Source organism: Synechococcus sp. CBW1107, from assembly GCF_015841355.1.
Lineage (GTDB): Bacteria > Cyanobacteriota > Cyanobacteriia > PCC-6307 > Cyanobiaceae > Regnicoccus_A.
In genome coordinates this window covers 2,647,827-3,096,887 of record NZ_CP064908.1, presented here as the reverse complement: position 1 = coordinate 3,096,887, position 449,061 = coordinate 2,647,827, and the positions used below count along the sequence as shown (strand labels likewise).

General features: G+C 65.3%; 441 protein-coding genes, 2 tRNA genes, 11 pseudogenes and 1 riboswitch (2 of these 455 running past the window's edge). Of the genes and pseudogenes, 212 read left to right on the top strand and 242 right to left on the bottom strand.

Translation table 11 applies throughout. The annotated features are described in order from the left end of the window. From I1E95_RS16120 to I1E95_RS16110, 3 genes are all read left to right on the top strand, one after another. Positions 1-175, top strand: the 3' end of a protein-coding gene (locus tag I1E95_RS16120) for a BRO family protein (protein ID WP_197163985.1). The gene continues 572 nt to the left of window position 1, outside the view; 175 of the gene's 747 nt are visible here — the last part of the coding sequence; its start codon lies off the left edge, out of view; the stop codon is at positions 173-175. A gap of 47 nt (positions 176-222) precedes the next feature. Next, positions 223-420 carry a helix-turn-helix domain-containing protein gene (locus I1E95_RS16115; RefSeq protein WP_231594714.1) on the top strand — a complete coding sequence of 66 codons (198 nt, stop codon included), beginning with the start codon at positions 223-225 and terminating at the stop codon, positions 418-420. A 1,050-nt stretch (positions 421-1,470) separates the two neighbouring features. After that, the gene (locus tag I1E95_RS16110; protein WP_197163981.1) at positions 1,471-2,874 is read left to right on the top strand and encodes an MBL fold metallo-hydrolase; all 1,404 of its coding nucleotides are present in this window, start codon (positions 1,471-1,473) and stop codon (positions 2,872-2,874) included. On the opposite strand, the gene I1E95_RS16105 is transcribed toward I1E95_RS16110, so the two are convergent. The 4 genes from I1E95_RS16105 to I1E95_RS16090 all read right to left on the bottom strand — a co-directional run bounded on the left by I1E95_RS16105 (position 2,831) and on the right by I1E95_RS16090 (position 5,485). After that, the gene (locus I1E95_RS16105; RefSeq protein WP_231594712.1) at positions 2,831-3,442 is read right to left on the bottom strand and encodes a GNAT family N-acetyltransferase; all 612 of its coding nucleotides are present in this window, start codon (positions 3,440-3,442) and stop codon (positions 2,831-2,833) included. The genes I1E95_RS16110 and I1E95_RS16105 overlap by 44 nt on opposite strands. A gap of 110 nt (positions 3,443-3,552) precedes the next feature. Next, positions 3,553-3,783 (bottom strand): hypothetical protein, encoded by a 231-nt coding sequence (locus tag I1E95_RS16100; protein ID WP_197163977.1) that lies wholly within the window; start codon positions 3,781-3,783, stop codon positions 3,553-3,555. Beyond that, positions 3,780-4,874, bottom strand: a complete 1,095-nt coding sequence (locus I1E95_RS16095; RefSeq protein ID WP_197163975.1) for a radical SAM/SPASM domain-containing protein — start codon at positions 4,872-4,874, stop codon at positions 3,780-3,782. The genes I1E95_RS16100 and I1E95_RS16095 overlap by 4 nt, the downstream gene beginning before the upstream one ends. Continuing rightward, a complete protein-coding gene (locus I1E95_RS16090; RefSeq protein ID WP_231594711.1) occupies positions 4,874-5,485 on the bottom strand; it encodes a hypothetical protein in 612 nt (203 codons plus the stop codon). Before I1E95_RS16090 ends, I1E95_RS16095 begins: the two co-directional genes overlap by 1 nt. Positions 5,486-5,584: 99 nt before the next feature. Between I1E95_RS16090 and I1E95_RS16085 the strand changes: the two genes are divergently transcribed. Then, on the top strand, positions 5,585-6,172 hold the full coding sequence (locus I1E95_RS16085) for a 2OG-Fe(II) oxygenase (RefSeq protein ID WP_197163972.1): 588 nt from the start codon (positions 5,585-5,587) through the stop codon (positions 6,170-6,172). Positions 6,173-6,998: 826 nt separating this feature from the next. Here the strand turns inward: I1E95_RS16085 and I1E95_RS16080 are convergent. Next, on the bottom strand, positions 6,999-8,198 hold the full coding sequence (locus tag I1E95_RS16080) for a hypothetical protein (RefSeq protein WP_197163970.1): 1,200 nt from the start codon (positions 8,196-8,198) through the stop codon (positions 6,999-7,001). A 498-nt stretch (positions 8,199-8,696) separates the two neighbouring features. Between I1E95_RS16080 and I1E95_RS16075 the strand changes: the two genes are divergently transcribed. Continuing rightward, positions 8,697-9,083 (top strand): hypothetical protein, encoded by a 387-nt coding sequence (locus I1E95_RS16075; protein ID WP_197163968.1) that lies wholly within the window; start codon positions 8,697-8,699, stop codon positions 9,081-9,083. Between the two features lie 52 nt (positions 9,084-9,135). Here I1E95_RS16075 and I1E95_RS16070 read toward each other — a convergent pair whose 3' ends face one another. Then, positions 9,136-9,273, bottom strand: a complete 138-nt coding sequence (locus tag I1E95_RS16070; RefSeq protein ID WP_180667674.1) for a hypothetical protein — start codon at positions 9,271-9,273, stop codon at positions 9,136-9,138. 251 nt (positions 9,274-9,524) lie between these two features. On the opposite strand from I1E95_RS16070, the gene I1E95_RS16065 reads away from it, so the two are divergent. The 3 genes from I1E95_RS16065 to I1E95_RS16055 all read left to right on the top strand — a co-directional run bounded on the left by I1E95_RS16065 (position 9,525) and on the right by I1E95_RS16055 (position 11,813). After that, complete coding sequence (locus tag I1E95_RS16065; protein ID WP_231594710.1) at positions 9,525-10,040, top strand: SLOG family protein; 516 nt, start codon at positions 9,525-9,527, stop codon at positions 10,038-10,040. Between the two features lie 53 nt (positions 10,041-10,093). Then, positions 10,094-10,714: a siphovirus Gp157 family protein gene (locus tag I1E95_RS16060; RefSeq protein ID WP_197163964.1), complete on the top strand. Its 621-nt coding sequence runs from the start codon at positions 10,094-10,096 to the stop codon at positions 10,712-10,714. A 100-nt stretch (positions 10,715-10,814) separates the two neighbouring features. Then, positions 10,815-11,813, top strand: a complete 999-nt coding sequence (locus I1E95_RS16055; RefSeq protein WP_197163962.1) for an RAD52 family DNA repair protein — start codon at positions 10,815-10,817, stop codon at positions 11,811-11,813. A 68-nt stretch (positions 11,814-11,881) separates the two neighbouring features. On the opposite strand, the gene I1E95_RS16050 is transcribed toward I1E95_RS16055, so the two are convergent. Beyond that, entirely contained in the window at positions 11,882-12,361 is a 480-nt protein-coding gene (locus tag I1E95_RS16050) for a hypothetical protein (RefSeq protein ID WP_231594709.1), read from the bottom strand. 77 nt (positions 12,362-12,438) lie between these two features. Between I1E95_RS16050 and I1E95_RS16045 the strand changes: the two genes are divergently transcribed. The 3 genes from I1E95_RS16045 (at position 12,439) to I1E95_RS16035 (ending at position 15,753) form a co-directional block, all read left to right on the top strand. Continuing rightward, positions 12,439-14,772, top strand: a complete 2,334-nt coding sequence (locus I1E95_RS16045) for an ATP-dependent RecD-like DNA helicase (protein ID WP_231594708.1) — start codon at positions 12,439-12,441, stop codon at positions 14,770-14,772. Positions 14,773-14,826: 54 nt separating this feature from the next. Beyond that, positions 14,827-15,195: an AbrB family transcriptional regulator gene (locus tag I1E95_RS16040; protein ID WP_197163960.1), complete on the top strand. Its 369-nt coding sequence runs from the start codon at positions 14,827-14,829 to the stop codon at positions 15,193-15,195. 81 nt (positions 15,196-15,276) lie between these two features. Further along, positions 15,277-15,753 (top strand): GNAT family N-acetyltransferase, encoded by a 477-nt coding sequence (locus I1E95_RS16035; protein ID WP_231594707.1) that lies wholly within the window; start codon positions 15,277-15,279, stop codon positions 15,751-15,753. 73 nt (positions 15,754-15,826) lie between these two features. Here the strand turns inward: I1E95_RS16035 and istB (I1E95_RS16030) are convergent, their stop codons facing one another. Together istB (I1E95_RS16030) and istA (I1E95_RS16025) are read right to left on the bottom strand one after the other, a co-directional pair. Beyond that, positions 15,827-16,690 carry an IS21-like element helper ATPase IstB gene (istB, locus tag I1E95_RS16030; RefSeq protein WP_304623244.1) on the bottom strand — a complete coding sequence of 288 codons (864 nt, stop codon included), beginning with the start codon at positions 16,688-16,690 and terminating at the stop codon, positions 15,827-15,829. Further along, complete coding sequence (gene istA / locus I1E95_RS16025; protein WP_197163956.1) at positions 16,687-18,054, bottom strand: IS21 family transposase; 1,368 nt, start codon at positions 18,052-18,054, stop codon at positions 16,687-16,689. The genes istB (I1E95_RS16030) and istA (I1E95_RS16025) overlap by 4 nt, the downstream gene beginning before the upstream one ends. Before the next feature lie 225 nt (positions 18,055-18,279). On the opposite strand from istA (I1E95_RS16025), the gene I1E95_RS16020 reads away from it, so the two are divergent. Next, positions 18,280-18,684: a PPC domain-containing DNA-binding protein gene (locus tag I1E95_RS16020; protein ID WP_197163954.1), complete on the top strand. Its 405-nt coding sequence runs from the start codon at positions 18,280-18,282 to the stop codon at positions 18,682-18,684. Here I1E95_RS16020 and I1E95_RS16015 read toward each other — a convergent pair. Next, positions 18,662-18,859, bottom strand: a complete 198-nt coding sequence (locus I1E95_RS16015; RefSeq protein WP_197163952.1) for a hypothetical protein — start codon at positions 18,857-18,859, stop codon at positions 18,662-18,664. The genes I1E95_RS16020 and I1E95_RS16015 overlap by 23 nt on opposite strands. A 25-nt stretch (positions 18,860-18,884) precedes the next feature. Further along, complete coding sequence (locus I1E95_RS16010; protein ID WP_231594706.1) at positions 18,885-19,388, bottom strand: hypothetical protein; 504 nt, start codon at positions 19,386-19,388, stop codon at positions 18,885-18,887. Between the two features lie 178 nt (positions 19,389-19,566). Between I1E95_RS16010 and I1E95_RS16005 the strand changes: the two genes are divergently transcribed. Both I1E95_RS16005 and I1E95_RS16000 read left to right on the top strand, forming a co-directional pair. Continuing rightward, complete coding sequence (locus I1E95_RS16005; protein ID WP_197163948.1) at positions 19,567-20,184, top strand: hypothetical protein; 618 nt, start codon at positions 19,567-19,569, stop codon at positions 20,182-20,184. A 252-nt stretch (positions 20,185-20,436) separates the two neighbouring features. After that, positions 20,437-20,637, top strand: a complete 201-nt coding sequence (locus tag I1E95_RS16000; protein ID WP_197163946.1) for a hypothetical protein — start codon at positions 20,437-20,439, stop codon at positions 20,635-20,637. A 214-nt stretch (positions 20,638-20,851) separates the two neighbouring features. On the opposite strand, the gene I1E95_RS15995 is transcribed toward I1E95_RS16000, so the two are convergent. The 3 genes from I1E95_RS15995 to I1E95_RS15985 are packed head-to-tail and all read right to left on the bottom strand — an operon-like array spanning position 20,852 to position 23,783. After that, on the bottom strand, positions 20,852-21,337 hold the full coding sequence (locus I1E95_RS15995; RefSeq protein WP_197163944.1) for a GNAT family N-acetyltransferase: 486 nt from the start codon (positions 21,335-21,337) through the stop codon (positions 20,852-20,854). After that, positions 21,324-21,605, bottom strand: a complete 282-nt coding sequence (locus tag I1E95_RS15990; protein WP_197163942.1) for a DUF1778 domain-containing protein — start codon at positions 21,603-21,605, stop codon at positions 21,324-21,326. Before I1E95_RS15990 ends, I1E95_RS15995 begins: the two co-directional genes overlap by 14 nt. Positions 21,606-21,644: 39 nt before the next feature. Next, on the bottom strand, positions 21,645-23,783 hold the full coding sequence (locus I1E95_RS15985; protein ID WP_197163940.1) for an AAA family ATPase: 2,139 nt from the start codon (positions 23,781-23,783) through the stop codon (positions 21,645-21,647). Between the two features lie 170 nt (positions 23,784-23,953). On the opposite strand from I1E95_RS15985, the gene I1E95_RS15980 reads away from it, so the two are divergent. The 9 genes from I1E95_RS15980 to I1E95_RS15940 all read left to right on the top strand — a co-directional run bounded on the left by I1E95_RS15980 (position 23,954) and on the right by I1E95_RS15940 (position 41,088). Continuing rightward, entirely contained in the window at positions 23,954-24,874 is a 921-nt protein-coding gene (locus I1E95_RS15980; RefSeq protein ID WP_197163938.1) for a hypothetical protein, read from the top strand. Between the two features lie 162 nt (positions 24,875-25,036). Next, on the top strand, positions 25,037-30,586 hold the full coding sequence (locus I1E95_RS15975) for a DEAD/DEAH box helicase (RefSeq protein ID WP_197163936.1): 5,550 nt from the start codon (positions 25,037-25,039) through the stop codon (positions 30,584-30,586). After that, complete coding sequence (locus tag I1E95_RS15970) at positions 30,583-33,582, top strand: helicase-related protein (protein ID WP_197163934.1); 3,000 nt, start codon at positions 30,583-30,585, stop codon at positions 33,580-33,582. Before I1E95_RS15975 ends, I1E95_RS15970 begins: the two co-directional genes overlap by 4 nt. 3 nt (positions 33,583-33,585) lie before the next feature. Further along, complete coding sequence (locus I1E95_RS15965) at positions 33,586-37,044, top strand: N-6 DNA methylase (protein WP_197163932.1); 3,459 nt, start codon at positions 33,586-33,588, stop codon at positions 37,042-37,044. Beyond that, positions 37,041-37,421, top strand: a complete 381-nt coding sequence (locus tag I1E95_RS15960) for a hypothetical protein (RefSeq protein WP_197163924.1) — start codon at positions 37,041-37,043, stop codon at positions 37,419-37,421. The genes I1E95_RS15965 and I1E95_RS15960 overlap by 4 nt, the downstream gene beginning before the upstream one ends. A 77-nt stretch (positions 37,422-37,498) precedes the next feature. Next, a complete protein-coding gene (locus I1E95_RS15955) occupies positions 37,499-38,341 on the top strand; it encodes a hypothetical protein (RefSeq protein ID WP_197163922.1) in 843 nt (280 codons plus the stop codon). Between the two features lie 190 nt (positions 38,342-38,531). Then, positions 38,532-39,836 carry a DUF3696 domain-containing protein gene (locus I1E95_RS15950; protein ID WP_197163920.1) on the top strand — a complete coding sequence of 435 codons (1,305 nt, stop codon included), beginning with the start codon at positions 38,532-38,534 and terminating at the stop codon, positions 39,834-39,836. Then, entirely contained in the window at positions 39,833-40,372 is a 540-nt protein-coding gene (locus I1E95_RS15945) for a hypothetical protein (protein ID WP_197163918.1), read from the top strand. Before I1E95_RS15950 ends, I1E95_RS15945 begins: the two co-directional genes overlap by 4 nt. After that, a complete protein-coding gene (locus tag I1E95_RS15940) occupies positions 40,372-41,088 on the top strand; it encodes an RNA ligase family protein (protein WP_197163916.1) in 717 nt (238 codons plus the stop codon). Before I1E95_RS15945 ends, I1E95_RS15940 begins: the two co-directional genes overlap by 1 nt. Here the strand turns inward: I1E95_RS15940 and I1E95_RS15935 are convergent. Next, positions 41,078-41,299, bottom strand: a complete 222-nt coding sequence (locus tag I1E95_RS15935) for a hypothetical protein (RefSeq protein ID WP_197163914.1) — start codon at positions 41,297-41,299, stop codon at positions 41,078-41,080. The two genes, I1E95_RS15940 and I1E95_RS15935, sit on opposite strands and share 11 nt — an antisense overlap. A 71-nt stretch (positions 41,300-41,370) precedes the next feature. On the opposite strand from I1E95_RS15935, the gene I1E95_RS15930 reads away from it, so the two are divergent. The 3 genes from I1E95_RS15930 (at position 41,371) to I1E95_RS15920 (ending at position 43,341) form a co-directional block, all read left to right on the top strand. Next, positions 41,371-41,952, top strand: coding sequence for a hypothetical protein (locus I1E95_RS15930; protein WP_197163912.1), 582 nt, complete (start codon positions 41,371-41,373; stop codon positions 41,950-41,952). 156 nt (positions 41,953-42,108) lie between these two features. Continuing rightward, the gene (locus I1E95_RS15925) at positions 42,109-42,342 is read left to right on the top strand and encodes a hypothetical protein (protein ID WP_231594705.1); all 234 of its coding nucleotides are present in this window, start codon (positions 42,109-42,111) and stop codon (positions 42,340-42,342) included. A 78-nt stretch (positions 42,343-42,420) separates the two neighbouring features. Further along, positions 42,421-43,341 carry a sigma-70 family RNA polymerase sigma factor gene (locus tag I1E95_RS15920; RefSeq protein ID WP_231594704.1) on the top strand — a complete coding sequence of 307 codons (921 nt, stop codon included), beginning with the start codon at positions 42,421-42,423 and terminating at the stop codon, positions 43,339-43,341. A gap of 11 nt (positions 43,342-43,352) precedes the next feature. Here the strand turns inward: I1E95_RS15920 and I1E95_RS15915 are convergent, their stop codons facing one another. The 7 genes from I1E95_RS15915 to I1E95_RS15885 all read right to left on the bottom strand — a co-directional run bounded on the left by I1E95_RS15915 (position 43,353) and on the right by I1E95_RS15885 (position 47,836). Further along, positions 43,353-43,547 carry a hypothetical protein gene (locus I1E95_RS15915; protein ID WP_197163908.1) on the bottom strand — a complete coding sequence of 65 codons (195 nt, stop codon included), beginning with the start codon at positions 43,545-43,547 and terminating at the stop codon, positions 43,353-43,355. Positions 43,548-43,550: 3 nt separating this feature from the next. Continuing rightward, positions 43,551-44,600, bottom strand: coding sequence for a hypothetical protein (locus I1E95_RS15910; protein WP_197163906.1), 1,050 nt, complete (start codon positions 44,598-44,600; stop codon positions 43,551-43,553). 12 nt (positions 44,601-44,612) lie between these two features. Next, the gene (locus tag I1E95_RS15905) at positions 44,613-45,290 is read right to left on the bottom strand and encodes a hypothetical protein (protein ID WP_197163904.1); all 678 of its coding nucleotides are present in this window, start codon (positions 45,288-45,290) and stop codon (positions 44,613-44,615) included. A gap of 40 nt (positions 45,291-45,330) precedes the next feature. Further along, entirely contained in the window at positions 45,331-45,573 is a 243-nt protein-coding gene (locus tag I1E95_RS15900) for a hypothetical protein (protein WP_197163902.1), read from the bottom strand. A gap of 80 nt (positions 45,574-45,653) precedes the next feature. Next, a complete protein-coding gene (locus tag I1E95_RS15895; protein ID WP_197163901.1) occupies positions 45,654-46,427 on the bottom strand; it encodes a hypothetical protein in 774 nt (257 codons plus the stop codon). A 10-nt stretch (positions 46,428-46,437) separates the two neighbouring features. Then, on the bottom strand, positions 46,438-46,872 hold the full coding sequence (locus I1E95_RS15890) for a hypothetical protein (RefSeq protein ID WP_197163899.1): 435 nt from the start codon (positions 46,870-46,872) through the stop codon (positions 46,438-46,440). Between the two features lie 58 nt (positions 46,873-46,930). Next, positions 46,931-47,836 (bottom strand): major capsid protein, encoded by a 906-nt coding sequence (locus I1E95_RS15885; protein ID WP_370594559.1) that lies wholly within the window; start codon positions 47,834-47,836, stop codon positions 46,931-46,933. Between the two features lie 181 nt (positions 47,837-48,017). Here I1E95_RS15885 and I1E95_RS15880 point away from each other — a divergent pair, with 181 nt between their 5' ends. Continuing rightward, positions 48,018-48,230: a hypothetical protein gene (locus I1E95_RS15880; protein ID WP_197163895.1), complete on the top strand. Its 213-nt coding sequence runs from the start codon at positions 48,018-48,020 to the stop codon at positions 48,228-48,230. Here the strand turns inward: I1E95_RS15880 and I1E95_RS15875 are convergent. Further along, positions 48,204-48,467: a hypothetical protein gene (locus tag I1E95_RS15875; protein ID WP_231594702.1), complete on the bottom strand. Its 264-nt coding sequence runs from the start codon at positions 48,465-48,467 to the stop codon at positions 48,204-48,206. The genes I1E95_RS15880 and I1E95_RS15875 overlap by 27 nt on opposite strands. A gap of 478 nt (positions 48,468-48,945) precedes the next feature. Between I1E95_RS15875 and I1E95_RS15870 the strand changes: the two genes are divergently transcribed. After that, positions 48,946-50,535 carry a hypothetical protein gene (locus I1E95_RS15870; protein ID WP_197163892.1) on the top strand — a complete coding sequence of 530 codons (1,590 nt, stop codon included), beginning with the start codon at positions 48,946-48,948 and terminating at the stop codon, positions 50,533-50,535. A 520-nt stretch (positions 50,536-51,055) separates the two neighbouring features. On the opposite strand, the gene I1E95_RS15865 is transcribed toward I1E95_RS15870, so the two are convergent. Beyond that, positions 51,056-52,114, bottom strand: a complete 1,059-nt coding sequence (locus I1E95_RS15865; protein ID WP_231594669.1) for an IS3 family transposase — start codon at positions 52,112-52,114, stop codon at positions 51,056-51,058. Then, positions 52,111-52,620 carry a transposase gene (locus I1E95_RS17035; protein ID WP_231594670.1) on the bottom strand — a complete coding sequence of 170 codons (510 nt, stop codon included), beginning with the start codon at positions 52,618-52,620 and terminating at the stop codon, positions 52,111-52,113. Before I1E95_RS17035 ends, I1E95_RS15865 begins: the two co-directional genes overlap by 4 nt. 69 nt (positions 52,621-52,689) lie before the next feature. Between I1E95_RS17035 and I1E95_RS15860 the strand changes: the two genes are divergently transcribed. The 5 genes and pseudogenes from I1E95_RS15860 to I1E95_RS15840 all read left to right on the top strand — a co-directional run bounded on the left by I1E95_RS15860 (position 52,690) and on the right by I1E95_RS15840 (position 56,056). Continuing rightward, a complete protein-coding gene (locus I1E95_RS15860; RefSeq protein WP_197163890.1) occupies positions 52,690-52,887 on the top strand; it encodes a hypothetical protein in 198 nt (65 codons plus the stop codon). 40 nt (positions 52,888-52,927) lie between these two features. Then, complete coding sequence (locus tag I1E95_RS15855) at positions 52,928-53,578, top strand: ISAs1 family transposase (protein ID WP_197163523.1); 651 nt, start codon at positions 52,928-52,930, stop codon at positions 53,576-53,578. Positions 53,579-53,652: 74 nt separating this feature from the next. Further along, entirely contained in the window at positions 53,653-53,865 is a 213-nt protein-coding gene (locus tag I1E95_RS15850; protein ID WP_197163889.1) for a hypothetical protein, read from the top strand. 90 nt (positions 53,866-53,955) lie between these two features. Then, positions 53,956-54,648 (top strand): annotated as a pseudogene (locus I1E95_RS15845) (IS256 family transposase); the annotation flags it as partial. A 151-nt stretch (positions 54,649-54,799) separates the two neighbouring features. After that, positions 54,800-56,056, top strand: coding sequence for an IS256 family transposase (locus I1E95_RS15840; protein WP_197161565.1), 1,257 nt, complete (start codon positions 54,800-54,802; stop codon positions 56,054-56,056). Positions 56,057-56,248: 192 nt separating this feature from the next. Here the strand turns inward: I1E95_RS15840 and I1E95_RS15835 are convergent. Then, positions 56,249-56,647: pseudogene (locus I1E95_RS15835) on the bottom strand (transposase); the annotation flags it as partial. Positions 56,648-57,117: 470 nt separating this feature from the next. Next, positions 57,118-57,414: a hypothetical protein gene (locus tag I1E95_RS15830; RefSeq protein ID WP_197163885.1), complete on the bottom strand. Its 297-nt coding sequence runs from the start codon at positions 57,412-57,414 to the stop codon at positions 57,118-57,120. A gap of 300 nt (positions 57,415-57,714) precedes the next feature. On the opposite strand from I1E95_RS15830, the pseudogene I1E95_RS15825 reads away from it, so the two are divergent. Continuing rightward, positions 57,715-58,506, top strand: a pseudogene (locus tag I1E95_RS15825) (IS256 family transposase); the annotation flags it as partial. Positions 58,507-58,695: 189 nt separating this feature from the next. Here I1E95_RS15825 and I1E95_RS15820 read toward each other — a convergent pair. Then, a complete protein-coding gene (locus I1E95_RS15820) occupies positions 58,696-59,952 on the bottom strand; it encodes an IS256 family transposase (protein ID WP_197161565.1) in 1,257 nt (418 codons plus the stop codon). 57 nt (positions 59,953-60,009) lie between these two features. On the opposite strand from I1E95_RS15820, the gene I1E95_RS15815 reads away from it, so the two are divergent. Then, entirely contained in the window at positions 60,010-60,579 is a 570-nt protein-coding gene (locus I1E95_RS15815; RefSeq protein ID WP_197163881.1) for a transposase, read from the top strand. A gap of 766 nt (positions 60,580-61,345) precedes the next feature. Here I1E95_RS15815 and I1E95_RS15810 read toward each other — a convergent pair. From I1E95_RS15810 to istA (I1E95_RS15800), 3 genes are all read right to left on the bottom strand, one after another. Continuing rightward, the gene (locus I1E95_RS15810; RefSeq protein WP_231594701.1) at positions 61,346-62,185 is read right to left on the bottom strand and encodes a DDE-type integrase/transposase/recombinase; all 840 of its coding nucleotides are present in this window, start codon (positions 62,183-62,185) and stop codon (positions 61,346-61,348) included. Positions 62,186-62,536: 351 nt separating this feature from the next. Next, a complete protein-coding gene (istB, locus tag I1E95_RS15805; RefSeq protein ID WP_197163513.1) occupies positions 62,537-63,403 on the bottom strand; it encodes an IS21-like element helper ATPase IstB in 867 nt (288 codons plus the stop codon). Beyond that, the gene (gene istA / locus I1E95_RS15800) at positions 63,400-64,752 is read right to left on the bottom strand and encodes an IS21 family transposase (RefSeq protein WP_197163515.1); all 1,353 of its coding nucleotides are present in this window, start codon (positions 64,750-64,752) and stop codon (positions 63,400-63,402) included. Before istA (I1E95_RS15800) ends, istB (I1E95_RS15805) begins: the two co-directional genes overlap by 4 nt. 75 nt (positions 64,753-64,827) lie before the next feature. Here istA (I1E95_RS15800) and I1E95_RS17030 point away from each other — a divergent pair, with 75 nt between their 5' ends. Both I1E95_RS17030 and I1E95_RS15795 read left to right on the top strand, forming a co-directional pair. Beyond that, positions 64,828-65,124 (top strand): transposase, encoded by a 297-nt coding sequence (locus I1E95_RS17030; RefSeq protein ID WP_231594700.1) that lies wholly within the window; start codon positions 64,828-64,830, stop codon positions 65,122-65,124. Beyond that, on the top strand, positions 65,024-65,998 hold the full coding sequence (locus I1E95_RS15795; RefSeq protein WP_370594598.1) for an IS3 family transposase: 975 nt from the start codon (positions 65,024-65,026) through the stop codon (positions 65,996-65,998). Before I1E95_RS17030 ends, I1E95_RS15795 begins: the two co-directional genes overlap by 101 nt. A 165-nt stretch (positions 65,999-66,163) precedes the next feature. Here the strand turns inward: I1E95_RS15795 and I1E95_RS15790 are convergent, their stop codons facing one another. From I1E95_RS15790 to I1E95_RS15765, 7 genes are all read right to left on the bottom strand, one after another. Beyond that, on the bottom strand, positions 66,164-66,460 hold the full coding sequence (locus I1E95_RS15790; protein WP_197163879.1) for a hypothetical protein: 297 nt from the start codon (positions 66,458-66,460) through the stop codon (positions 66,164-66,166). Positions 66,461-66,682: 222 nt separating this feature from the next. Further along, positions 66,683-67,741: an IS3 family transposase gene (locus I1E95_RS15785; protein ID WP_231594669.1), complete on the bottom strand. Its 1,059-nt coding sequence runs from the start codon at positions 67,739-67,741 to the stop codon at positions 66,683-66,685. Further along, complete coding sequence (locus I1E95_RS17025) at positions 67,738-68,247, bottom strand: transposase (RefSeq protein WP_231594670.1); 510 nt, start codon at positions 68,245-68,247, stop codon at positions 67,738-67,740. The genes I1E95_RS15785 and I1E95_RS17025 overlap by 4 nt, the downstream gene beginning before the upstream one ends. Next, positions 68,231-68,479, bottom strand: coding sequence for a helix-turn-helix domain-containing protein (locus tag I1E95_RS15780; RefSeq protein WP_231594697.1), 249 nt, complete (start codon positions 68,477-68,479; stop codon positions 68,231-68,233). The genes I1E95_RS17025 and I1E95_RS15780 overlap by 17 nt, the downstream gene beginning before the upstream one ends. Positions 68,480-68,969: 490 nt before the next feature. After that, positions 68,970-70,034, bottom strand: a complete 1,065-nt coding sequence (locus tag I1E95_RS15775) for a hypothetical protein (protein WP_231594698.1) — start codon at positions 70,032-70,034, stop codon at positions 68,970-68,972. Between the two features lie 4 nt (positions 70,035-70,038). Beyond that, on the bottom strand, positions 70,039-71,022 hold the full coding sequence (locus tag I1E95_RS15770) for a sulfotransferase (RefSeq protein ID WP_197163863.1): 984 nt from the start codon (positions 71,020-71,022) through the stop codon (positions 70,039-70,041). Continuing rightward, positions 71,015-71,410, bottom strand: a complete 396-nt coding sequence (locus I1E95_RS15765) for a hypothetical protein (RefSeq protein WP_231594699.1) — start codon at positions 71,408-71,410, stop codon at positions 71,015-71,017. Before I1E95_RS15765 ends, I1E95_RS15770 begins: the two co-directional genes overlap by 8 nt. Before the next feature lie 1,937 nt (positions 71,411-73,347). Here I1E95_RS15765 and I1E95_RS15760 point away from each other — a divergent pair. Beyond that, positions 73,348-74,379, top strand: coding sequence for a lipopolysaccharide assembly protein LapB (locus tag I1E95_RS15760; protein ID WP_197163867.1), 1,032 nt, complete (start codon positions 73,348-73,350; stop codon positions 74,377-74,379). Between the two features lie 35 nt (positions 74,380-74,414). After that, entirely contained in the window at positions 74,415-75,809 is a 1,395-nt protein-coding gene (locus I1E95_RS15755; RefSeq protein ID WP_197163877.1) for a hypothetical protein, read from the top strand. A 188-nt stretch (positions 75,810-75,997) separates the two neighbouring features. On the opposite strand, the gene I1E95_RS15750 is transcribed toward I1E95_RS15755, so the two are convergent. From I1E95_RS15750 to I1E95_RS15720, 8 genes and pseudogenes are all read right to left on the bottom strand, one after another. Next, positions 75,998-76,783, bottom strand: a complete 786-nt coding sequence (locus tag I1E95_RS15750; RefSeq protein WP_197163875.1) for an IS256 family transposase — start codon at positions 76,781-76,783, stop codon at positions 75,998-76,000. 151 nt (positions 76,784-76,934) lie between these two features. Continuing rightward, entirely contained in the window at positions 76,935-77,801 is an 867-nt protein-coding gene (gene istB / locus I1E95_RS15745; RefSeq protein ID WP_197163513.1) for an IS21-like element helper ATPase IstB, read from the bottom strand. Further along, entirely contained in the window at positions 77,798-79,150 is a 1,353-nt protein-coding gene (istA, locus tag I1E95_RS15740) for an IS21 family transposase (protein WP_197163515.1), read from the bottom strand. The genes istB (I1E95_RS15745) and istA (I1E95_RS15740) overlap by 4 nt, the downstream gene beginning before the upstream one ends. Before the next feature lie 54 nt (positions 79,151-79,204). Next, positions 79,205-79,618, bottom strand: a pseudogene (locus I1E95_RS17020) (transposase); the annotation flags it as partial. Between the two features lie 396 nt (positions 79,619-80,014). Then, the gene (locus tag I1E95_RS15735; protein ID WP_197163871.1) at positions 80,015-81,085 is read right to left on the bottom strand and encodes a hypothetical protein; all 1,071 of its coding nucleotides are present in this window, start codon (positions 81,083-81,085) and stop codon (positions 80,015-80,017) included. Positions 81,086-81,092: 7 nt separating this feature from the next. Then, positions 81,093-83,687, bottom strand: coding sequence for an HlyD family secretion protein (locus I1E95_RS15730; RefSeq protein ID WP_197163869.1), 2,595 nt, complete (start codon positions 83,685-83,687; stop codon positions 81,093-81,095). A gap of 35 nt (positions 83,688-83,722) precedes the next feature. After that, the gene (locus tag I1E95_RS15725; protein WP_197163867.1) at positions 83,723-84,754 is read right to left on the bottom strand and encodes a lipopolysaccharide assembly protein LapB; all 1,032 of its coding nucleotides are present in this window, start codon (positions 84,752-84,754) and stop codon (positions 83,723-83,725) included. Positions 84,755-86,008: 1,254 nt separating this feature from the next. Continuing rightward, positions 86,009-87,265 carry an IS256 family transposase gene (locus I1E95_RS15720; RefSeq protein WP_197161565.1) on the bottom strand — a complete coding sequence of 419 codons (1,257 nt, stop codon included), beginning with the start codon at positions 87,263-87,265 and terminating at the stop codon, positions 86,009-86,011. A 1,034-nt stretch (positions 87,266-88,299) separates the two neighbouring features. On the opposite strand from I1E95_RS15720, the gene I1E95_RS15715 reads away from it, so the two are divergent. The 6 genes from I1E95_RS15715 (at position 88,300) to I1E95_RS15690 (ending at position 93,413) form a co-directional block, all read left to right on the top strand. Continuing rightward, positions 88,300-88,695 (top strand): hypothetical protein, encoded by a 396-nt coding sequence (locus tag I1E95_RS15715; RefSeq protein ID WP_231594699.1) that lies wholly within the window; start codon positions 88,300-88,302, stop codon positions 88,693-88,695. Beyond that, entirely contained in the window at positions 88,688-89,671 is a 984-nt protein-coding gene (locus tag I1E95_RS15710; RefSeq protein ID WP_197163863.1) for a sulfotransferase, read from the top strand. Before I1E95_RS15715 ends, I1E95_RS15710 begins: the two co-directional genes overlap by 8 nt. A 4-nt stretch (positions 89,672-89,675) precedes the next feature. Further along, positions 89,676-90,740 (top strand): hypothetical protein, encoded by a 1,065-nt coding sequence (locus I1E95_RS15705; protein WP_231594698.1) that lies wholly within the window; start codon positions 89,676-89,678, stop codon positions 90,738-90,740. A gap of 490 nt (positions 90,741-91,230) precedes the next feature. Next, the gene (locus I1E95_RS15700) at positions 91,231-91,479 is read left to right on the top strand and encodes a helix-turn-helix domain-containing protein (RefSeq protein ID WP_231594697.1); all 249 of its coding nucleotides are present in this window, start codon (positions 91,231-91,233) and stop codon (positions 91,477-91,479) included. Further along, on the top strand, positions 91,463-91,738 hold the full coding sequence (locus I1E95_RS15695; protein WP_197163859.1) for a transposase: 276 nt from the start codon (positions 91,463-91,465) through the stop codon (positions 91,736-91,738). The genes I1E95_RS15700 and I1E95_RS15695 overlap by 17 nt, the downstream gene beginning before the upstream one ends. A 418-nt stretch (positions 91,739-92,156) precedes the next feature. Then, positions 92,157-93,413, top strand: coding sequence for an IS256 family transposase (locus I1E95_RS15690; protein WP_197161565.1), 1,257 nt, complete (start codon positions 92,157-92,159; stop codon positions 93,411-93,413). Positions 93,414-93,619: 206 nt separating this feature from the next. On the opposite strand, the pseudogene I1E95_RS15685 reads toward I1E95_RS15690, so the two are convergent. After that, positions 93,620-94,489: pseudogene (locus I1E95_RS15685) on the bottom strand (IS256 family transposase); the annotation flags it as partial. Between the two features lie 247 nt (positions 94,490-94,736). On the opposite strand from I1E95_RS15685, the gene I1E95_RS15680 reads away from it, so the two are divergent. Next, the gene (locus I1E95_RS15680; protein WP_197163848.1) at positions 94,737-96,305 is read left to right on the top strand and encodes a right-handed parallel beta-helix repeat-containing protein; all 1,569 of its coding nucleotides are present in this window, start codon (positions 94,737-94,739) and stop codon (positions 96,303-96,305) included. 447 nt (positions 96,306-96,752) lie between these two features. On the opposite strand, the gene I1E95_RS15675 is transcribed toward I1E95_RS15680, so the two are convergent. Then, positions 96,753-96,953 (bottom strand): hypothetical protein, encoded by a 201-nt coding sequence (locus I1E95_RS15675; RefSeq protein WP_197163846.1) that lies wholly within the window; start codon positions 96,951-96,953, stop codon positions 96,753-96,755. A gap of 239 nt (positions 96,954-97,192) precedes the next feature. On the opposite strand from I1E95_RS15675, the gene I1E95_RS15670 reads away from it, so the two are divergent. Further along, positions 97,193-97,768, top strand: a complete 576-nt coding sequence (locus I1E95_RS15670) for a dienelactone hydrolase family protein (RefSeq protein ID WP_197163844.1) — start codon at positions 97,193-97,195, stop codon at positions 97,766-97,768. Positions 97,769-97,936: 168 nt separating this feature from the next. Here the strand turns inward: I1E95_RS15670 and I1E95_RS15665 are convergent, their stop codons facing one another. Further along, complete coding sequence (locus tag I1E95_RS15665) at positions 97,937-99,193, bottom strand: IS256 family transposase (RefSeq protein ID WP_197161565.1); 1,257 nt, start codon at positions 99,191-99,193, stop codon at positions 97,937-97,939. 186 nt (positions 99,194-99,379) lie between these two features. Here I1E95_RS15665 and I1E95_RS15660 point away from each other — a divergent pair, with 186 nt between their 5' ends. The 4 genes from I1E95_RS15660 (at position 99,380) to I1E95_RS15645 (ending at position 103,319) form a co-directional block, all read left to right on the top strand. After that, positions 99,380-99,661, top strand: coding sequence for a dienelactone hydrolase family protein (locus I1E95_RS15660; protein WP_231594696.1), 282 nt, complete (start codon positions 99,380-99,382; stop codon positions 99,659-99,661). 712 nt (positions 99,662-100,373) lie between these two features. Beyond that, entirely contained in the window at positions 100,374-101,180 is an 807-nt protein-coding gene (locus I1E95_RS15655; protein ID WP_197163840.1) for a hypothetical protein, read from the top strand. Positions 101,181-101,270: 90 nt separating this feature from the next. Continuing rightward, positions 101,271-102,527 carry an IS256 family transposase gene (locus tag I1E95_RS15650; protein WP_197161565.1) on the top strand — a complete coding sequence of 419 codons (1,257 nt, stop codon included), beginning with the start codon at positions 101,271-101,273 and terminating at the stop codon, positions 102,525-102,527. A 237-nt stretch (positions 102,528-102,764) separates the two neighbouring features. Then, positions 102,765-103,319 carry a hypothetical protein gene (locus tag I1E95_RS15645; RefSeq protein WP_197163839.1) on the top strand — a complete coding sequence of 185 codons (555 nt, stop codon included), beginning with the start codon at positions 102,765-102,767 and terminating at the stop codon, positions 103,317-103,319. Positions 103,320-103,705: 386 nt separating this feature from the next. On the opposite strand, the gene I1E95_RS15640 is transcribed toward I1E95_RS15645, so the two are convergent. The 3 genes from I1E95_RS15640 to I1E95_RS15630 all read right to left on the bottom strand — a co-directional run bounded on the left by I1E95_RS15640 (position 103,706) and on the right by I1E95_RS15630 (position 106,225). Then, positions 103,706-104,356 (bottom strand): hypothetical protein, encoded by a 651-nt coding sequence (locus tag I1E95_RS15640; protein ID WP_231594695.1) that lies wholly within the window; start codon positions 104,354-104,356, stop codon positions 103,706-103,708. Positions 104,357-104,995: 639 nt separating this feature from the next. Further along, the gene (locus I1E95_RS15635; RefSeq protein WP_197163837.1) at positions 104,996-105,904 is read right to left on the bottom strand and encodes a mechanosensitive ion channel family protein; all 909 of its coding nucleotides are present in this window, start codon (positions 105,902-105,904) and stop codon (positions 104,996-104,998) included. A 3-nt stretch (positions 105,905-105,907) separates the two neighbouring features. After that, positions 105,908-106,225, bottom strand: coding sequence for a hypothetical protein (locus I1E95_RS15630; RefSeq protein ID WP_197163835.1), 318 nt, complete (start codon positions 106,223-106,225; stop codon positions 105,908-105,910). A gap of 237 nt (positions 106,226-106,462) precedes the next feature. Between I1E95_RS15630 and I1E95_RS15625 the strand changes: the two genes are divergently transcribed. Both I1E95_RS15625 and I1E95_RS15620 read left to right on the top strand, forming a co-directional pair. Further along, positions 106,463-106,621 (top strand): hypothetical protein, encoded by a 159-nt coding sequence (locus I1E95_RS15625; protein WP_197163833.1) that lies wholly within the window; start codon positions 106,463-106,465, stop codon positions 106,619-106,621. A gap of 125 nt (positions 106,622-106,746) precedes the next feature. Then, entirely contained in the window at positions 106,747-107,082 is a 336-nt protein-coding gene (locus I1E95_RS15620) for a transposase (protein WP_197163831.1), read from the top strand. Positions 107,083-107,180: 98 nt separating this feature from the next. Here I1E95_RS15620 and istB (I1E95_RS15615) read toward each other — a convergent pair whose 3' ends face one another. Both istB (I1E95_RS15615) and istA (I1E95_RS15610) read right to left on the bottom strand, forming a co-directional pair. Further along, positions 107,181-108,047: an IS21-like element helper ATPase IstB gene (gene istB / locus I1E95_RS15615; RefSeq protein WP_197163513.1), complete on the bottom strand. Its 867-nt coding sequence runs from the start codon at positions 108,045-108,047 to the stop codon at positions 107,181-107,183. Next, positions 108,044-109,396: an IS21 family transposase gene (istA, locus tag I1E95_RS15610; protein WP_197163515.1), complete on the bottom strand. Its 1,353-nt coding sequence runs from the start codon at positions 109,394-109,396 to the stop codon at positions 108,044-108,046. The genes istB (I1E95_RS15615) and istA (I1E95_RS15610) overlap by 4 nt, the downstream gene beginning before the upstream one ends. 62 nt (positions 109,397-109,458) lie before the next feature. Between istA (I1E95_RS15610) and I1E95_RS15605 the strand changes: the two are divergent. Next, positions 109,459-110,442, top strand: a pseudogene (locus tag I1E95_RS15605) (IS256 family transposase); the annotation flags it as partial. Between the two features lie 151 nt (positions 110,443-110,593). On the opposite strand, the gene I1E95_RS15600 reads toward I1E95_RS15605, so the two are convergent. The 4 genes from I1E95_RS15600 to I1E95_RS15585 form a co-directional block, all read right to left on the bottom strand. Next, positions 110,594-111,085: a hypothetical protein gene (locus I1E95_RS15600; protein ID WP_197163829.1), complete on the bottom strand. Its 492-nt coding sequence runs from the start codon at positions 111,083-111,085 to the stop codon at positions 110,594-110,596. Continuing rightward, on the bottom strand, positions 111,085-112,236 hold the full coding sequence (locus tag I1E95_RS15595; RefSeq protein WP_231594694.1) for a patatin family protein: 1,152 nt from the start codon (positions 112,234-112,236) through the stop codon (positions 111,085-111,087). The genes I1E95_RS15600 and I1E95_RS15595 overlap by 1 nt, the downstream gene beginning before the upstream one ends. An 894-nt stretch (positions 112,237-113,130) precedes the next feature. Then, a complete protein-coding gene (locus I1E95_RS15590) occupies positions 113,131-113,718 on the bottom strand; it encodes a hypothetical protein (protein WP_197163827.1) in 588 nt (195 codons plus the stop codon). A gap of 76 nt (positions 113,719-113,794) precedes the next feature. Further along, positions 113,795-114,034, bottom strand: coding sequence for a DUF3136 domain-containing protein (locus I1E95_RS15585; protein ID WP_197163825.1), 240 nt, complete (start codon positions 114,032-114,034; stop codon positions 113,795-113,797). Positions 114,035-114,396: 362 nt separating this feature from the next. Between I1E95_RS15585 and I1E95_RS15580 the strand changes: the two genes are divergently transcribed. Beyond that, positions 114,397-114,759: a 4a-hydroxytetrahydrobiopterin dehydratase gene (locus I1E95_RS15580; RefSeq protein WP_197163823.1), complete on the top strand. Its 363-nt coding sequence runs from the start codon at positions 114,397-114,399 to the stop codon at positions 114,757-114,759. Here the strand turns inward: I1E95_RS15580 and I1E95_RS15575 are convergent. From I1E95_RS15575 to I1E95_RS15570, 3 genes are all read right to left on the bottom strand, one after another. Further along, positions 114,756-115,637 (bottom strand): transglutaminase family protein, encoded by an 882-nt coding sequence (locus I1E95_RS15575; protein ID WP_197163821.1) that lies wholly within the window; start codon positions 115,635-115,637, stop codon positions 114,756-114,758. The genes I1E95_RS15580 and I1E95_RS15575 overlap by 4 nt on opposite strands. Before the next feature lie 77 nt (positions 115,638-115,714). Next, on the bottom strand, positions 115,715-115,858 hold the full coding sequence (locus tag I1E95_RS17015; RefSeq protein ID WP_231594693.1) for a hypothetical protein: 144 nt from the start codon (positions 115,856-115,858) through the stop codon (positions 115,715-115,717). Between the two features lie 229 nt (positions 115,859-116,087). Then, positions 116,088-117,101, bottom strand: coding sequence for a sensor domain-containing diguanylate cyclase (locus tag I1E95_RS15570; protein ID WP_197163819.1), 1,014 nt, complete (start codon positions 117,099-117,101; stop codon positions 116,088-116,090). Positions 117,102-117,232: 131 nt separating this feature from the next. On the opposite strand from I1E95_RS15570, the gene I1E95_RS15565 reads away from it, so the two are divergent. From I1E95_RS15565 to I1E95_RS15545, 5 genes are read left to right on the top strand one after another with little or no spacing between them, the layout of a single operon-like run. After that, positions 117,233-117,865 carry a succinate dehydrogenase cytochrome b subunit gene (locus I1E95_RS15565; RefSeq protein WP_197163817.1) on the top strand — a complete coding sequence of 211 codons (633 nt, stop codon included), beginning with the start codon at positions 117,233-117,235 and terminating at the stop codon, positions 117,863-117,865. Next, entirely contained in the window at positions 117,865-119,775 is a 1,911-nt protein-coding gene (locus tag I1E95_RS15560) for a fumarate reductase/succinate dehydrogenase flavoprotein subunit (RefSeq protein ID WP_197163815.1), read from the top strand. The genes I1E95_RS15565 and I1E95_RS15560 overlap by 1 nt, the downstream gene beginning before the upstream one ends. Next, positions 119,772-120,518 (top strand): succinate dehydrogenase/fumarate reductase iron-sulfur subunit, encoded by a 747-nt coding sequence (locus I1E95_RS15555; protein WP_197163813.1) that lies wholly within the window; start codon positions 119,772-119,774, stop codon positions 120,516-120,518. Before I1E95_RS15560 ends, I1E95_RS15555 begins: the two co-directional genes overlap by 4 nt. A 49-nt stretch (positions 120,519-120,567) precedes the next feature. Then, the gene (locus I1E95_RS15550; protein WP_197163811.1) at positions 120,568-122,154 is read left to right on the top strand and encodes a bifunctional orotidine-5'-phosphate decarboxylase/orotate phosphoribosyltransferase; all 1,587 of its coding nucleotides are present in this window, start codon (positions 120,568-120,570) and stop codon (positions 122,152-122,154) included. 50 nt (positions 122,155-122,204) lie between these two features. Then, positions 122,205-123,560: a cation:proton antiporter gene (locus I1E95_RS15545; protein WP_231594692.1), complete on the top strand. Its 1,356-nt coding sequence runs from the start codon at positions 122,205-122,207 to the stop codon at positions 123,558-123,560. Here I1E95_RS15545 and pyrC read toward each other — a convergent pair. Together pyrC and I1E95_RS15535 are read right to left on the bottom strand one after the other, a co-directional pair. After that, the gene (pyrC, locus tag I1E95_RS15540; protein WP_197163807.1) at positions 123,557-124,627 is read right to left on the bottom strand and encodes a dihydroorotase; all 1,071 of its coding nucleotides are present in this window, start codon (positions 124,625-124,627) and stop codon (positions 123,557-123,559) included. The genes I1E95_RS15545 and pyrC overlap by 4 nt on opposite strands. A 67-nt stretch (positions 124,628-124,694) precedes the next feature. After that, positions 124,695-126,137: a TrkH family potassium uptake protein gene (locus I1E95_RS15535; protein ID WP_231594691.1), complete on the bottom strand. Its 1,443-nt coding sequence runs from the start codon at positions 126,135-126,137 to the stop codon at positions 124,695-124,697. Positions 126,138-126,231: 94 nt separating this feature from the next. Here I1E95_RS15535 and I1E95_RS15530 point away from each other — a divergent pair, with 94 nt between their 5' ends. From I1E95_RS15530 to I1E95_RS15515, 4 genes are read left to right on the top strand one after another with little or no spacing between them, the layout of a single operon-like run. Continuing rightward, entirely contained in the window at positions 126,232-127,302 is a 1,071-nt protein-coding gene (locus I1E95_RS15530; protein WP_197163805.1) for an amino acid ABC transporter substrate-binding protein, read from the top strand. A 59-nt stretch (positions 127,303-127,361) separates the two neighbouring features. Next, positions 127,362-128,303, top strand: a complete 942-nt coding sequence (locus I1E95_RS15525; RefSeq protein WP_231595007.1) for an ABC transporter permease subunit — start codon at positions 127,362-127,364, stop codon at positions 128,301-128,303. 4 nt (positions 128,304-128,307) lie between these two features. Beyond that, the gene (locus tag I1E95_RS15520) at positions 128,308-129,591 is read left to right on the top strand and encodes an amino acid ABC transporter permease (RefSeq protein WP_197163803.1); all 1,284 of its coding nucleotides are present in this window, start codon (positions 128,308-128,310) and stop codon (positions 129,589-129,591) included. 3 nt (positions 129,592-129,594) lie between these two features. Next, positions 129,595-130,338 carry an amino acid ABC transporter ATP-binding protein gene (locus tag I1E95_RS15515; RefSeq protein ID WP_304623243.1) on the top strand — a complete coding sequence of 248 codons (744 nt, stop codon included), beginning with the start codon at positions 129,595-129,597 and terminating at the stop codon, positions 130,336-130,338. Positions 130,339-130,357: 19 nt separating this feature from the next. Here I1E95_RS15515 and chrA read toward each other — a convergent pair whose 3' ends face one another. After that, on the bottom strand, positions 130,358-131,785 hold the full coding sequence (gene chrA, locus I1E95_RS15510; RefSeq protein ID WP_197163801.1) for a chromate efflux transporter: 1,428 nt from the start codon (positions 131,783-131,785) through the stop codon (positions 130,358-130,360). Between the two features lie 261 nt (positions 131,786-132,046). On the opposite strand from chrA, the gene I1E95_RS15505 reads away from it, so the two are divergent. Continuing rightward, a complete protein-coding gene (locus I1E95_RS15505; RefSeq protein ID WP_197163799.1) occupies positions 132,047-132,385 on the top strand; it encodes a P-II family nitrogen regulator in 339 nt (112 codons plus the stop codon). Positions 132,386-132,448: 63 nt separating this feature from the next. After that, complete coding sequence (locus I1E95_RS15500) at positions 132,449-133,198, top strand: GAP family protein (protein ID WP_231594690.1); 750 nt, start codon at positions 132,449-132,451, stop codon at positions 133,196-133,198. 9 nt (positions 133,199-133,207) lie between these two features. On the opposite strand, the gene I1E95_RS15495 is transcribed toward I1E95_RS15500, so the two are convergent. From I1E95_RS15495 to I1E95_RS15460, 8 genes are all read right to left on the bottom strand, one after another. Further along, positions 133,208-133,609, bottom strand: coding sequence for a fasciclin domain-containing protein (locus tag I1E95_RS15495; RefSeq protein WP_197163795.1), 402 nt, complete (start codon positions 133,607-133,609; stop codon positions 133,208-133,210). A gap of 32 nt (positions 133,610-133,641) precedes the next feature. Next, positions 133,642-134,934 (bottom strand): CO2 hydration protein, encoded by a 1,293-nt coding sequence (locus I1E95_RS15490; RefSeq protein ID WP_197163793.1) that lies wholly within the window; start codon positions 134,932-134,934, stop codon positions 133,642-133,644. Beyond that, entirely contained in the window at positions 134,931-136,412 is a 1,482-nt protein-coding gene (locus tag I1E95_RS15485; protein WP_197163791.1) for an NADH-quinone oxidoreductase subunit M, read from the bottom strand. Before I1E95_RS15485 ends, I1E95_RS15490 begins: the two co-directional genes overlap by 4 nt. Positions 136,413-136,439: 27 nt before the next feature. Continuing rightward, complete coding sequence (locus I1E95_RS15480) at positions 136,440-138,266, bottom strand: NAD(P)H-quinone oxidoreductase subunit F (RefSeq protein ID WP_197163789.1); 1,827 nt, start codon at positions 138,264-138,266, stop codon at positions 136,440-136,442. 143 nt (positions 138,267-138,409) lie between these two features. Beyond that, on the bottom strand, positions 138,410-139,711 hold the full coding sequence (locus tag I1E95_RS15475) for an SLC13 family permease (RefSeq protein ID WP_197163787.1): 1,302 nt from the start codon (positions 139,709-139,711) through the stop codon (positions 138,410-138,412). Then, positions 139,708-142,434, bottom strand: coding sequence for an HAD-IC family P-type ATPase (locus tag I1E95_RS15470; RefSeq protein ID WP_197163785.1), 2,727 nt, complete (start codon positions 142,432-142,434; stop codon positions 139,708-139,710). Before I1E95_RS15470 ends, I1E95_RS15475 begins: the two co-directional genes overlap by 4 nt. Positions 142,435-142,500: 66 nt before the next feature. After that, the gene (ppsA, locus tag I1E95_RS15465; RefSeq protein ID WP_197163783.1) at positions 142,501-144,927 is read right to left on the bottom strand and encodes a phosphoenolpyruvate synthase; all 2,427 of its coding nucleotides are present in this window, start codon (positions 144,925-144,927) and stop codon (positions 142,501-142,503) included. A gap of 27 nt (positions 144,928-144,954) precedes the next feature. Further along, entirely contained in the window at positions 144,955-146,148 is a 1,194-nt protein-coding gene (locus tag I1E95_RS15460; protein ID WP_197163781.1) for a histidine kinase, read from the bottom strand. 73 nt (positions 146,149-146,221) lie between these two features. Between I1E95_RS15460 and I1E95_RS15455 the strand changes: the two genes are divergently transcribed. Continuing rightward, the gene (locus tag I1E95_RS15455) at positions 146,222-147,016 is read left to right on the top strand and encodes a Tic22 family protein (RefSeq protein ID WP_231594689.1); all 795 of its coding nucleotides are present in this window, start codon (positions 146,222-146,224) and stop codon (positions 147,014-147,016) included. A gap of 35 nt (positions 147,017-147,051) precedes the next feature. Here I1E95_RS15455 and I1E95_RS15450 read toward each other — a convergent pair whose 3' ends face one another. From I1E95_RS15450 to hemH, 5 genes are all read right to left on the bottom strand, one after another. Beyond that, positions 147,052-147,270 carry a GIVxVP protein gene (locus tag I1E95_RS15450; RefSeq protein ID WP_197163779.1) on the bottom strand — a complete coding sequence of 73 codons (219 nt, stop codon included), beginning with the start codon at positions 147,268-147,270 and terminating at the stop codon, positions 147,052-147,054. Beyond that, positions 147,267-147,647, bottom strand: a complete 381-nt coding sequence (locus I1E95_RS15445; RefSeq protein WP_231595006.1) for a hypothetical protein — start codon at positions 147,645-147,647, stop codon at positions 147,267-147,269. The genes I1E95_RS15450 and I1E95_RS15445 overlap by 4 nt, the downstream gene beginning before the upstream one ends. Before the next feature lie 29 nt (positions 147,648-147,676). After that, positions 147,677-149,449, bottom strand: a complete 1,773-nt coding sequence (ilvB, locus tag I1E95_RS15440) for a biosynthetic-type acetolactate synthase large subunit (RefSeq protein WP_231594688.1) — start codon at positions 149,447-149,449, stop codon at positions 147,677-147,679. Between the two features lie 196 nt (positions 149,450-149,645). Next, a complete protein-coding gene (locus I1E95_RS15435; protein ID WP_231594687.1) occupies positions 149,646-150,242 on the bottom strand; it encodes a M23 family metallopeptidase in 597 nt (198 codons plus the stop codon). Continuing rightward, positions 150,223-151,398, bottom strand: a complete 1,176-nt coding sequence (gene hemH / locus I1E95_RS15430) for a ferrochelatase (RefSeq protein ID WP_197163777.1) — start codon at positions 151,396-151,398, stop codon at positions 150,223-150,225. Before hemH ends, I1E95_RS15435 begins: the two co-directional genes overlap by 20 nt. 118 nt (positions 151,399-151,516) lie before the next feature. Between hemH and I1E95_RS15425 the strand changes: the two genes are divergently transcribed. From I1E95_RS15425 to I1E95_RS15405, 5 genes are all read left to right on the top strand, one after another. Further along, on the top strand, positions 151,517-152,671 hold the full coding sequence (locus I1E95_RS15425; protein ID WP_370594597.1) for a site-specific integrase: 1,155 nt from the start codon (positions 151,517-151,519) through the stop codon (positions 152,669-152,671). Between the two features lie 47 nt (positions 152,672-152,718). After that, entirely contained in the window at positions 152,719-153,396 is a 678-nt protein-coding gene (gene cobO / locus I1E95_RS15420; protein ID WP_197163776.1) for a cob(I)yrinic acid a,c-diamide adenosyltransferase, read from the top strand. Positions 153,397-153,476: 80 nt separating this feature from the next. Continuing rightward, entirely contained in the window at positions 153,477-154,190 is a 714-nt protein-coding gene (gene pyrH / locus I1E95_RS15415) for a UMP kinase (RefSeq protein WP_197163774.1), read from the top strand. A gap of 25 nt (positions 154,191-154,215) precedes the next feature. Further along, positions 154,216-154,755, top strand: coding sequence for a ribosome recycling factor (frr, locus tag I1E95_RS15410; protein WP_197163772.1), 540 nt, complete (start codon positions 154,216-154,218; stop codon positions 154,753-154,755). A gap of 2 nt (positions 154,756-154,757) precedes the next feature. Continuing rightward, the gene (locus I1E95_RS15405; RefSeq protein ID WP_197163770.1) at positions 154,758-155,918 is read left to right on the top strand and encodes an NAD(P)/FAD-dependent oxidoreductase; all 1,161 of its coding nucleotides are present in this window, start codon (positions 154,758-154,760) and stop codon (positions 155,916-155,918) included. On the opposite strand, the gene I1E95_RS15400 is transcribed toward I1E95_RS15405, so the two are convergent. From I1E95_RS15400 to I1E95_RS15380, 5 genes are all read right to left on the bottom strand, one after another. Next, entirely contained in the window at positions 155,915-156,289 is a 375-nt protein-coding gene (locus tag I1E95_RS15400) for a Crp/Fnr family transcriptional regulator (protein ID WP_197163769.1), read from the bottom strand. The genes I1E95_RS15405 and I1E95_RS15400 overlap by 4 nt on opposite strands. 35 nt (positions 156,290-156,324) lie before the next feature. Further along, positions 156,325-157,503: a transaldolase gene (locus tag I1E95_RS15395; RefSeq protein WP_197163767.1), complete on the bottom strand. Its 1,179-nt coding sequence runs from the start codon at positions 157,501-157,503 to the stop codon at positions 156,325-156,327. A 64-nt stretch (positions 157,504-157,567) separates the two neighbouring features. Further along, positions 157,568-159,424: a peptidoglycan D,D-transpeptidase FtsI family protein gene (locus tag I1E95_RS15390; RefSeq protein WP_370594558.1), complete on the bottom strand. Its 1,857-nt coding sequence runs from the start codon at positions 159,422-159,424 to the stop codon at positions 157,568-157,570. Positions 159,425-159,426: 2 nt separating this feature from the next. Beyond that, positions 159,427-159,933, bottom strand: coding sequence for a hypothetical protein (locus I1E95_RS15385; protein ID WP_197163765.1), 507 nt, complete (start codon positions 159,931-159,933; stop codon positions 159,427-159,429). Between the two features lie 59 nt (positions 159,934-159,992). After that, positions 159,993-161,363: a CPBP family intramembrane glutamic endopeptidase gene (locus tag I1E95_RS15380; protein ID WP_197163763.1), complete on the bottom strand. Its 1,371-nt coding sequence runs from the start codon at positions 161,361-161,363 to the stop codon at positions 159,993-159,995. Positions 161,364-161,499: 136 nt separating this feature from the next. Between I1E95_RS15380 and I1E95_RS15375 the strand changes: the two genes are divergently transcribed. Then, positions 161,500-162,858, top strand: coding sequence for a histidine phosphatase family protein (locus I1E95_RS15375; RefSeq protein ID WP_197163761.1), 1,359 nt, complete (start codon positions 161,500-161,502; stop codon positions 162,856-162,858). Further along, positions 162,858-164,123, top strand: coding sequence for a dihydroorotase (locus tag I1E95_RS15370; protein ID WP_197163759.1), 1,266 nt, complete (start codon positions 162,858-162,860; stop codon positions 164,121-164,123). The genes I1E95_RS15375 and I1E95_RS15370 overlap by 1 nt, the downstream gene beginning before the upstream one ends. Here I1E95_RS15370 and lepB (I1E95_RS15365) read toward each other — a convergent pair. After that, positions 164,065-164,742 (bottom strand): signal peptidase I, encoded by a 678-nt coding sequence (lepB, locus tag I1E95_RS15365; protein WP_197167565.1) that lies wholly within the window; start codon positions 164,740-164,742, stop codon positions 164,065-164,067. The genes I1E95_RS15370 and lepB (I1E95_RS15365) overlap by 59 nt on opposite strands. A 214-nt stretch (positions 164,743-164,956) precedes the next feature. Here lepB (I1E95_RS15365) and I1E95_RS15360 point away from each other — a divergent pair, with 214 nt between their 5' ends. Next, positions 164,957-166,498, top strand: a complete 1,542-nt coding sequence (locus I1E95_RS15360; RefSeq protein ID WP_231594686.1) for a hypothetical protein — start codon at positions 164,957-164,959, stop codon at positions 166,496-166,498. Here the strand turns inward: I1E95_RS15360 and I1E95_RS15355 are convergent. Together I1E95_RS15355 and I1E95_RS15350 are read right to left on the bottom strand one after the other, a co-directional pair. Next, on the bottom strand, positions 166,407-166,835 hold the full coding sequence (locus I1E95_RS15355) for a Spx/MgsR family RNA polymerase-binding regulatory protein (RefSeq protein ID WP_197163757.1): 429 nt from the start codon (positions 166,833-166,835) through the stop codon (positions 166,407-166,409). The genes I1E95_RS15360 and I1E95_RS15355 overlap by 92 nt on opposite strands. After that, positions 166,832-167,194, bottom strand: coding sequence for a 2Fe-2S iron-sulfur cluster-binding protein (locus I1E95_RS15350; protein WP_197163748.1), 363 nt, complete (start codon positions 167,192-167,194; stop codon positions 166,832-166,834). The genes I1E95_RS15355 and I1E95_RS15350 overlap by 4 nt, the downstream gene beginning before the upstream one ends. 128 nt (positions 167,195-167,322) lie before the next feature. Here I1E95_RS15350 and I1E95_RS15345 point away from each other — a divergent pair, with 128 nt between their 5' ends. Continuing rightward, the gene (locus tag I1E95_RS15345; RefSeq protein WP_197163739.1) at positions 167,323-168,006 is read left to right on the top strand and encodes a class I SAM-dependent methyltransferase; all 684 of its coding nucleotides are present in this window, start codon (positions 167,323-167,325) and stop codon (positions 168,004-168,006) included. Here the strand turns inward: I1E95_RS15345 and I1E95_RS15340 are convergent. After that, entirely contained in the window at positions 167,973-168,518 is a 546-nt protein-coding gene (locus I1E95_RS15340; protein ID WP_197163737.1) for an inorganic diphosphatase, read from the bottom strand. The two genes, I1E95_RS15345 and I1E95_RS15340, sit on opposite strands and share 34 nt — an antisense overlap. Here I1E95_RS15340 and I1E95_RS17150 point away from each other — a divergent pair. Next, the gene (locus I1E95_RS17150; protein ID WP_255518509.1) at positions 168,511-168,633 is read left to right on the top strand and encodes a hypothetical protein; all 123 of its coding nucleotides are present in this window, start codon (positions 168,511-168,513) and stop codon (positions 168,631-168,633) included. The two genes, I1E95_RS15340 and I1E95_RS17150, sit on opposite strands and share 8 nt — an antisense overlap. 361 nt (positions 168,634-168,994) lie before the next feature. On the opposite strand, the gene I1E95_RS15335 is transcribed toward I1E95_RS17150, so the two are convergent. Beyond that, the gene (locus I1E95_RS15335) at positions 168,995-169,471 is read right to left on the bottom strand and encodes a hypothetical protein (RefSeq protein WP_197163735.1); all 477 of its coding nucleotides are present in this window, start codon (positions 169,469-169,471) and stop codon (positions 168,995-168,997) included. Between the two features lie 163 nt (positions 169,472-169,634). On the opposite strand from I1E95_RS15335, the gene I1E95_RS15330 reads away from it, so the two are divergent. From I1E95_RS15330 to I1E95_RS15315, 4 genes are all read left to right on the top strand, one after another. Next, entirely contained in the window at positions 169,635-171,467 is a 1,833-nt protein-coding gene (locus I1E95_RS15330; protein ID WP_197163734.1) for a proline--tRNA ligase, read from the top strand. 28 nt (positions 171,468-171,495) lie between these two features. Continuing rightward, on the top strand, positions 171,496-171,990 hold the full coding sequence (gene psb27 / locus I1E95_RS15325) for a photosystem II protein Psb27 (protein ID WP_197163732.1): 495 nt from the start codon (positions 171,496-171,498) through the stop codon (positions 171,988-171,990). Between the two features lie 131 nt (positions 171,991-172,121). Continuing rightward, positions 172,122-173,441 carry an adenylosuccinate synthase gene (locus I1E95_RS15320; RefSeq protein ID WP_197167564.1) on the top strand — a complete coding sequence of 440 codons (1,320 nt, stop codon included), beginning with the start codon at positions 172,122-172,124 and terminating at the stop codon, positions 173,439-173,441. Further along, positions 173,438-174,490, top strand: coding sequence for an adenosine kinase (locus I1E95_RS15315; RefSeq protein WP_197163718.1), 1,053 nt, complete (start codon positions 173,438-173,440; stop codon positions 174,488-174,490). Before I1E95_RS15320 ends, I1E95_RS15315 begins: the two co-directional genes overlap by 4 nt. Here the strand turns inward: I1E95_RS15315 and I1E95_RS15310 are convergent. Beyond that, on the bottom strand, positions 174,378-175,283 hold the full coding sequence (locus I1E95_RS15310; RefSeq protein ID WP_197163716.1) for a precorrin-6A/cobalt-precorrin-6A reductase: 906 nt from the start codon (positions 175,281-175,283) through the stop codon (positions 174,378-174,380). The genes I1E95_RS15315 and I1E95_RS15310 overlap by 113 nt on opposite strands. On the opposite strand from I1E95_RS15310, the gene I1E95_RS15305 reads away from it, so the two are divergent. After that, a complete protein-coding gene (locus I1E95_RS15305; protein ID WP_197163714.1) occupies positions 175,275-175,802 on the top strand; it encodes a single-stranded DNA-binding protein in 528 nt (175 codons plus the stop codon). The genes I1E95_RS15310 and I1E95_RS15305 overlap by 9 nt on opposite strands. Before the next feature lie 8 nt (positions 175,803-175,810). Here the strand turns inward: I1E95_RS15305 and I1E95_RS15300 are convergent, their stop codons facing one another. Beyond that, positions 175,811-176,044, bottom strand: coding sequence for a hypothetical protein (locus I1E95_RS15300; protein WP_231594685.1), 234 nt, complete (start codon positions 176,042-176,044; stop codon positions 175,811-175,813). Positions 176,045-176,105: 61 nt separating this feature from the next. On the opposite strand from I1E95_RS15300, the gene I1E95_RS15295 reads away from it, so the two are divergent. The 3 genes from I1E95_RS15295 to I1E95_RS15285 are packed head-to-tail and all read left to right on the top strand — an operon-like array spanning position 176,106 to position 178,709. Then, on the top strand, positions 176,106-176,687 hold the full coding sequence (locus I1E95_RS15295) for a DUF2854 domain-containing protein (RefSeq protein ID WP_197163712.1): 582 nt from the start codon (positions 176,106-176,108) through the stop codon (positions 176,685-176,687). Further along, complete coding sequence (gene argB / locus I1E95_RS15290) at positions 176,684-177,601, top strand: acetylglutamate kinase (RefSeq protein WP_197163710.1); 918 nt, start codon at positions 176,684-176,686, stop codon at positions 177,599-177,601. Before I1E95_RS15295 ends, argB begins: the two co-directional genes overlap by 4 nt. Then, positions 177,564-178,709, top strand: coding sequence for a DUF3153 domain-containing protein (locus tag I1E95_RS15285; RefSeq protein WP_231594684.1), 1,146 nt, complete (start codon positions 177,564-177,566; stop codon positions 178,707-178,709). Before argB ends, I1E95_RS15285 begins: the two co-directional genes overlap by 38 nt. Before the next feature lie 7 nt (positions 178,710-178,716). On the opposite strand, the gene priA is transcribed toward I1E95_RS15285, so the two are convergent. After that, a complete protein-coding gene (gene priA / locus I1E95_RS15280) occupies positions 178,717-180,978 on the bottom strand; it encodes a primosomal protein N' (protein ID WP_197163706.1) in 2,262 nt (753 codons plus the stop codon). Positions 180,979-181,364: 386 nt separating this feature from the next. Between priA and rpoD the strand changes: the two genes are divergently transcribed. The 6 genes from rpoD (at position 181,365) to I1E95_RS15250 (ending at position 188,861) form a co-directional block, all read left to right on the top strand. Continuing rightward, complete coding sequence (gene rpoD, locus I1E95_RS15275) at positions 181,365-182,771, top strand: RNA polymerase sigma factor RpoD (protein ID WP_197163704.1); 1,407 nt, start codon at positions 181,365-181,367, stop codon at positions 182,769-182,771. A gap of 115 nt (positions 182,772-182,886) precedes the next feature. After that, the gene (locus I1E95_RS15270; RefSeq protein ID WP_197163702.1) at positions 182,887-184,668 is read left to right on the top strand and encodes a glycosyltransferase family 39 protein; all 1,782 of its coding nucleotides are present in this window, start codon (positions 182,887-182,889) and stop codon (positions 184,666-184,668) included. A gap of 37 nt (positions 184,669-184,705) precedes the next feature. Next, positions 184,706-185,392, top strand: coding sequence for a phosphatase PAP2 family protein (locus tag I1E95_RS15265; protein ID WP_197163700.1), 687 nt, complete (start codon positions 184,706-184,708; stop codon positions 185,390-185,392). A 16-nt stretch (positions 185,393-185,408) separates the two neighbouring features. Continuing rightward, a complete protein-coding gene (locus I1E95_RS15260; RefSeq protein ID WP_197163698.1) occupies positions 185,409-185,858 on the top strand; it encodes a DUF1824 family protein in 450 nt (149 codons plus the stop codon). A 95-nt stretch (positions 185,859-185,953) separates the two neighbouring features. Then, entirely contained in the window at positions 185,954-186,907 is a 954-nt protein-coding gene (hemC, locus tag I1E95_RS15255; protein WP_197163690.1) for a hydroxymethylbilane synthase, read from the top strand. Further along, a complete protein-coding gene (locus tag I1E95_RS15250) occupies positions 186,882-188,861 on the top strand; it encodes a chloride channel protein (RefSeq protein WP_197163689.1) in 1,980 nt (659 codons plus the stop codon). The genes hemC and I1E95_RS15250 overlap by 26 nt, the downstream gene beginning before the upstream one ends. Positions 188,862-188,868: 7 nt before the next feature. Here the strand turns inward: I1E95_RS15250 and I1E95_RS17205 are convergent, their stop codons facing one another. The 4 genes from I1E95_RS17205 to I1E95_RS15230 all read right to left on the bottom strand — a co-directional run bounded on the left by I1E95_RS17205 (position 188,869) and on the right by I1E95_RS15230 (position 192,331). Beyond that, entirely contained in the window at positions 188,869-189,579 is a 711-nt protein-coding gene (locus I1E95_RS17205; RefSeq protein ID WP_197163687.1) for a L,D-transpeptidase, read from the bottom strand. Between the two features lie 95 nt (positions 189,580-189,674). Continuing rightward, positions 189,675-190,262, bottom strand: a complete 588-nt coding sequence (locus I1E95_RS15240) for an inorganic diphosphatase (RefSeq protein WP_197163685.1) — start codon at positions 190,260-190,262, stop codon at positions 189,675-189,677. A gap of 68 nt (positions 190,263-190,330) precedes the next feature. After that, complete coding sequence (locus I1E95_RS15235; protein WP_197163683.1) at positions 190,331-191,869, bottom strand: carboxypeptidase M32; 1,539 nt, start codon at positions 191,867-191,869, stop codon at positions 190,331-190,333. A gap of 39 nt (positions 191,870-191,908) precedes the next feature. Next, entirely contained in the window at positions 191,909-192,331 is a 423-nt protein-coding gene (locus tag I1E95_RS15230) for an OsmC family protein (protein WP_197163681.1), read from the bottom strand. A gap of 133 nt (positions 192,332-192,464) precedes the next feature. Here I1E95_RS15230 and I1E95_RS15225 point away from each other — a divergent pair, with 133 nt between their 5' ends. Together I1E95_RS15225 and I1E95_RS15220 are read left to right on the top strand one after the other, a co-directional pair. Beyond that, on the top strand, positions 192,465-192,938 hold the full coding sequence (locus tag I1E95_RS15225; RefSeq protein WP_197163679.1) for a DUF2721 domain-containing protein: 474 nt from the start codon (positions 192,465-192,467) through the stop codon (positions 192,936-192,938). A 13-nt stretch (positions 192,939-192,951) separates the two neighbouring features. Further along, positions 192,952-193,665, top strand: coding sequence for a response regulator transcription factor (locus I1E95_RS15220; protein WP_197163677.1), 714 nt, complete (start codon positions 192,952-192,954; stop codon positions 193,663-193,665). 11 nt (positions 193,666-193,676) lie between these two features. Here the strand turns inward: I1E95_RS15220 and I1E95_RS15215 are convergent, their stop codons facing one another. Further along, complete coding sequence (locus I1E95_RS15215) at positions 193,677-193,949, bottom strand: hypothetical protein (RefSeq protein ID WP_197163675.1); 273 nt, start codon at positions 193,947-193,949, stop codon at positions 193,677-193,679. A 143-nt stretch (positions 193,950-194,092) separates the two neighbouring features. Here I1E95_RS15215 and I1E95_RS15210 point away from each other — a divergent pair, with 143 nt between their 5' ends. Next, positions 194,093-194,545, top strand: coding sequence for a secondary thiamine-phosphate synthase enzyme YjbQ (locus tag I1E95_RS15210; RefSeq protein WP_197163673.1), 453 nt, complete (start codon positions 194,093-194,095; stop codon positions 194,543-194,545). On the opposite strand, the gene I1E95_RS15205 is transcribed toward I1E95_RS15210, so the two are convergent. After that, positions 194,527-196,182: a bifunctional aminoglycoside phosphotransferase/ATP-binding protein gene (locus I1E95_RS15205; protein WP_197163671.1), complete on the bottom strand. Its 1,656-nt coding sequence runs from the start codon at positions 196,180-196,182 to the stop codon at positions 194,527-194,529. The two genes, I1E95_RS15210 and I1E95_RS15205, sit on opposite strands and share 19 nt — an antisense overlap. A 73-nt stretch (positions 196,183-196,255) precedes the next feature. On the opposite strand from I1E95_RS15205, the gene I1E95_RS15200 reads away from it, so the two are divergent. Both I1E95_RS15200 and I1E95_RS15195 read left to right on the top strand, forming a co-directional pair. Further along, positions 196,256-197,335: an extracellular solute-binding protein gene (locus I1E95_RS15200; RefSeq protein ID WP_197163669.1), complete on the top strand. Its 1,080-nt coding sequence runs from the start codon at positions 196,256-196,258 to the stop codon at positions 197,333-197,335. Continuing rightward, the gene (locus I1E95_RS15195; protein ID WP_197163667.1) at positions 197,332-198,876 is read left to right on the top strand and encodes an iron ABC transporter permease; all 1,545 of its coding nucleotides are present in this window, start codon (positions 197,332-197,334) and stop codon (positions 198,874-198,876) included. Before I1E95_RS15200 ends, I1E95_RS15195 begins: the two co-directional genes overlap by 4 nt. On the opposite strand, the gene I1E95_RS15190 is transcribed toward I1E95_RS15195, so the two are convergent. The 7 genes from I1E95_RS15190 to I1E95_RS15160 form a co-directional block, all read right to left on the bottom strand. Next, positions 198,838-199,818, bottom strand: coding sequence for an esterase-like activity of phytase family protein (locus tag I1E95_RS15190; protein WP_197163665.1), 981 nt, complete (start codon positions 199,816-199,818; stop codon positions 198,838-198,840). The genes I1E95_RS15195 and I1E95_RS15190 overlap by 39 nt on opposite strands. Further along, entirely contained in the window at positions 199,815-200,411 is a 597-nt protein-coding gene (locus I1E95_RS15185; RefSeq protein ID WP_197163663.1) for a Crp/Fnr family transcriptional regulator, read from the bottom strand. The genes I1E95_RS15190 and I1E95_RS15185 overlap by 4 nt, the downstream gene beginning before the upstream one ends. Positions 200,412-200,718: 307 nt before the next feature. Beyond that, positions 200,719-201,207, bottom strand: a complete 489-nt coding sequence (locus I1E95_RS15180; RefSeq protein ID WP_197163661.1) for a Fur family transcriptional regulator — start codon at positions 201,205-201,207, stop codon at positions 200,719-200,721. A 41-nt stretch (positions 201,208-201,248) separates the two neighbouring features. Next, a complete protein-coding gene (locus I1E95_RS15175) occupies positions 201,249-202,283 on the bottom strand; it encodes a lysylphosphatidylglycerol synthase domain-containing protein (protein ID WP_197163659.1) in 1,035 nt (344 codons plus the stop codon). Next, a complete protein-coding gene (larC, locus tag I1E95_RS15170) occupies positions 202,283-203,503 on the bottom strand; it encodes a nickel pincer cofactor biosynthesis protein LarC (RefSeq protein WP_197163649.1) in 1,221 nt (406 codons plus the stop codon). The genes I1E95_RS15175 and larC overlap by 1 nt, the downstream gene beginning before the upstream one ends. A 5-nt stretch (positions 203,504-203,508) precedes the next feature. Continuing rightward, positions 203,509-204,174, bottom strand: a complete 666-nt coding sequence (locus tag I1E95_RS15165; RefSeq protein ID WP_197163641.1) for a hypothetical protein — start codon at positions 204,172-204,174, stop codon at positions 203,509-203,511. Between the two features lies 1 nt (position 204,175). Further along, complete coding sequence (locus I1E95_RS15160) at positions 204,176-204,877, bottom strand: hypothetical protein (protein ID WP_197163639.1); 702 nt, start codon at positions 204,875-204,877, stop codon at positions 204,176-204,178. Between the two features lie 83 nt (positions 204,878-204,960). Here I1E95_RS15160 and I1E95_RS15155 point away from each other — a divergent pair, with 83 nt between their 5' ends. Beyond that, complete coding sequence (locus I1E95_RS15155) at positions 204,961-205,839, top strand: lipopolysaccharide assembly protein LapB (RefSeq protein ID WP_197163637.1); 879 nt, start codon at positions 204,961-204,963, stop codon at positions 205,837-205,839. Here the strand turns inward: I1E95_RS15155 and I1E95_RS15150 are convergent. After that, positions 205,769-206,089, bottom strand: coding sequence for a hypothetical protein (locus tag I1E95_RS15150; protein ID WP_197163635.1), 321 nt, complete (start codon positions 206,087-206,089; stop codon positions 205,769-205,771). The genes I1E95_RS15155 and I1E95_RS15150 overlap by 71 nt on opposite strands. Before the next feature lie 70 nt (positions 206,090-206,159). On the opposite strand from I1E95_RS15150, the gene xth reads away from it, so the two are divergent. The 3 genes from xth to I1E95_RS15135 are packed head-to-tail and all read left to right on the top strand — an operon-like array spanning position 206,160 to position 209,068. Beyond that, the gene (xth, locus tag I1E95_RS15145; protein ID WP_197163634.1) at positions 206,160-206,999 is read left to right on the top strand and encodes an exodeoxyribonuclease III; all 840 of its coding nucleotides are present in this window, start codon (positions 206,160-206,162) and stop codon (positions 206,997-206,999) included. A gap of 28 nt (positions 207,000-207,027) precedes the next feature. Beyond that, positions 207,028-208,143, top strand: a complete 1,116-nt coding sequence (locus I1E95_RS15140; protein WP_231594682.1) for a glycosyltransferase family 2 protein — start codon at positions 207,028-207,030, stop codon at positions 208,141-208,143. Between the two features lie 4 nt (positions 208,144-208,147). After that, a complete protein-coding gene (locus tag I1E95_RS15135; RefSeq protein WP_197163632.1) occupies positions 208,148-209,068 on the top strand; it encodes a tetratricopeptide repeat protein in 921 nt (306 codons plus the stop codon). On the opposite strand, the gene I1E95_RS15130 is transcribed toward I1E95_RS15135, so the two are convergent. Further along, a complete protein-coding gene (locus tag I1E95_RS15130; RefSeq protein ID WP_197163630.1) occupies positions 208,980-210,203 on the bottom strand; it encodes a hypothetical protein in 1,224 nt (407 codons plus the stop codon). The genes I1E95_RS15135 and I1E95_RS15130 overlap by 89 nt on opposite strands. Before the next feature lie 68 nt (positions 210,204-210,271). Here I1E95_RS15130 and I1E95_RS15125 point away from each other — a divergent pair, with 68 nt between their 5' ends. Both I1E95_RS15125 and I1E95_RS15120 read left to right on the top strand, forming a co-directional pair. After that, the gene (locus tag I1E95_RS15125) at positions 210,272-210,514 is read left to right on the top strand and encodes a hypothetical protein (RefSeq protein WP_197163628.1); all 243 of its coding nucleotides are present in this window, start codon (positions 210,272-210,274) and stop codon (positions 210,512-210,514) included. Beyond that, positions 210,504-210,737 (top strand): hypothetical protein, encoded by a 234-nt coding sequence (locus I1E95_RS15120; protein WP_197163627.1) that lies wholly within the window; start codon positions 210,504-210,506, stop codon positions 210,735-210,737. The genes I1E95_RS15125 and I1E95_RS15120 overlap by 11 nt, the downstream gene beginning before the upstream one ends. Before the next feature lie 11 nt (positions 210,738-210,748). Here the strand turns inward: I1E95_RS15120 and rfbC (I1E95_RS15115) are convergent, their stop codons facing one another. The 5 genes from rfbC (I1E95_RS15115) to rfbA are packed head-to-tail and all read right to left on the bottom strand — an operon-like array spanning position 210,749 to position 214,594. Further along, a complete protein-coding gene (gene rfbC, locus I1E95_RS15115) occupies positions 210,749-211,312 on the bottom strand; it encodes a dTDP-4-dehydrorhamnose 3,5-epimerase (RefSeq protein ID WP_197163625.1) in 564 nt (187 codons plus the stop codon). Between the two features lies 1 nt (position 211,313). After that, positions 211,314-212,387, bottom strand: coding sequence for a dTDP-glucose 4,6-dehydratase (gene rfbB, locus I1E95_RS15110; RefSeq protein ID WP_197163623.1), 1,074 nt, complete (start codon positions 212,385-212,387; stop codon positions 211,314-211,316). Beyond that, positions 212,384-212,764: a clan AA aspartic protease gene (locus tag I1E95_RS15105; RefSeq protein WP_197163621.1), complete on the bottom strand. Its 381-nt coding sequence runs from the start codon at positions 212,762-212,764 to the stop codon at positions 212,384-212,386. Before I1E95_RS15105 ends, rfbB begins: the two co-directional genes overlap by 4 nt. Continuing rightward, positions 212,755-213,687 carry a dTDP-4-dehydrorhamnose reductase gene (rfbD, locus tag I1E95_RS15100; protein ID WP_197163619.1) on the bottom strand — a complete coding sequence of 311 codons (933 nt, stop codon included), beginning with the start codon at positions 213,685-213,687 and terminating at the stop codon, positions 212,755-212,757. Before rfbD ends, I1E95_RS15105 begins: the two co-directional genes overlap by 10 nt. Positions 213,688-213,691: 4 nt before the next feature. Further along, positions 213,692-214,594, bottom strand: coding sequence for a glucose-1-phosphate thymidylyltransferase RfbA (gene rfbA, locus I1E95_RS15095; protein ID WP_197163617.1), 903 nt, complete (start codon positions 214,592-214,594; stop codon positions 213,692-213,694). A 477-nt stretch (positions 214,595-215,071) separates the two neighbouring features. On the opposite strand from rfbA, the gene I1E95_RS15090 reads away from it, so the two are divergent. Further along, on the top strand, positions 215,072-216,328 hold the full coding sequence (locus I1E95_RS15090; protein WP_197161565.1) for an IS256 family transposase: 1,257 nt from the start codon (positions 215,072-215,074) through the stop codon (positions 216,326-216,328). Between the two features lie 640 nt (positions 216,329-216,968). Here I1E95_RS15090 and I1E95_RS15085 read toward each other — a convergent pair. Beyond that, the gene (locus tag I1E95_RS15085) at positions 216,969-218,894 is read right to left on the bottom strand and encodes a glycosyltransferase (RefSeq protein WP_197163615.1); all 1,926 of its coding nucleotides are present in this window, start codon (positions 218,892-218,894) and stop codon (positions 216,969-216,971) included. 310 nt (positions 218,895-219,204) lie between these two features. Between I1E95_RS15085 and I1E95_RS15080 the strand changes: the two genes are divergently transcribed. Continuing rightward, positions 219,205-219,531: a hypothetical protein gene (locus tag I1E95_RS15080; protein WP_197163613.1), complete on the top strand. Its 327-nt coding sequence runs from the start codon at positions 219,205-219,207 to the stop codon at positions 219,529-219,531. A 12-nt stretch (positions 219,532-219,543) separates the two neighbouring features. Here I1E95_RS15080 and istB (I1E95_RS15075) read toward each other — a convergent pair whose 3' ends face one another. Beyond that, positions 219,544-220,410 carry an IS21-like element helper ATPase IstB gene (gene istB, locus I1E95_RS15075; RefSeq protein WP_197163513.1) on the bottom strand — a complete coding sequence of 289 codons (867 nt, stop codon included), beginning with the start codon at positions 220,408-220,410 and terminating at the stop codon, positions 219,544-219,546. Continuing rightward, on the bottom strand, positions 220,407-221,759 hold the full coding sequence (istA, locus tag I1E95_RS15070) for an IS21 family transposase (protein WP_197163515.1): 1,353 nt from the start codon (positions 221,757-221,759) through the stop codon (positions 220,407-220,409). The genes istB (I1E95_RS15075) and istA (I1E95_RS15070) overlap by 4 nt, the downstream gene beginning before the upstream one ends. A gap of 55 nt (positions 221,760-221,814) precedes the next feature. On the opposite strand from istA (I1E95_RS15070), the pseudogene I1E95_RS15065 reads away from it, so the two are divergent. After that, positions 221,815-222,900, top strand: a pseudogene (locus I1E95_RS15065) (IS256 family transposase); the annotation flags it as partial. Positions 222,901-223,088: 188 nt separating this feature from the next. Here the strand turns inward: I1E95_RS15065 and I1E95_RS15060 are convergent. Both I1E95_RS15060 and I1E95_RS15055 read right to left on the bottom strand, forming a co-directional pair. After that, positions 223,089-223,265, bottom strand: coding sequence for a hypothetical protein (locus tag I1E95_RS15060; RefSeq protein ID WP_197163611.1), 177 nt, complete (start codon positions 223,263-223,265; stop codon positions 223,089-223,091). A gap of 67 nt (positions 223,266-223,332) precedes the next feature. Further along, positions 223,333-225,144 carry an SLC13 family permease gene (locus tag I1E95_RS15055; protein WP_197163609.1) on the bottom strand — a complete coding sequence of 604 codons (1,812 nt, stop codon included), beginning with the start codon at positions 225,142-225,144 and terminating at the stop codon, positions 223,333-223,335. A 325-nt stretch (positions 225,145-225,469) separates the two neighbouring features. Between I1E95_RS15055 and I1E95_RS15050 the strand changes: the two genes are divergently transcribed. From I1E95_RS15050 to I1E95_RS15030, 5 genes are all read left to right on the top strand, one after another. Next, positions 225,470-225,694: an AbrB/MazE/SpoVT family DNA-binding domain-containing protein gene (locus I1E95_RS15050; protein WP_197163608.1), complete on the top strand. Its 225-nt coding sequence runs from the start codon at positions 225,470-225,472 to the stop codon at positions 225,692-225,694. Positions 225,695-225,717: 23 nt separating this feature from the next. Beyond that, positions 225,718-226,035, top strand: a complete 318-nt coding sequence (locus I1E95_RS15045; RefSeq protein ID WP_231594681.1) for a type II toxin-antitoxin system PemK/MazF family toxin — start codon at positions 225,718-225,720, stop codon at positions 226,033-226,035. A 947-nt stretch (positions 226,036-226,982) separates the two neighbouring features. Next, the gene (gene gmd / locus I1E95_RS15040; protein WP_197163599.1) at positions 226,983-228,071 is read left to right on the top strand and encodes a GDP-mannose 4,6-dehydratase; all 1,089 of its coding nucleotides are present in this window, start codon (positions 226,983-226,985) and stop codon (positions 228,069-228,071) included. A 49-nt stretch (positions 228,072-228,120) separates the two neighbouring features. After that, entirely contained in the window at positions 228,121-229,098 is a 978-nt protein-coding gene (locus tag I1E95_RS15035; RefSeq protein ID WP_231595002.1) for a GDP-L-fucose synthase, read from the top strand. Positions 229,099-229,173: 75 nt separating this feature from the next. Further along, positions 229,174-229,644 (top strand): hypothetical protein, encoded by a 471-nt coding sequence (locus I1E95_RS15030; RefSeq protein WP_197163591.1) that lies wholly within the window; start codon positions 229,174-229,176, stop codon positions 229,642-229,644. A gap of 111 nt (positions 229,645-229,755) precedes the next feature. Here I1E95_RS15030 and I1E95_RS15025 read toward each other — a convergent pair whose 3' ends face one another. The 3 genes from I1E95_RS15025 to I1E95_RS15010 all read right to left on the bottom strand — a co-directional run bounded on the left by I1E95_RS15025 (position 229,756) and on the right by I1E95_RS15010 (position 230,868). Next, positions 229,756-229,941 (bottom strand): hypothetical protein, encoded by a 186-nt coding sequence (locus I1E95_RS15025; RefSeq protein ID WP_197167589.1) that lies wholly within the window; start codon positions 229,939-229,941, stop codon positions 229,756-229,758. Between the two features lie 307 nt (positions 229,942-230,248). Further along, the gene (locus tag I1E95_RS15015) at positions 230,249-230,635 is read right to left on the bottom strand and encodes a PIN domain-containing protein (protein WP_197163589.1); all 387 of its coding nucleotides are present in this window, start codon (positions 230,633-230,635) and stop codon (positions 230,249-230,251) included. Next, positions 230,635-230,868 (bottom strand): AbrB/MazE/SpoVT family DNA-binding domain-containing protein, encoded by a 234-nt coding sequence (locus I1E95_RS15010; protein WP_197163581.1) that lies wholly within the window; start codon positions 230,866-230,868, stop codon positions 230,635-230,637. Before I1E95_RS15010 ends, I1E95_RS15015 begins: the two co-directional genes overlap by 1 nt. A 78-nt stretch (positions 230,869-230,946) precedes the next feature. Between I1E95_RS15010 and I1E95_RS15005 the strand changes: the two genes are divergently transcribed. From I1E95_RS15005 to I1E95_RS14990, 4 genes are all read left to right on the top strand, one after another. Continuing rightward, positions 230,947-231,831: an N-acetylmuramoyl-L-alanine amidase gene (locus I1E95_RS15005; RefSeq protein ID WP_197163579.1), complete on the top strand. Its 885-nt coding sequence runs from the start codon at positions 230,947-230,949 to the stop codon at positions 231,829-231,831. 142 nt (positions 231,832-231,973) lie between these two features. Beyond that, positions 231,974-232,234: a type II toxin-antitoxin system Phd/YefM family antitoxin gene (locus I1E95_RS15000; RefSeq protein WP_197163578.1), complete on the top strand. Its 261-nt coding sequence runs from the start codon at positions 231,974-231,976 to the stop codon at positions 232,232-232,234. Continuing rightward, positions 232,225-232,644, top strand: coding sequence for a type II toxin-antitoxin system VapC family toxin (locus I1E95_RS14995; protein WP_197163576.1), 420 nt, complete (start codon positions 232,225-232,227; stop codon positions 232,642-232,644). The genes I1E95_RS15000 and I1E95_RS14995 overlap by 10 nt, the downstream gene beginning before the upstream one ends. An 80-nt stretch (positions 232,645-232,724) precedes the next feature. After that, positions 232,725-232,961, top strand: coding sequence for a hypothetical protein (locus I1E95_RS14990; RefSeq protein ID WP_197163574.1), 237 nt, complete (start codon positions 232,725-232,727; stop codon positions 232,959-232,961). Positions 232,962-233,354: 393 nt separating this feature from the next. Here I1E95_RS14990 and I1E95_RS14980 read toward each other — a convergent pair whose 3' ends face one another. Further along, a complete protein-coding gene (locus I1E95_RS14980) occupies positions 233,355-233,750 on the bottom strand; it encodes a glycosyltransferase (protein ID WP_197163571.1) in 396 nt (131 codons plus the stop codon). On the opposite strand from I1E95_RS14980, the gene I1E95_RS14975 reads away from it, so the two are divergent. After that, a complete protein-coding gene (locus I1E95_RS14975) occupies positions 233,749-234,123 on the top strand; it encodes a hypothetical protein (RefSeq protein ID WP_370594557.1) in 375 nt (124 codons plus the stop codon). The two genes, I1E95_RS14980 and I1E95_RS14975, sit on opposite strands and share 2 nt — an antisense overlap. A gap of 19 nt (positions 234,124-234,142) precedes the next feature. Here I1E95_RS14975 and I1E95_RS14970 read toward each other — a convergent pair whose 3' ends face one another. The 4 genes from I1E95_RS14970 to I1E95_RS14955 all read right to left on the bottom strand — a co-directional run bounded on the left by I1E95_RS14970 (position 234,143) and on the right by I1E95_RS14955 (position 235,654). After that, positions 234,143-234,520 carry a type II toxin-antitoxin system VapC family toxin gene (locus I1E95_RS14970; protein WP_231594680.1) on the bottom strand — a complete coding sequence of 126 codons (378 nt, stop codon included), beginning with the start codon at positions 234,518-234,520 and terminating at the stop codon, positions 234,143-234,145. A 41-nt stretch (positions 234,521-234,561) separates the two neighbouring features. Continuing rightward, complete coding sequence (locus I1E95_RS14965) at positions 234,562-234,816, bottom strand: type II toxin-antitoxin system Phd/YefM family antitoxin (RefSeq protein ID WP_197163567.1); 255 nt, start codon at positions 234,814-234,816, stop codon at positions 234,562-234,564. 248 nt (positions 234,817-235,064) lie between these two features. After that, entirely contained in the window at positions 235,065-235,454 is a 390-nt protein-coding gene (locus tag I1E95_RS14960; RefSeq protein ID WP_197163565.1) for a type II toxin-antitoxin system VapC family toxin, read from the bottom strand. Next, on the bottom strand, positions 235,451-235,654 hold the full coding sequence (locus I1E95_RS14955; RefSeq protein ID WP_197163563.1) for an AbrB/MazE/SpoVT family DNA-binding domain-containing protein: 204 nt from the start codon (positions 235,652-235,654) through the stop codon (positions 235,451-235,453). Before I1E95_RS14955 ends, I1E95_RS14960 begins: the two co-directional genes overlap by 4 nt. A gap of 163 nt (positions 235,655-235,817) precedes the next feature. On the opposite strand from I1E95_RS14955, the gene I1E95_RS14950 reads away from it, so the two are divergent. Further along, positions 235,818-236,198 (top strand): transposase family protein, encoded by a 381-nt coding sequence (locus I1E95_RS14950; RefSeq protein WP_197163561.1) that lies wholly within the window; start codon positions 235,818-235,820, stop codon positions 236,196-236,198. Here I1E95_RS14950 and I1E95_RS14945 read toward each other — a convergent pair. Further along, positions 236,137-236,754: a Uma2 family endonuclease gene (locus I1E95_RS14945; RefSeq protein WP_197163559.1), complete on the bottom strand. Its 618-nt coding sequence runs from the start codon at positions 236,752-236,754 to the stop codon at positions 236,137-236,139. The genes I1E95_RS14950 and I1E95_RS14945 overlap by 62 nt on opposite strands. A gap of 204 nt (positions 236,755-236,958) precedes the next feature. On the opposite strand from I1E95_RS14945, the gene I1E95_RS14940 reads away from it, so the two are divergent. The 3 genes from I1E95_RS14940 to I1E95_RS14930 all read left to right on the top strand — a co-directional run bounded on the left by I1E95_RS14940 (position 236,959) and on the right by I1E95_RS14930 (position 238,089). Further along, positions 236,959-237,138 carry a hypothetical protein gene (locus tag I1E95_RS14940; protein WP_197163557.1) on the top strand — a complete coding sequence of 60 codons (180 nt, stop codon included), beginning with the start codon at positions 236,959-236,961 and terminating at the stop codon, positions 237,136-237,138. 385 nt (positions 237,139-237,523) lie between these two features. After that, positions 237,524-237,748 (top strand): AbrB/MazE/SpoVT family DNA-binding domain-containing protein, encoded by a 225-nt coding sequence (locus tag I1E95_RS14935; RefSeq protein ID WP_197163555.1) that lies wholly within the window; start codon positions 237,524-237,526, stop codon positions 237,746-237,748. Continuing rightward, positions 237,745-238,089, top strand: a complete 345-nt coding sequence (locus I1E95_RS14930) for a type II toxin-antitoxin system PemK/MazF family toxin (RefSeq protein WP_197163553.1) — start codon at positions 237,745-237,747, stop codon at positions 238,087-238,089. The genes I1E95_RS14935 and I1E95_RS14930 overlap by 4 nt, the downstream gene beginning before the upstream one ends. 234 nt (positions 238,090-238,323) lie before the next feature. On the opposite strand, the gene I1E95_RS17005 is transcribed toward I1E95_RS14930, so the two are convergent. Both I1E95_RS17005 and I1E95_RS14920 read right to left on the bottom strand, forming a co-directional pair. Beyond that, complete coding sequence (locus I1E95_RS17005; protein WP_231594679.1) at positions 238,324-238,704, bottom strand: hypothetical protein; 381 nt, start codon at positions 238,702-238,704, stop codon at positions 238,324-238,326. A gap of 472 nt (positions 238,705-239,176) precedes the next feature. Continuing rightward, a complete protein-coding gene (locus I1E95_RS14920) occupies positions 239,177-239,368 on the bottom strand; it encodes a hypothetical protein (protein WP_197163542.1) in 192 nt (63 codons plus the stop codon). 418 nt (positions 239,369-239,786) lie between these two features. Here I1E95_RS14920 and I1E95_RS14915 point away from each other — a divergent pair. Further along, positions 239,787-239,909: pseudogene (locus I1E95_RS14915) on the top strand (glucose-1-phosphate thymidylyltransferase); the annotation flags it as partial. A gap of 18 nt (positions 239,910-239,927) precedes the next feature. Continuing rightward, complete coding sequence (rfbC, locus tag I1E95_RS14910; RefSeq protein ID WP_370594596.1) at positions 239,928-240,410, top strand: dTDP-4-dehydrorhamnose 3,5-epimerase; 483 nt, start codon at positions 239,928-239,930, stop codon at positions 240,408-240,410. Here the strand turns inward: rfbC (I1E95_RS14910) and I1E95_RS14905 are convergent. Continuing rightward, a complete protein-coding gene (locus I1E95_RS14905; RefSeq protein ID WP_197163540.1) occupies positions 240,401-240,613 on the bottom strand; it encodes a type II toxin-antitoxin system HicB family antitoxin in 213 nt (70 codons plus the stop codon). The two genes, rfbC (I1E95_RS14910) and I1E95_RS14905, sit on opposite strands and share 10 nt — an antisense overlap. Beyond that, positions 240,610-240,750: a type II toxin-antitoxin system HicA family toxin gene (locus I1E95_RS14900; protein ID WP_231595001.1), complete on the bottom strand. Its 141-nt coding sequence runs from the start codon at positions 240,748-240,750 to the stop codon at positions 240,610-240,612. The genes I1E95_RS14905 and I1E95_RS14900 overlap by 4 nt, the downstream gene beginning before the upstream one ends. 127 nt (positions 240,751-240,877) lie before the next feature. Here I1E95_RS14900 and I1E95_RS14895 point away from each other — a divergent pair. Further along, positions 240,878-241,822: pseudogene (locus tag I1E95_RS14895) on the top strand (dTDP-glucose 4,6-dehydratase); the annotation flags it as partial. Positions 241,823-241,896: 74 nt separating this feature from the next. Here the strand turns inward: I1E95_RS14895 and I1E95_RS14890 are convergent. Beyond that, the gene (locus tag I1E95_RS14890) at positions 241,897-242,082 is read right to left on the bottom strand and encodes a type II toxin-antitoxin system HicA family toxin (protein ID WP_197163536.1); all 186 of its coding nucleotides are present in this window, start codon (positions 242,080-242,082) and stop codon (positions 241,897-241,899) included. After that, positions 242,079-242,288: a type II toxin-antitoxin system HicB family antitoxin gene (locus tag I1E95_RS14885; RefSeq protein ID WP_197163534.1), complete on the bottom strand. Its 210-nt coding sequence runs from the start codon at positions 242,286-242,288 to the stop codon at positions 242,079-242,081. The genes I1E95_RS14890 and I1E95_RS14885 overlap by 4 nt, the downstream gene beginning before the upstream one ends. Positions 242,289-242,360: 72 nt before the next feature. On the opposite strand from I1E95_RS14885, the pseudogene I1E95_RS14880 reads away from it, so the two are divergent. The 6 genes and pseudogenes from I1E95_RS14880 to I1E95_RS14860 form a co-directional block, all read left to right on the top strand. After that, a pseudogene (locus tag I1E95_RS14880) lies at positions 242,361-242,651 on the top strand (sugar nucleotide-binding protein); the annotation flags it as partial. Between the two features lie 73 nt (positions 242,652-242,724). Continuing rightward, a complete protein-coding gene (locus I1E95_RS14875; protein ID WP_197163532.1) occupies positions 242,725-243,159 on the top strand; it encodes a hypothetical protein in 435 nt (144 codons plus the stop codon). A gap of 38 nt (positions 243,160-243,197) precedes the next feature. Beyond that, entirely contained in the window at positions 243,198-243,329 is a 132-nt protein-coding gene (locus I1E95_RS16995) for an NAD(P)-dependent oxidoreductase (protein ID WP_231594678.1), read from the top strand. Between the two features lie 85 nt (positions 243,330-243,414). Continuing rightward, positions 243,415-243,879: a hypothetical protein gene (locus I1E95_RS14870; protein ID WP_197163531.1), complete on the top strand. Its 465-nt coding sequence runs from the start codon at positions 243,415-243,417 to the stop codon at positions 243,877-243,879. 188 nt (positions 243,880-244,067) lie between these two features. Next, entirely contained in the window at positions 244,068-244,292 is a 225-nt protein-coding gene (locus I1E95_RS14865) for an AbrB/MazE/SpoVT family DNA-binding domain-containing protein (protein ID WP_231594677.1), read from the top strand. Between the two features lie 132 nt (positions 244,293-244,424). Continuing rightward, the gene (locus I1E95_RS14860; protein ID WP_197163530.1) at positions 244,425-244,592 is read left to right on the top strand and encodes a hypothetical protein; all 168 of its coding nucleotides are present in this window, start codon (positions 244,425-244,427) and stop codon (positions 244,590-244,592) included. A gap of 170 nt (positions 244,593-244,762) precedes the next feature. Here the strand turns inward: I1E95_RS14860 and I1E95_RS16990 are convergent. After that, positions 244,763-245,017: pseudogene (locus tag I1E95_RS16990) on the bottom strand (hypothetical protein); the annotation flags it as partial. 18 nt (positions 245,018-245,035) lie between these two features. On the opposite strand from I1E95_RS16990, the gene I1E95_RS14855 reads away from it, so the two are divergent. Further along, positions 245,036-245,242 carry a type II toxin-antitoxin system VapB family antitoxin gene (locus I1E95_RS14855; protein ID WP_231594676.1) on the top strand — a complete coding sequence of 69 codons (207 nt, stop codon included), beginning with the start codon at positions 245,036-245,038 and terminating at the stop codon, positions 245,240-245,242. Between the two features lie 573 nt (positions 245,243-245,815). Here the strand turns inward: I1E95_RS14855 and I1E95_RS14850 are convergent. Both I1E95_RS14850 and I1E95_RS14845 read right to left on the bottom strand, forming a co-directional pair. Beyond that, positions 245,816-246,118: a type II toxin-antitoxin system VapB family antitoxin gene (locus I1E95_RS14850; protein WP_231594675.1), complete on the bottom strand. Its 303-nt coding sequence runs from the start codon at positions 246,116-246,118 to the stop codon at positions 245,816-245,818. Positions 246,119-246,253: 135 nt separating this feature from the next. Further along, positions 246,254-246,493, bottom strand: a complete 240-nt coding sequence (locus tag I1E95_RS14845) for a hypothetical protein (RefSeq protein WP_197163529.1) — start codon at positions 246,491-246,493, stop codon at positions 246,254-246,256. A 670-nt stretch (positions 246,494-247,163) separates the two neighbouring features. On the opposite strand from I1E95_RS14845, the gene I1E95_RS14840 reads away from it, so the two are divergent. The 9 genes from I1E95_RS14840 (at position 247,164) to I1E95_RS14805 (ending at position 251,668) form a co-directional block, all read left to right on the top strand. Next, the gene (locus I1E95_RS14840; protein WP_197163528.1) at positions 247,164-247,370 is read left to right on the top strand and encodes a hypothetical protein; all 207 of its coding nucleotides are present in this window, start codon (positions 247,164-247,166) and stop codon (positions 247,368-247,370) included. Beyond that, a complete protein-coding gene (locus tag I1E95_RS14835) occupies positions 247,367-247,894 on the top strand; it encodes a transposase (RefSeq protein WP_197163527.1) in 528 nt (175 codons plus the stop codon). Before I1E95_RS14840 ends, I1E95_RS14835 begins: the two co-directional genes overlap by 4 nt. 57 nt (positions 247,895-247,951) lie before the next feature. Beyond that, positions 247,952-248,155: a hypothetical protein gene (locus tag I1E95_RS16980; RefSeq protein WP_231594674.1), complete on the top strand. Its 204-nt coding sequence runs from the start codon at positions 247,952-247,954 to the stop codon at positions 248,153-248,155. Then, positions 248,121-248,519, top strand: coding sequence for a type II toxin-antitoxin system VapB family antitoxin (locus I1E95_RS14830; protein ID WP_231594673.1), 399 nt, complete (start codon positions 248,121-248,123; stop codon positions 248,517-248,519). The genes I1E95_RS16980 and I1E95_RS14830 overlap by 35 nt, the downstream gene beginning before the upstream one ends. Before the next feature lie 508 nt (positions 248,520-249,027). Continuing rightward, the gene (locus I1E95_RS14825; RefSeq protein ID WP_197163542.1) at positions 249,028-249,219 is read left to right on the top strand and encodes a hypothetical protein; all 192 of its coding nucleotides are present in this window, start codon (positions 249,028-249,030) and stop codon (positions 249,217-249,219) included. Continuing rightward, complete coding sequence (locus I1E95_RS14820) at positions 249,177-249,434, top strand: hypothetical protein (protein WP_197163525.1); 258 nt, start codon at positions 249,177-249,179, stop codon at positions 249,432-249,434. Before I1E95_RS14825 ends, I1E95_RS14820 begins: the two co-directional genes overlap by 43 nt. A gap of 9 nt (positions 249,435-249,443) precedes the next feature. Continuing rightward, complete coding sequence (locus tag I1E95_RS14815; protein WP_197163523.1) at positions 249,444-250,094, top strand: ISAs1 family transposase; 651 nt, start codon at positions 249,444-249,446, stop codon at positions 250,092-250,094. 187 nt (positions 250,095-250,281) lie between these two features. Continuing rightward, positions 250,282-250,617, top strand: a complete 336-nt coding sequence (locus tag I1E95_RS17275; protein WP_370594556.1) for a hypothetical protein — start codon at positions 250,282-250,284, stop codon at positions 250,615-250,617. Positions 250,618-250,714: 97 nt separating this feature from the next. Further along, positions 250,715-251,668, top strand: coding sequence for a hypothetical protein (locus I1E95_RS14805; RefSeq protein ID WP_231594672.1), 954 nt, complete (start codon positions 250,715-250,717; stop codon positions 251,666-251,668). 223 nt (positions 251,669-251,891) lie between these two features. On the opposite strand, the gene I1E95_RS14800 is transcribed toward I1E95_RS14805, so the two are convergent. After that, positions 251,892-252,449 carry a transposase gene (locus I1E95_RS14800; RefSeq protein ID WP_197163519.1) on the bottom strand — a complete coding sequence of 186 codons (558 nt, stop codon included), beginning with the start codon at positions 252,447-252,449 and terminating at the stop codon, positions 251,892-251,894. 149 nt (positions 252,450-252,598) lie between these two features. Next, positions 252,599-253,096 (bottom strand): transposase, encoded by a 498-nt coding sequence (locus I1E95_RS14795; protein WP_197163517.1) that lies wholly within the window; start codon positions 253,094-253,096, stop codon positions 252,599-252,601. A gap of 137 nt (positions 253,097-253,233) precedes the next feature. Between I1E95_RS14795 and istA (I1E95_RS14790) the strand changes: the two genes are divergently transcribed. Together istA (I1E95_RS14790) and istB (I1E95_RS14785) are read left to right on the top strand one after the other, a co-directional pair. Then, positions 253,234-254,586: an IS21 family transposase gene (gene istA, locus I1E95_RS14790; protein ID WP_197163515.1), complete on the top strand. Its 1,353-nt coding sequence runs from the start codon at positions 253,234-253,236 to the stop codon at positions 254,584-254,586. Beyond that, positions 254,583-255,449, top strand: a complete 867-nt coding sequence (gene istB, locus I1E95_RS14785) for an IS21-like element helper ATPase IstB (RefSeq protein WP_197163513.1) — start codon at positions 254,583-254,585, stop codon at positions 255,447-255,449. Before istA (I1E95_RS14790) ends, istB (I1E95_RS14785) begins: the two co-directional genes overlap by 4 nt. Positions 255,450-255,547: 98 nt before the next feature. Here the strand turns inward: istB (I1E95_RS14785) and I1E95_RS14780 are convergent, their stop codons facing one another. Both I1E95_RS14780 and I1E95_RS14775 read right to left on the bottom strand, forming a co-directional pair. Continuing rightward, positions 255,548-255,826, bottom strand: coding sequence for a hypothetical protein (locus tag I1E95_RS14780; RefSeq protein WP_197163506.1), 279 nt, complete (start codon positions 255,824-255,826; stop codon positions 255,548-255,550). Between the two features lie 292 nt (positions 255,827-256,118). Next, positions 256,119-257,282, bottom strand: coding sequence for a transposase (locus tag I1E95_RS14775; protein WP_231594671.1), 1,164 nt, complete (start codon positions 257,280-257,282; stop codon positions 256,119-256,121). On the opposite strand from I1E95_RS14775, the gene I1E95_RS16965 reads away from it, so the two are divergent. Both I1E95_RS16965 and I1E95_RS14770 read left to right on the top strand, forming a co-directional pair. After that, positions 257,281-257,790, top strand: coding sequence for a transposase (locus tag I1E95_RS16965; protein WP_231594670.1), 510 nt, complete (start codon positions 257,281-257,283; stop codon positions 257,788-257,790). The genes I1E95_RS14775 and I1E95_RS16965 overlap by 2 nt on opposite strands. Then, positions 257,787-258,845, top strand: a complete 1,059-nt coding sequence (locus I1E95_RS14770) for an IS3 family transposase (RefSeq protein WP_231594669.1) — start codon at positions 257,787-257,789, stop codon at positions 258,843-258,845. The genes I1E95_RS16965 and I1E95_RS14770 overlap by 4 nt, the downstream gene beginning before the upstream one ends. Positions 258,846-259,028: 183 nt before the next feature. Here the strand turns inward: I1E95_RS14770 and I1E95_RS14765 are convergent, their stop codons facing one another. After that, positions 259,029-259,622 carry a hypothetical protein gene (locus I1E95_RS14765; protein WP_231594668.1) on the bottom strand — a complete coding sequence of 198 codons (594 nt, stop codon included), beginning with the start codon at positions 259,620-259,622 and terminating at the stop codon, positions 259,029-259,031. A gap of 431 nt (positions 259,623-260,053) precedes the next feature. After that, positions 260,054-261,190 carry an IS5 family transposase gene (locus I1E95_RS14760; RefSeq protein WP_197163502.1) on the bottom strand — a complete coding sequence of 379 codons (1,137 nt, stop codon included), beginning with the start codon at positions 261,188-261,190 and terminating at the stop codon, positions 260,054-260,056. A gap of 94 nt (positions 261,191-261,284) precedes the next feature. Here I1E95_RS14760 and I1E95_RS14755 point away from each other — a divergent pair, with 94 nt between their 5' ends. After that, a complete protein-coding gene (locus tag I1E95_RS14755) occupies positions 261,285-261,881 on the top strand; it encodes an IS5 family transposase (RefSeq protein WP_370594555.1) in 597 nt (198 codons plus the stop codon). A gap of 224 nt (positions 261,882-262,105) precedes the next feature. Here I1E95_RS14755 and I1E95_RS14750 read toward each other — a convergent pair whose 3' ends face one another. Beyond that, entirely contained in the window at positions 262,106-262,588 is a 483-nt protein-coding gene (locus I1E95_RS14750) for a hypothetical protein (RefSeq protein ID WP_231594667.1), read from the bottom strand. Between the two features lie 472 nt (positions 262,589-263,060). Here I1E95_RS14750 and I1E95_RS14745 point away from each other — a divergent pair, with 472 nt between their 5' ends. After that, the gene (locus I1E95_RS14745) at positions 263,061-264,317 is read left to right on the top strand and encodes an IS256 family transposase (protein WP_197161565.1); all 1,257 of its coding nucleotides are present in this window, start codon (positions 263,061-263,063) and stop codon (positions 264,315-264,317) included. Positions 264,318-264,581: 264 nt separating this feature from the next. Next, the gene (locus I1E95_RS14740; RefSeq protein ID WP_197163498.1) at positions 264,582-265,541 is read left to right on the top strand and encodes a glycosyltransferase family 2 protein; all 960 of its coding nucleotides are present in this window, start codon (positions 264,582-264,584) and stop codon (positions 265,539-265,541) included. A gap of 134 nt (positions 265,542-265,675) precedes the next feature. Here I1E95_RS14740 and I1E95_RS14735 read toward each other — a convergent pair whose 3' ends face one another. The 21 genes from I1E95_RS14735 to I1E95_RS14635 form a co-directional block, all read right to left on the bottom strand. Beyond that, on the bottom strand, positions 265,676-266,647 hold the full coding sequence (locus tag I1E95_RS14735; RefSeq protein WP_197163496.1) for a hypothetical protein: 972 nt from the start codon (positions 266,645-266,647) through the stop codon (positions 265,676-265,678). A gap of 80 nt (positions 266,648-266,727) precedes the next feature. Further along, complete coding sequence (locus tag I1E95_RS14730; protein WP_197163494.1) at positions 266,728-267,636, bottom strand: NAD(P)-dependent oxidoreductase; 909 nt, start codon at positions 267,634-267,636, stop codon at positions 266,728-266,730. A gap of 2 nt (positions 267,637-267,638) precedes the next feature. Further along, positions 267,639-268,445 carry an aldolase/citrate lyase family protein gene (locus I1E95_RS14725; RefSeq protein ID WP_197163492.1) on the bottom strand — a complete coding sequence of 269 codons (807 nt, stop codon included), beginning with the start codon at positions 268,443-268,445 and terminating at the stop codon, positions 267,639-267,641. Then, entirely contained in the window at positions 268,442-270,253 is a 1,812-nt protein-coding gene (locus tag I1E95_RS14720) for a thiamine pyrophosphate-binding protein (RefSeq protein ID WP_197163491.1), read from the bottom strand. Before I1E95_RS14720 ends, I1E95_RS14725 begins: the two co-directional genes overlap by 4 nt. Further along, positions 270,253-270,894 carry an HAD family hydrolase gene (locus I1E95_RS14715; protein ID WP_197163489.1) on the bottom strand — a complete coding sequence of 214 codons (642 nt, stop codon included), beginning with the start codon at positions 270,892-270,894 and terminating at the stop codon, positions 270,253-270,255. The genes I1E95_RS14720 and I1E95_RS14715 overlap by 1 nt, the downstream gene beginning before the upstream one ends. Next, positions 270,891-272,378 (bottom strand): lipopolysaccharide biosynthesis protein RfbH, encoded by a 1,488-nt coding sequence (gene rfbH / locus I1E95_RS14710; RefSeq protein ID WP_197163487.1) that lies wholly within the window; start codon positions 272,376-272,378, stop codon positions 270,891-270,893. Before rfbH ends, I1E95_RS14715 begins: the two co-directional genes overlap by 4 nt. Then, positions 272,375-273,481 carry a CDP-glucose 4,6-dehydratase gene (rfbG, locus tag I1E95_RS14705; protein WP_197163485.1) on the bottom strand — a complete coding sequence of 369 codons (1,107 nt, stop codon included), beginning with the start codon at positions 273,479-273,481 and terminating at the stop codon, positions 272,375-272,377. The genes rfbH and rfbG overlap by 4 nt, the downstream gene beginning before the upstream one ends. Positions 273,482-273,485: 4 nt before the next feature. After that, a complete protein-coding gene (gene rfbF / locus I1E95_RS14700; RefSeq protein WP_197163477.1) occupies positions 273,486-274,259 on the bottom strand; it encodes a glucose-1-phosphate cytidylyltransferase in 774 nt (257 codons plus the stop codon). A gap of 181 nt (positions 274,260-274,440) precedes the next feature. After that, on the bottom strand, positions 274,441-275,685 hold the full coding sequence (locus tag I1E95_RS14695; protein WP_197163475.1) for a hypothetical protein: 1,245 nt from the start codon (positions 275,683-275,685) through the stop codon (positions 274,441-274,443). Continuing rightward, positions 275,679-276,815 (bottom strand): hypothetical protein, encoded by a 1,137-nt coding sequence (locus tag I1E95_RS14690; protein ID WP_231594666.1) that lies wholly within the window; start codon positions 276,813-276,815, stop codon positions 275,679-275,681. The genes I1E95_RS14695 and I1E95_RS14690 overlap by 7 nt, the downstream gene beginning before the upstream one ends. Before the next feature lie 143 nt (positions 276,816-276,958). Further along, entirely contained in the window at positions 276,959-278,569 is a 1,611-nt protein-coding gene (locus tag I1E95_RS14685) for a hypothetical protein (protein ID WP_197163471.1), read from the bottom strand. Beyond that, positions 278,566-279,639, bottom strand: coding sequence for a glycosyltransferase family 2 protein (locus tag I1E95_RS14680; RefSeq protein ID WP_197163469.1), 1,074 nt, complete (start codon positions 279,637-279,639; stop codon positions 278,566-278,568). The genes I1E95_RS14685 and I1E95_RS14680 overlap by 4 nt, the downstream gene beginning before the upstream one ends. Further along, positions 279,636-280,397: a glycosyltransferase gene (locus I1E95_RS17145; protein WP_197163467.1), complete on the bottom strand. Its 762-nt coding sequence runs from the start codon at positions 280,395-280,397 to the stop codon at positions 279,636-279,638. Before I1E95_RS17145 ends, I1E95_RS14680 begins: the two co-directional genes overlap by 4 nt. Positions 280,398-280,399: 2 nt before the next feature. Continuing rightward, positions 280,400-281,287, bottom strand: coding sequence for a class I SAM-dependent methyltransferase (locus I1E95_RS14670; protein ID WP_197163466.1), 888 nt, complete (start codon positions 281,285-281,287; stop codon positions 280,400-280,402). Between the two features lie 49 nt (positions 281,288-281,336). After that, positions 281,337-281,519 (bottom strand): hypothetical protein, encoded by a 183-nt coding sequence (locus I1E95_RS14665; RefSeq protein WP_231594665.1) that lies wholly within the window; start codon positions 281,517-281,519, stop codon positions 281,337-281,339. Positions 281,520-281,616: 97 nt separating this feature from the next. Then, complete coding sequence (locus I1E95_RS14660; protein ID WP_197163462.1) at positions 281,617-282,150, bottom strand: hypothetical protein; 534 nt, start codon at positions 282,148-282,150, stop codon at positions 281,617-281,619. Positions 282,151-282,153: 3 nt separating this feature from the next. Further along, positions 282,154-282,819 carry a class I SAM-dependent methyltransferase gene (locus I1E95_RS16960; RefSeq protein ID WP_231594664.1) on the bottom strand — a complete coding sequence of 222 codons (666 nt, stop codon included), beginning with the start codon at positions 282,817-282,819 and terminating at the stop codon, positions 282,154-282,156. Positions 282,820-283,123: 304 nt separating this feature from the next. Next, the gene (locus tag I1E95_RS14650; RefSeq protein WP_197163459.1) at positions 283,124-284,875 is read right to left on the bottom strand and encodes a hypothetical protein; all 1,752 of its coding nucleotides are present in this window, start codon (positions 284,873-284,875) and stop codon (positions 283,124-283,126) included. Further along, complete coding sequence (locus I1E95_RS14645; protein ID WP_197163458.1) at positions 284,872-285,714, bottom strand: hypothetical protein; 843 nt, start codon at positions 285,712-285,714, stop codon at positions 284,872-284,874. Before I1E95_RS14645 ends, I1E95_RS14650 begins: the two co-directional genes overlap by 4 nt. Before the next feature lie 12 nt (positions 285,715-285,726). After that, the gene (locus I1E95_RS14640) at positions 285,727-286,746 is read right to left on the bottom strand and encodes a beta-1,6-N-acetylglucosaminyltransferase (protein WP_197163456.1); all 1,020 of its coding nucleotides are present in this window, start codon (positions 286,744-286,746) and stop codon (positions 285,727-285,729) included. Further along, positions 286,743-288,713, bottom strand: coding sequence for a hypothetical protein (locus I1E95_RS14635; protein WP_197163454.1), 1,971 nt, complete (start codon positions 288,711-288,713; stop codon positions 286,743-286,745). Before I1E95_RS14635 ends, I1E95_RS14640 begins: the two co-directional genes overlap by 4 nt. Before the next feature lie 130 nt (positions 288,714-288,843). Between I1E95_RS14635 and I1E95_RS14630 the strand changes: the two genes are divergently transcribed. The 7 genes from I1E95_RS14630 (at position 288,844) to I1E95_RS14600 (ending at position 299,061) form a co-directional block, all read left to right on the top strand. Then, positions 288,844-289,149 (top strand): hypothetical protein, encoded by a 306-nt coding sequence (locus tag I1E95_RS14630; protein WP_197163452.1) that lies wholly within the window; start codon positions 288,844-288,846, stop codon positions 289,147-289,149. A 61-nt stretch (positions 289,150-289,210) separates the two neighbouring features. Next, positions 289,211-290,437, top strand: coding sequence for an IS256 family transposase (locus tag I1E95_RS14625; RefSeq protein WP_197161492.1), 1,227 nt, complete (start codon positions 289,211-289,213; stop codon positions 290,435-290,437). A 303-nt stretch (positions 290,438-290,740) separates the two neighbouring features. Then, positions 290,741-293,407 (top strand): glycosyltransferase, encoded by a 2,667-nt coding sequence (locus tag I1E95_RS14620; RefSeq protein ID WP_197163450.1) that lies wholly within the window; start codon positions 290,741-290,743, stop codon positions 293,405-293,407. Continuing rightward, positions 293,404-294,204: a peptidylprolyl isomerase gene (locus tag I1E95_RS14615; RefSeq protein ID WP_197163448.1), complete on the top strand. Its 801-nt coding sequence runs from the start codon at positions 293,404-293,406 to the stop codon at positions 294,202-294,204. Before I1E95_RS14620 ends, I1E95_RS14615 begins: the two co-directional genes overlap by 4 nt. Continuing rightward, positions 294,201-297,260: an ABC transporter transmembrane domain-containing protein gene (locus tag I1E95_RS14610; RefSeq protein ID WP_197163446.1), complete on the top strand. Its 3,060-nt coding sequence runs from the start codon at positions 294,201-294,203 to the stop codon at positions 297,258-297,260. The genes I1E95_RS14615 and I1E95_RS14610 overlap by 4 nt, the downstream gene beginning before the upstream one ends. Further along, entirely contained in the window at positions 297,260-298,774 is a 1,515-nt protein-coding gene (locus I1E95_RS14605) for an HlyD family efflux transporter periplasmic adaptor subunit (RefSeq protein WP_197163437.1), read from the top strand. Before I1E95_RS14610 ends, I1E95_RS14605 begins: the two co-directional genes overlap by 1 nt. Then, complete coding sequence (locus I1E95_RS14600) at positions 298,774-299,061, top strand: hypothetical protein (protein ID WP_197163435.1); 288 nt, start codon at positions 298,774-298,776, stop codon at positions 299,059-299,061. The genes I1E95_RS14605 and I1E95_RS14600 overlap by 1 nt, the downstream gene beginning before the upstream one ends. Before the next feature lie 21 nt (positions 299,062-299,082). Here I1E95_RS14600 and I1E95_RS14595 read toward each other — a convergent pair whose 3' ends face one another. Then, a complete protein-coding gene (locus I1E95_RS14595) occupies positions 299,083-300,219 on the bottom strand; it encodes a hypothetical protein (protein ID WP_197163433.1) in 1,137 nt (378 codons plus the stop codon). A gap of 79 nt (positions 300,220-300,298) precedes the next feature. Between I1E95_RS14595 and I1E95_RS14590 the strand changes: the two genes are divergently transcribed. Continuing rightward, positions 300,299-301,528, top strand: coding sequence for a glycosyltransferase (locus I1E95_RS14590; protein ID WP_197163431.1), 1,230 nt, complete (start codon positions 300,299-300,301; stop codon positions 301,526-301,528). Here I1E95_RS14590 and I1E95_RS14585 read toward each other — a convergent pair. After that, positions 301,482-302,792: a glycosyltransferase family 9 protein gene (locus tag I1E95_RS14585; RefSeq protein ID WP_197163429.1), complete on the bottom strand. Its 1,311-nt coding sequence runs from the start codon at positions 302,790-302,792 to the stop codon at positions 301,482-301,484. The genes I1E95_RS14590 and I1E95_RS14585 overlap by 47 nt on opposite strands. Positions 302,793-303,215: 423 nt before the next feature. On the opposite strand from I1E95_RS14585, the gene I1E95_RS14580 reads away from it, so the two are divergent. Further along, complete coding sequence (locus I1E95_RS14580) at positions 303,216-303,686, top strand: hypothetical protein (protein WP_197163427.1); 471 nt, start codon at positions 303,216-303,218, stop codon at positions 303,684-303,686. Positions 303,687-303,844: 158 nt separating this feature from the next. On the opposite strand, the gene clpB is transcribed toward I1E95_RS14580, so the two are convergent. Beyond that, the gene (clpB, locus tag I1E95_RS14575) at positions 303,845-306,481 is read right to left on the bottom strand and encodes an ATP-dependent chaperone ClpB (RefSeq protein ID WP_197163425.1); all 2,637 of its coding nucleotides are present in this window, start codon (positions 306,479-306,481) and stop codon (positions 303,845-303,847) included. A 150-nt stretch (positions 306,482-306,631) separates the two neighbouring features. Between clpB and I1E95_RS14570 the strand changes: the two genes are divergently transcribed. Further along, complete coding sequence (locus tag I1E95_RS14570) at positions 306,632-307,105, top strand: hypothetical protein (RefSeq protein WP_197163423.1); 474 nt, start codon at positions 306,632-306,634, stop codon at positions 307,103-307,105. Between the two features lie 31 nt (positions 307,106-307,136). Here I1E95_RS14570 and I1E95_RS14565 read toward each other — a convergent pair whose 3' ends face one another. Further along, positions 307,137-307,421 carry a hypothetical protein gene (locus tag I1E95_RS14565; protein ID WP_197163421.1) on the bottom strand — a complete coding sequence of 95 codons (285 nt, stop codon included), beginning with the start codon at positions 307,419-307,421 and terminating at the stop codon, positions 307,137-307,139. Positions 307,422-307,523: 102 nt separating this feature from the next. Here I1E95_RS14565 and I1E95_RS14560 point away from each other — a divergent pair, with 102 nt between their 5' ends. Next, on the top strand, positions 307,524-307,730 hold the full coding sequence (locus I1E95_RS14560) for a hypothetical protein (RefSeq protein ID WP_197163419.1): 207 nt from the start codon (positions 307,524-307,526) through the stop codon (positions 307,728-307,730). Here the strand turns inward: I1E95_RS14560 and I1E95_RS14555 are convergent. From I1E95_RS14555 to I1E95_RS14505, 11 genes are all read right to left on the bottom strand, one after another. Next, entirely contained in the window at positions 307,691-307,981 is a 291-nt protein-coding gene (locus tag I1E95_RS14555) for a hypothetical protein (protein WP_197163417.1), read from the bottom strand. The two genes, I1E95_RS14560 and I1E95_RS14555, sit on opposite strands and share 40 nt — an antisense overlap. Positions 307,982-308,171: 190 nt before the next feature. Further along, positions 308,172-308,513 (bottom strand): c-type cytochrome, encoded by a 342-nt coding sequence (locus I1E95_RS14550; protein WP_197163415.1) that lies wholly within the window; start codon positions 308,511-308,513, stop codon positions 308,172-308,174. A 113-nt stretch (positions 308,514-308,626) separates the two neighbouring features. Then, on the bottom strand, positions 308,627-309,004 hold the full coding sequence (petE, locus tag I1E95_RS14545; RefSeq protein WP_197163413.1) for a plastocyanin: 378 nt from the start codon (positions 309,002-309,004) through the stop codon (positions 308,627-308,629). A gap of 52 nt (positions 309,005-309,056) precedes the next feature. Continuing rightward, positions 309,057-310,067: an NAD(P)-dependent oxidoreductase gene (locus I1E95_RS14540; protein WP_197163412.1), complete on the bottom strand. Its 1,011-nt coding sequence runs from the start codon at positions 310,065-310,067 to the stop codon at positions 309,057-309,059. Further along, complete coding sequence (gene hemE, locus I1E95_RS14535; RefSeq protein ID WP_197163410.1) at positions 310,064-311,122, bottom strand: uroporphyrinogen decarboxylase; 1,059 nt, start codon at positions 311,120-311,122, stop codon at positions 310,064-310,066. Before hemE ends, I1E95_RS14540 begins: the two co-directional genes overlap by 4 nt. A gap of 26 nt (positions 311,123-311,148) precedes the next feature. Further along, positions 311,149-313,458, bottom strand: a complete 2,310-nt coding sequence (gene glgB, locus I1E95_RS14530) for a 1,4-alpha-glucan branching protein GlgB (protein WP_197163408.1) — start codon at positions 313,456-313,458, stop codon at positions 311,149-311,151. 56 nt (positions 313,459-313,514) lie between these two features. Beyond that, the gene (locus I1E95_RS14525; protein ID WP_197163406.1) at positions 313,515-314,231 is read right to left on the bottom strand and encodes a DUF3887 domain-containing protein; all 717 of its coding nucleotides are present in this window, start codon (positions 314,229-314,231) and stop codon (positions 313,515-313,517) included. Positions 314,232-314,255: 24 nt separating this feature from the next. After that, complete coding sequence (locus tag I1E95_RS14520) at positions 314,256-315,800, bottom strand: CocE/NonD family hydrolase (protein ID WP_197163404.1); 1,545 nt, start codon at positions 315,798-315,800, stop codon at positions 314,256-314,258. 36 nt (positions 315,801-315,836) lie between these two features. Continuing rightward, complete coding sequence (locus I1E95_RS14515; RefSeq protein WP_322781660.1) at positions 315,837-316,163, bottom strand: hypothetical protein; 327 nt, start codon at positions 316,161-316,163, stop codon at positions 315,837-315,839. 68 nt (positions 316,164-316,231) lie between these two features. Continuing rightward, complete coding sequence (locus tag I1E95_RS14510) at positions 316,232-316,621, bottom strand: DUF4332 domain-containing protein (RefSeq protein WP_197163402.1); 390 nt, start codon at positions 316,619-316,621, stop codon at positions 316,232-316,234. Continuing rightward, on the bottom strand, positions 316,621-317,088 hold the full coding sequence (locus I1E95_RS14505) for a Ycf51 family protein (RefSeq protein ID WP_197163400.1): 468 nt from the start codon (positions 317,086-317,088) through the stop codon (positions 316,621-316,623). Before I1E95_RS14505 ends, I1E95_RS14510 begins: the two co-directional genes overlap by 1 nt. Before the next feature lie 68 nt (positions 317,089-317,156). On the opposite strand from I1E95_RS14505, the gene I1E95_RS14500 reads away from it, so the two are divergent. From I1E95_RS14500 to I1E95_RS14480, 5 genes are read left to right on the top strand one after another with little or no spacing between them, the layout of a single operon-like run. Then, a complete protein-coding gene (locus I1E95_RS14500; RefSeq protein WP_197163398.1) occupies positions 317,157-321,701 on the top strand; it encodes a translocation/assembly module TamB domain-containing protein in 4,545 nt (1,514 codons plus the stop codon). Between the two features lie 16 nt (positions 321,702-321,717). After that, the gene (locus tag I1E95_RS14495) at positions 321,718-322,602 is read left to right on the top strand and encodes an ROK family protein (protein ID WP_197163396.1); all 885 of its coding nucleotides are present in this window, start codon (positions 321,718-321,720) and stop codon (positions 322,600-322,602) included. A gap of 32 nt (positions 322,603-322,634) precedes the next feature. Then, positions 322,635-323,954 (top strand): glutamate-5-semialdehyde dehydrogenase, encoded by a 1,320-nt coding sequence (locus I1E95_RS14490; protein WP_197163394.1) that lies wholly within the window; start codon positions 322,635-322,637, stop codon positions 323,952-323,954. A 7-nt stretch (positions 323,955-323,961) separates the two neighbouring features. Further along, on the top strand, positions 323,962-324,387 hold the full coding sequence (locus I1E95_RS14485; RefSeq protein WP_197163392.1) for a dihydroneopterin aldolase: 426 nt from the start codon (positions 323,962-323,964) through the stop codon (positions 324,385-324,387). Positions 324,388-324,391: 4 nt separating this feature from the next. Next, positions 324,392-324,985, top strand: a complete 594-nt coding sequence (locus I1E95_RS14480; RefSeq protein ID WP_197163390.1) for an alpha/beta fold hydrolase — start codon at positions 324,392-324,394, stop codon at positions 324,983-324,985. Positions 324,986-325,004: 19 nt separating this feature from the next. Here I1E95_RS14480 and I1E95_RS14475 read toward each other — a convergent pair whose 3' ends face one another. The 5 genes from I1E95_RS14475 to thrS form a co-directional block, all read right to left on the bottom strand. Then, entirely contained in the window at positions 325,005-327,140 is a 2,136-nt protein-coding gene (locus I1E95_RS14475) for a M3 family metallopeptidase (RefSeq protein WP_197163388.1), read from the bottom strand. 55 nt (positions 327,141-327,195) lie between these two features. Next, the gene (locus I1E95_RS14470) at positions 327,196-328,770 is read right to left on the bottom strand and encodes an NAD(P)H-quinone oxidoreductase subunit 4 (RefSeq protein WP_197163386.1); all 1,575 of its coding nucleotides are present in this window, start codon (positions 328,768-328,770) and stop codon (positions 327,196-327,198) included. 91 nt (positions 328,771-328,861) lie between these two features. After that, positions 328,862-329,812, bottom strand: a complete 951-nt coding sequence (gene thrB, locus I1E95_RS14465) for a homoserine kinase (protein ID WP_197163384.1) — start codon at positions 329,810-329,812, stop codon at positions 328,862-328,864. Positions 329,813-329,857: 45 nt separating this feature from the next. Beyond that, positions 329,858-330,883 carry a glucokinase gene (locus I1E95_RS14460; RefSeq protein WP_197163382.1) on the bottom strand — a complete coding sequence of 342 codons (1,026 nt, stop codon included), beginning with the start codon at positions 330,881-330,883 and terminating at the stop codon, positions 329,858-329,860. After that, a complete protein-coding gene (thrS, locus tag I1E95_RS14455) occupies positions 330,880-332,664 on the bottom strand; it encodes a threonine--tRNA ligase (RefSeq protein ID WP_197167554.1) in 1,785 nt (594 codons plus the stop codon). The genes I1E95_RS14460 and thrS overlap by 4 nt, the downstream gene beginning before the upstream one ends. Before the next feature lie 163 nt (positions 332,665-332,827). On the opposite strand from thrS, the gene I1E95_RS14450 reads away from it, so the two are divergent. Next, positions 332,828-333,202, top strand: a complete 375-nt coding sequence (locus I1E95_RS14450; protein WP_197163381.1) for a DUF2605 family protein — start codon at positions 332,828-332,830, stop codon at positions 333,200-333,202. Continuing rightward, positions 333,199-333,684, top strand: a complete 486-nt coding sequence (locus tag I1E95_RS14445) for a TM2 domain-containing protein (RefSeq protein ID WP_197163379.1) — start codon at positions 333,199-333,201, stop codon at positions 333,682-333,684. The genes I1E95_RS14450 and I1E95_RS14445 overlap by 4 nt, the downstream gene beginning before the upstream one ends. 2 nt (positions 333,685-333,686) lie before the next feature. On the opposite strand, the gene I1E95_RS14440 is transcribed toward I1E95_RS14445, so the two are convergent. The 4 genes from I1E95_RS14440 to I1E95_RS14425 all read right to left on the bottom strand — a co-directional run bounded on the left by I1E95_RS14440 (position 333,687) and on the right by I1E95_RS14425 (position 336,762). Then, on the bottom strand, positions 333,687-334,343 hold the full coding sequence (locus tag I1E95_RS14440) for a glycoside hydrolase family 104 protein (RefSeq protein WP_370594554.1): 657 nt from the start codon (positions 334,341-334,343) through the stop codon (positions 333,687-333,689). A 276-nt stretch (positions 334,344-334,619) separates the two neighbouring features. Then, positions 334,620-335,636 (bottom strand): tryptophan--tRNA ligase, encoded by a 1,017-nt coding sequence (gene trpS, locus I1E95_RS14435; protein WP_197163375.1) that lies wholly within the window; start codon positions 335,634-335,636, stop codon positions 334,620-334,622. Beyond that, complete coding sequence (locus I1E95_RS14430; protein WP_197163373.1) at positions 335,633-336,220, bottom strand: hypothetical protein; 588 nt, start codon at positions 336,218-336,220, stop codon at positions 335,633-335,635. Before I1E95_RS14430 ends, trpS begins: the two co-directional genes overlap by 4 nt. A 44-nt stretch (positions 336,221-336,264) precedes the next feature. Then, a complete protein-coding gene (locus I1E95_RS14425; RefSeq protein WP_197163372.1) occupies positions 336,265-336,762 on the bottom strand; it encodes a hypothetical protein in 498 nt (165 codons plus the stop codon). 104 nt (positions 336,763-336,866) lie between these two features. Between I1E95_RS14425 and I1E95_RS14420 the strand changes: the two genes are divergently transcribed. The 6 genes from I1E95_RS14420 (at position 336,867) to I1E95_RS14395 (ending at position 343,481) form a co-directional block, all read left to right on the top strand. Further along, positions 336,867-338,294: a YcjF family protein gene (locus I1E95_RS14420; RefSeq protein ID WP_231594663.1), complete on the top strand. Its 1,428-nt coding sequence runs from the start codon at positions 336,867-336,869 to the stop codon at positions 338,292-338,294. 212 nt (positions 338,295-338,506) lie between these two features. Further along, a complete protein-coding gene (psbA, locus tag I1E95_RS14415; protein ID WP_197163370.1) occupies positions 338,507-339,583 on the top strand; it encodes a photosystem II q(b) protein in 1,077 nt (358 codons plus the stop codon). Between the two features lie 176 nt (positions 339,584-339,759). After that, positions 339,760-340,644, top strand: a complete 885-nt coding sequence (locus I1E95_RS14410) for a metal ABC transporter substrate-binding protein (RefSeq protein ID WP_370594595.1) — start codon at positions 339,760-339,762, stop codon at positions 340,642-340,644. A gap of 4 nt (positions 340,645-340,648) precedes the next feature. Next, positions 340,649-341,467 carry a metal ABC transporter ATP-binding protein gene (locus tag I1E95_RS14405; protein ID WP_197163368.1) on the top strand — a complete coding sequence of 273 codons (819 nt, stop codon included), beginning with the start codon at positions 340,649-340,651 and terminating at the stop codon, positions 341,465-341,467. After that, on the top strand, positions 341,467-342,306 hold the full coding sequence (locus I1E95_RS14400; protein ID WP_197163366.1) for a metal ABC transporter permease: 840 nt from the start codon (positions 341,467-341,469) through the stop codon (positions 342,304-342,306). The genes I1E95_RS14405 and I1E95_RS14400 overlap by 1 nt, the downstream gene beginning before the upstream one ends. Beyond that, positions 342,303-343,481 carry a DUF4336 domain-containing protein gene (locus I1E95_RS14395; RefSeq protein WP_197163364.1) on the top strand — a complete coding sequence of 393 codons (1,179 nt, stop codon included), beginning with the start codon at positions 342,303-342,305 and terminating at the stop codon, positions 343,479-343,481. The genes I1E95_RS14400 and I1E95_RS14395 overlap by 4 nt, the downstream gene beginning before the upstream one ends. An 11-nt stretch (positions 343,482-343,492) precedes the next feature. On the opposite strand, the gene I1E95_RS14390 is transcribed toward I1E95_RS14395, so the two are convergent. Both I1E95_RS14390 and lepB (I1E95_RS14385) read right to left on the bottom strand, forming a co-directional pair. Further along, on the bottom strand, positions 343,493-343,840 hold the full coding sequence (locus I1E95_RS14390; protein ID WP_197163362.1) for a DUF760 domain-containing protein: 348 nt from the start codon (positions 343,838-343,840) through the stop codon (positions 343,493-343,495). Between the two features lie 53 nt (positions 343,841-343,893). Beyond that, the gene (lepB, locus tag I1E95_RS14385; RefSeq protein WP_197163361.1) at positions 343,894-344,499 is read right to left on the bottom strand and encodes a signal peptidase I; all 606 of its coding nucleotides are present in this window, start codon (positions 344,497-344,499) and stop codon (positions 343,894-343,896) included. A 113-nt stretch (positions 344,500-344,612) separates the two neighbouring features. Here lepB (I1E95_RS14385) and menD point away from each other — a divergent pair, with 113 nt between their 5' ends. Then, positions 344,613-346,358, top strand: a complete 1,746-nt coding sequence (gene menD, locus I1E95_RS14380) for a 2-succinyl-5-enolpyruvyl-6-hydroxy-3-cyclohexene-1-carboxylic-acid synthase (RefSeq protein ID WP_231594999.1) — start codon at positions 344,613-344,615, stop codon at positions 346,356-346,358. Next, a complete protein-coding gene (gene menB / locus I1E95_RS14375; protein WP_197163359.1) occupies positions 346,355-347,251 on the top strand; it encodes a 1,4-dihydroxy-2-naphthoyl-CoA synthase in 897 nt (298 codons plus the stop codon). The genes menD and menB overlap by 4 nt, the downstream gene beginning before the upstream one ends. A gap of 19 nt (positions 347,252-347,270) precedes the next feature. Here menB and I1E95_RS14370 read toward each other — a convergent pair whose 3' ends face one another. Beyond that, entirely contained in the window at positions 347,271-347,660 is a 390-nt protein-coding gene (locus I1E95_RS14370) for a hypothetical protein (protein WP_197163357.1), read from the bottom strand. Positions 347,661-347,973: 313 nt separating this feature from the next. Here I1E95_RS14370 and I1E95_RS14365 point away from each other — a divergent pair, with 313 nt between their 5' ends. From I1E95_RS14365 to I1E95_RS14345, 5 genes are all read left to right on the top strand, one after another. Continuing rightward, the gene (locus tag I1E95_RS14365; RefSeq protein ID WP_197163355.1) at positions 347,974-350,115 is read left to right on the top strand and encodes a class I SAM-dependent DNA methyltransferase; all 2,142 of its coding nucleotides are present in this window, start codon (positions 347,974-347,976) and stop codon (positions 350,113-350,115) included. Beyond that, the gene (locus tag I1E95_RS14360; protein ID WP_197163354.1) at positions 350,115-350,921 is read left to right on the top strand and encodes a TIGR02391 family protein; all 807 of its coding nucleotides are present in this window, start codon (positions 350,115-350,117) and stop codon (positions 350,919-350,921) included. The genes I1E95_RS14365 and I1E95_RS14360 overlap by 1 nt, the downstream gene beginning before the upstream one ends. Then, entirely contained in the window at positions 350,918-352,324 is a 1,407-nt protein-coding gene (locus I1E95_RS14355; protein WP_197163352.1) for a restriction endonuclease subunit S, read from the top strand. The genes I1E95_RS14360 and I1E95_RS14355 overlap by 4 nt, the downstream gene beginning before the upstream one ends. 41 nt (positions 352,325-352,365) lie before the next feature. Then, positions 352,366-353,817, top strand: coding sequence for an ATP-binding protein (locus I1E95_RS14350; protein WP_231594998.1), 1,452 nt, complete (start codon positions 352,366-352,368; stop codon positions 353,815-353,817). Positions 353,818-353,995: 178 nt separating this feature from the next. After that, positions 353,996-356,938, top strand: coding sequence for a type I restriction endonuclease subunit R (locus I1E95_RS14345; protein WP_231594662.1), 2,943 nt, complete (start codon positions 353,996-353,998; stop codon positions 356,936-356,938). A gap of 102 nt (positions 356,939-357,040) precedes the next feature. On the opposite strand, the gene I1E95_RS14340 is transcribed toward I1E95_RS14345, so the two are convergent. After that, complete coding sequence (locus I1E95_RS14340) at positions 357,041-357,817, bottom strand: GAF domain-containing protein (RefSeq protein WP_197163349.1); 777 nt, start codon at positions 357,815-357,817, stop codon at positions 357,041-357,043. Between the two features lie 127 nt (positions 357,818-357,944). Here I1E95_RS14340 and I1E95_RS14335 point away from each other — a divergent pair, with 127 nt between their 5' ends. From I1E95_RS14335 to murF, 4 genes are read left to right on the top strand one after another with little or no spacing between them, the layout of a single operon-like run. Then, a complete protein-coding gene (locus tag I1E95_RS14335) occupies positions 357,945-358,640 on the top strand; it encodes a L,D-transpeptidase (RefSeq protein WP_231594661.1) in 696 nt (231 codons plus the stop codon). Positions 358,641-358,694: 54 nt separating this feature from the next. After that, a complete protein-coding gene (glgA, locus tag I1E95_RS14330; RefSeq protein ID WP_197163347.1) occupies positions 358,695-360,230 on the top strand; it encodes a glycogen synthase GlgA in 1,536 nt (511 codons plus the stop codon). A gap of 2 nt (positions 360,231-360,232) precedes the next feature. Beyond that, positions 360,233-360,946 (top strand): hypothetical protein, encoded by a 714-nt coding sequence (locus tag I1E95_RS14325; protein WP_197163345.1) that lies wholly within the window; start codon positions 360,233-360,235, stop codon positions 360,944-360,946. 4 nt (positions 360,947-360,950) lie between these two features. After that, positions 360,951-362,402: a UDP-N-acetylmuramoyl-tripeptide--D-alanyl-D-alanine ligase gene (murF, locus tag I1E95_RS14320; protein ID WP_231594660.1), complete on the top strand. Its 1,452-nt coding sequence runs from the start codon at positions 360,951-360,953 to the stop codon at positions 362,400-362,402. Here the strand turns inward: murF and glmU are convergent. Genes glmU through upp form a run of 4 tightly spaced genes read right to left on the bottom strand, consistent with a single transcriptional unit; the run spans position 362,371 to position 366,774 of the window. Continuing rightward, positions 362,371-363,723 carry a bifunctional UDP-N-acetylglucosamine diphosphorylase/glucosamine-1-phosphate N-acetyltransferase GlmU gene (glmU, locus tag I1E95_RS14315; RefSeq protein WP_197163341.1) on the bottom strand — a complete coding sequence of 451 codons (1,353 nt, stop codon included), beginning with the start codon at positions 363,721-363,723 and terminating at the stop codon, positions 362,371-362,373. The genes murF and glmU overlap by 32 nt on opposite strands. A gap of 29 nt (positions 363,724-363,752) precedes the next feature. After that, on the bottom strand, positions 363,753-364,673 hold the full coding sequence (locus I1E95_RS14310) for an MnmC family methyltransferase (RefSeq protein WP_231594659.1): 921 nt from the start codon (positions 364,671-364,673) through the stop codon (positions 363,753-363,755). Between the two features lie 14 nt (positions 364,674-364,687). Continuing rightward, positions 364,688-366,052, bottom strand: coding sequence for a 3-phosphoshikimate 1-carboxyvinyltransferase (aroA, locus tag I1E95_RS14305; protein ID WP_231594658.1), 1,365 nt, complete (start codon positions 366,050-366,052; stop codon positions 364,688-364,690). Positions 366,053-366,090: 38 nt separating this feature from the next. Next, entirely contained in the window at positions 366,091-366,774 is a 684-nt protein-coding gene (gene upp, locus I1E95_RS14300) for a uracil phosphoribosyltransferase (protein ID WP_197163337.1), read from the bottom strand. Positions 366,775-366,904: 130 nt separating this feature from the next. Between upp and I1E95_RS14295 the strand changes: the two genes are divergently transcribed. From I1E95_RS14295 to cobW, 3 genes are all read left to right on the top strand, one after another. Beyond that, positions 366,905-367,366 (top strand): pentapeptide repeat-containing protein, encoded by a 462-nt coding sequence (locus tag I1E95_RS14295; RefSeq protein WP_231594997.1) that lies wholly within the window; start codon positions 366,905-366,907, stop codon positions 367,364-367,366. Continuing rightward, positions 367,360-367,521, top strand: a riboswitch (cobalamin riboswitch). (Overlaps the previous gene by 7 nt.) A gap of 23 nt (positions 367,522-367,544) precedes the next feature. Next, positions 367,545-368,258: a HupE/UreJ family protein gene (locus I1E95_RS14290; RefSeq protein ID WP_231594657.1), complete on the top strand. Its 714-nt coding sequence runs from the start codon at positions 367,545-367,547 to the stop codon at positions 368,256-368,258. Between the two features lie 2 nt (positions 368,259-368,260). Beyond that, positions 368,261-369,364 (top strand): cobalamin biosynthesis protein CobW, encoded by a 1,104-nt coding sequence (cobW, locus tag I1E95_RS14285; RefSeq protein WP_197163335.1) that lies wholly within the window; start codon positions 368,261-368,263, stop codon positions 369,362-369,364. Positions 369,365-369,372: 8 nt separating this feature from the next. Here the strand turns inward: cobW and I1E95_RS14280 are convergent, their stop codons facing one another. Beyond that, entirely contained in the window at positions 369,373-369,714 is a 342-nt protein-coding gene (locus I1E95_RS14280; RefSeq protein ID WP_197163333.1) for a hypothetical protein, read from the bottom strand. Positions 369,715-369,812: 98 nt separating this feature from the next. Here I1E95_RS14280 and purS point away from each other — a divergent pair, with 98 nt between their 5' ends. Both purS and purQ read left to right on the top strand, forming a co-directional pair. Next, on the top strand, positions 369,813-370,094 hold the full coding sequence (purS, locus tag I1E95_RS14275) for a phosphoribosylformylglycinamidine synthase subunit PurS (RefSeq protein ID WP_197163331.1): 282 nt from the start codon (positions 369,813-369,815) through the stop codon (positions 370,092-370,094). Continuing rightward, positions 370,091-370,744, top strand: a complete 654-nt coding sequence (purQ, locus tag I1E95_RS14270; RefSeq protein WP_197163324.1) for a phosphoribosylformylglycinamidine synthase subunit PurQ — start codon at positions 370,091-370,093, stop codon at positions 370,742-370,744. The genes purS and purQ overlap by 4 nt, the downstream gene beginning before the upstream one ends. 81 nt (positions 370,745-370,825) lie before the next feature. Here purQ and I1E95_RS14265 read toward each other — a convergent pair whose 3' ends face one another. Next, entirely contained in the window at positions 370,826-371,416 is a 591-nt protein-coding gene (locus tag I1E95_RS14265) for a peroxiredoxin (protein WP_197163322.1), read from the bottom strand. Positions 371,417-371,592: 176 nt separating this feature from the next. Here I1E95_RS14265 and I1E95_RS14260 point away from each other — a divergent pair, with 176 nt between their 5' ends. Then, positions 371,593-371,901: a hypothetical protein gene (locus tag I1E95_RS14260; RefSeq protein ID WP_197163320.1), complete on the top strand. Its 309-nt coding sequence runs from the start codon at positions 371,593-371,595 to the stop codon at positions 371,899-371,901. Positions 371,902-372,024: 123 nt separating this feature from the next. Here the strand turns inward: I1E95_RS14260 and I1E95_RS14255 are convergent. From I1E95_RS14255 to I1E95_RS14225, 7 genes are all read right to left on the bottom strand, one after another. Further along, positions 372,025-372,098 (bottom strand) — tRNA-Met (locus I1E95_RS14255). Between the two features lie 71 nt (positions 372,099-372,169). Beyond that, positions 372,170-373,222 (bottom strand): peptidoglycan DD-metalloendopeptidase family protein, encoded by a 1,053-nt coding sequence (locus I1E95_RS14250; protein WP_370594553.1) that lies wholly within the window; start codon positions 373,220-373,222, stop codon positions 372,170-372,172. A 183-nt stretch (positions 373,223-373,405) separates the two neighbouring features. Continuing rightward, positions 373,406-373,891 (bottom strand): tRNA (cytidine(34)-2'-O)-methyltransferase, encoded by a 486-nt coding sequence (locus I1E95_RS14245; protein WP_197163317.1) that lies wholly within the window; start codon positions 373,889-373,891, stop codon positions 373,406-373,408. Continuing rightward, a complete protein-coding gene (gene cobU, locus I1E95_RS14240; protein ID WP_197163315.1) occupies positions 373,888-374,454 on the bottom strand; it encodes a bifunctional adenosylcobinamide kinase/adenosylcobinamide-phosphate guanylyltransferase in 567 nt (188 codons plus the stop codon). Before cobU ends, I1E95_RS14245 begins: the two co-directional genes overlap by 4 nt. After that, positions 374,441-375,583, bottom strand: coding sequence for a proton extrusion protein PcxA (gene pxcA, locus I1E95_RS14235; RefSeq protein WP_197163313.1), 1,143 nt, complete (start codon positions 375,581-375,583; stop codon positions 374,441-374,443). The genes cobU and pxcA overlap by 14 nt, the downstream gene beginning before the upstream one ends. A gap of 6 nt (positions 375,584-375,589) precedes the next feature. Further along, entirely contained in the window at positions 375,590-376,264 is a 675-nt protein-coding gene (gene psb32 / locus I1E95_RS14230) for a photosystem II repair protein Psb32 (protein ID WP_231594656.1), read from the bottom strand. 39 nt (positions 376,265-376,303) lie between these two features. Continuing rightward, a complete protein-coding gene (locus I1E95_RS14225) occupies positions 376,304-376,711 on the bottom strand; it encodes a tellurite resistance TerB family protein (protein WP_197167544.1) in 408 nt (135 codons plus the stop codon). A 112-nt stretch (positions 376,712-376,823) separates the two neighbouring features. On the opposite strand from I1E95_RS14225, the gene I1E95_RS14220 reads away from it, so the two are divergent. After that, a complete protein-coding gene (locus tag I1E95_RS14220) occupies positions 376,824-377,507 on the top strand; it encodes a cofactor assembly of complex C subunit B (protein WP_197163311.1) in 684 nt (227 codons plus the stop codon). Here I1E95_RS14220 and lptC read toward each other — a convergent pair. Both lptC and metG read right to left on the bottom strand, forming a co-directional pair. Then, on the bottom strand, positions 377,419-378,555 hold the full coding sequence (gene lptC / locus I1E95_RS14215; RefSeq protein ID WP_197163309.1) for an LPS export ABC transporter periplasmic protein LptC: 1,137 nt from the start codon (positions 378,553-378,555) through the stop codon (positions 377,419-377,421). The two genes, I1E95_RS14220 and lptC, sit on opposite strands and share 89 nt — an antisense overlap. Beyond that, positions 378,552-380,141 (bottom strand): methionine--tRNA ligase, encoded by a 1,590-nt coding sequence (gene metG / locus I1E95_RS14210; RefSeq protein ID WP_197163308.1) that lies wholly within the window; start codon positions 380,139-380,141, stop codon positions 378,552-378,554. The genes lptC and metG overlap by 4 nt, the downstream gene beginning before the upstream one ends. A gap of 143 nt (positions 380,142-380,284) precedes the next feature. Here metG and I1E95_RS14205 point away from each other — a divergent pair, with 143 nt between their 5' ends. Further along, complete coding sequence (locus I1E95_RS14205; RefSeq protein WP_197163306.1) at positions 380,285-382,123, top strand: FAD-dependent oxidoreductase; 1,839 nt, start codon at positions 380,285-380,287, stop codon at positions 382,121-382,123. Here I1E95_RS14205 and I1E95_RS14200 read toward each other — a convergent pair. The 3 genes from I1E95_RS14200 to rpmG form a co-directional block, all read right to left on the bottom strand. Then, entirely contained in the window at positions 382,120-384,144 is a 2,025-nt protein-coding gene (locus tag I1E95_RS14200) for a ribonuclease catalytic domain-containing protein (RefSeq protein WP_197163304.1), read from the bottom strand. The genes I1E95_RS14205 and I1E95_RS14200 overlap by 4 nt on opposite strands. Before the next feature lie 34 nt (positions 384,145-384,178). Next, complete coding sequence (gene rpsR / locus I1E95_RS14195; protein ID WP_006171444.1) at positions 384,179-384,400, bottom strand: 30S ribosomal protein S18; 222 nt, start codon at positions 384,398-384,400, stop codon at positions 384,179-384,181. A 74-nt stretch (positions 384,401-384,474) separates the two neighbouring features. Continuing rightward, positions 384,475-384,669, bottom strand: coding sequence for a 50S ribosomal protein L33 (rpmG, locus tag I1E95_RS14190; RefSeq protein WP_006171446.1), 195 nt, complete (start codon positions 384,667-384,669; stop codon positions 384,475-384,477). Positions 384,670-384,779: 110 nt separating this feature from the next. On the opposite strand from rpmG, the gene pheT reads away from it, so the two are divergent. Beyond that, a complete protein-coding gene (pheT, locus tag I1E95_RS14185) occupies positions 384,780-387,242 on the top strand; it encodes a phenylalanine--tRNA ligase subunit beta (protein WP_197163303.1) in 2,463 nt (820 codons plus the stop codon). Here the strand turns inward: pheT and rlmD are convergent. Beyond that, entirely contained in the window at positions 387,239-388,642 is a 1,404-nt protein-coding gene (gene rlmD, locus I1E95_RS14180; protein WP_197163301.1) for a 23S rRNA (uracil(1939)-C(5))-methyltransferase RlmD, read from the bottom strand. The genes pheT and rlmD overlap by 4 nt on opposite strands. A 122-nt stretch (positions 388,643-388,764) precedes the next feature. On the opposite strand from rlmD, the gene I1E95_RS14175 reads away from it, so the two are divergent. Next, entirely contained in the window at positions 388,765-389,259 is a 495-nt protein-coding gene (locus I1E95_RS14175; RefSeq protein WP_197163299.1) for an allophycocyanin subunit alpha-B, read from the top strand. Between the two features lie 1,063 nt (positions 389,260-390,322). Here the strand turns inward: I1E95_RS14175 and I1E95_RS14170 are convergent. Both I1E95_RS14170 and I1E95_RS14165 read right to left on the bottom strand, forming a co-directional pair. Beyond that, complete coding sequence (locus tag I1E95_RS14170; RefSeq protein WP_197163297.1) at positions 390,323-391,372, bottom strand: J domain-containing protein; 1,050 nt, start codon at positions 391,370-391,372, stop codon at positions 390,323-390,325. 10 nt (positions 391,373-391,382) lie between these two features. Then, a complete protein-coding gene (locus tag I1E95_RS14165) occupies positions 391,383-393,002 on the bottom strand; it encodes a DUF3370 family protein (RefSeq protein ID WP_231594655.1) in 1,620 nt (539 codons plus the stop codon). 287 nt (positions 393,003-393,289) lie between these two features. Between I1E95_RS14165 and I1E95_RS14160 the strand changes: the two genes are divergently transcribed. Beyond that, complete coding sequence (locus I1E95_RS14160) at positions 393,290-393,484, top strand: sigma factor SigF (protein WP_197163295.1); 195 nt, start codon at positions 393,290-393,292, stop codon at positions 393,482-393,484. On the opposite strand, the gene I1E95_RS14155 is transcribed toward I1E95_RS14160, so the two are convergent. The 5 genes from I1E95_RS14155 to I1E95_RS14135 all read right to left on the bottom strand — a co-directional run bounded on the left by I1E95_RS14155 (position 393,432) and on the right by I1E95_RS14135 (position 398,057). Further along, positions 393,432-394,199: a sigma-70 family RNA polymerase sigma factor gene (locus I1E95_RS14155; protein WP_197163294.1), complete on the bottom strand. Its 768-nt coding sequence runs from the start codon at positions 394,197-394,199 to the stop codon at positions 393,432-393,434. The two genes, I1E95_RS14160 and I1E95_RS14155, sit on opposite strands and share 53 nt — an antisense overlap. Before the next feature lie 217 nt (positions 394,200-394,416). Then, complete coding sequence (locus I1E95_RS14150) at positions 394,417-395,247, bottom strand: ATP adenylyltransferase (RefSeq protein WP_197163292.1); 831 nt, start codon at positions 395,245-395,247, stop codon at positions 394,417-394,419. Next, a complete protein-coding gene (locus I1E95_RS14145; protein ID WP_231594654.1) occupies positions 395,234-396,181 on the bottom strand; it encodes a SpoIID/LytB domain-containing protein in 948 nt (315 codons plus the stop codon). Before I1E95_RS14145 ends, I1E95_RS14150 begins: the two co-directional genes overlap by 14 nt. Positions 396,182-396,213: 32 nt before the next feature. Then, positions 396,214-397,143: a PhzF family phenazine biosynthesis protein gene (locus I1E95_RS14140; protein WP_197163290.1), complete on the bottom strand. Its 930-nt coding sequence runs from the start codon at positions 397,141-397,143 to the stop codon at positions 396,214-396,216. Then, positions 397,140-398,057, bottom strand: coding sequence for an NAD(P)H-dependent glycerol-3-phosphate dehydrogenase (locus I1E95_RS14135; protein WP_197163288.1), 918 nt, complete (start codon positions 398,055-398,057; stop codon positions 397,140-397,142). Before I1E95_RS14135 ends, I1E95_RS14140 begins: the two co-directional genes overlap by 4 nt. A gap of 37 nt (positions 398,058-398,094) precedes the next feature. Between I1E95_RS14135 and I1E95_RS14130 the strand changes: the two genes are divergently transcribed. Beyond that, positions 398,095-398,880 carry an SDR family NAD(P)-dependent oxidoreductase gene (locus I1E95_RS14130; RefSeq protein ID WP_197163286.1) on the top strand — a complete coding sequence of 262 codons (786 nt, stop codon included), beginning with the start codon at positions 398,095-398,097 and terminating at the stop codon, positions 398,878-398,880. An 18-nt stretch (positions 398,881-398,898) separates the two neighbouring features. Here the strand turns inward: I1E95_RS14130 and I1E95_RS14125 are convergent, their stop codons facing one another. Next, positions 398,899-399,222 carry a DUF2237 domain-containing protein gene (locus tag I1E95_RS14125; protein ID WP_322782673.1) on the bottom strand — a complete coding sequence of 108 codons (324 nt, stop codon included), beginning with the start codon at positions 399,220-399,222 and terminating at the stop codon, positions 398,899-398,901. Positions 399,223-399,460: 238 nt separating this feature from the next. Between I1E95_RS14125 and I1E95_RS14120 the strand changes: the two genes are divergently transcribed. Continuing rightward, the gene (locus tag I1E95_RS14120; protein ID WP_197167541.1) at positions 399,461-399,682 is read left to right on the top strand and encodes a hypothetical protein; all 222 of its coding nucleotides are present in this window, start codon (positions 399,461-399,463) and stop codon (positions 399,680-399,682) included. Positions 399,683-399,705: 23 nt separating this feature from the next. On the opposite strand, the gene I1E95_RS14115 is transcribed toward I1E95_RS14120, so the two are convergent. The 3 genes from I1E95_RS14115 to I1E95_RS14105 form a co-directional block, all read right to left on the bottom strand. Continuing rightward, positions 399,706-399,978 carry a DUF4090 family protein gene (locus tag I1E95_RS14115; protein ID WP_197163284.1) on the bottom strand — a complete coding sequence of 91 codons (273 nt, stop codon included), beginning with the start codon at positions 399,976-399,978 and terminating at the stop codon, positions 399,706-399,708. 76 nt (positions 399,979-400,054) lie between these two features. Further along, complete coding sequence (gene metH, locus I1E95_RS14110) at positions 400,055-403,720, bottom strand: methionine synthase (protein WP_197163282.1); 3,666 nt, start codon at positions 403,718-403,720, stop codon at positions 400,055-400,057. Positions 403,721-403,751: 31 nt separating this feature from the next. After that, entirely contained in the window at positions 403,752-404,669 is a 918-nt protein-coding gene (locus I1E95_RS14105) for a branched-chain amino acid transaminase (RefSeq protein WP_197163280.1), read from the bottom strand. An 89-nt stretch (positions 404,670-404,758) separates the two neighbouring features. Between I1E95_RS14105 and cobN the strand changes: the two genes are divergently transcribed. Continuing rightward, positions 404,759-408,484, top strand: a complete 3,726-nt coding sequence (cobN, locus tag I1E95_RS14100) for a cobaltochelatase subunit CobN (RefSeq protein WP_197163278.1) — start codon at positions 404,759-404,761, stop codon at positions 408,482-408,484. 46 nt (positions 408,485-408,530) lie between these two features. Here cobN and I1E95_RS14095 read toward each other — a convergent pair whose 3' ends face one another. From I1E95_RS14095 to I1E95_RS14075, 5 genes are all read right to left on the bottom strand, one after another. Beyond that, complete coding sequence (locus I1E95_RS14095) at positions 408,531-409,073, bottom strand: hypothetical protein (protein ID WP_197163277.1); 543 nt, start codon at positions 409,071-409,073, stop codon at positions 408,531-408,533. Positions 409,074-409,102: 29 nt separating this feature from the next. Beyond that, complete coding sequence (locus I1E95_RS14090; RefSeq protein ID WP_197163275.1) at positions 409,103-409,804, bottom strand: PHP domain-containing protein; 702 nt, start codon at positions 409,802-409,804, stop codon at positions 409,103-409,105. Next, positions 409,749-410,339, bottom strand: a complete 591-nt coding sequence (hemJ, locus tag I1E95_RS14085) for a protoporphyrinogen oxidase HemJ (RefSeq protein WP_197163273.1) — start codon at positions 410,337-410,339, stop codon at positions 409,749-409,751. Before hemJ ends, I1E95_RS14090 begins: the two co-directional genes overlap by 56 nt. 100 nt (positions 410,340-410,439) lie before the next feature. Continuing rightward, positions 410,440-412,413 carry an excinuclease ABC subunit UvrC gene (gene uvrC, locus I1E95_RS14080; protein WP_197163271.1) on the bottom strand — a complete coding sequence of 658 codons (1,974 nt, stop codon included), beginning with the start codon at positions 412,411-412,413 and terminating at the stop codon, positions 410,440-410,442. Positions 412,414-412,441: 28 nt separating this feature from the next. Beyond that, positions 412,442-412,957 (bottom strand): flavin reductase family protein, encoded by a 516-nt coding sequence (locus I1E95_RS14075; protein ID WP_197163269.1) that lies wholly within the window; start codon positions 412,955-412,957, stop codon positions 412,442-412,444. Between the two features lie 113 nt (positions 412,958-413,070). Between I1E95_RS14075 and coaD the strand changes: the two genes are divergently transcribed. After that, the gene (gene coaD / locus I1E95_RS14070) at positions 413,071-413,547 is read left to right on the top strand and encodes a pantetheine-phosphate adenylyltransferase (RefSeq protein WP_197163268.1); all 477 of its coding nucleotides are present in this window, start codon (positions 413,071-413,073) and stop codon (positions 413,545-413,547) included. 17 nt (positions 413,548-413,564) lie between these two features. Beyond that, positions 413,565-414,515, top strand: a complete 951-nt coding sequence (locus I1E95_RS14065; protein WP_197163266.1) for a hypothetical protein — start codon at positions 413,565-413,567, stop codon at positions 414,513-414,515. On the opposite strand, the gene dacB is transcribed toward I1E95_RS14065, so the two are convergent. From dacB to dapF, 5 genes are read right to left on the bottom strand one after another with little or no spacing between them, the layout of a single operon-like run. Then, a complete protein-coding gene (gene dacB, locus I1E95_RS14060; RefSeq protein WP_197163264.1) occupies positions 414,490-415,785 on the bottom strand; it encodes a D-alanyl-D-alanine carboxypeptidase/D-alanyl-D-alanine-endopeptidase in 1,296 nt (431 codons plus the stop codon). The two genes, I1E95_RS14065 and dacB, sit on opposite strands and share 26 nt — an antisense overlap. 1 nt (position 415,786) lies before the next feature. Beyond that, positions 415,787-416,326, bottom strand: coding sequence for a DUF4330 domain-containing protein (locus tag I1E95_RS14055; RefSeq protein WP_197163255.1), 540 nt, complete (start codon positions 416,324-416,326; stop codon positions 415,787-415,789). Positions 416,327-416,382: 56 nt separating this feature from the next. Beyond that, complete coding sequence (locus I1E95_RS14050; RefSeq protein WP_197163253.1) at positions 416,383-417,081, bottom strand: DUF1995 family protein; 699 nt, start codon at positions 417,079-417,081, stop codon at positions 416,383-416,385. Between the two features lie 27 nt (positions 417,082-417,108). Then, positions 417,109-418,302, bottom strand: coding sequence for a cysteine desulfurase family protein (locus I1E95_RS14045; protein ID WP_197163251.1), 1,194 nt, complete (start codon positions 418,300-418,302; stop codon positions 417,109-417,111). Continuing rightward, positions 418,299-419,402, bottom strand: a complete 1,104-nt coding sequence (gene dapF / locus I1E95_RS14040; RefSeq protein ID WP_231594652.1) for a diaminopimelate epimerase — start codon at positions 419,400-419,402, stop codon at positions 418,299-418,301. The genes I1E95_RS14045 and dapF overlap by 4 nt, the downstream gene beginning before the upstream one ends. Before the next feature lie 33 nt (positions 419,403-419,435). Here dapF and I1E95_RS14035 point away from each other — a divergent pair, with 33 nt between their 5' ends. Both I1E95_RS14035 and leuS read left to right on the top strand, forming a co-directional pair. Continuing rightward, positions 419,436-419,657: a hypothetical protein gene (locus tag I1E95_RS14035; RefSeq protein WP_197163247.1), complete on the top strand. Its 222-nt coding sequence runs from the start codon at positions 419,436-419,438 to the stop codon at positions 419,655-419,657. Between the two features lie 83 nt (positions 419,658-419,740). Continuing rightward, positions 419,741-422,395: a leucine--tRNA ligase gene (leuS, locus tag I1E95_RS14030; protein WP_197163245.1), complete on the top strand. Its 2,655-nt coding sequence runs from the start codon at positions 419,741-419,743 to the stop codon at positions 422,393-422,395. Here the strand turns inward: leuS and fghA are convergent. The 3 genes from fghA to I1E95_RS14015 are packed head-to-tail and all read right to left on the bottom strand — an operon-like array spanning position 422,392 to position 426,023. Next, positions 422,392-423,240 carry an S-formylglutathione hydrolase gene (gene fghA, locus I1E95_RS14025; protein ID WP_197163237.1) on the bottom strand — a complete coding sequence of 283 codons (849 nt, stop codon included), beginning with the start codon at positions 423,238-423,240 and terminating at the stop codon, positions 422,392-422,394. The two genes, leuS and fghA, sit on opposite strands and share 4 nt — an antisense overlap. Before the next feature lie 11 nt (positions 423,241-423,251). Then, positions 423,252-424,370 (bottom strand): S-(hydroxymethyl)glutathione dehydrogenase/class III alcohol dehydrogenase, encoded by a 1,119-nt coding sequence (locus I1E95_RS14020; RefSeq protein WP_370594552.1) that lies wholly within the window; start codon positions 424,368-424,370, stop codon positions 423,252-423,254. A gap of 51 nt (positions 424,371-424,421) precedes the next feature. Continuing rightward, complete coding sequence (locus tag I1E95_RS14015; protein ID WP_197163235.1) at positions 424,422-426,023, bottom strand: glucose-6-phosphate isomerase; 1,602 nt, start codon at positions 426,021-426,023, stop codon at positions 424,422-424,424. A 218-nt stretch (positions 426,024-426,241) separates the two neighbouring features. Here I1E95_RS14015 and I1E95_RS14010 point away from each other — a divergent pair, with 218 nt between their 5' ends. Next, positions 426,242-427,084 carry a helicase DnaB gene (locus I1E95_RS14010; protein WP_370594551.1) on the top strand — a complete coding sequence of 281 codons (843 nt, stop codon included), beginning with the start codon at positions 426,242-426,244 and terminating at the stop codon, positions 427,082-427,084. A 16-nt stretch (positions 427,085-427,100) separates the two neighbouring features. Here the strand turns inward: I1E95_RS14010 and I1E95_RS14005 are convergent, their stop codons facing one another. Genes I1E95_RS14005 through I1E95_RS13995 form a run of 3 tightly spaced genes read right to left on the bottom strand, consistent with a single transcriptional unit; the run spans position 427,101 to position 430,088 of the window. Then, on the bottom strand, positions 427,101-427,994 hold the full coding sequence (locus I1E95_RS14005) for a peptidoglycan recognition family protein (RefSeq protein ID WP_197163233.1): 894 nt from the start codon (positions 427,992-427,994) through the stop codon (positions 427,101-427,103). Beyond that, entirely contained in the window at positions 427,988-429,736 is a 1,749-nt protein-coding gene (locus I1E95_RS14000; protein WP_197163231.1) for a M61 family metallopeptidase, read from the bottom strand. The genes I1E95_RS14005 and I1E95_RS14000 overlap by 7 nt, the downstream gene beginning before the upstream one ends. Positions 429,737-429,743: 7 nt before the next feature. Beyond that, positions 429,744-430,088 carry a DUF1257 domain-containing protein gene (locus I1E95_RS13995; protein WP_231594651.1) on the bottom strand — a complete coding sequence of 115 codons (345 nt, stop codon included), beginning with the start codon at positions 430,086-430,088 and terminating at the stop codon, positions 429,744-429,746. A gap of 7 nt (positions 430,089-430,095) precedes the next feature. Between I1E95_RS13995 and purN the strand changes: the two genes are divergently transcribed. Then, positions 430,096-430,803 carry a phosphoribosylglycinamide formyltransferase gene (gene purN, locus I1E95_RS13990; RefSeq protein ID WP_197163229.1) on the top strand — a complete coding sequence of 236 codons (708 nt, stop codon included), beginning with the start codon at positions 430,096-430,098 and terminating at the stop codon, positions 430,801-430,803. Here the strand turns inward: purN and argC are convergent. Continuing rightward, entirely contained in the window at positions 430,742-431,818 is a 1,077-nt protein-coding gene (gene argC / locus I1E95_RS13985) for an N-acetyl-gamma-glutamyl-phosphate reductase (protein ID WP_197163227.1), read from the bottom strand. The two genes, purN and argC, sit on opposite strands and share 62 nt — an antisense overlap. Before the next feature lie 223 nt (positions 431,819-432,041). Between argC and ribBA the strand changes: the two genes are divergently transcribed. Beyond that, a complete protein-coding gene (gene ribBA / locus I1E95_RS13980) occupies positions 432,042-433,634 on the top strand; it encodes a bifunctional 3,4-dihydroxy-2-butanone-4-phosphate synthase/GTP cyclohydrolase II (protein ID WP_231594995.1) in 1,593 nt (530 codons plus the stop codon). A gap of 40 nt (positions 433,635-433,674) precedes the next feature. On the opposite strand, the gene I1E95_RS13975 is transcribed toward ribBA, so the two are convergent. Further along, complete coding sequence (locus I1E95_RS13975) at positions 433,675-434,115, bottom strand: peptidylprolyl isomerase (RefSeq protein WP_197163225.1); 441 nt, start codon at positions 434,113-434,115, stop codon at positions 433,675-433,677. 89 nt (positions 434,116-434,204) lie between these two features. On the opposite strand from I1E95_RS13975, the gene mtnP reads away from it, so the two are divergent. Continuing rightward, on the top strand, positions 434,205-435,152 hold the full coding sequence (mtnP, locus tag I1E95_RS13970) for an S-methyl-5'-thioadenosine phosphorylase (RefSeq protein WP_197163223.1): 948 nt from the start codon (positions 434,205-434,207) through the stop codon (positions 435,150-435,152). Here mtnP and murQ read toward each other — a convergent pair. From murQ to dnaK, 4 genes are read right to left on the bottom strand one after another with little or no spacing between them, the layout of a single operon-like run. Beyond that, complete coding sequence (gene murQ / locus I1E95_RS13965) at positions 435,140-436,096, bottom strand: N-acetylmuramic acid 6-phosphate etherase (RefSeq protein ID WP_197163216.1); 957 nt, start codon at positions 436,094-436,096, stop codon at positions 435,140-435,142. The two genes, mtnP and murQ, sit on opposite strands and share 13 nt — an antisense overlap. Next, the gene (locus I1E95_RS13960; protein WP_197163214.1) at positions 436,093-436,509 is read right to left on the bottom strand and encodes a DUF3110 domain-containing protein; all 417 of its coding nucleotides are present in this window, start codon (positions 436,507-436,509) and stop codon (positions 436,093-436,095) included. The genes murQ and I1E95_RS13960 overlap by 4 nt, the downstream gene beginning before the upstream one ends. A gap of 60 nt (positions 436,510-436,569) precedes the next feature. After that, positions 436,570-437,511, bottom strand: coding sequence for a DnaJ domain-containing protein (locus tag I1E95_RS13955; protein ID WP_197163212.1), 942 nt, complete (start codon positions 437,509-437,511; stop codon positions 436,570-436,572). Positions 437,512-437,516: 5 nt separating this feature from the next. Then, entirely contained in the window at positions 437,517-439,730 is a 2,214-nt protein-coding gene (dnaK, locus tag I1E95_RS13950; protein ID WP_197163202.1) for a molecular chaperone DnaK, read from the bottom strand. A gap of 185 nt (positions 439,731-439,915) precedes the next feature. Between dnaK and pstC the strand changes: the two genes are divergently transcribed. Genes pstC through pstB form a run of 3 tightly spaced genes read left to right on the top strand, consistent with a single transcriptional unit; the run spans position 439,916 to position 442,644 of the window. Then, on the top strand, positions 439,916-440,878 hold the full coding sequence (gene pstC / locus I1E95_RS13945; RefSeq protein WP_197163193.1) for a phosphate ABC transporter permease subunit PstC: 963 nt from the start codon (positions 439,916-439,918) through the stop codon (positions 440,876-440,878). A gap of 10 nt (positions 440,879-440,888) precedes the next feature. After that, positions 440,889-441,782, top strand: a complete 894-nt coding sequence (gene pstA, locus I1E95_RS13940) for a phosphate ABC transporter permease PstA (protein ID WP_197163191.1) — start codon at positions 440,889-440,891, stop codon at positions 441,780-441,782. Positions 441,783-441,825: 43 nt separating this feature from the next. Beyond that, positions 441,826-442,644 (top strand): phosphate ABC transporter ATP-binding protein PstB, encoded by an 819-nt coding sequence (gene pstB / locus I1E95_RS13935; RefSeq protein ID WP_197163189.1) that lies wholly within the window; start codon positions 441,826-441,828, stop codon positions 442,642-442,644. 215 nt (positions 442,645-442,859) lie between these two features. Here the strand turns inward: pstB and I1E95_RS13930 are convergent. Continuing rightward, positions 442,860-442,946, bottom strand: a tRNA-Ser gene (locus tag I1E95_RS13930). Between the two features lie 61 nt (positions 442,947-443,007). Between I1E95_RS13930 and I1E95_RS13925 the strand changes: the two genes are divergently transcribed. The 7 genes from I1E95_RS13925 to rpmB form a co-directional block, all read left to right on the top strand. Continuing rightward, positions 443,008-443,376 carry a 2Fe-2S iron-sulfur cluster-binding protein gene (locus I1E95_RS13925; protein ID WP_197163187.1) on the top strand — a complete coding sequence of 123 codons (369 nt, stop codon included), beginning with the start codon at positions 443,008-443,010 and terminating at the stop codon, positions 443,374-443,376. Next, entirely contained in the window at positions 443,376-444,260 is an 885-nt protein-coding gene (locus tag I1E95_RS13920) for an inositol monophosphatase family protein (RefSeq protein WP_197163185.1), read from the top strand. The genes I1E95_RS13925 and I1E95_RS13920 overlap by 1 nt, the downstream gene beginning before the upstream one ends. A 54-nt stretch (positions 444,261-444,314) precedes the next feature. Next, positions 444,315-445,490 carry an ATP phosphoribosyltransferase regulatory subunit gene (locus tag I1E95_RS13915; RefSeq protein ID WP_197163183.1) on the top strand — a complete coding sequence of 392 codons (1,176 nt, stop codon included), beginning with the start codon at positions 444,315-444,317 and terminating at the stop codon, positions 445,488-445,490. A gap of 83 nt (positions 445,491-445,573) precedes the next feature. After that, positions 445,574-445,798, top strand: a complete 225-nt coding sequence (locus tag I1E95_RS13910) for a ferredoxin family protein (RefSeq protein WP_197163181.1) — start codon at positions 445,574-445,576, stop codon at positions 445,796-445,798. A gap of 133 nt (positions 445,799-445,931) precedes the next feature. Continuing rightward, a complete protein-coding gene (gene htpG, locus I1E95_RS13905; RefSeq protein WP_197163179.1) occupies positions 445,932-447,827 on the top strand; it encodes a molecular chaperone HtpG in 1,896 nt (631 codons plus the stop codon). Positions 447,828-447,941: 114 nt separating this feature from the next. Then, complete coding sequence (locus tag I1E95_RS13900; protein WP_197163177.1) at positions 447,942-448,847, top strand: metallophosphoesterase; 906 nt, start codon at positions 447,942-447,944, stop codon at positions 448,845-448,847. 118 nt (positions 448,848-448,965) lie between these two features. Then, positions 448,966-449,061, top strand: partial view of a 50S ribosomal protein L28 gene (gene rpmB, locus I1E95_RS13895; RefSeq protein ID WP_006171515.1) — the 5' end (the start) only. The gene runs 141 nt beyond the window's last position; 96 of the gene's 237 nt are visible here — the first part of the coding sequence; its start codon is at positions 448,966-448,968; its stop codon lies beyond the right edge, outside the window.

Here is a 449,061-nt window from a genome sequence, read left to right as displayed (position 1 = left end):
GAACCAGCATCTGGCGGCATGCGGTTTGCAGAGCCGTAATGCCCGTGACGAGTGGGAGCTGACGCAACGGGGGCAGGAATGGGCCGAAGCCATGCCCTACTGCCGGCATGGCCACAGCGGGTACCAGATCCTCTGGAATCCCGCCGTGGTCAGCGTGCTCCGGGAGCTGGCCTGATGGACAACCCGACGACGCCACCCCCATCTGGGCGGCACCGGGTCTGGGTGACGACAGCAGAAGCCTGCACAGCGCTGGGCATGAGCCGCGAGACCCTCCGCCAGCTGCGGCTGCGGGGGGTGCTCACCCCGGGCAAGCACTACCGCCGCTGGGGCTGCACCCAGGGCCGGGGGCCGCTCCAGTGGCACTTAGAGAACGCGGAGGCTACCATCACCGGCTGGAGCAGGAGACATCTGCAGAGGTGATTGCTTCAAGTCGGATGGAGGCAGAGTTGTGTATAAAATTTTCGTGTAAGGTCCAGGTTGGTTCCTGACACGGTCCAAACCCTAGAAACGTTCCAGAATGCAGGCAGGCACTTCCAGTAGGCACTTCGCCGTTGGGGCAACACCCTGGCAGTGCTGGTTACGGCCTATTGCTTTCGTCCCGCCGGCCTGCGAGAAGTTACTCCGTTGGAAGCATCGTGTAGGTAGCGTTACAGTTGCTGATTAAGGTGTGTAAATGGACAACGAGCGGCACAGGAAGGTGCAGTGCAGATTCCAAGGAGCGGACCAGCGGTCGGCGGTGCACTCCATCGTGATCCAGAGAAGTGTTCTGAAGGTGGAGATCGTTCAGCAGGGCCCCACCACCTTTCTCCTTAGCTGTAGCGATCTTGAGCCGCCCATGAAGCTGTTGTGCCACATAGACGAAGCCGGGGACCGCCTTTTCATTCGCGCACCTTGCGGGGATGTGTTGGGGGTGACTTGGTTCAGTGTGTGGGAGCGGCTCACGCCGGAGAACCAACTGGCCCACGTGGTCAGCTGTGTGGCGATGCCCTGTCTGTAGGGCGATGGCGCATGTCGGCAGCGACAACGGTGCGCCGTCCGCTGTACGTCTGCAGAGGAATTCCGTCATGGACAAGGTTGTGATCGAACAGGACCATCAGACCTGGTTCGGCAAGAATGCGGACGGGCTCTGGAGCCAAAAAGCCGAAGGATCCCTCACCTCCCACCGGCGCGTCGGGGCCCGATACCACGAACACGGCTGAGCAAGCGCACAAATGTTGGTGCCACATAGGCGATGTCGGCGAGCGTGGGTCTGCTGTCATGCTGGTGACCGCCCACATCCGGAATACTTCGCAAGGTATGCCCCTTGCTCGGGTGGCAAAGTCCTCGAACTCTCGCTTGAGCCACTGGAGTGATGCCTCATTCTCGAGGTGCAACCCCTGGTGCGTCATTCGTTCGCCAGCTGGGGGCTCGATGGCTGCTATAAAAGATTGTAGACTTGCCAGAACCTTTTCGTCTACCGTTGGCCGCTGAATGTATAAAGAGAGTGGAGGCGGAAGCATTAAAATCACCATGGTGGGGCACGCGACCGTTGTCGTGGAGTCTTGTGGTAAGCGGATCTTGATGGATCCAGTCTTGTTCGATCCGCATCAAGAGGGCTTGTTCGCGATTTGCCCTTCTAGAGAGGTGGATACCTCTGCGTTGCCCGCTCTTGACGCCATCGTTATCTCGCACCGACACCTAGACCACTTCGATGTGCACTCGTTGGCTGTGCTGCCAAGAGATCTTCTTGTAATATGCCCAGAAGACCCTCTTATTATATCCGCGCTGGAGCAGCTGGGCTTCGAGGATCTTGAACCGGTGCACGATTGGAGCACGGTCCCCATCGGTCCTCTGACGCTATTGATGACCCCGTCCAAGTGTCCTGTCCCGGAGTTCGGGATCCTTGTTGCCGGGCCCGAGGGGACGTTGTGGAACCAAGTGGACACCATCGTCAGCATGGAGACAGTCAAACAGGCTCGGGCCTGGGCTGGTGGCGTCGACCTGTTGATGTGCGGCTGGCAGCCGATGCTGGAGTCGGCGTACCTCTGGAACCGGTCCATCTCTTTTCCTGCGGAGGAGTACGCGCGGCTGCTCTCTGTGGCACGAAAGGTCGATCCCTCCGCAATTGTGCCCGCAAGCTGTGGGTTTAGATACCTGGCACCTGCCGAGCACTTGAACCGGGTGGTTTTCCCCGTGACCCACGAGCGCTTTGTGGCGGATGTGTCGACGCTCATGCCCCACCTTGCTGGCAAGGTCCACCCGTTGTTTCCGGGAGATTCCATAACCATGGGCGCGAACGGCACCCATGTTGTGGAGCGTCAGGAGGCCAACTGGGTTCGGATGAAGGTGGACGATCGGAGTCGTTTGGACTTCATGCCCAACCAGGTCGATCGCATCTTGAGAGCAGGGGATCCTCCAGATGATGAATCCGACGAGTCTTGGATCCGTGAACTGTTGCAAGGGCCCTTCCAGGAGTTCCTGCAACATCGCGCCGCCTCTACCCTGCTGCCAATGCTCGAGTGGGGGGTTGTCTACCAGCTCCGCATCCACCTGCAGGGCGGCACAATGTTCTTTCACGCCGATTTTGGAAGTTCCAAGATAACGGTGGAACGCGGCCGCGAACCACGCGCGACCTACACGACGGATATCGAGGCCGGCGCGCTGAAGCGGCTGGTGGATGGCCAGACTACGTGGGGCGCGGTCATTCTCGGCGGCGAGTACCGAGTGCTCCAGACCGTCATGTCGTTCGAGGAGGGCCAAGCTGCCCTGCCGAATCCCGAGGTGCTAGGGGATCCGCTGTGGCACTTCTTCCCGCATGAGCCGCTGCTCCAAAGACATGTCGATCGCGAGGTCAAACGCTGGGGGTCCACAAGCGCCGACGCTCCATCAGCGTGAACCCGGCGCGTCGCGCGACCGCGGCTGAGGCCTTGTTCTGTGCCTCCACGAGGTAGGTAGAGACTCGACCTTGCCGGGCCATGTGGTCGGCCACAGCCCGGACCAACATGACAGCGAGCCCCTTACCTCGAGCGAACTCCGTGACGAACAGCTGCTGAAGGGCGCAAACATCGGGGAGCTGCACTATGGCGTCGACTACTCCGAGGAGCTCCCCGTTGCGAACCAGCCCGAAGAGGCGTGGGGGGAGCTCGGACGCTGGACCAATGGTCACAGCGACGTCTTCCGGCACCTCAAGCTGGGCTATGCGGGTTATGTCGAGAGGCTCCACCTCTCTGTTGATGGTCCCGCGATCACCAGCGCGTGACAGGTGGAGGTCCCAAGACCAGCCTCCTCCGTCGCTTCTGGAGTGCTCAAAGGACTCAGGAAACGAAGTGGGCTCGCCCAAGCCGAAGGCGTGGAGGTCTCTCATGGCAGCTTGGTCGGTGCCGACGATCCAGCAGTCCGGTACGAACTCCACTCTCAGTTCCCGAGGAGACAGCCTGACTGCGATGGCCTTGTCGCCCTGCATTACGACGTCCACCAAACCCGTCGGTTGTTGTTCTAGCAGGTATCTTGGGAACACTTCTGCCGGAGTGCGGCCAATTAGTGAGGATACCTCAGTGATAGTGCAGCGGCTAATCACATCTTCAGTCCGAGTGCCCGTAGCCGTTCCTGAGCGTACGGCCAGTAGATGACTTCTGAGGATGGATCCTGCTCAGCCTCAATCTTGGAGGCGAGTGCGAGCAAAAGCCGGCCATCGGCGATCACTGCAGTGCCATTCAGCCCCCGGTAGGCCAGGTAGCGATTAGGTCCTTCGGGTCGCAGATACAAGGTTTCTTTGCCCAAACGCAGCTTGATGAATCGGCTCATCGGTGAAGGTGGCAGTTGGTGTCGGATCCGCGTATGGATCGTGTTCGATTTGCTGCTGATGCGCGGCAGCCACCACCGCATACGGTGATGGGACAGCTGCTGCAGCTGCCTTCGAGATCGACCTTTCGGAGACCTCTTAGCTCTTGAAAGACCTGACTGCTCTCCCATATCTCGGCAAGGCTGGACTGGCGAACGCTTCCCGCACGCAGGAGCGCAAAATCTCGCATCAGCTCGCAACCAAAGACGTCGCCGTTCTCGAACACGGTCATCTGGGTGCGGCCGGCCGCGCAGCCGAGATCTCCATCGCCTTGCAGAGCCTGGGGTGGGATACCCCAGACGGAATGGAGCGCATCCAGTCGGCCGGCGGCAGTGAGGGGGGCGACCATCTCGTAGGGAGCGGGGTCTTCGTGAGGCGGCAGTACCGATACCTTCAGCCCGATCTTGCCCGCTTCGATGTAAGAGGTGAGCTCGAGAAATGCGTGTTCCCATGCTTCCCAGCTTGGGAATTCGCCACCTTCCCGGGCACGTCCTGAGAAGTTGAGGAGGATGAGGTTCACGCTGTTGAACCCCAGCGTGTCCAGGATCCGGACTGTCTCCACCACATGGGGGCACGTGGTTGCCGTCACCGTCAACATGGCGGTGTAGGGAAGACCCGCGGCGCGCAGCCCTTCGAGGTTGGTCATCAACTTGGCCCATGAACCAGGCACCCCCCGACTCTTGTCGTGTATGTCGGCATTAGGGCCGTCGACGCTGATAGCGACGGAGTTCACCCCGCTTGCCTTGATCTCGTGGGATAAGTGGGGTGTAAGGAGCACCCCATTTGTGAGAATGATCGACTCAAAGTCGTGTAGTGAGACCATATGCAGAATCTGACGGAAATCGGGACGGGCGAGCGGCTCACCACCAGCTAGACGTACCAAGAACACACCCATCTCGTCGATCTGGTCGAAGAGTTGAGAGAGCTCATCGAGAGTGAGTTCGCTAGTCTGCTTGGAGTGACTGAAGGGCGTTGCTGAACAAAAGGAGCATTTGAGATTGCAGATATTTGTCAGGTTTATATCGATGGATATCGGAGCGGTGAGCGAGAGCATCAGGTCTCTCCTTCGTCTGAAGAAGCGAGATCTTGCCTGCCCCAGTTTTTCATAACAACGGTCATATCAGAGGGCTCTCCATCGTCATCGGCGAGATGCTGGCGCCCCCAGTTCTTCATGACCACCACAGACGACGAGCCAGGCTCGGCCAGGTCTTGCCTGCCCCAGTTCTTCATCACCACCTGGGTGTCGATGTCCGCCAGGTCCTCGTCGGGTCCCACGGGCAGCTGGCGCCCCCAGTTCTTCATCACGACGGCCACGTCAGGCTCCTTGTCGGGTCCCGCGGGCAGCTGGCGCCCCCAGTTCTTCATCACGACGGCCGCGTCAGGGTCCTTGTCGGGTCCCGCGGGCAGCTGGCGCCCCCAGTTCTTCATCACGACGGCCACGCCAGGGTCCTCCTCGGCCTCCGCCAGGTGCTGGCGCCCCCAGTTCTTCAAGATGACAGCGATGTTGCCGCCTAGTCTGTCCCCATCGGAGGACCCGGCTGCCAACGAGCGGAAGACCATCCAGCGAAGCCGATCTGCTTCGGACATGGTGCATATGAGCTCGTCGATTCTGGCGACATCGGCGAGTGAATCGAGGGCATTCTGATCGAGCTCTCCTTGGGCCAAGCTCATTGCCAGGCGGTTTAACAGGTTGGCAACTTCATCAGGCTTCATAAAAGCTTCCAGCGTTGTCCGGACACAGGCATTATATTACAGTTTCCGCCCATGAAGCTCAAACGCCTCCCGGGTAGCATTGCCATCGTCGACGAGGCTCTGCCACAGGAGCTGTGTCGGCGCCTCATTGCTTTATTTCTGGTTTCTGGCGAGGGTATTTCTGGGAGGACTGAGTTTGGGGTCCACCCGATAAAGCGCTCAATTGACTGGGACATCGAGGCCTCCAAGAATGCCTCGGTCATGGGACCGGTGCAGTCGCTTGAGTCGTGCCTAGAGCGCGCATATGAGATCGCCTTGGACGATCGACACTTCCCCCTAAATTTGCTCACATCGCACTACTTGCTCAAGCGCACGGCGTTCGTCCTGCAGTGCTACACGGACGCCTCGCACGGCTTTGATTGGCATGTCGACAGCACACCGCCGGACAATCGGGTGCTGGCTGGCATTGCCTATCTGAACTCGGTGGAGGTGGGGGGCGAGACCCAGTTCAGGGGAGCTGACGCCGTTGCTGCTGTCGAAGGTCGCGTCCTGCTATTCCCGCCGTTCTGGACTCATGTGCACCGAGGGTGCCCTCCAATCTCGGGCCCGAAGTATGTGATCACATGGTTCGTTGAAGCCTATCCAGATGCTGCTCTTTGAGTTGCACGAGCAGGCTGGCCATGATGCTGGGTTTGAACGTTCTCTCGGTTGTTCCGTCGTTAGGAACACACTACGCCGAGGCATGGATGGCCATCCCAGACTCCATTCTGTTGGAAAGCACCGACAAAAATGTGTGGCGTGAAGGAGCCACCTCGCATGCCTGGTCCTCTCAAAGGCCTCGCCCGCGGCGGTGAACTGCATCCTGTGAGACTGCACTTTGACCGGTGCAACACCATCTATCTGAACTGCAGCCAACTTGCCAGCTGCGATGGGCGGATGATGCAAGCTGCGGCTGCCTTCTGGATGAGGTCAGCACTGGGAGAGACCAACAATCCGATGCAGGCATGGCCATGATTTGACCCTCATAATAGAATCTATGCGATCAGCTTTCACTACTCCCTCCAGGGTCTGCAAAGGGAAGCCGAACACAGAGGGCTAAAATGTTGACCCGCAGCAGCTCCTGCCCATCCGCAAGCCGGGAATCGGCGACGCGGCCCAACTCCAGGTCTTCCATGAGATTCATCAGCGCCTCCTAGTCGCCTGACGGTACGTAGTTGAGGGCCATTTCGTTACGGTTGCGAACTGAGACCGCCATCCCTTCACCGGCATCACGGTGGCCGTGGGTTTCTTCTTGTGTTCAGGAATGCCCACGTCGGTCTCGGTCAGTAAACGGTGCGCCAACAGCGGGTCAGACCAAAATGAGACCTAAAACCGTCTAATAACATCTCGCGGAACAGTTCGGTCCCATCCATTTCTTCCATAACGGATCAGGACGGCCAAGGCTGCCGCCGATGGGTAGGAGACAGGTCGGACCCTGGGGTGGAGATTAGGCCACCTTCACGGCTGACGCAGTCTCCAGCCTGCGCGCTGCCTTGGCGAACGCGTCATCCACCACTTCGTCCCCACACCAGCGGCTGTAGGCCGCTAAGTGGGTCTCGACGGAATGACCCATGGCAGCAGCTACCACCTTGGGCGGCAATTCACAGATGATGTGAGCGCGGTGGGCATAGCCGTGCCTACAGGAATAGAGCACGAGTTTCTCGCCTTGCTCCTCATACTCCCGCCGGAGCTGTTGCCAGAGAATCCGGCGACGCATGTAGGTGCCAAGGTCTTCAGCTCCATGGCCCGGCCGCATCGGTGGCATGAGCTCGGGTCGAAATGCTTTCTCGAGCTGCCAGGCCTGCGCCCAGTCGTCGCAGGGCAACAGTCGCAGCATCCTGGATCGGGTTCGGCCCCGACTGGAAACCTTCTGGTAGGTCGTCCAGAGCTGCCCCTTCCGACTCTCCAAGTGCTGCAGTTCCTCTGGCCGGAGGCCGTAGGCAGCAATCAGCTGAAACGCCAATCGCCAACGCGGATCAGGAATGGCCTCCACCAAACCGAGCACATGGCTAACATCAATGGGTGTTGTAATCCCTCGTTCATCACGCTTGCGGCCAACATAAACAGAGAGATCAAGAGGCGGTGCCCAGGATGTCGGCAGACGTTCCGAATCGACGCACCAGCGCAAAAGAGCAGCTGTGAATTGAACCTGTAGCTGACGACCACGCGATCCAGACCTGTCCTTCCAAGAGTCAATCACGCTCTCCAGCAGTTGCTTTGATGAGATGGGTCGTCGCTTGCCTCCAACCGCATCCAGAATCACGACCATACGCCGCCAGTAGATTTCATCCCAAGTGCTCTGCTTGATCGCTCCACTACTGAGCTTGTGCTCCTTGAATGCTTGTATCAGCTGCGGCCAATTAATAGCCTCGCTGACCGTAGTCCCCACGAGACTTGTCTCCTCTGAAGGGATTCGCGCGTGCGTTTCAATGGCTAAATCAAGGGGCACGCCATCGCTGAAATCGGCATGGATGGCAAGAACTGCTGCATGGATGGTCTGCCGCTCCGAAGCAGCCCAGGCCAATGGCAAAACCCGCTGCTGGCGAGCACCACCGGCGGCAGACGCGGAAACGTTCAGCAAAACCCGCCCACGCATCTCCGAAACCGTCCAGCCACTGCGAGGCCCCAGATCTGACGTGAGCGACAAGCGCAGGGCTGCGACCCAGCCACGGTCCTTGGCTTGTCGGGCTGGTCGAGGGGCGGTGGTGGGCTTCGGCACGGCTCCAGGAAATCAGGCACGCACGACACCCCTTGCAAGAGAATGTGCAAGAGAATCGCCTTCCAAGCTTGGCACGCGCCGCCATAGCCCGCCATCGACTGGCAGGACAAAAGCCAGTAACAGCAATGGTTTTGAGCATCAAACCCAGTCATTGCAGCCGGTCTGAGGGACCCGATTTCAAGGGCTTTGGGAGCACTAGGTCGCAGGTTCGAATCCTGTCGCCCCGACTGACTTTTTAAGGATCGAGCAAGGGGGATGGGAGAGATTTGGGGAGAGATTCCCTCTCTCGTCCGCTCCGCATGGCCTTCCCTGTCCGAGGTGGGAGAGGCTCTCTCCCATTCGCCATCAGACTGAAAGCTCAGCTGCAGCCCCATCGACTCACGGCCTTCAGGATTGAAGTGCCGATCCTCCAAGGGCTCTGAGGTCGTGTCCAGCCGACTGATCATTTCCGACAACCGCGAGGACCCGGGCAACCCGCTGGTGCTCGATGGTGAGGCCATTGACGCAGCGGCACAGGACCCACCGGCGATCGGGAAGCTGATGGTTGATCAGGTCTGGGCAGAGGGCGCGGATCCCACCGGCGGGGGCCTGTGCTACGAACGCAACACCAATCAGCATCGGCGGCTGCAGGCTTTCGAGACAGGCAGCGAGAACTTCATGACCGGCGGCTGGGTTCGGGTGCTGGCCACCGCCGAGCAGGTGCGCAAGGAGCGTCCTGGCATGGAGCGTGCTGCCAAGGCGGGCCTGGTGAGGATCCATGGCACCCACCGGGGCGTGCTGCTGGTGGAGTTCCTGGACGTTCCCTGGGGCTGAGCAACCGCCGCAGGGCGCCGGTCGGCAGCGGCCGTCCTTCAGCGTGCCACGGCTACGCCGTGGCGTGCATCGGCCAGCCGCCGCCGCCCTCCGCTCCGGGGCCGGTGTGGGGGTGGCGGGCATGGCTGTCCTCCCGCGGCTGCGGTAGCGGAGCCGCTTCCAGCCGGTAGGGGTTGGGGCGAGGCCCCAAGTTTCCTCGCGCGGCTGCGCGGCCGGTTGGGCATCCAGGTCTGAATCTGGCGGGTCTGCTTATCAGCTTTCCGATCCATCAGCGCATGGCTTTGCTTTGCGTAGATCCATTGCCCCGCAGCCGCTCTGCCCGCTGCTCAGTGCGTTTGTACTGGTAGAATAAGAGCTGCGCCAAAGGCCACGAGCCCATCGCCTGCGGCAACAAAATCCTCGGACAACTTGCCCCGTTCGTTTGCTCTGTAGCTCATGAGCTTGTCCTCTGCTGCAGTGGCCCAGGCCGCTGCATTGCCTCTCCCTGATCTCCTGCCGCCGCCGGTGCTGGCGCATCGCTCGGTCGTCATCGTCGCCGCTGGTGGCCGTGATCTCGTCTGGCCCCAGGAGCGCATCGCCTCCGCCCTGCTCCAGCGCAGCGGTGGCCGGCCTGTCCATCTGCTGCTGCATGGCGGGGCCCGTGGCGCAGATCGCTCCATCGGCCGTGCCGCCCAGCAGCTCGGCTGGCGGGTCCAAGCCCTCGCCGCTGATTGGCGCCGTCATGGCCGTGCTGCCGGGCCGATCCGCAATCGCCTCCTGCTGGAGCAGGCCCTGGTGGAGGCCCAGGCCCACACCTGCCCGGCGTTCAGCGCCTCGGTGCTGGTGATCGCCTTTCCCGGTGGGGCAGGCACGGCCTCGCTGGTGCAGCAGGCCCGCCGCTGCTCCTCCCGTTCGCCGGTGCCGGTGGTGGTGATGGAAGTGCCGCCGCCCTTCTCGCCGGAGCCCCTCGGCGCCTGAGGCGCACCGCTGCCCCGTTCTTCTCGTCCTCCTCCTTCTCGCACGTTCAAGCCATGTCCGTTCTCACCACCCCCATCGCGCCTCTCACCCCGGCTATCCCTCAGGCCGCCGGGCCTTCCTGCTCCCTGCAGCGTTCCGGCTCGCTCTGGCAGCTGGGCATCGAGGCCCAGGAGCTCACCACCGCCATCGGCCAGCTCGCCGAGCAGCTGGAAACCGATGACGACGACAGTCGCGCCCAGGCCCTCGGCGAGCTCGAGGCTGCCCTGCTTGCAGAAGAGGGCAACAAGGCCGCCCTTGCGGCCAAGGCCGATGCCACCTGCTGGGTGATCGAGCACCTGCGCGGCCAGGCCGCCTACCGCCAGCAGCAGGCCAAGCGGCTCACCGAGCTGGCCCGCTCCGACGCCGGCCGGGCCGATGCCCTGGAGGACTCCCTGGTCCTGGTCCTCACGCGGCTGCAGCCCACGGCCACCCGCTTCTCGTTCCCCAACCACGAGCTCAGCAGCCGCAAGTCGCAGGCGGTCGAGATCGAAAGCGAGGCCCTGCTCGATCCCGAGTGGCTCTGCGTCAAAACCACCTTCTCGGCCGACAAGACCGCCATCAAGGCGGCTCTCAAGGCAGGCCAGCAGATCACCGGCGCCCAGCTGATCTCCCGCCGCTCCTGGCGCATCCACTGACGGCCATAGGCCGTAGGGGCCATAGGCCCCCGGCATGTGGGGTTCCGGTGGTGCAGCCGGGCCCCTTCTCCTTCCTCCTCACACCATTGCGTCCACCGTCATGACCGTCGCCGCTCCTTCCACCAACGGGGCCAGCACCACCAGCCGGCCCGCTGCTCCTCGTCCTGTCCAGAGGCCTCCCTCAGCCCTGGAGCTGATCCGCTCCGTCGATCGCGCCGTGGAGACTCCAGCGCCAGAGCCTGCAACAGCCTCGGCACCGGAAGCCCCCCAGGCTCCGCCTGCCGGCTTCTCCCCCGAACAGCTCGCCGCTCTTTCCGCCCCCCTCGATCGGGCCAACGTCCGCCAGCGGGAGCAGGGCCGATCGAAGGTCCACTACCTCGAAGGCTGGCAGGTGATCGCGGAAGCGAACCGCATCTTTGGTTTCGATGGCTGGCAGCGCCAGACCATCGCCGTCCGCTGCGTCGCCCAGGCCGAACGCTTGATCGGTGCCAGAGGCACGAGCCGAGATCAGAAGTCGGGCTGGGGCGTCACCTACACCGCCCGTGTGCGCGTCACCGTCACCGCTGGAGGCCTGGCACCCCTGGTTCGGGAGGGCAGCGGCGCCGGCCACGGCATCGACGTTGACCTGGGCCAGGCCCATGAATCCGCCCTCAAGGAAGCCGAGACCGATGCCATGAAGCGGGCATTGATGACCTTCGGGAACCCGTTTGGACTGGCGCTCTACGACAAGCGCCAGCGGGAGGTGACCAGCTCAGCGGCACCAGAACGCCCAATGGCTCACCCGCGGCAGGGCCAGCCAGCTCCCCAGCACCAGGCAAGGGCATCGACACCGGCAGAGCCCCCGGCTCAGGCTGCTGTCCCTGCAGCCCAGCAGGATCCGGGGCTGCTCCCCCTCGATGCGGCCACGATCCGCACGCTGCACGGCGCCATCCGCCAGCTCCCTCGCCCCCTGCTGGAGGCCCTCACCCAGGGCTTCCGCAAGCGCTTCTCCATCCCTGAGGAGGCCACGACGATCGCTGATCGGATCCTGCAGAAGCGACACCACGACTGGATCGAGGCGTTTTTAGTGCAGCACCAGGCTGGTCATCAGCCCGGTTGAGGTCGTCGGTCGCAACCAGCCCGCAGCTGCATCACGACATCGTCTGTGGCTGCGGGACGCATTCCATTTCAGATCGGCCAGCCATCCTCAAGGAGGTCAACATCCGGGTCGTTGTATCTCTCGACGGCGCCAAGCCAGTCCGGCAGCTCGTCCTTGATCTGCTGTTTCAGCGTGGCAAGCTCCTCAGGCTTGACCAACCCTCGTTCAGCCATGAAGGCATAGAACTTCTTGAGGCTGGCGGCATTGGCCTTGACGGTTGTCTTGTTGGACCACATCGCCTTGTGGATAAACCAGTCGCCAAGAAACTCTCCGACGTAGCAAATCCCATCAGCAGCCGTCAGCGTATCTGCGTAGAGAAGGAAGTGATTCAGGTAAAAGTCGAGGTTGCTGAAATGGCTTCTGATTGTTGTCTCGCCAAGGCCAGCCTTTTTGAGCCAACGCCTGAAGTCACCGAGCAGAGCAGCATTCTCCTGGCGGAGCTGTTGACACCGGCTGTCGTAATCCGATTCATCGTCGAGCATGAGAGGTCGCTCACCGGTGCTGGCCATGCCGATGCCGGTCGCATCGGCCCTGGTGTTCCACTCATGCTGCCTGCAACCATGGCCCGGTGGCACCGCGGGGAGGCATGAACAAGCCGATCGCTGGCCAGTCCTCCGGAATGCCGGATAACGCCGCCCAACCCACCGAGGTGCTGGCCGGCTCGATCGAGCGGGTCACCTTCCACAACGCCGAGAACGGCTTCTGCGTCCTGCGCATCAAGGCGCGTGGCCACCGCGACCTGGTGACGGTGGTGGGCCACGCCGCTGAGATCAGCGCCGGCGAGTGGGTCACCGTCAGTGGTACCTGGGTGAACAGCAGGGAGCACGGCCAGCAGTTCAGGGCGGCCTTCCTGCGCTCCTCACCCCCTACCACCGCCGAGGGGATCGAGAAGTACCTGGGCTCTGGAATGATCCGCGGCATCGGGCCGATCTACGCCAGCAAGCTGGTGGCCGCCTTTGGGGCGGAGGTGTTCGAGGTGATCGAGCAGGCCCCCGAACGCCTGCGGGAGGTGCCGGGCATCGGCCAGGTGCGGGCCAGCCGCATCGCTCAGGCCTGGGCTGATCAGAAGGTGGTGCGCGAAATCATGGTGTTCCTGCACAGCCATGGCGTTGGCACCGCCCGAGCGGTGCGGATCTTCAAGACGTATGGCAATGACGCCGTGCAGGTGATGGCGGAGAACCCCTACCGCCTGGCGCGCGACATCCGCGGCATCGGCTTCCGCACCGCCGATGCCATCGCCGCCCGGCTGGGCATCGAGCCCACCGCCACGATCCGTCTGCGGGCGGGCATCAACTACGCACTGCTGGAGGCCAGCGGCGAGGGGCACTGCGGCCTGCCAACGGCGGAGCTGCTCAAGCTGGCGGGCGAGCTGCTGGCGGTGGAGCGACCAGGGGCGGATCCAACCGATACCTCCGCCGCCAGCCGCCGCGAACCCCTCGAACCCGCCCTGATCCAAACCGCCCTCGACCTGGAACTCAGCGAGGGCTCGGTGGTGGCCGACACCCTGGCGGGCGAGCCCGCCATCTTCCTGGCCCACCTGCACCGCGACGAACGCCGCATCGCTGAATCCCTGCAGGAGCTGGCGTTGGGAACACCGCCCTGGGGCGCCATCGATGCGGCCAAGGCGATCGGCTGGGTGGAGCAGCGCCTGGGCCTGCAGCTCGCCGCCAGCCAGAAGCAGGCGGTGGAGCTGGCCCTGGCCTGCAAGCTGCTGGTGATCACCGGCGGGCCGGGGGTGGGCAAGACCACCCTGATCAACGCCATCCTGCAGATCCTGGCGGCCAAGAAGCTGCGCATCCAGCTCTGCGCCCCCACCGGCCGGGCCGCCAAGCGCATGAGCGAAGCCACCGGCCTGGAGGCCAAAACCATCCACCGGCTGCTGGAGTTCGACCCGGCCAGCTATGGCTTCCGGCGCAATGCCGAACTGCCGCTGGAGTGCGACCTGCTGGTGGTCGACGAAACCTCGATGGTGGATGTGCCGCTGATGGCCGCGCTGCTGGCGGCGGTTCCGCCAGAGGCGGCACTGTTGCTGGTGGGCGATGTCGACCAGCTGCCCTCGGTGGGGCCCGGCCAGGTGCTGGCTGATGCAATCGCCAGCGGCGCCCTGGCGGTGGCGCGCCTGACGGAGGTGTTCCGCCAGGCGGCCAGCAGCCGGATCATCACCACCGCCCATGCCATCAACGCCGGCACGATCCCCGACCTGCGCTCCCCACCCGAGGGCACGAGCAGCGACTTCTACTTCCTGCCGGCCGAAACACCTGAGCAGGCGGTGAGCCTGATCCTCAAGGTAGTGGGCGAGCGCATCCCCGCCCGCTTTGGCTTTGATCCGGTGGGCGAGGTGCAGGTGCTCTGCCCGATGGCCCGCGGCGGCTGCGGCTCCCGCTCGCTGAACATCGAGCTGCAGCAGCTGCTCAACCCCGATCCCACCGAGCAGGTGGAGCGTTTCGGGTGGCGGTTTGCGCCCGGCGACAAGGTGATGCAGATCGCCAACGACTACGAGAAGGAGGTGTTCAACGGCGATGTCGGCACCATCGACGCCATCGACTCCGACAACAGTGAGCTGAGCGTGCTCTTTCCCACCAGCGAGGCGGGTACTGCGGGCAGCCGTGCAGTGGTCTACGGCTGGGGAGAGCTCGATCACCTGGTGCCCGCCTATGCCTGCACCATCCACAAGAGCCAAGGCAGCGAATACCCCGCCGTGGTGATCCCGCTGCTCACCCAGCACTACGCGATGCTGCAGCGCAATCTTGTGTACACGGGCCTCACCCGCGGCAAGCAGCTGGTGGTGCTGGTGGGCCAGAAGAAGGCCCTGGCCATGGCCGTGAAGAACCACCTGGGCCGCAGGCGTTACACCAAGCTGGCGGAGTGGTTGGCACCGGGACAGCGTTCAACGGACATGGATCGCAACCACGGCAGTTGACAAGGCCGGCAGGTCTGGCAATAAGAAGCTGTCGATCCAGCCAACTCCCTCATCATGCTGACCGGTGCTGATCTGCTCGCCAAAGTCAAGGAGCTGGGCGATGCCTCCAAGTCCGACCTGGTGCGCGGCTGTGGCTACGTCTCCACCAAGAAGGACGGCACGGAGCGCCTGAATTTCACTGCCTTCTATGAGGCCCTGCTGGAGGGAAAGGGCATGAACCTTGGTGCCGGCGGTGGCCGTGGCGGCAGGGGCCGACCGGGCCGGCAGCTCAGCTACGTCACCAAGGTGCAGTTCAACGGCAATCTGCTGGTCGGCAAGGCCTATACCGCCCAGCTGGGCCTGGAGCCCGGCGATGAGTTCGAGATCAAGCTGGGCCGCAAGCAGATCAAGCTCATCCCTCTTGGCGCTGCAGAAGAGGAGTGAACGACAGCTTGCTGCGCAGGGCGCCTGCGGTGCATGGCCCCCTCCGGGCAGCTGAACGAGACAATCAACTCCTCTCGCTGCTTGTCCCTGGCCGCGCCCACTACGCCCCTGCAGATCCGGCCCTACGAGGCAGGCGACTGGCCGGCGGTGTGGGCACTGCTGGAACCGGTGTTCCGAGCTGGTGAAACCTTCCCCCACGACCCGGCCATAAGCGAGGCCGAGGCCCAGCTGGCCTGGGTGGAGCAGAGCCAGGCGGTGATGGTGGCCGTGGATCCCGCCGGTGCTGTGGTGGGCACCTACTACCTGAGGCCCAACTCCCTCGCCCTCGGCGCCCATGTGGCCAATGCCGGCTACGTGGTGGCCGAGAACTGCCGGCGCCAGGGAATCGGCAGCCGGTTGTGCCAGCACTCGCTGCAGGCGGCGCGGCGGCTGGGGTTCCGGGCGATGCAGTTCAACCTGGTGGTGAGCACCAACACCGTGTCAAGCGACATCCGGAATTGGTCCTCCGGCGACACGAAATCTGGCCCACTCTGTGAGGCTGTAGCACCGGCTTGTTGACGCCGTGGCCGGCGTCGGTTGGTCTTGCTCATCAGTCGTTGGGAATGGGGGTGGAGGGGGAGGGGCGGGATGCTCATGGGCTCCCTTCCTCCCCGGTGGCGGGGATGGTCCTCACCGCACTGCTGCTCTTGATCAGACCGGAGCGGCGTTTCTCACGCAGGCGGTAGCTGTCGCCCCGCACGGTCAGCACATGGCTGTGGTGCAGCAGCCGATCGAGGATCGCGGTGGCGACGACCTGATCACCGAACACCTCGCCCCACTCCATGACGGGGCGGTTGGAGGTGATCAGCACGCTGCCGCGCTCGTAGCGACGGGAGATCAGCTGGAAGAACAGGTGGGCCGCATCGGGCTCCAGCGGCAGGTAGCCCAGCTCGTCAATGATCAGCAGCTTGCTCTTGCCGTACTGGCTCAGCCGGCTCTTCAGCGCCGTCTGGTTGTGGGCCCGGGCCAGGGTGGAGATCAGCTCCATCGCCGAGACGTACTGCACGGTGTAGCCCTTGCTCACCGCCTCACGCCCCAGGGCGACGGCCAGGTGGGTCTTGCCCACCCCCGGCGGACCCAGCAGCAGCAGGGTGTCGCCGTTGGCGACCCAGCGGCAGGTGGCGAGTTCCCGGATCTGGCCTGGATCGAGCGAGGGCTGGGCCTCGTACTCAAACCCCTCCAGCGTCCGCACGAACGGGAATTTGGCAATGCTCATCGCCATCGCGATTCGCCGCTGGTCCTTGCGGGCGATCTCCGCCGCGCACAGCCAGGCCAACGCCTCGCGCAGGTTCAGCTCCTTGCGGGCCGCCTCCTCGAGCAGGTTGTCGAGCTGGTCCCGGATCGCGGTCAATCGCAGGCGGGTGAGCATGTCATCGAGCTCCAGGGCGGAGACCGGCGGTGTCGTGACCATCAGCTCCTGACGACGATCTGGTTGACCGGTTTTGGCGGGACTCATGCCGCCACCTCCTCGCCCACCTCGGCGGCATAGACCGCCAGGGAGCGGGCCAGTTCTGAGCTGCGCACCACCGGTGCCCGCCGCCGCGTTCCGCCCCCACAGGGCGGGGACGTGGTGGAGGCGGGCCCAACGCAGAGCGCGCCATCGGCTGACGGCAGTGACCGTTCGGCCAAGTCCTGCTGCGGCGCTGGAACCAGCCCGTCCCAATGCCCCCGCAGCACGGAGCGATGACGACGATTGGCCGCCACGCGCCCATGCCGGGCAACAACCCGGCCGCCATGGCGGATCTGCACCTGCTGATCCCCCACCAGCACGCTCACCCGCTGCTTGAGCAGCGCCCAGGGCACGCTGTACCAGTTGCCCTCCACCTCGACGCAGGCGTCGTTGTGGACCACCCGCACCAGCTCCCGTTCCGCCAGGAACGACGGCTTATGGGGTAACGGCTGCAGGGCAGCGGCCTCCTCCCGCTGGAATCGCAGGAGCGGTTGTTCGCCGGTCGTTCCGTGGATGCGAACATCGGCCACCTCCCGGCTCCAGCGCTCCAGGTGCGCTTCCAGCGCCTCCCAGCTGGCGAACTCACGGCCGGCCACCGCATTGGTCTTGACGTAACCGACGCCGCGCTCGTCCTTTCCCTTGGTCCTGGCCCGGTAGGGCCGGCAGGCTTTGGGGAGGAACCCCCAGTAGCGGGCAAAGGCATCGAGCCGTTCGTTGAACACCAGCACCTGGCGAGCCGGATCGTGCTCCTTGACCAGGGCACGGGCGTTATCGAACAGCACCTCGGCCGGCACCCCCCGCCAGTGGCGGAAGGCCTCCTCCATCGCCAACAGCCAGTTGACCTGGCGCTCGTGCCGGTAGGCCCGCACCACCAGCCGCCGCGAGTACCCCAGGGTCAGCACGCACAGGTGCACCTTGGCCCTCTCGCCGGCGATGCGGGCGTAGGTCTCACCGAAATCGGCCTGCAGTTGCTTGCCCGGCGGCGTCTCAAACCGCACCGTTGCCAGGGCAGCGGCCCGCAGCTCCTGCCGCCAGGGCTCCACCGCCCGCTCCACGGTGCGCAGTGACACGGCGATGCCTTTCTCGCTGGCCAGCTCCTGGCGCACCACATCGGCATTGCCGTTGTGGGCCAGGAACCGCTCCTTGAGCCAGTCGTACTGACCATCGAGAACGCCGATCCGTCGGGGTTTGCCGTAGGCCTCCCAGCCGCCCTGCCGCCGGTACTTGCGGACGGTCTCAGGCGAGCAGCCCAGTTCCCTGGCGATCCGCCGCCGGCCCCAGCCAGCTGCGGTGAGGCCAAGGATCGCCTGGACATCCTCTGGGGTTTCCAACGCCGCATCCCGGGAGCTCTGCTCCAGAGGTGACAGCACCGCAGGCTGCGCACTGGCCCTGATCAGTGGCTCGCGGAGGGGGGCCAGATTTCGTGTCGCATCTGGGCCAGTTTTCGCTGTCGCCTGACACACCGCCGGCATCCGCTGCTGGCAGCGCAATGGCTTTCAGGTGGTGGGCACCCTGCCTGGGGCTTTTCGCCACCGGCAGCTGGGTTACGTGGACGCCCTGGTGATGTTCCAGGGACTGGTGGAGGGCCCAACCCCATGAAGGTGCTGCCACTGCGGCTGACACCGGGCGACGATCTGCGCCAGGCGCTGGAGACCTGGATGGGCGAACAACAGGAGCAGGCCGGCTGTCTGATCAGCGCCGTGGGGAGCCTGTCGGTGGCCCAGCTGCGCCTGGCGGGAGCAGCCGAGGCCACGGTGATCAACGGCGAGCTGGAGATCCTCAGCCTCTCCGGCACCCTCTCGCCCGATGGTGCCCACCTGCACATCGCCGTGGCCGACCGCAGGGGCACAGTGATCGGCGGCCACCTCTGCGCCGGCTCGCTGGTGCGCACCACCGCCGAGCTGGTGATTGGCCTGCTGCCGGACTGGCAGTTCAGCCGCGAACTGGATCCAGCCACCGGCTACCCCGAGCTGCGGATCACTCCTCAGGCTCGGAGCTGAGGGGCGGCAGCCGCCGTTCCACCTGCAGAAACACCAGCCAGGCCACTCCGGCGCTGATGCCGCCGGTCCAGTCGTTGCGCAGCAGCTCCACGATCGACACCGTGCTGGCGCCGATGCGCAGGCCGCGCAGCAGAAAGCGCCCCAGCTTCTCCAGCGACTCCCGGTTCACCGTCATCAGCTGGGACCAGCGCAGAGGAGTTTCAGGTTGGCGAAGCAGCCGGCGGCAGCAACCGCTCGATCGCTTCCGGGGCCACGCCCACCTGCTGAGCAATCAGCAGCACCAGTTGCTCCAAACGAACGAGGCGTTGCTCCAGGGCCTGGAGCTCAGCAGTGCCGGCCTTGCTGCTCGTGCCACCCGTGCCCTTCCCACCTGAGTGAGGTTTGGGCTTGGGAGGGGGCAGCAGGGACTGGGGTGGCGGGCCGTTGGGATCGGCCAGCAGCAGGCCCACCATCACGTCCTTATTGGCGCGCTTGGCCACCTTGATGCCCCTCTGCGCGCAGAGCTCCTGCAGGGTGTCGTTTTTCAAGGCCCGCAGCTCCGCTTCCGTGGCGGGCGCGCCGCCCTCGGGCTGGATCAGGGCGCGGGGTTCCTCGACCGCGGTGGCGCCATCGCCCAGCTCCTCCGCCAGACCGCGATAGAGCCGGGCATCGGCCTGGGCCAGCTCACGCAGGGCGGAGCGCATGGTGTCGGCGATCTCACCCATGGTCATCGGCTCCTTTGGCTTGATCCTGGGGCTGCGGCTGGGGCTGCGACTGGTTGGGTGGCTGCAGCTGGGGGGTTGTGGGCTCAGCCGGCTTTGGGGGCTGGCTCCCGTTCAGGCTGACGTCGATGGGCCCAGGCACACCGTCGCCAGGGGGTGGGGTTGTCGCAACTGCGGATCCGTGGCCGTTGCCACCTGGTGGGGGTGGCGGCGGCGTCAGCAGATCCTGGGACTTATTGATCAGCTCCTGCTGCTTCTGCTTGAGATCGCCGAGGCGGTCCTTGGTGCGGCCCCAGCGATTGATGAAATGAATCACGGCCCGCATCAGATCACCGAGATAGCCGCCGCCTTGAAAGGTATGGCGGCCTTTCTTGTACCTGCTGAAGCCATTCACCAGATCATCGCCGGCATCTTCAATGTCTCCCGCGATGGCCGTCACGATCTCCAGGAGCTCATAGAGTTCCTTGCGTTGGGGCAGGTCACGGCTGGCCAGGGCCGTGATCCGTTCCTTGAGGAGAGCGGTTTCATCCTTGGCCTTGTTGGCCAGGCGCCGGTGCTGGGCGCGGCTGCGCATCAAGCTGGAGTAGCAATTTCTCAGCTCCAGATAGGTGCTATTGAGCACCTCGCGTTCAAGCGGTTCCGGATCTGGTGGGAAATCAGAGGTTGGGGGCAGGAAGACCATGCCAGGCAGCACATCGGCGTCCATCTTCCGAATGCAGCTGCAAGGTGCGGCGATTCACAGGAGGCTGGATCTATGCGTGGGGTGAATAGTTCTGGCATCACCCCGCGTGACGACTGAGGCAAGAGGAGTGCGGAAGGAGCTGCAGATGCGCAGCAATCTTCACAATGTCGCTGGAATCGTCCGAGCAAAGCGGAATCAGTCCGCACAAGACCGCAGGCTCGCTCGCTGCCACGCTCTCCCCTGTTTCAGCTCAGCCGGGGTCTGCACCGTCAGCCAAGCCTGCTTCTGCTGGTCATTCGCAGGAGAAATGGTCCCAAACCGGGAGAGTGGGCTGAGGCTGTGCTCACTGACGCCTGCTCCACTCTCGCCATGCCCCAGATCGACCTGCTCCTTGCTGCTGAGCTTTTGGTGGTGCTGCTGCTCGTCGCCACCATGGATGCAAACTCCCCGCGGGCGGGGGTAGCGGAGCCAGAGCCGCCCGTGCAGTGGGCTGCCGAGACCGACCTGCATGCCCAACGCATCCTGCGGCTGGAGAGCCGCCGGACCACAGGCCTGGCTCCTCTGCGCTGAGGGCAGCAGCGATAGCGCTTCTCAGGAACTCGATGAACGAATGCGCTGCTGAGACACCTGCTGCCGCAGCAACGCCACGAAGCTCTCCCCCTCGCGCCGCATCAGCATCACCGGACAGGCCGACACGCCCCACCGTGATGTCGCCGCCTTCTTCCAGGATCGCTTCGATGTTGGGGTAAGCCATGGGATGGGTGGCGAGGTGATCTTGGGGCTGTCAGTCGGCTGGTTCTGAGAGCTGCAGCATCAACGTCGAGGCACTGAGCGGCGAGGGGCGAAATCCAAGCGAGCGGTAGAAGGCAGCCGCCTGCTCGTCGATCGCGTGCACCAGCAGGGCTCTGGCGCCGATCAGACGCCTGGCGGCAAGGCTGCGCCGCAGCGCATCGGCCACCAGGGCGCGGCCCAGGCCCTGGCCCTGATGGCGACGATCCACCGCCAGCCGGCCCAACACCACAACGGGAAGGGGGTCGGGCATGTTGCGTCGCAAGGCACCGGGCACCTCCGCCAGCACGATCGCCCCAGCCGACAGGCAGGCATAGGCGATCACGGCGTTGCCCTCATCTGGGCAGAGCACCACGGTGCGCGACACCCCTTGGCGCTCATTGGCCAGGGCCCGCTGCTGCAGCCAGCGGTTCAAGGCGGCGTTACCGCAGTCGAAGCCTTCCAGCTGATGCTGCGGGCCAAGGGGCTCAGGCGGGCGCATGCCAGGGCAGCGGCAGCTCGAGCAGACGGTCGATGCTGGCCTGATCCTGGGCGGCAGCGCCGGAATCCTCCAGATCCACCAGCAGGGCCGTGGTCTGCTCCGGCGTCAGAGAAAACAGCGTGCGATCGAGCAGCACATCCCGTGCTCGCTCCTGGCAGCTGCGCAGGATGAATTCGGTGCGGCTGATCCCTTCTGCCGCTGCGGCCTGATCAATCAGCTGGCGCTGCTCAGCCGAGGCCCGCAGCTGCAGCACCTGATCGCGCGCCATCACCCCACTCTCGTTGTCATGACATTGTAGTGCGCTCTTTTAGACCGGTTGGTACACCGCCAGGGCGGCCTGCAGCCGCTCCTGATGCTCCTGGCGCAGCTCCGGCGGGGCTTCAATGCGGATGCCGGCGCCGAAGGCAAACAGCCAGGTGCGCAGGTCGATGTCGGCCATAACGGTCCAGCTGGGTAGATCCAGCTCCACCGGATAGGGATGGCTGTCGGCTGGCGAACCAGGCTCCAGCACGTGCGGCGCCTTGGGGTGAAACCACCACGTATCGCCCGGCAGGGGCCGCGACAGGCGAGTGTGCTCGATCGGGTACCGCTGCAGCCCCTCGCGGATGAAGGCGAAGCACCAGCCCTGGCTGCAGAAGCGCAAGGTGCGCAGTTCCCGCTCGCGGCTGCGGCCGCGGGGGTGGCAGAGGCGTAGCTGGGCCGCCAGATCCTCACCGAAATAGATGCCGCCGCTGTGGTGCAGCAGGGTCTGCAGGCGAGCGAGGGCCTGCTGGTGGCTGTCATCGCTGCGGCGGGTGCCCCGTTCGCTGCGGCGAAGGGCGAGGCGATCCAGCCGCTCGCAGCGGATCAACCCCTCCTCCTGGCCGGGGCTGTCCTCCTCAAACACCAGATACCAGCCGATGGTGTGGAAGAGCAGCTGCAGCGGCCACACCCGAAACGTGCCGAGAGGACTGCCGGGAAAAGAGCCCACCGAGACATAGCGCTCCAGCTCGATGCGGCGCCGCTCCACGATCGCCGTCTCCAGCGCCTCGGCCTGCCGCTCGGCGGCCAGGGAATCGGGCCGCACCAGGGCGGTGCTCACAATCGAGCGGTTGGCGAAGGCCCGCACCGGGGTGGCGCCGTCCACGGCGATGCCTCCCCAGGCGAGGCGCTGCTCCAGCTCCCGCAGCAGATCCTGGGCGGTGGGATCGGCCAGCCGGCCGGCGGCCTGGCTCACCACCCCATGGATCTCCCGCAACCGGTGGGCCGAGAGCAGGGCGGTGCCGATGGCATAGCCGTGGCGCACATTGTCGTTGCGGTGGCGGAAGCCATAGGGGGTGAGCAGCTTTTCCAGGTCTTTGCGCAGGGTGGCGGCCTCGGAAGGCAGGTAGGCGCCGGGGATGGCCTCAGTGCGCTCGATCAGGTGCTCGGGCAGGGGCACGCCGCCTGCCTGATCAAAGGGTTGCTGCAACAGGTGGCGCAGCAGGGTGAACACCCGCAGGAACACCGGCCCATCGCCCATGGGCGGGAAGCCACCGTTAACCCCACCAGGCCAGGGTCCTGTGGCGGGTAGCTCAGGCTGGGGCGGCGCCAGCTGGATCGGCGCCAGGGCGGGCTCGGCGCTGCAGAAGCCATTGGCCTCCAACCAGGCCAGATCCCCCCGGATCGCGGTGGCATCGCCGTAGCAATCGCCGTGTAGCCGCCGCAGGTAGGCCGCCGCCTGATCCGCCAGGTCGCCCTCGGGCAGGGGCGACACGATCGCCTCCAGCTCCGCGCGGGTGGCGGGGTCGGCGGCGGAGAGCTCGGGGAAGGTGGTGAGCAGCCGCAGCAGATGGAGCAGCCGCTCCAGATCCAGCAGCCGCGAGTACCCGTGCAGCTGGAAGCGCTTCTCGCGGTTGCGGGCCGAGCGGATGCGGTGATCCATGCGGGCCAGCTCATCGCGCAGCAGGGCCTCCAGCTCGCGGCCGTGGGTGGGCACCACCGCCACCACCGCCGCAAAGCCCTCGGCGCGAGATGGCCCGAACGCCGGATCAGCCAGGGCGGCGGCCATCTCGCGGATCACCGGCTCGGGCACCAGGCGCTTGCGGGTCTGGTTCCAATGCAGGCAGGTGGCGAGCGGGGTGTAGAGCCACCAGCCGATCCACTCCACCGGCACCGGCAGGCTCAGGGCCTGGGTGATCGCCAGGCGCCAGGGCCGGCGGGCATGGGTGGCATCGAGGATCACCGGCGTACCGGCGGCCACGGCCTCGCGGAGGCGCTGGTGCAGCAGGGCTTCGATGTCGCGCCAGGGGCCCTGCACGGCCGCATCGCCGAACAGCTCGCCGCGCACCACGTCGGTGGAGAGCACCACGGCACCGGTGAGCTGGGCCAGCACGCCAGCCAGGGTGGTCTTGCCGCTGGCGGGCGGGCCAATCAGCAGGTGGCAGCGCAGGGGCGCAGGCGTGGGCGCAACTGGTGGGCTGGTCATGGCCACAGCGTGGCCGCTGGGGCGTGCCACCGCAAGGCCCTACAAGCGAAAGAGCAGATTTAGGACCAAGCCACGACTGGGTTCTGTCGAGCGGCTTTGCTATTTCGCAGGGAGAACTGCAGGAAAACCGCCCGCGCTGCTGAGGCTGCTCCCAGCGCCTCATCCATCCCATGGCTTCCCCGCGCCCCCCGTCGCTGGCCCAGGCCCATCACTACCGCCTGCCGGAGCTGCTGCACGACATCCGCCTGCTCGATCTGCTGGAGCTCTGCGGCACCACGGTGCAGACCAGCCGTCACCTGCAGCTGAGCCAGCCCACCATCAGCCGCCGCTACCGGATCCTCTCGGAGGATTTCGGGTTGGTGCGCGATCGCCGCCAGCTCTGGGGCTGCGGCTACGGCACCTCCGCCGCGATGCGCCTGCTGCGCCTGGGTTGCCGCGCCCATCGCCTGGCCTCTGGGGTGGCCCGGATCGGCAGCGACCTTCTCCATCACCCCCTGCTGGCGGGCTGCCCCTGGCTGCTGCCCACCCCCCAGCGGTTCCGGGCGGCGGCCAACTGGCTGGAGCTGGTACGCCAGGGCGTACTCGATGGCGCCCTGATCTCAGGCCTGGAGCTGGAGGAAGCAGAAGGACTGAACCACCAGGAGCTGGAGCTACTGCCGCTGGGGGAGCTGCCCCTGGCCCTGGCGTTCTGCCCCGAGGCGCCGGTGCTGGTGGGCGCTCCCCCCGGCAGGCCTGCCCCCGGCGGGCGTGTGGCGGAGGTGCTGGTGCCCGATCGCGGTGTGGCGCCCGGCCTGCGGCGGCTCCTGCGGGAGCTGGGGCTGCCCCTACGCAGCGGGGGCAACAGCCTGCAGACCCCAGACGACTGGATCGGCCGGATCCAGGGCAGCGCCCTGGCTCTGGTGGTGGCCGATCGGGAGGCCGACACCTGGGCCTGCCTGCAGCGCTGGCCCCTGGGCCAGGGGCCACGGGCTTCCCGCCCGCACTGTCCGGTTTGGCTGGCGTTGCCGGCCGACTGGCAGGAGCACCCGGTGTTGCGGCACACCGCCCAGGAACTGGGCCGGATCGGCGCCGCGCAACAGCTGGAGGGCTGAAATTATGCGCTCCGTGCATAGATCCAAGACTCGCGGCTCCAAGTGCTTCTGTTGTGCTGCCGCATCGCTTCCGCTAGGTGCAGACTGGCCGCAGCGTCCCCTCACCCCCATGACAGTCCCGCCGCTCCAGGCGGACCACCACCTTCTTGAGGCTGCCCGCTGATGGACGTTTTCTCCTTCCGCGACCGGGTCGTTTCGGACTACGGCCAGTTCAGCCGCAGCTTCACGCAGATCAAGGCGCCTGATCTGCGGGACTTTGTGGATGGCCGCTATGGGGCGGGTGAGTACTGGCCCTCACCCCTGATCCAGCTCAACCCCAGCTTCGTGGGGGGAGGCAGCATCGGGTCACTGGTGGAGGAAGGCCTGCTGCACCAGGAATGCAGCCGCATCTTCCGCTGGGGCAAGGACAGGGGCGACGGGGTGGAGTTGCTGCTGCACCGCCACCAACGGGAAGCGATCGTGATCGCGCGCGCCGGCGGCAGCCTGGTGGTGATCTCGGGAACGGGTTCGGGAAAGTCGCTTGGTTACATGATCCCGATCATCAATCGGGTGCTGGAAGAACGCGAGCGGGGAGATCAGAGCAAGCGGATCCGGGCGATTGTCATCTACCCGATGAATGCCCTCTGCAACAGCCAGGTCGAGGAACTCCAGAAATATCTGGGCTGGGGTTATCCCGATGGCCCCCGGGTCACCTTTGCGCGTTACACAGGCCAGGAGAGTGAGGAGGAGAGGGAGAAGATCAAGAACGATCCTCCCGACATCCTGCTCACGAACTATGTGATGCTGGAGTACATTCTCACCCGGCAGGATCCGCTCGATCAGAAGGTGATCAGCGATGCCCAGGGTCTGGAGTTCCTGGTGCTGGATGAACTGCACACCTACCGGGGGCGCCAGGGCGCTGATGTGGCCTTGTTGGTGCGCCGGGTGCGGCAGCGGCTGAATGCCGATCTGATCTGCATTGGGACGTCAGCCACGATGGCCTCGGAGGGCACGGCGGCTGAGCGCAACGGCACGGTGGCGCAGGTGGCGAGCAAGTTGTTCGGCACCAGTATCCCGGTGGAGAACATCGTCACCGAGACGCTTGAACGCCTCACGGTGGGTGATCTCCCCTCGGCAGCGGAACTCAGCGCAGCCCTGGATGGCGACTACTCGCCCGATGCCACCGCCTCCTGGACGTCAGACGATCTCCGGCAGCACCCCCTGGCCCGCTGGGTGGAGCTGCGGCTCGGCTTGGAGCGGGAGGATGGCCGCGCCGACGGCAAGTGGGTGCGCTGCCGGCCCCGCACGCTGCAGAAAGCGGCCCTGGAGCTCGCGGTCACCAGTGGGCGCCTGAATAAGGGTGCCGACCCTGCTTCCGAGGCAGCCCGGCAGGCCAGGGATGCGGTGCTGCCCAGCTTGCGGCAGTTCCTGCTGGCGGCCTACCGGGTCGAGGTGGGTCCGAACCGGCGCTTCTTCGCCTTCCGACTGCACCAGTTCGTCTCTGCCGGTGGCGATGTGCACGCCAGCCTGGAAGCGCCGGGGCGCCGCTACCTGACGCTGAAGGGCCAGAAATATCAGCCCAACGCCGGCCGCCAAGCCTTGCTGTACCCGGTGGTGTTCTGCCGCAGCTGCGGCCAGGACTTCCACCCGATCTGGGCCCATCTGCACAACCGCCGGCCGGAGCGTTTCGAGCCGCGTGAGTTTTCGGATGAATCCAGCCTGCGGGAGCGGGATGTGGTCAACGGCTACCTGATGCCGGATGCCGACGGTGCCTATGAGGTGGAGGATCCTGAGCAGGCCCGCTTCCCGGACGGCTGGCTGGAGACGAATCGCGACGGCGAGCTGGTGCTCAAGCGCACCTACCGCGAGTTCGCCCCAGTGCCCTGCCGCGTCCGCTCCGATGGCACAGCAGACCACGACGGCACTCCGGGCTGGTTCCTCAAGGGCTCATTCCGCTTCTGCCCCAGCTGCGGGGTGGAGCACAACGTGCGCGGCAGTGAGTTCCGCAAGCTCTGCGGCCTCAACTCAGAAGGCCGCAGCTCCGCCACCACCACCTTGAGCCTGGCTGTGCTGCGCCAGCTGCTCAGCTTCCCGGAGGACGAGATCCCAGATAACGCCCGCAAACTGCTGGCCTTCAGCGACAACCGCCAGGACGCCTCCCTGCAGGCGGGTCACTTCAACGATTTCGTGCGGGTGCTGCAGTTACGGGCGGGCCTGGTGGCGGCCCTGCGGGCCCGGCCGGATCAGGAGCTGAGCCTGGAGATCCTGGCGCTCGACACCGAGAAGGCGCTGCGCCTGAGAGCTGACGACTTCATCGCCACCAAAGGCGTCAAACCCAACGTGGAGCAGGAGCGCCGCCGCGCCCTGCGCGGGGTATTGGAGTACCGGCTGCTGGTGGATCTGCGCAAGGGGTGGCGGCTCACCAACCCCAACCTGGAGCAGCTGCGGTTGCTGGAGATCGACTACGCCGAGCTGGTCAACTGCGCTGAGGATCAGACCGACTGGCAACAGCGCCATCCCCTGCTGGCCCAAGCCAGCAGTGAGGAACGGTTCCTGATCCTGCATCGATTGCTGGAGGAGCTGCGCGAGCGGCTCGCCATCGACTGCGATGCCTTGGGGCTGGAGGAGTTCGAGCGCCGCCGCAAGGCCTGCTTCGACCTGGAGGAGGTGTGGGGCATCCGGGCAGAAGAACAGCCCGAGCTGGCCCGCACCGTGCTGATGAGCCCAGTCACGGCCGAGCAGCGCCTGCAACGGCTGGAGGGTCTATCGCTGCGGGGAGCGTTTGGACGCTGGCTCAAGGCCCGCGAGCGCTGGCTGTCGGTGGAGGAGCTGCACCGCGGTCTGAAGTGGAAGGACGACCTGTATCAGGAGATCACCGGCCACCTGCTGGCGATGCTCACGGCCTGGGGCCTGGTCAAGCCCAAGGAGGTGAAGGTCGGCAAGCGCAAGAGCGAGGTGCTCCAGGGCTGGCGGTTGAACAGCTCAGCCCTGCGCTGGACGCTGGTGGATCCTGATGCTCCTGCGCAGGACGGCTATGCCGAGCGGCTGCGCCAGCAACTGGAATCCAGTGGCCGGCGCGGGCCTGTGAATGCCTACTTCCGCAACCTCTACGAAGACCTTGCTGCGCTGATTGCCGACCCGGGCCAGGCCGAGGGCAGGCCCTTTGTGCAGACCCTGGAAGCGCGGGAGCACACCGCCCAGGTGGATGCCGGCGTGCGCGAGCAACGCGAGAAGCAGTTCCGCGATGCCCGGCTGCGGCTCCTGTACTGCTCGCCAACAATGGAGCTGGGCGTGGACATCTCCGCGCTGAACACCGTCTACATGCGCAATGTGCCGCCGACGCCGGCGAACTACGCCCAGCGCAGCGGCCGGGCGGGGCGCAGCGGTCAACCGGCGCTGGTGCTCAGTTACTGCGGCGCCACCTCACCGCACGACCAGTACTTCTTCTCCGATCCCACCCGCATGGTGGCCGGTGCGGTGATCGCACCGACGCTGGAGCTGGCCAACGAGGAACTGCTCAAGGCCCACTTCCGGGCGCTGTGGCTGGCCGCCACCCGCCAGCGACTTCCGGGCAAGGTGAAGGAACTGGTGGATCTCGCCGCAGAAAACCGGCCCCTGCTGGCGGAGCTGCACGAGGCCCTGGCCAGCCATGACGCCTGCGTCAGCGCCCAGGCTGATGGCCAGGCGATCGTCGACGACCTGCTCGAGAACCACTGGCTGGGCAGCACGCCGCCGCCCTGGCTCACCGGCAGCTGGTTGGACGCCCTGATCCGAGGGGCAGCCATCGATTTCGACGCGGCCCTGCGGCGCTGGCGTGAGCTGCTGGAGGCGGTCGACAGCCAGTTCGCCCAGGCCCAGAAGGATCTGGCCAACCACGCCCTCTCAGAGCGGGAACGGCAGGCGGCCGATCAACGCCAGCGGGCGGCCCGATTGCAGCAGCAGCTGCTGTTGGCTGACAAGCCGGGGAGCAGCAACAACAACGACTTCAGCACCTATCGCTACTTGGCCAGCCAGGGCTTCATGCCGGGCTACAACTTCCCCCGCCTGCCGCTGATGGCCTACATCCCCGGCACGCGCGAGCAGGTGGGCGGCGGCACCTTCATCACCCGGCCCCGCTTCGTGGGCATCAGCGAGTTCGGGCCCCATTCACTGATCTATCACGAGGGCAACACCTACAAGGTGCGGGGCGCGATCCTGGGCCTGCAGGACAACGCCGTAGCCACCGGCACCGCCACCCTGGCTACCCAGGACGCCCTGCTCTGCGGCAGCTGCGGCCACGCCCATGTGGGCCCATCCACGGAACTGGAGCTCTGCCGCCATTGCGGCGTGCCGCTCAAGGAGGAACCGGTTGGCAAGGCAGTCCGCGTAAAGCAGCTCTATCAGATCGAGCAGGTGAACACCCAGCGGGCTCAGCGCATCACCTCCGACGACGAGGAACGCCAGCGGCTGGGATACGAGCTGCTCACCACCTACGAGTTCCCGCAGGAGAACGGCGTGGTGAAGGTGTCGCGGGCGCGGGTGAGCAGGGGCGGCCAACCGCTGCTCGAGCTCAGCTATGCGCCGGCCACCACCATCAGCCGCATCAACCTCGGCTGGCGGCGGCGGGAGAACCGCAGCGACATGGGCTTCCCGATCCACCCGATCAGTGGCCGCTGGGGCGGCGAGAAACAGCTCGCGGCCGGCGATGGCGCCAAGGGCGCTGGTGAGGACGACAGCGCTGAAGTGGGCTACATGAAGATCACGCCCTTCGTGCAGGACCGCAAGAACGCCTTGCTGCTCCAATTCGCCAACAACTGGGAGCCCCTGCACCTGCTCAGTCTCAAGAACGCACTCAAGCGCGGCATTGAGGTGGCCTTCCAGCTGGATGGCAGCGAGATCGCCGCCGAATTGATGCCGAACGAGGAAGAGGCCAGCGCCCTGTTGCTCTACGAGAGCGCTGAGGGTGGGGCTGGGGTGCTGAGCCGATTGGTGGAAAGCCCCTCCGCGCTGCGGCAGCTGGGGCGCACCGCCCTGGAGGTGTGCCACTGGAACCTGAGCGATCCACTTCCATCCACAGAGGCTGCCCTGAAGGATGCCGATCCGGAATGCGAGGCCGGTTGCTACCGCTGCCTGCTCGGTTATCACAACCAGCGCGAACACGACCGGATCGATCGCCGCATCCCGGCGCTCAAGCAGTTCCTGCTGGATCTGGCCAGCGCTGAGCTGGAGGGTCAGGGCGGCAGCGACAGCCGCAGCGAACGGCTGGAGCGCCTTCACGGCTTCTGCCAGAGCGGTCTGGAGCGCCTCTGGCTCGAAACCGCCTTCCGCCTCGGCCATCACCTGCCAGATGACGCTCAGAAGGAGGTGAACGGCCATTTTGTCACCCCCGATTTCACCTACCGGGAGGCGGCGGCGCTGGTGTTCATCGATGGTCCGCACCACAACAAGCCTCTGCAACAGCGGCTGGATCAGCAGAAGCGCCAGGCCCTCAAGGATGCCGGCATCCGCGTGGTGGTGTTCGACCAACACAGCGAAGAATGGCCAGCGGTGTTCCGGGAGCACGCCTGGTTGTTTGGAGAAGGGAAGGGAGCTAGTAGCAACGGCTCTGCCGGCAGCAGCCCGCCTGCATCGGCGCCACAACGATCAGGAGAACCCGCCCCTGATCCGAAAGCCTCGGGAACGGATCTGGGGGAGGCCCTTGATGCCGTCTTTGCCCAACACCAGCAGCTGTTCGGTAAGGAGGCACAACCATGACCTCCACAACACCCCCGACGGCCCCCCAGGCCACAGAGCTGCCTGACATCCCCAGCCCCGGCTCGATCGTGAAGGTGCGGGGACGGGAGTGGGTGACGTTGCCCCAGAGCCGCATGGAAAAGCAGGACCAGGTGCTGCGGCTGCGGCCCCTGGGCGGCGGTGATCAGACGATCGCCACCCTGTTCTGGCCGCTGGAGGGCGAGCAGGTGAAGCCGGCCAGCTTTGCCCTGCCGGATCCGGCCTTGAGCGGCTCCCAGAGCTCGGCGCTGCTGCTGCGCGATGCCCTGCTGCTCAAGCTCCGCGCCGGTGCGGGGCCATTCCGCTGCCTCGGCAACGTGGCCCTGGAGCCCAGGCCGTACCAGCTGGTGCCGCTGTTGATGGCGCTCAAGCAGGAGGTGAGCCGGGTGCTGATCGCCGACGAGGTGGGCCTCGGCAAGACGGTGGAGGCGCTGCTGATCGCCCGGGAACTGCTCGATCGCGGCGAGATTCGCAAGGTCACCGTGATCTGCCCGCCGCATCTCTGCGAGAAGTGGAAGAGCGACATGATCCGCCAGTTCAACCTCGCTGCCGAGGTGGTGCGACCCGGTACGGCTCAGAAGCTGGAGCGGGGACTGCCGGCCGGGAAGTCGATCTTTGACGTGGTTCCGTTCACGGTGGTGAGCCTCGACTGGATCAAGAGCGACCGCAACCGCGAGGGCTTCCTGCGCAGCTGCGGCGAGTTCGTGATCGTCGATGAGGCCCACACCTGCGCGGCCCGCAAGGGTGGAGGGCGCCAGCAGCGCTATGAGCTGCTGCGGGGTCTGGCGGCCGATCCGCAACGCCACCTGGTGCTGCTCACCGCCACACCACACAGCGGAGACCAGGAGGCATTCGACAACCTGCTCGGCCTGCTCGACCCGAAGTTTGAAGGTCTCAGCGAGATGCCCGAAGGGCAGCGCCGCAAGGATCTGCGCGATGAGCTGGGCAACTATTTCGTGCAGCGCCGCCGCCTTGATCTCAAGGAGGAGTGGGGCACCGAGGGCGCCGATTTCCCCGATCGTGAAACCCGTGAAGCCACGTACACCCTCAGCGGCGATTGGGGAAAGCTGTTCGATGACGTGCTGGCCTATGCCCGTGAACTCGTGGAGCGGAGCGTTGGCGAAAGCAAGTTGCGCCAGCGCATGAGCTGGTGGGCGGCCCTGGCGTTGCTGCGCTGCGTGAGCAGCAGCCCCGCCGCAGCCTCCGCATCCCTGCGCACCAAGCTGTTCAATCTCCAGAACGGCGCTGATCCAGCATCAGCCCCCAGCGAAGACGAGCTGGCCGATGACCTGGAAGCGATGGCCACGCTCGCCGTTCTCGATGGCGCCGAAGAGGAGTTCAGCGCAGAAGAAGCCGCCCCAGGGGCCGATCTTGCTGACGTAGTAGATGCCGAGCTGCTGAGGGACCTGATCGAGCGCTCGGATCGCCTACGCGGCAAGGCCCACGATCCCAAGCTCAAGCAGCTGCTGAAAGAGCTCAAGGCGCTGCTGGCGGAAGGCTTCCGGCCGGTGATCTTCTGCCGTTTCCGGCCCACCGCCCACTACCTGGCAGAGCAGCTGGAGCAGGAATTGCCCAAGCGCGCTCACGTGGTGATGGCGGTCACCGGGGATCTGCCGCCGGAGGAGCGGGTGGAGCGCATCCGCGAGCTGCAGAACGAACTCGCCAACGGCAAGGTGCCGGTGCTGGTGGCCACCGACTGCCTCTCAGAAGGCATCGACCTGCAGCACATCTTCGATGCGGTGATCCACTACGACCTTTGCTGGAACCCCACCCGCCATGAACAGCGGGAGGGGCGGGTGGATCGCTTCGGTCAGGCCCGCAGCGCGGTGCGGGCATTGATGCTGCACGGCGGCGACTCCAACCCGGTGGATGAACGGGTGCGGACGGTGATCCTCGAGAAGGAAAAGACGATCCGCAAGGAGCTGGGGGTGAGCGTGCCGATCCCAGGTAATGCCAACACGATCACTCAGGCGGTTCTCGGCGGGATTTTTAGCAAGGCCGCCAAGGCAATTCAGGGGTTCCTCAACCTCGGCTTGCCTGGCTTCAGCGGTTCCGGTTCAAACCTGGATGCCGTGCTTGACGCCGAATGGCAAAGCGCCAAGGAGAACGCAAAAGCCACCCGCACGATCTTTGCCCAGCGCAGCCTCAAGCCAGAAGAAGCGCTGCGGGAATGGGACCGCACCCGCGAATCCCTCGGCAGCGCCGATGCGGTCGAACGCCTGGTGCTCAACGCCTGCAGTCGCCTCAAACTCCCCATCGGGCCGCTGGGGGGCGCCAGCGGCAGCTGGGAGCTCGATCTCACCCGCCTGGAGGACAACCGCCAGGCCCTGAACGAGCGCCTCCGCAGCCACGACCTCGGCGGCAAGCTGCGGCTGAGTTTCCGCCCACCGGCCCGTGACGGCAGCCAGCAGCAGGGCTGCCAGCTGCTCAGCCGCTCCCATCCCCTGGTGGTGGAGCTGGCGGATTTCGTGGCCGAGCGGGCCCTCAGCGGCCTGGAGCCTGAGCTGGCGGCTCGCGCCTCCGTGATCCGCACCAAGGCCGTGACCAAGCGCACCCAGGTGCTGGTCCTGCGGCTGCGGCACCAGCTTCACCAGTCGCGCTGGACGGGCAATCAGTACGAGGCCCTGCCCGATCTGCTGGTGGAGGAATGCCTCACCGTCAGGGTGAGCGCTGATGGCCTGGAACCCCTGGATGGGGCCGCAGCGCTGGACCTGCTGGAGGCGCCTGCCAGCGGCAACGTGGATCCGGGACAGCGCCAGCAGTGGCTCCAGGAGGCGATCTCCGAACTGGATGGGCAGCAGCCCGCGCTGGCAGCCTTGGCCGAGCGGCGTGCCGATCTGGCGGAGGAAGACCACCGGCGGGTGCGGGAGGCCTCGCTGCGCTCGGGTGAGTCGCTGCGGATGCGCTTCCGCTGTGAGCCGAGCCTGCCGGTAGACGTGATCGGCCTGATTGTTCTCCTCCCTGCCCCCACCCTTTGAGCCATGGCCCGCACCACCGCCACCGTCAGCTTCCAGGCGATCGAGCTCAAGGGCAGCCTGCTGCCGGGGTCGCTGCTGGAGCAGGTGGCCCGCCTGCAGGCCACCCTGCAGAAGGAGGCCGACTACGGACTGGCCAAAGGCGAGCGGCTGCGGGAACGGATCGACACGGCCTGGGTGCGGCTCAAGGAAATCTGGGAGGAATACCGAGATCTGCGGGAGCGGGCGGCACAAGGCGCTAGCGGCCTGCATACCTCCGTGCGCATCCTGCGCGAGGTGCTGGGCTGGCCGGACCTGCAGCCCTGCATTGGCTGGCAACACGGCGACGCCCACTTCCCGATCACCCAACGGGCGTTTGAGGGCGCCGTGCCCCTGATCGTGCGGGGCATCGCGGCCGATCAGCTCGACAAGGGCAGCAGCCAGTTCGGTCAGGAAGGGCGCCGGCGCTCCCCCCACAGCTGCCTGCAGGAATGCCTCAATGCCGACGACAACGCCAACTGGGGGCTTCTGCTCACAGGCGATCGGCTGCGGCTGCTGCACGACAACCCCTCGCTGGTGAAGCCGGCCTACCTGGCGGTGGATCTGGAGCTGCTGGTGGAAGGCGAGCTGTTTGATGAATTCGCGGTGCTCTGGCTGCTGCTGCACGCCAGCCGCTTTCGCCATCCGCAGACGGGCAGCTGCGTGCTCGATGCCTGGAAGGAGCAGGCGCAGGAGGCGGGTGAGCGGGTGCTGGGGCAGCTGCGCAACGGCGTGCAGCAGGCCCTCGAAGCCCTGGGCAATGGCCTGCTGCAGCATCCCGAGAACGAGGCCCTGCGCTCCCAGCTGGCCAGTGGCGCCCTCAGTGGCCAGGAGCTGCACCGCCAGCTGCTGCGGTTGGTGTATCGCTTCCTGTTTCTGTTCACCGCGGAAGACCGCGATCTGCTGTTCCCCCGAACCCTGGGCCAGGAGGATCCGCGCCGCCGCATCTACCGCGAGGGCTACAGCGTGGGGCGGCTGCGGGAGCTGGCGATCCGCCGCAGCGCCTCGGAGGGGCCTTACGGCGATCTGTGGCAGACACAGAAGCTGGTGTTCCTCCAGCTGCGCCAGAGCAGCTCACCGCTGGGCCTGCCCGGCCTAGGGGGCCTGTTCGCCGAGCCGCAATGCCAGGCACTGGAGCCGTGCGAACTGGCCAACCGCTTCCTGCTGCGGGCGATCCGAGCGATCGGCTGGTTCCAGGCTGGCGACACGCTCACCCGCGTCAACTACCGCGACCTCAACACCGAGGAGCTGGGCAGTGTGTATGAGGGGCTGCTGGAGCTCCATCCCCAGCTGGAGCGCGCTGGCGGCAGCTGGCAGCTGAGCTACGGCGGCGGCGCCGGCAGCGACCGCAAGACCACCGGCAGCTACTACACGCCGGATCAGCTGGTGCAGCTGTTGATCGTGTCGGCCTTGCTGCCTGTGATTGCCGATCGGCTCAGCAAGGCCACCACGGAGCAGGAGAAAGAGGCAGCGCTGCTGGAGATTCGGGTGCTCGATCCGGCCTGCGGCAGCGGCCACTTCCTGCTGGCGGCGGCCCGGCGCCTGGCCCTGGAGCTGGCCCGCATCCGCGCCGGTGATGAGGAACCCAGCGAGGAGCTGCGCCAGGAATGCCTGCGCGAGGTGGTGGCCCACTGCATCTACGGGGTCGACAAGAACCCGATGGCGGTGGAACTGTGCAAGGTGGCCCTCTGGATCGAAGCGGTGGATCCCGGCAAGCCGCTCAGCTTCCTCGATGCCCACATTCAGTGCGGTGATTCGCTGGTGGGGGTGTTCGACCCGAAGGTGCTGGAGCAGGGGATCCCCGATGAGGCCTACAAACCGCTCACCGGCGACGACAAGCCCACCTGCACCAGCCTGAAGAGGGAGAACGCCAGCTTCCGCAAGGCAGGCCAGAAGGGCACCCTGCAGGGCACACTCAATCTCCAGAGCAGCCCAACGATCAGCCGCAGCCAGCAACGGCTCAAGGAGATCGAGGCGATGCCCGAAACAACCCTCGCGGAAGGATCAGCCAAACAGGCGGCCTATGAAGCCTGGGAGCAGGAGAGATCCAGCGATCCCCAGGCCCTCGCCGCCGATCTCTACACCGCGGCCTTCTTCCTGCCCAAGACCAAAGACAGCCGAGCCAAGGTGCCCACCACTCAGCATCTGCTGCTGCTACAGAGCGGCCAGGAGATCCAGGGTGATTTGGAGCTGGCGGTGGAACAGGCCACCAGAGACTTCCGCTTCTTCCATTGGCACCTGCGCTTTGGCGAGGTGATGGAGAGAGGGGGCTTTGATTGTGTGCTGGGAAATCCACCGTGGGGATCAGAACTTGATTTCAGAACAAAAAACTATCTGAAATCGCTTCAGTCATTTGTAGACTCCTCGACCCCAAATGCATTTGCATACTTCTGTGGCCTGACCCTGGGCCTTCAAAAGATTAGCGGCCGATGCGGAATGGTGGTGCCGGACAGCATTTTATTCAAGGACTACTCGCAACTCAGAAGTGGTCTTTCTACGCTAGTTTCTCGCATTCTTTGGTTTCAGAACTCGGGAGCCCCAAGCAAGCTCAGGCTGTTTCCTGAAGTCGACCACGATTTTTGCATTCTCGCATGGTCAGGGAGTCCAAGTCTTTCTGCCGATGTCAATGTTTCACAGATAGGCCCCGATGGCAGCTTTGTCGTGACCGAGAGGCAGCTTCAAAAAAGCTTCTTTATCAAGAAGGAATTTGATTTTATCTATAACATATCGATGACTGATAGTGCTCAGCAAATCGCGATTCACGTATCGTCTCTTTCAACGCTATCGGACCGCTTTAGTTGCAACGAAGGGATCCATACCGGTAACTGCAGAGATCTCCTTTTCCATGAAGCATGCGTGAATGATCACTGCAAGCCTCTATTCTATGGAGCCGGTGGCGGTGACAAGATCAACAACTACTGCTCACAAAGGGCTGGGTGGTGGGTTGATTATCGAAAAGAGATTATTGATAAATCAGAAGGACTGTACGCTTCATTAAGGGATGAAGCCATTTTTGCCGGGGCAAAGATCTACGTCACTCGCACGGGTAATCCGTTTAAAGCTTTCTATGATAACTGTTCTTACGCGTCCAATAACTTCTTTTCGATTAAGCTAATCAGATCAGGCTCGGTCGGCGAAGACACTCTGCTCCTCGGAACGCTCCCATTTATTATCTCACCATTCGCCCAGTACTTTATTCGGCGAATTGCCGCACCTCGGATAGGGCAGGCATTCATTGAAACCAAGATTACGCACCTTATGAAGCTTCCTATCCCGCAGCTAAGCAGCCAGCAAGTTGAAACATTGGCTGAGCTGGTCAGACAGGTAATAGATGCCAAATCAAAAGGCATGGAAGAATCGGCAAATGAACTAGAAATGGAAATACAAGCCAAGGCACTTGCCGCTTATCAATTCAACGACGCAATGCTTGCCGAGATCCTTCAATGAACATACCAGCATTCTCGCCCCAACCATTTGTTGATAAGCAAATCGCTTATTGGACTATTCAGCCTTACGTTATTCAATTCACTGCCCACGGCCTGAATCCCTGGGCCGAAGACCTCGGCTACGACGGCCCACTCTTCATCTTCGATCCCGAACGCCGATCCCTGCTGCGGGCTGAACTCGATGCCTTCTACGCCCACCTCTACGGCCTCAGTCGTGATGAGCTGCGCTATATCCTCGATCCATCCGATGTGATGGGCCCCGATTACCCCAGCGAAACCTTCCGCGTGCTCAAGACCAACGATCTCCGCCAGTTCGGCGAGTACCGCACCCAGCGGCTGGTGCTGGAGGCGTGGGATCGGTTGTTTGGGGCCCCATGAGCATCCGATACGGGCGCCCACTGCCCAAGGGGCCAAGACCAAAACCCCCTCAGCCGAAGCTGGGAGAAGTTGGGCCATTGCGAGATCTCATCCGCAGCCAACGCAAACGGAAAAAGACAAAGCAAACCCCCACGGCTCAATCTTCAACCAGCAAAGCCAGCCAGCTCACAAACATAGATGCTCAGAAGCAGACAGCAACGAAAAAGAAGAAAAAGAAGGCCAAGCCTGAACGATCAAGGCAAAATACCCCCGTCAGAGTGGAGGTCGGAAGAGCTCCCCGGCCATCTTTACCTGGTGGCCTTGATGGCTCTGCTAGGTCTTCCCGGGTTGTTGTTGAGTGGAGAAAAGATGCCCGTCGTTACCTTGCCTGGGGGAGAATAGGAGCGAAGAAGGTCGATGGATGGCGAGAATGTTCGGCTGAAACCGCCTATCAGCAGTTGCTAAAAAAGCTTAGCCCAATTGGGACCAAGCTGAACATCACTGATTCGCAAATTCCTGTTGCTGAGATCCTCGATCTCATCATCGCGACAGGAAAAGTGCTTAAGCCAAGACAAGGAACCACTGTGCCCCCTTCTCGACCCAAACCGCTTTTATCTCAGCAGATGCAAAGCCGTTCTCGCCGGAGTTCGCATCCCAATCAGGACACAGGGCAGCCCCGCTCAGCTGCCGCAGAGGCTGCTCGTCACGAAGTTTTGGTGATCAGACCAAGCGACGGCCAACCTTCAACAACAGCATGGCGACGCCAATCGTCCAGGCAACCGGCCAATGATGCAAAGAAACGCAAGCAGATGCTTACGCGTCAGCGCAGGGAACTCCGGCGCCTGAGCTGGCTTCGACGGCATGGCTATGAAGCGCGTCAAGCTCCCAGGGACATGATGGATGTGGCGCTTCAGGGTGGATCGCCTGGTTTGAAGCGCTGATCGTCATGCCCCTCGTCTCCCTTCCTGCTTACACCGGAAACGCTCGAGTAATTGGAATCTTCCCAATCGGCAGCTTGCGCCTGCGCCGGATAACCGAATTCCGCCAGTTCGGTGACTACCGCACCCTGCGGCTTGAGGCCTGGGATCGGTTGTTTGGGTGTTGTGGCCTGACGCGGATTAAAATCAGACCATGCTGACCTCACTCCACCTCAAACAGTTCAAGGCATGGGCTGATACGGGGTCGATCGCCCTCAAGCCCATCACATTGCTGTTGGGGACTAACTCGTCTGGGAAGTCGTCCCTGATTCAGAGCTTGCTGCTGCTGAAGCAGACCGTGGAGTCGCCCGACCGCACCATTCATCTCAATCTGGGTGGCGATGATCGCAATGATGTTTTCAATTTTGGTGATTTTTCCAGCATCCTGACCCAAGGATCCACAGATCGCCAGTTCGAGATCCATTTCACATTTTCACGCAGCAGCACTGATGAGAGGATTACCGCCGGAGCATTCGATGCCGTTTATGGGCAAACGGCTAATGGGGCCGTTGTTAATCAACTGCTGCGGCTCAGCGAAAAATCAGATGGTCGAGTCTTCCGCGTGCAGCGCCGTGACAAGGGGGCTTTTGCTATCTACGTGGACTCGGAGGCAACAACACGTGGCAAGAGCCGCGACTACGCCCCTGAACGATCGATTGCCTTTGCCAGTAAGGCCGTCACGTTGTTGGGTGAGGATGGCTCAGTAGTCCAAGACATCAGCCTGGCGATCCGTCGCGAACTGGAAGGATTGGTTTATTTGGGCCCCCTGCGCAAGAAGCCTCAGCGTGATTATCCCTGGAACAAGGGCCAGCCAGGCATCATCGAGCCTGATGGCAAGCAAGCGATCGATGTCTTACTCGCCAGTGCCCTTCTGCAGGGGCCCGATCGGAATCGAATCATCGAAAAGGTTTCGCATTGGCTCAAGCGCATGGATCTGGCCGATCAACTTCAGGTTCGTCAGGTGGGCCGTTCAACCCGCTACGAAGTTGTCATTGACTCCCAGTCCGTTGCGGCAAACCTTCGTGATGTGGGGATCGGTATTTCCCAAGTACTGCCAGTTCTCACCGTGGCCTTTTTCGCGCCACCTGGATCCACTGTGATTCTCGAAGAGCCTGAGATTCATCTCCATCCTTTGGCTCAGTCAGTGCTCGCAGAGTTTTTTGCTGAGGTAAGCCGTGAGCGTCAGATTCAGTTCGTGATCGAAACACACTCAGAGCATCTCTTCCGCCGGATGCAGACTTTAGTGGCCAGAGAGGAGCTCAGTACGGAGGACTGTGAACTCTATTTTGTTGAGAAAGAACAGGGGCAAGCCCAGTTGCGACGACTCGAGCTGGATGCCTACGGCCGTGTTACCAACTGGCCAGAGCGCTTCTTTGGTGATGCACTTGCTGAGACACGCGAGCAAACCCGTCTCACGATCCATCGATTGAAAGGGCAAAGAGCAAAGAGCCAATCATGAACCTTTTTCTTGTTGATACCAATGTGATGATCGCTGCTAGCGCAGTGAACGAGCTGTCAAGGAGGTTTCCAGATGCGATGCCTGAGGAGATTGAGCTCAGAGAGCTTGTCTATGAGTGGCTGGCTTCGTTTGACCAGTCAGACAATTGGATTGCCCTTGATGAAGAGGGGCTGATTTATGACGAGTACGACCGCAACCTTCCCTTTAATGCGCACGGGCAGGAATATGGCATGCAGGTTCTACAATACAAGCTTGATCGCAATCAGGTGATCCATCTGCCAATCAAATCTCTTGACGCGAACGGCGAGCACATAGCAGTTCTCGAACCTGAGCATGAAGGGCTTGTCAAAGACAGGGCAGATCGCAAATGGGTTGCAAGTGCGCTCTCCGCTAGGAAACATTGCGATGTCGTACCGCCAATCGTTTACGGCGCCGAAACGGATTGGTATGTAGCCGAGGAGGAATTAATTGCCATAGGGCTCTGTTTTCTGCGTCTCCTGCCCGAGGAGTGGTATAAGTCGCGGACTGATACTTGATGGTTGCCTCCTTCTACCGCTTCCCACACACCCCACACCTCGCCTGGCTGGGTAGCGGCCCCGTTCGCGATGACAAGATCTTCACCACCCATGAAGCCAAAGCTTTCCTCGCTCAACCCGTAGTGATCGAAGAAAAGATTGATGGCGCCAACATCGGCTTCTCACTCAGCGCAGAAGGCAATCTGCGCATCCAGCAGCGCGGCGACTATCTTCAGGCCCCTTACAACGGTCAGTTCTCAGGTCTGAAGACCTGGCTCGCCCTGCATGGACCCGATCTTGAAGCGTTCCTTCGAGAAACTGAGCACCGCGACCTGATCCTTTTCGGCGAGTGGTGTGCCGCCCGCCATTCGGTGGCTTACACCCACTTGCCTGATCCTTTCTTGCTGTTCGATGTTGCCGATTCAGCGCGACAATGCTTCTGGAGCCGCCAGAGGCGAGATGTCGCTGCAAAGAAGCTGGGTTTGGTCACCGTTCCCCTCCTCCAGGACAACAGTCGCCACACCGTCAACGGACTGCGCAGCGAGATTAATCATTTTCACAGCCGCTTTCACCCAGGCCCCCCGGAGGGAGTGATCCTCCGCCAGGACAATCTGCAATGGTGCAAGGGTCGGGCCAAGCTCGTCCGGCCTGATTTCAACCAGGCCATCGAAAAACATTGGAGATCTCGGCCGATCGAATGGAACGGAATCGATTACAGCCTGGCTCTCAACCATTGACTTCATCAATAATCGTTTCGCTGTCCCAGGCTTTGCCGATCGAGCGATCCAGCCGTCTCAGTAGCGCCACGAAGCTCTCGCCTTCTCGCCGCACCAGCATCACCGGACAGTCGTAGCTGGTGCTGGCGGCTGCCACACACTCGCCAGCTACCCGGCCCACCGTGATGTCTCCGCCGTCATCAAGGATGGCTTCAATGTTGGGGTAGGCCATGGCTCTCCAGCTCAGCGCCCCTGCAAGGCTGGCATGGTCTGCACAAAACTTCGGCGTGCGCATCACCTGCCATGGCCACGATTGACGTTTCGGCAACCGACGGTGCTCGCCGCATCGCCCTGCAGATGCTCGAGGAGCGCGGCCGAGGCGCGGTGCTGGTGGGCGTGGCCCGGGTCGATGCCGCCCTTGAGCACCTGCTACAGGCGGTGATGGCCCCGGCACCCAACCGCGGTGATGGCCTCTTCCTGCCGGATCGGCCTTTGGGCTCCCTCGGTGCCAAGGTCGCTCTCGCTCGCCGTCTGGGCCTGATCGACGCCCCGGTGGAGCGGGCTTTCTCTGCTCTGCGCAAGCTGCGCAACGCCTTCGCGCATTCCACTGAATCGGCATCGCTGGCTGATCCTGCCCACAGCGCCCGTCTGGCCGAGATCTATGCAGAGGCCCGCACCAACCCCCTCTGGGCTCCTCTGGAAACGGTGCTGGCCGCCCAGCCACCCTCGGCCCACGGCCCCCTGGAGCCCGCCCTGCGGGACTACATCCTGCTGATCACGATCTTGGTGGCCTTCCTGGAGGCCACGGCCCAGCAGCTCAGGCCCTATCAGCCGCCAGTGGTGATGGGATTCTCTGGGGTTATCCGCAAGGAACCGGCTGGTTGATGCCAGTCCCGGAAAGGGCTTAGCGGAACTGATCGACGCCCCTGGGGTCTGGCGATCACGCCACCCGGCCTGCCCCGGCTTGCGCACCGCGCAAGGGCTGACGCGAGTCGCTCCGCGACCCTTGCGCGGCGCTGGCGGCGCCGGGGCTCAACGGCGGTGTCGTTCGCCAGCCCAGCCATGGCCGCCACTCCCCTCAGCCGCTCCTGCCCGATCCGCATCATCTCGGTGCATATCCTTGATGCCGCCGGCCAGCTGCTGCGTGTGCTCTTCCTCGATCGCGAGGGGCACATCAGCGCCCAGCCGCATTACGTGCCCCGCGAGCAGGCCCTGATCCTGGCTGCCAATCAGCAGCGGGTGCTCGGTCCCCAGGCCGAGGTGCGGGTGCTCTGAGCTCTCGGGGCCGGAGGCCCTCCGCCTCCGGCTTTCGGGTGTTGCCACACCGCCCGTGGGCTTGGGCTTCCTGGATCCATGGATGCCTCCCTCACGAGCGAGCGGGTGACGCCGCAGGTTCATCAGCGACGCGGATCACCGCAACGGCTTGACGGTTCCGGGGCGGTCCCTGGGCTGGGCACCCTGCAGCACCGGCAGTGGGGGAGGGGTTGGCCACTGGGCCGGCGCACACCCACCGCATCCCTCGGCCAGTCCTCACGCCGCATCAAGGATCGGGCCAGGCGCCCCTGGAGGCTCTGCCTCGGGGCGTCCTTGCCATGGCGCTCCGGCCGGCCGGTGGGGGTGGGGTTCTCCGCCGTCCCTCAGGTGGCTTCCCCCGCTTCCTCCTCCCGCCGCCAGAAGCCGGCAGGCCAAGCCCTCAGCCGTTCTGCCCTCAAGGCCCGCGATGCCCTGGTGCTGGAGCACCTGCCGGTGGCTGATGCCATTGCCTCAGCCACCGCCCGGCGCCTGTTCCCGCTGGTGGAGCGGGAGGATCTGATCCAGGTGGCCCGTGAGGCCCTGGTTCGCTCCGCCCCCCGCTGCAGAGCAGGGGAGCCGCCAGCTCCCTATCTGCGCCGCTGCATCACCGGGGCCCTGCAGCACCACCTGCGCGATCGGGTGCGGCTGGTGCGCATCTCCCGCCGCGAGCACGAGAAGGGCACCTGCCCGCTCGGCCACATCAGCCTCGATGCCAGCGCTGATGGCGAGCCGTGCCTGCTCGATCAGCTGGCAGCACCAGAAGTTGAGCCAGCCATCAGCGAGGCCATGAATGGCCTGGCGCTGGAGCAGCTGGTGGAGCAGCTGCCGGCAGCCCAGGCCACGGCCCTGCGGCTCACGATCCTGGAGGGCCTGTCGCTCCGCGCTGCAGCCGAGCGGCTCCAGATCAGCGCCATGTCAGTGCAGCGGGCTCAGAAAAAGGCCCTCGCTGCCCTGCGCCAGCAGCTGGTGGGAGAGGGCTGAGGCCCCTCAGCTCAGGCCTGCTCGACAACCAGCGTGGAGAGCGGCCACCAGCCGCTGCCGCCCTCGTCGTAGGCCAGCTCCATCATCGGATCGTCCTCGGGAGTCCCAGCCGCAAGGCTGAGCACCGTGGCCCCGGTCTCCGAGCTGATCAGGTCGCGCCAGCAACGCGAGCCAATCGCTGGCAGGGGTGTCGTGGTGTCAGGCATGGGTCACGGGCTCACCATCACCCGGTTGCCAGCGCCGCTGTTACTCACAGCCGCGAACTGACGCCGCTGGGGCGACCAGCACAGCGAGCGCCAGCCCAGATCAGCCGGGGAGCTGCGCACCGTCCAGTTGAGGCCATAGGCGCTGGTCATGATCCGGCTGCCGGTGCCGCTGCTGGCCACGGCCACCAGTAGCTCCCGCTCCGGCGCCCAGCAGAGGGAGGTCCAGGCGTTGTCGGCTGCCGAACTGCGGCTGGTCCAGCTGATTCCATTCGGGGAGGTCAGCACCCGATTGCCCCGGCCGCTGCTGCTCACCGCCACCAGCAGGCCCAGCTCAGCCGCCCAGCAGAGCGCCGTCCAGCTGTTGGCTGCGGCGGCCGTCCGCAGCGTCCAGCTGCGGCCATCGCTGGAGGTCATCACCCGCTGGCTCCCGCCCGTGCTGCTCACCGCCACCAGCTGCCCCAGTTGAGGCGCCCAGCAGATGGAGCGCCACTCCTGATCCGCGACAGCCGGGCCGGCTGTCCAGGTGATGCCATCGCGGCTGGTCATCACGCGGTTGCCGGTGCCGCTGCTGGCCACGGCCACCAACAAGCCCAGCGCAGGTGCCCAGCAGATCGAGGTCCAGCTGTTGTCGGCAGGCGTCTGGCGCAGGGTCCAGCTGCGGCCATTCGGTGAGGTCATCACCCGATTCCCAATACCGCTGTCGCTGACGGCGACAAACAGCCCCAGCTCGGCGGCCCAGCAGAGCGCCACCCAGTTGTGCTCCGCCGCTGATGGTTGGGGGCTCCAGCGGATGCCATCGCTTGAGGTCATCACCCGGTTACCGCTGCCGCTACCCGCTACGCAGGCGTAGAGCTGCAGCTCCGGTGACCAGCAGATCGCCTGCCAGCTGTTGTCTGCCGCCGAGCGCACGGTTGACCAAACCACACCGCTGATTCCCAGCACTGGCGGCGGGTTCAGTAGCTCCGCCAATGCCGCTGCCGGCAGTTGGTAGGTGCCGACCTGGGGCCCAGCAGGGCGGGTGATCGCCAGCAGGTCGCCTGGTTGGAGGGTCATCAGCTGCGGTGGTCAGGGCAGGGCCGGCAGGGTGCTCAGGTCCAGCGGCATGTAGTCGCCGGCCGGCTGGGCGGTGGCCAGCGCCGCCTGCAGCTGGGCCGCATCCACCACCCGCCCGGGGGTGCCGTCCCCCAGCGCCAACGGGTCGGCCAGCTGCACCACTCCGGCAGCGGCGGTGGTTGCGGGTTCAACGCTCAGCAGCGGCTGGGCGGGATCGCTCTCATCGACGGCCAGCGGTGCGGCCACCTGGATGCGGATCACGCCGGCGCCATCGGGGCCCAGGGCGGCGTTGGCACTCCAGTTGCTGCCGTCAAACAGCAGGAGATCCCCTTGGGCGATCTCCGCTCCGGCGATGCCGCTCCAGCTCGCCAGGGCAGGACCGCCGGCACTGGCCAAATACACGTCTCCAACAGCGGCATCGGCCGGGGCCTCCGCGGTGGTGGGGTCGATTGCACCCCGGTAGTGCAGTGCGCCGGGAATGGCGGCATGGAGCATGCCATCGGCATCGACCGAGAGGTTGGTGCCGGGCTTGATAGCCCCGATCGCCGCCGCCGTGGCCGGCGTGAGCATGAACGCCTTGACCTCCTCGGCAGTGGCCCGGTAGGGCGTGCTGCCGCGCTGCACCAGCAGCAGGTCGGTGGGCTGGGGCAGGGAACGGCCGGAGGTGCGGCTCTCGGTGGTGGTGGCCATGGCGATCAGTGCAGAAGGGGAGAGAGGTGGAGGGGAGAAATCAGTGCGGCAAGGGGCTGAGCAGGCGCAGGTCCAGCGCAAGCACCACCACCCCGTCGATTGAGGCAACACTCACCAGCGGCGCCAGAGCTTGCACCGAACTGACGCCCCCGGACGGGGGTGGTTCAGGGGTGCCGCCGTCCTGCAGCTGGGCCTGGCCCAGGAAGATCACCCCCTGCGGCCGGCTGCTGCTGCGGCACTGGGCCGTCAGCTCGGCCAGCACAGCCGGATCGGGAGTGGCCATTGGCGCCAGGGCAGTGCTGCTGAGCTGTTGCCAGCCCCCAGCCAGGAATGCGCTGGCCGGGGCAGCGCTGGCTGCTGGGATCAGAGCAGGGCATCCCCCAGCTCCAGGGCCGCCAGATCGGCAGGATCGCTGCTGGCGACACCCGTGCCGTCGCTGGTGGCCGTGCTGCTGCCGCTGGCCTGGGCCTCCAGTGCCGTGGCCTGCTCCACCAGTTCGGCCTTGGTCTGGCTGCCATCGAGCTCCACGCCGTAAACGGTGGAGCAGAACTCGACGATCTGGGCCTTGGTCATCGACTGGAAATCGGTGGCCTCAGTGGCCAGCAGGGCTTCTCCGTCGCTGGTGGTGGTTGCCGCTGACTCCAGCGGCTCACCGGTGGGGGCGGGCTCACCTGCTGCCGGGGCGGGTTCCGTCGCTTCCGGTTGCTCGGGCTCGAGGCCCAGCGCATCCACCAGCTCTGGCTCCGTCACCGGCGCCTCCTGCTCAGGCGGCGCCTGGCCGGGGTCCACCACAGGCTCCGGCGCGTTGTCCTCGGCATCCACCGGTGCCGGGTCATCGCCGCCGCTGGCGGGGCTGAGCAGCTGCCAGCCCAGGGCCTGCCAGCCGGCCAGGTGCACTGGCCAGATCGAGCGGGTCGCACCGTCCTTGCCGATCAGCAGCTGGCTGGGCGGCAGCCCGGAACTGTCGCCGTCTCCGCCCATCACACCGGGATCGGGGGTGACCAGTGGCCGCTGCTCCGGGCCCGATAGGCAAACAGGCGTGGATGCGGGGTTGCTGCTGTCGAGAGGCTGCAGCAGCTCCAGCGGCAGGGCCTCAGCTCCGGCCGCCACGTTGAGGGTGTCGAGTGGGTTGCCCATGGCGCTCACCTCACAGCCCTTGGTTGGCGGTGAGCGCCACGGTCATCCCCATCGGAGTGCCAGGGCTCACCGTCGCCCGCGCCAGTCGCAGGCAGGGCGGCGTGATCAGCTCGCTGTCGGCCGGGTTGATCAGCAGGGCAGCGCCGCTGATGATCGCCTCCACCTTGCCGCCAGCAGCGGGGATGGCGACGGCAGCAGCCGTGATCCAGTTGCCGGTGGTGCCATCGGCCAGCAGTGGAGCGAGCTCCAGCGTCACGGTCACCGCCTCGCTGTGGCCGGGGTGGGATGCCACCAGCACAAAGGAGCTGGTGGCATCGAGATCGGTGCCGAGGTTCACCACATCACCGCTGCTGCGGCTGTGCTCGTAGCAGTCGGTGGCGGAGTGGTTGATCCAGCCGACGAGCACCGTCTGGGCGTCGAGCAGCCGGGTGGCTTGAGAGGTCATCAGGGTTCTCCTGGATGGGGGGTGTTGGGATGAATCGTTCGTGGGTTCAGGCGCTGTCTCAGACCACCAGCGGCATGGGGGCGACGTTGAACAGGCGGGCTGCTGCCTTGCGGTTGCACACCGCAAAGCCCACGTACCAATCCACCCGCGTGCGAAATACCGGCGCGTCGTGCACTTCCCCGAAGTCCCGCACCGAGATGCCGTAGCGGCCCTCGAACGGACCCTGCAGGCCGCAGACCGCCGCATCGCCGAGCACGCAGCAGTAGATGGAGGTGGTGTCGCCCGGTTCGTCGTAACCGAGCACCGCGTTGCCCTCGGCGTCCTCCTCCACCAGCAGGATCTCGACGCCCTCGAAATAGTGCCGGCCGTCGATCACCTCGTAGAGGTCGCCGCCGGCCTGACGGGAGGCGGTGCTGATCTGGCGGCGGGCGGCCTTGCTGGCGATCAGCACCTTGTCGCCGCCGTAGCCGATCACGCTGTCGGTCAGCGCCTCCAGCGCCAGCAGGTTGAGCGTGCTGCCGCCGTTGTCGATCGTCTGGTCGTCGCCAGGCACCAGGCGCTTGCTCAGCCCGTTGAAGGCCCGCGGATCAAAGGTGTCATCGCCATTGATGATCGCGGCTTCCAGGGTGAGGCGCATCGAGCGCACCTTCATCTCGGTCTGGGCAGCGCGGGCCTCGGGGCCCTGCAGGTCCACGATCGAGCGGTCCACATCCAGGTCGCCGCCGAACAGGTGCACGAACTCCGAATCGGAGTTGATCACCCCGTAGCTCTGGCGGTAGCCCTCGTTCACTGCCCGGAAACCGACGCGCGGCAGCTTGGTTTCAGCAGGGAAGCTCAGCGAGCCGCCCACGAGGTTGCGGAAGGGCAGGCGGCGCAACAGTTCACCCTCCGCAAAGGTCTTGAGCACCGCCAGCTGTTCAGCGCGGCGGGCGTATTTCTGCGCCTCGATCAAGGTCAGGCCCAAGGGCACGCTCCCGGGGCCTGGCCCCAGTGACAACAGGATCTGTTGCCATGTCGCGCAAAGACCGGCGGCTGGTGGTCAGTTCAGGGCATGGCGTGTCGGCTGGCGGCGAGGGCAGCAGGCGCTCCGCAGGATGCCCCGTCATGGCGGGGCGCGGTGGTCGCGTCCTCTCTGCATCACCGCCATGGCCACCACACCCGTTGCCCCGGCCTGCCCGATCCGCCTGGTCTCCTTCCGTCTGTCTGCCAAGGGCAGCACGGAGGCGCGGCGCCTGTTCCTCGATGGCGAGGGGCACATCTGCGCAGATCCCCACTGGCTGCCGCGGGAGCAGGCCCTGCTGCTGGCGCACAATCAGCAGCTGATCTGGGGATCAGCTGCCCGGGTGCTCGTGCTCTAAGCCCCCCAGGGTCAGCGGGTTCGGGATCGCTGGCCCTCCCTCCCTGGCCATGGACTCCTCCAGGGCGTCCATCCAATCCGACAGGAGCCGGTGCTTGTTCTTGCCTTCCAGCGAGGCCGCCGGCACCGCCCGGGCGACGGCACCAGGCTGGAGGGCCTGAACGATGTCCACCGCATATGCCTCGTCGAGGGACTGGACCATCTCGATGCCAAAGCCCTCGTCAGTGCAGAAAAACACCGCGTAGTGGATGGGGCCTCCGGCTCAGCACAACTCCTTGGTAGCCATGCGGGTCCCCGGATGCCAGCACCTGGCGGCGTGATCAGCTCAGTGGCCACTGCGCTGGGGGTGACCGAAAGCGGTGAGATACGCCAAGAGGGGCGTGCTCAGGCTTGGCCAAGAGCAACGACCGCAGCTGCTGTGGGTGCAGAGTCTGTTGATAGCTGGAAGCAATGGCGTTGACTACTCCAACTCTCGCCTTGTGTATCGGGCTGGACAGGTGGCTTGCAGACTCATGAACCACAGCTAGCCTTGGCTCACAGCGACTCAAAAGTCAGGTGAGAGCTGGAGTTGGTTAGATAAAGGAAGCGGAGCCTACCTTGGTTAACGGAAAGAGGCACGACGATCCACCTGGTTCTCGGGACCATCCAATAAAGAGTTGGGCGTATCGCGGGACATCCTCGGCCTCTCCCTATAGTGACTGAACAAGCTGAACCCCATGACTGGACAATCCCTTTTAGAAGACCCTCTAATCAAACAGGCCATATCCAAGATATCCGAGCGATCCGAGAAGCAGACAGAAGTTGAAAAGATTCAAGCAAGCTTTGTCGACACTGGAATTATTGGACAGCTTGATAATAGAAATAGTCAAATCTTGTTTGGGCGCAGGGGCACGGGGAAGACACATGCGCTAAAGTTTCTTGAAGAGTTGCTTCGGAAGAAATCTAAATCATGCATAGTCTATATTGACTGCCGAACTCTTGGCAGTACAGCTCAGTTCTCTGATGAAAGCATAGCTCTACCAAGAAGATGCTTGATGCTCTTTAAAGACATGCTAGACCCTATTCTTAGCGAGCTTTACACCTGGATAATCTCAACTTTTACAGAAGAGGAAGGTGCATACCAATATCTTGAATATATAAGTCAACTTGAGCAGGTCGCGGTTGCACTCTCAACTTCACAGAGGAGGGATTCGATTGAAATAACAAATCAGAATGAATCGAAGAATGAGGCTGGAGCAAGTCTGAGTATTTCGGGCTCGCCAAACATAGGTCTCAAAGGCTCTCAAGTATCAAGTGGAATCACTTCCACAAAAGAGACCTATCAAGTTACTCACCAAGAAAAGATTCACTTTCCAGACCTGCATGTGCAACTCTCCAGCCTTCTAGATGAAACCAAGTCCGAGCTAGTCGTTTTAATTGATGAATGGGCCTCCATTCCTATTGACTTACAACCCTTCTTGGCAGAATTTCTAAGGAGAGGGCTGCTTCCTGTCACAAGATGTACTCTAAAGATAGCGTCACTAGAACATAGATCCTCGTTTCGCACTCGCCTAAACGACAATGATATCGGACTTGAAGTCGGCGCGGACATTTCTGCGGGACTGGACCTTGATGATTACTATGTCCTCGATAGAAATCAGAACCAAGTCCTGTCCTTCTACGCTAGCATATTGTTTAGACATTTACAGATTTATTTACCGGGCGATTACTTGAGTGATCAATACTCCATTAACACCTCTACTGATTTCATCGCGGCATGCTTTTCAAGTGAAGAATCTTTTAAGGAAATCGCGAGAGCTGCCGAGGGAGTAGTTCGTGACTTGATTAATATCTTCAGACTTGCTTTCTTTAATTCTGCAAAACGCGGTAGGCCAAAGATAGATAAGTCTGCAATCAGGAACGAAGCTCGTGAATGGTATGAAAAAGATAAGTCAGCCTATCTTGACGATAAAATGGAGGAAGTGCTGACTCGCATTATCCATGATGTGATTGGTACGCGGCAAGCAAGAGCATTTCTGGCATCGCGAACAGTTCAAAAACATCCATTGTTGCAGCGATTATTTGACGCGCGCGTTTTACACCTTGTGCAACGTGGATATGCCGACAAGGACAACCCAGGGGTAAGATACAATATATACTGTATTGACTATGGGGCTTATGTCGATCTTATAGGAACAAAAAGCCAGCCACAGCTTGATCTTGTTTTGGAGGAAGATGCTGAAACGTCTGCAGACGGCCCAATAGTTCCACTGGACGACAAGCGAAGCATTAGGCGTATTATTCTTCCAGAAGAAATTTTAGATTAGCCATCCAATTATACGCGGCTTTGACCCCCAACAACAAGATGCATCGGGCGGCAAGCGAGGGTAATTGCTATATTTCGAAGATGCGTACCGCCGCTGATCTTGAGCGTTGTAACCACATCTGAGGGCGGGTCCCGCGCAGTAGAGATCGTGGAACAGGTGATCAGCGCCGGTCAGCCGGTGCTGTAACGAGGCTGGCAAGGGCAGTGGTCAGCACCACGACCGATGACCACCACGATGAGCGCCGAGCGGTTTGCCGATCGCTTCCGCTTCTACCGCGACCAGCCGCAGCAACAACGCGGCGGGACCTATCAGGGAAGTTGTCCGCTCGGGGTGCTGAGCTGAGCACCGAGATGGACTGTACTGCGAGTTGAGGTTCAGGGGCCGCACGGCCGGGGTGTTGTTGTCATCGATGGCTGTCTTCGGTCGGGGTTGGGGCGTCCGGCCCCTGATCGCGGCTGTTGCCGATCGCGCCCTTGGAGGGGCGCCATCGGACAGCCACGGGGGCCTGGATTGTTGAGGGTCAAGCAGCCACAGGTTTCTGCGGTCGGGGATGGTTGATGCTCACAACCTGTGGCTGTAACCAGTTGCGGGGTGGCCGGCTCCAGCGCTGAGGATGCCTCTGCCGAGCTTCCTCATAGGTCTGTTGGCGGATGGCGCAGATCGCGTCAGCCTGGCCGTAATGGCGCTGATTGGGCGTCACGTACTTGATGCCGCTGTGCCGGTGCTCAGCGTTGTACCACTCGACAAAGCCATCCACCCAGGCTTTCACCGAAAGCAGATCCCGGAATCGCCTGAGCGGATAACTCTGGTGGTATTTCATCGTGCGGAACCACGACTCGGCATAGGCGTTGTCATTGCTGACGCGTGGCCTCGAGAACGAAAGCGACACCCCCAGCTCCGCCATCTTGGCCGCCAGAGTGAATGAGCGCATGGGGGCGCCATTGTCCGAGTGCAGGACCGCAGCAGTCTCCTTGCTGATCCCTTCATCGCGGCAGACACGATCAAAGAATGCGCTGGCCAACTCGCTACATTCATGCTCATGCACCTCTGCGCCGAGGATGCGCCGGCTCCATACATCCATCACCATGTAGAGGTAATAGAACTGCCCCTTCACGGGGCCGGGGAGGAGGGTGATATCCCAGGCCAGTACTTGATGGATGCCCGTTGCTTCCAACACCGGAACCTCCCTGGGCTCACGCGGCAGGCGGGTTCTGCCACGGTGGTTCAGCAGACCCTCTTGCCGCATGATGCGGTAAATCGTGGACTCTGAACCCACATAGATTCGCTCCTCGGCAAGGATGGCCACGATCTGGGCGGGAGTGAGGTCCGCGAATCGCGGATCATTGACGATGTGAATTAAGCGCTGCCGCTCTTCTGGTGTGAATCGGTGCGCCACATTCCGTGGAGATCCTTTGCGGCGATCCTGGCTGAATCCATGTGTCTGGAACGCAATGCCCCAGCGCCGTAGCGTGCGTGAGCAGATACCGATCAGATCTGCAATCGCCGTGGCAGAAGCCCCTTCTTTGAGACCTTCTCGGAACAATTCCATCAGCTGGCTTCTATCCTCTGGCGGGATCATTGTTCCTCGTCCCGTGGCCACAGCTGATCGAGCTTTTTTGAGAGCATCAGCAGTGTTGCCGCCTCCGAGAGAGCCTTCTCCTTCTTCTCCAATTCGCGTTGTAAGCGGCGATTCTGGCGAATCAGCTCCTGATTCTTACGCTGAAGTTCTCGCTGATCAGCCATGCTCGGAGCGCTGGGGCCATTGGCATCCTCGGCGGCCTGCCGCCAGCGGGCAAGCTGTTTGGGGTAGAGGCCCCGCTCACGGCAGAAGGCCCCGAGATCAGGGCCACTCAGGCCGGCCGCCTGGATCACAGCGGCCAGCTTGTCGAGAGCGCTCCACTGCTCCGGCGGCTTGGTGGTGGCTGGCACGAGCTGACCCTGCTTCTGCCACTGGCTGCGCCAGTTGTAGAGGGTCTGGGTCGTGATCCCGGTGGAGCGGGCGATCTCGGCCACGCTCTCCCGGTTTGGCGGGCTCATGCGCTGGCGGACTTGGTCCCGCACAGCGGTGTCATAGGTCGGTTTCATGGTCGTCGGTTTGGCCCCCTGGTGGATGGGTCAGACCGAGCGGACAACTTTCCTGACGCAGGGGGCGGCGTGCAGCAGCTGTATGCCGCCATCAGCAGCAGCGACCAGGGCAGCGCGATCCTCGATGAGCAGGCGCCCTGGGCAGTCACCTTCAGTGAGCAGCCACCCCAGCCGCCAGCTCCAGCCGGTGGCCTCGATCCCCGCGGCTCAGAGGAGGTCGGCATGGTCGGCCCACAGAAGCCGGCACCGGTCAGGCCCCAGGGCTGATTCAAAGTGTGTCACAGGTGCTCTGGCCTGAGCCGCCGGCATGGGGTTTGTTGGGTGGTATCGCCCCTTCCTTGTGCCCGAAACCGCCTCTGCCGCAACTGATCTTGATCTGATCAGCTTCCTCAAGGCGATACCGGATGCGCGCATGCGGCGTGGGGTGCGCATTCCGGCCTGGTACCTGCTGCTGGTGGCGGTGCTGGGCATCCTGAGCGGCTGCGAAAGCCTGCGGGATCTGGAACGCTTTGCCCGTCGGCACCACGGCGTACTCACCGAGGCGCTGGGCCTGGAGCTGCGGCGGCCCCCATCGGATTCAGCGTTCCGCTACTTCTTCCTGCAGGTGGATGTGGCGGCCCTGTGCGCGGCCATCCGTGATTGGACGATCGCCCAGATCCCAGGTGGTGCAGCGGATCTCGATCAGCTGGTGTGTGACGGCAAGACCCTGAGGGGCTCGATCGAGACCACACCCGCCGGTGGTTCGGCGTTCATTGCCCAGGTGACGCTGTACTCAGCTGCCTTGGGTGTGGCGATCTCTCAGGCCTGCTACGCCACTGGCGCGAACCACGAGCGGGCAGTGCTGAAACAGCTGCTGGGCGAGCTCGACCTGGAGGGGGTACTGATCCAGGCGGATGCGCTCCACACCCAGAAACCTTTTTTCAACAGCTCACCGAGCAGGGGGCCGACTTCCTCCTGACGGTGAAAGCCAACCAGAAGACACTGCATCGCCAGATCCGATGCCAGTTTCAGGGGAAACGCCACATCCCTTTGGTGGCAACGGATCATGAGATCAGCCACGGCCGCGACATCACCTGGACGCTCCGCGCCAAAGCGGCACCGGAGCACATCCGTGAGGCCTGGAGCGGCACCAGTTGGATTGTGGAGATGGCCGCCGTCGGGACCCGCGACGGCAAGACCTTCCGGAGCGGCGTCCCAGCAAGTGGTGTAACTCAGGAGGATCAGCCCCGGCGTAGCCGGGGCTGACGGCTCACCTCCCTCAGATTTCAGCTGTGGCAATGGGTGGGCCGGTCTGTGACCCTGTTCGGAGAACTACCACCAAACCGAACACAGACCATGACCCTCACCCATAGTGGCGCCTCCGAGCTGAGCCAGCTCATGGAGGGCACCACCGCTGGCGCCCTGATCCCAGAGATCGTGCGCCGGGGTTTCCAGGACCTGCTGGAAGCCGAGGTTTCTGCCCTCACGGGCGCTCAACTCCATGAGCGCTGCCCCGATCAGCGCTCCACCCATCGCAACGGCTACCGGGAGCGGCTGCTCACCACCCAGGTGGGCGACCTCAGCCTGGCCATTCCCAGGTTGCGGCAGGGCAGCTTCTTTCCCAGCTGGCTGGAGCCACGCCGCCGGGTGGACAAGGCGCTCTACGCCGTGGTGATGGAGGCCTACACCGGCGGGATCTCCACCCGCAAGGTCGACGCCCTGGTGGAGGCGCTGGGCGGGGCCAGCGGCATCTCCAAATCGGAGGTGAGCCGCATCTGCCAGGGGCTCGATGAGCAGGTGAAAGCCTTTCTGGGCCGGCCGCTTGACCATGCCCGCTTTCCCTACGTCTACCTCGACGCCACCTACCTCCACGGCCGCCTGGGCCGAAATATGCAGGTGGTGTCGCGGGCGGTGGTGGTGGCGATCGGCATCAATGCCCTCGGCTACCGCGAAGTTCTCGGCATTGCCGTGGGCGACAGCGAGGCGGAGGGCTTCTGGCGTCAGTTCCTGGGCTCACTCAAGGAGCGTGGCCTCGACGGCACCCGCCTGGAGCGGCGTCCCAGCAAGTGGTGTAACTCAGGAGGATCAGCCCCGGCGTAGCCGGGGCTGACGGCTCACCTCCCTCAGATTTCAGCTGTGGCAATGGGTGGGCCGGTCTGTGACCCTGTTCGGAGAACTACCACCAAACCGAACACAGACCATGACCCTCACCCATAGTGGCGCCTCCGAGCTGAGCCAGCTCATGGAGGGCACCACCGCTGGCGCCCTGATCCCAGAGATCGTGCGCCGGGGTTTCCAGGACCTGCTGGAAGCCGAGGTTTCTGCCCTCACGGGCGCTCAACTCCATGAGCGCTGCCCCGATCAGCGCTCCACCCATCGCAACGGCTACCGGGAGCGGCTGCTCACCACCCAGGTGGGCGACCTCAGCCTGGCCATTCCCAGGTTGCGGCAGGGCAGCTTCTTTCCCAGCTGGCTGGAGCCACGCCGCCGGGTGGACAAGGCGCTCTACGCCGTGGTGATGGAGGCCTACACCGGCGGGATCTCCACCCGCAAGGTCGACGCCCTGGTGGAGGCGCTGGGCGGGGCCAGCGGCATCTCCAAATCGGAGGTGAGCCGCATCTGCCAGGGGCTCGATGAGCAGGTGAAAGCCTTTCTGGGCCGGCCGCTTGACCATGCCCGCTTTCCCTACGTCTACCTCGACGCCACCTACCTCCACGGCCGCCTGGGCCGAAATATGCAGGTGGTGTCGCGGGCGGTGGTGGTGGCGATCGGCATCAATGCCCTCGGCTACCGCGAAGTTCTCGGCATTGCCGTGGGCGACAGCGAGGCGGAGGGCTTCTGGCGTCAGTTCCTGGGCTCACTCAAGGAGCGTGGCCTCGACGGCACCCGCCTGGTGATCTCGGATGCCCACCTGGGCCTGACGGCAGCGATCAAGCGGATGTTCCAGGGCAGTAGCTGGCAGAGGTGCCGGGTGCACTTCCTGCGCAACCTGCTGAGCCATGTGCCCAAGGCCGGCCAGGACATGGTGGCCGCTGCCATGAAAGCGGTGTTCGTGATCCAGGCTCCAGATCAGGTGCGCGCCCACTGGCAGCGGGTCACCGAGATGCTGCGCAAGCAGTTCCCCGGCGCCGTGCCCGTGATGGAAGCCGCCCGGGACGACGTGCTGGCCTTCCTGCACTTCCCCCAGGAGCACTGGCGCAAGGTCTGGAGCACCAACCCGCTCGAGCGCCTCAACAAGGAGATCAAACGCCGCACCAACGTGGTCGGCATCTTCCCCAATGATCCAGCGATCGTGCGCCTGGTGGGCAGCCAGCTGCTGGAGCAGCAGGAGGAATGGCAGCTGGAGCGTCGCCGCTTCTTCTCTGAGGCCACCATGGCCAAGATCCCAGAGCCAGAAGAGCCCTTGGAGCTCACCGATGCAGATCCGAACGCCCAGCCGGCTGCAACCATCAGCTGAAGCGCACCAGCTTCTACCTCGATCTACACAGAACACATCGATCGCTGAGTTGCCAATTCAGCGATCAGGGTTCATAATGGATCAATGGAGCTGCGCAATCAGCTTCCAAGCAGTCATCCCCTGACTGCTCCTGTTCACCCTCCGGAGAGGGTCACAGGACCTCCTGAGTTACACCACTCGGAGGGGCGCTACCCCATGGCGAACGATCCGTTCGTTGCAGTCGTTGATCACTGACTCTGGCAGGCGCTTCCGGAAATAGACCATCATCGATGGATCGAACGGTGCGCAGAACTGGAATGCTTCCAATCCAATGAAGAATTGAAGGTACGGATTCTCCTTGATCTGCTCGACCAGCTCTTCGTCTGTGATCACCAGGCGAGCCTTGATGATCAGTGCACCCAGTGCCATTCGAAATGGCTTGGCAGGCGCCCCAAAGCCTTTGCAGAACTGCGACGCGTAGTCGTCCTCCAACTCATTCCAGGGAATGAGCTCCGCGAGCTTGATCCAGCGATTTTCCCCAGAGAGCTGGCCACCGAACGGCAAGAAGAAATCCTCAAACGAGAGCTGATGACGATGCTCGCGTCGATACATGTGGAAAACTCTGGGCTGCTTTTCGGCGATATCGAGCCGAATTGCGTACATTCTACAGTCGAAGACTGTTCAGATCCATTGCAGTGCAGCTGCTCTGCCCTTTCTCAGGAGGCCCTAAGTCAATCCATGCCAACATCAGATAGGACAGGAATTTTCAATACGCTTGGCTCAGCTCAAAATGACTGAATTAGGCGATTAGGAATCCCAGAAAGAGTCTGAGAGCCAGGTGACTTAACAACCAAAGATGATTATGAAAGACAGCAGAGACTGCCTTATTTCTCAGTAGCCAATAAATTATAATATTTTATTATCATGAAGTTAGAATAAAGTATAAGATTATATACATAGAATCGGGCCCTTCAAGGGAGACTCGTCAGCGTCAATAGGTCGTATAACCTTGGCTTACGACTTCAATACGCATTCAGGAATGGGGTCAAGCAAAAGAGCAGATAATACAAATCAAATGAAGTTCAATCGTGCAACAAGCCAAGCTCGAAAGCCCTGCCAAGGTTTTTAATAGTCGGTGAAAGTTTTTGAAACTCTTTAGAGAGCTCACTGGGAACGCTCAATACCTCTTCTTGAGAGGCGCCAATTTCCTTGTTGTGTTGGTAAACCAGCTGACAGTTGGCAAAATAGCCGTCCACAAGAGAGAGGCAAGCTGGAAACTTAACAGGTTCAGTAGCAGATTGAAAAGTGTGCTGATCTGAGGACATGGATAATAAGTCAATTAACATAAGGCCTTGGCCTGTCGTCATCTTAAAGGTCAAGTCATCAGATGGACAGGTTGATACACCTCTTCACATATGTAGTAAATATTACATAAATTATTCAAGCCATGATCGCTTGCATAGTGTTTCAGGAATCGAACAGGGTGGCCGGCTGAATGGACCTGTGAGCAGCAGCATCTTCAAATCGACAGCGGCGTCCCAGCAAGTGGTGTAACTCAGGAGGATCAGCCCCGGCGTAGCCGGGGCTGACGGCTCACCTCCCTCAGATTTCAGCTGTGGCAATGGGTGGGCCGGTCTGTGACCCTGTTCGGAGAACTACCACCAAACCGAACACAGACCATGACCCTCACCCATAGTGGCGCCTCCGAGCTGAGCCAGCTCATGGAGGGCACCACCGCTGGCGCCCTGATCCCAGAGATCGTGCGCCGGGGTTTCCAGGACCTGCTGGAAGCCGAGGTTTCTGCCCTCACGGGCGCTCAACTCCATGAGCGCTGCCCCGATCAGCGCTCCACCCATCGCAACGGCTACCGGGAGCGGCTGCTCACCACCCAGGTGGGCGACCTCAGCCTGGCCATTCCCAGGTTGCGGCAGGGCAGCTTCTTTCCCAGCTGGCTGGAGCCACGCCGCCGGGTGGACAAGGCGCTCTACGCCGTGGTGATGGAGGCCTACACCGGCGGGATCTCCACCCGCAAGGTCGACGCCCTGGTGGAGGCGCTGGGCGGGGCCAGCGGCATCTCCAAATCGGAGGTGAGCCGCATCTGCCAGGGGCTCGATGAGCAGGTGAAAGCCTTTCTGGGCCGGCCGCTTGACCATGCCCGCTTTCCCTACGTCTACCTCGACGCCACCTACCTCCACGGCCGCCTGGGCCGAAATATGCAGGTGGTGTCGCGGGCGGTGGTGGTGGCGATCGGCATCAATGCCCTCGGCTACCGCGAAGTTCTCGGCATTGCCGTGGGCGACAGCGAGGCGGAGGGCTTCTGGCGTCAGTTCCTGGGCTCACTCAAGGAGCGTGGCCTCGACGGCACCCGCCTGGTGATCTCGGATGCCCACCTGGGCCTGACGGCAGCGATCAAGCGGATGTTCCAGGGCAGTAGCTGGCAGAGGTGCCGGGTGCACTTCCTGCGCAAGGTAGCGCCCCTCCGAGTGGTGTAACTCAGGAGGTCCTGTGACCCTCTCCGGAGGGTGAACAGGAGCAGTCAGGGGATGACTGCTTGGAAGCTGATTGCGCAGCTCCATTGATCCATTATGAACCCTGATCGCTGAATTGGCAACTCAGCGATCGATGTGTTCTGTGTAGATCGAGGTAGAAGCTGGTGCGCTTCAGCTGATGGTTGCAGCCGGCTGGGCGTTCGGATCTGCATCGGTGAGCTCCAAGGGCTCTTCTGGCTCTGGGATCTTGGCCATGGTGGCCTCAGAGAAGAAGCGGCGACGCTCCAGCTGCCATTCCTCCTGCTGCTCCAGCAGCTGGCTGCCCACCAGGCGCACGATCGCTGGATCATTGGGGAAGATGCCGACCACGTTGGTGCGGCGTTTGATCTCCTTGTTGAGGCGCTCGAGCGGGTTGGTGCTCCAGACCTTGCGCCAGTGCTCCTGGGGGAAGTGCAGGAAGGCCAGCACGTCGTCCCGGGCGGCTTCCATCACGGGCACGGCGCCGGGGAACTGCTTGCGCAGCATCTCGGTGACCCGCTGCCAGTGGGCGCGCACCTGATCTGGAGCCTGGATCACGAACACCGCTTTCATGGCAGCGGCCACCATGTCCTGGCCGGCCTTGGGCACATGGCTCAGCAGGTTGCGCAGGAAGTGCACCCGGCACCTCTGCCAGCTACTGCCCTGGAACATCCGCTTGATCGCTGCCGTCAGGCCCAGGTGGGCATCCGAGATCACCAGGCGGGTGCCGTCGAGGCCACGCTCCTTGAGTGAGCCCAGGAACTGACGCCAGAAGCCCTCCGCCTCGCTGTCGCCCACGGCAATGCCGAGAACTTCGCGGTAGCCGAGGGCATTGATGCCGATCGCCACCACCACCGCCCGCGACACCACCTGCATATTTCGGCCCAGGCGGCCGTGGAGGTAGGTGGCGTCGAGGTAGACGTAGGGAAAGCGGGCATGGTCAAGCGGCCGGCCCAGAAAGGCTTTCACCTGCTCATCGAGCCCCTGGCAGATGCGGCTCACCTCCGATTTGGAGATGCCGCTGGCCCCGCCCAGCGCCTCCACCAGGGCGTCGACCTTGCGGGTGGAGATCCCGCCGGTGTAGGCCTCCATCACCACGGCGTAGAGCGCCTTGTCCACCCGGCGGCGTGGCTCCAGCCAGCTGGGAAAGAAGCTGCCCTGCCGCAACCTGGGAATGGCCAGGCTGAGGTCGCCCACCTGGGTGGTGAGCAGCCGCTCCCGGTAGCCGTTGCGATGGGTGGAGCGCTGATCGGGGCAGCGCTCATGGAGTTGAGCGCCCGTGAGGGCAGAAACCTCGGCTTCCAGCAGGTCCTGGAAACCCCGGCGCACGATCTCTGGGATCAGGGCGCCAGCGGTGGTGCCCTCCATGAGCTGGCTCAGCTCGGAGGCGCCACTATGGGTGAGGGTCATGGTCTGTGTTCGGTTTGGTGGTAGTTCTCCGAACAGGGTCACAGACCGGCCCACCCATTGCCACAGCTGAAATCTGAGGGAGGTGAGCCGTCAGCCCCGGCTACGCCGGGGCTGATCCTCCTGAGTTACACCACTTGCTGGGACGCCGCTCTGCGCAACCTGCTGAGCCATGTGCCCAAGGCCGGCCAGGACATGGTGGCCGCTGCCATGAAAGCGGTGTTCGTGATCCAGGCTCCAGATCAGGTGCGCGCCCACTGGCAGCGGGTCACCGAGATGCTGCGCAAGCAGTTCCCCGGCGCCGTGCCCGTGATGGAAGCCGCCCGGGACGACGTGCTGGCCTTCCTGCACTTCCCCCAGGAGCACTGGCGCAAGGTCTGGAGCACCAACCCGCTCGAGCGCCTCAACAAGGAGATCAAACGCCGCACCAACGTGGTCGGCATCTTCCCCAATGATCCAGCGATCGTGCGCCTGGTGGGCAGCCAGCTGCTGGAGCAGCAGGAGGAATGGCAGCTGGAGCGTCGCCGCTTCTTCTCTGAGGCCACCATGGCCAAGATCCCAGAGCCAGAAGAGCCCTTGGAGCTCACCGATGCAGATCCGAACGCCCAGCCGGCTGCAACCATCAGCTGAAGCGCACCAGCTTCTACCTCGATCTACACAGAACACATCGATCGCTGAGTTGCCAATTCAGCGATCAGGGTTCATAATGGATCAATGGAGCTGCGCAATCAGCTTCCAAGCAGTCATCCCCTGACTGCTCCTGTTCACCCTCCGGAGAGGGTCACAGGACCTCCTGAGTTACACCACTCGGAGGGGCGCTACCAAATCGACGCGCATGCTGCTGGAAATGACCCAGCACGCTGTACTTGGCACCATCCGGGGACCTGCATGACAACGATAAGGTCAGCATTCCAACACATAAAGCTGCACGATATGTTTGAGGTGTGCTAGTGATAGTTTAGGACTCATATCTTAACAAGCACTAGGCGTGCGAGTCCAGGCAAAAAAGAGCACTGGATTGCAACATTAAAGCTAGTATTAATTAAGAATAATAAAGACCACTTTTCAGGAAACAGCATTTAACGGCCGAAAGGCATAAGCAAGTCTGATCACAGAAAAGCTAACGACAGACCAAAGAGTTCTAAGAATAAAACTTATGGTGAGGACCATGAAACTTCTTCAAAGTCGGCACTTTCCCCCCTCTATCAAAAAGAGGACAACCCGAATTCCCGAACCTTGTAACTACACGGGTGTCAGATGGGATCGATTGATGCGACCTGTGTACAAGGACTTCAAGGCTGATGTCCACCAGCGGAAGGGTCTTCGCACAATCAGAGTCTGCGGAGTTGCCCTGGAGCGGTGACTTTCAGGGAAGGTGTCACTCCTTCGCTGCCACTCAGGCGGCCTGGATTAAGAGTAGCGCCAGGATCGGTATTGGGTCTTCTTCTGGTGGCTTGTTGATCCACACTTCTTCGGATTGACGCCAGCAGCGGGTGCTTCGGCTCCAGCGTCTTGGATGGGAGTGACGGGCCTTCTCGTAGACCTCGGCTCGCTGTTGGCAAATTGCCTTCGCGGCTCCACTGTGGCGCTGGTGGGGCGTCACGAAATTGATGCCACTGCGGTGGTGCCGGTGGTTGTACCAATCCACAAAGGCCGCCACCCACTCGCACGCCTCGTCTTTGCCGGCAAAGGGCCGGCTCGGGTAGTCGGGCCGGTACTTGACCGTTCGGAACAAGGATTCCGAGTAGGGGTTGTCATTGGAGACTCTCGGCCTGGAGAAGGATCTGAGCACTCCCATTTCCTCCAGGCGTGATTCCAGCGTGGCTCCGCGCATGGCGTTGCCGTTGTCGGCGTGGAGGACCAGGGGCTGGTGGCCCTGACGGCGGCCAAAGCCGCTGGGCCCCCGGTAGCGCTCCTTGAGACAGGCCCGCTGCACCAGATCCGCCGCGATCTCAGCCGACTCCACCTCGGCCACATCCCAGGCCACCACCTTGCGACTCCAGACGTCGACCACCAGATAGAGATACAGCCACACACCCCGCACCGTGGTCGGCAAAAAGCTGATATCCCAGCTCCAAACCCGGTTTGGGCCATCCGCCCTGAGGCGCGGCACGGAGCGCGGTTCCTGCGGCAGCCGGGCCCGCCCACGTCGGTGGCACTGCCCTGCCTGGTGCAAGACCCGATAGAAGCTGCTCTCGGAGCCGATGTAGAGGCCCTGATCCGCCAGCGCCGGCACGATCTGACCCGGCGGCAGCGAGGTGTACTCCGGCTGGTTGCACGTCAGCAGGATCCGCTGGCGCTCCTCCTCACTCAGACGGTGAACGACCAGGCGAGGACTGCCTTTACGGCGGTCCTCACTGAGGGGGTCGGGGTTTTCTGGACCAGGGCCATCGTTAACCTCTGAGGCGGGGCACCGCCCCGACTGTCAAGCGACATCCGCTTTTGGTCCTCCGGCGACACGAAAACTGGTCCACCTGATGGCTTGCTGATGGGGGCCTTACGGCTGCCCTTGGATCGGTGTTTCATCGGTGGGTGTCGTGTCGTTGTTGTTGGCTGCGGCATCTGTGCCGCTTGATCCGGGTTCCCCTTAGGCCTTCTCACCGGGCGGTGGTGGCCGTAGGCCAGCGCTGTCCGGTGAGGAGGAACCGCCCGCCTGCGGGCGGATCAGGCCGCTGCGCCGCTTCTCCCTGAGCCGGTAGCTGTCGCCCCGGATCGTCAGCACGTGGCTGTGGTGCAGCAGCCGGTCGAGGATCGCTGTGGCGACCACCTGATCGCCAAACACCTCGCCCCATTCCATGACGGGGCGGTTGGAGGTGATCAGCACGCTGCCGCGCTGGTAGCAGCGGGAGATCAGCTGGAAGAACAGGTACGCAGCGTTCGGCTCCAGCGGCAGGTAGCCCAGCTCATCGATGATCAGCAGCCGGGTTTTGGCGTACTGCGTCAGCCGGCCCTCCAGGGCGTGCTGCGCCTGGGCCTTGGCCAGGGCGCTGATCAGCTCCATGGCACCGACGTACTGGACGCTGTGACCGAGACGCACCGCCTCCCGGCCCAGCGCCACCGCCAGGTGGGTCTTGCCCACACCCGGCGGCCCGAGCAGCAGCAGGGTGTCGCCGTTGGCCACCCAGCGGCAGGTGGCCAACTCACGGATCTGGGCCGGGTCGATCGACGGCTGGGCCTCGAAATCGAACGCTTCCAGCGTGCGCACATAGGGGAAGCGCGCCAGCCGCAGCGCCATCTCCATCCGCAGCTGGTCTTTGCGTGCCACCTCGGCCGCGCACAGCCAGGCCAGGGCCTCGCGCAGGTTCATCTCCCGCCTTGCCGCTTCCTCCAGCAGCGCATCGAGGCGGTCGCGGATTGCTGGGAGCCGTAGGCGGGTGAGCATTGCCTCCAGCTCCTCGGTCGGTACCGGTGGTATCGCCGCTGTGGATCGGTTGCGTGGGTTGGTGGGACTCATGCCGCCACCTCCCCGATCAGCTCGGCATAAACCGCCAGAGGCCGGGCCAGTTCAGAGCTGCGGACCGGGCGCTGCTCCTGATCACGTCTTGCGTTGCCATCCCGCAGCGATCGCTCCGCCTCGCGCTGCTGCCGTTGCGGCAGCAGGCCCTCCCAATGGCCGTCGATCACCTGGCGGCTGCGGCTACCGGGCCGCTGGCGCCTGTGCTCAGCGACGATCCGGCCGCCGTGGCGGATCAGTACCTGTTGATCGCGCACCAGCACGCTCACCCGCTGACGGATCAGCGCCTGCGGCGCCGAGTACCAGTTCGCCTCCACCTCCACGCAGCAGTCGCTGTGCACGATCCGCACCAGCTCCCGCTCCGCCAGGAACGACGGCTTGGCCTCCAGCGGCTGCAACGCCTGGGCTTCTGCCCGCACAAACCGGTCCAGCGGCGCCTCGCCGGTGGTGCCGTGCACCCGCAGGTCGGCCACCTCGCGGGTCCAGCGCACCAGATGGGCCTCAAACTCCGCCCAGCTGCTGAACTCCCGCCCAGCGATGGCGTTCCTCTTGACGTACGCCACCCCACGCTCGTCCTTGCCTTTGGTTCTGGCCCGGTACGGCCGACAGGCACGGGGCTTGAACCCCCAGTAACGGGCGAACTCCTCCAGCCGCTCGGCAAAAACCAGGATGTTGCGCTCGGGATCGTGCTGGCTCACCAGCGCACGGGCGTTATCCACCAGCACCTCCTGCGGTACCCCGCCCCAGTGGCGGAAACCCTCCTCCAGGGCCTGGAGCCAGTGGTCCTGCTTCTCGCTGCGGAATGCCCGCACCAGCAGCCGGCGCGAGTACCCCAGGGTGAGCACCGCCAGGTGCACCCGCACCCGCTCGCCGCCAATGCTCACCAGGCACTGGCCAAAGTCTGCCTGCAGTTGCCGGCCCGGCGGGGTCTCAAACCGCACCGTCGCCAGGGCCGCGTTGCGCAGCTCCCGCCGCCACGGCTCCACGGCACGCTCCACTGTCCGCAGGCTCACCTCGATTCCCTTCTCACTGGCCAGCTCCTGCCGCACCACATCGGCATTGCCGCGGTGGGCCATAAACCGCTGCCGCAGCCACTCCCGTTGGCCATCGAGAACCGTGTTGCGGCAGGGCTTCCCGTAGGGCTGCCAGCCACCCTGCCGCAGGTACTTGCGCACCGTCTCCGGTGAACAGCCCAGTTCTTTAGCAATCCGCCTCCGGCCCCAACCTGCTGCCGATAGCCGTCGCATCGCCTCCACGTCCTGAGGGGTCTGCACAGCTGTCTCCAGAACCATCGGCTCCAGAGATGGCGCCCCTGCGCTGCCCTTGTCGTCCTGCCTGGCTCGCTCCACGGGGTGGACCAGTTTTCGTGTCGCCTCCGGACCAGTTTTCGCTGTCGCCTGACACCGACCCGGGGTTCCCCACCGATGAGCAAGCGCAGAACCCACAGTCCCGAGTTCAAGGCCCGTGTGGCCATGGAGGCCATCTCCGGCCGTAAGACCCTTCAAGAGATCGCTGCTGACCACGCCATCCACCCAATCCAGGTGAGTCAGTGGAAAAAGCAACTTCTGGAGGGCGCTGCCGATCTGTTCAGCAGAGGCAGAAAGGACAAAGAGAAAGGAGATCAACAAGCCAGAGAGGCTGAACTCTTTCAGGAAATCGGCAAGCTCAAGATGGAGTTGGAGTGGCTTAAAAAAAAGTCTCAGCTGCTCGACCGTCCATGAATTACGCAGACTGGTTGATCAGCACCATCCACAGCTCTCGGTTCGGCGACAGTGTGAGCTGCTTGGACTCCCGAAATCCACCCTCTACTACAGGCCGGCGCCGGTCAGAGCCGACACTCTCAGAATCATGGCCAGGATTGATGCCTGGTATCTGGAAGATCCTGCTTCCGGCAGCCGCCGCATGGTCGACTACCTGGCCGCCGACGGGATCAAGGTGGGGCGTGACCGGGTACGACTCCTCATGCGGCGCATGGGGTTACGGGCTGTCTACCCAAAATCCAGGACGACCATTCCCGTCGATCCAGCGGAACGATTTCCGTGCCTTGTGGACCTGGAGGAGATCAAGGCACCGGATGAGATCTGGGCAACCGATATCACCTACATCCCTCTGCGGAAGGGCTTCCTCTACCTGGTGGCCATCATCGATCTTTACTCACGTCATGTGCTCAGCTGGAGGCTGTCCAACAGCCTTGACACGGAGTTCTGCCTGGAAGCCCTGGAGATGGCCCTGGGGAGTGGCCGCAAGCCCAGTGTCTTCCACTCCGACCAAGGCTGTCAGTTCACCTCGTCAGACTTCGTGGAGCGGCTTCGAAAGGAAAAGATCAAGATCAGCTGGTCAGGTCGGAAGCGCTGTTTTGACAACATCCTGGTGGAACGCCTGTGGCGAACAGTCAAGTACGAGGAGGTGTATATCAGGGCCTATGAGGATGGCTGGGATGCGGAGATCAGCCTCGCTCGCTTTCTCTGGAGGTACTGCCATGTAAGACCTCACCGATCACTGGGAGGCAGAACTCCCTATGTGGTCTATACTGAGACAACAACTGACCCATCCCGCTCAGAGTTAACGATCACTGAGCCCGTATTGGTCCAGTAAAAGCCAACCACCTCACACCGTCCCCATCACCCAGAAAGGCCTTCCGCCAGCGTTTGAGGGTACGCAGGCAGATGCCGATCTCACCGCAGACACTCACCAGGCCGGCACCAGCGGCATTCGCCTCGCCGATCAGCTCGATCACCTTCCGCCGGTGCGCGGCGCACGTCAGCCTTCCGCGTCCTCCGAGCAGAAGGCCTCCCACTTTTTTCGCAGCACCAGCAATGCCGCCGCCTCCGCCAGGGCCTTCTCCTTGCGCTGCAGCTCCTTCTTGAGGGCCTTGATCTCGCGCTGGTCCTGGGCTCGGAGCCTTTCGAGCTCCTTCTGCTCGGCCATCGTCAGCAGCGGCTTGGCGTTGGCATCCTGGGCTGCCTGCCGCCAACGGCTCACCTGCTCAGGAAACAGCCCCCGCTCACGGCAGTAGGCACTGAGCTCGGTGGCGTTGAGGCCAGCGGTCTCGAGCACCCGGGACCTATCAGGGAAGTTGTCCGCTCGGGGTGCTGAGCTGAGCACCGAGATGGACTGTACTGCGAGTTGAGGTTCAGGGGCCGCACGGCCGGGGTGTTGTTGTCATCGATGGCTGTCTTCGGTCGGGGTTGGGGCGTCCGGCCCCTGATCGCGGCTGTTGCCGATCGCGCCCTTGGAGGGGCGCCATCGGACAGCCACGGGGGCCTAGATTGTTGAGGGTCAAGCAGCCACAGGTTTCTGCGGTCGCGGATGGTTGATGCTCACAACCTGTGGCTGTAACCAGTTGCGGGGTGGCCGGCTCCAGCGCTGAGGATGCCTCTGCCGAGCTTCCTCATAGGTCTGTTGGCGGATGGCGCAGATCGCGTCAGCCTGGCCGTAATGGCGCTGATTGGGCGTCACGTACTTGATGCCGCTGTGCCGGTGCTCAGCGTTGTACCACTCGACAAAGCCATCCACCCAGGCTTTCACCGAAAGCAGATCCCGGAATCGCCTGAGCGGATAACTCTGGTGGTATTTCATCGTGCGGAACCACGACTCGGCATAGGCGTTGTCATTGCTGACGCGTGGCCTCGAGAACGAAAGCGACACCCCCAGCTCCGCCATCTTGGCCGCCAGAGTGAATGAGCGCATGGGGGCGCCATTGTCCGAGTGCAGGACCGCAGCAGTCTCCTTGCTGATCCCTTCATCGCGGCAGACACGATCAAAGAATGCGCTGGCCAACTCGCTACATTCATGCTCATGCACCTCTGCGCCGAGGATGCGCCGGCTCCATACATCCATCACCATGTAGAGGTAATAGAACTGCCCCTTCACGGGGCCGGGGAGGAGGGTGATATCCCAGGCCAGTACTTGATGGATGCCCGTTGCTTCCAACACCGGAACCTCCCTGGGCTCACGCGGCAGGCGGGTTCTGCCACGGTGGTTCAGCAGACCCTCTTGCCGCATGATGCGGTAAATCGTGGACTCTGAACCCACATAGATTCGCTCCTCGGCAAGGATGGCCACGATCTGGGCGGGAGTGAGGTCCGCGAATCGCGGATCGTTGACGATGTGAATTAAGCGCTGCCGCTCTTCTGGTGTGAATCGGTGCGCCACATTCCGTGGAGAGCCTTTGCGGCGATCCTGGCTGAATCCATGTGTCTGGAACGCAATGCCCCAGCGCCGTAACGTGCGTGAGCAGATACCGATCAGATCTGCAATCGCCGTGGCAGAAGCCCCTTCTTTGAGACCTTCTCGGAACAATTCCATCAGCTGACTTCTATCCTCTGGCGGGATCATTGTTCCTCGTCCCGTGGCCACAGCTGATCGAGCTTTTTTGAGAGCATCAGCAGTGTTGCCGCCTCCGAGAGAGCCTTCTCCTTCTTCTCCAATTCGCGTTGTAAGCGGCGATTCTGGCGAATCAGCTCCTGATTCTTACGCTGAAGTTCTCGCTGATCAGCCATGCTCGGAGCGCTGGGGCCATTGGCATCCTCGGCGGCCTGCCGCCAGCGGGCAAGCTGTTTGGGGTAGAGGCCCCGCTCACGGCAGAAGGCCCCGAGATCAGGGCCACTCAGGCCGGCCGCCTGGATCACAGCGGCCAGCTTGTCGAGAGCGCTCCACTGCTCTGGCGGCTTGGTGGTGGCTGGCACGAGCTGACCCTGCTTCTGCCACTGGCTGCGCCAGTTGTAGAGGGTCTGGGTCGTGATCCCGGTAGAGCGGGCGATCTCGGCCACGCTCTCCCGGTTTGGCGGGCTCATGCGCTGGCGGACTTGGTCCCGCACAGCGGTGTCATAGGTCGGTTTCATGGTCGTCGGTTTGGCCCCCTGGTGGATGGGTCAGACCGAGCGGACAACTTTCCTGACGCAGGGGGACCACGGTGAACTTGTCGGCAGCGCTCCAGCCTTCTGGTTCCCTCTCGGATGCCGGCACCACTTCCCCCTGCAACCGCCAGGCCTTCCTCCATTTGTAGAGAGTGATCACGTGGATGCCCATCTCTTCTGAAATCCGGGCCACGCTCTGCCTCTGGGGCGGGCTCATCCGCCTTCTCACATCAGCCTTGACGGCCTCGCTGTAACGACGCATTGGTCATGTCCTCAAGCCCCCGGATGTACGAATGAAAGGGGGGACATCTTTCCTGAACCCGGGGGTGCCGGCGCAACAAATTAGAATTCAACAAGATGCACGAGACGAAGTAAAGTATTAAACTGAATGTTAAAGACTTAACGTCGATAGTACTTACAAGCATCTAGCCTCATGTAATGCACTAGGCAAAAAGAATGGACCGCGTATATCACTCGACATCCCAAAATAGCCTGCATTTTTTACCGGCAAGGCTTGGAATTCAGAGGCTGTCCGCTTAGCAAAGAATCGCTTAGCATCACAAAACTTTAAATTAGACACACATCAACACATAACAGGGGGCATAGCTATAGATGTAACGCAATCTACACGTAGCGGCATGCAGGTCTAAGCATAATTTACAGTATGAACGATTCGTAAATAAAAATGGAATTTGCTTGTGAAACAATTATGAAATTTGAACGTCATCTAAGAAATAAATAACTGAACGATCAACCCGAGACGAATAAAAAAGCGTTTGGGAATAATCTAGATGATGCACAAGCATCGGCACAAGATCATGGTCACGATGCACGACTTTGTCAACTAATACAAATGTAGAGCCAAATTCAGATGAACAATACATAGAAGTTGTTGTATAATCTAGGCTGAATACACAAAGCCTGTTAGACTGAGAAAATTTGGAAGACAAGTCACAATGCTGTGAAGAAGCTAAGACCAAGCCTAATGATGGGTGAACTATGACTGATGCAGAAGGTGCAAATGACAATGAATTATCAATGGAGAAGAGAGAACGTCCAAGAACAAGAGTAGGCTTAGCCGAGCCCTTACAGGCAAATAGTCTAGATTCAACCCCACAACTCAAAGTTCTGATAGAAGAATCATTGGCAACAAGTGCAACCGTATGATCACTGAACTCAATAGCATCAACAGGTGACAGGTACGGATAGTGAGATTGAAAAACAGAGATAGCATTGACTATTGCCGAACTGCAATTATAACAGGATGATAATGGCGATGCAAGATTCCTTATAGATAGTACATCACGATAACTATGAAACGGAACACAAACTGAGGACAAGAAAGACTCGTTGAAGGCATTATCATTAAGCAAAGGAGAACTATTCAAAGTAGACGCACCTAGCAAGTTAGCACGAGGTTTACAGAGTTTAAGTAATTGATTCCAATGACTAGAATTGCAATTAATCTTAGCGCTAGTCACTTTGATACCCACAGAAGGGTCAAAATGTAAAACATACAAGAAAGGTTGAGTACTTTCAGGCTCGTCAGTTATAAAGAATAGCTCACCATTGAGCGATGAACCAAGATAAACAAAGTAGTACGGAAGCACAAAGCGTGCATCAGAAAAAGATGATGTACAATAGACAAGAGTGCGAGAAGAAGTCGTAGTAAGAAGAACCCACAGTCCGGCAGAATTGATTGACTGATGGACAGCCAATATTTGCTGAGTCTCGCTGGCCCCTCCAGGGAGGGGAATAGAAAGCAAATTCATTCGTTCAAGCGTAGCCAAGTTGTGCTTCGATATCTAAGACTAGTTCAAGTATTGACTGATTCCAATCTTGTAAACGCGAAATAGCTTCCTCGCTACTAGACCTCTCCACGTAGTAGCGAGTAAAGTTTGAGCGATCATTTGAATTTAGGTAAGTCCTGACTTGTTCGAATGAATATTCCTTCCTGCGCATCGGTCTAAATTCAGGATTAGTAATAAACTTTGGATCATTACCACATGGAGCCATACGGGGTCCAAAGAAGGCATACGGAGAATTCTCTGGATGGAGCATTTCATCGATGCTTCGCTTGTCAGTCGACACTCCTAACCACTCGCAGATTTGAGGAAGTACTGAATGTGGCTCAGTTAGGATAGACTCACCCTTGACTGTAAGAAAATTGGACGGAGGTATAATCGAACGAAACTTCAATATGCTCTTATGAGTAGCATACCACATTAAAGCATAGTTATCTTTAACAAGTGGATGTCGGAGACTCTTACGCTCACCTTGATTTGAATCACGATGTTCAAAAAACTCCTTAAGTGACTTAGAAGAGCCTACGACACTCCGAGTAAGATGGATGAATTTGGCTTTGGGATAAAATTTGAAAAGTCTTATCATTCGATCAATTGATCGAGTATTTCCAGGCGATTTCTCAATACATAGCTTGGGTTCATGAGCCGCACACAAATAATCAAACAATTCCTTAGTAGATAGAGATCTATGATTGGCAAGCCACATCCATGCACGACTGCAGGAAGCACTATTCTGAACCTGTTCATGAATCTGTGCAATTGCTCGTAGCAGTCCACTAGGAGCAAAACGAGATTGAGTAATATTAGATTTACTTGAAAGAACATGCTCTATATCATCGCGCCATAACAGATGCAACTCCGGAAAGCAATAAAGCTGGGGATGCTGTCCAATTATAGACGAAACAACTGAAGAAAAGGAACGAGGGGGACTCAATAAGAAGATAGGCTCACTCATGAGATTGAATATTAAAAAGGTTTCTCTTAAGAACGTTGTAACGATGCTGCATTCGGTCCTTCAGATTCTGAAGATCATTAATGAGTTCAGTAGAAAGAATCAAATCAGATGACTCATCATTATGAAAAGAAGGATCAATTGGGTCAAATAAGAATTTAAATAACGCTACATGAGCATTTTCAGACTCCATCTCACTGAAGGGCTCCGCTACAAGCTCAGAACTTGATGGCTGAGGATCAAGCTGATGTTCAGCATCTTCGTCATCCGAAACATCAACGTAAGATTGATCGGCATCTTTTCGGGAAACTGAAACAATCTGAGTCAGTGTATTGTATTCTATACTGTTTTCTCGACCAGCAACAGTGCTGTCAAGATTAGCTCGCTCCATCAATACCTCAAGACAAGAGTCGAAGGAATTAGCGGTCTGGTACTGCGTAGTTTCACTTTTATGAGCTTCATGAGATGAGTCGTCAACTGTTTTAGTTGTTAGAAAATTAAAAAGCGAGGAATTCTTCATTGTTAAGTCGGATTAATTTAACGAACTTAAGAGGGTGCTTGTTAGGGACTCGCTAGATAGCGACTTGTGCTTGGTGATAACGTTAGATAAATATAACTTGTTGAAGTCATCAAGCTTTTCTGAATCGAACGTCAAGCAATCATGTGACTTTAAGGGAGGCAAGGGCCTTGTGTCAATGACAACTTGACTGGATATGACATCTTCTAACTTAGATGACTCCGTGAGCACACTAATATTGCTTAATCCAAGGAGGGTTGAATGGTATAGACACATTCTCGAATGTCGATCTTCAGCATGGATAAACATCTTAACATGACTTCTGGAAGTTCTTGCCCTGATCCCAGTCCAGGAAGAAGGAACATGCTGGTATGAATCAGCTGGTCCTGAAATGAGCAGCACGCCGTTGAGACTGTGATCTATAGCCATAACTGCGGCGTGCCCTGCTCCTTGACTATGACCAACAACTAGTGTGTGAGAAAGGATCTCATGATCAGAAATTGAATTACCATGACGTTTCCTAACTTGTTCTAGAAAAGATCCCATGACTGAGTCCTCATAGGCAATCGAAAGTCTCGAATCCGATATTGATTGGCTACCATAAATTAACTCTCGACGGACCTGGAGCATACAATCTGAACTATAAAACTCAGAATTTAGTTTGGCGACAGTAGTAGAGACCGGATAATCAACAGTGTAAAAGTCACTATTATGTGCCAAACATTGACTCAACCAGACATAATCGGAACTTCGGCGAAAACTGCCGGGCAGAAAAAGAGTAAACATAGAAACTGTTGATCAAAGATTAAGAATAAACCAGGATTGGTGGGGGCTCACCATTCGTGCTGACAATCAAACAAGTGGAACGGCGAGCTTCGCACAGACTTTTGGGAATGGAAATCGAGCAGTGGAAACGCCGAGGTGATGACTGGTGCTCAGAGAGCATGGCATGGCTGTGTGTGCCATAGTGCTGCATCAATCGACTTCGGAGATGTACCGGGATGAGCACGCTAGGATCATCCAGTGATCAAGGCAGAGTCCAGCCACATTGATCATCCTGAATGACGCTTCTCTTAGGAATGTTGAAAATTGTTCAGATGAGGTTTCACTTATCAATTTATTGCGTCTGCTATTTGAAGTAATGCTGCACCCAAATTCGACAAGATAGGCCCAGACAATAATTGTTGCATCCATATAGTTAGAGACAAATCACAATAGCGTTTAGCTAGGCTGACTTGAGTGGCTTTAAGTCATGCAGTTCAGCCGCCTTGACATACTATTCATTATAGTCAAGTAATCTATTCATGATCGACTTGACGTATTTATACTTATGCAGCTAGGATAACCTCCATTCGCAATGACTAGCGCTCAAAGTAATGATCACAGCAACCTAGTAATATACTGGGTAAGCGAGAGAGCTAAGGATTTGCTCCAGCCGAACAAGCGAGAAATACCAAAGTCAATCAATGGTGATTTTCAAACGGAAGTTTTAGTCTTTATTCTCTAAAGTAGAACCACCCCTTCATTCAGGGAGACAAGCATCGTCAAAGATTGATAATATAATGTAGCAATAAAAGGATGATGAGACAGTCACGTTAATTTAGCTAGGAACGAACTGCTGGAAAGCAGTTTTCTCAGATTTTACTGGAAAAGTAATCCATGCAAATGAGAACCAATGAAAATTTCCTAATGATAACGCAAAAAGCTCAGATTCTCAGGCGCTATTTATGTCACCAATCCTCGACAAACATCTAGAGTTGACTACCACTGGTTGACGGTGCTAGGATTTTTTGGCTTAGAGATGCTCGACAATGGCTGTGGTGCTTCCAGGTCACTTGAAATCAACCTTCAAGCAGGTGCGGTCCCTGATCGTTAAAGAGAAAAATTTTCCTGAGGCAAGAAGGATCTTGGCTGGAGTTCCTGATGGGGAACTCTATGCTCCATATCACGTAGCCATGGCTGCAATTGCTCGATCAGAAAGTGATGCTGCAGTTGCAATGGCTCACCTTGAAAAAGCACTTTCATTAACACCTGAAGACATTAGGTTGCTTTCTCGTATTGGTAAGCTGAGGCTTCAAGAAGGTAATAAACTTTTAGCACAAGAGTACGCAAACAGGGCTCTTCTACAGAAGCCGACCAAGAAGTCGGATGTAACTGCACTAGCATCATTCTTGCAACAGCTCGGAGATGCTGATAACGCAGCTAAAATTCTACGTGAAGCAGTTCTTCAAAATCCTAACGACACAAAGCTACGCAGGATGCTTGCTATTGCTCAACTTCAGCTAGGACAGCTGGATGAATGCGAACGCAATCTTAATAACTGCTTGAGACTTGATCCGAAAAATCATTATTCACAAATTCTCCTTGGTGAAATTCTAATCGCACAGGGTAATAAAGTGCGTGGTTTGGCAGTTCTTCGTTCAGCAGACAATGATGAATGTCCTTCAAAACTCAAAGAGCGCCTATCGATTGATGCGGCTGAATGCTATATAGATCTTGGTGAATACAGTGCTGCCAAGGATGAACTTACCCGAGTGCAAAGCAGCAACAGTCCTCGCTTTAACTATTGCTGGGGTAAGATTCAATATCAAGATAAAGATTATGAATTTGCATTGTCCAGCTTGATGGCTGCATCAAAGTCCATTGGACCGGATGGAGACTCGACCAATGCTCCAATTGTAGATCCTTCAAGCCTTACTAAAGAGGATCAGCAGAGTCGCTGTGAGCAGCTGATTCACGATTTGGCAGGAAAACTGGAAAAGTTGAAAACTACTGGATATGGATCATCTCAAAGCGGAGTGAATCAAAGTACTATGTTTGATGATAATGATGATGAATTCTAAAGTATTTTGTACTCCCTAACCTTTCGTTTATTCCCATGATAGTTGGTGATAGTTGTTATTACTCTATAAATCCATCAGTACGAACTTCTCCCCTAGTAGAAGGGCAATATCGTTTATATTTTGGTGACCGAACCACTTCGTTTAAGTTGTCCGCATCTGAATGGGATGCCATTCTTAATGCTGATTCAAGTGGTGGTTCGGTCGACTTTCTTTTTTCTAATTGCAAGAACTTTTTTGATACATCTCGCGCAGATATTAAGCGAGATGAATATATTTCTTGGTTATGTGAAAAGGGAATATTGCTTCCAGTTGATCCTCATCATTTTGCGATAAACTCAAATCCAGACTCATTGTCTTCGAATGGATCTACAAGTTCCTTATATCCACCGAATGGATCAAGAACAGAACGCAATAAGGTAACAACATCAAAGGAAGATCGTAAAATTTTACTTTTAAGTTTTAATTGGATTACCTCCCGTGGACTTTTAAGACCTCCGAGAGCCTTAATCAGCCTGCAAGCCTGGCTTTTCCCTTTGACAGTAATACTGTTTATAGGTACTATATACAGTTTTTACTTTGGGGTAAAGCCACTAGCAGTCTTATTGTCACAAAGGTCTGATCCTCTGACAGGTTTGTCGCGCCTCTTGATCATGTTAATTGTGATTAACCTGATCAGTGTCATGATATCTATTCTTCTGTCATATTCTCTAAATATAGATGATCAAAAGTTATATCTTAGACTAAAATGGGGCTTTTTGCCTAGGTTAGCCAAAGAACAAAATAGCAAGGAAATCAAGCAACGAGCAACAAAGCTTGAAGAATTGATATTAGTTGCCCAACCACTGCTAGTACGTCTATATCTTGTTGTCTTTTCAATCCTGTATTTATATATTTATACCCCAATACCTGACAGCTCACCTTATTCTCGCCTCAATATTCTAGTTGCAATCATACAAGGCGCATTAGCTAGTATGATTATTTTGCTGATTCCAGTACGGAATACTCCAGGCAGAAGATTGCTTGAGTTCTTTGGGGTCATGCCTAAGAACTATCTCAAAATTTCAGTAAAGCGTACTTTTACAACATTATCTCATCTTTTTAAGGGAAAATTTAGTCAAATAACCTTGTCAAAGTCTGATATCAATAGCTTGCTTTTCCTAATTGCTTTATTAATAGCATTTACCATCAAAATGCTTATACTTTACAATATTCTTATACCAAACATATCCGCCGAGGTTCCTCAGTTTGCCGGTCATTGGACTGCATTAATAGTCCGGATTGCACTAACTGTTTTACTTATCCGCTTTTTATACCTAACTTTTTTTACCAAACTTATAGCAAGCCGTTCTTCACATAAAACTGACGAGTTGTCTATACTTGCCAAACCAAAATCCTACACTTTGGGTACACCTGATCAATCATTGCGGTAGCGCCCCTCCGAGTGGTGTAACTCAGGAGGTCCTGTGACCCTCTCCGGAGGGTGAACAGGAGCAGTCAGGGGATGACTGCTTGGAAGCTGATTGCGCAGCTCCATTGATCCATTATGAACCCTGATCGCTGAATTGGCAACTCAGCGATCGATGTGTTCTGTGTAGATCGAGGTAGAAGCTGGTGCGCTTCAGCTGATGGTTGCAGCCGGCTGGGCGTTCGGATCTGCATCGGTGAGCTCCAAGGGCTCTTCTGGCTCTGGGATCTTGGCCATGGTGGCCTCAGAGAAGAAGCGGCGACGCTCCAGCTGCCATTCCTCCTGCTGCTCCAGCAGCTGGCTGCCCACCAGGCGCACGATCGCTGGATCATTGGGGAAGATGCCGACCACGTTGGTGCGGCGTTTGATCTCCTTGTTGAGGCGCTCGAGCGGGTTGGTGCTCCAGACCTTGCGCCAGTGCTCCTGGGGGAAGTGCAGGAAGGCCAGCACGTCGTCCCGGGCGGCTTCCATCACGGGCACGGCGCCGGGGAACTGCTTGCGCAGCATCTCGGTGACCCGCTGCCAGTGGGCGCGCACCTGATCTGGAGCCTGGATCACGAACACCGCTTTCATGGCAGCGGCCACCATGTCCTGGCCGGCCTTGGGCACATGGCTCAGCAGGTTGCGCAGGAAGTGCACCCGGCACCTCTGCCAGCTACTGCCCTGGAACATCCGCTTGATCGCTGCCGTCAGGCCCAGGTGGGCATCCGAGATCACCAGGCGGGTGCCGTCGAGGCCACGCTCCTTGAGTGAGCCCAGGAACTGACGCCAGAAGCCCTCCGCCTCGCTGTCGCCCACGGCAATGCCGAGAACTTCGCGGTAGCCGAGGGCATTGATGCCGATCGCCACCACCACCGCCCGCGACACCACCTGCATATTTCGGCCCAGGCGGCCGTGGAGGTAGGTGGCGTCGAGGTAGACGTAGGTGTCAAGCGACATCCGCTTTTGGTCCTCCGGCGACACGAAAACTGGTCCACCTGATGGCTTGCTGATGGGGGCCTTACGGCTGCCCTTGGATCGGTGTTTCATCGGTGGGTGTCGTGTCGTTGTTGTTGGCTGCGGCATCTGTGCCGCTTGATCCGGGTTCCCCTTAGGCCTTCTCACCGGGCGGTGGTGGCCGTAGGCCAGCGCTGTCCGGTGAGGAGGAACCGCCCGCCTGCGGGCGGATCAGGCCGCTGCGCCGCTTCTCCCTGAGCCGGTAGCTGTCGCCCCGGATCGTCAGCACGTGGCTGTGGTGCAGCAGCCGGTCGAGGATCGCTGTGGCGACCACCTGATCGCCAAACACCTCGCCCCATTCCATGACGGGGCGGTTGGAGGTGATCAGCACGCTGCCGCGCTGGTAGCAGCGGGAGATCAGCTGGAAGAACAGGTACGCAGCGTTCGGCTCCAGCGGCAGGTAGCCCAGCTCATCGATGATCAGCAGCCGGGTTTTGGCGTACTGCGTCAGCCGGCCCTCCAGGGCGTGCTGCGCCTGGGCCTTGGCCAGGGCGCTGATCAGCTCCATGGCACCGACGTACTGGACGCTGTGACCGAGACGCACCGCCTCCCGGCCCAGCGCCACCGCCAGGTGGGTCTTGCCCACACCCGGCGGCCCGAGCAGCAGCAGGGTGTCGCCGTTGGCCACCCAGCGGCAGGTGGCCAACTCACGGATCTGGGCCGGGTCGATCGACGGCTGGGCCTCGAAATCGAACGCTTCCAGCGTGCGCACATAGGGGAAGCGCGCCAGCCGCAGCGCCATCTCCATCCGCAGCTGGTCTTTGCGTGCCACCTCGGCCGCGCACAGCCAGGCCAGGGCCTCGCGCAGGTTCATCTCCCGCCTTGCCGCTTCCTCCAGCAGCGCATCGAGGCGGTCGCGGATTGCTGGGAGCCGTAGGCGGGTGAGCATTGCCTCCAGCTCCTCGGTCGGTACCGGTGGTATCGCCGCTGTGGATCGGTTGCGTGGGTTGGTGGGACTCATGCCGCCACCTCCCCGATCAGCTCGGCATAAACCGCCAGAGGCCGGGCCAGTTCAGAGCTGCGGACCGGGCGCTGCTCCTGATCACGTCTTGCGTTGCCATCCCGCAGCGATCGCTCCGCCTCGCGCTGCTGCCGTTGCGGCAGCAGGCCCTCCCAATGGCCGTCGATCACCTGGCGGCTGCGGCTACCGGGCCGCTGGCGCCTGTGCTCAGCGACGATCCGGCCGCCGTGGCGGATCAGTACCTGTTGATCGCGCACCAGCACGCTCACCCGCTGACGGATCAGCGCCTGCGGCGCCGAGTACCAGTTCGCCTCCACCTCCACGCAGCAGTCGCTGTGCACGATCCGCACCAGCTCCCGCTCCGCCAGGAACGACGGCTTGGCCTCCAGCGGCTGCAACGCCTGGGCTTCTGCCCGCACAAACCGGTCCAGCGGCGCCTCGCCGGTGGTGCCGTGCACCCGCAGGTCGGCCACCTCGCGGGTCCAGCGCACCAGATGGGCCTCAAACTCCGCCCAGCTGCTGAACTCCCGCCCAGCGATGGCGTTCCTCTTGACGTACGCCACCCCACGCTCGTCCTTGCCTTTGGTTCTGGCCCGGTACGGCCGACAGGCACGGGGCTTGAACCCCCAGTAACGGGCGAACTCCTCCAGCCGCTCGGCAAAAACCAGGATGTTGCGCTCGGGATCGTGCTGGCTCACCAGCGCACGGGCGTTATCCACCAGCACCTCCTGCGGTACCCCGCCCCAGTGGCGGAAACCCTCCTCCAGGGCCTGGAGCCAGTGGTCCTGCTTCTCGCTGCGGAATGCCCGCACCAGCAGCCGGCGCGAGTACCCCAGGGTGAGCACCGCCAGGTGCACCCGCACCCGCTCGCCGCCAATGCTCACCAGGCACTGGCCAAAGTCTGCCTGCAGTTGCCGGCCCGGCGGGGTCTCAAACCGCACCGTCGCCAGGGCCGCGTTGCGCAGCTCCCGCCGCCACGGCTCCACGGCACGCTCCACTGTCCGCAGGCTCACCTCGATTCCCTTCTCACTGGCCAGCTCCTGCCGCACCACATCGGCATTGCCGCGGTGGGCCATAAACCGCTGCCGCAGCCACTCCCGTTGGCCATCGAGAACCGTGTTGCGGCAGGGCTTCCCGTAGGGCTGCCAGCCACCCTGCCGCAGGTACTTGCGCACCGTCTCCGGTGAACAGCCCAGTTCTTTAGCAATCCGCCTCCGGCCCCAACCTGCTGCCGATAGCCGTCGCATCGCCTCCACGTCCTGAGGGGTCTGCACAGCTGTCTCCAGAACCATCGGCTCCAGAGATGGCGCCCCTGCGCTGCCCTTGTCGTCCTGCCTGGCTCGCTCCACGGGGTGGACCAGTTTTCGTGTCGCCTCCGGACCAGTTTTCGCTGTCGCCTGACAGTAGGGAAAGCGGGCATGGTCAAGCGGCCGGCCCAGAAAGGCTTTCACCTGCTCATCGAGCCCCTGGCAGATGCGGCTCACCTCCGATTTGGAGATGCCGCTGGCCCCGCCCAGCGCCTCCACCAGGGCGTCGACCTTGCGGGTGGAGATCCCGCCGGTGTAGGCCTCCATCACCACGGCGTAGAGCGCCTTGTCCACCCGGCGGCGTGGCTCCAGCCAGCTGGGAAAGAAGCTGCCCTGCCGCAACCTGGGAATGGCCAGGCTGAGGTCGCCCACCTGGGTGGTGAGCAGCCGCTCCCGGTAGCCGTTGCGATGGGTGGAGCGCTGATCGGGGCAGCGCTCATGGAGTTGAGCGCCCGTGAGGGCAGAAACCTCGGCTTCCAGCAGGTCCTGGAAACCCCGGCGCACGATCTCTGGGATCAGGGCGCCAGCGGTGGTGCCCTCCATGAGCTGGCTCAGCTCGGAGGCGCCACTATGGGTGAGGGTCATGGTCTGTGTTCGGTTTGGTGGTAGTTCTCCGAACAGGGTCACAGACCGGCCCACCCATTGCCACAGCTGAAATCTGAGGGAGGTGAGCCGTCAGCCCCGGCTACGCCGGGGCTGATCCTCCTGAGTTACACCACTTGCTGGGACGCCGCTTGCACCACTGCCTCGGGCGGACATTAACTTACCCATGCATGGGGCGTTAGGTCGAAGTAGGTGGGTTGCACCACAACCCTTAGCGACCTCATTTCGATTGGCGACTGATCAACCTCCTGAGACAGAAACCCTAGTCCGTTGTGGAGTGATGTCCCTAGACCCCTGAAATACCTATTGATTGGTAGACAGCCTTGTGGAAAGGGGCGTAAACCCTAGAGCCCTACATAGTTTATCACAGCGGTCAATCAACTCAGAATTGTGCATTATCTGTTTCCAGTAATCAGGTACTATTTCGCCTGGATTTGAATGATAAGATAAGTTTGCCGATGGATCACCACCTAAGGTGATATCAAGCCACCAAGAAGTCTTATCTTGTATCGGTGAAATGGTAGTCTCTGATATTATAGAAGTCATTTTACTTAGTCGTGTGCTCATGGACATCCTTCGCATGAAAGGCAAGGTTACAAAATTGCTAGGGATAGAGCGAGAAAGTGGTGGCTGGTAGCTTGCATATTCTGATCCGATGAACTGATTAAAACGTTCAAGTGAATAACGACCAATTGCTTCAGGGTGGCGGATTACGTGCACAGAGCTAGCCGTACGATGTTTTTCCTTTGATACAAGAAGTGATTCATTGATCGAGCACCACATTATGAGTGGATCCAGTGCTATGTTGGAATTAAACTCCTTAGCAATTGACCACCAAATCAGAAGTGAGTCTAAGCCGTGAATCGTGGTCAGTATTGAAGAAGCATAAAAATAAGGATCTCTAAAAAGATATATATAGCGTGCACCTGGGAAATTAGATTCTAACCGGGGAATCTCATCAGGAAATAATGCTAAGCTGAACGAAGGATCATACAGATTGCAGCTGCTATTGGCCAAAAGCCTTTGATAAACCTGTCCAAAAGTATCTCTTGAATACATCATGCTGAGATCATGATGCGCCGCTTCAAGTTGATAGGTTTCAAAGCCACCATAGATAATTCCAGACAACGCACGAATTAAGCCATCGTCAATGCTGTAAAGATCGAGAGTAGAATTAACTTGTTTAAGGTGGTTAGAATCGCTTCTTACAGGAAGGTGAGTATGTGGAAGGCCAATCTGCCCCAACTGATTCATTCTGTTGCTGAATGATATTGCGCCACCTCTAGGAGCACTGATGACAAAGTTTAATCGATAAAATTCGATGGGGTTTGGCAACGTACTTGCATGCGGTAATGCAGGATAGATGGTAATCATTACTTGGCTAGGGAAGGAGAGACCAAAGATCCACGTTGATAAACCTAGTAATAGGAGATATGAGATTTAAAAGGATACAGGTATAGCCAACATCAATTTTAGCATAACCTTTTGATCCGATAAAATTTGTAGGCAGACTGTCATCTAATTGAATCTGCAGTTCAACGTATTGTAGGCCATCAAGCTCAACTGTTGATGGACTAATAGATGAAACTGTACCCTTAAATTCCTGATCTGAAACAGAATATAGTCTCAGCACACAAGGTAAGTTAATACGAACTCGTGCTCGATCATATTCAGGAATCAAGGCGCTTGTCTGAGTAAGCGGCTGAGCTTTCACGGTTAATATTGTCTCTCCTGGTGTGACAGTTCTGTTCAACAATGCTCTAGTATTTGAACTGATGACTCCATCAAAAGGCATTACAAGCGTGAGCTTACTGATACGAGCCTCTATAGCTTCCAATGCAATTTTGCCAACTTTCAAGCTACTTTCGGCTGAACTTAATTCGTCTAGAGCTTTGGATAGTTGCTCTCCTGAATTTACATCTTGATCAATTTTCTGTTTTCTCTGGGCGATTGTTACATCTGCCAAAGCAGATGTTAACTCACTTTTGGCACCCTCTAATTCGCCTGTAAGAGCTTCTTGAGAAGATAATAGGTTTTGAAGTTGAAATTCGCTGATTGCTCCAGACTTTGTTAAACCTCTCAGCTTTACTATTTGACCATTCTGAATCTTAATCTGATTTTGTAGGGATGTAATCTTTGACTTTACTTTTTGAACCATTGCATATGCGCTTTGGAGTTCCTCGTCACGATTCTCTCCTTCAAGTTTAATGCTTCCCGTGCGAATAGATTGAATAAGTGTCCTTTGAGTTCGAATATCTGAATCCAATTTTGAAATGAGTTGCATCTGCTGACTACGCTGAGAACTTAATGTTGGTGAGTACATTTGAAGTATCTTTGTTCCATTTTTTAAGATAATCGACGATGGTCCAGCTTGAAAGATTTGTTTAACAACTGCCGTTTCCGTAGAACGTATGTCAAGAGATTCACCTTCTGTTACATTTGCAGAACCTGTTACAGATGCCCTGAATGGAAACAAGAATATGATAATTAGGATAAAAGCTAGGAAAAATTTGCTGCTAAAAAAGCTTGTAATACCGAAGTGCAAAGAATGAAGAAATGAATTTGCCGCACCAAGAGATTGATTTGGCAATGATTGATCAGGTGTACCCAAAGTGTAGGATTTTGGTTTGGCAAGTATAGACAACTCGTCAGTTTTATGTGAAGAACGGCTTGCTATAAGTTTGGTAAAAAAAGTTAGGTATAAAAAGCGGATAAGTAAAACAGTTAGTGCAATCCGGACTATTAATGCAGTCCAATGACCGGCAAACTGAGGAACCTCGGCGGATATGTTTGGTATAAGAATATTGTAAAGTATAAGCATTTTGATGGTAAATGCTATTAATAAAGCAATTAGGAAAAGCAAGCTATTGATATCAGACTTTGACAAGGTTATTTGACTAAATTTTCCCTTAAAAAGATGAGATAATGTTGTAAAAGTACGCTTTACTGAAATTTTGAGATAGTTCTTAGGCATGACCCCAAAGAACTCAAGCAATCTTCTGCCTGGAGTATTCCGTACTGGAATCAGCAAAATAATCATACTAGCTAATGCGCCTTGTATGATTGCAACTAGAATATTGAGGCGAGAATAAGGTGAGCTGTCAGGTATTGGGGTATAAATATATAAATACAGGATTGAAAAGACAACAAGATATAGACGTACTAGCAGTGGTTGGGCAACTAATATCAATTCTTCAAGCTTTGTTGCTCGTTGCTTGATTTCCTTGCTATTTTGTTCTTTGGCTAACCTAGGCAAAAAGCCCCATTTTAGTCTAAGATATAACTTTTGATCATCTATATTTAGAGAATATGACAGAAGAATAGATATCATGACACTGATCAGGTTAATCACAATTAACATGATCAAGAGGCGCGACAAACCTGTCAGAGGATCAGACCTTTGTGACAATAAGACTGCTAGTGGCTTTACCCCAAAGTAAAAACTGTATATAGTACCTATAAACAGTATTACTGTCAAAGGGAAAAGCCAGGCTTGCAGGCTGATTAAGGCTCTCGGAGGTCTTAAAAGTCCACGGGAGGTAATCCAATTAAAACTTAAAAGTAAAATTTTACGATCTTCCTTTGATGTTGTTACCTTATTGCGTTCTGTTCTTGATCCATTCGGTGGATATAAGGAACTTGTAGATCCATTCGAAGACAATGAGTCTGGATTTGAGTTTATCGCAAAATGATGAGGATCAACTGGAAGCAATATTCCCTTTTCACATAACCAAGAAATATATTCATCTCGCTTAATATCTGCGCGAGATGTATCAAAAAAGTTCTTGCAATTAGAAAAAAGAAAGTCGACCGAACCACCACTTGAATCAGCATTAAGAATGGCATCCCATTCAGATGCGGACAACTTAAACGAAGTGGTTCGGTCACCAAAATATAAACGATATTGCCCTTCTACTAGGGGAGAAGTTCGTACTGATGGATTTATAGAGTAATAACAACTATCACCAACTATCATGGGAATAAACGAAAGGTTAGGGCGTACAAAATACTTTAGAATTCATCATCATTATCATCAAACATAGTACTTTGATTCACTCCGCTTTGAGATGATCCATATCCAGTAGTTTTCAACTTTTCCAGTTTTCCTGCCAAATCGTGAATCAGCTGCTCACAGCGACTCTGCTGATCCTCTTTAGTAAGGCTTGAAGGATCTACAATTGGAGCATTGGTCGAGTCTCCATCCGGTCCAATGGACTTTGATGCAGCCATCAAGCTGGACAATGCAAATTCATAATCTTTATCTTGATATTGAATCTTACCCCAGCAATAGTTAAAGCGAGGACTGTTGCTGCTTTGCACTCGGGTAAGTTCATCCTTGGCAGCACTGTATTCACCAAGATCTATATAGCATTCAGCCGCATCAATCGATAGGCGCTCTTTGAGTTTTGAAGGACATTCATCATTGTCTGCTGAACGAAGAACTGCCAAACCACGCACTTTATTACCCTGTGCGATTAGAATTTCACCAAGGAGAATTTGTGAATAATGATTTTTCGGATCAAGTCTCAAGCAGTTATTAAGATTGCGTTCGCATTCATCCAGCTGTCCTAGCTGAAGTTGAGCAATAGCAAGCATCCTGCGTAGCTTTGTGTCGTTAGGATTTTGAAGAACTGCTTCACGTAGAATTTTAGCTGCGTTATCAGCATCTCCGAGCTGTTGCAAGAATGATGCTAGTGCAGTTACATCCGACTTCTTGGTCGGCTTCTGTAGAAGAGCCCTGTTTGCGTACTCTTGTGCTAAAAGTTTATTACCTTCTTGAAGCCTCAGCTTACCAATACGAGAAAGCAACCTAATGTCTTCAGGTGTTAATGAAAGTGCTTTTTCAAGGTGAGCCATTGCAACTGCAGCATCACTTTCTGATCGAGCAATTGCAGCCATGGCTACGTGATATGGAGCATAGAGTTCCCCATCAGGAACTCCAGCCAAGATCCTTCTTGCCTCAGGAAAATTTTTCTCTTTAACGATCAGGGACCGCACCTGCTTGAAGGTTGATTTCAAGTGACCTGGAAGCACCACAGCCATTGTCGAGCATCTCTAAGCCAAAAAATCCTAGCACCGTCAACCAGTGGTAGTCAACTCTAGATGTTTGTCGAGGATTGGTGACATAAATAGCGCCTGAGAATCTGAGCTTTTTGCGTTATCATTAGGAAATTTTCATTGGTTCTCATTTGCATGGATTACTTTTCCAGTAAAATCTGAGAAAACTGCTTTCCAGCAGTTCGTTCCTAGCTAAATTAACGTGACTGTCTCATCATCCTTTTATTGCTACATTATATTATCAATCTTTGACGATGCTTGTCTCCCTGAATGAAGGGGTGGTTCTACTTTAGAGAATAAAGACTAAAACTTCCGTTTGAAAATCACCATTGATTGACTTTGGTATTTCTCGCTTGTTCGGCTGGAGCAAATCCTTAGCTCTCTCGCTTACCCAGTATATTACTAGGTTGCTGTGATCATTACTTTGAGCGCTAGTCATTGCGAATGGAGGTTATCCTAGCTGCATAAGTATAAATACGTCAAGTCGATCATGAATAGATTACTTGACTATAATGAATAGTATGTCAAGGCGGCTGAACTGCATGACTTAAAGCCACTCAAGTCAGCCTAGCTAAACGCTATTGTGATTTGTCTCTAACTATATGGATGCAACAATTATTGTCTGGGCCTATCTTGTCGAATTTGGGTGCAGCATTACTTCAAATAGCAGACGCAATAAATTGATAAGTGAAACCTCATCTGAACAATTTTCAACATTCCTAAGAGAAGCGTCATTCAGGATGATCAATGTGGCTGGACTCTGCCTTGATCACTGGATGATCCTAGCGTGCTCATCCCGGTACATCTCCGAAGTCGATTGATGCAGCACTATGGCACACACAGCCATGCCATGCTCTCTGAGCACCAGTCATCACCTCGGCGTTTCCACTGCTCGATTTCCATTCCCAAAAGTCTGTGCGAAGCTCGCCGTTCCACTTGTTTGATTGTCAGCACGAATGGTGAGCCCCCACCAATCCTGGTTTATTCTTAATCTTTGATCAACAGTTTCTATGTTTACTCTTTTTCTGCCCGGCAGTTTTCGCCGAGGTAGCGCCCCTCCGAGTGGTGTAACTCAGGAGGTCCTGTGACCCTCTCCGGAGGGTGAACAGGAGCAGTCAGGGGATGACTGCTTGGAAGCTGATTGCGCAGCTCCATTGATCCATTATGAACCCTGATCGCTGAATTGGCAACTCAGCGATCGATGTGTTCTGTGTAGATCGAGGTAGAAGCTGGTGCGCTTCAGCTGATGGTTGCAGCCGGCTGGGCGTTCGGATCTGCATCGGTGAGCTCCAAGGGCTCTTCTGGCTCTGGGATCTTGGCCATGGTGGCCTCAGAGAAGAAGCGGCGACGCTCCAGCTGCCATTCCTCCTGCTGCTCCAGCAGCTGGCTGCCCACCAGGCGCACGATCGCTGGATCATTGGGGAAGATGCCGACCACGTTGGTGCGGCGTTTGATCTCCTTGTTGAGGCGCTCGAGCGGGTTGGTGCTCCAGACCTTGCGCCAGTGCTCCTGGGGGAAGTGCAGGAAGGCCAGCACGTCGTCCCGGGCGGCTTCCATCACGGGCACGGCGCCGGGGAACTGCTTGCGCAGCATCTCGGTGACCCGCTGCCAGTGGGCGCGCACCTGATCTGGAGCCTGGATCACGAACACCGCTTTCATGGCAGCGGCCACCATGTCCTGGCCGGCCTTGGGCACATGGCTCAGCAGGTTGCGCAGGAAGTGCACCCGGCACCTCTGCCAGCTACTGCCCTGGAACATCCGCTTGATCGCTGCCGTCAGGCCCAGGTGGGCATCCGAGATCACCAGGCGGGTGCCGTCGAGGCCACGCTCCTTGAGTGAGCCCAGGAACTGACGCCAGAAGCCCTCCGCCTCGCTGTCGCCCACGGCAATGCCGAGAACTTCGCGGTAGCCGAGGGCATTGATGCCGATCGCCACCACCACCGCCCGCGACACCACCTGCATATTTCGGCCCAGGCGGCCGTGGAGGTAGGTGGCGTCGAGGTAGACGTAGGGAAAGCGGGCATGGTCAAGCGGCCGGCCCAGAAAGGCTTTCACCTGCTCATCGAGCCCCTGGCAGATGCGGCTCACCTCCGATTTGGAGATGCCGCTGGCCCCGCCCAGCGCCTCCACCAGGGCGTCGACCTTGCGGGTGGAGATCCCGCCGGTGTAGGCCTCCATCACCACGGCGTAGAGCGCCTTGTCCACCCGGCGGCGTGGCTCCAGCCAGCTGGGAAAGAAGCTGCCCTGCCGCAACCTGGGAATGGCCAGGCTGAGGTCGCCCACCTGGGTGGTGAGCAGCCGCTCCCGGTAGCCGTTGCGATGGGTGGAGCGCTGATCGGGGCAGCGCTCATGGAGTTGAGCGCCCGTGAGGGCAGAAACCTCGGCTTCCAGCAGGTCCTGGAAACCCCGGCGCACGATCTCTGGGATCAGGGCGCCAGCGGTGGTGCCCTCCATGAGCTGGCTCAGCTCGGAGGCGCCACTATGGGTGAGGGTCATGGTCTGTGTTCGGTTTGGTGGTAGTTCTCCGAACAGGGTCACAGACCGGCCCACCCATTGCCACAGCTGAAATCTGAGGGAGGTGAGCCGTCAGCCCCGGCTACGCCGGGGCTGATCCTCCTGAGTTACACCACTTGCTGGGACGCCGCTTTCGCCGAAGTTCCGATTATGTCTGGTTGAGTCAATGTTTGGCACATAATAGTGACTTTTACACTGTTGATTATCCGGTCTCTACTACTGTCGCCAAACTAAATTCTGAGTTTTATAGTTCAGATTGTATGCTCCAGGTCCGTCGAGAGTTAATTTATGGTAGCCAATCAATATCGGATTCGAGACTTTCGATTGCCTATGAGGACTCAGTCATGGGATCTTTTCTAGAACAAGTTAGGAAACGTCATGGTAATTCAATTTCTGATCATGAGATCCTTTCTCACACACTAGTTGTTGGTCATAGTCAAGGAGCAGGGCACGCCGCAGTTATGGCTATAGATCACAGTCTCAACGGCGTGCTGCTCATTTCAGGACCAGCTGATTCATACCAGCATGTTCCTTCTTCCTGGACTGGGATCAGGGCAAGAACTTCCAGAAGTCATGTTAAGATGTTTATCCATGCTGAAGATCGACATTCGAGAATGTGTCTATACCATTCAACCCTCCTTGGATTAAGCAATATTAGTGTGCTCACGGAGTCATCTAAGTTAGAAGATGTCATATCCAGTCAAGTTGTCATTGACACAAGGCCCTTGCCTCCCTTAAAGTCACATGATTGCTTGACGTTCGATTCAGAAAAGCTTGATGACTTCAACAAGTTATATTTATCTAACGTTATCACCAAGCACAAGTCGCTATCTAGCGAGTCCCTAACAAGCACCCTCTTAAGTTCGTTAAATTAATCCGACTTAACAATGAAGAATTCCTCGCTTTTTAATTTTCTAACAACTAAAACAGTTGACGACTCATCTCATGAAGCTCATAAAAGTGAAACTACGCAGTACCAGACCGCTAATTCCTTCGACTCTTGTCTTGAGGTATTGATGGAGCGAGCTAATCTTGACAGCACTGTTGCTGGTCGAGAAAACAGTATAGAATACAATACACTGACTCAGATTGTTTCAGTTTCCCGAAAAGATGCCGATCAATCTTACGTTGATGTTTCGGATGACGAAGATGCTGAACATCAGCTTGATCCTCAGCCATCAAGTTCTGAGCTTGTAGCGGAGCCCTTCAGTGAGATGGAGTCTGAAAATGCTCATGTAGCGTTATTTAAATTCTTATTTGACCCAATTGATCCTTCTTTTCATAATGATGAGTCATCTGATTTGATTCTTTCTACTGAACTCATTAATGATCTTCAGAATCTGAAGGACCGAATGCAGCATCGTTACAACGTTCTTAAGAGAAACCTTTTTAATATTCAATCTCATGAGTGAGCCTATCTTCTTATTGAGTCCCCCTCGTTCCTTTTCTTCAGTTGTTTCGTCTATAATTGGACAGCATCCCCAGCTTTATTGCTTTCCGGAGTTGCATCTGTTATGGCGCGATGATATAGAGCATGTTCTTTCAAGTAAATCTAATATTACTCAATCTCGTTTTGCTCCTAGTGGACTGCTACGAGCAATTGCACAGATTCATGAACAGGTTCAGAATAGTGCTTCCTGCAGTCGTGCATGGATGTGGCTTGCCAATCATAGATCTCTATCTACTAAGGAATTGTTTGATTATTTGTGTGCGGCTCATGAACCCAAGCTATGTATTGAGAAATCGCCTGGAAATACTCGATCAATTGATCGAATGATAAGACTTTTCAAATTTTATCCCAAAGCCAAATTCATCCATCTTACTCGGAGTGTCGTAGGCTCTTCTAAGTCACTTAAGGAGTTTTTTGAACATCGTGATTCAAATCAAGGTGAGCGTAAGAGTCTCCGACATCCACTTGTTAAAGATAACTATGCTTTAATGTGGTATGCTACTCATAAGAGCATATTGAAGTTTCGTTCGATTATACCTCCGTCCAATTTTCTTACAGTCAAGGGTGAGTCTATCCTAACTGAGCCACATTCAGTACTTCCTCAAATCTGCGAGTGGTTAGGAGTGTCGACTGACAAGCGAAGCATCGATGAAATGCTCCATCCAGAGAATTCTCCGTATGCCTTCTTTGGACCCCGTATGGCTCCATGTGGTAATGATCCAAAGTTTATTACTAATCCTGAATTTAGACCGATGCGCAGGAAGGAATATTCATTCGAACAAGTCAGGACTTACCTAAATTCAAATGATCGCTCAAACTTTACTCGCTACTACGTGGAGAGGTCTAGTAGCGAGGAAGCTATTTCGCGTTTACAAGATTGGAATCAGTCAATACTTGAACTAGTCTTAGATATCGAAGCACAACTTGGCTACGCTTGAACGAATGAATTTGCTTTCTATTCCCCTCCCTGGAGGGGCCAGCGAGACTCAGCAAATATTGGCTGTCCATCAGTCAATCAATTCTGCCGGACTGTGGGTTCTTCTTACTACGACTTCTTCTCGCACTCTTGTCTATTGTACATCATCTTTTTCTGATGCACGCTTTGTGCTTCCGTACTACTTTGTTTATCTTGGTTCATCGCTCAATGGTGAGCTATTCTTTATAACTGACGAGCCTGAAAGTACTCAACCTTTCTTGTATGTTTTACATTTTGACCCTTCTGTGGGTATCAAAGTGACTAGCGCTAAGATTAATTGCAATTCTAGTCATTGGAATCAATTACTTAAACTCTGTAAACCTCGTGCTAACTTGCTAGGTGCGTCTACTTTGAATAGTTCTCCTTTGCTTAATGATAATGCCTTCAACGAGTCTTTCTTGTCCTCAGTTTGTGTTCCGTTTCATAGTTATCGTGATGTACTATCTATAAGGAATCTTGCATCGCCATTATCATCCTGTTATAATTGCAGTTCGGCAATAGTCAATGCTATCTCTGTTTTTCAATCTCACTATCCGTACCTGTCACCTGTTGATGCTATTGAGTTCAGTGATCATACGGTTGCACTTGTTGCCAATGATTCTTCTATCAGAACTTTGAGTTGTGGGGTTGAATCTAGACTATTTGCCTGTAAGGGCTCGGCTAAGCCTACTCTTGTTCTTGGACGTTCTCTCTTCTCCATTGATAATTCATTGTCATTTGCACCTTCTGCATCAGTCATAGTTCACCCATCATTAGGCTTGGTCTTAGCTTCTTCACAGCATTGTGACTTGTCTTCCAAATTTTCTCAGTCTAACAGGCTTTGTGTATTCAGCCTAGATTATACAACAACTTCTATGTATTGTTCATCTGAATTTGGCTCTACATTTGTATTAGTTGACAAAGTCGTGCATCGTGACCATGATCTTGTGCCGATGCTTGTGCATCATCTAGATTATTCCCAAACGCTTTTTTATTCGTCTCGGGTTGATCGTTCAGTTATTTATTTCTTAGATGACGTTCAAATTTCATAATTGTTTCACAAGCAAATTCCATTTTTATTTACGAATCGTTCATACTGTAAATTATGCTTAGACCTGCATGCCGCTACGTGTAGATTGCGTTACATCTATAGCTATGCCCCCTGTTATGTGTTGATGTGTGTCTAATTTAAAGTTTTGTGATGCTAAGCGATTCTTTGCTAAGCGGACAGCCTCTGAATTCCAAGCCTTGCCGGTAAAAAATGCAGGCTATTTTGGGATGTCGAGTGATATACGCGGTCCATTCTTTTTGCCTAGTGCATTACATGAGGCTAGATGCTTGTAAGTACTATCGACGTTAAGTCTTTAACATTCAGTTTAATACTTTACTTCGTCTCGTGCATCTTGTTGAATTCTAATTTGTTGCGCCGGCACCCCCGGGTTCAGGAAAGATGTCCCCCCTTTCATTCGTACATCCGGGGGCTTGAGGACATGACCAATGCGTCGTTACAGCGAGGCCGTCAAGGCTGATGTGAGAAGGCGGATGAGCCCGCCCCAGAGGCAGAGCGTGGCCCGGATTTCAGAAGAGATGGGCATCCACGTGATCACTCTCTACAAATGGAGGAAGGCCTGGCGGTTGCAGGGGGAAGTGGTGCCGGCATCCGAGAGGGAACCAGAAGGCTGGAGCGCTGCCGACAAGTTCACCGTGGTCCCCCTGCGTCAGGAAAGTTGTCCGCTCGGTCTGACCCATCCACCAGGGGGCCAAACCGACGACCATGAAACCGACCTATGACACCGCTGTGCGGGACCAAGTCCGCCAGCGCATGAGCCCGCCAAACCGGGAGAGCGTGGCCGAGATCGCCCGCTCTACCGGGATCACGACCCAGACCCTCTACAACTGGCGCAGCCAGTGGCAGAAGCAGGGTCAGCTCGTGCCAGCCACCACCAAGCCGCCAGAGCAGTGGAGCGCTCTCGACAAGCTGGCCGCTGTGATCCAGGCGGCCGGCCTGAGTGGCCCTGATCTCGGGGTAGCGCCCCTCCGAGTGGTGTAACTCAGGAGGTCCTGTGACCCTCTCCGGAGGGTGAACAGGAGCAGTCAGGGGATGACTGCTTGGAAGCTGATTGCGCAGCTCCATTGATCCATTATGAACCCTGATCGCTGAATTGGCAACTCAGCGATCGATGTGTTCTGTGTAGATCGAGGTAGAAGCTGGTGCGCTTCAGCTGATGGTTGCAGCCGGCTGGGCGTTCGGATCTGCATCGGTGAGCTCCAAGGGCTCTTCTGGCTCTGGGATCTTGGCCATGGTGGCCTCAGAGAAGAGCGGCGTCCCAGCAAGTGGTGTAACTCAGGAGGATCAGCCCCGGCGTAGCCGGGGCTGACGGCTCACCTCCCTCAGATTTCAGCTGTGGCAATGGGTGGGCCGGTCTGTGACCCTGTTCGGAGAACTACCACCAAACCGAACACAGACCATGACCCTCACCCATAGTGGCGCCTCCGAGCTGAGCCAGCTCATGGAGGGCACCACCGCTGGCGCCCTGATCCCAGAGATCGTGCGCCGGGGTTTCCAGGACCTGCTGGAAGCCGAGGTTTCTGCCCTCACGGGCGCTCAACTCCATGAGCGCTGCCCCGATCAGCGCTCCACCCATCGCAACGGCTACCGGGAGCGGCTGCTCACCACCCAGGTGGGCGACCTCAGCCTGGCCATTCCCAGGTTGCGGCAGGGCAGCTTCTTTCCCAGCTGGCTGGAGCCACGCCGCCGGGTGGACAAGGCGCTCTACGCCGTGGTGATGGAGGCCTACACCGGCGGGATCTCCACCCGCAAGGTCGACGCCCTGGTGGAGGCGCTGGGCGGGGCCAGCGGCATCTCCAAATCGGAGGTGAGCCGCATCTGCCAGGGGCTCGATGAGCAGGTGAAAGCCTTTCTGGGCCGGCCGCTTGACCATGCCCGCTTTCCCTACGTCTACCTCGACGCCACCTACCTCCACGGCCGCCTGGGCCGAAATATGCAGGTGGTGTCGCGGGCGGTGGTGGTGGCGATCGGCATCAATGCCCTCGGCTACCGCGAAGTTCTCGGCATTGCCGTGGGCGACAGCGAGGCGGAGGGCTTCTGGCGTCAGTTCCTGGGCTCACTCAAGGAGCGTGGCCTCGACGGCACCCGCCTGGTGATCTCGGATGCCCACCTGGGCCTGACGGCAGCGATCAAGCGGATGTTCCAGGGCAGTAGCTGGCAGAGGTGCCGGGTGCACTTCCTGCGCAACCTGCTGAGCCATGTGCCCAAGGCCGGCCAGGACATGGTGGCCGCTGCCATGAAAGCGGTGTTCGTGATCCAGGCTCCAGATCAGGTGCGCGCCCACTGGCAGCGGGTCACCGAGATGCTGCGCAAGCAGTTCCCCGGCGCCGTGCCCGTGATGGAAGCCGCCCGGGACGACGTGCTGGCCTTCCTGCACTTCCCCCAGGAGCACTGGCGCAAGGTCTGGAGCACCAACCCGCTCGAGCGCCTCAACAAGGAGATCAAACGCCGCACCAACGTGGTCGGCATCTTCCCCAATGATCCAGCGATCGTGCGCCTGGTGGGCAGCCAGCTGCTGGAGCAGCAGGAGGAATGGCAGCTGGAGCGTCGCCGCTTCTTCTCTGAGGCCACCATGGCCAAGATCCCAGAGCCAGAAGAGCCCTTGGAGCTCACCGATGCAGATCCGAACGCCCAGCCGGCTGCAACCATCAGCTGAAGCGCACCAGCTTCTACCTCGATCTACACAGAACACATCGATCGCTGAGTTGCCAATTCAGCGATCAGGGTTCATAATGGATCAATGGAGCTGCGCAATCAGCTTCCAAGCAGTCATCCCCTGACTGCTCCTGTTCACCCTCCGGAGAGGGTCACAGGACCTCCTGAGTTACACCACTCGGAGGGGCGCTACCGGGCGCGCACCTGATCTGGAGCCTGGATCACGAACACCGCTTTCATGGCAGCGGCCACCATGTCCTGGCCGGCCTTGGGCACATGGCTCAGCAGGTTGCGCAGGAAGTGCACCCGGCACCTCTGCCAGCTACTGCCCTGGAACATCCGCTTGATCGCTGCCGTCAGGCCCAGGTGGGCATCCGAGATCACCAGGCGGGTGCCGTCGAGGCCACGCTCCTTGAGTGAGCCCAGGAACTGACGCCAGAAGCCCTCCGCCTCGCTGTCGCCCACGGCAATGCCGAGAACTTCGCGGTAGCCGAGGGCATTGATGCCGATCGCCACCACCACCGCCCGCGACACCACCTGCATATTTCGGCCCAGGCGGCCGTGGAGGTAGGTGGCGTCGAGGTAGACGTAGGGAAAGCGGGCATGGTCAAGCGGCCGGCCCAGAAAGGCTTTCACCTGCTCATCGAGCCCCTGGCAGATGCGGCTCACCTCCGATTTGGAGATGCCGCTGGCCCCGCCCAGCGCCTCCACCAGGGCGTCGACCTTGCGGGTGGAGATCCCGCCGGTGTAGGCCTCCATCACCACGGCGTAGAGCGCCTTGTCCACCCGGCGGCGTGGCTCCAGCCAGCTGGGAAAGAAGCTGCCCTGCCGCAACCTGGGAATGGCCAGGCTGAGGTCGCCCACCTGGGTGGTGAGCAGCCGCTCCCGGTAGCCGTTGCGATGGGTGGAGCGCTGATCGGGGCAGCGCTCATGGAGTTGAGCGCCCGTGAGGGCAGAAACCTCGGCTTCCAGCAGGTCCTGGAAACCCCGGCGCACGATCTCTGGGATCAGGGCGCCAGCGGTGGTGCCCTCCATGAGCTGGCTCAGCTCGGAGGCGCCACTATGGGTGAGGGTCATGGTCTGTGTTCGGTTTGGTGGTAGTTCTCCGAACAGGGTCACAGACCGGCCCACCCATTGCCACAGCTGAAATCTGAGGGAGGTGAGCCGTCAGCCCCGGCTACGCCGGGGCTGATCCTCCTGAGTTACACCACTTGCTGGGACGCCGCTTTCTGCAACTAATGAAGAACATTGACAACTTCCCCCAGGCTTGCGTCACTTGTCATCAACGTGTAATTATGAATAGAGGGAGTGCAAGCACCGTAAAATGGAGTTCTTTGTTACCAATCTGGATGATTCAGGAGTCGGCAGTCTCAGGTGGGCAATTAGTAATGCTAATAGTACGGCTGGATTTGACTCAATCCGATTCGACTCCGCCTTGGCTGGAGGAACAATCAGTCTTTTAGATAGTCTCCCTGTGATTACTGATCGGGTATCGATCAGTGGATTGATTCAAGACACGAGCGAGCCCAGCATTGGCATTGATTTCAATGGGGAAAGTGGACTAACTTTCCGTGGCGGGAATGCTGCAGGGTCAAGTATTAGTGGATTTGCCATTATGGATGCTGGTGGCAACGGCCTTACACTTGATGCAAATAATATAACGATTCAGAGCAACTATATTGGTCTGATGCTGGATGGTGTCACCGACAGTGGCAATTCAGGTAATGGGATACTAATTACGGCCAACTCACAAGACAATATGATTGGTGCTTTCATGGATCCCATTACAGGGCTAAGTTATGATAGTTCTTTTTCTAATGTCATCAGTGGCAATGGTGGTTCTGGTATTTTTTTAGAAGGTGCTAGTACCAATACTATCTCAGGTAACAACATTTCTGTGACTGGAGATAGCAACCGCGGAATTCTTGTGACAGAGAGCCGAGCCAATACCTCCTCGATCAGCGATCTCAAGATAATCGATAATATGATTGAAGTCAACGGTGCGCAAACAGCTGGTGTTGAAGTGGTCGTTTCCAATGGTTATCTCGCCAAACTCGACATATCTGGGAATAAGGTCAGTACTGATGGAGCTTTCTTGTCACATGGGATTCGCATTTTGGCCTCGAAGACGGGTTCAATTGGTGCCACAATCATTAATGACAATGACATTATTACATCGGGTCCTCTCTCCGAAGGGATTTATCTAAGCAGCCTTGATGGAGCATCTATTGGCCAAGCAACCGTCAATAACAACATCGTCTTGACGACTGGTGACGTAGGCAGTGACTCTCGCAACCAATACAACTTGGAGTCAGATGGGATTTATGTTAACGCTCTCAGGAATGGTAGTTTTGGTAAACTCGAAATAAGCGGCAATGAGGTGACTACGTATGGCAATGATGCAGATGGAATTTACTTAATAGCTGGTGTTGATGCAGTGGTGAGCCAAGCGCTGGTATCGAATAATACGGTTTCAACACTTGCGAGTAATCCAGTTCAAAGCAATCAGGCTGCCGAAGGCATCAAAATTCTGTCTTACGCAGACTCTCTCATTAGGGTTGCACTCTATGATAATCTTATTCTTCAATCGGAAGGTACTGGTATTCAATTAAAAACTCAAAGCGGCATTCGACCCAACGATGGTGGCTCAATCTTCGCCGATGTACAGGGCAATACAGTAATAAATGCAAATTCATCTGGCCAGATTGACGCTTCACCCTATGGTGCTTCTAACCCAAATAATGTAGGCACAATCACGCTTGTGGGTGAACGCCCAAAAGATGTACTCTCGAGCAATAACCCTGCCGATCAAGCGGCTTACTCTGTAACTGGCGACATACTCTTCGCGCCGACTGCCAATGCCAGGACTGTAAAAGAAAAATCTATTAGCTAGGAAAAAAAATTATTTAGGTTCCTAATGAGGAAATCAGTATCTTCTTTACCTATTCTTGAGGCCTGAAAAAGCGTGGATATATTTTATGGTAATGTGTAAGTTAAAACTACGCTTGAATCAGAAGAAGTAGACCCAGCGTGGTGCTGATGGCGCAGGTTGCGACTCCTCGCCTTCGCTGGGTCTATCCCTTCCATCCACCCGGCAAGCCCTGTGGCTGCGTGCCCAGGACCTGCTTTTGATCCACAGACTCCAACACTGATCCTGCAGGTGGAGCGCTACAACTTCAGGCGCCATGGGGACATGGAGACCTCCACCCTCTCTCCTCAGGTGCAGGTACGCAGAATTTCCAGCGATGGCCTTGAGCCATCAGGTCCTGCGGTAGCTGCTCGGCTGCTGAGACCCGGTCTTCGAGGAAGGAAATCCATCAGTCGGAGGGACATCCTGAGTTCAGTCCAAGAACGGATCCAATGACTCCAGCAGCAGGACCAGAAGATCCTCCAAGCACAGGATGGTGGATGGGCGGATCCATCCGATCGTCGTGTGGGACTCGAAGAGTTCTGGATCACCCTGAGCCAGAAGCAGCCGCTTCTGCTGGTTACCACGAGAGCTTATGGAATCCATTTCCGGAATCAAGTCGACCATCGCCACCTATGCGGCCAGGAGCGTGGAGCGGCGCCATCCTTGGTACTTGCCGTCCGCGGTTTGTGCCGCCACCCGGCCCAGCTCTACGCAGCAAGTGGTGGAGGCAGCTTTGGCTCGATCGGGAATGACGGTGCCTGCCTTCAGAAGAGCACTGGCTGGCGAGGGGGAGAGTAGGGCCGTGCTGGCGAAACCCATTCGACAAAGGCAACAGAATGGCGGCCTGAGTGACATGGCATCCCCTCCACATGGCTTCGACCCCATCCGATTCAGCAGCCCCGCAGGGCATCCGCCGCCGGGAGCTGCTGCTGGGCACCCTCGCCGCTTGTTTTGCTGTGGCTGCCCGTCCGATCTCAGCGGCCACGATCACCACAGATTCAGGTGGACTGACCGCAGGCTTCGTAAGCATTCCAGTGGACGGAGGCACGATCCCTGCCTACCGCGCCAGACCTGCCACGGGCACGAACCTGGCCGTGGTGCTGGTGGTGCAGGAGATCTTCGGGGTGCATGCCTACATCCAGGATGTGTGCCGGCGATTGGCGCGCCTCGGCTATCTGGCCATCGCCCCGAGCCTGTTCGAGCGGCAGGGCGATGTCACCAAGCTGCCTGATATCGCTTCGATCCGGCCTGTGGTGGCCAAGGTGCCCGATGCCCAGGTGATGAACGATCTCGATGCCACCGTTGCCTGGGCTGGGCGAGAGGGGGGAGGAGACAGCAGGAGACTTGGGATCACCGGGTTCTGCTGGGGTGGACGGATCACCTGGCTCTATGCCGCCCACAACCCGAACCTGAAAGCCGGGGTAGCGCCCCTCCGAGTGGTGTAACTCAGGAGGTCCTGTGACCCTCTCCGGAGGGTGAACAGGAGCAGTCAGGGGATGACTGCTTGGAAGCTGATTGCGCAGCTCCATTGATCCATTATGAACCCTGATCGCTGAATTGGCAACTCAGCGATCGATGTGTTCTGTGTAGATCGAGGTAGAAGCTGGTGCGCTTCAGCTGATGGTTGCAGCCGGCTGGGCGTTCGGATCTGCATCGGTGAGCTCCAAGGGCTCTTCTGGCTCTGGGATCTTGGCCATGGTGGCCTCAGAGAAGAAGCGGCGACGCTCCAGCTGCCATTCCTCCTGCTGCTCCAGCAGCTGGCTGCCCACCAGGCGCACGATCGCTGGATCATTGGGGAAGATGCCGACCACGTTGGTGCGGCGTTTGATCTCCTTGTTGAGGCGCTCGAGCGGGTTGGTGCTCCAGACCTTGCGCCAGTGCTCCTGGGGGAAGTGCAGGAAGGCCAGCACGTCGTCCCGGGCGGCTTCCATCACGGGCACGGCGCCGGGGAACTGCTTGCGCAGCATCTCGGTGACCCGCTGCCAGTGGGCGCGCACCTGATCTGGAGCCTGGATCACGAACACCGCTTTCATGGCAGCGGCCACCATGTCCTGGCCGGCCTTGGGCACATGGCTCAGCAGGTTGCGCAGGAAGTGCACCCGGCACCTCTGCCAGCTACTGCCCTGGAACATCCGCTTGATCGCTGCCGTCAGGCCCAGGTGGGCATCCGAGATCACCAGGCGGGTGCCGTCGAGGCCACGCTCCTTGAGTGAGCCCAGGAACTGACGCCAGAAGCCCTCCGCCTCGCTGTCGCCCACGGCAATGCCGAGAACTTCGCGGTAGCCGAGGGCATTGATGCCGATCGCCACCACCACCGCCCGCGACACCACCTGCATATTTCGGCCCAGGCGGCCGTGGAGGTAGGTGGCGTCGAGGTAGACGTAGGGAAAGCGGGCATGGTCAAGCGGCCGGCCCAGAAAGGCTTTCACCTGCTCATCGAGCCCCTGGCAGATGCGGCTCACCTCCGATTTGGAGATGCCGCTGGCCCCGCCCAGCGCCTCCACCAGGGCGTCGACCTTGCGGGTGGAGATCCCGCCGGTGTAGGCCTCCATCACCACGGCGTAGAGCGCCTTGTCCACCCGGCGGCGTGGCTCCAGCCAGCTGGGAAAGAAGCTGCCCTGCCGCAACCTGGGAATGGCCAGGCTGAGGTCGCCCACCTGGGTGGTGAGCAGCCGCTCCCGGTAGCCGTTGCGATGGGTGGAGCGCTGATCGGGGCAGCGCTCATGGAGTTGAGCGCCCGTGAGGGCAGAAACCTCGGCTTCCAGCAGGTCCTGGAAACCCCGGCGCACGATCTCTGGGATCAGGGCGCCAGCGGTGGTGCCCTCCATGAGCTGGCTCAGCTCGGAGGCGCCACTATGGGTGAGGGTCATGGTCTGTGTTCGGTTTGGTGGTAGTTCTCCGAACAGGGTCACAGACCGGCCCACCCATTGCCACAGCTGAAATCTGAGGGAGGTGAGCCGTCAGCCCCGGCTACGCCGGGGCTGATCCTCCTGAGTTACACCACTTGCTGGGACGCCGCTAAAGCCGGAGTGGCCTGGTATGGGCGGTTAGCTGGAGTGAGCACCCCCCAGCAGCCCTCCTATCCCCTGGACCTGGTGGCGAGGATCAAGGCCCCTGTGCTGGGGTTGTACGGCGGCAAGGATGACAGCATCCCGCTGGAGACGGCGGAGCGGATGCAGGCAGCCCTCAAGGCGGCAGGAGGTCGCAGTGAGATCGTCATCTATCCGGAGGCTCCCCATGGTTTCCATGCCGACTACCGCCCCAGTTACCGGCCGGAAACTGCTGCGGACGGCTGGAGTCGACTTCAGGGCTGGTTCAAAGCCAACGGCGTGTCCTGAACACCACTGGTTTGTGGAGTCACCAGGTGGTCAGCAGAGGCACTCCGCAGAGGGGGTGGTGGTGGAGTCCATCAGGGTCGAGGTGGAGATCCCGACAGTCGTCAGGGCCATCGATCTGGCGTGAGGACGGCAGGGCCCTCCAGCGAGATGGTCTGGTGCCTCACCAATGAGTAAACTGGACAGGGGTTCTTGGTGGTGACAGCACAAGTGCTTCCCTTCTGCCCGGGATGGTGAGGACAGGCCGTCAACCATCCGATTGATGGTTGAGACTTCAGTCGGGGGGTTGATCGGTAGCAGCAGAGCCCCCTGGTGGCCCCTTGGTGGGCCATCCTCTCCTGGGTCTCAACCTTAAGGAGACTGTAGGCCAAGCTCCACCACGCACGACGTCTGGCTGGTCATCAGTGACAGCGAACGTGCACCCGGGGGCGTTTCCGACGCATGCTCCCATGCAGGCCAAGACGTCGTGTGCCAGGTCATCGGTCAGCTGTGGGGCTGATACGCGGGCCCCGATGCAGTCTCCAGATCGGGCACTGGTTTTGCCCCTCTGCCGGAGTGTCGCCTAGGGGACCGGCCATGGATCAAATGGCTGGCTGATCTCACCCTTGAGTTCTACGGCCACATAACATCCATGATTTCGCAATGTTGCATACGAAGCTGGATGTGGAATCGCACTTGACCCTCTAACATGATGGAAGACAGAGGTTTTCCAGACATGACTCTTTCGCCGACAGTGAAGCCGACGCCGAATCCTTATATCGTACTTGATCGAAAGCTTGCCTCTGTCCAGAATCGACTCTTTCAGGCTGCTCATTCTCAACCGCTGGAACTGAAGCATCTTGGTATCGCTTTGAACCATCAGGGGATCAAGGGAGACAGGCTCTATGCCCACCCCGACATGATGCCGCTGCCCCTGCGCCGCTGCAGCTATCTTCAATCGTTGAGCAGGCGACAATTGGCGATACTTTCAGCTTGCCTCTTCGCCAACTTTTACAAACTGGTCGCCAACAGCGAATGTCAGACACTCATTTCCAACATGACGGCGGCGCAGAAGTATTTCCTGCCCTTCTCCGATGACTACATGATTCTCCACCAGGAGACAAGTGAGGAGATGGATCATATCTGGACGTTCAGAACGATTCACAGCATGATCTGCCGTGAAACTGGAGCGAAGGACACTTTCGAGTGCCCGGGCTTCTTCAGGGGGGAAGCTGCCTTCTTTGATCTTGACGATTGGGAGGCAATCAATGACAGCGCTCGCCTTCCTGGCGACTATCAGCATGTGCTCTCACTTCTCCGGGAAAAAGATGGGCTGACACGGCTTCTGGCGGAGATGAAGGCCAAAGGACGCGCCTGGCGCTTTCGGGTGCTGAATTTTCTGATCGGAGAAGCATCCAGCTTCCTGTCAGCGCAGCAGGTTCAGGACCTTGGCCTTGGAGGGCTGTGGTTGTTGGTTCGATACAGCGGCGTCCCAGCAAGTGGTGTAACTCAGGAGGATCAGCCCCGGCGTAGCCGGGGCTGACGGCTCACCTCCCTCAGATTTCAGCTGTGGCAATGGGTGGGCCGGTCTGTGACCCTGTTCGGAGAACTACCACCAAACCGAACACAGACCATGACCCTCACCCATAGTGGCGCCTCCGAGCTGAGCCAGCTCATGGAGGGCACCACCGCTGGCGCCCTGATCCCAGAGATCGTGCGCCGGGGTTTCCAGGACCTGCTGGAAGCCGAGGTTTCTGCCCTCACGGGCGCTCAACTCCATGAGCGCTGCCCCGATCAGCGCTCCACCCATCGCAACGGCTACCGGGAGCGGCTGCTCACCACCCAGGTGGGCGACCTCAGCCTGGCCATTCCCAGGTTGCGGCAGGGCAGCTTCTTTCCCAGCTGGCTGGAGCCACGCCGCCGGGTGGACAAGGCGCTCTACGCCGTGGTGATGGAGGCCTACACCGGCGGGATCTCCACCCGCAAGGTCGACGCCCTGGTGGAGGCGCTGGGCGGGGCCAGCGGCATCTCCAAATCGGAGGTGAGCCGCATCTGCCAGGGGCTCGATGAGCAGGTGAAAGCCTTTCTGGGCCGGCCGCTTGACCATGCCCGCTTTCCCTACGTCTACCTCGACGCCACCTACCTCCACGGCCGCCTGGGCCGAAATATGCAGGTGGTGTCGCGGGCGGTGGTGGTGGCGATCGGCATCAATGCCCTCGGCTACCGCGAAGTTCTCGGCATTGCCGTGGGCGACAGCGAGGCGGAGGGCTTCTGGCGTCAGTTCCTGGGCTCACTCAAGGAGCGTGGCCTCGACGGCACCCGCCTGGTGATCTCGGATGCCCACCTGGGCCTGACGGCAGCGATCAAGCGGATGTTCCAGGGCAGTAGCTGGCAGAGGTGCCGGGTGCACTTCCTGCGCAACCTGCTGAGCCATGTGCCCAAGGCCGGCCAGGACATGGTGGCCGCTGCCATGAAAGCGGTGTTCGTGATCCAGGCTCCAGATCAGGTGCGCGCCCACTGGCAGCGGGTCACCGAGATGCTGCGCAAGCAGTTCCCCGGCGCCGTGCCCGTGATGGAAGCCGCCCGGGACGACGTGCTGGCCTTCCTGCACTTCCCCCAGGAGCACTGGCGCAAGGTCTGGAGCACCAACCCGCTCGAGCGCCTCAACAAGGAGATCAAACGCCGCACCAACGTGGTCGGCATCTTCCCCAATGATCCAGCGATCGTGCGCCTGGTGGGCAGCCAGCTGCTGGAGCAGCAGGAGGAATGGCAGCTGGAGCGTCGCCGCTTCTTCTCTGAGGCCACCATGGCCAAGATCCCAGAGCCAGAAGAGCCCTTGGAGCTCACCGATGCAGATCCGAACGCCCAGCCGGCTGCAACCATCAGCTGAAGCGCACCAGCTTCTACCTCGATCTACACAGAACACATCGATCGCTGAGTTGCCAATTCAGCGATCAGGGTTCATAATGGATCAATGGAGCTGCGCAATCAGCTTCCAAGCAGTCATCCCCTGACTGCTCCTGTTCACCCTCCGGAGAGGGTCACAGGACCTCCTGAGTTACACCACTCGGAGGGGCGCTACCTTCGATACATTTCCAATGTTGATCTGAAGCAGGTCGAGTCCTACTTGCTGGAATCACCCGAGGACGTTGATTATGAACCTCTGGCCTATCAGATCAATCAGGGGCACCTGCATGATGAAGCCAGGCACTACACCACCTCATTCGATATCGGCCTGGCGATGTATCGAAGCGCTGAGCCTTCCGCACAGGCATTCATCCGGGAGCTGATCAGGCTCACCATGGAGGACTACATCGCAGGTACGTTTCTGCATTTTCCTGAGATGCTGGAGCTGTCCAACCGCGGCAGGGTGTGTCTGACCATCAGCCTTGGACAGAATTCCCTGGCGATGGCTCTGAATCATCCTGAGTTCTCAGACCGACAGGTGGACATCGACCAGCTCTACCGCGAGTGGGCTGCCATGGAATGGGGGAAGGTTCTGCCGCCTGTGGGCCCTGGTCTTCTGGCACAGAAGCGTTGGCGCTACATTGCTCTGCAGTTTGAACGCTTACGTTCAGAAATGCAGTTCGAGTTTGACAGTGAGCATCTCGGCAACCTGCTCCAGCGCTACGAAGGCATCCTTGCACTTGAGAGCCTGAACGAACCCTTTGTGCTTTCATGATCGTCATCTTGAATTGGATGGCCTTACTCGACTTGAGTTCAGTCCTCAACGATTTGATGAGTTGTGGTCAGGTAACGGGCTAGGACAGCATCCATTCGGCCAGGGTCATCTTGTGAGTAATCCATTCTGCAGTCGCATGAGCTCAGCTTGACGTCGTGCAGGTCAGCCTGTTCAGGAATGAATTCGTGACGAATGAGTCCATTGTCTTTGTGCTCAGATTATCGTATTGGCAGAAGAGAAATGAATCATGATGATCCATTCACGCCGACTGCATTCGGCACGACCAAGAAATTGTTTTCCTGAAGTCCGCCAGTCATGAAGAGCGATAGAGCAACGTCGGCTCCCATGGAGGCTGGGGCACTGATCTGATGGGTGTCAGGTCAACATCACTCGCCATGCCAGAGAAAAGTATTAAAGCGTCGTCCTCCCAGAGACTTCTGAAAACCCAGTGTATTGATTGTTGAAAGACTGACAACGGCTCCCAGCTGATCTGCCAGCTTGAGGCACCTTTGGAACGTTTGTGGTGTATAACATTGAACATCAAGCTGATTACAGCCATTCGCGGGAACACGGCCGACCTGAAATGGTTGAATGCTGCAGAATATAGGCTTATTGTACAGTCGTCTTAACATGTAAAAGTCAGTCAAGCTGTAATTTGCAAAGAAATGATCATCCACCTGGATGCCATCTCCGTGACGGGCTGCATGAACCAGATCCCGTATGCTCATTGAGCGATACTGTGGAGACTGCACCCAGACCACTGGGAACAGCCCTTGCCTGCGCGCTTCATAGGCAACCTCCTGTTGCATTTCATCAGACACCTTTCTATAATCTAAGAATACAATCTTGTAGTTCTCATAACGGATCTGAGCCATGAGGTCTGTCAGCGCCTGAGTAGAGCTGTAGTACCAGATCTGCGGCTGTGACAGCCAGGTGCCATTCGGGGCCGCATCAGCAACGCCTGCTGCCAGAGGCAGCACTGCTGTCAGGAGAAGACTTCCTATGCGCATCAGCTTTAAGGGAATCGTCAAGGCCATGATATTTAAAGTAACAAGTCGTATGAATTGTCGAGGCTTGGCGAAGCCACTGGATCCTTATGATAAAACTCAGCGCGTCTCCACCTGTACAGCTGCATGCGCCCATCGTGGTGCGGGTGTCAGCCAATGGCTGATTTCAGCTTCAAGTGAAGTCTGGTCGATGGGTGCACACTTCAACATGCCTCAACCAGCGAGGATGCCAGCTGATCGCGTCTAATGATTGACTGACGCAACGCTATAGACAGCACACAGCTGGCTGACCCACGATAAATACTGCTGACGTCCTGATCCGCATCCACAGGAGGATGATGGATCGGTCGTGAATCTGCAGCATTCCTGAGACGATTGAGCCTGAGGCAGGGACTCCACTGAACTCCAGTTCCCTCGGGGGATGGCAACGACATGTCTGGAGAGACGGTCAGCGATGGGCTGATCGTGCAGTCAGTGAAGGGTATTCAGGACATCCTGCCGCCTCGATCTTCTCTGGACTTACGACATGAACTCAGAACTGGCTGCTACAGATTGAATGGAAGCCTTCCAAGGAGCAGACTGGTCCGTCCAGACATCAAGCGCACCCGAAGCCGCGTTGCAAGACGTGCCTGTTCAATCGTCAGACAACCTCAGGCTGAGCCACGGCCATCATGTCAGCCTCTCCAACGGTTCTGAAGCCCGAAGCAGGACTTGCTGGGGATTTGGATAGGCAAGGTCGTGATGGGCGAAAGCGCGTTTTGCACGCCTCAACAGATCGGTCCGGTAGATGAACTCATCACGAGCATCAATGGGATACGACCTCAACTTGAACTGTGTACCCCAGGGGTGTTCTGTAATCACTACAACAACAGGAGAACGTAACTGGGTGTACTGACTGCTGTAGGCCGCCTGATAGAGAATGTCGACAACCAGGTCCATATCAACCGAGTGGTCGAAATAGACATCGGTGGATACCTGCGCTTCAAGATGTCCACTGTTGGCATTGGAGATTGGATCAGTCCAAAGAAGGTTGTGCGGAATCGTGATCGTATTATCATCAGGAGTCAGAAGCTGAAGGCTCCGCAATCCGTAACCAACAACTTCGCCATAGTGCTCGCCAATCCTGACTCGGTCGCCGACTCGGTAGGACGCTTCGAAAAGGGAAACAACTCCAGCTATCACCGAACTCACGTAATCCTTGAAGGCGAAGCCCAGTGCCACAGCCAGAGTCCCTGTCAGGGCAAGAAGATTGTTCTGGTTGAGATTCAGAAATTGATCGAGAAGGTGGGACACCGTCACGATCAGGATCAGCCCCTTCAGGAACGGCAAAGATTGCTTGATCAGGAGCCGATAGCGGCGTGCCACCTTTTCGGACAACCAACCGGTCAGTTTCTCAATCAGGACAATCCCGCCGTACGCCAGCAGGACTGTGGCGATGGCACCAACGGTCTTGTTCAGCGTGACATCAGCAAGAATCCTCTGCGCGCTGGATTCACTCCGACTCCGGGCTGGCAGAAGTGCTTCGCTCACCAGCAGCAACGGATGGCAGTGGATGAGGAAATGTTGGATCGGAGTCATCACTCAGAGCTCTCCTGTGAAGAGATTGCTGTTGGCCATCTCCTTCACGAGACTGGGGTAATGCCAAGGTCTCACCGACAGTTCTTCAGCTGATTCACGGATCAGTTCCTCCCCGAGGAGCCATTGGATGCGGGGCTGAAGCCGGTGGCAGGGCAAACTCAATCCGAAGGCCAGATGCTCCCTCCTGATCCTTCCGTGAATCAAGAGACTGTGCAGGATGTAGCGGTCCTCATCCATCAGGCTGGGGAAATCGGGTAAGGCATACCTGGTCGGATGCAGCTGCTTGCCTTCGCCATCAGGGTGCACCCGCAGACTTTCCACCCAGATCTCGGAGGCGATCCGATGACTGCCGGACGAGAGCTCCGCCAGCTGGCTCCAAAGGTCCACCTCATCGCCTTCCGCCTCGGAGGCCCAGGTTGCTGCAGGGACTGGAGCGGACTCATTGGGCTTGATGATCTCCAAAGTCGTGGCCACAGGAGCAAGCCAGTCCCTGAGCTCGGCCCCACTGAGGGGTGGCAAGGTTCTGACGGTCGGGACATAGGAGCTGATCTGGCTGACATGGTCAAGGAATTGCCAGGCCCAGCTGTTGCAACCCATCAGCCAGAAGCAGTCCCGACGTTCCAGGATCAGTTGACGCAGGAGGGTGAAACCGCTCCAGCCATCGATGCAACGCAGAAAACACTGATCGAGATAGCGGCGTCCCAGCAAGTGGTGTAACTCAGGAGGATCAGCCCCGGCGTAGCCGGGGCTGACGGCTCACCTCCCTCAGATTTCAGCTGTGGCAATGGGTGGGCCGGTCTGTGACCCTGTTCGGAGAACTACCACCAAACCGAACACAGACCATGACCCTCACCCATAGTGGCGCCTCCGAGCTGAGCCAGCTCATGGAGGGCACCACCGCTGGCGCCCTGATCCCAGAGATCGTGCGCCGGGGTTTCCAGGACCTGCTGGAAGCCGAGGTTTCTGCCCTCACGGGCGCTCAACTCCATGAGCGCTGCCCCGATCAGCGCTCCACCCATCGCAACGGCTACCGGGAGCGGCTGCTCACCACCCAGGTGGGCGACCTCAGCCTGGCCATTCCCAGGTTGCGGCAGGGCAGCTTCTTTCCCAGCTGTCAAGCGACATCCGCTTTTGGTCCTCCGGCGACACGAAAACTGGTCCACCTGATGGCTTGCTGATGGGGGCCTTACGGCTGCCCTTGGATCGGTGTTTCATCGGTGGGTGTCGTGTCGTTGTTGTTGGCTGCGGCATCTGTGCCGCTTGATCCGGGTTCCCCTTAGGCCTTCTCACCGGGCGGTGGTGGCCGTAGGCCAGCGCTGTCCGGTGAGGAGGAACCGCCCGCCTGCGGGCGGATCAGGCCGCTGCGCCGCTTCTCCCTGAGCCGGTAGCTGTCGCCCCGGATCGTCAGCACGTGGCTGTGGTGCAGCAGCCGGTCGAGGATCGCTGTGGCGACCACCTGATCGCCAAACACCTCGCCCCATTCCATGACGGGGCGGTTGGAGGTGATCAGCACGCTGCCGCGCTGGTAGCAGCGGGAGATCAGCTGGAAGAACAGGTACGCAGCGTTCGGCTCCAGCGGCAGGTAGCCCAGCTCATCGATGATCAGCAGCCGGGTTTTGGCGTACTGCGTCAGCCGGCCCTCCAGGGCGTGCTGCGCCTGGGCCTTGGCCAGGGCGCTGATCAGCTCCATGGCACCGACGTACTGGACGCTGTGACCGAGACGCACCGCCTCCCGGCCCAGCGCCACCGCCAGGTGGGTCTTGCCCACACCCGGCGGCCCGAGCAGCAGCAGGGTGTCGCCGTTGGCCACCCAGCGGCAGGTGGCCAACTCACGGATCTGGGCCGGGTCGATCGACGGCTGGGCCTCGAAATCGAACGCTTCCAGCGTGCGCACATAGGGGAAGCGCGCCAGCCGCAGCGCCATCTCCATCCGCAGCTGGTCTTTGCGTGCCACCTCGGCCGCGCACAGCCAGGCCAGGGCCTCGCGCAGGTTCATCTCCCGCCTTGCCGCTTCCTCCAGCAGCGCATCGAGGCGGTCGCGGATTGCTGGGAGCCGTAGGCGGGTGAGCATTGCCTCCAGCTCCTCGGTCGGTACCGGTGGTATCGCCGCTGTGGATCGGTTGCGTGGGTTGGTGGGACTCATGCCGCCACCTCCCCGATCAGCTCGGCATAAACCGCCAGAGGCCGGGCCAGTTCAGAGCTGCGGACCGGGCGCTGCTCCTGATCACGTCTTGCGTTGCCATCCCGCAGCGATCGCTCCGCCTCGCGCTGCTGCCGTTGCGGCAGCAGGCCCTCCCAATGGCCGTCGATCACCTGGCGGCTGCGGCTACCGGGCCGCTGGCGCCTGTGCTCAGCGACGATCCGGCCGCCGTGGCGGATCAGTACCTGTTGATCGCGCACCAGCACGCTCACCCGCTGACGGATCAGCGCCTGCGGCGCCGAGTACCAGTTCGCCTCCACCTCCACGCAGCAGTCGCTGTGCACGATCCGCACCAGCTCCCGCTCCGCCAGGAACGACGGCTTGGCCTCCAGCGGCTGCAACGCCTGGGCTTCTGCCCGCACAAACCGGTCCAGCGGCGCCTCGCCGGTGGTGCCGTGCACCCGCAGGTCGGCCACCTCGCGGGTCCAGCGCACCAGATGGGCCTCAAACTCCGCCCAGCTGCTGAACTCCCGCCCAGCGATGGCGTTCCTCTTGACGTACGCCACCCCACGCTCGTCCTTGCCTTTGGTTCTGGCCCGGTACGGCCGACAGGCACGGGGCTTGAACCCCCAGTAACGGGCGAACTCCTCCAGCCGCTCGGCAAAAACCAGGATGTTGCGCTCGGGATCGTGCTGGCTCACCAGCGCACGGGCGTTATCCACCAGCACCTCCTGCGGTACCCCGCCCCAGTGGCGGAAACCCTCCTCCAGGGCCTGGAGCCAGTGGTCCTGCTTCTCGCTGCGGAATGCCCGCACCAGCAGCCGGCGCGAGTACCCCAGGGTGAGCACCGCCAGGTGCACCCGCACCCGCTCGCCGCCAATGCTCACCAGGCACTGGCCAAAGTCTGCCTGCAGTTGCCGGCCCGGCGGGGTCTCAAACCGCACCGTCGCCAGGGCCGCGTTGCGCAGCTCCCGCCGCCACGGCTCCACGGCACGCTCCACTGTCCGCAGGCTCACCTCGATTCCCTTCTCACTGGCCAGCTCCTGCCGCACCACATCGGCATTGCCGCGGTGGGCCATAAACCGCTGCCGCAGCCACTCCCGTTGGCCATCGAGAACCGTGTTGCGGCAGGGCTTCCCGTAGGGCTGCCAGCCACCCTGCCGCAGGTACTTGCGCACCGTCTCCGGTGAACAGCCCAGTTCTTTAGCAATCCGCCTCCGGCCCCAACCTGCTGCCGATAGCCGTCGCATCGCCTCCACGTCCTGAGGGGTCTGCACAGCTGTCTCCAGAACCATCGGCTCCAGAGATGGCGCCCCTGCGCTGCCCTTGTCGTCCTGCCTGGCTCGCTCCACGGGGTGGACCAGTTTTCGTGTCGCCTCCGGACCAGTTTTCGCTGTCGCCTGACACCAGCTGGCTGGAGCCACGCCGCCGGGTGGACAAGGCGCTCTACGCCGTGGTGATGGAGGCCTACACCGGCGGGATCTCCACCCGCAAGGTCGACGCCCTGGTGGAGGCGCTGGGCGGGGCCAGCGGCATCTCCAAATCGGAGGTGAGCCGCATCTGCCAGGGGCTCGATGAGCAGGTGAAAGCCTTTCTGGGCCGGCCGCTTGACCATGCCCGCTTTCCCTACGTCTACCTCGACGCCACCTACCTCCACGGCCGCCTGGGCCGAAATATGCAGGTGGTGTCGCGGGCGGTGGTGGTGGCGATCGGCATCAATGCCCTCGGCTACCGCGAAGTTCTCGGCATTGCCGTGGGCGACAGCGAGGCGGAGGGCTTCTGGCGTCAGTTCCTGGGCTCACTCAAGGAGCGTGGCCTCGACGGCACCCGCCTGGTGATCTCGGATGCCCACCTGGGCCTGACGGCAGCGATCAAGCGGATGTTCCAGGGCAGTAGCTGGCAGAGGTGCCGGGTGCACTTCCTGCGCAACCTGCTGAGCCATGTGCCCAAGGCCGGCCAGGACATGGTGGCCGCTGCCATGAAAGCGGTGTTCGTGATCCAGGCTCCAGATCAGGTGCGCGCCCACTGGCAGCGGGTCACCGAGATGCTGCGCAAGCAGTTCCCCGGCGCCGTGCCCGTGATGGAAGCCGCCCGGGACGACGTGCTGGCCTTCCTGCACTTCCCCCAGGAGCACTGGCGCAAGGTCTGGAGCACCAACCCGCTCGAGCGCCTCAACAAGGAGATCAAACGCCGCACCAACGTGGTCGGCATCTTCCCCAATGATCCAGCGATCGTGCGCCTGGTGGGCAGCCAGCTGCTGGAGCAGCAGGAGGAATGGCAGCTGGAGCGTCGCCGCTTCTTCTCTGAGGCCACCATGGCCAAGATCCCAGAGCCAGAAGAGCCCTTGGAGCTCACCGATGCAGATCCGAACGCCCAGCCGGCTGCAACCATCAGCTGAAGCGCACCAGCTTCTACCTCGATCTACACAGAACACATCGATCGCTGAGTTGCCAATTCAGCGATCAGGGTTCATAATGGATCAATGGAGCTGCGCAATCAGCTTCCAAGCAGTCATCCCCTGACTGCTCCTGTTCACCCTCCGGAGAGGGTCACAGGACCTCCTGAGTTACACCACTCGGAGGGGCGCTACCATCGAGATTTGGCAGGCTCACCAGGATTGTCCCGGAATCGGACGCTGGCAAGGAGTTCTCCAGTGCGTCGGTGAGCCTCAGGGAGACGGCCGCAGGATCCACAGGTCGATGGTGGCAGGGCAGCAAGGCATGCCAGGGAATGGAAGGCTCGATCCATGCGGCCGTCACAGCTTCGAGCACGGGTGCCACCGACTCCACCGGTCGACCGAGCACGACCATCACATTGGCCGCCTCAGGATTGTTGCGCCAGCCGGTGATGGCTTCCGTCAGCTCCTTGTGCACGTAGCTCTGCACGGATGGTGGGGCATCCAGCGCAGCGATCCGCTGCAGCAGCGAGAAGCGTTGAGTCCTTGGCAGGGGCTGGAGCGGCTCTTCGACCAGCTGTGACGTCTTGCGCTGGAACCAGGAATCCAGGTCGGAACGCAGTGCGCTGAGCCATGGCCGAGCCATCAGAGCAGCTCCTTCAGGGATGGCATCTGCTGCTTCATCGTGGTGTAGCCCGCGTGAATGATTCTGTCGGCCTTATGAAAGTCAAAAATGGCGAACTCAGCCAGCTGGGGCTCGATCAGCAGATCAGGAGCATGGGTTTGCAGGCGGCTGCGCGTGACCTGCTGTTCCATGACATTCAGCGAGGTACCAATCACTTCAAAGATGTTTGGACAAGCATCATCGCTGGAGAGCCACAGGTCCACTTTGTCGTGCATGCTATCCCGAAAGCTCTCATACCGATCATTGAGACTCTTTAAAAATGTCTCTTTGCGGCGCTTCGAAACTTCACCGGGAGTTCTTCTCGGCTGGTTGTTCTCGCCCTGACCGTGATCATCCGATCTTCCTGCGTCTTTGATGAGCTCATCACCGGACAAGTGTTCGAGCCCATCAGTGATATCGTTGCGATTGAGATTCACCGCGATCACGAGTTCAGCACCCATTGCCCTGGCCACGTTGACCGGAACCGGATTGACGATACCGCCGTCGCCGAGATACAGGTCACCATGACAGAAGGGCGTGAAGATTCCCGGCACCGAGATGCTGGCTCGCACCGCGTCCACCATGGAACCTGACTTCAGAAGAACTTCCTTTCCTCTGATGAGATCGGTCGCCACACAGCAGAACGGAATCTCGGATTCCTCGATCAACAGTCCTTGCATGTGATCCGACAACAGGTCGTAGACCTTGTTGCCATCAAGAAGGCCACTGCTGGGGAAGACCATGTCAAAGTAGGTCAGCATGTCCTTCCAGCTCAGGTCTCTGACGAAGTCTTCCAGATCATCAAGTTCCCCGGCGCAGAAGATGGCTCCCACCAAAGCTCCGATGCTCGCTCCCGAAATGTAGTCGATTTTGATCTTCTCTTCCTGCAGAGCACGCAGAATGCCGATATGGGCCCAACCCCTGGCTCCGCCGCTTCCCATGGCCAGTCCCAGGCTCTTCAAGCTGACATCACGTTCATGGGGGAGCAGAAGTCTCGATTGGATACGAGGTAATCGTCTCAACGATACCGGAATTCCTGGACGACGTTGGTGCAGATGCTCACCCAGCCGAGATCGCGTCCAGTATCGGGGGCCTGTTGGATCTTCAGCTTTTGAATCAACGATCAACGCCATGTGTTTCCCCTCTCAGGATTGGCATGTCGAGCCTGAGAGGGGAAGGAAGCCTCGACGACCTGGGACCAGTGAAGAAGCAGCACCGCAGGGTGTGATTGATCGCCGATGCCATTGTCGTGACTCTGCAGTCAAACGACTCTCTCTACAAGGACAGTCACCCAGAGCATGATCTGAATCAGCTGTCCTGGTTCAAGGAGAAAGCGCAGAATGGAACACTGTTCTGTTGCAGGCCGTTCGATCCTCATGGCGCTCCTGGGCTATGGATCATTCAGGCAGACAATCATGAAACTGCCAGGTTGATGGTTACCGGCAGCCCCAGGGCCAGAGATGGAAGGCTGTCTGACAATCCCCTGATCGTTGCGTAGGAGTTTCGTCGTAGTCCCAGTCGTCTTCAGTGATGCGTAGCGTTCAGCGATCTTTACCGAACAGCCTCTTCCATGCCGTGGCTGCTGCCGTCATCATTCCAGACCTCGTCCTGGCAGCACTCTTTCTTGTCGTCGGTGAGGTTGCACGAGCTGAGGACCTACCTCGACCTGTTCGCTCTTCTGGAGGTCTCCGGCTGATTCTCGACAGGTTTGTCGGTCGTGATCTCCATGCGGTACCAGCTCTTTGGATGTGCCTGGTTGCCACTGGTTGTGTTCCGAGCCTGCAACGAGTTGGATCTCTTGGCCGAAGCCTTCTCTCTGTACTGCTGTTGCACGATCGGTGCTTGGTCATGTGTTCGCATTGGCGAGACTGACCAGCCGACATGGAGTGGTTTCGTTCGTCTGGCCTGTGCTTGGCGTGTTCGTTCGTTTCAGCAGGTTGTCCAGCCAGTGATTGCATGGGCCGCTGGGCTGACTGAAACCGGCCGCCCAGAGGCCTGGACAGGCTGCTCTGAGCCCTCGAGAGGGCTCATGGTGCAGGCTTGCCAGCAGGCTTGGCTGTGGTGGGGCTGGCTTTCGGTTTTCTGGTGGCCCCAGGCTGGGCCGGGGCTTCCGTGGTGGTGTTCGGAACAGGCCGGGCATTGGCGCAGAGATTGGCCACCATCTGGTCTTCGCCGCCTGTGGTTGCCGATTCCTCCACGCTCAGCGGCAGCCGCCATGACTCCCACTCGGCATCGGCAACCTGGCGGCTGATGCGCAGGCTCGGGCAGAAGACCGCCACGTTGCCTGTGACCGGCGGGTCACCGCAGCGGTAGGAGGTGGTGCGTACCCCCTTCCCACTCAGGCGCCAGGAGGTCCAGTCGTACTGGCAGGAGCCGAAGCTGCGCCAGCGGGGGGCCTTCAGCTTGCGGATCTTCTCCAGCAACTCCTTCTCCTTGGCTGTCGGAGCATCAGAGGCTTCAGGAACGACGGTTTTGGCCGGCGTTTCCGGAGTTGCGGTATCCGCAGCATCGCCCTGTCGGGGCGCCGCCTCCTGGGCCTGGGCACGGCCCAGGTCCGCGAACGGCAGCAGCGCCACCAGCACGGCACTGATCAGGCAGGGAGCTCCCATGGTCATGCGTTCAGGCCTGAGGTTCATGCTCATCAGCCTCCAACAGCCTGGTCAGGCTGACAAGCCTGGCGATGAGAGCAGTCTATTTCGCCTCCTTCTTCTGCAGATGCTCACGTCGCAGCAGAGTGAAGAGATAATCAGGTGCCTTGTACATGCTCGGCAGGCAATTGTGCAGTGTCTCCAGTCGACTCCAGCACACGGTTCGTTGAATTTCCTGCGAGGTTCTCTCCTCCATGATCAACATTTTCATGGCTTTGCAATAGAGGTGATAGTTCGCCTCAAGCTCGCCGACCGTCAGGGAGGCTGCTTCAGTCATGGCCATTCAGAACCGGTTGTTTCAGTGGAATTGGATCGTTCGGATCCTGGTCTGGACGCTGGGTTGATCAGAACATCCGTGACACGAGACCGATTCGGCATTCAGCGGCTCACGGATACAGACCACCCTAAGCCTCCGTTGGGGGCTGTGTGATCGCTGCCCTCGACCCATCCAGCCGCTGGAGTCAAGAAGGAGCTTCTCACCAGTCTCTGGTAGGACTGTCACAACCATTGGATGTTCAAGTTGCCGATAGTTGAAAGATATCGTCACCAGTGTTAGCCGAAATCAGCTCGATTGCTGAGGGGAAATACCTAGTTCGGCGCGTTTCCGCCTTCTTCGCCAGACTTGGAGCTCTGATCCGCACTGCCATGGAACTGAGCGACGAGCGCTGCGTGCCCTGCCGCGATGGGGCCCCCACCCTCACAACCAGGGAGCTGGAGGAGCTTCTGCCCAGCCTGGACGGCTGGCAGGTGGTCGACCACCACCATCTCCACAAAGGCTGGTCGTTTGCCGATTTCCAATCGGCGCTCGACTGGATCAACCGGGCCGGAGCGGTCTGCGAGGCGGCCGGTCACCATGCCGATTTCTCCCTGGGCTGGGGCCGTGCCGAGGCTGACATCTACACCCACAAGGTGAATGGCCTGACCCGGGCGGATGTGGTGCTGGCCGCCAAGCTCGATGCCATCGACACCACGCCGGCCTCCACCGCTGGGGACCATGCCGCTGGCTAGCCGCGTCCTTCTTCCGGGTCCGAGACCTTGAGGACGATGGTGTAGCTCAGCTCGGAGCCCACGTCGGTGCCCCGGTACGTGCCCGTGGTGGGTGCTGCCATCAGGTGGTCGGGCGATGCCGCCAGGGCGACATGGCCGTCGGCCACCGCCAGCCCCAGGCTTGGGTCGTAGCCACGCCAGCCACCGCCCGGGAGATAAACCTCGGCCCAGGCATGCAGTTCGTGCTCGCTCACCTCAGGCGGGTGATGCATGGAGTAGCCACTCACAAACCGTGCTGCCAGCCCCTGGCTGCGGCAGGCCGTCACGTAGAGCATCGCCGTGTCACGGCAGGCGCCGCAGCGGCTGGAGAGGGTGTCCTCCGGGCTGAGTGGCTCGCCGTCCAGCCGGCCGATGTGGTGGAAGCCATGATGAATGTCATCGGCCAGTCGCGTCAGAAAGTCAGGGGTGGAATGCTGCACCTGGGCGGCTATCGCCGCCGCCCAGGTGCCCACGGGGCTGGAACCGGGATCGCCGCTTGCCGGCTCGGAGCGGCTGGGAGCCAGGGAGACCGCTTCGGCGGCGGGGTAAGCCGCCGGCAGCCGCTGCGCCTGGGGGTGGGTGAGGATCCAGTCGAAGGGATTGCAGCGCAGGGTCTCCACCACGGAGTGCACCTGAAGGTGCAGGTGCTCACGCTTGTCGCTGAACCAGAGCACTCTGGCGTCGGTGCCATCGGGTTCGATGATCAGGCTGTGACCCGCCGGAGCCTCCGACACGGTCAGGTCATGGGAGATCAGCCGCTGGGTCACATCCTGGCGGGGACTGAGCCGCACGGTCATCGGCTCGAGGAACACCGGCCGCTCATAGCGGAACCGGATGGAGTGGTGGATCTCAAACAGCATGCCTGTGGTTGCGCGGGCTTAGGTTTCCGCGCTTCCAGGGATGATGCCAGCCCTGGGCCGGATCCTGCCGTGTGGGATCAGCGGCGGCCGAGCAGGTCCTCCCAGCTCGGGGGGGCCTGGTGCTGGGAGCCTGGGGTCTTGTGGCCGCCTCGCTGGCCTGCGGCACTCCTGGTGGGCCGGTCAGTGGACGGGAGACCCGCCGGGGAAAAGGTGATGGTCATGGGAAAACAGGTGTGATCTGGATATGGTTTCTGCACCGGGCTGCACCCGCAGATCCTGGGGGACCGTTGTGGCGGATGGCGCTGGGAACCTGATGGCCGCCCCGGGAAGCGAAGGGGCTGACACGGTGCTGGATCAGGCTCTGTGCGAGCTGCGCGGCCCGCCGGCTTCAGCCTGACCCAATCAATCTAGCTCCACAAGGCGGTCAGTCGCTGGCGCCGTCGCATGCCGTCATGGTCTGAGCATGGAGGCAACCTGGTTGCGGCCATTGGTCTTGGCCAGCTCCAGGGCCCTTTCAGCCCGTTGCATCAGGTCGCCGAAGCAGGTGTCGTCGTGGGAGAGCGCCGACACTCCGCCGCTGATGCTCAGGTGATAGCCGGAGTCGGAGAACACGCCAGTCATGCGGCTGGTGGCGTTGCGGATCTGCTCGGCCATCTGCAGGGCCTCCTCGCCTCCCTGGCCGATCAGCAGGATCACGAACTCCTCATCACCGAGGCGGGCGATGAAATCCTGTTCACGCAGAAACCCCTTGCAGAGACGACTGAAATCGAGCAGCACCTGGTCGCCGGCGGGATGTCCCCAGCGGTTGTTGATCTGACGGAAGTTATCGATGTCGAGACAGATCAGGGCCATGGGTTCATCGGCCTTGCGGGCCTGATCCATCTCCCGTTGCCCAACACTGAACAGTGCGCCGCGGTTGGAGAGCCCCGTCACGGGACAGAGGCTCGAGTCGTGGCGCCATTCGATTTCGCGCATCACCAGGTCGGCCAGCATGCGCAACTGCTGCTTCTGCTCCGGGCTGAACTCCCTGGGTTTCTGATCGATCACGCACAGCGTGCCCAGGTTGTGACCGTCCTTGGTGCGCAGGGGAGCCCCGGCGTAAAAGCGGATTCCTGGTGGGGAGAGCACAAGGGGGTTGCTGCTGAAGCGTCCGTCCTGCAAGGCATCGGGCACCACCATCACCTCGTCACTGGCGATGGTGTGGGCGCAGAAGGCCACCTCCCGCGGGGTCTCGGTCACCTCCAGACCCTTCCTCGAGAGGAACCACTGCCGGTCGTGATCCACCAGGGAGATCAGGGCGATGGGCATGTCGAAGATGGCGCTCGCCAGTTTGGCGATCCGATCGAAATGGTGATCACCGGCATGATCGAGCAGTTGATGACGTTGCAGTTCCCTCAGGCGCAGGGCCTCATCGGCGGGGACCGGGTAGGAGCGGGCCGACGGATCGCCTGAGGTCTCGTTCATGTCGTCCGTGTCAGCCCGCAACCCTGATGGCAATGTAGGCAGAACCGATTCACCGGGTCCTTGCGGGCCCCCCGGGCTGCATCCCTAGGATCCGGTCCTGACATGGTGCGGGCTGGAGCTCAGGCACGGGCATGGCCCAGGCAATCCCGATCTCGGCAGCAGGTCTGATGCTGTTCGTTCTGGCCCATGGACTGGGAGCCAGCCTGGCGCTGGTCGATCCGGCCGCCTTCGAGCGCTACGCCACGGCCCTGCATCACGCTTGGTGGTTGCCGCCCCTGGAGCTCAGCCTGGCGCTGGTCGCCCTCATCCACCTGAGCCTCACGCTCCAGCGCGTGATCATCAACCGGCGGGCCCGGGGTGCGGTTCCCTATGACCAGTGGCGCAGCCGGCGTTCTCAGCCCCTGGCAGCTCTGGCTGGCCGCTGGTCCCCATTCAGCGGAGCCGTGCTGTTGCTGTTCCTGGCTGTCCATCTTGCCCAGCTGCGCTGGCCAAGGCCTGGGGATGGGCTCGAGCGGCAGGCCCTGACTCTGGCGCTCGCCTCCCCCTGGGCCCTGGTGCTCTACGTCCTGGCGGGGGTGGCCCTGGGTCTGCATCTGCTCCATGGTGCCGAGAGCCTGGCCCGCAGTCTCGGCTGGCTGGATGAGAGCAACGCCATGGGGCTGCGCCTGGCCGGCCGTGCCTTGGCTGCCGTGATCGGCGGAGGCTTTGCCCTGCTGCCGCTGGCGCTGCGGGCCACAGGACCCCTGGCCGGGGCTGGGTTCTGATGCGGCTTGAACCCCGGCTGCCGACGGGCCCGGTGGCTGACGCCTGGGGCCGGCGCCGTCAGGAGTTGGCCCAGATCGCGCCCGCCAACCGCCGCCGGTACCGGGTGCTGGTGGTGGGCAGTGGCCTGGCGGGCGCGGCCGCCGCCGCCAGCCTTGCCGAGCAGGGCTATCGGGTGAGGGTGCTCACCTACCACGACAGTCCCAGACGGGCTCATTCCGTGGCCGCCCAGGGGGGTATCAATGCTGCCCGGAACTATCAGAACGACGGCGACAGTGTCGATCGATTGTTCCGGGATACGGTGCGCGGCGGTGATTTCCGCGCCCGTGAGCTGGGCTGCCACCGGCTGGCGGAGATCAGCGGCTCGATCATCGATCAGTGCGTGGCCCTGGGGGTCCCCTTCGCCCGTGAGTATGGCGGCACCCTCTCCAACCGCAGCTTCGGCGGCTCCCAGGTGAGCCGCACCTTCTACGCCCGTGGTCAGACGGGCCAGCAGCTCCTCTACGGCGTGGTCCAGGCCCTGTTGCGGCAGGTGGAGGCCGGGCGGGTGGAGCTCTGCCCCCAGCGGGATGTGCTCGATCTGATCAGCCTCGATGGTGTGGCCCGTGGAGCCATCTGCCGCCACCGGCTCAGCGGCGCCCTCGAGACCCACACGGCCGATGCCGTGCTGCTGGCCAGCGGTGGGTACAGCAACGTGTTCCACCGCTCCACCAACGCGGTGCGCTCCAACGCCAGTGCCCTCTGGCGCTGCCACCGCCGCGGTGCCCTGATGGCGAACCCCTGCTTCACCCAGATTCACCCCACCTGCATCCCCAGCGGCGATCCCGACCAGAGCAAGCTCACCTTGATGAGCGAGAGCCTGCGCAACGACGGGCGGGTCTGGCTGCCGCGGCGGGCCGGGGACCACCGCACCCCCGATCAGGTGCCGGAGGTGGAGCGGGATTATTTCCTCGAGCGGCTCTATCCCAGCTACGGCAACCTGGTGCCCCGCGATGTGGCCTCCAGACGCGCCCGTGAGCTCTGTGGGGCCGGCCATGGGGTCGGGCCTGCCGGCCGCTCGATCTATCTGGATTTCGAGGAGGCGATCGAACGGGAGGGCCGCGGGGTGATCCAAGCCCGCTACGGCAACCTCTTCTCGATGTACGAGCGCATCACCGGAGTCGACCCCTACCGGGAACCGATGCGCATCTACCCCGCTCCCCACTACACGATGGGTGGGCTTTGGGTCGACTACCACCTGATGAGCACGATCCCGGGGCTGTTCGTGCTCGGCGAGGCGAACTTCTCCGAGCACGGTGCCAACCGGCTCGGGGCCAGTGCCCTGATGCAGGGCCTGGCCGATGGGCTGTTCATCGCCCCGGCCACCGTGCCGGCCTGGCTGGCTGAGCATCCACACCCCGCGCTGCCCCACCATCACCCCGCCTGCCGCGACGCCGTGGAGGGCGTGCGCCAGCGCATCGCCGGCCTGCGGGCCATCGGAGGTAGCAGGCTGGCGGTGGACCTGCGGCGCCTGCTGGGGGGCCTGCTGATCGAGAGCTGCGGTATCAGCCGCTCGGCGGCTGGCCTGCGATCTGGCCTGGAGGGAGTGGCGGCCCTGCGCGCAAGCTTCGATCAGGACCTGCGGCTCCCCGATCCCGAAACACCACTGGATCCCGAGCTGGAAAGGGCCCTCCAGCTGGAGGATTACCTCGAGCTGGCCGAGCTGATGCTGCGCGATGCCCTGGCGCGGGAGGAGTCGTGTGGCGCCCATTTCCGCGAGGAGCACCAGAGCGAGAGCGGCGAAGCCCTGCGCCGTGACGCCGGGTTCAGCCACATCGCCGCCTGGGAATGGCGGTCTGATGGCGCACCCATCCGCCACCAGGAACCCCTTCACTTCCGTGCGATCAGCCCCACGGCCAGGAGTTACCGATGAGCAGCTCCTCAAGCCTCAGCCTCACCCTGCGGATCTGGCGTCAGCGCCAGGATGAGCCCAGGGGTCGCTTTCTCGACCACCACCTCACAGGCCTGAGTCCCGATCTTTCCCTGCTGGAGGCCCTTGATCGGCTCAACCAGCAGCTGCTGCTGGAGGGTGAGCGGCCGGTGAGCTTCGATCACGACTGCCGAGAGGGCATCTGCGGCTCCTGTGGATTTCTGATCAACGGGCAGGCCCATGGCCTCCGCAGTGGCACCACCGTCTGCCAGCTCTACCTGCGCGAGTTCAGCGATGGCCAGACCCTCACCCTCGAGCCCTGGCGGGCCCGTGCCTTCCCCCCGATCCAGGATCTGGTCGTGGACCGTTCCGCCCTCGATCGGCTGCTGATGGCCGGAGGCTATGTGTCGGTGAACATCGGCAGCGCCCCGGAGGCCAATGTCCTGCCGGTGGGGCGGGACCTGGCGGAACAGGCGTTCGAGGCCGCCAGCTGCATCGGTTGCGGAGCCTGCGTGGCGGCCTGCCCGAATGCCTCCGCCAGCCTGTTCGTGGCGGCCAAGCTCGCCCACCTCGAGCTTCTGCCCCAGGGCCAGCCGGAAGCCTCCCGGCGCTCCAGGCGGATGCGCGAGCAGATGGATGCGGAAGGCTTCGGAGTCTGCGGCAACCAGCTGGAGTGCTCGGCGGTCTGCCCGAAGGAGATTCCCTCCAGACTGATCAGCCGCATGAACCATCAGGCCATGGCTTGAGAGACCAGGGGGTGGCCTGCACTGCCATGCTGGCCCAGGGGCAGGCGCCATGAGCTTTTTCGTCAAACTCACCGAAGCGATGGCGAGCCGCCAGTCGCTGCTGATCACCGGCTTGGATCCCAATCCGGAGATGCTGCAGACCTGGACGCGCCACAACGCCGGCAGCGGGTCCTTCCTGGCCCAGGCCCGCCGCTGGATCAAGGCGGTGATCGAGGCCACCTCCGACAGCGTCTGCGCCTACAAGCCGAGCCTGGGCTTCTACCAGGCCCTCGGGCCGATCGGCCTCGAGTTGCTGCGCGAAGTGCGCGAACTGGTGCCGCTGGAGCTGCCGCTGATTCTCGATGCCAAGCACGGTGATCTGAACAGCTCCTCGGCCCTGGCTCACTACCTCTTCCGTGACCTCGGCGTGGACGCGGTCACCCTCTCGCCCCTCGCGGGCCAGGACATCGCCGCCCCATTTCTGCTGTATCCCGACCGGGCGGTGGTGCTCACCTGCCACAGCTCCAATCCCGGTGCCCGGGTGGTTCAGCACCATCCCAATGAGGACGATCCGCTTTACATCACGATCGTGCGGGAGACCCAGCTCTGGGGGACTCCGGAGCACCTGTTGCTGGAGGTGGGAACCAGCGATCCGGCCGTGCTGGCGAGGGTGCGGCGCGAAGCCCCGGAGCGTTTCCTGATCCTGCGCAGCCTCTGGGGCGAGGAAGAGCGGCTGGAGGCCTTGCTTCAGGCGGGTCTCAACGCTTCAGCTGACGGGCTGCTGCTGCCCCTGCCCCAGCATCTGCTGGTGGAGGAGGGCATGGCGGCCGGAACCCGGGCGCTCCGCCAGCAGATCGAAACCATGCGGGCCAACTGGGATGGGGGAACGGCCGACCGATGCGATCTCTGGCTGCCGGCACCCCGTACTGGATCAGCGGCGGCGGCACAGGCAGCATCGTCCGATGGTCTGCTCGATGCCGAGAGCCTCGAGCAGGGGCGGCTCGAGGATCAGCGTCAGGAGGGCCTGCGGCTCGATGAGCTGCTGGTGGACCTGTTCGATATCGGTTGCCTGCTCTTCGGGGAGTACGTGCAGGCCTCCGGAGCTGTCTTCAATTACTACATCGACCTGCGCCGGATCATCTCCGATCCGAACCTGTTCCACCGGGTGCTGCACGCTTATGCGCAGCCGCTGGCCCAGCTGCGGTTCGATCGGATCGCCGGAATTCCCTATGGATCCCTCCCCACCGCCACGGGGCTGTCGCTGCAGCTTCATGTGCCGCTGATCTATCCACGTAAAGAGGTCAAGGCCCATGGAGCCCGCCGCCTGATCGAGGGAGATTTCGAGGAGGGCGAGACCGTTGTCGTCGTCGACGACATCCTGATCACGGGCGGAAGCGTGCTGGAGGGCATCGGCAAGCTGGAGTCATCGGGCCTGAAGGTGCGCGATGTGGTGGTGTTCATCGACCACGGCGGCAACGCATCCAGCCGGCTGGCCTCGGCAGGGTATGCCTGCCACGCGGTGGTGGGTATCCAGCGGATCACCACCGTTCTGCGTGCTGCCGGTCGTCTGAGCCAGGAGCAGGCGGACCTTCTGGCGGCTCACACCTCCGGGCAAGCCCGATCGGATCGTGCGCCAGCACCACGGTCCACCGCCTGAATCCATGGTCCCCGTGTTCAATCACGTCTAATCGGATGCTCATCAACCCCATGGTGGTTCTGGCTCAGGCCGCCACAGCCAATGATCAGGCGACTGTGCTGGACTTCCCACTCCAGGCCCATCTGTTGTTCATCGGCATTCTCTTTCTCGGAACTCTGGCCATCAGCAGGTTCTCCCCGAAGATCGGCATCCCCGCCATCCTCGGGGTCCTGCTGCTGGGCCTGTCGATCAACGTCAACATCCTGGAGATCACCCACGAGCAGGCTTCGACGTTTCAACTGCTCGGTCTGGCGCTGTTGCTGTTCTACGCCGGCCTCAAGACCGACCTGGCCGCGATACGGGGATTTCTCGAGTATGGCGTGGTGCTCGCTGTCGGCGGTGTGGTGGTCTCCTCGTTGATTCTGGGTGGATTGATCTGGCTCCTGGGCTCCCCCTGGGTCGAGTCGCTGTCCTCGGGGATCGAAGTCATTCCGCTTGGGGCCGCCATGCTGATCGCCGCCTGCCTCGGCTCCACCGATGCGGGAGCCACCCTGAGTGTGCTGCGCTCGGTACGTGACAAGGTTCCGCTGAGATTGCAGCACCTGCTGGAGTTCGAATCCTCAGTGAATGACCCGTCAGCCCTGCTGTTCTATGGACTGGTGGTGGGCATCTTCGTGGCCTCGAGCGCCGCTGGAGTCGGCCCCAGCCTGGAGAGCACCGTGCTCACACAGATCAAGATCTTTCTTCAGCAGATCGGCGCAGGCTTGGTGGTGGGCTTTGTGTTCGGCTATCTGGCCCGCTTCGTGATCAATGACCTGGTGGAGGAGCGCTCCCAGTTGCTGGTGGTGGCGATGTCGGTGGCCTTTGTGGTCTACGGTGCGGCAACCCTGCTGGGTGGCTCTGGCTTCATCGCCATCTACGTCACTGGACTGTTTCTCACCAACACAAGATATCGATCTCCCGAGATCAACCACGTCACGATTCAGGAGGTGCTGCTTCCCTTCAACACCATGACGGAGATCACGATATTTCTGGTCTTCGGTCTGCTTGTGTATCCTCCGGATCTGGTCGAGGCGCTGCCGGTTGGGATCCTCTCTGCTCTTGGACTGATGGTCGTGGCGCGTCCGATCAGCGTCTTGATGCTTCAGCCGCTTTCACCCTTCAGTTTCAAGGAGTCGTTGCTGGTCTCCTGGTGCGGGTTGCGGGGAGCCGTGCCACTGGCGCTCTCCTACGACCTCATCGTCGCGATTCCCAGGATCCGAGGCATCGATCCCTTGATTGTCGGGGAGCTCAGCAAGAACGCCGAAAGCATCATCTTCATCGTGGTGGTGGTCAACCTCTTCGTGCAGGGCATCAGCCTGCCGTTCCTGGCCCGCACGCTTGGGCTGAATTCAGCACCTGAGGTGAAATCAGGTCAGCCCACCTAATCAGGGGCGGCCACGATCCTCCAGGGAAGGGTGTCTCCAGCCTGGAAGGGAACCAGCCGCAGGGGAGCGTCGCCCTGCCCCCCCAGCTCGAGATGAGCAGGAACCTCCAGGGGTCGGCGCACCAGCTCGATCGTGGTCTCGTTCAGGGGCAGACCGTAGAAGCGGGCCCCGAAGACCGAGGCGAAGTCTTCCAGACGCTCCAGAGCCCGCTCCTGCTCGAACACCTGGGCGTAGCTCTCGAGTGCATGGGGAGCATTGAAGATGCCGGCGCAGCCACAGGCCGATTCCTTCGCTTCGCGCGAATGGGGGGCGGAATCGGTGCCCAGGAAGAATCTGGGATGTCCTGAGGTGGCGGCCCCACGCAGGGCGATCCGGTGCAGTTCCCGCTTGGCGACTGGCAGGCAGTAGGCATCGGGGCGGAAGCCGCCCTGGAACATGGCGTTGCGGTTGATCTGCAGGTGATGGGGAGTGATCGTGGCTGCCAGCGTCGGAGGCCCCCCCTCAACGAAGGCCACGGCCTCGGCGGTGGTGATGTGCTCGAACACCACCTTCAGCCCCGGATGACGCTTCAGCAGTGGCCGAAGGTGCCGCTCGATGAAGACGGCTTCGCGATCGAACACATCCACGTCGGAGTCGGTCACCTCCCCATGGATCAGCAGCGGCATGCCGATCCGCTCCATCGTCTCCAGCACCGGCGCGATGCGGGCCGGATCGCTCACGCCGGCCTCGGCGTTGGTGGTGGCCCGGGCGGGATAGAGCTTGGCGGCGGTGAAGGATCCCACGCTGAAGCCCCGCTCCAGCTCACCAGGATCCGTCGTGTCGGTCAGGTAGGCCGTCATCAGCGGCTCGAATCCGGCACTCCCCGCCACCGCCGCGAGGATGCGCTCGCGATAGGTCTCTGCCGCCGCCGCCGTGGTGATCGGCGGCAGCAGATTGGGCATCACGATCGCTCGCCGGAAGACCCGGGCCGTGCTGGGGGCCACGGCCCGCAGCATCGCCCCGTCGCGAAGGTGCACATGCCAGTCGTCGGGACGGCGGATGACCAGCCGGTCGGGGAGAGCCGCCATGGAACCGGTGTCGCGCGCAGGCTCCCCATTCTCCGACCCGGCAGGGAGATCCACACCAGCATCAGCCTCAGAGGTACAGCTCCTCGTGCTGGTAGGCGATGCGCGACGGGCTGTGGCTGCCGAAGATCGCCGAGAGCAGCAGCAGGATGCCGATCCGGCCCACGAACATCCCCACCATCAGCACCAGCTGACCCCAGCGGTTCAGCTCGGCTGTGACCCCCACATCCAGCCCCACAGTGGCGAAGGCGGAGATGCAGGTGAACAGCTTCTCGAGAAAGGAGAACGCCTGCCCGTTCGTGCCCACCCCGCGGTCGAGCCCCAGAACCAGAGCCATCAGGAGCACGAAGAGCAATGAGGCGAGGGTGACGCCAACCGCCCTCAGCACCACCTTGTCGGAAATGGCCCGCCGCCGGATCACCACGGTGTCCTCGCCCCTGAGGGTGGAGCGGGTGGCCGCCACCAGGCTGGCGAAGGTGGTGGTCTTGATGCCGCCGCCGGTTCCCCCGGGACTGGCGCCGATGAACATCAGCGTCATCATCAGCAGCAGACCCGCTTCGGAGATGGCCTCCGCCGAGAGGGGCACGGTGTTGAAGCCCGCTGTGCGGGTGCTCACCGACTGGAAGAACACCACCTGCAGTTCCTGCCACCAGGGCAAGGGAGTGAGTCCGCTGGAGCGGGTGAAATGCTCGGTGAACAGCAGACCCGCCGCGCCGATCAGGATCAGGCCGATCGTGCAGCGCAGCACCAGGCGGGTGTGCAGGCTGAAACTGCGGATCAGCCGCACCTTGAACCGGTTCTGCCAGAGGTCGTTGGTGACGCGATAGCCGATCCCTCCAGAGACGATCATCACCATGATCACCAGGTTCACGACCGGATTGGCCCGGTAGCCCATCAGGCTGTCGCTCCAGAGACCGAAGCCGGCGTTGTTGTAGGCGCTGATGCAGTGAAACAGGGAGGCCCACAGCCGCTCGCGCGCCACGGGGATGTCACGGAAACCGACGGTATAGAGCACCAGCGTCCCGATGCCGATCACCCAGCCGGCGGTGATCAGGATCGAATGAAAGGTGTCGCCGATGCCGCCCACCCCGAATTCGTCCATGGCCCGTCCACGATCCAGGCGGCGCCGCAGCCTCGAGCCCCGCTGCACGAAGCCCTGCAGGAAGGTGGTGATGGCCATCAGCCCCAGGCCGCCGGTGAGGATCAGCAGGGCGAGCAGCACCTGCCCGGCAAAGGTGAGTTCCTGACCCACATCCACCACGGAGAGCCCGGTCACCGTGATGGCGGAGATCACCGTGAACAGAGCCTCCCAGAGGCCGACCCGCTCCGAGGAGAACACGGGCAGGGCCATCAGCAGGGTGCCCACGGCGATCACCAGCAGCCCGGTGATCACCGTGAACTGGGGGACGGTCAGCCGTGAGCGTCGTTGCTGGAAGCGCTCCAGCAGCACACGGAGTGGATTCTGGGTCGTGCTGGTGGATGGCCTGGAGGAGGAACTGGCGCTGCCTGGCACCCATCGTTTCCGGAGTGAGACCATTATCAGCCCGGGTTAGCGGCATCTCCGTGGCAGAGCTGGCAAACTGCGCCCACTGCTTCGCTCCTGGTTGATGCAACCCTCGCCCCGCTGGCTCCTCGCTCTGCCCCTGCTGCTGGCCTTCGCCCTCGGGGGGTGCGCCGACGACAGCGGCAGCGGCGGTGGTGTTCAGAGCGTGAAGCTCTCCACCATCCGCGGACGCGACAAGCTGGTCTGCGGGGTGGACGGCAAGCTGCCGGGCTTCAGCTTCCTCGGTCCTGACGGCACGTACAGCGGTCTCGATGCCGACACCTGCCGGGCCGTGGCAGCGGCGGTGCTCGGTGACCCCTCCAAGGTGGAATACCGCGACCTCAACTCCAGCGAGCGCTTCGCGGCCCTGGCCAGCGGCGAGGTGGACATGCTGGCTCGCAACACCACCATGACCCTGAGCCGCGATTCCGCCGGCGGAAACGGCATCTCCTTCGGCCCCACCACCTTCTACGACGGCCAGGGAGTGATGGTGCCCGTGGCCAGCGGGGCCAGAACGCTCAAGGATCTCGACGGCAAGCCGATCTGCGTGGAGAGCGGCACCACCACCGAGCTCAACCTGGCCGATCGCATGCGCGAGCAGGGCATCACCTACACCCCGCTCAAATTCCAGACCGGTGATCAGACCTATGCGGCCTACCTGGGCGGCCGCTGTGTCGCCGTCACCAGCGACCGCTCCCAGCTGGCGGCCAAGCGCAGCAGTTTCCCCAAACCCGATGAGCACATCCTCCTGCCGGAGGTGATGAGCAAGGAGCCGCTCACGCCCGCCAGCGTCAATGGCGACCCCGCCTGGGCCGATGCCCTGCGCTGGACGGTGTTCGCCCTCTTCCAGGCCGAGGAACTGGGCATCACCAAGGCCAATGTGGCCGCCAAGGTGGCGGAGGCCAAGGCCAACACCAACCTGGCTGACCTGCGCCGCTTCCTGGGGGTCGAGGGAGATTTCGGCAAGCAGCTGGGTCTGCCCGCCGACTTCGTTCCCAAGACGATCGCGGCCGTCGGCAACTACGGCGAAATCTTCGAGCGCAATGTGGGCGCCGGCTCGCCCCTCAAGCTCGAGCGGGCCGAGAACCGCCTCTGGACGCAGGGTGGACTGATCTATTCTCCGCCCTTCCGTTGAGCGCCACGCCCGTGAGCGCCACCCCCGAACGAATCCCCTGGTGGCGCGACCGCCGGGTCATGCCCTGGATCCTCCAGGCCGTGGTGGGCCTCGCCCTGCTCCTGGTGATCGCTCTTCTGGTGGGCAACCTGGTGCGCAACCTCACCGCCGCCGGGCTGTTGCTGAGCTGGCGCTGGCTGGGCCAGCCGGCCAGCTTCGATGTGGCCGAAAGCCTGATCCCCTTCGACGCCTCGATGCCCTACTGGCGTGCCCTGCTGGTGGGTCTGGTGAACAGCCTGCGGGTGATTCTCGTGGGCCTCGTGGGAGCCACGCTGCTGGGCACGGCCATGGGCATGGCCTCCTTCAGCAGCAATGGGTTGCTCCGGCGACTGGCCCGGGTGTACGTGGAAGTGATCCGCAACATCCCCCTGCTGCTGCAGCTCCTGTTCTGGTATTTCGTGGTGTTTCTGGCCCTGCCCAACGGCACAGCCGCATTTCAGCTGCCTGGGATCGTGCTCTCCAAGTCGGGGCTGTATCTGGCCTGGTTCGCCCAGGGCTTCAGCTGGCAGGGACCGGAGCTGGTGAATGGAGTCTGGCGCGCGCCACTGCGGCTGTCGGTGGAGTTCACGGCTCTGCTCACCGGACTGATCACCTACACCGGCGCCTTCGTGGCCGAGGTGGTGCGGGGCGGCATCGCCTCGGTGCCGAAGGGTCAGTGGGAAGCGGCCACCTCCCTGGGCCTGCACTGGAGCGCCAGCATGCGCTCGGTGGTGCTCCCCCAGGCCCTGAGGGTGATCGTGCCGGGCCTGAACAGCCAGTACATCTCCCTGGCCAAGAACTCCTCACTGGCGGTGGCCGTGGGCTATGTGGACCTGTATTCCGTTTCGGAAACCACCCTCAACCAGACCGGCCGGGCTCTGGAGGTGTTTCTGCTGCTGCTGGGCTCCTACCTGATCATCGATCTGCTGATCTCCGCCGTGATGAATGGTGTGAACCAGCTCGTGCAGATCCGGGAGCGCTGAACCGATGACCTCGAAACAGAACACTCCCGAGCGCGGTACCAACCCGCCCCTGAGGCCCGCCAGACCGGCGCCGGAGTCCGTTCAGCGCAGCTGGGCCGGTGCCCTGCGTCAGGAACTGTTCGCCAGTCCGACCGATGGGGTGGTCTCCCTGCTCCTGATCGCGGTGATCCTGTCGGCGGCGGTGGGTCTGTGGCGCTGGGCCTTCGGCCAGGCCAGCTGGGCCGTGATCCAGGTCAACACCACCCTCTTCACCGTCGGGCGTTATCCCATCCCGCAGCAGTGGCGCCTGTGGCTGCTGGTGGTGCTGGTCGCAGCCCTCTGCGGCCTCAGCTGGGGGCTGTTGCGGGCCTTTCCCCGAGCGGATCGAGGCGGCGAACTCTGGCCCTTCAACGATCGACTGACGGTGGCCCTGCTCGGTTTTCTCACGGCCTGGCTGCCGGCAGCCCTGGCTCTTGCCTTTCCGCTGCAGCTGCGCTGGTGGGCGATCACCGCTCTGCTGCTGGTCGTGCGCTGGCTCGCGGGCCGCTGGGGACGGGCCTGGCCGCCGCGGCTGGTGAAGCTGGTGCCCCTGGCCTGGCCGCTGCTCTACCTCTCCGGCATGGTGCTGATCGCCGGTGGCCTGGGCCTTCCCCGGGTGCCACCGTCGGAATGGGGCGGTCTGCTGCTCACTCTGCTGATGGCCAGCTTCGCGATCCTGCTCAGCTTTCCGATCGGGGTGGTGGTGGCGCTGGGGCGTCGCAGCACCCTGCCGTTGCTGCGCTGGAGCTCGGTGCTGTACATCGAGTTCATCCGCGGCGCCCCGCTGATCACCCTCCTGTTCCTGGGCCAGAACATCCTGGGGTACATGCTCCCCGGCGGCTGGGCTCCGGATCGTGTCTGGCGGGCGGCCTGGGTGCTCACCTTCTTCTGTGGCGCCTACCTGGCCGAGGCCGTTCGCGCCGGCCTGTCCGCCGTTCCCGCCGGTCAGCTCGAGGCCGCCCGTTCCCTTGGGCTCTCGATGCCCATGGCCCTCCAGAGGGTGGTGCTGCCCCAGGCCCTGCGCATCGCTCTGCCGGCCGCGGTGGGGCAGTTCATCTCCCTGCTGCAGGACACCACGCTGCTGTCCCTGATCGGCCTGCTGGATCTGCTCGGCACTGCCCGTACCGTGATGGCCAATCCCGAGTTCCTGGGCAAGAACGCCGAGGTTTACCTCACTCTGGCCGTGCTGTTCTGGTGTTGCTGCGCCGCCCTCGGGCTGGGCAGCCGGGCCCTGGAACGCCGCCTCGATCCCACCCATTCCCCCGCCTGAGCCATGCCGACCACCCAGCCGATGATCGAGGCCCGTGGGGTGCAGAAGTGGTATCCCAATGGCTTTCATGCCCTTCGAGGCGTCGATCTGAGCGTGTCGAAGGGGGAGGTGGTGGTGATCATGGGCCCCTCGGGGTCCGGCAAGAGCACCTTCATCCGCACTTTCAACGCTCTCGAGGAGTTTCAGGAGGGCTCGATCAGCGTCGATGGGATCGTTCTCTCCAACGACCTGCGCAACATCGATGCGATCCGCTGCGACACGGGGATGGTGTTTCAGCAGTTCAATCTCTTCCCCCACCTCACGGTGCTGGAGAACCTCACCCTGGCACCGGTGGTGGTGCGCAAGCGCCGTCGCAGTGAGGTGGAGGCCCAGGCCATGGCCCTGCTGGAGCGGGTCGGCATCGCCGAGCAGGCCCGCAAGTATCCCGGCCAGCTCTCGGGCGGCCAGCAGCAGCGGGTGGCGATCGCCCGATCGCTCTGCATGGAACCGCGCATCCTGCTCTTCGACGAACCCACCAGCGCCCTGGATCCGGAGATGGTGGGTGAAGTGCTGGAGGTGATGCGCGATCTGGCCGCCGATGGGATGACCATGGTGGTGGTGACGCACGAGATGGGCTTTGCCCGCGAGGTGGCCCACCGGGTGGTGCTGATGTCGGAGGGGCAGATCGTGGAGGAGGCTCCTCCTGAAACCTTTTTCACCAATCCGCAGCACGAGCGCAGCCGTCAGTTTCTGGCCCAGATTCTCTGAGGGCTCGGCGGGCGCCGTTTCAGCCTCCCAGGGGTGTGGTCAGAGCTCCCACAGCAGCCGCAGCCGCGATCAGCCTGAGCACGGGCCAGCGGCGGGCGATCAGCAGCCAGGCCCCCAGCAGCATCAACGCGAGGGCCCAGGCCTTGAAGGGTCCACCGGCCCCCTGCGGCCAGAGCACATGGCCCGCGAAGAACACCGCCAGGTTGGCGATCACCCCCACCACCGCTGCGGTGATCGCCGTGAGTGGCCCCTGCAGGCGATGGTCAGCACGACTGGCCTCCACGAACGGGCCGCCCACCAGGATGAACAGGAAGGAGGGCAGAAAGGTGAACCAGGTGACTGTGAGGGCTGCTGCGGTGGCCAGCGACAGAGCGGCCACCTCCGGTTGCGCAGCGTTCACGGCGCTGGTCCAGCCAGCCATGAAGCCCACAAAGGTGACCACCATGATCAGGGGCCCGGGCGTGGATTCCCCCAGGGCCAGACCGTCGATCATCTGATCGGCTCCCAGCCAGCCGTGCTGCTCCACCGCTCCCTGAGCGACGTATGGGAGCACGGCATAGGCGCCGCCGAAACTGAGCACCGCCACCCGACTGAAGAAGCGGGCCATGGTGGCAAGCAGCCCGTCCCAGCCACCGATCGCACTGAGCAGGGCGAGAGGAACCACCACGGCCATCAGTCCTGCCAGGAGCACGCGCAGGGCCCGGCGGCGATCCAGGCGAGCGTGGGCCGGTGCCAGGGTGTCATCCCCATGCAGGAAGGCCTGTGCGGTGCCGATGTTGTTGCTGGCCTGGGCCCCGGGGACGTCTGTGGAGTCGCTTTCTGGCGAACCATGGCGCCTGTGCCCGCCATCAGCGACAAAGGCCCTGGGCCAGAAGCGGCAGCCAAGGCCACCGGTCAGGGCTGCCAGAGCCAGCAGCAGTGGAAAAGGCAGCTTCAGCACAGCCAGCCCCAGAAAGGCCAGCAGCGCGATGGCCAGAAGGGCTGGGGTGTGCAGGGTGCGGCGGCCGATTCGCCACGCCGCCTGGGCCACGATCGCCGTCACCGCCGGTTTCAGGACCATGAACACGGACGACAGCAACGGCAGGCTGCCCCAGACGGCATAGATGGCCGAGAGCAGGATCAGCAGCAGCAGGGAGGGAAGGATGAACAGTCCGCCGGCCACCAGACCCCCGGGGATGCCATGCATCAGCCAGCCGATGTACGTCGCCAGCTGCTGGGCTTCCGGGCCGGGCAGCACCATGGCGTAGTTGAGAGCGTGCAGGAAGCGCCTCTCCGAGAGCCAGCGGCGGCGCTCCACCAGCTCCGCGTGCATCAGCGCCACCTGGCCGGCCGGTCCACCGAAGCTGATCAGCCCCAGCCTCAGCCAGTAGCGGGCCGTTGCCCCCAGCGACAACGGTGGCGCTGCCTGGCTGGCGAGATCAGTCCTGGCTGGCAAAGCGGCTGGCATCGCGCCGAGCGGGCCCGGGACAAGATCGAGACATCATCGGCGGCGGTACCCACAGCTGGGGTGGATGAGGCAGTGATCCGGACCTCAGTCGAGCCAGCGATCGGCCTCCGTTTCGTTTCAAACAGGCCTGTGCGAGTCATTCTGTCTCGACAGCTACAGAGAAGAGCCGCCCTGACCCGCATTGTTCGCTTGATGCCTACGCGGCTGGGTAACCCCGCCCGTGCTTCCATATCGTTCAGGTTTGTCCCACTGTCATTCATCATGAAAAAGGTTGAAGCCATCATTCGCCCAATCAAGCTTGACGATGTCAAAACAGCTCTCGTCGATGCGGGCATCATTGGCATGACGATCACGGATTGCCGGGGCTTCGGTCGCCAGAAGGGTCAGGTGGAGACGTATCGCGGCGCCGAATTCACCGTCGAGTTCATCAACAAGGTGAAGGTGGAGGTCGTGGTCGACGACGACAAGGTGGATGCCGCCATCGATGCGATTGCCGGTCCCTCGCGCACCGGTGAAATCGGAGACGGCAAGATCTTCGTGACGGCCGTCGAGAAGGCCGTGCGCATCCGCACCTCGGAAACGGGCGCCATCGCCCTCTGAGCGGCCGACTCCTGCTCAGCTGGGGGGTGCCGGACCAGTACGGTCTCAGACGTCACTTCGGCGTTGGCGCCCCTCGTGCCCAGCCTTGATCTGCTCGGCCCCGCTCCGCACCTGAGCTCCGCAGCACTCTTCGGTCAGTCCTCACTCTTCGGTTTCGGCATCGCCTTCAGTCCACTTCACATTGCCGTGGTGGTTCTTCTCCTCCTGGGGACATTCCCCCTGAGGCGTGCCCTGGCCTTCGTCAGCGGTTGGGCCAGTGCCAATGGCCTGGCGGTCGTGGTCCTGATGGTGGTGGGCGACAACCTGTCCCTGGCCGTCAACCACGGAGAACGCGGGCAGGTGATGATCGACCTTGCCGGCGCTGCCGTGTTGATGGCTCTAGGCGTCTATCAACTCACCCCGGCCGCCGCCATCGGCGAGCAGGGCATGGCGATGCGTCTGATGCGTCAACTGCCCGACTTCAGCACACCGATGCTTGTGCTGATCGGGGCGGCCAGTGCCTTGGTCACGCCGGAGAATCTGGTCTTCTATCTCAAGGAAGCCGGCTTGCTGTTGATCAACCAGCCAGGAACGAGTACGGATCTCGAGCTCACCGGTGTGTTCGTGGCGGTGGCCAGCTCCCTGTTGCTCCTGCCTCCCCTGGCCTGGATCGCCACAGGCGGCCGAATCAGAGACCCCCTCAGCCGGCTGGAGGACTGGATGGAGCACCACGGTGAGTGGCTGGTCGGGGTGCTGGCCCTGCTGATCAGTGCCTATCTGATCTGGGAAGGGCTCCATGGACTCTGGCTGCTGCAGGGAGCAGCTCCGCTCTGAGCGGGAGAGTCAGCCTGGCAGCATCACCCGGTTGATCACATGCACGATGCCGTTGTCGCAGACCACATCGGCCGCATGGACGCTGGCATTTTTGACTTCGAATGGATCGGCGCGGCGGATCGGCAGGGTTGCCCCCTCCAGGGTGGTCCACTCCGGCTGACTGATCAGCTGCTCGCGGGTGTACTGGCCCGAGAGCACGTGATATTTGAGGATCCGCGCCAGTTGCGGGGGATTCTGGACCAGGGTCTGAACGGTACCGGCCGGCAGGGCGGCGAAGGCGTCGTCGACGGGGGCGAACACGGTGAAGGGCCCCGGGCTGGAGAGAGCCTCCAGCAACCCTCCGGCCTCAACGGCCGCCAGCAAGGTCTGGAAACAGCCGGCCGCGCGGGCGGTGTCGAGAATGTCTGGCACGGGGATGGTGGGCAGAAGAACGGTGGAACAGCTCAGCGGTAATCCTGTCCCTGCACGTCGCGGAGGCGTGCTTCGGGCTTGAGGAAGCGATCCATCTGGCTTTCAAAGAAGCGGCGGTTGGCCATGAGATGTTCCGGATCGGGATCATCCAGGGGATAGAACAGGGCGGCCCTGAGGGCCTGGATCACCGCCGAGGTCACGTTGTACATCGAGCGCTGGAAGGTGATGCCCAGCTGAATCAGCTGATCCTCTTCGCCGCGGCGGTGCTTGAGGTAGATCTCCTTGAGGTAGGGGGGCAGGAAATGCACCATGTCCTGCATCAGCAAAGTGGGTGGAATTCCGGCTGAACCCACAGGAAACACATCGGCATAGAGAATGCCATAGTGGAAATCCGCCTGATCGGCGGGCACCTGGCCCGCTTGAGCATTATAAGATTTGGTGCCTCGAAATGGCGCCGTACGATAAAAGACTGCCTCCACATAGGGCAGGGCTGCTTCGTAGAGCCAGGTGAAGCCTTCTGATTTTGGAATGATCTCGAGACACTCGCCGTTGATATAAACGTGGTGATAGATGGGGCGGCCAGCGACAGCGAAGATGCCGTTCACCAGGAAGTTCATGGCATCGGGAACTCCAGCGAAGCCCCCTTCGTCATAGATGTCACTCATCTCGAAGAAGACCGGGGCCATCACCTCCCAGAACAGGCCGAGGTTGGCGTAGTAACTGAGCTTGCGCACCTGCTCCAGGAACATCTCGGGAAACAGCTTGTGCAGACCCAGCATCAGTGGATTGCCCTTGAAATAGGCCTTGATCGCCCGATCAGCATTGGCTTTGTAGGTGTCGCTCTCCAGGTAGTCGTAGAAGCGACCGCCCATGCCCTGGTGCCAGAACATGGCATCCATGCAGGCCTCCGCAAACTCCATGTTGATGCGGTCGTGCCAGAGGTGGTGGAGCAGCTTGGGCATCCGCCGTGTCTCGCCCTTCTCCATGAAGGCCAGCAGCTCGGGGTGGGCTCCGGCCTCGCCACGCCAGATGCGCAGATCGGCACTCTCTCCGGCATAGGAATTGGGAAGATCGAGATACTCCTGACTGGGGAAATACTTGAACGCCGGCAGGGGGTTCAGGAACACCCGCTCGGCGATGTACAGCAGATCTCGCCAGTAGAAATCCATCGGCACGGCATAGGCCTTGTAGATGCCGATGATCTGAGTGAGGTTCTCAGGAGTGTCCGGCAGCATCGAGCCGCCCGCTTCCAGCCTCTGCACCACTTCGGCAAAAGGGTGGGTGGAAGGGGGAAGGACTGTGGGCCTGGGGGTCAGCACCGTCATGAGGGGAGCTCCTGCAGGGTTGAAGGGGCGGGGAGAGAAGCAATCAGGGGTCGGTGCTGAGCCAGGGGCGTGGTGACGGATTCACTCCAGCCCAGGGTGAGCGGCGGCCAGAGGCCACCCACCAGCACGAGAAGCGAGAGGGCCAGGGCCGGCAGGCGCTCGGGCCAGGTGGTGGCGGGATAGAAAGCCTTGGCGTTGTCCAGCTTGCCGAAGCCCACCCGGTTGAACAAGCGGACGGCGTAGACCGCCGTGAGCCCCGAGGCGAACAGGCACCCGAGGGTGGGCAGCGGGAAGACGCTCCAGCTGCCCTGGAAGACCACCAGTTCCGCCACGAAGCCGACCATGCCGGGCAGACCGGCGGCGGCCATCAGGGCCAGAAGGAACATCCCCAGGGTGAAGGGCAGACCACGCAGCGGATTGAGCAGGCCTGAAAGTTCGGGGATCTCGGTGGTGCCTGTCTTGGCTTCGATCAGTCCGACCAGACAGAACAGGAGTGCGGAGATCAGTCCGTGGGCCAGCACCTGGGCAACGGCCCCCTGAAGGCTCAGGGGGGTGGCCGCAGCCATGGCCAGCAGCAGCAGCCCCATGTGTCCGAGGGAGCTGTAGGCCACCAGCCGGCGCATGTCGGTCTGGGCGATGGCGTTCAGGGCTCCATAGACCGCACTCGCTGTACCGGCAACGGCGATGAGAGGCGCCCAGGCTTCCCAGGTGTCACCCATGAAGCCGACACCGAAGCGCAGCAGGCCGTAGGCGCCGAGCTTGGAGACGGCACCGGCGAGCAGCATCGCCACAGGGGATGAGGATTCGCTGTAGGCCAGTGGCTGCCAGCCATGCAGGGGGACCACCGGCAACTTGAGGCCAAAGGCCAGGATCAGCAGAGCGAGAATCCAGCCCCTGGAGCCCTGGGGCAGCAGCGCTGTCCCCATGTCGTCGTAGGCGAGGCTGAACCCGTTGGCATTGAGCAGGCCGAGGGCGAGCACCCCGGCCAGCAGGGATACACCGGAGACACCCCCGTACAGCAGGTAGCGAATGGCGGCCTCACGGCTGCGCTCGTGGCCCCAGATGGCGATCAGAAGCGTGGTGGGAATCAGGATCAGCTCGAAGGCGATCACGAACAGCAGACCGTTACGGGCCAGCAGGGCCCCCTGAAGCCCCAGGTTGGTGGCCAGCACAAGGCCGAAGAACAGCCGTTGACGCGGGACCTCCGGGCTGGTGGCGGCAACGGCCATCAGAGTGAGGAGGGCGGTGAGGCCGATCAGGGGGAGGGAGAGACCATCCTGGCCGAGATGAAAGTCGAGTCCGATCTGCGGCAGCCACGCCAGCCTCAGGTCACTGGCGGGCTGCAGCACCATGCGGACGGCCAGCAGCAGCTGCAGCCCAGGGGTCACCAGAGCCAGGCGACGGGGCCAGGGCCCAGATGGAACCACGATCATCACCAGCGCGGCCGCCAGCGGAAGCAACAGAAGCAGAAGCAGCATCGGAGTCGGCAGCTGGGAAAACGGTCGTCAGAAACGAAGCAGGCTCGGCGTCAGGGCCGGCTGGCGCACCAGGATCCAGGCCCCCATCAGCAGCACGCCGATGAGCACGGTGAGGGCGTAGCCCTGAACCCGGCCTGACGTGCTCAGGCTGAGGCGTCGGGCACCCTCCATGGTCAGACCGCCGCTGCGGTCGCTGAAGCCATCCACCAGGCGGCGATCCATCCAGCTGCTGGCGGCGGCCAGCACCACCACCAGGCCCACAACGGTGCGCCGGTAGAAGGTTTCGGTGTGCAGATCGGCCGCCAGCCAGTGCTGCAGTCCGTCCAGGGGGTGAGGAAGCTGCTGCCAGGTGAGCGCTCCGCCCAGCAGGGTGGAGACCAGCAGAGGCAGCGCCAGAGGACTCCAGTGGAAGCCCCCGAACGGAGTGGGGGCCAGAAGGATCGGCAGATGGAGCACAAGCCCCGCCCCCACCATGGTGGGAAGCACCATCAGCCAGAGCACCTCCGCCGAACGGGCCGTGAACACCGAGGGGATTCCGCCCCAGATCCTCCTGAAGATGCGCACCAGGCCGGCGCTGATCAGGGTATTGGTCAGCAGCAGCACGGCCAGCAGGGCTGCCGGGGCGGGGCTCTCGAGGAGGGAAGCGGCCAGGTCGTTCAAGGCTCCGAAACCGGCGAGCGGAGGCAGAGCCACGAGGCCGGCCGCACCGACGAGAAAAGCCAGACCGGTGAGCGGACGTCTCGACCAGAGCCCCCCCAGCTGGGTGAGGTCCTGGGTGACGTTGCTGCTGATCACCGTGCCCACGGCCATGAGCATCAGAGCCATCGGCAGGGGATAGATCAGAAGCATGTGCCAGGCGGCGTCCACGGAACCGCAACCAACGGCCATGAACAGAAGGCCGAACCAGCTGCTCACCAGAAACGACAGGGCCCGTTTGATGTCGATCTGGGCCAGGGCGATCAGGGCTCCCACCAGGGCCGTGGTGCCGCCGACCACCACCAGAAAGGCCTGGGCCGTGGGGCTGATGGCCAGCAGGGGGTGCAGTCGCAGCAGCACCCAGGCGCCTCCGGCCACCACCACCGAGCTGCGCAGGATCGTTGAAGGGAGAGGGCCCTCCATGGCTTCATCCAGCCAGAGGTGAAGGGGAATCTGGGCGCATTTGCCCATCGGCCCGGCCACCAGGGCCAGCAGGATCAGGGTCAGGGCCGGAGACGGTTCGGCCTGGGCGGCCCAGAGAGCCAGGTCGTTGAAGTTCCAGCTGCCGGCCATCGGCAGCAGGGCGATCACGCCCGCGAGCAGGACCAGGTCACCAACCCGTTTGGTCAGGAAGGCATCGCGCGCGCCCTTGACCACCAACGACTGGTTGTACCAGGTGCCAACGATCAGATAGGTGCCCAGGGTGAGCAGCTCCAGGACCACATAGGAAAAAAACAGCGAATCAGTGAGCACCAGGGCGCAGAGTCCAGCTTCGAAGAGATTCAGTGATCCGAAGAAACGTGGCCAGCCCCAATCCATCTCCAGGTAGCCGATCGCATAGACCTGAGCAAGGAGATGAACACCGCAGATCATCGTCATCGCAATCAACACGCTGCGATCGATCGTGGCGTCGAAATTGATGGTCAACCCCGCAGTGGACAGCCAGGTCCAGGAGAAGCTGAGGGAGCGGCCGGAACAGCCGATCCAGGCCAGCAGGCCATGGCCGAAGGCCAGGAGATTCATGACCAGATTGAGATACCCGGCCGGCCTCGGACCACTCTGGCTGATCAGACCAGGGGACCAGAGGAAGGAGAACAAACCGCCCAGCAACGGGTAGAGAGGGATCAGCCAGGCCGTCTCGAAGAAGGGGACGGTCATCGCGTTGTGCGGGAGATTCGCAGAACCTTAGGGGCTTCCCGTCCGCTGCGGGGCGCCAATGAAGTTGCGTTGCCTATGACTCCGTTAAGCGTGGTTGATCGGCTCCAGCCCCCGTCCTGGCGCGCAAGTCAGCCTGCCGACGGTTACCAGTGGTTCAGCCACAGGGCCGAGGCCGCCAGCTGCAGCAGCACCGTGGGAACACCGAAGTTCAGCCACTGGCGGAAGGAGATCGGGCAACCCTCCTGGCTGGCGATGCCGGCGGCCACGAGATTGGCCGAAGCGCCGATCAAGGTGGCATTGCCTCCCAGTGTCCCACCCAGCATCAGGGCAAAGAAGCTGGGGAGCAGGGTCTCAGGAACCGTCCCCCCGGCTCTGAGCAGTCCCGCCTGGCTGCTGCTCTCCAGCAGCACGGGTGTGAGCGTGGCCACCAGCGGAATGTTCGGCACCACGGCGGAAGCCGATGCGGTGCCGAGCAACAGCAGCTGGGCGCCGGCACCGCTGCCGCTCCTGATCAGTCCGCCGAGCATGGAGGCTGCGGACGCCAGCACTCCCTGCCGCTCGAGGGCACCGATCAGCACGAACAGGCCGATGAAATAGAGCAGCGTCGACCAGTCGAGCCGGGAGAGCAGGCGCTCGACACTGATCAGTCGGCAGCGCTGCACCACCAGCAGGCTCACCGCCGCCCCCGCCAGCGCCGTGCCCTCGGGCCTGAGCGGAATCGGAAGGCTCTCACCCCAGAGGAACAGCGGCAGCATCACCAGCACAACCAGCAGCAGCAGGGCGCAGGCACCGGGACGGCGCAGCCGTGGCGCTTCCAGCTGCGGAGGAGGCAGACGCAGTGTCCAGATGCTGCGGTACAGCCAGGGCAGGGTGAGGAGCACCATGACCAGGCTGAGGGCGCCGGCGCTCGCCACCTGCCGCCAGTAGGCGAGGAAGCCCAGGCCGATCTGGCTGGCCACCAGGTAGGTGGCGGGATCGCCGATCACGGTCAGCAGGCCGGCGCTGTTGGCCGTGAGCACCAGCAGAATCAGCAGCGGGCGCGGATCCAGGTCCAATTCCCTGGCCAGCGGTGGCAGCAGGGGGCCGATCAGCAGCACCGTGGCGGCATTCGGCAACCAGGCACAGATGGCGCTGGTGAGCAGTACCAGGCCGAGCAGAAGCCTGCGCCCTTCCCCCCGGGACGCCTCCATCAGGCGATGGGCCAGAACCGGAAAGGCGCCGGTGGTCTCCAGGGCCTGGACCACCACCATCATTCCGAACAGCAGCGTGAGCGTGCCCTGGGCCTGGGCCACGCTGCTGGCCGCTTCGGGCAGGCTGATCGCCCCGCAGAAGATCACCAGGGTCGCCCCCAGCAGGGCCGCTGCCGTGAACTGGGTCAGACCGATGGCGGTGGCTGTGAACACGGCCACCGCCGTGGCCAGGGTGATCCAGGCCTGGTGGCTCAAGATCCGAGCTCCACGGGTCCCAGCTCACGTCCAGCGGGGTCTGTGGTGGGATCCAGCCGTTGTCCCGCCAGGGCCACGGGCAGCATCGGCAGCATCGGCAGAGCACAGATCAGCCACTGGTTCAGGCTCAGGGCCTCGGTTCCGAACAGCTGGTTCATCCACCCCAGCTGGCTGAAGGTCACCTGCAGGATCAGGGCCAGAGCCAGACCCAGGAGCAGCACCGGCGCCTGAGTCAGCTGGCCCCATCCCCGTTCGCCGAGGCGGTGGAGCCCCTTGCTGACCTGGCTGATGCTGAGCAGGTAGACCATCTGGGCCAGCACCAGCCCCTGCACCGCCATGGTGCGGGCGCCGGCCAGATCCAGACCGTTCCGGCGCCCCCAGGCGAAGAGACTGAAGATCAGGGCCCAGTTGAACAGCGACACCAGCAGGATCCGCCTGATCAGACCGCCAGTCAGCAGGGGCTGGCGGGGAGGTCTCGGCGGCTGGAGCATCAACCCTTCGCACCTGGGCTCAAAGGCCAGCGGCACCGACATGGTCAGCGAGCTCACCATGTTCAGCCAGAGCACCTGCAGGGCCGTGACGGGCAACTCCAGGCCCAGAAGCGCAGCCAGCAGGATGGTCATCGAGGCGGCGCCGTTCACGGGCAGCACGAAGGCCAGCGATTTGCGCAGGTTCAGGTAGACGGCACGTCCCTCCTCCACGGCGGCCTCGATGGTGGCGAAGTTGTCATCGGTGAGCAGCATGTCGGCGGCCTCCCGGGCCACCTCGGTCCCGCCTCTGCCCATGGCGATGCCGATGTCGGCCTGCTTCAGGGCCGGGGCGTCGTTGACCCCGTCACCAGTCATGGCGACGATTTCGCCATTGGCCTGGAGCGCCCGCACCAGCTCGAGTTTCTGGGCCGGGGCCACCCGGGCGAAGACATCCAGCCGTTCCACGCTGCTGGCCAGGGCATCGGGCGCAAGACGGGCGATGGCCGGACCATCGAGGCCCTCCAGGGGACCTTTGCCGCTGCCCAGGCCGATCTGGGTTGCGATCGCCAGGGCTGTGTCGAGATGATCGCCGGTGATCATCTTCACCCGGATGCCCGCGGCGCGGCAGGCTGCCACGGCGGCGATGGCCTCGGGCCGGGGCGGATCGAGCATCCCCTGCAGACCCACGAACTGCAGGCCCCGGGCCACGTGATGTTCCTCCAGGCTGGGTTGCTGGGGCTGGGCCCGGCCCACCGCGAAGGCCAGCACCCGCTGGCCACGAGCGGCCATCACGGCCACTGCCTCGTGGATGGCGGTGGCATCCAGGGGCTCATCGCTGCCAGCGGCACTCAGCTGACTCGGGCAGCGGGGCAGTACGGCCTCCACCGAGCCCTTCACCAGAATGCGCGCACTGCCGTGAAGAGTGGCCATGTACTGCCGCTCGGATTCAAACGGAATCGCATCCCTTCGCGGGTGCTCGATCAGGCTGCGCTCGTGATCCAGGCCGGCGGAGCGGGCCGCCACCAGCAGCGCCGTTTCCGTGGGGTCCCCCACGAGCCCGTCCTCTTCGCTGTGGCGGGCGTCATTGCAGAGCAGCCCCGCCAGCAGGGTTTCGCCGATGGCCCGGTTGGCCGCCAGGGAATCCCTGTCCCAGAGACTCTCGAGTGTGCACAGCTCGCCACCGGCGTAGATCTCCTGCACCAGCATCCTGTTCTGGGTGAGGGTGCCGGTCTTGTCGGAGCAGATCACCGTGGTGCTGCCGAGGGCCTCCACGGCCGGCAGCTTGCGGATGATCGCGTTGCGCCGGGCCATGCGGTTGACGCCGATCGCCAGGGTGATGGTCACGATCGCCGGCAGCTCCTCGGGGATCGCCCCCACAGCCAGGGCCACGGCTCCGTCGAACATCTCGGCGGAACCCCGTTGCCGGATCAGACCGACGGCAAAGGTCAGGGCGGCCAGCACCAGGATGATCTTCAGCAGGGTCTGGCTGAACCGCTGAAATTTGCGCGTGAGCGGGGTGCTCAGGCTCTGGCGCTGGCGCAGCACGGTGGAGATCTGTCCCACTTCGGTGGCCCCGGCGCAGGCCACCACCAGTCCTGTGGCCTGGCCAGCGGTGACGAAGCTGCCGGCATGGGCCATGCCACGACGATCCCCCAGAGCGGCATCCACCGGGGCCGCCTGGCACGATTTCGTCACCGGCAGGGATTCGCCCGTGAGCGCCGATTCGTCGAGCCTCAGCTCGCGCACCTGCAGCAGGCGCAGGTCGGCGGGCACCCTGGCGCCAGCGCTCAGCCGCACCAGATCACCGACCACCAGCTGCTCGGAGGGCAGGCGCAGCTCCCGTCCGTCACGCACCACATCCACCTGCGTGCGCACTGAGCGGGCCAGCGCCGCGATCGAGGACTCGGCCCGATCCTCCTGCACGAAGCCGATCACCGCATTGATCAGCGTCACGCTCCAGATCACCAGGGCCTCGCCGAGCGAGTCGATCCAGAGCTTGATCAGGCCGGTGACCAGAAGGGTGTAGAGCAGCGGATTGTGGAACTGATCGAGAAAGCGCAGCCACCCCGGGCGCCCCGGCAGCGCCGTGAGCTCATTGGCACCGAGGCGGGAGAGGCGCCGGTTCGCTTCCTCGTCGCTCAGGCCACGCTCGGGGTCGCTGCCCAGCTGGGTCACCAGCGCGGCGCCTTCGAGGGCGTGAAACGGGGGATTCCGGGAGTTCTCGTCCCCCGGGCGGGTGGTCGGGCCTGACATGGAACAGCGCGACGGGAGGTGACGCTATCGGCCCCGCCTCCAGGCCGACTCGACTCGGCGGCGCGTTCAGCCTGCTGTCGGCAGTTCAGCCTCGATCGCCGCGATCGCCAGGCGGGTGCTGATCACCGCATCGGGATTGAGGCTGATCGAATCGATGCCTTCCTTCACCAGAAAGCGGGCGAATTCCGGGTAGTCGCTGGGAGCCTGGCCGCAGAGCCCGATCGGACGGCCGCAGCGGTGGGCGGTGTGGATGGCGAGGCGGATCATCTCCTGAACGATCGGATGACGTTCATCGAACAGGTCGGCGACAAGGGAGGAATCACGGTCGATGCCGAGAGTGAGCTGGGTGAGATCGTTGGTGCCGATCGAAAACCCGTCGAAATGCCGCGAGAAGGCCTCGGCGCCGATCACGTTGCTGGGCAGCTCGCACATCACGTACACCTTGAGATCGTCCTCCCCACGCACCAGTCCGTGGCGGGCCATCTCCTCGAGCACCCGCTCCCCCTCCTCCGGGGTGCGGCAGAAGGGCACCATCGGGATGGTGTTGCGCAGGCCCATCTGGCGGCGAACCCTCAGCAGGGCCTGGCATTCCAGACCGAAGGCCGGCCGGAATTCCGCTGAGGTGTAGCGGGCCGCTCCCCTCCAGCCGATCATGGGATTGGCTTCGATGGGCTCGAAGGCCCGTCCACCGAGCAGCCGGGCGTACTCATTGCTCTTGAAGTCGGAGAAGCGCAGCACCACCGGCCTGGGATGGAAGGCCGCCGCGATCCGAGCCATCCCCTGGGCGAGCCGGTCCACGTAGTACTCGGTGGGGTCGTCGTAGCCGGCGGTGAGGCTGGCGATGGCCTCGCGCTCGGCCGGATCGCTCACACGCCCGGGTTGGAGCAGGGCCATCGGGTGCACCCGGATGTGGTTGGCGATGATGAACTCCAACCGGGCCAGACCGACGCCATCACAGGGGATGGCCGCGAAGCGGAAGGCCTTCTCCGGGTTCCCCACGTTCATCAGGATGCGGGTGCGCGTGGGTGGCAGGTGCTCCAGCTTCTGCTCCTCCTTCTCGTAACGAAGCAGTCCGCGGTAAACCATGCCGTCTTCCCCTTCGGCGCAGCTGATCGTGATCGCTTCGCCGTCCTGGATGCGTTCCGTGGCGTCACCGCAGCCCACCACGGCAGTGATGCCCATCTCCCGGGCGATGATCGCCGCGTGGCAGGTGCGTCCGCCCTGGTTGGTGATCACCCCCCGGGCCTTCTTGAGGATCGGTTCCCAGTCGGGATCGGTGCGCTCGGTCACCAGCAGATCACCCACTTCGAAGCGATCGATGCCACTGGGATTGAGGATCACCCGGGCGCGACCGCTGCTGATCGAGGCGCCGATGGCGCGTCCGTGGGTGATCAGCTCCGCGTCATGGGGCTTGAGCGACCAGCGGCAGAGCACCGAGTCCGATCGTCTGGATTCGACCGTTTCGGGACGGGCCTGAAGAATGAACAGCTCGCCGCTCTCGCCGTCGCGGGCCCACTCGATGTCCATCGGTGTGGCCGTGCCGTGGCGGGCGCTGTAGTGATCCTCGATCAGGCAGGCCCAGCGGCCCAGGGTCAGGGCCTCGTCATCGCTGATGGCATAACGGCCGCGCTCCGGGAGCGGCACGGGTTCGTTGCGCACCGTGCCACCCTCGTCGTACACCATCCGGATCGCCTTGCTGCCCAGGCGCTTGCTCACGATCGCGGCATAGCCCTCCCGCAGGGTGGGCTTGAACAGCAGGATTTCATCGGGATTCACCGCGCCCTGAACCACGTTCTCGCCCAGGCCGTAGGCCGCATTGAGCAGCACGGCGTTGCGGAAGCCTGTTTCGGTATCGATGGTGAACATCACACCGGCAGCGCCCAGATCGGAACGCACCATGCGCTGCACACCGATGGAGAGGGCCACTTCCAGGTGATCGAAGCCGTTGATCTGGCGGTAGGAGATGGCCCGATCGGTGAACAGGGAGCTGTAGCAGCGCAGGCAGGCGGCCAGCAGATCCTGCTCTCCGCGCACGTTCAGGAAAGTCTCCTGCTGGCCGGCGAAGCTGGCATCCGGGAGATCCTCCGCCGTGGCACTGGAGCGAACCGCCACCGGGCCGGCTCCCAGCTCGCGATAGGCCGCAGCCACGGCATCGGCGAGCTCGGGCGGCAGGGAAGCCCCAAGGATGAGCTCCCGCGCCCGCTGACCGGCCTGCTGAAGGGCCGTGAGATCGCCGCTGTCCAGATCGCCCAGGATCGCCCTCAGAGGACTCTCCAGCCCATTGCATGCCAGGAACAGGCGGTAAGCGGTGGCGGTGGTGGCGAAGCCGCCGGGCACCCTCACTCCCTGGCTGGTCAGCTCCCGGATCATTTCCCCCAGAGACGCGTTCTTGCCGCCCACCTCGGCGATGGCGCCGATGCCCACCTCTTCGAAATTCCGCAGCAGGGGTGCGTCGCTCCTGGTGATGGCGGGCTGGGTTGAGCTGGGGCCCATGGCGATCGACTCGGGCAGAGGCCCAGGCTAGGAACGGATGGCGGCCGGGTCTGCCTTCAGCGGCGTCAGCCGCAGTTCACCGGCCGGAGGAGTGCCGGGTGCGAGGTCCAGGCGGCTGGCGGCCCCGCGCAGAGCCACCGGCTTGCCGGCCCGCCGGGCTTTGAGGGCATCGCAGAGATCAAGAGGTGTGGCCTTGGGATCGAGCCAGTCGAGCGACCAGGTTCTCGAGGTCTGTCCGGCAAGAGAGGAGACGGCCACCAGCTGGCCCGTGTCGAAGCCGGCAGCCTCCACCAGCCCCGGCGCATAGCCATGGCGTTGCTTGAAGGCCAGCTCGAAACGATCCCAACCCGGACCGCGGCTGACGGAGTCGACCCCCAGCTGGGCCAGCGGCAACGGCTCCCGCACGGGAAACGGCCAGACCAGCGTGAGGTTGTCGGGAAGGTCGAGTTCGGCCACCGCCCGGGCCAGGGGGCTCCCCGGGGTCGTCATCACCACCAGGGAGGTGGGTGTGTACCAGCCCACGTCATCGCGCAGCTGATCCATCACCTTGGTATCGGGCTCCACGAGCGCCTGGGGATCGTTGGTGGGACCCACGGTCCAGCCGCCGTTGCCTTCGATCGTCTCCACGAAGCGATCGGCCAGAGCCGCCTGCTCCGCTCCGCCGTCGTGGATGACCATCACCTTGCCCTTGTTGTCCTCCAGCAGGCCCTTCGCCAGCCGATCGGCCTCCAGACTCCGTGACGGCAGCACCGGCCAGATCCTGTCGGCGCCCACCTGGCTGGGCAGGCGACGCAGGGAGTAGCCCCGCTGCAACGGCAGCAGCACGTTCACTCCCCGGCTCTGGGCGATCCGTCCGAACGGCAGCAGATTGACCGCCGGCGGGGCGATCAACAGCTCCGGCATCGGAACGCCGAGCAACAGAGCCTCAGGATCCTGTTCCTGGGGAAGCCAGCCCAGGCCATGGCCCGGGGGGCGCAGCCCGCAGGCCCTGGTTTCCTCCATGGCCAGTCCGTAGCCGCGGCGCAGACCATCTCCCACCCCCGCCAGCAACCCCTCACTGGGAAGCAGCATCAGCACCTCCTGGGGGAAGGGGGTGCTGGCCGCCAGGCTCTGAACCCCCAGCAGCACCGCCGCCAGCCCGACTCCGACACTCCAGAGAGGCAGGCGCGATCCATGCTCCTGGGCGGGAGGTGGTCCGCTTCCCAGTCCGCCAGTGGTCATGGCCTGTACCGTCCAGCCCAGCGAGATTACGTGCAGCTCCGTCCCTAGGTTTGGTCTTCTGCTCGAGGGACGCATGCCGGGCCCCATCGCTCAACTGCCGGCTCCACGGCCAGCGTCCCCTGCGGGATGTTCACGCCGCCGTCGCCTGATTGCCCTGCTGGCCGGCTGCGCCGGGCTGGTGGGCCTGCTGCAGCCTCCGTCAGCGCTGGCGATTCCGGAGCAGGAGGCCATGAAGAAACTGGCTGTCATCCCGGTCTTCGTGCTGACCGATGCCAAGGGAATCCCCCTGCCCCTGCAACGGGAGAAGGCCCTGGTGCTCCCTCTCTACCTTGATCGGGGCAAGGCCGATCAGGAACTGGCCGCCTTTGTCAAGGCCAACCCCACGATCAAGGCCGGGGTGCTGCCCATGCCCATGAACGTGGCCCTGGAGCGGGTGCAGGAGCTCAACAAGTCGTTGAAGGACCGCAAACTGCTCTCACCGGTGATTCCAGCACCATCCGATCTGAGCCAGGCGCGCAGCCTGCTCGGTAAGCAGGGCCTCGATCAGAAGACGATCCAGGAGGGCCTCTCCGTGCCGGTGTTTTTCACCAAGCCGCTGATCACCGTCAAGACGCCCCAGGGGGAGCGTGGTCTCTTTTTCTTCGACTACGCCTCGTTGCAGAAGGCGATGGCCAGCATTCCCGACCGCAACAAACTCACCGTTCAGGCCGCTGATCTCAGCGCCGTGATGGATCAGATCGTGAAGCAGCCGAAGGACACCTACGCCTTCTACCCAACACCGGAGTACTTCCGGTTGGTGGAGCAGCAGTCCAGAACCAGGGGGGCCCGCTCGGCCGGTTCTTCCGCACCGGCGGCCCCACGCCGCTGAACACGATCCGGAGTGGCGGCGGCTGAACGTCTGCCCTAGCGAGGCGAGCTGTCCTCCGGTTCGGCCTCGGGCTTCCCCTCCGGCAGCAGCTGGGTCAGAAGCCCTCCTGCAAGGAGCACAGCAGCGATGCCCAGCGCCAGGGGGCGATTGGTCTGCAGGCCGTCATCAGTCCAGAGTGCGGCGCTGAGGAAGGCACCCCCAAGCAACAGGGTCGGCACCAGCACGATTCCCTTGGCGGTGCGGTTCAGGCTCATGAGTCCTCGGTGTCGCCCTCCTCGGACGGACAACCCTGGGGGCGGATCAGTGACGGCAAGGACTCGGCCAGGCCAGCGCTGATCAGGCCTGATCCCAGGTCATCACCCCCCTTCAGCACCTGGACACGGGCGAGCAGAACCCCATCAGCGGAACCCAGGGGACGCAGATTCACCCGTGTGCGGCGTGGCAAGTGCTGGCGCAGCCAGTCTTCCGCGTCTCCTGAATGCTCAGGGGTCACGCTGATGCAGCCCAGCTGGACGGGATAGCTGCGGTTCTGATCTCCCACCTGGAGCAGCACGCCCGTCCGCACCTGCAGCACCTCCGCGGCGCCAGCGGGCAGGGCGAGGAAGGGATCGAGCAGCAGGGCCACCGCCAGGATCAGGGACAGAAGCAGAGGAAGGGGGCTCAGAGCTTGGCGCCGCAGCTGGGACAGAAGAGATGGGCGCTTTCGGTGCTGAAGCCGCACGAGCCGCACTGGCGGGTGGTGTCGATCGCCAGCTCCGGATGGCTGGGAAGACCCACCATCTGAGCGTTGCTGGCACCTGGAGGAACCATCGGATAGCAGTTCTCGTTGCGGCGCACACGCACATCGATCAGAGCGGGTCCTGGATGGGCCAGGGCCTCTGCCAGCTGCTCGCGGAAGCTGGACCGCTCGCTGATTCCCACACCCTTCACGCCGAAGGCTTCGGCCAGCCGTGGAAAATCAGGCATGCCACGGGTCATCTCCGAGGCGGAGTAACGCTCGCCGTAGAAACTCTCCTGCCATTGCCTCACCATCCCCTGCCAGCCGTTGTTGAGGATGACCACTTTCACGGGCAGGTCGTACTGGGAGAGGGTGCCCAGTTCCTGGATGTTCATCAGGATGCTGGCGTCGCCGGCCACACAGATCACCTGGTCGTCAGGAAAGGCCACCTGGACGCCCATGGCTGCCGGTAATCCGAAGCCCATGGTGCCCAGGCCGCTGCTGCTGATCCAGTGACGTGGGGGGTTGTTCAGGTACTGGGCGGCCCACATCTGATGCTGTCCCACATCGGTGGTGACGAAGGCGTCGGGAGCCAGGTCGCGCAGGGCCAGGACCACCTCCTGGGGGGCGATGGCCCCCTCCGGAGTGGGGATCACCAGCGGGTAATGACGCTTCCAGCGGCTGATGCGCTCCAGCCAGGGAACGGTGCGGCCGTTGTCGCTCTCCCCGACCGAGGCCTCCAGCAGGGCCTCCAGGGCCAGGCGCACATCGGAGACGATCGGCACCTCAGGCAGTCGGTTCTTGCCCACCTCAGCCGCATCGATGTCGATGTGGATCACCTGGGCGCGGGGGGCGAAGCTGTCGAGCCGCCCGGTGACCCGGTCGTCGAAGCGGGCACCGGCGGCGATCAGCAGATCGCATTCGGTGACGGCGAAGTTCGCGTAAGCGGTGCCGTGCATCCCCAGCATGCCCACGGCCAGCGGATGGCGCTCATCGAAGGCACCCTTGCCCATCAGGGTGGTGGTGACCGGCAGCTGGAAGCGCTCGGCCAGGGCGATCAGGGAGGTGTGGGCGCCGGAGCTGATGGCGCCGCCACCCACGTACAGCAGCGGGCGGCGGGCCTGGCGGATCAGCTCGATCCCCTGGGCGATCCGCTCAGGGGCGGGGCCAGCGGGCAGCTGATAGCCCGCGGGAATGGCCCTGCCCGGTTCCACGGGGGTGTAGTCGAACTCTTCGAGCCCCACATCCTTGGGGACATCGATCAGGACCGGACCGGGGCGGCCCGTGGAGGCGATGAGAAAGGCCTCGGCCACGATCCGGCCGATGTCAGCGGGATCGCGCACCACCCAGGAGTGCTTCACGATCGGCAGGGTGATGCCGAAGATGTCGGTTTCCTGGAAGGCGTCCGTGCCGATGGCGGCCCGGGGCACCTGGCCGGTGATCACCACCATCGGCACGGAGTCCATCTGGGCCGTGGCGATGCCGGTGACCAGGTTGGTGGCGCCGGGTCCGGAGGTGCCGAAGCAGACGCCGACCCGTCCGGTGGCCCTGGCATAGGCGTCAGCTGCGTGGGTGCCCCCCTGTTCGTGCCGGACCAGCACATGCTTCAGCCAGCCACGGCTCTCAGCCTTGTGCAGAGCGTCGTAGATGGGCAGGATCGCACCGCCGGGGTAGCCGAACACATCGGTGACGCCGTGACGATGGAGGGCATCCATCAGGGCGTCAGCACCGCTCAGACGTCCAGGAACGACAGGGGCAGCAGCCTCAGCGGGAGCCCGGACGTCATCGCCGGTAACGGGCCCTGCCGAGTGGGCTGCGGGGCTGACGGTTGTCGAGGTCGTTGTCGAGGTCAAGGTGGTCACGGTCACGGTGGCGGGCAACACACGTAACGAAGACCATCAGCGTAGGAGCTCACTTCCGACCTTGGGAGAACTGTTGCGGGGACTGTGGCTGCAACCGCCGGCCACGCACCATCGCCCGGAGAATCAGCCCCGGATCGAGCCAGGTCCCCCGGTAGCGGATTCCCCAGTGGAGGTGGGGGCCCGTGGTGCGTCCGCTCATCCCCACATGGGCGATCAGCTGGCTGGCCCGCACCTGCTGGCCCCGGCGCAGCAGCACCGGGCCACTGGCGTAGGTGTCGCCAAGGACCGTTCCGCCGAGGTGGCAGTACATGTGCTCGTACTCGCCAGAGCGGATCACCACCCCCACACCGCAGCCGCTGTCATGGAAGACGTCGGCCACGGTGCCGCCCCACCAGTTGCGGATCGGCGTACCGAGCGGTGCGGCGATGTCGAGGCCGGAATGCATCTCCCGGCCGCCGCCCGGACCGGTGCGGCGTCCGAAATGACTGGTGTAGCCAGCGAAGTGGACGATGGGGAACACTCCCCGCGCCCAGCGCAGATCCGATCGGGCCGGCTGGGGAAACAGACCCAGGTCAGCGGCCAGGCCGAGCTGCAGACCCACCAGGCCGGCCAGGAGTCCGCGAGGTCTAGAGGAGGCCGATGGCATGGAGCGGACCCCGACCACTCAGCAGCTCCAGCAGAAAAGCCGAGAAGCCGAGCATGGCCAGGCGTCCGTTCCAGACCTCGGAGCTGTTGTTCCACCCCCAGGCCCATTTGTCCTGGGGGTAGAGCTTCACCTGGGTGGGCAGGGAGGCGGCCTGATCCAGGTTCACTTCCGGGCCGGCCTGGGCCAGTTGCACCAGATCAGCCAGACCCTTGATGAAGGTGGGATAGGTGTCGAGAGCGGGCACACGCACGAAGTTGCTGATCCCGGCTTCCGTGGCGATCTCCCGGTATTCGATGTCGATTTCCTCGAGGGTCTCGATGTGTTCGCTCACGAAGCTGATCGGCACCACCACCAACTCCTTGACTCCTTCCTCCCCAAGCCGCACGAGGGCTTCGTCGGTGTAGGGCTTGAGCCATTCCACCGGACCCACCCGGCTCTGATAGGCCAGGGTGGAGGGATTGGGATGGCCGAGCAGCTCGTCCAGCTTGGCCATCACCAGCCTGGAGCAGGCTTCGATCTCCTGCTGATAGGGATCACCGGCTTCCTCCACGTAGCTCCTGGGCACGCCGTGGGCGCTGAAGAACACGTGGGCTGTGGCGGGATCGTGGCAGCTGCGCACGCCAGCGGCGATGAGTTCGGCCATCGCCAGCACGTAGCCGGGATGGTCGTACCAGCTGCGGATGCAGCGAATCGGCAGCTTGCTGAAGGCGGGATCGGCCTGGCGCAGGCGCTGGAGTTCGCGAAAGCTCGAGCCGCTGGTGCTGATGGAGAAATGGGGATAGAGCGGAAGCACCACCACTTCATCCACCGAATCGGCCTTGATGTCGCCCACAGCCGATTCCGTGAACGGATGCCAGTAGCGCATCGCCACGTAGGTGGTGGCCTGGACCCCGCGCTGGCGCAGCTCACTCTGGAGCTCGCGGGCCTGCTGCTCGGTGATGCGCCGCAGGGGGGAGCCGCCGCCGATGGCTCGGTACGCCTCCTTGGACTTGCTGCTGCGCAGGGTGCTGATCAGCCAGGCCAGGGGCTTCTGCAGCAGAGGTGTGGGCAGCCGGATGATCTCCGGATCCGAGAACAGGTTGTACAGAAAGGGGCCGACATCTTCGATGCGCTCAGGCCCGCCGAGGTTCAGCAGCAAGACGCCGACCCTGGCCATACCTGAAGTGGTCCATCGAATGGCTCAGAGCGTAACCCTGCTGGAGCCCGCTGGCGGTGGCGAGCACTGATCGATATCCTCGGCGCGCCCATCGCCGCACCCTGATCTGACCGTTGCCCTGAGCGCGTCCCTTGCCGCGATCGATGCGGCACTGAGCCAGGAGAATGCCCGTCTGGCGGCCAGCGGCCTGGCCCTGCGGCTGGAGCGGCGGGGAGGGCGGCTGGCCCTGCGCGGGCCCCTGCCCTGCCCACGGGGAGGCCCCCCGAGGGTGCAGCGCCTGAGCCTGGGCCTGGAGGCCAGCCCCAGTGGTCTCAACCAGGCCCGGCGGGACCTGAAACGGGTGAGCCAGGCCCTGCGCCAGCAACGGTTCGACTGGGGCGACTGGGGCCGACCCAGCGCAGCGGCTTCGGCGCTGGAAAGGCTCGAGGATTTCGAGAAGGCCTTCTTCAGCGATCCGCGCCGGCGTCGCAATCCCGCCGGCAGCCGCACCACCTGGAGCGCCGCCTATCAGCCGTACCTGCGCCGGCTGCGCGCCCGCCTGGAGCAGGGGGAGCCCCTGGTCAGCGAGCTGCTGGTCCAGGTCCTGGAGGCCTATCCCCCCGCCAGCCGCAGCCGTCAGCAGTGCGGTACCGCCCTGGCGTCGCTGGCCCGGCAGCTGGAGCTGCCCCTTCCCGCCGACTGGCGTGAGCGGGCCGCCGGCTATGGCCTGCACCAGGCCCAGTACCGACGGCTGCCCAGCGATGCCCAGCTGCTGGAGTGGGTGGAGCGCATTCCCAACCCCCGTTGGCGCCTGGTGTATGGCCTGATGGCCACCTACGGCCTGCGCAACCATGAGGTGTTCTTCGCGGATCTCTCCGCCCTGGCCCCAGGAGGTGACCGGGTGATCCGGGTGCTGCCCACCACCAAGACCGGGGAGCACCAGGTCTGGCCCTTCCAGCCCGACTGGGTGGACCGGTTCGATCTGGCCCCTCTGGGCGAGGGCGGCGACCGCCTCCCCGCTGTCTGCACCGACCTCCGGCGCACCACCCTGCAGCAGGTGGGCCGCCGGGTGTCCGAGCAGTTCCGCCGTTACGAGCTGCCCTGCACCCCCTACGACCTGCGCCACGCCTGGGCCGTGCGCACGATCCACATCGGCCTGCCCGACACGGTGGCCGCGCGGATGATGGGCCACTCGGTGGCGATCCACACCCGCACCTACCACCACTGGATCACCCGCCGGGATCAGCAGCAGGCCGTCGATGCGGCCCTGGCCCGCCAGCGGCCGACCCTCTGAGGCCACCAGCGCGCCAGAGTGCCCAGCGGTTGCCGAAGTCAGCGTCCATGTCCGACTCTCCAGCGACCGACCCGCTCGATCAGGTGGCGGCTGAGCTGGGGCCTGGCGGGGATCTCGCCCCCGAGCGCGATGTCGAGGCTTACCGCCGCCGCATGCAGCGGCGGCGGGAGGTGCAGCAGCAGCGGGTGGGGGAACGCAGCCTTGAAAAGGGGCTGGTGCTGGTGTTCACGGGAGATGGCAAGGGCAAGACCACGGCCGCCCTGGGACTGGTGCTGCGCACCCTGGGCCATGGCGAGGGTGTGGCGGTGGTGCAGTTCATCAAGGGCGGCTGGCAGCCGGGTGAGGCCCGGGCCCTGCAGCTCTTCGGTGACGACCTGGCCTGGCATGCCCTCGGCGAGGGCTTCACCTGGGAGACCCAGGACCGGGAGCGGGACCGGCAGCTGGTGCAGGAGGCCTGGCAGCGCTCTCTGGCCTATCTCGCCGATCCCGCCCGCAAGCTGGTGGTGCTCGATGAGGTCAATGTGGCCCTCAAGCTGGGGTATCTCGAGCTGGATCAGGTGCTTGAGGGTCTCGATCGCCGGCCGGAGCTCAGCCACGTGGCCCTCACGGGCCGGGGAGCTCCCCAGGGCCTGATCGATCGCGCCGATCTCGTGACCGAGATGAAGCTGGTGCGCCATCCCTTCCGCGAACAGGGGGTGAAAGCCCAGGCCGGCATCGAGTTCTGACCCTCGCGGTCGGCACGTCTGCATCTGCTGGAGCGCTTGCTACTCTGCCGCCGACTGTGTTCGCCGTGCGCGGAATTCCGATGGCTTACCAGCGTGTTCTGCTCAAACTCAGCGGTGAGGCGCTGATGGGAGAGCAGGGCTACGGCATCGATCCCGCCATTGTCCAGGCCATCGCGGCGGATGTGTCGGAGGTGGTCAACAACGGCAAGGAACTGGCCATCGTGGTGGGCGGAGGCAATATCTTCCGCGGTCTCAAGGGGTCCTCCGCCGGCATGGACCGGGCCACCGCCGACTACGTGGGGATGCTGGCCACCGTGATGAACGCCATCACGCTCCAGGACGCGCTGGAGCGGGTGGGGGTGCCCACACGGGTACAGACCGCCATCGCCATGCAGGAGATCGCCGAGCCCTACATCCGTCGCCGGGCCATTCGTCATCTCGAGAAGGGACGGGTGGTGGTGTTCGGCGCCGGCTGCGGCAACCCCTTCTTCACCACCGACACCACCGCCGCGTTGCGGGCCGCTGAAATCAACGCCGACGTCGTGCTCAAGGCCACCAAGGTGGACGGGGTGTATGACAAGGACCCGGCCCGCCACACCGACGCCATCCGCTACGACCAGCTCACCTTCCAGGACGTGCTCAGCGGCGAGCTGGCCGTCATGGACAGCACCGCCATCGCCCTCTGCAAGGACAACGCCATCCCGATCGTGGTCTTCGACCTGTTCGGGCCCGGCAACATCGGCCGCGCCATCGCCGGTGAGCCGATCGGCACCCGCATCGTTCCTGCCGGCTGACCCCGGACCCTTCCCCCCACCGCCCATGGATCTCGACGCCAGCATGCGCAAGTCGCTGGAAGCCACCCAGCGCACCTTCAACACCATCCGCACCGGCCGGGCCAATCCTTCCCTTCTCGACAAGATCACGATCGAGTACTACGGAACCGAAACCCCCCTGCGCTCGGTGGCCAGCCTCTCCACCCCCGACTCCCAGACGATCCAGATCCAGCCCTTCGACAGCGCAGCGATGGCCTCGATCGAGAAGGCCATTGCCATGAGTGATCTGGGACTCACCCCCAACAACGACGGCCGCCTGATCCGCATCAACATCCCCCCGCTGACGGCCGAGCGACGCAAGGAGTTCTGCAAACTCGCCGCCCGCTACGCCGAAGACGGCAAGGTGGCGCTGCGCAACATCCGCCGCGACGCAATCGACAAAGTCAAGAAGCAGGAAAAGGACGGGGAGCTCTCCGAAGATCAGAGCCGGGATGAGCAGGAGAAGGTGCAGAAGCTCACCGACCGCTACATCGCCGAGCTTGAGAAAAGCCTCGCGGAGAAGGAAGCCGACATCCTCAAGGTCTGAGCGTGGCCAGTGCTCCGGCCGGACCAGCCCTGGATGCTGATGTGATCGTGGTGGGTGCCGGTGCGGCAGGTGCTGCAGCGGCCTACCACCTGGCAGCCCGCGGCTGGCGGGTGAGGCTTCTGGAAGCAGGACGACTGCCCCGGGCGAAGCCCTGCGGCGGTGGCATGGCCGCTTCCGTCCAGGGACTCTTCCCGTTTGATCTCAGTCCGGCGGTCGATCGGGTGATCACCAGGGTGCGGTTCACCTGGTGTCTGGAGGATCCCGTGATCGCCGACCTGCCCGGGGAGGCCCCCTTCTGGATCGTCCGCCGCTCCCGGCTGGATCACTTTCTGGTGGAGCAGGCGGTGGGCTGCGGTGCCGATCTGCTCGAGGCCAGCGCCGTGGAGGAGATCACCCGGGAGGGGGATCACTGGCGCGTGCAGACGTCGGCGGGACGGCGGCTCAGCGCCAGGGCTGTGGTGATCGCCGACGGGGCTCACTCGGTCTTCGGCCAGCAGCTGGGGATCGGTTCGCCACAGCCCCGCTTCGCCTCGACCGTGTCGGTGGAGGTGGAGGGTGAGGTGCTGGAGCCCGACACGGCCCACTTCGAATTCGGCCTGGTGCGCCATGGTTTCAGCTGGGCCTTTCCCCGCCAGGGGGGCCTCAGCATCGGTGTGGGCAGCTTCATCGGCCGTGAGCCCCTCGAGGCCGAGGCCGTGCTGGGGCGCCTGCTGCCCAGCCTGGGCCTGCCACCCGACAGCGGCGAGCGGCGGGTGTCTCCTCTGCGGGTCTGGGACGGGCATCACCGGCTCCACCACGACGGCGGTGCCGTGGTGGTGGGAGATGCGGCCTCGCTGGTGGATCCCTTTCTGGCCGAGGGACTGCGCCCCGCCCTGCTCAGCGGCACCCGGGCCGCCGAGGCCCTCGACCGCTGGCTGGGCGGCGAGGCCAGGGCCCTGGAGGGCTACAGCGAGCGCATGCGCGCTGAATGGGGCCAGTCGATGGCCTGGGGACGACGCATCGCCCAGGTGTTCTACCGCCTGCCCCGTGTGGGGTATCAGCTGGGGGTGAAGCGACCCACAGCCCCGCGGCGCATCGCCCAGATCCTCTCGGGGGAGATGGGCTACGGCGACATCGCCCAGCGGGTGATCCGCCGCCTGATGTTCAACCGCTCGCCGAATTAACGCAGGCAGTCCTTGAGCTGACGCAGACGCTGATCGATGGAACAGAGCAGTTCGATGGCGAACATCGGCGATTCCTGGACGGCGAAGAGAAACTTCTCCCGGTTCATCACCAGGATCCGGCAGGGGGTGATGGCCCTGGCATTGCCGAAACGGCGGTGATCCGGGGTGACCAGGGCGCCGGCACCGAAGACATCCCCTTCCCTGATCTCCTCGTGGCCGGCGTCACCGTTCCAGCTGAGCAGGACGCTGCCCTGCAGCAGGCCGAACATGCAGTCGCCGGATTCTCCGGCCTTGAAGATCAATTCGCCCGGGGCGAACTCACGCACCTCACCCTGGGTGGCCAGGGCACGCAGGGTGTCGAGGGCATTCATGGTTCAGGCCAGGGGGGAGCGTCGAGTGTGGCTGATCAGGCACCGACGGCCGCGAGGGCCAGGGGAGCTCCGAGGCCGCCACGCACGTCCTCAGGCACCAGCCTGCCGTCGTGGTCGGTGTCGAGGGCATCGAAGACCGCGTCGCTGCCCAGCCACTCCTCGCGGGTGATGCAACCGTCGCCATCCATGTCGTTGAGCAGGAAGATCTCCTGGGCGGCGTGGGCGAAGGCGGCTTCCCCCTCCAGTTCAGCGAGGCGATGGGCCAGCTGCGCCTCGAGGGTTTCGATCGCCTTGCTGAAGCCGCGGATGCCCTCATCGAGCTTTTCGCTGGCCATGCGATCGGCCGCCATGGCGCTGACGTAGGCGCTGGCATCCAGGCTGAAGCGGGCCTCGGTGGCTGCCGGGCTGAGGGGATCGAGCTTGCGCGGCAGGGGAGCTTCGGTGGTCCGGAGCTGATCGAGGAGTTTCGGTGAAATCGTGAGCAGATCGCAGCCGGCCAGCTCGATGATCTCCTCGATGTTGCGGAAGCTCGCACCCATCACTTCCGTGCGGTAGCCGTGGGTTTTGTAGTAGTTGAAAATCTTGGTGACCGAGATCACACCGGGGTCTTCCGGACCGGGATAGTGCTCACGGCCCGTGTCCTGCTTGTACCAGTCGAGGATGCGACCCACGAAGGGTGAGATCAGGGTCACCCCCGCCTCGGCGCAGGCCACCGCCTGGGTGAAGCTGAACAGGAGGGTGAGATTGCAGTGGATGCCCTCCTTCTCCAGCGCTTCAGCGGCCTTGATGCCTTCCCAGGTGGAGGCGATCTTGATCAGCACCCGCTCCTTGCTGATCCCGACATGCTCATAGAGACCGATCAGCTTGCGGGCCTTCTCGATGGTGGCCTCAGTGTCGTAACTGAGCCTGGCATCCACCTCTGTGGACACCCGTCCTGGGACGATCTGGAGAATCTCCTTGCCGAAGGTGACGCAGATCTCATCGAGAGCTTCCAGCACCACCGCTTCGGCAGGGGCAGCGGCGCCGATCACCGTTCTGGAGGCCCGCAGGGATTCATCGATCAGCCGCTGATACAGCGGAATCTGGGCCGCCGCCAGGATCAGGGACGGGTTGGTGGTGGCATCGCGGGGAGTGAACTGCTTGATCGCTTCCAGTTCACCGGTGTCGGCGACGACCACCGTCATGGCAGCGAGTTGTTCGAGCAGGTTGGGCATGTCCCCAAACGTTGACGTCTGGATGGAGGCTAGCCAGGCACGGCTGGGCCCAACCGGAGCGTCCTCAACCCCGCACCGTTGGCTGAGCGGCGGGATTGGTGCCGCTGCTGGGTGGAACTTTCTCGAGCACCAGCAGGGCTTCGATGATCTCCTTGGCCACCGGTACCGCCACCGTGGAGCCGTAGGCATTGCCCCCCTGGGGTTCATCCACCACCACGAGCACCACATAGCGGGGATCGTCGATCGGCAGGTGGGCCACGAAGCTGGTGATCCGGGCTCCCGGGATGTAAACCCCGTTGAGTGCCTTCTGGGCGGTGCCGGTCTTGCCACCGATGCGGTAACCAGGAACCTGAACGCCCTTGCCACTGCCTTTCTCCACGACCGTTTCCAGCCAGGCCATCACCTGCCTGGTGACGGCGGGTTGCATCAGCTGCAGGCCGCTGGGGGGAGGGGCCGGGGCCAGGCTGTCACCGGAGCGCAGGCCGCGGGTGATGTGGGGGCTCACCAGACGGCCACCGTTGGCGAGCATGGCGTGCAACTGCAGCAGCTTCAGCGGCGTCAGTGAGAACCCCTGACCGAAGGCGGCCGTCGCCGGTTCGATCGGCTGGGTGGTGAACTGCTCGCGGGTCTTGAGCTCTCCGGCCACGGCCCCTGGCAGATCGGTGTCCAGAATGGTGTCGATGCCGATCCGGCGCATCCACTCCCAGTAGATGGAGGGCTTGAGACGGCGCATGGCCTGCACCATGCCCACGTTGCTCGAGACCTGAAGAACGGTGGCGAAATCCAGAATGCCGTTGGCGCGGCGGTCGTGGTTGAAGATCGGCCAGCCTCCGATCGTGAGCTGACCGACGTCGTTGACGGTGCCGTTGGGCTGGATGGCCTTCTCCTGAAGGGCGATCGCCAGATTGATCGGCTTGAAGGTGGAGCCAGGTTCGTAGAGGTCCTGCACCGACCATTCCCGGAACAGACCCGGGGAAAACTTCCAGAACCTGTTGGGCTCGTAGCTGGGGCTCGAGGTGAGCGCGAGCATCTCGCCGTTGCGCACATCCATCACCATGGCGGAACCCCGCTTGGCCTTCCACTGCTTCAGCTGTCTGGCGAGCGCCTGCTGGGCCACCTGCTGAAGGCGGGAATCCAGGGTGAGCTGCAGCCGCAGATCATCGGTGTAGAGAACGCCGGCCTGGAGACCGTCGGGCAGAGGGGTGCCATCGGCGCCGCGGCGCATCTGACGAGTGGTTTCCTGACGGCGCAGGTCCTTGTCACGGCTCTGCTCCAGACCGGCCTGGGCCACCCGCTCCAGGTTGAGGAAGCCGACCACGTTGGCGAACAGCTGACCCTGGGGATAGATCCTCTGGGGGTAGGGCTCGAGGTCAAGGCCACTGATGCCGAGCTCCCGCAGACGGCGGGCTGTTTCCGGATCGAGATCCGTGGCGAGCTTGACGCCGGTCTTGCGGCCATCGATCGTGCGCATCAGATCCGCTGAAGGCACCATCAGCACTTTGGCGAGTTTCTCGACCGTTTCCGCACTGCTGCGGATCAGGTTGGGGTCGTCTCCGGGAAAGTTGAAGTAGCGGGGATGGGCCCAAAGGGTGAAGCGTTCCTCATCCAGGGCCACCAGCCGGCCCTTGCGGTCAACGATCGGCCGTCGCTTGCCGATCGGTTTCGTCTTCTGGGTCTGGATCGCCCGGGCCCGCTGCTGCAGCCGGTCACCCTCCTTGACCTGCAGCCAGGCCAGACGTCCGGCCAGGCCCAGCATGGCCAGGCAGAGCGTGAGATACACGGTGAGCAGGCGGCCGGCCGGCACCGGCTGCAGCTGGATCACCCGGCGTCTGCTGCTGTGGGTGTTGTCCGCCTGCGGTGAACCGCGCCCCCCTCCATGGAGGGGGATGGGGGGGGACCCAGTGGCGGAGCGTCGGACCACCCTCAATACCCAGCGCGAACGATCCGGGGGTCGAGGCTGATCCGGCTCAGCTCCCCACCGAGCGTGCGGGGGTCGAGCGCCTGGAGGCTGAACGGCCTGCTCTGGGGTTGGCTGGCCGTGGGATTGGACAGGCCCTGAGGAGCCCCGGCGCTGGGGGAAGGCAGATGGATCAGGCGCTGGAGGCTGGTGGGCACCAGCAGGCCGGGACGGCGAGCCATCGCCAGGTGGTGCTGCTCAAGCACCGCGGTGGATTCCTGAAGCCGGTGCTCCAGCACCTGGGTCGACTCCAGCAGCTCAAAGCTGCGGGTCCACTGACCCTGCCAGTGCAGGGTGAGAGCGGTGAGACCCACCATCGAGAGGCCGAGAGCCACAAGCAGGCCATCGGAGGCCCTGTGCAGACCGGCCAGCCAGGGGGCCTGGCGAACCACGCGCCGGGCGGAGAAGGAGCCCTGGATCAGTTCCAGGGAACGGCGCCTGAAGAAGGGCTGGGGCGACGGAACGGCGACCACCGGAACCTGACGAATCTCCGCAAGTGAACCATGGGGCGCAAGGGGCAGCAAGGCGACGATCAGCGTGCCAACAAGAGCAGGTTGGTGAAGGTGAGTCCGTTCCAGAGAGCGTGGAGCCCCACGCAGGTGCTCAGGCGGCCACTGCTCAGACGCAGCCAGCCCAGACCCAGGCCAAGGGTGAACAGGGGGGGGAATTCGCCGAGGCTGAGATGAGCGATGCCGAAGACTGCGCTGCTGATCAGCACCGCGGGCAGGGGCCCGATCTCCCGACCCACCACCGGCAGCAGAACGCCACGGAAGATGGTTTCCTCGAACAGCGGGGCCAGCACGATGGCCGTGAAGGCGAAACAGGCCAGGGTCAGGCCGTTGCCGCTGCGCAGCACCAGCTCCAGCAGTGGATTGCTCCCGCCGACGTCAATCCAGAAGTGCTGCTGCAGCCAGCCCACCAGGGACACCAGGGGCAGCACGATCAGCAGGTACTTCACCGACTTGCGCAGGGCTGAACCCAGCGGACGCCAGCGGAACTGAAGCCAGCCGCTCTCCGGGGCCTCACCACCCGACCGCAGCAGAATGACGAGCATCAGCAGCGGGGCGGCCATCAGCCCGAGGTACATGGTGAGCACCGTGAGGCCATCGGCGAGCGGAGGCTTGATCGCCAGTGCCGAGAGCGTGGCCTGCAGCAGGGGACCCAGCAGCACCGGCGTGAGCACTTCCCCCAGCAGCACGAAGCCTCCCGCGATCAGAAGCACCACATCGATCACCCCCAGATCGGGGCCCACCAGGGCAGGCAGCGGAGCCTGCTTGCCACGCCAGCGCAGCCAGCCTTCCCTCAGCAGCAGCGCCAGTCCGGCCAGCAGGGCCACGGCCGGCAGCAGGTTGATGCCCAGCAGCTGCAGCAGGGCCCGTCGCTCGGCGGCCGGCTCGGAGCACTCGCTGGCCATGTCGCCCAGCACTTCGCAGCTGAGACGCCGCACCAGCGGGTCCTGGAGCATGCCCACCGCCTCGACGGGTCTGCTGCCCCCCTGGGGCAGCAGGAGCAGCTGCTCGATCAGGGGCCGGTCCTCGTTGGCGACAAGCCGTTGCAGTTGAAGCAGCAACGGCCGTGCGGCGTCCGGTTGCCCCTGGCGCAGCTGCAGCAGCGCCCGCTCCAGCAGGCTGATCCTGGCCTCGCGTTCACCGCCGGCCTGGGCGGTTCCCGGGGCCGTGGTGCTGTCGCCGCTCTCCTCCGCCTGCAGGTCCAGCTCCGCCAGCAGGAGAGCTCCAGGGTCCACACCCACCAGCAGCGGCCGCAGCGATGGCGGAACCGCAGGGTCGGCCAGCACACTCAGTTCCAGTTGCCGCCGGGAGAGGTCGTCACCCACCGACGGGCGATCCAGACTCTCCAGCAGCCCGTTGAGCCAGAGCAGCAGGCTCAGCACCAGGCTGGCCATGGCCAGCCCCACTTTCAGGGACCCGGCCCGTCCTCGCCCTCCTGTTGCCACCCGAGCTCCTCGCAATCGAGCGATTCTCCCCCGAGCCCGACGGGATCCCTCCCATACGATGACGGCGCTTCCAGCTCCAGACCCCGTGCCCCTTCGGCTCCTGCTCGTCCGCCACGGACTCAGCAGCTTCAACACCGAGCGCCGCATCCAGGGCCGGGATGATCTCTCCTCCCTCACCGACGACGGCCTCAGCCAGGCCCGTCTCACCGGGGCGGCACTGGCTGACCTTCGTCTCGATGCCGTCTACAGCTCTCCCCTGAGCCGGGCCGCCGCAACCAGCACCGCGCTGCTGGAGGCCCAGGGCGGTGGGCTCAGCGCCGAGTTCGACGACGATCTGCTCGAGGTGGATCTGGGCCCCTGGTGCGGCCTGCTGGGCAGTGAGGTGAAGGAACGATGTCCCGAGGCCTACCGCCTCTGGAGGGAGGCTCCCGATCGGCTGGAGTTGGAACGCTCCGATGGCAGCCGCTTCCGGCCGATTCCGGAACTGATGGACCAGGCCCGCCGCTGGCTGGATCGCCTGGAGCGCCAGCATCTCGATCACGGCGATCAGGCGGGAGAGGATCTGACCACGGTGCTGGTGGTGGCCCACAGCGCCATCCTGCGCTGCCTGGTGCTGCAGCTGCTGGGGTTGCCCGCCAGCCGCTTTCAGGGACTTCGCCTGGAGAACGCCTCCCTCTCGGTGTTCAACCTGCAGCGTCAGACCGCCGGCGGCGTGCAGGTGCAGATCGAGTCCCTCAATGTCACCGCCCACCTCGGCAACGGACTGCCGCCGAAGGGGGCCGGGGCACGTCTGCTGCTGGTGCGTCACGGCGAGACCGACTGGAACCGCCAGGGTCGCTTCCAGGGGCAGATCGACATCCCCCTCAACGCCAATGGTCTGGCCCAGGCACACTCGGCGGCGGACTTCCTCAGCGAGGTGCCGATCCAGAAGGCCTTCACCAGCTCGATGGCCCGGCCCCGCCAGACCGCCGAAGCGATCCTCACGGCCCACCCCGGAGTGATGCTCAGCAGCCAGGAGGGCCTGGTGGAGATCGGTCATGGCCAGTGGGAGGGGCGCCTCGAGCAGGAGATTTCCCAGGAGTGGGGAGACCTGCTGCAGCAGTGGAAAGTCGCCCCCCACACCGTTCAGATGCCCGACGGTGAGACGCTCCAGCAGGTCTGGGATCGTTCCGTGGCCTGCTGGACGGCCCTCGCTGCAGGCCTGGAGGCTGAGGAGACCGCCCTGGTGGTCGCCCATGACGCCGTCAACAAGACGATCCTCTGTGCCCTGCTGGGCCTCACCCCGGCTGACATCTGGATGGTGAAGCAGGGCAACGGTGGCGTGAGTGTGATCGACTGGCCGCCACCGGGCCGTGCGGGCGCAGCCCTGCCGGTGGTGACCTGTCTGAACCTCACCACCCATCTCGGGGGCGTCATCGACCGCACCGCCGCCGGCGCCCTCTGATGACGGCCCTGCTCCTGCGGGATGTCCAGCTGCTGCAGGGGCCCGACCAGCCTCTGACACGCAGCGATGTGCTTCTCGAGCAGGGCGTGATCAGCGCCTTTGGTGCCAGCGCCCGCGAGGGGGCGACACGGCTGGGCCTGCATCCGAGCCCCGCTGATGCCTGGCTGCTGGCGCCGGCCCTGGTGGATCCCCACAGCGTGCTGGAGGAGCCCGAGGACGGCCGTGCCGAAACCCTCGAAAGTCTGGTGCGCTCAGCCTCGGCGGCCGGGTACGGCACCGTGGCGCTGCTGCCGCGGGCCCGCATCTGGCGCGACCGGCCCGAATGCCTCCGCCTTGGGGTGGAGGCCCCCTTCCAGTTGCCGCTGTGGGGGGCATTCAGCCTCGGCGGCCGGGGGGAGGACCTCTCAGCCCACGCCGATCTGCTGGCCGCCGGTGCCCTCGGACTGGCGGAGGAGGGGGAGCTGCCCCCGCTGCCGCTGCTGGAGCGGGGGCTCAGCATCGGAGAATGCGCGGATTGTCCCGTGCTTCTGGCACCACGGAACGCCAGCCTGGATCACGGAGGATTCGTGCGCGAGGGGGTGGAGGCCCTGCGTGCCGGCTGGCCCCTGGACCCCCCCCTGAGCGAGACCATCCCCCTGCAGAACCTGCTGGCCCTTGCGGCCTCACTGCCCCAGGTGAACCTGCGCGTGGCCAATCTCTCGACCGCTGCAGGAGTGAAACTTCTGCGGGCGGCCGATCCGTCTCCGATGGCCACGGTCTGCTGGTGGCATCTGGTGGCTGACAGCGGCGGCCTCGATCCCGTGGCCGAGGGCTGGCGGCTGGTGCCCTCCCTGGGCACCCCCGGGGATCGCCGTGCCCTGGTGGACGCGCTGGCCGACGGGGTGATCAGTGCCGTGGCGGTGCACCACCAACCGCTCGATCCCGAGGAACAGCTGCTGCCCCTGGATCAGCGCCGGCCTGGTCTGGCGGGTCACCGCTACGTGTTGCCGCAGCTGTGGCACCACCTGGTCCGGGAGCAGGGCTGGAGCCCGGAAGCGCTCTGGCAAGCCCTCTGCTGGGGCCCGGCCCGGCTGCTGGATCTGGAGGAGCCCGTGCTCGAGTGCGGCTCGAGGCGCTGGATCCTCTTCGACCCCGACAGGGAGTGGATCCCCACGGCCGATGGCTATGCCTCCAGGGCGGCCAACCAGCCCCTGGGGGGCGAGGTGCTCAGGGGGCGGGTGCTGGCGACGGGGCTGCTTCCCCGGCTTTGGCTGGGGCCCCGCTGAGGGGGTCCGGAGCCCCGAGGGGACCCGTGCGATCCAGCGGCCAGAATCGGTAGAAGGCCCGGCCGATGATCTCCTTGCGGGGCAGGAAGGGTCCCCCCGGCCAGAAGCGTCCGTCCCAGCTGTTGGCTCGGTTGTCGCCGAGGGCCAGCACGGTCCCCGGGGGCACCACGGTGTCGAGGGTGCGGCAGGGTCCGATGCCCTGGCTGTCGATCGGGCAGAAATTCTCGACGTAGGGTTCGCTGATGGCCTTGCCGTTGATGCTCACCTGCCCGCGCGGGTTGACCACCACCCGGTCGCCGGGAATCGCGACCACCCGTTTGATGTAGGCGTCGCAAGCCGGCTCCTGGAGGCCGGGGATCGAGCCGATCAGGGGAAGGTTCACCAGCAGGCAGCCAAGCGGGCTGGAGCGCCGGTTGGCCTGCAGGGCGGGGTCGAAGTGGAAGGGGGAGTGAAACACGACGATTTCTCCCCGCCTGGGGGCACGGCTTCGAAAGCTGATCTTCTCCACCAGCAGCCGGTCCTGGATCTGCAGGCCGGGCAGCATCGAGCCCGACGGAATGAAGCGCGCCTCCAGCAGAAACTGCCTGATGCCGAGGGCCACCGCCAGGGTGAGCACCACGCTGCGCCAGAACGCCCAGGAACTCTCCGGGTCCTGGCCCGAGTGCTCCTGCGGCTGAGATCCCTTCTCCGGCTCGTGATCAGGTGTCCCTGCAGGTGTGGTCGGTGATGGGGAGTCCTCGGCGCTCAATGCACTCCTGCTGGAGCCGGCCACCTTAGGGCTCCGGAGCGGGACGGACCCCCTCTCTACCCTGAGTCGATCGACGCTGTTCTCCATGGTGCGGCCGCGCTGGCATCTGAGGTCCTCGGCAGGCAGCAACAGCCTCGGGCACCGCTGGGATCAGTTCGTGGCCCTCTGGGCGGCCTTGAATCTGCTCTGGGTCTGTTTCGACATCACCTACGTGCCGCTGCGCACGTTCTGGCTGCAGCGCAACCTCTATCCGCTCCCCTCGGCCCCGCTGGTGCTGCGGCTCAGCTTCCTGCCCGACATCACGCCTTACTACGACCCGGTGAAGGGGATCGAAGCCCACCGGGAGACGCAGGCCTACCTGGAAGCCTTCGATCAGATGGACCGTGCCCTGCTGGATGGGGGGGCGGCCGTCGACCTGCGTCGGCGTCAGGTGATCCTCACCGAGCGGATGATCGACGACAACCCCTTCCTGGCCTCGGGGGGCGCCGGCACGCTGGAGAAGATCAAGAATCGTCTGCGCGAGCGGGCTGACCAGGATTCGGCCAAACAGTCGGCCGGGCAGCTCCTGGGGGACGACTGGCTGCGGAGCCGGCCCTGGAGCGAGGAGCGCCTGTTCTGGCAGCAGCAGGTGCTGCCGCTGGTGGCCACCAACTACTGGCGCTCCATCGATGAGAACGGCCGTCCCACCGACAATTTCTGGCGCTTCGATCTGGTGCTGTTCCAGAGCGTCTTCCTGGCGGACATCCTGCTGCGGGCGGCACGGCTGCGTCGCCGCCTGCCCGGCCTGAGCTGGGGAGAGGCCCTGCTGCGGCGCTGGACCGATCTGCCCCTGCTGATGCCGTTCTGGCGCTGGCTGCGTCTGGTTCCTGTGGTCGAGAGGCTGCAGACCAGCGGGCTCGTGAACATGGAGCCCCTGCGGGCCGTGGTCAGCCGGGCCGTGGTGGCCCTGCTGGCGGTCGAGCTGTTCGAGGTGCTCGCCCTGCAGCTCATGGACGGGGCCCAGGGGTTGATCCGCTCCCCCCAGTGGCCCGAACGCATCCGCCGCCTGCGCAGTCATCAGACCGTTTCGATCAACGACGAGCGCGAACTGGTGGAACTGATGCGCATCTGGGGTCCCCTGCTGCTCAGCGATGTCGGGCCCCGCCTGGCACCCCAGCTCCAGGCCGTGCTGGCCCATGCCCTGCAGCAGACGCTTCAGTCGATGGTGGTGCCCCCGGGGCTGCGCCAGCTGCAACTGCTGATGCAGGTGGAGCAGCAGCTGACCCAGCAGCTCGCCTCCGGACTGGTGGACAGCATGATGGAGCTCTCGCGCGGGGCCGGTTCAAGGCTGCAGCGGCGCGACAACCGCCAGATCGATCTGCTGCGTGACTGTGTCGATCGCTTCTGGGATGAGCTGGCCCAGGCCCTCGAGCGTGGTCCGGTGCTGGAGCGCAGCCAGCAGCTCGTCTGCGCGCTGCTGGAGGAACTCAAGCTCACCTACCTGGCTCAGATCAACCGCACGGGGATCGATGCCCTGATCCGCGAGCTGGATCAGCTCACGGTGCCACCGGCGGCGACAGTTCAGGACCAGCCAATGGCAGCTGAGCCTTCAGAGCGTCCTTCCAGACCTCGGGATCAAAACCCGTGAGCGGCGCAACGCCTTCAGCCAGCAGCAGGGGGCGTCGGATCAGCTTGCCATCGGCGGCCAGGGCACTGATGGCCTCGTCGGCAGACATCGCCCTGACCCGGGCGGCACCGAGGGCGCGATAGCTGGCCCCACTGGAGTTGAACAGCCGTCGGGGATCAGCAAGGCGGGGCCAGACCTGCGCCAGCACCTCTCTGGAGGGGGGCGAGAGAGTGATGTCGATCACGTCCACTTCAACGCCCTCAGCCGCCAGCCACTTCAGAGCCCGGCGACAGGTGGAGCATTTCGGGTAGCTGTACAGCCGTGGGCGGCCTCCGCCGGAGGCCCCAGCCGGGGTCACTTCCGCCCGACGAGTGATTTCAGTGCGCCGACAAGGCTGTTGGAGCCCTTGCCCACGGCGGCATCCGGACGGGTGCGGATGGTCACATCGCCATTGACGCTGGTGCGGCAGCTGAGGCGGTAGTTGGCGGGGCGATCGGAGAGGTACACCTGCTCGACGTCGCTGCGGGGAGAGAGATTCTGGGCGCCCTCAACAACTTCGACGACACAGGTGCCGCACTGGCCAAGGCCGCCGCAATTGTTGAAGTTGTTCAGGCCCTTGTAGGGGTTGATGCCCGCATCAAGTGCAGCCTGACGCAGGTTGGCCCCCTCGATGCAACCAACCTTCTGGTCTTCATTGACGAAGCGGATGGTGGGCACGGATCGCAGCGGCTACTGGCGCGAACCAACTTACCGTCCAGCGGGCCTTCGGACAGCCGCCTTGAAATGGTTGTTGGTCGGGGCGCGCGCCGCCGCTGCCTACGATCCAGGGGAGCACGCACAGGGCCATGGCTGCAGCGATCAGCGGCGAATCCTCCGGGTATGACCTGGTGGTGCAGGGCCTGATCCCTGGCTACGCCAGCCTGGCCAGGCTCGGAGTGGCTCTGCTGGCGGCCTCACCCCTTGCCGGCCAGGCCGGAGCGGAGGTGCTGGTGGCCGGCTGCGGAACCGGAGCGGAGCTGGTGGAGGCCCTGGCCCAGCGCCCCGACTGGCGGCTGAGCGCGATCGACCCCTCCGCAGCGATGCTCAGCGCCGCGCAGCAGCGCCTCGGCGCGGCGGCAACCGGCATCCACTGGCGGCAGTGCACGGTGGAGGCCCTGGAGCTGGAGGCCGGGTTCGATGGGGCGCTCTCGGTCCTGGTGCTCCAGTCCCTGCCGGATGACGGAAGCAAACTGGCGTTTCTCACCGCCCTGGCCCGCTGCCTCCGGCCCGGGGGCCAGTTGCTGCTGGTGGATCTGATGCGCCCGGCTCTTCCCCTGCTGGAGGACCAGGTGGCGGAGGCCTGGCTCGGTTTCCAGAGGGCGTCTCAGCTGCAGGCCCCACCTGAGCTGCTCGAGCCACTCACCCACGGGACCCATCCGGTGGGACTGGCGCGGCTCACAGCCCTGGTGAATGCCGCCGGCTTCGGGGATCCGGCGAGGGTCTTCCAGGGCCTCGATTACGAGGGATTCCTGCTGCAGCGCTCCTCCTGAGCGGCGAGGGCGGCCTGGATGCAGCGTTCCAGCAGGTCCGGCACGTCCTCGGCATCCTTCCAGCCGAGGATCTCGACGGCCCTTCCCTCGAGATTCTTGTAAGTGCGGAAGAACTCGGCCACATCCTCGAGCTGGTTGACGGCGATCTGGCGAATGCTGCGCAACCCGCTCTGACGACCATCGGCCTCGGGGACGCACAAGAGCTTTCCGTCATGGGCGCCGCAGTCGATCATGTCGAGATAACCGATCGGCCGGGCGGTGATCAGGCAGCCAGCGAAGGTGGGCTCCTCCATGATCACCATCGCGTCGAGGGGAGCCCCGTCCTCGGCCAGGGTGTTGGGGACGAAGCCGTAGTCGAACGGATAGCGGACCGAGGAATGGAGCACCCGATCGAGAGCCATCAGTCCGGCCACGCCGTTGTATTCGTACTTGTTGCGACTACCGGCGGGGATCTCCACCACCAGGTTCACCAATCCCGGGGATGGCGAGGCGGCCAGGTTGCTGATGTCCACGGCTGATGGGGATGGTGAAGCGGGGATCAGCCCGGAAGGCGCTGCGCTCCAGCAGAACGGCGGCCACTGGAACGATCAGAGCCAGCAGGGCGATCGTGGCTCCCAGCAGCGGTGATCCTGGGTCCAGGAAACCCTCTGGACTGTACGAATCATCCTTGGACTCCCCTCTGGCGGCTGTGGACCCCGGCGGCCGTGACTCGGCAGCGGCGGAGGTGAGGAGGGTGGCGAAAACAGCAGTGGAGGTGGCTTCGGCTGTGGCTGCGGGAGAGCCGGTTCGCGGAGGTTCGGAATCCATGGAGTGGGAAGAGGGACCGGCTTCGAGGAGCAGTGTTCGATGGGCACTCAGGCCGATCAGGATGCTGAACCTGGAAGCAGCATCCGCCTGGCTGGTGGGACGGAATGTCCCGCAGTCAGACGGAGACCGACTTCAATATGCCATCTCCGGCAACTTTCTGCCCAAGCCCATGACAGGGCGCTCAGGCGGCAGGACGGGACTGCTCCAGCTGATCGCGCTTGCTGCTGAGCTCCGACGGGGCCTGATCCAGTCCCTGCAGGCTGTGTCTGATGGCCTGAAGTTCCTCGAGGATCGAGCTGAGCAGCTGCTGGGTGGCTGTGGAGGGTGAATTGAGCACCTCGACGGTCACCTCCTTGATGCGCAGCACGTCGCGGGCGAAACGGGCCACCTCATTGGGGTGAAACAGCAGCACTTCCTTCTGATCGGTGCGGTATTCCGGATTGAGCTTGCGCGGATTGAAGGGTGGGTTGAGGTTGCGCGGATCGGTGTTGGTGTAGCGGTACACCGAGGCTCTGGAGCGGTTGAGCGCCTTCTGCACCTCATCGATGCCGATCAGCCCTTCAGCCGGTTCGGGGCCTGGATCCGGCAGGCCGGCAGGCCAGGAGGGGGCCACGGTCGGAGGAAGCTCTCCGCTGGAGCCGGCCGTGGGTGCAACCATAAGACTTATCTTGGACGGCTGGGAATTCATGCCGACGTTAGCAGAGGAAGCCTGGTTGGCCAGGCCTCTGGATGGGCCCACCTGTGGCGTGATTAAACCGGTCGCGCTGGCCCCCTGCAAGACCCGGTGATAAGGTCCCAGGCCGCTCAAGCTGCTCATTTCCATGCGCGTCTCCCGCCTGATGCTGGTGACGCTGCGGGATGACCCGGCGGAAGCCGAGATCCCCTCCCACAAGCTGCTGCTGCGGGGCGGTTACATGCGCCGGGTGGCCTCGGGGGTGTACGCCTATCTGCCCCTGCTCTGGCGCGTGCTCAGCAAGATCTCGACGATCGTGCGCCAGGAGATGGAGGCCACCGGCGCCCTGGAAACCCTCCTGCCTGCCCTGCAGCCCGCCAGCCTCTGGGAGCGCAGCGGCCGCTGGCAGGGGTACACCGCCGGGGAGGGAATCATGTTCCACCTGGTCGACCGCCAGGAGCGCTCCCTCGGGCTCGGGCCCACCCATGAAGAGGTGATCACGGCCCTGGCCGCCGACCTGCTGCGCTCCTACCGGCAACTGCCGGTGACCCTCTACCAGATCCAGACCAAATTCAGGGATGAGATCCGGCCCCGCTTCGGCCTGATGCGCGGGCGTGAATTCATCATGAAGGATGCCTATTCCTTCCATGCCGACGAAGCCGACCTCAGGCTCACCTATCAGCGGATGGATCAGGCCTACCGGCGCATCTTCAGTCGCTGTGGCCTGCGCACCGTGGCCGTGGAGGCCGACAGCGGTGCCATCGGCGGTTCGGCCAGTCAGGAGTTCATGGTCACGGCCGATGCCGGGGAGGATCTGATCCTCAGCAGTGCCGACGGCCGCTACGCCGCCAACCAGGAGCGGGCCTGCTCCCTGCCGGAGCCGGCGGTTCCCCTGGTGCCGGCCGCTGACGGGGCGGTGGAACTCCACACGCCTGGTCAGCACAGCATCGAAGCCCTCTGCACCGCCCATGGCTTCGACCCCAGCCAGACGGTGAAGGTGCTGCTTCTGCTGGCCCGCTGCGCCAAAGGCCAGCCGAGGCCCGTGCTGGTGAGTCTGCGCGGTGATCAGCAGCTCAACCCCACCAAGCTCGCCAATGCCGTCAGCGCGACCCTGGGGGAGGCGGCCGGTGCCCTGCTGGACCTGGAGCCGATCACCCCGGAGCAGATCCGGGCTGAGGGACTGCCCGTCTGGCCCCTGGGCTGCATCGGACCGCACCTGGGGGATGAGCTGCTGGCCGGTGCCCGCAGCTGGCACCCCGCGTTTCTGCGCCTGGCGGACCCCACCGCCGCGGAGCTCGACGCCTTCGTCTGCGGCGCCAATCAGCCCGACACTCACCTGGTGGGAGCCCGCTGGCTGACTCTGGGCGCCGGGCTGCCGGGGGTGGCCGATCTGCGCTCAGCCCAGCCGGGGGAGCGCTGTCTCCAGGATCCCAGCCAGCGGCTGGAGGCCACTCGCGGCATTGAGGTGGGACACATCTTTCAGCTCGGGCGCAAGTACTCCGAGGCCCTCGACGCCACCTTCACCAATGAGCAGGGTCTGGATGAACCCCTCTGGATGGGCTGCTACGGCATCGGGGTGTCCCGTCTGGCCCAGGCCGCCGTGGAGCAGCACCACGATCAGCAGGGCATCCGCTGGCCCGTGGCGATCGCGCCCTTCGAGGTGATCGTGGTGGTGGCCAGTGCCCAGGACCCCGTTCAGGTGGCTCTCGGGGAGCGCCTCCATGACGAGCTCGAGCAGGCGGGTCTCGAAGTGCTGCTCGACGACCGCAGCGAGAGGGCCGGTGTGAAGTTCAAGGACGCCGATCTGATCGGAATTCCCTGGCGGGTGGTGGTGGGGCGGGGCGCCGCTTCCGCCCAGGTGGAGCTGGTGGAGCGCGCGGGCGGGGCGAAGCGCGACATGGCGGCCGAGGCGGTGGTGGCCCTGCTGCAGCAACAGATCGTTGCCGCCCGTCTGGGCCTGGAGGCGACGGGGTGCCCGTAGGATCGGCCGACGACGTGAGGAGATGCTGATGACGGATGTCTGGAGGTCGTTCTCCCGTTCCGCAGGGGCTGCCCTCAGCACAGCCCTGGAGGCCCTGGGCTCCGGGTTGTTCTCCAGGACCTGGTGGAGCCGCACGCTCACTCCCGTGCTGGCGATCGTCCTGGGCCTCAGCCTCACGCTGAGCAGCTGCGGCAGTGTCGGCAACAGCCTCAGCGGGTCCTACGTCGAGGACACCATGACGGTGGCTGAATCACTGCTGGGAACCATCGCCCTCAGCCAGGATGATCCAGCGCGGCCGGACGCCGAAAACGAGGCCCGCGTTCTGATCAACGACTACATGGCGCTCTACAGGCCGAAGGGACGGGTGAACGGACTGCCTTCCTTCACCACGATGCAGACCGCGCTGAACTCGCTGGCGGGGCACTACACCAATTATGCCAACCGCCCCATTCCCGATGCGCTCAAGGCACGCCTCGAAAAGGAATTGAAGAAGGCCGAAACCTCCGTGGTGCGTGGCACCTGATCGACCTTCAAGGCCCGGAGCGACGCCTGAGCTGGGCTGAGCCAGCTTGACTTCAGACCACCGGGCTTTGACGAAGGGGCTGTTCATCTGAGACTCTTGACCCTTGTGCTTTGAAGCGGCTGCGGGCCGCTGTGTCCTTGGCCAATGTTGTCGTCATCGGTGCACAGTGGGGCGACGAGGGAAAAGGCAAGATCACTGATCTGCTGAGCCGATCCGCCGATGTGGTGGTTCGTTATCAGGGCGGCGTCAATGCCGGTCACACGATCGTGGTCGACGACAAGGTGCTGAAGCTGCACCTGATTCCCTCCGGAATTCTCTACGCAGACACCATCTGCCTGATCGGCTCGGGCACGGTGGTGGATCCGCGCATCATGCTCGAGGAACTCGACATGCTCGAGGACTACGGCATTGATATTTCGGGTCTGAAGCTGGCCTCCACGGCCCACGTCACCATGCCCTACCACCGCCTGCTCGATCAGGCGATGGAGCAGCGGCGCGGTGACCGGCGCATCGGCACCACCGGCCGTGGCATCGGACCCACCTACGCCGACAAGTCGGATCGCAACGGCATCCGGGTGATCGATCTGCTCGATCCCGAGCGCCTGCGCGAGCGCCTGATGGGCCCCCTGGCCGAGAAGAATCTGATCCTGGAGCGGATCTACGGCCTCGAGCCCCTCGATCCCGAGGTGGTGCTGCAGGAATATCTCGCCTATGGCGAGCGTCTGGCCCCCCACGTGGTCGACTGCACCCGCACGATCCACCAGGCGGCCCGCGCCCGCCAGAACATCCTCTTCGAGGGCGCCCAGGGAACCCTGCTCGATCTCGACCACGGCACCTACCCCTACGTCACGTCCTCGAATCCCGTCTCCGGCGGCGCCTGCATCGGTGCCGGCGTGGGCCCGACGCTGATCGATCGGGTCATCGGCGTGGCCAAGGCCTACACCACCCGCGTGGGCGAGGGACCGTTCCCCACCGAGCTGCAGGGCAGCCTCAACGACCACCTCTGCGACCGGGGGGGGGAGTTCGGCACCACCACGGGCCGTCGTCGCCGCTGTGGCTGGTTCGATGGGGTGATCGGTCGTTACGCCGTGGAGGTGAACGGTCTGGACTGTCTGGCCATCACCAAGCTGGATGTGCTCGATGAGCTCGATGAGATCCAGGTCGGTGTGGCCTATGAGCTCGACGGCGAGCGCATCGAGCATTTCCCCAGCAGCGCCGAGACCTTCGCCCGCTGCCGTCCCATCTACCAGACGCTGCCGGGCTGGCAGTGCTCCACGGCCGAGTGCCGGACCCTGGAGGATCTGCCCGCCTCGGCCATGGCCTACCTGCGTTTCCTGGCTGAATTGATGGAGGTGCCGATCGCGATCGTCTCCCTCGGCGCCCACCGCGACCAGACGATCGTGGTCGAGGATCCGATCCACGGCCCCAAACGGGCCCTTCTGAACGTATGACGATGCCCGCCGCCGGCCGCAGCCTCGATGTGGTGGGCATCGGCAACGCGATCGTCGATGTGCTGGTCAGCGCCGACGACGCCTTCCTCGAGGAGCACGGCCTGAGCAAGGGGGGCATGGCCCTGGTGGATGCCGAGGAGGCCCGGAGGCTCTACGCCGCCGCCGGCCCAGGCCTGGAAACATCCGGCGGCTCGGCCGCCAACACCCTGGCGGGCCTGGCCCAGCTGGGCGCCCGGGCCGGGTTCATCGGACGGGTGCGCGATGACCAGCTGGGGGCCATCTTCAGCCACGACATCCGCTCGGTGGGAGCCCGCTTCGAGACCCCGGCCGCCAGCACGGGGGCGGCGACCGCCCGTTGCCTGATCCTGGTCACCCCCGATGCCCAGCGCACGATGTGCACCTATCTGGGCGCCTCGGTGGACCTCGAGCCGGCCGACCTCGACCTGGATCTGGTGCGCCAGGCGGGGATGCTCTACCTGGAGGGATACCTCTGGGATGGAGAGGCCGCCAAGCGGGCCTTCCTCGCTGCCGCCGAGGTGATGCGCGCCGCCGGCGGCCAGGTGGCCCTCTCCCTCTCCGATGCCTTCTGCGTCGAGCGCCACCGGGAGAGCTTCCTGGAGCTGGTCGACGGTCATGTCGACGTGCTCTTCGCCAACGAGGCCGAGATCACCGCGCTCTATCAGTGCGAAAGTTTCGAGGCGGCAATGGAGCAGGTGCGGGGCCGGTGCTCCATCGCCGTGCTGACCCGGGGCGCCCTCGGTTCCGTGGTGCTCGGAGACGGAGAGGTCCACCGGATCGAGCCCTTCGTCCTCGGACCGCTTGTCGACACAACCGGAGCCGGTGATCTCTACGCGGCCGGTTTCCTCTACGGCCTCACCCGGGGAGATTCCCTGGAGCGATGCGGTCAACTGGGGTCCCTCTGCGCCGGCCAGGTGATCACCCAGCTGGGCCCCCGTCCGCGGGCCTCGCTTCCCCAACTGGTGGCGGACCATCTGGGAGTCCCACCCGCTCCAGCAAGACCTCCAGGGGCCACGGACCTGCCTCGCTGAGCGGTTCATCCGGCCGCCTGAGCAGCAGCAGCGTCAGCCCCAGCTCGGCGGTGTGCCGCTGCCAGAGCTGCTCGGTCGGCCCCCCCGACTGACGGCAGAGCACCGCGGTGATGCCCCAGTGCTCCAGCAGGGCCCGCTCGATCGCGCCCGGAGCGGCCGCCGGCAATCCCGTGCCGGGCCTGTGGCAGGCGAGGGCTGCGGGTCCCAGCCCCGCCGCCAGGGCCAGGCGCAGGCTGCCGGGGCTGGGCAGGATGCGGGCGAAGCAGGCGCTGGCGCCGGCCAACGCCACGGCCCTCGCCAGATGGCGGGCGCCGATCGCCAGCAGCAGACGTTCGCCCGCCAGATCCAGGCCGGCGAGATCCTCCAGCCCGTCGAGCAGGACCAGCCGGGATCCCGGACGCTGGGCGGCCGGCGGGCGCCAGAGGCGCAGCAGGGGCTGGCGGGAGCGGGCGCAGACCGCCGCCAGATCAGCGCTGATGCGGCAGGCGAAGGGGTGGCTGGCATCGATCACCCAGCGGAAGGGGGCCAGGGAGGCTCCATGCAGTTCCGCTGCGATCGCCTCAGGGCCGGCCAGCGCCCCCAGGCGGCTCTGCAGCCGGGGGTGGGGGGCATAGGCGCGCAGAGCATCCCAACTCACCAGGGAGACCTGCACACTCCAGCCGGCGGCCAGCAGCCGTCTGGCGATCAGGGGGCCCTCACCGGTGCCGCTGAGCAGCCAGATCGATGGGCGATCAGGGGGTTGGGTCCGTGCATCAGGATGGGGCCCGCTGTCGCCGAAGGGGTCGTGAACCACTGTTTGCTGGAAGTGGTGGTGCTGGAGGCACCCCAGGTGCGCTACACCCAGGACAACCAGACGCCGGTGGCGGAGATGGCCGTCGAGCTCGAGGGTCTCCGCCCCGATGATCCCGCGGGACAGCTGAAGGTGGTGGGCTGGGGCAATCTCGCCCAGGATCTGCAGAACCGGGTGCAGGTGGGACAGCGGCTGATGATCGAGGGCCGCCTGCGCATGAACACGGTCTCGCGACCCGACGGCCTCAAGGAAAAACGTGCTGAATTCACCCTCGCCCGCCTGCACCCCCTGGCCCCCGCCGGTGCCGCGGCGGCCGCCCCGATGAGCCAGGCCATGGCTCCGGGGAGCGCCCCCCAGGCCGCCGGCGCGCCGGCGCGCACGATTCCCCGGCCCGTGCCTTCGGCAGCCCGTCCGGCCGCTCCGGCCCCGCGCCCGGCCCCTGCGCAGCCGGCGCCTCCCACCTGGAACACCTCGCCGCTGGTGCCCGATCTCGCCGACGACGACGACGAGATTCCCTTCTGAGGCCTGGATCAGCCTGGCTCCAGCCGCTGACGGGCCTGATCGAGCAGCTGACCGAGTTCCCGCTCCAGGGCCGCGAGATCCAGCCTCAGGTCGGGCCAGCGGCCGCCATCGATCTGCTGCAGCAGCCAGAGGCGGTCTTCGGTGAGCTGATCCAGCAGCGTCAGGGTGCTGGGGTCGTTGAGTGGAATCCTTGGGACGGATGGAGGCGAAGCGGGATCGGCATCGGGGCTGGGCTGATCCATGGCCGGAGGTGCTCCTGGGCAACGGTGGCCATCCTGGACCGCGTTGCAGGAGGATGGCGGCATGCAAGCACTCTCATCGCCCGGCAGCCTGCTGACCATCCTCGGTGCGGCGCTCACGGTGATCGGCTCGATCGCCTACGCCACCGACAGCCCCAACATCAGCCTGGCGGGCGTGTTCTATGGCGTTCCGGTGCTGCTGGGGGGGCTGGCCCTGAAGTCTTCGGAACTGCCTCCCGCCGAGAGGCTGACGCCGGCGGCCGAGCTGCGTGAGCTGCGCGAGCGCCCCGAGAGCGAACCCCTGCGCAAGCTTCTCAAGGACGTGACCCGCTGGCGTTACGGCCAGAAGGCCCATCTGGAGAGCTCCCTCGAAGCCCTCAAGCTCTGGAACGACGATGCTCCGCCGGAACTTCTGAGCGTGGCCGAGCGTGCTGCTGGGGGCGGCTACGGCCTGGTGCTGCACTTCCGTTGCCACGGGGTGCCAGCGGAGCGCTGGCAGGCCAAGCAAGAGCGACTGGGTCGCTTCTTCGGTCCTGACCTGCACGCGGAGCTGCGTCTGGTCTCCCCCGGGGAGCTGGAGCTGAGCCTGCTGCCCGGCGCCGATGCGACCGGACCCTCTGCCCACCCTCTCCCCTCCCCCTCTTGAGCCAGGACCCCGTCATCAGCGCAGAGGACACCCTGCGGGTGTCCGTCCTCAGTGAGGCGCTTCCCTACATCCAGCGCTTCGCCGGCCGCCGCGTGGTGGTGAAGTACGGCGGCGCGGCGATGGTGCGCGAAGACCTGCGTGATGCGGTCTTCCGTGACCTGGCCCTGCTGGCGTGCGTGGGGGTGCAGCCGGTGGTGGTTCACGGCGGCGGACCGGAGATCAACCAGTGGCTCAAGAAGCTGAAGATCCCGGCGGAATTCCGTGACGGCCTGCGGGTCACCGACCTCGACACCATGGATGTGGTGGAGATGGTGCTGGTGGGCCGGGTCAACAAGCAGATCGTCAACGGTCTCAACCGCGTGGGCGGCCGGGCCGTGGGCCTTTCAGGCAGCGATGGGGCCCTGGTGGAGGCCCGCACCTGGGGGGGGGGCTCCCACGGGCTGGTGGGAGAGGTGGCGGCGGTCAACCCCGCTGTGCTCGCTCCTCTGCTCCAGAGCGGCTACATCCCGGTGATCTCCAGTGTGGCGGCCGATCCCAGCGGTCAGGCCCACAACATCAATGCCGACACGGTGGCGGGGGAGCTGGCCGCCGCCCTTCAGGCCGAGAAGCTGATCCTGCTCACCGACACCCCGGGCATCCTGCAGAACCGTGAGGATCCCTCCAGCCTCCTGCGCCAGATCACCCTGCCCGAGGCCCGCGAGCTGATCCGCACCGGCGTCGTCAACGCGGGGATGACTCCGAAGACCGAATGCTGCATCCGGGCGCTGGCCCAGGGGGTCGGTGCGGCCCATATCCTCGATGGCCGCGTGCCCCATGCCCTGCTGCTGGAGGTGTTCACCGATGCCGGGGTCGGCACGATGGTGGTCGGCAGCAGCCGTGCCGCCAGCCGGGCGGGTGTCCAGCGGCGTGGCTGAGGATCCGCTGGCGCCGGCACGGGCGGCGATCGAGCGCGGGGAGTATGGCCGCTGTCTGCGCCTGCTGGAGCCGATCGTGGCGTCCCATGGCGTCACGGTGCCCCTCGGGGGCCGGGCCCGGATGCTGATGGCCACGGCCCTGATCGGCCAGGGTGAGTCGGAGCGGGCGGCCAGCTGTGTGCGCGGCCTCAAGGCCTGCGCCGATCCCGATCTGCGCCGTCAGGCCCGCGACCTCAGCCTGATTCTGGAGGCCCCCAGCCTCCAGCGGCCCGAGAACTGGTCGATCACCCTGCCGCAGATCGGCGGGGTGGAGTCGCTGCAGGAACGGGTGCTGACCCAGGGACAGGCCCGCCCAGGACGCACCAGAGCGGAGGCTCCGCCACCGCCGCCGGTGGGTCCCACCCGGGCCCCCCTGGGCTTCGCACTCGTGGTGGGCGCTGTGCTGCTGCTGCTCATGGGGCTGCTGGGGGGCTGTCTGCGCGTCGAAACCGAGCTCAGCCTGCCGGCGCCCGGCCGCGTCGAGCTGAGCCAGAGCCTCACCAGTGTCAGCGGTAGCTGGATGCCCTGGCAGCGTCAGTTCGCCGGCGCGCTCGCCGACGATGCGGAACTCAGCCGCTACAGACTGTCCGTCGACCAGGATCGGGGCCGCCTCAGCCTCAGCAGCGGCGTGGTGTCCCCGGTGGAGGCGGCTGCCCTGCTCAGGCGCCTGGCCCTCGATGCCGGCGAGCTCACGGGGCAGGCCCTGCCGGCGCCGGTGCTGAGCCTTCAGGAACGGAACTGGCTGCTGGGGGTTCGTCAGCAGATCAGCTTCGAACTCGACCTGCGGCGGGTGCAGCCCCTGCCGGGTCTGAGCTTCCAGGTGAAGCTGAGGTCGCTGGGACCCGGGGCCGTGCGCACGGCCCGGCCGCTGGCGGTGGAGCCCAGGCCGGAGGGCCTGAGCTGGCCTCTGCAGCTGGGGGCGATCAACCGGCTGGAGCTGCGCAGCTGGCGCTGGAGCCGCCTCGGACTGGGCAGCCTGCTGATCGCTCTGTTGCTGGTGCTCAGCCTGGTGCTGCAGCGGTTGCGGCGGCAGGCGGGCTACGGCTGGCCCGAGTTGCCCTCTCCCTAGGCTCGCCTCAGAGTTCGATCGGGTCAGGATCGATCGAGAGACTCACGCTGCGGGCCAGGCCGGCGCGCAGGTCGGCTTCGGGGGGCAGGGGCAGCCCGGCATCGGCGGGACCGTGGAGCAGGAGCTGCCAGCGGTAGCGGCCGGCCACCCGCGCCACGGCGGCGGGCGCGGGTCCGATCAGCTGCCAGCCGGCCTGCTCGATCCGGGGGCGCAGCTGCTCGGCGAGGGCGGCGGCGGCTGTGGCGGTGGTCGCTCCGGAGGGCCCGGCCAGGCGCAGCAGACAGGCCCGGCTGAAGGGCACCAGGCCCGCCTGGCGGCGCAGGTGCAGCTCCTCGTCGAGAAAGGCGTCGTAGCGGCCATCGATCAGGTGCTGGATCACCGGGTGATCCGGCAGGTAGGTCTGCACGATCACCTCCCCGGGGCGCTCCCCTCGTCCGGCCCGGCCGGCCAGCTGCAGCAGCAGCTGCAGACAATGCTCCGAGGCCCGCAGATCCGGCCGGTGCAGGAGGCCATCGGCTGCCAGCACCGCCGCCAGGGTGACCCGCGGCAGATCCATGCCCTTCGCCAGCATCTGGGTGCCCACCAGCACATCCGCCTCCCCGGCCGCGAAACGCGCCAGCAGGCGCCTGTGCCCATCCCGGCCCCTGGTGCTGTCCCGGTCGAAGCGCAGCAGGCGCAGGCCCGTGAGTTCCTGCTCCAGTTGCTCCATCACCCGCTGGGTGCCGGCACCGAAGGGCTTGAAGGCGGTGGAGCCGCAGGATCCGCAGCGGTCGGTGAGGGGCTGGCGGTGGCCGCACCAGTGGCAGCGCAGGGTCTGGCTGCCGTCACGCAGGCGGTGGACCGTGAGGGACACGTCGCAGTGGGGGCACTGGACCACCTCGCCACAGCTGCGGCAGCTCAGGAAACTGCTGTAGCCGCGGCGGGGCACCAGCACCACGGCCTGCTCTCCCCGGTCCTGCAGCCCCTCCATCCGCTGCATCAGGGCCCGGCTGATCAGGCGGCGGTGGCCTTCCGCCAGCTCCTGACGCAGATCCACCACCCGCACCGGCGCGGCGTCCTGACCACTGATGCGCCGGCTGAGGCGCAGCAGGGTGATGGGCTGCAGCGGCCGCCGGCAGGCCAGCCAGGTTTCCAGGGAGGGGGTGGCGCTCCCCAGCAGCAGCCGGGCTCCGGAGGCGCGGCAGCGCAGGCGGGCCACGTCCCTGGCGTGATAACAGGGCATCGGACTGTCCTGCTTGTAGGACCTGTCGTGCTCCTCATCGAGCACGATCAGGCCCAGGGGCGCCAGGGGGAGGAACACCGCCGAGCGGGTGCCCACGGCGATCAGGGGCTCAGTGGACCCGGCCTGCAGACAGCGGCGCCAGGCGGTGATGCGCTCCCGTTCCGTGAGGCCGCTGTGGAACTCGACGAGGCGGCCGGAGAAGCGGGCGCGGCAGCGGTCAAGCAGCTGCGGAATCAGTCCGATCTCCGGAGTGAGCATCAGGACGCTGCGACCGGAGGCGAGGCAGTCCGCCGCCGCCTGGAGGTACACCTCCGTCTTGCCCGCCCCGGTCACTCCCCAGAGCAGGAACTCCTGCTGGCCGGTTGAGCCCAGGATCTGCTCCAGGGCCCGCTCCTGCTCGGGATTCAGGCGGCGGGGTGGTTCGGCGGCAGGAGCGGCCGAACCACCGCTGTCCAGCAGCCGCCGGCTGCTGCGCAACCAGCCCTTGGCCACGAGGGCCTGCACCAGGGAGCGGCTGAACCCCCATGAGGTGATCGTGCTCTGGGGAGCCGCCGAGCCGGCGCTGGCCCGCAGGCGCTCGGTGAGCTCGCGCTGGCGGCTGGTGAGTGGCAGGGAACTCTCCAGCAGCTCCAGCCACAGCTGGGTGCGCGGCAGGCCATGGGCTCTCTCCGGACGATGTCCGAGCCAGCCGGGAGGCAGTGCTGTCTTGAGGGTTCGAAACAGACTGGTGTGGCATTGACGGGCCACGTCCTGCAGCAGCCCCTGCCAGTGGGGATCCACGGCGGCCGCCTGGTGAAGGCCCTGCACGGGCTGGATCACCGCCGGATCGAGATCGGGAGGTGGTGCCGCCAGAGTCTCGACCACCAGACCGATCTGGTGGCGGCCCCTCAGGCGCAGGGTCACCAGATCCCCGGCCGCCAGGTCAAGGGGGGAGGGTGCGGCATAGGTGAAGATCCGCCCCTCACGACCGGCCTCCACCCAGACCTGAACCCAGCGCGGGGGCAAGGAGTTCTCCAACGGCGCCGAGATTCGCCTTGCAATCCCCATAGGGGTTTCTTAAGATAGGTCTGTTGAGCAGCTCAACTGGCTGCTGTCGGAACAAGGCAGAGTTCCGTCCAGTGGGAAGACCTGAAGTGCAGGCCGATTGGAGATCCCCTCCAGCGCGCCTCCCGGTCTGCGAACACCCCTGACAGCACTGCCTGGCCTCCGGGCCGTTCCACGTCGTCAGGTCTTTGTTTCCACAGCTTCCACCCGGCTCCTGATGGTGCCTGTTCCTGATTCCGGTGGGCCATCGGCTGCATCGGGATGTTGAAGCAACAATTCGTGTCGTGATCGTGTCATCACGCCCAGTCGGATCGGCTGAATGGCCGGCCTGATCCTTTCGGTCCACTCGTTTTCACCCGACCATTCCGTCACCCCGTCGCAGTCCCGCTATGAGCCCAGTGTCCGCCGCCAGCCCCAAATCAGGCGTTCCACAGATCCTGATGGTGGCCGCTCCATCAGGAGAGGAGGTGGCGGTGAAGCTCAAGCCGAAGGCCGGCACCAGCAAAGCCAAAGCCGCCCCCAAGCCCAAGGCCGACCCTGCCGCTGCCGGCAGCGAGGCTGAGGCCCTGGCGGCGGCGAACACCGTCACGCGGACCCGCAAGCCAGCGGCCAAGGCGGCTTTAAAGAGCAGCACCGCCAAAGCCGGCGCCACCAAGGCGGCGACCAAGGCCGCCTCCAGCAAAGCCAAGGCCACCAGCACCAAAGCGGCAGCCAAGCCCAAGGCGGACGCGGCCGATCTCAGCGCGGCGGCCGATCAGCTGCTGGAGGCGGCCGACGACGGGGCCAAGGACAAGAAGACGGCGGTCAACGCCAAGGCCCTGGCCAGCATCAAGGTGGGCCCCAAGGGCGTCTACACCGAAGATTCGATCCGGGTCTACCTGCAGGAGATCGGACGCATCCGCCTGCTGCGCCCCGATGAGGAAATCGAGCTGGCGCGCAAGATCGCCGACCTGCTGCTGCTGGAAGAGATCGCTGCCCAGTTCGAGCAGGACAACGGCCACTATCCCGACAACAAGGAATGGGCGGTGCTGGTGGACATGCCACCGGTGAAGTTCCGCCGGCGTCTGATGCTGGGCCGCCGGGCCAAGGAAAAGATGGTGCAGTCGAATCTGCGCCTGGTGGTGTCGATCGCCAAGAAGTACATGAACCGCGGCCTCTCCTTCCAGGACCTGATCCAGGAAGGCAGCCTCGGTCTGATCCGCGCCGCCGAGAAATTCGACCACGAGAAGGGCTACAAATTCTCCACCTACGCCACCTGGTGGATCCGTCAGGCGATCACCCGTGCCATCGCCGACCAGAGCCGCACGATCCGCCTGCCGGTGCACCTCTACGAAACGATCTCCCGCATCAAGAAGACCACCAAGGTGCTCTCCCAGGAGTTCGGCCGCAAGCCCACCGAGGAGGAGATCGCCGAGAGCATGGAGATGACGATCGAGAAGCTCCGCTTCATCGCCAAATCAGCTCAGCTGCCCATTTCCCTGGAAACCCCGATCGGCAAGGAGGAAGATTCCCGCCTGGGCGACTTCATCGAAGCCGACATCGAGAATCCTGAGCAGGATGTGGCCAAGAATCTGCTGCGGGAGGATCTTGAAGGCGTGCTGGCCACCCTCAGCCCGCGGGAACGGGATGTGCTGCGTCTGCGTTACGGCCTCGATGACGGCCGCATGAAGACCCTCGAGGAGATCGGTCAGATCTTCGATGTGACCCGCGAGAGAATCCGCCAGATCGAGGCCAAGGCCCTGCGCAAGTTGCGGCATCCCAACCGCAACGGTGTGCTCAAGGAGTACATCAAGTGATCATCACCTGATCCCGCTCGCCTGAGACCACGCTCCGCTGCGGCCCTGCGCCGGGCGAAGGTGCAGGCTTGTGTCCTGTTCCTTGCCGGATGGTGTGGTGATCACTCAGGGATGGATGGACTGGCTGGAGCGCGATCAGCGCCGGCTCTGGCTCGTGAGTGGGCTCGGGTATCTGCTGCTGTGCTGGCTGGCGTTCTTTCAGAACCTGGGCAGCCTCTCGCTGATGGACAAGACCGAGGCCCTGTTCGTGGAGGTGGGCCACCAGATGGTCGAGCGGGGGGACTGGATCACCCCCGTCTGGAATGGCGAGCTCTTCTTCGACTACCCCGTCTGGGGGTACTGGATGGTCGCCCTCAGCTTCCGTCTCTTCGGCGTGAGCGAGTGGGCCGCCCGCCTGCCGGTGGCCCTGGCGGCCAGCGCCGTGGTGTTGGCGGGTTTCGGTCTGCTCTGGGTCAGCGCCAGCGCTGAGGAGGGTCTGCGCCGACGCTGGCAGAGGGCCGCCTTCGGGGCGGCCCTGCTGGCCCTCAACCCCGGCTGGATCGGTTGGGGCCGCAGTTCCGTCACCGACATGTTCCTGGCCAGCGCCATCGCCCTGAGCCTGTTCGGTTTCTTCCTCAGCTACAGCCAGCCTTCCGGCAGCACGGCCCGCCACCTGGGCTTCGTGGCGATGCCCCTGTTCAGTGCCATCGCGGTGCTGGCCAAGGGACCCGTGGGCCTGGTGCTGCCGGGACTGGTGGCGCTGGTGTTCCTCGTCGCCCAGGGCCAGCTGATCGCCTACATGCGGCGGCTGCCGTGGCTGCGGGTCGCGCTGATCTTCCTGGTGGTGGTCCTTCCCTGGTATGTGCTGGCGGCCCAGGCGCATGGCATGGCGTTTCTGGGCGGATTCTTCGGGTTCAGCAACATCCAGCGGTTCACCTCGGTGCTCTACCGCCACGCCGGCCCCTGGCACTTCTACCTGCCCTGGGTGCTGCTGTTGCTGCTGCCCTGGTCGTTCCATCTGCCCGTGGCCCTGGTGCGCCTGCGCTTCTGGCAGCTGAAGGCCTGGCGCCGTCAGCCTCCCCAGGCCCAGTTGGCGTTCTTCGGCCTGATCTGGTTCCTGGTGGTGCTGCTGTTCTTCTCCGCCGCCGCCACCAAGCTGGCGGGCTACATCCTCCCTCTGGTGCCGGCCACGGCCCTGCTGCTGGCCCTCTACTGGTTTCCGCTGGCGAGTGTCGCCCCTGCGGCCGATGGCGGCAGCGATGGGCTCACTCCCGTCCAACCGGACCGTCCCCAGCGCTGGAGCGCCTGGGTCAACGCTCTGGTGTTCGCCGCCCTGGCCCCGGCGGCTGCCCTGGCACCACGCTGGGCCGCCACGGATCCGGCCTATCCCGGCTTCGCCGAGGCCCTGAGCCGCTCCGGGTTGCCCGTGGCGCTGGCCCTGATCCTGGCGGCCAGCGCCATCGCCCTGGTCGTCCTGCTGCTGCGCCCCGGCAGGCCCAGGGCCCTGTGGCTGCCGGATCTGGCCGCCATGCTGCTCCTGCTGGCTGTGGTGGTGCCTCCCCTGGCGCCCCTGATGGAGAGCCAGCGCCAGCGGCCCGTGCGCGAGCTGGCCGAGCGGGCCGGAGCCCTGGCCGCCCCCGGCGAACCGCTCTGGGTGGTGGGCTACAAGCGCTACAGCGTGGTCTTCTACAGCGGCCGTCAGGCCGTGTTCCTCGACAGCCCCGAGGGTGCCCGCGATGCCCTCAGCCAACCCCCGGCTCCTGGCTCAGCGGCCGACAGTGTGCTGATCTTCGGAGAGGAACACCGACTCAGGGATCTGCCCCGCACCCTGCCGGGGGCGAGGCTGCTGGAGAGCCGGAGTGGCCATCAGCTCTGGCGTGTCCCGCGCGGCCCCGGGAGCGATGGTCGGGCACGATGAGTGCTCCAGATCACCAACGATCCGATCGGCTGGTCACTTGATCCGAACCCCATCCCCGATTTTCACCGCACCGACACCTGCCGCCATCCGCCGCTGGTTCCGGTTGTTCGGCCCGCTGCGTCTGTTGCTCTGCGGACTGGCGGCCCTGGTGGTGATCCTGATCGAGCAGGTCGTGCTCAGTCAGCAGGAGCCGGTCTTCGATGAGGCCGTGCTGGCCTGGCTTGGGGAGCGCATCCCCGAAAGCCTCGGCCGCGTTCTGGTGGTCGTGTACCAGGTGAGCGGCACCCGCTTCACGGCGATGCTGGTGCTGGCGGCCCTGATCTTCCTGACGATCAAGCGCTCGTGGAACCAGCTGATCTGGCTGGCGATCGGCACCAGCGGCATCCTGCTGATCGTGGATCGCTGGCTGAAACCCCAGTTCGATCGGGCCAGGCCCCTCGGACGGCTGGTGGAGGTGATCGGCCGCAGCTTTCCCAGCGGCCATGCCGCCGGCGCGGTGGTCTTCTATTTCCTGATGTGCACGATCCTGGCCGAGCGCTATCCGCAGCTGCGTCGTCCGCTGGTGCTGGGCTCGGCCCTCTGGGTGGGGCTGATCTGGGTGAGCACCCTCTACTGCCGGGTGCACTGGCTCACGGACATCATCGCGGGGGCGGCCGTGGGCTTCATCTGGCTGAGCATCTGCCTCACGAGCCTGCGCTTCTGCGCCGACCGTCAGAGTGGCTGAGCCAGAGCAGGCCGTCATGACCAGCAGCACCGCAGCCCCCAGCCCCTCCGCCGGCGGGGATCGCCGGGACGGCTCCGATCAGCCGCCGGTCGATCTCGCCAGCCTGCTGGGTCAGCGCAGCGCCCCCAGCCTCGATGCGGACCAGCGCCAGGCCCTGGCCCGGGAGCTGAAGGTCCGTCTGGCGGCCTGTGACTGGTTCACCATCGGCGTGATGGCGCCTTCAGCCCAGGCCGCCGTGGCCGCCCTGCGTTCCTGCGAGACCGCCCTTGGCTGGAGCCCCCTGCAGGCCGACAGCGAGGCGTTGGTGGAGGGGCCGGTGTTCCTGAAGGGGAATCAGCGCACCGGCCGCTATCTGCTGCGGGCGGAGAGCGGCCTTGGCGAGGGGCTGCTGATCGGCGGGCAGAGCGACAGCCATCCGGAGGCCACCGGCACCTGGGGACCCCTGCCGCTCGACTTTTTCGGCTGATCACGGTGCAGCCTGTCCTGGACTGGGACAGGCCGGCCAGTCCTTAGGCTTGACCGCTGTTCAACGGCCACGCGGCCGGGCTGAGGAATCGATTGATGGCTGGCACCACTCTGCGCATCGCCTCCCGCCGCAGCCAGCTGGCGATGGTGCAGACCCACTGGGTGCGCGATGAGCTGAGCAGGGCCCATCCGGGCCTGGAGATCAGCATCGAGGCGATGGCCACCCAGGGCGACAAGATCCTCGATGTGGCTCTGGCCAAGATCGGTGACAAGGGCCTGTTCACCAAGGAGCTGGAGGCCCAGATGCTGGTGGACCGGGCCGACATCGCCGTCCACAGCCTCAAGGATCTGCCCACCAACCTTCCCGATGGGCTGATGCTCGGCTGCATCACCGAGCGCGAGGACCCCGCCGATGCGCTGGTGCTGCATGATCGTCACCGGGGCTGCAGCCTCGACACCCTCCCGGAAGGCAGCGTGGTGGGCACCAGCTCGCTGCGGCGCCTGGCCCAGCTGCGCCACCACTTCCCCCACTTCCAGTTCAAGGACGTGCGCGGCAACGTGATCACCCGCCTCGAGAAGCTCGATTCCGGCGAGTACGACTGCCTGATCCTGGCGGCCGCCGGCCTGGGGCGGCTGGGTCTGGGCCAGCGCATCGACGCCCTGATCGATCCCTCGATTTCCCTGCATGCGGTGGGCCAGGGGGCCCTGGGCATCGAGTGCCGCCAGGGTGACAGCGCGGTCCTGGAGCAGATCAAGGTGCTGGAGCACCTCCCCACGGCCCGCCGCTGTCTGGCGGAGAGGGCCTTCCTGCGCCAGCTCGAGGGCGGCTGCCAGGTGCCGATCGGCGTGAACAGCCGCTTCGAGGGGGAGGAGCTGGTCCTCACCGGGATGGTGGCCAGCCTCGATGGCCTGCGTCTGATCCGGGATGAGGCCCGGGGCCCTCAGCAGGATCCCGAAGCGATCGGCAACAGCCTCGCCCAGCTGCTGCGCAGCCAGGGTGCCGGCGAGATTCTGGAGGAGATCTTTGCAGAGGTCAGGCCCGAAGCCTGAGGCAGGGTCCGCCGCACCTCTGGAGGGTGACACCCGCGGGCTCCCCTTTCAGTGGAGCCTGCTGGCCTGGGCTGCGCTGGTGGGCCTGCTCACCGGTCTGGCCGTGGTGGGCTTCCATTACCTGCTGGGTTTCATCAACAATTTCCTGTTCGGCACCCTGGTGGAGTGGGTGCTCGATCTGGTGAGTCCGCATCAGCTGGATCCGGCCACGGTGGAGGTGTTCAACGCCCCGGATCCTGAGTCCGGCACACCCCTGAAGGCCCTGCTGCAGATCGGCCTGGGAGGGATCGGCTTTCTGCCGCCTCCACCGGCGCCCCTGCCGGAGCCCACGCCCCTTCCGCCGATCGGACCGGCCGGCTGGCTGGCCTCCTGGCCCGTGGTCATCGCTCCTCTGCTGGGTGGCGTGGCGGTGGGACTGCTGCGTCAGCTGGGCCGTGACCTGGGCCCCAGCCTGCCCAGCCTGATGGCCATGGCCGACGGGGCTGCGCCGGCCCTGCCGCGTCTGCCGGCGCTGCGCCTGGTGGCGGCTTCCCTGAGTCTGGGCAGCGGCGCTTCGCTCGGACCCGAGGGGCCGAGCGTGGAGAGCGGCGGCAACCTGGGCCTGTGGGTGGGACTGCGGGGACGGCTGCCGCCCGAATCCCAGAAGGCCCTGGTGGCGGCGGGCGTGGCGGCTGGCCTGGCCGCGGGCTTCAAGGCGCCGATCGCCGGTGTGTTCTTCGCCTTCGAAGGGGCCTACAGCGCGATCCCCGGACGGCCGAGCCTGCGGGCGGTGCTGGTGGCGGCGGTGGCGTCCTCGCTGGTGACCCAGCTGTGCCTCGGCGATGAACCGATCTTCCGTCTGCCGGTCTATGAGGTCCGCTCACCGCTGGAACTGCCGCTCTACCTGGGCCTGGGGCTGGTGGCCAGCCTGATGTCCTGGGTGCTGGTGAGCCTGCTTTCGGCCGGGCGCAGCGAACCTGTGCAGCAGTGGTTCGCCCGTCTGCCCCTGTGGCTGGTCAATGGCCTCGGCGGCCTCGCCGTGGGCGTGCTGGCCCTGGGCTTTCCTCAGGTCCTGGGGGTCGGCTACGACACGATCGAGGCCCTGCTCGGCAGTGAGGGGGGGGTGGCGCTCACCACCCTGGCGGCCCTGCTGGTGGTGAAGCTGCTGGCCACGGGCCTGAGCAATGCCACCGGGTTCGTGGGCGGGGGCTTCGCGCCGGCCCTGTTCCTGGGTGCCGTGCTGGGCAACCTTTACGGACAGCTGCTGGGGGACGGCGGCTTCGGCCTGCCGGTGGCGGAACCACCGGCCTACGCCATGGTGGGCATGGCGGCCGTGCTGGCGGGCAGTGCCCGGGCGCCGCTGACGGCGCTGCTGTTGCTCTTCGAGCTCACCCACGACATCCGCATCGTGCTGCCGCTGATGGCCGCCACCGGCCTGAGCGCCGTGCTGGTGGAGCGCTGGCAGGGGCTGGCGGATCCCGGGCTGCTGGGTCCGGATCCGGCCGAGGAGGAACGGCGTCAGGAGCTCGCCTCGCTGACCGTGCTGGAGGCCCTGGAAGCGGAGGCACCGCTGGTGCTCAAGGCCGCCACCCCGGCCAGGGAGGCCCTGGGGCAGTTGATCGAAGCCCACGGCCACTGCCTGGTGGTGGAGCGCGACGGCTGGGTGATCGGGGTGGTGACGCTGATCGACCTGCAGCGGGCGATCAGTGCCGGTCACGGGGAGGACGGATTGCCGCTGGAGGCGTGCCGCCGCTCCGACCTGCTCTGGCTGCCCGATCAGGCGAACCTGGCCCAGCTCGAGGACCAGCTGGTGCCCAATGGCCTGCGCCAGGTGCCGATCTTCCATGTCGGCGGGCCTGGTCCCGCCCAGTTACCGGCCGGGCTGCCCAACAGCGGTCTGCCGACGACGGCATTGCTGGGCCTGGCCAGCCGGGATGGCATGGCCAGGGCCCTCGCCCGCCAGCTGCGGAGCTGAGCTCAGCTCACTTCACCACGACCACGGGCGTTCCCACCTCCACCATTTCGAACAGCTTGCGCACATGGTCGTGGAACATGCGCACGCAGCCGTTGGTGACGGCTGAGCGGGAACTCACGGTCCAGGACCAGGCGTTGGGGGTGCCGTGGATGCCGAACTGATTGGCTCCCTTGGTCTTGAAGCCGATCCAGCGGTCGCCAAGCGGGCCATTCGGGCCGATCACGCCCTTCTTCTGCCCGGACTTGGTGCTCACGTACTGGGGGTTGGTGACCTTGTTGATCACGCTGAAGGTGCCCACAGGTGTGGGTGTCGCGGGATCACCGATCGCCACCGGCCAGGGCCCGTAGACCTTGCCATCCCGCTCCAGACGGATCTCGCGCTTGCCCAGGGCCAGCAGGATCCTGGAGTTGGTCACGGGAGCCGCCTGGGGAGCCGCCGGAGCCGCTGGAGTGGACGGTGTCTCAGCCGCGGGGGCGGGGTCGGCCTGGAGCACCGCGGCCGGACTGCCGACCGCCGGAGGAGCGGGTGCCGGAGCGGAGGTGGCCGGCGGGGTGGTCGCCGGAGCGCTGGGGATCGGGGCGGTGGGGGTGAGGATGCCGCTGCCACTGGCCAGAGCCGGCGACGACGCGGCGGCACCGAAGCCGGCCAGACCGGTGAGCAGGCCTGCAGCGAGTGCGGCGGCCGGGGCCTGCAGCAGACGGGAGTGGTTGGAGCGCATGCTGTGGATCGAAAGGCAGTGGATCAAGACTGTGGGTCGAATGGCTGTGCTGTGGGTCGGCACTGTGGACAGGATCGACGAACGCGCAGAACGATTCAGTTCACCAGTTTGGCGTCAATCGTCTCGAGGTAGCGGGCTTCGCACTCCTTGATGATCCGCACCGCCTCCTGGGTGTTGAGAAACCCGTTGACCTTGCAGGTGCCGGGCTTCTTCAGATCCTTGTAGTGCTCCCAGTAGTACTGGGTTTCCTTGAGCCAGTGGTCGCCCAGCTGCTCGTAGCTGGTGATGTGATCCATGCGCTTGTCATCGGCCAGCACGGCGATCACCTTGTCGTCCACTTCGCCGCCGTCATCGAAGGTCATGATGCCGATGATGCGGGCCTCCACGAGGCTGCCGGGCACCAGCGGTTCGGTCACACCGACGATCTCGATGTCGAGCGGATCGCCGTCCTCGTCCCAGGTGCGGGGGATGCAGCCGTAGGCGAAGGGGTAGGAGAGCGAGGAGTAGCCCACCCGGTCGAGCTTGAGATGCCCGGTTTCGGTGATCAGCTCGTACTTGTTGATCGTCATCGAGTTGAGCTCGACGATCGCATTCAGCCTCAGTTCAGCCTCATCGGCGAACGCCGGCAGCACATGCAGCAGGTTGAGCATGGTGCGGCTGGGGGCGTGGTCGATGTTCGCCATGGGGCGTCGCGAAGCGGCTGCGGCGGCATCCTACGGATGCCAGGACGGCTGAACCGCCGCTGGCTGACTCAGGTGGACTCCAGCAGCCGATCGACCTTGCCTTCGAGGTAGCGCAGGAACGGGCCGGCGCTGAGGGGCGCTCCGCTGACCCGGGCCACGAGCTCCTCCCCGTTGACGGAGCGGCCCAGGGGCCAGACGTTCTCGCCCAGCCAGTGCTGAAGCTGACGTTCCCGGGCGTCGCCCACCGCCGACTCGATCGGCCCGAGTTGCCGCTCCATGGTCTCGGCCAGCTGGGCACTGATCAGATGGCCGAGGGCATAGGAAGGGAAGTAGCCGAAGAGACCTTCGGCCCAGTGGATGTCCTGCAGGCAACCCTCGGCATCCCGCTGGGGCCTGAGGCCCAGCAGTTCAGCCATGCGCCGGTTCCAGAGCTCGGGCAGCTCCTCCACCGGCAGCTCCTGCTCCACCAGGGCCAGTTCCAGCTCGAAGCGCAAAACGATGTGGAGGCAGTAGGTGAGCTCGTCGGCCTCCACCCGGATCAGGCCGGGCCGCATCGGATTGAGCCCTCGCCAGAAGCCATGGCTGCCACCCCAGGGATCATGGCCCAGGGCCCCGCAGAAGCGGGGATGCCAGCGGGCGGCGAAGGCCTGGCTGCGCGCCACCCGGCACTCCCAGAACAACGATTGCGACTCATGGACTCCCATCGAGGTGGCTTCGCCGAGGGGCCAGGGGAAGTAGTGGTCATCGCTGCGGGGGAGGCCCTGCTCATAGAGGGAGTGGCCCCATTCATGGGCGGTGGCCAGGAAGGCGGAGAAGGGTTGATCGGGCACCACCCGCGTGGTGATGCGGTAGTCGGCCGGGCCGAGGGTGCAGGAGAAGGGATGGGCCGAGCGCGAGCGCTGGCAGCGGGTGGGGTCGTAGCCCCAGCTCTCGAGCAGTTCGGAGCAGAGGCTCTCCTGCTGCGTCTCCGGAATGGCCCTGGCGCTGGGCGAGGGGCTGGCCGCCGCCGCAGGGGATGAAGCCAGCACCCGCTCCAGCAGGGGCGGGATCCCTGCGCTCAGGGGGGCGAACAGCTCCACAAGACGAGCCTTGCTGACGTCGGGCTCGAAGGGCTGGGCGAGGATCTCCCAAGGACTGCGGCCGGCCGGTTCGATCGGCGCCAGCTGAGCGGCCTGCTCACGCCGCAGCTGCAGCAACTCCACCAGTGCGGGCGCGAAGACGGCGAACGCGTTGCTGCGCCGCGCCTCCTGCCAGACGGCATTGCCCCGGGACTGGGCCCTGGCCAGGCAGGCCACCAGCTGGGGATCCAGGCTGCGTTGCCGCTCCAGCTCCTGGCGCAGCAGCTGCAGATTCCGCCGCGTGCGCGCGGGGGCGGCCGCATCCAGTTCGGCTTCGGCCGCCGCCACCAGATCCGCGTAGTGCTCGCTGCTCTGGCGCTCGTGCAGCTGGCCCGCCAGCAGGGCCAGCTGCTGGCCGCGCCAGTCGGCACCGGCCGCCGGCATCACCGTGTTCTGGTCGTAATACAGCGCGCTGCTGATCGAACCGAGCAGCCGGGTCTGGTGGAGGTGCTCACGCAGGCGCTCGAGGGCCTGACCCGTCTGGGGCATGGGGAGGAAGGCCGAAGAGCTCAAGCATGGCTCGGCGCCTCAGGCGTCCGTTGCCGCCAGCGTCTGCCAGTGCAGCTCCATGGCGACCGAGCCCTCGAGACTGCGCTTCACCGGGCAGCCTTCGGCGGCACGCTGCAGCAGACGGATCTGGTCCGGCGCGAGACCGGCCGGAAGGGCCACCCAGACCGTGAGCCGCTCGATCTGGCGCACGCCACCGGTGGTCATGGTCTTCTCGACCCGGGCGGTGCAGCCCTGGAGCGCGATGGTGTGGCGCTCAGCCACGAGGCCCATGATCGTCAGGATGCAGGTGGCCAGGGCGGTGGCCACCAGGTCGGTGGGCGAGAACCGCTCCCCCAGACCCTGGTTGTCGGTGGGGGCGTCGGTGCTGAGCGCGGAGCCCGATGGACCATGGCTGGCGCTGCAGCGCAGGTCACCCTCGTAGTGGCAGAGGATCGTGGTCATGGGCCGGAGAGTCTGGAGCGGACTTCAACGTGCTGTGATCCTGACCGAGCAGGGGCCGAGATAGGTCTTGCCGGGCCCATCTCGGTAATTTGTGCGTCGAAGGCCCGCAACGCTGGCCTCACGGGCGGGCCCCATGCTCCTGGCCGAGATCTTCACCAGCTCCGCTCCCAGCGAGGAGTCGGCCGTCGCGGGCCTCTCCAAGGCGATCCAGCTCTCGGTGGCGCCGGTGTTCCTGCTCACGGGCATCACCGGACTGCTGGGGATGTTCACCACGCGGCTGGCGCGGGTCATCGACCGCAGCCGCCTGATCCAGGAGGCGATGGAGCGCAGTGATCTGGCCCAGGCCAAGCGCCTGCGGGGAGCCCTGGAGGTGCAGCGCCGCCGCACGTTCCTGATCAACCGCGCCATCCTCTTCACCACCTTCACCGCCCTGCTGGTGTCGGGGGTGGTGGCGGTGATGTTCATCAGTGCCGTGGCCGCGCTGGATCTGGCGGCGATCGTCGTGCCGGTGTTCGTGCTGGCGATGGCCTCACTGATCGTGGGACTGCTGCTGTTCCTGCTGGAAGTGCAGCTGGCCATCCGCCAGAACCCCCGCCGTTATTACTGAACGCAGGGAACACGTGAACTCAAGTGGATTCCTGGAGCGTTCGGCGCAGTCGCGCCAGGAGGTGATGGCCCTGCTGCAGAGCAGAAGCCTGATGGTGGCCAGCGGCCGCAGGCTGGTGATCTCCCTGCTCACCGGGGTGGTCGGGGATCGCTGCCAGTGGTTCGGCTCAGCCACCAGCGAGGGCGAGGCCCTGGAGCTGCTGAGCGAGCGTCAGCCGCACCTCCTGTTCGTGACCCACCCTCTGCGTCCCGGCAGTGGTCTTGAGCTGGTGCGGCGAGCCAAGAGCCTGCATCCGAAGCTGCGCTGCCTGCTGCTGCTGGAGGAGGAATCCCCGCCCCAGGTGCGCGCGGCCCTGGAAGCCCGCTGTGACGGCATCTGCGCCGATCGCGGCGTGGGCTTCGGCCATCTCGTCTCGGCCACCCGGGCGGTGCTCGGCGGCGGCTTCTACATGGAGCCCCAGCTGAGGGATCTGCTCGCCCTGGCCCGCCGCGCCAGCCCCGATCCGGCGGGGCCAGGCCTGAGCGCGCGGGAACTCGAGGTGCTGGAACTGGTGGTGCGGGGCTATCAGAACCCCCAGATCGCCGGCCGGTTGCACCTGTCGGTGGAAACGGTGCGCAGCCACCTCAAATCAGCGTTTCAGAAGCTGGGGGCCAGCGGACGGACCCAGGCGGCGGTGAAGGCGGTGTGCCAGGGGCTGGTGAGCTGGCATCTCGATGAGCTGCCCTGATCCGCCTGGGATCACTGGCGCCGGCAGTAGCCGCCGCCGACATTCATCCAGCCGGAGGGGCAGGCCTCACCGTCGCTCGGTTTCACCCTGTAGGTGGTGACCCCCAGGGTGCTGCACTTGCCGTTGAAGAGATCGACATAGCCCAGCGGACACATCTCCCTGAGCTTGGGCACCACCTTCTGGGCCTGAGCCGGAGCCGCGACGCCCGCGACCGCCAGAGGGACGACCAGGCTCAGCAGCAGCCACCAGCGGCGTCGGCTGACGGAAGACGAAGCAGAGGGCATCGCGGGGGATCTGGGACCATGGCTCGAGCCTAGGTTTGGCGGGCTTCCTGAGGGGTCGGGCGGGCGCCCGGCTCTGCGACAAGACGCGACTCTGGGGCACCGTCCGTGGCCTGCACCGATCCTTCCGATCCCCTTCGACCCCGATGCTGCGACAGCACCTCGACCGGCTTGAGCTGACCACCGCCGGGGAGGGCTTCCACGATCTGACGGACCGGCTCGGACGAGGCCTGACGGCCACCGGTCTGCAGCTGGGGGTGATGCATCTGAGCGTTCTGCACACGAGCTGCAGCCTCACCATCAATGAGAACGCCGATCCGCGGGTGCTGCAGGATCTCGCCGCCTATCTGCAGGCCCTGGTGCCTGAGGAGGGCGTGCGTCCCATCAGCGGCAGAGGCCCGCTGCGCCCCTGGGTCCACGACGACGAAGGGGCCGATGACATGCCGGCCCACATCCGCACCGCCCTCACCGCCAGCAGCCTCAGCGTCTCCTTTGCGGGGGGACGGCTGCTGCTCGGCACCTGGCAGGCGATCTACCTGTGGGAACACCGTCGCAGGCCCCACCGGCGTCAGCTCTGCGCTCACTGGATCGGCAGCTGAGTCCGGCCCCAGCACTCCCACAACCCCATCAGCACGGCCGACTCGTCGAGGTCGGCGTGGGACTGCACCACCAGGCTGCGCTCCCGCTCGGCGGAGCTGAGCGGTTCGGCCGTGCGCTGCTGCTCCAGCAGGACCGCCAGGTCGGCATCACTGGGGTCGTCATCGCGGCGGCCGCGCTGCTCCAGCCGCTGCTGCAGCAGGGCCTGATCGGCCCGCACCTCCAGCAGCAGGGGCACCGCCCCCTGCCGCCGGGCCAGCTGCCGGGCCCGCTCGCGGCTGGCGGCCCTGAGGTGGGTGGCATCGAGCAGCACCCAGCGACCCCGGGCCAGGCCGGTGGCGGCGGCGGCGAGCAGGGCCTCCTCCGTGCGCCGGTGGGCCTCGGGGCCGTAGAGCGTCTGGCGCTGGCTGGGTGAGGGGCGCTGCAGGGGGCTGAGGCCATGGAGGTGCTTGCGGATCAGATCGCTGCGCTGGTGCTCCGCCAGCAGCCAGGGGGCCAGGCGGGCAGCCAGGTGGCTCTTGCCGCTGCCGGACACGCCATGGAGCAGGATCAGCGCCGGCGGCCTCAGACCATGGCTGGCATAGGCCAGGGCCAGGCTGAGATAGCGCCGCGCCATCCCCTCGGCGGCCCGGCGCTGGCCGCCGGGGATCTCCTCCTCGCCGCTGGTGGCTGCTTCCACCTTGGCCCGCACATGGGCGCGGTAGGCGCAGAAGAGCCGGAGCACGGCCGGCTCGATGGCCTGTCCGTAGCCGGCCAGGAGGGCGGCCACGCGATCGCCGTGACCCGCCGCCTGCAGGTCCATCACCAGGAAGGCCAGATCCGACGCGCGATCCACCTGGCGCAGATCGGCATTGAACTCCACGCCATCCACCACCGCCAGCTCCGGCTGCAGCAGCACGTGCTCGAGGCGCAGATCACCGTGTCCATCCACCGCCTGCCCGGCCGCCAGGCGGCGGCGCAGAAGGCCACGGCTGCGCAGCAGGGCCAGGGCCAGGCCGCTCACCAGCAGCCCATGCACCCCTGGAGGAAACAGGGCCGGCACCGACCGCCGAGTGGCGCGCACGTTGTTGCGCAGCACCGCCGCGAAGCGACGATCGGCGCCGCGGGCCAGCTCCGGCGGCAGGGGGTACTGCTCGTGAAAGCGGGCGATGCGCCGACCCAGCCCCTGGAGCTCGGCGTCGCTGACATCGCCGTCCGCCAGGCGGGCCGCGAGGGTGTCGCCGGCGGCGAAGCGGCGCATGACCACCACATGCTCGCCTCCGCCGGGATGCTCCTCACCCAGGGCCCCGAACCGCAGCTCACCGGCCGGCAGCCGCAGCACGGGCGCCACGCCGAGATAGAGATCGGGAGCCAGGCGGCTGTTGAGGCGCACCTCCTCGCGGCACCAGTGCAACCGCCGCTCGGCACTGCCGTAATCGAGCAGCCCCCAGAAGCGCAGCGGCTTCTTGAGCTTGTGGGCACGGCAGCTGGTGAGGAAGACCACGCTGATGTGGGTCTGGATCACCTCCACCCGGCGCTGATCGCGGGGCAGCTCCCCCCAGGCCTCCTCGGGATAGGCGCCGGGGGAGGAGAGGGCACGGATCAGGGCGGGCAGGTCCGGCGATGGTGACGGGTCCGGCTCCGGGGTAGCGGATGTCACATCAGCTGGAAGCAATTGAACGCGGCCCCCATGGCCCGGCTCCGTACGTTGCCTGCACGACAGACCCTCGACCATGACCCAGCATCGCCCCCCCCGGTTCCGCTCCAGGGCGACCGCACTCTGCGGGGCCCTGTGGCTGGCGTTGCTCACCGGCTGCAGCCAGGCTCAGAAGCCGGAGACCAGCGCCGCCGGGGGCGGTGGCTCGAGCGACGGCCAGGAGGTCAATGTCTATTCCGGACGCCACTACAACACCGACAAGGAGCTCTACAAGCAGTTCACGGCCAAGACCGGCATCAAGGTGAACCTGCTCGAGGGCAAGGATGATGAACTGATCGTGCGCCTGAAGAGCGAAGGCGCGAGCAGTCCGGCCGATGTGGTCGTGCTGGTGGATGCCGCCCGCATTCAGCGGGCCCGCCAGGAGAACCTGTTCCAGCCGATCCGTTCCGCGGCTCTCGACCGCGACGTGCCCGCCAGCCTGCGCGACCCGGACGGCAGCTGGTACGCCCTCACCCGCCGGGCCCGGCCGATCATGGTCAATCCGACCCTGGTGGACCCGGCCAGCCTGGGCACCTACGCCGATCTGGACAGGCCGGAGCTGAAGGGCAAGCTCTGCCTGCGCAACCGAGCCAGCGTCTACAACCAGTCGCTGGTGGCCGACATCCTGGCTCAGAAGGGCGCCGCCGCCACCAGAACCTGGCTGGAGGGCCTGACGGCCAACGTGAAGACGCCCTTCTTCACCAGTGACACGCCGATGCTGCGGGCGCTCGGGCGGGGCGAGTGCGGCGTGACGGTGGCCAATCAGTACTACCTGGCCCGCATGCTCTCAAGCGAGGCCAAGCCGGAGGACCGGGCCCTGGCGGAGACGATCAAGGTGGTCTTCCCCAGGCCCACCCATGTGAACATCACCGCCGCCGGTGTCACGCGCCATGCCCGCCATCCGGAAGCGGCCACAAAGCTGATCGAATTTCTGGTGTCGCCCAGCTCCGGCAAGGGCTATGCGGCCGCCAACAACGAATATCCGCTGCAGGGATTCGGTGACAACCCGATCCTGAACAGCTTCGGCAGCTTCGAGCCCTCGCCGGTGAGCGCCGATCAGCTGGCCCGCGGCAACCGGGAAGCCAGCGAGCTGATGGTGGAAACGGGCTGGAAGTGACCCTGCTCGCCCCCAGGCCGCTGACCCGCGTCAGCCCCTCCAGCCGGCCCGTCCTCACCGCGGTGGTGGTGGTGATCGGCGTGCTCGCCCTGCTGCCGATGGCGGCCCTGCTGCGGGATGCCGCTCTCCAGCCAGCGCTGGCAGGCGGTCTGGGGCTTGGGTTCGATGGCGCCGAGCAGATCCGCGGCACCCTGGTGCTGGTGCTGGGCGAAGGGGTGTGCGGGGCCGTGATGGGCACCTCCATCGGCTGGCTCACGGCCGCCTGCCGCTTCCCCGGCCGGCGCTGGCTGCGCATCGCCCAGCTGCTGCCGCTCGCCTTTCCGGCCTATCTGCTGGCCGCGAGCCTGATCGACTGGGGCAGCAGCCACGGGCTGCGCATCCATGGTCTGGGCTGGGCGGTGCTGCTGCTGAGCCTGGCCAACTACAGCTATGTGTTTCTGCTGAGCACCGAGAGTTTCTCGATCACAGGCGGCCAGCTGCTGGAGGCCAGCCGCAGCCTGGGGGTGGGACCCTGGCAGGCCTTCCGCCGGGTGGCCCTGCCGATCGCCCTGCCGGCGATCGGTGCCGGGGTGGCCCTGAGCGCCATGGAGGTGGTGAACGAACTGGGGGCGGTGCGGCTGCTCGGCGTTCCCAGCCTCTCGGCGGGCATCCTCGACCGCTGGCAGGTGGAGGGGGATCCCCGCGGCGCGGCGCTGCTGTCGCTGATCGCCCTGGCGATCGTGGTGGTGCTGGTGGCCGCCGAGCGCTCGCTGCGCCAGCGCAGCCGCCGCTGGAATCTGGGCCATGCCAACGGCGAGGCCCAGGCCTATGTGCTCAGCGGCTGGCGTGCGCTGCTGGCCCAGGTGGTGTCGGCGCTGCCGCCCGTGCTGGCGCTGGCGATTCCGCTGGTGTGGGTGGCGGAGGGCTGGCGCCATCTGCTGGAGGAGCCGCTGACGGAGCAGCTGATCCTGGCGGGACGCAGCCTCGGCCTGGCCCTGGTGGCCACCCTGCTCACCGCCCTGGCGGCCCTGCTGCTGGCGATCATCCGCCGCTGGAGCCCCCAGCTGGTGGTGCGCCAGCTCAGTTTTCTGGCGGGAATGGGCTACGCCGTTCCCGGCAGCGTCATGGCCCTGGGGCTGATGCTGCTGGGGGGGCCGTGGGCGCTCAGCCCGCTGCTGCTGCTGATCTGGGGCTATGGGGTGCGCTTCATGGCGGTCTCCAAGCAGGGCCTCGATGCCGGCCTGGAGCGCATCCCCCCCAGCATCGATGAATCGGCCACCAGCCTGGGCTGCAGCTGGACCCAGGTGCTGCGGCGGGTGCACCTGCCGCTGCTGCGCGGGCCGGTGCTGGTGGGGGCGCTGATGGTGTTCGTGGATGTGGTGAAGGAACTGCCGCTGACGCTCTCCCTGCGCCCGTTCGACTTCGACACCCTGGCGGTGCGGGTGTTCCAGTACGCCAGCGATGAGCGGGTGGGGGCGGCGATGGCGCCGGCCCTGGTGATCATGGCCCTGGGACTGGTGGCCTCACTGGCCCTGATCCCCACCCTCGAGAGCCGCGACTGAGCCGTCGCTGCAGCCGGGCTGCCGGCGCGGGGCCAGCCGGGCCAGGCGGTTGGCCTGGAGGGGGTTGAAGTTGTCGTCGCTCACCAGCAGCAGGGTGGGACGACCGTCGGCCAGGGGAGCCCCCAGGGCCAGACCCTCCCAGTTGTCGGGGGCCAGACCGGTCGCCAGCAGATCCCAGCGGCGGAGCGGCGCCTGCTCCGATCCGGCCGGACCCGGGGCGGGCAGCAGCAGGAGCTGGGTCCACCAGCTGGCGGGGGGCTCGAAGCCCCGCACCAGGCCCAGCAGGCCACCGCCGGGGAGAGCGAGCAGCTCGGTGAGGCCCCAGTGGGGGGCCGGCAGCGTCAGCCGCAGGGACCCCATCGGGCGGAAGCCGCCGGGGCCGTGCGTGAGCAGGCGCAGCTGGTCGCGTCGGTCCTGGAGCAGGGGCCGCTCGGCCGCCAGCAGCAGGGTGAGGGGAGAACCGCCCAGGCGGGTGAGCGATTCGGGCCCCTGGTTGCTGCCGAGGCCCTGGCCCGGAGCGGCCCTCCAGGCCTGCGGCAGCAGCAGGGCCTCGCGCAGGCGGCCGCTGCGGCGATCGAAGCGCAGCAGCTGGGCCGGGCGATCGGCGCTGCGGCGCTCCTCCGTGACGATCCAGAGGTTGTCGCCCTCGAGCACGAGGCCCTCACCGTCGAGGGGGGCTGGGAAGGGTTCGCCGGCGGCGTCGCGCAGGGGCAGGCGCTCCCCCAGGCGCAGGGGTCTCTGGCCCAGGCCGGAGAGGTCCCAGATGGGAATCAGCTCGGGTTCCTCCCGGTCGCTCAGCAGCCAGAGGCTGCCATCGGACGGATCGCTGGCGGCTGCGGAGAACCCCCCCAGGCGGCGGCCATCGGCGGCCCTGGTGGGCAGCTCCGCCTGGCCCACCAGCTCCCAGCCGGCTGAGAGCGGGCAGGGCAGCAGGGGGATCAAGCGGCGGCGAGAGGGGCGGATTCCACCAGGGAGGGCGCCAGGCGCAGGCCCGGTTCTCCTGCCGGGGCTTCGAGCAGCTGGGCCTGGCGGATCCGGGAGATCAGCCGGGTGGTGGTGACCCGGGTGGTGCCGATCAGCTCTCCGATGCGCTCATGGGTGAGGCGGAAGGGCAGATCACACCAGGGGCCGCAACGGCGACCGAGGCGACGCACCAGCAGGCCGAAGAGGGCATGGAGGCGCTGCTCGGCGGAGCCGAGATGGCGAATGCGCAGCAGCTGCAGCGTCCACTCGTTGACGGGATCGAAGCCGGTGTCACTGGCGGCCTCGGTTTCGGAGCGGAAGCAGAGGGGGGTGAGGGCTTCCACGCAGACGCCTTCGCTGCAGAGGCGGTCGGTGCGCAGCTGATCACCGGGCTGGAGGAAGGCCAGGGTCATGCCTTCGGTCTCCTCGCAGGGGCAGTAGACGCGGGCGATGCCTTCGAGGACTTCGATGGAGCTGCCGCCGGGGCGCAGAGCGGGATCGAGCAGCACGGTCTGGCCGGCCGGCATCCGCACACAGGAGAGGGGCTGATCGGGCAGGAAACGGAAGCTCACGGAACCGTCACTATTGCGAATGACTCGCAATCTAAACAGCAGAGGTGCCCTTTTGCAATCGGTTCTCAATAACTGCCCCTGTTGCAAGGCGCCGCCGCACTGGCGCCCGTTGGGCATGGACCCCGGACTGTGCCTTTTGCTCCCTGCGCCGGTGCCCCCGGAGCCATGGCGGCGCCGAGGGGGGCCCAGCCTTGGGCTCGTTGCCGCACCCCAGCGATGCTCAGACTCCACGGCGATCGCGCCACCCTGCTCGCCGCCCTCACGGCCCACTGGGCCGATCAGCAACTCGGCCTGGCTGCCGTCCCGCTCAGGCGGGTTCGCCGGCTGCGCAGCGAGGACAGAGGGCCCTCACGTTGAGCACGCACTCGATCAGGCGGAAGCCGTGGCTGCCGGCGGCCCGACGGCCCTCGTCCAGCACGACGGAGCTCTCGAATTCCTCGGTGCGGCCGCAACCCACGCAGACCAGATGGTGGTGATCGCGGTGGGCATCACTGGCCAGCTCGAAGCGGCGCCCCCCTTCGGGCAGCTCCAGCTCCCGCAGCAGCTCCATCGAGCTGAGCAGGCGCAGGGTGCGGTACACCGTGGCCAGGGACACCCGCTCCTCGGCCCTCAGCAGGCGCTGATGCACCTCCTCGGCGCTGAGGTGACTGCCCTCACCGATGCGCTCGAACAACGAGAGCACCGTCTGGCGCTGGGGCGTGAGCCGGCGGCCCCGCCCGTGCAGGCTGGAGCGCAGGCCGCCGGCGGCAGCCGGGAGCGGAGCTGGAGCTGGGCTGGCGGGCGATCGGGAGGACACCGGATCACCGCGTACGTCGAGGCCACTGTAGCCCGCTGTTCTCAACTGATGCCGCAATTGCGAAGAGGCGGATCCAGGGCCGCATCCAGCCGGGCCGTGAGGGCCGCCAGCAGATCGGCCAGGGTCACCACCAGGCGGTAGCTCAGCGCCACCGCCAGCAGCGGAGCCTCCGCCAGCTGGCCTCCCAGCTGCACCAGCAGCACCGCCTCGAACACCCCCAGGCCACCGGGGGCCCCCGGGACCACGAGCCCGGCCGTCCAGGCCAGGGCAAACCCCAGCAGCCAGGCAGGCCAGGGCAGGGAGAGCTGCTGATCGAAGGCCAGCACACAGGCCGCAAAGCCGCTGAAGCGGAAGAGCACGAACAGCACCTGGACCAGCAGCGGCAGCAGCGGATAGCCGGGCAGGAGGAAGCCGGCTGAGCTGGAGTCGGCGTCAGGCAGGCCCTGAACCAGGGGCTGGGTCTGGGGTGAGCGGGCCAGCTGCCGCTCGCGCGAGCGCTCGAGCCGTTGCAGCAGCGGCTGGAACCAGCGCGGCACGAGAACCAGCAGCGGCAGCAGACCCAGCAGGGGCCATCCCGACCTCCAGCCCGCCGCCGCCGCGATGGCCAGGGCGGCGCTGGCGGCCAGGAGCGGATCCAGCAGGGTGGCCGCCAGGGCCAGGGGTGTGGCCACCGAGGTGGCCGGGCCAGCCAGCAGGCGATCGCCCTGGACGAGCAGGCGCACCCGCGCCGCCAGATGCCAGATGCCGCCGGGCAGGTACTTGAGCAGGTTGGTGCTGAGGTAGGCGCGCACGCTCAGACCCCAGCGGGGCCGCAGGCGGAACCAGCGCAGACCCACGGCCCAGGCCAGGCCGTTGATCACCAGGCTGAGCAGGCTCAGCCCCACCCCGATCACCAGCCAGAGCCAGCCCTGGGGGTCGAGGCGCTGGGCCAGCAGCTGCTCGGCGTTGCCCTTGAGGGCCGCCAGCAGAAAGCCCAGGCTCAGCAGCGTCACCCAGAGGCGGGCACCGCCGGGGAGCGGCGGCAGGCGGCTGGGAACCCGCCGGAGCGACGACCACAGCGGCGGGAGGGAGGGCATCAGCCGCATTCGGAGGGGAGAGCGTCATTGTCCTCGGCCATGGCCTGCTCCACCGCCTGACGCACCTGGGAGAGGTTCAGACCATGGCGGCGGGCCAGGGCGGCCAGGTCGTCGTGCTCGGCCTTCCAGCGGGGCGAAGCGCCGGGGACAACGGCCAGCTTCACGCGCACCTCCCCCAGGGCCGTGGCCAGGGTGCGGCTGCGGCGGGGCAGGGCCCAGCGCTGCTGCAGCTGCTCGCGCAGGCCGAGGCTGCTGCCGTGGCGCCACCAGATCTCGCGCAGAGCGGAGGCCTGCTCCGGCCAGCCCAGCACGGTGAGCAGCATCCCCTGACGGCCCTTCTTCATCTGAATGGCGGCGCTGAACACCTCCAGGGCCCCGGCCGCGCGCAGCTCCTCGATCAGGAAGGCCAGATCCTCGGGGCTGGCGTCATCGATCTGGGCCTGCTGCTGCAGCACCGTTTCCAGCTGCGGCCCGCCATCGGCTGCGGTGGCCGCTGCCCCCAGCCAGAGACGCAGCAGGTTGGGGCGATCCAGCTGGCGGTGTCCCAGGCCGATGCCCACCCGCTGCGGCAGCAGGGCCGGCGCGACGGCGAAGCGCTCGGCCCAGCAGGCCATCAGGGCCAGGCCTGTGGGGGTGGTGAGCTCTCCGGCCGGGAACCCCTCGGCGGTGGCCAGGGGGATGGCGCGGCGGCGGGCCAGCTCCAGCACCGCCGGGGCCGGCAGGGGCAGCAGCCCGTGGGCCGTGCTGACGCTGCCGTGGCCCGCGGGGGGAGGGGCACAGATGAGCTGGTCCACCTGGAGATGCAGCAGACCGGCACAGACCCCCACCACATCCACCAGGGCATCGAGGGCCCCCACCTCGTGGAAGTGCACCTGCTCCGGAGCGTGGCCGTGCACCGCCCCCTCCGCCTCCGCCAGCAGGCCGAACACCGCCAGCACCCGCTCGCGAAGGCGCGGCTCCAGTGCACTCGTTTCAATGCTGCGGCGCAGGCTCCCCCAGGAGCGGTGGGGCGGATCCGCCTCGAGGGTCTCCACCGTGAGGCGCCGCCCGCGCAGGCCGCCGCTGCGGCTCTCGGCGTGCTGCAGGCGGTAGCGGCCCTGGAGGCCCAGCTGGGCCAGGGGCTGATGGATCACGGGCTCGGGCAGTCCGAGATCGAGCAGGGCGGCCAGCAGCATGTCGCCGGCCAGGCCGGTGGGGCAATCCAGAAAGGCCTGCACCATGGAGCTCAGGCGGCGGCGCGCAGCAGCCTGGGCGCCGCCTGCAGCAGCAGCTCGGCGCGGGCCTCCAGCTCACTCCGGCGCGCCCGCAGCAGTTGTTCCACCTCGCGGCGGGCGCGCCGCTGCTCGCGCTGGGCGGTCTCGACATCGAAGCCCGAGAGACCCCAGAGGCGCCCGAGCAGGGCACGGTCGTCGGCGCCGCCACGGGCCTGGTCGTAGAGGAGGCGCTCGGCGAGCATGCCGGCCTGGAGCACGCGGCTCCAGCGGCGCAGGTCTTCGGGGGGGAGCTTGGAGTGACGGGGCGGCTCGAACTCAGTGCTGCCGCTGGCGCCGATGCCGGCCCGCAGGCAGGCCAGACTGCCCACGAGCACCTGCTTCACCGGCAGGCCCTCCTGCTCGGCCACCAGGGCGTGGCCGGCCTCATGGATGGCGATGCGGCGCAGGCGGGAGAGGCCACCGGGGAGCGTTTCCGCCAGCAGATGGCCGCCCCGGCCGCCGAAACGGGCCGAATCCACGGTGAGACCGGTGAGGCCGCCACCGGCGGCCAGGGCCACCAGCCAGGGGGAGAGGCCCAGGGCCGGACCGAGAACGGCCAGGAGGGTGCCGCCGGCCACCACGGCTCCCACCCGCAGAGCGGCGGAGGAGCCATCACCGAGCTGGGGACGGGGCTCCATCTCAGCCGCGGGGACGGCTCACGGCGCTGCGGTGGCCTGGCCTCGGGCTGCCGCTGCCGGAGCCACTGCTGCCGCCGCGGTCGCTGCGGCCCTTGCCGCCGCGGTTGCCGCGCTGGACCACCGGGCCGATCACCTCGAAACGCTCCACCTCGAGGTGGTGGCCGATCCGGCGCAGATCGAGGGAGACGAAATGGCGCAGATGCTCGAGGGGCACCTCGCCGGTGAGGGGCAACTTGAACGGCTGGGGGCGGCTGCCGTCGGGTCTGGGGCGCTGGCGGATCTTCACCACCAGCTCCCTGGACTCGGGGCGGGTGTAGATGAGCTCACCGCGCACCGAGAAGTAGTCGTCGCCTTCGGGGAGACCATCGGCGGGAGGCACGGTGTCCGGAGCAGGCTCCGCTTCAGCCTCGGGTTCGCTGAGGGTGCTGGGTTCCCACACCCCCACCATCTGCAGGTGCAGGGCGCCGGGTTCCCGGCAGCGGGGGTACACCACCCAGAGGTGGGAGCGCTCCAGGTCGAGGTGACGGCGCACCAGGCTGAGCACCCGGCCGAGCACGACGGCGTCGATCTCGGTGCCGTCGTCGGTGCGGATCAGCCCACGGGTGAGCTGCTCGGGGTCGGAAGGCACGTACTGACCTCGCACCACGCCGATGGCCCGGTACTGCAGCGGTTCGGTGACCGGGGAAATGGGGTGTAGACGCATCGTGGTGGGGGCAACCAGTGGCCCGGGGCGCAATCTAGCCAGGGCTCCAGGGGTCAGACTTGCGGGATCCCGGAACCAGGTCGATGTCAGCGCGCCCCTCCACCCCTGCCGTGGGCTCCCGCCCACGCGTCTGGCTGGTGGTGGGAGGAGCCCTGCTCACCGCCGTGTCGCTGACGGCGGGCTGGTGGCTGGGGCAGCACAGCCTGGGCGGCCGGCCGGTGGACCGCTCGCGGCTGGAGCTGGAGAAACAGGCGATCCTCCTGAGGGCGGACGTGAGCCGGGGTCAGGCCAGTGAGGGCCAGCAGCAACGGCTGCTGCAGCTGCTGCTGGCCCTCGACGACAAGACGGAAGCCACGGCGCTGCTGGAGCGGATGGCCGATCAGCAGCCCGAGCGCTGGAGCCTGCGCCTGATGCTGGCCGAGCTGCGGCGTGACCAGAAGGATCTCAGCGGCGCGGAGCGGGAGGTGCGCCAGCTGCTCAATCTCAGTCCCGAGCGGATCGAGGCCCTGCAGCTGATGGCTCTGCTGCAGCTGGAGCAGGACCGGGGCCCGGAAGCGGAAGCGCTGCTGACCAAGGCCTATCGGCAGGCCAGCCGCCAGAAGGCGAACGCCAATGCCCTGCAGATCGGTCTGCTGCTGGCCGATCTGCAGCAGCGCCGGGGCCAGTTCAAGGCCGCCGACGATCTGTACAAGCAACTGGGCGCCGCCCACCCGGAGGATCCCCGGCCGCTGCTGGGCCAGGCGATGCTGCGTCAGCAGCAGGGCAAGACGCGAGAGGCGCTGGAGCTGCTCGATCGCGCCCGCCGGCTCAAACCGAATCAGCCCGATACCCGCCTGGATGAGGTGGCGGCGGCCTGGGGACTGGAACCGCTGCGCCGTGGCCAGGGGGCGGCTACGGAGCCGTCACCAGCGCCCCCCCCGGCGTCCGGGGGGCAGGAGCCGCCTGCGCCTCGAGATCCTTGAGGGCCTGATCGATCGCATCCCCGGGCTGGGTGGCGTTGTCGAGGGCGCTGTTGCGGCGCAGCTTGTTCATCAGCTCCAGGGGATTGCCCGATTCGAGAATCCCGCCGCTGGGGCGGCCGGTGGGGCTGTTGTCGTAGATCTGCTGCTCCTGGACCGACTGCCCGTAGGAGGGCAACTGGGCCTGGGCCGGCGGGATGAGCAGGGGAGCGGCGAGAAGGCTGAAGGCTGCAAGGGCCAGGGGACGGGCCATGGCAGGCGTGCGACGGGACAGGATGGTGCCTTGATGCTAAGGGCCACAGGCGGTGGCTGATTTTTTCGGCATGCAGATCGCCACCTGGAACGTGAACTCCGTGCGCAGCCGGCTGGAGCAGGTGGTGGCCTGGCTGGAGCTGGAACGCCCCGAGGTGCTCTGCCTGCAGGAAACCAAGGTGGAGGATGCGGCCTTCCCCAGCGGAGCGTTCCGCGACCTGGGCTACAGCGCCGTGATCAGCGGCCAGAAGGCCTACAACGGTGTGGCGATCCTCAGCCGGCTGCCGCTGGAGGATGTGCGCATCGGCTTTGACGCCCTGTTGCCGGATGAGCCGGCCGTGGCTCTGGCGGAGCAGAAGCGGGTGATCAGCGCCCGCATCGAGGGGATGCGCGTCCTCAACCTCTACGTGCCCAACGGCTCGTCGCTGCAGTCGGAGAAGTACGCCTACAAGCTGGAGTGGCTGGCCTGCCTGCGCCGCTACCTCGACATCCAGGACGACGACGGCGATCCCCTCTGCATGGTGGGGGATTTCAACATCGCCCTCGACGACCGCGACATCCACGACCCGCAGCGGCTCAGCGGCGGCATCATGGCCAGCGAAGCCGAGCGGCAGGCCCTGCGCCTGGCGCTGGACGAACGGCTGGCCGACGTGTTCCGCCTGTTCGAGCCAGGCAGCGGCCACTGGAGCTGGTGGGACTACCGCAGCGGCGCCTGGGACCGCGACAGCGGCTGGCGCATCGACCACATCTATCTCTGCGAGGAGCTGCAGGAGCGGGCCACCGGCTGCCTGATCCACAAGGCGATGCGGGGCAACGAGAAGCCCAGCGACCATGCCCCGGTGGTGGTGCAGCTGCAGTGGCCGCCGGATCCAGACGAGGAGGAGGACGACGACGACGACTGGGCTGCCTAGCCTCGTGGGCAGTGAGCCGCCCTGGCCCGTGGAGCCGAACGAGCTGGAGGCGATCGAGGGGGCTGAGCCGGCTGAGCTGCGTGCCCTGGCGGCGTCGGTGGCATCGTGGCAGGAGCTGGGCCAGCGCTACGGCCAGCGGCTGAAGGCGATCACAGCGGCTGGCGGCGACTCAGCGCCTGCCCAGCGGGCCGAGGCCATCGATCTGCTGCTGACCCTGGGGGATCTGGCGGGGGCCCGCGAGGCCGTGGTGAGCTGGCTGCTGGAGTGGATGCGGGAGATGCCCCTCCGGGGTACGCCGGACCGGCTGGTGCAGCCCGATCTGCTGCGCTGCCTGGCGGACGTGGTGGAGCGCAGCAGCGACCAGTCGCTGCTGACGGTGTTCTGGCAGGGCATGGAGCGGTTCGCCCCGCCGCTGCCGGCTGAGGGAGTGCTGCCGCTGCTGGGGGTGCCGGTGCTGAACCGGGTGGATCTGCTGGAGAGCCTGCTGGCCAGTCTCGACGTGCCGATCGAAACGCTGGCGATCGTCGACAACAGCGGCGGCCGCTCGGATGCCGACGCCCTGGAGCTGCGCCGGCGGCTCGACACGCTCGAGCGCGAGGGCCACGCCGGCATCGGCCGGGTGCGGGTGGCGCGGGCCTTCGGCAACGGCGGCGTGGCGGCGGCCTGGAACCAGATCCTGCTGAGCTTTCCGGAGGCGGCTGTGGCCCTGATCGTGAACAACGATGTGGTGGTCGCGCCCGGCGTGCTGGCCGCAGCCCTGGGCCGGATCGATGCGGAGCGAGCCCAGGTCCTGCCCCTGCTGCCGGCACCGGCCAGTTTTTCCGCCTTCCTGATCACCGCCCTGGCCTGGGACCGGGTGGGACTGTTCGACGAGGGGTTTCATCCGGCTTATTGCGAAGATCTTGACTACCAGGACCGCCTGCAGGCCTGCACAGAGCTGGAATGGATCGTGGACAGGGGCATCCAGCAGGCCATGGCGCCGCTCAATCCCACGCAGAGCGCCACGATCAGCAGTGATCCGGCATTGGAGGCCGCCAACCGGCGCAGCTTTCAGCTCAACCGGCTCTGGTATCTGTACCGGGGCCGGCCGCTGCAGCGGGGCAGCGGCCAGTGGCGCCGCCGCTGGCTGAGCCAGTGGAGCTGAGCCCATGGACCTGATCCCCACCACCGGAGCCCTGGGCGTGGCCCTGCTGCTGATGGCAGCGAGGGGGTCGCGAGACCACGGCGACATCGACGCGGCGGAGGCGGCCTACGAGGAGCTGCTGCAGGCCCGCCCGCATCTGGTGAGCCTCGAGCTGGAACTGGCCGCGATGCGGCTGGAGCACGGCCGGCTCGATGCGGCGGTGCGCCAGCTGCGGCAACGGCTCTCGTTCGCGCAGATCGGCAGCGACGAGGACCGCCGGCAGCTGGAGGCGTTGTTGCTGGAGGCGCTGCTGCGCCAGGAGCGATGGGTGGAGGCGGAACCGCTGCTGCGGGCCCTCTGGTCGCGGGGCCAGGCCGAGCCGCATCACCTGCTGGCGCTGGCCCGGGGCCTCGAGGGGATCGGCCAGGACGAGCAGGCCCTGGCGGTGCTGGGCACGGCCCTGGAGGGGGACGATCTGGACCCCGAGGCCCGGCTGGAGCTGCAGGTGGAGCTGGCCCGGCGGCTGCGCAAGCTGGGCCGGCTGCAGAAGGCGATCGAGGCGATGAGCTTGGCGGTGCTGCTGGCACCGGAGCGGCTGCCGCTGGCCATGGAGCTGACGGAGGTGCGCGCCCAGGCCCTGATCGAGCGGGGGGAGGAGGCCCTGGCCCGCGAAGACTGGACCGAGGCGCGGCGGGCGTACCAGTCGCTGCTCGATCTTCGTCCTGATGACGCCACGGCCCTGCAGCGGCTGGAGCTGCTGCAGAGCCTCGATCCGGCCGGGCTGCAGCACAGCCCCGAGGCTGGAGCGGGCGATCTGCCGGGCTGGCGCCAGGACGCGGCGGAGCGACTGGCTGGGTTCAGCCAGCTGCTGGATCGCCTGGAGCAGGCAGCGGCTGCAGAGGGCGCGCCCCCTGCTGAGCCGCCAGCTGCGCCTCCAGCTGCCTGATCCGCCGCTGCTGCGCGAGCAGGAGAGTTTCGGCGCGAGCCAACTGCTGCTCGGTGGCCTGCCAGAGAGGATCGGGCTGGAACACGGCCGTGCTGGAAGGAGAGGCTCCATCTTCCCTGGTCCAGGCCGGCAGGGGCAGCTTCAGCAGCTGAGCTCCATGGGCCTGCGCCTGGCCGGGTTCGAAGGCGGAGCGGCCGAGGTGATCGACCAGGGAGCGGCGCAGCACCGGCGGAGCCCCATCGATCAGCACGCCATCGACCCAGGGATGGCGACAGGAGCGGATCACCAGGGGCAGCAGCGCCAGGGGTGGGGGATCCGGCCAGTGGGCGGCGTCCATCAGCCAGAGCAGGTCGGCGGTGGCCTCGCTGATGGAGGCGACGATCTCCCAGGGGAGGGAGCCGCCGGGGAGCAGGCTGGCGCGCCAGCGATCCCGCTCGGCCTGGGAACCCTCGAGCAGCAGGCTGAGGCGCACGCTGCCCGCGTGGCCGGAACCCAGCCGTTGGATTGCTGGTTCGTCGTTCTGCCGGGCCCCGGTCTCCATCGCCTGGCTGCCGTCAGCCGGATCGCCGGCCGCGTCTGTGCAGCGGAGCGGAGCCACGTCGGTGCCATCCAGGGCTTCCCAGCCCTGCTGGCGGGCCAGATCGAGCAGCCAGGGCAGGACCAGGGCCGGATCGGCCGCCAGATCGGGGGCCAGATGGGGCGGCGGCGCCCAGGCGCCATGGGGAATCAGCACCCAGGCCGGCCGCAAGGACGGATCGAGGCGTTCCAGTGCCTCGGGGCCGGTACGCCGCCAGGCCCGGCCCCAGGCCAGGGCCGGCGAGTCGCGTGCCGCCAGCTCCGCCACCACCTCGAACCAGCCGGCATCGGGCTCGGCCCCGGGGTGGATCAGGAGGGTCGCGTTCAAGGGGCGGCGGGCGCTGGCGAGGCGGAGCAGGTCGTCGAGGCGAGGCCGGTCGTCGGCGGTGGTGCGCAGCTCGGGAACCAGCTGGCCGCCAGGCCCCTCAGGCAGGCCCCATTCACCGAACAGCAACAGATCCCCGCCTGTGGAGAGCCACCGCTGAGCCACCCGTCGAGCCTGACCATGGTCGTGGGCCAGGGACGGTGTGATCGGCACACAGATGCTGAAGGCAGGCACGACAAGCTCCCCGGCCCCAGAATGATCGAAACCGAGCCGACTGTGTGGGTGAACAGCCGCTGGCACCCGTGAAGACGCCACCAAAACCCACCCGCCAGGGTCGAGGAGGGTTGAGCCTGCTCGGTGGTGGCGGGCTGTTGCTGGGATTGAGTGTGGCACTGATCGTTGGGCTTCAGCTGGGCGCCCTGCCCTGGAAGTTCCGCCGCCAGATGTTCCAGCTTCAGGGGTCCCTGGCGGGCGGACTGGTGGGATTCGCGGTGGGCTGGGGCCTGGGACGAAGCCGCCGGGAGCCCGGATCCGATGACAGCTGAACCGAAGCGGGCCGCGCTGCTGGGACGGTTGCGCTCCACCGCCGTGCTGCTGGCGCTGTTCTTCGGTCTGCCGCTGGCGGGGCTGATGGTGATCTCCTGGGCCGTGAGTCTGGTGGCGGAGCCGATTCTCACCCCGGCCAACATCTGGACCTTCGTGCTGGGACAGCTGCTGGTGGCGAGCGTGCTGAGCTGGCTGCTGGCCTGGAAGTTTCCGGTGGTGTGAACGAGTTCTTGTCAGTGCAGGCTTGGCAAACGCTCCGGATCCTGGTTTGCCAGCAAGGGGTTGGCGAGATCCTTGGCGGAGAGTTGAGCAGCTACTCCCTCTGGAAGGGCTGGCCAGCTGATCCCCAGGGCGGGATCATCCCAGGCGATTCCCTGCTCCGACGGCGGGTGGTAATAGTTGGAGCAGAGGTAGCAGAAATCCGCCACGTCGCTGAGCACCAGAAAGCCATGGGCGAAGCCTGGCGGTACCCAGAGTTGGTGATGGCTCACGTCGTCGAGGATGGCGCCCACCCACTGGCCGAATGTGGCTGAGCCGCGGCGCACATCCACCGCCACATCGAACACCGCTCCGCTGGAGCAACGCACGAGTTTGCCCTGGGTCTGCACCAGCTGGTAGTGCAGGCCACGCAGCACACCGCAGCGGGAGCGCGACTGGTTGTGCTGCACCAGCGGCGGGATGCCGGCCGCGTCGAGCACGGTCTGGCGGGCGGTCTCCACGAAGAAGCCGCGCTCATCGCCGAACACCTTCGGTTGAAAGAGCAACACCTCGGGGATCGACTGGGGAATGATCTGCATCTCAGGCGAGGCGAGCGGCGTACTGGGAATCGAGATAGCTGGCGTATTCCGCCGACAACAGCGGTTGCCACCACTCGCGGTTGGCGAGATACCACTGCACCGTGCGGCGAAGACCCTCCTGCACCGTCACCTGGGGCTGCCAGCCGAGCTCTTCGCTGATCCGGGTGGCCTCGATGGCATAGCGGCGGTCGTGGCCGGGGCGATCGGTCACGAAGCGGATCAGTTCGCGGCTGGGGCGCACCGGCAGCTCAGGGGCGAGTTCATCCATCAGGCCGCAGAGCATGCCCACCAGATCAAGGTTGGCCACTTCGTTGCAGCCGCCGATGCAGTAGGTGCGGCCAGGTTCGCCGGAGAGCAGGATGCGGTCGAGGGCGCGGCAGTGATCCTCCACATAGAGCCAGTCGCGCACGTTGGAGCCATCGCCGTAGACGGGAATGGGCCGACCCAGCAGGATGTTGATCAGGGTGAGCGGAATCAGCTTTTCCGGGAAGTGATAGGGGCCGTAGTTGTTGGAGCAGTTGCTCACCAGCACCGGCAGGCCGTAGGTGTGCTGCCAGGCGCGGGCCAGGTGATCGCTGGCGGCCTTGCTGGCGGCGTAGGGGGAACGGGGGTTGTAGGCGGTGGTTTCGCAGAAGGGGGGATCGCTGGGCTCGAGGCTGCCGAACACCTCATCGGTGCTCACGTGCAGAAAACGCCAGTCCGTTGGTGATCCAGCCGCGAGCCAGTGGTCGCGGAAGGCCTCCAGCAGCGTGAAGGTGCCGTTGACGTTGGTGGCCAGGAAGGCACCGGGCCCCGTGATCGAGCGGTCGACATGGGATTCGGCTGCAAGATGGGCCACGTGGGTGATGGCGTGCTCCGCCAGGAGGGCGTCCACCAGCGGGCGATCGCCGATGTCGCCGTGCACGAAGGTGATGCGTCCGGAATCGATCAGGGGCTCGATCGTGGCCCGGTTGCCGGCGTAGGTGAGGGCATCGAGCACCACGATCGTGTCAGCCGGGTGGGCAGCGGCCCAGTGGTGGGTGAGGTTGCCGGCGATGAAGCCGGCGCCGCCGGTGATCAGCAGATGACGGGTCATTTGGCGAGTGAGAGGGGAATGTTGGGGCTTTCTGGGTTCACGTCCACGCTCTGCAGCTGCGGGCGCAACACCAGATCCATGTCTTCCATCGGGATCGCTCCCACGAGCACTTCATCGCCCAGCACCATGGCTCCTGTGAAGCAGCGGCGGTTGCGGAAGCGGATTTCAACCGGGCCCACATAGGGAACGCTGCGCCGGTGGCCATCGGCGAGAACCACCTCGCGGCGTTCAAGCTCCCGCAGCTGAAGCTGGATCACCAGATGTTCCGGGATGCAGAGGTGTACGGCGCCCGTGTCGACCAGGGCCTGCACGTCCACAGGCTGCAGCTGCGCCTGGGACGGGTTGGAGAGTTGAAACGAGGATCGGATCAGGCCCATGCGCGCAGGCAGTTGCGGAGATCCTCGCGCCAATCGGGCGGAGGGATGTCAAAGACGGCACGGAATCGGCTGGTATCCATTCGGGAATTGGCAGGGCGCCGCGCCGGGGTGGGGTAGGCGCTGGTGGGGATCGGGGTGAGGTCCGGAGCACGTGCCAGCAGACCCAGCGCTACCGCTTCGGAAAAGATCGCCTCGGCAAAGCCGCACCAGCTCACGGCCGGTTCGCCGGCGTAGTGATAGGTGCCCCAGGGGAAGGGCTGATCGGGATCCAGGGGTGAGCGGTTGGTGATGGCCGCCTCGGCCAGGCTGAGCCAGGTAGTGGCGATCGACTCGGCACTGGTGGGGCCGCCGATCTGATCGGCCACCACCGAAAGTGCTGGACGCTCGGCGCCCAGGCGCAACATAGTACGCACGAAATTGGCGCCCTCCTCACCGAAAACCCAGCTCACCCGCAGCAGCAGATGGGGGCCACCGGCGGCTCGCAGGGCTTCCTCGCCGGCCAGCTTGCTGGCGCCATAGACCCCGAGGGGACCGGTGGGATCGTCCTCCCGCCAGGGGCGCTCGCCGTCACCGGCGAAGACGTAGTCGGTGGAGAGGTGAAACAGGGGCAGGGAGCGGGCGGCGCAGGCGCTGGCCAGCACGCCCACGGCCGTGCCGTTGATGGCCGTCGCCAGCTCGGGTTCGCTCTCGGCCTTGTCGACAGCGGTGTAGGCGGCGGCATTGAGCACCAGAGCCGGCTGGTGTTGCTCGAGGAGTTGCTCGACGGTGGCGGCCAGCTCAGGCGCTGGGGAAGCCAGATCCAGCTCGGGACGGGCAGCCAGCAGCAGCGATCGTTGGGGCATCAGGACCGGTGCCAACCGTCGTAGGGCGGAGGCCACCTGACCGGAGCGGCCGATCACAAGCACGGGGGAGGGGCTGGACATGACCTCAGAGCCCCTCGGAGAGCAGGGCTTCGAGATAGGCGCCATAGCCCGACTTGCGCAGGGGTGCCGCCAGCGCCGCGAGCTCATCGGCACTGATCCAGCCCTGGCGCCAGGCCACCTCCTCGGGGCAGCCGATCTTGAGCCCCTGGCGGTGCTCGAGAGTGCGGATGTAGCTGCCGGCCTCGTGGAGGGAATCGCAGGTGCCCGTGTCGAGCCAGGCCATGCCACGGCCGAGCAGCTCCACGCGCAGGTCGCCGCGATCGAGGTAGAGCTGGTTGAGGGTGGTGATCTCCAGCTCACCGCGGGCCGAGGGCCTCACCTGGCGGGCCAGCTCCACCACATCTGGGTCATAGAAATAGAGGCCGGTGACGGCGTAGTTGGAGGCAGGCTGCAGGGGCTTCTCCTCCAGCGACACCACCCGCTGATCGCCGTCGAAGCCCACAACGCCGTAGCGCTGGGGATCAGCCACGCGGTAGGCGAAGACGGAGGCTCCGGAAGGCTGGGCACTGGCGGCCTGGAGGTTGCGGGAGAGATCGCCGCCATAGAAGAGGTTGTCACCGAGGATCAGAGCCGCTGAATGACCGGCAAGAAACTCGGCCCCGATCAGGAAGGCCTGGGCGAGACCATCAGGACTGGGCTGCTCGGCGAAGGAGAGGGAAATCCCCCAGGAACTGCCATCGCCAAGCAGGGCACGGAACTGGGGCAGATCGCGCGGTGTGGAGATGATCAGAATCTCATCTAAACCCGCCAGCATCAGGGTGCTGAGGGGGTAGTAGATCATCGGTTTGTCGTAAACCGGCAACAGCTGCTTGCTCACCGCCTGTGTGATGGGGTGCAGGCGCGTACCAGAACCGCCGGCCAGGATGATGCCGCGGCGTGAAACATCGGATTTGTTCCCTGTCTTCATATGGAGTATTCAGGATTGATCCCAGCTTTGTAGCCGTAGCGGCAATGGTTGCATAATCAGTATTGAAATGAACACAATGCGTTGATTTTAGAACCAATCAAGAGAAATGAACCGAAGCCAGGTCACCGAAAGGGACAACCGATTAAAGTCAACCGTGAAAATATGCGCCTGAATCCAAGAGGTCTGACAATTTACTGTTCACGATGGATTCTCGAGGAGGACGCCGTTGGATTGGCTGATTGTCACAATCAATATCGGAGCACTTACTTTAACTGGCTCTCATGGCATGTGATGCTGCATGAATGAGGTTTCAAAGCTAGACATTAAAGCGGCGTCCCAGCAAGTGGTGTAACTCAGGAGGATCAGCCCCGGCGTAGCCGGGGCTGACGGCTCACCTCCCTCAGATTTCAGCTGTGGCAATGGGTGGGCCGGTCTGTGACCCTGTTCGGAGAACTACCACCAAACCGAACACAGACCATGACCCTCACCCATAGTGGCGCCTCCGAGCTGAGCCAGCTCATGGAGGGCACCACCGCTGGCGCCCTGATCCCAGAGATCGTGCGCCGGGGTTTCCAGGACCTGCTGGAAGCCGAGGTTTCTGCCCTCACGGGCGCTCAACTCCATGAGCGCTGCCCCGATCAGCGCTCCACCCATCGCAACGGCTACCGGGAGCGGCTGCTCACCACCCAGGTGGGCGACCTCAGCCTGGCCATTCCCAGGTTGCGGCAGGGCAGCTTCTTTCCCAGCTGGCTGGAGCCACGCCGCCGGGTGGACAAGGCGCTCTACGCCGTGGTGATGGAGGCCTACACCGGCGGGATCTCCACCCGCAAGGTCGACGCCCTGGTGGAGGCGCTGGGCGGGGCCAGCGGCATCTCCAAATCGGAGGTGAGCCGCATCTGCCAGGGGCTCGATGAGCAGGTGAAAGCCTTTCTGGGCCGGCCGCTTGACCATGCCCGCTTTCCCTACGTCTACCTCGACGCCACCTACCTCCACGGCCGCCTGGGCCGAAATATGCAGGTGGTGTCGCGGGCGGTGGTGGTGGCGATCGGCATCAATGCCCTCGGCTACCGCGAAGTTCTCGGCATTGCCGTGGGCGACAGCGAGGCGGAGGGCTTCTGGCGTCAGTTCCTGGGCTCACTCAAGGAGCGTGGCCTCGACGGCACCCGCCTGGTGATCTCGGATGCCCACCTGGGCCTGACGGCAGCGATCAAGCGGATGTTCCAGGGCAGTAGCTGGCAGAGGTGCCGGGTGCACTTCCTGCGCAACCTGCTGAGCCATGTGCCCAAGGCCGGCCAGGACATGGTGGCCGCTGCCATGAAAGCGGTGTTCGTGATCCAGGCTCCAGATCAGGTGCGCGCCCACTGGCAGCGGGTCACCGAGATGCTGCGCAAGCAGTTCCCCGGCGCCGTGCCCGTGATGGAAGCCGCCCGGGACGACGTGCTGGCCTTCCTGCACTTCCCCCAGGAGCACTGGCGCAAGGTCTGGAGCACCAACCCGCTCGAGCGCCTCAACAAGGAGATCAAACGCCGCACCAACGTGGTCGGCATCTTCCCCAATGATCCAGCGATCGTGCGCCTGGTGGGCAGCCAGCTGCTGGAGCAGCAGGAGGAATGGCAGCTGGAGCGTCGCCGCTTCTTCTCTGAGGCCACCATGGCCAAGATCCCAGAGCCAGAAGAGCCCTTGGAGCTCACCGATGCAGATCCGAACGCCCAGCCGGCTGCAACCATCAGCTGAAGCGCACCAGCTTCTACCTCGATCTACACAGAACACATCGATCGCTGAGTTGCCAATTCAGCGATCAGGGTTCATAATGGATCAATGGAGCTGCGCAATCAGCTTCCAAGCAGTCATCCCCTGACTGCTCCTGTTCACCCTCCGGAGAGGGTCACAGGACCTCCTGAGTTACACCACTCGGAGGGGCGCTACCGACATTAAGAGTGGCCTCCGGCATGCTGGTCAGGCACAAAAGATTGATAATAAATACACTCTGATCTGTTCCGGCTTCGTTGTGACTTACAACATAAACAATGATGGGCAGATGCAAGCATTGATCTTAACAGTTGATCAGCTGAATTGCCACATCCTATGCTCAACGAAGCTGCCCTGTCAAGCCAAATGTGTATCGCCTGATACTTGGCCTGCCTCAACTGGCAATCCAAATGGTCAAGTGCCGTGGGGCCTGCTGAAAAGCTCAGATCCATCATAAATATCATAATGGCAATTGAGTTGCTGGAACTTTTCAGCAACTTCCACTGGCAAGGGCATATTCACTGCAAGAGTGCAGCTCTGCTGAGCTCGCCGAATACCAAAGGGATTCGCATCACGAGATTCTGATCACATAATTCGTCGGCTGGTCGAAAGCTCAGTGAGTTTTTCACGCCACTCGGCTGCGGCGAAATAACCGTTGGCTTCCTAGCAGGTGCGCTGTTGGGTCGCTCCATTGCCCGTCGATGATTCTCACGGGCCACTCCAGTTGATGGCTGACTCTCAGGTTGAGCTGTGTTTCTGTAAGCAACCTCATACCCGGGGGAGGCGGTGCCTGCAGGTCAGCCAACCCTTCTCGGTAGTAGCGAGCGAAGCAGAGAGTCAACATCCCTGGCCCGACGAGGAACCAGGGGTTGTTGCCCTGTTCTTCCAGAACCAGGTGGCAAGCAAGATCAAGCGCGGCCTCAATCAACGGCTGCCCGGGGGTGGCGGCCAAGAACTCCATACCCAGAAAGCCCTGGTTCTGCTGGTACAGCACAATATCGATTCCCGAGGAAATCCAGGGGTCAAGAGAATGGCGGCAGAGAACGTTGAGGCTGGCCACGATGCCGCCTTGCAGCCTGAGGTAGGCGAGCTGAAAAAGACCAGCCCTCAACAGCGGACTGGATGCCTTTGCATAGGCCTGACAGACCCTCGCTGATGCATGTTGGGAGATGAATGAAGCGGCGGTGTCGGCCTCGAACAGCACGTGTTCATAACCGGGATTGACATGTCGCCAGCTCCCTGAAGTGACCAGGACACTCTCAGGAAGCTCATCACCAAGCCAGATCTGTATCAACCGATGGGGGATCTCGGCAGGATCATCAATGCTGTCAGCTGGCTGATTCCAGTTACTCAATCGTCCAACCTGTCGTGCACCGATCAGCAGGGCTAAAGCGGCAGCATTCGATTCGGGCTCGGACAGTAGCAAGTCAGCGAGACCCTTGAGTCGTTGTGCTGAAGGAAAAGGAGCCAACTGTTGGACATGATTGGCAACGATCTGATTGGTGTTGAACTCCTCGTAGAGCCCACGGTGCAGGCCACCTCGAGAGGCACGCTGAAGCTCGGGATCACTACTGGCCTGCTTGGCTTGTCGCAGCTTGTGGTAGAGAACGCGGGCAGAGGGAAGATCCAGCAGGATCACCTGAAGCAGGCAGGCCTGATCAGAAAGTGCGATCTCCATTGGCTCAGTCCCCAGCAAGGGGGTGATGAGCTCAAGTGCCTCCTGAAGTCGGAACTGGCTGCACAGCCAATCCACCCGGAGTTTCAGGGCCTCCCGCTCCTGGCGCAGGCCAGCGGGGGCCAGATCCTGCAGGGCACTTTCGGCCTTTGGATCGCCAAGACGGATCAGCAAACCGGTCACCTGGACGCGAGCCTCAAATCCAAGCTCGGACTCGCCTGTGAGCCCCTGGGCAATCGCAAGAGCTGTTTCGTATTCGCCGCGGCGGTTCAGGAGGAACACCTGCAGTAGCCGAAGCCAGCACTGGGCGCTTGACTCTGAACTGGTGATCAGCCGCTCGGCTTCGTGGAGAAGTTCGAGACCCTGATCAAACGCTCCCACGTCGGCATGAAGGAAGCCGAGGGCGATGGCATGGTCAGGGCATGAGGGATCGAGCCTCACGGCCTGCTGCAGTTCTTTGAAGCTGGCGGGAAGGTCGCCAAGCTGGCGGAGGATCTCGCCGCGATTTTTGTGTTGGTGTGCCTGCAGTGCCGGAGTAGGGAGTGGCGTGGAGAGAGCCTCTAGCGCCTCCTGAGGCCGGCCGAGGTCGCGCAACAGTTGCGCATGGCGTAGCAACGTGGAGGGCTCAACCCCGGGGGTTTGACGGAGCCGGATCGAGAGAGCCAGGGCTCCCTCCAGATCTTGGTTGGCAAGGGCCTTCTGCAGTGCCTCCTCGATCTGTTTGGCGGGCTGCGCCTCGCTTGAAAGGCTCAGGTCAGTACATCCAACGATGTGCAGAGTTTCTGGCTCAAGCCCGGCTTGCTGCTGTGCCGCGATGGTGGAGAGCTGCTCATCCAACCAGAGTCCGCCGAGGTGTTCGGGGTGGCGCTCCAGCAACCGGTAGCAGGCCGTGTGGGCTGCCTGCAGATCCGGATCCGCTTGGGTGCAGAGGCCTTGAGCGGCTCGCAGTAGCAGCACTCCAGGCGGGGGCGGCAACTGGCACATCAACGCGGCCTGTTGAGCTTTGGCATCGCTCTGACGCCCCAGCTGTTCAAGCAGCGGCGTCCCAGCAAGTGGTGTAACTCAGGAGGATCAGCCCCGGCGTAGCCGGGGCTGACGGCTCACCTCCCTCAGATTTCAGCTGTGGCAATGGGTGGGCCGGTCTGTGACCCTGTTCGGAGAACTACCACCAAACCGAACACAGACCATGACCCTCACCCATAGTGGCGCCTCCGAGCTGAGCCAGCTCATGGAGGGCACCACCGCTGGCGCCCTGATCCCAGAGATCGTGCGCCGGGGTTTCCAGGACCTGCTGGAAGCCGAGGTTTCTGCCCTCACGGGCGCTCAACTCCATGAGCGCTGCCCCGATCAGCGCTCCACCCTGTCAAGCGACATCCGCTTTTGGTCCTCCGGCGACACGAAAACTGGTCCACCTGATGGCTTGCTGATGGGGGCCTTACGGCTGCCCTTGGATCGGTGTTTCATCGGTGGGTGTCGTGTCGTTGTTGTTGGCTGCGGCATCTGTGCCGCTTGATCCGGGTTCCCCTTAGGCCTTCTCACCGGGCGGTGGTGGCCGTAGGCCAGCGCTGTCCGGTGAGGAGGAACCGCCCGCCTGCGGGCGGATCAGGCCGCTGCGCCGCTTCTCCCTGAGCCGGTAGCTGTCGCCCCGGATCGTCAGCACGTGGCTGTGGTGCAGCAGCCGGTCGAGGATCGCTGTGGCGACCACCTGATCGCCAAACACCTCGCCCCATTCCATGACGGGGCGGTTGGAGGTGATCAGCACGCTGCCGCGCTGGTAGCAGCGGGAGATCAGCTGGAAGAACAGGTACGCAGCGTTCGGCTCCAGCGGCAGGTAGCCCAGCTCATCGATGATCAGCAGCCGGGTTTTGGCGTACTGCGTCAGCCGGCCCTCCAGGGCGTGCTGCGCCTGGGCCTTGGCCAGGGCGCTGATCAGCTCCATGGCACCGACGTACTGGACGCTGTGACCGAGACGCACCGCCTCCCGGCCCAGCGCCACCGCCAGGTGGGTCTTGCCCACACCCGGCGGCCCGAGCAGCAGCAGGGTGTCGCCGTTGGCCACCCAGCGGCAGGTGGCCAACTCACGGATCTGGGCCGGGTCGATCGACGGCTGGGCCTCGAAATCGAACGCTTCCAGCGTGCGCACATAGGGGAAGCGCGCCAGCCGCAGCGCCATCTCCATCCGCAGCTGGTCTTTGCGTGCCACCTCGGCCGCGCACAGCCAGGCCAGGGCCTCGCGCAGGTTCATCTCCCGCCTTGCCGCTTCCTCCAGCAGCGCATCGAGGCGGTCGCGGATTGCTGGGAGCCGTAGGCGGGTGAGCATTGCCTCCAGCTCCTCGGTCGGTACCGGTGGTATCGCCGCTGTGGATCGGTTGCGTGGGTTGGTGGGACTCATGCCGCCACCTCCCCGATCAGCTCGGCATAAACCGCCAGAGGCCGGGCCAGTTCAGAGCTGCGGACCGGGCGCTGCTCCTGATCACGTCTTGCGTTGCCATCCCGCAGCGATCGCTCCGCCTCGCGCTGCTGCCGTTGCGGCAGCAGGCCCTCCCAATGGCCGTCGATCACCTGGCGGCTGCGGCTACCGGGCCGCTGGCGCCTGTGCTCAGCGACGATCCGGCCGCCGTGGCGGATCAGTACCTGTTGATCGCGCACCAGCACGCTCACCCGCTGACGGATCAGCGCCTGCGGCGCCGAGTACCAGTTCGCCTCCACCTCCACGCAGCAGTCGCTGTGCACGATCCGCACCAGCTCCCGCTCCGCCAGGAACGACGGCTTGGCCTCCAGCGGCTGCAACGCCTGGGCTTCTGCCCGCACAAACCGGTCCAGCGGCGCCTCGCCGGTGGTGCCGTGCACCCGCAGGTCGGCCACCTCGCGGGTCCAGCGCACCAGATGGGCCTCAAACTCCGCCCAGCTGCTGAACTCCCGCCCAGCGATGGCGTTCCTCTTGACGTACGCCACCCCACGCTCGTCCTTGCCTTTGGTTCTGGCCCGGTACGGCCGACAGGCACGGGGCTTGAACCCCCAGTAACGGGCGAACTCCTCCAGCCGCTCGGCAAAAACCAGGATGTTGCGCTCGGGATCGTGCTGGCTCACCAGCGCACGGGCGTTATCCACCAGCACCTCCTGCGGTACCCCGCCCCAGTGGCGGAAACCCTCCTCCAGGGCCTGGAGCCAGTGGTCCTGCTTCTCGCTGCGGAATGCCCGCACCAGCAGCCGGCGCGAGTACCCCAGGGTGAGCACCGCCAGGTGCACCCGCACCCGCTCGCCGCCAATGCTCACCAGGCACTGGCCAAAGTCTGCCTGCAGTTGCCGGCCCGGCGGGGTCTCAAACCGCACCGTCGCCAGGGCCGCGTTGCGCAGCTCCCGCCGCCACGGCTCCACGGCACGCTCCACTGTCCGCAGGCTCACCTCGATTCCCTTCTCACTGGCCAGCTCCTGCCGCACCACATCGGCATTGCCGCGGTGGGCCATAAACCGCTGCCGCAGCCACTCCCGTTGGCCATCGAGAACCGTGTTGCGGCAGGGCTTCCCGTAGGGCTGCCAGCCACCCTGCCGCAGGTACTTGCGCACCGTCTCCGGTGAACAGCCCAGTTCTTTAGCAATCCGCCTCCGGCCCCAACCTGCTGCCGATAGCCGTCGCATCGCCTCCACGTCCTGAGGGGTCTGCACAGCTGTCTCCAGAACCATCGGCTCCAGAGATGGCGCCCCTGCGCTGCCCTTGTCGTCCTGCCTGGCTCGCTCCACGGGGTGGACCAGTTTTCGTGTCGCCTCCGGACCAGTTTTCGCTGTCGCCTGACACACCCATCGCAACGGCTACCGGGAGCGGCTGCTCACCACCCAGGTGGGCGACCTCAGCCTGGCCATTCCCAGGTTGCGGCAGGGCAGCTTCTTTCCCAGCTGGCTGGAGCCACGCCGCCGGGTGGACAAGGCGCTCTACGCCGTGGTGATGGAGGCCTACACCGGCGGGATCTCCACCCGCAAGGTCGACGCCCTGGTGGAGGCGCTGGGCGGGGCCAGCGGCATCTCCAAATCGGAGGTGAGCCGCATCTGCCAGGGGCTCGATGAGCAGGTGAAAGCCTTTCTGGGCCGGCCGCTTGACCATGCCCGCTTTCCCTACGTCTACCTCGACGCCACCTACCTCCACGGCCGCCTGGGCCGAAATATGCAGGTGGTGTCGCGGGCGGTGGTGGTGGCGATCGGCATCAATGCCCTCGGCTACCGCGAAGTTCTCGGCATTGCCGTGGGCGACAGCGAGGCGGAGGGCTTCTGGCGTCAGTTCCTGGGCTCACTCAAGGAGCGTGGCCTCGACGGCACCCGCCTGGTGATCTCGGATGCCCACCTGGGCCTGACGGCAGCGATCAAGCGGATGTTCCAGGGCAGTAGCTGGCAGAGGTGCCGGGTGCACTTCCTGCGCAACCTGCTGAGCCATGTGCCCAAGGCCGGCCAGGACATGGTGGCCGCTGCCATGAAAGCGGTGTTCGTGATCCAGGCTCCAGATCAGGTGCGCGCCCACTGGCAGCGGGTCACCGAGATGCTGCGCAAGCAGTTCCCCGGCGCCGTGCCCGTGATGGAAGCCGCCCGGGACGACGTGCTGGCCTTCCTGCACTTCCCCCAGGAGCACTGGCGCAAGGTCTGGAGCACCAACCCGCTCGAGCGCCTCAACAAGGAGATCAAACGCCGCACCAACGTGGTCGGCATCTTCCCCAATGATCCAGCGATCGTGCGCCTGGTGGGCAGCCAGCTGCTGGAGCAGCAGGAGGAATGGCAGCTGGAGCGTCGCCGCTTCTTCTCTGAGGCCACCATGGCCAAGATCCCAGAGCCAGAAGAGCCCTTGGAGCTCACCGATGCAGATCCGAACGCCCAGCCGGCTGCAACCATCAGCTGAAGCGCACCAGCTTCTACCTCGATCTACACAGAACACATCGATCGCTGAGTTGCCAATTCAGCGATCAGGGTTCATAATGGATCAATGGAGCTGCGCAATCAGCTTCCAAGCAGTCATCCCCTGACTGCTCCTGTTCACCCTCCGGAGAGGGTCACAGGACCTCCTGAGTTACACCACTCGGAGGGGCGCTACCGTTCAAGCAGCCGGATCCTGGCCAGCTGGAGGGTCCCGCGCTCGCTGAACCCAGCCGGCGCCTGAGCGATCGCTTCCTGCAACGCCTCCAGCGCCGCTTCAGCCTGGCCCGAGCGCCAGTGCATCAGGACCGTTTCGAGGGTGTCGAACAGTGCAGCGGGTAGCGGCGTCATGGGGTGCAATCTCAGGCGGCAAGGAGCTGGAGTCGTGGACAGGCGAAGTCTTTCCGGCTGATCACGATCAGCCACCAGGAACCGCATGCAGGATCACCAACGGAATCACCACGGCATAAAGCAGCGACAGCGGCCAGCCGAAACGAAGAAAATCCAGGAAGCGGTAGTTCCCCGGGGAATAGACCATCAGGTTCGTCTGGTAACCGATCGGCGAAAGAAAGCTCTGGCTGGCGGCGAACACCACCACGTAGATGAACATCAGCGGAGGCTGCTGCAGGCCTTCGGCCAGCTTGGCCACCACCGGCAGCAGCAGCACCACGGTGGCGCCGTTGCTGAGCAGTTCGGTGCCCACGAGGGTCACGGCATACACGGCCACCAGGGCGCCGTAGACCGGCCAGCCCTCCAGGCGCACGAGCAGGGCATCGGCCGCCAGCTGGGCCAGGCCGCTCTGCTGCAGCGCCGCACTGAAGCTGAACAGGCCTCCCAGCAGCAGGTACACATCCCAACGGATGGCGCGCAGGGCGCTGCTGGCATCGAGGCAGCCGCTGATCACCAGCACCCCCACGCCCAGCAGCACCGCCGCCACCAGGGGCATGATCTGCAGGCCGGAGAGCAGCAGCACCGCCAGCATGGTGAGCACCGCCAGGCCCTTGCGGTGGGTAGTGGGCAGATCGCTCTCGAGTTCATCGAGCACCACCAGCTCGCTGTTCTCCTGCAGACCGCGGATGGAATCGAGGGGCGCCTGCAGCAGCAGCAGGTCGCCTTCCTTGAGTGTGAGCCGCCCGAGCCGGTCCTGCAGGGTGGTGTTGGCGCGCTTCACGGCCAGCACGGTGGCGTTGAAGCGCTGGCGGAAGCGCAGGTCGCGCAAGGTGGAGCCGGCCAGTTGGGAGCCGGCCGGCAGCAGCACCTCGGTGAGGCGGATGCCTGAGGGCAGGCTGGAGACGCCAGCAGCATCGGGGGCTTCCAGCAGGGTGCCGGCCAGGGCCACCATCTGATCCTGCTGCAGGCGCAGCAGTTCACTGCGGCTGCAGCGCAGCAGCAGGCGGTCGGAGGCCTGAAGACGAAGCTCGGCCAGGGGCGGCTGCAGCTTCTGGCCGCCGCGGTGCACCGCCAGCACATCCACATCGAAGCGGCGCTGCAGGCGGCTGGCATGCAGGGTGCGATCGCAGAGGGGCGAGCGGGAGGGCAGCACCACCTCGGTGAGGTAGCCCTGGCGGGTGAGTTCGGTCAGCGACGTGCCGCCGTCGTGGCCGCGATCGGGCAGGAAGCGGGCCGCCAGCAGCAGGTAGAGGCTGCCGATCAGCCACACCGGAATGCCGATGGCCGTGAAGGAGAACAGCTGGAATTCGCCGTAGCCCAGCTTGGCCGACACGTCGCTGGCCAGCAGGTTGGTGGAGGTGCCGATCAGGGTGAGGGTGCCGCCGGTGATCGTGGCGACCGAGAGGGGGATCAGCACCTTCGAGGGGCTGACGCCACGGCGCCGGCACCAGCCTTCAATCACCGGCAGCAGGATCGCCACGATCGGCGTGTTGGGAATCACCCCGGAGAGCGGGGCCACCACGCCGGCCAGCAGGGCCACGAGCCGCTGGGGCGAGCGGATCCGCGGCGAGCCGAGCAGTTCGCGCAGGCGATCGAGGGCGCCGCTGTGCAGCAGGCCTTCGGAGAGCACGAACATCCCCAGCAGGGTGATCAGGGCCGGGCTGCCGAAACCGGCCAGGGCATCGCCGGCCTTGAGCACACCGGTGGCGATCAGCAGCCCGGCGGCCACCAGGGCCACGATGTCAGGGGCGAGCCAGCCGCCCACGAACACCACGATCGCCGCCAACAGCACCGCGAGGGTGATCCAGCCGGAGGGAGTGATCAAAAGCAACACCGGCATGAGCGCAACCAGGATGCCAGCTCGCCCTGGACGCAGAGTGTCCGTGGTCACTGGAGTGAAGGCCAGCGAGCGCGTCACGCTCAAGCAGCTCTTGCGCAGCAATGTTGAGCAGGGGCTCGACCCAGCTTCCATTGCCCTCGAAAAGCCTTAACGGGAGACGCGACAACCGGATTGACCCGAATCAGGAAGGGAAACGGATCGGGCTGAGCCGAGGAAACCGGCGCTTCGTCCTATGCCATGACCGTAGCGACGACAAGCCCGTAAGGACGCCTTACGACAAGGAGACATGCGGCCTAGGCTTTGAGCAGTGACTGGTCTGCCACCGATGGAAGTCGCCACACTCACCGCCAAAGGACAGGTCACGGTGCCGAAGGCGGTGCGTGAGGCCCTGGGATTGCGGCAGGGCGACCAGCTCAGTTGGGAACTGGAGGATGGCTCGGTGCGCGTGCGGGCGGTGACGCCGTTGGATCTGGCCTATCTCCGGGGGCTGGAGAGCAGCCTTAGCGAGTGGAGTAGCCCGGCGGATGAGGAGGCGTTCCGCGAACTGTGAGCGCCTTCAAGAGGTACACGGTGGTGCGAGTTCCGTTCCCATTCACTGATCGCCAGGCCCAGAAGCAGCGGCCGGCGTTGGTGCTCTCACAGCTCTGCTTTCAGCAAAGCTGTGGCCATCTGCTGCTGGCGATGATCACATCAGCGCGGCAATCCTCCTGGCCCCTCGATTGGCCCCTTGAAGATCTCAAGGCCGCGGGCCTGCCCCAACCCTGCCTGGTGCGCTTCAAGCTGTTCACCATTGATGAGCGGCTGGTGTTGGGTGGCCTGGGCGCTCTGGCCGCCGCCGATTGCGCCGGTGTGTCGGCCCAGCTGGGCAAGCTGCTGCCCTCCGGGACCTGAGCGATGCCACGCCAACATTCTGCGATAGACATAGACATGCTCAGGATTCCGACGGCTTGATCGCTTCTATCAATGCGGCCACCGCTTCACTCAGCTGGAGCCGGTTGCGGGAGGTGTCTGCGAGGATGAATCCGCACTGAGCAACAAGGCATCGAGCCTGGATTCGAGATCGGCGAGCCGTTTGTTCTCTGTCTCGAGCTGCGCTATCTCTTTCTCGAGCAGCTACGGCTTCGCCGGCCTGCGGCTACGGTCGCTTCTCGCTCTCGAGCTCTCGCCTCTCGCTCTCGAGCGCTCTGATCTGCGCATCGATCGTTGGATGCCAGTTTAACTACTCCTTCGGAGAAGACTTCGTCTTCGCCAACCAGCGCCGCCACGGCGGCAATGAGGACAGGAATTCCGATTTGCTGATTCACGTTGAAGCGGATCCCGAGGAGATCGACATGGCTGTAGGAGGTAAAGAACGTGATCAGAACGACCAGGCAGCCGCCGACAAGGGATGCATAGCCGGCGCTTAGTTCTCTGCCATGACCGTAGCGACGACAAGCCCAAAACGATCAATGAATAGTACGCCTGTGCTATGGGTCTGTGCATCCGTGGTTTCACCGAATAGCCACAAGCGCCATGTCGCGAGCGGGCACCGTGGGACGCGCTACCTGCGGCGCTTGCTTTTCACATCAGCCCCTGTGCAGTTCGCTGCTGTCTGCTCCGCCAACCCAGAGGCAGTGGAGATCTGGCAGACCTGAACTCCGGGCCTGGACCAAGGCTCTGCGGCAGCCTCCAGAATCAGGCCGTCCGGCACACCATATGTGGTGTCCTGCCGGGTCTCTGGGCTGATTCGTTTCGGCGACCCATCCCCTGCACGCTGCCACAGCCATTTCCGTCGCTGCTGCACTTGCGCTAAGGACGGCCTGCTGCAATGGTTCACCCACCAACAAAGCGCTGCACTGATGCCGAAAACCGCTCTGATCACGGGCATCTCCGGGCAGGACGGCTCCTATCTGGCTGAGTTGCTGCTCGAGAAGGGCTATGTGGTGCACGGCATCAAACGGCGGGCCAGCAGCCTGAACACCCAGCGGATCGACCATCTGTATCAGGATCCCCACGAAAGCGATCCGCGCCTTGTTCTGCACTACGGGGATCTCACCGACAGCACCAATGTGATCCGCATTGTGCAACAGGTGCAGCCCGATGAGATCTACAACCTCGGTGCCCAGAGCCACGTGGCGGTGAGCTTCGAGAGCCCGGAATACACCGCCAATTGCGATGCGCTGGGCACCCTGCGGATCCTGGAGGCGGTGCGCATCCTGGACCTCACTGACAAGACACGCATCTACCAGGCCAGTACCAGTGAGCTCTACGGGCTGGTGCAGGAAATCCCCCAGAAGGAAACCACCCCTTTCTATCCGCGCAGCCCCTATGGGGTGGCCAAACTCTATGCCTACTGGATAACGGTTAACTACCGCGAGGCCTATGGCATGTATGCCTGCAACGGCATCCTGTTCAACCACGAATCACCGCGGCGGGGCGAAACGTTCGTGACCCGCAAGATCACCCGCGGGCTGGCGCGCATCGATGCCGGCCTCGACGACTGCCTGTTCATGGGCAACATCGATTCGCTGCGCGACTGGGGCCACGCCCGCGACTACGTGGAGATGCAGTGGCGGATGCTCCAGCAGGAGAGTCCGGAGGATTTCGTTATCGCCACCGGCCGGCAGGAGAGCGTGCGCCGCTTCATCGAGCTGGCAGCAGCTGAGCTGGGCTGGGGGGCGATCGAGTGGCAAGGCGAGGGGGTGGACGAGATCGGCAGGCGCAGCACCGGCGAGGTGGTGGTGCGCATCGACCCGCGCTACTTCCGGCCCGCCGAAGTGGAAACGCTGCTGGGCGATCCCAGCAATGCCCACACCAAACTGGGCTGGACACCCACTACCAGCCTTGGCGAGCTGGTGACCGAGATGGTGGCCCACGACAAGGAGGAGGCGCGCAAGGAGGCGCTGCTGCGCCTCAAGGGCTTCAAGGTGGTGGGCGGTCGTGAGTGAAAAGCTGATCACCCCAGAAGACCGCATATGGGTGGCCGGCCATCGCGGCATGGCGGGCAGCGCCATCTGCCGGGCGCTGCAGAGGGCTGGTTACGGAGATGCAGCGGCGGCGCGCGCTGCCGGGGGAGCGCTGCTCACCCCCGGGCGAGAGGAGCTCGACCTGCTCGACGCGACGGCGGTGGAGGGCTGGTTTGCGACGCACCGGCCGACTGTGGTGGTGCTGGCGGCGGCGAAGGTGGGCGGCATCCATGCCAATGCGACCTACCCGGCCGATTTTCTGCTCGACAACCTCAAGATCGAGACCCAGGTGATCGAGAACGCCTGGCGGCACGGGACGCGGCGGTTGCTGTTCCTGGGCAGCAGCTGCATCTATCCGAAGTTCGCGGCGCAGCCGATCCGTGAGGAAGCACTGCTCACCGGCGCGCTGGAGCCCAGCAACGAGTGGTATGCGATCGCCAAGATCGCCGGCATCAAGCTCTGCGAGGCGCTGCGGCGCCAGCACGGCTTCGATGCCATCAGCCTGATGCCCACCAATCTGTATGGGCCGGGCGACAACTACCACCCGGTCAACAGCCACGTGCTGCCGGCGCTGATCCGCCGCTTCCATGAAGCCACCGAACGTGGCGACGAATGTGTGAGCTGCTGGGGCACGGGCATGCCCCTGCGCGAGTTCCTGCACGTCGACGATCTGGGCGAGGCCTGCCTGTACGCCCTGGAGCACTGGAACCCTGATGCCTCCGGCGCGCCCTGCGGGGATGGCGGCGAACCGCTGAATTTCCTGAACGTGGGCACCGGAGTGGACCTCACCATCCGCGAGCTGGCGGAGGCGGTGGCAGCGGCAACGGGCTTCGCCGGCAGGATCGACTGGGACAGCAGCAAGCCCGACGGCACCCCGAAGAAACAGCTGGACGTGAGCCGGCTGGCTGCGCTGGGCTGGCGGGCGCGCATCCCCCTGGCCGAGGGCCTGGCCGCCACCGTGGCCGACTTCCGCGCGCGGCTGGCGAGCGGCGAGCTGCGGGCGGTGTGAATCGGCTCAATCCATATTGGTGAGCCCCTCCCAGCGCCTGATCTGGCGCCAGCGCCGGCAGGGCTGGCCGGCTCGGTGGCCGAGGGGCGCACTCAGAGCTGCTCCAGCGGGCCATCGCCCTGTGGCCGGCGATCACTGCGACTGAGCAACAAGGCATCCAGCCTGGATTCGAGTTCGGCGAGCCGCTCGATCTCTTTCTCGAGCAGTTTCGTTCGCTTCTCGCTCTCGAGCTCTCGAGCTCTCGCCTCTCGCTTCTCGCTCTCGAGCGCGCTGATCTGCGCATCGATCGTTGGATGCCAGTTTAACTACTCCTTCGGAGAAGACTTCGTCTTCGCCAACCAGCGCCGCCAAGGCGGCAACAAGGAAAGGAATTCCGATTTGCTGATTGACCGGGATGTGGATCCTGAGGAGATCAACATGGCTGTAAGAAGTGAAGAACGTGATCAGGACGACAAGCAAGCCGCCTGCGAGGGAGGCATAACCGGCGCGATCGAACAGGGGAAACGAATCAGGCTGACCAGAAGCAAGATTCACTTCACGTCTTGACATCAGCCTAGCGGCCACGCATCCAAACCGAACATCTATAGTACGTCAGTACCAGGAGCGCGCCTCACCATGGCGGGCCACTTTCCGCGCCTGGTGCCGAGTGCTAGAAGCTCACACTGCTGGATCGGCGGGGTGGGTGGCCGGTCGTGACCAGACCCAGCGGGCATCGCGCCGCAGCTCGTTGGCGAAGCGTGATCCGCCCGCCAACAACGCCTCATGTTCGGCGGGCGTGAGCACCAGCGCATCGCAGCTGAGGGGCAGCAGCTCCAGCGGCCAGCGCATCACGGATTGCGTCAACAAGCGCACGGGCATGGCGAAGAGCGTCGTCGCCTTGCAGACGACCGAAATGGTCGGTGGAGGCCCCATCCGGAAGGCTATCCGGGTAGCGGGTGGGGATGTAGAGGGCATCGAGAATGCGAAGACGGTCCTCCAGATCCGTCACGGCTTTCCCTAGCTGGGCAGAGGAGGTGGGGGGCAGATCTCGGAAGGATCGGCCCAGTCCATGACCCCAGATCAGCGTGCGCCTGGTGCAGCCAGTCGGCGGAACGGTTCATGACGGCATTGTGGCTGGTTTGCAGGGAGCCGCAGGGGCAGCCTTGCTCCCTCAGGCCAGCCACTCCTGAGCTAGACCGTCGATGGCCTGAAACTCCGGATCTTTGTGCAGCAGGGTGGCGCCGCAGTGGAGAGCAGCCGCGGCGATCCAGGCATCCGCCAAGGACAGGGCATGCGTGGCCTTGATCTGCGCGGCAGAGATCAGCAGGGGCTCGCTGGCTTCCAGCCAGTCGATCGGAAGCGCCTGCAGCTGCTCATAGGCCAGTCGGCCGGCCCGTTCACCCTCGTCCTTCCAGACGCGGTACAAGACCTCCATGCGGGTGATGAAACAGGCCGTGCAGCGCACAGGGCCCACCAGGGCCTGCTCAACCTGATCGGCACCGGGCTCGTCATCTCTCAAGGTGAGCAAGGCCGACGTGTCGAGGCAGAACCGGGTCATCACGCTTCCAGCGCAGCATCAGCGAGCCGATCGGCCAGCTGGCGCTGGGTCGAGCCCCCGAGCTTCCCCTGCCCCCGAAAGGCCTTCACGGGAGACGCGGCAACCGGAAAGACCCGAATCGAGCCGTCGGCCTCCACGACCCACTCCAGCCGCTGGGAGGGTCCAAGTGCAAAGCGCTCTCGGATGGCTGCCGGGATCACGGTCTGACCGCGGGACGTGATCGTGCTTCTCATCACCATCATCCTGAATTACCATCAAGTCTAATCAGTAATTCACTGGCGGCTGAACAGCCATCCGGAGCGAAGCCCACCATGCCGGCCACGATCTACCTGCACTGGGCCGCCACGCCCTACACCTGGGTACGCTCCGGGCACTACCACACGATCATCAGCGGTGATGGCCGCCTCAACCGGCTGCACGCCTACAGCGTGGATCTGCCGGCACATACCTATCGGCGCAACAGCAATTCCGTGGCCCTCTCCTGCGCCTGCATGGGCGGCCAACCCGATCCCTGGACGATTCCACCCACCGAGGCGCAACTGGAGGCGATGTGCCGGGAGGCGGCCCGAATCGCTGCCAGCTGGGGCTGGAGCGCAGGCGACATCTCGTTGCAGACGGTGATGACCCACGCCGAGGCCGCCTCCAACCGCGACGGCCACTGGATGCACGACAACTACGGCCCGGTGATCTGGGGTGGCAGCGGCGAGCGCTGGGATTTCCTACAGCTCAGCAGGAACGGCCCACCCACCGGCGGCGATGAACTGCGCCAGCGCATCCGCCGGCATCTGAGTGAACCTGAGGCGGCCGCCTCGAGCCGGCTGGAGTTCCGCCGCGCCAGCACGATGAAGGCCCGCGGCCGGGAGCTGGCGGTGGAGATCGATGCGGGCGGCACCTCCTGGGCCCTGGCCGCCGAGATGCTGGAGCTCTACGAGATCCCCTACGAATGGGAGGCGAGCCGCCGGAGGATCCTGATCGGCAGCCTCGATGTGGCGCCCACGTTTCAGGACGACCAGGTGCAGCCCTCGGTGGGCTGGCCGCTGTTTGAAATGGGCCTGCAGCGGGGGGATGCGCCGCTGATCCTGCGGGGCATCGTTCGTGAGAACCGGGCCTGGTGCCGGGTGCTGGAATTCGCCGAGGAATTCGGGATCAGCGTGAGCTTCGAGCCGTTCTTGTTGTGGGAACGGCGGGGTGGGTGAGGCTGGCCTGCGCCCTTTCTCCTGCCCGTCCTGAGCGAGACCCTCACTGACGGTGGTGAGCGCCGAGAGGATGCGATCCGTGACACTCACGGCCGGGCCTGCAGCAGAGGTTACTAAGCTAGCCAGATCAGCTAGCCTTGTCATGGACGCGGTGTGGACGCTGCAGGACGCCAAGAATCGCTTCAGTGCAGTGGTGGATGCGGCCGCCCGGGGGGAACCGCAGAAGGTGACGCGGCGCGGCACGTGGGTGAGTGTGGTGCTCTCGGCCGAGGAGTACGAGCGGCTGCGGCGCCTCGACCAGGCCAACGCCCCATCACTGGCGGAGCTGCTCCTGCAGATGCCGCAGGACGACGAGTCCTTTGAGCGTCTGCCCCTGGCGGCGCGGGATTTCCCGTGTTCCTGATTGACACCGTGGTGCTCTCCGAGCTGCGAAGGCGCCAAAGAGACCCAGGCGTGGTGGCCTGGATCGGCAGCCAGCGGCAGGAGGATTGTTTTCTGAGTGTGGTGAGCATCGGCGAAATCGAACGCGGCATTGCCCGCAAGCGCACGACCGATTCCAGATTTGCGCAGCAGTTGGCCGGATGGCTGGATCAGCTGCTGCGGCTCTATGGCGATCGGCTGCTGCCGGTGGATGTGGGGGTGGCGCGTCGCTGGGGACAACTCTCGGCCGAGCTCGGCCATGACGGAGCCGATCTGCTGATTGCTGCCACGGCGCTGGAGCGCGGCCTCACGGTCGTGACGCGCAACCTGCGCCACTTCACGCCCACTGGGGTTCAGACCCTGGACCCATGGAGCCCGGAGGCTGGCATCTGAGGCGACACACCACCGCACCCATTAACTGAGCGCATGAAACCAGTGCACGCATGAACACCCCTCGACCGGTCGCCAAGCAAGTGGGAGCAAGCGGGCAGATCTCCCTGGGCAAGGAGTTTGCCGGGCGCACCGTTCTGATCGACAGCAGCGAGCCAGGGGTGTGGGTGATCAAGACCGCCCAGACCATCCCGGATTCCGAACTCTGGCTGCATCAGCCGGCGGCTTCTGCACGCCTCGATCGCGCCCTGAAGGCCATCACAGCCTCCCCCGTGGAGGCGGATCTCGAGGCCTTGGAGCGCCACCTGGGCAAACGGTGATTCAGCTTGATCTGAACAATCCCGAATTTCAGGCCAATCTGCTGTCACTGGACAAACCGGAAGCCTGGGCTGTGCTCAAGACGTTGAGACTCCTGCAATCGATGACCTGGGAGCTGAGTGGTCGCGAGGTGAACCGGCCCCTGCTGGCGCGGCGGTTGGGCGGCCACGCAGTCCGGGCATGTCTCTGTCGACTTCATCCCTCCATACAGCTGCTGCCAACGGTGTTAAACGGGTGCGGAGACCTCCAGGGTCCGGCAGACGTCAGCGACGGTCTGGCCCTGATTGAGGAGCTTCTCCTGACCAAGTCTGGCCGGTAGGGATGCTCTCATACGTACTGGTTCAGATTCTGGGGTCCACGTGAGGGTGTCACTGATGAGGGTGTGGGGCTGATCTTCATCGCCGCCGCCGCCGCATCAGCCGCTGGTGACCGGCCTGCCCGCGGGGTGCGCTCCAGCTGCCTTCGCTCACCTTCACTGGCGTCTGGAGGTGGAAGCTGATGCGGCGGCTGAGTTGGTGCTGGGTAAGCACACGCAATCCCGGGGGCGGTGAGGAACCAGGTGAATTGCGGCAGCGGTCGTCGGCATCGGCGTAGATGCCACCGTGATGGAAGAGGTAGGCGAGACAGAACAGATCCGCCTGGAGCACGGGGCTGAGTGCGGCAGCGAAGGCGTCCTGCACATCGCGGGAGCCATGGATGGCGAGGTAGGCGGCGGCCGTCTCGGTGCCGAACACCCGGTGGGCAAAGGCAGGATTGGTCTGGGGCGGCAGCGGCGAGCGCTGGGACTTCATGCAGCTCAGCAGGAACGGCCCACCCACCGGCGGTGATGAACTGCGCCAGCGCATCCGCCGGTATCTGAGCGAACCGGAGGCGACCGCCACAAGCCGGCTGGAGTTCCGCCACGCCAGCACGATGCAGGCCCGCGGCCGGCGGATCCTGATCGGCAGCCTAGATGTGGCGCCCACGTTTCAGGACGACCAGGTGCAGCCCTCGGTGGGCTGGCCGCTGTTCGAAATGGGCCTGCAGCGGGGGGATGCGCCGCTGATCCTGCGGGGCATCGTTCGTGAGAACCGGGCCTGGTGCCGGGTGCTGGAGTTCGCCGAGGAATTCGGGATCAGTGTGAGCTTCGAGCCGTTCTTGTTGTGGGAACGGCGGGGTGGCTGACAGGGTCCGCTCGATAGCTTCAGCGACCTGTTTCGAAGGGATTGAGTAGTGGCACCTCAAACGTTTTGAAGTCCGCCCCATTGCGGGTCACCACGGTGAGGTGGTTCACCTTGGCGATGGCGGCGATCATCGCGTCTTCATAGAGGGTGTTGGATTGGCGATGCATCAGCCGGGCCCAGCAGCGAAAGGCTGATCCATCCATCGGCAAAACGTTGTAGCTGAGGCTCACCAGATCCAGCCAGGCTTCGAGCTCGCTGGCTTTGCCTGGGTCTTGCTCACGGGTGAGCTCAATACCTGCCTGGATTTCGCCCAGGGTCACCGTGGCCAGATGCAGGTTGGCGTCGTCGACGCCATCGAGCCAGGCCAATACCGCGCCATGGGGGCGTGGTTTGCGCAACTCTGAAACCACGTTGGTGTCGAGGAGATACACCGCAGCACCTAGAGGCTGATCAGCTCACGCCGCCGGGCCTTCCCCCGGGGCGGCACCAAGGCTTCGCTGCGGGCCGAGGGGGCCAGCAAGAGCTCTTTGAGGGAAGGGCGGGCCGCAGCCTCAAGGCGGCGCCACTCCTCAATCGGCACGAGCACGGCGGTTTCCGCCCCACGGCGAGACACCACCTGGGGCCCCTCCCGCACGCAGGCATCGAGGAGCTCACTGAACCGTGCCTTGGCGTGCTGCACCGGCCAGATCGCCATCCCTGCTCCTCCCCGGATAACCAGTCATCTGACTAGACGGTACTTGCTCCTGCTCACGGTTGGGGCTACCCAAGCCGCCCTGATCACCGACCCATGCGGCGCAACTGGCTGGCTGGCTGGATCAGAGCGTGGCTCCCCGCTGGGGACTGCTTTCGGCCAGCATCGGCCACCACGGCGCCAATCTGCTGATTGCCGCAACTGCAGCCAGTGCGTCAGCAGAGAAACAGATCAGGTCAGTGCTGCTCTGATCAGGTGATCAAATCGATCCACTCCACGTCGGCGATGCCGCGAAAATCGCTGTCCATGGTGTGCAGCCTGGCCTGGCGATCCCTGGCCGTGGCCAGGATGATGCTGTCTGCCATTGGCAGTTGCAGGGCATGACTGAGCTGGGCCGCCGCCAGCGCAAGCCGGCTGTCGAGATCCACCACCTGGCCGCGCTGCATCACGGCGGCCGCCTGAATGGCCTGAGCCTCCCCGTGTTCGCGCAGGACCCACTTGAACACCTCAAAGATGCTGATCGCGGGCACCACAAGGGAGCTTTCGTCTGCCATCAGGGCCAGGAAGCGCTCGGCCTGAACACCATTGGTGAACACCTCGATCCAGCCCGAGGAATCCACCACCACCCGCGTGTGCGTCACAGGCGATCACCCTCGCGCTGGAAGGTGTTCTTGCCCTGCAGAAAACCGCGCAGAGCCTCTGGAGACTGGCTGGGCACAAGCTCGATGCGCCCCGGCAAGGCGATCACCTGAAGGGTCTGCCCAGCCCTGAGGCCGAACTGTTCGCGGACCCGCTTGGGAATCACGACCTGGAACTTGGGGGATACGGTTGTGACATCCATCGCAAGGCCGTCATACCATCTGCAGATCGATCCTAGTCCGTTTTGCGGCAGCCACCGGATTCAGCAGAGCCCCTCAGGAGCCAGGACTGATTCAAAGTGTGTCACAAGCTTTCTGGCCTGGGCTGCAAGAATGGGTTGAGGTCGGCGGAATCGCGCCCTTGCTGTGCCCGAAACCGCTCTTCCTGCAATCGCTCTTCCCGCAATCGATCTCGACCTGATCAGCTTTCTCAAGGCGATTCCGGACGCGCGGATGTGGCGTGGGATCCGCATTCCGGCCTGGTCTCTGCTGCTGGTGGCGGTGCTGGGAATCCTGAGCCGTTGCCAGAGCCTGCGGGATCTGGAGCGTTTTGCCATCCGCCACCACAGCGTGTTGATCGAGGCGCTGGGCATCGAACTCAGGAGTCCGGCCTTTGCCGATGAACAGATCGCGGCGATCGCCGCCACGCAGGAGCTTGGATGCCAGCCCACCAGCGAGGTCATCGTCAAACAGACCAGATCTCGTCGAGTTGGAGGGTCAAGCCCGGTAGTTCAGGCGAAGCCGTGAGCACAGTGGGATTGTGCAGCCGCTGGGGATCACCGGTCGCATGCCACACCTCAACCGCGCGCTCTTCCGGCAAGAGCAGCCAGCCCAGCCGGGCACCATTGCGCTGATAAGCAGCCATCTTGGCTCGCAACAACGTCACGCCGCGGGGGCCCTCGTCGCTGGGGCTGGCCAGTTCAACCACCAGGACGGGGCATAGGGGAGCGAAGCGTCGACGCTCATCCGGGCTGAGAGCCTGCCAGCGCTCCAGGCGGACCAAGGAGGCATCGGGGCTCACGACCGATCCGTCGGGCAGCCGAAAGCCTCCAGAGCTCTCAAACACTTTCCACGCGCCATTGGCCTTGGCGAATCGTTGCAACTGAAACAACAACTCACTGTTCCGTCCACTGGTCTCACTACCAGTTGGGGGCATCGCGATGACACGGCCATCCGCGGTTAACTCAAGCACCGCCTCCCGATTTTCAGCGCACACCAGTTCGAACTGCTCTGGGGTGAGGCGCAGCCCTGAAGGGAAGTTCAGCGGCAACACACCCGAACTCGGGTTGGTGGTGAGCGTCATCGCTGCTGGCTGGCTCTCTGGCCACGCTAGCCGCAACGCGCTGCACAGTGCCCACACAGCCGGGCAGATCGGGCAGCCGGGCCTTCGCCTGATTCCGCAGGATCGCGCAAAGACCAGCTCCGCCAGAAGCTTGATCGGTTGCACGGGCTCTCAGGGCCCGGCACTGGATCTGGAAGCGATGGATCCGGCGCTGTTGGCCAAGCCATGACCCTGCCTGTGGCTCTGGACACCAACGTCTTGGTGCGTCTGCTGGTGAACGACGATCCCGCCCAGGCCGAACTGGCCGCTGCTCTGATTGATGCCAGCTCGGCCTGTTTTGTGCCGATCACGGTGGTGCTTGCGATTCGCCACCTGCATCTTGAGCAGGACAATCTCGTGAGGTAGGCTCTGGATGTCCACCGTCAAGGCATGGACTTCGCTGATGCCCTGCAGCTGAATCTTCAGCCTCCCGTGAAACATCCTTGAGGACTGTGCGGGGACCCAACTCAACTGGTGCCGGTTGCGGGCGGTGCCTGAGAGGAGGAATCGGCAAGGAAACGGATCGGGCTGAGCCTAGGGAACCGGCGCTTCGTTCTCTGCCATGACCGTAGCGACGGCAAGCCCAGATCGATCCACTGATAGTACGTCAGTACAAGGAGTGAATGCATCCGTGATTTCACGGAGTGGCCCCAAGCGCTCGGCCTGTTCGACCATGGTGTAAGCCCGCAAGGACGCCTTACGACAAGGAGGGATCTGGCCTAAGGTGAGGCCAGGGACTGGTTGGCCACCGATGGACGTCGCCACACTCACCGCCAAGGGGCAGGTCACGGTGCCGAAGGCCGTGCGTGAGGCCCTGGGATTGCGACAGGGCGACCAGCTCAGTTGGGAGCTGGAGGATGGCTCGGTGCGGGTGCGAGCGGTGGCGCCATTGGATCTGGCCTATCTCCAGGGGCTGGACAGCAGCCTGAGCGATTGGAGCAGCCCGGCGGATGAGGAGGCGTTCCGCGATCTGTGAGCGCCCTCGAGAGGTACACGGTGGTGCGGGTGCCGTTCCCATTCACGGATCGGCAGGACCAGAAGCAGCGGCCGGCGTTGGTGCTCTCACAGCCTGGCTTCCAGCGAGGCTGTGGCCATCTGCTGCTGGCGATGATCACATCAGCGCGGCAATCCTCGTGGCCCCTCGATTGGCCCCTTGAAGATCTCAAGGCCGCAGGCCTGCCCCAACCCTGCCTGGTGCGCTTCAAGCTGTTCACCCTTGATGAGCGATTGGTGTTGGGGGGCCTGGGCGCTCTGGCCGCCGCTGATTGCGCCGGTGTGTCGGCCCAGCTGGGCAAGCTGCTGCCCTCCAGGACCTGAGCGATGCCACGCCAACATTCTGCGATAGACATAAACATGCTACGGGGGTTATCGGGGTCGCTGCCAATCGCCTCTGCCGTATCGGCAGACTTCAGCCAAGCTCAGGATTCAGACGGCTTGATCTCTTCCATCAACACGGCCAAGGCTTCACTCAGCTGGAACCGGTTGAGGGCGGTGTCTGAGAGGAGGAATCGGCACTGAGCAACAAGGCAACTCATTCTGAGAAGACTTCGTCTACGAGCCTGGATTCGAGATCGGCGAGCCGCTTGTTCTCTCTCTCGAGCAGCTACGGCTTCGCCGGCCTTCGGCTACGTTCGCCTCTCGCTCTCGAGCGCCCTGATCTGCGCATCGATCGTTGGATGCCAGTTTAACTACTCCTTCGGAGAAGACTTCGTCTTCGCCAACCAGCGCCGCCACGGCGACAAGGAGGACAGGAATTCCGATTTGCTGATTGACGTTGAAGTGGATCCCGAGGAGATCGACATGGCTGTAGGAGGTCAAGAACGTGATCAGAACGACCAGGCAGCCGCCGACAAGGGAGGCAGAACCAGCGCGATCAAGGAAAGGAAACGGATCGGGCTGAGCCGAGGAAACCGGCGCATCGTTCTCTGCCATGACCGTAGCGACGCCAAGCCAAAATCGATCCACTGATAGTGCGTCTGTATCATGAGCGCATGCATCCGTGGTTTCACGGATTGGCCACGTGACTGCCAGCAGCGGGCAGACCCGCTCATCAGGTTGCAGAGGGGTTCGTGCAGCGGTGATGAAGGTGTCGGGGGACTAGCGCTGCCAGAGGCGGCGAGCAGCTGGGGCCGGCGGCGCACTGCTTGGTGAGCTGGGGGATGGCCAACACAGCCTGGGCGTTGTCGGGCAGGAAGAACAGGGCGTCGTCCCAGAGCAGGCGGGGGCCGGGGGACGGGGGGGCGGAATGTATCCGAGAGGATGATCGGAATGGCGCCGGAGCCGATGGCTTCCCAGAGGCGGATGGTGTTGGGGCCGGTGACCATGGCACGGGGATCCTCCGCGTGGAACCAGCCGTCGTTGCCATGGATCAGAGCGCCGAGCTGGCCCGCGAGGCTGCTGAGAATCAGATCACGGAAGTTGCTGAGGTAGAGGCGGGGAACTGCCATTCGCCGTTGAAAGCCACCAGCCCTGGCTCCAGCACCGTCTCACCGGAGAGCTGAGCGGCCATGTCCACGAGGTCGGCATCGAGATGCAGCAGGGCCGTCAGGATCGGGCGCGCGATGGCCTCACGGTCGAGCGGACGTTGCACGAGCACCACCACTTCCGCCTGAGACCAGCGGCGCGCCAGCCAGAGGGCGGAGCTGCCCAGACAGGGAGTACCAGTCGAAGCTCAGGCGGTGACGGGAGCGTGCGTGGCTGGGCTTGAGGCTGGTGGAGGCCCCCCCGGCAGGGGATGAAGGCGTTGGAGCAGCGAGAGGGCCGTGTGCAGGCCAGGGTGTTGGGGTGCCAGGGCGAGGGTGTCACCGGTGTGATGACGCTGAGCAGGCGGGCTGGAGATCGGTGTGGCAGAAGCCGTCACCTTTGAACAGCAACGGTTCAGCGAGCCACTTGGCCAGGGCGTAGGACAAACAATCGCCGAAGTTCAGCCCAGCCCGATGACGTCCTTGGCCATAACGACGGAAGGCCTCGCGATCGAGTTCAGCCTGTTCACGATCCAAGTGAAGCCGAGGAGTGAGGTGGCCTGGCGCCAGGGCTGGATCAGCGATGGGCAGCTGGAAGCGCTGGCCACACCGCTACGCAAGAGTGGTTGTGGCAGCTACCTGCTGCAGCTGTTGGAGACGCCCCATGCAGGTTGAGCCGCTCAGCACCGCCAGCTGTTTGGCGACGATCGCGGCTTCTTCTACGAGAGCTGGAACCAGCGCCGCTTTGATCAGGCCGTGGGCACAGCCACCACCTTTGTGCAGGACAACCACTCCCGCTCCAGCCGCGGCGTGCTGCACGGCCTCCACCACCAGCTGGAACCCGAACCCCAGGGCAAGCTGGTGCGCTGCACGGCTGGGGCGATCTTTGATGTGGCGGTGGACCTGCGCCGCAGCTCAGCCACCTTTGGCCAGTGGGTGGGGGCCGAACTCAGCGCCGCCAACCAGCAGCAGCTGTGGGTGCCGGTGGGCTTTGGCCATGGCTTCCTCACCCTGAGTGAGACGGCTGAGGTGCTCTACAAGGCCAGCGGCTTCTGGAGCAAAAGCTGCGAACGCTCCCTGCGCTGGCTGAGAAGGATGCCGCCGCCCCCAGCTTTGCCGAGGCCGTTGCCGCCGGGGAGGTATTTGCGTGATGAGGGCGGTTCCGGTTATACCTGAACAGTGGCCACACTTGAGCGCACGAGCGGCTGGGGCTCGGCATCGGCTCTCAGGCCTTCCAGGTGAAAGGCAATGGCTTCTCGAATCTCAGCCAGTACAGCATCGCGAGATGCGCCGGTGGCCACGCAACCTGGAAGATCAGGAACGTAAGCCGAAAAGTTGTGATCGGCTTCCTCGATCACCACGGCAAACGATTGGCTCATGGCAGGGGCACTCCGGATTGCTTGGCAATACTTTTGAGGGTGCCTGGCGCGAGATCGTCGCTGGGCTTTCCAGCAACTGTAACGCGCCCAGGCCTTTGGGGATGTTTGAATTGCCTGTGGCTCCCCCTTGTGGCCACCAGCACCCAGCCCGCAAGCTCCAGTTGCTTGATCACCTCGCGGATCTTCACACCACAAGTGCTGCTGGTCTCGAGGGTCAGTGTTGCCCTTTGTGGCTGCGCTTGGCTTCCGTGCGATCACGGAACTCTGAGAAGGAGGCCCAGCCATGAAGATCCTGCTGACACTGGGGGGGTGGTGCGCCGCTTGCTGACAGACAGCGACGCCCTGGTGTTCAACCTCGACAAGTGCGGCTACGCCAGCGACCTCACCAGCATCGAGGCGCTGCCCCAGGCGGCTGAGCGCCACACCCTGCTGCGGGTGGACCTCACTGACGCCGAGGCCACGGCAGCGGCGGTGCGGCAGGCCGACCCCGACCTGGTGCTGCACCTAGCGGCCGAAAGCCACGTCGACCGCTCCATCGAGGGGCCCGCTGCTTTCATCGGCAGCAACGTGAGCGGTACCTTCCAGCTGCTGCAGGAGGTGCGCGCCCACTGGGAAGGCCTGCCTCAGGAGCGCCAGGCTGGCTTCCGCTTCCACCACATCTCCACCGATGAGGTGTTCGGCTCCCTGGGCCCCTCGGGCCGCTTCTCGGAAACCACCCCCTACGACCCGCGCAGCCCCTATTCGGCCAGCAAGGTCGCCAGCGACCACCTGGTGAACGCCTGGCACCACACCTACGGCCTGCCGGTGGTGCTCACCAACTGCTCCAACAACTACGGCCCCTGGCAGTTCCCCGAGAAGCTGATCCCGGTGGTGATCCTCAAGGCCGCCGCAGGCGAACCGATCCCCCTCTATGGCGATGGCGCCAACGTGCGCTACTGGCTCTACGTGGACGACCACGCTGACGCCCTGTTGCTGGCAGCCACCCAGGGCCAGCTCGGCCGCAGCTATTGCGTGGGCGGATCCGGTTCAAATGGAACAGCCAGCGAGCGCACCAACAAGCAGGTGGTGGAGGCGATCTGCAGTGCGCTCGATGACCTGCTGCCCGCTGGTGCCCCCCACAGCCTCCTGGTCACGCCGGTGACGGATCGCCCTGGTCACGACCGGCGTTACGCGATTGATCCAACCCGGATCAGCAGCGAGCTGGGCTGGTTGTTGCCATCAGGGTCAGCGGCAAGGGCAACCGGGTGATGACCTCCCCCGATGGGATCAGTTGGACAGATGGCTCAAGGCCGGGGGATTCCCAGATCGGAACAGATCTTGCGCACGAGAAGCTCCTTGATTTCAGTGTGCCTGGGGATGGCACTGCGCCTGTTGAGCTCGGGCTGGTGCCACCAAGAGTGGTTGCCGCCTTCTCGCAAGAGGGTGCAGCCGTGCTGGCTGAGATGGCGAAGCAGATCCCTGCGTTTCACAGGGCCAGCGCCAGCTCCTCGTAGGAGCTGCCTGCAGCAGCACGGGCTTCGGCGCGGTTCATCTCCAGGGCTTCCTGCAGCACCGCCTTCAGCGCAACCACCAGCCGTTCACGGGTTCGTTCCTGGGCATTCACGCCCGGCACCTCTTCCACCCAGCCGATCCACCAGTCGCCGTCCTGCTTCACAACAGCGGTGTAAGCGCTCACGCCCGCAGCCTCGCTTGGATCAAAAGCTTCCAACACACCCTAGTCAGCCCGTGACAACAGCAATCCTGATAGTTGATCGCCACCAGCCGCAGCGGTGAAGGAGTCGGTGGCCAAGGGCTCCTGGCTCTGGATCTCGCCGATGCCGCCGCCTGCCGGGCTGCTGTGCTCGAGCACCGCCCCGACTGGGTGCTCAATGGTGGCGCCTACACCGCCGTGAACGGCGGCGCGCCGCGGGCCTTCGCGGAAGCGCTGGTGGAGACGGGCGGGCGGTTGCTGCAGGTGAGCACGGATTTCGTGTTCAACGGCCAGCAGGGCAGCCCCTACCGGCCCGAGCAGGGCCGTGATCCCCTCGGCGCCTACGGCCCACCAAGGCTGTGGCCGTGGCTGTGGGCGAGCTGGCCAAGCGCCCCAGCTATTCCCTGCTGGAGGCGGTGGGATGAGCTCAACCGCGATAGAGCTCAGCCATCTCTGGGCTGTTGAACAGGCTCAGCAGTCGCTGGAGTTTGCGGCGATTGCCTGCGGAGGGGTCGAGCTGGAAGGCAAGTCGGCCTCGATCAAGTCGAGCTCGGAGTGCATCCAGCTCAGCAACGCGAGCTCTTTCTCGAGCTGCATCCTGCGCTGTTCGGCGGCGGGATCACGCCGCCAGTTGAGCATCCGCAAAAACGAGCGGAAGGGAGAGAGCGATAAGCCAGACGCCCCATTGCTGCTGGAGCGGGAGAGCTCGTTCTGGGAGGTTGATGTGGTCATAGGAAGAAAACAGAGCAATCAGGCCAACAACTGTTCCAACGACGGCTTCCAGCAGGGCATTGCCATCGAACCCCAGCCGCCACCAGGGCGGCGGCGCATCCAGATCCCGACAACCACCAGCTAATTACACCAGTACTCCACCACGCCTTGATCGCCTCGCCCGTGCCTCCAGCCAGCCCCAGGCCCATCACCCAGCTGCGGCTGCACCGCGAGCCCGGCGCCAGCGGCCAGTCCCTCGGGGTGGTGGAAGATCAGGTGGGCTGCCCGCCCAGCGCCCCAGCTATTCCCTGCTGAATTGCTCCTCCAGCCGCCGCCGGGCCCTCGGCCTGTCCCCAACCCCCTGGCGACAGGCCCTGCGGCAGTTGTTGGAGATGGTGATATGACCTCAGCCGCGATAGAGCTCAGTCAGCTCAGAGCAATTGAGCAGGTCCAACAGTCGCTGGAGTTTGCGGCGATTGTTGGCGGAGGGGTCGAGCTGGAAGGCAAGTCGGCCTCGATCATGTCGAGCTGGGAGTGTATCCGGTTGAGCAATGCGAGCACTCTCTCGACCTGTATCGAACGCTGTTCAGCGGCGGGATCGCGCCGCCAGTTGAGCATCCGCAACAACAAGCGGAAGGGAGGGAGCGATGAGCCAGACGCCCTATTGCTGCTGGAGAGGGAGCTGGCGGCGGGGGAGGGTGACGTGGACATCGGAGGAAAAAGAGCGATCAGGCCAACGACGTTTCCAAACACGAATTCAACGAGCGCCTTGGCGTCGAAACCCAACCGCTACAAGGAGCCTGTCGCGCATAGGTCACCCGCAGCCTCTCCACAGACCGCCATGAAGCTGCTCAGATCCTTGTGACTGCAATGGATCTGGGCGAGAGAATGGGGCATGCACAAGCGCAAGTCCTTCCGCCCCTGGCAGCCTGAGCAGACCACACTGCTGCCGCCATCACCCTGTGACTGGCTCTCGCATGACCACCAGCGCCTCCCGATCGTAGCGATCCATGACTAAAAGTAAGAATTCCTTACCAAGTGAGGCGGGTGGTGATGGTGTTGGCGAAGCGCACCAGCAAGAACCAGCTCACCCTTCCCAAGGCTGTGGTGGAGCAAGCCGGCGTCGCCGACTACTACGAGGCGGCTTGTGAGAACGGCCGAATTGTGCTCACCCCGGTTCATCCGGGAGGCGCCATCGCCGTGCGCACGCGCCTTGCGGAGATGGGGATCACGGAAGCGGATGTGGCCGACGCTGTGGGCTGGGCACGCCAGGCGTGACAGGCGATGCCATCAGGCCCGTACTGGCGGGGCCCACAGCCCGTGAGCTGATTCGCGTGTTGGCCGTGGTGTGAGAGCTGGCCGGGCGACATCCTCCCCAGTGGCTCTTCGATTCGTGACTCTCATGATCAGGTGTTCCTGGATCTGGCGCTCACCGCAGGGGTGGCGCTCCTGGTGAGCGGCGATGCCGACCTGCTGGCCGTGAAATCGGCTCTCCCGTCGCTCTTGATCCTTTCGCCTTTGGATTTTCAGAGCTGGCTTGGCACGCCGTCGGGGGGGACGGGATCGGACACGGGTTGACCGGCCTGGGCTGAACGGCCATTCGCCCAGACCCCAGCCTGCCGCCCCCTCCCCTCCCCGTACCCCATCCGCCTGCACAGCCGCCGCAGCCCTCCAGAGCAGAAGGATCGCAGGGGAGGTCGAGCGCCTCGCAGATTTGATGGAACACGGGCGCGGGCACCACCTGCGATGCCCTCATCGAGCAGATCACGGCAGATGGTGATGGAGGGTGCCACTCCTGCGGAGAAGCCCGCGGCTACGCGGGGTGTCGTTGGTATCGGCCTAGTAGACGCAGCCGGCCGGAGGCCATCGGTAAAGCCGAGGATGGCGAGACCCTTGCCGCTGACGGTGCCAAAGAGGTTGGCCACCACCTGCTGCCAGTAGGCGGCCACCTCACTGAGGCCGTAGTGGCGGCAGAGGTAGACGAGGTTGAGGATGTCCTTTTTGGAAATGACCGGAGCCTCTTGGATGGAATTCAGCGCACCACAGTGACGCTCGACGATGAATTGCTGGCCAGAGCCGAGCAGCTGTGCGGCCACCTGGAACGCAGTGGCTTGCTCAAGGAGGCCCTACGGGCGCTGGTGCAGCGCGAAAGTGCGAAGCGTCTTGCCGCACTTGGCGGCAGTGAACCGGCGCTCGAGCCGATCCCCCGTCGCCGGAGCGCCGCTTGATCCTCGTCGACACCTCCGTCTGGGTGGAGCATCTGCGCCATGGACTTGCCCGCCTCGCCACGCTCCTGCAGGAGGGCGAGGTGCTGATCCATCCCTGGGTGATCGGCGAACTGGCCTGCGGCCATCTGCGCAACCGCCATGAACTGGTGGTCCGTGGACCGGCGCCTGGCCGAACTAGCCCAGGAGCAAGGGCTGGCGCAGCAGGAGCCAAAGCCAGAGCAGGAATCAGGGGCATGAAGCAGCTTCCGCCACAGCCGGTGCCGGTCGCCGCCACCGGTGTCATGACGCTGAGCAGGCGGGCTGAAGATCGGTGTGGCAGAAGTCGTCACCTTTGAGCAGCAACGGTTCAGCGAGCCACTTGGCCAGGGCGTAGGACAAACAATCGCCGAAATTCAGGCCAGCCCGATGACGTCCTTGGCCATAACGACTGAAGGCCTCGCGATCGAGTTCAGCCTGTTCACGATCCAAGGGAAGCCGAGGAGAGAGAGCACTGTTCTGCTGCGGCGATGGCCTCGTTGAAGGCGTGGCGCTCCGGTTCGTTCTGCAGGATGGCCAGAACTGCGGATGAGTGGGTCACCAGCAGGTGGGCAGGCCCATGGGGTCGTAGCCGAGGATCTCTTCTGCGCTGCGACGATCGCTGATCGGCCGCCCAGCACAACGTAGGGCAATCTGGTCGAGCCGGTTGACGAGGCTGGCTTGCCGATTCGCTGTGGTGTGGCTCTGGCGCTGCAGGCGCCGCAACCGCTCTTTCAGGGCCAGGATCACGGCGGCGGTTTTGGTTTCGCCCGCGAGGGATGCCACCTCAGCGGCGAGGCGGCTGGCTTCGGCGTTGCGGATGTTGAGGGCCACGGCTGGAGGCGTGTAGACAGCGCTCAATTCGTGTAGACCGATCAACTCGACCTGGCTGAGGAACACCTGCAGCTGGCGGGGCGGCTTGGCTGGGCAGTGATGGTTTTGTGCGGGTTCGGGTGGTGCCTGAGAGGAGGAATCGGCACTGAGCAACAAGGCAACTCATTCGGAGAAGACTTCGTCTTCGCCAACCAGCGCCGCCACGGCGGCAACGAGGACAGGAATTCCGATTTGCTGATTGACGCTGAAGTGGATCCCGAGGAGATCGACATGGCTGTAGGAGGTCAAGAACGTGATCAGAACGACCAGGCAGCCGCCGACAAGGGAGGCAGAACCAGCGCGATCGAGGAAGGGAAACGGATCGGGCTGAGCCGAGGAAACCGGCGCATCGTTCTCTGCCATGACCGTAGCGACGCCAAGCCAAAATCGATCCACTGATAGTACGTCTGTATCATGAGCGCATGCATCCGTGGTTTCACGGATTGGCCACGTGACTGCCAGCAGCGGGCAGACCCGCTCATCAGGTTGCAGAGGGGTTCGTGCAGCGGTGATGAAGGTGTCGGGGGACTAGCGCTGCCAGAGGCGGCGAGCAGCTCGGGGTCGGCGGCGCACTGCTTGGTGAGCTGGGGGATGGCCAACACAGCCTGGGCGTTGTCGGGCAGGAAGAACAGGGCGTCGTCCCAGAGCAGGCGGGGGCCGGGGGCAGGGCTGATTCAAAGTGTGTTATGGGCGTTGTTGCCATGGCCGCGAGCAGGGGATGAGGTCGGTGGGATTGCCTCCTCTCCGTGCCCCAAAGCGTTTCTGCCGCCAGCGATCTCGATCTGATCAGTTTCCTCAAGGCGATCCCGGATGCCCGCATGCCGGGGCGTACGCATTCCGGCTTGGTACCTGCTGCTGGTGGCGGTGCCTGGGATCCTGAGCAAATGCGAGAGCCTCCGGGATCTGGAGCGCTACTCCTTCGGAGAAGGCTGCGGCCTGTGCCAACCGGCATCACGGTGTTCTCACTGAGGCCCTGGGGATCGAGCTCAGGCGCCCACCTTCCGATTCAGCCTTCCGCTACTTCTTTCTGCAGGTGGACGTCGCCGCCGTCTGTGCCGCCATCCGTGACTGGACGATCGCTCAGATCCCAGGTGGCATCACTGATCTCGATCAGCTGGTGTGTGACGGCAAGACCCTGAGTGGCTCCATCGAGCCAACCAGGGGTGGCGGCTCTGCGTTCATCGCTCAGGTGACGCTGTACTCCGCAGCCCTGGGTTTGGCGATCGCTCAGGCCTCTTGACGGTCAAGGCCAACCAGAAGACCCTCAACAGGCAGATCGCCAGCCAGCTGCTTGGCAAGCGCAAGATCCCTTTCATGGCAACGGATCACGAGATCGGCCATGGCCGTGACATCACCTGGAACCTGCGGGCCAAGGAGGCTCCAGGTCACATCAAAGTGGAGTGGCCTGGCAGCGCTCTGATCATTGAGGTGGTCGCCAGGGGCACCCGTGAGGGAAAGCCGTTCAAGGCCACGCACCGATTCATGACCAACTTGCGCATGTCCCCAGAAGCAATGCTGCAGCTGGTCAGAGAGCGCTGGAGCGTCGAGAGCTGGCACTGGATCCGTGACACCCAGCTCCACGAGGACAAGCACCGCTACCGCGGTAACGGTGCCTGGGTGATGGCGGCGCTGCGCACCGGTGCGCTGAACCTATTGCGCTTGGCCGGATTCGACTCGATCCGCGAGGGCCTGCAGGCGGTGATGCACGACATCACGGCACTACTGGCGATGCTCCGGCGACAACCAAAAACCATTACCGTGTGAAACTTTGAATCAGACCTGCCGCCGTCGCCGATTGACTGGCTGCCGAGTGATCACCTGGTGTTCTTCCTGCTGGAGCTGGTGGAGGAACTGGACTTTGAACTGATCGTGTCTCCCGCACGGCGGCGCCGATCAGGAGTTCGCCGCGGACCCTTCCTGCCCAATCTGCATCCAGATCTTCCATGGCAAGGACCGGCGAAGTGCCTCGATCGATCGGCGGCATTGTTGGTTGTCGATCACCTCAGTCCAGGCCGGTTCCTCTGACGGGCCGGCTGGGCGGGGCAGAGGAATCTCCAACGGCAGCCAACCCATCAATTCACCCAATGGCAGCAGCCTCACAGCGGCGGGCAGCCCCGCAGCGCCCTGCTCCAACGCCGAGGCCAGCCGCCTCGCCGCTGAGGTGGCATCCCTCGCGGGCGAAACCAAAACCGCCGCCGTGATCCTGGCCCTGAAAGAGCGGCTGCGGCGCCTGCAGCGCCAGAGCCAGACCACAGCGAATCGGCAAGCCAGCCTCGTCAACCGACTCGACCAGATCGCCCTACGTTGTGCTGGGCGGCCGATCGGCGATCGTCGCAGCGCAGAAGCGATCCTCGGCTACGGCCCCATGGGCCTGCCCACCTGCTGGTGATCCACTCATCCGCAGTTCTAGCCATCCTGCAGAACGAACCGGAGCGCCACGCCTTCAACGAGGCCATCGCCGCAGCAGAACAGTGCTCTCTCTCCTCGGCTTCCCTTGGATCGTGAACAGGCTGAACTCGATCGCGAGGCCTTCCGTCGTTATGGCCAAGGACGTCATCGGGCTGGGCTGAACTTCGGCGATTGTTTGTCCTACGCCCTGGCCAAGTGGCTCGCTGAACCGTTGCTGTTCAAAGGTGACGGCTTCTGCCACACCGATCTCCAGCCCGCCTGCTCAGCGTCATCACACCGGTGACACCCTCGCCCTGGCACCCCAACACCCTGGCCTGCACACGGCCCTCTCGCTGCTCCAACGCCTTCATCCCCTGCCGGGGGGGCCTCCACCAGCCTCAAGCCCAGCCACGCACGCTCCCGTCACCGCCTGAGCTTCGACTGGTACTCCCTGTCTGGGCAGCTCCGCCCTCTGGCTGGCGCGCCGCTGGTCTCAGGCGGAAGTGGTGGTGCTCGTGCAACGTCCGCTCGACCGTGAGGCCATCGCGCGCCCGATCCTGACGGCCCTGCTGCATCTCGATGCCGACCTCGTGGACATGGCCGCTCAGCTCTCCGGTGAGACGGTGCTGGAGCCAGGGCTGGTGGCTTTCAACGGCGAATGGCAGTTCCCCGCCTCTACCTCAGCAACTTCCGTGATCTGATTCTCAGCAGCCTCGCGGGCCAGCTCGGCGCTCTGATCCATGGCAACGACGGCTGGTTCCACGCGGAGGATCCCCGTGCCATGGTCACCGGCCCCAACACCATCCGCCTCTGGGAAGCGATCGGCTCCGGCGCCATTCCGATCATCCTCTCGGATACATTCCGCCCCCCCGGCCCCAGGGCTGATTCAAAGTGTGTCACAGTCGCTCTGGCCTGAGCCGCCGGCATGGGGTTTGTTGGGTGGTATCGCCCCTTCCTTGTGCCCGAAACCGCCTCTGCCGCAACTGATCTTGATCTGATCAGCTTCCTCAAGGCGATACCGGATGCGCGCATGCGGCGTGGGGTGCGCATTCCGGCCTGGTACCTGCTGCTGGTGGCGGTGCTGGGCATCCTGAGCGGCTGCGAAAGCCTGCGGGATCTGGAACGCTTTGCCCGTCGGCACCACGGCGTACTCACCGAGGCGCTGGGCCTGGAGCTGCGGCGGCCCCCATCGGATTCAGCGTTCCGCTACTTCTTCCTGCAGGTGGATGTGGCGGCCCTGTGCGCGGCCATCCGTGATTGGACGATCGCCCAGATCCCAGGTGGTGCAGCGGATCTCGATCAGCTGGTGTGTGACGGCAAGACCCTGAGGGGCTCGATCGAGACCACACCCGCCGGTGGTTCGGCGTTCATTGCCCAGGTGACGCTGTACTCAGCTGCCTTGGGTGTGGCGATCTCTCAGGCCTGCTACGCCACTGGCGCGAACCACGAGCGGGCAGTGCTGAAACAGCTGCTGGGCGAGCTCGACCTGGAGGGGGTACTGATCCAGGCGGATGCGCTCCACACCCAGAAACCTTTTTTCAACAGCTCACCGAGCAGGGGGCCGACTTCCTCCTGACGGTGAAAGCCAACCAGAAGACACTGCATCGCCAGATCCGATGCCAGTTTCAGGGGAAACGCCACATCCCTTTGGTGGCAACGGATCATGAGATCAGCCACGGCCGCGACATCACCTGGACGCTCGCGCCAAAGCGGCACCGGAGCACATCCGTGAGGCCTGGAGCGGCACCAGTTGGATTGTGGAGATGGCCGCCGTCGGGACCCGCGACGGCAAGACCTTCCGGCAGACCCATTGCTTCCTCACCAGCTTGCGCACCACTCCAGAAGCCCTGCTGCAACTGGTGCGCGACCGCTGGAGCATTGAGAGCTGGCACTGGATCCGTGACACCCAGCTGCATGAGGACGCCCACCGCTATCGGGGCAACGGCGCCGGAGCGCTGGCGACGCTGCGGACAGCCGCTCTCAACCTGCTGCGACTGGGCGGCTTTCAGTCCATCCGTTCAGGGATGCAGGCTGTCTGCCACGACATCACGGCGCTGCTGGCCATGGCGCAGCGGCAACCGGCAGCTAACTCTTTCTGAAACTTTGAATCAGCCCTGCCGGGACGCGGGACGTGCGGGGTGATAGGATAACCATAATTACAACTTATTGGCATTGAACTCTAAAGTTACGTTTTTAGTGCATGTACCCAAAACAGGCGGCAATTCAGTCTGGAGAGAGCTGCTCAAAAGAAGGCGGTTGATTGATAACGATTTCAACTACATCGCAACCGACACCTACAGCCTAAGCTGCCAAAACGCCATTAAAGAATCGCCTCAGTTGGGTCAAAAAATTCTTTATAACCAGGAGAGGTCATATCCCATTGAAAGAACTATTAACTTACCAAAAATCGTTGAAGATTGCTTGTTCAACGTTTCCCGCAAGTTTCCGACAAATCATGACCTTGTCGTCCATCATCATGACGCGAGATGCCTTCAGCCCTTGCTTAACTCGGAGCAGCTCGAATTAATCCGCGAGCTTCGCTCAATGTTGTCGTTCTCTCATGATATTGAAATATCCAATAATCTTGATGCCTGGGATCCCGATCGGTTCGGCGCCTCCTTTGTTTTTACTCTTCGAGATCCATTCGAGCGAGCAAGGAGTCATCTGGCTCATGTCAAAAGAAGTTTCGTTAGTCCTATCGAGGCCGTTCATTTTGAGCCCTCTATCCAGCCTAGCTTTGCTGACCGTCATGCCGTTTTGTCCGCGAGCTACGACTTGACGAGTTTTCTTGAAGAGTTCCCTCAATTGCTTTTTTACCAAAAACGTTTTTTGATAAGCTCGTTTGTTTCTTGTTCTTTTGATGAGGAAAGTCATGTCCTATGGAGCGCATCAGCCGAAGTCATTGACAGATGTTTTTCAGCTTTGAGCGGGATTTCGATGCGAGCGTCTGCATGCATTCTCGACAGTGGAGTTTTCTCGGTCATTCCCATCCTAGGATCGTCCTCTATTTTTTATGACATCGGCAATATCGGTAAAATAGACGCTTATGAAGGGACTAAAAGTTATTCCGTGCTTCAGGAGGGCCTGGCGTTTGAATCTAGATTAATTGATCCAATAAAGTCTACTTTTGAAGATCCGTTCAAATTCTGAAAGCATCATTTATGGCGTCCACATTTTGTTGTGGAGACCCTGAACAACACAGGGCGCGCGCTACTGCTTGGTCTCGAGCTCATCAATTAGACCACTGCGCGTGATTTAAGGAACCCCTGAAAAACCCGGTATGCGTTCAGGGGTCGGGACGCAGTCCTGGCTGTTGCTGACCTCAGCAATCCGGCAGCAGCGACGGCATCAGCCCGCCGTGGTGATGGGCGATTCAGGCCTGCTCCAGGAATTCCCAGACATCACGGCCCTGTTGCCTGAGGCTGGTGGTGACGGTGAGCAGCCGGCTGCGGCAGATCGCTCCCTGGCGAGATTGGACGCCCCGGCTGTTGCTTGGCAGACCAGTGATCCTGCGCTGAATCACCGACTGACGCAGGGCACGCTCGGCAGCGTTGTTGGTTGGCTCGATTCCTTGCGTCTCCAGGAAGGTCCACAGGCCATCCGCCAGCTGGAGGATCTGGCGGCAGGTGCGCACCGTTTTGGCCCACGGCGTTCTCTCGTCCCGTTGGACACCCAGCTCCACCACTCGCTGCAACGTCGCCTCAAAGTCCTGGCGGATCGGCCGGCTGCTGTCTTGCAGACCGGGCCAGTCGATCGTTCCATCCTTGTAGCGGTGCCAGTGGCCAAACAGCTGCCGCTGCAACTCCAGCAGCTGGGCTCCGAACTCGGCGCTGGCACCGGGCCGTTCCGCAATGGCCCTCAGGTCCCCCACTGTCAGGAAAGTTGTCCGCTCGGTCTGACCTGTCCACCAGGGGGCCCAACCGACGACCATGCAACCGCCCTATGACGCCGCTCTGCGGGATGCCGTCCGGATCCGGATGAGCCCTCCGAACCGCGAGAGCGTGGCTGAGATCGCCCGGGACACGGCAGGGTTGCCTCAAAGTTGTGATTTCACCCTCCAAGGCCAGGGCTCATTAAAAGTTAAGCAGAGCTCAGTGCCTGAGCTGGTTGTCGCCAGCCCAGCAGCGCCAGCATTCCAGGGATGTCATGGGCCAAGGCAGCCAGCCCCTCGGTGATCGACCAGAAGCCCGCAAGCCGCAGGGCATTCATCGCCAGGCTGCGCAGCGTGGCCAGGATCTGCACGCCGTTGACCTCGCGGTAGCGGTGGACGTCTTCCTTGAGCTGGGTGTCCCGGGGCCAGTGCCAGGAGTTCTCGATGCTCCAGCGCTCTCTCACGTGCTGCAGCAAGGCTGTGGCTGTGGTCCTGAGACTCGTGTCGCACCGATAGGTGCGCTCGACCAAGACGTAGTAACGGGTCTCATCGATCTGCTTGCCATCGCGCCTGCCTTTGCAGCGCACCGCCAGGATCGTGGCGCTGCCGGGCCAGTTCTCGGTGACCCACTCCGGCGCCGGCATTCCCCGCAGCGTCCAGACGAGGTCACGGCCACGCTTGCGCTCGCGGTGGCTGGTCTCAAACACGGCCTTACGGCCATAGGTCAGGCGATCGCGAATCAGCTGAGATCCCTTGCGGCGGCTGTGTTTAACGGCGTACCGCTACGCGGTGTCAGGCGACAGCGAAAACTGGTCCGGAGGCGACACGAAAACTGGTCCACCCCGTGGAGCGAGCCAGGCAGGACGACAAGGGCAGCGCAGGGGCGCCATCTCTGGAGCCGATGGTTCTGGAGACAGCTGTGCAGACCCCTCAGGACGTGGAGGCGATGCGACGGCTATCGGCAGCAGGTTGGGGCCGGAGGCGGATTGCTAAAGAACTGGGCTGTTCACCGGAGACGGTGCGCAAGTACCTGCGGCAGGGTGGCTGGCAGCCCTACGGGAAGCCCTGCCGCAACACGGTTCTCGATGGCCAACGGGAGTGGCTGCGGCAGCGGTTTATGGCCCACCGCGGCAATGCCGATGTGGTGCGGCAGGAGCTGGCCAGTGAGAAGGGAATCGAGGTGAGCCTGCGGACAGTGGAGCGTGCCGTGGAGCCGTGGCGGCGGGAGCTGCGCAACGCGGCCCTGGCGACGGTGCGGTTTGAGACCCCGCCGGGCCGGCAACTGCAGGCAGACTTTGGCCAGTGCCTGGTGAGCATTGGCGGCGAGCGGGTGCGGGTGCACCTGGCGGTGCTCACCCTGGGGTACTCGCGCCGGCTGCTGGTGCGGGCATTCCGCAGCGAGAAGCAGGACCACTGGCTCCAGGCCCTGGAGGAGGGTTTCCGCCACTGGGGCGGGGTACCGCAGGAGGTGCTGGTGGATAACGCCCGTGCGCTGGTGAGCCAGCACGATCCCGAGCGCAACATCCTGGTTTTTGCCGAGCGGCTGGAGGAGTTCGCCCGTTACTGGGGGTTCAAGCCCCGTGCCTGTCGGCCGTACCGGGCCAGAACCAAAGGCAAGGACGAGCGTGGGGTGGCGTACGTCAAGAGGAACGCCATCGCTGGGCGGGAGTTCAGCAGCTGGGCGGAGTTTGAGGCCCATCTGGTGCGCTGGACCCGCGAGGTGGCCGACCTGCGGGTGCACGGCACCACCGGCGAGGCGCCGCTGGACCGGTTTGTGCGGGCAGAAGCCCAGGCGTTGCAGCCGCTGGAGGCCAAGCCGTCGTTCCTGGCGGAGCGGGAGCTGGTGCGGATCGTGCACAGCGACTGCTGCGTGGAGGTGGAGGCGAACTGGTACTCGGCGCCGCAGGCGCTGATCCGTCAGCGGGTGAGCGTGCTGGTGCGCGATCAACAGGTACTGATCCGCCACGGCGGCCGGATCGTCGCTGAGCACAGGCGCCAGCGGCCCGGTAGCCGCAGCCGCCAGGTGATCGACGGCCATTGGGAGGGCCTGCTGCCGCAACGGCAGCAGCGCGAGGCGGAGCGATCGCTGCGGGATGGCAACGCAAGACGTGATCAGGAGCAGCGCCCGGTCCGCAGCTCTGAACTGGCCCGGCCTCTGGCGGTTTATGCCGAGCTGATCGGGGAGGTGGCGGCATGAGTCCCACCAACCCACGCAACCGATCCACAGCGGCGATACCACCGGTACCGACCGAGGAGCTGGAGGCAATGCTCACCCGCCTACGGCTCCCAGCAATCCGCGACCGCCTCGATGCGCTGCTGGAGGAAGCGGCAAGGCGGGAGATGAACCTGCGCGAGGCCCTGGCCTGGCTGTGCGCGGCCGAGGTGGCACGCAAAGACCAGCTGCGGATGGAGATGGCGCTGCGGCTGGCGCGCTTCCCCTATGTGCGCACGCTGGAAGCGTTCGATTTCGAGGCCCAGCCGTCGATCGACCCGGCCCAGATCCGTGAGTTGGCCACCTGCCGCTGGGTGGCCAACGGCGACACCCTGCTGCTGCTCGGGCCGCCGGGTGTGGGCAAGACCCACCTGGCGGTGGCGCTGGGCCGGGAGGCGGTGCGTCTCGGTCACAGCGTCCAGTACGTCGGTGCCATGGAGCTGATCAGCGCCCTGGCCAAGGCCCAGGCGCAGCACGCCCTGGAGGGCCGGCTGACGCAGTACGCCAAAACCCGGCTGCTGATCATCGATGAGCTGGGCTACCTGCCGCTGGAGCCGAACGCTGCGTACCTGTTCTTCCAGCTGATCTCCCGCTGCTACCAGCGCGGCAGCGTGCTGATCACCTCCAACCGCCCCGTCATGGAATGGGGCGAGGTGTTTGGCGATCAGGTGGTCGCCACAGCGATCCTCGACCGGCTGCTGCACCACAGCCACGTGCTGACGATCCGGGGCGACAGCTACCGGCTCAGGGAGAAGCGGCGCAGCGGCCTGATCCGCCCGCAGGCGGGCGGTTCCTCCTCACCGGACAGCGCTGGCCTACGGCCACCACCGCCCGGTGAGAAGGCCTAAGGGGAACCCGGATCAAGCGGCACAGATGCCGCAGCCAACAACAACGACACGACACCCACCGATGAAACACCGATCCAAGGGCAGCCGTAAGGCCCCCATCAGCAAGCCATCAGGTGGACCAGTTTTCGTGTCGCCGGAGGACCAAAAGCGGATGTCGCTTGACACGCGGAAGACTGGCGTCTACAGGAAGTCGGCTCCACGCTGCTCGAGGACGAGGAAAAAGGGCGGTTCGCATGCAGCGCGTCGGCCTGCACCAGCAGGCCGCTGAGCTCCACGCGATCGAGGAGCTCTCGCAGGGCCTGGATCTCGCTGCCGGCATCTGTGGCGTAGGTGTTCTGAGCGATGGCCACGCCCAGGCTGTTGGAGTACAGACTCACCTGGGCGATGTAGACGCAGTCGGCCGGAGGCCATAGCGCGCTGCGCCGGAGGCGTTCTCCGCGATCGAGCCCCGCAGCGTCTTGCCGTCACAGACCAGGGTGTCGACCATCTCAGGCACGCCCGGCTGCGCTGTGATCCATTGCTGCAACAGGGATTCAAAGCCTTCCACATCGAGCTGGCTCAGCAGCCAGCGGAAGGTCGAGTCCGACGGCGACTTGGCGATGTGGGTGCCGAGGTGCCCGATGTCAACTACCTAGGCGGGCGCTTTGCATCAACAACTTGTTACCCATTTCAATTGACGCCTGGTAACACTGGCTTCTCACCGCTTTGGGCATCCTCCAAGCCTGAGGGCCTGTCCGCCACCAGAGTGGCCATCTCGTTTTCGATCCATTGCAGCCGGTAACCGCGCAGGCGCCGCTGCAGGGTGCGCAGGTGGCGTGCTCCGTAGTGGTCCGGGTTGTGGCGGATCAGCCGCTCCAGCAGCGCTTTGGCCTGGAGCTGGGGCTCGGCCTGCAGCCATTGCTCAATCCGCTCCACATCCGCTGCAAAGGGATCCGGCCTGGTGCGTTTGCCGGTGCGTGGCTTGGGCTTGCGCCGCCTGGGCTGGTTGGTCTGCCAGAGGGTCTGCAGCCCGCCCAGGAACACCTCCAGCGATCGGTTCTCCGCAGCCAGATCCCTGTCCGTTCGACTGGCTTGCAAGGCAGAGCCCTGCTCACCGCTGGCCAGCACCGCCAGCTGTCCCTGGCAGCGTCGGATCGTGGTGAGCAGGGCCACCGGGTCACTGCGGCGCTGCAGCTCCCGCCAGTGTTCGGCCGTCGCCTCGCTCAGCACGCCAATGGCCAGCAACCGCTGCAAGGGCGTTCGCGGTGGGTGGTGCTGGCGCTTGATCCGGCCACCGTCGCGCTCACTGCTTTTGAGCTTGAACGACGGTTGGAACAGGTTGGTGAACAGCCGCAGAGCGCCGTAGAGCTCCCCCAGCACCTGGGCCGCCTCCAGGCCCTCCAGCCGCTGGTAGCCCACCACCCGGCGCACCAGCATCCCGTTCTTCTGCTCCACCCAGGCCTGGTCGTTGCTCTGGTACGCCCTGGATCGGGTGAGCACGATCTGGTGGCCCGGCCGGTCACACCAGGCCTCCATCAGGCTGTTCATGAACACCGGGTCGTTGTCGGCATCGATCCCCCGCAGTGGAAACGGCAGCTGCCGGCGGATCAGCTGCAGGGCCGTCAGCACCACCGCGCCATCGCGCACCAGGATCGGCAGGCTTTCACTCCAGCCAGTGGCGATATCCGTGGCCACCAGGGTCCACAGAAACGGGCCCTGCATGCGGCCGCCGCAGTGGGCCACCAGATCGATTTCCAGCCAGCCAGGCTCTCTGTGATCGCTCCAGCCCCCCTGCGTCAGGAAAGTTGTCCGCTCGGTCTGACCCATCCACCAGGGGGCCAAACCGACGACCATGAAACCGACCTATGACACCGCTGTGCGGGACCAAGTCCGCCAGCGCATGAGCCCGCCAAACCGGGAGAGCGTGGCCGAGATCGCCCGCTCCACCGGGATCACGACCCAGACCCTCTACAACTGGCGCAGCCAGTGGCAGAAGCAGGGTCAGCTCGTGCCAGCCACCACCAAGCCGCCGGAGCAGTGGAGCGCTCTCGACAAGCTGGCCGCTGTGATCCAGGCGGCCGGCCTGAGTGGCCCTGATCTCGGGGCCTTCTGCCGTGAGCGGGGCCTCTACCCCAAACAGCTTGCCCGCTGGCGGCAGGCCGCCGAGGATGCCAATGGCCCCAGCGCTCCGAGCATGGCTGATCAGCGAGAACTTCAGCGTAAGAATCAGGAGCTGATTCGCCAGAATCGCCGCTTACAACGCGAATTGGAGAAGAAGGAGAAGGCTCTCTCGGAGGCGGCAACACTGCTGATGCTCTCAAAAAAGCTCGATCAGCTGTGGCCACGGGACGAGGAACAATGATCCCGCCAGAGGATAGAAGCCAGCTGATGGAATTGTTCCGAGAAGGTCTCAAAGAAGGGGCTTCTGCCACGGCGATTGCAGATCTGATCGGTATCTGCTCACGCACGCTACGGCGCTGGGGCATTGCGTTCCAGACACATGGATTCAGCCAGGATCGCCGCAAAGGCTCTCCACGGAATGTGGCGCACCGATTCACACCAGAAGAGCGGCAGCGCTTAATTCACATCGTCAATGATCCGCGATTCGCGGACCTCACTCCCGCCCAGATCGTGGCCATCCTTGCCGAGGAGCGAATCTATGTGGGTTCAGAGTCCACGATTTACCGCATCATGCGGCAAGAGGGTCTGCTGAACCACCGTGGCAGAACCCGCCTGCCGCGTGAGCCCAGGGAGGTTCCGGTGTTGGAAGCAACGGGCATCCATCAAGTACTGGCCTGGGATATCACCCTCCTCCCCGGCCCCGTGAAGGGGCAGTTCTATTACCTCTACATGGTGATGGATGTATGGAGCCGGCGCATCCTCGGCGCAGAGGTGCATGAGCATGAATGTAGCGAGTTGGCCAGCGCATTCTTTGATCGTGTCTGCCGCGATGAAGGGATCAGCAAGGAGACTGCTGCGGTCCTGCACTCGGACAATGGCGCCCCCATGCGCTCATTCACTCTGGCGGCCAAGATGGCGGAGCTGGGGGTGTCGCTTTCGTTCTCAAGGCCACGCGTCAGCAATGACAACGCCTATGCCGAGTCGTGGTTCCGCACGATGAAATACCACCAGAGTTATCCGCTCAGGCGATTCCGGGATCTGCTTTCGGTGAAAGCCTGGGTGGATGGCTTTGTCGAGTGGTACAACGCTGAGCACCGGCACAGCGGCATCAAGTACGTGACGCCCAATCAGCGCCATTACGGCCAGGCTGACGCGATCTGCGCCATCCGCCAACAGACCTATGAGGAAGCTCGGCAGAGGCATCCTCAGCGCTGGAGCCGGCCACCCCGCAACTGGTTACAGCCACAGGTTGTGAGCATCAACCATCCCCGACCGCAGAAACCTGTGGCTGCTTGACCCTCAACAATCCAGGCCCCCGTGGCTGTCCGATGGCGCCCCTCCAAGGGCGCGATCGGCAACAGCCGCGATCAGGGGCCGGACGCCCCAACCCCGACCGAAGACAGCCATCGATGACAACAACACCCCGGCCGTGCGGCCCCTGAACCTCAACTCGCAGTACAGTCCATCTCGGTGCTCAGCTCAGCACCCCGAGCGGACAACTTCCCTGATAGGTCCCGAGCCCTTGAACGTGCGCACCGGCACCCGCCGTCTCACGGCGCTGTAGGCCCGCGGCGGCCGCCGCCAGTTGTTGGCAGCGCTGGCCTTGCGGATCGGTGCCAGCAGCCGATCGATCGTGGCGCTGCTCATCGCCAGCACCTGCTCACGCACCGCAGGCTCCAGGTTCAGGTGGCCGTGTTGCTCCAGAGACTCCACCAGCAGCGGTAGCAGGGCCGCCAGGCGCTTGCCGCACAACCGATCACTTGCTTCCCACAACGGCACCAGCGCCGCTGCCACCTCGGGGCCATAACGGCGCCGGGGATGGGGCTTGAGCGCCGCCAGATCAACCGGCCCTTCTGATTCGACGGGGGCAGCAGCCTTGCGATTGAGCAGCCGCAGCAGCGATTTGCGGTGATACCCCGTGATCGCCTCCAGCTCGTCCAGCAACCTGCGCTTACCGGCAGCACTCAGGCCCCCGTAGCGCTGGCGGGCCGCCTCCATCACGGCCCGTCTGCGCTGCGGATCAGGGCCGGCCGCTCCAACCTCACGCCTCCCAACCGCAGCACCGCTCGGCATGACCGCCACCTTGCGCCAGATACTGATGCAACAACCTTACGCAAGTAACCCAAGTAACGATGCAATGCGCCCGCCTACCTAATCGTCGCCGAACAGGCTGCTTGACCCTCAACAATCCAGGCCCCCGTGGCTGTCCGATGGCGCCCCTCCAAGGGCGCGATCGGCAACAGCCGCGATCAGGGGCCGGACGCCCCAACCCCGACCGAAGACAGCCATCGATGACAACAACACCCCGGCCGTGCGGCCCCTGAACCTCAACTCGCAGTACAGTCCATCTCGGTGCTCAGCTCAGCACCCCGAGCGGACAACTTCCCTGATAGGTCCCGGATCGGCGGCTATCAGAGCCGCAAACTGCCCGATTTCGGCATCGTTGGCCTCTCTGCAAGACATTGGTTGAGGCCGATTGGGCACACCTCTGGACAACGGGCTGTTCATGCCATCTCCATCGCGGGCTTGAGCAGGTTGCCCAGGCGGATCAGGTTGTAGGCGATCACGTGCAGGCCAAACACGGCGCCGACCTTCTCGGTACCGCGCAGTTTGAACTGGCGCAGCCCGCCAAATGCCTTGATCCAACCAAACACCTTTTCGATCCCACGGCGGGCATTGATCGATTTGGCGTAGCCCACGTGACGGGTGGTGCGGCCATCAATGGCTGAGCCACCGCTGCGGGCAGTGTTCTGGGCCACGTGGGGCGTGACACCGATCCGCCGCATCTCAGCGACAAACCCTTTGGTGTCGTAGTTCTTGTCGGCGCCGACGGTCTTCTGGTGGGCACCGGCGAGGTCTGCTGCCATCTCCTTGGCGGCATCCCGCTCACCGGTTCCCGTGGCCTGTGTGACGCGGCAATCGACGATCAGGTCGTGGCGGTTGTCCATGAGCACATGGCCTCGATAGCTCAGCTGCGCTGGATGGGCATTCGATTTCCGGGCCAGCCGTGCCTCAGGATCGGTGCTGGAGCGGTGGGTCTCGTTGCTGAGCTTGATGCCGCGAAAGTCTCCTTTGGCGCGCTTCTTGCCCTCTTTGGGAGCACCGAATCCTTCGCCAGGCCCTGTGGGCGGAGGCGGAGGATCCTCCTGGCCATCAATCCGCTCCAAGGAAGCGTGTGACGCCCAGGCCTGGAGCAACGTGCCGTCCACGGAGAAGTGCTCGTCACTGAGCAGCGGTTGGACCTCGGGAGCTCCCATCAGCTTCTCCAGGAACAGCCCCATGACGTCGTCAGTGAGGAGCCGATCACGATTCTTGGTGAATGTGGTCGGATGCCAGATCGCATCGTCAGGGCTCAAGCCCACAAACCAGCGGAACAGCAGGTTGTAGTGGAGCTGCTCCAGCAGCAGCCTCTCGGAGCGAATCCCGTAGAACGCCTGCAACAACGAGGCCAGCAGCAGTTGCTCCGGCGGCACCGATGGACGACCTTCTGAGGCATACAACCTGCAGAAGGTGGGGTTGAGTCGATCGAGGGCCTGATCCGCCAGCTTCCTGATCCGCCTCAGCGGATGGCTGGCCGGGATCCGCTCCTCGATCGAGACGTAGGAGAACAAGGAGCCGCTGCGCTCCTGCTGACCTCGCATCAAACCTGGGGCAGTTGACTCATTCTCGCAGAGGAAGCGGGGTTTTTCAGCAAACTCCTAATCGTCGCCGTGCAGCGCTCAGATCTTTGAAGCCGTGAAGGCCCACCTCAAGGCCAATGGCATGGCCATGAAGCAGGGCACAATCATCGATGCGACCATCATCGCGGCACCAAGCTCCACCAAGAATGAGAAGCGGGAGAGGGATCCTGAGATGCACCAGACCTGCAAGGGCAAGCAATGGCACTTTGGGATGAAGGTCCACATCGGGGTGGACAGCGAGAGCGGCCTCATCCACTCGGTGGAAACGACCGCCGCCAATGTTCATGACCTCACCCCCGCCGCTGATCTCCTGAACGGTGAAGAGACAGTGCTCTACGCAGATGCGGGATACCAGGGGATTGAGAAGCGGCCCGATATGCAGGGCAGAGGCATCGGCTTCCGCGTTGCCATGCGCCCAGGAAAGCGTCGCGCCTTACCAGATACACCCGAGGGACGTGTGGATGATCTGATTGAGACGGCAAAGGCTCACTTTCGAGCAAAGGTGGAGCATCCGTTCCGCGTGATCAAACGGCAGTTCGGCTTTCAAAAGACCCGGCTGCGGGGAATGCTCAAGAACCGTTGCAAGGTGAATGTGCTGGCCGGCCTCTCAAACCTATTCATGGCGCGCCATGAGTTGCTATGCAAGACATGACTGGGGGAGTGGTGTGCCCATTTGGGGCAGGCACCATCCCAAATGGGCAAGATTCAGCGTCCACAAAGGTGAATTCAGGCTGATCAACACCCGAACCACCCTCAAATAGTTCATCTCGAACAAACCGCGGCTCCAGACTCTCTTTTAGGGCTCGTTGTCCAGAGGTTCCCTAGAGAAGTCTACAGGTAGCTCCTTTATGTGGCTTGCATTCTGAGACAGGCAAGTCATATACCTGGTATGGATATTTGTAAGCTGAAGGAACTGGCATATGGATGGGTATTGATGAAAACAAAGGGGAAAGGTTTGGTTTTGCTAATATTTGAGAGGTTCCAGTCTTGGCTAATGACAAGGTCCGGGCCGATTGTCTCAAGACAGGAAAGTGTTGACGAACAGAACTCAAAGACATCAGGAAATATTAGCACAAACTCTAAGATTTCAGAAAAGGGTTGCAGATTATCAAGCTCTCCAAATGGAATATGTAACATTATATTTGCCTGGGGATGCGCTCCCTTTATGGCTTTAATAAGTGAGATACTGTAAGACAAATCTCCGAAGCGGCTGTTACCAAGAAAAGTGTAAATAACAGTGATTATCCCCTTGCCTCGATCGTTCTCTATTTTTTCCTTAAGAAGACGAGTTAATTGTCGCGTAATCAGTTCATAATGGCTGTGAACAGCAGAAATCCCGTTGAGCGGTTCTTGGGCCATTGTAATAAAGTAGCTTTTGCGCGTCAATTTGAACTTTATCATATTGCTGGGCATTTAGCCAGAGGGTAGTCTCTCTAAAAATTGGCAAGACCGAGCTGCCACTGCGAGAATGGGCCAGCCTGCCACCCCAGATGCAAGTTCAAAGATGGCGCAGCGGCTCCCTGTGATCCTTTGTGACTGGGGGTATTTAACCTCAACAAAGCATAACTGAAGCTGGCCAATACATGATCAGTCTTAAAACAACTCTTGCCAACAAAAGCACCTAAGATCTCTCCATGGGAGCCTGAGTTCCAGAGCTTCCACAGCGGGTGGGACGCTTTCAAGCGGCGTCCCAGCAAGTGGTGTAACTCAGGAGGATCAGCCCCGGCGTAGCCGGGGCTGACGGCTCACCTCCCTCAGATTTCAGCTGTGGCAATGGGTGGGCCGGTCTGTGACCCTGTTCGGAGAACTACCACCAAACCGAACACAGACCATGACCCTCACCCATAGTGGCGCCTCCGAGCTGAGCCAGCTCATGGAGGGCACCACCGCTGGCGCCCTGATCCCAGAGATCGTGCGCCGGGGTTTCCAGGACCTGCTGGAAGCCGAGGTTTCTGCCCTCACGGGCGCTCAACTCCATGAGCGCTGCCCCGATCAGCGCTCCACCCATCGCAACGGCTACCGGGAGCGGCTGCTCACCACCCAGGTGGGCGACCTCAGCCTGGCCATTCCCAGGTTGCGGCAGGGCAGCTTCTTTCCCAGCTGGCTGGAGCCACGCCGCCGGGTGGACAAGGCGCTCTACGCCGTGGTGATGGAGGCCTACACCGGCGGGATCTCCACCCGCAAGGTCGACGCCCTGGTGGAGGCGCTGGGCGGGGCCAGCGGCATCTCCAAATCGGAGGTGAGCCGCATCTGCCAGGGGCTCGATGAGCAGGTGAAAGCCTTTCTGGGCCGGCCGCTTGACCATGCCCGCTTTCCCTACGTCTACCTCGACGCCACCTACCTCCACGGCCGCCTGGGCCGAAATATGCAGGTGGTGTCGCGGGCGGTGGTGGTGGCGATCGGCATCAATGCCCTCGGCTACCGCGAAGTTCTCGGCATTGCCGTGGGCGACAGCGAGGCGGAGGGCTTCTGGCGTCAGTTCCTGGGCTCACTCAAGGAGCGTGGCCTCGACGGCACCCGCCTGGTGATCTCGGATGCCCACCTGGGCCTGACGGCAGCGATCAAGCGGATGTTCCAGGGCAGTAGCTGGCAGAGGTGCCGGGTGCACTTCCTGCGCAACCTGCTGAGCCATGTGCCCAAGGCCGGCCAGGACATGGTGGCCGCTGCCATGAAAGCGGTGTTCGTGATCCAGGCTCCAGATCAGGTGCGCGCCCACTGGCAGCGGGTCACCGAGATGCTGCGCAAGCAGTTCCCCGGCGCCGTGCCCGTGATGGAAGCCGCCCGGGACGACGTGCTGGCCTTCCTGCACTTCCCCCAGGAGCACTGGCGCAAGGTCTGGAGCACCAACCCGCTCGAGCGCCTCAACAAGGAGATCAAACGCCGCACCAACGTGGTCGGCATCTTCCCCAATGATCCAGCGATCGTGCGCCTGGTGGGCAGCCAGCTGCTGGAGCAGCAGGAGGAATGGCAGCTGGAGCGTCGCCGCTTCTTCTCTGAGGCCACCATGGCCAAGATCCCAGAGCCAGAAGAGCCCTTGGAGCTCACCGATGCAGATCCGAACGCCCAGCCGGCTGCAACCATCAGCTGAAGCGCACCAGCTTCTACCTCGATCTACACAGAACACATCGATCGCTGAGTTGCCAATTCAGCGATCAGGGTTCATAATGGATCAATGGAGCTGCGCAATCAGCTTCCAAGCAGTCATCCCCTGACTGCTCCTGTTCACCCTCCGGAGAGGGTCACAGGACCTCCTGAGTTACACCACTCGGAGGGGCGCTACCCGCTTTCATCCGAGTGACCTGCCAAGACAAGGCTAAAGTCAGTTCAATCCTCGGATAATCGTTGAGGGCTGATGACGGGCAAGAGCTGCTTCCTGATGCCTACTTTCAATTCGGCTGAGACGTTGTCCGAAACCCTGGCCAGCCTCCTCGCCACCTCCCGCACGGAGGCCAGCCGCGCCGTGGATCTTGTGATCCTCGACGGCGGCTCCACCGATCTCACCCACTCCCTCTGCCGCCACTACAGCCACCAGCGCCCCAACCTGTACTTCCACTCACTGCCTGGCACCCATCCCGGCGAACGCCTCAATCACTTCTTCGACACCGCCTCCTACGGCTACGCAATGATCTGTCACGCCGACGACATCTATGACGCCGACGCCCGTATCGAAGTACTAGGGGAAATGGTGGGGTTGGGTCACTGGGTGCGTGGCTCGATGCACGGCTTCTTCCAGAACCCTCTCGATACCCTGCTCCAGCAGAAGCGTCACCCCTATACCGGCCATCACAGCAAATATCCCACCGATCCCCTCTCCTTCCGAGCGGAGATACCTTTTTGGTGGTCCATTTCACTGAACACAGTTTGCTACGACCTGTGCGCAATCTCCACTTCCGGGATCCGCTACGACTGGCAGAGTTATACCTATGCCGCTGATTATGACTTCCATCAGAGGCTGAGCCAGTCCGGGCCGTGCGCAAGTAGTGCCCGAATCACAACAATCACGCGCCACGACAGTCGCAGTGACGGACCCACTCACGCTGCCGAACTCCAACACGAATGCCGGCAGATCCGCAAGTGCATCGTCGATCGCATCGGGCTTGTGGCCTTTCTCGATGATCCTTCTCTTTCTCTCTTCCTCGATCTTGAGTTCTGCCACGGCACCATTGTCAGCCAGCATTTGCCCGATGTCCCTTGGACGTCCCTCCGCGAGGGCCTGATCCGCTATTACAATGCGCACGAACTCCGACCCTTCGCCAACCGCGTGATTGCGGCACTTGAAACGGCCGATACGGCTACTTTGGCGAGCGACTAAACAGCGCTTCGATGATCTTCAGGCACCGATTCAGCTGCACCTGTAGCAGAACGACCTGCTGCTTCATTCTCTGATTGTCCCTCTCCAACAGTGACACCTGCTGATTCAGCTGGCGAACCAGCTGCAGCATCGGATCAGGCGGCATTCGTCCTTCCCCCGTCGATCGATAGGCTCAACGGCGACTCCGGCAAAAACAAGGCCGCCATTTCACCCATTTCCGCGCATGGAAGCGTAAAGAGGCGCACCAATTCAAGTGTCACGAGCTGGAAGCCGAGAACCGTGTGGTCGTTAACATCATTTCCCAGCCGTGCCGGGCTGGTGGCGCCGTGATCGATCAGCCGCAGGTGCTGCGTCGCCTCAGACCGCAACGGCACGTAGACCCTGATCTGTACCAGCGCCCCTATGCCCGGATGGATCTGCCGATATAGCAATAGTTGTTCGATCATCACATCGATGATATGCCAGTGTCGCAGCTCCGGATCATTCCTGTCATGGAAGCTCAACGACAACGCGATCTCCGCAACACGCACCCCTTCGGCTTCGTCATGAAAACAGGCCTCCGGTTCGAAGAACAGAGTCAGTTTCGACTCCTTGCCGGTAGACCAGCAGAATCCCTCTTCCGGATCCTTCCAGCCGGGGCCTAGAAGGCTGGTGTAAGGGGAACCCCGGCCGAACGCAAGAACCTCGCCCTGCGACAGCATCGGGACTTCCTCAATCTCAATCGCATAGAGCTGGAAGCCGAGCGCCATGCCATCGATGCTGGCTGAATCGTGGTTATTGATATGCAGGATGTTCAGCCTTGGCTCCGTGACGGCCGCCGGCGCATGAAGGATGATGCGCGTGCGACCCCTCACGGTCTGCTCCAAAAGCACTGTCCCGCCAAGCATGAATGTGAGTCGGCTGCCGTTGGGATTGCTGGCCGTGAGCGGCACATTGATCTCGATCTTGATCTTGAGATTTATGCCCCGGTACTTACTCCCATGCCCGAGCGGTATGTTCATGATATTAACTGGCCCTAGCGACCAAATGAAGTCGTGCTCTGGCGACTTCCAGCCGCTCAGGAAGACTATGTCGAAGTCGTCATCTGTTGGCTTGATTGTCAGCATTGCGGGGATCAGTTCAGCAGTAGGTATGTGAGGCTCGCCATGGCGAGCGAGGTCAGTGAGTTGAAAAGTTGTGATTTGCATCAGGGTGCCGCCATGTGGTGCGCGGTTTCCTGCAGTTGCTCCCGGAGGGCCGGCGCAGCGATCCTGTACTGTCTTAGAAGCTCTCGAAACGGGCCGCTGTCGGCTCGGTAGTCGTCGGCAGGAAGCGAGGGATCAATGTGGAATAGCGGCTCCGGCAGGCCCCAGAGTTTGCTGATTTCCTTCGCCAGATCTACCAGTGACATGGTCTGCAGTACCGCATCCACATGACAGAGACCTGGCTCCGTCGGTGACTCCAGCATCGCCCAGAGCAGCCGCATCATCGTGCCGACATGCACGTAGCTGCGGATTACAGGCCGCCTGCTGTGGATCTCGATTCGCTCGCCGGCCAGGGCTCGGCTCAGGAAGTCGCTCAGTGCGAACACTTTTGGATCCTTGATGAAGCGCCCCGCGGCCCCGTACACCCGGAACACCGCTGCCATCCGCTGAGCGCCACTACAGCGCCAGAGCTCCTCCTCCTCATGCTTCAGCGCCGCATAGGGATTGCTGGTGAGATCCGCGACGGCGGCGTCAAACACGGCGGCGGCACCCGAGGAGGTCGTAATGATTGGGATACCGGGATGACGACTTATGCAGTCGGCCACCAGGGCTGTAATGGCGCGGTTCTGCGCGATGTAGCTCTCCACGCCCACCTCAGCGATGCGATCACGGGTGAGAAAGGCAAGATGAATCATCCCCTCGGCACCGTCGATCCCATCGAGAGTCTCCAAGCTCACCGCTGACACAGGACCATGAGGGCTCCCGATGTCGATGTCCTTAGAGGATGAGGCACAGGCGATCACATCGCGCCGGAGCGCCTCCGGCCCGTGTACCTGCTCGTACTCCCACAGCGCCGTGCGGCCGAACCAGCCGCTGGCGCCCGTCAGTACCCAACGTCGTTGTGGCGCCATCCTCAGAGAACGATCTCGCGCTGCAGAACGTTCCAACGCTGTTCCAGTTGGGCGATTCGGGCTTTGTCCTCCTGGTGCAGCACGCCGTAGTAATCACTCTTGTTGATCAGCCAGAGGATCTCGAAGTGCACGGCATCGAGCAGTGATTCAGCGAGGTTCTCATCGGGCAGCCGGGCACCGTCGAACACCACCTTCCTCGTCTCGAAGCGCGTGAGCCGGTGCTGAGCGATGCGATGTAGTTCCGGCAGTGAGGCGATTGAGATGGCACCGCCCACCACTAGATCAAGATCGGTCTCCAGCAATCTGCGGGCGACTGCCTCGATGCATTCGGTCACCTTCTCGTTCTGAACGTCGCCCTTCATACCCAGCGAGCCCGAGAAATCGGTGCGGCCGAAAACCACGCCGGCGATAACCGGGCTCTCGATCGCTACCTTGACGATCTCTTCGAAGAACCTGAAGGCCCGAATCGTCTCGACGTTAAACAGGAAGTCGACCTCAGCCGCCTCCTCAGGCGGGTAGACCTTCTGGATCGTGTCGCAGAACTTCTTGAGGGCGTACTCCGACTCGATCATTGGCGCCACGATGTAACGCGCCCCGAACTGACGGGCTTCGTAGAGATCCTTGACCGCCTCGCATCCGCCGATCTTGAGAGTCAGCGGCACATTGCAGTTGCGTGTTACATCGAGTAGGCGCAGCAGTTCATCGCTGCGAGTGCCCTCTGCCTCGAATTCTGCCTTGATGCTCTTGAGGTGGCCCCGCTCGCTAATGCGGCGCACGAGCTTGGAGAGTTTCTTTTCAGTGAGATTCATGAGCCTGCGTTGGTGGTGAGGAGGTGGAGCGCCATGCGCTGGTATAGCTCATGCGGCAACTCTGGCCCGATGTTGTGGAGAGGGTTCGATTTCATCCCCCCCGAGGGTGTGATGAAGGAGGAGATCTTCGGGAAAAAGGTTTGGGCGGGATCGATTGGCACCAGTACTGCGTAGAGACCGTGCTCACGTATGAAGCGCTGAGCCGTATCGTTGGCGAAGCCATCGGGCCCCATCGCCAGTACTGGGATGTCGAAGCTGGCGAACAGGGTGGGCCAATCCGGGAAGCCGAGCCCAGATTCGGTATCGCAGCCGAGCCAGGCGCCCTGGAAATAAGTCTTCTGGGTCATGCGGATCGACGCGTAGCCGTTGTTGACCCAGATGTAGATACCGAGGTTCTTCAGATTCTTGCGCGCTACCGCTAGCTCCTGGATGTTCTGGAGAAAGCCGCCATCGCCCTCCACCAAGAAGACGCGCCGCTCCGGGTTTGCCAGCGCCACCCCGATCGCGCCGGAGAGGCCGTAGCCCATCGCCGCCTGGCTCTTGTTGCTAAGCATCTGCGTGCCGGCGGGGAGGGTGACGGCCTGGTAAGAGGAGGTGAAAGAGGAGCCACTGCTGCAGGGCACCAGGGCTGAATCGCCGACCAGCTGCCCGGATAGCTGCTCCCAGAAGTCGTAGGGATTGATGTAGTGCGGATCGCGACTGTTGCAGTCCTCGCTGAGCGGTAAGGAGGTCTTCACCAGCCGGCAGTGCTCGAGCCAGTCCTGCTGCTGCGGCTGCAGGGCGATGCGGTGTTCGAGCAGCAGCTGTCGCAGCACCTCGTTGGCATCGCCACAGCATGGCTCGTCCACTTGCGGATGGCCCTTGAGCAGTTCGCTGGGATCAATCTCGACCTGGATCAGGTGTGCAAGTGGCGCGAACTCTTCCCAGTTGAAGCCAGTCTGTTGCATGCCCAGGCGCGTGCCCAGCGCGACGATCAGATCCGCCTGCTGCAAAAGAATGTTGCTATAACGCATGCCCCAAGTGTTAGGCCGGCCGAAGTAGTTGACGAGCTGGTTGTCGACCCTGTCAGCACCGTTGTAGGTCGTCATCAGCGGCAGCCCGCAGTTGCCTAGAGCCTCCGCCAACTCCAGCGCGGTGATGCGCTCCACTCCGCCGCCTATCAGCAGTACGGGCCGGCTGGCCTGGCAGATGCGAGCTGCGATTAGGGCAACCCGCTCCACATCTAGCGAAGCGATCGGCAGGCAGGCCATTTGCTCCCCTGTGTCCGGCATGGCCGCCGTGTCCACCGCCGCCGCCTGGGTGTCGAGCGGCAGCTCCAAGAAGACCGGGCCCTTGCGCGGCGTGCTGCCAAGCCGCACAGCCTCGAGGGCCTCGCCCAACTGAGTCGGCGAGTCGATCCGCAGGGCGGCTTTGGTGATCGAGCGCAGCAGCTCCACGCCATCCACCTCCTGGATGCCCCGCTGCCTCAGGCCGGGGCAGGCCAGATCCTCTGTTTTCACCTGGCCGCCGAGGATTAGTAGCTCCCGGCTCTCCTGCCAGGCCCCCGCCACGCCCGTGACCGTGTTGGTAAGACCCGGACCGGCGGTAACAAGGCAGAACGCCCGCCCCTGAAATCTGGAGATCGATGCGTTGTGGTATTCGGTGGCGATCGCTGCGCCCACCTCGTGGGCGAAGGGGATGCAGGTGAAGCGGCTGCGCACGCTGTTGAGCAGGTGCATGATGTTGCCGCCGGCCACGAAGTAGCAGTGGCTGTAGCCGAGCTCCAGCAGCTTGTCGGTGAGCAGATCGGAGAACTTGGTGGACGTCATCACGGCAGCTCCAGAATGCCAGGGATCTCCTGCAGCGAGGCGAACAGGAAGGTGGGGCGGGCCTCGGTCAGCCGTTCCGGGCTGTGGGCGCCGGAACAGACGGCGATCGAATCGATGCCGGCGTTGTGGGCCGCCTCCACGTCGAAGATCGTGTCGCCCACCATCGCCACCGCCCCCGGCGAGGCCTTCTCCATGCAGGCATGAAGGATGTCGGGGTGGGGCTTGTGCTGCAGCGGTGGATCCGTGCCCTGGATGTGCGCGAAGAAGGGCGCCAGGCCGTAGCGCTCCAGCAGGCTGGCCGCCAGTTCGCTCGGCTTCGTGGTGGCCAGGGAGATGCGGATCGAATGCTTCTGCAGATGTTCGAGCACCGGGATCACGGCGGGAAACACGCAGCCGGGATCGCCGGCATGGGTTGCCAGGTGGGCGCGGAACTCGGCGACCCGCGCCTCCACATCGGCATCGCTGCAGCCGTGATCCAGGAAGAACAGCCGCGGCGGCGATCCGGTCATCGTGCGGATGTACTCCGGGCTCGGGATCGACAGCCCGTGTTCGCGACAGACGGCAACCGCCGCCTCGTGGATCTCCGAGGCGGAGTCCACGAGCGTTCCGTCGAGGTCGAAGATGATGTGCGCGTATTTCATTGCTGCAGGAAGCTGCTGATCACCTGCACCTGTGCATGGAGCATCCCCTCGGTCATGCCCGGATAGGTGCCCAGGAACAACGTGCTGTTCATGATTTCATCGGCACCCTCCATCGTGCCGATCACCCGCAGCGCCTCAGGATTGTCCTCACGCAGCTGCACGAAGGCCGGCTGGCGCAGTAGGTTGCCGCCGAACAGCATGCGGTTGCCGATCTGGTTGCGATCCAGTTCGCAGGCCAGTTCCGTGCGGGTCACAGGCGCGCCGGGGCGGGTGGCGATCTTGAAGCCGAACCAGGAGCAGTCGGTGCGGCAACCGCTGTCGTCCCAGCGGAAGCCGCTCTGCGCATCCCAGCCGGTGGCATGGGTGGGAAGGGAGAATTCCAGGAACGCGTCGTGAGGGGCCAGGCCGCGGCGCAGGATCTCCCAGTTGCGTTTGCGGGCTTCGATGAATTCCGGCAGCCGCTTCAGCTGCACCCGCCCGATCGCCGCCTGGATGTCGAGCGGCTTGAGGTTGTAGCCGAGATGACTGTAAGTGTATTTGTGGTCGTAGCCCTCCGGCAGCTCGCCCAGCTGCCATCCGAAGCGCTTGTTGCAGGTGTTGTCAATGCCGCTCGGGCACCAGCAGTCGCGTCCCCAGTCGCGGAAGCTCTCAGCCACCACCCGCAGCTTCTGGTCACGCACGATGTTCACTGCGCCGCCCTCGCCCATCGTGAGGTGATGGGGCGGGTAGAAGCTCTGGGTGCTGATGTCGCCCCAGGTGCCCGTCCAGCGGATCACCCGGTCGGGCCCGTCGTCCAGCCCCGGGCTGTTCTCAGTGAAGCCCAGGCTCTCGGCCAGCTCCCTCGGCATGGAGTAACTGCAACCCAGCGCATCACAGTTATCCTCCACCAGCCAGAGGTCGTACTTGCGGCAGAAGGCCAGCGTTGTGGCCAGATCGAAGGGATTGCCCAAGGCGTGGGCCATCATCACGGCCTTCGTCTTTCCCTGTTGGTAAGCAGCCTCCAGCTGTTCGCAGCGGGCGTTGCCGGTGATCGGATCGGCGTCGATGAACACCGGCACTGCGCCCACCTGCACGATCGGCGCCACAGTGGTGGGGAAGCCGGCCGCTACCGTAATCACCTCATCGCCAGGCCTGATCCGACGCTCCTTCGTCAACTTGGGCGAGGTGAGCGCGGAGATAGCAATCAGGTTTGCGGAGGAGCCCGAGTTCACCAGCAAGCTATGGCGAACGCCGAGGAACGCCGCCAGCTCCTTCTCCATGGCCGTGCCCTCCACGCCCAGGGTCAGCCAGAAGTCGAGGGTGGTCGACACCGCCGCCTCGACCTCGTCGTCTGTAAATACGCGGCCGGCATAGGGGATCGGCGTGCCCTCGGCCCATGGCCTGCGCAGCGGATCGTCGGCCGGCCGGAAGGAACCGTGGGCTTGGCGCGAGTACTCGCGGGTGAGGCTGAGGATCTGGGCCTTGAGTTCGGAGAGGGAAGTCACGAGGGGAAGGAGTTCAGGTAGTGGGTCAGGTCGTCCTGGCAGCAGGCGAGGGCATCAGACCCGGCTTCATACACCTGCCGGTACCAGCGCACGGTGCGCTCGATTGTAGTGGCGAAGCTCCAGCGTGGCGCCCAGCCGAGCTGATGGTGGGCTCTGTCGATCACGAGGTTGAGCAGGTTCGCCTCATGTGGGCTGCTGGGATCGCTCTGGTCCTCCCAGCTGCCCGGCCAGTGGCGCAGCGATTCCTCCACCAGCTCCCGCACGCTGCGGTTGGCCTCTAGCTGGGGGCCAAAGTTGAAGGCAGTGGCCAGCGGTGCGGGATCAGCGGCGGAGGCCAGCTGCTCGGCGAGGCGTAGGTAGCCGCCGAGAGGTTCGAGCACGTGCTGCCAGGGGCGGGTCGCCGAGGGATTCCGCACGCCGATCGGTCGATCCTCCGCCAGGGCCCGCATCGCGTCCGGCACGATCCGGTCGGCCGCCCAGTCGCCGCCTCCGATCACGTTGCCGGCCCGGGCACTCGCAACGCGGAGGTGCGGTGTTTGGTGGGGCTGGTCCCCGCAGAAGCTGTTGCGCCAGGAGGCGATCGCCAGCTCCGCCGCTGCCTTGCTGCTGCTGTAGGGATCGTGGCCTCCGAGGGGATCGTTCTCCCGATAGCCGTAGAGCCACTCGTTGTTGCGGTACACCTTGTCGGTGGTGATCAGGACCGCCGTGCAGGGGGCGGGAAGCGGCCGCAGCGCCTGGAGCAGGTGGATCGTGCCCATCACGTTGGTCTCCCAGGTTGAGACAGGCTCGCTGTAGCTGCGCCTCACCAACGGCTGGGCGGCGAGGTGAAGCACGACCTCGGGCCTGCACGCCTCCACTGCCTGGTGCAGCACCGCCGGGTCGCGGATGTCCCCGATCCGGTGGTTTAGCCGGCTGGCCAGACCTAAGGCCTTAAACAGGCTGGGGCCGGGCTCAGGCGGGAGGGCCACGCCAGTGACCTCTGCCCCCAGCTCGACAAGCCAAAATGCCAACCAGCTTCCCTTGAATCCGGTGTGCCCGGTAAGCAGAACTCTGCGCCCTCGCCAGAAGGCCGCATCTGGTCTGCGAAAACCTTTCTCTTCCATTGCGTCAGTTCCAGACCTTCCATGGCGCCTTGCCGGCCTGCCAGAGATCCTCGAGCAGCGTCTTGTCCCGCAGGGTGTCCATCGGCTGCCAGAAGCCCTCGTGGTGGTAAGCCGTCAGCTGCCCAGTTTCTGCCAGCGTCTTTAGTGGCTGCTGTTCCCAGGTGCACTGATCGCCGTCCACCAGATCGATCACGGAGGGATCAAGCACGAAGAACCCGCCGTTGATCCAGTAGCCGTCTCCCTGGGGCTTCTCCTCGAAGCGAATCACTCGACCCCGCTCGAACGCCAGCGTGCCAAAGCGCCCGGGCGGCTGCACGGCGGTGAGTGTCGCCTTGCGGCCTTCGCGCCGGTGGTGAGCTAGCAACCTACCAATATTAACGTCAGAAACGCCGTCGCCGTAGGTGAAGCAGAAGGGCTCGTCGTCAGTGAGGTAGTCGCGTACCCGAGCCAGGCGGCCGCCTGTGAGGGTGGAATCGCCGGTGTCGACCAGCGTCACCTTCCAAGGCTCTGCCTTGCGCGAATGCACCAACATTGAATTATCACTCATGTCAAAAGTGACATCGCTCGTGTGCAGAAAATAGTTTGCGAAATACTCCTTAATAACGTATCCTTTGTAGCCACAGCAGATGATGAAATCGTGGATGCCGTAATGGCTGTAGATCTTCAGGATGTGCCATAAAATAGGCTTGCCGCCCACTTCTATCATCGGCTTTGGTTTGAGGTGGGTTTCCTCCGAGATCCGCGTGCCGAGGCCGCCCGCAAGGATTACTGCTTTCACAATGGTGACATGGGTGTACGCATGTTGCTAAGGCGTGATCGATTGGGGCTGGAATTCGCGAGCGCTGCGCGACAGAGCTGTGAAGATAGCATAAAATGATTGCAAGATTCAACCATCGAGGCAAACTTGCTTCTTGGTGGTATCCAGGGATACAATAGCAAGATGACTGCGTGCACGCGGCCTACAAAAAATTAACAGAAAGGGACTGTTCGAGATTGTCCAGGAAGCGGGCTGCCTGTACTATAGCCGCATTTGCCTCGGAAGGATCATCGCCGGGGAGCGATAGCTCTTCCTTCCCCATCCAGAGAGGGCGAAAGTCATCAAGCACCTGCTCAATCCGAGCCAGCTGGTCGCCTTGTTGGACCGACTGCTGCTCAATCCCTGCCAGCTTATTCTGGAGTGAAAGAAGCAGGTTGTAGTGATTAGGAAAGCCTGGATCATTCAGGATCAGAATCCGCAACAGCTGCAGAGCCTTCTCAAGTTGACCGGATCGGGCCAGTCGGCAGGCCTCGGCAAGGCCGAACTTTCCGCGTAGAGCAAGCATCATGCGATCGCGAAAGACCTGATGCACATGTGCGGCAGGATCCACTTTTGCCAGGGCCAGTGACCACAGCCGCACGGCCGCGCTCAGATCACCATAGCCGTAGCGGCAGCGAGCCTTGACGTCATAGAACCAGGCGTTCTGGATCTTGATGCGCTCGAACCGTTCCAGCAGACGATCAGCGATGGGGAAATCCTCGAAACGCAGCGCCAGGTCCGCCGCGCGGATGCAGGCAAAGTCCCAGCCAGGAACCACCTGGCATGCCACCATCCAGAAGCGATAAAGGGGAATGGCATCGGGAAGATCGCCGAGTGTGGTGATCGCCTTGGCCAGACGCGTCTGCCAGTCTTCCGGCAGCTTGTCTGGGCTGCGGCAGAGAATCGAGAGGCGAAGCAGGGCCGCGAACGGCATCCGCTCTGCGATAAATCGCTCGAGCTGTTTGAGCCAGTCTGTCAAAAGGGCCGCCGGATCGCTGAGATGCAGCAGGCTGGCCTGACGAATCAGCTCCTCCCAGGGGGAACCCTCTGTTAATTCATGCGCCCGGTTCATCACCTGCCAGGGTGTCGATGATGCGGCCTCCACGTCCTCACCCACGCTGCTGGTGAGCAGTCGGAGTAGTGGACTCTCCGCCTGTGCCGGATTGCCCGCGAGATGCAGGGCTGCATAGAGCCCCACCGCCTGATTCGCAGTCAGCTTTAGCGGTTTCGGCGCCGTCGCGAGAGCCGGCATAAGTTCGTCGAGGCCGTGGAGCAGGGCGAGCCAGATCAGAGCCTCTTCCAGTTGTTGGGGCTCGGCATTGCTCTGGCAGGCGTGCAGCAGTTCGTCTGTCAGGGGAATGCCGCAGCGGCTGATCGCTGTGTTGTGCCGCTCGATGAGGTTCAGCATGGCGTTGTCGCGATGGAGATCACTTCGTCGACGTTGAGCAATGCTTGTGACTCGGCCTGTTGAGCATCGGCAAAGTACCGCTGAAGCTTGTTGCGAAGAGACAGGAAGCCGGTCTCAAGTTCGGGTGTGTAGGGCAACAGGTAATCTTCGTTGACCTCACCGTGGTTGATGAGGCTGGCGACCACGGATGCAAAGATGAGGTAGTTGATCTTGTTGGTCTTGATGCAGGCTCGGCTATAGTCTTCATAGTCTTGGATGATCTGGTCAAACCGCTTTGCATGGATACACTCAAGAAGGCCGGTAGCGTCGGCACTCGGCAGCCATGGCTTTGTCATGATCGGGTTCACGTCAAGGACTGGAGTTCCCTGGGAGGCCGCATCTCTCTCCACATTGGTGATCGGGTCATAGGTAATCAAGCAGAGCGAGCGCTTGAGGACTTCGTTATACTCTCTCTTGCTTGCCGGCCAAGAGCGGGTGATCAGCTCAGGTTTCACACCTACATCCAGGCTTCTTAGGTCCTGCAACACGTGCAACACCTGTTCCGAATAACTGACAACACCCTTGCCAATGTAGAAGGTGATCAGGTTGCGCCTCCTTGGCGGGTTGGAAGTATTGGTATTTCGTTGTTTGATCGGCGTGACGTCTCCAGGCAACGGCTCGATGTAGAGCTCCTCTCGGCAGATATTGTAGCTGTAAATTCGCGAATAGAAGGCGAAGTAGTCTCGTCCTTGTTTATAGCTGTAATCCTCCTTCGCCATGCTGCTCTTGCTGTTTCCCGCCAAGGCGTACGCAGGAGCTAGCATTATGTTGATGCAGCCGATCACATGTGGGTCGTTGCGCAGGAAGTGGGCTAAGATTGAATTAAGGCCTTCGATGTGGTCCGGCAGCACCAGCCACATCTTCTGGGTTAGGTCCGGGGTGAGCAGCGTGGCAAAATCCTGCTCGGTGATGTAAAGGCCGGCGAATCGCTCCCGGTAGCGGTCGTAGGACTGTCGGCCGATCTCTCCATGCGCGTACCGGGAGTCGTTGCTGATGAAGACGATGTTCTTGACTTCGCCGATTAGGCTGGCGCAGAACTCGAGGTAGATGAAGTGGCCGTTGGACTTCGGGTTGAAGACCGAAGGCAGCAAGCAGATGACAAGTGGATCGTCTGTCAACATAGTTAGCAGGCAGTTGAGGGAGTAGGGAAGGCCGATCGAGAAAGTGGCTGAGTAATCGGGTTATTCGGGCTTTTGTTTGCACTTTCACCAGGTAAACGGCTTCAGCAAACTGGTTAAAAATGATCTAATCGTTGCATTCCCGGCAAGTTCCGACCATAATTACACACCTGCCCATATCGGCCCACACGATGCCACCAATCCTCTGGGGGCGGCCATCGAGACACAACAGGGCTGTTCCAACCAGACCTGCGGGTCAACTGCGAAGGTGCCTGCGAGCCTGTCGAGCGCGTGATCGCTCCAGGATGTCGTTGTTGAGCCGCAGGAGCTGGCATCGCGCCAGTGCCACAGTGCCATTGCAGGTGCCCAGCAAGCCTTGCTTCGCCTCGCTCCGCCAGATCCGCAGCCACGTGAGCTGCCGCCGCATCAGCTGTGTCGCATCGCTGGCGTCGTCGTCGGGCACGATCACTTATAAGCGTGTGCCATTGGTCATCGGCACAAGGTTGCGCAGTGCATTCAGCGTGATCGCTCAGTGGTTGTGCACCGGAATTAGCACAGTGATCAGCGGGGTATCGGCGCTTTCTGGACCCACCATCTGGTCCAGCGCCGGCAGCGACTCCAGGCCCCGCAGAACTAGGCCGTAATTGAGCAGCCGAAATGTTCCCTCCTGGTCGTGCCGCAGGCCCCGCTGCACTCCGCTCCAGCCGGGGCCACCCGGCAACAGGGTGGCACGCACAGTGTTGGCCCAGTGCAAAATTGTTTTGCTCTACCACCATGGCCTCGACCCGCTCTGGCCTGACCTGATGTCGCTCGAGCTCGGGCCAGATCCAGTCAGCGAGATATTCAGCTGATGTCGTTGTGTTGAGCAGGGCAACCAGCTGCTGGCAGCGATGCACCGCCGCCGCTGGATCCTGCAGCAGCTGCTCATAGCTCAGCACCAGCCGGGTCAGTTGGCTCGTGGCCCGATCCAGCGGAAACTGGTCGCGGCTCACCAGCGAGGCCGCCACCGCCTCCGGTTGCCGCACCGCGAGCACCACGGCCAGCTGAGAGCGTTGCTCAAACAGAGCCGTCCAGAGCGGCAGCAGCCGGCATTGGAGTGGATCCTTTGTCAATGCCACCGCCTGCGGATCGGCCCTGGGGAAGTCGGCGTTCAAGGCCTGCTCTAGTTCCGCCAGGGCCGCCTTGAGGTGCTGGGGTTGCCAGGGCAGCACCGGCAACAGCGGATCTTCCCAGCTGCTCTGGGTCCCCTCCAAAAGGCTGTTGTGGAAGGCCCGGATCTGCCGGGGTTCCCAATAGCCCGCTGGGTTATGGGCGTCGCCGCCATCGGGGTTTTGGGGTGCTTGAAAGCCCTGCTGGCACAGCAAGCCCGCCGGGGCTGAGGTGCCGGAGCGGTGCATCTCCAGCACCAGCAGCACACGCCGCAGGGGTACTGGCGATTCGGACTCAGCTGTTCCAGGTACCCCCATCAGCTCCAGTGCCTGGCGCAGGTTGGCCATCAGCACCTGCCGCTGGACAGCTGCCACCGCTCCTGCGCTTGCCCCCTCGTGCTGGGCCTGCACGAAAGCAAGGGCAGCCTGTTGCTGCTGTTTTCCGGCCTCTGAGCCCGGCTGAAGGGTATGCAGCAGGGCACTGCCATACCTCAACCACTCGGCAGCGTTGTGGCTCTCCAGCCGGTGCGCGTCGATCACCGCCTGCCAGTCGCCCCGCTCAAAAGCCGCCTGACTCATGCAACCGGATGCCCCACCGCAGGTGCCACCGTATCGGCATTGGCCTGGCAAGGCTCCAGATCCGTCAGCACGGCCATCAACCGACGTTGGTCGCTCGGATTGCCCGGCCGCACCAGGGTCTGGCTGGTCAAGCTGATGACCACCCTGCCTTGAGCCGATGGCACGGGACGCTTCACCACAACAGAGTTCAGGCCAGCCTGTAGAACGCAGCTGAGGGCGACTCCAGCGGATTCCAGCTCAATCAAAAGAGTGGAATCTCCCTCCTGCAGCTCCTGCTCAGGCAGATAGACCCCAAGCCGCAGGGATTTGGTCCGCTCCCCTTCCCCCAGCAGTTGAATCACCAGCCGGCTCGGCGTCTCCAGCCAGCCATCGGCGTGCAGGCCGCTGGAGCTGGCCAGAATCCGTAAATCTTCCCGGTCCCAACCCGGTAGGGCTGGCAGCCGCATCGCGTCTGGTTGCAGTGATAGCTCGACCGCCCTAGCCACCAGCAACCACTGGGGCCGGGCCTGCTGCAGACGCATCGCCACCTCTCCGGCCGCGCCCTCCGGCGCTCCCACCAGCACCACCTCCGGCCCACCCGTCTCGGGCAGCTGCTCCAGCAGCCAGCGCTCCAGATTCCGCCAGCCCAGTGGCAGGCCGAGCACATCCGCCTGCGGGCTTTCCCCCAGCGCCAGCACCCCATAGCCCTGCTGCCGGCAGGTGTGAATCACCTCGGCACTGGGTTGTAGCAGCAGCGCCAGCGGCCGGCCCAGAAGCCTCCGATCCGCCGCCAGCAGCCAGGGGTGGCCTGCCGGTGGTTGCTCCGTATCCAGGGTGTGCTGCCACTGCTGCTGCAGCTGCTCCAGGTTGCGCAGCTGGTGGGTCTTGAGGCCCTGCTCGGTGCTGCGCGAGTGGCTCAGTCCCTCCAGGTGCAACACCCGCGCCTCAGGCTGTACCCACACCGCTCGTCCCGCCTGGCGCACCCGCAGGCAGAGGTCGGTGTCTTCCGCGTAGGCCGGCCGGTAACGCGGATCGAAGCCTTCCAGCTGCTGCCACAGCTCCCGCCGGATCGCCAGAGCGCACCCGCTCACGTAATCGCATCCCGCTCATAGGTCAGGGCAAAGCCGTGCTCGGGCGGTGCGTTGCGGCCGTGGTTCCACACCTGGCCATCGGCCCACACGATGCCGCCCACCTCCTGGGGCCGGCCATCGGCGCTCCAGGCCGCCGCCCCCACCACACCCGCCTCGGGGTGGCGTGCAAACGTCTCCGACAAGCGGTCAAGTGCGAGGTCGCCCACCAGCACGTCGTTGTTGAGCAGCAGCAGCAGCTCCCCCCGCGCCAGCGCCGCCGCGCCATTGCACGTCTCCAGAAAACCCTGGTTCCGTTCGCTGCGCCAGATCCGCAGCCAGGGCAGCTGCCGCCCCAGCTGGGTGGTGGCATCGCTGGAGGCATCATCGGCCAGGATCACTTCGAAGCGCACGGTGTTGGCCGCCACCACCAGGCTGCGCAGACAGTTGAGCGTCAGCGGCCACTGGTTGTGCACCGGGATCAACACGCTGATTTGCGGTGTTTCGCTGCTGTCGGCCGGCACCAGTTGCTCCGGCGCTGGCATGGCTTCCAGCCCCCGCAGCGCCAGGCCGTAGTAGAGGCAGCGGAAGGCGCCCTCCGGGTCATGGCGCAGGCAACGCTGCACATCAGCCCAGCCAGGCCCTCCCGGCAGCAGCCCCGCCAGATCCAGCCCCTCGATCGCTGCCAGGTCGCCAAGTTCGGCCACGGCGGCATCGCCTTCGCCCAGGCAGCGTGTCCAGTGGCGCAGCAGCGGTTGCCAGGCCAGCGGGTCTCGACCCATCGCTAGCGCTGGGCGTCGATCACCAGAACGCCCGGCAGATCCGAGCCGAGGATGCCGTGTTTCCAGCTGGCCAGGTGGTGAATCACTGCGTTGTGGAAACCCGCTTGCTGCAGTTGTTCGGTGAGTTCCCAGCCCGGGATCCTGTACACCAGCGAACCCTCCTTCGGCCGGATCGGATCCCCATGGAATTCAGCCTTCTCCAGCAGTTCGGTGCGGCCACTGCGGGTATTGAGCCGGGCCTTGAGGATCGATTCCCATTGCCCGAAGGCCATCGGGCAGGTGGCAACCAGTCGGCCGCCGGGCCGTAGCACCCGGGCGATCTCGAGGAAGGCCTGGTCGAGATCGCGTACATGCTCGAACAGCTCATTGCACAGCACCAGATCGAAGCTGGCATCCGCGAAGCTGAGGGCGCAGAGGTCCTGATGGGGGATGTCGCCGCGCGCCACCTCTGCATCCTCGAGAAATTCGCTGCACACCAGCCGCTCCTCCCCCAGCTGCCGCCGCAGCCACAGGGCAAAGCCCGTGAGGGCCTCAACAAGGTAGATATCCTGCTGGGCGAGAGTCTCGAGGCTGCCGTAGAGCTGCTCCAGCACCTGCAGGGCGGCCCGATTGCGGCTCAGCAGCCCATTGGCGATCAGGGATTCGCGGTAGTTCGGCCCCTGCAGGCGGATCGATTCCGGCAGGATGTGCTCTCCGCTCAAGGGCTCAAGGATGCCCAGCAGGCGCACCATCTCAAGGCATTCCTTCAGCTGCTTGCCTTGCTGGAGCAGCTCGGCCAGATGTTCCTGGAATTCGGAGAAGCTGCCGTAGGTGTGCTGCAGATCGTGCAGGGCCAGCACCGCCTCGTTGGGCATCAGCTCAGGCCGCTGGGTGGTGGGCAAAGGGGGCATCGCCTCAGGGCCTCATCTTAATGGGGATCGGTGGGGTCCCATGGAGTCCTCAGGCAGCTTGCTTTTGCTTCAGTGCCCGCAGTTCCCGTAGTGCCCGCAGGCGGCGGCGGCCGTCGATCACCTCGCTCCATTTCGGCTCATCGGGAGCGTCCTGCGGGCGGGGCAGGGGGATTCCCAGGGAGAGCCATCCCTGCAGTTCGCCCCAGGAGAGCAGGCGCAACCCTGCAGGCAAGGCGCAGGATTCGCTAGTCAAGTCAGAGTCGCCGTTGGCTGATGGGCTGAGTGCCCGATGTCAACTACTTAGGCGGGCGCTTTGCATCAACAACTTGTTACCCATTCCAATTGACGCCTGGTAACACTGGCTTCTCACCGCTTTGGGCATCCTCCAATCCTGAGGGCCTGTCCGCCACCAGAGTGGCCATCTCCTTTTCGATCCATTGCAGCCGGTAACCGCGCAGGCGCCGCTGCAGGGTGCGCAGGTGGCGTGCTCCGTAGTGGTCCGGGTTGTGGCGGATCAGCCGCTCCAGCAGCGTCTTGGCCTGGAGCTGGGGCTCGGCCTGCAGCCATTGCTCAATCCGCTCCACATCCGCTGCAAAGGGATCCGGCCTGGTGCGTTTGCCGGTGCGTGGCTTGGGCTTGCGCCGCCTGGGCTGGTTGGTCTGCCAGAGGGTCTGCAGCCCGCCCAGGAACACCTCCAGCGATCGGTTCTCCGCAGCCAGATCCCTGTCCGTTCGACTGGCTTGCAAGGCAGAGCCCTGCTCACCGCTGGCCAGCACCGCCAGCTGTCCCTGGCAGCGTCGGATCGTGGTGAGCAGGGCCACCGGGTCACTGCGGCGCTGCAGCCTGGAGAGATCCGTTGCCATGGCTCAGCGCTCCGCTTCCATCACGAAAATCACCGGGATCTCGCCGCCCAGCACGCCGTGCTTCCAGCTGGCGATGGCATGCATGCAGGCCCACGTGAAGCCCAGCGTCCGGGCCTGGTCGAGGATCGACCAGCCCGACACCTGATACACCATCGATCCCTGCTGGGGCCGGATCGGGTCGCCATGCAGCTCCAGTTCAGCGAGCAGCTCCACCCGGCCGTCGTCCGGATGACGCACCGCCTTGCGGATCTGCTCGTGCTGGCCGTAGGCGAATGGGAAGGTGCAGATCATCCTGCCGCCAGGCTTCAGCACCCGTGCGATCTCCCCCAATGCGGCATCCAGAGAATGCACGTGCTCGAAGAGTTCGTTGGTGATCACGAGGTCGAAGGCGGCGTCCGCAAAGCTGAGGGCGCAGAGATCTTCGTGGCGCACACCATCGCTGAAGCTTTCGGTTGCACCCTCGAGATATTCACTCAGCACCACATCGGGCACCCACTGCTGCAGCCGCCGCGCGAATCCGGAGAGCGCCTCGGCAAGGTAGACCCTCTCGCCAGCCAGGCCCTGGGGGCTGCCGTAGAGCCTCTCCAGCAGCATCAACACGGCACGATGCCGGCTCAGGCAGCCTTCAGCCGTGATCGATTCGCGATAGTTCTCAGATCCGATCAGCAACTCCTCAGGGCGGACATGCCGATTGGTGAAGGGTTCGATGATCCCCAGTTGGCGGATCACAGCAATGCAATCCGGAATCTGACGGGTGCTGTTCACCAGCGGACCAAGAGAATCCTGAAAGGCACCAAAGGATTGGAATTGCAACTCCATCTTGTGAAGTGCCAGGCAGCCGGCCTTTGGCTTCATCAGCGGCTGGGATGCAGCAATCAAGGTGTTCAGGCGCTGCGGTGGTGCGGATGGTACGCGCCGCATCCCAGACCCCATGGTGCTTTTGGCTACAGCGTCGTTCTGATGCGCGGACTTGCTAACCCTCGTCGGCCAGGCGCCGCCACTGGCTCGAATTCCGGTCCTGGGCGCCCCACACCGGCTCCTCACCCGGCCGCTCCACCCCATACAGCTGAGGCAACTCGACCCCGAAGCCCAGGCAGCGCAACCCATGGCGATCGCGCAGGGCACGGCAGAGCGGCAGCCGGTAGGTCCCCACTCCGATCAGCGCCAGCGTGGCCGGCTGCTGGTCCAGCAGCCGCTCCACCGCCTCCAGGCAGTGCGCCAGGCTCGCCTCGAAGCCGCCATGGGGCCGGCGCGGATGGCGCGATTCGGGCGGTGCCAGGCAGCGCAGGCCGTGGGGGGCCACCTCCCGGCCCTGCCACAGCCGCCAGCAGCGTCCTTCCCTCCACTGCGCCTCCACCACCTCCGCCAGCGGCCCGATGTAGAGCACCTCCTGGCCCGCCAGCAGCGCCTGCAGCTCCGCCAACTCGGGCCGCCCCCCCACCTGGGCGAAACGGCCCGAGCCGCGGCTGAGCTGCTGATGCAGGGGCAACAGCAACCACTCGGGCGCCTCCGCCGAGCTCCACAGCGTCACCTGCTCCAGCAGCGCCGCCTCCGCCAGCAGGGCCAGGCCGTCGTGGCACCAGGCCCGCAGGCTGGCCAGCGGATCCTCCCGGGCGGGGTAGAAGCCCAGTTCGCGCGCAAAACGGCGCAGCACGTCAACCACCACCAGCTCGCCCTGCCACCAATGCCGCTGGCGCTCCCCCTGGCGCCAGAAGCCAGGATCGCGCTCGCTCTGCTCCAGAGTGTGCAATGCAGCCGCCAGCTCGTCGTCGTCGCGCATCGCCCCCAGCTGCAGCACCGCCAGCTCGATGGCATCCAGCTCCAGCACCATCTCCTGCCCCTCAAGGCGCTGCGGCGAGCGCATCAAGCTCTGCACCGCCAGACCCAGGCCTGCCGCCTGCTCCATCCAGGCCGCCGCCGCCCGCTGCAGCGCCGGCAGCCGCTCCGCCGGCAGTTCTTCGCCCAGGAGGGCCAGCACGGCCAGATCCGTACCCAGGCTGGTCAACGGGTGGACGATCGTCACGGACGCTGGCGCACTCGGCGCATCCGTCGCCTGCTCCCGCAGGAAGGCGGCCAGCCGCTCCGGCGGTGGCTCCTGCTCGTTCGTCTCCAGGGCCGGCGCCAGGTTGAACTGCCGCCGATCCCCGCTGGCGATCACCTCCGCCTGGCCGGGCCTCAGCACCAGCTCAAGCCACAAAGGCTGGGCCGTTGCCGAAACCGGCGTGTTCCGCTCCAGCTCCTGAAGGCTTGTGCTCACCCAGGCCGGGCAGGGTTCCAGCAGTTGCGCCAGCCGCTGAAACATCGCCAGCGCCCGCGGCTCCGCCTGCTCCCGCACGCCGATGGCCTCCCGCCAGAGCAAGGCCCCGTGCCGTACCAGCTGCTCCTCCGCCACCGGCAACCAGCCGGGGCGCTCCAGCGGCAGGCTTCCATGGCGCTCCAGCAGCGTCGCCAGCCGCCAGCACAGCTCCGCCCGGTCTTCGGCCGCAAGGCCGCCTTCCTCAGCAGCAACGATGCGTGGATGAACCGCGCCGATCAACGCTTGCACCAGCTTGGCGTGAGCTTCCAGGGGGATCTCGCCGCTCCCCTGGCCCGCGCTGAGGGCGTCCCGCACCAACGTCTGGGCCCGCTCCACCTGCTCCAGAGCCTGCTGCCACTCGCCCGCCTGAAGCACCGCCCGAGCCTGGCGATCACAGCGCTGGTGCTCGGCGGCGAGCGGCCGGCTCATGCCGACGGCAACGGCAGATTCACCCACTCGGCCTGGGGTTTGAGCTGCACACGCGGCGGTGCGTCATCGAGGGCGGCACGCCGCCGCTGCAGAGCCGCCCGTTTGCGCTCCAGGTCGCTCACCGCCGCCAGCCGCTCCTCCAGCCGCTGTTCAACGCGGCGTTGAAGGCTCAGATCCAGCTCTGTCAGAGCCAGTCCCAACGGCGTGTGCGCCAACCGCGCCTCCGGCGCCATCGGTTGATTGGCTGCGCCAGCCTCCCGGGTGGTGTTGACCGGCCTCGCATAGGCCAGGTCCATCGCCATACCCATCCGCTCCAGCTGGTCTTCCAGCGCCAGGATCGAGTCGTCGTAGCGCTCCACCAGCCCCACGAACAGATCCTCACGGCTCAGATCGATCAGCTCCGGCCGGGCGGCCCAGCCCCGGCGCAGCACCCAGTCGCCAGGCTCCTGGGGGGAGAGGTGTCGGGTCTGGAAATTGGCCAGGGTTCCCCGCTGCAGGCCCTCCAGATACTGGCAGAAGGACACCGGTTCCGCCGTCTTCTGCACCTGGGTCTGGAAACGGTAGGCCGAGGCGATGCGCTCGATCGGCTCCCGCAGGAAGGCCACCTTCAGTGCGGCGACCGCCCCGGGGGGCGGCAGGCAGATCAGATGGGAGGTGATCGCCTGAGGCTGGCGCTCCAACGTGGCCAGGTAGTCGCGCGCCAGCCGCCAGTCGAGCCGGTCACCGGCCCCCGGGGATTCCAGGTAGAGCACATCTCCCTTCGTGGCACGCTCCAGCGACCAGATGAAGGTGCTGCCCGCGCACTTGAAGCCGTGGAGGTGGAGGAGGTTGGCGAGCACCCGCGCCGGTTCTTAATCGTCAGACAATAAGGAATGGTCTTCACGTCGGGGCGGCACGGGATCAGCGTTGAACCGCCGCACCAGCTCGGCGGCGGCGGAATAGTCGGCCGCAGAGATCTTGCGCGCCATCAGACGGTCGCCCGTGGCAAGGATCGCCGGGATCTCCTCGAGCGGGATCCGTTGCGGCCCCCCCTGCCGGTGGCGCAGATTGTCCGGACACATCGCGGCCAGAAAGGGATTCTCAGGGCTGTACAGGGTCATCGCGAAGATCAGTTCGTCGGCGCAGAAGCAGCCCGCCATGAACTCCAGCGTCCGCTCCAGGATGGTCGACTCCAGCAGCCACTCCACGATCGAGCGGTGCAGCACCAGCCAGCTGCGGCCGTAGCGCAACGGCTGCTCCGCCAGGAACCGCGCCCGCTCCTCCAGTTCAGCGGGGCTGAGCGGCCGCACCCAGTAGGTGTTCTTCTCCACTTCGGTGTACATCAGCCCTACCCGCTGGCCGATGTTCCGGGCCGGATCCAGCCGCTTCTCCTCCACCATCTCCTGCAGGCAGGGATCCACCAGCAGCCGCGCCCGCCCGTAGATCTCGTGGCCGAAGCACCGCTTCAGGGTCGCCGGTTCCGTCTGGCTGGAGATCCAGGCCAGCGGCTTGCCCAGCCGGTAGCAGTCGCAGAAGCCCAGCCATCCCTGGGCCGCCTGCTCCTCGAGTAGCTGTTGCGTCCAGGCAGGGCTTCGGAGGGGCAGGCAACTGCCGGAGGCATTGATGAAGTAGGTCCAGCCGGGCAGATGCAAGGCCCGCTGCATGGCGTCGATCATCTGGGTGTGAAACCCAATCCCCGACCAGGAGATGGAGGGCGAGCGCCGCAGGCTCAGGGCTGGTCCCCGGGTTCCCAGCGCCGCGCTCACCGTCTCCAGCGCCCCATCCGCGGCATCGAAGCTGATGTCGATCGAGACGCCTGGCCCGTCCAGAAGCCTCACCATCAGGGGCAGGGCCGCACCCGCGCCGTGGTCCTGGATGGCGTAGTGGATCATCCGGCCACGGTGCGCCAATGCTCAGCGATCCGGCTGCCGATGCGCCAGTCAACAGCGCCCTCTGACTCCACACCGAAGTAGGCGTTCATGTGATCACCGCTGCAGAGGCAGCTCACCCCGTAGATCCGGTTCACGGCCTCACACAGCGGAAGTCCGTAGGCACCGCAGGCCGCCACGAACACCCGGAAGGGGCGTTGACGGTGCAGCGCCTCGATCTGCTGGAGGCACTCGTCCAGGCTCGCCATGAAGTCGGCGGCCGGCCGCTGCGGATACCGCGACAGCGGCGCCTGAACGCAGCGCAGGCCGTAGGGCGCGATCGGCAGGTCGGTGAACAGCTTGAAGGCGTGGCCGGTGTGGTGGTGCTCCTCCACCTCCGTCGCCAGGGTGGTGGCCGCCACCACCTCCTTTCCGGCCAGGAACCGGTAGATCGCCGCGTCAGATGGCCATTGAAACAGCTCGGGCACCCGGCCGCTGCTCTCGAAAAGCTTCTGGGCCAGCGGATAGAAGCCCGTGCAGGTGGCCGATCCGGCCACCTGCCCCCCCAGCAGCGCCTGCAGCACCCTCTGGCTCCACTGCTGCAGGCTCTCCAGCGGTGCGTGGCCGCTGGCATAGAAACCCGCCTCCAGGTGCAGCCGTCGCAGAATCTCCTCCACGTCAGCACCGCCGGGGCGCGCCATCCAGCCGGTGTCGAGGTGCCGGCGGCGGATCTCGGCCATCACCTCCTCCAGGGCCCCGGCTTTGAACAGCACCGCATGCAGGGCCACCAGCTCCAGGGCGTCCGGCGCCAGCACGCTCAGTCCCTCCCGCAGCTCCGCTGCCGCGAAGCTGGAGGCCAGCGGCCGCGAGCCGAGAGCCCCTGGGCCGCCGCAGCGGTTCCAGCTGGCCGTGGCCTCCGCCAGGCGCCGGAAGGCGGCCTCGCTCAGGGTGTCTCCCTGACGCCAGAGCAGGCCGAGGGAGTCGTAGAGGCTGCTGGTCGGCTCCCGCAGGGTGAACCCCGGCCCCCGCTGCTGCTCGCGGATCGGCGCGAAGAAGGCCTGCACGAGCCTCTCGAGCGCATCCGGTTCGGCCACTGAGAGCAGGGGCGCCAGGTTGAGATCGAGCCGCTGGCCGTCGTGGGGCACCACCCGCGCTCCCGGCACGCACACCAGCCGCAGCTCCGCCGGCACCGTGCCGGCGGGATTGTCCTCTAGCCAGTGCAGCACGCTCTCGCGGATCTTCTCCTGCAGGTCACCGGCGTCGGCCGCCGCGGGCTGGGGGGATGGCGGCGGCAGCAGGGCGGCGAGTTTCTCCTCCAGGCCGGGATCGGATAAGTCCACCTGGGCCAGCTGCCCCTGCCAGAAGCGCAGCCGCTCGCTGGTGTCCTCATCGAGCGGGCCGGCCGCCGCCAGACGCTCGGCGGCGTCCAGCTCCTCAGCCAGCAGGTCCCGGGCGAAGCCCACCATCCAGGGTTTTGGCGGCGCATGCAGTCCGCAGAGCCGCAGCAGCAGCTTGAGGGCCCGGGGCCGCGCCTCGGCGCAGCCGGGATCCTCGCGATGGCGGTCCACCCAGAGCTGCGAGCCGATGCGCGTGAGTTGCTCCTCCAGGGGAGGCAGCCAGTGGGGCAGCTCCCGGCCGCGGCTGCGCAGCCGGTCCATCAGCACCGGCACCAGCCAGCTGAGCTCGGCCCGGTCCTCCGGAGTGGCCTCCCCCTCGTCGTTGCGCCGCACCCGTGCCGAGATCGCCGCCAGCAGCTGGGCCAGCATCTCCCCCTCCTCGGCCTCCAGGGCGCGCCGCGCCTCGGCCAGGGCCACCCACAGCCAGGCGTAGGAGCGCAGCACATCCGGGATCAGGGCCAGGGCCTGGGCATCGTCTCCTCGCTCCAGGGCCTCGAGCGTGTCGATCACCAGCTGGCGCGAGCGAGCGAACAGCTCCTCCGGCCCATCCAGCGTGTCCTTGCTCTCCAGGGGTGTGGTCTCCAGTGGGGTCACTCCGGCGCCGGCTCTCTGGCCCGCATTGTGGGCGGAGGATCCGCAAGCTGATGTCTTCGCTCGAGCAGCTTCGGGCCTCAGCCAGGGAAAGACGACCTAGTTTCTGAGCCTCCTCCATGACACCTGCCCCGTGCCGCTGAACCTGCCCCCGCCGTTGCAGGCCATGGCCCGCGGGTCGGTGATCGGCGGGTTCGAGGGGTTCGGCCCCGATGGCAGCCTGCGCGGCTGGGCCTGCCCCCTGGCCGATCAGCCCGCCGGGGCGCCCCCCCTCAGCGTGCTCCTCCAGGTGGAGGACCTGCTCAACCCCGGCCACCTCTGGAGCCTGGGAGAGGCGGAAGCCTGCTGGCGTCCCCGGCAGTGGTGTAAATCCCCAGGGCCTCAGCCCGGCGTAGCCGGGCTGAGCGTCCGCACCTCAGGCGATCGGCTCCACGGCTGACGTTGCAAGGGGTGGGCAGGCCCGTTTCCCTGGTTTGAGAACCACCTCAACCAGACAGACCATGCCCAAGACCCATGCTGCCGTACCTGAGCTGGCCTCGCTACTCGATGGCAGCAGTGCCGGGGAGCTGATCCCTGAACTGGCACGCCACGGCCTGCAGCAGCTGATCGAGCTGGAGCTCGCTGCCTTCCTCGGTGCGGACTGGCACGAGCGCACCGAGGAGCGGCTCGGCCACCGCAACGGCTACCGGCCTCGCACCCTGACCACCCAGGTGGGGGATCTGGCACTGCAGATCCCGAAACTGCGCGCGGGCAGCTTCCTCCCCTCGATCCTCGAACCCCGCCGCCGGGTTGATCAGGCCCTGTACGCGGTGATCATGGAGGCTTACATCGGTGGGGTCTCGACCCGCAAGGTCGATGCCCTGGTGGCGGCGCTCGGCTCCCAGAGCGGCATCTCCAAGTCGCAGGTGAGTCGCATCTGTCAGGAGATCGACCAGCAGGTGCAGGCGTTCCTGGGCCGGCCGCTGGAGAGCAGCGGCTACGCCTACGTCTACCTCGATGCCACCTACCTCAAGGGGCGGCTGGGCAAGGCTCAGCAGGTCTGCTCCCGCGCCGTCGTCGTCGCCATGGGGGTGAACGAGGACGGGCGCCGGGAGTTGCTGGGCCTCAAGGTGGGCGACAGCGAGAGCGAGCCCTTCTGGGCGGAGTTCATCGCCCACCTCAAGGAGCGAGGCCTCGCTGGCGTCAAGCTGGTGATCTCTGACGCCCACAGCGGACTCACCAAGGCCATCCGACGGCAGCTGCAGGGCAGCGTCTGGCAGCGCTGCCGGGTCCACTTTGCCCGCAACCTGCTGCAGTGCGTTCCCAAGGCTCACCAGGGCATGGTCACCGCCGCCCTGCGCAGCGTGTTCGCTCAGGAGAGCGCGGAAGAGATCGAGTCCCGCTGGGATGATCTGGCGGCCTCGCTGGCGGAGCGCTTCCCCAAGGCCGCTGCGCTGATGCATGAGGCCAAGGAGGACGTGCTGGCGTTCCGCCACTTCCCCAAGGACCACTGGCGCAAGATCTGGAGCACCAACCTGCTCGAGCGGGTCAACGAGGAAATCAAACGCCGCACCAGGGTCGTCGGCATCTTCCCCAACGACGCGTCGATCACCCGCCTGGTGGGCGCGGTACTGCTGGAGCAGCACGAGCACTGGCAGCTGGAGGGCCGGCGCATGTTCTCAGCCGAGAGCATGGCGACCATCCCGGAGCTGGATGCCATCCCTGCTCTCCAGGCCCTCAGCACCTGAGAGAGGCAGGACGCAGGCCCCAGGTGATCGAGGCTGCAGCGCCCCCAGAGGGCGCAGCGGCCTTGATCGCAGCCCGGGGGCCGGCCGCTGCCACCTCCAGGCCGCAGAAGTCACTCCAACTCACAACACATCCGCAAGCTGACGAAAGACTTGACAAGTCATTCGTCCTGATTCATCGTGATTGAACGAGGCGCATCTGCACCTCCGGAATGACAGCCCGTCATTCCACCCTGTTCACCCTCTGACTAGGGCATTCGGGCCTCGGGTTTTACACCACGCAAAGGGACGCGGCCGGAAGCCTCGATGCCGCGCCCGGATCTCGGCCAGCAGGGCCTGCCCCTCAATTGCGGCTTCGCCTTCCCTGGCCGCAGCGGCATGGAGATCCCCCCCCGCTCCACCGGCCTCGTGCTGCGCGCCCTGGTGCAGGGGGATCCCGCCGTGGAGCTGCCCGGCAGCCCCCTGCGCCTCGATGACGACCGCTACCCAGCCCTGGAGCAGTTGAGCCGCCGCGCCGCCGGTGGAACCGTGCGCCTCGAGGCCCTCAACGGCCCCTTCGTGGTGGGCTGGGCCCCCCACGGCCAGGAGCTGGAGCTGCGCGTTGATGGCGTGCCCGCCGGCCGCGTCAGCGCCAGGCCCGACGGGCAGTTCCATCTGCCCCTGCCCCCCGCCAGCTGCGATGGCCGCCCCCACCATCTCGCCATCCACGACAGCGAGGGGCTGCTGCGGGCTGAGAGCCTCGAGATCACCCCCTTTCAGCTCACCCCCTGGTCGGCCCTGCAGGACCATGGCCGGGCTCCCTTTCCCGACCAGCTCAACCCCCTGGCCCGGGAGCATCTGCGCAGCCTCACCACCTGGCTGCACTGGGCCGACGCCCACGGCACCCCACTCCCGGCCGACCTGCCCCTGCTGCAGCGGCTGCTGAGCGCACCCATCGGTCCCCCCGCCAACGCCGCCCCCGGCGAGGAGGCCGGGCCCCGTGGCGTGCCGGTGGCCCGCCAGCCGATCCACCTGCCGCTCAGCCCCGAGCCCCTGGTGTCGGTGGTGGTGCCGGCCCACAACCAGTACGCCGTCACGCGCCGCTGCCTCGCCGCCCTCGCCTATGCACCAACCCGCGTGCCCTTCGAGCTGATCGTCGTCGACGACGGCTCCTCCGACGGCACCGCCGAAGCCCTGAGCCGGGAGGCACCAGGCGTGCAGGTGGTCCGCCACGACTACGCCCGCGGCTTCAACCAGGCCTGCCACAGCGGCGTGGCCGCCGCCCGAGGCACGTTCATCGTGCTGCTCAACAACGACACCGAGCCCTGTGCCCTCTGGCTCGAGGAGCTGCTCGAACCGTTCCAGCGCTGGCCGGACACCGGCATGACCGGCTCCCAGCTGCTCTATCCCGACGGACGGCTGCAGGAGGCCGGCGGCATCGTCTGGGGGAACGGCGAACCCTGGAACTACGGGCGGGGCCGCAATCCCCATGCCCCCGGCGTGAGCTACACCCGCCAGGTGGATTACGTGAGTGGTTCCGCCCTGGCCCTGCGCCGGGAGCTCTGGGGGCAGCTGGGCGGCTTCAGCCCCGAGTTCTCCCCCGCCTACTACGAGGACACCGACCTGGCCTTCAAGGTGCGTCAGGCCGGCCTGGTGGTGCGCTACGCCCCCCTCTCCCGGGTGATCCACCACGAGGGCCTCAGCTGTGGCACCGACCCCGACCCCGAGACCAGTGAGGGCCTCAAGCGCTTCCAGACCCTGCACGGGCCCACCTTCCAGCGCAAGTGGCAGCACGCCTTCGAGGGGGAGACGGAGCCCTCCTTCGAGGCCGCCGAGCGGATCAAGGACCGGGGCATCCTCGGCCGTGCCCTCTTCATCGATCACGCCACCCCCCGCCCCGACCGCGACGCCGGCAGCCATGCCGCCCTCGCCGAGATGGACCTGGTCCAGGCCCTCGGCTACAAGATCACCTTCCTGCCGGCCAACCTGGCCTGGCTCGGCACCTACACCGAGGAGCTGCAGCGCCGCGGCATCGAGGTGATCCATGCCCCCTTCGTGCTCTCCCTCGACCAGTTCCTCAGGGAGCGCGGCCGCGAATTCGACTTCATCTATCTCACCCGCTACACCACCGTGCGCGACAGCCTGCCCCTGCTCAAGGAGCATGCCCCCCAGGCCCGGCTGATCTTCTGCAACGCCGACCTCCACTACCTGCGCGAGCTGCGCCAGGCCCAGAGCGCCGGACTCAGCGGCGAACAGGCCGAAGCCGCCCTGGCCTCCGTGCGCGAAACCCGCCGCCAGGAGATCGAGGCCATGGCCGGGGTTGACCTCACCCTCACCTACAGCGAAATCGAGCAGGCGGTGATCGCCGCCGAGACCCTCGGCCAGGCCGCCACCGCCCTCTGCCCCTGGGTGGTGGAGCCGCTGGAGCAGCCGTCACCCCTGGAGAGCCGCAGCGGCATCACCTTCCTTGGTAGCTACCAGCACCCACCCAACCAGGACGCCGTGGAAAGCTTCCTCGGAGATGTCTGGCCCCTGCTGAACGAGCGTCTGCCCGATCTCGAGTTCCATCTCTATGGCAGCGGGCTCGGCCCGGAGCTGCAGGAGAGGTGGCAGGCCATCCAGGGCGTGCGCGTGCACGGCTGGGTCACCGACGCCAGCACGGTCTACGAGCGCCACCGCGTCTTCATCGCGCCGCTGCGCTCCGGCGCCGGCATCAAGGGCAAGGTGATCGCCGCCCTGGCCCACGGCATTCCCCAGGTGCTCAGCCCCGTGGCCGCCGAAGCCACCGGGCTGCGCCACGGCGCCGAGGCCTTCATCGCCCGCGAGCCCGAGGCCTGGTGCACGGCCATCACCGATCTGATCGTCGACGACGACCTCTGGAGCCGCACCAGCGAGGCCGCCCGGGACCACGCCCGGGCCCACTTCTCCCGCAGCCATGGCCTCGATCTGATGGCCGCCGCGCTCCAGCGTCTCTCCCTGCCCTGCCGGCGATGAGCACCACTCCCCTCTCCGGCGTCAGGCCGCCCGCCCTGATCGCCATCTCCCCCCGCAAGCCGCTGCTCTCGGTCGACGAAACCAACCGCCTGCTGCGCCAGCAGGGGGTCTGCCTGGCCCTGGCCCAGGGGGTGGTGCTCGACCGTGTGGCGCAGAGCGTCAGCCTCAGCGACGACGAGGAGAACGCCCTGATGCGCGCCTACCTGGAGGGTGAAGGCGTCAAGGACGACAAGGCCCTGGCCGCCTGGCTGGCCCGCAAGGGCTGGTCGTCGGCCGATCTGCGCTACTTCGCCACCAAGGCCGAACGGCTGCGCCGCTTCAGCCAGGCCCGCTACGGCAGCGAAGCCGAGATCCGCTTTCTCGATCGCAAGCTCGATCTCGACCAGGTCACCTATTCGCTCCTGCGCGTCTCCGACCGCGACGAAGCCGAGGAGCTCTACCTGCAGCTGCGCGAAGGCGAGGCCGACTTCGCCACCCTCGTGGCCGCCCACTCCGAGGGCCGCGAGCGCATCACCCGCGGCCTGATCGGCCCGATCGCCCTCACCGCCGGCCACCCCAGCCTCACCGAGCGGCTGCGGGTGGGCAGCCCAGGCCAGCTCTGGCCGCCCTTCAAAGTGGCCGGATGGTGGCTGTTGGTGCGCCTCGAGCAGTGCTTTCCTGCTCAACTCGACGATGCCATGCGGGCCCGCATGGTGGACGAACTGTTTCAGGTCTGGTTCAAGGAGCAGGTGAACCTGCTTATGGCCGGCGAAGACCTCATGCCTCTGCCCCGCGATCCCAACGCCCCGTCCGCATGAGCACCCTCCCCACCAGCCGCTCCCAACAACGCCAGCAGGGCCTGCTGGCCGGCATCCGCCCCTTCGACCGTCTGCCCGCCGAGGTGCTCGCCGGTCTCGACTCCCTGCTCGACACCCGCCGCTACCGCCTCGGCCAGACCCTGCTGCGCAGCAGCAGCATGCCCGAGGGCCTGCTGCTGCTGCGCTCCGGCAGCCTGCGCGTGCTGGCCACCGACCCCCTCAGCGGCGACCTCGCCAGCATCGACCGGCTCCAGGCCGGCGCCTGCGTGGGCTGGTGTTCCCTGCTTGGCGGCGAGCCCTGCGAGCAGATGCGCGTGTCGTCGGAGGCGGAGGTGCTGGTGCTGCCCGCCGGCCTCTTCCAGGACCTGCTCGCCGATCACGACGCCTTCCGCCTCTGGTTCCAGACCACCCTGCCGGCCTCCGAGCTGCACCGGCTTCTGGTCGACCTCCACAGCCAGAACCCCGGCTGGGCCGACGCCCTGCGCGGCTGGCCCGCCATCCGCCAGGCGGCGCGGGTGCGCAGCCTCACGCCCTCCGACAAGGCCGACGCCCCGCTCGCCCTCAGCGCCGAGCTCAGCTGGTTCCACAGCAGCGGCGGTCCGCTGGGGCAGCCCTGGACCCTCGGCAGCGAGCCCGTGCCGCCCAGCCCCGGCGCGCCCTGGCTGCGCCTGGTGGGGCTGCCCCCCCTGGGCCAGGAGCCAACGTCCGCCCCCGATCTGCAGATCGGCAGCGCTTCCGAAGCAGCGGCCAGCGAAGCTCCAGCCCCGCACTCGGCGGCCTCTAACCCCGCTCCGCAGGCCGGGGCTCTGGCCGCCCCTCCGGCCCCGGGCAGCGGCGCCGGCACCTATGCCCTCTCCCCGCCCACGCCGGCTCCCCACACGCCAGGCCACGGCGAGGAGGCCGAACTGCGCCTGCAGCGTGCCACCGGGCCCCGCGACGCTCCGATCGCGGTCTGCATCGCCCTGGCCAACTACTTCGGCGTGCCGGTGAACCGCGACGCCCTGCGCGATCAGGTGCAGGCGGTGCTGGCCCGCCAGGGCGGCCTCAACCTGATCAACCTCGGCCAGATCCTCGATGCCCTCGGCCTGCGGGTGGTGCTCACCAAGCTCCCCGCCGACCGCCTCGGCCGCGCCACCACCCCGGCTGTGTTCCACGCCCAGGGCCACTTCGCCATCCTCGAAGGCGTGACCGACGACGGGCGCCTGCGCCTGCTCGAACCCGAACTGGGGCCCCTGCTGCTGCCGCCGGGTCAGCTCGCCAGCGATGGCGACGGCGGGGTGGAGCTGCTGCTGCTGCAGCGCAAGAGCGACGCCAAGGAGCAGACCTTCAGCTGGGGCTGGTTCCTGCCCTTCCTGCGCGAACACCGCCGCCAGCTGGTGGAGGTGGTGGCCCTCTCCTTCGTGATCAACCTGCTGGCCCTGGCCACCCCCCTCGGTCTGCAGGTGCTGATCGATCAGGTGGTGCGCCAGCGCAACGTCAATGCCCTGCTCGCCATCTGCTTCGTGCTGCTGCTGGCGGCCCTGGTGGCGGCCGTGCTTAAGACCCTGCGCGGCTACATCTTCACCGACACCGCCAACCGGATCGACCAGGCCACCAAGAGCACCATCCTCGATCACCTGGTGCGGCTGCCCCAGGGTTTCTTCGACAGCCGGCCCGTGGGCCAGGTGATGTTCTATTTCGGCCAGCTCGACAAGCTGCGCGATTTCCTGCTCGGCAACAGCCTCACCACCGTGGTGGATCTGGCCTTCAGCTTTCTCTACCTGTTCGTGCTGTTCGCCATCAGCGTGCCGCTCACCGTCGCCACCCTCTCCACCCTGCCGCTGATGCTGGCCCTCAGCTTCCTCAGCAACCCGCTGGTGCGCGCCCAGATCAAGCGCAGCATGGGCGCCTCGGTGAAGACCTACTCCTATCTCAACGAATCGATCACCGGCATCCAGACGATCAAATCCCAGAACGCCGAACTCAAGACCCGCTGGGAGTTCCAGAATCGCTACGCCCGCTTCATCGGCGAAGACTTCAAGCTCAAGATCAGCAAGGAATCGATCAGCAACCTGGCCGGCTTCATCAACGAGCTCAATGGCCTGATCGTGATCGGTGTGGGCGTCTATCTCATCATCCAGAACCAGCTCACCTTCGGCGCCTTCATCGCCTTCCGCATCCTCAGCGGCTACATCACCCGCCCGCTGGTGCAGCTCACCAGCACCTGGCAGCAGTTCCAGCAGTGCACCGCCTCGATCCAGATGGTGGCCGACGTGGTCGACCGCCCCACCGAGCAGAGCGACGCCGAGGCGCTCAACATCCCGATGCCCCCCCTCACCGGCCGGGTGGAGTTCCAGAACGTCAGCTTCCGCTTCAGCGACGACGGCCCGCTCGTGCTCCAGAGCATCAACCTGGAGGTGCCGGCCGGCTCCTTCGTGGGCATGGTGGGCGGCTCAGGCAGCGGCAAGAGCACCCTGCTCAAGCAGCTGCCCCGCTTCTACCGGCCGCTCGAGGGCAAGGTGCTGATCGATGGCCTCGACATCAACAAGGTGGAGCTTTATTCCCTGCGCCGCCAGATCGGCGTGGTGCCCCAGGACAGCGTCCTCTTCGACGGCACCGTGCGTGAGAACCTGCTGCTGGTGAAGCCCGACGCCACGGCCGACGAGATGATCCGCGCCGCCCGGATCGCCTGCGCCCACGACTTCATCATGGAGCTCCCCAAGGGCTACAACTCCGATGTCGGCGAGCGGGGCGCCGGTCTCTCCGGTGGCCAGCGCCAGCGCCTCGCCCTCGCCCGCGCCGTCCTCCAGAACCCCCGCATGCTGATCCTCGATGAAGCCACCAGCGCCCTCGACGCCCGCACCGAACGCCAGGTCTGCATCAACCTCTTCGAGGCCTTCCGCGGCCGCACGGTCTTCTTCATCACCCACCGCCTCAGCACCGTCCAGCCCGCCGACTGCATCGTGATGATGGACAAGGGCGCGATCATGGAGACGGGCAGCCACCGGGAGCTGATGCAGCGCCAGGGCTGGTACTACGCCCTCCACTCCAGCCAAGGTCAGGAGGGAGGTCTCTGATGGCCAACAGCAGCGAGTCCAGCGGATCCCTGGTCGACCTCTACGAGCGCGCCCTCGGCTGGCTGCGCTCCCCCCGCCGCCACCGGCCCCGCCGGGATGAGCGCGTGGTGCCGGTCCGTGTCGACCTCGTCGGCGACAGCACCCCACCGCCGCCGGCCCCGGCTCCGACCCTGCCGAACCATCCCTTCCTCACTCCGGCCGAACCCACAGGCCCAGCCGCCCCCAGCCAGGGCGCCCTCGCCCCGCTCGCCACTCCTCCAGACTGGCAGTTCAACCAGCCGGTGCTGCTGCGCAAGAGCCGCCGTGCCTCCAGCCTGATCGTCTGGACACTGCTCGGTGGTGTGGGCGCCTTCGGCGTCTGGGCCGTGCTGGCCCCCCTCGGGGAAACCGTGGTTGTGCAGGGCAAGCTCCAGCCCGGCAGCAAGGTCAAGACGATCCAGGCGCCCGTGCCCGGAGTGATCGAAGCGGTGCTCGTCAAGGATGGCGAAACCGTGCGCCAGGGCCAGGAGCTGATCCGCTTCGATCTGCGCGAGGCCCGCAGCCGCCTCACCGCCGCCGAGGCGATCCGTGAGCGGCTGCTCAACGAGAACCAGATCCTCTCCGCCGCCCTCGGCGACACCCAGGCCAGCGGCCTCTCCAGCAACCAGCGGCTCCAGCTCAGCAACCAGAGCGAGGATCTGCGCACCAGGCGCCTGGCGGCCGACGAGCAGCTGCGGGCCAGCGAGGCCCGCATCGCCGGGCTGCGCACCAGCCTGGCCACGGCCCGCAACATCGCCGAACGCTTCGAGGCGCTTGCGCGCAGCGGCGCCGTCAGCGAGGTGCAGGCCCTCGACAGCCGCAACAAGGTCAATGAGCTGGAGGCCAGCCTCGCCAGCGAGGAGCGCACCGCCGCCAGCCTCAGCGCCACAGCGCTCAACACCGGCGCCGCCCCCAATGCCGACCTGCGCGGCCGCATCGAGGCCAACCTGCGCCAGATCGCCGAGCTCGACAGCCAGATCCGCCTGGCCCGCGTGCAGCTCCAGTACAGCGTGCTCACCGCCCCCAGCGCCGGCTCGATCTTCGACATCGACGTCTCCCCCGGCTCGGTGGTGGAATCGGCCAAGACCCTCCTGCGCGTGGTCCCCGGCGATGCGCTCGAAGCCAAGGTGTTCATCCCCAACGATGTGATCGGCTTCCTCTCCCCTGGCCAGAACGCCGAGATCTCGATCGCCACCTTCCCCTCCTCCGAGTTCGGCAGCATTCCCGCCACGGTGGAGAGCATCGGCTCCGATGCCCTCACCACCCAGGAGATGGCCGAAACCCTCCAGACCGACCAGCCGGGCCTCTTCTTTCCCGCCGTACTCCAGTTGCGCCGCCAGAGCCTCCAGGGCAGCACCCGCCCGATCCCGCTCAAGCCGGGCATGGCCCTCGCCGCCGACATCCAGCTGCGCCAGCGCTCCTTCATCAGCCTGTTCACCAGCTTCCTCGACGATCGCCGCAAGGACCTCGAGCGAATCAACAGCCTCAACAAGTGATGGGACGGCAGCGCAAGCGCGAACCTGCGGTCGACTGGTCGGCCTACGTACCCCCCAGCCGGCGCCGGGGTCTGCTGCTGAAGCGGGCCTGGCACCGCTTCGTCTCTGGCCTGGCCACGCAGAGGGTGCTGATCACGCTGATGGTGCTGATCTATCTGGCCATCTGCCTCGGCCTCATCCTCTGGGGAGGGCTCAGCCTCGGCGTGCTGGCCCTTCTGCCCCTGCTGCTGGGCCCTCCTGTGGGCTATCTGGCCTACTGGCTGGTCTGGAGGGAGTTCCACGAATGAACTCCCAGCTGGAACTAGTCCTCAACCCTGCTGACTGGCGCGGCTCCTCAGGGTGGTGAGTTCCTGCAGCAGCCATTCGGGCAGAACCTTCTCGGCCGAGCTCAGGTTCACCTTGCTGGCGGGGTAGTAGAGCAGCGCTGCCATCAGCGCGTTCAGGGCGCGGGGATGGCGCATCGTGGCCACGATCTCCCCCAGCCGCCGCCGGGCCGCATCCTCTTCGGGCGGCATGGCCTCACGGCTAAATCCTGAGCCGATCAGGTTCTGGCTGAGCTGGCCGAAGGGCGCCCGGTAGAGCGTCTCCAGTTGGCCGGGATCCACATCCAGCCAGATCTGGGCCACCTGCCGCCGCAGCACGGCCAGTTCCCGCTTGAGTTCGGCGTCACTGGGATCGATCGCGTAGAGGTTGATCAGGCCGCTCATCCGGCCCAGGAATTCATTGTCCTGGATCAGGGGCAGGCAGTCCTCCCCCCGCTTCTCGGAGAACAGCGGCAGGGGACGGGTGTCGGTCTGGGCTGGAGCCGGGGCCAGCATCGCCGGAGACCCGGCGGTGGCTCCGTTGCCGCCCTGCTGGCGCAGGCGCAGCTTCTGAAGCAGCTGCGGATCGCAGCGCTCGGCATAGTCGCTCAGCAGCCACTCCGGGATCTGCCGCGCCGGATCGGCCACCTTCATGGCATTGCGGTCGTAGTAGGGCATCACGGCCAACAGCAGATTGGGGGTCTCGTGATGGCCGAAGGCCTTGAGCAGCCGCTGGCTCAGACCGGCCTTCCAGCGCTCGTCGATCGGCCGCAGCGGCAGCGCGGGCAGAATGCCGCGCAGCATCAGCCGGTAGGCCTCACCGATCGGTCCGCTGTAGAGGATCTCCAGACAGTCCACCGGGGCGCTCAGCCAGAAGCGGGTGAAGCAGTTGCGGGCGGCCTGGGCATCCTGCACCGCCTGCTGGTTGGGCGATTGGTCGAGCGTGGTGAAGATCGTCTGCAACCGCCGCACCGACCAGGCGGTGATCTCCATCGGCAGCTCGATCTCATCCTGGGGGCTGGTGCTGACCAGGCGGTTGACGGACTGAGCCACGGCGGCAGGAACTGGCTCGATGGGCGGCTCCGATGCCAGCTGAGCATGGGAGTGGCTGCCGCGACCGAACAGACTGCGCAGGGAAGGCATCGAAGTCCGCGGGAAAAAACTGCGTGAATTGTACCGACGTTCTTCAGAATTAATGTTGTCTTCAAGACAGCCCCAGCCGATGCAAGGCCTGCTCATCCATCAGGCGTTTCCGGCCCAGTTTCTGCCCATCGCCCAGGCCCTGCTCGACGCGGGCCATGAGGTCCATGCCATCGGTGCCGATGGCTCCGCCCCGCTGCCCAGCGGCTGCCGCTTTCACCCCTACGACGCCCCCATGGCGGAGCGGCTGCCCCCCGGCCTCAACGATCCAGGGCTGGAGAGCGCCCTGATCCGCGGCGAGCGGGTGGCCGACCTGGCCCGGGACTTGAAGCAGGACGGTCTCGAGCCCCGAGTGATCCTCTTCCACAGCGCCTGGGGCGAGGGGCTCTACCTGCGTGAGCTCTGGCCCGAGGCCCTGCTGATCGCTTATCCGGAACTGTTCGGCTCCGAGGCCCTGCTCGGCAGCGCCGATCCGGACAGCCCGCCCATCAGCGACGGGCGACGGCGCCTGCTGGTGCGCAACAACCTGATGGCGCTCTCGGCCCTGGCCGCCGCCGACGCCGCCCTTACCCCCACCCTCTTCCAGCGCGACAGCTTTCCGGCCCCCTGGCGCGGCCGCTTCCAGGTGATCCACGAAGGGATCGACACCGCCAGCCTGCGTCCGGCCGCGCCGCGGGGCCTGCGCCTCAGCGCCGATCAGGTGCTGGCGGCCGATGTGCCGGTGCTCACCTTCGTGAGCCGGAATCTGGAGCCCCTGCGGGGGTTCGGCCGCTTGATGCGGGCCCTGCCTCCCCTCCTGCGCCACCACCCCGACCTGCAGGTGGTGCTGGTGGGGGGCCACGGCCACAGCTACAGCCCGCCCAGCCCCCACCCCGGCGGGTACCTCGGCGCCCTGCTCGAGCAGCTGGGCGAGCGCATCGACCGGCGGCGGTGTCATGCCGTGGGCCTGCTCCGGCGTGACCAGCTCACCGCCCTGCTGCAGCGCAGCACGGTGCACGCCTATCTCTCCTATCCCTATGTGCTCTCCTGGAGCCTGCTGGAGGCGATGGCCTGCGGGGCGGTGGTGGTGGCCTCCGACACGGCTCCGGTGCGGGATGTGATCCGCCACGGTCACAACGGCCTGCTGGTTCCCCTGGAGGACCCGGCGGCCATCGCCGCCCGCATCGACACCGTGCTGCGCGATCCAGCCTCCCACCGCCCCCTGGGCCAGCGGGCCCGCGCCACCGTGCTGGAGCGCTACCGGCGCGACCACTGCATGGCGGCCTTCAGTCACTGGATCGATGCGCTGCTGCTGCTGCGCTCCAGCCGGTGAACGCCCCGAGCAGCCCCTCGATCGCGCTGGCCCAGTCGCCCGTTGCGCTCTGACGGAACAGGCGCAGGGAGCCATACCACGGGCTGTCCTCCCGCTGCCGCAGCCAGCGGGGATCGGCGCTCCAGGGCAGCAGGATCCAGCCGGGGGCTCCCATGGCGCCCGCCAGATGGGCCAGGGCCGTGTCCACAGTGATCACCAGATCCAGCTGGGCCACCACCCGCGCCAGATGGGCGAAGTCGCCCAGATCCAGCCGCGGCGCGGGCAGCCGGAACCCGAGGGCGGCCGCCAGCTCCCCATCGTGGCCGTACTGCAGCGGGATCACCGCCGCGCCGGCCCCCTGCAGCCCAGCGATCAGCTGCCAGAGGGCCAGGGGGGTCAGGCTGCGTTTGACGTACTCCCGGTGGGTGAAGGGATCCTCCCGCTTGCGCCCCGACGCCCAGACCAGTCCGACCCTGGGGCCCTCCGGGAGGCCCTCCGGGAGCAGGGAGGGCCCCGCGGTGCTCCAGAGCGGCGAACGCAGGCAGAGGCCGCCCTCCGCAGGGGCGTGGTCGGGGCCGAGCCGGTGGGGCAGGCTCATCAGCGGTCCATGGGCGGCCAGGGGCTGGAAGGTCAGGGTGTCCTTGCTCACCACCCGGGGTGGTGCCGCCATCCAGGCCAGGCCCTCCTGCAGGAGTCGCACCAGGTTGGCCTCCACCACCAGATGGAGCGGGCCGGGCCGCCTGGCCAGGGCAGGAATCCAGCGCAGATACTGCAGGGTGTCGCCGAAGCCCTGCTCGCTCCAGATCCAGAGGGGCTGGTCGGCATCGAGCTCCCCCTCACCGCCCGCGCCCCAGAACGGGGCCGGGCGGAAGGGGCTCCAGCCCGGCAGCGCGCAACGGGCCTCCGCGGCAGCGAAGGCCTCGGCGTGGCGCTCCAGACCGATCAGCACCTGGCTCAGCCCCCAACGGGCCTCGGCATCACCGGCCGCTTCGTAGAGGGGCAGGGCCTCCTCGAACCGGTTGAGATCCCGCAACGCGTTGGCCAGGCCGCAGAGCGCCGCGGGAGCGGGGGCTGAGCAGGCCAGCGCCTGCCGGTAGGCGGTTTCGGCCGCCTGGGGGAGGTCGGCCAGCCACAGGGCATGGCCCAGGTTGCCCCAGAGCCGCCCATCCCCGGGCTCGAGCGCCAGGGCTTCCCCATAGGCGGCCGCCGCGGCGATCCAGGCGTGGCGGCGCTCGAAGGCGGCGGCCCTGCGGAGGCAGGCCAGCAGCGGCTCGGACTCGGCCATCGGCTCATCGTTCACCAGCACAGCCCGGGGCGCCCGCCGCGACCCAGCATGCCCGTGTCAGGGGAAGACGACCGAAGCACCCGGCCAGACAGGACAGCCCTTGGATAAGAAGTGCTGATAAGCAGTGCTGATGTATGAATCTGGTTAACATCAAGGAATGTGTGGAGCGCTGCCGAATCTGAGAGAAATCGGTAAGCAGCAAGCCATTTCACGGGGAATTCTGAGGGATCGGACACACCGGATTCGCCGCGAGATCAGAAAGGCCCCCATCAATTTGTGGTTTCCGATACCGGTTGAAGTCCAATCCCGCGAGACTTCCGCTGAGAGGAAAAGACAAGCCCTGAAGGCTGATAAGGTTCGACCACATCGGAAATCCATCCCAAGGATCTCCACTTCGCCTGAACCCCGGCTCACTCTGAAGCTATGCCTACAACCCTATCTGTCAGCGGCGGTTATACCCAGTTCCTGGATCGCCTGGAAGATCGCCTGGAGGATGCTCCGGCCTCCTTCAAGGAGCAACTCGGTCCTTTCGACGACAAACTCGCTAACTCCATCGATTTCCTGCAGGCCCGGGTCGATGAGAATGATGATCTCGTCATCGGTGATGCCCTGGCCCAGGAGCTTCTCTCGGCGGCCAACGAATTCTTCCCCAATGGGGATGCCTCCATTGCCCTAGGGGTCGATTTTCTTCTTTCCGAGCCCCACCCTTCCGAGTTTCCGCCGATTTCCAAAATCGTTGACTTCTTCGAGGATCGCGGCCAGTTTCCCGTGGTCTTCGGTGGCGACGAATCCGAGAATCCCTTTGCAGACCTGCTTGGCCTCTTTGACGACCAGCCGTCGGCCAGTGATCTCCGGGACCGCTTGGATGACCTCTTCCCGGGCGGACAGGGCTGATTCCCCGGCCCCAGGCTGACGGATCTCCGTCTCCCCGTTCCCTTGACGCCAGCACCAACCCTGGAGCTACCCGGCTCCAGGGTTTTTTTCTGGCCCAGCACCGGAAGGGAAATCCCAGCGGGTCGGCGCAGCAGCCGGGCCGGGCCTCCCTTCCCCCGCTAGGAGTGCGCCAGCACCAGTTCACGGCGGCTGGCCGGCTGGAAGCGCAGGCGGGGTGGGCCCTCCCCGGCACTGGTCACGTCCACGGCGATCGTGCTGCCTTCCGGGAAGCTGCCGGCCAGGATCGCCTTGGCAATGGGCGTTTCCAGCTCCCGCTGGATGGCCCGCTTCAGGGGCCGGGCGCCGTAGACCGGGTCGTAGCCCGCCGTCGCCAGCCAGTCGAGGGCAGCCCCATCGAGCTCGAGGCCGAGCTTGCGGTCCTCCAGCCGCTGACGCAGGCGGGCCACCTGCAGCTCCACGATCTGACGCAGTTCCTCGGCCCGCAGGCTGTGGAAGATGATCGTTTCATCCAGGCGGTTGAGGAACTCGGGCCGGAAGTGGGCGCGCAGGGCGTCGTTCACCCGCTTCTCCATCTCGCCGTGGCGGGCCGGATCACCGGCCAGATCGAGGATCGAGCTGCTGCCGATGTTGCTGGTGAGGATCAGCACCGTGTTGGTGAAATCCACCGTGCGCCCCTGCCCATCGGTGACGCGGCCGTCATCGAGGATCTGCAGCATCACGTTGAAGACATCGGGGTGGGCCTTCTCCACCTCGTCGAACAGGATCACGGCGTAGGGCCGGCGCCGCACCGCTTCGGTGAGCTGGCCGCCCTCCTCGTAGCCCACGTAGCCCGGAGGGGCTCCGATCAGGCGGGACACGGCGTGCTTCTCCATGTACTCGCTCATGTCGATGCGCACCATGGCGTCGTCGCTGTCGAACAGCTGCGAGGCCAGGGCCTTGGAGAGCTCCGTCTTGCCCACGCCGGTGGGGCCGAGGAACAGGAAGCTGGCGATCGGGCGGTTGGGGTCGGAGAGGCCGGCACGGGAGCGCTGGATCGCATCGGCCACGGCCGTCACGGCCTGGCTCTGGCCGATCACGCGGGTGTGCAGCTCATCTTCGAGATGCAGGAGTTTCTCCATCTCGCTCTGCACCAGCCGTGACACGGGGATACCGGTCCACTTGGCGATCACCTCGGCGATGTCGTCTTCGGTGACCTCCTCGCGCAGCAGGGTCTTCTCGCCATCACCCGCGTTCAGTTCGGCTTCCTTGACGGCCAGCTTCTTGTGCAGGTCCGCCAGGGTGCCGTACTCCAGTTCCGCGGCCTTGTTGAGGTCGTACTGACGCTTGGCCTGCTCCACCTGCAGCTGCACCTGCTCGATCTCCTCCTTGATGGCGCTGAGCTGATCGATCGCCCCCTTCTCCTGCTGCCACTGGGCATTGAGGGTGCTCTGCTGCTCGCTCAGATCGGCCAGCTCCTTCTCCAGCCGCTCCAGGCGGTCCTTGCTGGCGGCATCGGATTCGCGGCCCAGGGAGAGTTTCTCCATCTCCAGCTGCAGGATGCGGCGGTCGAGTTCATCGATCGCCTCCGGCTTGGAGGTGATCACCATCTTCAGGCGCGCCGCCGATTCATCCATCAGATCGATAGCCTTGTCGGGCAGGAAGCGATCGGCGATGTAGCGGCTGGAGAGCACCGCCGCCGCCACCAGGGCGTTGTCGGCGATGCGCACGCCGTGGTGCACCTCATAGCGCTCCTTGAGACCCCGCAGGATCGAGATCGTGTCCTCCACGGTGGGCTGATCCACGAACACCTGCTGGAAGCGGCGCTCCAGGGCGGGATCCTTCTCGATGTGCTGGCGGTGCTCATCGAGGGTGGTGGCCCCGATGCAGCGCAGTTCGCCTCGCGCCAGCATCGGCTTGAGCAGATTGCTGGCATCCATCGAACCGCCGGCGGCGCCGGCCCCCACCACGGTGTGGATCTCGTCGATGAACAGCACGATCTGCCCTTCGCTGGAGGTCACCTCCTTGAGCACGGCCTTGAGCCGCTCCTCGAACTCACCGCGGTACTTGGCGCCGGCGATCAGCGCGCCCATGTCGAGGGCGATCAGCTGGCGGTTCTGCAGCGCCTGGGGCACGTCACCGTTGACGATGCGCTGGGCCAGGCCCTCCACGATCGCGGTCTTGCCCACGCCGGGTTCACCGATCAGCACCGGGTTGTTCTTGGTGCGGCGGCTGAGGATCTGGATCGTGCGGCGGATCTCCTCGTCGCGGCCGATCACCGGATCCAGCTTGCCGTCGCGGGCCGCCTGGGTGAGATCGCGGCCGTACTTCTCGAGGGATTCGTAGGTGCCTTCGGGGTTCTGATCGGTCACGGTCTGATTGCCGCGCACGGCTTGGACGGCGTCCTTGAGTTTGTCAGCGTTGGTGCCGGCCTGCGAGAGCAGCCGCTTGCCGCAGCGGTCGTCGATCGCCAGGGCCAGCAGCAGGTGCTCGATCGAGATGAAGCTGTCGCCATAGGTCGCCTTCAGCTGTTCGGCCTGATCGAGCACCTCATTGAGGCCCTTGCCCAGGAACACGTTCTCCGGCGCGGCGCCCAGGCTGGGCTGGCTCGCGAGGTACGACTCCACCGACTGGTTCAGGGCCGCCACATCGACGCCGGCCTTCTCGAGGATGCGGGTGGCCAGTCCGGGCTGGCTGATCAGGCTGGCGAAGAGATGCTCACTCTCCAGCTGTTGCTGCCGGCGCTGCTTGGCCAGCTGCTGCGAGGCCACGATCGCGGCCCAGGCCTTCTCGGTGAACGCTTCGGCGGTGGGGTGCATGGAGGATCTCCGCTTGGATGGGTCGTTGAAGGAAGGCTATGAACGACCCCACCACCAGCACAGGATGGGGTGCCCGAAACATTTGGCGAATCAACCGAACGGCGGCTCGGGCCGGTTCGTAACGTCGAGCCCTTGCCACGCCCTCGCCCGATGCCCAGGACCCGTTCTCTCGTCGCGCTCGCGGCCCTCACCCTGCTGTCAGCCGGCCTGGCCCCCGGCGCTGCGGCCGCCAGCTGCACCTACTTGCCGGCCGTGGGGGGAGGCACCAGCGTCAGCAAGTCGATCCAGCTGAACGGTCCCCTGGTGTTTCCCTTCGGCCGCACCAACTTCAACACCGACTTCACCGTGAACCGGGCCTTCTCCAGTTACAAGGTGAACTTCAAGTCCAACTCCAGCGAGCGCGGCCCCTACCCCATCCAGGCCTATCTCAAGTTCAGCGATGGCACCAACCTGCAGGTGGTGAACGAAACGCTCGACGCCCGGCCCGGCCAGTTCCGCCAGTTCGGACCCTTCTATCCCCCCTCCGGCAAACTGGTGAGCCAGGTGAACGTCAAGGTGGGCTCGGGCTACAACGCCAACGCCACGGGGTTCAGCTACACCATCTCGGTGTTCGGCTGCCGCTGAGGGAGCGGAGGACGCGACCCGCGCCCGCGCTTCAGAGGTCGAGGCTCGGCACCGCCCGCGGGCAGAGCCTGAGCGGGCAGCCGTCGGCGCTGTAGAGCGCATCGGCCGCCGACAGGCAGCCGCCGGCGTTCTTGCGAGGCACCTGCCGCGGCTCGATCCTCAGCGGCTGCAGCACGGAGTCGCTCAGGGGGACCAGCAGCGGGCAGGAGGCCCCCGGCACCCAGGGCGCGCTGGACAGGGGCGGCACCGCCAGGGGCTGGGGCTGGGCGGAAACTGGAGCGCCGAGCATCAGGGGCAGAGTGGCCAGGAGGCTCACCAGGCTTGGTCTGCTCGCCGGCGGTCCGAACCTGGCGAGCGGTCCGTTCAGAACTGGAGTTGCCATGATGACGCGGCGTCAGGCCACGGGCCCAGGGTAGGGATGAGCAACGAGGACAGGGATGCCCTGGTGCTGCGACTCGCGCACGAATCCCGTGATTTCGAGGGCACCAGCAAGGATCCGGAGCGCAACTGCTGGCTGGTGGTGCACCGCCACGCCCATGGGGTGCTGCCCAGCGAGTACGACATCCGCGACGTGCCCGAAGACCTTTACCTCGACGTGCTCGCCAGGCGCCGCGAGCTCAGCTGAGGCTTCCGTCCGGTCACCGAGCTGAGCAGATCGGCCACAGGGGCGATCCGCGACCGCTCCAGGAAGCGGGAGGCCGCCTCCGCGGCACTGGCGCGCTCCAGGTCGGCCCACTCGATCGCGTAGCCCAGGGCCCTGGCCTGCTCGATCAGCCGCTGCCAGGGCTGCTCGTGGTCACCCTGGCGCAGCAGGGCCCTGAGCCTGGGTTGGCGCTCGGCGTCGGCCACCAGCCGCCGCAGATGGTCCAGGGACATCCCACTGCTTCATCGGACATGGTCACCATCGCTCCGCCACCACCGCCTGGCCAGGAACTGCACACAAAGCACAAAAAAACCACCCCTGGCAGGGGTGGTGGGTGATGACCGACGCCGTGGCAGGAGCAGGCCGCTCGGCGTCTGGATCAATGAAGGGGCCTCAGACCGTGGGCCTCAGAGCCTCAGAACCTCAGGCCCAGCCCTTGGCCGCCATTTCCTCGACGTAGGCGGCCACATCGGCGATGTCACTGTCGGTGAGCTTGCCGGCGAAGGCGGGCATGGCGTTCTTGCCGTTGGTGACCTGCATGGCGATGGCCGCCTCATGGTCACTGCTGTAGTTGGCCAGATAGGCCTCCAGAGCGTCGGCCTTGAGCGTGCGCTCGGCGTTCACCACATTGCCGCCGCCCATGTGGCAGGCGGCGCAGTTGGCGGAGAAGAGCTGGCCGCCGTGGGCAGCGTCGGCGGCAAAACTGGGGGCGGCTCCCAGCAGCAGTGCCAGGCAGACGGCGAAGAATGAAAGCAGGCGACGCATCAGGGAGGCGAGCAATGGAGCGGGCAACCAGTCAAAAATAGAGTCCCGCCACCGGATCGGAGCCGGCGGCGGGAGCGGATCGAAACAATGTCGTTACCGAGCCCCGACGGGGTTCACTCGACGATCACCTTGCCGACCATGCCGGCTCCGCGGTGGGGCTCGCACCAGTAGTCGTAGCTGCCGGCCTCATCGAAGGTCTCATCCCAGCTCTCCCCGGGAGCGAAGGCCAGGGTGGTGTGGCTGAGCTCCTCGTGGCCATCGAAGACGGCGTTGTGGGGGGCCAGCTTGTTGTTGACGAAGTGGACCGTGTCGCCCTTGCTGATCGTGACCACACTGGGCTCGAAGGCCAGCATGCCGGCGTCGGTGCCGAGTTTCACCTCAACGGTGGCGGCTGCGGCCGGCTGCACGATGCTGACGCTCACCAGCACCAGCAGGGCCCCGACCAGGGCGGAGGTGGCGACGGCCTTGAGAAGGCGAGCCGCGGAAGCCATCAGACCTCGAACCATCAGCAAGTCCTAACACTTTGAGAATTGTATGGCGTCGTCACACGGCACCGCGGTGAGGCAGTCCCGCCAGCTCGAACACCGCCTCGAGGCTGGGGGCATGGCTCACCAGACCGAAGCGCTCCGGCGGGCTCACCGGGTCGTGGATGAAATGGCGCTGGCGGATGCTGAAGCGGTCCCAGGCGTTCACCTCGATCGGCAGCACCCGGATCAGGGCCTCGATCCACCAGCCGTTCAGTGACAGCCCCAGCGGCGGCCGCCAGCTGCGCCGCCAGCGGCAGAGGCGGCTCACGGTGTCGTCGACCGTGACGGCCGGCTGCCCCAGCACCAGCCGGCGCAGCGGCCCCTGATCCGGCTCGGGATTGGCCTGATGGGGGTTGAGGGCCAGGTGGGCGCAGACCCGGGCGATGTCGACGGCATGGATGAAGTGGAAGCTCGCCTCCGCCCGCAGCCACTTCGCCAGCCACAGCCAGCGCACCGCCTCCTTCAGGCCGGCCGTGAGGTAGCTGGTGGGGAGGGGGTCGCCGGGAGCCACCGAACCGCCGAACACCAGCGTGGGGAAGACCGCCACGATCCGCTCGGCCAGGGGATGGCGCTCCAGCTGCTCGAGGCAGAGAGCCTTGGTCTGGATGTACTCGGTGCCGTAGGCCGCCGCTTCCGGCAGCAGCCGCAACGACCGATCGAGAATGCTGGCGGTGGAAAAATAGATGATCTGCTCCAGCCGCCCGGGATCGAGACGGCCCAGCAGCTCCTTGACCGCCACCACATTCACCTGCTGAGCCCGCTCGGGGTCACCCCAGGCGGTGGCGGTGTGGATCACCCGGGTGGCCGAGGCGATCGCGGCGGCGTGGGGCTCCTGATCACGCAGATCACCCACCAGCAGGGTGATGCGGGGGTGCTGCCGGGGCACGGCGGTGAGCTTGGCGGGATCCCGCAGCCAGAGCAGCAGCTCGGCGTCGGAGTTGGTCAGCAACTGCTCGGCGATGGCCTGGCCGACGCAGCCGCTCGCTCCCGTGATCAGAATCCGGGCGGGCCCGCTGGCGCCACTCAAACGGCTGCCCCCAGCAGCTCGTTGACCGACTTGCCGGCCTCGAAGAACACCCGGGCGTTCTCCTCGGGCGTGCCCGGCAGGATGCCATGGCCGAGGTTGAGGATGTGGCGGCGGCCCCGGGCCTTGAGCACGGTGTCGACGATCCGTGCCCGGATCGCCTCCGGTGTGCCGAAGAGCAGGCCTGGATCCACATTGCCCTGCACACCGAGGTGCTGCGGCAGGCGGGCGCAGCCGTCGGCCATGTCCACGGTCCAGTCGAGCGAGATGAAATCGACGCCGGTGGTGGCCATCCGCTCCAGCACACCGGCGCTGCCGGAGATGTAGAGAATCAGGGGGGTGTCCGGGTGCTTCGCCTTGACCTGATCCACCACCCGTTTCTGATACGGAGCCGCGAACATGTCGTAGTCGATCGGGCTGAGCTGACCCGCCCAGGAATCGAACAGCTGCACCACCTGGGCACCGCTCTCGATCTGATAGCTCACGTAGGCGGCGATCGAATCGGCCAGCAGACCCAGCAGACGGTGCAGCAGCGCCGGCTCCTGGAAGGCCATCGCCTTGATCACGGCGTAGTTCTTGCTGCTTCTGCCCTCCACCGCATAGGCGGCCAGGGTCCAGGGAGCCCCCACGAAGCCGAGCACCGCCGCCTCGTTGCCCACACTCTGGCGCAGCCGGCCCAGCACCTCGCCCACGAACGGCAGCGACGCCGCGGCATCCAGGGGCCTGAGCGCCTCCACCTGGGCGAGGCTGCGGATCGGCGGATCGATGATCGGACCCTTGCTCTCGATGATGTCGAAATCGATCCCCATCCCCGGCAGCGGCGTGAGGATGTCGGAGAAGAGAATCACCCCGTCGGGCTGAAAGGCCCGATACGGCTGCATCGAGATCTCATAGGAAAGATCGGGCTGCTCCGAGCGTTCCCGGAAGCCCGGATGACGGTCGCGCAGGTCGCGGTAGACCTTCATGTAGCGCCCGGCCTGGCGCATCATCCAGACCGGTGGCCGCTCCACCTGCTCACCTCGGGCGGCGCGCATCAGCAGGGGGAGCGAGTCGGCCATGGGTGAAGAGAATGCCAGGGGCGAACCTACCCGACGGCACCACCGGCTTCGGTGGCTTCGTCACAGAGGGTCTGGCTGCGCACCGGGTCGTGCTGCAGCACCAGCACGCTCAGGGGCGGCAGGCAGAGGTCGAGCGACTGCTCATAGCCATGCAGCGGCCACTCGTCGCTGAATTTGCCCCCGAGATTGCCGAGATTGCTGCCGCCGTAGCGGCTGCTGTCGGTGTTGAAGGCCTCGGCGTAGTAGCCCTCCTTCGGCACCCCCACCCGGTAGTGGGAGTGGCTCTGGGGGGTGAAGTTGGCCACCACCACCACCCAGCGGCCCGTGAGGCTCTCGCGGCGCATGAAGCTGATCACCGAATGACGGCTGTCGCTGCAGTCGATCCACTGGAAGCCGTAGTGGTCGAAATCCTCCCTCCAGAGGGCCGGCTCCTCGCGGTAGAAGCGGTTGAGATCGTCGACCAGGTTGCGCAGCCCCTGATGGGCCTCGTACTGCAGCAGGTCCCACTGCAGGTCGCCCCAGACGTTCCATTCGGAGCGCTGCCCGAACTCCATGCCCATGAAGATGGTCTTCTTGCCCGGGTGGGTCCACATGTAGGCCAGCAGGGCGCGCACATTGGCGAACTTCTGCCAGTCGTCACCCGGCATCTTGTGCAGCAGATGGCTCTTGCCATGCACCACTTCATCGTGGCTGAGCGCCAGCATGAAGTTCTCGGTGTAGTGGTACATGATCGAGAACGTGACATTGTTCTGGTGGAACTGGCGGAACCAGGGATCCAGCTCGAAGTAATCGAGCATGTCGTGCATCCAGCCCATGTTCCACTTGAGGTTGAACCCGAGGCCACCCATGTCGGTGGGCTTGGTCACCATCGGCCAGGTGGTGGATTCCTCCGCGATCGAGAGGGCACCGGGGAAGTGGTGGAACAGCACCGAATTGGCCTGCTGCAGGAAGCGCACGGCTTCCAGGTTCTCCCGCCCCCCGTGCTCGTTCGGCAGCCATTCGCCATCGGGACGCAGGTAGTCGCGGTAGAGCATCGAGGCCACCGCATCCACCCGGATGCCGTCGATGTGGAACTCCTCGAACCAGTACACCAGGTTCGCCACCAGGAAGTTGCGCACCTCGTTGCGGCTGTAGTTGAAGATCAGCGTGCCCCACTCCTTGTGCTCGCCGATGCGGGAATCGGCGTGCTCATAGAGGTGGCAGCCATCGAAGAAGGCCAGGCCATGGGCATCCTTGGGGAAGTGGCCGGGCACCCAGTCGAGGATCACCCCGATCCCTTCGGCATGACAGCGATCCACGAAGGCCCGGAATTCATCGGGTGGACCGAAGCGGCTGGTGGGGGCGTAGAAGCCCGTCACCTGATAGCCCCAGGAACCATCGAAGGGATGCTCGGCGACCGGCATCAGCTCCAGGTGGGTGAACCCGCGCTCCTTCACGTAGGGGATCAGCCGGTCGGCCAGCTCGGGGTAGGTGAGCAGGCGTGCGCCGGGCTTGAGATCCGCCGCCGCCACGGGTGGCCGCGGGCTGCCGTCGGCCTCCAGGAAGGGCTCATCGGCAGGGCCGTGCATCCAGCTGCCCAGATGCAGTTCGTACACAGCGATCGGCTGGTTGAGAGGATCGCGGCCGTCGCGCTCGGCCAGCCAAGCCTGATCACTCCAGCGGTACTGGCCCAGCTGGGAGACCACCGAACCCTGCCGGGGGCGGACCTCGTGCTGGAAGCCGTAGGGATCGGCCTTCACATAGCAATGGCCCTCGGGGGAGCGCACCTCGTACTTGTAGAGATCTCCCGGCTTCAGGCCGGGCACGAACAGTTCCCAGATCCCGCCGATGCGCAGCTGCATCGGGTGATGGCGGCCATCCCAGCTGTTGCATTCAGCCAGCAGGGCCACACTGCGGGCATTGGGGGCCCAGAGGGCGAACTGCACGCCGGCGATGCCATCGCGCTCGCAGGGGTGCGCACCGAGACGGCGCCAGATGTGATGGTGGTTGCCCTCCGCGAACAGATGGCGGTCGAGTTCGCCCATCCACTCCTCGCGGAAGGCCCACGGATCGTGCTGCTGATGCTCGATGCCTCCGCGCTGCACCCGGTACTCGTAGCGGCGGCCCGGGTCTTCGCTCAGCTCCACCTCGAACACCCAGGGATGGTGCGGCGTGGCCATCGGCAGGGTGCGGCCGTTCAGCAGCAGATCCACCTGGCTCGCCTCCGGCATCCAGGCCCTCACCACCCAGCCATCACCGTGGGGCTGGGGTCCCAGGACGGCAAAGGGATGATCGTGCCGGCACTCCTGAAGCCTCTGGCCGTCCTGGACCATCCATTCGAGGCTGGAGGGGGGCATCGAGCATGAGCGGACGGAAGGGGAGCTTAGGCCCGCAGTTCCTCAGGCCCCCGCGCTCAGGGCAGGGGGGTGCCGGGCCGGGCCGGATCCTCGGGGAAGTCGACGCCGATGATGTGACCCTGGTTGTCGAAGATCACGAACAGGTTGTCGGTGACCCGCTGGAACTCGGTGGTGACGAGCACCAGCTGCTGGGGTCCCCCTTCACTGGCCACCACGGTGCCGCGCAGCCGCTGGAAGGACCCGGTGAGTTTCTCGAGATCCTTCCAGCGGTTGAGCAGATCCTGGGGGGTGATCTCGTCCTGGAGATCGCGGATCAGCAGGCTGCGGGCATCCACCACCCGGCCCTGGCTGAGGGAGGTGATGAAGTTGGTGGCGATCTGCTTGATCGGCCTGTCCTTCTGATCCAGCTCCCAGCCCAGCACACGCCCGCGGCCATCGAGCACCAGCACCAGCGGACGGCTGCCGCCGCTGCCCTTCAGTTCCACGTCCACCGTGCTGTCATCCACCCCCGTCGAGACGCCGGTGATGCGGCTGCCCAGGATGGTCCCCTGATCCTGAAGGCGCTGACGCACCCGCTCCACCGTGGTCAGCTTCTGCAGATCTGGGGCCAGACGATCAAACACGGCCTGGCTGTCCTGCCGCTTGAGGGCATCGAGCAACACCTGCCCGGCGGCTCGGGCCTCGGCCGGCTGCAGCGCGGAGGTGGCCAGGGCCTGACCGCCATGCAGTCCACAGGCCAGGGCCATCGCCAGCAGAGGGACGCGCAGGTTCACGGAGGGGCGGGCAGTGTGTTGGCGTCAGTCTGCCCGAGAATCAAGCGGCAGCAGGCGCAGGCAGGCTTCGCTGAGCTGCAGCTCCAGGGTGATCACCCGGTGGCCCGGGCCCACGGGACCCAGGACGGAGTCGCCGCTGCCGGGGTTGACGGTCACCTGGGGCCAGGCCGAGGCCGCCAGCGACAGGCGCAGCTGCTCCCCGGCCGCCAGGGTCGCCACCAGGGGCTGCAGCCTCAGGCGTCGCCGCTGCCGGCGGCGGCAGTGGGGCCCCAGCGACCGGAGCACCCCGGTGCTCAGCTGCCAGACCGTCCCCCGGCGGATCACCGAGAGGGCCCCGCAGAGATCGAAACCGTCCTGGTCACAGCTGACCTCCAGCTCCAGTTCCGGACGACCCGCCAGCTGCAGCGGGCCCGCCAGGGGCGGAGCGGTGAAGCAGGCCACATCGGCGCGGGCGTCGAGATCGGTGCGGTCCACCAGGCCGGCATCCAGGCCCAGATGGCCTCCCCGTCCGGGGGCGGGCCGCCAGGGATCGTGCACCAGGGAGAGGTCTCCGCCACCGACCCCGTCCGGGAGCAGGCGGCCCTCGCCCGGATCGATCGCGGCCAGTCCATCGCTGCGCAGCGCCCAGCGCGGCCCCTCGCTGCCGCCATCGGCCAGGCGCCGCCAGGAGCCGGAGCCCAGATCGGCCACCCACTCGCGGGGATGGGCCTCCAGTCCTTCCCGGTCGCGCAGGTGCCGGTCGAAGAAGGCCAGCTGCAGGCGATCGAGGCCCCCGGCCCAGTTCAGGTGCGTCCACGCCCCGATGCGCAGCCAGGGAGCGCCGCCGGCGGCATGGGCGCGGGCGCGCAGATCGAGCACCCCGCCGAGGTGCGGGTCGTGCCAGCCGCCCACCAGCAGCATCGGCTGGCGGAGCAGTCCCTCCGTCGGCTCATGGCGTCTCCAGCCGGCGGCACTGGCGGGATCCAGCCGCAGCCAGCCCAGCCCCATGCCGCCGGGATCGTGCTGCTGCAGCAGCGCCAGCCCCTCGCGCAGGAACGTGCCCCCCTCCAGGCTCAGGCGCAGGCGGCGCCAGGCCGCGTCATCCCCGGCGCGCCGCGCCGATTCGGCCGCCAGCTGCAGCGCCCAGCCCAGACCCAGAGCCCACCAGTGGGCGCCCCCTTCGCTGGCCCAGTGCAACCGCTCATCCAGGCCGGCCATCGCCGGGGCCAGGGCGTCAGGCAGCGAGCCGCCGGAGCCCAGCAGCAGCTGAGTCAGCCCCTGATAGGAGAAGCCATAGGTTCCGACCCGGCCGTTGGCATAGGCCAGGCTGCGCACCCAGGCCAGGGCGACGGCGCCATCGGCGGCCTCCTGGGCAAAGCCGCTGAACTCCCCCGTGGAATCGCCCCGGCCGCGCACATCCTGCACCGCCACCGCGTAGCCCTGGGCGGCATACCAGCGCGGATGGGCATAGGTGACCGTGGAGGCGATGGCGCGCCCGTAGGGCTGACGCATCAGCAGCAGCGGCCAGCGCCCCGGCCCCGTGGGTTTCCAGACCCTGGTGGCCAGCCTCGCGCCGTCGGGGCAAGGCATCCATTCCTCGAGAACCTCGGTGTCCAGCGGAGCGGCTCAGCGCACGTCAGGACAGTGAAGCCCGACCACGTAGGTGGTGAGAATCTCCGCGTCGGTGGAGCTCAGGCCCTGGCTGCGGGCCACCATGGCGATCGCTTCCGGGGAGTTGGAACTCACGCCGCGGCTGTTGAGCTGGCGCAGGTCGGCGCAGAGGCGCCGGGCCAGCTGCGGGTTCTGCTTGACCGACTCCAGCAGCGGTGAGGCCGCCTCGACGGGCGTGAACGGCAGACCGGCACCCAGGAGCACGGCCAGGGCCGTCAGAGCGATGCGGCCGGGTGCAGGCAGCCGAGGTCGTCGTTGGGTGAGAAGGGAGAGAACAGGCAAGGACCGTCCACCGCAGGGGGGATCTGTCCATTTGAGGGTCTGGGCGAGACCGGTTGGAGCAGTCCTGGTCAGTTTGGTGGGCGACCGGTGGCCCGGCGTGCCGCCGCGATCCAGGCGCGCACCTGCGTGGCGTCGGGCGTGGCCACCGCGGATCCGGTCAGGGAACGCTGCAACCGACCCAGCTGGCGCAGCAGCTGCTGGGGCGAGGCTTCGGCCAGTCCGGCCGAGCTGGCGATGCCCGCATACAACAGCAGGGCGGCCTGCTCAGGCTCCAGCCCCAGCTCACTGATCAGCCGGGCCTGGCCCCTCAGTTTGATCAGGCGCTGCTCCGAAGCGCCGCAGCGGGCCAGCCGCCGCAGCGCCAGATCGCTCTGGGCGGCCAGCGACGGCCAGTCGGTCAGACCCGCCTGGCTCAGCTGGCTCTGCTCGGCACGGAAGTGCGCGGGAAGAGCCAGCATCAACGCAGCACCTGAACCGCGCCGTCACTGAGGCTGCGGGTGGCCTCCGCCAGCACCACCGGCCGGCTGACACCGTCGCCGGCCGACTCGACCCGCCTCAGGCGCACGTGCACCAGCCCATCGGCGCTGCTGCGGCCGCTGCCGCGCAGGTTGAGGGCCAGCTGCTCCACCGTGGGGCCGTAGGCCTCGGCGGCCAGACCCTCCGGGGCGGCGGCGATCACCAGATTGGTGCCGTTGTCGAACACCACCGGCACGGTCACGGCGCCCTCCACCTGGGTTCGGGGCGAGTAGCTGATGGCGAAGGCCAGACAGGAGAGGGAGAGCAGGGCCGTGAAGCTCGTGACCCCCACCAGCCGGAAGCGGACTCCCCAGCCCAGCACGAAGCCCGCCACCATCAGCACCGCCAGGACCCCACTGGCGGCCCCCAGCCAGAGCCCGGCTTTGAGCAACAGCGGATCAACGGGCATGGCGGCCAGGACGGAAGCGGAAACCCCTTTATATTGCGGCGTCCTCAGGCGGTGACAGCGACGAGCCGATGGGGTCCCCGCCTTCGCCTGGAACGGGAACCCAGTCCCGGAGCCGTCGCCACCGGCTGCTGCTGGCCGCTGCCCTCGGCGGTGGCGCAGGCCTGATCGGAGCCTGGTGGGCCACCGATCATCTCGCTCGCTGGGCCTACGAGAGCTGGCGGCCCCAGCTGCAGGTGCTGATCGGCCGTGGGCTGGGGCACCCCGTCCAGCTTGGTCCCTATGAAGGGCTCAGGCCCTGGGGTCTGAGCATCGGGCCCAGCCGTGTCCTCAGCGGTCCGGCCGACCGCTCCAACCTGAGCCTCGACGGGGCCGGGGTGAACCTGGATCCCCTGGCCAGCCTGGCGGAGCGGGCCCTGGTGCTGGATCTGCGGCCCAGGGGAGCCCGGCTCAACCTGATCCCCAACGCCAGGGGGCAACTCTGGGTCTTCGGACCGGCGGGAACCAGGAAGCCGCCGAGGCTGACCCTGAACCTGCTGCTGGAGAAGCCCGCCCGCCTGCAGCTGGGCTCCGGCGCTCTCGACCTGAAGGTGCAGGGCCGGGCGGGGGTGAGGCTGCACCGCCGCAGCGTCGACTGGCGCGCCACCGCCAGGGCAGGCGCCGGCAGCGGCCGTGCCGGGGTGCGGGGCAAGGCGAACTGGGGCAGCGGAGCCGTGACGCTCGGCCTCGACCTGCGCCGCTGGGATCTGGCCCCTCTGGTGTCCCTGGTTCCCCGCGCCCGTCCCCCGCGCCGACAGTCGCTGAAGGGAACCGCCGACGGCCGCCTCGAACTCAAGCGCCGTCCCGGCGAGATCAGCTGCCGGGGCTCCCTGCGCCTGGGCGGGGTGGAGCTGAGCGATCCGCTGTTGCCGGCCCCGCTCCAGGCCCGACGCCTGGGCGTCGGCTGCCGCGGGCAGCGGATCCAGCTGCAGGGGGATCCCTGGCAGATGGCGAACTGGCGCGGAACCGTGGGCGGTTCCCTGGTGCCCGGCAGCCGCTTCGACCTGCGGCTCACGGCCAGCGACCCCCAGCGCGGCGACCGGCTGGGCCTGGGACTCAGCGGTCCCTGGCGTCAACCTCTGCTGGCGCTCGATGGCCATATCCCCCTGGGCAAGGGCACACCCACCAGCCCCCAGCCCCTCAAACTCAACGCCCTGATCCGTGCCGACTGGCGCAGCAGCCTGCGGTTGACCCTCGACAGCCTGCGCCTGCGCTCCGGCCGTTCCGCGCTCACGGCCCGAGGCCAGGTCTGGCCGCGCCTCGACGTGCGCAGCCAGCAGATGCGCCTGCACCCCTCCCTCTGGCAGCCGGCCGGAGGTGCAGCCCAGGCCCTGCTGGGCCGCGAGGCCTGGCTGGAGGGTGGCCTGCTCCTCGGTGGCACCGTGCAGCGGCCGACCCTCAGCGCCAGGGTCCTGCGGCAGGGCAGCACCCTGCTCACCGTGCAGGCCAGCGGCGGCCCGAGCGGCCGACGGGCCGGGCCCCTCGGGCGCCTGGAGGCCAGGCTCACGGCCCCCTCCGGCATCCGGCTGGAGGACACCCTGCTGCTGGGAGCAGCCAGCGCCGACCTGGTCTGGTTCGAGGATCGCCTGCGCCTGCGCCGTTTCGAGAGCCCGGAGCTCAGCGCCGATGGCAGCCTGCCCCTGCGCTGGCAGCGCCGTCGCGGCCTGGTGGCCGGTGAACTGGGCCTGAACCTGAACCTCAGGCCCTACGCCCTGGCGCGGCTCGGCCCCCTGGTGGGCAGCACGCTCCAGGGGGATCTCAGCGCCCGGGGAACCCTCCGTGGACCCCTGGCGGCCCTGCGCCCCGACGTCTGGCTGACGGTGCGTCAGCCCGGTGGCGGCCCCCTGCAGCTCCTGGAAACCTGGGAAGGACGGCTCACCGCCCGGGGCGGCGGCGGCGGCGACCTGGCCCTGACGGCGCTGGCCCCGGCCCAGCAGGGGAGCCTCAGGGCCCGGCTGAACCGCTCCTGGCTGCCCACCGAGGTGGAGCTGCGCCGCCGGCAGGGGGTGCTGAGCCTGACGGGCGATGCGCGCCGCTACCGCTGGCAGGCGAGACGCTTCCCCCTCGGGGGACTGCGTCTCGCCGTTGGGGGCAACGCCAGGCCCAGGGCCCTCGACGGCCTGCTCAGCGGCAAGGGATTTCTCGATCTGCAGCCCCTGGCGATGGAGGGCAGCGTGGCCCTCGACCGTCCCCTGCTGCTGGGGGTCCGCGGTCAGCGGCTCACCGCCACGGCCCGCTATGCGGGCGGTCAGTTCCGCTTCAACGGGGAGTTCATGCCCCTGGCCGGCGGAACCGTGGCCCTCAGCGGCGATGGCGTGCGCAAGGGCCGCCTGCGCAGCCGCCTCGAGGGACGGGGACTGCCCCTGCAGCTGTTCCAGGAGCTGGCGGAGGCGCTGACGATCTGGCGGGGCGACACCCCTCCGCCCAGGGGACGGGCCAGCGACCTGGGCACCCTCATGATCGACACCCTGGGCGGGACGATCGACGGCCAGCTCCAGGCCCTGCGCGCGGCGCAGGCACGGCTGGCGGAGCTGCGCCCCCCGGCGACCACCGGATCACGGGTGCAGCTCGCGGACCTGCGTGGTCTGGTGGATCTGGACATCAGCCTGGCCGGGCCCGATCTGGAGCGCCTCAGGCTGGATGCCGCCGCCAAGGGCCACCTCTGGCTGCGGGCCGACGACCGCGACGAGGCCCTGCGGCTGGAGCCGTTCCAGGTGCGCCTGGCCGGACCGATCCGGGGCGGGCAGGGGCGCTTCAGCCTCGAGAACCTCCCCCTGGCCCTGCTGGCCCTGGCCACACCGGTGCCCAGCAGCCTGCGGGGGGGACTGAACCTGGAGGGCTCCTACCAGCTGGCCTCGCCCGGCCGCGAGCGGGCCTTCCGCACCAGCCTCAGCCTCAACGACGCCAGCCTGAACGGGATCCCGATCCGCCTCGAGGACACCAGCGTGAGCCTGGAGGGCCAGGCCCTGGCCCTCTCGGCCTCCCTCAGCAGCCAGGGGGCCGGCAGCCGCGTCGACCTCAGCGGCAGCATCCCCCTCGATCCCGGCCAGGAGGGCCTGAGGCTGCGGCTCTCCAGCCGCGGCGACGGGCTGCGCTTCATCAGCACCCTGGTTGGACGGGGCCTCGACTGGCGTAAGGGCAGCGCCGATCTGGAACTGCTGATGCGGGGCAGCCTGCTCAAGCCCCTGGCCAACGGCTTCCTGCGCTTCCGCGACGGCGAGGTGGTGGTGGCCGGTCAGGAGATCAGGGACCTGCAGGCCACGGTGCTCTTCGATTTCGAGGAACTGCTGGTGCAGGAGTTCAAGGCGCGTATGGGCCGCAGCGGCGAACTCGAGGGCAGCGGCGGCCTCGCCCTCTTCCGCGACAGTCCCCAGCGCCAACCCCTCCAGCTCACGGTCAAGACCGCCCGGATCAGCGCGCCCCGCCTCAACGCCCTCACCGACGGCACCCTGACCCTGCGCGGCAGCCTGCTGCGGCCTCTGCTCAGCGGCGAGCTCAGCCTGAGCAAGGGCACGATCAACGGCCAGCCGGGCACCCTGGCCCAGGAGGACGACAAGGGCGTGCTCAAGCCCAAGCCGGCCCGGCGGCTGGTGGAGGAATCGTGGAACTTCGAGAAGCCGCTGGTGCTGCTCGGGCCGGAGGTGGAAAGCGACACGGGCCTGTCCCTGCGCGATTCGGTCCCGCGGGTGCCTCTGCTGCGCCTGGACAATCTGCGCCTCAGCCTCGGTCCCGATCTCGAGGTGGTGGTGCCTCCCGTGGCCAGCTTCAGGACGGGCGGCACCCTCACCCTCAACGGCCGCATCGATCCCAGCCTCAGCGCCAGCGGCGTGGTGCGGCTGCGCGGTGGCCGTCTGAGCCTGTTCACCACCAATTTCACCCTCGACCCCGACGCCCCCAACGTGGCGGTGTTCACCCCCAGCCTCGGCCTGGTTCCCTACGTGGACATCGCCCTGCGCACCCGGGTCTCGGACACGCTCAGGGTGGGGCAGAGCGGTGGAGGCCTCAACGACGTCGACCTCCGGGGTGGCTACACACCGCTGGATCAGCTCAACCTGGTGAAGGTGGTGGTGACCGTGAGCGGCCCGGCCGACCGGATCGCCGAATCCCTCACGATCCGCAGCTCCCCTCCCCTGCCGGAGGAGCGGCTGGTGGCCCTGATCGGCGGCAATTCCCTGGCCGGCCTCAGCGGCGGCAATGCCACGACGGCCCTGGCCACGGTCTTCGGCCAGTCGCTGCTCTCGCCCCTGGTGGGAACCCTGAGCAGCGCCTTCGGCCAGCGCGTGAGTTTCTCGATCTTCCCCACCTTCTTCTCCCCCTCCACCCAGGAGGTGGGCAGCAACGCCTCCGGCTCCCGGCGGGAGTCACGCCGCGCCCCGGCCCAGCTGGTGCTGGGTACGGAGCTGGGCCTCGACATCACCGAACGCTTCAACTTCTCGGTGCTGGCGGCACCGAACCGCACCGACATCCCCCCCCAGCTCACCCTGCGCTACCAGGCCAATGACACCCTGGGCCTGCAGGGATCCTTCGACACCGAAGGGCGCTGGCAGGGCCAGCTGCAGCTGTTCTTCCGCTTCTGAAGGGGCCCGCCTGACCATGGAACTGATCGGCGTGGATCTGGGGGGCACCGCCATCAAGCTCGGCCGCTTCGACGCCGACGGCGCCTGCCTGGCCGAACTGAAGTGCCCCACCCCCCGGCCGGCCCTGCCCGGAGCGGTGTGCACGGCGCTGGTGGAGGCGATCTCAGCGGTGGATCCCGGGCGCCAGGCCGCTCGGGTGGGGATCGGCCTGCCCGGACCGATGGACCGCAGCGGCCGGGTGGCGCGGGTGTCGATCAACCTGCCCGGCTGGCACGACGTCCCTCTCGCCGACTGGCTGGAGCCCCTGTTGGGGCGCCGGGTGATCCTGGGCAACGACGCCAACTGCGCCCTGCTGGGGGAGGCCTGGCTGGGGGCGGCCCGTGGCCGCTCCGACGTGCTGCTGCTCACCCTGGGCACGGGGGTCGGCGGGGCCGCGCTGCTGGGGGGCCGGCTGTTCACGGGCCGCGACGGGGCGGCGATCGAGCCCGGCCTGATCGGTGTGGATCCGGAGGGTCCCCCCTGCCACAGCGGCAACCGGGGCTCGCTCGAGCAGTACTGCAGCATCACCGGCCTGGGCCGCCTCAGCCCCCTGGACCCCGCCGAGCTCGACCGTCGTGCCAGAGCCGGCGATGCCGAGGCCCTGGCCGTGTGGGCCCGCTACGGCCGCTGGCTGGGGATCGGCCTGAGTTCCCTGCTCTATGTGCTGACGCCCGAGCTGGTGCTGTTCGGCGGTGGCCTCAGCGCCGCCAGTGATCACTTCCTGCCGGCGGTGTGGCGGGAGGTGGAGGAGCGGGTGCTGCCGGTGAGCCGCCGCGGACTGGAGATCCGCCGCTGCGCCCTCGGCAACGGCGCCGGGCGGCTTGGGGCGGTGCGGCTGGCCCTCGAAGCCCTGCCGGCCTGAGTCTTCGCCACTGCGGCTGGAATGATGGACCGATGGCTTTCCCCCCGTCCGGAGTCCCCGACCCCAGCCCCGAGCTGCTCAGCCGCGCCGCCGCCGTGCGCCGTGCCGCCATGGCCCTGGGCCAGTGCAGCGATGAGCAGCGGCAGCAGGCGCTGCTGGCGATGGCCGAGGCCCTGGAGCGCTCGGCCGAGGCGATCGCGGCGGCCAACAGGGCCGATCTGGAGGCGGCGGCGGTGGATCAGCTGGCCCCGGCCCTGGTCGCCCGGCTGAAACTCGACGGCGCCAAGCTCAGCGGCGCGATCGAGGGCGTGCGCCAGCTGGCGACCCTGCCGGATCCGGTCGGTCGCCGCCAGCTGCACACCGAACTCGATGCCGGCCTGGTGCTGGAGCGGGTCACCGTGCCCCTGGGGGTGGTGGGGGTGATCTTCGAGGCACGCCCCGACGCCCTGATCCAGATCGCCGCGCTGGCGATCCGCTCCGGCAACGGCGCCCTGCTCAAGGGGGGCCGCGAAGCCAGCCGCAGCTGCGCGGCGATCTTCGCGGCCCTGCAGGAGGGCCTGGCGGCGAGCGCGGTGGATCTGCAGGCCCTCGCCCTGCTGACCACCCGTGAGGAGAGCCTGGGGATGCTGCGGCTCGACGGCCTGGTGGATCTGATCATCCCCAGAGGCTCGAACGACCTGGTGCGCTTCATCCAGGACAACACCCGCATCCCGGTGCTCGGCCACGCCGACGGGGTCTGCCATCTGTACATCGACCGCTCGGTGGACCCGGAGCAGGCCCTGCGCATCGCCATCGACAGCAAGACCCAGTATCCGGCCGCCTGCAATGCGATCGAGACCCTCCTGGTGCACCAGGACGTGGCCGACCGGGTCCTGCCGGCGGTCATCAGCGCCTTCCAGGCCGAATCCGTGGAGCTGCGGGGCTGTCCCCGCGCCTGCGCCCTCGGGGTGGCCCGTGCCGCCAGCGACGACGACTGGGGCCGGGAATTCTCCGACCGGACCCTGGCGGTGAAGGTGGTGCAGAGCCTGGAGGAGGCTCTCGACCACATCGCCCGTCACGGCTCCCGGCACACGGACGCCATCTGCAGCACCGATCCCGAGGCGGCCGGACGCTTCCTCTCGGCGGTCGACAGCGCCGGGGTGTACCTCAACTGCTCCACCCGTTTCGCCGATGGCTTCCGCTACGGCTTCGGGGCCGAGGTGGGGATCAGCACCCAGACCCTGCCCCCGCGGGGGCCGGTGGGGCTGGAGGGGCTGGTCACCTACCGCTACCGCCTGCGCGGCGAGGGCCACATCGCCGCCGACTACGTCAGCGGCCTGCGCCGTTTCAGCCACCGCTCCCTGCCCCTCTGACACATCCATGCCAGATCCGGCCAGCCCACCACTGCCTGCCCCGGGGCCTCCCGCAGGGCCCGGCCTTGAGGCGATCCATCTGCACGCCCTGCGGCTCTGGGCCCACGTGGGCGTGCTGGAGCGGGAGCGGGAGCTGGGCCAGTGGTTCGAGCTTTCCCTCAGCCTCTGGCACGATCTCGGCCCCGCCGGCCGCAGCGATGATCTCCGCGACAGCCTCGATTACAGCCTGGCGATCCGGGCGCTGCAGGAACAGGCCCGCACGATCCGCTGCCTCACCCTCGAGCACTACGCCGAGCGGATGATGGAGTGCCTCGAGCAGCTCTACGGCCCCGTCACCCAGCGCCTGATCCTGACCAAATGCGCCGCCCCCGTGCCCGGTTTCAGCGGCCTGGTGCAGGTGGAGCGCTGGCGTCATCGGGCCCCGGCCGGCTGACGCGATGACGGCCCCCCCCCTGGTGCTGGTGCATGGGCTCTGGGATTCGCCCCGCCTGTTCCGGCGCCTGGAGAAACTCCTGGCGGGAGCCCGCGATCCGTTGCTGGTACCCCACCTCAGCCACCGCCTCGGCGCCACCCCCCTGCTGGATCTGGCCGAGCGGCTGGGCCAGGCCATCGAGCGCCGGTTCGGAGCGGAGGAACCGATCGATCTGCTCGGGTTCTCGATGGGCGGTGTGATCGCCCGCTGCTGGCTGCAGCTGCTGGGGGGCGAGGAGCGCACCCGCCGGTTCATCAGCGTGGCCAGCCCTCAGCAGGGCACGATCACCGCCCAGCCCTGGCCGGCGTTTCTGCTGGGGGGCATCGCCGACATGAAACCGGGCAGTCCGCTGCTGCGCCGGCTCAACGAGGAGCCCCATGCCCTGGCGGGGGTGGAGTGCCTGAGCTTCTACACCCCCACCGACCAGGTGGTGGTGCCGGGCTGGAAGGCGGTGCTGCCCTTCGGCCCGGCCAGGCCCCTGCCGGTGTGGCTGCACCAGAACGTGCTCAGCGCGCCGGCGTCGCTGGAGGTGCTGCGTCGGGAGCTGCTGCGCCCCTGAACACCGGCGGCGGCCCGCCTCAGGCCGCCACCAGCCCGGAATGACGAATCAGGGCCTCCGGCGAGGGCTCACGGCCACGGAAGGCCCTGAACACCTCGGCGGGGCTGCGGCTGCCACCGAGGCTGAGCACCGTGTCGCGGAAGCGGCGGCCTGTGCGGCGCACGGCCGGCTCATCCTCGAGACCCACCTCCTCGAAGGCGCTGAAGGCATCGGCGCTGAGCACCTCGGCCCATTTGTAGGAGTAGTAGCCGGCGGAGTAGCCGCCGGCGAAGATGTGGCTGAAGGCGCAGAGGAAGGCATCCTCTGGGATGGGGGGCAGCACCGTGGTGGTGCTGGCGATCTGGCGGCGCAGATCCTCGGGGCTCTGGCCTGAGGCGGGTGTCCAGACGCTGTGCAGGCGCAGGTCCACCAGGGCGAAGTGAACCTGGCGCAGGGTGGCGCTGCCGCCCATGAACGTGCGCGCCGCCAGGAGTTTGGCGAACTCCTCCTCGGGCAGGGGCTCACCGGTCTGCCAGTGCCGGGCCATGCCCAGCAGCGTGGCCCGGTCGTAGCACCAGTTCTCCATGAACTGGCTCGGCAGCTCCACCGCGTCCCACTCCACGTGGTTGATGCCGGCCGCCTGGGGCCGCTCGACGGTGGTGAGCATGTGCTGAAGCCCGTGTCCGAATTCGTGGAAGAGGGTCTCCACCTCCTCGAAGGTCATCAGGCTGGGGATCTCGCCCACCGGCGGACTCTGGTTGCAGATCAGGTAGGCCACCGGCAGCACCGGGCGCCCGGCGGCGTCCGTGTGGCGATCCAGGCAGGTGTCCATCCAGGCTCCACCGCGCTTGCTGCCGGGGCGGCTGTAGGGATCGAGGTAGAAGCTGGCGATGGCTTCGCCGCTGCCGGCGTCGAAGACCCTGAAGAAGCGCACATCGGCCTGCCACACCGGCGCTTCGCCATCGGCGGCCTCGATGCGGATGTCGAACAGGCGGCCGCAGAGGGCGAACAGGCCATCGAGCACCCGCGGCAGGGGGAACCATGGGCGCAGCGCCTCCCCGTGGAGATCGAAGCTCTCGCGCCGCAGCACCTCGGCCCAGAAGCTCACGTCCCAGGGTTTGAGATCGCCGGCCTCAGGGGCCTCCTGGCGCCCGGCACAGGCGGCGAGGGCCTGCAGCTCCCGCTCCGCAGCCGGATAGGACGCGGCCCGCAGATCCTCCAGCAGCCGTTCCACCGCCTCCACGGAGTCGGCCATCTTCGAGGCCAGACTCACCTCGGCCCAGTTGGCGTAGCCCAGCCGCACCGCCTGCTCGCGCTTGAGGGTGAGGATGCGTTCGATCAGCGGGCGGTTGTCGAGATCACCGGAGGAGGCACGGCTCACCTGGGCCTTGTAGAGCCGCTCGCGCAGGTCGCGGCGGCGGCTGTACTTCAGGAAGGGCATGGCCCGGGGGATGTCCAGTCCCAGCAGCCAGGGACCGTCCTCGGCGCTGGCCTCACGGCCATCGGCGCCGCTCAGGCCGGCATCCCGCGCCGCCTGGGCCAGCAGCTGGCGCAGGCTTTCAGGCAGGCCCTCCACCTCCTCCGGACTGTTCAGGGCCAGCGTCCAGCCGTTGGTGGCATCGAGCACATGGTTGCCGAAACGGGTGGCGAGCCCGGCCAGCTCCTCACTGGCGGCGTTGAACGCCGCCTGCTCCTCGCCCTCCAGCGCCACGCCCCGCAGCCGCATCTCCAGCAGCTCGGCGTCGAGGATGCGCTCCTGGGTGGGATCGAGGGGCAGGTGGCCGGCCCGGTGCTGCTCCTGGAGCCGCTCCAGGGCCCGGTACACCGTGCGGCTCTGGCCGGCGCGGTTGCCGAAGGCCACCACAGCCGCCTGCTGGCTCTGGTGGGCCTCGCGCAGCTCCGGGCTGTTGCAGACGCCATTGAGATGGCTGACCACGCCCCAGCTCCAGCGCAGGCGCTCGCCCAGGCGATGCAGGGGATCCATGACCTCGGCCCAGCCAAGGGGTTCGGCGGAGTCGAGGGCCAGGTCGAGGCGCTGCTCCAGGGCGCTCAGACCGGCGTTGAGCTCGTCGAGCAGGACGGGAATCTGCTCGCTCACCTGCTCAGGGGTGATGGCCGGAAAATCGGGCAGACCCTCGCCGCGAAGCAGCGGGGGCGCAAGCAGGGAGGCGCTCATGGCGGTGAACCGGTTCGTTGGGCCCATTCCAGCGGATCAGCGCCGCCCCAGCGGTTCAGCCGAGAGCGGAAAGCCGCCCCACCGCCATGACGCTGGAGGCACTGAGCCCCTCGGCCAGGGCCGTGGTGGTGGCACCGTAGAAGTCGATCGCCAGGCGGGGCCAGAAGCCGATCGCCAGGGTCGGCACCAGCAGGCAGAGCCCGATCACCAGCTCCCTGGGTTTCATGTCGCCCACCACCGCCAGGGCCGGAATCCTGGGGCCGAAGAAGACACGGCGGCAGAGCGAGAGCAGGTACACGGGGGTGAGCACCAGGCCGATGGCCGCCAGCACGATCGTCACCACCCGGAAGGGCACGGTGAAGCCGTCGTTGGCGGTGATCCCCAGGAAGACGGTGATCTCGCTGATGAAGCCGCTCATGCCCGGGAGGGCGAGGGAGGCGAGCGAACTGGCCAGGAAGAAGGCGAAGGTGATCGGCAGCACCTTGGCGAGGCCGCCCATGTTCGGGATCGAGAGCGTCCTGGTGCGCTCGTAGAACACTCCCGTGACGAAGAACATCGAAGCGGCGATCAGGCCGTGGCTGATCATCTGCAGCATCGCCCCGCTCATGCCGAGGCTGTCGATGGCACCGATGCCGAGCAACACGAAGCCCATGTGACTCACCGAACTGCAGGCGATCCGCCGCTTGACGTTGTCCTGGGCGAAGGCATTCAGGGCCCCGTAGATGATGTTGACGATGCCCAGCACCACCAGGGCCGGTGCCAGCTGCACATGGGCGTCGGGGAGCATCTGCACGTTGAAGCGCAGCAGGGCATAGCCGCCCATCTTCAGCAGCACCCCCGCCAGCAACATCGACACCGGGGCATTGGCCTCACCATGGGCATCCGGCAGCCAGGTGTGCAGAGGGAACATCGGCAACTTCACGCCGAAGCCGATCAGGAAGCCCAGGTAGCAGAGCAGTCCGAAACTGCCGCCGTAGGACCGCTCACTCAGCGACTGCAGGTTGAGGGTGAAGCCATCGCCGCTCAGGGCCAGGGCCAGACCGCTGATCAGGATCAGCAGGGAGGCGGTGGCGGTGTAGAGAATGAATTTGGTGGCGGCGTACTGGCGCTGGGTTCCGCCCCAGATCGCGATCAGCAGGTAGACCGGCACCAGCTCCAGCTCCCAGGCCAGGAAGAAGAGCAGAAAGTCCTGGGACAGAAACACCAGGGACTGGGCGGAGGCCTGCAGCAGCAGCAGGCCGAAATAGAGCTGGGTCTTGCGATTGACGTTCCAGCTCGCCGCCACCGCCAGCAGGGTGACCAGTCCGCTGAGCACCACCAGAGGGGCCGAGAGGCCATCAGCTCCGAGCGACCACTCCAGACCGAGCAGGGGGACCCAGGGCACCCGCTCCACCAGCTGCAGGCCGCTCAGCCCACCGTCGAAACGCTGGCTGAAGACCCACATCATCAGCAGCAGGTCGGCCAGCAGCACCACCAGGGCGATGGTGCGGGGCGCGCGGGGATCGGTGCCGTCACCCGGGAGCAGCGGCATCAGCAGGGCACCGGCCGCCGGCAACAGGGCGATCAGACTGAGCCAGGGAAAGGATGCAGGCAGGCTGGACGCAACCGTGAGGGGCAGTGTGGCGTCCATTCGAGACTGCGGAAGGGTCGGTTGTAGCCGGATGATCCGGCGTTCGGGCACTGAATGTATCAGTTAGGTAGTTGTACTCAGGAGCGCCTGCTCAGGGGCGGTCCGGGAGGCCGTGCCAGCGGCTGCCGCTCAGCTGCACCCGCAGCACTTCCGCCCGCGAGGCGACCCCCTCCCGCTCCCAGGCCGACACCATCGCCCGGCTCACGGCCCCGGCATGGTCGGCGCTGGCCAGGGCCAGCAGACTGGGCCCGGCGCCGCTGATCACACAGCCCCAGGCTCCGGCGTCGAGAGCCGCCTGGCGCACCTGGCGCCCCCCCTGGATCAGACCCCAGCGATAGGGCTCATGCAGCCGGTCATGCATGCCGTCGGCGATCAGATCGCCGTTACCGGTGCGCAGACCCTGCAGCAGCAGGGTGAGCGAGCCCAGGTTCACCACCGCGTCGGCAATCGGGATCACCTTGGGCATCACCCGCCTCGCCTCGCTGGTGGAGAGCCGGATGGCCGGAATCACCACCACCGCCTTGACGCTCTCCTGCCATTCGCAGCGCACCACCCGCCAGCGGTGGGAGGCCGCCCGGGCGGTCATGCACAGGCCACCGAGCAACGACGGAACGACATTGTCGGGATGCCCCTCGATGTCGATGGCCAGCTCCAGCAGCTTCTCCTTGCTGAGGGGTTCCCCCACCAGGGCGTTGGCGCCGATCAGCCCGGCCACGATCGCCGTGGCACTGCTGCCCAGCCCCCGGGCCGGTGGAACCGCCAGCCGCACCCGGGCCTCGAGAGCCACCGGCTGCTGGCCCGCCTCCTTCCACACCCGCTGGGCGGAGCGGTAGACGAGGTTGTCGGGTCCACCGCGCAGGTGGGCCCCCTCGCTGCCTTCGATCAACAGGTCGAAGCGCTCACCATCCCCCTCGATGCAGCGCAGCTCGAAGCGGTTGTTCAGCTCCAGGGCCGCCCCCAGGCAATCGAACCCTGGACCCAGGTTGGCGGTGGTCGCCGGCACATCCACCTGCACACCCTGCCCGATGCGGGGCCTCACCATCACAACCGTTCTGCTCGAGACAGTGTCCCATCCGCCCGAGCGGCCTCAGGCCAGCAGCATCCGCGCCCGGCAGGCGGCGCTGAACAGGCCGGCCTCCGGGTCGATCAGGGCGCGCAGCGGAATCTGCTCCAGCACCGGCGTCAGCCGTCCCTTCGCGGCAAAGGGAGCCAGAAAGGCCGGGGAACGCAGCTGGGGCAGCAGCTTGGCGGCGGTGCCACCCCCCAGCCAGAGCCCGCCGCGGCACAGGCTCTGCAGGGCCAGGTCACCCGCCACGGAGCCATAAGCCCCCAGCCAGAGATCGAGGGCGGCGGCGGCCAGGGGATCACCACCGGCGGCGGCGGCAGCCACCAGGGCCGGCAGATCGGGGCGATCCGCCTCGCCGCGGAGCTCGGCCAGGGCCCAGCTCTCCGCCGCCTGCGCCAGTCCATGGGGCACGCCGGCCTCGTGGAGAAACCAGCGGAAGACATGGCCCAGGCCGGTGCCACTGACGATCCGCTCGATCGAGACCCGCTCCAGGGACAGGTCGCGCAGCAACCACTGCTTCAGACGCCACTCCCGCTCCTGTCGCGGGGCGAATTCAGCGTGGGCGGCCTCACTGGCCAGGGCGATCAGCCCCCGGGGCCCCGGCACCCCGACGGCCACGCCGAGACCGGTGCCGGCCCCGAGGATCGCCAGGGGGCCTGGCTGGAGGAGTCCCTGCCGCACGAGCACCTGCTGGGACTCGCCCAGATGCGGCAGCCCGTAGATCAGCACGGCGAAATCGTTGACCAGCTCCAGCCGCTCGAGCCCGCAGGCGGAAGCCAGCTCCAGCTCGTCGAGTTCCCAGGGCAGGTTGGTCAGCCGGACCCGGCCGTCCTGGACGGGCCCGGCAATCGCCAGACAGCCATGGCCGGGGGCCTCGGATCCGGGTCCGCCGGCGGCGAGAAACCGTCGCACCAGCTCGGAGAAGTCGTCCCAGGCGGCTGAGGCGAATCGCTCACAGCGCAGCTGCACCAGTGCGCCCTCCTCCAGCCGGTAGGTGGCCAGCAGAGTCTTGGTGCCACCGATGTCACCGGCCAGCAGGGTGGTCATCCGCAGGCCGGCGCAGGCTCCAGACCCAGGCCGGGGGCACGGGTCTCACTGGCGGTCCTGGCGGCTGCCACCAGCACCGGGGTCTCGACGCTGCCGAGGTCACCGTCGCGGCGGGAGCGCAGGCTGACGCTGCCCTGCTCGGCCTCCTTGGCGCCGATCACCGCCAGGACCGGAATCTTCTGCTGTTCCCCGTGGCGAATCAGTTTGCCGAGGCGATCGCCGCTGCGATCGATGGCGGCGCGCACCCCCGCCGAACGCAGCTGTGCCAGCACCTGCTCGGCATAGGGAATCACCTCGTCGGTGACGGGCAGCAGACGCACCTGCTCGGGAGCCAGCCAGAAGGGAAAGTCGCCGGCATAGTTCTCGACCATGATCCCGAAGAACCGCTCCAGCGAGCCGAAGATGGCCCGGTGAATCATGATCGGCCGCTGGCGGCTGCCGTCGGCGGCCACGTAGTGCAGATCGAAGCGCTCGGGCAGGTTGAAATCAAGCTGAATCGTGGAGCACTGCCACATCCTGCCGATGGCATCCTCGATCTTGATGTCGATCTTGGGGCCGTAGAAGGCTCCGCCCCCCTCATCCACCTTGTAGGGCCAGCCCTTGCGCTCCAGGGCCTCGATCAGGCCGGCGGTGGCCAGATCCCAGACGGCATCCTCACCGATCGACTTCTCCGGACGGGTGGAGAGATTGACCTCATAAGTGTGGAAGTCGAAGCTGGAGAGGATCGTTTCGGTGAGGTTCAGAACCCCGAGGATCTCATCGCCGATCTGCTCGGGCAGGCAGAAGATGTGGGCGTCGTCCTGAGTGAAGCCGCGCACCCGCATCAGCCCATGCATCACACCGGGGCGTTCGTATCGGTACACCGTGCCCAGCTCGGCCCAGCGGATCGGCAGTTCGCGGTAGGAGCGCAGGGTGCTGGCGTAGGTGAGCACGTGGAACGGGCAGTTCATCGGCTTGAGCTGATACTGGCGCTCATCCACCTGCATGGGGCCGAACATGCTCTCGCTGTAGAAGTCGAGGTGGCCGGAGGTTTTCCAGAGGCTCAGGTCGGCCACGTGGGGTGTGTAGAGCAGGTCGTAGCCCGCCGCGAAGTGGGCCTGACGCCAGAACTCTTCGATGAGCAGGCGCATGCGGGCGCCGCGGGGGTGCCAGAACACCAGACCGGCACCGGCTTCATCCTCGATCGAGAAGAGCTGCAGGTCGGTGCCGAGGCGGCGGTGATCACGGCGCAGGGCCTCCTGCTTGCGGTGCCTGTACTCGGCCAGTTGCTCCGGGGTCTCCCAGGCCGTGCCGTAGATGCGCTGCAACTGGGCCCTGGTCTCATCCCCGCGCCAGTAGGCACCGGCCACGCTCTCGAGCTCGAAGGCCTTCGGATTGAGGTCGCTGGTGTTGGCCACGTGGGGGCCGGCGCAGAGGTCCCACCACTCGTCGCCGAGGGTGTAGAGGGTGATGGGCTCCTGGATCCCCGCCAGGATCTCGAGCTTGTAGGGCTCGTTCTGGGCCCTGATGCGCGCCTCGGCCTCCTCCCGGCTCACCTCGAGGCGCTGCAGCGGCAACTTGCGGGCAATGATCCTGCCCATCTCCTTCTTGATGGCCTTGAGATCGGCCTCCGTGAAGGGTTCGGGATTGTCGAAGTCGTAGTAGAAGCCGGTCTCGGTCCAGGGACCGATCGTGACCTGGGCGTTGGGGAAGAGCTTCTGCACCGCCATGGCCAGCACATGGCTCATGGAATGGCGGATGCGCAGCAGCTCCGGGCTCTCGCTCGTGCGGGGCAGGCGCATCCTCGGGGCCTCGCCGGCCTGAGTGACCGCCGGCTCCGGACTCGGGCCAGGGCCAGAGGCCGGGAGCGTCGACGGGGATGGGGACACGGAATCAGGCGAGGCCAGGGTCGATCCTACGCACCGGATTCGGCCCCGCCGCCCGATGGATTCCTAAGGTTGACGGGTGAATGATCTTCCCTCGAGACCGGATTCGGCCCCCAGGTCGGGGGCTGCGGGTGAGCTGCTCGACCAGCTGCTGGAGTCCCTGCTGCTGGATTTCGACTTCTGGTTCGATCGGGGGCTGCTGCTGCTCCGGCACTGCCCGGAGAGCGTGCTGAGCGCCGCGGAGCAGAAGACCCTGAGCGAACGCCTGGACACCGCCCGCAAGGAACTCATCGCCGCCAGAACCCTGCGCTCGGCCGCACCGGTGAGCATGGCCCTCGACATGCAGGCCATGGCCCCCTGGCACCGCCTGGTGCTGAGCGTCTGGAACCTGTCGGCGGAGCTGCGCCAGGCCGGGGTGGCGCTGCCGGAGCTGCCCCCGGCGCCCAGGCCTTGAAACGTCCGTCAGCCCCTGGGATCAGCCAGCAACGGCGCCACGTGGCCCCCGGCTATCTGCTCTGGGCCCTGGGACTCTTCGGGGTCTGCGGCCTGCAGCGCTTCTATGCCCGCAAGCCGCTGAGCGGCACCCTCTGGCTGCTCACCTTCGGCCTCTGCTTCATCGGCCAGCTGGTGGATCTGTTCCTGATTCCGGAGCTGGTGGATCAGGCCAACCAGCCGCTCCTGCTCCAGGAAGCGCTGGAGGCTCTCGAAGCCGGCGGCCCCGGCGAAGCCCTGCCGCCCCTGGACCGTCAGTTGCTGGCCCTGGCCCGGCGCGCCGGCGCCGCCGGCTTCACCTACAACGATGCCCTGCTGGAGTGCCAGCTGCCGCGGGACACCCCGCGGGAGCGGGTGCGGGAGGAAATCCAGCGACTGATGCACGACGACCTGCTGGACGTCGGCAACGACGAACGGGGGCGGGTCGTCTACAGGGAGCCCTGAGATCAGCCCAGCCGGCTCGCGGCCGCTGGCTGGGTCTGACCGCGGAGCTGCGCGTCGAAGAAGCGGCGCAGCTCCCCGGCTCTCTTGACCGGCTGGCCGTAGGCGCTGCCGCCATGGTGCAGCGGGAAGGACGCCCACTCGCCAGCCAGGCGGGCCATGGCGTCATCGGAGAGCTGGCCCCGGTCAACCGACGCGAGGGCACCACGCTGATCCACGAGGTAGAGGGCGGCCTGGTCCTGGTTGGCAGGTCCGAACCCGCGCAGACCGAGGCGGCTGCTGGCCGCCTTCCAGGTGGCCGGCAGCATCTGGTAGGCCCCGGCGGCGGCACTGGCGTAGCGCTTCACCACGACGATGTCGGGGTGAAGCTCCAGAGAGGGCACCAGCTCGCCGCCGTACAGAGTCCGGTAGCCGTCGGGAGACCCGCCGGCCCAGGTGCCCTCGGCGAAGCGGATCGTGGCCAGCAACGCCCGCCGCTGGCGCGTGAGCGGATAGCGGACGGCCCTCGGGGCGGGCCGGGCGACGGCGATGGCAGGCGCCGCCAGCGCTGGCGATGGAGGGAAGGGAGGCACGGGTGACACAGCGGCCAGCGCAGCGCCGTAGCGGCTGGAGATCAGCGCCGGCAGGGCCAGCAGCAGGGCGGTGGTACCGAGAGCCTCCACGGGCCCACGGGATGCTCCCTTGGCAACCATGCCGAATCAAAAACTTAAAGATTCGGAAACTGTGCTGGTTGTCACATCCTTCCGGCGTCGCCTCCCTGATGGGGTGGACAGAACGGGCCTTGCCGTGCTTTCCAGGCAGCCCGACAGGTCGGCCAGGCCCGGAGCGACCACCAGCACAGGCCGCCCAGGCACTGGAGCTACCACACACCGCCGGATCGGCAAGCCCTCTCGGCGGGACTGAATGATCAGATCCACTGATCAGTCCTTGGCCGGCGATCAGCGTGCCGGCAGAAATCCCATGGCCGTGCGCACTCTCTCCAGGGACGCCTCGGCCACGACACTGGCCCGTTCGCGGCCACGGCGCAGCACCTGATCGAGGTAGCCCGGCTCAGCCCGGATCGCCTCGTAGCGCTCCTGCAGGGGGCGCAGAGCCTCAACGGCCGCCTCCGCCAGCAGGGGCTTGAACTGGCCCCAGCCCATCGGGGCGCACTCCCGGGCGGCCGCCTCCCGACCCACGCCACTGAGCAGGGCATAGAGCCCCAGGAGGTTGTCGGCCTCGGGTCGCTCGGGGTTGCCGAACTCCAGCCCCATCACCGGATCGGTCTTGGCCCGCTTGATCTTGCGGGTGATCAGCTCGGGGGGATCGAGCAAGTTGATGCGCGAGCCCTCGTTGGGGTCGCTCTTGCTCATCTTGCTGCGCCCATCGGCCAGGCTCATCACCCGTGCGCCCTCGGCGAGGATCAGCGGCTCGGGGACTTTCAGCAGCGGCTCGTCCTCAGGGGCGAAGCGGGCATTGATCCGTTGCTGGGCGATGTCGCGGGCCAGCTCGAGATGCTGCTTCTGGTCTTCGCCCACCGGCACCAGATCGGCGTCGTAGAGCAGGATGTCCGCCGCCATCAGCACGGGGTAATCCAGCAGGCCCACCGAGACGTTCTCGCCCTGTTTGCGGGCCTTTTCCTTGAACTGGATCATCCGCTCGAGCCAGTTCAGCGGCGTGACGCAGTTCAGCAGCCAGGTGAGCTCGCTGTGGGCCGTGACCTGGCTCTGCACGAAGACGCTGGAGCGCTCGGGATCGATGCCGCTGGCGAGGTAGAGCGCGGCGGTGCGACGGGTGTTCTCGGCCAGCAGCGCCGGATCGTGAGGCACCGTGATGGCATGCAGATCGACCACACAGAAGAACGTGTCGTGGTCGTCCTGGAGGCTGACCCAGTTGCGGATGGCCCCGAGCCAGTTCCCCAGGTGAAGAGCACCTGTGGGCTGGACACCGGAGAGAACCCTGGGCCTGCCGCTCACGGTTGCGTCTCGTCCGCTTCGGCGGACGGGGCAGCGGTCGGCTCCGGCTCCGAGATCACCACCTCAAGGGCCTGATCCGGCTCAGGAGCCTGATCCGGAGTCTGGACCGCTTCGACCGCCTCGACCGCGTCGGTGGCCTCGTTGGCCTCCGGCTCAGGGGCCGGGGCCTGGGGGCGACTGGGCCGTGCGAACGGATCCGGACGGCTGGAGCGCCGCTCGCCACGGCCCTCGGCGGGGGATCGCCGGGCCCGCTGCCCGTCACGGGGAGTGCCTTCGTTCCGGGGGGCGCCGCCCTGGGCGCGGTGCTCCGCCAGCAGGGCGTCGAGCTGGCCCTGCTCCAGAAGCTGGGCCACGGTGCGGATCGAGAAGCCCAGCGCCGCCACGGTGGAGCGGAGCTGGAAGGCTTCCTGAACGGCATTGGCCGCACGGAGCTCGTTCTCGCTCAGCCGGATGCGAAAGCCGCCGGTCTCGCGCTCGCGTCCGCCGCCCCCGCCACCACTGCCCCGACCCGACTCGATGCGCCTTGCACGGGCGGGCTGGTCCTGCTCGGACCGGGCCACTGCTGCTGTGTTCTCGTCGGCCATCGCCGGAGCCTTCAATCAGGGGGCAAGTGTGCCGCATCAACGGGTCACGGGGCGGCCAGCCAGAGCAGACGGAGGGGTTCAACTGATCCGGCGCGGGCGAGGACCAAGACGGGCAACGGCCGTGGCCCTGCCGCGGAGAAGGACTGCCGGTACCGGGCAAGGAAGGCCAGATAGATCTGCAGGGTCCAACCCCCATGGCCTCTCTCCTGGGCCTGCCAGTGCCGTTTCAGGGCCAGCCGACAGGCCTCCTCGCCGAACTCCCGCCAGCAGTGGGCTTCGGCGGCCTCCGGGCTCAGTCCCTCGCGGCAGCAGCGGCGGAAGGCCTCCAGCTCCGGAGCCGCAGCTGTGCAATCGGGCGGCAGCTCCAGCGTCAGGCGCTCCACCGGGACCGCCCGGAGCTGCAGCCAGCAGCGATCCAGCAGCAGCACCGGCAGTCCCCCGTGCCAGTGCCGCTCCTGCTGCTGGTGATGCAGCCGCTGCGCCAGCTCCAGCTCCAGACGGGGGGTGAGCTTCAGACTGGCGGCCTCGGCCGTCTCCACCATGGCAAGGCCGCTCGACCCATCCAGTGTGGGGGTGATCCAGGCCGCCTGGGCAGGAGTGGGCGGCTGAGCTAGAGAGGCACTGCTTCGGCAGCGCCGCACCACCCTTGACCACCCCCGCCGCTCCCAAGGCCAACGCCGCGTCCCAGCTCAGCGCCGCTCAGGCCTGCTCAGGCGACGCCGGGGCCAGGGCGCACAGCTGGCGCCCGGGAATGCCCTGGATGCCGGCGGCTCTGGTGCTGGCCGGCGGCCTGCTGCTGGGCGACAGCCTCCACGGCAGCGTCTCCGGTGCCGTGGTGGTCGCCGCGGCTGCGGGGGGCCTGTGGTGGCTCAGCCGCGGCAGGGCCTCGATCCAGCCCAGGCTTCCCTCCAGCTGGAACGGCTGGATCGAGCGGTGCGAAGGGCTGCTGAATCAGTTCGAGCAGCTCCAGCCCACTGAGAACGATCCCGCCGCCAGCGCCGAGCAGGAGGGCCGGCGCCAGCGCCTGCAGCAGCTGCGCGACCGTCAGCCGCGGCAGCAGCTGCAGGTGGGGCTGGCCGGGGTCAGCCTGCCGCCCGCGAGCCTGCAGCCGGAACTGATCCGGGCGCTCAGGGCCCCCCTGCCCCTCTGCCTGCACTGGGGCCATCCCCTGCCGAGCCACAGCCCCGACTGGCGTTGGCCCCTGCTGTTCCAGCAGTGCGACCTGCTGCTCGTTCACCTGGAGACCCCCCTGAGGGCCGCGGATCTGCGCTGGCTCGAATCCCTGCCCGCAGGTCAGGCCGTGTCCCTGCTGGTCACGAGCTCCCAGCCGGCGCCGACGGCGGAGCTGGACCAGGAGTTGCGCGCCCAGCTGCCGGGGACCCTGGCCGATCAGGTGATTCTCTGGAGCGGCGAGGAGGAGCAGCTCGGGTCTGCCCTGGAGCCCTGCAGCCGGCTGCTGCGCGTCCGCGGGCGGAGCCTGCTGCTGCAGACCGAGCTGCGCTGCCTCGAGACCCTGCACGCGGAGTGGCAGACGAGCCTGGAGAGTCTGAGGCGCGGGCGTCTCGATGGGCTGGTGCGGCGCACCCAGTGGCTGGTGGCCGCGGGGGTGTTCGCGGCCCCGATGCCCAGCGTCGATCTGCTGGTGCTGGCGGTGGCCAACGGCCTGATGCTCAGGGAGATGGCCGAGCTCTGGGATTGCCCCTGGCAGCTGGCTCAGCTGCGCGAGGCCGCCACTGAGCTGGCCAAGGCGGCGCTGGCCCTGGGCGTGACCGAGTGGACCAGCCAGGCCCTGCTCTCGGCCATGCGCCTGGAGGGAACCACCTGGCTGGTGGGTGGTGCGCTGCAGGCCCTCAGCGCCGCCTACCTGACCCGGGTGGTGGCCCATGCCATGGCCGATGTGCTCGCCCTCTCCAGCGGGGTGCCCGAACCGGATCTGCAGATGCTGCGCCAACAGGCCCCTCTGCTGGTGGCCAGGGCCGCCGAGGCGGAGCGGCTGGACTGGAAGGGATTCCTCAGCCAGGGCCAGGCCTGGTGGCGCAGCCAGGGGACGCCTGGACTCGAGGCCGCCGGCTGACCCCAAGCACCGAACAACTTCTTCATGAAGACTTGATGAAGTCGTTCATGAAGTTCCCTGTAGACACGAAACGTTTCGAGATTTTCCCTGGCCAGATCGGGGGCATTCCCTAGCGTCAAATGGCGCCCACCATGTCCAGGTCCAGGGTCGGCCTCTTGAGCCTGATCCGGGTCTGAATCCCTGGGCGAGTCCATCCCGTCCTCATTCCTCCAATGACCACGGCCGTTCGCAGCGGACGCGCTGGCAACTGGGAAAACTTCTGTCAGTGGGTCACCTCCACCGACAACCGCATCTATGTCGGTTGGTTCGGTGTGCTGATGATTCCCTGCCTCCTGTCAGCCACCATCTGCTTCATCATTGCCTTCATCGCCGCTCCCCCCGTCGACATCGACGGCATCCGGGAACCGGTCGCAGGTTCGTTCCTGTACGGCAACAACATCATCTCCGGCGCCGTTGTTCCTTCGAGCAACGCCATCGGCCTGCACTTCTATCCCATCTGGGAAGCCGCCAGCCTCGACGAGTGGCTGTACAACGGCGGTCCTTACCAGCTGGTGGTCTTCCACTTCCTGATCGGCATCGCCTGCTACATGGGCCGCCAGTGGGAGCTCTCCTACCGCCTGGGCATGCGTCCCTGGATCTGCGTCGCCTACTCGGCGCCCCTCTCGGCCGCCTTCGCCGTGTTCCTGATCTACCCCTTCGGTCAGGGTTCCTTCTCCGACGGCATGCCCCTCGGCATCTCCGGCACCTTCAACTTCATGCTGGTGTTCCAGGCTGAGCACAACATCCTGATGCACCCCTTCCACATGCTGGGTGTGGCGGGTGTGTTCGGCGGCTCCCTGTTCTCCGCCATGCACGGCTCCCTGGTGACCTCCTCCCTGGTGCGTGAGACCACCGAGAGCGAGAGCCAGAACTACGGCTACAAGTTCGGTCAGGAAGAGGAGACCTACAACATCGTGGCTGCCCACGGTTACTTCGGTCGCCTGATCTTCCAGTACGCCTCCTTCAACAACAGCCGCAGCCTGCACTTCTTCCTGGCTGCCTGGCCCGTCGTCGGCATCTGGTTCACCGCCCTGGGCGTGAGCACGATGGCCTTCAACCTGAACGGCTTCAACTTCAACCAGTCGATCCTGGATTCCCAGGGCCGGGTGCTCAACACCTGGGCCGACGTGCTCAACCGCGCCAACCTCGGTTTCGAGGTGATGCACGAGCGCAACGCTCACAACTTCCCGCTGGATCTGGCCGCCAGCGAGATCGTGCCGGTCGCACTGACCGCCCCCGCCATCGGCTGATCCCGGCCGGCCCCTCGCGGCCGCCGCCTGGATCCCCTCAGCCCCTGCCTCCGCGGGGGCTTTTTGCTGCCTGGGCTCCTAGATTCATTCGCTGACGAGAACGGTGTTTGACGACTCGGATCGGTGCAGAGACCAGGAGCCCACGCCGGCACCGTCCCGCCGGGAGGGTGGGCTGGCTGCTCGCCATCCTGGTGCTGCCGGTCCTGGCGGGTTGTCGCGGCTCAGGCCCGGTGGCCGAGGAGCGTCCCCTGGTGATCACCACCTTCACGGTGCTGGCCGACATGGCCCGCAATGTGGCCGGCGATCACCTGCGGGTGGAATCGATCACCAAGCTGGGGGCGGAGATCCACGGCTACGAGCCCACCCCCAGCGATCTGCGCCGGGTCGAGGGGGCCTCGCTCGTGCTGGAGAACGGCCTGAACCTGGAGCGCTGGAGCGAGCGCTTCCTGGCCGGGATGCCGAACCTGAAGCGGTCCACCCTCACCGCGGGGATCACGCCCCTGCCGATCACCGAAGATGCGTACCGGGGGAAACCCAATCCCCATGCCTGGATGTCCCCCCGCCTCGCTGAGATCTACGTGGAGAACATCCGCCGGGCGTTCAGCGAGCTGGATCCGGCCAACGCCGAGGAGTACCGCCGCCGCGCCCAGGCCTACAAGGACCAGCTCCGGGCCCTCGACCTGGAGCTGCGCCGCGAGCTGGCCACGATCCCCGCGCCCAGGCGGGTGCTGGCCAGCTGCGAGGGGGCCTTCACCTACCTGGCGAAGGACTACGGCCTCGATGAGGCCTACCTCTGGCCGGTGAATTCCGAGTCCCAGGTCACCCCCCAGCGGATGGCGCGGCTGATCGCCACCGTGCGCCAGCGTCAGGTGCCGGCGGTCTTCTGCGAGAGCACCGTCAGCGACAAGGTGCAGCGTCAGGTGGCCGAGCAGACGGGCGCCCGCTTCGGAGGCGTGTTCTATGTCGACTCGCTCTCCGGCCCCCAGGGTGAGGCGCCGACCCTGCTGAAGCTGCAACGCCACAACGTGCGCACCCTGATCCAGGGCCTGAAGGGGAGCTGATCGCATGGCCGCCCATCCCGACCTCGCCCCCAGGGCCGAGCGCATCCGCGTCAGCCACCTCTGCGTCAGCTACCACGGTGTGGTGGCCCTCCACGACGTGTCTCTGACGGTGAAGGCCGGCATCATCTGTGGTCTGGTGGGCACCAACGGCGCCGGCAAATCCACGCTGTTCAAGTCCCTGATGGGCTTCGTGCGGCCCTCCGAGGGGGAGATCAGCATCAACGGCCTGCCCTTGCGCCAGGCCCTGCGCCGCCAGGCGGTGGCCTACGTCCCCCAGATGGAGAGCGTCGACTGGAACTTCCCCATCCACGTGGCCAACGTGGTGATGATGGGTCGCTACGGCGGCATGAACCTGCTGAGGATTCCCAGCCGCGACGACCACCGCGCCGTGCGCGAGAGCCTGGAGCGGGTGGAGCTCTGGCCCCTGCGCCACCGCCAGATCGGTGAACTCTCCGGCGGTCAGCGCAAGCGGGCCTTCCTGGCGCGGGCCCTGGCCCAGGGCGCCTCCGTGCTGCTGCTCGATGAGCCCTTCGCCGGCGTCGACATCCGCACCGAGCGGTTGATGATCGAGTTGTTCCAGCAGTTCCGCGCCGAGGGCCGCACCCTGCTGATCTCCACCCACGACCTCTCCCACGTCACCGGCTTCTGCGATGAGGTGGTGCTGATCAACAAGACCGTTCTGGCCTACGGCGACACCTCCGAGGTGTTCACCGAGGAGAACCTGGCGCGCACCTTCGGCGGCAGCCCCGCCCAGTTGCTCACCAGCCCGGGTCTCGAACCGGGCCCCCAGCCGGGACACGACCCCTGGCGGAGCGAGCCCTGATGGATCCCCTGAGCTGGCTGCTGGAGCCCCTGCGCCACGACTTCATGGTGCGGGCGCTGCTGGTGAGTGCCCTGGTGGCGGGCGTCTGTGGACTGCTCTCCTGCTTCATGACCCTCAAGGGCTGGGCCCTGATGGGGGATGCGGTCTCGCACGCGGTGATGCCGGGAGTGGTGATCGCCTATGCGCTCAACCTGCCCTTCGCCCTGGGGGCCTTCGTGTTCGGGGTGGGCTCGGTGGCGGTGATCGGCTACATCAAACAGATGACCCGGATCAAGGAAGACACCGTGATCGGCCTGGTGTTCACCGGATTCTTCGCGCTCGGTCTGACGCTGATCTCGAAGGTGCGCAGCACCATCGATCTCACCCACATCCTCTTCGGCAACGTGCTGGGAATCAGCGGCGATGACATCCGCCAGACCGTGCTCATCAGCCTGCTGGTGCTGGTGCTGCTGCTGCTGTTCCGCCGCGACCTGATCCTGTTCTGCTTCGATCCCACCCACGCCCGCTCGATCGGCGTGAACACCGGATTCCTGCATTACCTGCTGCTCTCGGTGCTGTCCCTGGCGGCGGTGGCCGGTCTGCAGACCGTGGGCATCATCCTGGTGGTGGCGATGCTGGTGACGCCGGGCGCCACGGCCTACCTGCTCACCGACCGCTTCGACCGCATGACCTGGATCGCGATCGGCTCGGCCGTGCTCTCCAGCGTGCTGGGCATCTACTGGAGCTACTGGATGGATGCCTCCACGGCGGGCTGCATCGTGCTGGTGCAGACGGGACTGTTTCTGCTCAGTTTCCTGTTTGCCCCCCGCCACGGGCTGCTGGCCCAGCAGCGCCGTTGACGCCGGTGGAGCAGCGACGCCCCAGTCAGCGCTGGCCCTGGTGGCCCCTTCTTCCCCTCTACCCCTACGGCTGCCGCCGCACCCTGGTGCGCACGCTCATCCCCGCACAGGTCTGGAGCTTCGAGCAGCTGCAGGGGATCTTCCATGTGGCGGTCCCGATCCGGATGACGGTGCTGCGTCTGAGCGGGGGGCTGCTGCTGCATGCGCCGGTGCCCCCCACCGAGGAGGTGCTGGAGGAGCTGCGCGCCCTGGAGCATCGCTACGGACCGGTGCGCACGATCGTGCTGCCCACCAGCTCCGGTCTGGAGCACAAGCTGCCGGTCCCGGCCATGGCCCGGGCCTTCCCCGCAGCCGAGGTCTGGGTGAGCCCGCAGCAATGGAGCTTTCCGCTGTCCCTGCCGCTCCCCTGGCTGGGGTTTCCCCGCTCCCGCACCCGGGTGCTCCTGGAGGATGGGCTGCCCCATGGCGACGAGCTCAGCTGGCATCCGCTCGGTCCCCTCGACCTGGGGACCGGCACCTTTCTGGAGGTGGCCTGCCTGCACCGGGCCAGTGGAGCCCTGCTGGTCACCGATGCCCTGGTGGCGATTGCGCCGGAGCCCCCCCAGCTGTTCGAGGCCGATCCCACGCCGCTGCTCTTTCATGGCCGCGACCGGGGCGATCAGCCCTTGATCGACACCCCTGAGCACCGGCGGATCGGCTGGTGGCGCACCGTGCTGTTCGCCTCCTACCTGCGCCCCGGGTCGCTGGAGGTTGCCGGTCTGATGGAGGTTCTCAGTCAGGCGCTCAAGCCCGGCCTGCGCCGGCCCAGGACCTATTTCGGCCTGTACCCCTTCCGCTGGTCACCCGGCTGGGAGGAGGAGTTCAAGGCCCTTCTGAGCCCCCGCGGCGAACCTCGCCTGCAGGTGGCACCGGTGCTGGAGCGGCTGGTGTTCCCCCGTTGCCGCGAGGCCCTGCTGACCTGGCTGGAGAGCCTCGCCGCGCTGCAGCAGATTCGCTGGCTGGTGCCCGCCCACTACGAGGCCCCCGTGGCCTGCACCGGCGACGATCTGATGGCCCTGGCGAGGTCGATCAGAGACCGGCCCTGGGCGGCGTCCGAGGGCTCCTGGGCCTATCTGGCGGGGATCGATCGGGCCCTGGTGCGCTGGGGCGTCGTGCCCAGCGAACCAGGGGCCTGACCCCGAGGGACTCAGAGCCTGAGTTCGCCGGGATCGGCGTCGAGACCGCCCTCGCCGAAGAGGGTGGTTTCCAGCTCCATCCTCTGCTCCATCTGGCGCAGGAAATAGCCGGTCATCATCGCGGAAGCGAGCAGACCGGCGAGGTTGTCGCGGCTGGTCTGAATCTTCACTTCGAACTGCTCACCGGGAAGCATCCCCAGCAATCCCTGGACGTTGTGGCGAATGATGTCCTGGATGTCACCGCTGGCGGAGCGGGCCACCCGCTGAAGCACATCGGGTGACTGGTCCTGCAGGTACTGAATCAGGGAATTCCCGCTGATCGCTTCGCTGTCGGTGGTCAGGAACTCCGGGTTGAACATGCCCCTCCGGCGTGATCCGTTTCTGGTTAGGAACCCTAACGCAGAGTTTCAGATCAACCTCTCCCCGCCGTGGGTGAGAACCGTATCGGGCCGAGATGCCGCAGGGGCCAGTAACGGAACACGGCGGTGCCGATCACATGGTCGGCCGGCAGGGGGCCCCAGAGGTGCGAGTCGAGGCTGGCATTGCGGTTATCCCCCATCACCAGCAGGTGACCCGCCGGTACGGTCAGAGGCGGGAGCTCATAGTTCATCGGCTCGCGCCGCCAGGGCTCACGTACCGGGGCGCCATTGCGGAGCAGGTCACCACCCGCCACTTCGATCACATCGCCGGGCACCCCCACGACCCGCTTGATCAATGCGGCCCGGGGGTCGTAGCCGGCGGCGAGCAGGGGATCGGGCGGACGGAACACGACGATCGCTCCGCGCGGCAGGACCGGAACCAGCCGGGGCCTGAGCTTCTCCACCAGGATCCGGTCCTCGAGCTGCAGCGTGGGCAGCATCGAGCCCGAGGGGATCCAGCGGGGTTCCATCACCTGCCAGCGCAGCAGCAGGGCCACCCCCACCCAGAGCAGCAGGGGAATCAGCTGGCGGGCCACCCCCCAGCGGCGGCTGGCACCGGATGGGGTCGTGGCCGAAGGGGACAGAGGAGGATTGGGCATGATCGCTCCATCCTGAAGCGGTGGCGGACCCAGTGAGCCAGGAGCTGCCCCAGCGGCAGGCTGATCGGGCTGAGGCCAACCTCAGGGCGGCGGTGGACCTGCTGCTGGAGCTGATGGCCCGGGGGGTGGAGCGGGTGGTGCTCTGTCCGGGCAGCCGTTCGGGGCCTCTGGCGGCGGCGGCCGGGTTGCTGCTCCAGCGGGGACTGAAACTGCACACGGCCATCGACGAGCGATCGGCGGGGTTCTTCGCCCTGGGCCTGGCCAGGGCCGAGGGCACACCCACCGTGGTGATCACCACCTCCGGCACTGCCGTGGCCAACCTGCTGCCAGCCGTGGTGGAGGCCGACAGCGGCACGATTCCGCTGCTGCTGCTGAGCGCCGACCGACCGCAGCGGCTGAAGAACTGCGGCGCCAACCAGACCGTGAACCAGGAGGAGTTCCTCGCCCCCTGCTGCCGCTGGTCCGCGCAGGGGGACAGCCGGGGCCTGGCCGCGATGGCTCGCCCTGCCCTGCAGGCCCTGGCCCGCAGGGCCTGTCGGATGGCCCTGAGCGCACCGATGGGACCGGTGCATCTGAACCTGCCCTTCGACGAACCGCTCCATGCCGGAGCGGAGGCGCTGCAGCGTCTGGCCCGGGAGTTCGGCGCCATGGCCGCGGCCACCGAGGTGCCCGGCCATGGCGATGGCGGCGGCGCGGCCACGGCCGGAGGCGATCCGCTGGGCCTGGATCCCGATCGCCCCGGGGTGATCGTGGCGGGGCCGTGGCGGGGCAGCCCCGACCAGTGGCCCGCCTTCGTGGCGGCTCTGCAGCGCTGGCAGCAGCGCTGTGGCTGGCCGCTGCTGGCCGATGGTCTCTCCGGTCTCAGGGGCCAGGCCGGTCTGGACCTGGTGGCTGGCTATGACCTGGTCCTCGAGGACCCCGACCCCGCTCTGGCCCCCCCCCAGGTGCTGAGGCTGGGTCCCCTGCCCGCCAGCCGGAGGCTGCAGCGCTGGCTGGCGGCCTGCGGCGGCCATCAGGTGCTGATCAGCGAGGGGGATCCACGCCCGCTCGATCCCCTGGGCACGGTCCAGGCCAGCTGCGGCCACGGCTTCTCGACCTGGTGCCAGGCCCTGCCGGTCTCGTTCTGGCAGGGAGGGCCCGGGCTCACGGCCAACCAGGAGGTCCTGACGCTGTGGCAGGCCGCCGAGGGCGGCACCCAGGGCTGGCTGAACACCCAGCTGACCCACGAGGGAGCCAGCCACCGGCCCGATGAACCCAGCCTGGCCCGGGCCCTGAGTCAGCTCCTGCCGCCTGGTCTGGCGGTGATGCTGGCCAGCAGCAGCCCCGTGCGCGACTGGGAGAGCTTCGCCGATCCCAGCGGCCCCGCCAGGCCCGTCCATGGCTTCCGCGGGGCTTCGGGCATCGACGGCACGCTGTCGCTGGCGGCCGGGCTGGCGGAGAGCCTCGGAGGGCTGGTGCTGCTCAGCGGAGATCTGGCCCTGCTCCACGACTCCAACGGCTGGCTCTGGCACCACCAGCTGCGGGGCCGGCTCACCGTGGTACTGATCGAGAACGGAGGAGGCGGCATCTTCGAGCAGCTGCCGATCCGGGCGACGGCAGGCCTGGATTTCGAACGCCTCTTCGCCATGGGCCAGCCCCTGGATCACACCTCCCTGGCCGCCGCCCATGGCGTGCCCTGGCGGCGGGTGGCGGCCCTGACCGAGCTGGAGGGGGCCCTGGACTGGGCCCTGGAGCAGCCGGTGGCCCTGCTGGAGGTGAGGACCGACCGCCGGGCCGATGCCCTGTTGCGCCAGCGCCTGCGCCAGGACTGTCCGCGCCCGCGGCTCAGAATGACACCTTCCCAGGCCCCGCCGCGATGAGCGTCGATCCCAACCCGGCTGATGCCCCAAGCCCCGGCCCGGTGCTGCCAGGGGAGAGCCTCGTGCACTGGAGCTCGGCCGCCAGCTACGAGGACATCCGCTTCGACCTCTGTGGGGAGGGGATCGCCCGGATCGCCATCAACCGTCCGTCCAAACGCAACGCCTTCCGCCCGCGCACGGTGGTGGAGCTCTACGACGCTTTCAGCCGGGTACGCGACAACCCGCGGGTGGGGGTTGTGCTGTTCACCGGCGTGGGCCCGGCGGCCGACGGGGGCTACGCCTTCTGCGCCGGCGGTGACCAGAGCGTTCGCGGCGATGGCGGCTACCTCGATGAAAGCGGGCTCCCCCGCCTGAACGTGCTCGATCTGCAGCGCCAGATCCGTTCTCTGCCCAAGGTGGTGATCGCCCTGGTGGCGGGCTACGCCATCGGCGGCGGCCAGGTGCTGCATCTGCTCTGCGACCTCAGCCTGGCCGCGGAAAACGCTGTCTTCGGCCAGACGGGTCCGCGGGTGGGCAGCTTCGATGGCGGCTTCGGCGCCGGTTATCTGGCACGCCTGGTGGGCCAGCGCAAGGCCCGGGAGATCTGGTTCCTCTGCCGCCGCTACAACGCCGAGGAGGCCCTGGCGATGGGCCTGGTGAACGCGGTGGTGCCGCTGCAGAAGCTGGAGGCGGAGGGAGTGCGCTGGGCCCGGGAGGTGCTGCAGCACAGCCCCACGGCGATCCGTTGCCTCAAGGCCTCCTTCAACGCCGAAACCGATGGCCTGGCTGGCATCCAGGAGCTGGCGGGCCAGGCCACCCACCTCTTCTATCGAACCGCCGAGGGTCAGGAGGGGCGCAACGCCTTCCTGGAGAAGCGTGATCCCGACTTCAGTGATTCCCCCTGGTTGCCCTGACGCCACTGGGCTGGCGCACCTACTGAAGCCGCCGGAAGCAGAGCGGCTCACGGCGCTCCAGGCCCAGGATCCAGAGACCGCCCGCCAGCTCCTTGAGCCGTTTCAGAAAGAGGGTGCTGTCGCCAGTGGCGATCCACTGGGCCTTGAGGGCGGGCAAGGTCTCCTGCAGAGACTCGATCGGCAACTCCAGCAGCAGCAGGCTGTGCTCGCCAGCCGCCCGGCGCAGCGCACCCTCCTCACTGCGCTGCCACACCCTCACCAGTAGCTCGAGGGCCTGCTGCCGGCCGACATCACCCGGATCACCATCGGCCGGCACGGGCTCAGGCAACGATCTCCCCTGCAGTGGCATCGCCCGTTGCCCCCCCTGCTCCAGCAGGGCCAGGGCGATCAGATAGGGAGCGGCAGCCATGGGATTGAGCAGCGGAAGGCCCTGACACAGTGGCCCCTGGAGCCACGCCAGGCACGCTGTTCTCCAGGCGGACCAGTACAGCCCACGGCGATCCGTTACCTCAAGACCTCCTTCACGCCGACCCCGATGGCCTGGCCGGCCTGCTGGAGCTGGCGGGCGGCAACGCCTTCCTAGAGAAGTGCGACCCTGACATCGGGAATTCAGCCTGGTAGCCCTGAGGGTCGCTGCGAAGACGTTGCAAACCACAACGCGATGTCAAATCGTCGGGCATCCTTGGGCCTGAAGGCCGGACAACCGGCAGTCACAGAGGGACATGGAACAGGGCCAGCTCAACTGGATCGCCAACTTCATCTGGGGCATCGCCGACGACGTGCTCCGGGATCTGTACGTGCGCGGCAAGTACCGCGACGTGATCCTGCCGATGACGGTGCTGCGTCGGCTGGATGCGGTGCTCGAGCCCACCAAGCAGGCGGTGCTCGACCTGAAGGCCTCCTTGGATGCCGCCCAGATCGTCCATCAGGATCCCGCCCTGCGTCAGGCGGCAGGCCAGGCCTTCTACAACACTTCCAAATTCACCCTCCGCGATCTGCAGGCCCGCGCAAGCCAGCAGAAGCTGCGGGCCGACTTCGAGGCCTACCTCGATGGCTTCTCGCCGAATGTGCAGGACATCCTGGAGAACTTCGAGTTCCGCAACCAGATCCCGCGCCTGTCGAAAGCCGATGCCCTCGGCACCCTGATCGGCAAGTTCCTCTCACCCGACATCAACCTCAGCCCGAATCCCGTTCACGATGGGAACGGTGGTGAGAAGCACCCCGGCCTCGACAACCACGGCATGGGCACCGTATTCGAGGAGCTGGTGCGCCGCTTCAACGAGGAGAACAACGAGGAGGCCGGCGAGCACTGGACGCCACGGGACGCTGTGAAGCTGATGGCCAAGCTGATCTTCGTGCCGATCGCTTCCGAGATCGAATCCGGCACCTACCTGCTCTACGACGGCGCCTGCGGCACCGGCGGCATGCTCACCGTGGCGGAAGAGGAGCTCAAGGAGCTGGCCACCGCCCAGGGCAAGCAGGTGGCCACCCACCTCTACGGCCAGGAGATCAACGCCGAAACCTATGCCATCTGCAAGGCGGATCTGCTGCTCAAGGGCGAGGGCGACGGGGCCGACAACATCGTGGGCGGACCGGAGCACTCCACCCTCGCCAACGACGCCTTCCCGGCGCGCGAGTTCGACTTCATGCTGTCCAATCCGCCCTATGGCAAGAGCTGGAAGGGGGATCTGGAGCGCATGGGCGGCAAGGGCGGCATCAAGGATTCCCGGTTTCTGATTGATCACGATGGCGATGGGGAGTATTCGCTGATCACCCGCTCCAGCGACGGACAGATGCTGTTCCTGGCCAACCTGATCAGCAAGATGAAGAGCGGCACGCCCCTGGGCAGCCGCATCGCCGAAGTTCACAACGGCAGCTCGCTGTTCACCGGTGATGCCGGCCAGGGCGAGAGCAACATCCGCCGCTGGATTATCGAGAACGACTGGCTGGAGGCGATCGTGGCCCTGCCGTTGAACATGTTCTACAACACGGGCATCGCCACCTACATCTGGGTGCTCAGCAACCGCAAGCCCCCCCATCGCCAGGGGCGTGTGCAGTTGATCGATGCCACAACGTGGTTCAAGCCCCTGCGCAAGAACCTCGGCAAAAAGAACTGCGAACTCTCAGACGACGACATCCAGCGCATTGTCGACACGTTTCTGGCGTTCGAGGAAACCGAGCAGAGCAAGATCTTCCCGAACCAGGCGTTCGGCTATTGGAAGGTGACGGTGGAGCGGCCGTTGCGGCTGGCCATCCACAGCGATGCCGAGCACCTGGCGGCCCTGGCCGAAGCTGCTGTGGAGGCTGGGGAGGCAGGCCTGGAGAGTGTGGTTGACGCTGTGGATGAGGTGATGGGGGAGGGCCCCCACAAAGATGCGAACCAGTGGCTGGAGCTAGCGGAACGGGTAGGCAAGGGGCAGGGGCTGCGCTGGACGGCCAAGAAAACCAAGCTGCTGCTTTCCCATCTGGGCGAACGGAACGAGAAAGCCGCCCCAGTGATCGCCAAAGTGTTCAAGCCGGGCAAGCAGGCGGCCGATCCCCTGAGGGGGTTCTTCCCAGTGGAGCTGGAGGAGGGCGAACGGGTAGTGCAGTACGAGCCGGACCCCGAACTGCGGGACACCGAACAGGTGCCACTGCTGGAGGAGGGCGGCATCGATGCTTTCCTGGCCCGCGAAGTGCTGCCCTATGCCTCCAAGGCCTGGTATGACCCCGGCAGCGTGAAAACGGGCTATGAGGTGAGTTTTACGCGGTACTTCTACAAGCCCAAGCCGCTGCGGTCGCTGGAGGAGATTCGGGCGGAGATCCTGGCGCTGGAGAAGGAGACGGAGGGGCTATTAGGCGAGCTCATAGGAGGCCATGTGTGATGACTCCCGTACCTTCATTCCCAGAAGGGCAGATCGAAGCGATAGCAAAGTTACTCGGAGAGTGCGGCTCAGGGTCGGACATCAGCCGCATCTTTCTGGATCGCGGCTTGACCGATAATTCTGGACAATCCACCAAGTGGCGCAGAATCTACTCAGTGTTCTTGGATTCCCAGAGGCGTCACGGCTGCGCCAATCAGATCGTTGACTTCATTAGAGCTTGCCTGATACCAGCACGATTCGTTGGGCGAAGTGAAGAGTTTGAAGCGCACCGGCAGGAGCTCAACACAATTCTGGCATTCTCTGGGCTGGAGTACGGAGCTGACGGCCAGTTTCGCAGAGTTGAACCTGCCGCAACGATTGAGGAGGCGGAACAGCGGGTGCGAACAATTCGCTCGAAGTTCCAAGGCCGGCGTATTCATCCTGAGGTTGTAAAGTATTGTCGCTCCGAGTTGATGCAGGACAACTATTTCCACGCTGTCTTTGAAGCCAGTAAAGGCCTCGCCCAGCGGATTCGCGATATGACGGGAGTTCAAGCGGACGGACCCAAGCTGATCGATCGTGTGTTTTCAATCGAACGTCCCTTGCTAGCCCTGAACACACTGAAGACCGAAACCGAGAAGAGTGAGCACAAAGGATATTCAGCCCTGCTGAAGGGCTGCTTCGCGGCCGTTCGCAATCCCTTGGCCCATGAACCGAAGATTATGTGGGAAGGAGAGGATGATGCGGCCGACTACCTTTCCCTGATCTCTCTCCTGCATCGCAAGCTTGATCAATGTGTGCCCACAGGCTTGAGCGAGAGCTCATGATTTGCGATCTCAAGCCCTATCCAGAAATGAAGGGCACCAGCATTCCCTGGCTGGAGGAGTTGCCTGCAGGCTGGTCAGTTTGTCGCAACGGCAGTCTCTTCGTCCAGAGAATCGAGACAGGATTCGCCGATCTAGCCATCCTTGAGGTTTCTCTAAAGACCGGAGTTCGAGTTCGTGAATTCGGGGGCTCGTCGCGTAAGCAGATCATGGAGGATCGCGCAAAGTACAAGCGAGCTTCATGTGGCGACGTGGCCTACAACATGATGCGTATGTGGCAAGGCGCTGTTGGAGTTGCTCCAGTTGATGGCTTGGTCAGCCCAGCGTATGTCGTGGCTAGGCCCCTCCCTGGGGTCTTGCCGCATTACTTCGCCTACCTCTTTCGCACGGATGCCTACATGGGCGAGGTGGACAACTACTCACGCGGGATTGTCAAGGATCGTAATCGGTTGTATTGGGAGCAGTTCAAACAAATCCAAACACCATGCCCTCCAACTGCAGAACAAGCCGCCATCGTCCGCTTCCTCGACCACGCCGACCGCAAGATCCGCCGTTACATCCGCGCCAAGCAGACGCTGATCAAGCTGCTGGAGGAGCAGAAGCAGGTCATCATCCACCGCGCCGTCACCGGTGGCCTTGATCCCAACGTGCGCCTCAAGCCCTCCGGGGAGGAGTGGCTGGGCGATGTGCCGGAGCATTGGGAGATTAGGAGGGTGAAAAGCCTCTCATTGGTCAAACGAGGGGCTTCTCCGCGACCCATTGCAGACCAGAAGTACTTCGACGAAGGTGGCGAGTACGCATGGGTTCGCATCGCTGACGTGTCGGCAAGTCGCAAATATCTTGAAGAGACTACTCAGAGGCTCTCTGTGCTTGGGGAGTCGATGAGCGTGCGACTGCAACCTGGCGCTTTGCTTCTGAGTATTGCAGGCTCAGTTGGAAAGCCAATCATTACCAAGATCAAGTGCTGTATCCACGATGGCTTTGTCTATTTCCCCCAGTATCATGGCAATGCTGATTTCCTGTACCGTGTTTTCTCCTGTGGCGCCCCTTTTGGGCGCCTAGGCAAGCTCGGCACCCAGCTGAATTTGAATACCGATACCGTAGGAGGAATCCGTCTGGGGTTGCCGCCTGATGGCGAGCAGGGTGTAATCGTCGCTTACTTGGATGAAGCAACAACAGGTATTGAGCAGGCTGTTGCTTGCGTTAGGCGTGAAATCAATCTTCTACACGAATACCGTACCCGCCTGATCGCTGATGTGGTTACCGGCAAGCTCGATGTGCGGGAGGCAGCGGCGCAGCTTCCCGACGAGGAGCAGGAGCCTCAACTACTAGATGACTTGGATGAAATCAGCGATCCCGAGGAAGCCGCTCTTGATGATCTCGATACTGCACCAGAGGATCCCTAGAAGTGAGCTCCGAAAGGCCCATTGATTTTCTGATCAGCTTGGTGCACGAGCTCTGTGCCTTGCCCAAGGAAACCGAATGGGTCGAGTTCAAGCAAAACAACGACAACCCTGAGGAGATCGGCGAGTACATCTCCGCCCTTGCTAACGCGGCAGCCCTTCAGGGCAAAGCCTTCGCCTATCTGGTGTGGGGCGTGCGCGACGCCGATCACGCAATCGTGGGAACCCGCTTCGATCCGTTTGCCACCAAGCTCGGCAACGAAGAACTGGAGAGCTGGTTGCTGAGGCTCTTGGAGCCCAAGATTGATTTCCGCTTCTTCAAGGTGCCCATCGATGGCAAACCAGTGGTAGTGCTGGAGATTGCACGGGCAGCTCGGCATCCCGTGCGCTTCAAGCAGCAGAAGTTCATCCGCGTGGGCAGCTACAAGAAAAGGCTCGAGGGTGCCCCAGAGAAGGAACGGGCCCTGTGGCGCATCTTCGATCAGACCCCGTTTGAAGACGGCCTCGCCATCGATCGTGCCACCGCTGATGAGGTACTTCAGCTGCTTGATTACCCGGCCTACTTCGATCTGCTGGAACTGCCCCTGCCCGACAACCGTGAGGGGATCCTCGCCGCCTTGGCCGCCGATCGCCTCATCCGCAAGAGCGATGCGGGCGGCTGGGACATCACCAATCTCGGCGCCATCCTGTTCGCCAAGCGCCTCGATACCTTTCGCTCCCTGCGCCGCAAGGCGGTGCGCGTGATCCACTACCGCGCCTGTGACCGCACCCAGACCCTGAAAGAACAGGAAGGCGGCAAGGGCTATGCCTGTGGGTTCGAGGGGCTGATCGGCTTCATCAACGGCCTGCTGCCGTCCAACGAAATCATCGGGCAGGCCTTGCGGACCTCTGTCCCGATGTTCCCGGAGCTGGCCGTGCGGGAACTGGTGGCCAATGCCCTCATCCACCAGGACTTCTTCATCACAGGCGCCGGGCCGATGGTGGAGATCTTCGACGACCGCATTGAAATCACCAACCCGGGCGAGCCGCTCGTGCATACCGATCGGTTCGTGGACACCCCGCCACGCTCCCGCAATGAGGCACTGGCCTCCCTGATGCGACGCTTCCGCATCTGCGAGGAACGGGGCAGCGGCATCGACAAGGTGGTGGCCCAGGTGGAGGTGTTCCAGCTGCCGGCGCCGCTGTTCGAGAGCCCGGAAGGCTTCACACGCTCCGTCCTGTTCGCCCACAAGCCGCTTGCCGCCATGGACAAGGCGGAACGGATTCGCGCCTGCTATCTCCACGCCTGCCTTTGCTACGTGACCCGAAAGGCGATGACCAACACCACCCTGCGGGCCCGTTTTGGCGTGGAGGACCACAACCGGGCTGCGGTCTCACGGATGATTCGGGAGGCCGTGGAAGCGGGGGCCATCCTGCCGGCCGATCCGGAGGCAGCTCCTAAACTCATGCGGTACCTGCCGTTCTGGGCTGCTGCTGGCCCCCATGGGCAGCCATGACCCTGCCACTTGATGGGTACTTGATCAGGAGAAGTGCCCGGGTCCCCTCCGCAGCCCGGAATCCCCGGCGCTGCAATCCTTTTGCCGCATCATCCCTACGTGACGGGTACGTGATCGAGGCGCCCCCATGACCACCGACACCACCGAAAAGGGACTGGAAGCCCTGATCGTGCGGGCCATGACCGGCCGCACCGACGTGCTCGTGCCCACACACGCCGCCACCGAAACCAGCGTGCCGGTGGCTGGTGGCACCGGGTGGCTGCTGGGAGATCCCACCCATTACGACCGCGACTACTGCATCGATCTCGTGCAGCTGCGCGGCTTCCTGATGGCCACCCAGCCCGATGCCCTCGATTCCCTGGCGCTGGAGGTCGATGGACCCACCCGCCGCAAGTTCCTGGCGCGACTGCAGGGTGAAATCTCCAGGCGCGGCACGATCGACGTGCTGCGCCACGGCCTCAAGCACGGGCCCCATCACCTCGATCTCTTCTGCGGCACGCCTTCACCAGGGAACCCCACAGCGATCGAGCGCTTCGCCGCCAACCGCTTCAGCGTGACCCGCCAGCTCCGCTATAGCCGCGATGAAACCCAGCGAGCTCTGGACCTGGGCCTGTTCATCAATGGCCTGTCGGTGGCCACCTTTGAACTCAAGAACAGCCTCACCAAGCAGACGGTTGCTGACGCCGTGAAGCAATACCAGCTCGACCGTGACCCTCGGGAGAAGCTCTTCGAATTCGGCCGCTGCGTGGCCCATTTCGCCGTGGACGATCACGAGGTGCGCTTCTGCACCCAGCTCAAAGGCAAGGCCTCCTGGTTTCTGCCTTTCAACCAGGGTTGGAACGATGGTGCTGGCAACCCCCCGAACCCGGACGGCCTCAAGACTGCGTATCTCTGGAAGCAGATCCTCACCCGAGAGGGCCTAACCGACATCCTGGAGAACTACGCCCAGGTGGTCGAGACCAAAGACGAGAAGACAGGCAGGAAGAAGGCCGTGCAGATCTGGCCACGTTTCCACCAGCTCGATGTGGTGCGTCGCCTGCTCGCTGATGCCGCTGAGCACGGCGCCGGCCGCCGCTATCTGATCCAGCACTCCGCCGGTAGCGGGAAGAGCAACTCGATCGCCTGGTTGGCCCACCAGCTGATCGGCCTTGAGCGCAACAACACCGCCGTTTTCGATTCGATCCTGGTGGTCACTGACCGCCGCATCCTCGATCAGCAGATCCGCGACACCATCAGGCAGTTCGCCCAGGTGGGTGCCACGGTTGGACATGCCGATAAAGCCGGGGATCTGCGTGGCTTTATCGCCGAAGGCAAGAAGATCATCATCACCACGGTTCAGAAGTTTCCATACATCCTTGACGAAATCGGCAATGAGCAGCGCGGCCGCAGCTTTGCAATCGTGATCGACGAAGCCCATTCCAGCCAGGGCGGACGCACTTCGGCGGCCCTCTCCCTGGCCCTCTCCAGCACTGGGGCGGAGGAAGCAGAGGAGTCCACTGAAGACAAGATCAATCGGCTGATGGGGGCCAAGAAGCTGCTGCCCAATGCCAGCTATTTCGCCTTCACGGCCACACCCAAGAACAAGACCCTGGAGATCTTCGGGCATCCCGACCCCCAGGCCGATGGAACCGTGCACCACCTTCCGTTCCACAGCTACACGATGAAGCAGGCCATTCAGGAGGGCTTCATCCTCGATGTGCTGCGCCACTATACACCGGTGGAGAGCTACTACAAGCTCATCAAAAAGGTGGAGAGTGATCCCGAGTTCGACAGCAAGCGCGCCAAGAAGAAGCTCCGCCGCTACGTGGAGAGCCATGAGCATGCGATCCAGCTCAAGGCGGAGATCATGGTGGATCACTTCCACGAGCAGGTGCTTTCCCTAAGCAAGATTGGCGGCGAGGCCCGATCCATGGTGGTGACCAGCGGCATCGAACGGGCCATCCAGTATTTCCATGCCTTTCGTAGCTATCTCAGCGAGCGGAAAAGCCGATACCTGCCCATCGTCGCCTTCTCCGGCGAGCACGAGTACGGTGGCACCAAAGTCACCGAAGCCTCCCTCAACGGGTTTCCATCGAGCCAGATCGCCGACAAGATCCAGGAAGATCCCTATCGCTTTCTGATCTGTGCCGACAAATTCCAGACCGGCTACGACGAACCCCTGCTGCACACGATGTATGTCGACAAAGTGCTGTCGGGTATCAAGGCGGTGCAAACCTTGTCACGGCTGAACCGCGCCCACCCCAAGAAGCATGACGTCTTCGTGCTCGACTTCATGAACGACGTCGACACCATTCAGCAGGCTTTCGCTGACTACTACCGCACCACGATCCTCGCCGAGGAGACCGATCCCAACAAGCTCCACGATCTGAAAGCCGCTCTCGATGGCTATCAGGTCTACGATCAGCCGCAGGTTGACGAATTGGTGGAACTGTATCTAGGGGGTGCGGATCGCGATCAACTCGATCCCATCCTTGATGCCTGCGTGGCGGCCTACCGAGAGCAGCTTGACGAAGATGGCCAGGTGGAGTTCAAGGGCAAGGCCAAGGCCTTCACCCGCACCTACGGCTTCCTCTCATCGATTCTCCCCTACACCAACGCCGATTGGGAGAAGCTCTCGATCCTGCTGAACTTCCTCATCTCCAAGCTTCCGGCTCCGATTGAGGAAGACCTCTCAGCGGGCATTCTGGAAGCGATCGACATGGATAGTTACCGCGTGGAGAAACAGGCGGCCGTAAGGATTCAACTGCCCGACGAGGACGCCGAGATCGAACCGGTTCCCGCCGCTGGCGGCGGGCGCAGACCCGAACCTGAGCTCGATCGACTTTCGAACATCCTCAAGGTGTTCAATGACCAGTTCGGCAACATCGAGTGGACCGACGAGGATCGAGTCAACCGCTTGATCACCGAAGACATCCCCAGGCGCGTTTCAGCGGACCCGGCCTACCAGAATGCCCGCCAGAATTCCGACAAGCAGAATGCGCGAATCGAACATGACAAGGCACTGACCCGTGTGATGACGGATGTGCTCAAAGACGATATGGAACTCTTCAAGCAATTCATGGACAACGAGTCGTTCCGCCATTGGATGGCGGATACGGTCTTTGGGCTCACCTATGAATAGGGACAGACAATCATCGGCTATCTCTGCATTCTATGTCTTATAACATGGTAGGGGAATTTCTTGCAGTTCCGAGGGAGTCTGATCTGCGTTAAAATCTGATCGTTAAACAATCAGCTGCAGCGGACGGGATTTACAGACTCCCATCTCAGTGAAAGATCCTCTCCAGCCGCTGAGCTCGAGCGATGACTTCCCCAGCTGGTTCTCTGCACCGGAGTTGAAGGCCGTTGTACGGGATTTCGGCCACACCGTGGTGATCGAGAGCAGCGGCATCGGTGCCCTGGTGGGCTCCATCAAGCTGGCCCAGGCCCGCTCGAACTCCTTCTGACAGAGCATTTCGAATGCGCTGCGGCGAAAGAACCCGGTGATGGGACAACGCGCCAGCCGCTGGCGCAGCTCGATTTCCCGGCTCACCTGTTCGGAGAAGAGCTGGAGCCAGTGCAGCTGCCGTGGGCTGAACTGGCGGGGTGCCCGATCGATCACACAGAGGGTGCCAAGGGCTTGCCCGTCCTGAGGCCTGAGCTGGGCGCCGGCATAGAAGCGGATCTTCGGCTCAGACACCACCAGCGGATTGGTGTTGAAGCGGGGGTCGTCCAGGGCGTCAGGCACCACCAGCGTCGAGCACTGGGTGATCGCGTGGGCGCAGAACGCCATGGACCGGGGTGTCTGGGAGGCCTCGAGACCCACTCTGGACAGAAACCACTGACGCTCCCGATCCACCAGCGAGATCAGGGCGATCGGTGTGTCCAGGGTCTCGGAGGCCAGGGTGGTGATGCGGTCGAGGTCCGCGTCCGATTCGGTGTCGAGCAGCAGGGTCCTCTCCAGCGACCGCAGCCGCTCTTCCTCATCGGCGGGAGTCGGATAGTCGGGGAAGGGGGTCATGGTCTCCAGAGAGAGCAAGGACTCTCCGGGGCGCCAGCCCATTGTTTCCTCTGCATCCTCTGAATCGCAGTCCTGGCCATCACGGTCCTGTCGAGACCGCGATGGTTAGCCTAGGTCTGAAGAGCTTGTGACCCAACGCCCGGCCGTGCCTTTCCGCTTCACAATCCCGCTGGCGACCCTGCTGCTCGGTGGCAGCCTGCTGTCACCGGCCGGTGCCCTGGCAGAGGTGCAGCCCCTTGTCTCCGCTCCACGGCCGTGGCATCCGCCGATCGAGCTCCCCCACACCCCGGCCCTTCAACCACAGCCGACCCAGCAGCCACCGGCACAGACCCAGACACCAGCGCAGGCCGGTTCCAGCGCCACTCTGGCAATCGCGTCCCCGGGTCCTGAGCGCAGCCTGGTGCTCCACCGCAGCAAGCGGCAGGTGGTGGTGATCGAGGATGGCCGAGAGCTGCGCCGTTTCCCGGTGGCCGTGGGCATGCCCGGCTGGGAAACGCCTCTTGGCCGCTTCCAGGTGATCGAGATGGCGCCCGATCCGGTCTGGAAGCACCCGGTGAGCGGCAAGCTCTACCCCCCCGGTCCGAACAACCCCCTGGGTAGCCGCTGGATCGGCTTCCACCGCGACTGCGCCGGCAAGCGCGGGTTCAACGGTCAGCAGCACCTGGAGGTGAAGGGCTGCGTCACCGCCGGCTTCCACGGCACACCCCAGCGCGAGACCGTCGGCCGGGCGGTCTCCCACGGCTGCGTGCGCATGTACGACGAGAACGTGCGTGACCTCTTTGAACTGGTGCGCATGGGCACTGTGGTGACCGTGCTGCCCTGAAGGGGTCACCCGGGGCAGCAAACGTAGAGTTCGGCCCTCCCCTGCGTTCTCCCCATGCGCGTGTTGTTCGCCGCCGCCGAGTGCGCCCCGATGATCAAGGTGGGGGGCATGGGCGATGTGGTGGGGTCCCTGCCGCCGGCGGTGGCGGCCCTCGGCCACGACGTGCGCACGATCATGCCGGGCTACGGCAAGCTCTGGAGTCGCCTGGAGATCCCCACCGAACCCGTCTGGCGCGGCCGGGCGATGGGCAACGACTTCGCCGTCTATGAAACCAGGCATCCCAGCCATGGATTGCCGCTCTACCTGATCGGTCATCCGGTGTTCGATCCGGAACGCATCTACGGCGGAGAAGATGAGGATTGGCGCTTCACGTTCTTTGCCAACGCCGCCGCCGAATTCGCCTGGAACCACTGGAAGCCGGAGGTCTTTCACTGCCATGACTGGCACACCGGGATGATCCCGGTCTGGATGCACCAGGACCCGGAGATCAGCACGGTCTTCACCATCCACAACCTCGAATACCAGGGACCCTGGCGCTGGAAACTCGAGCGCATGACCTGGATTCCCTGGTACATGCAGGGGGATCACACGATGGCCGCCGCACTGCTCTATGCCGACCGGGTCAACGCCGTCTCTCCCACCTATGCCCAGGAGATCCGCACGCCCGAATACGGCGAACGCCTCGATGGCCTGCTGAATTACATCAGCGGAAAATTGCGCGGCATCCTCAACGGCATCGACACCGAAGCCTGGAACCCCGCCACCGACAGCCTGCTGCCCGCCTGCTACAGCGCCACCGACATGGCTCCGAGGGCCACCAACAAGCGGGTGCTGCAGGAGCGCATGGGGCTGGGGGTCAACGCCGACACCTATCTGATGGGGATGGTGAGCCGACTGGTGGATCAGAAGGGTGTGGATCTGCTGCTGCAGGTGGCCGACCGGGTCCTGGCCTATTCCGACAGCCAGATCGTGGTGCTGGGAACAGGCGACCGCCACTATGAATCGGGCCTCTGGCAGATGGCCGCCCGTCATCCCGGCCGCTTCTCCGTGTTCCTCACCTACGACGATGCCCTGGCGCGGTTGATCTATGCCGGCGCCGATGCCTTCCTGATGCCCAGCCGCTTCGAGCCCTGCGGCATCAGTCAGATGCTGGCGATGCGCTATGGCTGCATCCCGATCGTGCGCAAGGTGGGCGGCCTGGTCGACACCGTCCAGCCCCATGTGCCCGCCGACCACAGCGGCACCGGCTTCTGCTTCGATCGCTATGAGCCCGTCGACTTCTACACCGCGATCGTGCGCTCCTGGGAGGCCTACCGCCACAGCCACAGCTGGCGGGAGCTGCAGCTACGCGCCATGGCGGTGGACCACAGCTGGACCCGTTCAGCGCTCGAGTACGACGCCATGTACCGCGACGTGCGCGGAGTCAAGCAGCCCACCCCCTCGGCCGCCGATGTGGAGCAGTTCTCCCTTGGTCAGGAGGCCGACCCCAGCCTCGTCCAGGCCGAGGCTGCGGCCCAACCCACCAGGCCGGAAGGCGGCGGTGGCCCCCGCAATCCCCTCTCCGCCCTTCTGCGCCGCGGCCAGGGCTGAGCATGGAGCGCTCGGGCTCCGAGCTGCCCGTCGTCTACGAAAGTCCCTGGCGGGCCCTGGGGAGGGATCTGCGTGCGGTGGCCGCCAGCTGCGTGCTGGCCCTGAGGAGGCTGTGGCGCCGCCAGTGGCAGGGGGATCTGCCCACACCCCCGTTCTGGCCCGGGCGTCAGGCCACCCTCTTCTGGCCCGCTCTGCTGCTGCTGATCCTGGTCCTGCTGGTCCTGACCGGAGGACTGGCCGTTCGGCAGCTGCACCCGGCCGGTGTCGAGAGCCCCGTGGAGCGGGGTGGCTCAGGAGCCTCGCCAACGGTTGCAGCGCCTCCGCGGCCCACGGATCCAGCCCTTGACCCGCTGCAGACTCCGGTGGACGCCCCCGCAGATCTGCCGGAACCCACGGAACTTCCGGAACCCCCGGAACCCCTGGACGCGACGGCGGCTCCGGGCGCCGGCAGCGTTCCGATCCAGCTGCCGCAGGGCTTCCGTGACGACTCGGGCCTGGTGCTGGCGGCTCCCAACGGCGGCGGGGCGGCGCTGCTGAACCTGCGGATCTCCGAGGCCTTCCAGGGCCTGCCCGAGCAAGAACGGCAACGGCTGGCGCAGCAGTGGTGGCAGCAGGCCCTTGGCCTCGGCTACGAGCACCTGCGCCTGCTCGACCCCGACGGCGGCGAGCTGGGGCGGGACGCCGTCGTGGGCGGCGGCATGATTCTGCTCGATTGATCCGATGCGGGCGGACGCGATGCAGCTGGCGAACCTGGTGGAGCTGTGGGGCCCGCCGATCGAAGCGGCCGCCGCCGATCCGGCGGCCCGCTTCAGCCGGATCGGCACCGACAGCCGTGAGCTGGAACCCGGCTGCCTGTTCGTGCCGCTGGTGGGCGAGCGCTTCGATGGCCACCGCTTCCTGGCGGCGGCCCTGGAGCAGGGGGCGCTGGGCGCCCTGGCCCAGCGGGACCGTCTCAGCGCCGGGCAGGCCGAGGACCTGGTGCGCTCCAGCGGCGGCCGGATCTGGCTGGTGGATGACACCCAGGCGGCTTACCAGGAGCTGGGACGTCTGTGGCGCCGCCAGGGCAGCGCGCCGGTGATCGCCGTGACCGGCTCGGCCGGCAAGACCACCACCCGCGAGCTGATCAGGGCCGTGCTCTCCCCCCTCGGGCCGGTGCTTGCCAGCGTGGGTAACGAGAACAACGACATCGGCGTACCGCTCACCCTGCTCAAGGCCGGCGCTGAGCATCGGGCCGTGGTGGTGGAGATGGGCATGCGCGGACTGGGGGAGATCGAGCGGCTCAGCCGCTGCGCCGAACCCGACATCACCGTGATCACCAACATCGGCACGGCCCACATCGGCCGGCTGGGCAGCCGCGAGGCCATCGCCACCGCCAAGTGCGAGATCGTGACAGCCCTGCGCCCCGATGGGCTGGTGGTGATCCCTGCCGGTGACCCCCTGCTCGAGGCCAGCCTCGCCGCCGTCTGGAGCGGGCGGGTGATGCGCGTCGCCCTCCACGACGACCCCGCGGGCCCTCAGCCGGCCCAGCTGCTGGGCCGCCTTCAGGCCGGCGCCGACGGCGGCCGCTTGCTCTGGGGGGAGGCGGAGCCTGGGGCCAGCGAGCACAGCACCGGGCTGCCGTTGCCGGGCCGCCACAACGCCCGCAACCTGCTGCTGGCCCTGGCCGTGGCCCGTGAACTGGGGGTGGATCCGCTGCAGCTGCGCCAGCTGGAGGTGACCCTGCCGGGAGGACGCAGCCGGCGGATCCGCCTCGGGGAGATCGAGGTGCTCGACGAGACCTACAACGCCTCCCCCGAAGCGATGCTGGCCGCACTGGATCTGCTCGGAGCCCAGCCAGGCCGCCGTTTCGCGGCACTCGGCACCATGCTCGAGCTGGGGGAGCAGAGCACCGAGCTGCACCGCCGGGTGGGCGAGCGGGCCAGAGCCCTCGGTCTCGATGGTCTGGTGATCGTGGCGGGTGGCGCCGAAGGGGAGGCCCTGCTGGCGGGGGCCGCCGGTCTGCCGCGCCTGCAACGGCTCGACTCACCCGCTGAAGCCGCCCAGACGCTGCTGGACTGGCTGGAGCCGGGCGACCACCTGCTGCTCAAAGCCAGCCGGGGGGTGGCCCTGGAGCGCCTGCTGCCGCTGCTGGAGCGAGGGCTCAGCCCTGCGGCGGGCTCCAGTCGGCCTTGATCAGCTGACGGGCGCGGCCCAGGGCCAGGGCACCGGCCGGCACGTCGCGAGTGAGGGTGGAGCCAGCCCCCACGGTGACGCCGGCACCCAGCACGATCGGTGCCACCAGCACCGAGTTGGCGCCGGTCTTGCTGCCGGCGCCGATCACGGTGCGGTGCTTGCGCACGCCGTCGAAGTTGGCGGTGATCGTTCCCGCCCCCACGTTCACCCCGGTCCCCAGATCGGCATCGCCGAGATAGCTGAGGTGGTTGGCCTTGCAGCCTGCGGCCAGATGGCTGTTCTTGACCTCCACGAAATTGCCGATGCGGCAGCCGCTCTCCAGCCGCGCACCCGCGCGGAGCTGGGCGAAGGGACCCACCACGCAGCCCCCGGCCACGCTCGCATCGCGGAGCACGGAGTAGAGCACTTCCACCCCGTCCTCGAGCTGACTGTCCTCGATCAGGCAACCGGGCCCGATGCGGCAGCCGCTGCCGATGCTGGTATTGCCCCGGAAATGGCACTGGGGCTCCACCAGCACATCCCGGCCGAAACGGGTGCCCTCACTGAGGGTGCAGCTGGCCGGGTCCATGAAACTCACACCTTCCGCCATCCAGTGGCAGCGGAGCCGATCCTGCAGGGCCAGCTCACACTGGGCGAGCTGCAGTCGGTCGTTGATGCCGGCGATCTCGGCGGGGTCCTCCACCTCCACATGCACGGCGGGGCGGAGCATCGCCACGGTGTCGGTGAGGTAGAGCTCCCCCTGGTCGTTGTCGGTGCTCAGCTTCGGCAGCACCGCCGCCAGGGCACGCCAGTCGAAGCAGTAGATGCCGGCATTGGTGAGGTCATGGCGGCGCTGCTCCTCGCTGCAGTCGCGGTGCTCCACGATCGCGTCCACCTGGCCGTGGTCATCGGTGAACACCCGGCCGTAGCCACTGGGATCAGCCAGCCGGGCGGTGAGCAGGCTCACCGCCGCCCCGCTCGCCCGGTGCCGCTCCAGCAGGGCCTCCAGGGTGGCGGGCCGCAGCAGGGGCACATCCCCATTGAGCACCAGCAGCTCCCCCTCGAAGTCGGCCAGAGGATCCAGCAGCTGCTGCACGGCATGGCCCGTGCCGTTCTGGGGCTGCTGCAGCACGAACTCCAGTCCCTCCAGGCCGGCCAGGACGGAGCGCACGCGTTCGGCCTGGTGGCCCACGATCAAAACCTGCCGCTGGGGTTCGAGGTGGCGGCAGCTGGCCAGCACCCGCTCCACCAGGGTGACGCCTGCCAGGGACTGCAGCACCTTGGGCAGATCGCTCTTCATCCGGGTGCCCTTTCCAGCGGCCAGCACGGCAACGGCGAGCATCGGCGGATCAAGGCATCTGGCGTCGGAATCTACCGGCCTCGTCCGTCAAGACCCCAGCGCCGCCGCCAGGCACCCGACGGCTCCGTCCCGCTGAGAGCCTGGGCCCTCTGGCGATCAGCCAGGATCCGGGAGGCCTCGGCGTTGCCTCCCGGGTCGCGGTAGGGCTCTCCGGCCCGGCTGGCCAGATGCTCCTGCTCCATCAGCGAGAGGGGCCGCCACCAGGGCGAGGACGCCTCCAGCGTCCGGGCCGCCACGGTGCCCAGGCTCCAGGCCTGAGCGGCCCCGGCAGCCGAGGTCCCAGCGGCTTCGGACCGCAGCGCCGCCAGCTGGAGGCCGGCCGCCGCCAGGCTGCGGCGGGGGGCGGCGGCCGAGCAATAGGTGAGCAGACGCCCCTGGGGGGCCAGCAGCGCGGCCAGTGCGGCCAGAAACTCCTGGCTCCAGAGCTGGGGGCAATGGCGCGGTGAGAAGGCATCGAGCATCACCAGATCGCAGCGCCCCGCGGCCTGCGCCGTCACCCACCTGATCTGCTCTCGTGCATCACCCCAGCGCAGGTCTCCCCGCCCGTGGGGGCTGATCCAGCGACCGGTGTCCCTCAGCTGCCGGAGCAGATCCAGCCCGAGCGCGGGCTGCCACTGCCGGCGGAAGGACGGCTCCGCCAGGGCCAGAGCCAGGGGGGCCGGATCGATCTCCAGGCCGAACCAGTGCAGACGCAACCCCAGGGGGGCCGCCAGCTCGAGCAGGACGGCGCTGTTGGTGCCCAGCCCCACACAGACATCCACCACCCGGAGCTCCGTCCCGGCGCTGAAGCGTTCCAGCTGGGCCGGATCCGCATAGGTGCGCCGCGCCTCCAGCAGGGCGCCACTGCGGCAGTGAAATCCTTCAGCGAACTCGGCGCTGTGCAGGCTGAAACTGCCGTCATCGGTGAGGCGGGGACTGAGGTGGGCCGCCACGGGAGCCCCGGGCTTCACCCCGCGGGACCGGAGGGACCGGTCTGCAGACGCGCCAGATCCTCCCAGAAGCCTGGATAGGACACCGCCGCCGCCTCGCTGCGGTGCAGCCGGGTGGTGCCGCCGGCCACCTGGGCGGCCACCCCCAGGCTCATGGCCACCCGGTGGTCGGTTTCGCTGTCGACCTCGGCGCCATGGAGGGGACGGCCACCCTCGATGACCAGGCCGTCGGCGGTTTCCTCCAGTGCTGCCCCCATCGCCCCGAGCTGGCGCGCCATCACCGCCAGCCGGTCCGTTTCCTTCACGCGCAGTTCCCCGGCATCACGGATGCGGCTCACCCCCTCGGCGCAGCAGGCCGCCACCGCCAGGATCGGGATCTCATCCACCAGCAGGGGGATCAGGTCGCCACCGATCTCGAAGGCCTTCAGCGGACCATGGCTGACACGCACGTCCCCCACCGGCTCACCGGCCACATCGCGGGGATTGAGCACCTCCAGCCGGGCTTCCATCTGCTGAAGCACCTGGAGGAGACCGGTGCGGGTCGGGTTGAGACCCACGTTCTCCACGGTGATCTCGGCTCCGGGGGTGATGGCGGCGGCCACCAGCCAGAAGGCCGCCGAACTGATGTCACCGGGCACCACCACCGGCAGACCCCTCAGGGTGGACCCGGGATGGAGACAGATCATGCGCCCCATGTCACCACCCACCTCCAGTTCGGCACCGAAGGCGCTGAGCATGCGCTCGCTGTGATCGCGGGAGCGGGCCGGCTCGATCACGGTTGTGGACCCGCTGGCCGTGAGGGCCGCCAGCAGCAGGGCTGATTTCACCTGGGCCGAGGCCACGGGTGTGCCGATCACCGCGCCGTGAAGCTGGCTGCCTTCGATCGCCAGCGGAGCGAGATTGCCGCCCGCCCGTCCGCGGATCTGCGCGCCCATGCCGGCCAGGGGCTGGCCGACCCGGGCCATCGGCCGCCGGCGCAGGGAGGCATCGCCATTGAGCACGAAATGGCGGCCCGTGCGGCCCGCCAGCAGCCCCAGCATCAGGCGCATGGTGGTGCCGGAATTGCCGCAGTCGAGCACGTCCTCGGGCTCCCGCAGGCCATCGAGGCCGACTCCCTGCACCAGCACCGCTTCACCGGCCCTGATCGGGCTGATGGTGACCCCCATGGCCCTCAGGCAGGCGGCGGTGCTGAGGGGATCCTCGGCGGGAAGCAGCCCCTCGATGCGGGTCTCGCCTTCGGCGATGGCGCCGAAAAGCAGGGCCCGGTGGGAAATCGACTTGTCGCCCGGCACCCGCACCCTTCCCCGCAGGCTGCGCTCCAGGCCAGCCCCGGCGCTGGAGCCCAGGATCAGGGGGCTGCCGGGAGCGGGGGCGACGGCCATGCGACGGAGGGGCGGAGCGAAGGGGGAATCGGGGGAGCCTAGGCCTGAGCTTCCGCCGGAAACGCCGGCGACTGGGAGCCGTTGAGGCGATCCCCGGCATCGCCCAGGCCGGGAACGATGCGGAAGGCCTCATCCAGCTCGGGATCGATACAGGCCGTGTACACCTTCAGATCCGGGAAACGCCTGCCGAGGGCCGCGAGTCCGGGACTGGCCGCCAGGGCCGTGATCACCCGCAACCGCTGCCCCGTCACACCCCGGGCCTCCAGGCGCTCCAGCACCTGGATCAGGCTGCCGCCGGTGGCGAGCATCGGATCGAAGACCATCACTCCGACCCGCTCGCCGATCCGCTGCGGCAGTGTGTCGAGGTAGCAACTGGCCTCGCCCGTGTGCTCATCCCGCACCAGGCCCATGTGGGCCACCCGGGCTGAGGGCAACACCGCCTGGGCTCCGGCCCACAGCCCCAGTCCGGCCCGCAGCACCGGCACCGCCAGCACGGGCACCGACGGATCCACCACCATCCCCTCGGTGACGGCCAGGGGAGTCTGCACCTGCAGGGATCTCTGGGGCAGCCAGTCGCGCACGGCCTCGTAGGTGAGCCAGCGCCCCAGCTCGGCCATGGCGGTGGCGAACAGCGGCGAGGGGGTGTTCCGGTCCCGCAGCAGCGTGAGCCAGTGGGCGATCAGGGGATGGGGTGGAACGACCACCCGCAGCGACATGCTCATGTGCCATAGCTTGAGCCGTCACGCTACGTGCGCCGTGCCGTCTGCTCTTCGGGTGTCCGGGCCCCTCGCCTCCTGCCGGCAGCGCGTTCACAGGCGCTGGTGGTCGCTGCTGGCGGGGCTGATCCTGCTGATCGGCAGCTCGCTGCTCGTGGGTGTGGGCAGCGCCGCGGCGATCACCGCGCCGGAGCTGCGGGGTCAGCGCGCCCTGCAGGATCTGCAGCCCGATATGCACGGGCGTGACCTGCGCCAGCAGGAGTTCCTCAAGGCGTCGATGAGCGGCTACGACCTCAGCGGCAGCGATCTGCGCGGGGCGGTGTTCAACTCCAGTGATCTCACCAACTCCAACCTGAGCGCGGCCGACCTCGAAGACGTCGTGGCCTTCGCCACCCGCTTCGATGGGGCTGACCTGAGTGGTGCTGTGCTGCGCAACGCCATGCTCATGCAGAGCCGCTTCACCGGTGCCCGGATCGATGGAGCCGATTTCAGCGACGCCGTGCTGGATCTCTCCCAGGTCAAGGCCCTCTGCTCCCGCGCCGATGGCGTCAACCCGAGCACCGGGGTGTCCACGGTCGAAAGCCTGGGCTGCCGGTAGCATTCGGGTCCGGTTCCGGTGGTGAGCAGCCACCGGGGGCAAGGGGGAAAGTCCGGTGTGAGTCCGGCGCTGTCCCGCAGCTGTGAAGCCCGTGCTCCGGTCAGCAGCCGCCGCACGAGCCAGTCAGAACACCCGCCGGTTCTCCCTCTCGTGCCGGCGCGGACCGGAATTCCAGACCATGACCTTCCTGTCCAGGGATCCGGCCCGGCTGCGTCAGCCGGCACGGCCCACCAGTCCCGCTTCCCGATCAGGCCACACCAGCGCTCACGAGCCCACCAGCGCCAGGCCCATCCCCAGGAGTCTGATCAGCCTGGTGGGGCTGGCGCCCCTGCTGCTGCTCTCGCTGCTGGCTGCACCCGCCTCGGCCCACCACCTGATGGAGGCCTTCGGACTGAAGGAAGGTGGCCTGGCCGGTTTCCTCAGCGGCCTGGGGCATCCCCTGCTCGGCCCTGACCATCTCCTCTTTCTGCTCAGCCTCGGCCTTGTGGGGCTGCAACAGCCTTTGCGCTGGGTGATCGCCCTGCTGGCGATCGGACTGGGCTCCACTGCCCTCGGCCTGGTGCTGCCGCTGCCGCCCGGCAGTGAACTGCTGGTGGCCCTCTCGCTCGTGGCCACCGGTCTGGTGGTGCTGGGCCGCTGGCCCCGCTGGATCCTCCTGCCCGCCATCGCCCTGCACGGCAGTGTCCTGAGCCAGCCGGTGCTGGGCTGGTCGATCTCGGCCCAGGTTCTGTATCTGGCGGGCCTGCTGATCAGCCAGGGGGCCCTGCTGATCACGGCCGTCACCCTGGTCCGCTCCTGGGCCCGGGGGCTTCAGGCCGCCAACCTGCGGCTGGTGGCCGGGATGCTGATCGGCATCGGCGCCACGTTCGCCTGGACCCAGCTGGTGCCCTGACGATGGCGATCCCTACCGCGGTCCCGCCGGCCCCGCTCCCCGGCCGGCGGCTGCCGGTCACCGTCGTGACCGGCTTTCTCGGCGCCGGCAAGACCACGCTGCTGCGCCAGCTGCTGCTCCACAGTGGACAGCGTCTGGCGGTGCTGGTGAATGAGTTCGGCGAGGTGGGCATTGATGGAGCCCTGCTGCGCAGCTGCGGCTTCTGCCCCGACGACGAGCTCGACGGCCGGCTGGTGGAGCTGGCCAACGGCTGCCTCTGCTGCACCGTCCAGGACGAGTTCCTGCCCACCATGCAGATCCTGCTGGCCCAGGCCGATCGCCTCGACGGCATCGTGGTCGAGACCAGCGGTCTGGCCCTGCCCGAGCCGCTGGTGCAGGCCTTTCAGTGGCCCGAGATCCGCACCCGCACCCGCGTCAATGGCGTGGTGGCGGTGGTCGATGGCGAAGCCCTGGCTCAGGGCAGTGTGGTGGGCGATCCGGCGGCCCTGGAGCGCCAGCGGGCGGCCGACCCCAGCCTCGACCACCTCAGTGACCTTGAGGACCTCTTCCGCGATCAGCTGGCGGCGGCGGACCTGGTGCTGATGAGCCGGGCCGATCGGCTCGAGGCCTCCCGCAGCGAGGCCGTTCAGCGGCAGCTGACTCCGCTCTGCCGTCCAGGAGTGCAGGTGCTGCCGATGGTGCGCGGAGAGGTGTCCGCGGAGCTCATGCTCGGCCTGCAGCGCCTGGAGCCGGCCCTCCACGGGCACGACCCGGATCACGACGGTGATCACGACCATCACCACGACCACAGTCATGTGCCGATGCAGTCACTGGCGCTGCAGCTGCCCGGGGAGTTCGAGCGGCAGGCGCTGGAACGCCTTCTGAGCGAGCAGATCGTGGAGCAGGGGATCCTGCGACTCAAGGGCTGGCTGCGTCAGAGCGGCAAGCCGAGGCCCCTGCAGATCCAGGCGGTCGGTCCGCGGCTCGACTGCTGGTACGACCGTCAGAGCGTCGCTGCCACCGGCGGTGAACGCCCGGGCCTGGAGCTGGTGGTGCTGGGGCTGCACCTGGACCGGGGGCGGCTGGAGCAAGCCCTGGGCGGCGCGGCCCTCAGCCCCAGGGTCTGAAGCGACCCTCAATCCAGCGGGAAGGAGCCCTTGGCGCAGACACCGTCCCAGCAGAGGGCATGGTCGTCCTGCCAGCGGCTGCTCACCGGCTGCCAGGGGCCGCTGGAGCGACGCATCTCGACCGTGCCGCGACCGTCATGGCGGAAAACGACCCGCAGCCCCTCGAGGTCGATCTGCCAGCGCTCCCCCACCGCCTCCACCGTCATCACGCAGGGGTGCCAGGGGCCATTCTCCAGACGGCATTCCAGCTTGTAGGCCGGCGGCTCAGCCCCCAGCGCCGGCCGCGGGACCATGCCCAGCCCCAAGACCACGGCCGCCGCCAGGGTCAACGCCAGGGGTGGGGCTTGCATGGCCTTGGTCTCCTCCGTCTCACCCTTTCAAGCTGGAGCGGCGCGAAGCGGAGGGGGAACATGGGCTGTCAAGATTTAACAAACGCCCCGGCTGCCTGGTGCCACGCTTTCACGCCCGTGTGCTGATCTCTCTGAGGCCCTCGGTTCTCGATCCAGCCGGAGAGGCCACCCGAGCCGCCTCCATCCGCCTGGGGGTGGAGGGGGTGGATCGCCTGCGCATCGGCAAGGCGGTGGACCTGGAGATCGAAGCAGCGGATGCCGACACGGCCCGCTCCCGGGTGGAGTTGCTCAGCGACCGGCTGCTGGCCAATCCCGTGATCGAGAACTGGGAACTGGAGCTCAGCGAGATCCCCGCCGACGGGGCGGGTCAGCCGGCATGACGATCGGTGTGGTGGTCTTCCCCGGCTCCAACTGCGACCGGGACGTGGGCTGGGCGGCCGAAGGCTGCCTGGGACTTCCGACCCGCTTCCTCTGGCACGAGGATCGTGGTCTGAGCGGGCTGGATGCGGTGGTGCTGCCCGGAGGCTTCAGTTACGGCGATTACCTCCGCTGCGGCGCCATCGCCCGCTTCGCTCCGGTGCTGGAGGACGTGGCGGACTACGCCGCGAGGGGCGGCCCGGTGCTGGGCATCTGCAACGGCTTCCAGGTGCTCACCGAACTGGGCCTGCTCCCCGGTGCCCTCACCCGCAACAGCCGTCTGCACTTCCTCTGTGAACCCACGGCCCTCTCGGTCCGTCCCGGCAGCTGCCGCTGGCTCTCCGGCTATGGGGAGGGCGAAGTCATCACCCTGCCGATCGCCCATGGCGAAGGTCGCTACCAGTGCGAGCCGGCGACTCTCGAGGCCATGGAACAGGCCGGCCAGGTGGTTCTGCGCTACCAGAACAATCCCAACGGTTCCGTGGGCGATGTGGCCGGTCTGTGCAACGCCGCCGGCAACGTGCTCGGACTGATGCCCCACCCGGAGCGGGCCTGCGATCCCCGACTCGGCGGGATCGACGGTCAGCGCCTGTTCGCCAGCCTGCTGAGCTGATCCGTTCGCTTCAGGCCGGCAGCAACAAAGGGGGCCGATGGCCCCCCAGGAATGATCCGCCGCTGAAGCGGCGCCGATCGATCAGTTGACCGCGGCGAAGAACTCCTTGCTGCCGACGGGGTCAGGATTCATGGTCTTCTCGCCCGGTGTCCAGTTGGCGGGGCAGACCTCATCGGGGTTGGCCTTGACATGCTGGAAGGCCTGAAGGACCCTCAGCGTCTCTTCGACGTTGCGGCCCACGGCCAGGTTGTTGATGGTGGCGTGCTGAATCACACCGTCGGGATCGATGATGAACAGACCGCGCAGGGCCACACCGGCATCTTCATCGAGAACGTTGTAGGCAGAAGCGATCTCCTTCTTGAGGTCGGCCACCAGGGGATAGGCGATGTCCCCGAGGCCACCCTGCTTCCGATCGGTCTGGACCCAGGCCAGGTGCGAGAACTGGCTGTCCACCGACACACCCAGCACCTCGGTGTTGCGGCTGGTGAAATCGGCGTAGCGGTCGCTGAACGCGGTGATTTCCGTGGGGCAGACGAAGGTGAAATCGAGGGGATAGAAGAAGAGCACCACGTACTTGCCGCGGTACTGGGAGAGGGTGACTGTCTGGAACTCCTGATCCACGACAGCGGTGGCGGTGAATTCAGGGGCCTTCAGACCGACGAGCCGGGACATGCTTGAAAAGGGGTGACGAAGGGAAGGGCAGGGCAGGGCAGGGAACTCAGTCCGAACTCGGACCGACTACCACTTGCGACCGCAACAATTTATCACGGAACTCTGGCAGGAGCTGCTCCTACGATGGATCTGGCGACGACGGCACCTGCCCCGCCCCCATCCACAGCCTTCACCTGATGTCCTGGGACCCTGTCCTGCTTCGCAAGTACAACAACACCGGTCACTTCCGCCTGCTCAACCAGCTGCGCAGCGAGCTGAAAACCAGCCCCCTCAACCGGGAGGAGCCCGGCGCCGAGGACGGGGGCGGCCGCTCACGCACCGGCACCCTGGTGCGTGCCGTGGATGTGCGGCCCCAGCTCTACGGCCGTGCCAGACGCTATGCGGGGCCGGCCCCGGCGCCCAATCTGCCCCCCGCCCCGGGCCCTGAAGGGGGCTCGTCCTCCGCCAGTTTCCGCGAGCGCCTCAACGCCATCGAGATGCGCTGAGCTCAGCCTGATCCAGATCGCTGCACGTGCGCTGGCACGTGCAGCCTGGGAAGAACCCGAAATCGCTCGTCAGGAGCGTGACAACGGTCGGAAGGACGGCGTCACCGAGTTGGACGCCAAGAATGGCTCGGGGGAGACTTGAACTCCCGACCTTGGGGTTATGAATCCCACGCTCTAACCAGCTGAGCTACCGAGCCCGGTTGTAAGGACTTTAAACGATCGACCTCCCTCATCCCTGGCAGGACGAGGGAGGTGGCAAAGATGGAGATCAGGCTCTGCCGGGGAGGAATTGAAGCGGATTCGTGGCACCACGTCCAGGGGGGTGGATCTCGAAATGAAGATGGGGACCGGTGCTGCGACCGGTGCTGCCCATTTCCGAGATCTGGGTGCCCTGGGCCACCTGCTGGCCCACCCGCACCAGCACACGGCTGTTGTGTCCGTAGAGCGACTTGCTGCCGTCAGGGTGCTGGATCTCCACCAGGTAGCCGTAACCCCCGTCGTGCCAGCCGGCGTAGGTCACCTGACCGCCCTGAGCCGCCACGATCGGCGTTCCCACGTTGCTGGCGATGTCGATCCCCTTGTGCATCCGTCCCCAGCGCCAGCCGTAGCCCGAGCTGAACACGCCGCGGGCCGGCCAGATCCAGCCACTGCCGATCTGGTTGGGATCCGTGCGCGGCTCACCCGGACGGTTGAAGCCAGGGAGGTCGGGCCAGCTGAGTCCGCCGCTGCCCACCGGCTTGAGACCCAGCACCATGCGCGAGCGGGACGCTCCGGCCTTGGAGACGCGGATCTGACTTCCTTCAACCAGACGGGCCGCTTCGAGGCCGGGGTTGAGCCGCAGCAGATCCTGAATGCTGAGCCTGTAGCGCTGGGCGAGCTTCACCAGGTTGTCGCCGAAGCGCACCACACCGGTGGACTCCAGAGGGGGCGGCTCGCTCAGGGGAGCCGAGCGCCGCAGCTCGCTGGTGTCGAGGGAGGCGAGCTGCTTGGCCGTCGAAGCTTTGGAGGAAGGCAGAACCACCCAGTCGCCGCGGCTGAAGCCGTGGTCTTCATTGACGTCGTTGAGCTTGGCCAGAGGGGTTTCCTGAACCCGCAGCTGGCTGGCCAGCTCCTCGAGACTGATGTCGTCGCGAACGCGCACCCAGAGCTTGTCGGTGAACGAGCTGGGCAGGGAGGCGAGCAGCTGGGGTTGGCCTGCTGGCGGCAGCGCCGCCGTCGCAGGGTCGAAATCGAGGCGCTCGGGCATCGTTTCGAAACCGGGCCGACGCGCGTCGGCGATGCCAGGGATGGCGCCGACAGCCACGAGGGAGAGAACCGGCATGGTTCCCAGGAGCGGCAGGATCAGATGCGAAGGCTTCATGCAGAAATTCACCCGTCGGACAAGGCCCGGTGGAGAAGCCACCATCCCCGAGCCGCGCCGAGGGTAGCGGCATGAACCATCGGGCACAAGCCTCTGGGGCCAGCCCCTGGATCGTCATGGACGATCCAGGAAGCGGCTGATCGCTCAGACCCCTGTCTCCAGCTGGCGCAGGGCCTCGAACAGCACCACGGCCACCGAGACGGAGAGATTGAGGCTGCGCACCCCGCCGCCATGGCGAACGGAGCCGGGCATGGGGATCGTCAGCCGCCGGTCGGCCTGCTCCAGCAGCTCCGGCGGCAGACCGTCGCTCTCCCGGCCGAAGAGCAGCCAGTCGTCGCTGCGGTAACGGCAATGCTGGTAGGGCTGATCGGCCTGGCTGCTCAACGCCAGCAGCCGTCCTCCCCGCCGCCGCTGCTCCGCGCGCAGGGCCTCGACGCCGGGATGGACGTGCAACGGCACCCAGGGCCAGTAGTCGAGACCGGCCCGCTTGAGCTGGCGGTCGTCGAGGCTGAACCCCAGCGGTTCGATCAGGTGGAGCTCCGCCCCGGTGGCGGCGCAGGTGCGGGCCACATTGCCGGTGTTGGGCGGAATCTGCGGCTGATACAGCACCACCCGGGGAAGGGCGCTCAACGGTCCGGCACCGCCTGGCTCAGGGCGTGCAGATCCAGAGCGCGACCCTGGATCACCAGCCAGCTGGCCCGGGCCAGGGGCTGGAGCCGTTGTTGCAGGCCGCCCAGCCGGTCCCGGAAACGGCCGCCGATCGCGGTGGGAGGCACCACACCCCAGCCGGTCTCCTCCGTCACGATCAGCAGGGGGGCGCAGCAGCTCACCAGTGCCTCCAGCAGGCCCAGCTGCCGTTGCTCCCAGGCCTCGGCCTCGAGATCGAGATGATGAGCCAGCCAGGTGCCGAGGGAATCGATCAGCACCTGGTGATCCGCCGGTGCACGACCCAGGGCCGACTCCAGCTCCCCTTCCACCTCCCAGGTGATCCAGTGCCCGGGTCGGCGTCGCCGGTGCAGCTGCAGGCGCTGCTGCCAGGCGGGATCATCCGCAGCCAGGGCTCCTGTGGCGACGTAGAGCACCGGACGGCCGCTGCCGGCCGCCAGATGCTCGGCCCAGCGGCTCTTGCCACTGCGGCTGGGGCCACTCACCAGAGTCAGTCCGGCCCCGGCAGGCTGCTCAACCACCGCCATTCATGTTGCGGAGAGTGGCCACAGAGGATGGCGAAACACGGTTGAGATAGCGGAAGATCCAATACTTGAAAATCGTCGCAAGAATCACTGGAAACGTGGCGATGAACAGAAGAATAAAGTTCTCTCGCTGCGGCAGACCAAAGTGGTTGGCCACACCATCAAGCAGAACAGTCCACCCCTCTGGGCTATGAAACCCCACAAAGATATCGGTGAATAGAATGATAGAAAAGGCCTTGGCACTGTCGCTCAGCCCATAGACAAGTTCATCGAGGAACCCTCGCAGAACACGGATTTCCTCCTGGCCGAAGACACAGACCAGAGCGAAACCCAGCAAGGCGAACACATCGGAAATCACGTTCTTGATGGCACGAGTGCTCTGACTGTCCGCCTCCTGCTTGAGCTCCTCGGCCCGGAGCGCCAGGGCCTGGTGCAGCTCCTCGTTGGTGGGCAGCACCGAGCCCTTGAGCAGGGCGGCAAACTCGATCTCCTCCTTGTAGATGCGCAGCTTCTCCACGGCCACCTCCTCCAGCTGTGGCTTGGTGTAACTCAGAAAAGGCACATCGGGCGCGAAGCGATCCACCAGGGGGGAGATCACGAAGGAACGGCTGGCCTGCTGCATCAGCAGGGGAACCAGCACGAGCAGCAGCAGGATGCGCAGGGACACCAGCGTGGTGTCGCGCCGGCGCCTGAAACCCGCCACCACGGTGGCCTCGGCCTGAGGATCCAGCTGCTGGCGAACCCGCTCCACGGCACCCACCAGGCTGCGGGGAAGCAGGTCCGGTCTGCGGCTGAGGCTGATCGTGTCCTGTCGCGAGCTGTAGCGGGCTTCGACGGACTCGACCAGCTGCAGCTGACGCTGCTGCTGGGAATCCAGTTCATGGCGGCGGGGCTGGAGCTCCTCGAGGCTTTCGCGGCAGACCTGCAGGGCCGCCCGGAACCGGCGCAGCATCTGGTTGCGCACCTGGGGGGGCACGCTCAGGTCCAGATCGGTGCGGACGGGACGATCGGCGAAGAACTCGATCTCGATGCTCTGGATCAGCAGTGCAGCTTCATAGGCACTCTCCAGCCGGTGAACAAGATCGCTGCTGCGCGCCTTGCCGAACGTACCCATCCAGTCGCGCAGGGCCATCGGTGATCAGCGGGAGAAAACCCACCAGGTGAGCATCGGCACGATCGTCCCCACCACCAGCAGCACGATCACCCACTGAAAACCGTTGCTGTTGGCGGTCTCCTCGCGGGTGGGAATGTTGCTCACCACGGGGGCGGCTGTCTCCTCCACGGGCGGTCCGGGATCCTCACCGCCCTGCAGCACGGTGCCCAGGCGGTCGAGGGCATCGAGGGAGGCCTGGCGGTAGCGGGTGCCCAGGCGCAGAGGGACGGCCATGGTGCTGGCGGCGGTGTCGCGCAACAGTGAGGCCGGCAGTTGCTCCAGCAGCTCGGGACTGGCTACCACGGCGGCGGTGTTGGTCTGGGCGTCGATCAGCACCAGCAGCGAAGCACCGGAACTGGGCTCCTCGGCCGACCAGGTCTCCAGCGCCTGCCTGCCGAGGGCGTCGAGTTCAAGGCCGTAGTCGAGGCGGGGAACCGTGAGCAGCCGGGCCTGCACGTGGGCACTCTCCAGATCGGCCAGGCGACGCTCCAGCTCCGCCGAGGTGGCGCGGCTGAACAGCCCGGCCGTATCGATCAGATGCTGCGAGGTCGGTGGCGTGGGCAGGTCGCGGATTCCCACGGCCCAGGCGGCGGGGACAGCGGCCAGAAGGGACACCACCAGGGCGGTGAGCGAAGCCAGGACTCGGATCGGCAGACGCACGGGCAGCGAAGGATTTGGTCGTTGCCCCACAGTTTGCCCTCAGCTGGCCAGGCTGTCGCGGTTCAGGGCCTCAATCGCCGCGAGGATCTGTCCGGCCTTGCCGCCGGGCAGGTCGAGCTGAACCGCCAGGCTCTGCAGAAACACCAGCTCGCTGGAGCTGACCACCCGGTCGCTGTGGACGAGCTGAGCAGCCACCGCCAGGGCCGTTTCGCGCTGCCCGCCGGTCAGAACCGGCACGGCGGCCCTGACCAGCTCCTCCACTCCCCCCTGGCGCAGGTCGGCCAGAAGGGAATCGAACAGTTCACCCATGGCCAGATCGGAGAGGTCGGCGTAGGGACTGCGGTACTGCAGGGCCCCACGCAGGGCCTTGGCCTCCTCGAGGCCCAGGCTTCCGTCGCAGGCGACCGCAGCCAGGGCGATGGCGGCAAAGGCCTGACTGGCATCCATGGGGCGGGGGCAGGGGGCCTCCCATTTCAGCAAGGTGTCCGGGGAGTGGACAGGCTGGCGACTCGAATCCGTGTCAGCGTTCATGCTGAACCCCAGACCGTCCCCCCCGGCCATGCCCACCCCGGCCCGTTTCACCCTGGCGGCAGGGGTCGTCGGACTGGGGCTCTGTCTGCTCAATCAGCTCACCGCGACTGAGCTGAACCCGGCTCTGGAGCGCGCCGGGGTGCTCGCCAGCCTGATGGCGGTGGGCCTGATGCTGGTGGCCGTCCTCTGGACCCGGGCGGTGCCACTCGCCCCCGAACGGGTGGAGCTGCAGGGGGAGCAGGGGCTGGAGCTGGATCCCCAGATGGCCCAGGACCTCGGGCTGGAACTGGCCTGGGGGAGCCGTCTGCTGCTCACCGCCACCCCGGCCGCCAGCCTGCTGATCCACTGGCGGGGCAGGACCCTGCTGCGGCGGGGTCTGCTGGGCAGCTCTCCCTTCGAGCCCGGGGAGATCTGCCGTCGGGCCACCAGCTGCGGCCGGGCGATCTCCCTGGTGAACCTGAAGCTCTACCCGGGCCGCGACGAGTTCCACTGCCTGCCTGAGGGCACGCCCGCCGTGCTGGTGCAACCCCTGGGCGGCGAGGGCTGGCTGCTGGCCGGAGGCTGGTCGCCGCGCTGCTTCAGCCGCAGCGATGAGCTCTGGATCGAAGGCTGGGCCGAGAAGCTCAGAACGTCACTGGAGCAGGCTGGCGCCGCTCCTTCGAAGGAGGAGGCACCTTCAGTTCCGAGAACACCCGTCCCCCCGGGGTCGTGAACTCCGCCTGGCCCTTGTCTCCGACCTTTCCGAACAGCTGCTCACTGCGGGTGATCTGCTGGTTCTGATCCCGCTCCAGCTGAACGGAGCCGCGGGCTTCGATGGCCTGGGTACCCCAGTTCCAGCGACATTCCCTGGCCTGAAGCCGCTCGCCGGGTTGCTTCAGGCGGCAGCCGCTGGGAATGATCGCCGTCTTCTCCCCGAGAAGCATCCTCAGGGAGTCGCCGGCCACGTGCAGCTGATCGACCACGCCGGTGAAGGGCAGGGCCGTGCTGAGCACCTGCTCCTTGGAGTTCCAGCGGGTGCGCTGGGCCTCGAGCACCGCCTTGCGGGAGGGATCGACGAAGCGGACGGGGGCCAGCAGATCCACCACCTCCTCACGGGTGTTTCCTTCCAGCGCGGAGCCGGTGACGGTCTGGACGGTGCCCTTCTCGCCCGCCGGACGCCGCTCCCCCTTCACCGGGCCTGCCGCCATCAGGGCCCCGGTGTCGGCCAGCCAATCGGCCCGGCTCACGCGCAGATCGATCTCCGGCTGCTGCAGGCGGGTCGTGCCCCGCAGCTCCAGCTTGTCCTTGTCGAGCAGGAAACGGGCCGTGGTGGCGCTCAGCCGGCTCTGGCGTTCCGTGAGCAGAGGCTTCCGGTCGATCTCCATCAGGCTCCGGCTCGGTGTCCAGCGCACCCGGTCACCACTGATCACCGAGCCCCTGGGGCCGAGCACCACGATGCGCACCTTGCCTTCCAGCTGGATGACCTCCCCGTCGTTGATCACCAGGCCACTGGTGGCCTCCACCTTGTAGCGGGGCTTGCCGGCGGCATAGATCACCCCGCGGGGTTCAGTGGCGCGGGCCACGCGGCGCTGCAGGTCGTAACGGGCCTGCGGGCTGATGAGCTCCCAGGCGGGGCGACCCTTGCCATCCTGCTGGCGCAGGTTGAGCGAACGGAACACGAAGGGTTGGGGGTCCTTGGGCTTGATGGCCTTGCGCTCGCAGCCCAGCAAGGCCACCAGGGGAAGTCCGACGATCAGGGCCCGTGCCAGCGCGGTCCTCACAGCGGGCCGTCCAGGTCCAGGCGGGCCATCACCGGCTCAGGCTCCGGCAGTGGGGTTCCCGCCGCCAGGGATCCCCAGGTCAGGCGCTCCTGCCACGGGAGCCGAGCGCCATCGGGGCCGCTCTGACCCCCAGCCGCGGCACCACTGGGGGCCAGAGTCTGATTCAGCTGAAGCAGCATGCGGGCTGAGAGATCGGGAAGGATCGGGGCCAGCAGCAACGCCACCTGCCTGGAGGCCTCCAGCACCGCATAGAGATCGTCGGCCACCTGCTGCCGCTGACCCTCCTGCTTCATCCGGCTCCAGGGAGCCTGGTCGTTGAGGTAGCCATTGGCGCTGATGGCGAGCTGCAGGGCGGCGACGGCGGCCTGGCGGAAATCCAGCCGTTCCATGCCTTCGATCACCTGCTCGCGGGCCAGCTGAGCCGCCTGGGCCAGCGGATGGCTGCTGCCCACGGCCTCACTGGGAGTGGGAACAGCCTGATCGAACCAGCGCCGGGCCATCGAGGAGGTGCGGTTGAGCAGGTTGCCGATCGTGTTGGCCAGGTCGTTGTTGACCAGATCGCTGAAGCGTTGCTGCTGCACGTCGCCATCGTCGCCGAAGGGGATGTCGCGCAGCAGATACCAGCGCACGGCATCGGGGCCGCAGCGCTCCAGCAGCTCCCCGGGATCGAGCACGTTGCCCAGGGATTTGCCCATCTTCTGTCCCTCCCGGGTGAGAAAGCCGTGGCCGAACACCCGCTCGGGCAGGTCGAGCCCTGCCGAGAGCAGCATCGCAGGCCAGTAGACCGCATGAAAGCGCAGGATGTCCTTGCCGATCACGTGGATGCTCGCCGGCCAGCCCCGCTGGCCCAGGAGACCCAGATCCGGCGGATCGCCTGGCTCCAGCAGGGCCGTGAGGTAGCCGAGCAGGGCGTCGAACCACACATAGAACGTGTGGCCCTCATGCCCGGGCACGGGAATCCCCCAGGGCAGATCCAGCCGGGAGATCGAAAAATCGCGCAGCCCCCGGGCCACGAAGTTCTCCACCTCTCTGCGGCGGCTGGCGGGAGCGATGAAGCCCGGTCGCTGGATCAGGTCCTCGACCGCCTGCTGGTAGCGGGAGAGCCGGAAGAAGAGATTGAGTTCGTCACGCCATTCCAGGGGCCGCTGGTGGGTGCTGCACTGGGGCGTGCGGGCCTCGGGAGGGTCGTCCTTGAATTCCTCGCAGGCCACGCAGTACCAGCCCCGCTGGCGCCCCTCCACCACATCACCGGCCGCTTCCACCCGCCGGTAGAACTGCTCCACCAGCAGACGGTGACGTGGCTCGGTGGTGCGGATGAAGCGGTCATGGCTGATCTGCCAGCGCTGCCACAGGGCCCGGTACTGATCGCTGACCTGGTCGCAGTGGGCCTGGGGGGTGAGCCCGGCCGCCTCGGCGGTGCGCTGGATCTTGAGGCCGTGCTCATCGCAGCCGGTGATGAACACCACCTTCCGCCCCATGAGTCGCTGGAAGCGGGCCAGGGCATCACAGGCCAGCGTGGTGTAAGCGCTGCCGAGATGGGGCTTGTCGTTGACGTAATAGAGCGGAGTGGTGAGGGTGTAAGTCATCGGCGGTGGTGAAGGGCCCGCTGCGCCGCCAGAGCGGCCCTGCGCCGGGGCCGGATCCTACCGAGTGCCTCTCCGGGATCCTCCCCCGGTCAGCGGCGGACCGGTGCATCGGCACAATCGGGGTCGTGGAGACAGCCACCCCGATGGGAGCACGAGACGATCAGGCGGACGTGGTGGTCTGGGGTGGCGGCAGTGGCGGGGTGACCGCCGCCCTGCAGGCCGCCCGGGGCGGCGCCGACACCCTCCTGCTCACCCCGGGGCCCTGGCTGGGGGGCATGGTGAGTGCGGCAGGGGTCTGCGCCCCGGATGGGAATGAACTCAGTCCCTGGCAGAGCGGCCTCTGGGGTGCGCTGCTGCGGGCCCTGCAGCGCGAGGAGCCCGAGGGTCTCGACCACAACTGGGTCAGCTGTTTCGGCTGGCGGCCCGCCAGCGCCGAGCGGGTCCTGCGGAACTGGGTGACGGCGGAGCCCCGGCTGCGCTGGTGGAGCGGCTGCCGGCTGCGACAGCTGGAGCGCTCCGGCTCCCGGCTCACGGCGATGGTGCTGGACCACGAGGGGGAGCGGGTGCGGCTGGCCCTGCAGCTCGCCATCGACGGCAGTGATCGCGGCGATCTTCTGCCCCTGGCGGAGGTGCCTTTCCGCCTGGGCTGGGAGGCCAGCGACGACTGGGGTGAGCCCAGCGCACCGACCCGCGAGCGTCTGAAGACGGACCCCTTCTTCCGCCACCAGCCCGTTCAGTCCCCCACCTGGGTGGTGCTGGGCCAGGAATCGGCCGGGTCCTGCCAGGACGGAGCCGTGCCGGCCGCCCCGTTCGAGCGGGCCACCGAGTCGTTCGGCCTGGAGCGCACCCTCAGCTACGGCCGCCTGCCCGGCGGGTTGGTGATGCTCAACTGGCCCCTGCACGGCAACGACTGGCACGTTGGCCTGGAGCGTGCCTTCCAGGCCGATTGCACCGGCCAGGCCGAGCTGGAGCGAGCCATGCAGGAGCACAGCCTGGCGTTTCTCGCTGCTTTGAGCGAAGCCTCCGGCGGTTGGCTGCAACCGGCCCGAGTGTTCCCCGATGGCACCGGGGACCGCTCGGCGCTGGCTGGGCCATCGGCCCTGGCCCTGATGCCCTACTGGCGGGAAGGCCGGCGGCTGGTGGGCCAGCGCCTGGTGCTGGAGCAGGATCTGCTTCCCCTGATCCCTGCCGGCGCCAAGAACACCTCCGACGACGACGGGGCCTGGATCGGGCCGATCCCATTCGATCAGGAGGGCCGCTGCAGCGCCATCGCGGTGGGCAACTACGCCAATGATCACCACTACCCCGGCGAGGACTGGCCCCTGGCCCCGAAGAGCTGTCGCTGGGGTGGCCGCTGGAGCGGCACCCCGTTCATGGTTCCCTACGGGGCGCTGGTGAGCGCCGAGTGCGACAACCTGCTGGCCGCGGACAAGGCCATCAGCTGCAGCCACATGGCCAACGGCGCCACCCGTCTGCAACCGTTGATCCTCAACATCGGCCAGGCCGCCGGAGCAGCGGCAGCCCTCTGCGTCAGCTCCGGAAGGGCGCCGGCCGCCCTCGACGTGCGGCTCCTGCAGGAGGCCCTGATCAGCGATCCCGCGGCGCCGGCAGGACCGATGCCCCTGTGGGACACCCCCTGGCACCATCCCGAATGGAAGGACCGCCAGCGCCGTGCCCTGCAGGATCCAGGGTTGCTGCTGCCGCGGGGGACCCTGGCCGGCAGTGAGCCTCCGGGCCCCTTCCAGGCCCCGGCCGAACCCCATCAACAGGTCTTCGCGGGCACCCTGGTGCCTGATGGCACCGGGGGGTACAGCCTCGAGGGCCCTGGCCGTCCCTGGCCGCTGATCACCCTGGAGCCAGGCCTGCACCACTGGCTGCGCCTTCAGGAGTCGCCCCGGCGCGTACGCCTGGTCGGTGTCGCCAATCCCTGGGGCCCCTGGCTGCGGGTGTCACGGCTGGTGCCGGAATCGGGTCTGACCTAACGGGCTTCCAGCCGCAGCAGATCGGAGAGGGAGTCCACCAGCTGGACCTGAACCGTGAGCGCATCCCCCGGCTGACACGACTCGGGAGCGCGCACGGCCTGGTCCATCGCCAGGGACTCCAGATGCACCAGCGCCAGGCGATCCTGGGGACGTAACCAGCGCAGGAACACAGCCGGCCAGTGCTCGCCGCGATGCTCCTCGAACCAGACCTGCTGCCAGTGGCGCTGATCCTCGCGGCTGATCTGAATGCCTTCACGGATCACACGGTCGAGCTCCTCGAGCAACTCCCCCATCTGGGTTTCATCCAGGGGTTCCTCAGCGGAGATGGTGGCGGCCAGCTGGCGCTGGGCCACCAGATCGGCGTAACGGCGGATCGGCGAGGTGGCCTGCACGTAAGCCGGCAGCCCCAGGCTGAAATGGGGGCTCACCGCAGCGCCTGTGCTGCCGCGACTGAGGCAGCGGCGCAGGGCGGCGTTGCGGACAGGTCCTGCCGGTAGAGCCTCCAGCTCACTCTCGGGCGGCAACTCACTCACGGGTTGGCCGCGGAACGGCATCGCCAGCCCAAGGTCGGCGGCGTGGGTGGCCACCACGGAACCCGCGAGGATCATCGCTTCGGCCACCAGAGCCCGCGCCGGAGAGGGATCGGTGATCTCCAGTTCGGGGTGGTCGCCCCGGCAGCGGATCCGCCCCTCGCTCTGCTCCATCGAGAGGGCGCCGCGGGCCTCGCGCCAACGGCGGCGGCGCTCCAGCAACCCCTGCAACCGGGCCAGATCGGGTTCCTCGGGGGGAGCCAGATCGATCAGGGCATCGCCGTCGCCGTAGGTGAGGCGGTAGGTGGGGCGGATCCAGCTGCGCACGAGCTCATGGCGGGCCACGCTGCCGTCTTCGGACAGCTCCACCGCACAGCTCCAGGCGGGACAGCGCTGTCCCTGGCGCAGGCTGAACGGCCCGACCGCCAGGGGCAGGGGGAACATCGGCACCACCCCGGAGGCCAGGTACAGGCTGGAGCCACGCCGCCGGGCCTCCAGGTCGAGGGGAGAGCCGCTCGCCACCAGTCTCCCGGGATCGGCGATGTGAACCCAGAGCCGCAGGCCGCCCCCGCCCAGGGGCTCCAGCGAGACGGCGTCATCGATCTCCTCGGTGTCGGCGTCATCGATGGTGTAGCTGCGCAGGGCGGTGAGATCGCGGCGGCTCTCGTCGCCGGGTTGCTCCAGGTCGGCCTGAGCCAGCAAGCGTTCGGCCTCGGCCAGCAGAACAGGATCGAACCCCTTCTCCCAGACGGTGCTGCGCAGCGACGGCAGGGCATGGGGCTGCCACTGGCCCAGGTCCACGAGCAGGCGACGGACTGCACCGGGTTCGGCGCTGCAGTGCGCCGCCTGCAGGCCCCGGCGGAGCTCCGGATCGCGCAACTCCTCGATCTCCCCGGCGGCGAAGGCCAGCAACTGCCGCAGCTGCTGGGTCTGGGCTGGATCGAGCGCGGAGGGATCGAAGGGGCTGCGCTGGCTCAGGAGACGATGCCAGTGCTGCACCCGCCTCTCGTCCAGCGCCTGACGGTGCCGGTCATGACGCAGCTGGCGCAGATCGCGGAGGGAACGGGGGTGCACCCGGCCCTGGCGCCAGCGGAACAGGTGCTGCTCACCCTGATGCAACCAGAACCAGCAGGCGGCCCGGGCGGCCGGACGGTCGCCGCCGGCCACCAGTTCGGTGAACTCCTCCAGACTCACCCCCTCCTCCGGGGGGGCCTCCACCAGCAGAAGCCAGGCCGCTCCCAGGTCGCGGCGGACGGGAGCCGCGGCCACCAGGTCGGAAGGGGCCAGGTGCCAGGGGGGCTGATCCAGGCGGGAGGGCGGCTCGTGAACTCCCGGCAGCGAGGCCAGCAGATCGAGCTGACGCATGGGGATGACCTGGGACCTGGCGTCCCAGCCGGCCCTCAGACGGGCACGGCTGCCGTTGATGGCCTCGATCACAGCCAGTTCGGGCCCCTTCGAGCCGATCAGACCGACGAGATCACCCGGTTGCAAACGCCATGCTCCGCTGGGGCAGGGAAAGGGTCGCTCAGCCTTCGGGGTTCACGAAGGGAAGCAGAGCCACGATCCTGGCCCGCTTGACCGCGTTGGTGAGATCGCGCTGCTGCTTGGCGGTGAGACCCGAGAGGCGGCGGGGAAGGATCTTGCCGCGCTCGGTGATGAACTTCTTGAGCAGATCGACATCCTTGTAGTCGATCGGATCACCCGGCTTGATCGGTGAGAGGCGCTTCTTGAAAAAGGAACTGGACATGAGTGGGCGAAAACGGACAGGGGAATGAAGGACGAGCTGCAGGGGTCAGCGCCGATGACGGCGACCCGGGGACCTCACTTGATCTCTTTGTGGACCGTGCTCTTGTTGCAGTGAGGGCAGAACTTCTTCAGCTCCAGCCGTTCCGTGGTGTTGCGGCGGTTCTTCTGGGAGGTGTAACGGGACACTCCAGGAGAGCGCTTGGCGGGATTGGACCGGCATTCGGTGCACTCGAGAGTGATCACGATCCGGACGCCCTTGTTCTTGGCCATGGGAAGGACGTGCGCCGCTTGAGGCGAGGCGTAATGACAATCCGACACCTTACCCTCCCGGCCTCCGGCATTCCGATCCTTAGGATCTCTGCCTTGATCGATGCAGGCGGATGCGGGTCTCGCTCCAGTGGTTGCGGGAACTGGTCTCCTGCGATGGTCCAGTCGAGGAACTTGCTGAGCGTCTGTCGATCGCCGGCTTCGAGGTGGAGGCGATCGACGACCTCGCCAGCCAGGCCGAAGGTGTGGTGGTGGGGTATGTGGAAGACAGGCACCCCCACCCCGATGCCGACCGGCTGAGCGTCTGTCAGCTGAGGGTGACTCCGACCGGTCCTGCCGGAACGCTGCTGCAGGTGGTCTGCGGGGCCTCCAACGTGCGCGCCGGCATCCACGTGCCCGTGGCTCTGGTGGGCGCCCATCTCAGCGCCGTGGATCTGACCATCAAGGCCAGTGAACTGCGGGGGGTGGCCAGCACCGGCATGATCTGTTCCCTCAGGGAACTGGGTCTGGCCGACAGTTCCGAGGGCATCGCCGTCCTCGATGAGCTGCTGGAGGAGGTGCCGGCCCTGGGCACCCCAGTGGCGGCGGCCCTCGGCCTCGACGACCAGGTGCTGGAGCTGGCGATCACCGCCAACCGCCCCGACGGACTCTCGATGCTGGGCATCGCCAGGGAAGTGGCGGCCCTCACCGGCGGCGATCTCAGCCTCCCCCCCGCAGCGCCGGTGATCCCCAGCGACCCCCTGCCGGTGGATCCGGCCAGCGCCGCGGCGATCGAAGCCGGCGGGCTTTACAGCCTCACGGCCCTCTCCGGCGTGCGGGTGGAGCCGTCACCCGCCTGGCTTCAGCGCCGCCTGGAGCGGGCCGGCCTGCGGCCGATCAACAACGTCGTCGACATCACCAATCTGGTGATGCTGGAAACCGGTCAGCCCCTGCATGCCTTCGATCAGGACCGCCTGACGGTTCCAGGGGGTCGGCCGGCCGACCCGGCGGCCCTCGGACTGCGCCCCGCCGAGGCAGGCGAACCCTTTGCTGCCCTCGACGGCACCAGCCATGAACTCGGCCCCGAAGCCCTGGTGGTGACCTACGTCGGTCAGCCGATCGCCCTGGCCGGCGTGATCGGCGGCGCCGGATCGGCGGTGCAGGCCGACACCGAGGCCCTGTGGCTGGAGGCGGCGATGTTCAGCCCCGAGGCCGTGCGGCGCAGTGCCCGCAGCGTCGGCCTGCGCACCGAGGCCAGTGCCCGCTTCGAGAAGGGCCTGCCCCGGGAAGTCACCCTGACGGCCGCCGACCGGGCCGTTCAGCTGCTCCAGGAGCTCACCGGCGCCCGGGTGCAGGGCCGCTGGCTGCACCAGCGCCCCCAGCAGCCGACCGCTCCCCTGCGCCTGCGCCGGGATGCCCTGCACAACCTGCTCGGTCCGGTGCTGGTGGACGGCCAGGCCGAGGACCTCGATGACGGCCGCATCGAGCAGACCCTCACGGCCCTGGGCTGCGGTCTGCAAACCGACGGCGAGGGCTGGCTGGTGACCGTGCCCCCCTCCCGCTCGATGGACCTCACCAGGGAGGTGGATCTGATCGAGGAGGTGGCCCGCCTGGTGGGCTATGACCACTTCGCGAGCCATCTGCCCGATCCGATCGAACCGGGGGGGCTCGACTCCAGCCAGCAGGCGGAGCGCTGGCTGAGGCAGGCCCTCTGCCACGCGGGCCTGCAGGAAACCTGTGCCTTCTCCCTGGTGCCGGCCCAGGGCCTGATCGAGCACGCTCCGCGGCTGGGGCTCACCAACCCCCTGCTCACCGACTACGGCCACCTGCGCGACAGCCTGCTCGATGAATTGCTGCTGGCGGCCCGGCGCAACCTGCAGGCCTCGATGCCGGGCTTCTGGGCCTTCGAGATCGGTCGTGTCTTCCAGAGCGAGGCAGAGAACCTGCTCGAGCGGACCGAGCTGGCCGGAGTGATCTGCGGCGAGCGGCGCTCGGAACTCTGGAGCAGCGCCGGCAAGGCGCGCAGCCTCGACTACTTCGAAGCGCGCGGTGTCCTGCAGCGGGCCCTGGCCGCCCTGAGAATTCCCTGCGAGGACAGGGCCAGCAGTGGTCATCCCCTGCTCCATCCGGGCCGGGCCGCGGAGCTGCTGGTGGAGGGCCGGGTGACCGGCTGGTTCGGCCAGCTGCATCCGCAGCGGGCCGACGACCTTGATCTGCCTGAGGCCACCCATGTGTTCCAGCTCACCCTGGCGCCGCTGCTGAGCGCGGCCACCCGGCGCAACCGCTGGCAGCCGTCGTTCACGCCCTTCGCCACCGTGCCGGCCTCCGAGCGAGACCTGGCCCTGGTGGTTCCCGATGCCGTCACCGCAGCTCAACTGCTGAATGCGATCCGCAAGGCAGGCAAACCCCTGCTGGAATCGGCTGAGCTGATCGATCGTTATCAGGGCAGCCAGGTGGAGGCGGGCAACGCCAGCCAGGCCTTCCGCCTGCGCTACCGCGATCCTCGCCGCACCCTCACCGAAGCGGAGGTGGAGCAGGCCCACACGACGATCCTCGGCGCCCTTCAGAAGCAGTTCGGGGCCGCCAGACGCTCCTAGGACTCAGGGGGGGTCTCCCAGGTGCGCTCCAGCACGGCGAGGGCTTCGACGTGCTGGGTCTGGGGGAAGAAATCGATCGGCTGAACCCGCAGCAGGCGCAGGGTTCCCGCTGCCGTGAGCCTGGCCAGATCACGCGAGAGTGTGGCGGGATTGCAGCTCAGGTAGGCCACCCGCTCGGGCGGAGCGGCCAGGATCGCATCACAGACCCGCTCAGGCAGACCCTTGCGGGGCGGATCCAGCAGCAACCCGTCGGCGTTCTCGAGGGCATCGGGCAGGGCCTGAGCCACGTCGGCGGCTTCGAGAGTGAGGCCATTGAGCCCGTTGAGGCCGGCATTGAGCCGGGCCTGATCCACGCTGGAAGGATGTTGCTCCAGGCCCAGCACCCGGGCGCCGGCGGCGGCCAGGGGCAGGCTGAAGGTGCCGATGCCGCAGTAGGCATCGACGAGACGACGGCCAGGGGCCGGACGGAGGGCTTCGATCAGGAGAGGCACCAGGCGCTCGGCCTGGGCGGTGTGGACCTGAAAGAAGGTGTCGGGACCGATCCGCAGTTCGAGGCCTGCGAAGCTGTCGGTCAGCCATGGGCGGCCCGCGATCTCGAGGGTGCGCGGCCCCATCAGGGTGTTGGTGGGCAGGGGCTGGATGTTGAGGCCAACGCCCACCAGTTCCGGCCAGCGTTCCATCCAGATCTCCGCCATGGCCGTCAGGTCAGGCAGGTCGCTGTGGCTGCTGATCAGCGTCAGCAGCACTTCACCGCTGTGGTGCCCCACCCGCAGGGCCAGGTGGCGCAGGCCACCACCCTCGGTGAGATCGACATCCACCGGCCAGTCGCTCTGCTCGAGATCGCGCTTGAGTGGGGCGATCAGGCGATCGATGCGGGGATCGAGCACCGGGCAGCGGTTCATGTTCACGATCCGGTGGGTGCCGCTGCGGTAGAAACCGGCCCGCAGTTGCCCATCCGGGGAGCGCTCCAGGGGAATCGTGGTGCGGTTGCGGTAGCCCAGGGGAGTGGCTGAGGCCAGGATCGGCTCCACCTCCAGGCTCTGGCCACCGATGCGGCGCAGGGCCTGCTGCACCAGATCCTGCTTCCAGACCAACTGGGCGTGGTCACTGAGATGCTGCACGCCGCAACCGCCGCAGTCGGAGGCAAGGATGCAGGGGGGCTGCCGCCGCTCGGGGGCGTCGTTGCGCCGCTCGAGAGGGTGGGCCACCAGATGGCGCTGGGCCTTGTGGTGCACCCTGGCCCGCACCTGTTCCCCCGGCAGGGCATCGGGAACGAAGACCACCAGGTCGGGAGCCGAATCCTCCGTGGCGGCGATGCGCGCCACCCCCTGACCGTGGTGGTTGAGGCCGGAGATGCACAGATCCAGGTCCGTACCTGGGACCGGCAAGGGAAGTCCCATGGGGATCGGAGCACTGTTGGACGTTGAGCAAACCCTAGATGCAAAGGGGCGTTACATCTGAAGACGTCCTTCGGCAAGGGGGTTCCCGGATCGATAAACTGATCTGGCGCCTGGTGTCCTCGATGAGCGTCGTTCGGGATCTGATCCTCCAAGCCGATGATCAGCTGCGGTATCCCAGCGGCGGAGAGCTCCGCTCGATGGCGCAGTACCTCGCCGGCGGTGCTCAGCGCATCCGCGTGGCCCGCGCCCTGGCGGAGAACGAGAAGAAGATCGTCGACGAGGCGGCCCGCCTCCTCTTCTCCCGCAAACCGGAATACGTTGCCCAGGGGGGCAATGCCTACGGTCAGAAGCAACGGGCCCAGTGCCTTCGTGACTTCAGCTGGTATCTGCGCCTGGTCACCTACGGCGTGCTGGCCGGCAGCACCGAGAAGATCCAGGAGATCGGCCTGAACGGGGCCCGCGAGATGTACAACAGCCTCGGCGTCCCCATGGCTGGCATGGTCGAGAGCATGCGGACCCTCAAAGAGGCCTCCCTGGCCCTGCTCGGCACCGATGATGCCGCCAATACCGCTCCCTACTTCGACTACCTGATCCAGGGCATGCAGACACCAGGCTGAGCCCGGAGGGAGCCCACGGTCTTCGTTCGGACTCGAATCCTCAACGGTTGTGCCGGACCAGTTCGACTGAACCGTTGTCCGAAACTGGTTCCCCATTGGATTGAGCCCGTTCTGAGCGGCGATCGGAACGACAACGCCAGTGTCGGTTGACCAAGGGACTTGAAGCCCGGAACAGGCACCGTGGCTTGGCCAGCAGACCTGAGGCCGATGGAGTCGACGAATATGTCTCACTCTGGTCCATTACTGAGTCCCGTACATGGACCCAAAAGCGACTTAAGAGATTGATTTCCGCCCCTCCGGGCCGGACGTCCCATGAGAGCGGGACACCAACGACAGCCAGTGCGGGAAGGCCAGCTGTCTCCACGGCACCCTCTCAAGATCTGTCGAGACTGTCTCGCCTGAGATCAAAACCAGGTCTTACCGCGAGACACAGGCATGAGTCCTGCAACCGCTTCAGCGGGGTGACCTCAGGGCTGGAAGGCGTCGGCGCCCGGGACCCAAAGCCGACTTCAACGGGCACGCCGCGACCTGGCTCAGCCGCACCCAAACCAGACTCATGACTCTCGTCTATGTCCAGCAGCAGGACCTGTCTTGCGTCCTGAAATGGACTCTCTCGACCGGACTGAGACCCGTTTCTGGTCTGGTGATGGCTCTCATCAGCGACAGGCAGGACGAACAACCCTGTCTGCCCCGAAACAGGTGATTTCGGCGCCACCTCAGGACAGCTGCAGGTCGCCTGCAGACAGAATCAATGGCGTACCTGTGTCTGCAGCAGGTACGCAAAAAGACCAGGCAAGGCTGTCACTGCCATCTCAGCGGTATGAGGGGCCCTGGACTTCCTGTCCAGAGGTGATTGGACAAGAGCCGCTGCCGACCTGAGCGGTACCGATCGATCGAGCGCCCGCCGAGCCGGCGACGACTGCGAAACGAACCAACAGCCTGAGATGGCTCTCCCGGCTCAGGCGCATCGCCACAATGAGCGGATCTTGTATCTCATTCTGGACTCTAGATAGGTCCTATTAAGAGTCTGATATGAGACAGCTGCAACACCAGGATGTGCTGTTCAGGCCGACCGTCGGTAGAGCTCCTTGAGCAATTGATAGGCCTCATTGAGGCGGCGCATCGCGTCGGCACTCCCGCCTGAATCGGGATGGTGGCTCATGGCCTGTTCGCGGTAGGCCTCCCGGATCTGGTTGAGGCTGAGCTGGTGACCCGGCGCCGTGGGCAGGGCCAGCACCTTCAAGGCTCCCTGCAGCGTCATCGTGTGCTCGAGAGTCTGGAAGGACGTTCCCTGGCGACGCCGGCGAAAGCGGTGCACGAACCGGCGAATCAAGGTGGGGACCCGCAGGGTGAGTGTGCCGGTGCTGAAGGGATCCTCCAGCAGGCCAGCGGCCACGATCACTCGGTTGAACCCGGGCGGCCCCGGTGGCCAGCCACTCACGAAGCCGCTGATCCACTGCTCCATCAGAGCCCAGGTGAAGGGCCGCCCCTCCGACTGATCCGACTGGGCCCAGATGTCGCGGGCCAGCCAGAGCATGGCAGCTTCCAGTACCGCCTCATTCGCCGCCGTGCCGTAGAGGTTGAGCCAATGCTCATCGGCAGCGAGCAAGGCCTGATCCAGTTCGGCGGCCTCCACCGAAGGCAGCGGTTCACCAGCCGCGGTGGGGCGGGGGTGCAGGCTGCGCCTCAGGCGCGCCGACGACTGCCGCACGAAGCCAGGCAGATCGATCCCGGTCCCCCCCCCCGCGGCCTCTCGCGGCTCCCTCGGCTGCTCGCGACGGGGGACCCTGGCCAGCAGCTCCGGCAAGGGCTCATCGCCTGGATCAGGCTGCCGATCCGCGGCATCGCCGGAGAGAAGCTCGCCCCCCTGCCCAGTGACCAGCACCAGGGCCCGGCAGGCATCCAGTTCCTCCTCCTCGCCGGAGCCCTCCTCATCCCGCTCCTCGTCCAGACCATCGGCGCTGGGGAAGAGATCATCCAGCAGACGCTCCAGCAGGGCACCGCGGCTGCGGTGGCCAAGCTGTCTGCACAGCTCATCGATCTGAGCCACCTGCGCGACGGGCAGGATCAGCTGAATTCTCTGGCGATCCGCTTTCGTGTCGTCGGGAGGCACGGCAACCTGATCAGGTCGGGCTTAACGGCCCATCAACTGCCTGAGGAAGCGTTGCTGGGCATCGGCGGCCTCGTCGTAGCGATCCCGCAGAACTCGAGTCTCCTGGGGGGAGGGCCGGGGCGGATGTGCCCACGGGCACTTCCGCGACGGCAGGCGGGCCCGCAGGCGCCCGGTTCAGCAGCCGCATCGGAGGCAGGGGAGGCAACCAGGCCGGCACGATCGCCGGTCTGGGCAGCGGCGGGGGCGGAGTGGGCCTGGCAATGGCTGGTCTGGTGGGGCGACGGGCGGGGGTGGCCGGTGGGACCGCGGCGGCGGGAACTGGAGCGCGCTGAGCACCCGCCACCGACGGCGGGGGGGCGGCAGGAGTGCTCCTGCGCTTGGCGGCCGCCGCTTCGGCAGCGGCCAAGCGGGCGATCTCAACCTGGCGCTCACGCTCGCGCAGCTGGGCAAGCTGATAGGCCGGGACCACGCTGAGCAGGTGACCCGGGGTGGCATCGGCTGGGTAGACCATGCTCACCTTGACGCGGTTGTTGACGCCGGGGCGCAGAACCAACGGGGTCAGGGAGAGGCTTTCACCGGAGCGCATGCCCACATGGACTTCGCGATACCCCTCGTCGGTTTCGATGCCGATCGATCCGCGAAACGCCGTGAACTGACGGCCATTGGCCGTGGGGTGGCTGAAGACCAGTTCATAGGGTCCTGAGCCCTTCAGGTTCAGCTCGACGGCGAAGCGCACGCCGTAGGTGCCCACGTTGTCGAGGGACGAATCGATCATGCGGCTGGCCAGGGCATTCACCTGGATCTCACCGGTGCCGAAATGGTGGCGGTTGGTGCTGGTGAAGGGCACATGCAGGGAGGCCTGACTCAGATCGTGGCTGATGCTGGCCTGGAAGGCATCGCCGAGAGCCACTCCACCAACGCGGGAGAACACCTGCCGGTTCTGGATCTGAGGCAGCATGCTCAGGTAGGTGCGGCCCGGGGCCAGCACCCCTTGATCGAGAACCGCGAACAGATCGGCCTCGGTGCGGGGGTCCTCCGCGGCCACCACCGCCATCTGGAAGGGACCATCACTGCGTCCGCTCAGCAGGCCGTTGGCGATGCCACGGGCAGGAAGCTGGGTGTGGAACAGAACAACCCGGCTGTTGGCGGGGATGGTGATGCGCTCTGGCAGCTTCGAGTCGAGCTGGTTGCGCAGCATGATCACCGCAGTGGCGTCGCCGGGCCCCGTGTTCCAGGGCCTGGGGCCCAGGGGCTTGACCCCCATCAGATGGTTGGCGAGGTAGGGCGCCTCGAAGCTGTTGCGCACGGCCCCGCGGTCGAATTCGAGCGTGACCGGCCTCGAGCCGGGGTTCATCACGATCGTGGCCAGTGTGAGCTGTCCGCGCACCAGGCCGTAGCCGAGGCGGGTGGCATCCTCGGGGTAATACTTGTGATGCATGTGCAGACCGAATTCACCGTTGAAGGTGAAGTCGGCATTGCGCAGTCTCTGGCCGGTTTCCCTGGCCACCGCCGATCCAGGGGCCGTGTTCACCAGAATGCCGGGGCCGAACACCTCCTCCGGCTGGTTGGAGTGGAGCACCGGCACGGAGTTGAAACGCCCCTGGAGGGGACGCGCGGCCTGTCCAGCCATCAGCGGGACGTAGGTGGCCCTGGCAACAGGTGCTTCCAGAACCGCGCCGGCCGTGCCGGAGAAGGCGGCAACTGCAGTGAGACCAATGGGACCTAATGTTCGCACTCTGAATCTCAACTGGGACTGCGTTGCGGTTTTGAGGACGTCGCTCCTGAGTCCGCTGGGGCAGGGCCCTTGACTGGAGGGAGGTCTCGCCGGCACCTGCGTCGCGGCCCCGTGAACAGGAGACGGCGCATCAGGGGTGGACCGCTCGCTAGAACCGTCCTCCGTACACGTGACATTTTCTCATGTTTCCTCCCTTGCCCTGCTTCGGTGCTTCCGGCTGCGACCCCGCAGCCAGCCGCCGTCAGCATCAGGAGCGCAAGCTGCACATGCTCACCTACTGGCGGGACGGGGTCGAGCGGCAACTGGCTGCGGTGAATGCCGCGATCAGCACGCTGGAGAAGCAGATGGTCCGCGATGGGAGCCAGGAGCAGGGCTGAAGCCCAACCCCTCCCCGTCCAGGCGCTGTCTCAAGGTCTCCAGCGCCCGGGCCAGCAGGCGGTGAACGGTCATCGGGCTGACCTGCATCTTGCGGGCCGTGGCCCTGAGGCTCGCTCCCGCCAGCACCACCTCCCTGACGACGGTGCGCTGGCGATGCTCCAGCTGGGCCAGCAGCGCCATGATCCGCTCACCGGCCTCGCCGTCTCCGGGGACCTCCTCCGTCTCGGGCTCGGCGGCGGCGAGTCGCTCCTCCTCCCCTTCCAGGCTCACCGTTCTGTCCATCTGGCGCAGCTGCTCGAAGCGCTGCCACTGGACCTCGCTCAGGCCCAGCAGCGTGTGCAGGCTGGCGTTGGCCAGGGACTGGCTCTGCTGAAGCCGGCGCACACGGTCCTCCAGTTCCCGCTGACGCCGGGGTAACCGGATCACCGGCGCCTGGTCGCGGAGGTAGTGGAGGATGGCCCCGCGGATGTGATGGCGGGCAAAGGCCTCGAACGGTGTGCCCTGGTCGCTCTGAAACAACTCGGCCGCCCTGAGCAGGCCCAGCAGACCCACCTGGGTGAGATCGTCGCGACCTTCACGACAGAGGGAGCTGTAGTGGTGCGCGATCGGTCGCACCAGCTCCAGGTGTCGGGCCACCCTGTCGTTGCGCTGGCGCAGAGCGCGGCTCAGGACAGGGCGGCTGGAGCGGGGTCGAAGCAGGGAAGCACTGGTCATCGCAGTCGAGACAGGTGGATGTAGAGGGAGCCGGATCAGGGAGCGCCGACGGTCGGTCGCTGCCCCCTTTCCAGATACGGACCCATCGGCAGGGTCCGGCAACCGTGAAATCACGGAACGTTCGCGGCGACCGATCAGCGGCGAGCCGACCCGGGCCGAGTCGATCTGATCGGCTCGGAGGCGATGCGAGCCAGCGTCCGGTCTGGGGTCTGGGGTCTCAGCCCCTCGCCGCCACCGCCTGCAGCAGGGCCCAGGGCCCCTCACGCTGCAGCCAGGCCAACTCCGAGCGCTCGCTGAGCAGCAGGTAACCGGTGAACCCGAGAGCATTCACGCTGAAGCCCGCCACGTGCTCCCGCACCCGCCGCACCGTCAGGAACCAGTGATCCGTGAAGATCAGGTTGTAGGGATGGCGGGGCCTGGGGTCGCTGGCGGGCTCGCCGAGACCGAGGGACTGGGCATGGGCGTGGTAAGTGGACAACAGGGCTTCGGCCCCATCGCCGGGCATGCGGGGGCTGAGTCTGTAGGCCCAGGGCCAGGGCCGGTCCTCTCCAGCCAGCTGGGCCCGCAGGAGCTGATCCAGCGGACAGACCACCTCGTCTCCATGGCGCGGAAGCAGCTGGAGGTGGCGGTGGGGCTGGCTGGCCCCGGCCTCGGCACAGCTGTTGAAGAACCAGAGCCCGCCGGTGTCGGCATCCACCCGGGCCACCGCCGCCCAGTCGCCCTCCCCGAGCCAGCCCGACTGGGGCTCATAGCCCTGGGTGATCAGCAGAACATGGCCTGCCTGAACGGGGTACTTGTTGAGCAGCAGCAGATGACGGCGTCCCAGCAGGCGTACCTGCAGGTGCGGATCCCAGGGTCGGAAGGGGTTGGGCTTCGGCCCCTGGGCCCCCAGGTGCTTCGGGGTGGCGGAGAGCAGGCGGCGGAGCTGGAAGGGTTCCCAGCCCCGGGGGGGGATCAGCTCGGTCTCCAGGGGAACGAGGCTGCCGCTCACCAGAGCATGACGGCTGCGCTCGAGAGCTTCGGCCCAGAAGCGCTCAGCTCGCTCCACCGATCTGCAACCGCGCCAGGGATGCCCCCTGGTAGTAGTGACCAAGGATCTGGTTGTAGCGCATGCCTTGACTGGCCAGTTGCTGGGCACCCTCCTGGCTCATGCTGGCCCCCAGGTGCCCATGGGCCTCCAGGGTGATCTGGGAGTTGGCGGCGTAGAGGCTCTCGACGATGCCCCCCTGATAGCTCAGGATCAGGCCATTCGTGCGTTCGGTGGCCTCCCGGGTCCGGGCCGTGACCGATTCCAGTCCCCGGTAGGCCTGCCAGCGGGTCGTGTCGCCCAGATGCCAGTAGCGGTTGGCGGGCCGGGCCAGATGGGCCAGGGCATAGGAGCGCGCGGCCACCGCCTGGGCCTTGAGCGCCTCCATCGACCAGGAACTGGGCATTTCAGCCCCCACCACCGAGGCGATGTACCGCTCCAGCGGCAGATGGTTGATCGGTGTGATGCCACCACCCTCCCGCAGCAGCCGCAGTCGGCCTTCATAGGGCAATCCGTTGACCAGCAAGGCCTGGCCGCCTGCACTCTCCAGCCAGAGATCAGCGCTGGTCTGACGACTCCAGTCCACGGACTCACCGGCGCCCCCGCGGAGCAGCACCCGGCCCTCGCCGTCGAGCAGTTGCCAGGGGCCCATGGCCGAGAGCGTGGGCCGTCCCGCCTGACGCAGCAGAGCCACCCGCGCCTCCAGAGGAACGGGCCGGCCAGCGGCTGGCTCGGCCAGGGCCAGGTCGCCGGCGGCGGCCGTCCCGGAGGAGGGTGGAGAGAGGGCTGCGTCGGCTCGGCGCGCCTGGATCTCCTGCAGCTGCCGGGCCTCGGCCTGACGGTCGGGGTCGTCGGCAGCGGTGGCCGGCAACAGAGCCTCCATCACCTTCGCATCGAGGCTGGAGCGAGGCTCGGTGAACGCCTGCTGGGCCAGGAAGCCAAGGCCCAGGGCCACAACGCTCAGCGGTGCGGTGACCAGAACACGGTTCAGCCCGGGCCGGGCAGACAGCAGCTCCAGTCCCCGGCTTCTCCAGCGTCGACACCAGCGCTCAAGCGGCCATCCCACAGCAGTTGACCCGAACCCGACAGGCGGATCATGCCTGAAGACAGCCGTTCGCACACCATCCCGCCCCCCTGGGGGGAGGGTTGCCAGCCCACCACCCGCTCGCGCCCCAGCTGATCACACCACCATGGGGCCACCAGGGCATGGGCCGATCCCGTTACCGGATCTTCACGGATGCCGAGGCCCGGTGCCAGGAACCGCAACTGGTAGTCAGCCGGCAACCCCTGCACCGAGGGGGAGCGGCCGCTGGCCGCCAAGGCCTGCATCAGCACCAGGCCCCGCCGCAGCTCAGGGGGCAATTCCTCGGCGAGGGCCTCACCATCAAGACCGGCCAGGTCGTGGTCCGGTGGCATCAGGACCACCCAGTAGCCCAGGTTCGATCGCCAGCTGCGCAGCGGCGTTCCCCGCAGCGACGGACCCGGCTCAACGGGCAGGGGCGAAGGCTCGAGACCCGCCGAGGGGAGGACCAGCTGGGCGCGGTCGCCACTCGACGTGCTCAGACTCACCAGCAGTGGCCCTGAGCGGCTGTGCAGGCGGGTGGAGCTCCCCGGCCCCAGCAGCCCCCAGTGGCCAAGGGCCAGGGCGGAGGCCAAGGTGGCGTGGCCGCAGAGGGGGACCTCACAGCTGGGCGTGAACCAGCGCAGGGCCCAGCCGCCCGCGGCTTCACCAGCAGGCACGAGGGTCTCCAGGGGCAGCAGGAACGCCGTTTCCGACTGCCGCAGCTGGGCTGCGACCGCCTGCATCCAGTCGGCCGGGGCTGGACGTTCCAGGGCCACCACCGCGGCACCGTTGCCCTGGAGTGGCCGCTCGGCGAACGCGGTGATCAGTACGGCCGGCAGAGCGCCGTCGCTCATCGTTCCTCGGGTTTCAGATCCCGCTCCATCAGGGCACGAACCGCCTCGGAGGGGGTGATGCGTCCCTCGATCAGACCGACCACCTGAGCGCAGATCGGCAGGCGGGCCCCGCCCTGCTCCCCCAGCGCCAGGGCCGCGACGGCCGTCGATGGGCCCTCCACCGTGGCCCCGATGACCCGGATCGCCTCCTCGGCGGAGAGTCCCTCCGCCAGGTGCAGACCGAAGCGATAGTTGCGGCTGAGGCGGCTGTTGGCCGTGGCCAGCAGATCCCCCAGTCCGGCCAGGCCGTAGAGCGTGTCGGGGTCGCCGCCCAGCTGCTGGCTGAGGCGGCCCATCTCCGCCAGCCCACGGGTGAGCAGGGAGGCCTTGGCATTGGCTCCGAGGCCCAGGCCATCGCAGACACCGGCCGCCACGGCCATCACGTTCTTGAGGGCACCGGAGAGTTCGGTGCCGATCGGATCGGTGTTGGTGTAAAGCCGGAGTTGATCACTGCTGAGGTCCTGCTGCAGCGACCGGGCCAGATCCGAGTGAAGCGAAGCCAGCACACTGGCCGCCGGCAGCCCCCCCTGCAGCTCACCGGCCAGGTTGGGTCCACTGAGCACCAGGCTGGACAGCGACGGGATCGAGCGCTGCCAGAGCTGGGACGCGGTGAGGCGCTGCTGAAGATTCAGTCCCTTGGTGCAGCTGATCAACGGCAGCCCCGGGGGCCAGTGGGACGAGAGCCGCTGGGAGAGCTCCGGAACGCCGGCCATGGCGATGGCGCAGACGATCACATCCTGATCCGCCAGCAGCGCGGCAGGTTCACCGCCGTCACGGCGCGACCAGGTCCTGAGCCGGTGACCGCCCTGCTGGAACACCTGGCCAAGGGCGCGGCCCCAAGCGCCTTGCCCGTAGATGCCGATGCTCAGTGCCATCGGGCCATCATGAGCCATTCCCCTTCTGGACCTGCCCATGTCGTCGACCCCAGCCTCGGGAGCTGGAGCCCCTGAGGAGCCCCAGGGGCTTGAGCACTGGCAGGGGGATGCCCTGGTGGTGGGCGGCGGCGGGATCGGCCTGGCCCTGCTCGAGGCTCTGGCACAGCGGGCGCCCGGCCTGAGGCTGTGGGCCACCAGCCGGCGGCCTTGGCCGGCCGGGAGCGTGGTGCCGCCCGAACGGGTGCTTGACCTCGATCTCACGGACGATTCCAGCCTCGAAGCCTGCACCAGCCGGCTGCAGGATGAAGACGTGCGCCTGCGGCTGGTGATCAACACCGCCGGTCTGCTCCACGACGGCGCGCTGCAGCCGGAGAAACGACTGCAGCAGCTGCGACGGGACTCGCTGCAGCGCCTGTTCAGCGTGAATGCCTATGGCCCGGTGCTGCTGGCCAGGGCCCTGGAGCCCCTGCTGCCCCGCCAGAAACCGCTGCACTTCGCCAGCCTCTCGGCCCGGGTGGGCAGCATCGGCGACAACCGCCTGGGGGGATGGTACGGCTACAGAGCCGCCAAGGCCGCCCAGAACCAGTTGTTGCGCTGCCTGGCCCTGGAATGGGAGCGGCGTCTGCCCCTGGCCTGCGTGAGCCTGCTGCATCCGGGCACCACCGCCACGGCGCTCTCGGAACCCTTCCGCCGCTCGGTGCCGGCCGAGCAGCTGTTCACTCCAGAGCGGGCCGCCCACCACCTGCTCGCTGTGATCGCCGCCCAGACACCAGCCCACTCCGGCCGCTTTCTGGCCTGGGACGGGACACTCATTCCCTGGTGAGCCGCGACTGATGTGACCTCAGGCCTGGGGGGAGGCGGAATGGGCGAAGGCCTGAAGCAGCTCCAGGGGGATCAGCTCCAGGCTGGAGGCCTCGGTGGCCTCCAGCCTCACCGGCGGAGCCACACCGTCGTCGTGGGCCTCGAGCCAGCGGGGAGCGCAGACGCACCAAAGGTCGCCCGCCCTGAGGCCCGGAAACCCATAGGCGGGCCTGGGGGTGCTCAGGTCGTTGCCCTGGGAGAGGGAGTAGCGCAGAAACAGATCGGTGATGACGCAACAGACCGTGTGGCGGCCAAGGTCGGAGGGATCGGTGCGGCAGTGGCCGTCGCGGTACCAGCCGGTCATCGGCTCACAACCACAGACGACCAGGGGTTGACCCAGCACATTCAACGCCGTGGGGCTGGGGGGTGTCGTCGACTGATCCACGCGAAATCCCTGCAGAGAGACCCGAGTCTGACCAGCGGCGGGAACGAAATCCAGCGGGGAGGTTGACGGATTCGGGGGGGCAGGCGTTAAAGGTCATTGAGCCGTGGTGCTGGAAGGCCTCCTTCTGCCGCCCTTCCGCCTTGCCTTCAACACCTTCATGAGCTGGGATTTCGCCGAAGACGCTGCCTTCATGGCCCTGTACGACGCCTTCAAGGAAAGCGGTGAAACCTCCGCCATGGAATTTCTCGCCCATGGGGAGGGGGCCTTCCACTTTCAGGAGCTCACCCAGAACGCCGCTGGAGAGGGGTTTGATCTGAGCGATTCCACCGACCTCGAGGCCTTCCAGCAGGAGGTGATCGACACCCTGGAATCGCTCTGAGACTCAGACGTGCAAGGCAAGACTCAGCTGTAGAAGAAGTCGATCTCCTTGGCCTTGAGGCCGTCCCAGCCGGCAGCCCTGAGACGGGCATCGAGAGTGGCCTGATCGAGATGCTTGGAGCCGGTCTTGACCACGCGGTTGCGCATCGACTTGCGCACGCCGCTGCGGGCCCGCTGGGCTTCCAGGGCCATCACCTCGTTGTAGAGGCTGAGCATTTCGGCAGGGATGGGGCTCCCATCGAGATCGACTCCGGCGGCGATCGCCGCATCGACACCATCAGGACCGGCGATCGCCATGGCAGATCAGGGAAACAACGACCCAGCCTGCCACCGCCCCCGCTGAGCGGACCCGACGGCCCCGCCGTGATCGGCCTCAGGCGCTGAAATAGCGGGCCCGGCTGTGAACCGCCACCAGGGCGGTGGTGCTCTGCTCGGGCTCGAGCTGATCGCTTTCATCCATGGTCAGGCCGATGCGGCCGGCATCGAGCCAGGCCAGCTGCTGGCGGGAATCGGCCACATTGGGGCAGGCCGGATAGCCGAAGGAGTAGCGGCTGCCGCGGTACCGCTGGGCGAGCACATCGCGCAGAGCCGACGGTTCCTCCGCCGCGAAGCCCAGCTCCCGGCGGATGCGGGCATGGGTCCACTCCGCCAGCGCCTCGGCCATCTGCACGCCAAGGCCATGGAAGTAGAGGTAGTCGGTGTAGCGGTCAGCGGCGAACAGCTCCCGGGCATAGGCACTGGCCCGCTCTCCCATGGTCACCGCCTGCATCGGCAGCACATCACTGGGCCCGCCATCGCTGAGATCGCGGAAGAAATCGGCGACGCAGTAGCGGTTGCCGCCCCGCTGGCGCGGCAGTTCGAAGCGTCCGAGCGCCCGCTGCTGGCCATCGGGATCAAACACCACCAGTGCATTGCCCTCGCGGCCGCAGGGGAAATAGCCGTAGGCGACCCTGGGGGTGAGCAGGTGCTCCTGACGGCAGCGCTCGATCCAGGCCTGCAGCACCGGTTCGGCCTTCTCGGCCAGCATCGCCTCGTAGGCCTCACGGCTCTGCTCCTGGCTCTTGCGCAGCTGCCACTGGCCGGCGAACAGGGCATTGCGATCGAGATAGGCGAACACCTCATCGAGAGGAATCTCGGCGTCCCGGATCAGACGACTGCCCAGGAAGGGGGGGACCACGGCAGGCTCCTCGGGCACCGCCTCGGAGCGATGGCTGCTGGGCTCGGGCGCGCTGGCTGTCGCTGGTGAGGCTTGATCGACCGCGCTCACCACCTCGGCGGCGGCAGCGTCGGGCTCAGCGGCTGGCCCGGGGTCGGTATCCAGGCCCAGGCCCGCGGGGGCGCCGGCCAGGAATCCGAGACGGTCATCCCACTGGCCGCCCTTTCGCGCTTCCGTGAACGCATCCATGAAGCGCAGATCGGCAAAGGCATCGCGGCCATAGATCACCTGACCGTTGTAAACAGAGCGACAATCCTTCTGGACGAAACGCGGTGTCAGAGCCGCCCCCCCAAGGATCACTGGAACGGTGATGCCCGCTTCATTGAAAGCCTGCAGGTTATCCTTCATGAAGGCGGTAGATTTCACCAGCAATCCACTCATGGCGATGCAATCGGCCTGGTGAAGATGCTGGGCTTCGATGATGGCTTCCACCCCCTGCTTGATGCCAAGATTGATCACCTCATAACCATTGTTGGTCAGAATGATGTCGACGAGGTTCTTGCCGATGTCGTGCACGTCACCCTTGACGGTGGCGATCAGAAACTTGGCCTTGGCGCTGCTCACCCCGTCGACCTTCTCCATGTAGGGCTCAAGAAAAGCCACGGCCGCTTTCATCGTTTCAGCGCTCTGCAGCACGAACGGGAGTTGCATCTGACCGGAGCCGAACAGCTCCCCGACCACCTTCATGCCATCGAGCAGAAAGGTGTTGATGATCTGCAGCGGCGGGTGGCTGGCCATGGCCTCCTGAAGGGCGGGCTCCAGTCCGATGCGCTCGCCATCGATGATGTGCTGACGCAGCCGCTCCTCCACAGGAAGATCAGCCAGGCTCGGACCCGATGCCCTCGCCTCTTTCGCACTCACCCCCTCGAAGAGTCCGGTCAGAACGGTGAGGGGGTCGTAGGTGCAGATCGCCCCCTGCTCCTCCGATTCGAAACGGCGGCTGTCGTTGATCAGATCACGGCAGACCTGTTGATGCTCCTCGGTGATCCTGGCGAGGGGAAGAATCTTGGCGGGGCTGACGATGGCGGCATCCAGACCGGCCTCGCAGCACTCGTGCAGAAAGACGGAATTGAGCACGATCCTTGCAGCAGGAGAGAGCCCGAAGCTCACATTGCTCACCCCCAGCACCACATGAACGCCGGGAAGATTCTGACGAATCAGACGGATGGCCTCGATCGTGGCGGCGGCATTGCGGCGGTCCTCCTCAATGCCTGTGGAGATGGGCAGGGCGAGGGGGTCATAGAAGATCTCATGGGCCGGGATTCCATACTCCAAAGCGTCGCGGTAGGCCCGCTGGGCAATGGCGAACTTGCGCTCGGCTGTGCGCGCCATGCCCTGCTCATCGATCGTGCCCACCACCACACCGGCGCCATAGCGGCGGGCCAGCTCCAGCACCTTGAAGAAGCGCTCGTCACCGTCTTCATAGTTGGTGGAGTTGAGGATGCACTTGCCGCCGGCCACTTTCAGCCCGGCCTCCATTTTCTGCCACTCCGTTGAATCCAGCATCAGTGGCAGATTCACATTGGTGACCAGGCGACTGACCAGGTCATGCATGTCTTTCTCGCCGTCGCGGCCGACAAAGTCGACGTTGACATCCAGCACATGGGCGTTTTCCTTGATCTGGCCGCGGGCCAGGGCCACCAGCCCGTCCCAGTCCTCGGCGTTGAGCAGATCGCGCACCTTTCTGGAGCCGCTGGCATTGAGCCGCTCGCCGATGATCAGGAAGGAATTGTCCTGGTGGTAGGGCGTGATCCCGTAGATCGAGGCCGCCGCCGGCTCCCACTGCAGGGCGGGCCTCTGCAGCCGTTGCTCCGGCAGGCGCACGGGGCGGGGTCTGGGCTTCAGGTCTGCCGCCAGCTCGGCCAGAGCCGCGATGTGGCTGGGGGTGGTGCCGCAGCAGCCACCGATCACCTGCACGCCCAGATCCTCGACGAAGTGGAGCAGCTGCATGCGCAGCTCGAGAGGCGTGAGCCGGTAGTGGGCCACACCGCCCACATTCTCGGGAAGTCCGGCATTGGGAATGCAGCTGATCACGAACGGACTGTGCTCGCTCAGGTAGCGGATATGAGCCTTCATCTGCTCCGGACCGGTGGCGCAGTTCAGGCCGAGCACGTCGATCGGAAAGGGCTCCAGGATGGAGACGACGGCGGCGATATCGGAGCCCACCAGCATCGTGCCGGTGGTCTCCATCGTGACCGAGACCATCAGGGGCCGGCGCTGGCCTGCAGCCTCAAAGGCCTCCTCAAGGCCCTGGAGCGCCGCCTTGATCTGCAGCACGTCCTGGCAGGTCTCGACGATGAACAGATCGACATCCCCGGCCAGCAGCCCCGCCGCCTGCTCGCGGAAGGAGGCCTTCATCGTGTCGAAGTCGATGTGGCCGAGGGTCGGCAGCTTGGTGGTGGGGCCCATGGAGCCCGCCACGAACCTGGGCTTGGCGGGGGTGCTGTAGCGATCGGCCATCTCACGGGCCAGCTCAGCGGCCCGCTTGTTGAGGGCCAGAGCCTGATCCTCCAGCCCGTATTCCGCCAGCACGATCGAGGCCGCCCCGAACGTGTCGGTTTCGATCACATCGCAGCCCGCCTCGAGGAACTGACGGTGCACGGCCTGCACGGCGTCGGGACGGGTGAAGACCAGATTCTCGTTGCAGCCCTCAAGCGCGGCGCCACCGAAATCCTCGGCGCTCAGATCCATCTGCTGCAGCGATGTGCCTGTGGCGCCGTCGAACACGACCACGGGCCGGCCGGGGCCATGCAGATGCTCCAGGAACCCGATCCTGCGGGTCCCTGTCCTTGCCTCCGCCGTCCCGCCAACCAGTGCCGTCATCGCGTGACCGTGCCAGCGATCACTCTAGAAATCAGTCGCGCAGTCGGATGCGGGTGACCCAGTGGTCGTAGCTGGGGTCGTTGCCCACGGTGATCTGGGTGAGCCGCTCCCGCAGCAGCTCCATCACGGGGCGCTGCGTGGGCAGATCGGTGGTCTCCACACGCCGCACAGGGGTCACCCGCGCCGCAGTGCCGCTGAGGAAGACCTCGTCGGCCACGAACAGCTCGGTCTTGTCCACAGCGCGCTCGATCACCGGGATGTCGAGATCCCGGGCCAGCTCCAGGATGCTGGCCCGGGTGATGCCCTCGAGGATGTCCTGGTCGACCCCGGGGGTGATCAGCACGCCATCGCGCACGATGAACAGGTTCATGCCGCTGGCCTCGCTGACCTTGCCGCGGCTGTTGAGCAGGAGCGCCTCGTCGAAGCCGCTCTTCACCGCTTCGGTCTTGGCCAGGGAGCTGGTGATGTAGGCGCCGCTGATCTTGCCGCGCAGGGGCAGGGAGCGGTCCTCCTGACGGGTCCAGCTGCTGACGCGGCAGCTGACTCCGTCGGGGGAGAGGTAATCCCCCAGTTCGATGCCGTAGATCAGAAAGTCGGTCTCGATGTCGTGCAGCCGGGGCGCGATGCCGAGGTCGCTGGTGTAAACGAACGGTCGCAGGTAGATCGGCGTGGTGGGGCGATTGGCCTGCAGAAAGGCATCGATCGCCGTGAGGATGGTGCTCTCCTCCAGCTCCGCCAGCAGAAGCCGGGCGCTCTGGCTGAGCCGGCGGGCATGGCGGTCGGCACGGAACAGAAGGATTTCGCCCGGATCACTGGGATTGGGCAGGGCCCGCATCCCGCCGAAAGCTCCGGTGCCGTAGTGGAGGGCATGGGTGGCGACCGACAGGGTGGCCTCCGCGAACGGAACACAACCGCCCTGGAACCAGGCGTAGGGAAGAAACTTCTGCATGCAGGGTCGCTTGGAAAGGGTGTGGAGCGGGCGGCACCGCACCGTGATCGGGCCACGATCTTCTCACCGTCAAGACCCAAGATGGGCCGATGCATCGGCTTGCGGCAGTTCCCGGCGCCACCGGCGACACGGATGGTCCCCTCTATGTGGAGCAGGCTTCAGCGCCCCTGTTGCTGCTGAGCAGCGCCGACACCGACCTCAGCTCCCTCGCGGGCCTGCTGCGTGACGAACCGGCGCTGCTCAGGCAGGAGGTGCGCGCTCTCAACCTCGCGGCCCTGGATCATCCGGCCGTGATCGACCACTATCTGGCCAGCAGCCTGGACGACACCCAGCTGGTGCTGGTGCGGCTGCTGGGGGGCCGTGGCCACTGGAGCTATGGCCTGGAGCGTCTGCGCCGCTGGGCCGAGGGCCCTGGCCGCCAGCTCGTGGTGGTGGCCGGCACCAGCGAAGAAGAGAGCGACCTGGCGGGTCTGGGCACCGTGGCGCCGGACCTGGCCCTGGCGATCGGCCGCTGCCTGCGGGAGGGGGGGCGCACCAACCTGCGCCGGGTGCTCCTCAGCCTCGTGGCCCTGCTGGCGGGGGAGCAGCCCGATCCGCCCCAGGCGGAACCGCTGCCCGATCCTGCCCCCCACGACTGGCGGGCGGATCCCGGACCCCGGGTCGGTCTGGTGCTCTACCGCGCCCTGCAACAAGCAGGCGACACCGGTCTGGCGGAGGCCACCCTGGCGGCCCTGCGCCAGCGCGGCCTCTGTCCCAGGGCCCTGTGGGTGAGCGGCCTGCGCGAGGCCGGGGTGCAACGGGGCGTGGCCGACCTGCTGGGGCGTGAAGAGGTTCAGGCGGTGCTCTGCACCACGTCCTTTGCCTCCGTGCAGTTCGAGGAGGCGGGGCTGGGCGCCCCACTCTGGGAAGCCCTGAACGTGCCGGTGCTGCAACTGCTCTGCAGCAGCGCCGGCCGCCGTCGCTGGCAGACCAGCAGCATCGGGCTGGGCCCCCTGGATCTGAGTCTTCAGGTGGCGCTGCCGGAGCTGGATGGTCGCCTCACCACCCGCGTGGGGGCCTTCAAGGAAGCGGCGGGCTGCGCCGATGAACGGCTCACGACAGCCCTGCACCGCTACGAGCCGGATCTGGAGCGTCTCGACTGGATCGCCCAGCTGGTGGAGGCCTGGGTGAACCTGCGCGGCACTCCCCCGGCCCAGCGGCGCCTGTCGCTGGTGCTCGCCAACTACCCCACCCGCAACAGCCGCCTGGCCAATGGCGTGGGCCTCGATACCCCGGCGAGTGCGGCGGCGATGCTGCACTGGCTGACCGCCGCCGGCTACGACCTCGGAGAGTCGGAGGCACTGCCGCCGGATGGCCAGGAGCTGATCCGCCGGTTGCTGACCGGCCGCAGCAATGACGCCGAAAGCGGCCACCGTGCGCCGCTCGATCACCTCCCCCTGGCCGTCTACCAGCGCTGGTACGCCGGCCTGCCGCAGGAGGGGCGGCAGCTGATCGAGCGGCGCTGGGGTTCACCCGATCAGGACAGCGGACTGGAGCGCACCGCCAGTGGAGACGGTTTCCCGATCCGGGGTCTGCGCTTCGGCCACATCCACGTGCTGATCCAGCCGGAGCGGGGCTACGACCGCGATCCGAGCCTCAGCTACCACAGCCCCGACCTGCCCCCCACCCACGCCTACCTGGCCCAGTACCTGTGGCTTCGGGAGGTGGAGGGATCCCAGCTGGTGGTGCACGTCGGCAAGCACGGCAACCTGGAATGGCTGCCCGGCAAGGGACTGGGTCTCTCGAACCGGTGCTTTCCCGAATGGGCCCTGGGGCCGATGCCCCACCTCTATCCCTTCATCGTCAACGATCCCGGCGAAGGCTCCCAGGCCAAGCGCCGCGCCCAGGCCGTGATCCTCGACCACCTCACCCCACCCCTCGGGAGGGCGGGACTGCACGGACCGCTCCAGACCCTCGAGGCCCTGCTGGATGAATACTGGGAGGCCTGCCAACTGGGCAGCGGACGGGTGGAACCCCTGCGCCAGCGCCTGGCCGAGACCCTCGAGGCTCTCGAGCTGCCGCTGGAGGCCAGCGACCTGGAAGGCCGCATCGATCGCGCCGACGGCTACCTCTGTGAGCTCAAGGAAGCCCAGATCCGTACGGGTCTGCACACCTACGGCCACCTGCCCGGCCCGGAACCGCTGCTGGAGCTGCTGCTCTGCCTGGCGCGCCCGCCCCTGGCCGAGGGACCCGGACTGACCCAGGCCCTGGCGAGGGATCTCGGGCTGGCACTCGACCCCTGGGCCGATCCGGAGGAGGACCACCTGGATCCACGCGACCGTCAGCTGTTGCTGACAGCGCTGTCTCCCGGCAGACCCACGCCCGGCCTCACAGCGGCGGACTCGGCCCAGGCCTGCCGGCGGATCGGGGATGGCGTCGCCCTGCTGGAGGAGCGGGCGCTGCAGCTGCTGCGCCCCCTGCTGGAGCCCCTGACCGAGGCCCCTCCCTGCGGCACCATCACCCGCTCGGTGCTGGAGCGGGTGAGCGGCGATCTGATCCCTCGGCTGCTGCGCTGCGGCGAGGCGGAACGGGAGGCCTTTCTGGCCGGGGTGGCGGGGGAGCGGATTGCCGCCGGTCCCTCCGGTGCCCCCACCCGCGGACGGCCCGACCTGCTCCCCACCGGGCGCAACTTCTACAGCGTCGATCTGCGCGGACTCCCCAGCGAAGCGGCCTGGGACCTGGGCCGGCGCAGCGCCGAGCTCTTGCTGGAGCTGCACCTGCAGGAGGAGGGCGACGACCTGCGCCAGCTGGCCCTGTCGGTCTGGGGCACGGCAACGATGCGCAACGGCGGTGAGGACGTCGCCCAGGCCCTGGCCCTGATGGGGGTGCGACCGGTCTGGGACGGCCCCACCCGGCGGATGGTGGACCTGGAGGTGATCCCGCTGGCGCTGCTGGGGCGCCCGCGGGTGGATGTGACCCTGCGCATCTCCGGCCTCTTCCGGGATGCCTTCCCCCAGCTGGTGGGCTGGATCAACCGGGCCACGGCCCTGGTGGCGGCCCTGAACGAGGCGGAATCCGACAATCCCCTGGCGGCGGCGCTGATCCGCGAAGGTCACTGCGCCAGGGTGTACGGCTCAGCGCCAGGAGCCTACGGGGCTGGACTGCAGGGCCTGATCGACAGCGGCCAGTGGGAGGAGCGCAGCGACCTGGGTGAGGCCTACCTCAACTGGAGCGGCTGGCGCTACGAGGGCAGCGGAGAGGCGATCGCCGACCGCAGCGGCCTGGAGCAGCGACTGCGCCAGGTTCAGGTGGTGCTCCACAACCAGGACAACCGGGAACATGACCTGCTCGATTCCGACGATTACTACCAGTTCCAGGGAGGTCTGAGTGCCGCCACGGAGCGCGTGCGGGGCTCGGCTCCGGCCCTCTGGTTCGGCGATCACTCCCGCCACCAGCGGCCGCGCCTGCATCGGCTGGAGCGGGAACTCGACAAGGTGCTGCGCTCGCGGGTGCTCAATCCCCGCTGGATCGAGGGGATGCGCGCCCATGGGTACAAGGGGGGGTTCGAGCTGGCCGCCAGCCTCGATTACCTCTTCGCCTACGACGCCAGCACCGGCCGGGTGCCGGACTGGAGCTATGGCGCCATCTGTGACACCTGGCTGGGAGATGACAGCCTGCTGCAGTTCCTGCGCCAGGCCAATCCCTGGGCCCTGCGTGACATGGCCGAACGCTTGCTGGAGGCCCACAACCGTCGCCTGTGGGAAGGGGCCAGCCCCGAGCAGCTGGAACATCTCAGGCAGCTGGTGCTCAGCAGTGAGAGCCTGGTGGAGGGCTGAGGTCTCAGAACCCTGAGTGCTCAGGAACTCGGGATTCGAGGTTCGATCAGGAGTTGATCTCCTTGGCCATGTCCTTGAACGGATCGATGGTGCCGGGCTTGGCCTGCTTGAGGCTGATGCCCGGCTGTCCCTCGGCGGTGCCGCCGTCGGGCTTGCGGCCGGCGGCGGCACCGCCAGCGGAGTTCACACCGCCCACGGCAGCACCCCTGAGCCGATTGCTCAGCTCAGCCGAGCTCATTTTCTCGGCAAAGGTCTTCTTCACCGGCTTGGGCACTCCGCCGCCGAGACCGGTGCTGGCGGCCTTCACCTCGGTGCCGGGGATGCCCGTGCTGGCCTTGGCGAGGCGGGCCGCCATCGAATCCACTTCCTGGATCATTTCCTTGTTTCCGGGATTGTCGGCGCTGCCCGGGAAGGTGTGGCGGATCGTGTTCGAACGCCGCATGAACTTCACGTCGCCCAGGCTGCTGGAGGTGTCTGCATCGAGGTAGAAGCTTTCGTCCTGCTTGGCCTTCGCCGGTTTGTCCTTGGCGGCTTTGGAGGAGAAGGCTCCTTCGGAGCGGTTGCCGAGCAGACGATCGAACAGACCCATGGTCAGGGAACGGAAACCTGATAATGAGCCTAGCGGCCGCCAAGGCCCAGCCCATGGGTATCTGTACCGCAACTCGTCAGCAACCCCAGCCGATCGAGCTGGGCCGCGATCGCGTCGCACACCAGCGGCGAGGGGCGCCAGGACTCCCGTTGCTCGTAGTCGTAGTAGGCCTCGGCTCCATCGAATCCCAGGTCCGCCGCCGCCGAGATCAGGAGGTGATGGGGAAGGCGGTAGCGGGCGGGGTGGGCCAGCAGGGCCAGTCCGCCCGCGGCATGGATCGCGCGGCGCACGGCCCCGGCCCGTAGCGCCGGGCCCACCACCGCACTGCCCTCGAGGTAGGGAGCCAGGGCGGCATGGCCCGGGTCGAATCCGAGCCCGAGCACATGGACCAGGCATCCCTCCAGCAGGCAGCTGATCTCGACACCGCTCCAGAGGTTGGGCACCGTCCGACCGCGCTCCCGATACTGCGCCAGCCGACGCTGCAGCGGCTCGAGGGCAGCGGTGCTGTGGTGGTCGGTCACGGCAAGGTGCTCGAGGCCCCGGTCGACCGCCTGGTCAGCCAGCCACTCCGGCCTGAGGCTGCCGTCACTGCAGGTGGTGTGACAGTGGAAGTTGAGCCGCCCGGGGCAACAGGAGGGCTGCACCCCCTGCAACACCGGCACCAGCGGATGTCCATCAGGCGCCACCGGCAAGGGCCTCCTGCTCCAGGCGAAGGCGGCGCCAGCGGGCATAGAACTGAATCGAGCCGGCCATGGCCACCACCAGGGCCACCAGGAACCAGGTGGCCGCACCCGTGGGGAACTGCCCCTTGAACACCACCAGCATCACCACCAGCACCAGCATCAGCGTGGGGAGTTCATTGAGGGCCCGCAGCTGCCGACCGCTCCAGCGGCAGCGCCCCTCCCGCAGCTGGCCCATCAGGCGATAGCAGAACCAGTGGTAGGCCATCAGAGCCACCACCACCGCCAGCTTGGCGTGCATCCAGCCCTGCTTCAGCCAGATGGGCTGGGCGACCAGCAACCCCACCGCCATGGCCACGGCCACCACCATCCCCGGGGTGGTGATGATGTTGGCCAGACGCCGCTCCATCAGGCTGTACTGCTGCTTGAAGGCCCCGCGCAGGGGCTCCTCCAGCGCCTCGGCTTCCACGTGATAAATGAACAGGCGCACGAGGTAGAACAGCCCGGCGAACCACACCACGACCCCGACGATGTGCAGGGTCTTGAACCAGAGATAGGCCTCCGCTGGCAGGGCCGGCAGCGTCATCGGGAGAGGGGGGGGAAGGGTGTTCAAACTAGGGGAGCTGCCCATCCGTGCTGGTGTCGCCTGGGCCGGGTGGCGGAGGGGCTGCTCGGACCTTCAGCCCTCATCGCACCGCCAGCGGTTCGCCGGACGTCTCGCCGTCGTGCGACTCCTCGGGATCGCCGGGGTGGAAGTAGGTCCACACCTGCCGGGCCAGGGCCGGACCCATGCCGGGGACCGCGGCGATCTGGTCGGGGCTGGCGAGCTGAATGGCGTCGATCGAGCGGAAGTGGGCCAGCAGATCCCTGACTCGCTTGGGACCCAGCCCGGGAATCTCCGTCAGGCGGGAGCGTTTCATCCGCTCGCCCCGCTGCTGGCGGTGGAAGCTGACCGCGAAGCGGTGGGCCTCATCGCGCAGACGCCGCAGCAGCAGCACCCCCAACTGGTCGGGCTCGCTCTCCAGCGGTTGGCTGGCGCCAGGCAGAAACACCTCCTCCCGCTGCTTGGCCAGGGAACACACCACCAGCTCCTCATGCAGATCGAGTTCGCGCAGGGCTTCCATGACGGCTGAGAGCTGGCCCTTGCCGCCATCGATCATCACCACATCGGGCCAGTCGTTGAGCCCTCCGGTGTGCAGGGCCGTGCCGGCCGCCCTGCGCAGCTCCGCCAGGTCGGCCCCCTCCACCTTCGCCTGAGACCAACGGCGGAAGCGCCGCCGCATGATCTCCGCCATCGCCATGAAGTCGTCGGAGTGGCCGGCGCTGATGCTGCTGCTCTGGATCCGGTACTTGCGGTAATGCTGCTTGGCAGGCAGCCCATCAACGAAGACCACCTGGGAGGCCACCGCATCGCTGCCCTGGATGTGGCTGATGTCGTAGCCCTCGATGCGGCGAGGCGGCTGGGGGAGGTCGAGCAGCTGGGCGAGGTCTTCGGTGGCCAGCTGGTGCTGCTCGGCGCTGCGCTGGGCCCGGCTGAGCTCGAAGGCGGCATTGCGCTCCACCAGCTCGATCAGTTCCGCCTTCTGCTGCCGCTGCGGCTGTCGCAGCCGCACCTTGCGGCCCCGTCGTTCGCTCAGCCACTCCTGCACCAGCTCCTGGCGGGGCAGGGGGTGTTGCACCAGCACCTCGGGGGGAATCTCCACGGGCTCCACCTGGCTGTAGTGCTCCTCCAGCACCCGCTGCAGGATCTCGCCCGGCGCGGCGATGCTGGCGTCGGCGGTGTAGCCCAGACGGCCCACCAGCTTGCCGGCCCGCATCTGGAACAGCTGCACCGCCGCCAGCCGCTGATCGCAGGCCAGGGCGAGCACATCCCTGGACACCGAGGCGTCGGGAAGGGTCATCTTCTGCTCGGCGGTGAGTTGCTCGAGGCCCTGCAGCTGGTCACGCACCCGTGCGGCCGACTCGAAATCCTCGCGCTCGGCATAGCGCCCCATCTGGGCACGCAGCAGGTCCAGCAGCTCATCGCTGCGGCCCTGGAACACCATCGCCACCTTGCGCAGGATCTGCTGGTAGGCCTCCGGGCTGATCTTCTCCTGGCACACTCCGGGGCAGCGACCGATGTCGAAGTTGAGGCAGGTGCGGTCGCGATAGAGCGGCTGGGGCCTCTGGCGCAGGGGAAACACCCGTTTCACCAGAAAGAAGGTGCGCCGCAGCAGACCCACGTCCACGTAGGGGCCGTAGAAGCGATCCAGCGGGCTGCGCAGACGCCGCCGCCGGGTGATGAAGATGCGCGGGTAGGGCTCGCTCCAGGTGATGCAGAGATAGGGATATTTCTTGTCGTCCTTGAGCAGCACATTGAAGTGCGGCTGATGGGCCTTGATCAGGTTGGATTCGAGCGCCAGCGCCTCGGCTTCGCTGTCGGTGACGATGAATTCGATCTCGCAGACCTGTCGCACCATCAGGCTGATGCGCGGGCTCAGGTCGTGGGACTCGCGAAAGTAGCTGCGCACGCGGCTGCGCAGGCTTTTCGACTTGCCGATGTAGAGGATGCGGTCCTCCACGTCGCGCAGGAGATAGCAACCCGGCTCGGCGGGCAGCTCCTTCAGTCGCTGGCTGAGGCGATCGGGATCGCTCAGAAGGGGCTGGGCGAGGCGGCCCATGGCAGCTGGCTGAATCCCGGAACCCGACTCAGCCTCCGTACTGCCAGCCGGTCGGTCCCAGCTCGAGAGCCGCCCCGTCACGGTGCAGCACGGCGGTCTTCACTTCGGCCACGAACACGGTGTGATCGCCATGGACCACCTCACCCACCAGCTCGCATTCGACCGCGCCGAGGGCGTCCTGCAGGATCGGCAGGCCCAGGGCACCTAGGCTGTAGGGCGCGGCGTCGAAGCGGCCGCCGATGCCGCTCTGGGGCTTGAAGAAGACCGCCGCCAGGTCCTTCTGATCGGACGCGAGCACATTGAGCGAAAAGCGCCGCGTGCGCTGAATGATGCCGTTGCTGGTGGAATCGGCCCGCACGGCCAGCACCACCAGGGGGGGCTCGAAGGAGCCCTGGGTGACCCAGCTGGCGGTGAAGCCGTTGACGGTGTCGCCTTCGGCCACCCCGCAGATGAACAGCCCGTGGGGGATCTTGCGCAGCAGCGTCTTCTTGGCCGCGGCATCGAGGCCGTCACTGGCTGCGCTGGCGGGTGCATCGTTGGCCATCAGCCCTGTCGCAATCGATACCCCGACTTTAGGCAGTGTGGTCAGCGGCGGCGGCACCATCCATAGGATCCGCGCCATCGCTTCCCCGCGGGGGGCTCCATGACCAAGCGCCCATGAAGGCCCTCTATCCCGGCAGTTTCGACCCCCTCACCCTGGGCCATCTGGACCTGATCGAGCGGGCTGAGCGGCTGTTCGGAAGCCTGGTGGTGGCGGTGCTGCAGAACCCCAGCAAGCAGGCCAGCTTCCCCCTGGAGCAGCGGCTCGACCAGATCCGCCAGGCCACGTCCCACCTGGAGCGGGTGGAGGTGAGCAGTTTCGACGGTCTCACCGTGGACTTCGCCCGCAGCTGCGGCTCGGCGGTGATCCTGCGCGGCCTGCGGGCGATGAGCGATTTCGAGTTCGAGCTTCAGATCGCCCACACCAACCGCAGCCTGGCTGCCGAGGTGGAAACTCTGTTCCTCGTCACCGCAGCCCACCACAGCTTTCTCAGCAGCAGCGTGGTCAAGGAGGTGGCCCGCTTCGGTGGGGATGTGCGCCATATGGTGCCGGCAGGAGTGGCGGATGACCTCGCCAGGCTCTTTAATCGGTAGTCCCCTGCCCCGTTGAGATGGCCGACACTCGGATCAGCGTGCTGGATCAGATCGATCAGCTCGAAGAAATCGTGCTGGAAGGCAGCCGCATTCCGTTCAGTGGTGGCCGCCTCGTCAATGAGCAGGACGCCATCGAGCTGATGGATGCGGTGCGGGACGCCATCCCCTCCCAGCTCGAACAGGCCGAGGAGCTGCTGCGCCAGCGGGACAGCTTCATCGCCCAGGCCCGCCAGCAGGCCGAGGAGATCATCAGCCGGGCCCGTCAGGAGCGGGAGCAACTGATCAATTCTGCCGCCGTCCGCCAGGAGGCCGAGCGGCAGGTCGCCGAGCTGCGCGAGCAGGCCCGCCAGCAGTGCGAGCAACTGCTGCTCTCCGCCCGGCAGCAGGTGGCCCAGACCGAACAGGAGCACCAGACCCGCCTGGCCCAGACGGAGCAGCAGTTCAGCAGCCGCCGCCAGCAGCTGGAGCAGGAGGCCATGCAGCGGCGTCAGCAGCTCGACCAGGATTTCGTGGAGATGAAGCGCCAGCTGAGCGAACAGCACGAGCGCTCCCGTCAGCAGAGCCTTCAGGAACTGGAGAAGATCCGCCAGGAGGGACTGCGCATCCAGCGCGAAAGCCAGAGCGAGGCTGAGCGGTTGCACAACGATGCCCTGCAGTTCCGCCAGCAGACCCAGCAGCAGTGCGAGGCGCTGATCAGCCGGACCAGGCAGGAGGCCACCACCGTGCAGGACGGAGCCAACCGCTATGCCGAGCAGGTGCTCACCGAGCTGGAAGGACGACTGGGCGAGCTGAGCAAAGTGGTGCTGGCCGGCCGGCGCGAGCTTGGGCGGATCCAGAGCACCGAGGTATCTGCCTCGGCCGAGAGGAACCCCACGACCCCACCACCTGCCGGTGAGCAGGCGGCGGTGCCGATCAGCCGCGCCCGGCGGGCCGCCTCACGCCTCAGGCAGGTGGCTGGCAGAGGCTGACCTTCTGCACCTGGCGGAGCACCGCACCGATCGTGGTGTTGGGTGCTCCGGCCCCGTTGGAGATCAGGCTCACGTACCGCGGTCCATCGCTGGTGCTGAGCACACCACTGATGGATCGCACCCCCGTGAGGGTGCCGGTCTTGCCGCGGAAGCGGCCCTCCAGGCTGGTGCCCTTGTAGAGGTTGCGAAGGGTGCCGCGCTGGCCGGCCACCGACATCGAGGCCAGGTAGTAGCCGGCATAAGGGTGCTGCCCCATGGTGAGCAGCAGGGCGGTGAGGAAACGGCTGGTGAGCCGGTTGGCCCTGTCGAGGCCGCTGCCATCGGCCACCCGGACACCCTGCAGGGGCAGGCCCTGCTCAGCCAGCCACCGCATCTCGGCCTGGCGGCTGACGGCCAGGTCCCAGCTGCCACTGGCCTGCCGCATCAACACTTCGGCAGTGAAGTTGTGGCTCTCGGTGTTGGCCAGGCTGAGCAGGTTGTGCATGGGAGCCGAGGGCTCCTCATGGATCAGCACGGCATCCCGGGCGATGGGGGTCAGGGGGGACACCACACTCAGCTCGACGGATTTACCGCCCTGTCGAACCAGTTCCCGGTTGAGCAGGGTGCGCAGGCGGGAGGTGGGGTTGGACACCGCCATGTCGATGGCATTGCTCGTGAGCGCCAGGCGGGTGATCGGAGCGCCGTAGGCATAGGCGCGATCTTCCGGATGCCAGCCCTGGGGCCACCAGGCCTGGGGCGGTTCCTCGGCCAGTTGCAGCCTCACCAGGCTGGGGGGAGTTCCGTCGGCACCACCGGATCCCAGGGCCAGCTTGGCGAAGCGCTGCAACTGGGGCATGGCCAGATCAGGATCACCCTCCCCGGTCAGCCGCAGGGTGCCATCGGGGAGGCGCCAGAGACGGGTGGTGAGGCGGTAGTCGGGGCCGAGACGATCGAGGGCGAAGGCCGTGCTCAGCAGCTTCTGGTTGGAGGCCGGAATCCGTGGCTGCAGCCCGTTGACATCGGCCAGCAGGCGGCCGTTGCCATCGGCCACCGACACGCTCCAGACACTGGCTTCCGACCCCAGGCTCGACTGGACCCGCTGCTGCAGAGCCGGGCAGCTCACCTGGCTCTGCAGCAGCGGCAGGCCGGCCGCCGCCGGGGAACCAGGCAGGCGGGCCAGGGGATCGGCCGCGAGCACAGGCAAGCCAGGCACCAGGGCCAGGCCGAGGGCCAGGGTCCTGACCAGAGGGCGCGGGGCCCGGAGGATTCGGGGTTGGGACATCATCACCATCTCAGGACTCACCAAGGACAAGACCACTGACCGACCCGTTGAGGCGGTAGTTGCGACCCTCCAGCTCGATCGGGGCACCGATCTTGAGGTTCTGGTTGCCGAAGACGACCCCGCCATCCGTCTTCCGTCCCTGCCCCTCGAGCACGAAGCGGGCATCCAGGGAGCCCACCAGGGCCTGGTTCGGATCGTCGGCGGTGACGACGCTGCCATCGGGTTGCAGAGCCACCAGCTTGCGCTGCAGCCGCTGCAGATCCTTGAGCTTCACGGTGCCGTGAGGCTGGTTGCGGATCACGATGCTCACCTTTCCCTCCTCCCGGGCCGCGGCGATCAGTCCTTCGGGATCGGCGGAGGGGATGCCGCGCACATCGACGATCACCGTGACCGGCTGCATCGCGCCGGTGGCGGTGGCCACCGCACCACTCAGCTTGGGGCTCCAGATGACACCACCGATGGCCAGCAGCACGGCGGCTGCGGCGCCGATGTCGACCAGGCCCCAGCGGGGCGAACCGCTCGGCGCTGTAGGGGTGGACTCAGAGGGCATGGGCAGGGGGCAGACGCGCAACTTTAAGGAGGGTTTCCCGCTCCGGCCAGGGGGCTTCAGTTGCGCAGGCTGCCGATGAAGCGGTCGAGGGCCTGCAGGCCTGCCACCACATCAGGGCCCTGCTCCGGGCTGAGGGCTTCCGCCTGCTGCTCCGCATCGGGCTTCAGATCGAAGCAGGCGACCAGGCGGTAGCCATCGGGATCCCGGCGGTAGAGCTCCCAGGGGCCGGGCCAGGCGAAGCGCAACGCACCGTTCTCCTGGGGCTGCAGGGCATAGGCCGGTCGCCAGGTGGACAGGAACCCCCGCCGCCGCTCGCGGGCCACGCTGCCGATGCCCACAGCGGCATCCTCGAGGCGTCCGTTCAACAGCACCACGCCGCCGCGGTGGGCCTGGCAGAGGCGTTCCACCTCCTCGTACTCGGCCTGGGCGGGTTCCACCAGCACCAGCAGGTCGCCGGCGGAGAGATCGTTGTCCTGCTCCTGACGGCGCAGCTGATCACCCAGGGAACCCAGCTCGGCGGCCAGGTCAGGTGCATCGCGGCGGGCCAGGGCGGCGGCCCCGGCATCGGGGAAGAGCAACCGCACCGGACGCTCGCCAGGATTCAGGGCCGCCAGCAGCCTCAGCGCCAGGGGGAGCAGCTTGAGCCCCTCAAAGCGCAGCTCCATGCTCCAGCGACCACTGGGGCTGTCCGCCAGGGCCTCGTTCAGGGCCACAAGGGCCTCAGCTTCGGCGCTGCGCAGATCAGCTGGGAGCACGCGACATCTCGGCGAAGCCCAGCGACCCTACCCAGGCTCTGCCGCCGCCAGGGCCTGACGGGCCCGCTCGAAGCGGGCAGGTACCGAGTCGAGCTGCTCCTGGCTCAGCCAGGGGCCCAGGCTGAGGCGCAGTCCACTGGCGGCCAGCTCGGTGGGATACCCCATGGCCTCCAGCACTGGGCTGGCGCCAGCGCGCCCCCCCTGGCAGGCACTGCCGCTGCTGACGGCCAGGCCCTGGCGCCAGAGAGCCTGCACCAGGCGTCGGCCTGGCAGGGGGCGGCCGGCCCCATCCCGCACCAGCAGGCTGAGGTGGTGGGGCAGGCGCTGGGATGGACAGCCGGTCAGCTCCACACCGCCCAGGGCGAGCAGAGCCTGCAGGAGGCGGTCACGCCATGGCCCCAGGGGGTCCTGGCCGGCATTCAGCTCCAGCCGCCGCTGAGCCTGCCGGAGGGCCTCGGCGAATCCCGCCGCCAGGACCACCGGTTCGGTGCCGGAGCGCAGCCCCCCCTCCTGACCGCCGCCTTCGATCATCGGCCGCACCTCCAGGCCAGTCCGGGCCAGCACGGCACCGATCCCCCGGGGTCCCTGCAGCTTGTGAGCGGTGAAACTGAGCAGATCCACCTCCAGCGACGCGAAATCGATGGGAAGATGGCCCACCACCTGCACGGCATCGCTGTGCAGGATCACGCCCGCGCGGCGGCAGCGCTCAGCGATGGCCCGCAGGGGTTGAAGCGTGCCCACTTCGCTCTGGCCCCAGATCACCGACACCAGCCGGGTGGGGGGCTCCAGCAGGCTCTCGAGCCGATCCAGCCTCAGCCGGCCCAGGTGATCCACCGGCAGGCGCTCCAGGGTCCAGCCCGAGCCGGTCAGGCGCCTGGCGGCGGCCTCCACCGCCGGATGCTCCACGGTCGAGATCAGCAGCCGACCGGGAGACAGCGCCGCCGCTGCTCCGAGCAGGGCCAGGTGGGCGGCCTCGGTGCCACCCGAGCAGAACGTGAGCTGCCTGGGCTCAGCGCCGAGCAGAGCGGCGATCGCCTGGCGGCTGCGCTCGAGACTGTCGGCCGCCGCCAGCCCGAAGCCATGCAGGCTCGAGGGATTGGCCCAGGCGGTTCGCGTGGCGGCAGCCATGGCCTCCAGCACCGCCTCGGCCGGAGGTGCACCGGCCGAGGCATCGAGGTAGAGCGGCTGCGCCGTACCGCCGGAGTGAGCAGCCGATATCACTCGGCCGGGCGATCGGAGCCGGCGCTGTCACGGCTGAAGCGGGCCTGGGTGCGGGCCTCCAGAGACTGAGCGGCCAGGGAGACCAGCTCATCGAGCGAGCGGCTCTCCAGCAGAGCCTCCACCCGGCGGCGGGCCTCGGCGCTGGGGCAGTTGTCGGGCCGCTGGCAACCCTGCGCACAGGCGATGGCGCAATTGATGTCGTCCGGCTCCACCGGTCGCGACGACACCGGTTCGACGGCCCTGTCCGCTGGCGGTGCCAGCACCCCGTCGAACACCGGTTCGGCAGGCCCCGTCATGAACAGATGGTTCGAGCGGGAGTCCCAGTCGATCCAGAGCGAGCCGCCGGGAAGATCCAGCCGTGCCGAGCGCTCAGCGAGGCCGAGGCGATGGCAGGCCACGAGGGTGGCGCAGGCACCGGTACCGCAGGCCAGGGTGGGGCCGGCGCCCCGTTCCCAGACGCGCATCACGAGGTGGTCGGGCCTGAGCGCCTGCACGAAATGGACATTGGTGCGGGCCGGGAAAGCGGGATGCCGCTCGAGCAGGGGACCGAACCGCTCCAGGTCGACCACCTCCACGTCGTCGACCGGGATCACCAGGTGGGGATTGCCCATGCCGGCCGCTGCCGACGCGAAGCGGGCACCCTCGACCTCCAGTTCGCCCTGGGGAAGCCCCGCCGGTCCGGTCGCCAGGGTGGTGGGCACCTGCTCGGGCAGCAGGAACGGCTCCCCCATGTCGACGCGCACCGTGCCATCCCCGAGCAGTTCGGGCACCATCCGCCCGGCCATGGTCTCCACCTGCCAGGTCCTCCCCGGCGCATCACCGTCGCTGTCGGCGAGGAACCTGGCCAGGCAGCGGATGCCGTTGCCGCACATCTCCGCCTCGCTGCCATCGGCATTGAAGATGCGCATGCGCAGTTCCCCATCCCCCTCGGGAGGCAGAGCGAGGATCACCCCATCACCGCCCACCCCGAAGCGCCGGTCGCAGATCCAGCGCACCCGTTCAGGGTCGAGGCCGAACAGGTCCTGGGGATCGGCCGCCTCACGCCCGTCGAGCAGGAGAAAGTCGTTGCCCAGCCCCTGGTACTTGCTGAATGCCAGCACGGCCCCATTCCCGATCCACATAACCTGAATCCTATGGAGACTCAGAATCTGGATACGAGCCTGCCCGGGGTGCGCCTCCTCCAGAACTGGGTCCGTCAGCGCACGCCCCTGCGAATTCGATTCCCCGGCGGCGAGCAGCTCGAAGGCTGCCTCGACTGGCAGGACCCCGAGTTCCTGGCCCTCCGGCCCGCCAGCGCCCAGCAGCCGGTGCTGATCCGCCGCTCCGCACTCGAGACCATCCAGCCCCTGGAGTGACGGCGCATGGAGCACCCCTGGGGGGTGTGGCACGATCACAGCCACGCACTCAACGGCTGATGCGAACCGGCCGACCCCGGAACATGGCCGAGTCCGACCACCGATCCAGCCCTGGAATCAGCACGGACAGCAGCCGCTACCGACCCGACGCGATCGAAACCGTCTGGCAACGGCGCTGGCAGGAGCAGGGGCTCCACCGGACCCCCGAACCCGGCGACGGCGGCGAGGACAACGGCAGCGACGACACGTTCTACGCGCTCTCGATGTTCCCCTATCCCTCGGGGAACCTGCACATGGGCCATGTGCGCAATTACGTGATCACCGACGTGATCGCCCGGGTGCAGCGGCTTCGCGGCCGCAAGGTGCTGCACCCCATGGGCTGGGACGCCTTCGGTCTGCCGGCGGAGAACGCCGCGATCGAGCGGGGTGTGGATCCCGGCGACTGGACCGATGCCAACATCGCCCAGATGCGCGCCCAGCTGCAGCGCCTCGGCCTCTCGATCGACTGGGACCGGGAGGTGGCCACCTGCCACGCCGACTACTACCGCTGGACCCAGTGGCTGTTCCTCCAGTTCCACGAGGCGGGCCTGGCCTACCGCAAGGAGGCCACGGTCAACTGGGATCCCATCGATCAGACGGTGCTGGCCAACGAGCAGGTGGACAGCGAAGGCCGTTCCTGGCGTTCGGGCGCCCTGGTGGAGAAGCGCAAGCTGCGCCAATGGTTCCTGAAGATCACCGACTACGCCCAGCAGCTGCTCGACGACCTCAGCCAGCTGGAGGGCTGGCCGGAGCGGGTGCGCACCATGCAGGCCAACTGGATCGGCCGCAGCACCGGTGCTGAGCTGCGATTCACGGTGGTCGATGCCGGGGGCAACGACACGGCGGAGACCATCACCGTGTTCACCACCCGCCCGGACACGATCTTCGGCGCCAGCTACGTGGTGCTGGCCCCAGAGCATCCGCAGGTGGCCTCGCTCACCACTCCTGAGCACCAGATCGCGGTGGAGGCCTTCTGCGATCTGGTCTCGCGCCAGAGCGAGCAGGAGCGCACCGCGGAGGACAAGCCCAAGCGCGGTGTGCCAATCGGCACCCAGGTGCGCAATCCCGCCAACGGCGCGCTGATCCCGATCTGGATCGCCGATTACGTGCTGGCCGAGTACGGGACCGGCGCCGTGATGGGCGTGCCCGCCCACGACCAGCGCGACTTCCTGTTCGCCCGCCAGTACGAGCTGCCGGTGCAGCAGGTGATCATTCCCGAAGGCAGCGATGAACACGCCTTCGAAGGTGGCGCCTGGACGGAATCCGGCGTGCTGATCCATTCCGGCCGCTTCGACGGCCTGCCCAACAGCGAGGCCAAGGCCGCGATCAGCGCGGCTGCCGAGGCCGAGGGCTGGGGCCGCGAGAAGGTGCAGTTCCGTCTGCGCGACTGGCTGATCTCCCGCCAGCGCTACTGGGGCTGCCCGATCCCGATGATCCACTGCGACGACTGTGGTGTGGTGCCGGTGCCGGCCGATCAGCTGCCGGTGAAGCTGCCCCGCGATGTCGCCTTCAGCGGCAAGGGCACCTCACCCCTGGCCCAGCTGGAGCCCTGGGTGACGGTGAGCTGCCCCTGCTGCGGCAGACCGGCCCGGCGCGAGACCGACACCATGGACACCTTCATGTGCTCCAGCTGGTACTACCTGCGCTACAGCGATGCGCAGAACGAGCAGCTGCCCTTCAGCCAGGAGGCGGTGAACAGCTGGCTGCCCGTGGACCAGTACGTGGGCGGCATCGAGCACGCCATCCTGCACCTGCTCTATTCCCGCTTCTTCACCAAGGTGCTGCGCGACCGGGGCCTGCTGGGCTTCGACGAACCCTTCCAGCGCCTGCTGACCCAGGGCATGGTGCAGGCCATCACCTACAAGAACCCGCAGACCGGCAGGTACGTGGCCCCGGCCGAGGTGGCCGATCCCACCGATCCCCGCGATCCGATCGATGGCGAGCGGCTCGACACCTTCTACGAGAAGATGTCCAAGTCGAAGTACAACGGCGTCGATCCCGCCGTGGTGATCGACCGCTACGGGGCTGACACCGCCCGCATGTTCATCCTCTTCAAGGCACCGCCGGAGAAGGACCTGGAGTGGGACGACGCCGATGTGGAGGGGCAGTTCCGCTTCCTGCAGCGGCTGTGGCGGCTGGTGGACGTGGCGGTGACCCGGGGGCTCCGCCTGCCGGATCAACCGGACGCCCCCGCAGGAGCCAGCACCCCGGCTGAGCAGGAGCTGCGCCGCGCCGTTCACGGCGCCATCGCCGCCATCGACGATGACCTCGCCCCCGGCCACTACCAGTTCAACACCGCCGTCTCGGAGCTGATGAAGCTCAGCAACGCCATGACGGCCCAGCTGGAGATGGTGGCCGAGCCCGTGGCCATCGAAGCCCTGAGCGCCCTGGTGATCCTGCTGGCCCCCTTCGCTCCCCACCTGGCCGAAGAGCTCTGGCAGCGGCTGGGGGGCAGCGGCAGCGTGCATCGCCAACGCTGGCCCGTGGCCGATCCCTCCGCCCTGATCCAGGACACCGTGCCCCTGGTGATCCAGGTGAAGGGCAAGGTGCGCGGCCAGCTGGAGGTGCCGGCCGATGCCGATGCCGCCACCCTGGAGCGGCTGGCCCTGGAGAGTGACATCGCCCTGCGCTGGCTGGAGGGACAGCCGCCTCGGCGGGTCATCGTGGTGCCCGGCAAGCTCGTCAACCTGGTGCCCTAGGCGGGCGGGAGCAGGGCCGCCGCGTGGTGGCGCAGGTGGTCGTCGATGAAGCTGGCGATGAAGAAGTAGCTGTGGTCGTAGCCCGGCTGGCGCCTCAGCTCCAGGGGGTGGCCGGCGGATCGGGCCGCCTCCTCCAGGTCATCGGGCCGCAGCTGACTCTCCAGGAAAGGATCGTCCAGCCCCTGATCGATCAGCAGGGGCAGCCGCTCCGGCGCTGAAACGATCAGCTCGCAGGCGTCCCACTCACGCCAGCGGGAGCGATCCGGGCCGAGATAGCGGCTGAAGGCCTTCTCCCCCCAGGGGCAGCGGCTGGGGTGGCTGATCGGCGCGAAGGCCGAGACGGATCGGTAGAGGCCGGGATGGCGCAGGGCGCAGACCAGGGCGCCATGCCCCCCCATCGAATGGCCACTGACACCGCGACGGCCGTTCAGGGGCAGCTCCCGCTCGAGCAGCTCCGGCAGCTCCTCCACCACGTAATCGTGCATGCGGTAGTGGCGCGCCCAGGGGGCCTCACTGGCATTGAGGTAGAACCCGGCTCCGTGACCGAAATCCCAGGCCCCGTCCGGGTCCCCCGGCACCTCGGGCCCCCTGGGGCTGGTGTCGGGAGCAATCAGGGCCAGACCGAGGCTGGCGGCCAGGCGGTGGGCCCCGGCCTTCTGCATGAAGTTCTCGTCGGTGCAGGTGAGGCCGGAGAGCCAGTACAACGCCGGCACGGACGCACCGGCCAGAGCCTGGGGCGGGAGGTACACCGCCAGGGTCATCGCGCAGTCGAGCAGGGCGGAGTGGTGCCGGTAGCGCCGGTGGGCCCCGGCGAAGCTGCGGTTCTCGCTCAGGAGTGTGAGCACGGAGTGGGGCCTCAGGGGTTGAAGTGGATCACCGAGCGGATGCTCTGGCCCGCGTGCATCAGCTCGAAGGCCCGGTTGATCTCCTCCAGGGGCATGGTGTGGGTGATGAAGGTGTCGAGCGGAATCTCACCGCTCTGGAAGCGCTCCACATAGCCCGGCAGTTCCGTGCGGCCCCGCACCCCACCGAAGGCCGAGCCACGCCAGACCCGGCCGGTCACGAGCTGGAAGGGGCGGGTGGAGATCTCCTGACCGGCACCGGCCACGCCGATGATCGTGGATTCGCCCCAGCCCTTGTGGCAGCACTCCAGGGCGGCACGCATCACCTGCACGTTGCCGATGCACTCGAAGGAATAGTCCACGCCACCATCACTGAGATCGATCACGACGTCCTGGATCGGAGCATCGTGGTCGCCCGGATCGAGGCAATCGGTGGCGCCGAGCTGACGGGCGATCGCGAACTTCCCGGGGTTGGTGTCGATGCCGATGATGCGGCTGGCGCCGGCCATCACCGCACCGATGATCACCGCCAGACCGATGCCGCCGAGTCCGAAGACCGCCACGCTGCTGCCGGCCTCCACCTTGGCGGTGTTGAGCACCGCTCCGATGCCGGTGGTGACCCCGCAGCCCAGCAGACAGACCTTCTCCAGGGGCGCGTCCTTGCTGATCCGGGCCACGGCGATCTCGGGAACCACGGTGTATTCCGAGAACGTGGAGGTGCCCATGTAGTGGTGGATCATCCGGCCGCCACGGGAGAAGCGACTGGTGCCGTCGGGCATCAGCCCCTTGCCCTGGGTGCCGCGGATCGCCTGACAGAGGTTGGTCTTGCCGGAGAGGCAGAAGCTGCAGGCACGGCACTCCGGCGTGTACAGGGGAATCACGTGATCCCCCACCGCCACGGAGGTCACGCCGGGACCCACCTCCTCCACCACAGCGCCGCCCTCATGGCCGAGCACGGCGGGGAAGAGGCCCTCCGGGTCCTGGCCCGAGAGGGTGAAGGCATCGGTGTGGCACACACCGGTGGCCACCACCCGCAGCAGCACCTCACCGGCCGCCGGCGGGGCCACCTCGATCTCCGTGATCTCCAGAGGCTGGCCCGCGGCCCAGGCCACGGCTGCGCGGGAACGGATCATGACCGCAAAGAAGCGGAACCTAGCAACGCCGCCCGGGCCGGCTGAGGCGACTCACCCCTTCTGGAACACCAGACCGGCCGGTTCGCCCCAGTCGCCTCGGGCGCTGAAGCCGCGGTCATTGCCGCAGAGGTGCCGCAGGATCCAGAAGGCCGCCTCGGGACTGGGGAGCTGCAGCTCCTCGCGGATCGCCTGCACGGAGCGGGGCTGCCCATCCGCCAGCAGAGCCTCCACCCGACCCTGAAGGTCCAGGATCGTGGCAGCGGCCTTCTTGCCCGCCTCCACCCCGGGCTGGTCGTAGGCATTCACGTTCACCAGTTCGCCGTAGAGCCCCACGGCCCGCTCGAACAGGGCCACCAGCGCCCCCAGGCTGCGGGCATCGAAGTGGCGCAGGCTGATCGACAGGCTCTGACGCCCGCCTTCGGTGAGGGCGGAGCGGGTTCCCTGCAGGAATCCATCGAGGAAGTCTCCGGGGTAGTCCCCGCCAATGGGAGCCACATCGGCGGGGTCATCGAGAGCCTCGATGAAAGTGACGAAGAAGTTGTCGACCCCGTCACGGAGCTGCTGCACGTAAGCGTGCTGATCGGTGGAGCCCTTGTTGCCGTAGACGGCAATGCCCTGATGCACCTCACGGCCTTCCCGGTCGAGCCGCTTGCCCAGGGATTCCATCACCAGCTGCTGCAGGTAGCGGCTGAAGACCTCCAGCCGGTCGCGGTAGGGGAGGACCACCATGTCGCGCCCTCCGGCACCGCCGCCGGCCACATGCCAGGCCGCGGCCATCAGGGCCGCGGGGTTCGCGCGCAGGCTGGGCACCCGGGTGGCGGCATCCATGCGCGCCGCCCCCTCGAGGAACCCGTGGAGATCGGCGCCGATCAGGGCCGCCGGCAGCAGGCCCACAGCGCTGGTGATGCTGGTGCGTCCCCCCACCCAATCGAACATGTCGAAGCGGGCGAGCCAGCCTTCGGCTTCGGCCCGCTGATCCAGCTGAGAGCCCACCATGGTGACGGCAACGGCCTGCCGGGCCCAGGATCCGCCGAGGGCCTCCAGGCGGGCCCTGGCCTGCTCCATGCCCAGACGGGGCTCGGGAGTGCCGCCCGACTTGCTCACCACCACCACCAGGGTGGTGCTCAGCCGATCCCCCAGGGCCGAGAGGGTGCGGCTCATTCCCTGGGGATCGACGTTGTCGAAGAAGTGGAAGGGCAGCCCCACCCCCTCCTCCTTGAGAGCGCGCAGGATCAGCAATGGACCCAGACCGGACCCGCCGATGCCGATCCAGAGGACGTCTGTGAAGGGCTTGCCGGACGGAGCCGGGCAGGCTCCCTCGATCACCTGCCGGCCGAAGGCATCGATCCGCTCCACCTCCGCCTGGATGTGCGCTCCCGCCTCCGGATCCGGTGCCAGTTCGGGGGCACGCAACCAGTAATGACCGACCTGACGCCCCTCGTCGGGGTTGGCGATGGCGCCGTCCTCCAGGGCCTGCATGGCCGCGAAGGCCCGATCGAAGGCAGGCTCAAGGGCTTCGAAATCGGCCAGGTTGAGCGCCATCCGGCTGACATCGACCCAGAAGCCCAGGTCGTCGTGATGCCAGAGCAGGTCGCAGAAGCGCTGCCACTGCACCAGGGGTTCATGGAAGCTGTAATCCGGAAGCGTCGTCATGCGGGCGGGTTTCACGAATCGGCTGCCGAGGCTGAACTTATCTGTGGAAGGGCCCCCAAGGAAGCACAGGGGTGGCAGGCCACACCGAAGCCGGCCAGAAGCGGGTGATTGGTATGGACGGAAACACAAACGACCCCGGGAGCAGGGATGGCCGGACGGAGCCGTTAATCTTCAAGAAATATTTGGACTGGCGGAATTTCTTGACGACACGCCCTCCGATGGTTTCGTTCTCCCCCCGGGGTGGGCCGAACCGCTGGGCTGTGTCCCTGGCTGCCGCCCTGTCGCTCCTGAGCCTCGCCTCCGGCTCCCCCCAGCGCCACCTCTCCAGCTCCGCACTGCTCACCGAGCCCGGCCTGACGGCCAGCCTGAGCACGGACAGCAGTGACCCGGAAGCCTTCACCAGTGAGGGGCAGCGTCCCGATCCCATCGATTTCGCCCCGGGCGAACTGAAGGAGCTGCAACGCCGCTTCGGGGTGCACGGACCCCAGGCTCCTCTGGCTCAACTGTTCACCCGTGGCCTCGATCAACTCACCCCGCTGAGGGCCCGCACCGTGGAACGGCTCGAGGAGCTGCGGCCCACGATCCTTCAGGAAAGCCGTCGGCACCGCATCAACCCGATGCTGGTGGCGGCCGTCCTCTTTGATGAGATCCAGCACGCCAAGCCCGGCGAGGACCTTCCTCTGGCGGCCCAATCGGGGCTGTTCAGCACCCATGGACCCGCCCAGCTGGGCATCGGCGAACTCATCCATCAGGGGCTGCTCCCCGCCGAACCCACGGCCGAACAGATCCAGACCGCCCGCCTCGAGCTGCTCGATCCAAGCCGCAACGTGGCCCTCCTGGTCGGTAAGTTCGCCCGTCTGAGCCGCGAACTGGGGCTGCCCACCGACCGCCAGCTCCAGGCCAGCCGCAGCCCTCGCGATGCCAAGGCGCTCGCCACCCTCGCCTACCTCCATAACGGCAAGCTGGACTATCCCGCGCGCATCCTGAGCTACATGCAGGACCCAGAGCTGCATGCCCTGATCTATTCGGAGCGCAAGCCCCAGCTCTCCCCCCTGATCTGAGACCCGAGCTTCAGCCTCAGCAGAGCTGACCGAGGGCCGCCAGCCGTCTCTGAAGCGCTCCCCACTCGAAGCTGCGCGGATCGGCGCGCTCTCCACCCAGATCCACCTGCCGGTGGGTGGTGATGTGAGCGGCGGGAATCGGGAAGCGGCGCATCCAGTCGGTGAGCACGAGGGCCAGGGCGTCGTACTGCCTGCTGCTGTAGCCGCTGTGGCCGCTGTCGTTGTCTTCCCCATCCAGGGGGGTTTCCAGGCTGATGTGCAGGGCGAAGTTGTTGATGGAGCCCCCCACCCGTGGGTTGGTGACCACCCAGCGGCCGTTGAAGGCGGAATTACCGGCCCCGAAGGCCCGCTGGCCGGGATCGAGCACATCGATCACCTGGCCATCGAGGCTGATCAGCGTGTGGTAGCTCACCTGGTCTTCATCCCTGGGATGGGGGGTCTGGAAGGTGCGCAGGGCTGAGCCGATGCCATACACGGTTTCATGCAGGACCACCACCTGGGGGGTGGGATCGACCGGATGGCCGAAGGCATCCCTCTCGAAGCGGACCCCGTAGTTGCTGGGATCGATCTGCAGCCGCCGTCGGCGCACGGGCAACGCCTCGAGCTCCCGCTCCAGCCGCAGGCGCAGCCGCGGATCGAGATCGACACACTGACGGGCCAGGGGGCTGACCCAGGCCGGCCGTGGTGGCGGCAGGGGTGACGGGCGCCGGGCTGGAGGTTCCGGAGAGGGTTGGGGCTGGGTGACCTGCTCGAGCAGTTGCAGCAGCGACGGACGGCTGGCGGCCTCTGAGCTGGCGGTCAGATCACGGGCCAGCCAGCCCAGGCAGCCCAGCCCAAGAATCGCCGCACCACCCAGAAGACCCAGGGCCAGGGGCTTGCCGCGCAGGCGCTCCATCAGGGTGTTCAACATGGCACCACGGCCAGCCACTGGCGGCGGCGCTCCCCGGCCTCCGGTCCGGCGGCAGGATCCACCAGCAGCCGCCAGCTCTCGATCTGCGGCTCCGCGGCAGTGATCGGCAGAGTGCGCAGAAGCCCCCGCCGGCTGATGGTGATCGTCTGGCGCTGCTGGGCCTGCAGGACTGCCGCCAGGTCTTCGGGCTTGCGCAGGCGCAGACCATCCAGGGCAATCAGCTCATCGCCCACCATGACGCCGGCCTCCTGGGCGGGCCCGGCGCGCACCACCCGAACCACCTCCAGGACTCCCCCCTGGAGCGCTGCCTTCAGGCCGGGATCGGCTGCCGGGGCCCGCCGGGGCTCCAGCTTCAGCCCCACATCCTGGAGGTAGGCGGGCAGATCGGGATCCTCAAACCCATCCAACCAGGCCGGCAGACGATCACCCAGGCCTGGCGAGCGGGCGCTGAAGGCCTCAAGCAGGTCGTGCTCCCGGTAGCCCCGGCCCCAGCGTCCCAGACGGTCCCAGAGATCCCGCAGCACCTGGGCCAGGCACGATCCCGAGCGACGCAACTCCAGATCGAGCACCAGGGAGAGGATGGAGCCCTTGAGGTAGTAGCTGATCTGGTTGTCGTCGCTGTTGGCCTCGCGCCGGTAGAGCTTCACCCAGGCTTCCTCGGCGCTCTGACGCAGGCTCTGGCCACCCAGGCGCCCCGGGGTGAGGAGATAACGGCTGAGATCAGTGCCGAAATCATGCATCACGTCATCTTCGCCCGATAAACCAGCCAGGTGAGGCAGGAGCTGGTCGAAATAACTGGTGACGCCTTCGGCGAACCACAGTCCGGGCACGATCACGGGCCGGTCGTAGTCGATCGGACAGAGTGCCGCGGGCCTGAGCCGGCGCACATTCCACTGGTGGAGATACTCGTGGGCCACCAGCTGGAGCAGCTGGCGATACCCCTCGGGCTTGCGCAGCGCCTCGCGACCGAACTGCAGCACCGTGGAGCTGTCGTGCTCGAGACCGCCGTAGCCCTGATCGAGCAGATGCAGCACGAACAGGTACTCGGGAGCGGCCGGGGCGGACTCGCCCATCAACCGGCAGCAGGCCTCACACACCGCCGCCACGTCCTTCAGCAGCGTGGGGTGGTCTCTGAGCAGGCTGTCCGGAACAGCCGCATCCGACTCAGCGGCCCTGGCGGGCATGGTGGCGTCCCAGCAGACCCAGCGATGGGGCACATCCGCCACGCTGAAGTGGTGCTCGCGGTGGGGACCCGCTTCCACCGGGGTATCCACCAGCTGATCGAAGTCGGCCGCCAGCCAGGTGCCGTCGGCCTGAAGCGGCAAGGGAACGAAAGCCCGCCAGCCCGCCGGCAGGCGCAGACTCAGGCGGTGGGGCCTCCAGCGTTCCCCTTCGACCTGCAGTGCCAGGGCCGCAAGGGCCAGAAACCCATGATCGCCGTCGAGGTGGCAGGTGCGCACGGTCAGGTCGGCGGCCAGCACGTCGTAGTGGATCTCCAGCGGCTCCTGAGAGCACAGATCCAGTCTCCAGCCGGCGGGATCCGTTCGGCTCGGCTGCAGGCGTTCCGTTCCCTGGAGAATCTCCAGGGCTTCCAGGTGACGGACGTAGTCGCGAATCAGGTAGGACCCCGGTGTCCAGGACGGCAGACGCAACCGCAGCACCGGAGTGGCCGGCGTGCAGCGGAGGCTGACATGGACCAGGTGGCGATGAGGCTCGCTCAGGTCCAGGAAAAGGTCAACCACCCAGGCTTCAGGACACCAGTTCGATCGAGGCCATCGGCAGTACGAGGGCAGCGTCCTTCAGGGCGAGCCTGGCGGCATAGCGCCGGGTGAGGCGGCCGAGGAAAGTCTGCAGAGAACGGGAGCGGCTCAGACGCTGCAGATCACCCAGCAGAGCCAGGCTGCCGTCGGGCTGCCGGTGCCAACCGATCCACTGCTCCCCGGCCAGACGGACCCTCAGATCCACCGCTGTGCGCTCCCCGGCAAAGCCTTCAAGCACGCCGGCTCGGATCGGGTCACAGCCGAGGTCGGCCAGGGATGCTGCCAGCAGGTCCAGATCGCGGATCACCGTTGGCAGGATGGAGAGATGGGACAAGACGCCAATGCCCGCTTCGCCAGACCCTAGCGATCCGCCCGGTTGTGTCCAGTGGCCGTTGGCACAGCCCTGGCCCCCACAGGCCGGCGATCTGCGGCTTGGGGTGATGGCCTCCGGAGAGGGGTCCAATTTCGAAGCGCTGGTGACGGCCTGCCGCGAAGGCCCCCTGAGGGGGCGTGTGCTCCAGCTGGTGGTGAACAATCCCGGCTGCGGCGCCCAGGAACGGGCCCATCGGCTGGGGATTCCCTGCGCCCTGGTGGATCACCGCCGGCACCGAAGCCGTGAGGAGCTGGATGGCGCCCTGATCGAAACCTTTGCGACCACCGGCGTGGATCTGGTGGTGATGGCCGGCTGGATGCGGATCGTCACCCCGCGTCTGATCGGCGCCTTCCCCTCGCGCCTGATCAACATCCACCCATCGTTGCTGCCCAGCTTCCGCGGGCTCGATGCCGTGGGGCAGGCCCTTGCGGCCGGAGTCACCCTCAGCGGCTGCACCGCCCACCTGGTGACCGAGGACCTCGACGGAGGTCCGATCCTGGCCCAGGCTGCCGTTCCGGTGTTCCCCGGCGACGATCGCGACAGCCTGGCGGCCAGGATTCACCAGCAGGAGCACCGCCTGCTGCCCCTGGCGGTGGCCCTCGCCGCCGCCAGGCTCAGGGATAGAACGGCAGCAGCGGCAGACCCATCGGCGCCGGCAGGCCGGCCATCAGGTTGAGGCACTGAACCCCCTGCCCCGCCTGGCCCTTGATCAGATTGTCGACGGCGCTCATCAGGATCAGCTGGCCGGTGCGACTGTCGACCTGCACCGAGAGCAGGGCCCGGTTGGTCTGGCGGGTCCATTTGGTGGAGGGGTAGGTGCCCACAGGGAGCACCTCCACACAGGGACTGTGGCGATAGGCGGCCTGCAGCACGGTGGTGCAGTCCTCGGCGGTCAGTCCCGGATCCCGCAGCCGCCCATAGACCGTGGCCAGCAGACCCCGCACCATCGGCATCAGATGCGGTGTGAACTGCAGCTGGATCGGCTGGCCGGCCACCTGGCTGGCGGTCTGCTCGATCTCGCTGGTGTGGCGGTGCCCCACCACTCCATAGGGAGCCACGGCCTCGGCCGCTTCCGCCAGGAGCAGAGTCTCCTTGGCGGCGCGGCCACCGCCGGAGGTGCCGGTCTTGGCATCGATGATGATGCCGCTGCGATCGATCAGTCCCTGCTTGAGAAAGGGCAGCAGCGGCAGCAGACTGGCCGTGGGGAAGCAGCCAGGGGCCGCCACCAGGCGGGCCGCACTGATGCGCGTCTCGTCCCACTCCACCAGGCCGTAGACCGCCTCGGCGCAGAGAGCGTCATCCTGACGCTCGAACCGTTCGGCCTCGCCGGAGTACACCTCCTTCCACTGAGCCAGGGAGCGGTAGCGGTAGTCGGCGGAGAGATCCACCACTTTCACCTCCCGCTCCAGCAGGGCTGGCACCAGCTGGGAGGCCAGCCCACTGGGCAGGCTGAGCACGGCGAAATCGGCCTCGGCGGCGATCGCATCGGGATCGGGGACCCGCACCACCGGATTGCCCTCGAGGGGCAGGAAGGGGACCAGTTCGCTCCAGGCCTGACCGGCACTGCGCTCGCCCCCCAGATAACTGACCACGAATTCGGGGTGGTCCTGGAGCAGGCGCAGAGTCTGAAGGCCGCCATAGCCGCTGGCGCCGATCACCGCGACGCGCCGGGCTGCTGTGGGGCTGACCATGCCGGAGGATCTGGGGCGCTGATCGTACCGGGCCCCCGCTCACGTTGAGACCGCAACTGATAGAGAATGCCTGATACCTGGTCCAGCTGTTCTGACTGTTCGCTCCGAGCATTCCGCTCCCCCGGCCTTGGCCTCTGACGCCCCCCCTCTGGCTGATCCGGGCCATGACCCGATCCTTTTCGATTCGATCGCCGATGCCCTCGCCGGCATCCGTAACGGCGAGATGATCGTCGTCGTCGATGACGAAAATCGCGAAAACGAAGGGGATCTGATCTGCGCGGCCCAGTTCGCCACGCCCGAGCAGATCAACTTCATGGCCACCGAAGCCCGTGGCCTGATCTGCCTGGCCATGGAAGGGGAGCGGCTCGACGCGCTCGAGCTGCCCCTGATGGTCGACCGCAACACGGACAGCAACCAGACCGCCTTCACGGTCAGCGTCGATGCAGGGCCCGAAAACGGCGTGAGCACGGGCATCAGCGCCGACGACCGGGCCCGCACGATTCAGGTGGCGATCCATCCGGCCAGCCGCCCGTCGGACCTGCGTCGGCCGGGGCACATCTTCCCCCTGCGGGCACGCCAGGGAGGAGTGCTCAAGCGGGCCGGGCACACCGAGGCGGCCGTCGATCTCGCCCGACTCTCCGGCCTGTATCCGGCTGGAGTGATCTGCGAGATCCAGAATCCCGATGGTTCAATGGCCCGCCTGCCCCAGCTGGTGAGCTACGCCCGGCGCCATGGCCTGCGGCTGATCAACATCGCCGACCTGATCAGCTACCGGCTCGAAACGGAACGCTTCGTGCGCCGCCAGGCCGAAGCCGAGATGCCGAGTGCCTTCGGGCAGTTCCGGGCGATCGGGTACCGCAATGAGCTCGACGACAGTGAGCATGTGGCGATCGTCAAGGGGCACCCCGAGCTGGCCAGCGCACCGGTGCTGGTGCGGGTGCATTCGGAATGCCTCACCGGCGATGCTTTCGGCTCCCTGCGCTGTGATTGCCGGCCCCAGCTGGAGGCGGCCCTGCGCATGATCGAAGCCGCCGGCGAAGGCGTGGTGGTCTATCTGCGCCAGGAGGGTCGTGGCATCGGCCTGATCAACAAGCTCAGGGCCTACAGCCTTCAGGATGGCGGCCTGGACACCGTCGAAGCCAATGAGCGCCTCGGCTTTCCCGCCGACCTGCGCAACTACGGCGTCGGGGCGCAGATTCTCAGTGATCTGGGGGTTCATCACCTGCGCCTGATCACCAACAACCCGCGCAAGATCGCCGGCCTCGGCGGCTACGGGCTGCGGGTGGAAGACCGGGTGCCGCTGGTGATGGATCCGGGCCAGCACAACGCCGCCTACCTGCTCACCAAACAGACCAAGCTCGGCCATCTGATGCACTCCGGCCCGGTCAGGGAGCACACGGGGGCGGGCGGGCCCACGGCGGTGATCTCCTGGACCGCCACGACCGTGGCGCCGGAGCTGGCGGAAGCCGAGCACTGGCCCCAGCTGCGGCAGTGGGCCAGCCAGCGGGGGCTGGAGCTGCTGCGGGAGGAACATCCCCGCCTGCTGGCTCTGCTGGGTCAACCGCAGCTGGCGCTGTTGCTCGCCCAGCCGCCCGGAGGAGACCAGCGCCTGACCGAGGCTGATCTGCTCTCAGCCCTGACCCTGATGGCCGGTTGGTCCGGCACCAGGGCCGTGAGCCTGCTGCTGAGTCCCGACGCTCAGCGCAGCGCCCACCCCAGCGCAACCCTGGAGCCCGAGTGCCGACCGCTGCAGGAGCTCACTCAGGCGAGCCCCCGGCTGGCGACGACTCCCGGGGCCTTCGTGCGCTGGGTCTGAACATTCAGACCCAGCGCAGCCTGGGCCGGGACAGGCCCCCTCAGGGCAGGATCGTCACCTTCGTGATGCGGGTGCCCTTGCGGATCGCCAGGACCACATCCACGTTGCTGGCCTGACCGAACACGGTGTGGACCCCATCGAGGTGAGGCTGGGCGTCATGGCAGAGAAAGAACTGGCTGCCGCCGGTGTTCTTGCCGGCATGGGCCATCGAGAGGGTGCCGGCCTGGTGCTTGCGGCTGTTGATCTCACAGGGAATCATGTATCCGGGGCCACCGGTGCCGGGCATGCCACTGGCGCCGGCGCGGGTGTTGGGGCAGCCGCCCTGGGCCATGAAGCCATCGATGACGCGATGGAAGGCCAGGCCGTCGTAGAAGCCCGATTCAGCCAGCTTGACGAAGTTCGCGACGCTGCCCGGGGCATCGGTATCGAACAACTCGAGTTCCACCGTGCCGGCCTCGGTCTCCATCAAAGCTTTGGTCATGGGGTTCGGATCAAAAGCGGACTGTATCGATTCTCGGGTAGAACAGACCCCGGTCCTGAACGGGGCTTTCCCCACAGTCGGTCAAGCCCATGAGCCCCAACGCCGCTGCCACGAGCCAGGGCCTCGACCTCAGCCGTGCACGTCTGGGGGTCCTCGGTGGCAGCGGGCTCTATGCCATCGAAGGCCTCGAGGACGTCCGTGAACTCACGGTGGACACCCCCTACGGGCCTCCGTCAGACAGCCTGCGCCTGGGAAGGATCGGCGGACTGGACGTGGTGTTTCTCGCTCGCCATGGCCGCCACCACAACCACCTGCCCACGGAAGTGCCGTACCGGGCCAACCTCTGGGCCCTGCGCTCGCTGGGCGTGCGCTGGATCCTCTCCTGCTCGGCCGTGGGATCGCTGCAGGATCCGCTGCGGCCCCTCGACATGGTGGTGCCGGATCAGTTCATCGACCGCACCCACGCCAGACCCGTGAGCTTCTTCGGCGGCGGCGCCGTCGCGCATGTGGGCATCGCCGATCCGTTCTGCCCGAGCCTCAGCCGACTTCTGGCGGACGTGGCTGAAAGCCTGATGCCGGCGGGACGCCAGCTGCACCGCCACGGCACCTATCTCTGCATGGAGGGTCCTGCCTTCTCGACCCGCGCCGAATCGAACCTCTACCGCAGCTGGGGCTGCTCGGTGATCGGCATGACCAACCACAGCGAGGCCCGTCTGGCCCGGGAGGCCGAGATGGCCTACGCCACCCTGGCCATGGTCACCGACTACGACTGCTGGCACGGGGATCACGCCTCGGTGACCGTGGATCTGGTGATCGAGAACCTGCACGCCAACGCGGCCCTGGCGCAGCAGATCGTGATGGTGGCGGCGGAGCGGATCGATGCGCAGAGGCCGCTCAGCAGCTCCCACAGCGCCCTGCGGGATGCCCTGATGACCCCGAAGGAGCAGGTGCCGGCTGACACCCGCCGCAAGCTCGATCTCTTCACCTCCCCCTACTGGGGGCCCTTCGAGACAGCCTCAGCCGTTCAGGCCAGCTGAGCCCCGAGCTGCTCCAGGGCCTGTCGCACCTGGCCATCGTGAGCGCTCAGGGCCTGATCGGCCTGCTCGGCACTCAACCCGGCGGCGGCCATCAGCAGGGCCCGCTTGACCGAGCCGCCGGCGGCGGCGAGCAGCTCATAGCCCCGCTCCCGCTCCACGCCGGCCAGGTCCCTGAGGATGCGCAGGGCGCGGTCTTCCAGCTTGCTGTTGGTGACAGCCACATCCACCATGCGGTTGCCGTACACCTTGCCCAGCCGCACCATCACGCCGGTGGAGATGATGTTCAGGGCCATCTTGGTGGCCGTGCCCGCCTTGAGGCGCGTGGAGCCGGTGAGCAGCTCCGCCCCGGTGACCAGCCGGATGTCGATGGCGCAGGGCATCGGTGCCTGCTCGGTCGGGACGCAGGCCATGGCGATCGCCAGGGCACCCAGGGAACGGGCATGCTCGAGGCCGCCGAGCACGTAGGGGGTGGTGCCACCGGCGGCGATGCCCACCAAGGCGTCGGCGGATGAGAAACCCCGCTCGATCAGATCATGGCGGCCGGCTTCGCGCAGATCCTCGAGTCCTTCGGAACTGCGCAGCAGTGCGGGCGCGCCTCCGGCCAGCACCCCCTGAACCAGCTCGGGGGGGGTGCAGAAGGTGGGGGGACACTCAGCGGCATCGAGGACGCCAAGGCGTCCGGACGTACCGGCACCGAGGTAGAACAAGCGGCCACCGGAGCGCAGGCAATCGCTGATGGCCTCGACGGCCTCAGCCAGGGCTGGGGCCGCCGCCTCCGTCGCCAGCAGAGCCTTCTCATCTTCCCGGCAGAACAGATCCACCAGTTCGCTGGAGCTGAGCTGATCGAGGCTGGCGCTGGCGGGGTTGGCCTGCTCGGTGAGCAGATGACCCCGGTCGGGGGCGGCGGATCCAGCCGGGGCAGCGCCCGGTTCCGAGGGCCTCACAGCAGGCCCTCCAGACGGCGTCGGAAGGCTTCGAGTTCGGCACGTTCGGGACTGCTCTCATCGCCACTGTCGAGGGGAGCCGCGGAGCGGGCGAGCTCATCCTTCCAGTGGGTCAGATCCATGTTCCGCTCCGGCGGGGCAATCAGCAGCCGCTCCTCGGGGGAGCTGGGCAGGAAGCCGGACGGCACGAAGCGGGCCTCGTAACCCGCCTGGCCGCAGAACAGCTCCATCTCCTCCCGCTCGATCGCCTCGACGCTGGGGACGGGGAAATCCTGGGCCTCGAGCAGACCCGCGTAGCGCTCGGCATCGTCCCGTTCCTCGAACAGCAGCACGACGGTGCGGCCATTCAGCTCCAGGGAGTGAATGCCTTCGTTGTCGGTGCCGGCTTCGAACAGCAGCACATGGACGGGCATGAACCGAACCAATCCCAGCCGCTCAGTGTCCCATTGATTGTCGCCCGGACCGGGAGCCTCTCAGCGATCGCGGGACAATTCCTCCAGGCGTCTGTAGAGCGCCACTTCGGCATCGCTGAGCTGCTCGGGCAGCACGATGCGCAGTTCCACCAGCTGATCGCCCCGCTGCTCCCCCTGGCTGAGGCCGAGACGCCGCAGCCGCAGCAGCCGGCCACTGGAGGAGCAGGGCGGCACCGTGAGCTGCACCCGCCCCTCGAGGGTGGGCACCACCACCTTGCAGCCCAGGGCCGCTTCGGCTGGGGACAGCTCCAGGTCGTAGAGCACCCGCAGTCCGTCGATGCGCAGACCATCGGGACGGCGTACCCGCAGCTGCAGGAAATGGTCGGCTCCGCCCGGGGCGACCCCTGCCAGGCGCAGGCGCCAGCCATCTCCGGCCAGGGGCGGTGTCCAGAGCTCCACCGCCAGGCCACCGGGAAGCTCAAGCTCCAGGCGGGTGCCGGCGAGGGCCTGCTCGGGGCTCAGATCCACCACCGTCTCCAGGTCGCTGGCGGCCTGCACCGGCGGTGGTGGAGGCGGGGCGTGGGTCACCTCCACCCCTGGATCCTCCCGAGGTCCGGAGGGTTGGGGCCGCTCCTGCTCGAGATCGGGCTCAGTCTCCCCGGGTTCATCCGAACGGGACTGTCGACCGAACAGGGCGTCGAGATAGTCGTCGAATTCGGGGAAACCCCTGGCGAAGGGATCGTCGCGCTCGGGCCTCAGCGATCCGGGATCCCGCCCGGTTTCCCAGGCCTGGCGACGGCGTGGATCCGAGAGCACGGCATAGGCCTCGTTGACCCGCTTGAAGCGCTCCTCGGCCACCGGATCATTGCCGTTGAGGTCCGGGTGCCACCGGCGCGCCTGGGCGCGAAAGCCGCGCTTGAGTGCCGCGGCGTCGGCCCCCGGGCTCAGCCCGAGAACCGCCCAGTGGTCCTCGCCGACCGCGGGGGTGGGACTCCGGTTCACGGTCTTCAGTCCTCTGCCCAGGGATCGTCGGCCCTGGGGCGAGCGCGCCCCTCGGAGGGCCAGTCACCTCCACGGCGACGGGAGGGTGAGGGGGCCCGACCGGCCGCCGGTTCGTAGCGATCAGGTCCTGAGGGCTCCCGGAAAGGAGGCTCCCGGAAAGGAGGCTCCCGGAGAGGAGGTTCGAGCCTGGAGCGCTCGAGCCGTGGGGTTTCATAGGAGGAGTAACCCTCCTCCTGATAGCCGCCATACCGGGAGGGGGGCGCCCAGGGATCCCCTCCCCAGCGCTCCGAGGGGCCGGGGCGAGAACGGTCCCACTCATCCCAGTCGTCCTCGTCGGAGAAGAGGTCGTCCTTGATCGAGCCGAGGGTGTTCTTGAGCCCCTGCAGCGGGCCGGATTCGGTCTTGCGTTCGCTGATCAGACGGCGATTGAGACCGTAGAGGGCCTCCTGCAACTGACTGACTGACAGATCGAGCTCAGCCGGGTCGGAATCGTCGAGCAGGACCTGGACCTCGCGCAGGGCCATCTCCACGGAGCGCTGCTGCCTCTCCGCACCGTAAGGACCGAGCTCGAGGGCGGCATCCCTCAGACGGCGCTCCGCCTGGGCCACCAGGGTCTGGGCCCGGTTGAGCCGGTCCACAGCCACCCGCTTGCGCCGGTCTTCGGCGGACTTGCGCTGGGCCTCCTCCAGCAACGCCTGAATCTCCTGTTCACTCAGGTTGGATCCACCCTGAATGCTGACGCTCTGCTGACGACCGGTGGTGCGGTCGGTGGCGGACACCTGCAGCAGGCCGTTGGCGTCGATGTCGAGCGAGACCTGTACCTGGGGAACCCCGCGCGGCGCGGGTGGAATTCCGGAGAGGCGGAAACGACCCAGTGACTTGTTGTCAGCGGCCATCTGGCGCTCACCCTGAAGCACGTGGATCTCCACCGCCGACTGATTCGCCTCGGAGGTACTGAACACATCCGAGCGGCGGACGGGGATGGGCGTGTTGCGGGGGATCAGCACCTTCATCACCCCACCGATCGTCTCCAGACCCAGGGAGAGGGGCGTGACGTCGTTGAGCATCAGATCACGCAGATCGCCGGTGAGGATTCCGGCCTGCACCGCCGCACCGATGGCCACCACCTCATCGGGATTGACCGACTGGCAGGGTTCCCGTGGAATCAGGGTGCGCACCATCTCCTGCACCATCGGCATGCGGGTGCTGCCGCCAACCAGCACCACGTCATCGATGTCCTCGGCCGTGAGACCGGAATCGCGCAGGGCCCGCTGCACGGGACGCATCAGGCGATCGAGCAGATCGGGGCAGAGGGACTCGAAGGTGCGCCGCTCCAGGCTGGTCTCGATGTGCAGGGGGCCCTCGGGGCCCGTGGCGATGAACGGCAGCGAAATCGGGGTGGTGGTCACGCCGGAGAGCTCCTGCTTGGCCTTTTCAGCCGCCTCGCTCAGCCGTTGCAGAGCCTGACGATCCCGGCGCAGATCGATCTGATGGCGGGCCTCGAAGGCTTCCGCCAGCCAGTCGACGATCCGCAGGTCCCAGTCATTGCCCCCCAGCTGGGTGTCGCCGCTGGTGGCCTTCACGTCGAAGACGCCATTGGCGATCCGCAGCACCGACACATCGAAGGTGCCGCCGCCCAGGTCGAACACCAGCACCCGCTTGACCGCACTGCGATCAAAGCCGTAGGCCAGGGCGGCGGCCGTGGGTTCATTCAGGATCCGCTCCACCGTGAGCCCCGCCAGGCGGCCGGCGTCACGGGTGGCCTGACGCTGAGCATCATTGAAATAAGCGGGCACGGTGATCACCGCCGCTTCCACAGCCTCGCCCAGATAGGTGGCGGCGTCGTCGACGAGTTTGCGCAGAATGCTGGCGAGCAGCTCCTCGGGGGCATATTCCCGTTCGGTGGCAGGGCAGACGATGCGGACGTTGCCCTGGTCATTGGCCCGAACCGTGTAGGGCACGGCCAGGCTGGCGTCGTCCAGTTCGTCCCAGCTGCGGCCGACGAAACGCTTGAGATTGGCGAAGGTGTTGCGGGGATTGAGCACCAGCTGGCGGCGGGCGAGCTGGCCCACCAGCAACTCCTGATCACGGCTGAAGCCCACCACCGACGGGGTGGTACGGCCTCCTTCGGCATTGGCGATCACCTGGGGCCGACCGCCCTCCAGCACCGCCACCACCGAATTGGTGGTGCCCAGGTCAATGCCAACGATCCGGCCCATGCATCCCCAAAGCGAAGCCCCAAACTACCGGCTTCCCGGCCAGAAGCCGCAGGCGTGGCTGCCTCCTGGACCGCTCGATCTGTGACGGTGTTAAGGCGTTCTTAGTGGTCGCGAGCCTGGTTCACAATCTAGGTTCTTACAGTGGGCAGCCTGCACGGGCTACTCGTCTTCTCGTCCGTAGCTCCATGGTGATCCGATCTGAATCGGGCCAGGATCAGTTCACCCTGCGCAACCGCCCCTGGGCCGAACGCACGATCGATGGCGGATTCAAGCTGCTCACGATTGTGCTGGCCTCCCTCGTGGCCGTGGTGCTGCTCGGCATCTTCCTGACGGTGTTCAGCGGGGCCAGGGAGGCGATGGGCACCTTCGGCCTGTCCTTTCTGATCACCTCGGGCTGGGATCCGGTCAACAGCCAGTACGGAGCCTTCACGGCGATCTACGGCACCATTGTTTCGTCTCTGCTGGCGCTGGTCATTGCCGTGCCGCTGGGAGTCGGAACCGCCATCTTCATCACCGAAAATCTGATTCCACGCACCTGGCGCGAGCTGATCGGCGTGATGGTGGAACTGCTGGCGGCGATCCCCTCGGTGGTCCTGGGTCTCTGGGCCATCTTCGTGATGGAGCCCCTGCTCAGGCCATTCCTCAATTTCCTGTACAGGAGCCTCGGCTGGTTTCCCCTGTTCTCAACGGCCCCCAAGGGTCCCGGTATGGCTCCAGCAGTGCTGATTCTGGTGGTGATGATCCTGCCGATCATCACCGCCATTTCCCGGGATGCCCTCAATCAGGTGCCTCAGGAGCTGCGCCAGGGGGCCTACGGGGTGGGCAGCACCCGCTGGATCGCCATCTTCAATGTGATCCTGCCGGCAGCCATCTCCTCGATCATCGGCGGCGTGATGCTGGCGCTGGGCCGTGCCATGGGAGAAACCATGGCCGTGACCATGATCATCGGCAACTCGATGAACTTCAGCTGGTCGCTGCTGGCTCCCGGAAACACCATCTCCGCCATGCTGGCCAATCAGTTCGGCGAGGCCGATGGCATACAGGTTTCGGCCCTTCTTTATGCAGCCCTCATTCTGATGCTGCTCACCTTTGCCGTGAACATCCTTGCCCAATGGATCGTTCGCAAGTTCAGCCTGAGTTACAACTGAGCAACCCACCATGACTCTGGCCACACCAGCCCGTGCAGCACGCTCGCTTCACTTCAATCCGGGGCTGAGGCGCAACCGCACCGACAGGCTCTTCACCTTCATCGCCGGGCTGTTCAGCCTGATCGCGGTTCTCCCTCTCGTGCTGGTGCTGGTCTACGTGCTCATCCAGGGGGGCAAGCTGATCAGCGTCAGTCTCTTCACCCAGCTTCCTCCGGCCCCGGGCCTGGACGGTGGCGGCATCGCCAACGCCATCATCGGCACCTTCGTGGTCACCCTGGTGGCTTCCCTGATTGCCATTCCCGTGGGTGTGGGCGGAGGCGTCTACCTGGCGGAATACGCCAGCAATGGTTGGTTCGCCCAGTTCATCCGCGTCGGCAACGACATCCTCGCCGGAGTGCCCTCGATCATCTGCGGCGTGTTCGTGTACAGCGCGATCGTGGCTACCCGGCTGTTCTTCGGCCAGTCGTATTCCGCCGCTGCCGGTGGCATCGCCCTGGCTGTGCTGATGCTGCCGACGGTGATCAAAACCACCGATGAAGGCCTGAAGCTGGTGCCCCAGGAACTGAGCTGGGGAGCGATCGGTGTCGGTGCCTCGAAGTTCGTGACGATCACACGCATCACTCTGCCCAGCGCGTTCACTCCGATCGCCACAGGGGTTGTGCTGGCCATCGCCCGGGCTGCCGGTGAAACGGCGCCCCTGATCTTCACCGCCCTGTTCTCACCCTTCTGGCCCGAGGGTCTGTTCAACCCGATCGCCTCGATGTCGGTGTTGATCTTCAACTTCGCGATCATGCCCTACGAAGCGCAGAACTCTCTGGCCTGGGCCGCGTCGTTTGTACTCGTGATCCTCATTCTTGGCGCCAATCTGCTTGCCCGCTGGATTCGTCGGTTCGCCTCCAGCTAGCTCCCATCGTCCGGATTACACCACCACTGCTCCTCACCCAGCCATGACCAGCACCCTGAATGCACCCAGCACCAGCTCCACCTTGCCGAGCTGCCTCAGCCTGGAGAACGTCACCATCAGCTACGGCAGCTTCGAAGCCGTGCGCGATGTCTACATGGACATCCCCCGCAATCGGGTGACGGCCTTCATCGGCCCCTCCGGCTGCGGCAAATCAACCGTCCTGCGGTCCCTCAACCGCATGAACGATCTGATCGAGGGCTGCAGCCTGCGTGGTCGCGTGGTCTTCGACGGTCAGGACATGTATGCCCGGGAGGTGGATCCGGTGGAAGTGCGGCGTCGCATCGGCATGGTGTTCCAGAAACCCAACCCCTTCCCCAAGAGCATCTACGAGAACATCGCCTTCGGGGCCAGGATCAACGGCTACAAGGGAGACATGGATGAACTGGTGGAGCGCTCCCTGCGCAAGGCCGCCATCTGGGATGAAACCAAAGACAAGCTGAAGGAGAGTGGCAATGCCCTCTCCGGCGGCCAGCAGCAGCGGCTCTGCATCGCCCGCGCCATTGCCGTTGAGCCGGAAGTGATCCTGATGGATGAACCCTGCTCGGCACTTGACCCGATCTCCACGCTCAAGATCGAGGAGATGATGCATGAGCTCAAGAAGAGCTTCACCATCGTGATCGTCACCCACAACATGCAGCAGGCCGTGCGGGTGTCGGACTACACAGCATTCTTCAACGCCGAAGCCGTGGAAGGTGGCAGCGGCAAGGTGGGTTATCTGGTGGAGTTCAACGATACCGAGCGAATCTTCAACGCCCCGGTGCAGCAGGCCACCCAGGATTACGTCACCGGTCGCTTCGGCTGACGCCCCACTGGGCACTCAGTCGGGCCAACGGCCTGGAACCAGGGAATCCTCAGCGTGACTGGAGGATGTCGCACTCCGACCTGCAGGCCGGTGGTCTGGTCCTGCCACCGGTCCAGCTCTACGGCGCCACTCAGCAATCGCTGTCGATCACAGGCGAATCAGAACCTACCGCGCATAAAAAAGCCGGCTGCAGGAGCCGGCTCGATGGTTGGAAGCGGAGAGGGAGGGATTCGAACCCTCGATAGAGTTGCCCCTATACAGCATTTCCAGTGCTGCGCCTTCGACCACTCGGCCACCTCTCCAGCGGCTGTCATGGGGCAGATGGCAATGTAGCAGTCAGCCCAGAGGCTCCAATTCCATCCGATGACACGACGCTTCCCGATCACGGTGCACTGGCGGCAGGAACAACGGCTGATCCGATTGGAGGTCCCCGAAGGGGAGTACATCCTGCGCAGTTTCGAGGCCCAGGGGCAGCCACTGCCCTTCAGCTGCCGCAACGGCTGCTGCACCACCTGTGCCGTGCGCGTCATCTCCGGTGAGATCGATCAGCAGGAGGCCCTGGGCCTCTCCCAGGATCTGCGGCGGCGGGGGTACGGCCTGCTCTGCGTGGCCCGGGCCACTGGCCCCCTGGAGGTGGAGACCCAGGACGAGGACGAGGTCTATGAGCTTCAGTTCGGGCGCTATTTCGGCCGGGGTCGGGTGACGCCAGGCCTGCCCCTGGAGGACGAGTGATGGAGCCCGTGCCAAGCCTCTCCGGACAGGCACTGCTGGATTCAGCCCTGACGCCCTCCGAGGTTGAACGGCTGGTGGACGTGGCCCGGGACGCCGCCGCCGCCGGCGCGAAGGTGCTGACGCACCACTTCGGCCAGCTCGAGTCGATCCGCGAAAAGGGCCGCTCCGGAGATCTGGTCACCGAGGCCGATCTGGCGGCGGAACAGGCGGTGCTGACCGTGCTCGAAGCCCGCACACCGGAGCTGGGCGTGCTGGCGGAGGAAAGCGGACGCCGCAGCACCGGCTCGCAGCTGGAATGGTGCGTGGATCCCCTCGATGGCACCACCAACTACGCCCACAGCTATCCCTTCTTCGCCACCTCGATCGGCCTCACCTGGAAGGGTGCACCGTTGCTGGGGGCCATCAGCGTGCCGGCGCTCGAGGAGCTCTACTGGGCGGCCCCTGGCCTGGGGGCCTGGTGCAACGACCGTCCGCTGCGGGTGAGTGGCTGCAACGACCTTGCCGCTTCGCTGCTGGTCACGGGCTTCGCCTACGACCGCCAGACCCAGCCCGACACCAACTACACCGAGTTCTGCTGGTTCACCCATCGCAGCCGCGGCGTGCGGCGCGGCGGGGCGGCGGCGGTGGATCTGGCCTTCGTGGCCGCAGGCCGGCTGGATGGCTACTGGGAGCGGGGCCTCTCCCCCTGGGATCTGGCCGCGGGGGTGGCGCTCGTGGAGCAGGCAGGCGGTGTGGTCAGTCGCTACGACGGCAGTCCGGCCACCCTGGCCGAGGGACGGCTGATCGCCTGCACACCAGGTCTGCAGGCGGCCCTGATCGAGGGCCTCGCTCACTGCCGCCCACTGCCCGGCCACCTGTTCGGGGCTCCGGAGCTCGACCTCTAGCTCCAACCGCTCCATAGGATCCAGCGTCTCCCGTCCTCCAGCCCCTCCGCCCCCATGGCCCTGCAACCCGCCGCCGGCGCCAGGGATCTGCACCCCCGCCAGGTGGACCGCAACCGCCAGCTCTGCCAGCGGCTGGCGGAGGTCTACCGGCTGTGGGGCTACCAGGAGGTGGCGCCGCCGATGGTGGAGCGGCTTGACACCCTTGAGGCCGGCGGCGGCATCGCCGAGCGGGAGGTGGCGCGCCTCACCGCAGAGGAACCGCTGGGACTGCGGCCCGAGCTGACTGCCTCGATCGCCCGGGCCGCCTGCACCCGCCTGGCGGATCGCCCCCGTCCACTGCGGCTGTGGGCGGAGGGCAGCACCTTCCGCACCTTCACCGGGGACAGCGGAGGCCAGCGCCTGAGCGAGCGGCTCCAGAGCGGCGTGGAGCTGCTGGGGGTGAGCTCCGCAGCGGCGGACGCCGAACTCATGGCCCTGCTGCTGGCCTGCAGCGAGACCCTGGGTCTGCAGGCGAGCCATCAGCCCAGGCTGCTGGTGGGCCACCACGGCGTGCTCTCCGCCCTGCTCGATGAGCTGCCCTCCGCCCATCGCTCCAGCGCGCGCCAGGCTCTTTCCGGTTTCGATCCCCTGGCGATCGCCCGCCTGCCCCTGCCCCAGGTCCAGATCGACCGGCTCCAGGAGCTGATGCGTCTGCGCGGGGAACCGGCGGCTGTGCTCAGCCAGCTGCGCCGTCATCTCGGGGAGTGCTCTCTGCTCGATGAGCTGGCGGGATCCCTCGAGATCGTGGCCCCCACGGCTGACCGCCTGGGCATCGGCCTGCAGCTGGATCCCAGTTTCCAGCCTCACTTCGACCTCTACGACGGGATCGTGCTCAAGCTGGTCTGCCTGGGAGCCGAGGCGCCGGTGGAGATCGCCAGCGGCGGCCGTTACGACGCCCTGGTGGGCCGTTTCGGAGCCGAGATCGCTGAGGCTGCCGGTGTGGGATTCGGTTTCTCGATCGAGAACATCCGCGACCTGCTGCTCAGACCCGGTGCCCGCGACCCGGCCGGCCGGCCGGTGCTGGTGGCCCACGGCCCGTGCTCCAGCCTGGCCGCCGCCCTGGAGGTCCTCTCCCGCCTGCACGGCCAGGGCCAGAGTGCCGAACTGCTCCCCGACCCCTGTCCCAGCCGGACTGAGGCTGAAGCGGCTGCCCAGCGCCGGGGCTGCTCAGCCCTGGAGTGGCTCCCCTGAACCCAGGCCCGGCCCACCGCCATCAGGCGCCTCAGCCAGAGGGGGTGGATTTCTAGGATCAGGTATCGCAGGACTCCGCAGCCATGGCCCACAGCATCGTCACTGACATCTGTGAGGGAGTGGCCGATTGCGTCGATGCCTGCCCCGTGGCCTGCATCCACCCCGGCCAGGGAGCCAACGCCAAGGGCACATCCTTTTATTGGATCAATTTCGACACCTGCATCGACTGCGGCATCTGCCTGCAGGTCTGCCCGGTGAGCGGCGCGATCCTGCCTGAGGAGCGAGCCGATCTGCAGCGCAGCGCGTAGCGGTCGGCTTGCCAGCAGACCAAAACGTCAGAGCAGGGCCCGTGAGGTTCGGTCACCCCTCCCCGCCGCGGCTTGAGCCCGGTTAACGGCTGAGCCTAGGGTCAAGCGCAAGTCCTTACAAGCTGACGGAATCATGACGGTGCTGGAACAGGGTCAGATTCAGATCCACACCGAAAACATCTTCCCGATCATCAAAAAGGCTGTCTATTCCGGCCATGAGGTGTTTCTCAGGGAGCTGGTCAGCAACGGGGTGGATGCCATCAGCAAGCGCCGCATGGCGGCCATGGCTGGCGACTGCAGCGAAGGTCCGGAAGGGCTGGTGGGCATCAAGATCGACCGTGAGGCCAAAACTCTCACCATCAGTGATAACGGCATCGGCATGACCGCCGATGAAGTGAAGCGCTACATCAACCAGGTGGCCTTCTCCAGCGCCGAGGACTTCCTCGAGAAGTACAAGCGTGAAGACGACGCCATCATCGGCCATTTCGGCCTCGGCTTCTACTCCAGCTTCATGGTGGCGGCCCGGGTGGAGCTGATCAGCCTCAGCGCGACTCCCGGAGCCCAGCCTGTGCGCTGGAGCTGCGACGGCTCCCCCAACTTCAGCCTGGAATCTGGAGAACGCTCCGAGCCAGGCACCGATGTGATCCTGCACCTGCAGGAGGAGGAGCTGGAATACATCGAACCGGCCCGCATCCGCTCGCTGATCACCACCTACTGCGACTTCCTGCCGGTGCAGGTGCAGCTGGAGGGGGAAACGGTGAACAAGCGGGAGGCGCCCTGGCGCAAGAGCCCGCGGGATCTCAGCGACGACGATTACATCGCCCTCTACCGCTATCTCTATCCCTTCCAGGGCGACCCGTTGCTCTGGGTGCACCTCAACACCGATTACCCTTACACCCTTCAGGGCATCCTCTACTTCCCCAGGATCACCGGCCGGTCCGACTGGGAGAAGGGCGAGATCCGCCTCTACTGCAACCAGGTCTTCGTTTCCGACTCGATCAAGGAGGTGGTTCCCCGCTACCTGCTGCCCCTGAGGGGCGTGATCGATTCTCCCGACATCCCGCTCAACGTGAGCCGCAGCGCTCTGCAGACGGATCGCCGGGTGCGCTCGATCGGCGGCTTCGTGGCCAAGAAGGTGGGGGACCGGCTCAAGGAGCTGCACCGCGATGAGCCAGCCCGGTATGCCGAGATCTGGGAGGGGATCGCCCCTTTCATCAAGATCGGCGCGATGGAAGACGAGAAGTTCGCCGATCAGGTAGCCGAGCTCATCCTGTTCGGCACCACCGCTGCGGCGGCGGAGTCCGACCCGATCGCCATTGGTGACAAGGCCTACACCACGCTCTCCGGCTACCGCAGCCGCCTCCAGGGCAGCGATGAGCAGCAGCGCGTCCTGTACTGCACCGATGAAGCCGCCCAGGCCGGGCCGCTGGCCCTCTGGCGGGGGCAGGGGAAGGAGGTGCTCCTGGCCGACACCCTGATCGATGCCCAGTTCATCCCCTGGCTGGAGGACCGCCACGACGAGCTGAAATTCCAGCGGGTGGACGCCGAACTCGACGCCAGCATCCAGGAGCAGGAGAGCAGCCTGAGCGATGCAGACGGAACCGACAGTTCCGAGAAGTTGCGCGAGCTGTTCCGGGGTGCTCTGGGCAACGAGAAGGTGACCATCCAGGTCCAGGCGCTCAAGGGGGAGAACACCCCGGCGGCCCTGATTCTGCTGCCGGAGCAGATGCGCCGCCTCAACGACATCGGCGCCCTGATGGAGCAGCGCCTGCCCGGACTGCCCGACCACCATGTGCTGGTGGTCAACCGCCGTCACCCCCTGGTGGAAGGCCTGCAGAAACTCTCCAGTGGCGCTGTGCTCACGGGTGCGGGCACCAGCTCCCCCAGCCAGCAGCTGGCCCAGGAGCTCAGTTGCCACATCTATGAACTGGCACGCCTGGCGGTGGGGGGCCTCGAGCCCAACCAGCTGGCCGGGTTCCAGCAGCGCAGCGCTGATCTGATGGGACGGCTGATGGAGAGGGGCCTCTGAGCCGCTGGGGCCGCCTCAGCCAGCCACTTGCCGACCATCCGAGCAGACCCGGGCTGAGAGGTCACGGGTCGGGTCTGACGGGTAGCGTGAGTCACCGTCACCCCATCCCCGCCCATGGATTCCAGGCGTGTCAGCCGACGCCGGATGATGGGGGTTCTGTTCGGCGCCGCTCTGGCGGGAGCCGTGCTGCTGGAGCAGCCGACCTTCTCCGAGGCCTCAGGGCCCGCCGGGGCTGAAGGCGGTCGCCTGCACTGGCTGGCCGTGGCCGACACCGGCGGCGGCAACGAGGCCCAGAGGGCGGTCGGCAGGGCCATGGCGGCCGTCCATCGCGCCCGACCGGTGGATCTGGTGGTGCTCGGCGGCGACAACATCTATCCCAAGGGCGACATCAGCCAGGTGAACGACAAGTTCACAATCCCCTACAAAGCCCTCCTGGAAGCCGGCGTGCCCTTCCATGCCGTGCTGGGCAACCACGACATCCGCACGGCCAATGGCGATCCCCAGATCGCCTATCGCCCCTTCGGGATGAAGGGACGCTGGTACACCCTGGCCAGGGGGCCGGTGGAGTTCTTCATGCTCGACTCCAACGTCAACGCCGACTGGGGACGCCAGCTTCCCTGGCTGAAACGGGCCCTTGCCGCCAGCAAGGCCCCCTGGAAGGTGGTGGTGGCTCATCATCCGATCCAGTCCTCCGGGCACTACGGCGACGACGTCGTCGCCAGGAATCGACTGGCCCCCGTGTTTCGACAGTTCGGGGTGCAGCTCTACATCAACGGCCACGAGCACAACTACGAGCGCAGCAAGCCGATCAACGGCACCACCTATCTGGTGGTGGGCGGTGGCGGCGCCTACCTGCGCGCTGTCACCCCTGGCCCCAGCAGCGCCCGCGCCATCAGCGTCCACAGCTTCGCCGAGCTCACAGCCAGCAGGGACCGGCTGTTGATTCAAGCCTGGGATTCCAACGGGAAGGCCATCGATCGGGCGACGATCAACCCCGCTGGCCAGCTGATCAAGCCCTGACCGCTGACGATCCCCCAACCTGAATCAGCTGAGAAACGGCCAGCCCTTTGTTAAGATGTCCTCTTGGCACCATCCAGCCCTCTGGTGGCTGCCCGTTCCCTGCGTATCGGTTGCTTCCATGTCCCGGGTTTGTCAGCTCACCGGCAAGCGCGCCAACAACGGCATGGCTGTCAGCCATTCCCACGTGCGCACCAAGAAACTCCAGCAGGTGAAC

Bases quoted from the DNA above. Each gene is read 5' to 3' on its own strand.
- I1E95_RS14820 (WP_197163525.1), top strand. From the start codon at position 249,177: ATGGCAGTTCCCCGCCTCTACCTCAGCAACTTCCGTGATCTGATTCTC.
- I1E95_RS15560 (WP_197163815.1), top strand. From the start codon at position 117,865: ATGCGGCTTGAACCCCGGCTGCCGACGGGCCCGGTGGCTGACGCCTGG.
- cobO (WP_197163776.1), top strand. From the start codon at position 152,719: ATGTCCGACTCTCCAGCGACCGACCCGCTCGATCAGGTGGCGGCTGAG.
- pstA (WP_197163191.1), top strand. From the start codon at position 440,889: ATGACTCTGGCCACACCAGCCCGTGCAGCACGCTCGCTTCACTTCAAT.
- I1E95_RS14325 (WP_197163345.1), top strand. From the start codon at position 360,233: ATGGAGCGCTCGGGCTCCGAGCTGCCCGTCGTCTACGAAAGTCCCTGG.
- leuS (WP_197163245.1), top strand. From the start codon at position 419,741: ATGGCCGAGTCCGACCACCGATCCAGCCCTGGAATCAGCACGGACAGC.
- I1E95_RS15360 (WP_231594686.1), top strand. From the start codon at position 164,957: ATGGTGCGGCCGCGCTGGCATCTGAGGTCCTCGGCAGGCAGCAACAGC.
- I1E95_RS15455 (WP_231594689.1), top strand. From the start codon at position 146,222: ATGCCGGGCCCCATCGCTCAACTGCCGGCTCCACGGCCAGCGTCCCCT.
- I1E95_RS14555 (WP_197163417.1), bottom strand. From the start codon at position 307,981: ATGTCCCTGGACCATCTGCGGCGGCTGGTGGCCGACGCCGAGCGCCAA.
- I1E95_RS15120 (WP_197163627.1), top strand. From the start codon at position 210,504: ATGACAGCTGAACCGAAGCGGGCCGCGCTGCTGGGACGGTTGCGCTCC.
- I1E95_RS15565 (WP_197163817.1), top strand. From the start codon at position 117,233: ATGGCCCAGGCAATCCCGATCTCGGCAGCAGGTCTGATGCTGTTCGTT.
- I1E95_RS14695 (WP_197163475.1), bottom strand. From the start codon at position 275,685: ATGCTGAACCTCATCGAGCGGCACAACACAGCGATCAGCCGCTGCGGC.
- I1E95_RS15750 (WP_197163875.1), bottom strand. From the start codon at position 76,783: ATGTCGCTTGACACCTACGTCTACCTCGACGCCACCTACCTCCACGGC.
- I1E95_RS14075 (WP_197163269.1), bottom strand. From the start codon at position 412,957: ATGGCCAACGATGCACCCGCCAGCGCAGCCAGTGACGGCCTCGATGCC.
- I1E95_RS14370 (WP_197163357.1), bottom strand. From the start codon at position 347,660: ATGGCTGCCGCTCCCTATCTGATCGCCCTGGCCCTGCTGGAGCAGGGG.
- lepB (WP_197163361.1), bottom strand. From the start codon at position 344,499: ATGCCCAATCCTCCTCTGTCCCCTTCGGCCACGACCCCATCCGGTGCC.
- istB (WP_197163513.1), bottom strand. From the start codon at position 63,403: ATGAGTCCCACCAACCCACGCAACCGATCCACAGCGGCGATACCACCG.
- I1E95_RS15435 (WP_231594687.1), bottom strand. From the start codon at position 150,242: ATGCCATCGGCCTCCTCTAGACCTCGCGGACTCCTGGCCGGCCTGGTG.
- I1E95_RS15395 (WP_197163767.1), bottom strand. From the start codon at position 157,503: ATGCCCAACCTGCTCGAACAACTCGCTGCCATGACGGTGGTCGTCGCC.
- I1E95_RS14115 (WP_197163284.1), bottom strand. From the start codon at position 399,978: ATGGCGATCGCCGGTCCTGATGGTGTCGATGCGGCGATCGCCGCCGGA.
- I1E95_RS15315 (WP_197163718.1), top strand. From the start codon at position 173,438: ATGACGATGCCCGCCGCCGGCCGCAGCCTCGATGTGGTGGGCATCGGC.
- I1E95_RS14205 (WP_197163306.1), top strand. From the start codon at position 380,285: ATGGGAGCACGAGACGATCAGGCGGACGTGGTGGTCTGGGGTGGCGGC.
- I1E95_RS14020 (WP_370594552.1), bottom strand. From the start codon at position 424,370: ATGATCCGTTCCCGCGCAGCCGTGGCCTGGGCCGCGGGCCAGCCTCTG.
- psb27 (WP_197163732.1), top strand. From the start codon at position 171,496: ATGACGGATGTCTGGAGGTCGTTCTCCCGTTCCGCAGGGGCTGCCCTC.
- hemH (WP_197163777.1), bottom strand. From the start codon at position 151,398: ATGGCCAGGGTCGGCGTCTTGCTGCTGAACCTCGGCGGGCCTGAGCGC.
- I1E95_RS14345 (WP_231594662.1), top strand. From the start codon at position 353,996: ATGACCGGCCGCACCGACGTGCTCGTGCCCACACACGCCGCCACCGAA.
- I1E95_RS17205 (WP_197163687.1), bottom strand. From the start codon at position 189,579: ATGCGCTCCAACCACTCCCGTCTGCTGCAGGCCCCGGCCGCCGCACTC.
- I1E95_RS13925 (WP_197163187.1), top strand. From the start codon at position 443,008: ATGACACGACGCTTCCCGATCACGGTGCACTGGCGGCAGGAACAACGG.
- I1E95_RS13910 (WP_197163181.1), top strand. From the start codon at position 445,574: ATGGCCCACAGCATCGTCACTGACATCTGTGAGGGAGTGGCCGATTGC.
- I1E95_RS14745 (WP_197161565.1), top strand. From the start codon at position 263,061: ATGACCCTCACCCATAGTGGCGCCTCCGAGCTGAGCCAGCTCATGGAG.
- I1E95_RS14875 (WP_197163532.1), top strand. From the start codon at position 242,725: ATGAGCTCAACCGCGATAGAGCTCAGCCATCTCTGGGCTGTTGAACAG.
- I1E95_RS15820 (WP_197161565.1), bottom strand. From the start codon at position 59,952: ATGACCCTCACCCATAGTGGCGCCTCCGAGCTGAGCCAGCTCATGGAG.
- I1E95_RS14650 (WP_197163459.1), bottom strand. From the start codon at position 284,875: ATGAGCCGGCCGCTCGCCGCCGAGCACCAGCGCTGTGATCGCCAGGCT.
- I1E95_RS14760 (WP_197163502.1), bottom strand. From the start codon at position 261,190: ATGCGAGGTCAGCAGGAGCGCAGCGGCTCCTTGTTCTCCTACGTCTCG.
- I1E95_RS16055 (WP_197163962.1), top strand. From the start codon at position 10,815: ATGACCGTCGCCGCTCCTTCCACCAACGGGGCCAGCACCACCAGCCGG.
- I1E95_RS14945 (WP_197163559.1), bottom strand. From the start codon at position 236,754: ATGACGCTCACCACCAACCCGAGTTCGGGTGTGTTGCCGCTGAACTTC.
- I1E95_RS15945 (WP_197163918.1), top strand. From the start codon at position 39,833: ATGAACCTTTTTCTTGTTGATACCAATGTGATGATCGCTGCTAGCGCA.
- I1E95_RS15260 (WP_197163698.1), top strand. From the start codon at position 185,409: ATGACCAGCAGCACCGCAGCCCCCAGCCCCTCCGCCGGCGGGGATCGC.
- I1E95_RS15345 (WP_197163739.1), top strand. From the start codon at position 167,323: ATGGCTGCAGCGATCAGCGGCGAATCCTCCGGGTATGACCTGGTGGTG.
- I1E95_RS17005 (WP_231594679.1), bottom strand. From the start codon at position 238,704: ATGGCAGAGAACGATGCGCCGGTTTCCTCGGCTCAGCCCGATCCGTTT.
- I1E95_RS15485 (WP_197163791.1), bottom strand. From the start codon at position 136,412: ATGCTGCTTCTGCTTCTGTTGCTTCCGCTGGCGGCCGCGCTGGTGATG.
- I1E95_RS14340 (WP_197163349.1), bottom strand. From the start codon at position 357,817: ATGACCCCCTTCCCCGACTATCCGACTCCCGCCGATGAGGAAGAGCGG.
- I1E95_RS14490 (WP_197163394.1), top strand. From the start codon at position 322,635: ATGGCTTTCCCCCCGTCCGGAGTCCCCGACCCCAGCCCCGAGCTGCTC.
- I1E95_RS14845 (WP_197163529.1), bottom strand. From the start codon at position 246,493: ATGGCAGAGAACGATGCGCCGGTTTCCTCGGCTCAGCCCGATCCGTTT.
- I1E95_RS14355 (WP_197163352.1), top strand. From the start codon at position 350,918: ATGATTTGCGATCTCAAGCCCTATCCAGAAATGAAGGGCACCAGCATT.
- I1E95_RS15640 (WP_231594695.1), bottom strand. From the start codon at position 104,356: ATGGCCTTGACGATTCCCTTAAAGCTGATGCGCATAGGAAGTCTTCTC.
- rpoD (WP_197163704.1), top strand. From the start codon at position 181,365: ATGAGCCCAGTGTCCGCCGCCAGCCCCAAATCAGGCGTTCCACAGATC.
- I1E95_RS15785 (WP_231594669.1), bottom strand. From the start codon at position 67,741: ATGATCCCGCCAGAGGATAGAAGTCAGCTGATGGAATTGTTCCGAGAA.
- I1E95_RS15705 (WP_231594698.1), top strand. From the start codon at position 89,676: ATGAATTTGCTTTCTATTCCCCTCCCTGGAGGGGCCAGCGAGACTCAG.
- cobN (WP_197163278.1), top strand. From the start codon at position 404,759: ATGCATCGGCTTGCGGCAGTTCCCGGCGCCACCGGCGACACGGATGGT.
- I1E95_RS15005 (WP_197163579.1), top strand. From the start codon at position 230,947: ATGCCGGCCACGATCTACCTGCACTGGGCCGCCACGCCCTACACCTGG.
- I1E95_RS14125 (WP_322782673.1), bottom strand. From the start codon at position 399,222: ATGACCGGCTGGTACCGCGACGGCCACTGCCGCACCGATCCCTCCGAC.
- I1E95_RS15780 (WP_231594697.1), bottom strand. From the start codon at position 68,479: ATGAGCCCGCCCCAGAGGCAGAGCGTGGCCCGGATTTCAGAAGAGATG.
- I1E95_RS15725 (WP_197163867.1), bottom strand. From the start codon at position 84,754: ATGGCTGTGGTGCTTCCAGGTCACTTGAAATCAACCTTCAAGCAGGTG.
- glgA (WP_197163347.1), top strand. From the start codon at position 358,695: ATGCGCGTGTTGTTCGCCGCCGCCGAGTGCGCCCCGATGATCAAGGTG.
- ppsA (WP_197163783.1), bottom strand. From the start codon at position 144,927: ATGGGCCCCAGCTCAACCCAGCCCGCCATCACCAGGAGCGACGCACCC.
- I1E95_RS15975 (WP_197163936.1), top strand. From the start codon at position 25,037: ATGGACGTTTTCTCCTTCCGCGACCGGGTCGTTTCGGACTACGGCCAG.
- I1E95_RS14290 (WP_231594657.1), top strand. From the start codon at position 367,545: ATGACCTTCCTGTCCAGGGATCCGGCCCGGCTGCGTCAGCCGGCACGG.
- I1E95_RS15555 (WP_197163813.1), top strand. From the start codon at position 119,772: ATGAGCAGCTCCTCAAGCCTCAGCCTCACCCTGCGGATCTGGCGTCAG.
- I1E95_RS14460 (WP_197163382.1), bottom strand. From the start codon at position 330,883: ATGACCACCCTGCTGGCCGGTGACATCGGTGGCACCAAGACTCTGCTG.
- I1E95_RS15300 (WP_231594685.1), bottom strand. From the start codon at position 176,044: ATGGATCAGCCCAGCCCCGATGCCGATCCCGCTTCGCCTCCATCCGTC.
- pstC (WP_197163193.1), top strand. From the start codon at position 439,916: ATGGTGATCCGATCTGAATCGGGCCAGGATCAGTTCACCCTGCGCAAC.
- I1E95_RS15370 (WP_197163759.1), top strand. From the start codon at position 162,858: ATGACGGCCCTGCTCCTGCGGGATGTCCAGCTGCTGCAGGGGCCCGAC.
- I1E95_RS14065 (WP_197163266.1), top strand. From the start codon at position 413,565: ATGGCCGACACTCGGATCAGCGTGCTGGATCAGATCGATCAGCTCGAA.
- I1E95_RS14725 (WP_197163492.1), bottom strand. From the start codon at position 268,445: ATGAATCTCACTGAAAAGAAACTCTCCAAGCTCGTGCGCCGCATTAGC.
- I1E95_RS15670 (WP_197163844.1), top strand. From the start codon at position 97,193: ATGGCTTCGACCCCATCCGATTCAGCAGCCCCGCAGGGCATCCGCCGC.
- istB (WP_304623244.1), bottom strand. From the start codon at position 16,690: ATGAGTCCCGCCAAAACCGGTCAACCAGATCGTCGTCAGGAGCTGATG.
- metG (WP_197163308.1), bottom strand. From the start codon at position 380,141: ATGACTTACACCCTCACCACTCCGCTCTATTACGTCAACGACAAGCCC.
- I1E95_RS13920 (WP_197163185.1), top strand. From the start codon at position 443,376: ATGGAGCCCGTGCCAAGCCTCTCCGGACAGGCACTGCTGGATTCAGCC.
- pyrC (WP_197163807.1), bottom strand. From the start codon at position 124,627: ATGGCGGCTCTCCCCGACCGGCTGGTCATCCGCCGTCCCGACGACTGG.
- I1E95_RS15970 (WP_197163934.1), top strand. From the start codon at position 30,583: ATGACCTCCACAACACCCCCGACGGCCCCCCAGGCCACAGAGCTGCCT.
- I1E95_RS16020 (WP_197163954.1), top strand. From the start codon at position 18,280: ATGAAGGTGCTGCCACTGCGGCTGACACCGGGCGACGATCTGCGCCAG.
- I1E95_RS16015 (WP_197163952.1), bottom strand. From the start codon at position 18,859: ATGACGGTGAACCGGGAGTCGCTGGAGAAGCTGGGGCGCTTTCTGCTG.
- I1E95_RS15595 (WP_231594694.1), bottom strand. From the start codon at position 112,236: ATGGCGTTGATCGTTGATTCAAAAGCTGAAGATCCAACAGGCCCCCGA.
- I1E95_RS14865 (WP_231594677.1), top strand. From the start codon at position 244,068: ATGGTGTTGGCGAAGCGCACCAGCAAGAACCAGCTCACCCTTCCCAAG.
- priA (WP_197163706.1), bottom strand. From the start codon at position 180,978: ATGGGGATTGCAAGGCGAATCTCGGCGCCGTTGGAGAACTCCTTGCCC.
- I1E95_RS14520 (WP_197163404.1), bottom strand. From the start codon at position 315,800: ATGCCTTGCCCCGACGGCGCGAGGCTGGCCACCAGGGTCTGGAAACCC.
- I1E95_RS17150 (WP_255518509.1), top strand. From the start codon at position 168,511: ATGTCCACGGCTGATGGGGATGGTGAAGCGGGGATCAGCCCGGAAGGC.
- I1E95_RS15600 (WP_197163829.1), bottom strand. From the start codon at position 111,085: ATGGCTCGGCCATGGCTCAGCGCACTGCGTTCCGACCTGGATTCCTGG.
- I1E95_RS14595 (WP_197163433.1), bottom strand. From the start codon at position 300,219: ATGCCTTCCCTGCGCAGTCTGTTCGGTCGCGGCAGCCACTCCCATGCT.
- thrS (WP_197167554.1), bottom strand. From the start codon at position 332,664: ATGCGCCTGCCCCGCACGAGCGAGAGCCCGGAGCTGCTGCGCATCCGC.
- rfbB (WP_197163623.1), bottom strand. From the start codon at position 212,387: ATGACCCGTCATCTGCTGATCACCGGCGGCGCCGGCTTCATCGCCGGC.
- I1E95_RS15665 (WP_197161565.1), bottom strand. From the start codon at position 99,193: ATGACCCTCACCCATAGTGGCGCCTCCGAGCTGAGCCAGCTCATGGAG.
- I1E95_RS15490 (WP_197163793.1), bottom strand. From the start codon at position 134,934: ATGACGGTGCTGACCCCCAGGCCCACAGTCCTTCCCCCTTCCACCCAC.
- istB (WP_197163513.1), top strand. From the start codon at position 254,583: ATGAGTCCCACCAACCCACGCAACCGATCCACAGCGGCGATACCACCG.
- ribBA (WP_231594995.1), top strand. From the start codon at position 432,042: ATGATCGTCGTCGTCGATGACGAAAATCGCGAAAACGAAGGGGATCTG.
- I1E95_RS14685 (WP_197163471.1), bottom strand. From the start codon at position 278,569: ATGAGTCAGGCGGCTTTTGAGCGGGGCGACTGGCAGGCGGTGATCGAC.
- I1E95_RS15520 (WP_197163803.1), top strand. From the start codon at position 128,308: ATGACCTCGAAACAGAACACTCCCGAGCGCGGTACCAACCCGCCCCTG.
- I1E95_RS15655 (WP_197163840.1), top strand. From the start codon at position 100,374: ATGACTCTTTCGCCGACAGTGAAGCCGACGCCGAATCCTTATATCGTA.
- I1E95_RS14035 (WP_197163247.1), top strand. From the start codon at position 419,436: ATGGAGACTCAGAATCTGGATACGAGCCTGCCCGGGGTGCGCCTCCTC.
- rfbG (WP_197163485.1), bottom strand. From the start codon at position 273,481: ATGGAAGAGAAAGGTTTTCGCAGACCAGATGCGGCCTTCTGGCGAGGG.
- thrB (WP_197163384.1), bottom strand. From the start codon at position 329,812: ATGGTGAGGCCCCGCATCGGGCAGGGTGTGCAGGTGGATGTGCCGGCG.
- I1E95_RS14765 (WP_231594668.1), bottom strand. From the start codon at position 259,622: ATGCCGAGCGGTGCTGCGGTTGGGAGGCGTGAGGTTGGAGCGGCCGGC.
- I1E95_RS17275 (WP_370594556.1), top strand. From the start codon at position 250,282: ATGGCCGCCGTCGGGACCCGCGACGGCAAGACCTTCCGGCAGACCCAT.
- ilvB (WP_231594688.1), bottom strand. From the start codon at position 149,449: ATGGATGCCCTCCATCGTCACGGCGTCACCGATGTGTTCGGCTACCCC.
- I1E95_RS15080 (WP_197163613.1), top strand. From the start codon at position 219,205: ATGACCCTCACCCATAGTGGCGCCTCCGAGCTGAGCCAGCTCATGGAG.
- I1E95_RS14935 (WP_197163555.1), top strand. From the start codon at position 237,524: ATGGACGTCGCCACACTCACCGCCAAGGGGCAGGTCACGGTGCCGAAG.
- I1E95_RS15570 (WP_197163819.1), bottom strand. From the start codon at position 117,101: ATGAACGAGACCTCAGGCGATCCGTCGGCCCGCTCCTACCCGGTCCCC.
- I1E95_RS16100 (WP_197163977.1), bottom strand. From the start codon at position 3,783: ATGAGCCGATTCATCAAGCTGCGTTTGGGCAAAGAAACCTTGTATCTG.
- I1E95_RS15980 (WP_197163938.1), top strand. From the start codon at position 23,954: ATGGCTTCCCCGCGCCCCCCGTCGCTGGCCCAGGCCCATCACTACCGC.
- I1E95_RS16000 (WP_197163946.1), top strand. From the start codon at position 20,437: ATGCCCCAGATCGACCTGCTCCTTGCTGCTGAGCTTTTGGTGGTGCTG.
- I1E95_RS15295 (WP_197163712.1), top strand. From the start codon at position 176,106: ATGCAAGCACTCTCATCGCCCGGCAGCCTGCTGACCATCCTCGGTGCG.
- I1E95_RS14495 (WP_197163396.1), top strand. From the start codon at position 321,718: ATGGAACTGATCGGCGTGGATCTGGGGGGCACCGCCATCAAGCTCGGC.
- hemE (WP_197163410.1), bottom strand. From the start codon at position 311,122: ATGGCCGACTCGCTCCCCCTGCTGATGCGCGCCGCCCGAGGTGAGCAG.
- I1E95_RS15890 (WP_197163899.1), bottom strand. From the start codon at position 46,872: ATGACCTCTCAAGCCACCCGGCTGCTCGACGCCCAGACGGTGCTCGTC.
- I1E95_RS16040 (WP_197163960.1), top strand. From the start codon at position 14,827: ATGCTGACCGGTGCTGATCTGCTCGCCAAAGTCAAGGAGCTGGGCGAT.
- I1E95_RS15055 (WP_197163609.1), bottom strand. From the start codon at position 225,144: ATGCCGGTGTTGCTTTTGATCACTCCCTCCGGCTGGATCACCCTCGCG.
- I1E95_RS14620 (WP_197163450.1), top strand. From the start codon at position 290,741: ATGCCGCGCCCGGATCTCGGCCAGCAGGGCCTGCCCCTCAATTGCGGC.
- I1E95_RS15920 (WP_231594704.1), top strand. From the start codon at position 42,421: ATGGATGCCTCCCTCACGAGCGAGCGGGTGACGCCGCAGGTTCATCAG.
- rpsR (WP_006171444.1), bottom strand. From the start codon at position 384,400: ATGTCCAGTTCCTTTTTCAAGAAGCGCCTCTCACCGATCAAGCCGGGT.
- I1E95_RS14175 (WP_197163299.1), top strand. From the start codon at position 388,765: ATGAGCGTCGTTCGGGATCTGATCCTCCAAGCCGATGATCAGCTGCGG.
- I1E95_RS14055 (WP_197163255.1), bottom strand. From the start codon at position 416,326: ATGCCCTCTGAGTCCACCCCTACAGCGCCGAGCGGTTCGCCCCGCTGG.
- chrA (WP_197163801.1), bottom strand. From the start codon at position 131,785: ATGCCAGCCGCTTTGCCAGCCAGGACTGATCTCGCCAGCCAGGCAGCG.
- I1E95_RS14550 (WP_197163415.1), bottom strand. From the start codon at position 308,513: ATGCGTCGCCTGCTTTCATTCTTCGCCGTCTGCCTGGCACTGCTGCTG.
- coaD (WP_197163268.1), top strand. From the start codon at position 413,071: ATGAAGGCCCTCTATCCCGGCAGTTTCGACCCCCTCACCCTGGGCCAT.
- I1E95_RS14400 (WP_197163366.1), top strand. From the start codon at position 341,467: ATGGATCCCCTGAGCTGGCTGCTGGAGCCCCTGCGCCACGACTTCATG.
- I1E95_RS15840 (WP_197161565.1), top strand. From the start codon at position 54,800: ATGACCCTCACCCATAGTGGCGCCTCCGAGCTGAGCCAGCTCATGGAG.
- I1E95_RS15985 (WP_197163940.1), bottom strand. From the start codon at position 23,783: ATGACCAGCCCACCAGTTGCGCCCACGCCTGCGCCCCTGCGCTGCCAC.
- I1E95_RS14560 (WP_197163419.1), top strand. From the start codon at position 307,524: ATGAGCAACGAGGACAGGGATGCCCTGGTGCTGCGACTCGCGCACGAA.
- I1E95_RS14480 (WP_197163390.1), top strand. From the start codon at position 324,392: ATGACGGCCCCCCCCCTGGTGCTGGTGCATGGGCTCTGGGATTCGCCC.
- I1E95_RS14660 (WP_197163462.1), bottom strand. From the start codon at position 282,150: ATGGCAACGGATCTCTCCAGGCTGCAGCGCCGCAGTGACCCGGTGGCC.
- I1E95_RS15730 (WP_197163869.1), bottom strand. From the start codon at position 83,687: ATGATAGTTGGTGATAGTTGTTATTACTCTATAAATCCATCAGTACGA.
- istB (WP_197163513.1), bottom strand. From the start codon at position 108,047: ATGAGTCCCACCAACCCACGCAACCGATCCACAGCGGCGATACCACCG.
- I1E95_RS15200 (WP_197163669.1), top strand. From the start codon at position 196,256: ATGACCCAGCATCGCCCCCCCCGGTTCCGCTCCAGGGCGACCGCACTC.
- I1E95_RS14905 (WP_197163540.1), bottom strand. From the start codon at position 240,613: ATGAGCCAATCGTTTGCCGTGGTGATCGAGGAAGCCGATCACAACTTT.
- I1E95_RS15995 (WP_197163944.1), bottom strand. From the start codon at position 21,337: ATGCGCCCGCCTGAGCCCCTTGGCCCGCAGCATCAGCTGGAAGGCTTC.
- I1E95_RS15680 (WP_197163848.1), top strand. From the start codon at position 94,737: ATGGAGTTCTTTGTTACCAATCTGGATGATTCAGGAGTCGGCAGTCTC.
- mtnP (WP_197163223.1), top strand. From the start codon at position 434,205: ATGAGCCCCAACGCCGCTGCCACGAGCCAGGGCCTCGACCTCAGCCGT.
- I1E95_RS15505 (WP_197163799.1), top strand. From the start codon at position 132,047: ATGAAAAAGGTTGAAGCCATCATTCGCCCAATCAAGCTTGACGATGTC.
- I1E95_RS15905 (WP_197163904.1), bottom strand. From the start codon at position 45,290: ATGGCCACCACCACCGAGAGCCGCACCTCCGGCCGTTCCCTGCCCCAG.
- I1E95_RS14720 (WP_197163491.1), bottom strand. From the start codon at position 270,253: ATGACGTCCACCAAGTTCTCCGATCTGCTCACCGACAAGCTGCTGGAG.
- I1E95_RS15720 (WP_197161565.1), bottom strand. From the start codon at position 87,265: ATGACCCTCACCCATAGTGGCGCCTCCGAGCTGAGCCAGCTCATGGAG.
- I1E95_RS15775 (WP_231594698.1), bottom strand. From the start codon at position 70,034: ATGAATTTGCTTTCTATTCCCCTCCCTGGAGGGGCCAGCGAGACTCAG.
- I1E95_RS14425 (WP_197163372.1), bottom strand. From the start codon at position 336,762: ATGGTGGAGACGGCCGAGGCCGCCAGTCTGAAGCTCACCCCCCGTCTG.
- I1E95_RS14965 (WP_197163567.1), bottom strand. From the start codon at position 234,816: ATGGCGATCTGGCCGGTGCAGCACGCCAAGGCACGGTTCAGTGAGCTC.
- rpmG (WP_006171446.1), bottom strand. From the start codon at position 384,669: ATGGCCAAGAACAAGGGCGTCCGGATCGTGATCACTCTCGAGTGCACC.
- I1E95_RS15400 (WP_197163769.1), bottom strand. From the start codon at position 156,289: ATGAATGCCCTCGACACCCTGCGTGCCCTGGCCACCCAGGGTGAGGTG.
- I1E95_RS15620 (WP_197163831.1), top strand. From the start codon at position 106,747: ATGACCCTCACCCATAGTGGCGCCTCCGAGCTGAGCCAGCTCATGGAG.
- I1E95_RS15335 (WP_197163735.1), bottom strand. From the start codon at position 169,471: ATGGTTGCACCCACGGCCGGCTCCAGCGGAGAGCTTCCTCCGACCGTG.
- psbA (WP_197163370.1), top strand. From the start codon at position 338,507: ATGACCACGGCCGTTCGCAGCGGACGCGCTGGCAACTGGGAAAACTTC.
- larC (WP_197163649.1), bottom strand. From the start codon at position 203,503: ATGGTGCAGGCCTTTCTGGATTGCCCCACCGGCCTGGCCGGCGACATG.
- rfbA (WP_197163617.1), bottom strand. From the start codon at position 214,594: ATGAAGACAGGGAACAAATCCGATGTTTCACGCCGCGGCATCATCCTG.
- I1E95_RS15105 (WP_197163621.1), bottom strand. From the start codon at position 212,764: ATGGGCCTGATCCGATCCTCGTTTCAACTCTCCAACCCGTCCCAGGCG.
- pxcA (WP_197163313.1), bottom strand. From the start codon at position 375,583: ATGGCCCTGCGCGACTGGATGGGTACGTTCGGCAAGGCGCGCAGCAGC.
- rfbC (WP_197163625.1), bottom strand. From the start codon at position 211,312: ATGCAGATCATTCCCCAGTCGATCCCCGAGGTGTTGCTCTTTCAACCG.
- I1E95_RS14260 (WP_197163320.1), top strand. From the start codon at position 371,593: ATGTCCTGGGACCCTGTCCTGCTTCGCAAGTACAACAACACCGGTCAC.
- I1E95_RS15135 (WP_197163632.1), top strand. From the start codon at position 208,148: ATGGACCTGATCCCCACCACCGGAGCCCTGGGCGTGGCCCTGCTGCTG.
- I1E95_RS15880 (WP_197163895.1), top strand. From the start codon at position 48,018: ATGGCCACCACACCCGTTGCCCCGGCCTGCCCGATCCGCCTGGTCTCC.
- I1E95_RS14715 (WP_197163489.1), bottom strand. From the start codon at position 270,894: ATGAAATACGCGCACATCATCTTCGACCTCGACGGAACGCTCGTGGAC.
- I1E95_RS14165 (WP_231594655.1), bottom strand. From the start codon at position 393,002: ATGGCTGGACAGGCCGCGCGTCCCCTCCAGGGGCGTTTCAACTCCGTG.
- I1E95_RS14815 (WP_197163523.1), top strand. From the start codon at position 249,444: ATGGGGTTTGTTGGGTGGTATCGCCCCTTCCTTGTGCCCGAAACCGCC.
- I1E95_RS14365 (WP_197163355.1), top strand. From the start codon at position 347,974: ATGGAACAGGGCCAGCTCAACTGGATCGCCAACTTCATCTGGGGCATC.
- I1E95_RS14640 (WP_197163456.1), bottom strand. From the start codon at position 286,746: ATGATCCACTACGCCATCCAGGACCACGGCGCGGGTGCGGCCCTGCCC.
- I1E95_RS15050 (WP_197163608.1), top strand. From the start codon at position 225,470: ATGGAAGTCGCCACACTCACCGCCAAAGGACAGGTCACGGTGCCGAAG.
- I1E95_RS14405 (WP_197163368.1), top strand. From the start codon at position 340,649: ATGGCCGCCCATCCCGACCTCGCCCCCAGGGCCGAGCGCATCCGCGTC.
- I1E95_RS16105 (WP_231594712.1), bottom strand. From the start codon at position 3,442: ATGCAGGGCGACAAGGCCATCGCAGTCAGGCTGTCTCCTCGGGAACTG.
- htpG (WP_197163179.1), top strand. From the start codon at position 445,932: ATGACGGTGCTGGAACAGGGTCAGATTCAGATCCACACCGAAAACATC.
- I1E95_RS15760 (WP_197163867.1), top strand. From the start codon at position 73,348: ATGGCTGTGGTGCTTCCAGGTCACTTGAAATCAACCTTCAAGCAGGTG.
- I1E95_RS14770 (WP_231594669.1), top strand. From the start codon at position 257,787: ATGATCCCGCCAGAGGATAGAAGCCAGCTGATGGAATTGTTCCGAGAA.
- I1E95_RS15575 (WP_197163821.1), bottom strand. From the start codon at position 115,637: ATGCTGTTTGAGATCCACCACTCCATCCGGTTCCGCTATGAGCGGCCG.
- I1E95_RS17035 (WP_231594670.1), bottom strand. From the start codon at position 52,620: ATGAAACCGACCTATGACACCGCTGTGCGGGACCAAGTCCGCCAGCGC.
- istB (WP_197163513.1), bottom strand. From the start codon at position 220,410: ATGAGTCCCACCAACCCACGCAACCGATCCACAGCGGCGATACCACCG.
- I1E95_RS17145 (WP_197163467.1), bottom strand. From the start codon at position 280,397: ATGGGTCGAGACCCGCTGGCCTGGCAACCGCTGCTGCGCCACTGGACA.
- I1E95_RS15450 (WP_197163779.1), bottom strand. From the start codon at position 147,270: ATGAGCCTGAACCGCACCGCCAAGGGAATCGTGCTGGTGCCGACCCTG.
- hemJ (WP_197163273.1), bottom strand. From the start codon at position 410,339: ATGACGCTGCCGGCCCTGCCAGCGGAGGCCTATCTCTGGTTCAAGACC.
- I1E95_RS14135 (WP_197163288.1), bottom strand. From the start codon at position 398,057: ATGGCACTGAGCATCGGCATCTACGGGCAAGGCGCTTGGGGCCGCGCC.
- argC (WP_197163227.1), bottom strand. From the start codon at position 431,818: ATGGTCAGCCCCACAGCAGCCCGGCGCGTCGCGGTGATCGGCGCCAGC.
- xth (WP_197163634.1), top strand. From the start codon at position 206,160: ATGCAGATCGCCACCTGGAACGTGAACTCCGTGCGCAGCCGGCTGGAG.
- purN (WP_197163229.1), top strand. From the start codon at position 430,096: ATGCCCGCTTCGCCAGACCCTAGCGATCCGCCCGGTTGTGTCCAGTGG.
- I1E95_RS16045 (WP_231594708.1), top strand. From the start codon at position 12,439: ATGAACAAGCCGATCGCTGGCCAGTCCTCCGGAATGCCGGATAACGCC.
- upp (WP_197163337.1), bottom strand. From the start codon at position 366,774: ATGAGCATGTCGCTGCGGGTGGTCGTTCCACCCCATCCCCTGATCGCC.
- I1E95_RS14010 (WP_370594551.1), top strand. From the start codon at position 426,242: ATGGTTTCGTTCTCCCCCCGGGGTGGGCCGAACCGCTGGGCTGTGTCC.
- I1E95_RS14155 (WP_197163294.1), bottom strand. From the start codon at position 394,199: ATGACCAGTGCTTCCCTGCTTCGACCCCGCTCCAGCCGCCCTGTCCTG.
- I1E95_RS15165 (WP_197163641.1), bottom strand. From the start codon at position 204,174: ATGGAGCCCCGTCCCCAGCTCGGTGATGGCTCCTCCGCCGCTCTGCGG.
- I1E95_RS16085 (WP_197163972.1), top strand. From the start codon at position 5,585: ATGAAGCTCAAACGCCTCCCGGGTAGCATTGCCATCGTCGACGAGGCT.
- rlmD (WP_197163301.1), bottom strand. From the start codon at position 388,642: ATGGGACTTCCCTTGCCGGTCCCAGGTACGGACCTGGATCTGTGCATC.
- I1E95_RS16050 (WP_231594709.1), bottom strand. From the start codon at position 12,361: ATGGCCAGCACCGGTGAGCGACCTCTCATGCTCGACGATGAATCGGAT.
- I1E95_RS14090 (WP_197163275.1), bottom strand. From the start codon at position 409,804: ATGCCCGCTGGCGCCGCCTTCGCCTGGAGCAGGAGGCCCTTGCCGGTG.
- I1E95_RS15215 (WP_197163675.1), bottom strand. From the start codon at position 193,949: ATGCCCTCTGCTTCGTCTTCCGTCAGCCGACGCCGCTGGTGGCTGCTG.
- I1E95_RS14390 (WP_197163362.1), bottom strand. From the start codon at position 343,840: ATGTTCAACCCGGAGTTCCTGACCACCGACAGCGAAGCGATCAGCGGG.
- I1E95_RS15690 (WP_197161565.1), top strand. From the start codon at position 92,157: ATGACCCTCACCCATAGTGGCGCCTCCGAGCTGAGCCAGCTCATGGAG.
- I1E95_RS14570 (WP_197163423.1), top strand. From the start codon at position 306,632: ATGCCCAGGACCCGTTCTCTCGTCGCGCTCGCGGCCCTCACCCTGCTG.
- petE (WP_197163413.1), bottom strand. From the start codon at position 309,004: ATGGCTTCCGCGGCTCGCCTTCTCAAGGCCGTCGCCACCTCCGCCCTG.
- I1E95_RS13915 (WP_197163183.1), top strand. From the start codon at position 444,315: ATGGCCCTGCAACCCGCCGCCGGCGCCAGGGATCTGCACCCCCGCCAG.
- rfbD (WP_197163619.1), bottom strand. From the start codon at position 213,687: ATGTCCAGCCCCTCCCCCGTGCTTGTGATCGGCCGCTCCGGTCAGGTG.
- cobU (WP_197163315.1), bottom strand. From the start codon at position 374,454: ATGGCGGTGGTTGAGCAGCCTGCCGGGGCCGGACTGACTCTGGTGAGT.
- I1E95_RS16060 (WP_197163964.1), top strand. From the start codon at position 10,094: ATGTCCGTTCTCACCACCCCCATCGCGCCTCTCACCCCGGCTATCCCT.
- I1E95_RS14955 (WP_197163563.1), bottom strand. From the start codon at position 235,654: ATGGATGTCACAACCGTATCCCCCAAGTTCCAGGTCGTGATTCCCAAG.
- I1E95_RS15175 (WP_197163659.1), bottom strand. From the start codon at position 202,283: ATGCCCTCCCTCCCGCCGCTGTGGTCGTCGCTCCGGCGGGTTCCCAGC.
- I1E95_RS14670 (WP_197163466.1), bottom strand. From the start codon at position 281,287: ATGCCCCCTTTGCCCACCACCCAGCGGCCTGAGCTGATGCCCAACGAG.
- I1E95_RS16010 (WP_231594706.1), bottom strand. From the start codon at position 19,388: ATGGGTGAGATCGCCGACACCATGCGCTCCGCCCTGCGTGAGCTGGCC.
- I1E95_RS15870 (WP_197163892.1), top strand. From the start codon at position 48,946: ATGACTGGACAATCCCTTTTAGAAGACCCTCTAATCAAACAGGCCATA.
- I1E95_RS15240 (WP_197163685.1), bottom strand. From the start codon at position 190,262: ATGGCGAACATCGACCACGCCCCCAGCCGCACCATGCTCAACCTGCTG.
- hemC (WP_197163690.1), top strand. From the start codon at position 185,954: ATGGCTGGCACCACTCTGCGCATCGCCTCCCGCCGCAGCCAGCTGGCG.
- I1E95_RS14105 (WP_197163280.1), bottom strand. From the start codon at position 404,669: ATGCAGAAGTTTCTTCCCTACGCCTGGTTCCAGGGCGGTTGTGTTCCG.
- I1E95_RS15230 (WP_197163681.1), bottom strand. From the start codon at position 192,331: ATGACCACGATCCTCTGCCACTACGAGGGTGACCTGCGCTGCAGCGCC.
- I1E95_RS15585 (WP_197163825.1), bottom strand. From the start codon at position 114,034: ATGGCCATGACTGAAGCAGCCTCCCTGACGGTCGGCGAGCTTGAGGCG.
- I1E95_RS15865 (WP_231594669.1), bottom strand. From the start codon at position 52,114: ATGATCCCGCCAGAGGATAGAAGCCAGCTGATGGAATTGTTCCGAGAA.
- I1E95_RS15090 (WP_197161565.1), top strand. From the start codon at position 215,072: ATGACCCTCACCCATAGTGGCGCCTCCGAGCTGAGCCAGCTCATGGAG.
- I1E95_RS14280 (WP_197163333.1), bottom strand. From the start codon at position 369,714: ATGCAAGCCCCACCCCTGGCGTTGACCCTGGCGGCGGCCGTGGTCTTG.
- I1E95_RS15700 (WP_231594697.1), top strand. From the start codon at position 91,231: ATGAGCCCGCCCCAGAGGCAGAGCGTGGCCCGGATTTCAGAAGAGATG.
- purQ (WP_197163324.1), top strand. From the start codon at position 370,091: ATGACGATCGGTGTGGTGGTCTTCCCCGGCTCCAACTGCGACCGGGAC.
- I1E95_RS15235 (WP_197163683.1), bottom strand. From the start codon at position 191,869: ATGCCCCAGACGGGTCAGGCCCTCGAGCGCCTGCGTGAGCACCTCCAC.
- I1E95_RS14615 (WP_197163448.1), top strand. From the start codon at position 293,404: ATGAGCACCACTCCCCTCTCCGGCGTCAGGCCGCCCGCCCTGATCGCC.
- I1E95_RS16110 (WP_197163981.1), top strand. From the start codon at position 1,471: ATGTATAAAGAGAGTGGAGGCGGAAGCATTAAAATCACCATGGTGGGG.
- I1E95_RS14005 (WP_197163233.1), bottom strand. From the start codon at position 427,994: ATGTTGAACACCCTGATGGAGCGCCTGCGCGGCAAGCCCCTGGCCCTG.
- I1E95_RS14500 (WP_197163398.1), top strand. From the start codon at position 317,157: ATGGGGTCCCCGCCTTCGCCTGGAACGGGAACCCAGTCCCGGAGCCGT.
- I1E95_RS14600 (WP_197163435.1), top strand. From the start codon at position 298,774: ATGGGACGGCAGCGCAAGCGCGAACCTGCGGTCGACTGGTCGGCCTAC.
- I1E95_RS14475 (WP_197163388.1), bottom strand. From the start codon at position 327,140: ATGAGCGCCTCCCTGCTTGCGCCCCCGCTGCTTCGCGGCGAGGGTCTG.
- I1E95_RS14140 (WP_197163290.1), bottom strand. From the start codon at position 397,143: ATGAGCGACGGCGCTCTGCCGGCCGTACTGATCACCGCGTTCGCCGAG.
- I1E95_RS14360 (WP_197163354.1), top strand. From the start codon at position 350,115: ATGACTCCCGTACCTTCATTCCCAGAAGGGCAGATCGAAGCGATAGCA.
- I1E95_RS14095 (WP_197163277.1), bottom strand. From the start codon at position 409,073: ATGGGTCTGTTCGATCGTCTGCTCGGCAACCGCTCCGAAGGAGCCTTC.
- I1E95_RS15525 (WP_231595007.1), top strand. From the start codon at position 127,362: ATGCCCTGGATCCTCCAGGCCGTGGTGGGCCTCGCCCTGCTCCTGGTG.
- uvrC (WP_197163271.1), bottom strand. From the start codon at position 412,413: ATGGGCCGCCTCGCCCAGCCCCTTCTGAGCGATCCCGATCGCCTCAGC.
- I1E95_RS15895 (WP_197163901.1), bottom strand. From the start codon at position 46,427: ATGGGCAACCCACTCGACACCCTCAACGTGGCGGCCGGAGCTGAGGCC.
- I1E95_RS15460 (WP_197163781.1), bottom strand. From the start codon at position 146,148: ATGACCACTGGCGGACTGGGAAGCGGACCACCTCCCGCCCAGGAGCAT.
- I1E95_RS15625 (WP_197163833.1), top strand. From the start codon at position 106,463: ATGGTCAAGGAATTGCCAGGCCCAGCTGTTGCAACCCATCAGCCAGAA.
- pstB (WP_197163189.1), top strand. From the start codon at position 441,826: ATGACCAGCACCCTGAATGCACCCAGCACCAGCTCCACCTTGCCGAGC.
- I1E95_RS15650 (WP_197161565.1), top strand. From the start codon at position 101,271: ATGACCCTCACCCATAGTGGCGCCTCCGAGCTGAGCCAGCTCATGGAG.
- I1E95_RS15990 (WP_197163942.1), bottom strand. From the start codon at position 21,605: ATGGCGCGCGATCAGGTGCTGCAGCTGCGGGCCTCGGCTGAGCAGCGC.
- I1E95_RS15915 (WP_197163908.1), bottom strand. From the start codon at position 43,547: ATGCCTGACACCACGACACCCCTGCCAGCGATTGGCTCGCGTTGCTGG.
- I1E95_RS14730 (WP_197163494.1), bottom strand. From the start codon at position 267,636: ATGGCGCCACAACGACGTTGGGTACTGACGGGCGCCAGCGGCTGGTTC.
- I1E95_RS15635 (WP_197163837.1), bottom strand. From the start codon at position 105,904: ATGACTCCGATCCAACATTTCCTCATCCACTGCCATCCGTTGCTGCTG.
- I1E95_RS15965 (WP_197163932.1), top strand. From the start codon at position 33,586: ATGGCCCGCACCACCGCCACCGTCAGCTTCCAGGCGATCGAGCTCAAG.
- I1E95_RS15710 (WP_197163863.1), top strand. From the start codon at position 88,688: ATGAGTGAGCCTATCTTCTTATTGAGTCCCCCTCGTTCCTTTTCTTCA.
- I1E95_RS14250 (WP_370594553.1), bottom strand. From the start codon at position 373,222: ATGCCGGTTCTCTCCCTCGTGGCTGTCGGCGCCATCCCTGGCATCGCC.
- I1E95_RS15755 (WP_197163877.1), top strand. From the start codon at position 74,415: ATGATAGTTGGTGATAGTTGTTATTACTCTATAAATCCATCAGTACGA.
- I1E95_RS15765 (WP_231594699.1), bottom strand. From the start codon at position 71,410: ATGGAGCGAGCTAATCTTGACAGCACTGTTGCTGGTCGAGAAAACAGT.
- I1E95_RS15270 (WP_197163702.1), top strand. From the start codon at position 182,887: ATGGACTGGCTGGAGCGCGATCAGCGCCGGCTCTGGCTCGTGAGTGGG.
- I1E95_RS15770 (WP_197163863.1), bottom strand. From the start codon at position 71,022: ATGAGTGAGCCTATCTTCTTATTGAGTCCCCCTCGTTCCTTTTCTTCA.
- I1E95_RS14580 (WP_197163427.1), top strand. From the start codon at position 303,216: ATGCCTACAACCCTATCTGTCAGCGGCGGTTATACCCAGTTCCTGGAT.
- murF (WP_231594660.1), top strand. From the start codon at position 360,951: ATGCGGGCGGACGCGATGCAGCTGGCGAACCTGGTGGAGCTGTGGGGC.
- I1E95_RS15900 (WP_197163902.1), bottom strand. From the start codon at position 45,573: ATGGCCACTCCCGATCCGGCTGTGCTGGCCGAGCTGACGGCCCAGTGC.
- I1E95_RS14485 (WP_197163392.1), top strand. From the start codon at position 323,962: ATGCCAGATCCGGCCAGCCCACCACTGCCTGCCCCGGGGCCTCCCGCA.
- I1E95_RS13975 (WP_197163225.1), bottom strand. From the start codon at position 434,115: ATGACCAAAGCTTTGATGGAGACCGAGGCCGGCACGGTGGAACTCGAG.
- I1E95_RS14870 (WP_197163531.1), top strand. From the start codon at position 243,415: ATGACCTCAGCCGCGATAGAGCTCAGTCAGCTCAGAGCAATTGAGCAG.
- gmd (WP_197163599.1), top strand. From the start codon at position 226,983: ATGCCGAAAACCGCTCTGATCACGGGCATCTCCGGGCAGGACGGCTCC.
- I1E95_RS15855 (WP_197163523.1), top strand. From the start codon at position 52,928: ATGGGGTTTGTTGGGTGGTATCGCCCCTTCCTTGTGCCCGAAACCGCC.
- I1E95_RS15715 (WP_231594699.1), top strand. From the start codon at position 88,300: ATGGAGCGAGCTAATCTTGACAGCACTGTTGCTGGTCGAGAAAACAGT.
- I1E95_RS14775 (WP_231594671.1), bottom strand. From the start codon at position 257,282: ATGGTCGTCGGTTTGGCCCCCTGGTGGATGGGTCAGACCGAGCGGACA.
- I1E95_RS14585 (WP_197163429.1), bottom strand. From the start codon at position 302,792: ATGGCCGAGTCCGAGCCGCTGCTGGCCTGCCTCCGCAGGGCCGCCGCC.
- I1E95_RS14800 (WP_197163519.1), bottom strand. From the start codon at position 252,449: ATGGTCGTCGGTTGGGCCCCCTGGTGGACAGGTCAGACCGAGCGGACA.
- glmU (WP_197163341.1), bottom strand. From the start codon at position 363,723: ATGCTCGCCGTTGCCGTGCTGGCCGCTGGAAAGGGCACCCGGATGAAG.
- I1E95_RS15580 (WP_197163823.1), top strand. From the start codon at position 114,397: ATGGAACTGAGCGACGAGCGCTGCGTGCCCTGCCGCGATGGGGCCCCC.
- frr (WP_197163772.1), top strand. From the start codon at position 154,216: ATGGATCTCGACGCCAGCATGCGCAAGTCGCTGGAAGCCACCCAGCGC.
- I1E95_RS15930 (WP_197163912.1), top strand. From the start codon at position 41,371: ATGGCCACGATTGACGTTTCGGCAACCGACGGTGCTCGCCGCATCGCC.
- dacB (WP_197163264.1), bottom strand. From the start codon at position 415,785: ATGGTGATGATGTCCCAACCCCGAATCCTCCGGGCCCCGCGCCCTCTG.
- I1E95_RS15380 (WP_197163763.1), bottom strand. From the start codon at position 161,363: ATGGCCAGCCTGGTGCTGAGCCTGCTGCTCTGGCTCAACGGGCTGCTG.
- I1E95_RS16965 (WP_231594670.1), top strand. From the start codon at position 257,281: ATGAAACCGACCTATGACACCGCTGTGCGGGACCAAGTCCGCCAGCGC.
- I1E95_RS15150 (WP_197163635.1), bottom strand. From the start codon at position 206,089: ATGGCCCGTCCCCTGGCCCTTGCAGCCTTCAGCCTTCTCGCCGCTCCC.
- istB (WP_197163513.1), bottom strand. From the start codon at position 77,801: ATGAGTCCCACCAACCCACGCAACCGATCCACAGCGGCGATACCACCG.
- I1E95_RS15590 (WP_197163827.1), bottom strand. From the start codon at position 113,718: ATGACCATGGGAGCTCCCTGCCTGATCAGTGCCGTGCTGGTGGCGCTG.
- I1E95_RS14130 (WP_197163286.1), top strand. From the start codon at position 398,095: ATGTCGTCGACCCCAGCCTCGGGAGCTGGAGCCCCTGAGGAGCCCCAG.
- I1E95_RS14610 (WP_197163446.1), top strand. From the start codon at position 294,201: ATGAGCACCCTCCCCACCAGCCGCTCCCAACAACGCCAGCAGGGCCTG.
- I1E95_RS14430 (WP_197163373.1), bottom strand. From the start codon at position 336,220: ATGGCCGACGAGAACACAGCAGCAGTGGCCCGGTCCGAGCAGGACCAG.
- I1E95_RS15210 (WP_197163673.1), top strand. From the start codon at position 194,093: ATGCTGCGACAGCACCTCGACCGGCTTGAGCTGACCACCGCCGGGGAG.
- cobW (WP_197163335.1), top strand. From the start codon at position 368,261: ATGGCGATCCCTACCGCGGTCCCGCCGGCCCCGCTCCCCGGCCGGCGG.
- I1E95_RS14265 (WP_197163322.1), bottom strand. From the start codon at position 371,416: ATGTCCCGGCTCGTCGGTCTGAAGGCCCCTGAATTCACCGCCACCGCT.
- I1E95_RS15155 (WP_197163637.1), top strand. From the start codon at position 204,961: ATGTCAGCGCGCCCCTCCACCCCTGCCGTGGGCTCCCGCCCACGCGTC.
- aroA (WP_231594658.1), bottom strand. From the start codon at position 366,052: ATGGCCGTCGCCCCCGCTCCCGGCAGCCCCCTGATCCTGGGCTCCAGC.
- I1E95_RS17015 (WP_231594693.1), bottom strand. From the start codon at position 115,858: ATGACCATCACCTTTTCCCCGGCGGGTCTCCCGTCCACTGACCGGCCC.
- I1E95_RS15940 (WP_197163916.1), top strand. From the start codon at position 40,372: ATGGTTGCCTCCTTCTACCGCTTCCCACACACCCCACACCTCGCCTGG.
- I1E95_RS15515 (WP_304623243.1), top strand. From the start codon at position 129,595: ATGCCGACCACCCAGCCGATGATCGAGGCCCGTGGGGTGCAGAAGTGG.
- I1E95_RS15225 (WP_197163679.1), top strand. From the start codon at position 192,465: ATGCTCCTGGCCGAGATCTTCACCAGCTCCGCTCCCAGCGAGGAGTCG.
- I1E95_RS15950 (WP_197163920.1), top strand. From the start codon at position 38,532: ATGCTGACCTCACTCCACCTCAAACAGTTCAAGGCATGGGCTGATACG.
- I1E95_RS17030 (WP_231594700.1), top strand. From the start codon at position 64,828: ATGAGCAAGCGCAGAACCCACAGTCCCGAGTTCAAGGCCCGTGTGGCC.
- glgB (WP_197163408.1), bottom strand. From the start codon at position 313,458: ATGCCCCCCTCCAGCCTCGAATGGATGGTCCAGGACGGCCAGAGGCTT.
- I1E95_RS15545 (WP_231594692.1), top strand. From the start codon at position 122,205: ATGGTGGTTCTGGCTCAGGCCGCCACAGCCAATGATCAGGCGACTGTG.
- I1E95_RS15960 (WP_197163924.1), top strand. From the start codon at position 37,041: ATGAACATACCAGCATTCTCGCCCCAACCATTTGTTGATAAGCAAATC.
- I1E95_RS15480 (WP_197163789.1), bottom strand. From the start codon at position 138,266: ATGACCGTCCCCTTCTTCGAGACGGCCTGGCTGATCCCTCTCTACCCG.
- I1E95_RS15530 (WP_197163805.1), top strand. From the start codon at position 126,232: ATGCAACCCTCGCCCCGCTGGCTCCTCGCTCTGCCCCTGCTGCTGGCC.
- I1E95_RS14505 (WP_197163400.1), bottom strand. From the start codon at position 317,088: ATGCCCGTTGATCCGCTGTTGCTCAAAGCCGGGCTCTGGCTGGGGGCC.
- I1E95_RS14225 (WP_197167544.1), bottom strand. From the start codon at position 376,711: ATGGATGCCAGTCAGGCCTTTGCCGCCATCGCCCTGGCTGCGGTCGCC.
- I1E95_RS16095 (WP_197163975.1), bottom strand. From the start codon at position 4,874: ATGCTCTCGCTCACCGCTCCGATATCCATCGATATAAACCTGACAAAT.
- I1E95_RS13960 (WP_197163214.1), bottom strand. From the start codon at position 436,509: ATGCCCGTCCATGTGCTGCTGTTCGAAGCCGGCACCGACAACGAAGGC.
- I1E95_RS15160 (WP_197163639.1), bottom strand. From the start codon at position 204,877: ATGCGTCTACACCCCATTTCCCCGGTCACCGAACCGCTGCAGTACCGG.
- menD (WP_231594999.1), top strand. From the start codon at position 344,613: ATGGCCCGGGGGGTGGAGCGGGTGGTGCTCTGTCCGGGCAGCCGTTCG.
- I1E95_RS15000 (WP_197163578.1), top strand. From the start codon at position 231,974: ATGGACGCGGTGTGGACGCTGCAGGACGCCAAGAATCGCTTCAGTGCA.
- menB (WP_197163359.1), top strand. From the start codon at position 346,355: ATGAGCGTCGATCCCAACCCGGCTGATGCCCCAAGCCCCGGCCCGGTG.
- I1E95_RS14735 (WP_197163496.1), bottom strand. From the start codon at position 266,647: ATGCTGACAATCAAGCCAACAGATGACGACTTCGACATAGTCTTCCTG.
- I1E95_RS14160 (WP_197163295.1), top strand. From the start codon at position 393,290: ATGTTTCCTCCCTTGCCCTGCTTCGGTGCTTCCGGCTGCGACCCCGCA.
- I1E95_RS14510 (WP_197163402.1), bottom strand. From the start codon at position 316,621: ATGCTGGCTCTTCCCGCGCACTTCCGTGCCGAGCAGAGCCAGCTGAGC.
- I1E95_RS15695 (WP_197163859.1), top strand. From the start codon at position 91,463: ATGAAACCGACCTATGACACCGCTGTGCGGGACCAAGTCCGCCAGCGC.
- I1E95_RS14975 (WP_370594557.1), top strand. From the start codon at position 233,749: ATGCAGCTCAGCAGGAACGGCCCACCCACCGGCGGTGATGAACTGCGC.
- I1E95_RS14980 (WP_197163571.1), bottom strand. From the start codon at position 233,750: ATGAAGTCCCAGCGCTCGCCGCTGCCGCCCCAGACCAATCCTGCCTTT.
- metH (WP_197163282.1), bottom strand. From the start codon at position 403,720: ATGACGGCACTGGTTGGCGGGACGGCGGAGGCAAGGACAGGGACCCGC.
- I1E95_RS15470 (WP_197163785.1), bottom strand. From the start codon at position 142,434: ATGTCAGGCCCGACCACCCGCCCGGGGGACGAGAACTCCCGGAATCCC.
- I1E95_RS14740 (WP_197163498.1), top strand. From the start codon at position 264,582: ATGACGGGCAAGAGCTGCTTCCTGATGCCTACTTTCAATTCGGCTGAG.
- I1E95_RS14120 (WP_197167541.1), top strand. From the start codon at position 399,461: ATGAGCTGGGATTTCGCCGAAGACGCTGCCTTCATGGCCCTGTACGAC.
- pheT (WP_197163303.1), top strand. From the start codon at position 384,780: ATGCGGGTCTCGCTCCAGTGGTTGCGGGAACTGGTCTCCTGCGATGGT.
- I1E95_RS15060 (WP_197163611.1), bottom strand. From the start codon at position 223,265: ATGACGCCGCTACCCGCTGCACTGTTCGACACCCTCGAAACGGTCCTG.
- pyrH (WP_197163774.1), top strand. From the start codon at position 153,477: ATGGCTTACCAGCGTGTTCTGCTCAAACTCAGCGGTGAGGCGCTGATG.
- I1E95_RS14220 (WP_197163311.1), top strand. From the start codon at position 376,824: ATGCCCACCCCGGCCCGTTTCACCCTGGCGGCAGGGGTCGTCGGACTG.
- dnaK (WP_197163202.1), bottom strand. From the start codon at position 439,730: ATGGGCCGGATCGTTGGCATTGACCTGGGCACCACCAATTCGGTGGTG.
- I1E95_RS14590 (WP_197163431.1), top strand. From the start codon at position 300,299: ATGCAAGGCCTGCTCATCCATCAGGCGTTTCCGGCCCAGTTTCTGCCC.
- I1E95_RS14015 (WP_197163235.1), bottom strand. From the start codon at position 426,023: ATGACGACGCTTCCGGATTACAGCTTCCATGAACCCCTGGTGCAGTGG.
- I1E95_RS15550 (WP_197163811.1), top strand. From the start codon at position 120,568: ATGAGCTTTTTCGTCAAACTCACCGAAGCGATGGCGAGCCGCCAGTCG.
- I1E95_RS15035 (WP_231595002.1), top strand. From the start codon at position 228,121: ATGGCGGGCAGCGCCATCTGCCGGGCGCTGCAGAGGGCTGGTTACGGA.
- I1E95_RS14940 (WP_197163557.1), top strand. From the start codon at position 236,959: ATGACCCTGCCTGTGGCTCTGGACACCAACGTCTTGGTGCGTCTGCTG.
- I1E95_RS15015 (WP_197163589.1), bottom strand. From the start codon at position 230,635: ATGACCCGGTTCTGCCTCGACACGTCGGCCTTGCTCACCTTGAGAGAT.
- I1E95_RS14470 (WP_197163386.1), bottom strand. From the start codon at position 328,770: ATGGACGCCACACTGCCCCTCACGGTTGCGTCCAGCCTGCCTGCATCC.
- I1E95_RS13900 (WP_197163177.1), top strand. From the start codon at position 447,942: ATGGATTCCAGGCGTGTCAGCCGACGCCGGATGATGGGGGTTCTGTTC.
- I1E95_RS14750 (WP_231594667.1), bottom strand. From the start codon at position 262,588: ATGGCCCAAGAACCGCTCAACGGGATTTCTGCTGTTCACAGCCATTAT.
- I1E95_RS15935 (WP_197163914.1), bottom strand. From the start codon at position 41,299: ATGGCCTACCCCAACATTGAAGCCATCCTTGATGACGGCGGAGACATC.
- clpB (WP_197163425.1), bottom strand. From the start codon at position 306,481: ATGCACCCCACCGCCGAAGCGTTCACCGAGAAGGCCTGGGCCGCGATC.
- I1E95_RS15330 (WP_197163734.1), top strand. From the start codon at position 169,635: ATGCGCGTCTCCCGCCTGATGCTGGTGACGCTGCGGGATGACCCGGCG.
- I1E95_RS14605 (WP_197163437.1), top strand. From the start codon at position 297,260: ATGGCCAACAGCAGCGAGTCCAGCGGATCCCTGGTCGACCTCTACGAG.
- I1E95_RS17025 (WP_231594670.1), bottom strand. From the start codon at position 68,247: ATGAAACCGACCTATGACACCGCTGTGCGGGACCAAGTCCGCCAGCGC.
- I1E95_RS15735 (WP_197163871.1), bottom strand. From the start codon at position 81,085: ATGATTACCATCTATCCTGCATTACCGCATGCAAGTACGTTGCCAAAC.
- I1E95_RS14625 (WP_197161492.1), top strand. From the start codon at position 289,211: ATGCCCAAGACCCATGCTGCCGTACCTGAGCTGGCCTCGCTACTCGAT.
- I1E95_RS15910 (WP_197163906.1), bottom strand. From the start codon at position 44,600: ATGACCCTCCAACCAGGCGACCTGCTGGCGATCACCCGCCCTGCTGGG.
- I1E95_RS15010 (WP_197163581.1), bottom strand. From the start codon at position 230,868: ATGAGAAGCACGATCACGTCCCGCGGTCAGACCGTGATCCCGGCAGCC.